This is a genomic window from Streptomyces lanatus, assembly GCF_014655715.1.
In the GTDB taxonomy this organism is placed as follows: domain Bacteria; phylum Actinomycetota; class Actinomycetes; order Streptomycetales; family Streptomycetaceae; genus Streptomyces; species Streptomyces lanatus.
The window spans coordinates 305,484-659,677 of the sequence record NZ_BNBM01000004.1 but is presented as its reverse complement, the minus strand read 5'-3'; the positions used below and the strand labels follow the sequence as shown (position 1 = coordinate 659,677).

General features: G+C 70.4%; 291 protein-coding genes and 8 pseudogenes (1 of these 299 only partly in view). 150 read left to right on the top strand and 149 right to left on the bottom strand.

All coding sequences use genetic code 11. The features are described 5' to 3' along the window. Positions 1-387 precede the first annotated feature (387 nt). The 4 genes from IE325_RS14860 to IE325_RS14845 form a co-directional block, all read right to left on the bottom strand. On the bottom strand, positions 388-1,803 hold the full coding sequence (locus tag IE325_RS14860) for a non-reducing end alpha-L-arabinofuranosidase family hydrolase (RefSeq protein WP_190070313.1): 1,416 nt from the start codon (positions 1,801-1,803) through the stop codon (positions 388-390). Positions 1,804-1,965: 162 nt separating this feature from the next. After that, the gene (locus IE325_RS14855; protein WP_190070312.1) at positions 1,966-4,269 is read right to left on the bottom strand and encodes a beta-L-arabinofuranosidase domain-containing protein; all 2,304 of its coding nucleotides are present in this window, start codon (positions 4,267-4,269) and stop codon (positions 1,966-1,968) included. Between the two features lie 453 nt (positions 4,270-4,722). Further along, on the bottom strand, positions 4,723-6,081 hold the full coding sequence (locus tag IE325_RS14850) for a glycoside hydrolase family 43 protein (protein ID WP_373315161.1): 1,359 nt from the start codon (positions 6,079-6,081) through the stop codon (positions 4,723-4,725). Positions 6,082-6,550: 469 nt separating this feature from the next. Continuing rightward, complete coding sequence (locus tag IE325_RS14845; protein ID WP_190070310.1) at positions 6,551-8,818, bottom strand: glycoside hydrolase family 97 protein; 2,268 nt, start codon at positions 8,816-8,818, stop codon at positions 6,551-6,553. 631 nt (positions 8,819-9,449) lie between these two features. Between IE325_RS14845 and IE325_RS14840 the strand changes: the two genes are divergently transcribed. After that, a complete protein-coding gene (locus IE325_RS14840; protein WP_190070309.1) occupies positions 9,450-10,877 on the top strand; it encodes a glycoside hydrolase family 43 protein in 1,428 nt (475 codons plus the stop codon). Positions 10,878-11,334: 457 nt separating this feature from the next. Next, positions 11,335-12,711 (top strand): glycoside hydrolase family 43 protein, encoded by a 1,377-nt coding sequence (locus tag IE325_RS14835; RefSeq protein WP_190070308.1) that lies wholly within the window; start codon positions 11,335-11,337, stop codon positions 12,709-12,711. Positions 12,712-13,179: 468 nt separating this feature from the next. On the opposite strand, the gene IE325_RS14830 is transcribed toward IE325_RS14835, so the two are convergent. Then, positions 13,180-14,610, bottom strand: coding sequence for a glycoside hydrolase family 43 protein (locus IE325_RS14830; RefSeq protein ID WP_190070307.1), 1,431 nt, complete (start codon positions 14,608-14,610; stop codon positions 13,180-13,182). An 864-nt stretch (positions 14,611-15,474) separates the two neighbouring features. Between IE325_RS14830 and IE325_RS14825 the strand changes: the two genes are divergently transcribed. Further along, entirely contained in the window at positions 15,475-17,427 is a 1,953-nt protein-coding gene (locus IE325_RS14825) for an alpha-L-fucosidase (protein WP_190070306.1), read from the top strand. Between the two features lie 135 nt (positions 17,428-17,562). Here the strand turns inward: IE325_RS14825 and IE325_RS47220 are convergent. Next, a pseudogene (locus tag IE325_RS47220) lies at positions 17,563-18,123 on the bottom strand (transposase); the annotation flags it as partial. A gap of 219 nt (positions 18,124-18,342) precedes the next feature. Then, entirely contained in the window at positions 18,343-21,150 is a 2,808-nt protein-coding gene (locus tag IE325_RS14815) for a DNRLRE domain-containing protein (protein ID WP_190070305.1), read from the bottom strand. A gap of 470 nt (positions 21,151-21,620) precedes the next feature. On the opposite strand from IE325_RS14815, the gene IE325_RS14810 reads away from it, so the two are divergent. The 6 genes from IE325_RS14810 (at position 21,621) to arfA (ending at position 30,572) form a co-directional block, all read left to right on the top strand. Beyond that, complete coding sequence (locus tag IE325_RS14810) at positions 21,621-22,616, top strand: LacI family DNA-binding transcriptional regulator (protein WP_229911823.1); 996 nt, start codon at positions 21,621-21,623, stop codon at positions 22,614-22,616. A gap of 109 nt (positions 22,617-22,725) precedes the next feature. Further along, positions 22,726-25,692 carry a glycoside hydrolase family 2 TIM barrel-domain containing protein gene (locus IE325_RS14805; protein ID WP_190070303.1) on the top strand — a complete coding sequence of 989 codons (2,967 nt, stop codon included), beginning with the start codon at positions 22,726-22,728 and terminating at the stop codon, positions 25,690-25,692. 66 nt (positions 25,693-25,758) lie between these two features. Further along, entirely contained in the window at positions 25,759-27,069 is a 1,311-nt protein-coding gene (locus IE325_RS14800) for an ABC transporter substrate-binding protein (protein ID WP_190070302.1), read from the top strand. A gap of 100 nt (positions 27,070-27,169) precedes the next feature. Next, positions 27,170-28,150, top strand: a complete 981-nt coding sequence (locus tag IE325_RS14795) for a carbohydrate ABC transporter permease (RefSeq protein ID WP_190070301.1) — start codon at positions 27,170-27,172, stop codon at positions 28,148-28,150. After that, entirely contained in the window at positions 28,147-29,025 is an 879-nt protein-coding gene (locus tag IE325_RS14790) for a carbohydrate ABC transporter permease (RefSeq protein WP_190070300.1), read from the top strand. The genes IE325_RS14795 and IE325_RS14790 overlap by 4 nt, the downstream gene beginning before the upstream one ends. A gap of 47 nt (positions 29,026-29,072) precedes the next feature. Further along, positions 29,073-30,572: an arabinosylfuranosidase ArfA gene (arfA, locus tag IE325_RS14785; RefSeq protein WP_190070299.1), complete on the top strand. Its 1,500-nt coding sequence runs from the start codon at positions 29,073-29,075 to the stop codon at positions 30,570-30,572. Positions 30,573-31,126: 554 nt separating this feature from the next. Here the strand turns inward: arfA and IE325_RS14775 are convergent. Next, a complete protein-coding gene (locus tag IE325_RS14775) occupies positions 31,127-32,374 on the bottom strand; it encodes a DUF418 domain-containing protein (RefSeq protein WP_190070298.1) in 1,248 nt (415 codons plus the stop codon). Between the two features lie 214 nt (positions 32,375-32,588). Here IE325_RS14775 and IE325_RS14770 point away from each other — a divergent pair, with 214 nt between their 5' ends. Together IE325_RS14770 and IE325_RS46070 are read left to right on the top strand one after the other, a co-directional pair. Continuing rightward, positions 32,589-32,801, top strand: coding sequence for a hypothetical protein (locus tag IE325_RS14770; RefSeq protein WP_190070297.1), 213 nt, complete (start codon positions 32,589-32,591; stop codon positions 32,799-32,801). Between the two features lie 76 nt (positions 32,802-32,877). Then, positions 32,878-33,045, top strand: a pseudogene (locus IE325_RS46070) (ABC transporter ATP-binding protein); the annotation flags it as partial. A gap of 45 nt (positions 33,046-33,090) precedes the next feature. On the opposite strand, the gene IE325_RS14765 reads toward IE325_RS46070, so the two are convergent. The 5 genes and pseudogenes from IE325_RS14765 to IE325_RS14745 all read right to left on the bottom strand — a co-directional run bounded on the left by IE325_RS14765 (position 33,091) and on the right by IE325_RS14745 (position 38,036). Continuing rightward, positions 33,091-34,209 (bottom strand): sensor histidine kinase, encoded by a 1,119-nt coding sequence (locus IE325_RS14765; protein ID WP_190070296.1) that lies wholly within the window; start codon positions 34,207-34,209, stop codon positions 33,091-33,093. Further along, complete coding sequence (locus tag IE325_RS14760; protein ID WP_190070366.1) at positions 34,206-34,865, bottom strand: response regulator; 660 nt, start codon at positions 34,863-34,865, stop codon at positions 34,206-34,208. Before IE325_RS14760 ends, IE325_RS14765 begins: the two co-directional genes overlap by 4 nt. A 356-nt stretch (positions 34,866-35,221) precedes the next feature. Beyond that, positions 35,222-35,935, bottom strand: a complete 714-nt coding sequence (locus IE325_RS14755; RefSeq protein WP_190070295.1) for an NADPH-dependent F420 reductase — start codon at positions 35,933-35,935, stop codon at positions 35,222-35,224. 22 nt (positions 35,936-35,957) lie between these two features. Beyond that, the gene (locus tag IE325_RS14750; protein WP_190070294.1) at positions 35,958-36,989 is read right to left on the bottom strand and encodes an LLM class flavin-dependent oxidoreductase; all 1,032 of its coding nucleotides are present in this window, start codon (positions 36,987-36,989) and stop codon (positions 35,958-35,960) included. Further along, a pseudogene (locus IE325_RS14745) lies at positions 36,982-38,036 on the bottom strand (LLM class flavin-dependent oxidoreductase). The gene IE325_RS14750 and the pseudogene IE325_RS14745 overlap by 8 nt, the downstream one beginning before the upstream one ends. A gap of 112 nt (positions 38,037-38,148) precedes the next feature. Between IE325_RS14745 and IE325_RS14740 the strand changes: the two are divergent. From IE325_RS14740 to IE325_RS14730, 3 genes are all read left to right on the top strand, one after another. Continuing rightward, positions 38,149-38,622: a MarR family winged helix-turn-helix transcriptional regulator gene (locus tag IE325_RS14740; protein WP_190070293.1), complete on the top strand. Its 474-nt coding sequence runs from the start codon at positions 38,149-38,151 to the stop codon at positions 38,620-38,622. 148 nt (positions 38,623-38,770) lie between these two features. Beyond that, a complete protein-coding gene (locus tag IE325_RS14735) occupies positions 38,771-39,721 on the top strand; it encodes an NmrA/HSCARG family protein (RefSeq protein ID WP_190070292.1) in 951 nt (316 codons plus the stop codon). 132 nt (positions 39,722-39,853) lie between these two features. Further along, complete coding sequence (locus IE325_RS14730; protein ID WP_190070291.1) at positions 39,854-40,327, top strand: MarR family winged helix-turn-helix transcriptional regulator; 474 nt, start codon at positions 39,854-39,856, stop codon at positions 40,325-40,327. Positions 40,328-40,392: 65 nt separating this feature from the next. Here the strand turns inward: IE325_RS14730 and IE325_RS14725 are convergent, their stop codons facing one another. Together IE325_RS14725 and IE325_RS14720 are read right to left on the bottom strand one after the other, a co-directional pair. Continuing rightward, entirely contained in the window at positions 40,393-40,764 is a 372-nt protein-coding gene (locus IE325_RS14725; RefSeq protein WP_190070290.1) for a DoxX family protein, read from the bottom strand. A 97-nt stretch (positions 40,765-40,861) separates the two neighbouring features. Then, a complete protein-coding gene (locus IE325_RS14720; RefSeq protein WP_229911814.1) occupies positions 40,862-41,377 on the bottom strand; it encodes a carboxymuconolactone decarboxylase family protein in 516 nt (171 codons plus the stop codon). A gap of 117 nt (positions 41,378-41,494) precedes the next feature. Here IE325_RS14720 and IE325_RS14715 point away from each other — a divergent pair, with 117 nt between their 5' ends. Further along, positions 41,495-42,484: a pirin family protein gene (locus IE325_RS14715; RefSeq protein WP_190070288.1), complete on the top strand. Its 990-nt coding sequence runs from the start codon at positions 41,495-41,497 to the stop codon at positions 42,482-42,484. Between the two features lie 35 nt (positions 42,485-42,519). Further along, complete coding sequence (locus IE325_RS14710) at positions 42,520-42,858, top strand: GNAT family N-acetyltransferase (protein ID WP_190070287.1); 339 nt, start codon at positions 42,520-42,522, stop codon at positions 42,856-42,858. A gap of 86 nt (positions 42,859-42,944) precedes the next feature. Here the strand turns inward: IE325_RS14710 and IE325_RS14705 are convergent, their stop codons facing one another. From IE325_RS14705 to IE325_RS14690, 4 genes are all read right to left on the bottom strand, one after another. Further along, complete coding sequence (locus tag IE325_RS14705) at positions 42,945-43,589, bottom strand: GAP family protein (RefSeq protein WP_190070286.1); 645 nt, start codon at positions 43,587-43,589, stop codon at positions 42,945-42,947. A gap of 450 nt (positions 43,590-44,039) precedes the next feature. Then, entirely contained in the window at positions 44,040-45,161 is a 1,122-nt protein-coding gene (locus tag IE325_RS14700; RefSeq protein ID WP_190070285.1) for a PP2C family protein-serine/threonine phosphatase, read from the bottom strand. A gap of 150 nt (positions 45,162-45,311) precedes the next feature. After that, positions 45,312-46,736: a C4-dicarboxylate transporter DctA gene (dctA, locus tag IE325_RS14695; RefSeq protein WP_190070284.1), complete on the bottom strand. Its 1,425-nt coding sequence runs from the start codon at positions 46,734-46,736 to the stop codon at positions 45,312-45,314. Continuing rightward, the gene (locus IE325_RS14690) at positions 46,733-47,851 is read right to left on the bottom strand and encodes a PrpF domain-containing protein (RefSeq protein ID WP_190070283.1); all 1,119 of its coding nucleotides are present in this window, start codon (positions 47,849-47,851) and stop codon (positions 46,733-46,735) included. The genes dctA and IE325_RS14690 overlap by 4 nt, the downstream gene beginning before the upstream one ends. 144 nt (positions 47,852-47,995) lie before the next feature. Between IE325_RS14690 and IE325_RS14685 the strand changes: the two genes are divergently transcribed. From IE325_RS14685 to IE325_RS14675, 3 genes are all read left to right on the top strand, one after another. Further along, complete coding sequence (locus tag IE325_RS14685; protein WP_190070365.1) at positions 47,996-48,904, top strand: LysR family transcriptional regulator; 909 nt, start codon at positions 47,996-47,998, stop codon at positions 48,902-48,904. 74 nt (positions 48,905-48,978) lie between these two features. Next, a complete protein-coding gene (locus IE325_RS14680; RefSeq protein WP_190070282.1) occupies positions 48,979-49,665 on the top strand; it encodes a TetR/AcrR family transcriptional regulator C-terminal domain-containing protein in 687 nt (228 codons plus the stop codon). A 29-nt stretch (positions 49,666-49,694) separates the two neighbouring features. After that, the gene (locus tag IE325_RS14675; protein WP_190070281.1) at positions 49,695-50,762 is read left to right on the top strand and encodes a threonine aldolase family protein; all 1,068 of its coding nucleotides are present in this window, start codon (positions 49,695-49,697) and stop codon (positions 50,760-50,762) included. 40 nt (positions 50,763-50,802) lie between these two features. Here the strand turns inward: IE325_RS14675 and IE325_RS14670 are convergent, their stop codons facing one another. After that, complete coding sequence (locus IE325_RS14670) at positions 50,803-53,427, bottom strand: cellulosome protein (RefSeq protein WP_373315165.1); 2,625 nt, start codon at positions 53,425-53,427, stop codon at positions 50,803-50,805. Positions 53,428-53,803: 376 nt separating this feature from the next. Between IE325_RS14670 and IE325_RS14665 the strand changes: the two genes are divergently transcribed. From IE325_RS14665 to IE325_RS14645, 5 genes are all read left to right on the top strand, one after another. After that, positions 53,804-54,826, top strand: coding sequence for a LacI family DNA-binding transcriptional regulator (locus IE325_RS14665; RefSeq protein WP_190070279.1), 1,023 nt, complete (start codon positions 53,804-53,806; stop codon positions 54,824-54,826). A gap of 104 nt (positions 54,827-54,930) precedes the next feature. Then, a complete protein-coding gene (locus tag IE325_RS14660) occupies positions 54,931-56,172 on the top strand; it encodes a sugar ABC transporter substrate-binding protein (RefSeq protein WP_190070278.1) in 1,242 nt (413 codons plus the stop codon). 1 nt (position 56,173) lies between these two features. Further along, positions 56,174-57,148 (top strand): carbohydrate ABC transporter permease, encoded by a 975-nt coding sequence (locus tag IE325_RS14655; RefSeq protein ID WP_373315159.1) that lies wholly within the window; start codon positions 56,174-56,176, stop codon positions 57,146-57,148. Positions 57,149-57,219: 71 nt separating this feature from the next. Continuing rightward, a complete protein-coding gene (locus IE325_RS14650) occupies positions 57,220-57,981 on the top strand; it encodes a carbohydrate ABC transporter permease (protein ID WP_373315164.1) in 762 nt (253 codons plus the stop codon). Positions 57,982-58,023: 42 nt separating this feature from the next. Beyond that, positions 58,024-59,772: an MGH1-like glycoside hydrolase domain-containing protein gene (locus IE325_RS14645; protein WP_190070277.1), complete on the top strand. Its 1,749-nt coding sequence runs from the start codon at positions 58,024-58,026 to the stop codon at positions 59,770-59,772. A gap of 4 nt (positions 59,773-59,776) precedes the next feature. Here the strand turns inward: IE325_RS14645 and IE325_RS14640 are convergent, their stop codons facing one another. After that, positions 59,777-60,301 carry a MepB family protein gene (locus tag IE325_RS14640; protein ID WP_190070276.1) on the bottom strand — a complete coding sequence of 175 codons (525 nt, stop codon included), beginning with the start codon at positions 60,299-60,301 and terminating at the stop codon, positions 59,777-59,779. Between the two features lie 171 nt (positions 60,302-60,472). Here IE325_RS14640 and IE325_RS14635 point away from each other — a divergent pair, with 171 nt between their 5' ends. Continuing rightward, positions 60,473-61,798, top strand: coding sequence for a PP2C family protein-serine/threonine phosphatase (locus tag IE325_RS14635; RefSeq protein WP_190070275.1), 1,326 nt, complete (start codon positions 60,473-60,475; stop codon positions 61,796-61,798). A 96-nt stretch (positions 61,799-61,894) separates the two neighbouring features. Beyond that, positions 61,895-62,059, top strand: coding sequence for a hypothetical protein (locus tag IE325_RS14630; RefSeq protein ID WP_190070274.1), 165 nt, complete (start codon positions 61,895-61,897; stop codon positions 62,057-62,059). A gap of 8 nt (positions 62,060-62,067) precedes the next feature. On the opposite strand, the gene IE325_RS14625 is transcribed toward IE325_RS14630, so the two are convergent. Continuing rightward, a complete protein-coding gene (locus IE325_RS14625; protein WP_190070273.1) occupies positions 62,068-62,700 on the bottom strand; it encodes a TetR/AcrR family transcriptional regulator in 633 nt (210 codons plus the stop codon). Positions 62,701-62,857: 157 nt separating this feature from the next. Here IE325_RS14625 and IE325_RS14620 point away from each other — a divergent pair, with 157 nt between their 5' ends. Together IE325_RS14620 and IE325_RS14615 are read left to right on the top strand one after the other, a co-directional pair. Next, on the top strand, positions 62,858-63,616 hold the full coding sequence (locus IE325_RS14620; RefSeq protein WP_190070272.1) for an SDR family NAD(P)-dependent oxidoreductase: 759 nt from the start codon (positions 62,858-62,860) through the stop codon (positions 63,614-63,616). A gap of 349 nt (positions 63,617-63,965) precedes the next feature. Beyond that, positions 63,966-64,712 carry an SOS response-associated peptidase gene (locus tag IE325_RS14615; protein WP_190070271.1) on the top strand — a complete coding sequence of 249 codons (747 nt, stop codon included), beginning with the start codon at positions 63,966-63,968 and terminating at the stop codon, positions 64,710-64,712. A gap of 8 nt (positions 64,713-64,720) precedes the next feature. On the opposite strand, the gene IE325_RS14610 is transcribed toward IE325_RS14615, so the two are convergent. Next, a complete protein-coding gene (locus IE325_RS14610) occupies positions 64,721-65,158 on the bottom strand; it encodes a glutaredoxin domain-containing protein (protein ID WP_190070270.1) in 438 nt (145 codons plus the stop codon). A 195-nt stretch (positions 65,159-65,353) separates the two neighbouring features. On the opposite strand from IE325_RS14610, the gene IE325_RS14605 reads away from it, so the two are divergent. The 4 genes from IE325_RS14605 to IE325_RS14590 are packed head-to-tail and all read left to right on the top strand — an operon-like array spanning position 65,354 to position 69,956. Beyond that, on the top strand, positions 65,354-66,277 hold the full coding sequence (locus tag IE325_RS14605) for a metal ABC transporter solute-binding protein, Zn/Mn family (RefSeq protein WP_190070269.1): 924 nt from the start codon (positions 65,354-65,356) through the stop codon (positions 66,275-66,277). Beyond that, the gene (locus tag IE325_RS14600; protein WP_229911813.1) at positions 66,274-67,074 is read left to right on the top strand and encodes a metal ABC transporter ATP-binding protein; all 801 of its coding nucleotides are present in this window, start codon (positions 66,274-66,276) and stop codon (positions 67,072-67,074) included. The genes IE325_RS14605 and IE325_RS14600 overlap by 4 nt, the downstream gene beginning before the upstream one ends. Continuing rightward, positions 67,071-67,943: a metal ABC transporter permease gene (locus IE325_RS14595; protein ID WP_190070268.1), complete on the top strand. Its 873-nt coding sequence runs from the start codon at positions 67,071-67,073 to the stop codon at positions 67,941-67,943. Before IE325_RS14600 ends, IE325_RS14595 begins: the two co-directional genes overlap by 4 nt. Positions 67,944-67,976: 33 nt before the next feature. Next, positions 67,977-69,956, top strand: a complete 1,980-nt coding sequence (locus IE325_RS14590; RefSeq protein ID WP_190070267.1) for a heavy metal translocating P-type ATPase — start codon at positions 67,977-67,979, stop codon at positions 69,954-69,956. Positions 69,957-70,006: 50 nt separating this feature from the next. Here the strand turns inward: IE325_RS14590 and IE325_RS14585 are convergent, their stop codons facing one another. From IE325_RS14585 to IE325_RS14565, 5 genes are all read right to left on the bottom strand, one after another. Then, complete coding sequence (locus IE325_RS14585) at positions 70,007-72,703, bottom strand: M4 family metallopeptidase (RefSeq protein ID WP_190070266.1); 2,697 nt, start codon at positions 72,701-72,703, stop codon at positions 70,007-70,009. 141 nt (positions 72,704-72,844) lie between these two features. After that, positions 72,845-73,912 carry a LacI family DNA-binding transcriptional regulator gene (locus IE325_RS14580; protein ID WP_190070265.1) on the bottom strand — a complete coding sequence of 356 codons (1,068 nt, stop codon included), beginning with the start codon at positions 73,910-73,912 and terminating at the stop codon, positions 72,845-72,847. Between the two features lie 60 nt (positions 73,913-73,972). Beyond that, positions 73,973-76,309, bottom strand: a complete 2,337-nt coding sequence (locus tag IE325_RS14575; RefSeq protein WP_190070264.1) for a beta-galactosidase — start codon at positions 76,307-76,309, stop codon at positions 73,973-73,975. Then, the gene (locus tag IE325_RS14570) at positions 76,309-78,072 is read right to left on the bottom strand and encodes a glycoside hydrolase family 35 protein (RefSeq protein ID WP_190070263.1); all 1,764 of its coding nucleotides are present in this window, start codon (positions 78,070-78,072) and stop codon (positions 76,309-76,311) included. Before IE325_RS14570 ends, IE325_RS14575 begins: the two co-directional genes overlap by 1 nt. 147 nt (positions 78,073-78,219) lie before the next feature. Beyond that, on the bottom strand, positions 78,220-79,395 hold the full coding sequence (locus IE325_RS14565) for an MFS transporter (RefSeq protein WP_190070262.1): 1,176 nt from the start codon (positions 79,393-79,395) through the stop codon (positions 78,220-78,222). A gap of 142 nt (positions 79,396-79,537) precedes the next feature. Between IE325_RS14565 and IE325_RS14560 the strand changes: the two are divergent. The 3 genes and pseudogenes from IE325_RS14560 to IE325_RS14550 all read left to right on the top strand — a co-directional run. Beyond that, positions 79,538-80,215 (top strand): annotated as a pseudogene (locus IE325_RS14560) (helix-turn-helix transcriptional regulator); the annotation flags it as partial. A 313-nt stretch (positions 80,216-80,528) separates the two neighbouring features. Next, complete coding sequence (locus IE325_RS14555; protein ID WP_190070261.1) at positions 80,529-81,506, top strand: threo-3-hydroxy-L-aspartate ammonia-lyase; 978 nt, start codon at positions 80,529-80,531, stop codon at positions 81,504-81,506. 139 nt (positions 81,507-81,645) lie between these two features. Next, positions 81,646-82,002, top strand: coding sequence for a cupin domain-containing protein (locus IE325_RS14550; protein WP_190070260.1), 357 nt, complete (start codon positions 81,646-81,648; stop codon positions 82,000-82,002). Positions 82,003-82,023: 21 nt separating this feature from the next. Here IE325_RS14550 and IE325_RS14545 read toward each other — a convergent pair whose 3' ends face one another. The 3 genes from IE325_RS14545 to IE325_RS14530 all read right to left on the bottom strand — a co-directional run bounded on the left by IE325_RS14545 (position 82,024) and on the right by IE325_RS14530 (position 85,510). Then, positions 82,024-83,001 (bottom strand): NAD(P)-dependent alcohol dehydrogenase, encoded by a 978-nt coding sequence (locus tag IE325_RS14545; RefSeq protein WP_190070259.1) that lies wholly within the window; start codon positions 82,999-83,001, stop codon positions 82,024-82,026. Positions 83,002-83,297: 296 nt separating this feature from the next. Next, positions 83,298-84,656: a vWA domain-containing protein gene (locus IE325_RS14535; RefSeq protein WP_190070258.1), complete on the bottom strand. Its 1,359-nt coding sequence runs from the start codon at positions 84,654-84,656 to the stop codon at positions 83,298-83,300. After that, complete coding sequence (locus tag IE325_RS14530; RefSeq protein ID WP_190070257.1) at positions 84,653-85,510, bottom strand: AAA family ATPase; 858 nt, start codon at positions 85,508-85,510, stop codon at positions 84,653-84,655. Before IE325_RS14530 ends, IE325_RS14535 begins: the two co-directional genes overlap by 4 nt. A gap of 138 nt (positions 85,511-85,648) precedes the next feature. Between IE325_RS14530 and IE325_RS14525 the strand changes: the two are divergent. Beyond that, a pseudogene (locus tag IE325_RS14525) lies at positions 85,649-86,219 on the top strand (TetR/AcrR family transcriptional regulator). A gap of 118 nt (positions 86,220-86,337) precedes the next feature. Here the strand turns inward: IE325_RS14525 and IE325_RS14520 are convergent. Together IE325_RS14520 and IE325_RS14515 are read right to left on the bottom strand one after the other, a co-directional pair. Beyond that, entirely contained in the window at positions 86,338-87,648 is a 1,311-nt protein-coding gene (locus tag IE325_RS14520; RefSeq protein ID WP_190070256.1) for an FtsX-like permease family protein, read from the bottom strand. Between the two features lie 3 nt (positions 87,649-87,651). Continuing rightward, a complete protein-coding gene (locus IE325_RS14515; protein ID WP_190070255.1) occupies positions 87,652-88,437 on the bottom strand; it encodes an ABC transporter ATP-binding protein in 786 nt (261 codons plus the stop codon). Positions 88,438-88,792: 355 nt separating this feature from the next. Here IE325_RS14515 and tnpB point away from each other — a divergent pair, with 355 nt between their 5' ends. Together tnpB and IE325_RS14505 are read left to right on the top strand one after the other, a co-directional pair. After that, positions 88,793-90,208, top strand: a complete 1,416-nt coding sequence (tnpB, locus tag IE325_RS14510) for an IS607 family element RNA-guided endonuclease TnpB (RefSeq protein WP_190070254.1) — start codon at positions 88,793-88,795, stop codon at positions 90,206-90,208. Positions 90,209-90,508: 300 nt separating this feature from the next. Next, positions 90,509-93,616: an alpha-L-rhamnosidase gene (locus IE325_RS14505; RefSeq protein WP_190070253.1), complete on the top strand. Its 3,108-nt coding sequence runs from the start codon at positions 90,509-90,511 to the stop codon at positions 93,614-93,616. Here the strand turns inward: IE325_RS14505 and IE325_RS14500 are convergent. The 6 genes from IE325_RS14500 to rhaI form a co-directional block, all read right to left on the bottom strand. Then, positions 93,589-94,260, bottom strand: a complete 672-nt coding sequence (locus IE325_RS14500; protein ID WP_190070252.1) for a LutC/YkgG family protein — start codon at positions 94,258-94,260, stop codon at positions 93,589-93,591. The genes IE325_RS14505 and IE325_RS14500 overlap by 28 nt on opposite strands. Further along, entirely contained in the window at positions 94,257-95,735 is a 1,479-nt protein-coding gene (locus tag IE325_RS14495) for a LutB/LldF family L-lactate oxidation iron-sulfur protein (RefSeq protein ID WP_190070251.1), read from the bottom strand. Before IE325_RS14495 ends, IE325_RS14500 begins: the two co-directional genes overlap by 4 nt. Further along, on the bottom strand, positions 95,732-96,487 hold the full coding sequence (locus tag IE325_RS14490; protein ID WP_190070250.1) for a (Fe-S)-binding protein: 756 nt from the start codon (positions 96,485-96,487) through the stop codon (positions 95,732-95,734). The genes IE325_RS14495 and IE325_RS14490 overlap by 4 nt, the downstream gene beginning before the upstream one ends. A gap of 71 nt (positions 96,488-96,558) precedes the next feature. Continuing rightward, positions 96,559-97,995: a rhamnulokinase gene (locus IE325_RS14485; protein WP_190070249.1), complete on the bottom strand. Its 1,437-nt coding sequence runs from the start codon at positions 97,993-97,995 to the stop codon at positions 96,559-96,561. Continuing rightward, positions 97,992-100,031 carry a bifunctional aldolase/short-chain dehydrogenase gene (locus tag IE325_RS14480; protein WP_190070248.1) on the bottom strand — a complete coding sequence of 680 codons (2,040 nt, stop codon included), beginning with the start codon at positions 100,029-100,031 and terminating at the stop codon, positions 97,992-97,994. Before IE325_RS14480 ends, IE325_RS14485 begins: the two co-directional genes overlap by 4 nt. Before the next feature lie 137 nt (positions 100,032-100,168). Further along, positions 100,169-101,329, bottom strand: coding sequence for an L-rhamnose isomerase (gene rhaI / locus IE325_RS14475; RefSeq protein WP_190070247.1), 1,161 nt, complete (start codon positions 101,327-101,329; stop codon positions 100,169-100,171). A gap of 272 nt (positions 101,330-101,601) precedes the next feature. Here rhaI and IE325_RS14470 point away from each other — a divergent pair, with 272 nt between their 5' ends. The 10 genes from IE325_RS14470 (at position 101,602) to IE325_RS14425 (ending at position 112,339) form a co-directional block, all read left to right on the top strand. After that, complete coding sequence (locus IE325_RS14470) at positions 101,602-103,119, top strand: sugar ABC transporter ATP-binding protein (protein ID WP_190070246.1); 1,518 nt, start codon at positions 101,602-101,604, stop codon at positions 103,117-103,119. After that, complete coding sequence (locus IE325_RS14465; protein WP_190070245.1) at positions 103,116-104,156, top strand: ABC transporter permease; 1,041 nt, start codon at positions 103,116-103,118, stop codon at positions 104,154-104,156. The genes IE325_RS14470 and IE325_RS14465 overlap by 4 nt, the downstream gene beginning before the upstream one ends. After that, positions 104,149-105,138, top strand: a complete 990-nt coding sequence (locus IE325_RS14460; protein WP_190070244.1) for an ABC transporter permease — start codon at positions 104,149-104,151, stop codon at positions 105,136-105,138. The genes IE325_RS14465 and IE325_RS14460 overlap by 8 nt, the downstream gene beginning before the upstream one ends. Positions 105,139-105,259: 121 nt before the next feature. Then, on the top strand, positions 105,260-106,339 hold the full coding sequence (gene rhaS / locus IE325_RS14455; RefSeq protein WP_190070243.1) for a rhamnose ABC transporter substrate-binding protein: 1,080 nt from the start codon (positions 105,260-105,262) through the stop codon (positions 106,337-106,339). A 17-nt stretch (positions 106,340-106,356) separates the two neighbouring features. Beyond that, positions 106,357-106,677, top strand: coding sequence for an L-rhamnose mutarotase (locus IE325_RS14450; RefSeq protein ID WP_190070242.1), 321 nt, complete (start codon positions 106,357-106,359; stop codon positions 106,675-106,677). Positions 106,678-106,729: 52 nt separating this feature from the next. Further along, positions 106,730-108,160 carry a BNR repeat-containing protein gene (locus IE325_RS14445; RefSeq protein ID WP_190070241.1) on the top strand — a complete coding sequence of 477 codons (1,431 nt, stop codon included), beginning with the start codon at positions 106,730-106,732 and terminating at the stop codon, positions 108,158-108,160. A gap of 88 nt (positions 108,161-108,248) precedes the next feature. Further along, on the top strand, positions 108,249-109,274 hold the full coding sequence (locus IE325_RS14440) for a LacI family DNA-binding transcriptional regulator (protein WP_190070240.1): 1,026 nt from the start codon (positions 108,249-108,251) through the stop codon (positions 109,272-109,274). A gap of 101 nt (positions 109,275-109,375) precedes the next feature. Beyond that, positions 109,376-110,677 (top strand): alpha/beta fold hydrolase, encoded by a 1,302-nt coding sequence (locus IE325_RS14435; RefSeq protein ID WP_190070361.1) that lies wholly within the window; start codon positions 109,376-109,378, stop codon positions 110,675-110,677. Positions 110,678-110,705: 28 nt separating this feature from the next. Continuing rightward, positions 110,706-111,449: a PIG-L deacetylase family protein gene (locus tag IE325_RS14430; RefSeq protein WP_190070239.1), complete on the top strand. Its 744-nt coding sequence runs from the start codon at positions 110,706-110,708 to the stop codon at positions 111,447-111,449. After that, positions 111,446-112,339 (top strand): sigma-70 family RNA polymerase sigma factor, encoded by an 894-nt coding sequence (locus IE325_RS14425; protein ID WP_190070238.1) that lies wholly within the window; start codon positions 111,446-111,448, stop codon positions 112,337-112,339. Before IE325_RS14430 ends, IE325_RS14425 begins: the two co-directional genes overlap by 4 nt. Position 112,340: 1 nt before the next feature. On the opposite strand, the gene IE325_RS14420 is transcribed toward IE325_RS14425, so the two are convergent. Then, positions 112,341-112,541, bottom strand: a complete 201-nt coding sequence (locus tag IE325_RS14420; RefSeq protein ID WP_190070237.1) for a DUF5999 family protein — start codon at positions 112,539-112,541, stop codon at positions 112,341-112,343. Positions 112,542-112,701: 160 nt separating this feature from the next. Here IE325_RS14420 and IE325_RS14415 point away from each other — a divergent pair, with 160 nt between their 5' ends. Then, the gene (locus IE325_RS14415) at positions 112,702-113,532 is read left to right on the top strand and encodes a pentapeptide repeat-containing protein (RefSeq protein WP_190070236.1); all 831 of its coding nucleotides are present in this window, start codon (positions 112,702-112,704) and stop codon (positions 113,530-113,532) included. On the opposite strand, the gene IE325_RS14410 is transcribed toward IE325_RS14415, so the two are convergent. Next, on the bottom strand, positions 113,494-114,999 hold the full coding sequence (locus tag IE325_RS14410; RefSeq protein ID WP_190070235.1) for a cytochrome P450: 1,506 nt from the start codon (positions 114,997-114,999) through the stop codon (positions 113,494-113,496). The genes IE325_RS14415 and IE325_RS14410 overlap by 39 nt on opposite strands. A gap of 107 nt (positions 115,000-115,106) precedes the next feature. Here IE325_RS14410 and IE325_RS14405 point away from each other — a divergent pair, with 107 nt between their 5' ends. Further along, positions 115,107-115,715, top strand: a complete 609-nt coding sequence (locus IE325_RS14405; protein WP_190070234.1) for a TetR/AcrR family transcriptional regulator — start codon at positions 115,107-115,109, stop codon at positions 115,713-115,715. A 107-nt stretch (positions 115,716-115,822) separates the two neighbouring features. Next, a complete protein-coding gene (locus tag IE325_RS14400; RefSeq protein ID WP_190070360.1) occupies positions 115,823-116,548 on the top strand; it encodes a DUF2470 domain-containing protein in 726 nt (241 codons plus the stop codon). Here IE325_RS14400 and IE325_RS14395 read toward each other — a convergent pair. From IE325_RS14395 to IE325_RS14385, 3 genes are all read right to left on the bottom strand, one after another. Beyond that, the gene (locus tag IE325_RS14395; protein WP_190070233.1) at positions 116,516-117,730 is read right to left on the bottom strand and encodes a lactonase family protein; all 1,215 of its coding nucleotides are present in this window, start codon (positions 117,728-117,730) and stop codon (positions 116,516-116,518) included. The genes IE325_RS14400 and IE325_RS14395 overlap by 33 nt on opposite strands. A gap of 150 nt (positions 117,731-117,880) precedes the next feature. Then, positions 117,881-118,939: a hypothetical protein gene (locus IE325_RS14390; RefSeq protein ID WP_190070232.1), complete on the bottom strand. Its 1,059-nt coding sequence runs from the start codon at positions 118,937-118,939 to the stop codon at positions 117,881-117,883. Positions 118,940-118,967: 28 nt separating this feature from the next. Next, positions 118,968-120,221, bottom strand: coding sequence for an FUSC family protein (locus IE325_RS14385; RefSeq protein WP_190070231.1), 1,254 nt, complete (start codon positions 120,219-120,221; stop codon positions 118,968-118,970). Between the two features lie 279 nt (positions 120,222-120,500). Between IE325_RS14385 and IE325_RS14380 the strand changes: the two genes are divergently transcribed. Further along, positions 120,501-121,832, top strand: coding sequence for an erythromycin esterase family protein (locus IE325_RS14380; protein ID WP_190070230.1), 1,332 nt, complete (start codon positions 120,501-120,503; stop codon positions 121,830-121,832). Here the strand turns inward: IE325_RS14380 and IE325_RS14375 are convergent. After that, the gene (locus tag IE325_RS14375; protein ID WP_190070229.1) at positions 121,829-122,323 is read right to left on the bottom strand and encodes an FBP domain-containing protein; all 495 of its coding nucleotides are present in this window, start codon (positions 122,321-122,323) and stop codon (positions 121,829-121,831) included. The genes IE325_RS14380 and IE325_RS14375 overlap by 4 nt on opposite strands. A 100-nt stretch (positions 122,324-122,423) precedes the next feature. On the opposite strand from IE325_RS14375, the gene IE325_RS14370 reads away from it, so the two are divergent. Further along, positions 122,424-123,329, top strand: a complete 906-nt coding sequence (locus IE325_RS14370) for a DUF3626 domain-containing protein (protein ID WP_190070228.1) — start codon at positions 122,424-122,426, stop codon at positions 123,327-123,329. On the opposite strand, the gene IE325_RS14365 is transcribed toward IE325_RS14370, so the two are convergent. Then, on the bottom strand, positions 123,269-123,859 hold the full coding sequence (locus tag IE325_RS14365) for a PAS domain-containing protein (protein ID WP_190070359.1): 591 nt from the start codon (positions 123,857-123,859) through the stop codon (positions 123,269-123,271). The genes IE325_RS14370 and IE325_RS14365 overlap by 61 nt on opposite strands. A gap of 188 nt (positions 123,860-124,047) precedes the next feature. Here IE325_RS14365 and IE325_RS14360 point away from each other — a divergent pair, with 188 nt between their 5' ends. From IE325_RS14360 to IE325_RS14350, 3 genes are all read left to right on the top strand, one after another. Continuing rightward, positions 124,048-127,182, top strand: a complete 3,135-nt coding sequence (locus IE325_RS14360) for a bifunctional cytochrome P450/NADPH--P450 reductase (protein WP_190070227.1) — start codon at positions 124,048-124,050, stop codon at positions 127,180-127,182. Positions 127,183-127,242: 60 nt separating this feature from the next. Next, positions 127,243-128,532, top strand: coding sequence for an ROK family protein (locus IE325_RS14355; protein WP_190070226.1), 1,290 nt, complete (start codon positions 127,243-127,245; stop codon positions 128,530-128,532). A gap of 61 nt (positions 128,533-128,593) precedes the next feature. Further along, complete coding sequence (locus tag IE325_RS14350; RefSeq protein ID WP_190070225.1) at positions 128,594-128,833, top strand: hypothetical protein; 240 nt, start codon at positions 128,594-128,596, stop codon at positions 128,831-128,833. Between the two features lie 114 nt (positions 128,834-128,947). Here IE325_RS14350 and IE325_RS14345 read toward each other — a convergent pair whose 3' ends face one another. Further along, on the bottom strand, positions 128,948-129,910 hold the full coding sequence (locus IE325_RS14345) for an SDR family NAD(P)-dependent oxidoreductase (protein WP_190070224.1): 963 nt from the start codon (positions 129,908-129,910) through the stop codon (positions 128,948-128,950). Between the two features lie 326 nt (positions 129,911-130,236). Then, positions 130,237-131,244 (bottom strand): PHP domain-containing protein, encoded by a 1,008-nt coding sequence (locus IE325_RS14340; protein WP_190070223.1) that lies wholly within the window; start codon positions 131,242-131,244, stop codon positions 130,237-130,239. A gap of 98 nt (positions 131,245-131,342) precedes the next feature. Here IE325_RS14340 and IE325_RS14335 point away from each other — a divergent pair, with 98 nt between their 5' ends. After that, entirely contained in the window at positions 131,343-131,579 is a 237-nt protein-coding gene (locus IE325_RS14335) for a hypothetical protein (protein WP_190070222.1), read from the top strand. A 42-nt stretch (positions 131,580-131,621) separates the two neighbouring features. Here the strand turns inward: IE325_RS14335 and IE325_RS14330 are convergent. Further along, positions 131,622-132,479: pseudogene (locus IE325_RS14330) on the bottom strand (glycoside hydrolase family 16 protein); the annotation flags it as partial. Positions 132,480-132,678: 199 nt separating this feature from the next. Here IE325_RS14330 and IE325_RS14325 point away from each other — a divergent pair. Further along, positions 132,679-133,455, top strand: a complete 777-nt coding sequence (locus IE325_RS14325) for a sulfite exporter TauE/SafE family protein (RefSeq protein ID WP_190070220.1) — start codon at positions 132,679-132,681, stop codon at positions 133,453-133,455. Here IE325_RS14325 and IE325_RS47025 read toward each other — a convergent pair. Continuing rightward, complete coding sequence (locus IE325_RS47025) at positions 133,452-133,880, bottom strand: VanZ family protein (protein ID WP_373315163.1); 429 nt, start codon at positions 133,878-133,880, stop codon at positions 133,452-133,454. The genes IE325_RS14325 and IE325_RS47025 overlap by 4 nt on opposite strands. A 330-nt stretch (positions 133,881-134,210) precedes the next feature. Beyond that, a complete protein-coding gene (locus tag IE325_RS14315; RefSeq protein WP_190070219.1) occupies positions 134,211-134,873 on the bottom strand; it encodes a DUF4230 domain-containing protein in 663 nt (220 codons plus the stop codon). A 143-nt stretch (positions 134,874-135,016) separates the two neighbouring features. Between IE325_RS14315 and IE325_RS14310 the strand changes: the two genes are divergently transcribed. From IE325_RS14310 to tuf, 3 genes are all read left to right on the top strand, one after another. Further along, entirely contained in the window at positions 135,017-136,207 is a 1,191-nt protein-coding gene (locus IE325_RS14310) for a cytochrome P450 (protein ID WP_190070218.1), read from the top strand. A 102-nt stretch (positions 136,208-136,309) separates the two neighbouring features. Then, a complete protein-coding gene (locus IE325_RS14305; protein ID WP_190070217.1) occupies positions 136,310-137,263 on the top strand; it encodes a ribose-phosphate diphosphokinase in 954 nt (317 codons plus the stop codon). Between the two features lie 34 nt (positions 137,264-137,297). Continuing rightward, complete coding sequence (gene tuf, locus IE325_RS14300) at positions 137,298-138,491, top strand: elongation factor Tu (protein WP_190070216.1); 1,194 nt, start codon at positions 137,298-137,300, stop codon at positions 138,489-138,491. A 15-nt stretch (positions 138,492-138,506) separates the two neighbouring features. Here the strand turns inward: tuf and IE325_RS14295 are convergent, their stop codons facing one another. Then, a complete protein-coding gene (locus IE325_RS14295) occupies positions 138,507-138,887 on the bottom strand; it encodes an anti-sigma factor antagonist (RefSeq protein WP_229911811.1) in 381 nt (126 codons plus the stop codon). A gap of 162 nt (positions 138,888-139,049) precedes the next feature. Further along, positions 139,050-139,487, bottom strand: a complete 438-nt coding sequence (locus IE325_RS14290; RefSeq protein WP_190070214.1) for a MarR family winged helix-turn-helix transcriptional regulator — start codon at positions 139,485-139,487, stop codon at positions 139,050-139,052. 103 nt (positions 139,488-139,590) lie between these two features. Between IE325_RS14290 and IE325_RS14285 the strand changes: the two genes are divergently transcribed. Then, positions 139,591-141,042: an aldehyde dehydrogenase family protein gene (locus IE325_RS14285; RefSeq protein ID WP_190070213.1), complete on the top strand. Its 1,452-nt coding sequence runs from the start codon at positions 139,591-139,593 to the stop codon at positions 141,040-141,042. 17 nt (positions 141,043-141,059) lie between these two features. After that, positions 141,060-142,166 carry an NAD(P)-dependent alcohol dehydrogenase gene (locus IE325_RS14280; RefSeq protein WP_190070212.1) on the top strand — a complete coding sequence of 369 codons (1,107 nt, stop codon included), beginning with the start codon at positions 141,060-141,062 and terminating at the stop codon, positions 142,164-142,166. 6 nt (positions 142,167-142,172) lie between these two features. Here IE325_RS14280 and IE325_RS14275 read toward each other — a convergent pair whose 3' ends face one another. Continuing rightward, positions 142,173-143,123: an NADP-dependent oxidoreductase gene (locus IE325_RS14275; protein ID WP_190070211.1), complete on the bottom strand. Its 951-nt coding sequence runs from the start codon at positions 143,121-143,123 to the stop codon at positions 142,173-142,175. Positions 143,124-143,194: 71 nt separating this feature from the next. On the opposite strand from IE325_RS14275, the gene IE325_RS14270 reads away from it, so the two are divergent. From IE325_RS14270 to IE325_RS14245, 6 genes are all read left to right on the top strand, one after another. Continuing rightward, positions 143,195-144,205, top strand: a complete 1,011-nt coding sequence (locus tag IE325_RS14270) for a GlxA family transcriptional regulator (protein ID WP_190070210.1) — start codon at positions 143,195-143,197, stop codon at positions 144,203-144,205. Between the two features lie 141 nt (positions 144,206-144,346). Further along, positions 144,347-146,077, top strand: a complete 1,731-nt coding sequence (locus IE325_RS14265; protein WP_190070209.1) for an ATP-binding protein — start codon at positions 144,347-144,349, stop codon at positions 146,075-146,077. 3 nt (positions 146,078-146,080) lie between these two features. Further along, positions 146,081-146,491 carry a roadblock/LC7 domain-containing protein gene (locus IE325_RS14260; protein WP_190070208.1) on the top strand — a complete coding sequence of 137 codons (411 nt, stop codon included), beginning with the start codon at positions 146,081-146,083 and terminating at the stop codon, positions 146,489-146,491. Next, a complete protein-coding gene (locus IE325_RS14255; protein ID WP_190070207.1) occupies positions 146,488-146,859 on the top strand; it encodes a DUF742 domain-containing protein in 372 nt (123 codons plus the stop codon). The genes IE325_RS14260 and IE325_RS14255 overlap by 4 nt, the downstream gene beginning before the upstream one ends. Next, positions 146,840-147,445 carry a GTP-binding protein gene (locus IE325_RS14250; RefSeq protein ID WP_190070206.1) on the top strand — a complete coding sequence of 202 codons (606 nt, stop codon included), beginning with the start codon at positions 146,840-146,842 and terminating at the stop codon, positions 147,443-147,445. The genes IE325_RS14255 and IE325_RS14250 overlap by 20 nt, the downstream gene beginning before the upstream one ends. Beyond that, positions 147,442-148,689, top strand: coding sequence for a cytochrome P450 (locus IE325_RS14245; RefSeq protein ID WP_190070205.1), 1,248 nt, complete (start codon positions 147,442-147,444; stop codon positions 148,687-148,689). Before IE325_RS14250 ends, IE325_RS14245 begins: the two co-directional genes overlap by 4 nt. Before the next feature lie 67 nt (positions 148,690-148,756). On the opposite strand, the gene IE325_RS14240 is transcribed toward IE325_RS14245, so the two are convergent. The 3 genes from IE325_RS14240 to IE325_RS14230 form a co-directional block, all read right to left on the bottom strand. After that, a complete protein-coding gene (locus tag IE325_RS14240; protein WP_229911810.1) occupies positions 148,757-150,385 on the bottom strand; it encodes a hypothetical protein in 1,629 nt (542 codons plus the stop codon). A gap of 532 nt (positions 150,386-150,917) precedes the next feature. Beyond that, on the bottom strand, positions 150,918-152,552 hold the full coding sequence (locus IE325_RS14235; RefSeq protein ID WP_190070204.1) for an amidohydrolase: 1,635 nt from the start codon (positions 152,550-152,552) through the stop codon (positions 150,918-150,920). Between the two features lie 21 nt (positions 152,553-152,573). Continuing rightward, entirely contained in the window at positions 152,574-154,082 is a 1,509-nt protein-coding gene (locus IE325_RS14230) for an APC family permease (protein WP_190070203.1), read from the bottom strand. Positions 154,083-154,207: 125 nt separating this feature from the next. Here IE325_RS14230 and IE325_RS14225 point away from each other — a divergent pair, with 125 nt between their 5' ends. From IE325_RS14225 to IE325_RS14215, 3 genes are all read left to right on the top strand, one after another. Then, a complete protein-coding gene (locus tag IE325_RS14225; protein ID WP_190070202.1) occupies positions 154,208-154,972 on the top strand; it encodes a TetR/AcrR family transcriptional regulator in 765 nt (254 codons plus the stop codon). Then, positions 154,969-155,433 carry a pyridoxamine 5'-phosphate oxidase family protein gene (locus IE325_RS14220; RefSeq protein ID WP_190070201.1) on the top strand — a complete coding sequence of 155 codons (465 nt, stop codon included), beginning with the start codon at positions 154,969-154,971 and terminating at the stop codon, positions 155,431-155,433. Before IE325_RS14225 ends, IE325_RS14220 begins: the two co-directional genes overlap by 4 nt. Before the next feature lie 79 nt (positions 155,434-155,512). Then, positions 155,513-155,905 (top strand): VOC family protein, encoded by a 393-nt coding sequence (locus IE325_RS14215; RefSeq protein ID WP_190070200.1) that lies wholly within the window; start codon positions 155,513-155,515, stop codon positions 155,903-155,905. Between the two features lie 28 nt (positions 155,906-155,933). On the opposite strand, the gene IE325_RS14210 is transcribed toward IE325_RS14215, so the two are convergent. Continuing rightward, the gene (locus IE325_RS14210) at positions 155,934-156,248 is read right to left on the bottom strand and encodes a DUF4235 domain-containing protein (protein WP_190070199.1); all 315 of its coding nucleotides are present in this window, start codon (positions 156,246-156,248) and stop codon (positions 155,934-155,936) included. Positions 156,249-156,272: 24 nt separating this feature from the next. Further along, positions 156,273-157,285, bottom strand: a pseudogene (locus IE325_RS14205) (glutathione S-transferase family protein). Between the two features lie 101 nt (positions 157,286-157,386). Here IE325_RS14205 and IE325_RS14200 point away from each other — a divergent pair. Next, entirely contained in the window at positions 157,387-158,358 is a 972-nt protein-coding gene (locus IE325_RS14200) for a cation diffusion facilitator family transporter (protein WP_229911809.1), read from the top strand. Between the two features lie 63 nt (positions 158,359-158,421). Here the strand turns inward: IE325_RS14200 and IE325_RS14195 are convergent, their stop codons facing one another. Beyond that, on the bottom strand, positions 158,422-158,871 hold the full coding sequence (locus IE325_RS14195; protein WP_190070198.1) for a nitroreductase family deazaflavin-dependent oxidoreductase: 450 nt from the start codon (positions 158,869-158,871) through the stop codon (positions 158,422-158,424). Positions 158,872-158,959: 88 nt separating this feature from the next. Further along, positions 158,960-159,607, bottom strand: a complete 648-nt coding sequence (locus IE325_RS14190; RefSeq protein ID WP_506005348.1) for a LysE family transporter — start codon at positions 159,605-159,607, stop codon at positions 158,960-158,962. 302 nt (positions 159,608-159,909) lie between these two features. On the opposite strand from IE325_RS14190, the gene IE325_RS14185 reads away from it, so the two are divergent. After that, positions 159,910-161,118 carry a cytochrome P450 gene (locus tag IE325_RS14185; RefSeq protein ID WP_190070196.1) on the top strand — a complete coding sequence of 403 codons (1,209 nt, stop codon included), beginning with the start codon at positions 159,910-159,912 and terminating at the stop codon, positions 161,116-161,118. Between the two features lie 12 nt (positions 161,119-161,130). Continuing rightward, positions 161,131-161,361, top strand: a complete 231-nt coding sequence (locus IE325_RS14180) for a ferredoxin (RefSeq protein ID WP_373315156.1) — start codon at positions 161,131-161,133, stop codon at positions 161,359-161,361. A gap of 173 nt (positions 161,362-161,534) precedes the next feature. Here the strand turns inward: IE325_RS14180 and IE325_RS14175 are convergent, their stop codons facing one another. Both IE325_RS14175 and IE325_RS14170 read right to left on the bottom strand, forming a co-directional pair. Beyond that, positions 161,535-162,905, bottom strand: a complete 1,371-nt coding sequence (locus tag IE325_RS14175; RefSeq protein WP_268256351.1) for a cytochrome P450 — start codon at positions 162,903-162,905, stop codon at positions 161,535-161,537. Between the two features lie 122 nt (positions 162,906-163,027). After that, positions 163,028-163,579 carry a TetR/AcrR family transcriptional regulator gene (locus tag IE325_RS14170; protein WP_190070194.1) on the bottom strand — a complete coding sequence of 184 codons (552 nt, stop codon included), beginning with the start codon at positions 163,577-163,579 and terminating at the stop codon, positions 163,028-163,030. Between the two features lie 114 nt (positions 163,580-163,693). Between IE325_RS14170 and IE325_RS14165 the strand changes: the two genes are divergently transcribed. From IE325_RS14165 to IE325_RS14155, 3 genes are all read left to right on the top strand, one after another. After that, on the top strand, positions 163,694-164,152 hold the full coding sequence (locus tag IE325_RS14165) for a nuclear transport factor 2 family protein (protein WP_190070193.1): 459 nt from the start codon (positions 163,694-163,696) through the stop codon (positions 164,150-164,152). A 22-nt stretch (positions 164,153-164,174) separates the two neighbouring features. After that, positions 164,175-164,708, top strand: a complete 534-nt coding sequence (locus IE325_RS14160) for a flavoprotein (protein ID WP_190070192.1) — start codon at positions 164,175-164,177, stop codon at positions 164,706-164,708. Between the two features lie 97 nt (positions 164,709-164,805). Further along, on the top strand, positions 164,806-165,774 hold the full coding sequence (locus IE325_RS14155; RefSeq protein ID WP_190070191.1) for an aldo/keto reductase: 969 nt from the start codon (positions 164,806-164,808) through the stop codon (positions 165,772-165,774). Between the two features lie 4 nt (positions 165,775-165,778). Here IE325_RS14155 and IE325_RS14150 read toward each other — a convergent pair whose 3' ends face one another. Next, on the bottom strand, positions 165,779-166,600 hold the full coding sequence (locus IE325_RS14150) for a phytanoyl-CoA dioxygenase family protein (RefSeq protein WP_190070190.1): 822 nt from the start codon (positions 166,598-166,600) through the stop codon (positions 165,779-165,781). 63 nt (positions 166,601-166,663) lie between these two features. Between IE325_RS14150 and IE325_RS14145 the strand changes: the two genes are divergently transcribed. Then, complete coding sequence (locus IE325_RS14145) at positions 166,664-167,587, top strand: helix-turn-helix domain-containing protein (protein WP_190070189.1); 924 nt, start codon at positions 166,664-166,666, stop codon at positions 167,585-167,587. Positions 167,588-167,932: 345 nt separating this feature from the next. After that, positions 167,933-169,936 carry an RICIN domain-containing protein gene (locus IE325_RS14140; RefSeq protein ID WP_229911808.1) on the top strand — a complete coding sequence of 668 codons (2,004 nt, stop codon included), beginning with the start codon at positions 167,933-167,935 and terminating at the stop codon, positions 169,934-169,936. 9 nt (positions 169,937-169,945) lie between these two features. On the opposite strand, the gene IE325_RS14135 is transcribed toward IE325_RS14140, so the two are convergent. Together IE325_RS14135 and IE325_RS14130 are read right to left on the bottom strand one after the other, a co-directional pair. After that, the gene (locus IE325_RS14135) at positions 169,946-170,617 is read right to left on the bottom strand and encodes a DUF4232 domain-containing protein (protein ID WP_190070187.1); all 672 of its coding nucleotides are present in this window, start codon (positions 170,615-170,617) and stop codon (positions 169,946-169,948) included. A gap of 28 nt (positions 170,618-170,645) precedes the next feature. Beyond that, positions 170,646-173,033 carry a SpoIIE family protein phosphatase gene (locus IE325_RS14130; RefSeq protein ID WP_190070186.1) on the bottom strand — a complete coding sequence of 796 codons (2,388 nt, stop codon included), beginning with the start codon at positions 173,031-173,033 and terminating at the stop codon, positions 170,646-170,648. 142 nt (positions 173,034-173,175) lie between these two features. Between IE325_RS14130 and IE325_RS14125 the strand changes: the two genes are divergently transcribed. Beyond that, positions 173,176-176,262, top strand: coding sequence for a glycoside hydrolase family 2 TIM barrel-domain containing protein (locus IE325_RS14125; RefSeq protein ID WP_190070185.1), 3,087 nt, complete (start codon positions 173,176-173,178; stop codon positions 176,260-176,262). Between the two features lie 152 nt (positions 176,263-176,414). After that, positions 176,415-178,649: a glycoside hydrolase family 9 protein gene (locus IE325_RS14120; protein ID WP_190070184.1), complete on the top strand. Its 2,235-nt coding sequence runs from the start codon at positions 176,415-176,417 to the stop codon at positions 178,647-178,649. A 12-nt stretch (positions 178,650-178,661) separates the two neighbouring features. On the opposite strand, the gene IE325_RS14115 is transcribed toward IE325_RS14120, so the two are convergent. The 3 genes from IE325_RS14115 to sigJ all read right to left on the bottom strand — a co-directional run bounded on the left by IE325_RS14115 (position 178,662) and on the right by sigJ (position 181,978). Further along, on the bottom strand, positions 178,662-179,450 hold the full coding sequence (locus IE325_RS14115) for a peptidase associated/transthyretin-like domain-containing protein (RefSeq protein WP_190070183.1): 789 nt from the start codon (positions 179,448-179,450) through the stop codon (positions 178,662-178,664). A 108-nt stretch (positions 179,451-179,558) separates the two neighbouring features. Next, positions 179,559-181,052: a cytochrome bc1 complex cytochrome b subunit gene (gene qcrB / locus IE325_RS14110; RefSeq protein ID WP_190070182.1), complete on the bottom strand. Its 1,494-nt coding sequence runs from the start codon at positions 181,050-181,052 to the stop codon at positions 179,559-179,561. Further along, a complete protein-coding gene (sigJ, locus tag IE325_RS14105; protein ID WP_190070181.1) occupies positions 181,049-181,978 on the bottom strand; it encodes an RNA polymerase sigma factor SigJ in 930 nt (309 codons plus the stop codon). The genes qcrB and sigJ overlap by 4 nt, the downstream gene beginning before the upstream one ends. 187 nt (positions 181,979-182,165) lie before the next feature. Between sigJ and IE325_RS14100 the strand changes: the two genes are divergently transcribed. The 3 genes from IE325_RS14100 (at position 182,166) to IE325_RS14090 (ending at position 184,815) form a co-directional block, all read left to right on the top strand. Next, complete coding sequence (locus tag IE325_RS14100; RefSeq protein WP_004979459.1) at positions 182,166-182,411, top strand: hypothetical protein; 246 nt, start codon at positions 182,166-182,168, stop codon at positions 182,409-182,411. A 3-nt stretch (positions 182,412-182,414) separates the two neighbouring features. After that, entirely contained in the window at positions 182,415-182,792 is a 378-nt protein-coding gene (locus tag IE325_RS14095; RefSeq protein ID WP_190070180.1) for a toxin Doc, read from the top strand. A gap of 496 nt (positions 182,793-183,288) precedes the next feature. Beyond that, positions 183,289-184,815: an RICIN domain-containing protein gene (locus IE325_RS14090; protein ID WP_190070179.1), complete on the top strand. Its 1,527-nt coding sequence runs from the start codon at positions 183,289-183,291 to the stop codon at positions 184,813-184,815. An 11-nt stretch (positions 184,816-184,826) separates the two neighbouring features. Here IE325_RS14090 and IE325_RS14085 read toward each other — a convergent pair whose 3' ends face one another. From IE325_RS14085 to abmR, 5 genes are all read right to left on the bottom strand, one after another. After that, the gene (locus tag IE325_RS14085) at positions 184,827-185,804 is read right to left on the bottom strand and encodes a 2-hydroxyacid dehydrogenase (RefSeq protein WP_190070178.1); all 978 of its coding nucleotides are present in this window, start codon (positions 185,802-185,804) and stop codon (positions 184,827-184,829) included. After that, positions 185,801-186,970 carry a lactate 2-monooxygenase gene (locus IE325_RS14080; RefSeq protein ID WP_190070177.1) on the bottom strand — a complete coding sequence of 390 codons (1,170 nt, stop codon included), beginning with the start codon at positions 186,968-186,970 and terminating at the stop codon, positions 185,801-185,803. The genes IE325_RS14085 and IE325_RS14080 overlap by 4 nt, the downstream gene beginning before the upstream one ends. 73 nt (positions 186,971-187,043) lie before the next feature. Then, entirely contained in the window at positions 187,044-187,736 is a 693-nt protein-coding gene (locus IE325_RS14075; protein WP_190070176.1) for an alpha/beta fold hydrolase, read from the bottom strand. Beyond that, the gene (locus tag IE325_RS14070) at positions 187,733-189,319 is read right to left on the bottom strand and encodes a purine-cytosine permease family protein (protein WP_190070175.1); all 1,587 of its coding nucleotides are present in this window, start codon (positions 189,317-189,319) and stop codon (positions 187,733-187,735) included. The genes IE325_RS14075 and IE325_RS14070 overlap by 4 nt, the downstream gene beginning before the upstream one ends. A 195-nt stretch (positions 189,320-189,514) precedes the next feature. Then, positions 189,515-190,066: an ATP-binding transcription factor AbmR gene (gene abmR / locus IE325_RS14065; protein WP_190070174.1), complete on the bottom strand. Its 552-nt coding sequence runs from the start codon at positions 190,064-190,066 to the stop codon at positions 189,515-189,517. Between the two features lie 325 nt (positions 190,067-190,391). On the opposite strand from abmR, the gene IE325_RS14060 reads away from it, so the two are divergent. Beyond that, positions 190,392-190,826, top strand: a complete 435-nt coding sequence (locus IE325_RS14060; RefSeq protein WP_190070173.1) for a protease inhibitor — start codon at positions 190,392-190,394, stop codon at positions 190,824-190,826. Between the two features lie 141 nt (positions 190,827-190,967). On the opposite strand, the gene IE325_RS14055 is transcribed toward IE325_RS14060, so the two are convergent. Then, a complete protein-coding gene (locus IE325_RS14055; RefSeq protein WP_190070172.1) occupies positions 190,968-191,390 on the bottom strand; it encodes an STAS domain-containing protein in 423 nt (140 codons plus the stop codon). A gap of 203 nt (positions 191,391-191,593) precedes the next feature. On the opposite strand from IE325_RS14055, the gene IE325_RS14050 reads away from it, so the two are divergent. Together IE325_RS14050 and IE325_RS14045 are read left to right on the top strand one after the other, a co-directional pair. Further along, positions 191,594-191,941 carry an ArsR/SmtB family transcription factor gene (locus IE325_RS14050; protein ID WP_190070171.1) on the top strand — a complete coding sequence of 116 codons (348 nt, stop codon included), beginning with the start codon at positions 191,594-191,596 and terminating at the stop codon, positions 191,939-191,941. A gap of 5 nt (positions 191,942-191,946) precedes the next feature. Then, positions 191,947-192,474: an SRPBCC family protein gene (locus IE325_RS14045; RefSeq protein WP_190070170.1), complete on the top strand. Its 528-nt coding sequence runs from the start codon at positions 191,947-191,949 to the stop codon at positions 192,472-192,474. A 1-nt stretch (position 192,475) separates the two neighbouring features. On the opposite strand, the gene IE325_RS14040 is transcribed toward IE325_RS14045, so the two are convergent. The 5 genes from IE325_RS14040 to IE325_RS14020 all read right to left on the bottom strand — a co-directional run bounded on the left by IE325_RS14040 (position 192,476) and on the right by IE325_RS14020 (position 199,576). Continuing rightward, positions 192,476-195,304 (bottom strand): NHLP bacteriocin export ABC transporter permease/ATPase subunit, encoded by a 2,829-nt coding sequence (locus IE325_RS14040; protein ID WP_190070169.1) that lies wholly within the window; start codon positions 195,302-195,304, stop codon positions 192,476-192,478. A gap of 1 nt (position 195,305) precedes the next feature. Further along, positions 195,306-197,528 carry an NHLP family bacteriocin export ABC transporter peptidase/permease/ATPase subunit gene (locus IE325_RS14035; protein WP_190070168.1) on the bottom strand — a complete coding sequence of 741 codons (2,223 nt, stop codon included), beginning with the start codon at positions 197,526-197,528 and terminating at the stop codon, positions 195,306-195,308. Further along, positions 197,525-198,331 (bottom strand): HlyD family efflux transporter periplasmic adaptor subunit, encoded by an 807-nt coding sequence (locus tag IE325_RS14030; protein ID WP_190070167.1) that lies wholly within the window; start codon positions 198,329-198,331, stop codon positions 197,525-197,527. The genes IE325_RS14035 and IE325_RS14030 overlap by 4 nt, the downstream gene beginning before the upstream one ends. 140 nt (positions 198,332-198,471) lie before the next feature. After that, a complete protein-coding gene (locus IE325_RS14025) occupies positions 198,472-198,687 on the bottom strand; it encodes a hypothetical protein (protein ID WP_030052098.1) in 216 nt (71 codons plus the stop codon). A gap of 475 nt (positions 198,688-199,162) precedes the next feature. Further along, positions 199,163-199,576 carry a PaaI family thioesterase gene (locus IE325_RS14020; RefSeq protein WP_190070166.1) on the bottom strand — a complete coding sequence of 138 codons (414 nt, stop codon included), beginning with the start codon at positions 199,574-199,576 and terminating at the stop codon, positions 199,163-199,165. 189 nt (positions 199,577-199,765) lie between these two features. On the opposite strand from IE325_RS14020, the gene IE325_RS14015 reads away from it, so the two are divergent. Beyond that, positions 199,766-201,106, top strand: coding sequence for a S1 family peptidase (locus IE325_RS14015; RefSeq protein ID WP_190070165.1), 1,341 nt, complete (start codon positions 199,766-199,768; stop codon positions 201,104-201,106). Between the two features lie 117 nt (positions 201,107-201,223). On the opposite strand, the gene IE325_RS14010 is transcribed toward IE325_RS14015, so the two are convergent. Beyond that, positions 201,224-203,374 carry a SpoIIE family protein phosphatase gene (locus IE325_RS14010; RefSeq protein ID WP_373315162.1) on the bottom strand — a complete coding sequence of 717 codons (2,151 nt, stop codon included), beginning with the start codon at positions 203,372-203,374 and terminating at the stop codon, positions 201,224-201,226. A 248-nt stretch (positions 203,375-203,622) separates the two neighbouring features. Here IE325_RS14010 and IE325_RS14005 point away from each other — a divergent pair, with 248 nt between their 5' ends. The 5 genes from IE325_RS14005 to IE325_RS13985 all read left to right on the top strand — a co-directional run bounded on the left by IE325_RS14005 (position 203,623) and on the right by IE325_RS13985 (position 209,858). Further along, positions 203,623-206,067, top strand: coding sequence for a SpoIIE family protein phosphatase (locus IE325_RS14005; RefSeq protein ID WP_190070164.1), 2,445 nt, complete (start codon positions 203,623-203,625; stop codon positions 206,065-206,067). Positions 206,068-206,163: 96 nt separating this feature from the next. Next, complete coding sequence (locus IE325_RS14000) at positions 206,164-207,231, top strand: glucose-1-phosphate thymidylyltransferase (protein ID WP_190070163.1); 1,068 nt, start codon at positions 206,164-206,166, stop codon at positions 207,229-207,231. Continuing rightward, positions 207,228-208,202, top strand: a complete 975-nt coding sequence (gene rfbB, locus IE325_RS13995) for a dTDP-glucose 4,6-dehydratase (RefSeq protein WP_190070162.1) — start codon at positions 207,228-207,230, stop codon at positions 208,200-208,202. Before IE325_RS14000 ends, rfbB begins: the two co-directional genes overlap by 4 nt. Further along, positions 208,199-209,068 carry a dTDP-4-dehydrorhamnose reductase gene (rfbD, locus tag IE325_RS13990; RefSeq protein ID WP_190070161.1) on the top strand — a complete coding sequence of 290 codons (870 nt, stop codon included), beginning with the start codon at positions 208,199-208,201 and terminating at the stop codon, positions 209,066-209,068. Before rfbB ends, rfbD begins: the two co-directional genes overlap by 4 nt. Continuing rightward, positions 209,055-209,858 carry a class I SAM-dependent methyltransferase gene (locus IE325_RS13985; protein WP_190070160.1) on the top strand — a complete coding sequence of 268 codons (804 nt, stop codon included), beginning with the start codon at positions 209,055-209,057 and terminating at the stop codon, positions 209,856-209,858. Before rfbD ends, IE325_RS13985 begins: the two co-directional genes overlap by 14 nt. Positions 209,859-209,868: 10 nt before the next feature. Here the strand turns inward: IE325_RS13985 and rfbC are convergent, their stop codons facing one another. Further along, entirely contained in the window at positions 209,869-210,471 is a 603-nt protein-coding gene (gene rfbC, locus IE325_RS13980) for a dTDP-4-dehydrorhamnose 3,5-epimerase (protein WP_190070159.1), read from the bottom strand. Between the two features lie 4 nt (positions 210,472-210,475). Then, entirely contained in the window at positions 210,476-212,413 is a 1,938-nt protein-coding gene (locus IE325_RS13975) for a glycosyltransferase family 2 protein (protein ID WP_190070158.1), read from the bottom strand. A gap of 137 nt (positions 212,414-212,550) precedes the next feature. On the opposite strand from IE325_RS13975, the gene IE325_RS13970 reads away from it, so the two are divergent. Beyond that, a complete protein-coding gene (locus IE325_RS13970) occupies positions 212,551-213,051 on the top strand; it encodes a metallophosphoesterase family protein (RefSeq protein WP_190070157.1) in 501 nt (166 codons plus the stop codon). 167 nt (positions 213,052-213,218) lie between these two features. Here the strand turns inward: IE325_RS13970 and IE325_RS13965 are convergent, their stop codons facing one another. From IE325_RS13965 to IE325_RS13935, 7 genes are read right to left on the bottom strand one after another with little or no spacing between them, the layout of a single operon-like run. Then, the gene (locus tag IE325_RS13965; RefSeq protein WP_190070156.1) at positions 213,219-213,824 is read right to left on the bottom strand and encodes an SRPBCC family protein; all 606 of its coding nucleotides are present in this window, start codon (positions 213,822-213,824) and stop codon (positions 213,219-213,221) included. A gap of 20 nt (positions 213,825-213,844) precedes the next feature. Further along, a complete protein-coding gene (locus tag IE325_RS13960; RefSeq protein WP_190070155.1) occupies positions 213,845-214,945 on the bottom strand; it encodes an XdhC family protein in 1,101 nt (366 codons plus the stop codon). Then, complete coding sequence (locus tag IE325_RS13955) at positions 214,938-216,050, bottom strand: vWA domain-containing protein (RefSeq protein ID WP_190070154.1); 1,113 nt, start codon at positions 216,048-216,050, stop codon at positions 214,938-214,940. Before IE325_RS13955 ends, IE325_RS13960 begins: the two co-directional genes overlap by 8 nt. Positions 216,051-216,055: 5 nt before the next feature. After that, the gene (locus IE325_RS13950; protein WP_229911807.1) at positions 216,056-216,931 is read right to left on the bottom strand and encodes an AAA family ATPase; all 876 of its coding nucleotides are present in this window, start codon (positions 216,929-216,931) and stop codon (positions 216,056-216,058) included. A 15-nt stretch (positions 216,932-216,946) separates the two neighbouring features. After that, positions 216,947-217,801, bottom strand: coding sequence for an FAD binding domain-containing protein (locus IE325_RS13945; RefSeq protein WP_190070153.1), 855 nt, complete (start codon positions 217,799-217,801; stop codon positions 216,947-216,949). Further along, a complete protein-coding gene (locus IE325_RS13940) occupies positions 217,798-220,164 on the bottom strand; it encodes a xanthine dehydrogenase family protein molybdopterin-binding subunit (protein ID WP_190070152.1) in 2,367 nt (788 codons plus the stop codon). The genes IE325_RS13945 and IE325_RS13940 overlap by 4 nt, the downstream gene beginning before the upstream one ends. After that, positions 220,161-220,631 carry a (2Fe-2S)-binding protein gene (locus tag IE325_RS13935; RefSeq protein ID WP_190070151.1) on the bottom strand — a complete coding sequence of 157 codons (471 nt, stop codon included), beginning with the start codon at positions 220,629-220,631 and terminating at the stop codon, positions 220,161-220,163. Before IE325_RS13935 ends, IE325_RS13940 begins: the two co-directional genes overlap by 4 nt. Before the next feature lie 254 nt (positions 220,632-220,885). Between IE325_RS13935 and IE325_RS13930 the strand changes: the two genes are divergently transcribed. The 5 genes from IE325_RS13930 to IE325_RS13910 all read left to right on the top strand — a co-directional run bounded on the left by IE325_RS13930 (position 220,886) and on the right by IE325_RS13910 (position 227,545). After that, on the top strand, positions 220,886-222,853 hold the full coding sequence (locus tag IE325_RS13930; RefSeq protein ID WP_190070150.1) for an elongation factor G: 1,968 nt from the start codon (positions 220,886-220,888) through the stop codon (positions 222,851-222,853). A 43-nt stretch (positions 222,854-222,896) separates the two neighbouring features. Then, positions 222,897-223,550 carry a tetratricopeptide repeat protein gene (locus IE325_RS13925; protein WP_190070149.1) on the top strand — a complete coding sequence of 218 codons (654 nt, stop codon included), beginning with the start codon at positions 222,897-222,899 and terminating at the stop codon, positions 223,548-223,550. Positions 223,551-223,632: 82 nt separating this feature from the next. Then, positions 223,633-225,492 (top strand): cellulase family glycosylhydrolase, encoded by a 1,860-nt coding sequence (locus IE325_RS13920; RefSeq protein ID WP_190070148.1) that lies wholly within the window; start codon positions 223,633-223,635, stop codon positions 225,490-225,492. Positions 225,493-225,557: 65 nt separating this feature from the next. After that, positions 225,558-226,349 (top strand): MerR family transcriptional regulator, encoded by a 792-nt coding sequence (locus IE325_RS13915; protein ID WP_190070147.1) that lies wholly within the window; start codon positions 225,558-225,560, stop codon positions 226,347-226,349. Then, the gene (locus tag IE325_RS13910; protein WP_190070146.1) at positions 226,346-227,545 is read left to right on the top strand and encodes a glycosyltransferase; all 1,200 of its coding nucleotides are present in this window, start codon (positions 226,346-226,348) and stop codon (positions 227,543-227,545) included. Before IE325_RS13915 ends, IE325_RS13910 begins: the two co-directional genes overlap by 4 nt. On the opposite strand, the gene IE325_RS13905 is transcribed toward IE325_RS13910, so the two are convergent. Next, positions 227,546-228,796, bottom strand: a complete 1,251-nt coding sequence (locus tag IE325_RS13905; protein WP_190070145.1) for a YncE family protein — start codon at positions 228,794-228,796, stop codon at positions 227,546-227,548. Between the two features lie 191 nt (positions 228,797-228,987). On the opposite strand from IE325_RS13905, the gene IE325_RS13900 reads away from it, so the two are divergent. Further along, positions 228,988-229,650 (top strand): TetR/AcrR family transcriptional regulator, encoded by a 663-nt coding sequence (locus IE325_RS13900; protein WP_190070352.1) that lies wholly within the window; start codon positions 228,988-228,990, stop codon positions 229,648-229,650. A gap of 21 nt (positions 229,651-229,671) precedes the next feature. On the opposite strand, the gene IE325_RS13895 is transcribed toward IE325_RS13900, so the two are convergent. Continuing rightward, positions 229,672-230,883: a glycosyltransferase gene (locus IE325_RS13895; protein ID WP_190070351.1), complete on the bottom strand. Its 1,212-nt coding sequence runs from the start codon at positions 230,881-230,883 to the stop codon at positions 229,672-229,674. Positions 230,884-231,092: 209 nt separating this feature from the next. Here IE325_RS13895 and IE325_RS13890 point away from each other — a divergent pair, with 209 nt between their 5' ends. Then, positions 231,093-233,054 (top strand): ricin-type beta-trefoil lectin domain protein, encoded by a 1,962-nt coding sequence (locus IE325_RS13890; RefSeq protein WP_190070144.1) that lies wholly within the window; start codon positions 231,093-231,095, stop codon positions 233,052-233,054. Positions 233,055-233,064: 10 nt separating this feature from the next. Here IE325_RS13890 and IE325_RS13885 read toward each other — a convergent pair whose 3' ends face one another. Both IE325_RS13885 and ctaD read right to left on the bottom strand, forming a co-directional pair. Beyond that, positions 233,065-233,388 carry a hypothetical protein gene (locus tag IE325_RS13885; protein ID WP_190070143.1) on the bottom strand — a complete coding sequence of 108 codons (324 nt, stop codon included), beginning with the start codon at positions 233,386-233,388 and terminating at the stop codon, positions 233,065-233,067. Beyond that, positions 233,385-235,004 carry an aa3-type cytochrome oxidase subunit I gene (gene ctaD, locus IE325_RS13880; protein ID WP_190070142.1) on the bottom strand — a complete coding sequence of 540 codons (1,620 nt, stop codon included), beginning with the start codon at positions 235,002-235,004 and terminating at the stop codon, positions 233,385-233,387. Before ctaD ends, IE325_RS13885 begins: the two co-directional genes overlap by 4 nt. A 105-nt stretch (positions 235,005-235,109) precedes the next feature. Between ctaD and IE325_RS13875 the strand changes: the two genes are divergently transcribed. Next, complete coding sequence (locus tag IE325_RS13875; RefSeq protein ID WP_190070141.1) at positions 235,110-235,643, top strand: RNA polymerase sigma factor; 534 nt, start codon at positions 235,110-235,112, stop codon at positions 235,641-235,643. Beyond that, a complete protein-coding gene (locus IE325_RS13870; protein WP_190070140.1) occupies positions 235,636-236,628 on the top strand; it encodes a CU044_5270 family protein in 993 nt (330 codons plus the stop codon). Before IE325_RS13875 ends, IE325_RS13870 begins: the two co-directional genes overlap by 8 nt. 168 nt (positions 236,629-236,796) lie before the next feature. Here IE325_RS13870 and IE325_RS13865 read toward each other — a convergent pair whose 3' ends face one another. Beyond that, positions 236,797-237,162, bottom strand: a complete 366-nt coding sequence (locus IE325_RS13865; protein WP_190070139.1) for a nuclear transport factor 2 family protein — start codon at positions 237,160-237,162, stop codon at positions 236,797-236,799. Positions 237,163-237,331: 169 nt separating this feature from the next. Here IE325_RS13865 and IE325_RS13860 point away from each other — a divergent pair, with 169 nt between their 5' ends. Continuing rightward, complete coding sequence (locus IE325_RS13860) at positions 237,332-237,643, top strand: hypothetical protein (RefSeq protein WP_190070138.1); 312 nt, start codon at positions 237,332-237,334, stop codon at positions 237,641-237,643. A gap of 111 nt (positions 237,644-237,754) precedes the next feature. Here IE325_RS13860 and IE325_RS13855 read toward each other — a convergent pair whose 3' ends face one another. From IE325_RS13855 to IE325_RS13815, 9 genes are all read right to left on the bottom strand, one after another. After that, positions 237,755-238,945, bottom strand: a complete 1,191-nt coding sequence (locus tag IE325_RS13855; RefSeq protein ID WP_190070137.1) for a type III PLP-dependent enzyme — start codon at positions 238,943-238,945, stop codon at positions 237,755-237,757. Next, complete coding sequence (locus IE325_RS13850) at positions 238,942-240,678, bottom strand: IucA/IucC family protein (RefSeq protein WP_190070136.1); 1,737 nt, start codon at positions 240,676-240,678, stop codon at positions 238,942-238,944. The genes IE325_RS13855 and IE325_RS13850 overlap by 4 nt, the downstream gene beginning before the upstream one ends. Then, positions 240,678-241,862, bottom strand: a complete 1,185-nt coding sequence (locus tag IE325_RS13845; protein ID WP_190070135.1) for an MFS transporter — start codon at positions 241,860-241,862, stop codon at positions 240,678-240,680. Before IE325_RS13845 ends, IE325_RS13850 begins: the two co-directional genes overlap by 1 nt. Further along, complete coding sequence (locus tag IE325_RS13840; protein WP_190070134.1) at positions 241,859-243,508, bottom strand: IucA/IucC family protein; 1,650 nt, start codon at positions 243,506-243,508, stop codon at positions 241,859-241,861. The genes IE325_RS13845 and IE325_RS13840 overlap by 4 nt, the downstream gene beginning before the upstream one ends. After that, positions 243,505-244,680 carry an ATP-grasp domain-containing protein gene (locus tag IE325_RS13835; protein ID WP_190070133.1) on the bottom strand — a complete coding sequence of 392 codons (1,176 nt, stop codon included), beginning with the start codon at positions 244,678-244,680 and terminating at the stop codon, positions 243,505-243,507. The genes IE325_RS13840 and IE325_RS13835 overlap by 4 nt, the downstream gene beginning before the upstream one ends. An 83-nt stretch (positions 244,681-244,763) precedes the next feature. After that, complete coding sequence (locus IE325_RS13830; protein WP_190070132.1) at positions 244,764-245,783, bottom strand: ABC transporter substrate-binding protein; 1,020 nt, start codon at positions 245,781-245,783, stop codon at positions 244,764-244,766. 37 nt (positions 245,784-245,820) lie between these two features. Beyond that, positions 245,821-246,639 (bottom strand): ABC transporter ATP-binding protein, encoded by an 819-nt coding sequence (locus tag IE325_RS13825; RefSeq protein ID WP_190070131.1) that lies wholly within the window; start codon positions 246,637-246,639, stop codon positions 245,821-245,823. Between the two features lie 170 nt (positions 246,640-246,809). Continuing rightward, entirely contained in the window at positions 246,810-247,859 is a 1,050-nt protein-coding gene (locus IE325_RS13820; RefSeq protein ID WP_190070130.1) for a FecCD family ABC transporter permease, read from the bottom strand. Then, on the bottom strand, positions 247,856-248,848 hold the full coding sequence (locus tag IE325_RS13815; protein ID WP_190070350.1) for a FecCD family ABC transporter permease: 993 nt from the start codon (positions 248,846-248,848) through the stop codon (positions 247,856-247,858). Before IE325_RS13815 ends, IE325_RS13820 begins: the two co-directional genes overlap by 4 nt. 206 nt (positions 248,849-249,054) lie before the next feature. Between IE325_RS13815 and IE325_RS13810 the strand changes: the two genes are divergently transcribed. Beyond that, positions 249,055-249,888: a (2Fe-2S)-binding protein gene (locus IE325_RS13810; RefSeq protein WP_190070129.1), complete on the top strand. Its 834-nt coding sequence runs from the start codon at positions 249,055-249,057 to the stop codon at positions 249,886-249,888. Positions 249,889-249,902: 14 nt separating this feature from the next. Here IE325_RS13810 and IE325_RS13805 read toward each other — a convergent pair whose 3' ends face one another. Beyond that, a complete protein-coding gene (locus IE325_RS13805; protein WP_190070128.1) occupies positions 249,903-251,657 on the bottom strand; it encodes an ABC transporter ATP-binding protein in 1,755 nt (584 codons plus the stop codon). Positions 251,658-252,118: 461 nt separating this feature from the next. After that, positions 252,119-252,718 (bottom strand): rhodanese-like domain-containing protein, encoded by a 600-nt coding sequence (locus IE325_RS13800; RefSeq protein WP_190070127.1) that lies wholly within the window; start codon positions 252,716-252,718, stop codon positions 252,119-252,121. A 64-nt stretch (positions 252,719-252,782) separates the two neighbouring features. Between IE325_RS13800 and IE325_RS13795 the strand changes: the two genes are divergently transcribed. Further along, positions 252,783-253,070, top strand: coding sequence for a metal-sensitive transcriptional regulator (locus IE325_RS13795; protein ID WP_190070126.1), 288 nt, complete (start codon positions 252,783-252,785; stop codon positions 253,068-253,070). 40 nt (positions 253,071-253,110) lie between these two features. Here the strand turns inward: IE325_RS13795 and IE325_RS13790 are convergent, their stop codons facing one another. After that, positions 253,111-253,860 (bottom strand): sulfite exporter TauE/SafE family protein, encoded by a 750-nt coding sequence (locus tag IE325_RS13790; RefSeq protein ID WP_190070125.1) that lies wholly within the window; start codon positions 253,858-253,860, stop codon positions 253,111-253,113. Positions 253,861-254,010: 150 nt separating this feature from the next. Then, the gene (locus IE325_RS13785) at positions 254,011-255,708 is read right to left on the bottom strand and encodes an MBL fold metallo-hydrolase (protein WP_190070124.1); all 1,698 of its coding nucleotides are present in this window, start codon (positions 255,706-255,708) and stop codon (positions 254,011-254,013) included. Positions 255,709-255,956: 248 nt separating this feature from the next. Between IE325_RS13785 and IE325_RS13780 the strand changes: the two genes are divergently transcribed. From IE325_RS13780 to IE325_RS13765, 4 genes are all read left to right on the top strand, one after another. Beyond that, on the top strand, positions 255,957-257,042 hold the full coding sequence (locus IE325_RS13780) for an S-(hydroxymethyl)mycothiol dehydrogenase (RefSeq protein WP_190070123.1): 1,086 nt from the start codon (positions 255,957-255,959) through the stop codon (positions 257,040-257,042). Further along, positions 257,042-257,680 carry an MBL fold metallo-hydrolase gene (locus IE325_RS13775; protein ID WP_190070122.1) on the top strand — a complete coding sequence of 213 codons (639 nt, stop codon included), beginning with the start codon at positions 257,042-257,044 and terminating at the stop codon, positions 257,678-257,680. Before IE325_RS13780 ends, IE325_RS13775 begins: the two co-directional genes overlap by 1 nt. A gap of 67 nt (positions 257,681-257,747) precedes the next feature. Then, positions 257,748-258,122 carry a DUF4180 domain-containing protein gene (locus tag IE325_RS13770; RefSeq protein WP_190070121.1) on the top strand — a complete coding sequence of 125 codons (375 nt, stop codon included), beginning with the start codon at positions 257,748-257,750 and terminating at the stop codon, positions 258,120-258,122. A gap of 95 nt (positions 258,123-258,217) precedes the next feature. Beyond that, positions 258,218-259,132, top strand: a complete 915-nt coding sequence (locus tag IE325_RS13765) for an SDR family oxidoreductase (RefSeq protein WP_190070120.1) — start codon at positions 258,218-258,220, stop codon at positions 259,130-259,132. Here IE325_RS13765 and IE325_RS13760 read toward each other — a convergent pair. Beyond that, entirely contained in the window at positions 259,123-259,671 is a 549-nt protein-coding gene (locus IE325_RS13760; protein WP_190070119.1) for a hypothetical protein, read from the bottom strand. The two genes, IE325_RS13765 and IE325_RS13760, sit on opposite strands and share 10 nt — an antisense overlap. Positions 259,672-259,721: 50 nt before the next feature. On the opposite strand from IE325_RS13760, the gene IE325_RS13755 reads away from it, so the two are divergent. Then, complete coding sequence (locus IE325_RS13755) at positions 259,722-260,519, top strand: SDR family NAD(P)-dependent oxidoreductase (RefSeq protein ID WP_190070118.1); 798 nt, start codon at positions 259,722-259,724, stop codon at positions 260,517-260,519. Positions 260,520-260,667: 148 nt separating this feature from the next. Further along, the gene (locus IE325_RS13750; protein WP_190070117.1) at positions 260,668-261,369 is read left to right on the top strand and encodes a L,D-transpeptidase family protein; all 702 of its coding nucleotides are present in this window, start codon (positions 260,668-260,670) and stop codon (positions 261,367-261,369) included. Positions 261,370-261,411: 42 nt separating this feature from the next. Here the strand turns inward: IE325_RS13750 and IE325_RS13745 are convergent, their stop codons facing one another. Genes IE325_RS13745 through IE325_RS13730 form a run of 4 tightly spaced genes read right to left on the bottom strand, consistent with a single transcriptional unit; the run spans position 261,412 to position 265,887 of the window. Further along, positions 261,412-262,614, bottom strand: coding sequence for a Gfo/Idh/MocA family protein (locus IE325_RS13745; protein WP_190070349.1), 1,203 nt, complete (start codon positions 262,612-262,614; stop codon positions 261,412-261,414). A gap of 14 nt (positions 262,615-262,628) precedes the next feature. Beyond that, complete coding sequence (locus IE325_RS13740; protein WP_190070116.1) at positions 262,629-263,972, bottom strand: ABC transporter substrate-binding protein; 1,344 nt, start codon at positions 263,970-263,972, stop codon at positions 262,629-262,631. 11 nt (positions 263,973-263,983) lie between these two features. After that, positions 263,984-264,904, bottom strand: a complete 921-nt coding sequence (locus IE325_RS13735; RefSeq protein ID WP_190070115.1) for a carbohydrate ABC transporter permease — start codon at positions 264,902-264,904, stop codon at positions 263,984-263,986. Positions 264,905-264,921: 17 nt separating this feature from the next. Further along, entirely contained in the window at positions 264,922-265,887 is a 966-nt protein-coding gene (locus IE325_RS13730) for a carbohydrate ABC transporter permease (RefSeq protein WP_190070114.1), read from the bottom strand. Positions 265,888-266,052: 165 nt separating this feature from the next. Between IE325_RS13730 and IE325_RS13725 the strand changes: the two genes are divergently transcribed. Both IE325_RS13725 and IE325_RS13720 read left to right on the top strand, forming a co-directional pair. Further along, positions 266,053-267,213, top strand: a complete 1,161-nt coding sequence (locus tag IE325_RS13725; protein ID WP_190070113.1) for an ROK family transcriptional regulator — start codon at positions 266,053-266,055, stop codon at positions 267,211-267,213. Positions 267,214-267,312: 99 nt separating this feature from the next. Continuing rightward, positions 267,313-267,498 (top strand): hypothetical protein, encoded by a 186-nt coding sequence (locus IE325_RS13720; protein WP_190070112.1) that lies wholly within the window; start codon positions 267,313-267,315, stop codon positions 267,496-267,498. Between the two features lie 55 nt (positions 267,499-267,553). On the opposite strand, the gene IE325_RS13715 is transcribed toward IE325_RS13720, so the two are convergent. Continuing rightward, positions 267,554-268,918: a S1 family peptidase gene (locus IE325_RS13715; protein ID WP_190070111.1), complete on the bottom strand. Its 1,365-nt coding sequence runs from the start codon at positions 268,916-268,918 to the stop codon at positions 267,554-267,556. 142 nt (positions 268,919-269,060) lie between these two features. Here IE325_RS13715 and IE325_RS13710 point away from each other — a divergent pair, with 142 nt between their 5' ends. Further along, positions 269,061-270,239, top strand: coding sequence for a MalY/PatB family protein (locus tag IE325_RS13710; protein WP_190070110.1), 1,179 nt, complete (start codon positions 269,061-269,063; stop codon positions 270,237-270,239). A gap of 34 nt (positions 270,240-270,273) precedes the next feature. After that, on the top strand, positions 270,274-270,660 hold the full coding sequence (locus tag IE325_RS13705; protein ID WP_190070109.1) for a PPOX class F420-dependent oxidoreductase: 387 nt from the start codon (positions 270,274-270,276) through the stop codon (positions 270,658-270,660). Between the two features lie 6 nt (positions 270,661-270,666). Here the strand turns inward: IE325_RS13705 and IE325_RS13700 are convergent, their stop codons facing one another. Continuing rightward, complete coding sequence (locus IE325_RS13700) at positions 270,667-273,423, bottom strand: S9 family peptidase (RefSeq protein WP_190070108.1); 2,757 nt, start codon at positions 273,421-273,423, stop codon at positions 270,667-270,669. A 157-nt stretch (positions 273,424-273,580) separates the two neighbouring features. On the opposite strand from IE325_RS13700, the gene IE325_RS13695 reads away from it, so the two are divergent. Beyond that, the gene (locus tag IE325_RS13695; protein ID WP_190070107.1) at positions 273,581-274,936 is read left to right on the top strand and encodes a Gfo/Idh/MocA family protein; all 1,356 of its coding nucleotides are present in this window, start codon (positions 273,581-273,583) and stop codon (positions 274,934-274,936) included. Here IE325_RS13695 and IE325_RS13690 read toward each other — a convergent pair. Together IE325_RS13690 and IE325_RS13685 are read right to left on the bottom strand one after the other, a co-directional pair. Further along, entirely contained in the window at positions 274,918-275,331 is a 414-nt protein-coding gene (locus IE325_RS13690; protein ID WP_190070106.1) for a Zn-ribbon domain-containing OB-fold protein, read from the bottom strand. The genes IE325_RS13695 and IE325_RS13690 overlap by 19 nt on opposite strands. 143 nt (positions 275,332-275,474) lie before the next feature. Next, entirely contained in the window at positions 275,475-276,164 is a 690-nt protein-coding gene (locus IE325_RS13685; RefSeq protein ID WP_190070348.1) for a TetR family transcriptional regulator, read from the bottom strand. Between the two features lie 195 nt (positions 276,165-276,359). Here IE325_RS13685 and IE325_RS13680 point away from each other — a divergent pair, with 195 nt between their 5' ends. Continuing rightward, the gene (locus tag IE325_RS13680; protein WP_190070105.1) at positions 276,360-277,208 is read left to right on the top strand and encodes an ATP-grasp domain-containing protein; all 849 of its coding nucleotides are present in this window, start codon (positions 276,360-276,362) and stop codon (positions 277,206-277,208) included. Positions 277,209-277,285: 77 nt separating this feature from the next. Beyond that, the gene (locus IE325_RS13675; protein ID WP_190070104.1) at positions 277,286-278,017 is read left to right on the top strand and encodes a cellulose binding domain-containing protein; all 732 of its coding nucleotides are present in this window, start codon (positions 277,286-277,288) and stop codon (positions 278,015-278,017) included. Between the two features lie 13 nt (positions 278,018-278,030). On the opposite strand, the gene IE325_RS13670 is transcribed toward IE325_RS13675, so the two are convergent. The 5 genes from IE325_RS13670 to IE325_RS13650 form a co-directional block, all read right to left on the bottom strand. Further along, positions 278,031-278,405: a hypothetical protein gene (locus tag IE325_RS13670; RefSeq protein ID WP_190070103.1), complete on the bottom strand. Its 375-nt coding sequence runs from the start codon at positions 278,403-278,405 to the stop codon at positions 278,031-278,033. 355 nt (positions 278,406-278,760) lie between these two features. Then, positions 278,761-279,684 (bottom strand): MurR/RpiR family transcriptional regulator, encoded by a 924-nt coding sequence (locus IE325_RS13665; protein ID WP_190070102.1) that lies wholly within the window; start codon positions 279,682-279,684, stop codon positions 278,761-278,763. A gap of 68 nt (positions 279,685-279,752) precedes the next feature. Next, the gene (locus tag IE325_RS13660) at positions 279,753-281,459 is read right to left on the bottom strand and encodes a phospholipid carrier-dependent glycosyltransferase (RefSeq protein WP_373315155.1); all 1,707 of its coding nucleotides are present in this window, start codon (positions 281,457-281,459) and stop codon (positions 279,753-279,755) included. 36 nt (positions 281,460-281,495) lie between these two features. Next, complete coding sequence (locus IE325_RS13655) at positions 281,496-283,409, bottom strand: phosphatase PAP2 family protein (RefSeq protein ID WP_190070101.1); 1,914 nt, start codon at positions 283,407-283,409, stop codon at positions 281,496-281,498. A 169-nt stretch (positions 283,410-283,578) separates the two neighbouring features. Beyond that, positions 283,579-284,487 (bottom strand): N-acetylglucosamine kinase, encoded by a 909-nt coding sequence (locus IE325_RS13650; protein WP_190070100.1) that lies wholly within the window; start codon positions 284,485-284,487, stop codon positions 283,579-283,581. A 310-nt stretch (positions 284,488-284,797) separates the two neighbouring features. Here IE325_RS13650 and IE325_RS13645 point away from each other — a divergent pair, with 310 nt between their 5' ends. The 6 genes from IE325_RS13645 (at position 284,798) to IE325_RS13620 (ending at position 293,045) form a co-directional block, all read left to right on the top strand. Beyond that, complete coding sequence (locus tag IE325_RS13645) at positions 284,798-285,919, top strand: ROK family protein (protein ID WP_229911806.1); 1,122 nt, start codon at positions 284,798-284,800, stop codon at positions 285,917-285,919. A 277-nt stretch (positions 285,920-286,196) separates the two neighbouring features. Next, positions 286,197-287,525 carry an extracellular solute-binding protein gene (locus IE325_RS13640; RefSeq protein WP_190070098.1) on the top strand — a complete coding sequence of 443 codons (1,329 nt, stop codon included), beginning with the start codon at positions 286,197-286,199 and terminating at the stop codon, positions 287,523-287,525. A gap of 116 nt (positions 287,526-287,641) precedes the next feature. Further along, entirely contained in the window at positions 287,642-288,553 is a 912-nt protein-coding gene (locus tag IE325_RS13635) for a carbohydrate ABC transporter permease (RefSeq protein WP_190070097.1), read from the top strand. After that, positions 288,550-289,452, top strand: a complete 903-nt coding sequence (locus IE325_RS13630; RefSeq protein WP_190070096.1) for a carbohydrate ABC transporter permease — start codon at positions 288,550-288,552, stop codon at positions 289,450-289,452. Before IE325_RS13635 ends, IE325_RS13630 begins: the two co-directional genes overlap by 4 nt. Before the next feature lie 2 nt (positions 289,453-289,454). Then, complete coding sequence (locus IE325_RS13625; protein ID WP_190070095.1) at positions 289,455-291,173, top strand: hypothetical protein; 1,719 nt, start codon at positions 289,455-289,457, stop codon at positions 291,171-291,173. A gap of 48 nt (positions 291,174-291,221) precedes the next feature. Next, a complete protein-coding gene (locus tag IE325_RS13620; RefSeq protein WP_190070094.1) occupies positions 291,222-293,045 on the top strand; it encodes a hypothetical protein in 1,824 nt (607 codons plus the stop codon). Here IE325_RS13620 and IE325_RS13615 read toward each other — a convergent pair. Then, complete coding sequence (locus tag IE325_RS13615) at positions 293,023-293,667, bottom strand: nucleoside/nucleotide kinase family protein (RefSeq protein WP_190070093.1); 645 nt, start codon at positions 293,665-293,667, stop codon at positions 293,023-293,025. The two genes, IE325_RS13620 and IE325_RS13615, sit on opposite strands and share 23 nt — an antisense overlap. 113 nt (positions 293,668-293,780) lie before the next feature. Between IE325_RS13615 and IE325_RS13610 the strand changes: the two genes are divergently transcribed. The 3 genes from IE325_RS13610 (at position 293,781) to prcB (ending at position 297,148) form a co-directional block, all read left to right on the top strand. Further along, positions 293,781-295,277 carry a hypothetical protein gene (locus tag IE325_RS13610; RefSeq protein WP_190070092.1) on the top strand — a complete coding sequence of 499 codons (1,497 nt, stop codon included), beginning with the start codon at positions 293,781-293,783 and terminating at the stop codon, positions 295,275-295,277. Next, on the top strand, positions 295,274-296,218 hold the full coding sequence (locus IE325_RS13605; RefSeq protein ID WP_190070091.1) for a lysylphosphatidylglycerol synthase domain-containing protein: 945 nt from the start codon (positions 295,274-295,276) through the stop codon (positions 296,216-296,218). The genes IE325_RS13610 and IE325_RS13605 overlap by 4 nt, the downstream gene beginning before the upstream one ends. Before the next feature lie 75 nt (positions 296,219-296,293). After that, positions 296,294-297,148 carry a proteasome subunit beta gene (gene prcB, locus IE325_RS13600; RefSeq protein WP_190070090.1) on the top strand — a complete coding sequence of 285 codons (855 nt, stop codon included), beginning with the start codon at positions 296,294-296,296 and terminating at the stop codon, positions 297,146-297,148. 193 nt (positions 297,149-297,341) lie between these two features. Here the strand turns inward: prcB and IE325_RS13595 are convergent, their stop codons facing one another. The 3 genes from IE325_RS13595 to sthA all read right to left on the bottom strand — a co-directional run bounded on the left by IE325_RS13595 (position 297,342) and on the right by sthA (position 301,459). Further along, positions 297,342-298,313, bottom strand: a complete 972-nt coding sequence (locus tag IE325_RS13595; protein WP_190070089.1) for a hypothetical protein — start codon at positions 298,311-298,313, stop codon at positions 297,342-297,344. An 11-nt stretch (positions 298,314-298,324) separates the two neighbouring features. Beyond that, complete coding sequence (locus tag IE325_RS13590) at positions 298,325-299,797, bottom strand: APC family permease (RefSeq protein WP_190070088.1); 1,473 nt, start codon at positions 299,795-299,797, stop codon at positions 298,325-298,327. Between the two features lie 258 nt (positions 299,798-300,055). After that, positions 300,056-301,459 (bottom strand): Si-specific NAD(P)(+) transhydrogenase, encoded by a 1,404-nt coding sequence (sthA, locus tag IE325_RS13585; protein ID WP_190070087.1) that lies wholly within the window; start codon positions 301,457-301,459, stop codon positions 300,056-300,058. Between the two features lie 158 nt (positions 301,460-301,617). On the opposite strand from sthA, the gene IE325_RS13580 reads away from it, so the two are divergent. Then, positions 301,618-302,766: a sulfite oxidase gene (locus IE325_RS13580; protein ID WP_190070086.1), complete on the top strand. Its 1,149-nt coding sequence runs from the start codon at positions 301,618-301,620 to the stop codon at positions 302,764-302,766. A 48-nt stretch (positions 302,767-302,814) separates the two neighbouring features. Here the strand turns inward: IE325_RS13580 and IE325_RS13575 are convergent, their stop codons facing one another. Together IE325_RS13575 and IE325_RS13570 are read right to left on the bottom strand one after the other, a co-directional pair. Beyond that, positions 302,815-303,021 carry a hypothetical protein gene (locus IE325_RS13575; protein ID WP_190070346.1) on the bottom strand — a complete coding sequence of 69 codons (207 nt, stop codon included), beginning with the start codon at positions 303,019-303,021 and terminating at the stop codon, positions 302,815-302,817. A gap of 132 nt (positions 303,022-303,153) precedes the next feature. Then, a complete protein-coding gene (locus IE325_RS13570; RefSeq protein ID WP_190070085.1) occupies positions 303,154-304,362 on the bottom strand; it encodes a beta-1,3-glucanase family protein in 1,209 nt (402 codons plus the stop codon). A 514-nt stretch (positions 304,363-304,876) separates the two neighbouring features. On the opposite strand from IE325_RS13570, the gene IE325_RS13565 reads away from it, so the two are divergent. Together IE325_RS13565 and IE325_RS13560 are read left to right on the top strand one after the other, a co-directional pair. Then, entirely contained in the window at positions 304,877-305,764 is an 888-nt protein-coding gene (locus IE325_RS13565; RefSeq protein WP_190070084.1) for a GNAT family N-acetyltransferase, read from the top strand. A gap of 152 nt (positions 305,765-305,916) precedes the next feature. Beyond that, positions 305,917-306,243: a hypothetical protein gene (locus tag IE325_RS13560; protein WP_190070083.1), complete on the top strand. Its 327-nt coding sequence runs from the start codon at positions 305,917-305,919 to the stop codon at positions 306,241-306,243. Positions 306,244-306,415: 172 nt separating this feature from the next. Here IE325_RS13560 and IE325_RS13555 read toward each other — a convergent pair whose 3' ends face one another. Next, on the bottom strand, positions 306,416-306,781 hold the full coding sequence (locus IE325_RS13555) for a VOC family protein (RefSeq protein WP_190070082.1): 366 nt from the start codon (positions 306,779-306,781) through the stop codon (positions 306,416-306,418). Between the two features lie 92 nt (positions 306,782-306,873). On the opposite strand from IE325_RS13555, the gene IE325_RS13550 reads away from it, so the two are divergent. Together IE325_RS13550 and IE325_RS13545 are read left to right on the top strand one after the other, a co-directional pair. Beyond that, complete coding sequence (locus IE325_RS13550) at positions 306,874-307,872, top strand: helix-turn-helix transcriptional regulator (protein ID WP_190070081.1); 999 nt, start codon at positions 306,874-306,876, stop codon at positions 307,870-307,872. Between the two features lie 27 nt (positions 307,873-307,899). Continuing rightward, on the top strand, positions 307,900-308,319 hold the full coding sequence (locus IE325_RS13545; protein WP_190070080.1) for a cupin domain-containing protein: 420 nt from the start codon (positions 307,900-307,902) through the stop codon (positions 308,317-308,319). 9 nt (positions 308,320-308,328) lie between these two features. Here IE325_RS13545 and IE325_RS13540 read toward each other — a convergent pair whose 3' ends face one another. Further along, positions 308,329-309,234 carry an AraC family transcriptional regulator gene (locus IE325_RS13540; RefSeq protein WP_190070079.1) on the bottom strand — a complete coding sequence of 302 codons (906 nt, stop codon included), beginning with the start codon at positions 309,232-309,234 and terminating at the stop codon, positions 308,329-308,331. Between the two features lie 146 nt (positions 309,235-309,380). Between IE325_RS13540 and IE325_RS13535 the strand changes: the two genes are divergently transcribed. Next, on the top strand, positions 309,381-310,142 hold the full coding sequence (locus IE325_RS13535) for an SDR family NAD(P)-dependent oxidoreductase (protein ID WP_190070078.1): 762 nt from the start codon (positions 309,381-309,383) through the stop codon (positions 310,140-310,142). Between the two features lie 55 nt (positions 310,143-310,197). Here the strand turns inward: IE325_RS13535 and IE325_RS13530 are convergent, their stop codons facing one another. Further along, a complete protein-coding gene (locus tag IE325_RS13530) occupies positions 310,198-311,082 on the bottom strand; it encodes a Gfo/Idh/MocA family protein (protein WP_190070077.1) in 885 nt (294 codons plus the stop codon). Positions 311,083-311,335: 253 nt separating this feature from the next. Between IE325_RS13530 and IE325_RS13525 the strand changes: the two genes are divergently transcribed. Further along, positions 311,336-312,193, top strand: coding sequence for an aldo/keto reductase (locus tag IE325_RS13525; RefSeq protein ID WP_190070076.1), 858 nt, complete (start codon positions 311,336-311,338; stop codon positions 312,191-312,193). A gap of 133 nt (positions 312,194-312,326) precedes the next feature. Further along, complete coding sequence (locus IE325_RS13520; protein ID WP_190070075.1) at positions 312,327-314,096, top strand: ABC transporter ATP-binding protein; 1,770 nt, start codon at positions 312,327-312,329, stop codon at positions 314,094-314,096. A 54-nt stretch (positions 314,097-314,150) separates the two neighbouring features. On the opposite strand, the gene IE325_RS13515 is transcribed toward IE325_RS13520, so the two are convergent. From IE325_RS13515 to IE325_RS13495, 5 genes are all read right to left on the bottom strand, one after another. Then, entirely contained in the window at positions 314,151-316,619 is a 2,469-nt protein-coding gene (locus tag IE325_RS13515) for a carbohydrate-binding protein (RefSeq protein WP_190070074.1), read from the bottom strand. A 97-nt stretch (positions 316,620-316,716) separates the two neighbouring features. Next, entirely contained in the window at positions 316,717-317,532 is an 816-nt protein-coding gene (locus IE325_RS13510; RefSeq protein ID WP_190070345.1) for a carbohydrate ABC transporter permease, read from the bottom strand. A 5-nt stretch (positions 317,533-317,537) separates the two neighbouring features. Next, positions 317,538-318,461: a carbohydrate ABC transporter permease gene (locus IE325_RS13505; RefSeq protein WP_190070073.1), complete on the bottom strand. Its 924-nt coding sequence runs from the start codon at positions 318,459-318,461 to the stop codon at positions 317,538-317,540. Positions 318,462-318,463: 2 nt separating this feature from the next. After that, entirely contained in the window at positions 318,464-319,786 is a 1,323-nt protein-coding gene (locus IE325_RS13500) for an ABC transporter substrate-binding protein (protein ID WP_190070072.1), read from the bottom strand. A gap of 90 nt (positions 319,787-319,876) precedes the next feature. Next, positions 319,877-320,932: a LacI family DNA-binding transcriptional regulator gene (locus IE325_RS13495; protein WP_229911805.1), complete on the bottom strand. Its 1,056-nt coding sequence runs from the start codon at positions 320,930-320,932 to the stop codon at positions 319,877-319,879. Positions 320,933-321,036: 104 nt separating this feature from the next. On the opposite strand from IE325_RS13495, the gene IE325_RS13490 reads away from it, so the two are divergent. The 4 genes from IE325_RS13490 (at position 321,037) to IE325_RS13475 (ending at position 326,173) form a co-directional block, all read left to right on the top strand. Further along, positions 321,037-323,148 carry an alpha-galactosidase gene (locus tag IE325_RS13490; protein ID WP_190070070.1) on the top strand — a complete coding sequence of 704 codons (2,112 nt, stop codon included), beginning with the start codon at positions 321,037-321,039 and terminating at the stop codon, positions 323,146-323,148. Positions 323,149-323,212: 64 nt separating this feature from the next. Beyond that, positions 323,213-324,466: a glycosyltransferase family 4 protein gene (locus IE325_RS13485; protein ID WP_190070069.1), complete on the top strand. Its 1,254-nt coding sequence runs from the start codon at positions 323,213-323,215 to the stop codon at positions 324,464-324,466. Further along, the gene (locus IE325_RS13480) at positions 324,463-325,299 is read left to right on the top strand and encodes a transferase (RefSeq protein WP_190070068.1); all 837 of its coding nucleotides are present in this window, start codon (positions 324,463-324,465) and stop codon (positions 325,297-325,299) included. Before IE325_RS13485 ends, IE325_RS13480 begins: the two co-directional genes overlap by 4 nt. Positions 325,300-325,324: 25 nt before the next feature. Then, positions 325,325-326,173, top strand: a complete 849-nt coding sequence (locus IE325_RS13475; protein ID WP_190070067.1) for an SDR family oxidoreductase — start codon at positions 325,325-325,327, stop codon at positions 326,171-326,173. 96 nt (positions 326,174-326,269) lie between these two features. On the opposite strand, the gene IE325_RS13470 is transcribed toward IE325_RS13475, so the two are convergent. Together IE325_RS13470 and IE325_RS13465 are read right to left on the bottom strand one after the other, a co-directional pair. After that, positions 326,270-326,896: a TetR family transcriptional regulator gene (locus tag IE325_RS13470; RefSeq protein ID WP_190070066.1), complete on the bottom strand. Its 627-nt coding sequence runs from the start codon at positions 326,894-326,896 to the stop codon at positions 326,270-326,272. Between the two features lie 111 nt (positions 326,897-327,007). Continuing rightward, complete coding sequence (locus IE325_RS13465; RefSeq protein WP_229911804.1) at positions 327,008-327,700, bottom strand: TetR/AcrR family transcriptional regulator; 693 nt, start codon at positions 327,698-327,700, stop codon at positions 327,008-327,010. Between the two features lie 93 nt (positions 327,701-327,793). Between IE325_RS13465 and IE325_RS13460 the strand changes: the two genes are divergently transcribed. The 6 genes from IE325_RS13460 (at position 327,794) to IE325_RS13435 (ending at position 343,683) form a co-directional block, all read left to right on the top strand. Then, complete coding sequence (locus IE325_RS13460; RefSeq protein WP_190070065.1) at positions 327,794-328,921, top strand: VOC family protein; 1,128 nt, start codon at positions 327,794-327,796, stop codon at positions 328,919-328,921. Continuing rightward, complete coding sequence (locus IE325_RS13455) at positions 328,918-329,871, top strand: fumarylacetoacetate hydrolase family protein (RefSeq protein ID WP_190070064.1); 954 nt, start codon at positions 328,918-328,920, stop codon at positions 329,869-329,871. Before IE325_RS13460 ends, IE325_RS13455 begins: the two co-directional genes overlap by 4 nt. Beyond that, on the top strand, positions 329,868-331,733 hold the full coding sequence (locus tag IE325_RS13450; protein ID WP_190070063.1) for an acyl-CoA synthetase: 1,866 nt from the start codon (positions 329,868-329,870) through the stop codon (positions 331,731-331,733). The genes IE325_RS13455 and IE325_RS13450 overlap by 4 nt, the downstream gene beginning before the upstream one ends. A gap of 360 nt (positions 331,734-332,093) precedes the next feature. Then, positions 332,094-333,347 carry an MFS transporter gene (locus IE325_RS13445; RefSeq protein ID WP_190070062.1) on the top strand — a complete coding sequence of 418 codons (1,254 nt, stop codon included), beginning with the start codon at positions 332,094-332,096 and terminating at the stop codon, positions 333,345-333,347. After that, positions 333,347-336,538 carry a type I polyketide synthase gene (locus IE325_RS13440; RefSeq protein ID WP_190070061.1) on the top strand — a complete coding sequence of 1,064 codons (3,192 nt, stop codon included), beginning with the start codon at positions 333,347-333,349 and terminating at the stop codon, positions 336,536-336,538. Before IE325_RS13445 ends, IE325_RS13440 begins: the two co-directional genes overlap by 1 nt. Positions 336,539-336,585: 47 nt before the next feature. Beyond that, positions 336,586-343,683: a non-ribosomal peptide synthetase gene (locus IE325_RS13435; protein ID WP_190070343.1), complete on the top strand. Its 7,098-nt coding sequence runs from the start codon at positions 336,586-336,588 to the stop codon at positions 343,681-343,683. 9 nt (positions 343,684-343,692) lie between these two features. Here the strand turns inward: IE325_RS13435 and IE325_RS13430 are convergent, their stop codons facing one another. Both IE325_RS13430 and IE325_RS13425 read right to left on the bottom strand, forming a co-directional pair. After that, a complete protein-coding gene (locus IE325_RS13430; protein WP_190070060.1) occupies positions 343,693-344,043 on the bottom strand; it encodes a hypothetical protein in 351 nt (116 codons plus the stop codon). Positions 344,044-344,181: 138 nt separating this feature from the next. Then, positions 344,182-345,093, bottom strand: a pseudogene (locus IE325_RS13425) (IS5 family transposase). A gap of 37 nt (positions 345,094-345,130) precedes the next feature. Between IE325_RS13425 and IE325_RS13420 the strand changes: the two are divergent. Then, positions 345,131-345,760: a class I SAM-dependent methyltransferase gene (locus IE325_RS13420; RefSeq protein ID WP_190070058.1), complete on the top strand. Its 630-nt coding sequence runs from the start codon at positions 345,131-345,133 to the stop codon at positions 345,758-345,760. 95 nt (positions 345,761-345,855) lie between these two features. Here IE325_RS13420 and IE325_RS13415 read toward each other — a convergent pair whose 3' ends face one another. Further along, positions 345,856-346,812, bottom strand: coding sequence for a GlxA family transcriptional regulator (locus IE325_RS13415; RefSeq protein WP_190070057.1), 957 nt, complete (start codon positions 346,810-346,812; stop codon positions 345,856-345,858). A 155-nt stretch (positions 346,813-346,967) separates the two neighbouring features. Between IE325_RS13415 and IE325_RS13410 the strand changes: the two genes are divergently transcribed. Then, positions 346,968-347,429, top strand: coding sequence for a hypothetical protein (locus IE325_RS13410; protein ID WP_190070056.1), 462 nt, complete (start codon positions 346,968-346,970; stop codon positions 347,427-347,429). A gap of 148 nt (positions 347,430-347,577) precedes the next feature. Beyond that, positions 347,578-347,790, top strand: coding sequence for a hypothetical protein (locus IE325_RS13405; protein WP_190070055.1), 213 nt, complete (start codon positions 347,578-347,580; stop codon positions 347,788-347,790). A gap of 6 nt (positions 347,791-347,796) precedes the next feature. Here the strand turns inward: IE325_RS13405 and tgmB are convergent, their stop codons facing one another. From tgmB to IE325_RS13365, 8 genes are all read right to left on the bottom strand, one after another. Continuing rightward, positions 347,797-348,771, bottom strand: coding sequence for an ATP-grasp ribosomal peptide maturase (gene tgmB, locus IE325_RS13400; RefSeq protein WP_190070054.1), 975 nt, complete (start codon positions 348,769-348,771; stop codon positions 347,797-347,799). Between the two features lie 16 nt (positions 348,772-348,787). Continuing rightward, positions 348,788-348,979, bottom strand: a complete 192-nt coding sequence (gene tgmA / locus IE325_RS13395) for a putative ATP-grasp-modified RiPP (protein ID WP_190070053.1) — start codon at positions 348,977-348,979, stop codon at positions 348,788-348,790. 117 nt (positions 348,980-349,096) lie between these two features. After that, a complete protein-coding gene (locus IE325_RS13390; RefSeq protein WP_190070052.1) occupies positions 349,097-349,393 on the bottom strand; it encodes a DUF1232 domain-containing protein in 297 nt (98 codons plus the stop codon). Positions 349,394-349,687: 294 nt separating this feature from the next. Next, the gene (locus tag IE325_RS13385) at positions 349,688-350,812 is read right to left on the bottom strand and encodes a hypothetical protein (RefSeq protein ID WP_190070051.1); all 1,125 of its coding nucleotides are present in this window, start codon (positions 350,810-350,812) and stop codon (positions 349,688-349,690) included. Positions 350,813-351,029: 217 nt separating this feature from the next. Then, the gene (locus tag IE325_RS13380) at positions 351,030-351,521 is read right to left on the bottom strand and encodes a lamin tail domain-containing protein (protein WP_190070050.1); all 492 of its coding nucleotides are present in this window, start codon (positions 351,519-351,521) and stop codon (positions 351,030-351,032) included. Positions 351,522-351,674: 153 nt separating this feature from the next. Continuing rightward, positions 351,675-353,039 (bottom strand): FAD-dependent oxidoreductase, encoded by a 1,365-nt coding sequence (locus tag IE325_RS13375; protein WP_190070049.1) that lies wholly within the window; start codon positions 353,037-353,039, stop codon positions 351,675-351,677. Between the two features lie 172 nt (positions 353,040-353,211). Beyond that, entirely contained in the window at positions 353,212-354,033 is an 822-nt protein-coding gene (locus IE325_RS13370; RefSeq protein ID WP_190070048.1) for a chitosanase, read from the bottom strand. Between the two features lie 133 nt (positions 354,034-354,166). After that, positions 354,167-354,194 carry the end of a SpoIIE family protein phosphatase gene (locus IE325_RS13365; protein ID WP_190070047.1) on the bottom strand. Its footprint extends 2,741 nt past the window's final position, so only the last 28 of its 2,769 coding nucleotides appear in the window; its start codon lies beyond the right edge, outside the window — the gene reads right to left on this strand; its stop codon occupies positions 354,167-354,169.

Genomic DNA, 354,194 nt, shown 5'->3' with positions numbered 1-354,194 from the left:
AGGTTATGGAGTCGCCCAACGGCATGACCCGCAAGGGCGTGGTGGGGGCGGCGGAGGCAGGGGCCACACCTGCCGCCGTCACCCCGAGCGTGGCGGCGACAAGCGTGATCAGGGGTAGAACCCAAGACTTTCTCATGCAGGCGTCCTCTTCTGCGAGTGGTAGCTGAATCAGCGGCTTCGCCGTTCGTGTCAGCAGCTCGGCCGCAGCGCCTTCCTTCGGCTTGGCGGCCGCTTTGCTTACTGGCAGAACGGGTCGGAGTGGTGGGGGGAGCACACGCACCGAGCGGGTCGGCTTGAAGGGGGCTTTCCTGGGAGGCGAGGTGGAAGCCGCTTGTGACCGTGCCTGCCGGGCGCACGGTCACAAGCTTCCGGTCGTCTGCCCACGGGTCAGCGCTGGAGGGTGAGCAGGCCCGGCCGGTAGGGCAGTTGGATGTAGGAGGTGCCCGGCGGCGTGTCGGGGGACAGGCCCTGGTAGAGGAACTGCAGGTTGCAGGGGTCGATGGTCATGGTCTGGTCGGGGTTGTTGCGGACCAGGTCGCCGTGGCTGATGTCGTTGGTCCAGGTGGCGCCGCTGTTGGCCTTGCCGGCGAAGGGGTTGGACTCGGTGGCGGCCTGCGGGGTCCACGGACCGTTCAGGCTGGTGGCCGTGAACGAACGGAAGAAGCGTTGCTCGGTCGCACCGCGAGCCTCGACGATCATGAGGTACTGGTCCTGGCCCTGGACCTTGTAGACCTCTGGCGCCTCGAAGAGGTTCTTCACGGTGTCGGTCATGATCGTCGTGTACGACGAGCCGAAGCTGGCGGGGAAGTTGCCGATCGGCATGGTCGACTTGTAGATCTTGCCGTTGTCACCGGCGAAGAACATGTGCATGTTCTGGCCGTCGGCGATCATGGTCGGGTCGATCGCGCTGCCGTCGGGGAGGCTGCCGGTGAACAGCGGCTGCGCCGCGGACCAGCCGTTGGGATTGGTGGGGTCGCTCGACGTGCGGTAGACGAAGGGCCATTGAGTGCCCCACCCGTTGGAGGTGAGCACCCAGATGTTCTTGGGGGCGAAATAGAACAGTTTGGGAGCCACCGCGCCCTGGGTCATCTGGGTCTGGCCGGCCGACGCCATGTCGGACCAGTTGGTGAAGGGACTGAACCCCATCGATTTCCACGACGATCCGTCGGAGGCGGTGGCGTAGACGAGGTGCCTGCCGTTGTACGTGACGGTGGTGAAGTCCTTGAGCGAGGCCCACCCGTTCGCCGGCTGCGCCAGTGGGCCGGTCGAGCTCCATCGGTACGTCGAGGGAAGAGCGCATGTGCCGTTCGGCGGTGCGGACAGGCCGCTCCATTTCTGGTTGCTGCTGCCGGTGCAGTTCCAGAGCTGCACCGCCGTGCCGTTGGCCGTGGCGCCGCCCGACACGTCCAGGCACAGCCCGGACTCCACGGCGACGACCGTGCCGTCGGAGTTGACTCGCCACTGCTGGTTGGTGCCTCCGTTGCAGGACCAGATCACCGGTCGGGTACCGGCCGTGGTGGCGTGGCCCGGAACATCCAGGCACTTGTTGCCGTACACGGTCAGCTGGTTGTTGTCCGTCAGCGTCCACTGCTGGTTGGTGCCGCCCGTGCAGTCCCAGATCTGTACATTCGCGCCGTCCGTCTGGCTGGCGCCGGGCACATCGAGACATCTGCCGGAACCAGCGCCGCGCAATTCGCCGCTGGTGGCCGCCTGAGCCGGGTTGGCGACGAGCGTCGCCGCCGAAGCGACCATGGCCGCGAGCACCACGGTCAGATGCCTGCGCCTGAAACTACGTTTCTGCATGGGGGTCTCATTCCTTGGGGTAGCGGTTCCCGTTGCCCCGTCAGGGGCTGGCTGGGCTGGTGATGGGCCGTAACCCGCCGCGTTCTTAATCTCGAACGAATGTCGAAGTGTCGAGCAAGCGGGAGGGTGGGGAGCGACCACAATCTGCTTCCGGGACGGGCCTCAGTTCCGCACGATGCGCCACCGGTTGTCGGCGGTGCCGTCGTCCGAGTCCTGGACTGCGAATGCGCCGACAGCGGTGGAGTTGTTCGCGATGGCGAGCAGCTTGCCGCTGTTCTCGTTGCGGATTTTGTAGGTTCCGTCTCCCTGGTCGAGCAGCGTCCATCGGTGGTCGGCGGTGCCGTTGTCCGACCACTGCAGGACGGTCGCGTCGTCTGCCGTGGACATGTTCAGGACGCCGAGCACCTTGCCGCTGTGGGCGTTGCGGAAGCGGACCGCGGTTCCGTCGGTGATCATGTGCCAGTCGTGGTCGGCGGTGCCGTTGTCCGACCACTGCAGCGCACGGCCACCGTCTGCCGTGGACATGTTCTGGATGCCCAGCAGGAGACCGCTGCCCACGTTGACGAGACGGAAGGTGCCGGCAGCGTTCCAGTAGACGGTGTAGTTGTGGCCGTGCGCGTCGTGGAACGGGCCCAGGTTGACGGTGGAGCCGTTGGCGGTGGCGGTGAAGGCGAGTGACGTGCTGCTGGTCCGTGTGATCGAGGACGTGTTCAGTGTCGGGAGGGAACTGAGCGCGGAGTCGCCGTAGTTGCCGGACAGGACCACCGGGCCGTAGGTGATCGCGGAGACGTTCGGGTTGTCGTTAGCCGCTCGCATGACGATCCGCATGGGCAGGCGGACGGTGACCGTGTCGCCGGAGGTCCAGGTGCGGTTCAGGGTGGCGTAACTGCCGGGGTTGGTGGTGATGTTCTGCTGCGTGCCGTTGACGCTGATGGTGGCCCCGGTGGTCCAGTTCGGGATGCGGATGCGCATGGCCCAGGTTCCGCTGACGTTGCCGGTGACTTGCAGGGTCGTGGTGTCGCTGACGGGGTATGTCGTGGTCTGGGTGACGGTGATTCCGCGCTCCGACCAGTTGAGCACCGAGGGCACGAACAGGTTCACGATCAGGGTGTTGTCACTGCGGAAGTAGATGGAGTCCATCAGCCTGGTGTTCATCTCCAGGCCCGTGCCCTGGCAGCACCAGAAGGTGCCGTAGTCGGTGCTCCACGTGCCGCCGCCCACCGCTGGGCCCACACCGCGTCGGGCTCCCGGGTTGAGCGGGGTGAAGTAGGTGACGTGGCCGTGGTTGTCGGCCGGGTTCTGCTGGCCGATCATCTGGTTCAGCCACGCCCGCTCGTAGTAGTCGAACAGCGCGGCCCGGTTCGGGTCGAGCGCGAACAGTTCCCGGGTGAGGGTGAGCATGTTGAAGGTGTTGCAGCTCTCGCAGGTGTCCTTGTTCAGGTAGCCGGCGATGGCGTTGGGGGCGCGGAAGTGCTCCGCCTGGCTGTTGCCGCCGATGGCGTAGGTGTGTGCGTTGACGGTGATGTTCCAGGCGTTGGTGGCGATGTCCCGGTAGCGGGTGGTGCCGGTGGCCTTGTACTCCCGGGCGGCCCCGATCCACTTGGGTACCTGGGTGTTGGCGTGCAGTCCGTTGAGCTTGTCCTGGTTGGCCGCCAGGGGGTCGAACACCGCGGCGTGGTCGAACCTCTGGGCAACGGTGAGCCACCGTGCGTCGCCTGTCTGCTGGTAGAGATCGGTCAGTACGGCGTTCATGCCGCCGAACTCGGTTCGCAGCGTGGCCTGCATCTGCTGGGTGCTGAGCCGGCCGGTGCGCAAGTCGACCCATCCCGCCAGGGCGAGCAGCACGTCCCGGGCCTGTGTGCTGCCGATGTGGCGCCATACGTCCAGCAGGCCCATGAGGGTCTTGTGGATGGTGTAGTACGGCACGCCCCGCGGGGTCCCCTGCTCGAGAGCGGTGAAGTCGGACTCGGGGAGGCCAGAAAGGTACCCGGCGTTGAAACCGGCGGCGCTGTTGTTGGCCTGGCACTTGGCCAACTCCGCAACCATGTGGGTTGCCTTGTCCCGGCAGGTGGTGTCCCCGGTCACCGCGTACAGCTGTGCCCATGCCGTGAGGAAGTGTCCTTGGACGTGGCTGCGGAAGGCGAAGTTCGGTGCCTCCCAGCCGCCGGTGGCGGCCGCGCCGTTGGTGGACAGCCGGTGGTTGGCGCGGAAGTTGTACAGCAGCCGGTCGACATCGACGAACCGCAGGTAGTTCTGCGTGCGGCTCTGGTTGTCCAGCCACCGGCTCGCGGTGAGCCGGACCTGGCCGAGTTCAAAGGGATGCGCCAAGACCCCGGCATCGGGCCTTGCGGGAGGAACGGCCGCCGCGTGGGCGGGAGATGCCCCGATGAAGGATCCGGTGGCAGAGGCAGCTACGGTGGCCCCGGCTATTTGCAGGAGGCGCCGTCTGCTGACGGAGGAAGACATCTTGAACCTTTCGGTATGAGGAGAGCGACTGTTCGGTCGTCGGTGCGTTCGCTCGCATGTCCCGGAGTCGGGTGCGGCACATCACGGGTTTGTCTGCTGCCGATGTGGCGCCATACGTCCAGCAGGGCGTTGTCATCGCAGCCGGCCGTGCAAGGAGGCCTGGGGGCGCCAGGAGTCTCGGGCCCATCGAGTCTCGGCCCCATCGACCCTCTCCACTCATACATGGGATGGATTAACGGATACGAACGTTGCCTCTGTCTAGTCTTGCGACATGAAATGCTTGGATGCTGTCGATTGTGTCCGGCCATCGCCCTGACTTCGAGCCAGACATTGGATGTACGAGAGGTGCCGTTGGCCGTCCTGTGGCCGCGTGCGGAGTGAGTGAAGGCCGAGCCGCCGCGGGTCGGAGCCGCGACGGCTCTGCAGGGGGTGGGGCGGACAGGTCAGGTCAGGTCAGGTCCAGGGGCTGACCACCGTGAAGGAGCTGTCGGCTCGGAACGTGTCCGTGTTCTGGTGGGGGTCCACGCGCAGTGCGTAGTTGTAGTGGCGGATGTAGCGGCCGGGGTAGTTGTACGACTCCAGGCGGACGGAACCGGATGTGCTGCCGGGGCGGGCGCAGTAGGTGGCGTCTTTGTTGAAGGTGTCGGTGCCGTTGCTGCTGTCGAAGCGGATCCGGTAGTCCCAGTGGCGCAGATAGCGGCCGGAGGAGTGGCGGAAGGAGTAGCAGTTGGCGTCGGCGAGGCCGGGTACGACGGTGAAGGTGGCGCTCTGCTTGACGGCGGTGCTGCTGGAGGTGCTCACCGGGTCGATGTGGCCGAGGCTGTCGGAGCGCACCACGGCGTACCGGTCGGGGTAGTTGGCCGACTGCAGTGACCTGGTGGTGTTGGTGGGCAGGGTGACGCCGCCGGGGACCGTCTCCTTCAGCACGGTGAGGTGACGCGCGAAGCCTGTGAGCCCGGTTAGCTCGGCGGGCGTGGTCCAGGTGGCGAAGTTGTCGTAGCTGTCGCTGTACCAGTACTTCCCGGCGCGGTAGCCGTCGTAGTAGATGCGCCAGCCGCCGTTGTCGAGCTGGACCAGGGCCGGGCCTTCGACCCAGTCGCCGAATCCGGCCCAGTTGCCCGTCTTCCGGATGGTGTAGGGGCCGGTGAGGCTGGAGGCGGTGGCGTATTCGATGTACTTCGTCGTCTCGTTCTTGGTGAACGCGTGGTAGGTGGAGCCGACCTTGACGATGAAGGTGTCGATGTAGTTCGGGCCGATGCCGGACAGCTGGGTGGGCGTCGACCAGGCGGTCAGTGCGGAGTTGGTCGCCGTGATCTTGTAGGGGGTGAAGTGGGTGGCGGTGCTCGCGGCCGTCAGCGACATGATGATGTTGACGCTGCCGTCGGTGTCGATGAACCACTCGGGTGCCCAGGTGCGGGTCAGCCCGCTGATCGGGATCGTGTAGTTGTACAGGAACGTCCAGTTCACCCGGTCGGTGCTCCGGGCGAAACCGATCGTGTTCCCGGTCCAGTTGGTGGTGTAAGTGAGGTAGTAGTAGCCGTCCGTGTGCTTGAAGATGCTGGGGTCCCGGATCAGCCCGGACGGCGGGGTGTAGGCGGGGCCTTTGCGGAGGGTGTAGCCGGTGGCGTCCGGCGAGTCGTACACGTACAGGTTCGACTCACTGCTGTTGGTGAACGCGGTCATCGTGTACCGCGTCGCCTGCCCGGCCGGTGGGGTGGCGGCGGAGGCGGTGCCCTGAAAGACGGCGCCACCCAGCAGGACCGGCAACAGCGGGCCCAGCAGGGCGAGCAGCGTTCTCACGGTTCTGTTCAACTCTTCCTCCAGGAACCGGCCCGTCCGCATAGCCGATCGCCTTGGCGAGGCGGCGTAACTGTCCGATATTACGAACGGTGTGCGGCACTTCGAGCAGAAGATAGATTTGAGCCGTGGTTCCGTCAATGTTTCCGGCGGGTTCCGTTTCCGGTACGGCTCGCACCGCCCGATAACGCAAAAGGCCGCGCTGTCACATGCGTTGGCTTCCGCGTGGGGCGACCTTTGTGTTCAGGCAGCCATTCCGCATATCGACGTGCGTTCGGTAATGACGTGCGTTCGGAATGCCGGACATCCGCGTGCGAGAGCGGTCCTGCCACCGGAAGGAATCCCCTGTCACCGCACTGGTGGGCGCTGAGCGTCCTGGCGCACAGCCGCCATCACCGGGGCCGCGGCCCTCGACCACGGCCCCGGTGATGGCGCAGAGTTCTGGCCCGGCGCTACGGCTGAATGACCGTCTCGTTCAGCGGCGTCAGGAGACGGTGAACATCTGGTGGGCGGCGCCGTCGAACGGGCGTTGCTCCAACTGGTCGCCCTGGGCGCCGCTCGCGGTGAGGTAGAGACCGCTGTGGCGGTTGAGGAGCCGGATACGGCCGTTGCCCGCGTCCTCCGCCAGCCATTCGTCGTTGGTGTTCGCGTTGGCTTCGTACGTGTACTGGATGGCCTTCGCGCCCGCGTCGCGGGAGGCCGACCTGATGACGACGTCCTTGCCACTCTCCTGGTTGACGATCCGCGTGTATCCGTCGCCGAGAGGTACGAACGCGAAGCGTTGGTTGGTGCCGCCGGTGCTGGGCCAGCGGATGATCGGGGCGTCGTTCGCGACGCTTCTGCTCTGCACGTCGAGTACGTGGCTGCTGCCGGCGATGGTCACTGTGCGGTTCCCGGTCGGGATGACCGGGACCTTGGTCAGTCTGACCGCATGGCCGCCGCCCGCGACCGCCGGGACGCTGAGTGTGTCACCAGCCTGGATGACCTTGCTGGTGCGGGTCAGACCGCCTGAGCCGTCGGTGGTGATCTCCGCGTGCCAGGTACCGGAACCGAGGAAGGTGGTCGGGTAGCTGATGGTGGTGGCGCCGCCGCGCCTGAGAGCCCCGACGAACCAGCGGTCGCCGCTGCGGCGGGCGATGACCCCTCCGGTGAGCGGGTCGCCCGAGACGTACTTCGTCTCGTCCCACACCGTCGGCAGCATGCGCAGCCACCGCTGTGCCTCGGGCCGGGCCTGGTAGTCCGAGATGCGGCTGCCGGGCAGCATGATGCCGCTGTCCAGGAGTACGCCGAGGGCGAGTTCGGCTGCGTCGCTGTTCGGGTTGTCCTGCTGGAAGCTCATCGGTGAGTAGTCGGCCGGGCCCAGCAGGCCGCGGGTGAACGGGAGCGCGGCCACGTGCCCGATGTCCCGGCCACCGGGGTACTCCTCGCCGCGAACAGCCTCATTGGTCAGCACGTGCGGCCAGGTGCGGTGGACACCGACGGACAGGCGCGAGCCGTGCAGGTCGACCATCAGCTTGTACCGGGCGGTGTCGGCCAGGGCCGCGTCGTACCACTGCTGACGGGCCTGGGTCTCGGAGCCCATGAAGTCCATCTTGACGCCGGCGACACCCCACCCGGTGATCTTGGTGAACTGGGCTTCCCGCTCGGCGGCGGTGTCCAGGTCCTGCCAGTGGTACCAGAGCATGATCCGTACGCCGCGGTCCCGGGCGTAGGCCACGAGCTCGGGGATGATCGCCTGGTTGTCCTTCCACCCGTCGTCCACGAGGAGATAGGGCCAGCCCTGCGAGGAGGCGTAGTCGGCCCACTGCTTGAGCTTGGTCAGGTCGCGCTGGGTGTTCCACATGCCGTCCAGCCACGGCCACGCGGCGACACCCGGCTTGATCCAGGAGGTGTCGGAGATCTTCGACGCGGGCGCGACATCGTCGACCAGCGTGGACTCCACGACCGTCGCCGTGCTGCCGATGGTGGCGGTGCGCCACGCCGTGTTGAACGCGCCGGGTCGCACGATCTGCGCGTCGGCCAGCGCGACGGTGAACCGGCCGGTGCCCTGGGTGTGGGTGAACCAGCCACCTGAGTAGGTACCGTCCACACCGGACTCGGCGAGCAGCACCCGGGCGCCGTTGGTCTGTTGGGCGAACATGCCCATGTCGTAGGAGGCCGACGGGGTGTCGGCGACCGTGGAGGTCACATATCCCCTCTCGTGATCGGGGCTGAACACCTGCCGGGACAGCTGAGCATCGGTCGGCAGCTCGAACGATGTCGCCTCGCGCAGCACGGTCGCGCCCGACGGCAGCTCGTAGCGCAGCGCCATACCGTCCGCGGACGTGCGGACGTGGACGGTGATCTGCGCGGAGCCCTTCGCGAACACGAGTCTCGTCTCGGTCGCGGACCGGGTCCGGACGAGGGACTTCCCCGCTTCGACCTCGTAGTTGTACGAGACGGGTGTATCGGTGCGTCTGACGAACTCCAGTCCCGTTGTGAAGTCGGCCTGGCTGGTCACCAACCCGATCGGGGCGGGTATCAGAGCCTGGCGGCAGTTCCAGGTCGCGCCGAGCGAGAGGGCGCCGTTCGCGTCGAGCGCCACGGTGGCGCGCACGCCGTCACAGCCGGTCTGGGCGACGCCGGGCTGGACCGAGGTCCAGTTTCCCGGGGTGGCGGCGGAGGCGGGCACCGCGGTGAGCGAGCCTGCGCCGGCGAGGATGGCGGCGGCCGTACCCGCGATTCGGATCCCGCTTCGTTGTAGGAGTTTCATGCGGCCTTCCGGGGGAGGTGGTTGCAGGTGTTCCGCGGCGTATCGCTCGCGCCGGGAGTCGGACGGAGACTGCCTATACATCCCATCACTGTCAAGTGATAGGTCCCCAGATTCCGGAGTTGCTCTACGGTTATGGCTTACGTCCGGGTTTTTTGTGGGATGTTTGGCGTCGGCTGGGTGTACTCGACTGCCGGTATCAGTGCCGCACGACCCGACTGGCGGGTCAACTCTGCAACGTGGTCGCAGAGTTGGCGGGCCGGGCGGGCGCCCGCGTCTCCTGACGCGAGAACTCGCCGCCACCTGCGCGGGATGGCCGAACTTGCTTTCCCCGTCCGGCGGTTCACCATCCTGCTGACCCCACCGACGGCAACGGCATGTGGGGATGCTGATGTCGGATGTATTGACGCTCTTTGTTTCCTCCACTTAACGTCTGTCGACGCTGCGAACGCTGTTCGATATACCGACAACTCGGCTGGCCGGAAACCGAGTTGGCTACGGCGCCGCTTCCCCCGGCCATGAGCACGGTGCGGTGACCGGCCCTGTCCCGCCCACACCGAGACCGAGCTTTCCCCTGCCACCCGCTCTCCCCCTCCTATCGACGGTGGCACCTGCAGAACGACAGGAGATGTGCATGTCCGTGGTTCTCTCCCGGCTGGCGGCGATACTTGTCGCCGTCGGCCTGCTCCTCACCTCCCAAACCCTCGCCGCACCCGAGCGGGCGGCCGCCGCCGACCCCGGTTACCTGATGGTGCACTTCACCGGCGACTCCGCGACCGGTCAGATGCTGTACCTCGCACACAGCACCGACGGCATGCACTGGAACGACCTCAACGGCGGAGCGCCGGTCCTGAACTCCACCATCGGCACGAAAGGGGTGCGCGACCCCGCGCTGGTGCGCTCTCCCGACGGGAGCAAGTACTGGATCGTCGCGACCGATCTGTGTATCCGCTGCGGCTCGACGTACACCAACGGCAGCCCCAACTTCGTGGTGTGGGAGTCGACCGACCTGGTGAACTGGTCGAAGCCATGGCTGCTCAGCGCCGCCGGGCTGATCCCCGGCGGAAAGAACGCGTGGGCGCCGGAGGCGATCTGGAACCCCGAGACCAACGACTACGTCCTGTACTGGGCGACGAACGCCACGGTGAACGGCGTGTTCAAGTACCGCATCTACGCCGCCCGCACCAAGGACTTCCGCACCATCACCACCCCGCAGATCTGGATCGACCCCCCGGGCAGCACGCCGGTCGTCGACACCCAGATGACCGAAGTGCCTTCCGGTGCCGGCGCTTACCGCTACGTGCGGGTCTCCGGCGACGGCCAGAACACGGTCGAGGGCACCAACTCGATCCTGGGGACGTGGACCAACCTCGGCAACCTCGCCAGCATCGGCCTCACCGGCAATGTGGTCGAAGGCCCGGCCTGGATGAAGTTCCGAGACCGCAATGAATGGGCCCTCTACATCGACTACAACAACCCGCAAGGCGTACGCGAGTACAGGCCGATCCTGACGACCGACCCGTTCAGCGTCAGCTCCTACCGGCTGCAGGATGCGGTCAGCTACGACATGGGCGGCACCCCGAAGCGCCACGGCGCGATCACGCCCCTCATGGCCGCCGAGGAGAGCCGCGTGCTCGCCCGCTGGCCCAACACCCCGGCCCAGCGGCTCCAGTCGTTCAACTTCCAGGACCGGTACGTGCGCCACACCAACCTCGACGTACGCATCGACCCCGATGTCAGCCCCGCCGCCGACGCCCAGTTCCGGCTGCGGCCCGGTCTGACAGGCACCGGCACCGTCTCCTTCGAGTCGGTGAACATGCCCGGGTACTTCCTGCGCCACTTCAACTACGACTTCCAGCTGGTCCGCAACGACGGAAGCAGCCAGTTCGCCCAGGACGCAACCTTCCGCAAGACCGCGGGCCTCGCCGACTCGAGCTGGTCGTCGTTCCAGTCGTACAACCATCCCGACCGTTACATCCGCCACTACGCCTACCAGCTGCGCCTCGACCCGATCACCAACGCGACCGGCCGCAGTGACGCCACCTTCCGTGTGACGAGCTGACCCGCCGCCGACCTGTACCGCCGACCACGAACTCCAGCCCCGTCCTCGCCACGAGGCCGCTGCTCACTGGGCGGTTACCACACCGCTCAGGAGCACGAACGACTCGACGCCGGCCCCGACCAAACCGAATTCGGACTGACCGTTCGATCCGAGTTCTTCGCTTCAGAAGAGGGCCGCACCCTGTGGCGGTAGTACGCCGGCAGTGGGCCCTGTGGTCCCGCGGACGGCTGGCGACCGTTCCTGCGAAGCCCTTTCCGCGCGGCATCCGCCCCTGTCCGGCGTCGATTCTTGTTCTGCCTGCCGACAGCGGCCCCTGACACATGCTGACAGGACGAGATGCCCCGCGTTCACCGTTCTGGCCTCCGATCACTTAACCGAACGACGCGTTCGACACATCAACCAAGGTCGCCTTGCGATGCGACCACCTCCCGGCCTTCCGCACACCTTGGAGTCACGGATGAGCGCAACCCCCCTCCCGTCACGCCGACTGGTCCTCGGCATGGCCGCGGCCGTGCCGCTGTCCATGACCGGCGCGCTGACCATCGGTAGCCAGTCCGCGAGCGCCGCGACGGCCTCCCCGTTCGTCATGGCCTACTTCACCCAGTCACCGAGAGGCCTCGGCACGGACTACGGCCTGCACCTCGCGGTCAGCACCGACGGGCTGCAGTGGATGCCGCTGAACCAGAACAACCCCGTCGTGACCCCGACCGGGGGCGACGGCGGCCTGCGCGACCCCTTCATCCTGCCCAAGCAGGATGGCACCTTCGTCGTCATGGCGACCAACCTGAAGGGGACCGACTGGACCAGGCAGAGCCAGGTCATCCACGTCTGGGACTCCGCAGACCTGCGCTCCTTCGACAACTACCGCCTGCTGAAACTCCACTCGATGGCCACCCACAGCTGGGCGCCCGAAGCCTTCTGGGACGCCTCCCGGGGCCAGTACGCCATCATCTACTCGGCCGTCAACAGCAGCGGACACAACGTGATCATGGTGAACTACACCACGGATTTCCACACGGTGACGTCGCCACAGGTCTTCTTCGACCCTGGCTACGACGTGATCGACGGTTCCCTGGCCATGGACGTGAACGGCGTGAACTACCTGTACTTCAAGGCCCGCAACAACCTGGTGGGTGCGAGGTCCGCCTCCCTCGATCGCGGCAGCTTCACCGTCTTCACCTCGGGCCTGGCGCCGCAAGGAGGCATCGAGGGCCCGATCCTCGCCCAGGCTTCCGGCACCTGGTACCTGTGGGGCGACGCCAACGCGCTGTTCTACACCTGGCAGACCAGCGACCTCTCCACCGGCAACTGGACCGCCACCGACCGGCGCGTCTACACCCAGCCGCTGAACTCCAAGCACGCCGACATCAAGCCGATCCCTCAGACGGTCTACGACAACGTGGTCGCCAAGTGGGGCAAGCCCGCCTGGAACCGGCTGAAGTCCTATAACTTCCCGGACAGATACTGGCGGCACGCCGACCACCTCGGCCGCATCGACCCGTACCCCTTCGACCCCTACACCGACTCGCAATGGAAGTTGGTACCGGGGCTGGCCGACTCCTCCGGCGTCTCCTTCCAGTCCGTCAACCAGCCGACCCGCTACCTTCGGCACGCCTACTACCAGCTGCGACTGGACATCAACGACGGCACCACGAGGTTCGCCCAGGACGCCACCTTCCACAGGATCGCCGGGCTCGCCGACCCGTCCTGGTCGTCGTTCCGCTCTCACAACCACCCGGACCGCTACATCCGGCACTACAACCACCAGCTGCGCATCGACCCGATCTCCACCGCCGTCGGCAAGGCCGACGCCACGTTCTCCATCTGGTACTGACGCAACACGCCGCGGAAGCCCGCGAAGCCTGCTCGCCAAGGGGTGAGCGGGCTGGCCGCGGTGTCGTCGGGCGGTCACGGCTGAGGATGGGTGAACCAGTCCTGTCCGTCTCGACCAGATTCCGCGCTCGGTCGGCCGCTGCGAACGCCGCCGTGATCTGCGGCTGGGCCGGATGGCCCGGCAGCTTCTGGGTCGGCGGCGCGGGCGACGGCTACTGCAGCCTGGGCAGCCGCAACACCGGAAAATGCCTCGGCGTCTCGCGCGCCGGCACCGTGCACGTCATCCGGTGGCCGTGCAAGGGCCATGCCGGGCATGGCGCTCGTCGCACGGCTGCCATCGGCGGCTTAGGCCGACTCCTCCGCTTCCTCCGCCCGGTCCGCCGGCTCGTCGCTGCCGGCACCCGGACGCCCGACCGGAAGATCATGCCGGCGCTCTCCCCGGAGGCGCCGGCATCTCTGTCGGTGTCGCTCAGTTCGTCACGCGGAAGGTGGCGTCGCCGCGTCCTGTCGCGGTGGTGATGGGGTCGAGGCGCAGCTGGTAGGCGTAGTGGCGGAGGTAGCGATTGGGGTGGCTGTACGACTGGAACGAGGACCAGGCGGAGTCGGCGAGCCCGGCGACTTGGCGGAAGGTCGCGTCGGCGGCGAACTGGGCGGTGCCGTCGTTGCGGACCAGCTGGAAGTCGTAGTTGGAGTGCCGCAGGAAGTACCCGGGGAAGTTCACCGACTCGAACGAGACCGTGCCGGAGCCCGCCAGGCCGGGCCGCAGTCGGAACTGGGCATCCGGGCCGGTGATGTTCTGGTCGATGCGCACGTCGAAGTCGGCGTGCCGCACGTACCGGTCCTGGAAGTTGAATGACTGGAGCCGCTTGGCCAGGGTGCTGGGCCAGCGGGCGAGCACGCGGCTCTCCTCGGCGGCCGTCAGGTTCAGGATCGAGCCGTGGCGCTTCTTGGTGACGCCCATGTTGTAGCTTCCCGACGTCGGGATCTGGTAGGAGGCGGGGTCGGACGGGTTGGTCGTCACCACCGGCATGTAACCGCCGCGGGAGGCGTACTGGTCGAGGTAGAGGGCCCACTTGTCGGTGCCGTTGAACTTCATCCACATCGGGCCCTCGACCATTGCTCCGGTCAGGCCGATGCCGGAGAGGTTGCCGAGGTTGGTCCACGTCCCGAGGATCGAGTTGCTGCCTTCGAGGGTGATCTGGCCGTCGCCGGAGGCCCGCACGTAGCGGTAGTTGCCGACGCCGGCCGGCATCTCGATGATCTGGGTGTCGATGAGTTCCTGGGTGCCGGGGCGGTCGATGTAGGCCTGCGGGGTGGTGATGGTGCGGAAGTCGCTGGTGCGGGCGTAGAAGATGCGGTGCTTGGTCTTGCCGTCCTGGGGCACGTTCGTCGCCCAGTACAGGACGTAGTCGTTGGTCTCGGGGTTCCAGATCGCCTCCGGCGCCCAGGCGTTGCGTCCGTCGGGGATCGCGCCGGCGACGTTGAGCAGCCACGGCTGTGACCAGTCGACCAGGTCCGTCGACTCCCACACCACGATGCTGCGGCTGCCGTTGTTGATGGAGCCGTCCACGGTCGAACCGCAACCCCAGCACAGATCGGTCGCGATGATCCAGTACTTGTCGCCGCCCGGGGAGCGGACCAGCGCGGGGTCACGCACGCCGCGCGTGCCGATGGTGGAGCGCAGGATCGACCCTCCGTCGTTGAGGTCGTTCCAGTGCAGACCGTCCGTGCTGTGCGAGAGGTACATCTGCTGGTTGGTCGCCCCCTCCCCGGTGAAGTGCACCATCAGGTAGCCGGGGTCGGCGGCGGCCGCCCGGTCCGGTGTCATCAGGGCTTGGGACGTGAAGAGCAGGCACGCGGCGAGCAATATCGCCGACAGCCGGGCGCGCAGCGCGGACATGTACGTCTCCTGTTGTTCTGCAAAGGCCACTACGGGGCGAAGAGCACTCGAATAGGGATGGCGGGGGGTTCGGTCTTTTGCACGCCATGCCGGTGCGATGCGTGGTGACGGCGTGTGCGCCTCCAAGCGCTCGGCCGCGTGAAGCCTCCGTGGCCGACTGCCTGCCCAGCGGATGTTGACCGATATATCGAACGATGTTCGCAGGTTCGGGCAGACGTTAGGACTGGGAAGCAGAATGCGTCAAGGCTTCCGGCAGCTGTAGGTCCAGCGACCTGAGAAGGGCGGTCGCACGGCGAGTGCGTTACGCCTTCCCGCCGGAGCAGGGCTGAGGCCGAAGCGCCCGCCGCACACGTGGATCGCGACAGTGTCCTCAGTCGCTCCGGAGGCCGCGACGCAGCCGAACATCGACAGGTGCTGGGATCAGCTCGCACAGGGGCTTGTCGGCCCGCTTCGCGGCGAGGTCTCGGGCGGCGCTCGGCGACCGCGCCAGTCGCCATGTGGATGGCGCCCACCTTCGGCGCCGGCCAGTGCAGTTGGGATCGTTTGCGAGGGGCCGAGAGGTCTGCCCGCTGGAGCGGCCAATGTGTTGCTGTGGGAAGTCGCCATCCACTTCCCCAGACATGGCATGTCTGGGGTGGAGCGAACAGGCACTTAAGATCACAAAAATGCCGATTCTGCTCTCCGTGAGAGTACTTTCGTCCTCTCACCTGTTGACACGGAGCAGGTACGTCATCGAACTTCATGCGTAACATCCGGCCCGCTGGAGCCAGATCGAGGGCTACGGCTGAATGCCTGGAGACCGCGCGCCCTGGGACTGCCGCCCCACTCCGGAAATCCGAGCCATCCCAAACCTGGAGTACACCCATGTCATTAGGAAGACTGTCCCGCCGCACGCTGCTGGGTGCCGCGGGCGCCGCTGTGGCCGCGACCGCGCTGCCCGTGGTCCCCGCGTTGTCGCCCCTGCTGGCACAGGCGGCCGCCGCGGATCCCCAGACCAACCTGGAAAACCTGGTGAACATGCGGTTCGGCATGTTCAACCACTTCAGCCTGGGCACGTTCACCAATGAGGAGTGGGCTGCCCCGAACCAGAACCCCGCCCTGTTCGCGCCCACGGCCGTGGACTGTGCCCAGTGGGCCGCCGCCGCGGCGGCGGCGAAGATGAGCTACGGCCTTCTGACGACCAAGCACCATGACGGTTTCGCCCTGTGGCCGAGCGCCTACGGCACCCAGAACGTCGCGAACAGCTCCTACAAGCACGATGTGGTGAAAGCGTATTGCGACGCCTTCCGGGCGAAAGGGCTGAGAGTCGGGTTCTACTACTCGATCTGGGACCGCACTTTCGGCGTCGAGGCGTGGGAGAGCCGGCACAAGGTGTCCGGGCTCGAGATCACCGATGCCATCCAGCCCAGCGACATGACCTTCATCCTCGGTCAGATCACCGAGTTGCTCACCAATTACGGCACCATCGACATGTTCGTCACCGACGGTTACGCGTGGCAGATGGGCCAGCAGGCCGTCTCCTACCAGCGGATCCGTGAACACGTGAAGTCGCTCCAGCCGAACATCGTCATGATCGACCACGGTGCCCTGTCGGTGCCGTGGCTCGGCGACGCGATCTACTTCGAGGAGCCGCTGGGCGTCTCGGCACCGACCGGGAACACCTACGCCGCCACGCAGGGACAGACGATCAGCAACGGCTGGTTCTGGCATCCGCACACGCCGACCCAGGACCCGATGAGCAAGGACGCGATCCTCTCCCACCTGGCCGATCTGGAACCGAAGTACACCTCCTTCATCCTCAACTGCCCGCCGAACCGCGACGGCAAGCTGGACACCAACATCGTCAACCGACTCGCCGAAGTCGGAGCGGCATGGAGCCCCGACACATCCAGGCCACCACTGCCGCCGCAGACACGGCGCGCCGAGCACCCCGTGACACCCGTCAGCGCCTACGCCACCGGATTCCGCGACGGGGAGGGACCGCTCAACGCGATCGACGGGCTGAGCGACAGGGGCTACGAGACCTGCTGGTCCACGTGGGGACTGCCCTCGCCCCTGCCCCACGCGATCACGATCGATCTGGGCGGCGTGTGGAGCAATGTCTCCACCCTGGAGTACCTGCCCAAGCAGTGGAACCGCAGCAACTCCACCGACGGTGACATCACCTCGTACACCATCTCCACCAGCACCGACGGCACGAACTTCACCCAGGTCGCCACCGGCACCTGGGCCGGTGACCGCGCCCCGAAGGTGGCCGAATGGCCCGCCCGGAACGTGGGCTTCGTACGGCTCCGGGCCAACGCGGCCACCGGTGGCTACGCCAACATGGGCGGCGTCCACATCGGCGGCCGGACGGCCGGACCGGCCCTGGTGTCCACCACACTGCCCGGCGACGGCACCGTCTACCAGCTGGTCGCCCGGCACAGCGGCAAGGTCGCCGACGTGAAGGGCGGGGCCACCGCCAACAACACCAACGTCCTTCAGTGGCCATGGCTTGACAAGGCGAACCAGAAGTGGACCTTCACCGACACCGGCGACGGCTACTACAAGATCAAGGGTGTGGGCAGCGGCAAGCTCCTGGAGGTCGGGGGCCTCTCCCGCGCCGACGGTGGCAACGTCGGCATCTGGTCGGACGCCGACGCTCCCCAGCAGCACTGGGCCGTCACGCCGACCGGTGACGGCTACTTCTTCCTCATCAACCGTTACAGCGGGCTCTGTCTCGCCGTCGACGAGGGCAGCACCGCCGACGGAGCCAACATCGAGCAACAGCCGTACGCGTCGCTGACGCGGCAGCAATGGCGGATCATCGCCCTGTGACGACCCCGACGACGGGCAGCGCCATCGTCTGGCCCTCGGGAAGCGACAAGTACGGCTGATGCGCGCCGGTTTCGTGCCGCGGTGACAGCCCGTCGAGGGTCTGTCCAGCCGATGATGCAACTCGGGTGATGTGAGTTATCGGCGGCCGGCGGAGAGTCGGCCGCCGAAGGCGATGCCGAAAGCCTGCAGGGCGGGCTTCCAGCGCATGGTCCAGCGTTTGCGTCCCTGGCCCGCGGGGTCCAGGCTCATGATGGCCAGGTAGACGCATCTGAGGGCTGCGGCCTCGTTCGGGAAGTGCCCACGGGCGCGGACGGCTTTCCGTATGCGAGCGTTGACCGACTCGATCGCGTTGGTAGGAAGGGCGTGAGCTGCGCCCAGGCGTTCTCCCAAAGCCGCACAATCGCCGGGTACTTGGCGCGCCATTCCTCCTGGAACTCCAGGAACCGGTCCTCCGCCGCACTCGCTGTCGGAGCCGTGAAGAAGCGCTTGAGCGCGCGGGAGATCTTGCCCCAGTCCTGGCGGCCCGCACAGCGGAACCGAGATGGAGTCGGGCAGGCTTGAGCCCGTCACAGACGACCATGCACACTCGGCGCCTTCGCCGCCGTCGCCGGCCCACAGGCCGAGGACGTCGCGCGTGCCGTCCACCGTGACCGCCAGGGCGACGTAGAGGGGCCGGTTGGCCACCTGCCCGTCACGGTCCCGCGGCACCGTGAGCTCCACCGGGCCGACGGTCTTGGACCGGGTACCGTTGCGGCTGTTTGCCGCTGCCAGGACGCGGCCAATGTCAGAAACGGACTTGACGCCCTCTTGCGTCGGCGACCGGACGAGGGCTTGGGCGGAAAGACTCAGTGGTGGACGGCGGAGACGGACGGTTGTGGCCGGCCCGCCCCCGAGGGGCGGGCCGGCCACGCGTGTCTACGGGGTCACGGTGATCGCGGGCGCCATCTCGGCGGTCGCGTTGGTGAGCTTCCCGGAGCCGGTGGCGCCTTCCGAGCTGACGAAGCGCAGCTCGTGGTTGGTGCCCCCCGCGTTGCCCACGGCGAACAGAAGCGTGGACTGCTTGGCCGCATAGGCGTTCTGGACGAAGGACGTGATGTCGACGGTTATGTCGCGGCCGTCGATGGCGTTGCCCTGATGGGTCCCGCCGCCCTCGGGGACGATGGTCGAACCGAGGGTGAAGGTGGCCGACTTCGCGACGGAGGAGTTCGTGGCGGTGAAACTCGGCCGGTTCTGCCAGGTCATGGTGTCGACCGGGCAGGAGGTGCCGCCGCCGGTGCATGTGGTGGCGCTGACGGGTTGTACGAGCAGTTGGTCGGTGTCGGTCGACGGGACCGACGAATAGCGGTGGCCGACGTAGGTGAGACGGAGTGTCGCCTGGCTCGGTGACCTGGTGAGGCTGCCGAGCGGGAACTGTATGTAGGAGAGCTTTCCGTCTCCGGATCCCGTGGTGTACTGCTCGCCCATCAGACCGACCCCGGTGTTGCGGGTGATGAGGGTCAGGTCCGAGGAACTGTTCTTGGCCTGGTCACCCGACCACGCGCCCACCCAGGTGTCACCGTCGGCGAGGGCTCCGGCCTTGACGTTCTGGGTCTGGCCGTTCGCGTCCGTGTAGGTGCTGGTCAGCGTGCCTATCCCGCTCGGCGCCAGCGGGAACTGGCTGGTGTATCTGACGAGCTCGCCGGCGACGCGCAGGTTGTTCAGCGTCACGTTCGTGGCGCCGTTCAACGGGCTGCTGTTCGTCTTCTGCTGGGAGAACCAGACGTTGTCGAGTTTGAAGGTGCTGATCGGGGTCTTGGTGTACGTGTACGTGGCGCCCGACCCGTCAGGGTTGGGGGCGAACCCGTAGGTCGCCTGGTCCTCGGCGGTGATGGTCTGGACGGATCCGTTGCCGCCGTTGAGCCTGATCGGTCCCGACCCGTACCGGGAGGTGTCGAACGAGCTGTTCTTGATCACGATGCTCGAGATACGCGGGTACGGCTTGGGGCTGTTCTGCGTGAAGATGCCGCCGGCCCCCTGCGAGATGGAGTTGAAGTTGTCGAACGTGTAGTTGTTGAGCTTGTATCCCCACGAACTCCATCCGATGCGGATCGAGTTGCCGGCACCGGCGGACCAGCTCAGCGTGTTGCTGACCGAGATGTTCTTCGATTCCGCGTTGTCCCAGTGGTAGCTGTCGAACCCGAGCTCGTCGGCGACGGCGTCGTGGGCGCCCACCGCGTTGGCATAGCCCTGGACGTCGGGGGTGGAGGTGCCGAGCTGGAAGTTGCCCCACACGCCGGCGGCCATCGGGGTGAATCCGTCGCTGGGGTTGTAGTGGCCGGAGGCGAACGCGTCGTCGTTGCCGAGGGTGAAGACGCCGTTGGCGGTGATGTCCTGGCCGCTCGCGAAGTCGATCCCGTCGATCCACGGCTGGGGGTACGGGGTGAGGGCCTTGATGTTGTTGAACGTCACCCTCTTGGCGCTGTGGGTCTCGTAGTTCCACTGCTTCGAGTCGCGCACGTAGGTGTCGTCGAACGTGATGTCCGACGAGTGCATGACCATGACGCCGCCCTGGTGCTGGCTGCGGTAGGCGTCGTGCGAGTCACCGACGCTGCGGGCGTTGTAGTTCGCCACGCCGTTGCCGTCGAACATGCCGCGGCCGTCGATCTCGATGTTGCTCGAGTTGATGATCCCGACCGCCGGCTCGAACGCCTCCATGTACCCCTGGATGCGGTTCTTCACCAGGGCGCCTTCGTCGGTGTAGATCCTCAGCTTGCCGCCCTTGAGCTTGCTGCCGTCCACACCGTTGACCAGGAGACCGGACGATATGTACGTACCGTTCGGGAAGTAGAGCGTGTTGAGCGCCGTGGGGTTGGCCTTGATGGTGTCGATGGCGGCCTTCAGGGCGTACGTGACGTCATTGGCGGCCATCGTCCGCACATTCGGGTACCGCACATTGACCGTGCTCGCGCTCACCAGGGTCCCGGCCGAGCTCTTCTGACCTGCGGGGATGGCGGTGCCGTTGACGGTCTTGCCGGCCATGGAGCTCGTCGTCGCGGCGGGAGCCTTCTGAGCCGTGCTGTTCGGGTGCGCCGCGAGGTACTTCGCGGCGAACTCCTGGAAGTTGAGGACACCGGTCTGCAGGTTGACGCCGGAACCGTCCGGTGCGCTCGTGGTGTTCGGACGCTGCGCCGGGTCCTCCAGAGGGTCGTTGATGACCGCCAGGTAGGGCTGTCCCGTCACGCTGGTCGAGTCGCCGTTGACCATCACGATCGCTTGGTTCAACCCGGCGTCGGCTGACATCTTGAACGTCAGGGTGTGCTTGTCCGCGCTCACCGAGACGCTGCCGGGCGGGTAGTAGCGCGCCGGGTAGACGTTCACCGTGTCAATCGTGGTGCTGGGCAGCGTGACCGTGATCGTCGGTGTCCGGGAGTCCGACGCGAAGCGCGCGACGTCGAAGTTGTTGCGGTTCGCGGTGTACCGCACAGCCTGGACGGGCGTGCCGGCGACTTGCACCTGGTACTTGGTGGACGCCTGGTCCGGGGACGTCGTCGTACCGCCTCCCACACCCGTCGGCGCGTACGGGTGGACGGTGGTGGCGGCCTGTGCGGGGACGGCGCCGGTGAGCATGAGGCTCGCCACCGCGATGGCGGCGCCGGCAGTGCCCGCGATGATGCGTCTCACGCGCGAGCTGCGTCGCGCCGGGGCGGGGTTCGGGTCGGCGTCGCCGCCGGCCGGTCTGATCATGTCTGTCTCTCCTCAGGACGAGACCTCTCCAGGTCTGTTCAGGCGCTCGCCGCCTGCTGGAGACGGCGCGGAGCATTCGCGATGCCTGCGGCCGGACCGCAGCCGTTGGGGGCCGTCGCGGCCGAGAGGACCAGCCCGACGCACCGAGCGCGGGAGCGCGAGGTGACATCGAGTGTTGTTGCGCGCGATCGAGTGTTGTTGCGCGCGGCGGGCCAGGGGGACACCCACCACATTGACCGATCCATGAGATCGACGTGGCGGGGACGTTACTGCCGCATTTCCGGAACCGTCAATGCTCCGCGCACTTCAAGTCGCGGAAACAGTCGTGACCCGCTCATGACGCCCTCACCGTGCTCCGTAACGGCTGCATCACGGCCACGGGGCGATGTCTTGCCCTCCTGCGACAGCCGCCCTACGCTGACGCCACTTTCGTGGATCGATAAAAGTTTCGGGGAGCCTACGTGGTGACAATGGCGGATGTGGCCGCGAGAGCGGGAGTCACCAAGCAGACCGTCTCCAACGTGGTTTCGGGCAAGAAGGTACGGCCGGAGACCCTGGCGAAGGTGAACAAGGCGATCGCCGACCTCGGCTACAAGCCGAACCTGGTGGCGCGCTCGCTGCGCACCGGCAGCACGTCGACGGTGGGGCTGTTCGTGCCGTCGGTGGCCAACCCGTTCTATTCGGAGGTGGTCGAGGAGGTGGAGAACCTCCTGGTCGGCCGCGGATACAACCTGCTGCTCGCCACGACGCGCGACGATCCCGACTACACCCGGGCCCACCTGGAGAACCTCGCCGCGCGCTCGGTGGACGCACTGCTGGTCGCCTGCGACAACGGCGTCGCACAGCAGATCCCGATGCTCGTCGAGGCCGCCTTCCCGGTCGCGCTGTTCGCCTGGGAGGGAGACCCGCCGACCACGCTGCCGGTGGTGTCCATCGACTACGAGCACGCCGGGTTCCTGGCCGGGCGCTACCTGAGGGATCTCGGCCACCGGAACGTCGCGGTGATCGCCGATCTCCCCGCGCACACGCCGCGCGTGGCCGGGTTGCGCCGGGCGTTCGCCGACGACGGGCTGGCCATCGACGACCACAAGGTGTTCGCCTGCATCAGGGACGACGCCGTGGGCGGGTTCGACGCGGGCCGTGCGGCGCTGGAGGCCGATCCGGATGTGACGGCGATCTTCGCCACCCACGACATCCTGGCCGTCGGTGCCGTCGAGGCGGTGGTCCGGTCCGGGCGGCAGGTCCCCGGCGACGTCAGCATCGTCGGCTTCGACGACATCGCCCAGGTCGGACAGATCCAGCCCGCGCTGACCACGATCACCGTCCCGAAGCGGGAGATGGCCCAGCAGGCCGTCGAGCTGCTGCTGCGCGCCGTCGACTCCGGCCGGCCGCCGACCAACGTCTTCACGCTGCTGCGCCCGACCCTGACCATCCGGGACAGCAGCGCACCGCCCCGGGCGACCTGACAGCACCTGGCACCGCTCGACCCGCGCGCCAGCCCATCAGTCGACGGCACGGTCCTGCCGGGCCGGCTTCCCGCCACCGCCACGAGTCCGACAGAAAGCACTTCTACTGATGAACGACCTCGACCCCAACGCCTACGTCGAAGACCGGTCGCCAGGCACCGGACGGCTGCGGCCGCGCGCCGCGTTCGCTTCCGACCTGCCCACGATCGCGCTCGACGGCGACTGGAGATTCCGACTGGCGTCAGGGCTGGACGACCTCACCGGGGACTTCGCCGCGCCGGACTTCGACGACACCGCCTGGGACCTGCTCGCCGTACCGTCCTGCTGGCAGATGACCGGCCTGCCCGGCGAGCCACGCTACGGTGCCCCCGCCTACACCAACATCCTGTACCCGTTCCCGGTCGACCCGCCGCGGGTGCCCCGGGAGAACCCGACCGGCGAGTACCGCCGCGAGTTCGACGTACCGGACGGGTTCCCGGCATCGGCTGCGGTGCTCCGGTTCGAGGGCGTCGACTCCGCGTTCGCGGTGTGGCTCAACGGGATCCGGCTCGGCGACGGCAAGGGCAGTCGGCTGACCAGCGAGTTCGACGTCTCCGCTGTTCTGCGGCCCGGCCGGAACGTACTCGCGGTGCGCGTGCACCAGTGGTCGTCCGGCAGCTACCTGGAAGACCAGGACATGTGGTGGCTGTCCGGGATCTTCCGGTCGGTGTCCGTGGCCGCCCGCGGCGTCGAGGACCTCTTCGTCCACGCCGCCTACGACCACACGACGGGGCAGGGCACCCTGGCCGTCGACGTCACCGCCCCTGCCCGGGTGTCCCTGTCGGTGCCCGAGCTCGGCATATCCGCCGCCGATCCGGCCGGCCCGCACGTGATCGACCGTATCGAGCCCTGGTCGGACGAGCAGCCGCGCCTCTATGCGGGGGAACTGGTCTCCGAAGCCGGGGAGCGGATACCGCTGCGCATCGGCTTCCGCACCGTGGCCGTCGTGGACGGCGTCCTGACCGCGAACGGCAGGCCGATCTCCCTGCGGGGCGTCAACCGCCACGAATGGCATCCGCTGACGGGGCGGACCCTGACCGAGGACACCATGCTGACCGACGTGCTGCTCATGAAGCAGCACAACATCAACGCGGTGCGCACCGCCCACTACCCACCCGACCACCGTTTCCTGGACCTGTGCGACGAGCACGGCCTGTGGGTGTTCTGCGAGGGCGACCTCGAGACGCACGGCTTCGAACCAGGCGGCTGGCAGCGCAACCCCAGCGACGACCCCGCGTGGCGCGAGGCCTACCTGGACCGGGCCGCGCGGCTGGTGGAACGCGACAAGAACCACCCCTCGGTCATCGTCTGGTCGCTCGGGAACGAGTCCGGCACCGGAGCCAACCTGGCCGCCGCGGCCGCGTGGATCCGACAGCGCGACGACAGCCGCCTGATCCACTACGAGGGCGACTGGGCGAGCTGCGCGTACGTCGACCTGTACTCGCGCATGTACATCGGCGTGGACGAGCTGTCCGCCGTGGGACGCGGCCAGGAGGCACCGACGGCTGATCCGGCCGACGACGCACACCGCCGCGCCCTGCCGGCCGTGCTGTGCGAGTACGGACACGCCATGGGCACCGGCCCCGGTGGGCTGTCCGAGTACCAGCAGGTCATCGAGGCACATCCGCGCCTGGCCGGTGGATTCATCTGGGAGTGGATCGACCACGGGATCACCCGGCTCACCGGGCGGGAGGACCCCCACTCGTTCTACGCCTACGGCGGCGACTTCGGCGAGGAGGTCCACGACGGCAATTTCGTCGCCGACGGGCTGCTCTTCCCCGACCGCACGCCGTCCCCGGGACTGGTCGAGTACAAGAAGGTCGTCGAACCGGTCCGGATCCGCATCCACCCGGCGACTCGGCAGGTCGACGTGCACAACCTGCACCACGTCCGCGACAGCGGCTACCTGGACTTCCGGTGGACCGTCGAGGACGGCGGCGAGCCTGTGGGCTCCGGCGGCCTCACCGTGCCCGCGACCGCTCCGGGCGCGACGACAACCCTCGCATGGCCCGCCGACGTCACCGCCGCGCTCGATGCGGCGCGCAAGAACGACTCCGGCCACGAGGTGTGGCTGACCGTGACCGCGGTGCTCGCCGCCGACGAGACCTGGGCCGGGGCCGGCCACGAGATCGCCTGGGCCCAGGGGCTGGTCGTGGCTCCGGCCGCCTCGCCCGTCCCGTTCACGCCGGCGCCGGCGATCGCCCACGACGGGTACATCGCACTGGGTCCCGCGCGGTTCGACGCCCGCAGCGGGGCGCTGATACGGCTCGGCGAGCTGGAGCTCGACGGTCCGCGACTGGACATCTGGCGGGCCCCGATCGACAACGACCTGCTCAACGCCTTCGGCGAGCCGCAGGCCGACGCCTGGTTCGCCGCCGGACTGCACCGGATGCGCCACGACGTCCTGAGTGTCGAGCCCGACGTGTCGGGACTCACGGTCATCGCCCGCCTCGCCGCCGCGGGGTCCTCGTCCGGCCTCGGCGTGGTCTACCACTGGACGGCCTGCGACACACCGCATGCGGACCAGGCCCGGCTCCGGCTGGAAACCGTCGTCACCCCCGACGGCCCGTGGCCGATGCCGCTGCCCCGACTGGGCGTCGCGATGTCGCTGCCCGGCACCGACGCCGACGTCGAGTGGTTCGGTCCCGGTCCCGGTGAGGCGTACCGCGACTCCCGCGCCGCGGCTCGCGTCGGCCGCCACCGGTCGACCGTCTCGGCGATGCAGATCCCTCAGGTCCGCCCGCAGGAGAACGGCAACCGCCACCAAGTCCGCCACGCCAGGATCACCACCCCTGGCGGCACCCTGCTCATCACCGGCGACCCGGTCATCGACCTGACCGTTCGTCCCTGGAGCACCGAAGCCCTGGCCGCCGCGGCCCACCAGCACGACCTGGTCCGCGACGGCAGTCTCCATCTGCACCTTGACCACGCCCACCACGGCCTCGGCAGCACAGCCTGCGGCCCGGGCCCCTCGGCACCGGACGTCCTGGCCGCGGTCACCACCGCGTTCGGCGTGGAGTTCGGCACCAGCCGGTAGGCGGGCCTTGCCCGCCCGCCCACCGGCAGTCCAGCAGTCAGCCCCTGTCACAGAAGGTTCCCTCACATGGACAGCACCACCATACGCACCCGCAGACTCCTCACGATCACCACCGCGGCGCTCCTCGTGGCCGGCCTCGGCGCGTGCAGCAGCACCGAGAGCACCTCCGACAACACGGAGAAGAGCCAGGCCGGGCCGGTGAAGATGGAGTTCTGGGGCTGGGCCGGCTACGAGAAGGTCGTCGACCAGTGGAACGCCTCCCACCCGGACGCCAAGGTCACCTTCAAGAAGATTCCGTCGGGCGGCACGGGCGGCTACACCCAGATCAGCAACGCGATCACCGCCGGCGAGGGCCCGTGCCTGGCCCAGATCGAGTACCAGGCCATCCCGTCCATGCTCGTGAAGAACACGGTCATGGACATCACGGAGTACGCGAGCGCCGACATGGCCAAGTACGCCCCGTCGGCGGTCTCCGCCTCCAGCATCGGCGACAAGATCTACGGAGTCCCGGTGGACGTCGGCCCGATGGTCCTCTTCTACCGCAAGGATCTGTTCGCCAAGTACGGCATCACCAAGCCGCCGGCCACCTGGGCCGAGTACAAGGCCGACGCCGAGAAGGTCGCCGCCGCCGATCCGAGCGTGAAGTTCGGCAACGCGCCCAGCGAGGGCAACGATCTGGCGGCCTACACCCTGCAGACCGGCCAGTCCTGGTACTCGGTCCAGGGAGACAGCTGGACCGTCAGCATCGACAACCCCGGCACCCGCAAGGTCGCCGAATTCTGGCAGGACTTGAAGGACAAGGGTCTGGTGTCGAAGTCCGGCAACGCCTGGGACCCGAAGTTCAACAAGGCCGCCACAGCCGGCAAGGTGCTGACGTTCGTCAACGCGTCCTGGGCCGCCGGCGGCATCAAGTCGGACCTGAAGGGCCTGTCCGGCAAGTGGAGGGTCGCCCCGATGCCGACCTGGGAGGCCGGCGACGGCAAGAGCTCCAGCAACGGCGGCTCGGCCACCTCGGTGATGACCGGGTGCAAGACGCCCCGCGAAGCCGTGAAGTTCGCCGATTTCCTGTCCAGTGACCCGCAGGCCGTGAAGACGGGCATCGAAAGCGGGCTGTACCCGGCGTCGAAGGCCGGACAGGAAGACCCGTCGCTCACGGGGGGTGACCCGTACTTCGGCGGCCAGAAGGTCGGTGACGTGTACAAGGCCTCCGCCGCGCAGGTGCCCAGCACCTGGACCAACGGCCCGACCTATCAGCAGGTCCAGACGGACCTCACCGGCGCCATGGGCAAGGGCACCCTGCCGGACGCGGTCACCGAGGTCCAGGCCTCGACGGTCGCCGCGATCAAGAAGCTCGGACTGTCGGTGACCAACGGCTGAGGCAGCGGGACTCCAGCCGCTCCGAAGGGTTCCCGCGGCCGCCCGTACCCGGCGCCGCGGGGACCCGCTACCTGACGACGAACCGCCCAGCGAGGTTTCCATGAGCAGTCCCAGCAGCACCCGGGCCGCGTCACCGCCGCGGCCGGCGCCCGCGGCCACCCGCCGCGCCTCCCCCGCCGGTCGGCCGCGGCGCACTGGCCGCCGCAGCGCGTTGACCGCGTCCGGTTTCCTGGCACCGTTCGCGGTGCTCTTCCTGACCATGATGGTCGCGCCGATCTGCTACGCGATCTACCAGAGCTTCTTCACCGTCCGCCGCGCCGGGCTGTTCGGCGGTACGCAGTCCACGGAGTTCGCGGGACTGTCGAACTACGTCGCCGCCTTCAGCGACCACGACTTCACCGCGTCGATCGTCCGGGTCGTGCTGCTGGGCTGCGTCCAGGTCCCGGTCATGCTCGGCCTGGCCCTCCTGCTCGCGCTCCTGCTTGACTCCCGCTCGGCCCGGCTGCGGAAGACCTACCGGCTCACGTTTTTCCTGCCCTACGCGCTGCCGGGTGCGATCGCTGCCTTGATGTGGTCGTTCCTCCTGGCGAAAGACCTCTCGCCGTTCACGGGACCGCTGTCCCACCTCGGGATCGACGTCGACTTCCTGTCGCCGTCGTGGGTCCCGTTCTCGATCGGGAACATGATCACGTGGGGCTGGACCGGCTACAACATGCTGATCATCTACTCCGCGCTGCAGACGATCCCGGCGGAGGTGATGGAGGCCGCCGCGCTCGACGGCTGCACCGGATGGCGCCTGGCGTGGGCGGTGAAGATCCCGCTGGTACGTCCCGCGCTGGTGCTGACCACGATCTTCTCCATCATCGGGACGGCGCAGCTGTACACCGAGCCGGCGGTGCTGGTCAGCGCGCGCATCCCGGGCGTCGACCCGAAGTTCTCCCCGATCATGAACGCGACCCTGGGCATGGACGTGGGCGGCCAGAACCTGGCCGCCGCCCAGTCCGTCGTGCTCGCGCTGATCACCCTCGTGCTCTCGTTCGGCTTTCTCAAGTACAACCAGCGCAAGGGAGCGATGGCATGAGCGTGATTTCGGCCGACCGACCGACCCGACCGGCCCGCCGCGGCACCGACATCGCGAGCAAGGTCGTCGTCAACGGCATGCTGGGCCTGATGGCCCTGTACACGCTGATCCCGCTGTGGTGGCTGTTCGTCTCCGCGACCAAAGCCTCGGGCTACCTCTATACCGGTACGCCGCTGTGGTTCTCCCACTTCGACCTGGTCACCAACATCAGAGACGTGTTCAGCTTCGAGGGCGGCATCTTCTCCACCTGGCTCGCCAACAGCGCGCTCTACAGTTTCGTCGGCGCCACCGTCGGCACCCTGCTGTCCGCGATGGCCGGCTACGCGCTGTCCAAGTTCAGCTTCCGCGGCCGGGAAAGCGTGTTCAACGTCGTCCTGGCCTCGGTTCTCATCCCGGCGCCGATGTTCGCCCTGCCGTTGTTCCTGCTCATGGCCAAGCTCGACATCACCAACTCCTACTGGTCGGTGCTGCTGCCCAGCTGTGTCAGCCCGTTCGGCGTCTACCTGTGCCGGATCTTCGCCGCGGCGTCCGTCCCGGACGAACTCCTTGAGGCCGCACGGCTCGACGGAGCAGGCGAACAGCGCACCTTCTTCCGGATCGCCCTGCCGCTGATGTCCCCGGCACTGGTGACCGTCTTCCTGTTCCAGTTCGTCGGCATCTGGAACAACTACCTGCTGCCCTCGCTCATGCTCAACACCCCCTCACTGCAGCCCGTCACGGTGGGCCTGGTGCAGTGGCGCGCGGAGTTCGCCAGCGGAGTGCCGCCGTTGCTGCCGATCACCGGTGCGTTCCTGTCGCTGATCCCTCTGCTCGTCGCCTTCGTCAGTCTCCAGCGGTTCTGGCGCAAGGGCCTGACCGCAGGCTCCGTCAAGTAGTGCGTTCGCTGCCCCACTCCCATCCTGAACTGCAAAGGACCACTGAATTGCCCCGGGCCAATATCAAGATCGACAAGCAGGCCGTCATCGCTCCTGTCCGACGCCGCACCTTCGGCTCGTTCGTCGAACACCTCGGCCGCTGTGTGTACACCGGGCTCTACGAGCCGGAACACCCGAGCGCGAACGACGAAGGGTTCCGTATGGACGTCGTCGCGCTCGTCAGGGAGCTCGGCAGCACGACCATCCGCTACCCGGGCGGCAACTTCGTCTCCGGGTTCCGCTGGGAGGACTCGGTCGGCCCGCGCGACAAGCGCCCGGTGCGCCGCGACCTCGCCTGGCACTCGCTGGAGTCGAACCAGGTCGGCCTGGACGAGTTCGCCCGCTGGCTGGGGCTCACCGACTCCGAACTGATGCTCGCGGTGAACCTCGGCACGCGGGGCATCCAGCCCGCCCTGGACCTGCTCGAGTACGCCAACCATCCCTCGGGTACGGCGCTGTCGGACCTGCGTATCGCCAACGGCACGCCGGAGCCGCACAACGTGCGCATGTGGTGCCTCGGCAACGAGATGGACGGGCCGTGGCAGACCGGCTTCCTGTCGGCCGACGACTACGGCAAGATCGCCGCCCGTATCGCCGCCGCGATGAAGATGGCCGACAAGGACCTCGAACTCGTCGCCTGCGGCTCGTCCGGGTCCGGCATGCCGACCTTCGGCGACTGGGAACGCACGGTGCTGGAGCACACCTACGACTACGTCGACTACGTCTCCTGCCACGCCTACTACCAGGAGCATGACGGCGACCTCGGCTCCTTCCTCGCCTCGGCGACCGACATGGACTACTTCATCGACACCGTCGTCGCGAGCGCCGACCACGTGGGGTACAAGAAACGCTCCAAGAAGAAGATCAACATCTCGTTCGACGAGTGGAACGTCTGGTACCAAAAGGAGCACCACGAGTCCGACGAGGTCAACGACGAGTGGCGGCATGCCCCCCGACAGTTGGAGGACGTCTACTCGGTGGCGGACGCCGTCGTCGTCGGCAACCTGCTGATGACCCTCCTCAAGCACAGCGACCGCGTCACCTCCGCATCGCTCGCGCAACTCGTCAACGTGATCGCGCCGATCATGACCGAGCCCGGCGGCCCCGCCTGGCGGCAGACCACCTTCCACCCGTTCTCGATCACGAGCCGGCTCGCCTCCGGCGAGGTGATCCGGCCCCTGATCCAGGCACCGGTGTACGACACCGCACGCCACGGTGAGGCATCCGTCATCGACGCCGTCGCCACCGCCGACGAGGACCGGGCCGCGGTCTTCCTCGTCAACCGTGACCTGCACGAGCCCGCGCAGGTCACGATCGACGTCCGGAGCCTCGGCTCGACGCACGTTACCGAGGCGGTCACGCTCGCCGACGCCGACGTGTACGCCAAGAACACGCTCACGGAGCAGAACCGCGTGACCCCGGCCCCGAACACGACCGCGAAGCTCGCCGACGGCGTGCTCACCGTCGAACTGCCACCGGTGTCGTGGACCGCCATCGCGCTTGGCTGAGTACCGCGACCGTATGACGGCGTCCGGTGTCGTCGTAACACCCCAGCTCAGGGGATGCAGGCGGTCAGGAAAGCAGAAAGTGCCCCTGACCAGCAAGAATGAGGATTGTCGAGTCACCCAGCACTGGCCCTGGACCTGCGAGATCACGGCCGCCCTCGAACGGCTCGCACTCCTGCCCAACCCCGGCTGACCAGCAACCTCCACCGTCCCAACGACAACATCGCCCGCCCCCGGCAGTGGAACCCGGCGCCCACCCGACGCGACAGTTGGGCCGCTGACCTGCCCACCATCAGCCCCGGAAAGCGAAAGGGCCCACCGACTCCGTCGGCGGACCCTCGCGAAAGTGGTCCGAGGCCAGGGTGTGGGCCAAACTCCACCGCCTGGTCCTGGACGAGCTCGGCTCGCATGGCGAGCTGGACTGGTCGCGATGCGCGATCGACTCGGTCAGCGTCCGTGCCCTCCTCATCGTCGACCGCAACGGCCTGGAGCGGTGGGCTGAGTCAGCCTGCACACGGCCTGGGTGGGACGTGGAGGTGTCCCACCCAGGCCTGGTGTCATCGGATGTGCTTCGTCGGCTTGGTGGCGGCGTTCAGCAGATACTCCAGGGGGCCTCGCCGGAAGAAGCGGGACCAGATCGTGGCGAACACGATCGCGCCGAGGACGTACATGATCAGCGGCGTCCAGGACTGCTGGGTGCCGGTCCCTCCGGGTGTGGACAGCACCGACTGTGCGATGAAGTGGCCGACATAGGCCGTCAGGGACATGGTGCCGACGGCGATGACCGGTTTGGCCAGGCGGCGCAGTCGCGTCAAGCGGTCCATCGCCACCGTGGCGCCCACGATCACGAGTATCGCCACTCCGACGCTGCCGATGATGTCGAACGTGGTGCCGCTGTGCGGTCCGGCCGTCAGGAGCAACGACGCCGGCATATCGGGGAACGATCCGCCGTCGGGGGGCATCGAACCGGAGCCGCCCGACGAAGACCCGCCTTCCGCGAGGCTGTTCAACGCGCTCTTGCCGGCCAGCAGCAGGGACATGCCGTAGGCGGTCACGGTGAGGGTGGCACCGAACGCGGCCAGGCGCCGCTGGACGGGTCCGGAGGCCAGGTCGAAGCGGGCCAGCGCCATGCCGGCGATCACGAACGACATCCACGTGAGCGCCGGGTAGAAGCCGGTGAGCAGCAGATCGAGCACTCCGACGCCGCTGAGGCGGTGGAGCGGGTCGTAGGCGTTGATGCTCTGCTGGACCGACTCGCTCAACAGCGAGTTCAGGGCGAACGCCAGCTGCGGTGTGACGAGCGCGAGCGCGGCCGCGGTGATCGCGAGTGTCCTGGCCGACAGGCGTACCAGGGGCAGGGCCAGGAGGAAGTAGACGCCGTAGAAGCCGAGGATGATCACGCCCCCGTACTCCATCGCCATCGCGGTGCCCAGCGCCAGCAGGATCACGGCGCGGATCGCGATACGGGCCTTCGCCTGCCGGCCCGCGAGGTCGGTCTTCGGCTCGAAACGGCCGGCGAGCAGCATCAGTGAGAACCCGGCGAGGGTGGCGAACAGGACCGATGAGTGACCGTCCGCCATGTAGCGGATCCAGCTGGCTACGCCGGTCGTGGCGGACAGCGGGGGGCCGATGTGCACGACATACATGCCGAACACCGCCAACGCGCGGGCCAGGTCCACCCCGACCAGGCGTCCCATCGATGGACCGGGCGAGGCCGACACGGCGGACTCGGGGGAGGTGCGGGGCTGCGGAGAGGAGTTCTCCTGAGGAGCTGAAGTCTCCTGCAGCGGCTGCGACTTAGTCATACGGAGAACCTCGCGTGGACGTCGAGGGCGGACCATCCGGCAGGCATCGGTAACACCCCCGCCGACCGGCGGGTACCGCCCTGCCGACCGGCGGAGCCTCGGCCTGGCCGGCCTCCGGCGCGACCGGGACGGCGGGCTCGTCCAGCCACTTGGCGGGGGTGGACCCGACAGTTGCCGGATGGGCGCGGGGGAGTTGGGCTTCCAGGCTGGGGGCATGACCCACCGTGCACGACACAAGGAAACCGAGGACTTCCTCGGAGCATCGGCCGACGTACCGGGCCGGGACGCCGCTGGCAGGGGCGAGTTCCTGGAGTTCCTCGGCCTGACGCTGGCGGCAGGCGCCTTCGTCCTGTTCGTCGTGCACCCTGAGGTCTCCGAAGCGTTGGTGCATGCCCTCGCCGCGAGGACAGCCGCGTTCGTCCACTGAACAGACACCTGCTCACACCCTGGTGCGCCGGCTCGCTGAGGCAGTGCCCGGCAGACCGCAGAAGACAAGGAATCTCGTGAACACCGCATCCGCCCCGACGACGGATGAAACCTCCCTGTCCGCCTGAGAGACGGTCAAGGCACTGTGAGCCTATGTCCGGCCGCACCGATGGGCCGTCGCCCTCGGCCTGCTGTGCGCCCTGGTCGGGGCGGCCGGGGGACTGCTGCAGCCGCTGGCCACCAAGACATGGGACGAGCTGAAGTGACGCGGCAACAACATGAGGGGTCGGTCAGTCCGAGCTGAGGGGAATCCGCAGCCGCACCTGGTAGCCGCCCTCCGCCGTAGGGCCCGCCTCCAGGGTGCCGTGCAGGATCTCGGCCCGTTCCCGCAGACCGACCAAGCCCTGCTGCGAACCGGGGAGGGAGAGGGAGGGACGTGTGGGAGGGGTGTTGGTGACGGTCACTCCGATGCCGTCGCCGTCCTGCCACAGCTCGACGCAAGCGGGGGCGCCGGGGGCGTGCTTGCGGACGTTGGTCAGCGCCTCCTGGACCGTACGGTAGAGGGCCCGTTGGGCCGGTGTGCCCACGCCGGGCGGCAGTTCACCCGACAACTCCACGTGAGTGCCGCTTGATTCCACCAGTTTGCGCAGGTCGGCCAGGGTGGGCTGAGGAGTCAGCTCGGTGGCGTGGCCGCCGGAGGCGCGCAGCAGTGTGACCATGGTGCGTAGTTCGTCGAGCGTGGTCACGCTCAGCGAACGGATCGTGCGGGCAGCCTCCTTGGCGTCCGCGTCCTTGGTGGCGACCTGGAGTGCCCCGGCCCGTACGGCGATCAGGCTGACCTGGTGGGAGACCACGTCGTGCATCTCGCGGGCCAGTTGGGCGCGCTCGCGGGCGAGTACGGCCTGGGCGTGCAGTGCGCGTTCGTGTTCCCTGGCCTCCTCGATCTCGACCAGCTGTCGCGCCAAGTCCCGACGCGTCTGGAGGAGTTGTGCGATGAGGACCGGTGCGGCGGCGGTCGCCAGGCCGTACACGAAGGTGACCAGCGTCATGGTCCGGCCGACCTCGTTGAGGCCGGCCAGGGGCCACGGAGTGCTGTTGGCGACGGCGGTCAGTGCCACACACACCGCGAGGAGCCGGCGATTGCGGGAGCGTTCGGCCAGCGTGAACAGCGCCGCGAGCGGAGCGACGGCGACGGGCTGCGTCAGCGCGATGGGCAGGGTGAGCAGGAACACGCCGAGCGGGAAGCGGCGCCGGAAGGCCAACGCCGTGCAGCCGAGCGTGGCCAGCGCGACACCGAGGCGCGTGTCGTCCCACAGGTTCAGCCACACGTCCACGGCTGCCGCCATCACCAGGACGAGGTCGACGACCGGAGCGGGCACACGCTCCCACAGGGCGCGGAGGCGATTCATCGACCGGCCTTCGACCGCGGGTGCTCGTCGAGCAGACCCGCCCGCTGCGCCAAGAGCGCGGCCTGCACCCGGCTGGTGACCCGAAGTTTCGTGAGGATCGCGCTGACGTGGTCCTTGACCGTGCCGACACCCAGGTGGATGCGCGCACCGATGTCGGCGTTCGACAGGCCCTCCGCCACCAGAACGAGCACGTCACGCTCGCGGGCGGTCAGCAGCAGGACGCGGGCCGCCTCCTCGTCGACGGCCGCCTCGACGCCGGGGTGGCTGTGCAGCAGGGTCCGGGACGCCTTGGGGGACAGCACCACGCCGCCCGCGGCCAGGGTGCGTACCAGGTGGGCGAGTTGCTCGGGTTCGGTGTCCTTGAGCAGGAAACCGGCCGCGCCGGAGTGCAGCGTGGTCAGGATGTACTCGTCGGCGTCGAATGTCGTCAGCATCGCCACCACCGGAGGGTTGGGCATCGTTCGCAGCTCGCGCAGAACGGTGAGTCCGTCGACGTCCGGCATCCGGATGTCCAGCAGCACCACGTCGGGCCGCTCCCGGCGGACGGTGTCGACGGCGTCACCGCCGCTCGCTGTCGCGACGACCACGATGTCCTGCGAGGCGCCCAGAATGAGTTCGAAGCCCGAGCGGACCAGTGCCTCGTCGTCCACCACCACTACCCGGATCACGCGCTCCGCCCACCTTCGTTCATGCCGCCCGGCCCATGCCGCCTCGACCCTAAAGCCCTGCGGAGCACCGGCGGCCCGACGAGCGGAAGCTCCAGCCACACGGCGGGGTAGCACCCACCAGTCGGCAGGGTCAGCACAGCCGCCTGCCGTTCCTCAGCACGTGGGCCAAGCGACCCGTCGACGGGTGAGCCAGGAGTGGGCCGGCTGATCGGGCTGGACCTGGCCCGCGGCGTGGCCGTCTTCGGCATGTACGCGGTCGCCAAGGCCCCTAAGTAACGGGCGGGGGACGACGTACTCCGAAGCGGCCCCAGGCCACGAACATGACGCGTCAACCGGCGCTGGGGTCAGGCCGCGTTTTCCGTCGCCCGGACGGCGTCCCGAGCGCCGTTCACGGCCCGCCCGCGCTCCGACTCCGGGAAGCGCAGGAGCATGGCGCGCAGCTCTCCGGCGCCGACGTTGGCACCGAAGGGCTCGGTGCCGGGTTCGAGCCGTATGCCTTCGGCGAGGGGGCCCGCCATGACGGGATCGAATCCGACCGCGTTGACCAGACGTGCCACCGTGGCGAGGTCGTCCGGGGCGTCACCGGCGATCGCGATCGCCTTGCGGCCCGGCGTCCCCACGGGCTGAGCCCCGTCCTCGAGATCGTGGTAGCCCATGTGATTGAAGGCCTTGACCACTCGCGAACCGGACAGATAAGCCTGCACGATCTCGCTCGACGAGGTCAGCGGGTCCGTGAGGTCCTCGCGGATGCCGTCGACCTCCCACCAGTAGTTCATGGCGTCGATGACGAGCTTGCCGCGCAGCGCTTCGGCGGGGACGCTGCGGTACTTGCCGAGCGGGAGCGCCAGGACGACGACGTCCGCCTGCGACACGGCTTCGGCCGCGGTGACCGGTTGCGCGCCGGGCGTGAGGACTTCGACGGTGAGGGCGATCCTGCCGGGGTCTCCTGACCCGGCGATCAGCACCCGGTAGCCGGCGGCCACCGCCAGGCGTGCCAGCACGGTGCCGACCTTTCCCGCGCCCAGGATGCCGACGGTGCGTACGGCGTTGGTGTCCATGTCGTCTTCTCCGTTCACGGTGTCAGCTCGCGAGGAGGTCGCGGACCATCGGGATGACCTTGGTGCCGTACAGCTCGACCGTGCGCAGGCGGGCACTGGCCGGCTGGGAGCCCGTGGTGTAGACGAGGTCGAACCGGCCCACGTCGAGCGTCTTGAGGGTGGCCGCCATCTTGCGGGCGACCGTCTCGGGCGAGCCGATGTAGAGGGAGCCGTGCGCGATCTCGGCCTCGTACTCCTCCTTGCGGACCGGCGGCCAGCCGCGCAGGGCGCCGATCCGGTCCCGGATGACCTTGTAGTGCGGCCAGTGCAGCTCCCTGGCCTCCTCGTCGGTGTCGGCGATGAAGCCGGGGGAGTGCATGCCGACCGGGTGGGCGGTCGTGCCGAACTTGTCGGTGGCCCGCTGGTAGAGGTCGATGTACGGCGCGAAGCGCTCCGGACTGCCGCCGATGATGGCGATCATCAGCGGGAAGCCGTAGCGCGCGGTACGGACGACCGACTGCGGCGAACCGCCCACTCCGACCCAGGTGTTCAGGTGCCCGGACTCCGTCTTGGGGAAGACGTCGGCGTCCTCCAGCGGGGCCCGCTTGGTGCCGCTCCAGGTGACGGGCTTCTCCTTGAGGAGTTCGGCGAACAGCTCGATCTTCTCCTCGAACAGCACGTCGTAATCGGCGAGGTCGTACCCGAAGAGCGGGAACGACTCGGTGAAGGAGCCGCGTCCGAGGATGACCTCGGCCCGGCCGTTCGAGAGCGCGTCGACCGTCGAGAACCGCTGGAAGACGCGGACCGGGTCGTCGGAGCTCAGCACGGTCACGCCGGAGCCCAGACGGATGCGGTCGGTGCGCGTGGCGATGCCCGCCAGGACGGTCTCGGGGGAGGAGATCGCGAACTCCGGGCGGTGGTGTTCACCGAGGGCGATGATGTCGACGCCGACCTGCTCCGCGAGGACGGCCTCCTCGACCACCTGACGGATGGCCTGTGCGTCGGACACCGGGTTCCCCGAGTCGTCCTGAGGGACATCGCCGAACGTGTCCAGACCGAAGACGAGATCAGACATGGGTGGGCTCCTTCGTGAGCAGTTCCTTGACCCGCGGGGCGACTTCGCGGCCCAGCAGCTCGATCGAGCGGGCGCGGGCCTCGCGGGGGAGATCGATGAGGTCGTACTTGAGATCGAAGCGGCTGAGCCGCAGGTCCCGGGCCATCGTGGCGATCTTGCGCGCGACGGTCTCGGGGGAGCCGACGAACAGCGCGCCCGTGTCGACCTCCGCGAGGTAGCGCTCCCGCGTCGGCCTGTAGAAGCCGCGCTCCTCGGCCAGGGCGGCCACGAGCGGCTTCCAGTACGTCCACCAGGTCTCGACCGCCTCCTCGTCGGTGTCCGCGATCAGCCCCAGCGAGTGCTGTGCGACCGGCTGCCCGGGGTGCCCGAACTGTTCCAGGGACCGCAGGTACAGCTCGACGTGGCCGGCGAAGCGCTGGGGGCGCCCGCCGATGATGGCCAGCATGAGCGGCAGGCCGTAACGGGCCGCGCGGACCACGGAGTTCGGGGTGCCGCCCACGCCGATCCAGGTGGGGATGCCACCGGACGGCATCCGCGGATGCAGCCGCTGCTCGACGAGCGGCGGCCGGAACTTCCCGGACCAGGTCACCCGCTCCTCGCGCTGGAGGCGCATGAACAGGTCGAGCTTCTCCTCGAACAGGTCCTCGTACTGGGCGAGGTCGTAGCCGAACAGCGGGAACGAATCGGTGGCCGACGCCCGCCCCAGGACGAGCTGGGCCCGGCCGTTCGAGACGGCGTCCAGGGTCGAGAACTCGTGGTTCAGCCGTACGGGTCATTCGTGCTCAGCACGGTCACCGCGGTGCCGAGTCGGATGCGCTCCGTCGCCGTGGCGATCGCCGCGAGCAGGACGGGAGTGGCGCTGTCGTTGTGGCCCGCGCGGTAGTGCTCGCCGACGCTGAACACGTCGATCCCGACGGACTCGGCGAGCCGCGCCTCCTCGATCAGGAGGCGCACCGTCTCGGCGTCACTCAGGGTGCGGCCGCCGTCGGTCGCGACCTCGCCGAACGAGTTGAGCCCGAACTCCAACCCGAACTCTGTGGCCGTCATGGGGCTCCTCCTGGCTGCGTTCACCAAACGCCGGACGCTCACGTCGGCGACTTGTTGACGCGTCAATCATTACCGAACATACTTGATGTGTCAACCATGGAGGAGTGGGGCCATGACCGAGCGGCGAAAGGCATTTCCGACCAGCGAGGAACTGCGTATCTGGCGGGATTTCATCGAGACCACGGAGGCGCTACGGGCCGAGCTCGCCTCGCGCCTGCAGGCCGAGTCGTCCCTGTCGCCCGGGGACTATGTAGTGCTCCTCGCGCTGAGCGAGGCGGAGGGGCGCCGGCTGCGTCCCTCGGAGCTGGCGGCCCGCATCGGCTGGGAGCGCAGCCGGCTCTCGCACCAGGTTCGGCGCATGGAGCGGCGCGGACTCGTCCGGCGCGAGGAGTGCGCCGTCGACAGCCGGGGCGCCGAGGTGGTGCTCACCGACGAGGGCGCGGCGGCGTTCGCCAACGCGTCCCGGCCGCATCTGCGGGCGATCCGTGAGCTGTTCGTCCATCCGCTCAGCGAGGACGACCTCGCGGCGACCGAGCGGATCACGTCCGCGCTGCGCAACGGGCTGATGGCGGGGCGTGGCGCCTGAGGGCCCGGAGTCGGAGCGCGGGCGACCCGACGACACCCACGCCCCCCGAGCGCGTCGACCGCATCCGCCCCAAAAAGTTGACGCATCAACCTGGACCTGCTTTGGTTGACGTATCAATCGCTTTCTCTCCGGAACAGGGGTAGCTGGCATGAGTGAGAAGAAGGTCATCGCGGTAGCCGGAGCCACGGGTGCGCAGGGTGGCGGCGCCGCACGGGCGATCCTGGCCGATCCGGCTTCGGGCTTCACGGTGCGTGCGCTGACCCGGAATCCCGACTCTCCGGCCGCCAAGGAGCTGGCCGGGCTCGGTGCCGAAGTCGTACGGGCGGACTTCTACGACGAGCCCTCCGTGCACAAGGCGTTCGAGGGCGCGTACGGCGCGTTCCTGGTCACCAACTTCTGGGCGCACGGCTCGGCGGCCAAGGAGACGGAGGAGGTCGAGGTCCTGGTCCGGGCGGCCAAGGCCGCCGGGCTGCGGCATGTGGTGTGGTCGACGCTGGAGGACACCCGGGAGTTGCTGCCGCTGGAGGACGAGCGGATGCCCGTCCTCCAGGAGAAGTACAACGTGCCGCACTTCGACGCCAAGGGCGAGGCCAACGAGCTGTTCCGGCAGGCCGGGGTGCCGACGACCTTCCTGAACACGACCTTCTTCTACCAGGGCTTCCTTTCGCAGTTGGGGCCCAAGCGTGCGGAGGACGGTGTCCTGACGATCACCCTGCCGTTCGAGGACGGCAAGCTGCTGTCCGGCGTGGACGTGGACGACATCGGCCGCACCGCCCTGGCCATCCTCAAGAACGGCGAGCGGTTCATCGGTCACACCGTGGGCCTGGCGGGCGACCATCTGACCGGCGCCCAGTACGCGGAGAAGATCGGTGCGGCCCTCGGCGAGCCGGTGCGCTTCCAGTCGGTGCCCTACGACGCCTTCCGCTCCTTCGGCGTGCCGGCGGGTGACGAGATCGCCAACATGTTCCAGTACTACGGCGACTTCGACCAGGAGTTCACCGGTGCCCGCGACCTGGACGGGATCCGGGAGATCCACCCGGAGCTGAAGAGCTTCGACACCTGGCTGGCCGAGAACGCCGCCAACATCCAGGTCGGCTGACCCGACGCCGCCGACGCGCACGACCCTTCATCCCGGCAGGCCGCTCCGGCCCGCCGGGATGACGGCGTTTCCGGAGCTGTCGGGGGCGTTGAGGATGTTTGGTGAACTGTCAACTACGTTTACACTTCCCCCATGGGAGAGCAAGAGAAAGTGCGGTGGCTGACAGCGGAGGAGCAGCGCGCGTGGCGCGGCTTCGTCCGGCTGCACGAGCGCCTCGGCGGGCGGCTGGGGCGCATGCTGCAGTCGGAGTCGAACGTGTCCGCCGCGGACTTCGCCGTGCTGGTCCATCTCACGGACACGCCCGACGGGCGGCAGCGGTACCAGGACCTGGCCCGGGCGCTGGAGTGGGAGAAGAGCCGGATGTCCCATCACATCGCCCGGATGGCCGGCCGGGGCATGGTGGTGCGCGAGGAGTGCCCCGAGGACGGACGAGGCGCGTTCGTGGTGATCACGGACACGGGGCGGGCCGCCATCGAAGCAGCCGCCCCGCGCCATGTCGAGGCCGTGCGCGAACTGTTCATGGACCATGTCACGCCGTCGGAACTGCGGGTGCTGGCCGAGCTCTCCGAGCGTGTCATCAGCAAGTTGGACGAGGACCAGGCCTGATCCCGGGGAACCCGTGACACCCTGTCGGGGTGTACCGCCCCGGCCTGGGCGGGACTCGCGCGGACTCACATGGCCAGTCCCAGAGTCACCGCGGTGGCCACGGACAGGGCCATGAGGATGACCGGGCTCAGGGCGTTCTTCCGGGCGGCGGGGTCCGCGTAGTCGCCGGCCTTGAGGTGGAAGACCACCGCCCCGATCATGGTGACGGTGAAGCCTATGGCGGCCGCGATGCCCAGCGGCTGCCAGAAGAGCCCGATGATCAGGCCGCCGGCGGCGGCGGCTTCGGCCAGCCCGATGAAGCGGACGAAGCCCGCGCTCAGCCCCATGTGCGCCTGCAGCGCGGCGGGGACGTCGCCCTTCAGCAGCGCCTTGGGGGCACCCGCGCCCGCGGAGACGAAGGCGAGGAGCACGCTGAGAACGGCGGCGGTGATGTACATGGATCGGTTCCTTCCGAACGGCCCGCGTCGGCACTGAGGGCCGAGAGTCTTGGTTGATGTGTCAACATCGGACCTTAGAGAAGATTTAGATGACCCGTCAATCAAGTGCTGCGACGGGCGCGGGCGGTGCCTGGCGAGGCGTCTGTACGGGGTGCTTGCTCATGATCGATACGCGGTTGAACGCGCCGATGGTGATCGCCACCCAGATCGCGGCGGAGATCTGGTCCTCGGTGAGAATCTTCTGGGCGGTCTGGTAGGCGGAGGTCTGTGCGGCGGCGTCAGTCGGATCGTTCGTCGCCTCGGCCAGATTCAGCGCCGCGCGCTCCGCCGGAGTGAACACGTCGGTATCCCGCCAGGCCGCCAGAACGCCCAGTCGCTGTGGCGTCTCGCCCGCGCGCAGGGCCTTCCTGGTGTGCAGGTCGAGGCAGTAGGCGCAGCCGTTCAGCTGGGAGACGCGGAGGTTGATCAGCTCCACCGTGGTGTGGTCGAGCCCCGCCTCGGCGGCCGTAGTACGCACCGCTTCCGCTGTCTGCGCCAGGGCGCGGAAGGCCTCGGGGCTCTGCTTGTCGATGAAGATCCTCCGGGCGGCGGATCCGCTGGTCTGCTCGCTCACTTCGCGCCTCTTTCTGTGCCATCGGCGAACGCCCCTCGGGTGGGTGCTGTAGCCGTCGCCCTGCTCTCGTGGCATTATAGTTGATGTGACAACTAGAGCGGATGAGGGGTGGTCCCGGTGAGCAACGTGGAAGCCGAGCCGGCGGCGTTGAGATGCGGGGCGGCCGTGGACGACAGCCGACCGGCCGAGGAACCCCGGGTCGATGTGCTCTCCGCACGGGACGTCCCCCTGGGCGGGCCGCGGGCCATGCGGGTGCGCCGGACGCTGCCGCAGCGGAGCCGGACGCTGATCGGAGCCTGGTGCTTCGCCGATCACTACGGCCCCGTCGACGCCGCGACGGTGGGCGGCATGGACCTGCCCCCGCATCCGCACACCGGACTTCAGACGGTGAGCTGGCTGTTCAGCGGGGAGATCGAGCACCGCGACACCCTCGGCTCCCACGCCCTGATCCGGCCCGGCGAGATGAACCTCATGACCGGCGGACACGGCATCGCCCACTCGGAGGTCTCCACCCCGAACACCAGCGTCATCCATGGCGTCCAGCTGTGGGTGGCGCTGCCCGAGGAGCACCGGAACACCGCGCGGGACTTCCAGCATCACGTGCCCGAAGCCGTCCGGGTCGACGGGACCGAGATCAAGGTCTTCCTCGGCTCGCTGGCCGGAAGCACCTCGCCGGTGCGGACCTTCACCCCCCTGCTCGGCGCCGAGATCGTCCTCGAACCGCGGGCGACGGTCACGCTCGCCGTGGACCCCGCCTTCGAGCACGGCCTCCTGGTGGACAGCGGCGACGTCCGCCTGATCGACACCGCGCTACGACCCGCCGAACTCGGCTACGTGCCCTGCGGCACCGACGCCGTGACGGTCGTGAACGAGTCGGACGCTCCGGCGCGCACGATCCTGCTCGGTGGCCCTCCCTTCGAGGAGGAGATCGTCATGTGGTGGAACTTCATCGGCCGCAGCCACGAGGACATCGTGCGGGCCCGAGAGGAATGGCAGGCGGGCTCCGACCGCTTCGGCGAGGTCGAGGGCTACGCCGGACGCCGCCTCCCCGCACCCGCCCTGCCCAACGCCGTCATCACACCGCGCGGAAACCCGCCCCGCCGCTGACCCGCAACCACGGACCTCCGCACGAAAGGCATCCCATGAGCCAGTCCCCTCCCCTCCGTGACGTCCAGCGAGCGGACGCCGACCAGCGGTACGAGATCCATGTCGACGGCCGACGGGCCGGTCTGACGGCCTACCGCGACCGCGGCCCACAGCGCGTCTTCTTCCACACGGAGATCGACGACGCCTACGCCGGCCAGGGCTTGGCCGTAGAGCTGGTGCAGAAAGCGCTCGACGACGTCCGGGCGTCCGGTAAGCGGATCGTGCCCGTCTGCCCGTACGTGGCCAAGTTCCTGAAGCGGCATGAGGAGTTCGCCGACATCACCGACCCGGTGACGCCGGATGTCCTGCGGTGGTTGGAGGGGGAGCTGCGCTGAGGGGGGAGGGATTTGGATGTCCCTGACGGAGGGCGCGCGGTGACGTGCGGCCGCCAGGGCGTCCGGGTGGGTGTGGGCCGTCCGTGTCAGGTGACCAGTTCGGCGATGCTCCTGGCCGTCAGCCATAGGCCGAGGATCAGGGAGAGCGTGACGATCAGTTGTTCCTGGTGCTGCTCCAACCAGCTCCGCAGGGCGTTCAGCCGGGCGTTCGCGACCGCGGGCGCCCGGACCACGTACATCTCCATGGCGATGAGGCTGAGGGTGGCCAGCAGGCAGTAGCCGGTCAGGGCGAGCCAGTTGGCGAGGGTGGAGAGGTCGGCGTCGACGGCGGTCGCGGCGCCGGCGCCCACCAGCGCCCAGGGCTGCAGCACCCAGGCGAGGCCGGCCGCTGTGACCGGGGAGGCGTCGTCGATCCTGGCGGTCCAGCGCGGTGGGCCGTGCGGGCGGGGTGGTCGGCGGTGACGGTAGGCGCTGTACAGCACCAATGCCAGGCCGATGGCGAGTTTCGCAGCGATCACCGCGGTCGAGGGCGTGCTGTGACGGGCGGGCGGCTTGCCACCGGTCAGCAGCATCACGCAGGCGATCACCGCGATCAGGTTGGCCAGCCACGACAACAGGAAGGCCAGGCCCAGGCGAACGCCGCGCCGCGCGGAGAGCAGCAGAATGAAGGCGCTGTTGTGCAAGGGCCCCAGGCTGATGGCCGTACCGATCACGATCAGGTCGAGGACCATCGGATCAGACGCCCCTGGGTGCCTGGGCCGGCCGCCGCCCGGGGACGGGCGGACCGGTCGGCGAAGTGAGCCTGTGCTCGACCACCACCGGCCTCACCTCGCGGGCCGGCGCTGCGGAGGGGCCCTGCGCGGTCGTCGTCATGACAACGACGGTGCACCAACGCGACCGGGCTGCTCCGGCGACACGCCCAGGTGAGCTGCCGTCCGGCCGGGCTGGGTGGTGGTCCCGGCTCCGAGGTCGAACGTGACTCCGGTGAGATGTTCACTCGCGGCCCACAGCCGGCTGCCTTCGTCGGGGTCGTCGGCGCCCTCGGAGGGCTTGGCGGGCAGGGCACAGGTCGTCGTCCGCTCGAGCCGGTACCACGTGGCCGGCCGGACCACCTTGGACTGGACCTGATGGAAGCCTCGCCTCCCGCGCGTTTCGTGCCACACCCGCATCCTGATGACGTGTCAGCGAGCCGCTGAACGGCGGACCGTCAGGACCGCGATGTCGTCGTGCCGGTCGCTGCCGCGGGCGAAAGCGCGGGCGTCGTCGTGGAGGACCCCCGGCAGCTCGGTGGGGGACAGGCCGGCGTTCTTCGCCACGCGTTCTTCGAGCGGGTAGAAGGTGCCGTCGCTCGCCCGGGTCTCCGTCAGGCCGTCGGTGGTGAGCAGTACCGTCGCGCCGGGCGGGAAATCGAACCAGTTCACCGTGACGGGCTCGTTGGCCAGTTCGGCGAGGCCGAGCGGTACGCCGGAGTCCGGTTCGAGTCGGGTGACGCCGTCGTCATGCACCAACAAGGGAGCGACATGGCCGCAGTTGACCATCTGCGCCTCCTCGTGCAGGTCGACGCAGAGGATCAGCGCGGTGACGAAACGCTCGTCCTCGCCGGTCTGTTCGGCGTAGGAGTTGTGTCTGACCACCGCGTCGTCCAAGGTGTCGACCAGCGCGGTCAGCGTGGGCTCCCGGTACGCGGCCTCACGGAAGGCACCGATGACGGCGAACGCCGCGCCCACCGCGGCCAGACCCTTGCCCTGCACATCACCGATCAGCACACGCGTACCCCAGGGTGAAGCGACGACGTCGTAGATGTCTCCGCCGACCAACCGGTCCTCGTGCAGCGGCTCGTAGAGCCCATTGACCAAGGCGTCGTCCGTCACCAGGGGAAGCGGGCGCAGAATGTGCCGCTGCATCGCCGCGGCCGTGGAACGCAGCCGGAGCATCTCGGCCTCGCGTGAGATACGCCGACGACAGGCGTACACGGAGATCAGGCCCAGGGCCAGAGTCAGCAGGATCAGCAGGAGGCGGTCGAGCCAATGGCCACCGTCACGGTCGCGCAGCACCACCGTGGCGGTGACGACACAAGCGGTCCACACCGCGACGAACGCGGTCTGCCGGACGGTGCAGAGGGCCGATGCCGTGCCCGGCAGAAAGACGAGCAGCCCGAGAAGCCACACCTCGGATCCCGAGACCGCGGCGAGAGCCTCCACCAGCGCGGTCGTGACCACCACACCGATGAGAACCTCTCTGTCGAGCGGGGGCTCGATCGCCTCGAGCGTCTCGACGGATTCCCTCGGGCTGATACCGATCACATGAACTCCCGGGCGTGCGGTGATCTCCGCGAACGTTATCCGGGGCCATGCTCGGGAGGAGGGACGCCCCGCCGTCGGGTACTGGTGGCGGGGCTGGGACGACGGCCGCGCCGGTCCGGAGCGTGCGCTCCGGACCGGTCGTGCGGGGTGTCAGCCGATGGCGGGTACCGGGCCGCGGTCCCTGTCGCTCGATTCCTTCGGAGCGGATTCCTCGGCGGCCTCGGGGGTCTCGGTGGTCTCGGGGGAGCGGTCGTGGTCGGGAGCGGGGTTGTACGGGATCTCGCCGCTGAGGACGGCCTTGGCGCGTCGCTCGTCGAGCTGTCCCTCCCACTTGGCCACCGCCAGTGTGGCGACGCCGTTGCCGACCACGCTGGTCAGGGCGCGGGCCTCGGACATGAAGCGGTCGATGCCGAAGATGAGGGCGAGGGCGGCGACGGGCACGTGCGGGACGGCGCTGAGGGTGGCGGCCAGGGCGATGAAGCCGGAGCCGGTGACGCCGGCGGCGCCCTTCGACGTGAGCAGCATGACGGTGAGCATCGACAACTGCTCGGCGAGACCGAGGTCGATGCCGAGGGCCTGGGCGAGGAAGACCGCGCCCATGGTCAGGTAGATGGCGGTGCCGTCGAGATTGAAGGAGTACCCGGCGGGCAGCGTGATGCCCACCACCGGCTTGGAGGCGCCCGCGTGCTCCAGCTTGGCCATCATGCGCGGCAGCACCGGCTCGCTGGACGACGTACCCAGGACGATCAGGAGCTCTTCCTTGATGTAGCGGAGGAAGGGCAGCAGGCGCAGGCCGTTGATGCGCATGACCGTGCCGAGGACGACAAGGACGAAGAAGAGCGCGGTGAGCCAGAAAGAGCCGACCAGCAGGAAGAGGTGGTGCAGGGTGTCGAGGCCGTAGTTGCCGATGGTGAAGGCCATGGAGCCGAAGGCGCCCATGGGGGCGAGCCGCATGATCCAGCGGATGAGCGTGAACAGGACCTTGGACAGCTTCTCGATGCCCTGAGTGATCCCCCGCCCCGCCTGACCGGCGGCGTTCAGACCGAAGCCGAACAGCACCGAGATCAGCAGCACCGGCAGGATCTCATGGCCCGTCAGCGCGCTCAGCACCGTGTCCGGGACGATGGAGAGGATGAACGCGGCGACGCTCTCGTGGCTCTCGGTCGCCTCCGGCGGCAGGCCCTCGGTGGAGAGGGTGGAGGGGTCGACGTGCAGCCCGCTGCCGGGCTGGACGACGTTGACGACGACCAGGCCGATCACCATGGCGACCGTGGTCAGCACCTCGAAGTAGATCAGTGCCTTGAGGCTGACCCGGCCGACGGCGCGCGCATTGCCCATGGAGGCGATGCCATGGACGACCGTACAGAAGATGACGGGCGCGATCATCATGCGGACCAGGGCGATGAAGCCGTCGCCCAGGGGCTTGAGTTCGGCCCCGAAGGTCGGCCACAGCCAGCCCACAGCGGCACCTGCGACGACGCCGATCAGGCACTGGACGTAGAGCAGGGACAGCAGTCGGCGGATACGGCGCGATGGCGAGGGGACCGTGCCCGGGGCGGCGTCGTTGCGGCTCATGCGGGGCGTCCTTCCAGGACGGGAACGAGAAGTTCGGCTCGGGCGATGCGGCGGGCGGCGCGGTGCAGCAGCACCGTGGGAGAGGCGCCGTCCGGTGCGGGGACGGCCTGCGCGGTGATGACGCCGGCCGGGGTGCCCAGGCGCAGCGGTCCGCCGGCGGTCTGCCGGGCGACGCGGTGGGCGAGCGTGCCGGGGGTGGCGGCGGCGGTGGCCAGCGCGACGGCGGAGGTGAGGCCGATCGCGGGGTGGGGGGCGTGCATCGACACCATGCGGACGGCGAGGTCGTAATCGTCCTGTCCGACGCGGGTGCCGTCGGTGGTGCGATAGGCGGCGGGGCGGGCGACGACCCCGACCTTCGGCACGGCATGGCTGACGGGGTCGCTCTCCGCGGCCAGGCCCATGGCCAGGGCGGCCTGACGGCGCAGCACGGTGAGCGCGGGCACCGCCGCCGCGAACTCGGCCGGGGACTCGGTGCCTTGCAGTCCGAACGCCTTGGCCTCGAACAGCGCGGCCGGTGCACCGGCGTCGACCAGGGACACCTCCACCTGGCCGGCGGGCCCCGTCAGGGTGTCCAGGGCGCGGCCGGTCGGCAGGGCGCGGCCCGTGGTCGAACCCGCCGGATTCATGAAGCCGAGCAGGACGGGCACCCCGAGCGCGGCGGTGCCCGGCACCGCGGCCGAACCCTCGTCGGGCACCCTGCGCCCGGCGGTGGGGATGGTGCCGGTGAGGCGGGCCCCGGTGTTCACGTTGAGCATGCGCACCGTGGTGGAGTCCGATGTGATCGGCAGCAGGCCGTTGTGAACGGCGTACAGGGCGACGGCGGTGGCGCAGTTGCCGCAGTTGCTGGCCCACTCCACACGCTCGTCACCGATGCCGACCTGCGCGAAGGCGTACTCGACATCGATGCCCGGCTCCGTGGAGGTCCTGACGATCGCCGCCTTGGAGGTGGTGGAGGAGGCGCCGCCGACGCCGTCGATCTGGCGGGGGTCGGCGGCGTTGTAGGCGGCGAGCAGCAGGGTGTCGGCGTCCACACCGGTCGCCACCACATCGCGGTGGTCGAAGATCCAGCACTTGCTGGTCCCTCCACGGATCAACTCACCCTGCAGACGCAACACGACGGACTCCTCGGGGAAACCCCGACGGCACTTCCGTGCGGGGTGCGATCCACAGTGGGCGCGGAGAGCGTGAAGTACAATCTCGGAAATCTGCATGGGTATTAAGCTGGAGTTAACCCTGGAATGAACGCTGGAGGTGGCGCGGTGCTCGATGTCCGGCGCATCCTGCTCTTCACCGAGGTCGCCCGCCGGGGCTCGGTCACCGCGACCGCACGCGCCCTCAACTACACGCCCTCGGCGGTGTCCCAGCAGGTCGGCCGACTGGAAGCGGAGGCCGGGCAGCCGCTCCTCGAACGCCATGCGCGGGGCGTCACGCTCACCGAGGCGGGCCGTGCCCTGGCCGAGCGCGGGGCGCGGATCGAGAGCGAACTGAAGGCCGCGGAGAATGAGTTGGCCGACTTCGCGGGCCTGCGCGCGGGCACCCTGCGCGTCGGAACCTTCCCCACCGTCGGCGCCTCCCTCCTTCCCCGGGCCGTGATCGCCTTCCGGGAAGCCCACCCCGACGTACGGCTGGCGGTGCGCAGCGCCCGTATCGCTGGACTGTGGGCGATGCTGGAGAACCGGGAGATCGAGATGTCCCTGATGTGGGACTACGACTGGAACCGCATCGACCGTGAGGACATCGTCGTCACCGCGCTCGCCGACGACCCCCCGGCTCTCCTGGTCGGCGCGGACCACCCGCTCGCCGGCCGTCGCTCGGTCACCCTCGCCGACTTCGCGAGGGACTCCTGGATCACCCGTGCCGAGAACCACCCGGTCGCCGAGGCCCTGGTCCGCAGCTGCCGTACAGCCGGTTTCGAGCCGCAGATCGCCTACGAGGCCCACGACTACCAGGAGGCCCAGGCCATGGTCGCCACCGGTATCGGCGTCGCCCTCGCTCCCACCCTGGCCCTGGAGGGCATCCGGGCCGGCGTCAGCGTCCTCCCGCTGAAGCCACCGGCGGCGGTGCGCCGCATCCTCCTCGTCCGCATGAGCGACCACGTCCTCACCCCCGCCGCCCAGGCCTTCGCGGGCTTCCTGCGCGACAGCGTCGCGGTCGGCCGCACTTCCTGACCGCGACCCGCCGGACCCACCGGCTCAGAGCCTCTCGGGCGACGAGCGATACGCCGTATCGTACGATGACTCGTATGCCCCGTCACTCTGCTTCACTGGACCGCGCGACCCCGGACCGGATCGCCGGCACGGCACTCCTCCTCGTCGACGAGGGCGGCCCTGACGCGCTGACGTTCCGCGCGCTGGCATCGCGGCTGGACATCTCCCTCGCCTCGCTCCAGCGCCGCTGCGTCGACCTGGCCGGGTTGCTGGACCTGTGCCTCGACCACCTGGCGGCGCAGCTGCCGGAGACCGAGTCGGCGGACGCCGACTGGGCCACGGCCACCGAGACCCGTTTCACCGCGCTGTACCGGCTGCTCGCGGCCCATCCGGGGCTGCTCGCCCTGCGCGGCACTCGGCCCTGGCTCGGCCCCCATCTGCTGGCCCGCCTGGTCGAGCCGCAGGTCGCCGACAGCATCGCCGTCGGGATGACCCCCGAGGAGGCGATCACCGCGTACCGGCGGATGTACCTGCTCACCCTCGGCAGCGCGGGCTTCGTCGACCACCGCGATCCCAAGGCCGCACAGGCGGCCACCCGTACCGCGCTGGCCGCACTCGACCCGGAGAGCTTCCCGGCGCTGACCGGGAACCTGGGCGAGATCGTGCCCGCCGTGACCGACGACGAGGTCTACTACGGCGCCCTGCGCCAGCTCATCCGGGCAGCGGACCCGAGGGCGGCGGCCACCGGCTCCGCGGAACCGGATCCCCGCCGCGCGACCTGATCCGCCCATCCCACAGCAAGGACCCGACCATGAGCACCACAACCCCAACGGCACGCGTCTTCAGCAGCGACAACACCGCCGGCGCCTCCCCGGAGATCGTCGACGCCGTGACCCGCGCGGCCGCCGGCCAGGCCCAGCCGTACGGCGCCGACAGCGTCACCGCCGACGTCAGGCGCCGTATGAGCGAGATCTTCGAGCGCGACGTCGACGTGCTGCTCGTCTCCACCGGCTCGGCGGCCAACGCCCTGAGCCTGGCGGCCCTCACCCCGCCCTGGGGCAGCGTGCTGTGCCACCGCGACAGCCACATCAACAACGACGAGTGCGGAGCGCCCGAGTTCTACACCGCCGGCGCCAAGCTCGTCCCGCTCGGGGGCGACGACGCCAAGATCGACCCCGGTGAACTGCGGGCGGCCGTACGGCACAAGGCCGGGGACGTGCACAGCGTGGAGCCCTCGGTGGTGAGCCTGACCCAGGCCACCGAGACCGGTGCCGTCTACACCCTCGATGAGCTGCACACCCTCGGCCCCATCGCCAAGGAGGCGGGGCTGCGTCTGCACATGGACGGCGCCCGCTTCGCCGGAGCCGTCGCCGCGCTCGGCCGCACACCCGCCGAGCTGACCTGGCGGGCCGGCGTCGACCTGCTCTCCTTCGGCGCCACCAAGAACGGCACGATGACCGCCGACGCCATCGTCGTCTTCGACCGGTCCCTCACCGCCGAACTGTCCTTCCGCGCCAAGCGCGCCGGCCAGCTCGCCTCCAAGATGCGCTTTCACGCCGCCCAGCTCGACGCGTACCTCACCGACGACCTGTGGCTGCGCAACGCCGCCCACGCCAATGCCATGGCCGCCCGCCTCCAGGAGGGCCTGAAGGCGATACCCGAGGTCGGCCTGCTCGGCGCCGCCGACGCCAACCTCCTCTTCTGCCGTATGCCCCAGCAGGTCATCGATGGACTCCTGGCCGACGGCTACGTCTTCTACCACGACCGCTGGGAGCCGGGCGTCGTCCGCTTCGTCACCTCCTTCGCCACCACGGAGCGGGACGTCGACGGCCTGATCCACGCGGTCGGCCACCACGCCGCCTGGACCGGGAGTCCGTGATGCGCCGGTTAAGGGCCGGCGCATCACGGACGCCGGTGGGCTACCGCTGCGCGAGCGGAGTGACCGCGATGCGGTCGATGACCGGTGCGTAGGGCGAGCGCTGGTCGTACTGGTTGTAGGTGTCGCCGTTGAAGTCGGGCAGTTCCTCGGCGGTGAAGGTGAGCCGGTTCGTGCCCTTCTTGAGGGTGACGGGCACGGTCAGTTCCCAGAAGTTGTTGAAGTGGAAGGTGGTCGGGAAGAGCACCCGCCGGGCCGGTCCGCCGTTGACCGAGAGGTCGGCGTGGCGGGCGATCGGGTCCGGGTTGTAGTGCGTGGCCGGGGCCTGCTCGGCGTTCGAGTACCGGATGGTGACCGCGTGCCGCCCCGAACGCGCGGCGACGACATCGACGGTGAGCGCGTTGGCCTTGCCGTCGCCGATCGCCGTGACCGCCTTGCCGCCGGACGCGGAGGGGTAGCCGTCGGTCACCTTGGCGGCCCCCGTCAGTACCCCGGCCTCCGCCTGGTACACCTTGGTCGTCAGGGTGCCGCTCGACGGCGCGACCCGGAGCCGGTCCAGTACGAGCTCACCCGAAGTGCCGGTCACGGTGATCTTGTTGATGCCGCCCGAGAGGAAGACCCGGACCTGATCCGTACCCTTCTTGCCGCCGCCGGCCTTGGGCACGTCGAGTTTCTCGCCGTTGAGCGAAACGGTGGCCTGCCCACCGCCCAAGTGGTCGACGGACACGGTCGATTCACCGTCGGTGCGGGAGTGGACCCAGAAGGTCGCGGAGTCGCCCTTGGCCAGCGGGACCGCTCCCGGACCAGACGCACCCGCGTAGGTGTAGCCGGGCCGGGTTCCGGAGAGGGTGGCGTACTCGGCCTCGTAGATCGCCGGCGCGGTCGCGCGCTCGTCGCGGAGGGACAGGTCGATCTTGTCGATGATGGCGTCGCCCTTGGTGACGCCCAGGTCGGGGTCCTTCGCGGCGAGCGTGATCCGGTGCTTGCCGGCGGTCAGCTTCACCGTGGTGTCCGTGTGTCCCCAGACCACCCACTTGTAGCCGAGCGGCAGCCGCAGCTCCTGCGGGTCCTTGCCGTCGACGCGCAGGAAGACATTGGTGGGGCCCTGTTCCTTCACCAGGTCGTACAGGTTGTAGGAGTTGGCGAAGACACTCAGGTCGTACGTGCCGTCCTGCGGGACCTCGACATCGAAGGAGAGGACGCCGTCGGAGCCGGTGCGCAGGCCGCCCACGTTGTAGGCGCCGGACGTCGCGAACTTCCCGACCTGGGAGGGAGAGCCCTCCGGGCCGTTCCTGGAATAGCCGCTGCCGGTGTAGGCGGCGTTCTCCGCCTCGTACGTCCCGCGCCAGCTCACGGACGGCTCGGCGGGCACCGTGCCCTGGCCGCCGGGCGAGAGGATGACCTGGTAGGCCGACATCTCGTTCATCCCGGTCATCGGCAGCCGCACGGTGCCGTCCGCGCCGACCGCGAGCTCCCGGTCGGCCAGCCGCAGCGGCTGGGCCGAGTCGCCGACCTGCCCGGACCAGGGGATCTCCTGCACGGTGGCGTGCACGGTCGTGCCGAACAGCTCGGGGTCGACGTTCTCGAAGACGACGTTCGCGTCACCGGCCTTGCCGCCGAAGATGGCCCGGGACTGCTTCTTGGCCTCGTCCAGGGTCGCCACACCCTGGAGGGTGTACTGCTGGTTCGGATGCGGCGCGGTCACCCGCACGGTGTGCCCCGACATCTGGCCGTAGGCGTTGAACAGCCACCACTGGCCGTTGCCCTTGTTGGCCTCCACGGCCGAGTCGTTGAGGTTGCCGTCGATGTTCCAGTACGCCAGATCGGCGTCGATCTTGGACTCCTCGATGGCGGAGACCCACTGGACGACCTGACCGGGCACCGAGAGGTGGTAGTTGTGGCCGTACTCGTTGACGTTGACCGGCAGCGGGCCGACTCCGACGTCCTTCTCCATCTGGCGGTACTTCGCCACGTTCGTGCGGACCGCGGCGGGGCTGGACAGCTCGTGCCAGGTCATCACGTCCGGGACGACGTCATTGGCCTTGGCGTACTGCAGGAATCCCTTCACCTGGTCGTAGAGGACGCTGGTGTTGGGGCCGGCGATGCGGGCGTCCGGGTCGAGGCCCTTGATGAGGTGGTAGACCTCCTTCCAGGCCGCGAAGTAGTGCTGCGGGTCGTTCAGCCAGGAGACCTTGTCGTAGCTCCACTCTCCTGTGCCGAACATGTTCCCCTCGGGTTCGTTGAAGGGGACGTAGACGACATGGTCCTTGTAGTCCGGCATGGTCAGGACCTGCTGGACCTGCTTCTTGATCTTCTCCTTGAAGTCCGCGAGCCGCGCCGGGCCGTCGGCGCCCGGCCACTGGTAGGGGAAGCCGCGGTAGATGTCGGTCATGTAGATGTAGACGTCCTTGCCGCCCGAGTCCACGAACGGCGGCAGCATCTCCAGCGCGTCCGCGCCCGGGTGCTGCGGACCGTCCTGTGCCTTCGTCGACACCGTGCGGACATGCATGCCTTCGAGGATGTTGCGGCTCGGCACGCCGTCGCCGTAGACGCCGTACAGGGAGCCGGACGCGCCGCCGTGGAAGGCGCCGGTGTCGCTGGCCAGGTCGACGGTGAGTTGCTCCGGTTCCGCCGCGCCGGCCGTGCCGGCCGCGGGTACGGCTAGCAGGGCGGCGAGGGCTGTGACGGCGGTGGCACCGGCGCCGGCTTTCGTTCTGCTGGGTTTGCGTCGCACTGAGGTCTCCGTGAGGTCATCCGTCTCGGGAGGTCGAACCGGTTCGACAAATGTCAAGCTGGACAGGGCCTGAATCTCGCGGGCCGATCCTGGGGGTGTCCGAAGTACCTGCGAGGGGTCATCGAACCGGTTCGCCGGAAGCTAGCACCGCCGGAAATGGACCAGCAATACCTCCGACACGGATTGGACGGCCGTAACCTGGAGTTGTGCGCAAGGTGTTGACAGCCGCTTCCGGGCGCTCCTAACTTCCCTCCAGGCGAACCGGTTCGACAGTCGGCTCGCCCTCGAACCGGTTCGACGAAGGAGTGCCGTGAACATCGGGGAGATCGCCAAGCGGGCCGGTGTCTCGCGGAGCACGGTGTCCTACGCGCTGAGCGGCAAACGCTCGGTGTCCGAGGAGACCCGCCGCAAGATCCAGCGGGTCATCGACGAACTCGGCTACCGGCCCAATGCGAGCGCGCGGGCCCTGGCCAACGGCCGGACCAGCACCCTCGGTCTGGTCTTCCCGCCCGCCGGCAACCACTACACCGGCATGCAACTGGACTTCATCGGCAGCGTGGTGGAGGCCGCGGCGGCCTACGACTACGACGTGCTGCTCTCCCCGAGCGGCATGGACAGCGACCGCTCCTTCCAGCGGCTGCTGGCCGAGCGGCGCGTCGACGGCGCGATCCTCATGGAGATCAGGCTCCAGGACGACCGCGTCGACCATCTCGTCGCCGAGAACTTCCCCGCCGTCTGCATCGGCCGTACCGCACGGTCGGACGACGACTGGTGGGTCGGCCTGGACCACACCGCGCTGGCCGCGGCCTGTGTGCACCACCTCGCCGACCTGGGCCACCGCAGGATCGCCTTCGTGAACCGGCCCGAGCACCTGCTGCGCGCCGGATACGAATCCGCCCACCGCGGCCTCGACGGCTTCACCAAGGCCGCGGCCGAGCGCGGGCTCACCGTGCGGACCTACTGCTGCGGCGACGACGCCCCCTCGGGCCAGGCCTGCATGGAGCGGATCCTGCACGACGACCCGGCCACCACGGCGCTGGTCACCCTCAACGAGGCCGCCCTGGGCGGCATTTACCGGGGTCTGGCCGCAGCCGGCCGTCATGTGCCGCGCGACTTCTCCGTCACCGGAGTCGTGGCGGCCCGGTGGGCGGAGACGGTGACCCCGCAGCTCACCGCGGCGGACGTACCGGCGGAACAGATGGGACGGCTCGCCGTGGAACTCCTCGTCGAGCGCCTCGACCACCCCGACGCGGCACCACGCCATCACCTGCTCGCACCGCCGATCTCACTGCGCGCCAGCACCGGGCCCGCGCACCCCGGCACCGCCGCCTGAACCAGCCCCCACGCCGGCCTGCCGCCCACCACCCACTTCATCGGCATGCCCTCCTTCGGCATGCCCCGGCCGAAGTACATGCCGTGACCACAAAGGAACGTGCCATGAACCGACCCACCGGACGGCGGCTCACCGCCGCGGCCCTGACCGTCGCCGCCCTCGCCACCGCAGCCACCGCCTGCTCCTCCGGCGGCAGTTCGTCCGCGAAGGGGGACGACAGCGGCACCTACACCGTCTGGGACCCCTATCCGCAGTTCGACAGGACATCGGCGTGGGCGAAGCTGCTCGACGGCTGCGGCACCAAGGCCGGCGTGAAGATCAAGCGGACGGCGTTCGACACCAGCGACCTGACGAACAAGGCGCTCCTCGCGGCCCAGCAGGACAACTCCCCGGACGTACTCGTCGTCGACAACCCCGTGGTCTCCACCCTGGCCGAGGCCGGAGTGCTCACCACCACCGACGACAACAAACTGGACACCTCGAAGGTCGACCCCAACCTGCTCGCGGCCGGCCAGGTGGGAGGGAAGACGTACGGCACCCCGATCGGCGCGAACACCCTCGCCCTCTACTACAACAAGGAGGTCCTGAAGGAGGCCGGGGTCGACGTGGCCTCGGTCAAGGACTGGCCGTCGCTGACCGCGGCCCTGGAGAAGGTGAAGAAGGCCGGCAAGAAGGGCATCACCTTCTCCGCGATCGGGACGGAGGAGGGCAGCTTCCAGTTCCTGCCCTGGTTCTGGGGTTCCGGAGCGAAGCTCACCGAACTCGACTCCGCGCAGGGCGTATCGGCACTGTCCCTGTGGTCCGACTGGACGGAGAAGGGCTACGCCCCGAACTCGGTGCTGAACAACACCCAGACCACCAGCTGGCAGGAGTTCGCCAGCGGTGACTACGCGTTCGCCGAGAACGGCACCTGGCAGCTGGCGAACGCCCAGAAGGCCGGCTTCGACTACGGCGTCCTGCCCATACCCGGCGCCGAGGGCGGCACAGCCGCCGCCCCGACCGGCGGCGAGTTCGTCACCGTCCCGGTCCAGGGCGACACCGGCCGCTACACCACCGCACAGCGGCTGGTCTCCTGCCTGACCAGCACCCAGAACCTGTACGACACCGACACCACCCTGTCCTACGTGGCCCCCACCGGCGAGGTCCAGGACAAGCAGGTCGCCGCGAACGCCGAGCTCAAGCCATGGGTCGACGCGGTCAAGGCCGCCAAGGGGCGCACCAGTGACGACCTCGGCACCAAGTACCCCAAGATCTCCGAGCAGCTGTGGAAGGCGGTCCAAACCGCCCTCAGCGGGTCCAAGTCCCCGAAGGACGCCCTCAGTTCGGCGCAGGACGCGGTTCGGTGACATGAGTCCGACGAAACAGTCGACACACCCACCGGACCGCCGGCCCACGCTCGACGAGAGCACGATGGCCACCGTCGCCCCGCCCCCGCGCCGCCGCACCTCCCAGCAGTGGGCCGCCTGGGCGTTCCTCACCCCGGTCACCCTCTACCTCGTCCTCTTCTACGCCTATCCGCTCTACCGCAACCTCGACCTGAGCCTGCGTGACTACACCGTCCGCTCCTTCGTCCAGGGCGACGCGCCCTTCACCGGCCTCGCGAACTACGCCACCGTCCTCGACGACCCGACCTTCGGCCCGGCACTCACCCACACCGTGGTCTTCACCGCCGTCTGCCTGGCCCTCCAGTACGCCATCGGTCTGGCACTCGCGGTCTTCTTCCACCAGAACTTCCGGCTCTCCGCGACCCTGCGCGCCCTGTTCCTGGTGCCGTGGCTGCTGCCGCTGATCGTGTCCGCGTCCACCTGGTCCTGGCTGCTCAACAGCGACTCCGGGCTCGTCAACGCCGTGCTCGGCGCCGTCGGCATCGACCCCGTGAACTGGCTGACCTCGCCGTCCTGGTCGCTGACCTCGGTGATCATCGCGAACATCTGGATCGGCGTACCGTTCAACCTGGTCGTCCTCCACAGCGGACTGCAGTCCATCCCGGCGAGCCTGTACGAGGCGGCGGCTCTCGACGGGGCGAACGCCTGGCAGCGCTTCTGGCGCATCACCTTCCCCCTGCTGCGCCCGGTGTCCGCGGTCACTCTCCTGCTGGGCCTCGTCTACACGCTCAAGGTCTTCGACGTCATCTGGATCATGACCAAGGGCGGGCCCGCCGACTCGTCCACCACCTTCGCCACCTGGTCCTATCAACTCGGCTTCGGCAACCTGGTGCCCGCATTCGGCCCGGGTGCGGCCGTAGGGAACCTGCTCGTCGCCGCCGCTGTCGTCTTCGGTCTGGTGTATCTGCGGGTCCAGCGAAAGCAGGCACGGACGTGACCATCATCGCCCTGAACCGCCCCCGCCGTACGTGGTGGAAGACGGCCGCCGGCCTCCTCCTCACCGGGATCATGCTCTTCCCGGTCTACTGGATGCTCAACGTCTCCCTCACCCGCGAACAGGACATGCGTGCGAGCCCGCCGGAACTGTTCCCCGCACACCCCACCTTCGAGGGCTACCGGGCCGTCCTGGACGAGCAGTTGCCCTACCTCGCCACCAGCCTCCTCATCGGCCTGGGCACGGTCGCCCTGACCGTGGCCCTGGCCGCCCCGGCCGGCTACGCACTCGCCAAACTGCGCCCACGGGGCGGCGGCGTGCTCGGCTTCCTCTTCCTGGTCGCCCAGATGATCCCCGGCATCATCATGGCGATGGGCTTCTACGCCATCTACCTCCAACTCGGCCTGCTCCAGTCCGTCCCCGGCCTGATCGTCGCCGACTCCACCCTGGCCGTCCCGTTCGCGGTGCTGATCTTCACCGCGTTCATGTCCGGCATCCCGGAGGAACTCCTCCAGGCCGCGAGGACCGACGGAGCCGGGCTCGTACGCACCTTCTGGTCGATCGTGCTGCCGATGAGCCGCAATGCCGTCGTCACGGTGTCGCTGTTCGCGTTCCTGTGGTCCTGGTCCGACTTCGTGTTCGCCGGCACCCTCGTCAACGGCGGCCCCCACGAGCCGATCACCCTCGGGATCTACCACTACATCGGCAACAACAACCAGGAGTGGAACGCCATCATGGCCACCGCCGTCGTGGCCTCACTCCCCGCGGCCGTGATCCTCGTCCTCGCCCAGCGCTATGTCGCCGCCGGCGTCAGCGCCGGAGCCGTCAAGGACTGAGCCCCCACGGGCGACCCCAGCTGAAGAATCGAGTAATCCTGCATGACCGCAGCCCGATCCGGCCCGGCCTTCTCCGTCCACGACATCCCGTTCAGCACCCGCGGCTCCTGGTTCGGCATCTCCCCGGTACTGGCCGAGAAGTCGTACGCCGACGACCTCCACCTCGTCTCCCACCAGAACGGCATGCACGCCGTGCTGAGCCTCGTCCCCCTCGACGCCACGACCGGCGAGCGGGCCGACACCCACATCACCGCGACACCGAGCCTCCTGAGCTGGACCACTCCCGAGGGCGGACGGATCGGCCTCGCCTACGAGTCGCCGGACACCGTGCGTCTGCGCGGCGACGGGGCCGACCTGCGCATCGCGGCGGCGGCGCGGCGGCTGACGCCCTTCACGGGCACCTACTTCTTCCGGGATCCGGTCGACGGGGCCCATGTGTTCACCTCGTACGAGACCGGGCGCCGCTATCGCGTCACCGTGCTGTCGGGCGTCGTGCGCGACACCGACGGGGGCCAGGCACTGGGCGATGCCGAGCGCGGTCTCACGGTCGGCGTGGAGGGCGGCGGGACCTGGGAGGTCGCCATCGAGGAAATCGACAGCGCGCGCGGCCCGTATACCGCCGTGGCGGGTTTCGGCGCGGTGGTGGCCGCGGCTGAGCGGGACTTCGGGGCGTTCGCCGACTCGGTGGCCCCTTGGCGCTCCTCGCGCACCCCGGCGGCCGAACTCGCCGTGTATGTCCTGTGGTCGGCGACCGTCGATCCGGCGGGATTCGTCACCCGGCCCGCGGTGCTGATGTCGAAGCACTGGATGGACAAGGTCTGGAGCTGGGACCACTGCTTCAACGCCCTCGCCCTGGCACCCGGTGCGCCCGCACTGGCCCGGGACCAGTTCTCGCTGCCCTTCGACCACCAGGACGAGAGCGGAGCCCTGCCCGACTCGGTGACGCACTCGGAGGTCCTGCGTAATTTCGTCAAGCCGCCCATCCACGGCTGGGCCCTGAGCCAACTGCGCGGGCGCCTACCCGAACCCCTCGACCGTGCCGAACTCACCGAGATCTACGACCGGTTGCGGGACTGGACGGACTTCTGGCTCACCGCGCGCCGGGCCCCGGACGCCACGCTGCCCCACTATCAGCACGGCAATGACAGCGGCTGGGACAACGCCACCGACTTCGACGCCGAACGCGTCGTCGTCACCGCCGACCTCGCCGCGTTCCTCGCCCTGCAACTGCGCGAACTCGCGGCACTGGCCGACGAACTCGGCCTCGCCGACGCCGCGCACGAGTGGACGCGGCACGCGCAGGACATACAGGCGGCGATGCTCGACGAGCTCTGGACCGGGGAGCGGTTCGTCGCACGGGGCGTCGACAGCGGCGAGGTCCGGAGCAGCTCCAGCCTGCTCGACCTGATGCCGATCGCCCTGGGGGAGCACCTGCCCGAGGACGTCGCCAAGGCGCTGGCCGCCGGGATCGAGCCGCATCTGACGCCGTACGGCCTGGCCACCGAGCTGCCGACATCCCCCCACTATCGCCCCGACGGCTACTGGCGCGGCCCCATCTGGGCGCCTGCCACGGTCCTGATCGAGAACGGCCTGCGCCGCAGCGGCCACCACCGGCTCGCCGACGAGATCAGCGCACGCTTCCGGGCCCTGTGCGAGAACCACGGCTTCGCCGAGAACTTCGACGCCCTCACGGGCCGGGGCCTGCGCGACCGCGCCTACACCTGGACGGCCAGCAGCTACCTCCTCCTCGCCGAGGCCCACGAGCTCCGGTATGCCTCCCCATCCCGCTGACCGACTAGGGGTGGTACAGGAAGTGGGCGCGGGCCGTGTCGACCGGCTCGAACTCCCCGACGGAGAGGAAGAACCTCACCTGCCACGCCTGGGAGCTGCCTGCCTGGCGGCTGGTCGTCGTCACCCACGGCGGGTAGACGCGGAAGCCTCGCTTGCCGCCGGAGCCGTTCCGGGACACGATGCCGCGCCGGCACAACTCCTCTCGCGGGAACACGAACTGTCCGAAGTAGCCGCCGTCGCGGCTGCTGATGACGAGGAGGTCGACTCCGTCCTCGATGTCGAAGGGCCGGATGGGGCCGTCCGCGGACCGCTGCCACACGGTGACGAACTGGCCCACCTTGGTAGGGGTGGTCCTGGCCACGCGGAACCGCACCGACAGCCCGTCGAGGGTGAACCCGTGCGCCGCGTACTCGGCGCTCTCCGGTTCGGGCACCGGCGGGGAGCAGGTGAAGCCGCTCGGGTCGTACACCGATGTCTTCGCCGCGAGCAGGTCGCCGTGGAGCCCTGACCAGGGCTGATCAGCCGTCATCCGCCCATCCTGCCAGCACGCGCCCGCCGCGCCGCTTTCGGAGTAATGGGATGATGGGGCCGGGTGAATGCGTCAGCCTGTGCGGATCGATCACGGTCGGCCAGGAGACCGCGGGTGCACGGGAAGGCGACGCGAGCACATGACCCCCACCGAGGCCGCCGGACGCCCGTGATGGCGGCCGACGGGGACGCACACGGACAGTCGATCCCTGACCCGACGCTGCGCCTGGACGACCAGTTGGAAGAGATCGCCGCCCAGCTGCGGGAGCTGGCCACCGCCAAGGACCGGCTGCAGGGCCTGCTGGAAGCGGTGCTGGCGATCAGCAGGGAGATGGATCTGCCCGCGGTGCTGCACCGTATCGTCACCACCGCCATGGACCTGGTCGGCGCCCGCTACGGCGCGCTCGGAGTGCTGAACGAGTCCGGTGAGGAACTGGCGCAGTTCATCACGGCCGGCCTGACGGAGCCCGAGCGCGCCGACCTGGCGGGGATCGACTTCCCCCACGGGCGAGGTGTCCTGGGGCATCTCATCCACCACCCCGAACCCTTGCGCGTCGACGAGATCCCCTCCCACCCCGCCTCGGTGGGGTTCCCGCCCGGCCACCCGCACATCCGCACCCTGCTCGGCGTCGCCATCAGTGTCCGCGGCACCATCTACGGCGACCTCTACCTCTCCGAACGCCATGACGGCAGGCCCTTCGACCACGACGACGAGGACATCGTCATCGCCCTGGCCGGCGCCGCCGGCATCGCGATCGAGAACGTCCGCCTGTTCGAGCAGGTCCGCGACAGCGCCGAACACTTCCAGCGACTCCTGCTGCCCACACTGCCCGACCTGCGCCCCTTCACCGCCGCGGCCGTCTACCGCCCCGCGCTGACCCCCGCCCACCTCGGCGGGGACTGGTACGACGCCCTCTGGCTGCCCGACAACGCCTGCGCCGTCGTGATCGGAGACGTCGTCGGCCACGACATCCGCGCGGCCGCCGCCATGGCCCAGACCCGCAACATGCTGCGGGCCCTGCTGTTCGACCGCTTCACCCCGCCCAGCAGCGTGCTCACCCAACTCGACCGCACCCTGAACGCCATCACCGATCTGCCCGTCACCACCGCCTGCCTCGCACGCATCGAACCGGCGGAAGACGGCTGGACACTGCACTGGAGCTCGGCCGGCCACCCGCCCCCGCTCCTGGTCACCCCCGACCGCCACACGGAATACCTCCACGGCGAGCCCGGTCTGCCACTGGCGGTCGACATCACCCAGTACCGTCCCGACCACACCCGTCCCGTGCCCGCCGGGGCCACCGTGCTCTTCTTCACCGACGGCCTCGTCGAACACCGCGACCACTCCATCGACCAGGGTCTGGCCGAGCTGGCCGAACTCGCGGCGGAGCAGGCGCGGTTGCCCCTGGACGACTTCGTGCGGTACCTCGCCGACCACCGCCCCAGCGACGGCCACGACGACCTGGCCCTGCTGGCCCTTCGCACCCCGCGCGACTGAGACCGAGCCCCTGCCGACAGGTTCTGGGACCCCTCCCGGGAAACCCTCCGTACCGTGACCGCGGCACGCGGCTACTGCGGGAGGTGTCCGAGAGGCATGAGGGACATTGTGGTGGGGATCCTCTTCGGCCTGGTCATGGTGGCGGCCTTCTTCGCGGTCCTGTGGGTGTTGGGCCGCAGCAGTGAGATCAATCGGCAGCAGTGCGAGTCGCAGGCCGACGAGTACGGGCCCCGGGCCACCTGCATCGTCGTGGTCAGGTGACGGTAGGGCTACCGCGCGGCGGCCACGTTGGCCATGACCTCGTACAGCTGCTGCCCTGTCAGGGGAGCCGTGGGCAGCGGGTGGGCGGCCTCGGTGCGCAGGCCGTCGAGGACGAAGGCGATGCCTCTGCGCCAGGCGTCGGGGGCGGCGGTGTCCTTGACGGCCCGGGACAGCACGGCGTTGGTGGCGAAGACGAAGACCAGGTCCTCGCCGGTGAAGTCGGGTCGCAGCGCGCCGGACTCGTGGGCCCGTTCGATGATGCGGGTGGCGGCGTCGCGGGCCCGTCCGCACAGGGCCATCAGCCGCTCGGCGTTCGGGTAGCGCCCGGCGACCACGTCGCTGATGGCGGCGTCGGTGACCTGTAGCTCGCAGAGCGTCTCGATGTAGTACACGAATCCGTCCCAGGCGTCGTCCTGCGCCAGGGCGTGCCGGGCCACCTCCTCGAGCCGGTCCGCGGCCAGGTCGGTGACGACCTCGTCGATGAGGGCCTCGCGGGTGCCGAAGAGGTTGTAGAGCGTGCCGTGGCTGACTCCGGCGCGGCGGGCGATCTCCTTCAGCGGGGCCTGGAGTCCGCGTTCACGGAAGAGCTCGGCTGCGGCCGTCCGCAGCTTCTCCGCGTTGCGTTGCGCGTCGGCCCGCATCAGTTGGTCCTCCTCGTCGTGTGTTCGCCGTCCATGGTCGCATCCATCGCGCCGGGCTTCGACGGCCTTAACTTGACCCTATGGTCAAGTTATGTGTTACGGTCGCGGAGGAAGTTGACCCTCATGTCAAGATAACTCTGTTGGCAAGGAGAACCCCATGTCCAAGGTGATCGCCGTCTTCGGCGCCGGTACCGGTCTCGGTGTGTCCGTCGCCCGCCGCTTCGGCCGCGAAGGCTTCCGGGTCGCCCTGGTCGCCCGCCGCAAGGACCGGCTGGATGCCCTCGTCGCCCGGCTCGCCGACGAGGGCATCGAGGCCGCCGCGTTCCCGGCCGACCTGTCCGACCCGACCGGGGTCCCGGCCCTGGTGGCCGCCATCCGCGAGCACTTCGGCCGGATCGACGTCATCGAGTACGGCCCGATCGGCGGCGACGTCTCCTTCGCCCCGGCCGCGCAGCTGGACGCGGCGACCCTGGAGGCGTACTCCCGGCTGCTCCTGCTGACCCCGGTCGAGGTGGTCCGCGCGGTGCTGCCGGAGATGACCGGACGCGGCGACGGCGCCGTCCTGGTGACCACCGGTCTGACGGCCCTGCACCCGACGCCCAACCTCAGTGGCCCCGGCCCGCTGATGTCCGCCGTCCGCAACTACGTCTACTGCCTCAACGGCGAACTCGCCGGCACCGGCGTCTACGCCGGCACCCTCACCATCGGCGCCATGATCACCGGGAGCGAGGCGGCCGAGAACGCCCAGGTGTCGCCTCAGGGCGAGACCGACGTCAGTTTCGACGGCATGGAGTTCCCCGTCGTCCACCCGGACGAACTCGCCGAGCACTACTGGGACATGTACACCCGCCGCGACCGGGTGGAGCAGGCCCACCCCACGGCTCTGCTGGCGCACTCCGGCACGGGCGCCGCGTAGTCGACGCGCTTGACCTCCCTTCGTGGGGCCGCCCTGGTTCGGCTGCCGGGCCGGGGGCCAGGGCTTCTTCGGCGGTACGGGCGCCGTGGGCGGAGGAGCGTGCGGGGTGGTGGGGGAGCGGTCTGCCGGTGAGGGCGTGGTGCCGCGGATGGCCCGCCTTGTCCACGATCGCGGACGGCGTCCACGCTTCCGCGAGCCTTGCGTGGCAGTCGGCGCTCAGCCTCTCCTCCGGCCCTGCACTCGTGCCGTCACGCACGCGGCAACCGTGCGTACGCGACCTGGCCCCAGCGGCGGGCCGCGCCGACCTGCTCCGCAGGACCGACGCACCGCGCCGTGGCACAGTGGCCGTATGTGCGGCCGCTACGCCTCCACCCGCAGCCCCGAGGACCTCGCCCAGCTGTTCCAGGTCTCGGAGTGGCATCCGGAGGAAACGCTGGCGCCGAGCTGGAACGTCGCTCCGACCGACGAGGTGTGGGCGGTCCTGGAGCGCGCCCCGCGCGGCGAAGGCGAGGACGCCCCGGCCCGGCGCCGGCTGCGACCGCTGCGCTGGGGGCTCGTGCCCTCATGGGCGAAGGACGTGAAGATCGGCGCGCGGCTGATCAACGCGCGCGTGGAGACAGTGCACGAGAAGCCCGCCTTCCGCGGCGCGTTCGTCAAACGCCGCTGTCTGCTGCCGGCCGACGGCTTCTACGAGTGGGACGCGGTCAAGGACGCCAAGTCGGGCAAGACCCGTAAGCAGCCCTACTTCATCCACCCGGAGGACGGCCAGGTCCTGGCCCTCGCCGGGCTGTACGAATTCTGGCGCGACCCGGCGATCAAGGACGGCGACGACCCCGCCGCCTGGCTGCTGACCTGCACCATCATCACCACCGAGGCCACCGACGCCGCAGGCCGGATCCACCCACGCATGCCCCTCGCCCTCACCCCCGACCACTACGACGCCTGGCTCGACCCGCACCATCGGTCCACGGACGACCTGCGCGCCCTGCTCGTCCAGCCGGCGAACGGCCATCTCGACGCCCGCCCGGTCTCACCGGCCGTCAACAGCGTCTCCAACAACGGCCCTCAGCTCCTGGACGAGGTGCCCGCGCCCTGAGCCCTCGATCACGCGGAACGGGAGAGCTGCTCGCGCACCCAAGCGGGATCGGGGTTGGTGTGCGGTCGGCCTTCCACGATGACGGTCGGCACGGTCTCGTTGCCGTCGTTGGCCGCCCGCACCGCCGCCGCTCCGTCCGGGTCGCGCCAGATGTCGACCCAGTGCATCCGGCGGGCGTTTCGGCCCAGCCGGATGCGCAGTCGCACGCAGTACATGCAGCCCGGTCGCCAGAACACGACCGGCCGACCGTCGTCCGCGCTGCGACGCTGAGCCTCCAGAGCGCCCATCGGCCTCGGGAAGATCAGCGGCGAGGTCACCCCTGTGAGCAGCACGAACACCAGCAGGAGAGCCACGGCCGCGCCCGGAGTCCCGCTGGTGATCAGCCCGGCCGCGAGGACTGAGCCACAGAGCACCAGCAGCATCGGCAAGAACCAGGCTCGCTTCATGAGGATGAAGGCTATCGGTGGGTCGTGAGGCGAGACACCGGTCCAGAGCGGGCGACCGCGGCAAGGTGAGTTCTCGGTAAGGGTTGGCCCTGGGGACCGACACGCGGCGGTTTTGACATCCGTTTTCATTTAACGTGGGCCCGAAGCCGGGACGGATCGAGCTCGGCGGACCATTCGCCCTGCTCGGAGGCACACATGCCCATATCATCGTCGTCCCGGTCGCTCGCCCCACTGATAGCCGGCGGCTGCCTGATCCTCCTAACGGGCTGCGGCAGTTCCTCAGCCGACGACGGCGACACCGAAGCGGCCTCCGCCATCCCCGTCGTGGCCTCGACCAACGTCTACGGCGACCTGGCCGAGCGCATAGGCGGCGCGAAAGTCGCGGTCACCTCCGTCATCAGCGACCCCGACCAGGACCCGCACTCCTACGAGGCCAGCACCCAGAACCGACTGGCCCTGTCCAAGGCGAAGGTCGTCATCGAGAACGGCGGCGGATACGACGACTTCATCGACCGCATGCTGAAGAGCGACGGCTCGACCCCCGAGGTCATCAACGCCGTCAAGGTCTCCGGGAAGACCGCGCCCTCGGGCGGGGAACTCAACGAGCACGTCTGGTACGACTTCCCCACCGTCGCGCGCCTCGCCGACCGCATCGCCGCCGCCCTCACCAAGGCCGACCCGGCCGACGCCGCCACCTTCACCAAGAACGCGAAGGAATTCGAGCGGCAACTCGGCCCGCTGGAGCAGAAGGAAGCCCGGATCAAGGCCGAGCACGGCGGTGAGGCGGTCGCCATCACCGAACCCGTGCCGCTGTACATGATCGAGGCCAGTGGGCTGCGGAACGCGACACCCGCCGCGTTCAGCGAAGCCATCGAGGAAGGCGACGACGTCTCCCCGAGGACACTCCAGGACACGCTGGCACTGTTCACCGGCAAGAAGGTCAAGGCGCTCGTGTACAACGAGCAGACCTCCGGACCGCAGACCGAGAAGGCCGAACAGGCGGCCAAGGCCGCCGGAATCCCCGTCGTCCCCGTCACCGAGACGCTCCCCAAGGGCAAGGACTACCTCGGCTGGATGACCGAAAACATCGACGCGCTCGCGAGCGCGCTGGCCAAGTGAGCACGTCCGCCGACGCCGTGATCAGCCTGCGCGGCGCGGCCCTCTCCTACGGCGAGCGCACGCTGTGGCAGAACCTCGAACTCGACGTGCACGCGGGCGAGTTCGTGGCCGTGCTCGGCCCCAACGGATCCGGGAAGACCAGCTTCGTACGCGCCCTGCTCGGACAGCGCCGGCTCGCCGCCGGCACCCTCACGGTCCTGGGCAGCCCGCCCCGGCGCGGCAGCGGACACATCGGCTACGTCCCCCAGCAGGCGTCGCTCTCCGCGCAGGCGATGCTGCGCGCCCGCGACCTGGTCCGCTTCGGCATCGACGGGCACCGTTTCGGACCCCGGCCGCGCACCGCCGCCGTACGCCGTCGCGTGGACGAGATCCTGGCCTCGGTCGGAGCCGCCCCCTATGCGGACGTACCCGTCGGACTGCTCTCCGGCGGCGAACGGCAACGCGTACGCATCGGGCAGGCGCTGGCGACCGACCCGCGGATCCTCCTCTGCGACGAACCGCTGCTCTCCCTCGACCTGCACCACCAGCGTGCCGTCGCGGAACTGGTCGACGCCCGGCGTCGCTCCCACGGCACGGCGGTGATCTTCGTGACCCACGAGATCAACCCCGTCCTCGGACTCGTGGACCGCGTGCTCTACCTCGCGCGCGGCGGCCACCGTGTCGGCACACCCGAGGAGGTGCTCACCTCCGAGGCGCTGACCCGGCTCTACGGCACACAGGTCGACGTCGTGCGGGTACGGGACCGGGTCGTGGTCGTCGGCGCACCCGACGAGTCGCCGCACGGGGTGCGGTCATGACCCTCGCCCAGGGGATCTGGCAGCAGATCTTCAGCTTCGACCACTACGGCGAACTGCTCGCCCTGGTCCGCAACTCCCTCGTCGCCGGGGCCGCGCTCGGTCTCGTCGGCGGCCTGGTCGGCGTGTTCGTGATCATGCGGGATCTGCCGTTCGCGGTGCACGGGATCAGCGAGCTGTCCTTCGCCGGTGCCTCGGCCGCCTTGTTGCTCGGCGTGAACATCGTGGCCGGCTCGATCGTCGGGTCGTTGATCGCGGCCGGGGCGATCGGGGTGCTCGGTTCGCGGGCCCGGGACCGGAACTCGGTGATCGGCGTCATCATGCCGTTCGGACTCGGGCTCGGCGTGCTCTTCCTCGCGCTCTACAAGGGGCGGGCGGCCAACAAGTTCGGCCTGCTCACAGGCCAGATCGTCGCCGTCGACACCCCGCAGATGTCCTGGCTGCTCGGTACCTCGGCCGTGGTGCTGGTCGCGCTCGCGGTGCTGTGGCGACCGCTCACCTTCGCCAGTGCCGACCCGGAGGTGGCCGAGGCGCGGGGTGTGCCGGTGCGAGGGCTGTCGTTCGCCTTCATGATCGTGCTGGGGCTCGCGGTCGCGCTGTCCGTGCAGATCGTCGGCGCGCTGCTGGTCCTCACCCTCGTCGTCACGCCCGCGGCGGCCGCGGCCCGGGTCACGGCCTCGCCGGTGCTGCTGCCCGTCCTGAGCGTGGTGTTCGCGGTGGCCTCCATCGAGGGCGGCATCCTGCTGGCACTGGGCGGCAGCATCCCCATCAGCCCGTATGTCACGACGATCTCGTTCGGGATCTACCTGGTGTGCAGAGGGGCGGGTGGCCGCCGAACCCGGCAGATCGGCATGGTCAGCATGAAGGCATGAACGAGTCTTCATCTATTCCTCTATGGTGGACGCATGACGTCCACGCTCACCTCACCGTCGGCCGACACAGCGGCTTCCGCACCTGCCGTGCCCCGGCGGCGCACCCGGCTCCTCGCGCTGCCGGAGGTCCGCTGGGCCGGCGCGGCCACCGCGCTGTTCCTGCTCGCGCTGCCCCTCCAACTCGCCGGGGCGCCCGCTTGGACCTGGGGCACGCTCTACGCGCTGTCCTACGTCACCGGCGGCTGGGAGCCGGGCTGGGAGGGGCTCAAGGCGCTGAAGGACAGGACCCTCGACGTCGATCTGCTGATGGTCGTCGCCGCCCTCGGGGCCGCCTCGATCGGGCAGGTGATGGACGGCGCCCTGCTCATCGTCATCTTCGCGACCTCGGGTGCCCTGGAGGCCCTCGCCACCGCACGCACCGCGGACTCGGTGCGCGGCCTGCTCGACCTGGCCCCCGCGACGGCCACCCGGATCGCCCCCGACGGAACTGAACAGACCGTCGCCGTCGAGGAGTTGACGGTCGGCGATCTCGTCCTTGTACGGCCCGGCGAGCGGGTCGGGGCCGACGGGCGGGTGCTGGACGGTGCCAGTGAGGTGGACCAGGCGAGCATCACCGGAGAGCCCCTCCCGGTGGCGAAGGGGCCGGGCGACGAGGTGTTCGCGGGCACCCTCAACGGCACCGGCGCACTGCGGGTCCGGGTCGAGCGGGACGCCTCCGACTCCGTGATCGCCCGCATCGTACGGATGGTGGAGGAGGCCTCCGAGACCAAGGCACCCACACAGCTGTTCATCGAGAAGGTCGAACAGCGCTACTCGCTGGCCATGGTGGCCGCGACGCTCGCCGTGTTCGCGGTGCCGCTCGCTTTCGGTGAGGCGTTCTCCGAGGCCCTGTTGCGCGCGATGACCTTCATGATCGTGGCCTCGCCGTGCGCGGTGGTCCTGGCCACCATGCCGCCCCTGCTGTCGGCCATCGCCAACGCCGGCCGGCACGGCGTGCTCGTGAAGTCGGCCGTGGTCATGGAGCGCCTCGGCCGGATCGACGCCGTCGCACTGGACAAGACCGGCACCCTCACCGAGGGCACACCGCGGGTCGTGGACGTACGGCTGCTGCCCGAACTCGGCCTGAAGGAAGGTGAGTTGCTGACGCTCGCCGCTGCCGCCGAGTATCCCAGCGAGCACCCGCTGGGCCGCGCCGTCGTGGACGCCGCGCGGGAACGGCACCTCGACCTGCCGGCCGCCCGGGAGTTCTCGTCCGCGCCCGGGGTCGGCGTGCGAGCCGTCGTCCAGGGCCGTACGGTCGAAGTGGGCGCCCCCACCCGAGTGTTCGCCGAACCGGACGCCGAGGTCGCCGCACTGGCCGGAGAGGTCGAGGCATCCGGCCGTACCGCCATCCTCGTGGTCGTGGACGGCAGGCCCGCCGCGGTGCTCGGCATCGCCGACCGGCTGCGCCCCGACGCGACCGCCACCGTCACCGCCCTCACCAGGCTCACCGGCACCGCCCCGACCCTCCTCACCGGCGACAACCCCCGGGCCGCCGCGCATCTCGCCGCCGAGGCCGGCATCGAGGACGTGCGGGCCGGGCTGCTGCCCCAGGACAAGCTGGACGCGGTCAAGGAGATGCAGGGCGACGGCCGCACGGTGATGGTCGTCGGGGACGGCGTCAACGACGCGCCCGCGCTGGCCGCCGCCCATATCGGCGTCGCCATGGGCGGGGCGGGGTCCGACCTGGCCCTGGAGACCGCCGACGCGGTGATCGTCCGCGACGAACTCGCCGCCGTCCCCACCACCGTCGCCCTCTCCCGCCGCGCCCGGACACTCGTCGTGCAGAACCTCGTGATCGCCGGAGTGTGCATCGCGGGGCTCGTCGTCTGGGACCTGGCCGGCAGTCTGCCGCTGCCGCTCGGCGTCGCGGGCCACGAGGGATCGACGGTCCTCGTGGGCCTGAACGGTCTGCGGCTGCTGCGGGACGCGGCCTGGCGGCGGGCGGCGGACGACGGCGGTCGGGGCCGCTGACCGGGTGGTCAACGGCCCCTGACGCGGGGCTCCTCGGGGTCCTGGTGGTGTCAGCCGCAGCGGCCCGCCGGCCGGGCCCGGGTCACCACATCGGTGATGCCGGTCGTCGAGTCCAGCCACACCACCTGACCGCCCGCCACCGCCGCCGCCGACGACTGCTCGCCCCGGTTGCAGGAGACCCGGCCCTTGCGGGTAGCCGGAGCCTCGGGCGCGCCTGACGCGGCGAACTGATGCAGCTTGGGCGCCGATTCATTGCTGAGCGGAGCGTCGGCCAGGTAGGCGCCGACCGTCACCGTGTCCTCGGAGGCCGTCAGGGCGTAGGCATTGAGGGCGTCCGGGCCGGTCTCCGGGCTGAGGTCCACGACGGCGGAACCGTCCAGCGTGGCTCGGCGCAGGGCGGTCTGCCCGTCGGTCGCATCGTCGTCCAGCAGCCAGAAGACATGCGTGCCGTTGATGGCCGTCGGGCCGAGGCTCGTGCCGTCCGAGGCGAGCTGGATCTGCTTGTTCTCGCCCGTCGCGACATCGATGACCCGCGTGCCGACCGCGTACTCGGCGCGCACCCGCCGCCGCTCCTGGTAGGCGACCTTGCCGTGGCTCACCGACGGTGACCAGGCCCGGTGGTAGGTGCCCCCGCCGATCGACTCGACGTTCGCAGGGTCCTTGATGCTCAGATAGGCCACCGCCCGGCGCCCGCCATAGGTGACGTAGTCGAAGGCCACGAGGTCGCCGTCGACGTCCACCGAACTGCCGGGCGTCCTGCCGTGCCAGAGCTTCTTCACGGGGCCGCCCGCGACGGGCCTGGCCAGCACGTCGACTCCGTCGGCGCCGTACGCCTGCCACACCACCGTCTTTCCGTCGGTCGCCGGATTGACGTGATAGCGGCCGTCGTTGGGGCTCATCAGCCTGGGCGAACCCTCGCCGTCGGCACGGCCCGCCCACACCGAGTACGGCTCCGAGCCCTCCTCGTTGGACTTGGACGCCGCCCACCAGCCGCCGCCCGCGCCCAGGTCCGTCCGTGTCGTGTTGACCCGGTCGAGGAGCACGTCGGAGTCCACCCCCAGCGCCGACTCCCAGCCCGGCACTATGCCGTGGGCGGTGAAGGCACGCTGCAGCGCCTTTTGGCCGGACGCCGGGATCCCGAGGTCCCGCGCCGCCGCGAGTACGGCGGCCCGCGCCTCGGTGAAACCGTCGAGCGGGGTGAGGTACTCGGTCAGCGCCCGGTAGACGACCTGGTCCATCACCTCGGCGCCCAGCTCCTCACGGGCGTCCCACAGCGCGCCGCCGACTATGGTCGAGTTGAGGTGGACGCCGCCGCTGTCGGTGGAGAAGCCGACGCCGAGGAAGGACTTCGCGGTGGTCCGCCCGTCGCCCAGATCGCGCAGGGCGCATTCGCGCGGGGACTTCGTCCGGCACAGCCGCTCGCCCAGCAGACCGGAGTCCGGGTCCGAGGCCGGGACGCCGTACACATCGGCCTCGATGGCATTGCCGAAGTAGTCGGCGATCGCCTCGTTCAGCGCACCGGACTGGCCGGCGTAGACGAGGTTCGCGGAGTGCTCGATCACGCCGTGCGTCATCTCGTGGCCCACGACGTCCAGGGCCGCGGACAGCGGGCGGTACTCGGCGTCGCCGTTGCCGTACACCATCTTCTGGCCGTCCCAGAAGGCGTTGACGTACGGCTGCCCGTAATCGGTCACGCCCACCAGGGAGTTGACGGTCATCCCGCGACCGTCGAGGCTGTCGCGGCCGTGCCTGGCCTTGAAGTAGTCGTATACCTTACCCGCCGCCCAGTGCGCGTCGACGGCACCCGAGTCGGTGGCCTCGCCGCCGAACGCCGGGGTCGGTGACGCGAACTCCTGGATGCCCTCGGGCCACTGCCCGCCCACATCGGCGGCCCACTTGCCGCGCGCGTCCCAGGTCGACAGGACGTGGTCGGAGGGGAGGCGGGTGCGGTCGCGCAATACGTACAGGCCGCGGTCGGCGTCGTGGTCGACGGCGAGGTCGACCGTCGTGCCGTCCAGCTTGACGCCCGTGCCCTGCTCGGCGGCTAGCGAGCGTTGTGGGGCGCGCGGTGTGTGTGGCGCGCCGAACGTCTTGATCCCGCTGTACTCCAGCAACGGATATCCGGCGCGGGCGTCGACGTAGACCTCGCGGCGCACGGGTTCCCCGCCGCCGTGCACGGTGATGTGCCAGGTGAGGACGCCGGACCCGTTGGGCAGGACGACCAGCCCGCGCGGGGTGCCCTCGATCTCCTCGGGCTCGGCGAAGCGCCGGTCACTGAGTTCCGTGCGCACGGCGTTCACCGCACGCTCGACGGCGAGCGCCTCGCCCACCTCGGGCGTCGTGCCGACGCTCAGCCCGGTGAAGTACCTGCCGGAGGTGCCGGTGACGACGCGCTCGCCGTCCTCCCGTTCCATACGGACGATGTACTGGCCGCCGAGGACGGGCACGCCCCGGTGCCGCTGCTGGAGCCGGACGGCCTCCCGGTCGCCGGTGGTGGTCGTCGCGGCGGGCACCAGATCGCGCTCCGGGTCGGCGATCCGGTACCGGCTCTCCTTGCCGTCGAGATAGGCGCGGGCCGCGTCCGCCGCGCTGCCCTCGGCGGGGGCCTGCTCGCGGATGCCCTGTACCAGCGTCGGCCCGGTCTGTGCCGCATGGGCGGGTGCCGCCGGAACGACGAGTGCGGCGACGCTCAACAGCGCCGCCGCACCCGGTAAACCGATCGCTTGTCTTCCTCTTCGGTGACGCATGGTCTCCCAGACCCCCCTCGGTCGCGGTGCCGGGAGCGGAGTGCCGCCCGGCCAGAGGTCATCGAAGCGGCGATGCGCGGTCGTATCAACGGGGCGATCCGGCCCACCGGTGACTTCCGGCCGTAGGGGGGAAGAAGGTGGTCAGCGGCCTGGCGCCGGGCCGCTGCTGCGGCGCACCACCAGGTCGACCGGGACCAGCGACTCGGCCCGGGACGGTTCGGCGGCGCCGTCGAGCCGGTCGAGGAGCAGCCGCAGCGAACGCGTGCCGATCTCGGCGAAGTCCGTACGCACCGTGGTCAACGGGGGCAGGAAATGCGCGGCCTCGGGGATGTCGTCGTAGCCCACGACACTGATGTCGCCGGGGACGGAGCGGCCCGCTTCGTGCAGGGCGTGCAGCAGACCGAGAGCCATCTGGTCGTTGGAAACGAACACGGCCGTGACGTCCGGGCGGCGGGCCAGACTCCGGCCCAGCTCGTAGCCCGACTCGGCGCTCCAGTCGCCGATCAGCGGATCCGGCACCTCGACGCCCGCCGCCTCCAGAGAGGCCTGCCAACTGCCCAGCCGGTGATCGGCCGAGGTCCAGCCGGTCGGGCCCGCGATGTGCCACACCGTACGGTGCCCAAGGCCCAGCAGATGCTCGACGGCCTTGCGGGCCCCCGTCCGGGAGTCGCCGGTGACCTGCTGGGTGTCGGCGTCGAAGCCGTTCTCCAGCACGACCAGGGGGGTGTCGAGGCGGGTGTCCGCCAGGGCCTTGCCCACCCACAGCTGTGGGGCGATGGCGATCACCCCGTCCGCGCCCTCGGCGGACAGCCGGTTCACCGCCTCGACCACGGTGTCGGGCTCGGCCGTGTCCAGGGCGATGGAGCTGAGCAGGTAACCGGCCTCCTGCGCCGCGGTGTTGATCGCGGTGAGGATGCTCGCCGGGCCGTAACGGGCGGCGTCGAAGGAGATCACCCCGACCATCCGGGTCCGCCCGCTGGCCAGTGACCTGGCACTGCGGCTCGGCCGGTAGCCCAGCGTCCGCATGGCGCTCAGCACCGTCTCCCGGGTCTCGGCCCGCACCGACGGATGGTCGTTCAGGACACGGGAGACGGTCTGCTTGGAGACCCCGGCCAGCCGCGCCACATCGTCCATCACGGGGCGCGCGCCCGCGAAGTTCCGTCTGCTGCGCCCTCTCGGAGCGGAGCCGTCGGCGGAGCTTCGGGTCATGATCGCTGTTCCCTCGGGATCGTCAGGGCGGTGGGGTTTCCCAGCATAGGGCGGGCATCCTCAGCTCGCCCCGACCGCCCGAACCCGCCGCACGACCCACTCGGCACGCGTCACCCCGGCCACCAGCGCCGCCTCCCTCGCGTCTCCCGGCACATGGACCGCGGCCTCTGCGTGCAGTGGCAGCACCCGCACCCGCAGCGCCACCCCCGCCGGGAGCCGGCCGATGTCCCAGACCCGCCCCGAGAAGAACTGGTCGGCGACCAGCGCGTCTCCCACATGCGCCCGCCCCACGTCCCCGCTCCAGTGCAGCCGCAGCACGGCTCCCTCCGGGAGATCCTCCGGTACGTCGATGCGGTACTCGGCGGCCACAGTGTCGAAGTACTTGTCGGCGGGGACACTCGCCCGCCCCAGGACACCCGTCGAGGGCTCGGGCGCGGGACCGGCGGGCCGTACGAGGACGACCGGTGCGTCGAAGGGCTCGGTGCCGTCCGCCGGGAGGCTGTACCGGGTGAACACCCCGTCCGCCTCGCCGTTCTCGACCGGCGCCGGCAGCATCGCGAACGACGACTCCGGCGCCGTGCTGTGCACCCGTACCTCACCACCGTCGAAGACGACCCCGTCCGCGCACAGCATCAGCCGCTCGGCACTCCACGCCGTACCCCGATAGACGGTACGAGCCGTCGCGGCATCCAGCACCAGCAGCCCGACCCGCCGCCCGTCCGCCGCCGTCACCTCGACCAGCGCGTCCGTACCGGGCCACAGCCCGGTGATCAGGATCCGGCCGTCCTCGTCGGCGACATCCCCGGACGGCGCGGCGACCGACGCCACCGTGCCCGCGTCCAGGGCGAGTTCGGGTGCGATGCCGTCGGTGGCGGCGAGCACCAGGACCGTACGGCCGTCCAGGTCGACCGTGCACACGGGCTGCGCGGTCGCCCAGTCCAGCCGCACACCGGCGACGTCGAGTCGTAGCGGCCAGCAGAAGTACGCCCCGGTGGGCACGGTCACCGGAGAGCTGGGCAGCGTCAACGCCCGTGCCCCGCCCGGGAATTCGACCGTGAAGGAGGTGCCGGGGTGGTCGGGCAGCGGCTCGTGCGGCTGGTGGTTGTTGACGAACAGGAACCCCGAGTCACCGTCGCTGCGGACGGCCCACCGGAGTGTGCCCCGGTCGTGCTGCCCTTCGGGTCGTTGTGTTGGCAGTACGGACTCCATGGGCGCGATGAGATGCCCGAAGTCGGCCAGCATCAGGTGCGGGAGGCGCAGTTCGTCGTAGGAGGGCCGGTACTGGCCGTATTCGCCGAGCGGCGCCTGGAAGTCGTACGTCAGGACCGGCAGGTCGTTCGGGTAGGCGGTGGCGTGGGACTCCTGGAGGGTGGAACGCTCGCCCAGCGGGTTCGTGCCGCCGTGGAACATGTAGTAGCCCTGCCACACCGAACCGCAGCCGATCTTGGTGAGCCCCAGCGCGCCGATGTCGGCGGCGTCCAGGCGCGGACGCCGGTGGTAGGCCACCGCCATGCCGCCGCCCAACTCGCAGGTGGCCCAGGGGAATCGGTCCGCGTGGACGTCGGGGTCGCCGCCCCGGACGGTGGTCGGGCGCAGATCGGCACCGATGCCCTCGTCGTCCCGCTGGTGGGTGAAGAAGAAGTGCTTGCGGCAGGTGTCGGGCCAGCCGCCGTCCGCCTCGGTCCAGAACGCCTCGGGATAGCCGCCGTAGAGCGGGAACAGCTCGTCACCGGGGAGCTGGACGCCGCCCCACGCGGTCGACGTCCACAGTGGAGCGCTCAGCCCGGCCTCCTGTGCCATTCGTTTCAGGGTGAGGAGATGGCCGGGCTGGTCGTACAGCTCGTTCTCGATCTGGATGGCGATGATCGGGCCGCCGTGGGCGCGGTCGAGGCCGCGCAGTTGCTCGGCGACGGCCGTGAACCAGGTGCGCACCGGCTCCAGATACGCCGGGTCGTCGGTGCGGGGTGTGCAGTCGCGGGCGAGCAGCCAGTCGGGCAGGCCGCCGCCGCGTACCTCCGCGTGGGACCAGGGGCCGAAACGCGGGATGAAATCCAGGCCATGGCGGGCGCACAGCTCGGCGAAGCGGCGCAGGTCGAGGTCGCCGTCGAAGCGGATACGGCCCTCGATCTCCTCGTGATGGATCCAGATGACATAGCTCGCGACGGCCGTCACCCCACCGGCCTTCATCTTCAGCAGCTCCTCCTCCCATTCCCCGGCGGGGTAGCGGGAGTAGTGGAACTCGCCGGAGACCGGGAACCACGGCCGTCCCCCACGCGTGAGCCAACGGCCGGTGACCTCGATCGGGTCGGGGACGCCGGGCGCGTCGGAGAAGGGGAGGTGCGCGGTGAGTGGGGGAGCGGAGGGGGCTGGGATGCGCAGGACGCGCGGGCGGGGCATCAGTCGATCTCCGCGCCGAGGTCGGGGGTATCGGTGAGCTGGGCCCGGGTGCCGGTGGTGGCGTGCAGTTCGAGGACGATCAGGTCGTTGGTGCCGGGGCGCAGGATCGGGGCGGGGACGTAGAGGGTGCGCTGGGGGCCGCGGTTCCAGTAGCGGCCCAGGTGGAAGCCGTTGATCCAGGCCTGGCCCTTGGTCCAGCCGGGGAGGGCGAGGAAGGTGTCGGCCGGGGTGCCGATGTCGAACGTGCCGTGGTGGAAGGCGGGTTCGGAGGAGGCGCCGGTGGTGGCGGGGGTGAAGTGGAGAGCGCTCAGGTCGTCCAGGGGGAGCGGGTGGCAGTCCCAGCCGTGGAGGGGGTTGCCGTTGAAGGTGACGGGGCCGAGGAGGCCCTTGGGTGCGCCGATGCGGGGGCCGTAGTTGACGCCGCCCATGTTCTCGACCAGCACCTCCAGCGTGGCGCCGGGGTGCGGGACACGGATGGGCAGGGTCTCGTCGTGGCGTTCGCGTTCCAGTACGCCGCTGGGGGCGCCGTCGATGAAGACCTGGGCGCGGTCACCGACACCGCCCGCGAAGTGCAGCAGGCCGTCGCCGGCCGTGTCGAAGGTGGTGCGGTAGAGGGCGTAACCGGTGTGCAGGCCGAGGTCGTTCATCGTCGCAGGGTGCTCGGTGCGGACGGGCTCGGCGAGGGCCTTCGCATGGGGCAGGAGGGGTGCCCGGCGGTCCAACTCGACGGTGATGGGCGGGAGTTTGGGGCCGACTGCCGGGACGGGCTCCTCGGGGACGGGCAGGTGGCGGGCGATGATCTCGCGGAAGGCGTGGTACTTGGGGCCGGGGTCGCCGCATTCGGTGAGGGCCGCGTCGTAGTCGTAGGACGTGACGGTGGGTTCGTAGGCGTGCTTGTGGTTCGCGCCGTTCGTGAAGCCGAAGTTGGTGCCGCCGTGGAACATGTAGATGTTGACCGAGGCGCCGGCCGACAGCAGCCGGTCCAGGTCCGCGGCGGCGTCGGCCGCGTCCCGTACGTGGTGCGGACCGCCCCAGTGGTCGAACCAGCCGATCCAGAACTCCGCGCACATCAGGGGGCCTTCGGGCTGATGCCTGCGCAGCTCCGCGAGGTTCTGGTCGACCCGGCTGCCGAAGGTGGCGGTCGCCAGGACGCCGGGGAGGCCGCCGGTGGCCAGGTGGGCGGGGTTGGCCTGGTCGCAGGTGAAGAGCAGCTCCTCCACGCCGCGGGTGCGGAAGGCCGATTCGACGTGCTTGAGGTATGCGGTGTCGTCGCCGTAGGCGCCGTACTCGTTCTCGACCTGTACGGCGATGATCGGGCCGCCGGCCGCGGCCATGTGCGGCTGCAGCGCGGGGAGCAGTGCGTCGAGGTAGCGGTCGAAGGCGGTGGTGAAGCGGGGGTCGCTGGAGCGGAGGCGGATGTCGGGGTCCGCGATGAGCCACGCGGGGAGGCCGCCGTCGTCCCACTCGGCGCAGATGAACGGGCCCGGGCGCAGCAGGACGTGCAGGCCTTCGGCCTGGGCGAGCCGGAGGTAGCGGGGGAGATCGAGGAGGCCTTCGAGGACGAGGGGTGCCTCTGGGTCGGGCTGGTGCAGATTCCACGGCACGTACGTCTCGACCGCGTTGAGGCCCATGAGGCGTGCCTTGCGCAGTCGGTCGGCCCATTGGTCGGGGTGGATCCGGAAGTAGTGCATGGCTCCGGAGACGATCCGGAAGGGCTCGCCGTGGAGGAGGAAGCCGTCGGATGAGGTGGTCAGAGCGGGCATGCGGGGGAGTTCCCTTCTATTGGAGGGGGCGGGGGAGGGGAGGGGAGGGGTGGTCGCCGAGGGGGTGTCGGTCTTGGGGGTGATCGGGTCCGCCCCGAGCCGAGCGGCGGTGTGTCGTGCGGGTCGGTGCGAGCGCCTGCTGCGCCGTCAGCGAGCGCGTGTCGTACGGGTCAGCCAGACGGTCGCCGCCAGGCACAGGGCCGAGACGGCGCCCAGGATGAGGGGGACGCTGCGGATGCCGGACCACTCGATGGCCTTGCCGAGTGCCGGGCCCGCGACCACCCCGCCGACCATCGACGCGGCGATGACCAGGGCGCCCGCCCGGCGGGCCCGTGGGGCGGCCCGATGGAGCCAGGGCAGGCCGGTGGGGAAGATCGGCGCGATGAAGAGGCCGACACCGGCGTACGCGTACGGCGCCAGTCCCGGCACCGTGGCGAGCAGCAGACAGACCGTCATGCCCGTGCACGAGACCGTGATGATGGCCTGCGCCGAGAACCGCAGCGCGATCGGGGCGACCAGAAAGCGGCCGACGGTCATCATCAGCCAGTACACGGACGTGGCGGTCGCGGCGACCCCGGCCGAGTAGCCGACGGTCTCCAGATGCGTCGGTTCCCAGCCGCCGACACCGGCCTCGATGCCGACGTGCAGGACGTACAGGGCGACGAACACGGCGAGCACGGAACCGAGGCTGCGCGTGAGAGCCGAACCGCCGGGTGCCTCCGTGGCCGCCGTCCCGGACGGCTCCGGCGCCCGGTCCCGTACCCCGCGCAGGCACAGCAGCAGCGGCAGGTTGGCCAGCGCGAAGCCGAGGAACACCGCGGGGTAGTGCGTGGAGCCGACCGCGCCGATCAGGGCCGGGCCGAGGATCGCGCCGATGCCGAAGTGGGCGTTGAGGATGTTGAGCATGGCCGTCGAACGGTGGCCGAAGCCGACCGCGAACAGCTGGTTGAGGCCGTAGTCGATGCCGCCGAAGCCGAGCCCGGCCAGCAGGGCCGTCGCCAGGGCGGTCGGCCAGTTCGGGGCGAGCGCGAAACCGGCTGCGCCGACGGCCATCAGCAGATACGACGCGCCGAGGATTTGCTGGTTGCCGATACGGCCGTACAGCCGGTCGAAGAGCAGCACACCGGCCACCCCGCCGACGAAATGAGCGCTCAGCCCGAGGCCGGCGGCCGACGGCGACAGGCCGAACTCCTCGCGGAAGGCGGGAATCGCGGGTCCGTAGAGGGCTTGGAGAGCGCCGATGAGTACGAAGCCCACGCACGAGGCGACCACGGCTGCGGGGCTGAAGACCCGTGGGTGCGAAGGTGCCGACGTCAGCGTCATGGTGGGTGATGTTACCGGTAACATCTCGCCGCTCGTCAAGATCTGTGGCGCATTTGGACTGCCAGTACAGGGATTGGACGAGTAGTCTAGAGCTCGGCTCGGTGCATGTGATGCCGGGAGTGAGCGGACCGAGGAGTGTGCGATGGCGGCCGATGAGGGGGCCCTGGAGTCCGAGCGGGACGCGATCGTCGCCGCGCTGCGGCCGGTCGTCGACGGGCTCGTGGCGACGTTCGGGCCGATGTGCGAGGTGGTCCTGCATGACTACCGGCGGCCGGAGGAGTCCGTGGTCGCCGTGGCCGGTTCGGTGACCGGGCGGGCCGTTGGCGGGGCGATGAGCGAGATCGGCATGCGGATCGTCGCGCGCGGCGACGGGGCGGGCGACGAGCTGAACTACGTCACCCGGACTCGCGGCGGCAAGCTGGTCAAGGCCTCCACGATCGTGCTGCGCGACTCGACCGGCACCGTGTTCGGCGCCCTCTGCGTCAACCTCGACGTCACCGCCGTGGCCGACGCCCACGCCCTGCTCGGCTCCCTCGCCGGCCTCGGCACGGCCCCTGCCGACGTCCCGGTCACCGCCTTCGGCAACGACATCGACTCCGTCGTCGACGCCATCCTCGACGCCCACCAGCTCCGGCAGAACGGCAGTTGGGCCGCACTCGACCGCGCCCGGCGGCTGGAGCTGTTCCGCGGACTGGACGAGCGGGGCGTCTTCGCCGTGCGGCGCGCGATCGAGCAGGTCGCGGCGCGGCTCGGGATTTCCCGGGCGTCCGCTTACAGCTATCTGTCGCAGGCTCGGGCCGAGACGGAGGCTGGGGCTGGGGCCGAGGGCGGGGCTGGGGGCAGGGCCCGCGCCGGGGGTAAGGGCGGGGCTGGGGTCGGGACCGGGGCCGAGGTCGGGACGGTGGCTACAACTGGCCGATCCGTGACCGGGGTCGAGGCTGAGCCGACGGCGACAACCAGCCGATCCGCGACCGGGGCCGAGGCCGAGAGGGCGGCGACAACCGGTCGATCCGCGAGCGACGAATCGGCGACCGACTGATCCGGGACCGGCCGATCTGCGACCGACTGATTTACGACCGACTGATCCGCGACCGGCCGACCCACGACCGACAAGACACCCCAGGAGGACACGCGTGACGACCACCACCCCACCGGTCACCCTCGACGACGTCCGCCACGCCGCCGCGCGGCTCAAGGGCGTCGCGCACCGCACCCCCGTGCTGCGCTCGCGCACGCTCGACGAACGTGTCGGCGCCGAGGTCTTCCTCAAGTGCGAGAACTTCCAGCGCGTCGGCGCCTTCAAGTTCCGCGGCGCCTACAACGCGGCCTCCCGGCTGACCCCGGAGCAGCTCCGCCGGGGTATCGCCGCCTACTCGTCCGGGAACCACGCCCAGGCGGTCGCCCTGGCCGCCCGGGAACTCGGCACCACCGCGGTCATCGTCATGCCCGAGGACGCCCCGCCTTCCAAGCGGGCGGCGACCGAGGGCTACGGCGCCGAGATCGTCACCTACGACCGCTACACCGGGGACCGCGCCGCCATCGCCGAAGCCCTCGCCGCCGAGCGCGGACTGACCGTCATCCCGCCGTACGAGCACCCGCACATCATGGCCGGGCAGGGCACCGCCGCTCTCGAACTCCTCGAAGAGGTGGGGGAGTTGGGCGCGCTGCTGACACCGGTCGGCGGGGGCGGGCTGATGGCCGGCAGTGCCACCGTGGCCAAGGGGCTGCACCCGGGTATCCGGATGATCGGCGTCGAACCGGAGGCCGGGGACGACACCAAGCGCTCCCTGGAGGCGGGGCGGCGCATCAGCGTCCCGGTGCCGCACACCATCGCCGACGGACAGGCGCTGCCCACCCCGGGAGAACTGACGTTCTCGGTGAACCGGCGGCTCGTCGACGAGATCGTGCTCGTCAGTGATGATGAGATCCGGGACGCCATGCGGTTCGCCTTCGAGCGTCTGAAGATCGTCGTCGAGCCCAGCGGTGCCACCCCGCTGGCCGCCCTGCTCACCGGCCGGGCGGGTGCGCCACCCCGCCGGGTCGGAGTGATCATCTCCGGCGGCAACATCGACACCGGGCGCTTCGCCGAACTCTGTGGAAACCGGTCCTGAGCGGCGTCCCCCGGTTGGCAACCCCGGATGGCCGGGCGGACGATTGAGTGGTAGGAGGCCGGCCGCCGACGACGGTGTCCAGGGCCGCCGGGGAGACCGGCTCCGGCCGCGGTGAGGCGCGGCCGGAAAGGAGCGCGTCATGTTGGAAGTGAAGACGCTCGACAAGCCCGATGAGCGACGTGATTTCCCCCGCGGCCACCTCGAAGCCCTCCACATGACGGACCTCGACTTCGCCGTGGCGACCTTCGAGCCCGGCTGGCGCTGGACGGAGTCGTTGGCCCAGATCGCGGGCACCGAGACCTGTCAGATGCACCACAACTGCTACATGATGCAGGGCCGGATGCACATCCGTATGGACGATGGCGGTGAGACCGAGGTCGGCCCCGGCGACGTCTTCGTCTGCTCCCCCGGGCATGACGCCTGGGTCGTGGGCGACGAGCAGGTCATCGTCTACGACTTCCAGGGGCAGACGGCGAGGGAGTACGGGAAGAAGTAGCACCCGGCCGGACCCGGCACATCACACGGTGACGACGACCTTCGCGCGCGCGTGCTCCACTTCCAGGTACCGGATGGCCTCGGCCGCCTCGCTCAGCGGATACGTCCGCTCGACGACCGGGGTGATCTTCCCGGACTCGGCCAGCTCCCGCAGCGCCGCGAGGTTCGCCCTGGTCTGCCGCGCGGATATTTCCAGCAGCCGCTGGTGGCGAGCGAAAGGCGCCACCAGCCGGCGTTTCATGAACAGCCCCATCGGGCCGACGACGCTGCCGCCCTCGTACACCCCACCGCCGGACAGGACGAGTGTGCCGGTGGGCGTCAGCACGCTCCGGAACTCCGCGAGCGAGCGGTTGCCCACCAGGTCGAGGACCACGTCATAGCGCTTGCCGTCCCGGGTGAAGTCCTCCTGCTTGTAGTCGACGACCCGGTCAGCGCCCAGTGACCGCACCAGCTCCACGTTGCGTGTGCTGCACACCGCCGTGACCTCGGCCCCGTACGCCTTGCCGAGCTGCACGGCGAACGTCCCCACACCGCCCGACGCCCCGTTCACCAGCAGCGTCTGCCCCGCCCGCACCCGGGCGACGTCGCGCAGGCCGATCAGGGCGGTGTTCCCCGCCAGCGGTATCGCCGCCGCCTGCTCGAAGGTGAGGTTGGCCGGCTTCGGGCCCACCTCGCCGTCCCGCGCGCACACGTACTCCGCGAACGCCCCGTCGGCCTCGCCGTACACCTCGTCGCCGGGCTTGAGTCCCGTGACCTCCGGCCCCACCGTCTCCACCACGCCCGCGAAGTCCCGGCCTCGCACCGGCGCCTTCGGCCGGCGCAGCCCCATCATGGTGCGGCCGATGACCGGGTCGCCGTGCATGAGGTGCCAGTCGTAGGCGTTGACCGAGGCCGCGTGCACCCGCACCAGCACCTCGTCGGCCGCCGGCACGGGCCTGTCGACGTCCCTGAACTCCAGGGCGTCCGCCGAGCCGTACCGATCCTGAATCACTGCCTTCATGGGATCCCCCCTCCACTCACGCCGAGCGTAGGAAATCCCCGCGGTGCGGACCATCGGGGACGAACCCTGATTTTCACCAGGGTCCAGGTCCCCCTTGCCCTCAGAAACCGATCGGTTTCCGGTGTTGTGCATGCTCAGCGCATGACTCAACGCATGACTCAGCGAATTGCGAGGGAGATCCCATGACCACCATCGAAGGCTCCGTGGCCCTGGCCGCCGCCGACGACCTCTCGCGGCAGGTCAAGGCGGGCCTCGCGGCCGATCCGCTCGCCCTCTACCCGCAGCTGGCCGCCTGACTAGACCGGCAGCAGGCGGGCCACCAGCGCGCTGAGCTGCCGGGCGGTGCGGCACTCGTGCATCTCGATCAGCTCCGCGTAATCGGGCGCCGCCGAGTCGCCCGTGCCCCAGCTGGAGCGCGGCTCCGGGTTCAACCAGTAGACGCGGCGGGCCTGTCCGGCGATCTGCCGTACGGCCGGGAGGTTCGGGTCGCTCATGTTCGTGCGGGCGTCACCGAGGACGAACACCGTCGTACGCGGGCCCACCGCGTCGCCGTACCGCTCGGCGAACTCGCCCAGCGCCATGCCGTAGTCGCTGCTGCCGTGATAGCCCGTGAGCCTGGCCTCCGCGTCAATGCGGGAGCTGAACCCCTCCGGGTCGGCGGTGCCGCGTCGCAGCAGCCCTGTCACCTCGTCGACCCGATTGACGAAGGCGAACACACGCACCTTGCTGAACTGGTCGTGCAGCGCCTGCACCAGCAGCATCGTGAAGTCCGAGAAACCTGACACCGACCCCGACACATCGCACAGCAGCACCAGTTCGGGCCGGACGGGCCGCCGTCTGCGCAGCACCGGCTTCATCGGCACCCCACCGGTCGACAGCGAACCGCGCAGGGTCCGCCGCAGATCGATCGTGCCCCGCGCGGCACGGCGCCGACGTGCCGCGAGCCGGGTCGCGAGCTTACGGGCGAGCGGGTGCACCGCCCTGCGCAGCTCAGCGAGTTGGGCCTTCCCGGCGTACAGGAAGTCGACCCGGTCGGCGGTCGGGGTCACCGCCCGCCGGGCGATCTCGTCCCGCCCGCGCCGCTCGGCGACCCGGCGTCGCGCCTCGGTGGCCACCAGTCGGCGGAAGGTCTCGATCCGCCGCCGGATCTCGTCCTCGAGGAGCCGGTCCGTGAACCCCTCGCTCCCGCCCCGGCCGCGGACGTCGTCACGGACGCGGGCCAGCAGGGTCTGCGGGCGCAGCCGCTCCAGCGTCTGGTACGACGACCAGCCGTCCGACTCCGGAGAGGAGCCGTAGCCACCGAAACCGTCGACCGCCTCGGCCGCCAGGAGGCCCATCATCGCCTGGTCGTCGGCCGCCAGCGCCGCCGCCAGCCGGTCCCGCAGATCGTCCCGTCCCGCGGCCTTCCGCTCCGGGCCGCCGACACCGCGCGGGAAGTAGAGGTCGAAGACCGGGTCGAACACCGGCCGTTGCCCCGCGCCGTGCAGCAGCGTCGCCGCCAGGCCCTCGCGCAGCAGTTCCCGGTCCGCGAGACCCAGCACCTCGGCCGCCCGCGCCGCGTCCACCGTCTCGCCGGTGCCGATCCGCACGCCGTGCGCGCGCAGCGCCCCGACCAGGGACGTCAGCCGCTCCGCGACACCCGCGGGCGTGGTCACAGGGCGTCCAGGTCGAGCTTCGCACCGGCCTTGAGGACGTCGTCCTGGTGCTTGAGGAGCACACCGAGGGTGGCCTGTACGACCGTGGCGTCCAGGGTGTCGGCACCGAGCGCGAGCAGGGTGCGCGCCCAGTCGATCGTCTCGGCGACCGACGGCACCTTGCGCAGGTCCATCGCCCGCAGGGCGCCCACGACCCGCACGACCGAGTGGGCCAGCGTCTCGTCGAGCCCCGGCACCTTCAGCCGTACGATCCGGCGCTCCAGCTCCTCGTCCGGGAAGCCGATGTGCAGGAAGAGACAGCGGCGGCGCAGCGCCTCGGACAGCTCCCGGCTCGCGTTCGAAGTGAGGACGACGAAGGGGCGGCGCGTCGCGGTGATCGTGCCCAGCTCGGGGACCGTGACCTGGAAGTCGCTGAGCACCTCCAGGAGCAGGCCCTCCACCTCGACGTCGGCCTTGTCGGTCTCGTCGATCAGCAGCACCTTGGGGTCGTCGCCCCGGATGGCCGTCAGCAGCGGCCGGGTGAGCAGGAACTCCTCGCTGAAGATGTCCGTGCGGGTCTCGTCCCAGGTCTCGTCGCGGCCCGCGCTGATCCGCAGCAACTGCTTGGCGTGGTTCCACTCGTACAGCGCCCGGGACTCGTCGACCCCCTCATAGCACTGGAGCCGTACCAGCCGCGCCTCCGCCACCTGCGCGACGGCCTTGGCGAGTTCCGTCTTGCCGACTCCCGCCGGACCCTCCACGAGGAGCGGCTTGCCGAGGCGGTCGGCGAGGAAGACGGTCGTGGCCACGGCGGGCGAGGCGAGATAGCCGGTCTCGGCCAGACGCGCGGAGACGTCGTCGACGGATGTGAACAACGGGGCCCTCCAGCTCGGTGTCCATGTCTAAGCGCTTGTTCAGTGGATGACAGTGATGATGCCATGCGGGCTCCGGGTGCCGGAAGGCGGTAGACCGATCGGTTTCCTCCGTGGTGTCCGCGAGGTGACCTCGCCCTTATGGCCACAACAGACAAGGCGTCCACCAAGGACCGTCTCCTCGACGCGGCGGCCGAGCTCTTCTACCGCGAGGGCGTCTCCATCGGTGTCGAGGCCCTGTGCCGGACCACCGGGGTCTCGAAGCGGTCCATGTACCAGCTCTTCACCAGCAAGGACGAGGCCCTCGCGGCGAGCCTGGCCCGACGACTGCCCACGTATGAGGCCCAGCTGGCGCCGGCCGGCCAGGACGGCGCCACGCCGCGCGAGAGCATCCTGCGCGTCTTCGAACGGCTGGAGAAGTCGTCCACCGAGCCCGCCTACCAGGGCTGCCCCTACATCGCCGCACTCGTCGGGCTCAAGGACCCCGAGCACCCGGCGAGCCTGGTCGCGAGCGGGGCGAAACAGCGGATCAAGGACTACTTCCGCGCCCACGCCGAGGAGGGCGGGGCGACGGATCCGGAGCTGCTCGCCCGCCAGTTGATGCTGGTCTTCGACGGGGCGAGTGCGCGGGCGGGCGCCAGGGTCGAGATCCTGGACGGCCTGACCGTGACGACGGGCGACGGCGCCGCTGGAGGCGGCGGGCATGAAATGACGGGACGGCCGCCGAAGCGACCGCCCCGTCCGACCGTCCCCCTTTGGGCGCCACCGCGACCGCCCCGTCCGACGGCCCCCCTCAGGACGCCACCCAGACCGCCCGTCCGACCACCCCCTCAGGACGCCACCGCGACCGCCCCCACCGCCGGCACCCGCAGCACCCGCCGCGCCGTGAGCAGGCTCGTCCCCAGCGTCACCGCCGCCGCGACCGCGACGACCGCCGCACCGATGCCGTAGACCTCGCCCGGCAGCACCCCATCCGAGCGGACCACGGTGAACGGGATGATCCCGGCCAGCGCGGCCAGCGCGCCGAAGAGGACACCGGTGACCGTCAGGACCAGCCCCTCGACACCCACCGTCCCGAGCACCTGCCCCGGCGTCGCCCCCGCGAGCCGCTGCTGCCCGAACTCCCGGACGCGGTAACTGGTCGCCGCGTACAGGGAGTTGACCAGCATCACACAGACGAAGACGACGATGATGCCGACGACCGTGAAGTTGAGTGTCTCCAGGTTCTTGTCGTCGACCGACTTGGTGATGCCCAGCGCCTCGACGGTGTCGCTCTCCACGGCCTGCATGGTGAGCGTGGCCGTGGCGACGGCCGTGAACAGGATCAGCGACATCAGGATCCCGGCCAGCTGACCGGCCCGCTCCCGCAGATTCCGCACGGCCAGCCAGCCGCTCGCCCCGTTCAGCGGCAGCCGGTTCAGCACGCCCTCCAGCAGCCGCGGCGCGAGCATCGCGAAGCCCACCGACAGCAGGATCGCCCCGTAGGCGGCCGGTGCCATCAGGGCGGCGTCCGACGCCGAGAACGCGAAGGTCGAGGCCACCGAGACCGTGCCGACGAGCAGCGCGCCGTACGCGAGGAACCTCCGTGCCCCACCGCGCCGTTCCTGCCCCCGCGTCGCCCGCCGTACGGCGAGGAAGGCGGCGCCGGCCGAGGCGAGCAGGGTGATGTCGATGCCCGTCACGTACGCGATCGTGCCGAAGGAGTACGGCACGGACTCGGCGACCTGGCCACTGTCCTGGAACATCTCCAGCAGTGCCCGGCCGCCCAGCATCGCCGGGCCGATCGCCATCGCCGCACCCACCAGGGCAACGACCACCGCCTCGCCCACCACCATCCGCTTCAGCTGCGCCGGAGTCGCCCCCGAGCAGCGCAGCAGCTCCAACTCGGCCGCGCGCTGACGGACGTTGACGGTCAGGGTCGAGGCGACGGCGAAGAAGACCAGCAGGGTGCCGTAGCCGCCGACGACGCCCGCCGCGGTGGACAGGGTCTCCGAACTGGTCGAGTCGACGCCTTGTTGCCCGGCCGTGTCGTGCATCGAGTTGAACGTCATGATGATCGCCGCGCCCAGGAACGCGGACAGCAGCGTCGCGAGGAACCGCCCGGGGCGGTGCCGGATCGAGCGCATGGCCAGCATGAACATCGCTCACACCCCCATGGCCACGTCGTCGCCGAGATGCGCAAGGCGTTCGGCCACCGCGTCCGGGGTCGGCGCGTCCATACGGCCGGCCAGCCTGCCGTCCGCCAGGAACAGCACCGAGTCCGCGTAGGAGGCGGCGACCGGGTCGTGGGTCACCATGACGACGGTCCGGCCGTGCACCCGCACCGCCTGCTGGAGCAGCCGCAGCACATCACGTGCGCTGCGCGTGTCCAGGGCGCCCGTCGGCTCGTCCGCGAAGATCACCCGGGGCTCCGTCACCAGCGCGCGGGCGATGGCCACGCGCTGCCGCTGACCGCCGGACAGCTGGTCGGGGCGGTGCCCTAGCCGGTCGCCGAGACCGACGGAGGTCAGGACCTCCTTCGCCCGACGGCGGTCGACGCGCTGCCCGGCGAGCTTGAGCGGCAGCACCGTGTTCTGCGCGACGGTCAGCGTCTCCAGCAGGTTGTACTGCTGGAACACGAACCCGATCCGCCCGCGCCGGAACTTCGTCAACTCCGCCTCGCCGCCCCCGGTCAGCTCGGTGCCGTCGATCCGCACGATCCCGCTGTCGGGCCGGTCGAGCCCGGCCGCGCAGTGCAGCAGCGTGCTCTTGCCGGAACCCGACGGCCCCATCACCGCCGTGAAGGTGCCCCGCCCCAGCCCCAGCGTGACCCCGTCCAGCGCGGTCACGGCACTGTCGTCCGAGCCGTAGGTCCTGGTGACCTTGACCAGCCGGAGCGCCTCCGGGGCGGGTCCCTGGTCGTGCCCGCGTCGCGAGCCTGTGCGAAACATCGTCATCACTCTCCGTCCGGCACTCCCTGTGCCCTGCCGAAGAAGCTACGGAGACGGAGGCCGGACCACATGGGGCGCAGAACCCGTCTTGCCGGGTGTACTCAGCGACACCCTCGACGGGGGCCGGCCCCGGTGACCGACGCCGTTGTCAGTGGTGAGCTGTACCTTGCGACGCATGGGGCAGACGAACGCTGAGCAACCCGTCAGCTGCTTTGTCTCCTCGAATGGAAATAGGTGTTCCCTTATCGAACCGGTGACCTTTCAGTGCCGTGCTCGTTGGGTGCGGTAAGGGGATCTTGGAAACGGGGGAGGCTGCCGAGTGAGCGGAAGGTTCCGACCGCGACCCGGCCGCGTGATGCAGGGCTACAAGTTCGCCCTCGACCCGAACGCCGGGCAGGAGCAGGCGCTGCACTCGCATTGCGGTGCGGCCCGCGCCGCTTACAACTGGGCCGTATCGTGGGTGACCGCCTCTTGGCGGCAGCGCAAGGCCGAAGCAACCTACGGCATCGGTGAAGACGAGCTCACTTCGTGGCGACCGTGGTCGCTGCCGGCACTGCGCAAGGAATTCAACCGGATCAAGACGACCGACCCCAGATTTGCCGAGTGGTGGCGGGAGAACTCCAAGGAGGCCTACAACACTGGTCTGGCGAACGTGGCTGCCGCGTTCGACAACTACGCCAAGTCCAAGCAGGGCAAACGCAAAGGTGCCAGGGTGGGTGTCCCGCGCCGCAAGCTCAAGCGGAAGGCTCGCCTGGCCTGCCGGTTCACCACCGGCACGATCCGCATCGAATTGGATGGCCGGCACGTTACTCTGCCTCGGCTGGGTACGATCCGCACCCACGAACCCACGGCCAAGCTTTTGGCCCGCGTCCAGGGCGGCACGGCGCGCATTCTGTCCGCGACCGTGCGGCACGAGCGTGGGCGCTGGTTCGTGTCCTTCCAGGTGGAGATGGTCCGGGAGATCACTCGCGTCCACCAGCCGGATGCGGCGGTCGGGATCGATCTCGGTGTGACTCACCTGGCGGTCCTGGCCGACAGTTCCGGCGAGACACGGTACGAGCCGAACCCGAGGCACCTGGATGGCGCCCTCAAACTGCTGCGGTTCCATTCCCGTCGAGTCTCGCGGCGGCAGGGACCGGACCGCAGGACCGGCCGGAAGCCGTCGAAGCGGTGGGAGAAGGCCAACGACGAGCGCAACAAGATCCATCACCGCGTGGCGAATCTGCGGACCGATGCCCTGCACAAGCTCACCACCCGCGTGCGCGCCGAGTACGGCTCTGTGGTGGTGGAAGACCTCAACGTCGCTGGAATGCTTCGCAACAAACGACTCGCCCGCCACGTGGCCGATGCCGGATTCGGGGAGATCCGGCGCCAGCTCGTCTACAAGGGCCAACGGAACGCCTGCCCCACCATTGTGGCGAACCGCTGGTACCCCAGCTCGAAGACCTGCTCGGCGTGCGGCACGGTGAAAGCCAAGCTGCCGCTGCACGTCCGAGTCTTCACCTGCGACGCCTGCGGCCTGGTCCTGGACCGGGACGAAAACGCGGCGCGCAACCTGGTCGCTCTGGCGGCGGCCTGCACCACTGGTACCGGAGTGGCCGGAGACCAGGACACGTCCGGCGTGTCGAAACCCCGTGGAGCCGACCGTAAGACCCGCCGCCAACGCCCCGGCCGGGGCGGGCGGGCAGGTGGCGCAAGTCTGTCGCACCAGCGGTGGGAGGAAGCGGGAGACCGTTGTCGGGACGCCGAAGCGCAACTCGCGCTCTGGTGACACCGTCACGGACCTTCCAGGCAGAAACGCCTGGAATGCTGAAGGTCACTGAGACATTGAGCAACGGATCTATCTGGTGAGCGTCGGCGCCCAGGCCGTGACTCGACGAGACGACCGGGCAAGAATTCCTGATTCCGCTTTTGAACGGTTTCAACTCTCCTCCCGTAGCTGGGGAGTTCTGTTGGATTCTGCCGGGTATTTGTCCTGATCGAACCATGGACACCTCTCACTCCTGCCACTAGCTTCACCGTCGTTCGAGCTGAATCGTTACAACTCCGAGCAGCCGAAAGGGACTACGGCATGAATGACGGAGTCGACAGCACGAAGGGCGGTGGTGTGCGCCGCAGGACCGTGCTCACCACGGCACTGGGCGCCGCACCGCTGGCCATGGCCGGCGGGATCATCGGAGGCGGGCCCGCCGCGGCCGCACCGACCTCGCACCGCACCGCCGTCGAGGGACTGACGGTCGAGCACAGAACCAACCCGCTCGGCGTGGACGCCGCACACCCCAGGTTCGGCTGGCGCATGGCCTCCCCCGTGCGCGGCCGCCGCCAGTCGGCGTACCGCGTCCTGGTGGCCACCACCCCCGACCGCCTCACCCCCTCCCGCGCGGACGTCTGGAACAGCGGCCGTGTCACCTCACCGAACTCGGTCGCCGTGCGCTACGACGGCCCCGCCCTGCACCCCTCCACCCGCTACCACTGGACGGTGACCGCCTGGGACGAGACCGGCCGCGCCGTCCCCGCCGCCCCCACCGCCCACTTCGAGACCGGCCTGCTCGGTACCGACGGAGTCGCCGGCTGGGACGGCGCCCGCTGGATCGCCCTGACGGGGAAACAGCCCGGCACCCCCGGAGCCCCGCTACTGCGCCGGCAGACCGCACTGACGGGACGTCAATTACGCGACGCCCGGCTCTACATCAGCGCCCTCGGCGTGTACGACGCCTACGTCAACGGCCACCGCGTCGCCGTACCGCACGGCGCTGGCACCACACACGAACTGCTCACCCCGGGCTGGACCAACTACGACACCACCGTCAACTACTTCACCTACGACGTCACGGACCTGGTCGGCAAGGACCGACAGATCACCCTCGCCGCCGTACTCGGCAACGGCTGGTACAACGGCCGCGTCTCCGAGAACAGCGCCTACCGCCCCGCCGCGGGCAACCGCCTCGCCCTCAAGGCCAAACTCCTGATCCGCTACGCCGACGGAACCGAGCAGACGATCGTCACCGCCCCCGGCGACGGCTGGAAGGCCACCGACACCGGCCCCTACCGCGCCGACGACATCTACGACGGCCAGACCTACGACGCCCGTGAGGAACTCCCGGGCTGGACGGCGAACGACTTCGACGCCACCGGCTGGGCGGGCGTCTCCGAGCACGACCACGTCACCAAGTTCCCCCAGGTCAAGCTGGTCGCCTACCCCGGCGAGAGCGCCCGACTGGTGCCCGCATGGGACCGCCGGCCCCAGTCCGTCACCGTCTACACGGGCGTGACCGGCCAGAGCGGCAGCCCCAACGGCAAGGGCCGTATCGTCATCGACCCCGCCCGCACCGTCACCGCCCCGGACGCCGCCACCGCCTCCGTGACCCTGCGCCAAGGCGACACCGCCGTGATCGACCTGGGCCAGAACATGGTCGGCGTACCCCGCTACACCCTGCGCGGCCCGGCGGGCGCCCAAGTCGTCCTCAAGCCCGGCGAGATGCTCAACGACGACAGCGAGGGCGCCGACGGCCCCGTCGGCTCGGTGTACCGCGCCAACCTCCGCGCCGCCAAGGCCACCAGCACCTACATCCTCAAGGGTGACCCCGACGGCGAGACCCACCAGGACTCGCTGACCTTCTACGGCTTCCGCTATGTCTCCGTCACCGCGACGGACACCGTCACCCTCACCCGGTTCACCGGCCGGGTCGCGAGCTCCGCCCTCCGCGACGTCGGCACGATCACCACCGACGACACCGACGTCAACCAGCTGATCAGCAACGTCCGTTGGGGCCAGCGCGGCAACTACCTCTGGGTGCCCACCGACTGCCCTCAGCGCGACGAACGCCTCGGCTGGACCGGCGACACCCAGCTCTTCTCCCAGACCGGCCTCTACAACGCCGACGCCGTCAATTTCCTCAGCCACTTCGAGGACATCCTGATCGACTCACAGAAGACCTACGGCCAGGACGGCGCGCAGTTCACCTGGGTCGCACCCGGCAACCGCTACAACCAGCCCGTCCCCGCGAGCGGTTGGGCGGACTGCGGAGTCGTCGTGCCATGGACGGTGTGGCAGATGTCCGGCGACACCACCGTCATCGACCGCAGCTGGGCCGCGATGCAGAAGTACCTGGACTGGATCCGCGCACGCACCGGCGACACCTACGCAGGACAGGGCGCGATCTTCGGCGACTGGCTGGCCTTCCAGGACACCAGCACCCAGCTGATCAGCGACGTCTACTACGGCTACAGCGCCAAGCTGATGGCCGACATGGCCCGCGCCACCGGCCGCACCGCCGAGACCCGCACCTACGACGACCTCTTCGCCCACATCAAGCGGGCCTTCATCACCAAGTACCTGGCCACCGACGCGAACGGACAGGTCACCATCCGCTCCGGCCTCGGCGACGCACCGCCCACGGGTGGCAAGACGGAGGACAACAGCCAGACCGCCCTGCTCTGGGCCCTCAAACTCGGCCTCTACGACACCGAGGCCCAGCGCCGACAACTCGTCACGCTCCTCACCGACAACATCGGCAACGACGAGGCCTACAAGGAGGCCCACCCCGACAGCACCCGAGTGAAGTACGCCGAGAACACCCTCTCCGTCGGCTTCCTCGGCGTGAACGTCCTCGCCCCCGTGCTCACCGACGAGGGCCGCGTCGACCTGGCGTACCAGCTCCTCCACCAGGACGCCATGCCGTCCTGGCTGTTCTCGGTGCGCAACGGCGCCACCACCGTCTGGGAGCGCTGGAACTCGTACTCCAAGGACGACGGCTTCGGCCCGGTCGAGATGAACTCGTTCAACCACTACTCCTACGGCGCGATCATGGAGTGGATGTACGAGAGCATGGCCGGCATCGCCAAGGACCCGGCCCACCCGGGCTTCCGGCACTTCTTCCTCAGGCCGCACCTCGACCCGTCCGGCAAGGTCACCCGCGTGGCCGGGTCGCATCTCTCGCCGTACGGCGAGATCGTCAGCGAGTGGCGGAAGGAGGACCGGAAGCTGACGTACCGGGCCGTGGTGCCCGCGAACAGCACCGCGACCCTGCGCATCCCCGCCACCGATCCGTCGACCGTCCGCGAGGGCAGGACGCCCCTGGCCGAGGTCGAGGGCGTGGAGTTCCTGGGCTTCGCGGACGGCACGGCCTCCTATCGGCTGCCGTCCGGCCGCTACACGCTCACGTCCGCGCTCGCCTGATCCTCGCCCACCAGCACCACCTCCAGGGTGCGCGGGCCGTGCACCCCCTCGACCCGGTCCAGCTCGATGTCACTGGTCGCCGAAGGACCGGTGATCCACGTCAACGGGCGGGCCGGGTCGAGGCGTTCGAGAGCCTGCGGGACGGAGGAGACGACCTGCTCGGGGACCCGTACGACACAGATGTGGTGGTCGGGGACGAGCGTGATGCGGCGGCGGCCCTGGTCGGGGGAGCCGTCCAGGACGATGGTGCCGGTCTCGGCGGCGGCCACGGCACACGCCGTGACCACGCTGTCGACCCGATCCAGTTCGTGCGGGGTGCTCTCCGCCCGGTCCGCGATCCGCTCGGCGTCGACCTCCGCGAGCCACCCGGCGTCCAGCCCTGGCGGCACGAGCACCGTCTTCGCACCGCGCGCCGCGAGCATGCCGGCGATCGTCGCCGCGAGGTCGGCGGGTGTGCAGCGGTGCACGATCGCCCGGTAGTCCGCCAGGTTCTCGGCGAGCAGATCGACCGTGTCCGCGACGCTCCGCTCCCCGTGCTCGCGCAGATAGTCACGCGGAACCGCCTGCTCGTACGGCATGTCGTCGCGCGGCACGTCCGCGAGCGCGCGCCGCACCCGGCCCAGGATCCGTTCCCTGCTGCTCACTTGGCGCCGTCCTTTCCACCCTGCGTCCGCTGCCACCAGTCCCGGAAGGGCTCGGCGGGCACCGCCGGCAGATCGCGGGTCCCGCTCCACGCCTTGCCCGGTCCGGGCAGTGAGCGCGGATGCAGCCGACGGGTGCGCGAGGCGAGCCGCTGCCCGGCGCGCAGGGCGCCGGGACGGCCGAACGCCCAGCGCGCCGCCCGCATCGCGGCCCGTTCGGCGGCGTGCCCCTTCGCGGGCTTCAGCACCACCTTGTTGCCCTTCGACATCACCTCGCCGCCCTGGACGACCCGCTCCCGCAGATGCACCAGCACCTCGGGGATGTCGATGGCGACCGGGCACACGTCGTAGCAGGCACCGCACAGCGACGAGGCGTACGGCAGTGAGGCGTCGATCTCGCTTGTCACGCCCCGGAGTTGAGGACTGAGGATGGCGCCGATCGGGCCCGGATAGACCGAGCCGTAGGCGTGCCCGCCGGCCCGCTCGTAAACCGGGCACACGTTGAGGCACGCCGAGCAGCGGATGCAGCGCAGGGCCTGGCGGCCGACCTCGTCGGCGAGCGTGTCGGTGCGGCCGTTGTCGAGGAGGACCAGGTGGAAGTCGCGCGGCCCGTCGCCGTCCGTCGTACCGGTCCACATGGTGGTGTACGGGTTCATGCGCTCGGCGGTGGAGGAGCGGGGGAGTGTCTGCATGAACACCTCCAGGTCCTGCCAGGTGGGCACGATCTTCTCGATGCCGACGACCGAGATCAGCGTCTCCGGGAGGGTCAGACACATCCGCCCGTTGCCCTCGGACTCCACGACGACCAGCGTGCCGGTCTCGGCGACCATGAAGTTGGCGCCGGAGATACCGACCTTGGCGCGCAGGAACTTCTCGCGCAGGTGCAGACGCGCGGCTTCGGCGAGTTCGGCGGGCGTGTCGGTGAGGCCCTCCGGTGCGGGGCGGCCCCACTCGCTCATCTCGCGCTCGAAGATGTCGCGGATCTCGCCCCGGTTGCGGTGGATGGCCGGGACCAGGATGTGCGAGGGGCGGTCCTTGCCCAACTGCACGATCAGCTCGGCGAGATCGGTCTCGTAGGCGTGAATGCCCTCTTCGAGCAGCGCCTCGTTGAGCCCGATCTCCTGCGTGGCCATGGACTTGACCTTGACGACCTCCGACTCACCGGTCGCCTTGACGAGATCGGCCACGATCCGGTTCGCCTCGTCGGCGTCGGCGGCCCAGTGGACGGTGCCGCCCGCGGCCGTGACCGACGTCTCCAACTGCTCCAGATAGCGGTCGAGATGGCGCAGGGTGTGGTCCTTGATCCGCTTGCCGGCCTCCCGCAACTCCGCCCAGTCCGAGACCTCGGTGACGGCCTTCGCGCGTTTGGCGCGGATCGTGTGGGTGGCGTGGCGCAGATTGCCGCGCAACGTCTGGTTGTTGACCGCCTCGTGCGCGGCCTCGGGGAAGGCCGGCATCCCTACGAACGTCCCGCTCATACGGCCGGTTCCTCCTCCGTGCTCGCCAGGATCTCCGCGATGTGCACCGGCCGCATGTCCGACTCCAGTCGGCCCATCGTGCCGCCGATGTGCATCAGACAGGAGTTGTCGGCCGCGCACAGCACCTCGGCGCCCGTCGACTCGGCGTTGCGCACCTTGTCCGCGCCCATCGCCGCCGAGACATCGGAGTTCTTCAGCGCGAAGGTGCCGCCGAAACCACAGCACTCCTCGGCTCCCGGAAGCTCTTTGAGCTCAAGCCCCTTGACCGCCTGGAGCAGCCGCCGCGGCCGGTCCCCGAGCCCGAGGCCGCGCAGCCCGTGACAGGTCGGGTGGTAGGTCACCGTGTGCGGGTAGTACGCCCCGACGTCCGTCACCCCCAGCACGTCCACCAGGAACTCCGTCAACTCGTACGTCTTCGGCACCACGGGCGCCAGGGTCGCGGAGAGGGTGTCCCCGCGCCCCTCGGCCCGGGCCCGCTCACCCATCCGCGGATACAGCTCCCGCACCATCGCTCCGCACGACCCGGACGGAGTGACGATCGCCTCGTACTCCCCGAAGACATCGGAGAAATGCCGGGCCAGCGGCTCGGCCTCATGGCGATACCCGGTGTTGTAGTGGGCCTGCCCGCAGCAGGTCTGCGCCATCGGGAAGTCGACGTCGACGCCCAGCCTGGTCAGCAGTTTCACCACGGCGCGCCCGGTGTCCGGATAGAGCGTGTCGTTGACACAGGTCAGGAACAGAGCGACACGCATCGCGGCTCCTTGTGGTCGATCATCGGATGAGTGAAGCCTAGTCCGGGGAAGGAGCCCCGGGGAGACCCTGGTCAGGCCCCGGCGAGCCGGGCCTGCGCCGCGCGCCAGCGCACGGTGTCGCCCTGCGGCTCGTACCGGGTGAGCGGCTGGGTGCGGGTGAGCAGATCACGCCCGCCCGCGAGGTCGGCCACGAGCTCATGGGCCCGCGCCTGGACCAGGACGTTCCCGAGCGCCGCCGCCTCGGTCGGCCCCGCCACCACCGGCAGCCCACAGGCGTCGGCGGTCAGCTGGCACAGCAGGGCGTTGCGCGTCCCGCCCCCGACGACGTACACGACGTCCACGGGATGGTCGGCGAGCCGCTGAGCCTCCTCGACGGCCTTGCGATGGGCGAGGGCCAGCGAGTCGAGGATGCAGCGTGTGACCTCGGCGGGGGAGACGGGCACGGGCTGCCCCGAGGCACGGCACGCCTCGGCGATCCGCTCCGGCATCCGCCCGGGTGCGAGAAAGGCGGCGTCCCCCGCGTCCACCACCGACCGCAGCGCCGGCACCTTGGCCGCCTCCAGCAGCAGTTCGCCCAGATCCGGGTCACCCCAGGCCCGTACGCACTCCTGGAGCAGCCACAGCCCCATGATGTTCCGCAGATAACGGACCGTGCCGTCGAGCCCCAGCTCGTTGGTGAAGTTGGCGGCGCGGCTCTCCTCGGTGAGCACCGGCGCGTCCAGTTCGAGTCCCGCCAGGGACCAGGTGCCGGTGCAGATGTAGGCGAACCGCTCACCGGACGCGGGCACGGCGGCCACCGCCGACGCGGTGTCGTGCGACCCGACGGCCGTCACCGGCACCGGCCCGGTGAGCCCGGTCTCCTCCAGCACCTCGGGACGGAGCAGACCGGCGGGGTCCCCCGGCCGCCGCAGCGGCGCGAACAGCTCCAGGTCGATGCCGAGGCGCGAGGCGATCTCGTACGACCATCCGCGCGTCCGGGGATCGATCAGCTGGGTCGTCGAGGCGTTGGTCAGCTCGGTGCCCTGCTCGCCGGTCAGCCAGTAGGTGAGCAGATCGGGGATGAGCAACAGGCGCCCGGCACCCGTGAGTCGGTCGGCGACCAGCTGGTACAGCGTGTTGAAGGGCGCGTACTGGAGCCCGGTCGCCGCGTACAGCTCGGGCGCGGGCACGGTCGCCCACACCTTCTCGGCGACGCCCTCGGTGCGGGAGTCGCGGTAGTGGACGGGGTTGCCGAGCAGTCTGCCGTCCGCGTCCAGCAGCCCGTAGTCCACGGCCCAGCTGTCGATGCCGACGGAGTCGACCTGCCCGGCGGCCTTGAGTCCGTCCAGGACACCGCCGTAGAGCGAGAGGATGTCCCAGCGCAGACCCTCCGGGACCCGCACCGGCCGGTTCACGAACCGGTGCGCCTCGGTCAGCTCCAGGCTGTCGGGGCCGACCCGGCCGACCATGACACGCCCACTGGACGCGCCGAGGTCGACCGCGGCGTACGACTTCACGGCCGCGCTCATCGCAGGAAGGCGGCCGCGACGCCGGCGTCGACCGGGATGTGCAGACCGGTGGTGTGGGTCAACTCCCCACCGGTCAGGGCGAAGACGGCGCCTGCGACATGCTCCGGGAGCACCTCGCGCTTGAGGATGGTCCGCTGGGCGTAGAACTCGCCCAGCTTCTCCTCCTCCACCCCGTACACGGCGGCCCGCTTGGCGCCCCAGCCGCCCGCGAAGATCCCGGAGCCCCGCACGACACCGTCGGGGTTGATCCCGTTGACGCGGATGCCGTGCTCACCCAGCTCGGCGGCGAGCAGGCGCACCTGGTGGGCCTGGTCGGCCTTGGTGGCCGAGTAGGCGATGTTGTTGGGTCCGGCGAAGACGGCGTTCTTGGAGGCGATGTAGACGATGTCGCCGCCCAGCTCCTGGGCGATCATCACGCGCGCCGCCTCCCTCGACACGAGGAAGGAACCGCGCGCCATGATGTCGTGCTGGAGGTCCCAGTCCTTGGCCGAGGTCTCCAGGAGCGGCTTGGAGATGGAGATCCCGGCATTGTTGACGACGAGGTCGACGCCGCCGAACGCGAGCACGGCCGCCTTGAAGGCGTCGGCGATCTGCTCCTCCGAAGTGACGTCGACCGTCACGGCGACGGCCTTGTCGGGACCACCGAGTTCCTCGGCGACCTTCTCCGCGTTCGCGGCATCGAGGTCCGCGACCACCACACAGGCACCCTCGGCCACCAGCCGGTGCGCGATGGCCTTCCCGATGCCGCTGCCCGCGCCGGTCACCAGCGCGACCCGCGTGGCCAGCGCCTTGGGCTTCGGCATCCGCTGAAGCTTGGCCTCTTCGAGCGCCCAGTACTCGATCCGGAACTTCTCGGACTCCTCGATGGGAGCGTAGGTGGAGACCGCCTCGGCTCCACGCATCACATTGATGGCGTTGACATAGAACTCGCCGGCCACCCGCGCGGTCTGCTTGTCCTTGCCGAAGCTGAACATGCCGATGCCCGGGACCAGCACGATCGCCGGGTCGGCGCCGCGCATGGCGGGGGAGTCGGGCAGGGCGTGCCGCCGGTAGTAGGCGGCGTACTCCTCGCGGTACGCGGCGTGCAGCTCCTTGAGCCGCGCGACGGCCTCCTCCAGCGGGGTGGTCGGCGGCAGATCCAGCACCAGCGGCCGCACCTTGGTCCGAAGGAAGTGATCGGGGCACGAGGTGCCCAGAGCAGCGAGCCGCGGATGCTCGGAGCTCGCGAGGAAGTCGAGTACGACCTCGGAGTCGGTGAAGTGGCCGACCTGCGGCCGGTCCTGGGAGGCGAGGGCACGGACGACCGGCGCCAGCGCCGCGGCCCGCTCCCGCCGCTCGACGGCGCCGAGCGCGGCGTACCCCTCGATGACGGGCCCGAAGGGCTCGGCCTTCCCGCGCTCTTCCAGGAACTGTTCGGCGGTCCGAATGATGTGCAGCGAGTTCCGCTCGCACTCCTCGGAGGTGTCACCCCAGGCGGTGATCCCATGCCCGCCGAGCACACACCCGATGGCCTGCGGATTCGCCTCCTTGACGGCCGCGATGTCCAGCCCGAGCTGGAACCCGGGCCGCCGCCACGGCACCCACACCACGCTGTCCCCGAAACACTCGGCGGTCAGCTTCTCCCCGTCGGCGGCACAGGCGAGCGCGATCCCGGAGTCGGGGTGCAGATGATCGACATGCGCCGCCTCGACGAGCCCGTGCATGGCGGTGTCGATGGACGGAGCCGCCCCGCCCTTCCCATGCAGGCAGTAGTCGAAGGCGGCGACCATCTCGTCCTCGCGCTCGACACCGGGGTAGACGTCCACGAGTGCCCGCATACGGTCCAGCCGCAGCACGGCCAGCCCGCCCTCGGTGAGCGTGCCGAGATCGCCTCCGGACCCCTTGACCCACATCAGCTCGACGTCACCACCGGTGACAGGGTCGGTGTCGGTGCCCTTGGCGGAGGCGTTGCCGCCGGCGTAGTTGGTGTTACGGGGATCGGAACCGAGCCGATGGGAGCGGGCGAGGAGGGCGGCGGCTTCGGGATGGGTAGCCATGAACGTTCAGTCCTTACGAGAGAAGGGGGATGTGCACTCACCTAGGGGCGCGGGGCTGTGTGGCATGTGCGGCTCCGCCGCGTGGGCGCGACCAGCCACATGCGACCACCTCGCAGACAACAGAACCCGGCAGACGCCTACGCCCCCCACCCGGCCTGCTCCCCACCAACCCGCTCGGCCACGATCTTCTCGGCCCACCCGGACCGGCGATACGCAGCGATCGGGTCGGCGTCCAACCCCATCTCCTCACGCACCTCACGAAGCAGCGGCCGCACGTCCGTGTTGTAGGCATCCATCAGCACGGCATTCGCCTCAAGAACGTCCCCGGAAGCCTGCGCCTCGGCCAGCGCCGACCGATCGACGAGCAACGCCTTCGCCGTCGCCTCCTGCACATTCATCACCGACCGGATGATCGCCGGGATCTTCGCCTCGATGTTGTGACACTGATCGAGCATGAACGCGACCTCGGGAGTGAACCCACCCCCACGCACCACCTCGTACATGATCCGGAACAACTGGAACGGATCAGCGGCCCCCACCATCAGGTCGTCGTCCGCGTAGAACCGCGAGTTGAAGTCGAACCCGCCGAGCTTCCCCTCCCGCAGCAGCGTCGCGACGATGAACTCGATGTTGGTGCCGGGAGCGTGATGCCCGGTGTCGACCACGACCTGCGCCTTCGGCCCGAGCTTGAGGCAGTGCGCGTACGCCGTCCCCCAGTCGGGAACGTCCGTCGCGTAGAACGCCGGCTCGAAGAACTTGTACTCCAGCAGCATCCGCTGCCCGTCCCCGAGCCGCTCGTACACCTCGGCGAGCCCTTCCGCCAGCCGGTCCTGCCGCGCGCGGATGTCGTCCTGCCCGGGATAGTTCGTGCCGTCCGCGAACCACAGCTTCAGATCGGCGGAGCCCGTCGCGTCCATGATGTCGACGCACTCCAGCAGATGATCGAGCGCCTTGCGCCGCACCACCGCGTCCGGGTGGCAGATGCTGCCCAGTTTGTAGTCGTCGTCCTGGAAGGTGTTGGAGTTGATCGCGCCCAGCTTCACGCCACGCTCCTCGGCGTGCTTGGCCAGGGCGGCGTAGTCGTCGACCTTGTCCCAGGGGATGTGCAGGGCGACGGTGGGCGCGACGCCGGTGAACTCATGCACTTTCGCCGCATCGTCCAGCTTCTCCCGCGGCGTCCGCGGAACGCCCTGCTGGGCGAACACCTTGAAGCGGGTCCCCGAATTCCCGTACGCCCACGACGGCGTTTCGACCGCCTGGGTCTTCAGTGCGGCCTTCACCGCGGCGAGCTCGGTCACTTGAGGGCTCCTGTGACGTCGGTTCGGAAGTCGATAGAAAGGCTTCGCTATGAAACGATTCAAGACGGGAACGTATGAGCCGCCCGAAGGGGTGTCAAGCCCTCCGGCCAAGGATCTTTCTCGTGACTCGGGCGTGACCTTCGTTCATCGAAACTTTTTCGACACGAACCCATTGACGTGACATCGGGTCCGTGCCTAACGTCCCGGCAACCAAGTTGAAACCTTTCACGACGCCGAGAGGCCCGTCCCGCCGGCGTCGTCGAGGAGCCCCCATGACCTACCCGTCCACCACGGGTCCGGCCCCGGTTCTGGCGCTCAGGGACGTTTCGAAGTCCTTCGGCGCGGTCCGCGCCCTGCGGGACGTCTCCCTGGAGCTGTTTCCCGGGGAGGTGCACGCCCTCGCCGGGGAGAACGGCGCGGGCAAGTCGACCCTGATCAAGACGCTTGCCGGCGTGCACCGGCCCGACGCCGGCCAGGTGCTGCTCGACGGCGCGCCCGTCGCCTTCCACGGCCCCGGCGACGCCCGCGACGCCGGCATCGCCGTGATCTACCAGGAGCCGACCCTCTTCCCCGACCTGTCGATCGCCGAGAACATCTTCATGGGCCGCCAGCCACGGCGCGCCCTCGGCCGCATCGACCACAGGGCCACCCATGAGGCGACCCTGGCCCTGATGCAGCGCCTCGGCGTCGAACTCGACCCCGACCGCCCCGCGCGCGGGCTGTCCATCGCCGACCAGCAGATCGTGGAGATCGCCAAGGCGCTGTCCTTCGACGCCCGCGTCCTGATCATGGACGAGCCGACCGCCGCCCTCACCGGCAGTGAGGTCGCCCGTCTCTTCGGCGTGGTCCGCACCCTGCGCGAACAGGGCGCCGCCGTCCTGTTCATCTCCCACCGGCTGGAGGAGATCTTCCAGATCTGCCAGCAGGTCACGACCCTGCGCGACGGCGCCTGGATCGCCAGCGAACCGCTCGACGGCATGACCGAGGACGACCTCGTGCGCCGTATGGTCGGCCGCGACCTCGACGAGCTCTATCCCAAGCAGGACGTGCAGCCCGGCGAGATCGCCCTCAGCGTGCGCCGGCTGACCCGCGAGGGCGTCTTCACCGATGTCTCCTTCGACGTACGGCGCGGCGAGATCGTCGGCCTCGCCGGTCTGGTGGGCGCGGGCCGTACCGAGGTCGCCCGAGCCGTGTTCGGCATCGACCGCTGGGACGCCGGCGAGGTCACCGTCGGCGGCAAGGCGCTGACCAACGGCGCCCCGTCCACCGCCATGGCCTCCGGCCTCGCCCTCGTCCCCGAGGACCGGCGCGCCCAGGGCCTGGTGATGGATATGTCCATCGAGCGCAACATCGGCCTCACCGGACTGCGTACGACCGTCAAGGCGGGCTTCATGGACCGCGGCGCCGAACGCAGCCGCTCCCTCGACTGGGCCGTCAAGCTCCAGGTCAAGTACGCCCGGATCGCCGACACGGTCAACACCCTGTCCGGCGGCAACCAGCAGAAGGTCGTCCTCGCCAAGTGGCTGGCCACCGGCCCCAAGGTGCTGATCGTCGACGAGCCGACGCGCGGTATCGACGTCGGTACGAAGGCCGAGGTGCACCGGCTGCTCAGTGAGCTGGCCGCCGACGGCGTGGCCGTCCTGATGATCTCCTCCGACCTGCCCGAGATCCTCGGCATGGCCGACCGCGTGCTCGTGATGCACGAGGGCCGCCTCACCGCCGAGATCCCGCGCTCCGAAGCCACCGAGGAAACCGTGATGGCCGCAGCCACCGGGAGGGCCGCCGCATGACGGTCGTCACTCCCAAAGAGGCTCCCGTGACCGACGTACCCAAGTCCAGCGGCACCCGCCTGGTCGACCGCGTCTTCAAGATGCGTGAACTCGCCATCCTGGCCGTCTTCGTGGTGATGATCGTCGTCACCCAGCTCGGCAACAGCGAGTTCCTCACCGAGCAGGGCATCAAGGACCTGCTGCTGAACGCCACGATCCTCGTCCTCGTCGCCACCGGGCAGTCCCTCGTGGTGATCACCAGGAACGTGGACCTGTCGGTCGGCTCGACGCTCGGCATCAGCGCCTTCGCCGCCGGCACGTACCTCCAGGGCGGCGGCAACCCGGTCGTCGCCGTACTCCTCGCGGTCCTGATGGGCATCGGCTTCGGCCTGCTGAACGGCCTGCTCGTCAGCATCGGCCAGGTGCCCGCCCTCGTCGTCACCCTCGGCACCCTCTACATCATCCGCGGCATCGACTCCATCTGGGTCGGCTCACGCCAGATCACCGCGGCCGACCTCCCCGACGGCTTCGTCGACTTCGGCTCCGGCGGCCTCTCCGCCGTGCCGTGGCTGGCGCTGATCGCCCTCGCGGTGCTGGTGGCCACGGCGTACTACCTCAAGCACTTCGGCAGCGGCCGCGAGCTGTACGCCCTCGGCTCCAACCCGGAGGCCGCGCGCCTCGCCGGCATCCCGGTGCGCAAGCGGATCCTCGCCGCGTACACCTTCTGCGGCGCGCTCGCCGGACTCGCCGGCGCCATGTATCTCGCCCGGTTCGGCAACGTCGACTCCGGCACCGGGAACGGCTATGAACTCACCGTCGTCAGCGCGGTCGTGGTCGGCGGCGTCGTCTTCACCGGCGGCTCCGGCAGCGTCTACGGCGCGGCGCTCGGCGCGCTGCTGCTGACCTCCATCAACAGCGTGCTGCCCGCCCTCGGCGTCAGCTCCGTCTGGGTGCTCGCCATCAACGGCATCCTGCTCATCCTCGCCATCGCGGTCGACCGGATCGTCGCCCTGCGCGTGGCCACCGCCCTGAAGAAGAGGAACGCCCGCCATGGCTGACTTCTCGCTCTCGCGCGCCGTTCGCTGGGACACGGTCGTCGGCGCCCTCCTCATCGTCGTCCTGCTGCTGTCCTTCGGCACGGTCGACGGCTTCGGGAACGCCCTCAACCTGTCGTTCCTGATCGGCAACACGCTGCCCATCGCGCTGATCGCCCTGCCGATGACCCTGCTCGTGGTCTCCGGCGAGATCGATCTGTCGGTGGCCTCCACGGCGGGGCTCTCGGGCGCGGTGATGGGCGCCCTGTGGAACCAGGGCATGACCATCGAGACGATCATCCCGATCTGTCTGCTGCTGGGTGTGGTGTGCGGGCTCATCAACGGCCTGCTGGTCACCCGGCTCGGACTGCCGTCGCTCGCCGTCACCATCGGCACGCTCGCCGCGTACCGGGGGATCGCGCAGATCGTGCTCGGGTCGGACGCGGTGACCGACTTCCCGACGCAGTACCTGGACTTCGCGGCCGGACGCATCGGCGACACCTTCATCCCGTACGCCTTCCTGCCCTTCCTGGTGCTGCTCGCTATCGCCGTGGTCACCCTGCACGCCACCCCGTTCGGCCGGTCGATCTTCGCCACCGGCGCGAGCGAGGAGGCGGCGCGGTTCGCCGGGATCCGGGTCAAGCGGCAGAAGCTGATCCTGTTCACGATGACCGGCCTGATGGCGTCGCTCACCGGGATCTTCTGGGCGCTGCATTACGCGAGCGCCCGCTATGACAACGCCACCGGTCTCGAACTCTCCGTCGTGGCGGCCGTGTTGCTCGGCGGCATCGACTTCGACGGCGGCAAGGGCACGCTCGGCGGTGCGATCGCGGGAGTCTTCCTGCTCGGCGCGCTGCAGAACGTGATGAGCCTCCAGGACGTCTCCGCCCAGTCGCAGATCGTCGTCACCGGCGTCCTGCTCGTTCTCTCCGTGCTCGGCCCCCGGGTCGCACGGCAGATCTCCGTAGCGAGGGCGGGCCGTAGAGCCGCGCAAACGCTCCGCTGAAAGGCCGTTCAAAACCTGCGGGCCGTCTGTGGCTGGTCGCGCCCACGCGGCGGTAGCCGCACATCAAGACAGCCCCGCGCCCCTTGGGGCATCCACTCACCTCCGTCAAAAGGGACCCACCATGCGCAAGGCATCCATCCGCCGTACCTGCGCGGCCCTCGCCGCCGTCACTTCTCTCGCTCTCGCCGCCACCGCCTGCGGCGGCACCACCAAGGAGGACGTCAAGAGTGAAGGTGGCTCCGCCGCCTCCGCCGGCAAGGCCGACCCGAACGCCGAGCTGAAGAAGGGACTGACCGTCGGTTTCCTGCCCAAGCAGGTCAACAACCCCTACTTCACCTCCGCCGACAAGGGCGGCGAGGCGGCCCTGAAGGAGCTCGGCTCCAGCTACAAGGAGGTCGGTCCGAGCAGTGCCACCGACACCGCGGGGCAGGTCAGTTACGTCAACACGCTGACCCAGCAGCAGGTCGACGCGATGGCCGTGTCCGCGCAGGACCCGGGCGCCCTGTGCACCGCGCTGAAGCAGGCCATGAAGAACGGCATCAAGGTCGTCACCTACGACTCCGACACCACCGCCGACTGCCGCAACGCCTTCGTCTCGCAGGCCTCCGCCGAGGACCTCGGCCGCACCGAGGTGCAGCTGCTCGCCGAGCAGATCGGCTACAAGGGCGAGATCGCGATCCTGTCCGCCGCGCAGACGGCGACGAACCAGAACGTCTGGATCGACTTCATGAAGCAGGAGCTGAAGGACCCGAAGTACAAGGACGTCAAGCTGGTCAAGGTCGCCTACGGTGACGACGACGCGCAGAAGTCCTTCCAGCAGACCCAGGGCCTGCTCCAGGAGTACCCGAACCTGAAGGGGATCATCTCCCCGACCACCGTCGGCATCAAGGCCGCCGCCCAGTACCTGTCGGGCTCCAAGTACAAGGGCAAGGTCAAGCTGACCGGCCTCGGCACCCCCAACGACATGCGCAAGTACGTCAAGAACGGCACCGTCGACGCGTTCGAGCTGTGGGACCCGGCGAAGCTCGGCGACCTCGCCGCCCGCGCCTCCGTCGCGCTGGTCTCCGGGCAGATCACCGGCAAGGAGGGCGAGACCTTCAAGGCCGGCGACACCACGTACACCATCGGCAAGGACGGCGTGATCAGCCTCGGCAAGCCGACCGTGTTCGACGCCAAGAACATCGACCAGTACAACTTCTGAGGCTGGAGCGGTACTTCATGCAGCGCGTCTGTTTTCTGCTCAAGGTCCGTGAGGACCGGATCCCCGAGTACCGCGAACGCCATGCCGCCGTGTGGCCGGAGATGCTCCAGGCACTCTCGGCCACCGGCTGGCACAACTACTCGCTCTTCCTGCGCGACGACGGCCTCCTCGTCGGCTATCTGGAGACCGAGGACTTCGAGGCCGCCAAGGCCGGTATGGAGGCCACCGAGGTCAACGCCCGTTGGCAGGCCGAGATGGGCGAGTTCTTCGAGTCGTTGGACGGCGCCCGGCCCGACGAGGCCATGAAGCCGCTCACCGAGGTGTTCCACCTCGCCTGACCCCCCGCTGTAGCTCCCTCCCCGCTCCTCGCCGACAATGGAGTCCCCCGAGATGAAGAGACGCACGCTGCTGGGTGCCGCACTCGCCGGAGCCGTCATGACCCCCGCCCTCACCTCCGGCATCGCCCGCGCCGCCGACCCGGGCCCGTCCGTCACCCTGACCGGCACCACCACGCTCGACACCCAGGCCATCTTCTTCGTGTCGTACGACGGCCTGGTCAACAACAACGCCTTCCAGAAGAACGGCCTGCTGACCTACAAGGGCTACCAGTACGCCGTCTGGTACACCGCCGACCGCAACGCCGTCATCGCCCGCCGCGCCCTTGGCTCCACCACCTGGTCCACCGTCAAGGTCGGCCACATGCTCAAGGCGAACGACTCCCACAACGTGATCTCCATGGGGATCTCGAAGGTGGATGGCCGCATTCACCTCAACATGGACTCCCACAGCGACGGCTTCACCTACGTCAAGTCGGTCGCCGGACTAGTCGACAACCCGGCCGGTCTGAGCTGGACCGCGAGCCGCTTCGGCGCACCCCAGTCGACCATGGACGGCCTCGCCCTCACCTCGCAGTTCACCTACCCGCAGTTCATCTCCACCCCGGACGGCAAGCTCCAGCTCAGCTACCGGGTCGCCATCTCCGGCAACGGCCGCAACGCCCTTGCCGAGTACGACGGTTCGACCTGGACCAACCTGGGGGAGTGGTCCAGCTCCACGGGGACGTACACCAGCGAGCACGGCTCCTCCACCGCCCGCAACATGTACCTGCACGGCATCGACTACGACCGTAATGGCCGACTGCATTCCTTCTTCACCTGGCGTGAGCAGAACGGTGCCGTGATGTGCAACGGCGGCGGCATCACCAACCACGACACCGGCTACGTCTACTCCGACGACCGCGGCCGCACCTGGCGCAACAACGCCGGCACCGTCGTCGGCACCACCGGCGGCTCCGACAAGGTCGCCGTCACCGACAGCGGGCTGGTGATCGACGCCATCAACCCGGACCACTCCCTGATGAACCAGGAGAGCCAGTTCACCGACTCCGCCGGTCTGCCGCACGCGATCATCAGCTACGTTCCCGGCCGGTTCGGGCAGTGCACCACGAACTACGTCGCCGACCGCACGGCGAACGGCCGCGCCTTCCATGTGCGCAAGAACGCCTCCGGCACCTGGCAGAAGACCGAGATCCCGGTGCCGCTGAACTCCAGCCAGCGCACCAAGCTGATCCTGGACAAGTACGACAACGCGTACGCGATCTTCCCGTTCTGCCGGATCGCCGGCGCCTCCAAGGCCTCCGGCTACACGGACTGGACGGTCCTCTACGACGGTGTCACCGCCGGGCTGAACGCGTTCGGTGAGGTCGTCATCGACGAGACCCGCGTCGGGCAGGACAACTTCCTGTCGATCATGTACCAGGAGAAGTCCAGCGGTACGACGCCCTCGGCGCTGCGCAACCTCAACTTCCGCCTGCCTGCCTGATCGCAGCCGTTGTGGGCGGCTTGACGGTAATGTGAAGCCCCTTCCCGCCGCCCGCGTCTTTTTCTGTCTTCCTGGAGGTCCCTGCCCGATGACCCAGTCGGTGGGTATCAAGGACGTCGCCCGCGCCGCCGGAGTCTCCGTAGGCACGGTTTCGAACGTCATCAACCGTCCGGACTCGGTCGCCACCGAGACCCGGGCGCGGGTGCAGTCCGCGATAGACCGGCTGGGCTATGTCCGCAGCGAGTCCGCCCGCCAGCTGCGGGCGGGCCGCAGCCGGATCATGGGCCTGCTCGTCCTCGACATGGGCAACCCCTTCTTCGTCGACGTGGCACGCGGCGCCGAGCGCACCGCCCGCGACGCCGGGCTCGGCGTGATGGTCTGCAACAGCGCACAGAGCGCCAGCGAGGAGGCCGACTACCTGTCGCTCTTCGCCGAGCAGCGGGTACGGGGCGTCCTGCTCACCCCGGCCGACGCCACCGGCCGCAACATCGAGACGTTCCGCCGGCACAACATCCCCTTCGTCCTCGTCGACCGGGTCGCCGAGGGCACCACCGAATGCTCGGTCTCCGTCGACGACGTCGCGGGCGGCGCCCTCGCCGTGCGCCACCTCGTCGACGCCGGGCACCGCTCCATCGCCTACGTCAGCGGCCCGCCCGGCCTCAACCAGGTCCGCGACCGCCGCACCGGCGCCCTGAACGCGCTGAAGGAGGCCGGCCTCGGCCCCGACTCCCTGCGCGAACTGCCCACCGAGCGGCTCGACGTCGCCGCGGGCCGCGACGCCGGCGCCCGGCTGCTCGGCCTCGCCGAGCGCCCCACCGCCGTCTTCTGCGCCAACGACCTGCTCGCCCTCGGCGTCCTCCAGGCCATGTACGCGGCGGGCGTCGGCGTCCCCGACGACCTCGCGATCGTCGGCTACGACGACATCGAGTTCGCCGCCGCCGCGGCCGTCCCCCTCACCTCCGTACGGCAGCCCGCCGTCACCATGGGCACGCTCGCCGCGGAGATGCTCCTCGAGGAGACGGAGGCCGAGACCGGCGGGAAACGGCACGAGCACCGGCGGGTCGTCCTCCAGCCCGAACTGGTGGTCCGACGCTCCAGCCTGTCGTCGCGCTGATCCGCCATTCAGTACGATTTCATGATCCCGGGGCTCGGTCGGTGGACGAACATGTGCTGAACTGGGACGCGGCCCGAAAACCCTCCGTCCCGGGAGCCCTGTTGACCGTCAGCTACCGCCAGCCCGGCGTCGTCCTCACCGACCGCCACTTCACCGTGCCCCTCGACCACGCCGACCCGACCGGGGAGACGATCGAGCTCTACGCCCGTGAGGTCGTCGCCACCGACAAGGCGCACCAGGAACTGCCGTGGCTGGTCTACCTCCAGGGCGGCCCCGGCTTCGGGGCCAACCGCTTCGTCGGCAAGGGCGCCTGGCTCGGCCGCGCCCTGAAGGAGTTCCGCGTCCTGCTCCTCGACCAGCGCGGCACCGGCCACTCCACACCCGCCAACCGTCAGACCCTTCCGCTGCGCGGCGGCCCGTCGGCGCAGGCCGACTACCTCACGCACTTCCGCGCCGACTCCATCGTCCGCGACTGCGAGGCGATCCGCCGTGAGGTGACCGGCGGCGCCCCGTGGACCGTGCTCGGACAGAGCTTCGGCGGCTTCTGCACGGTCAGTTATCTCTCCCTCGCACCCGAGGGCCTGACCGCCGCGATCATCACCGGCGGCCTGCCCTCGCTCGACGCACACGCCGACGACGTCTACCGCGCGGCCTACCCGCGCATCGAGCGCAAGGTCGCCGCGCACTACGCCCGCTACCCGCAGGACGTCGAGCGGGCCCGCCGTATCGCCGACCACCTCATCGCGAACGAGGTCGTCCTGCCCAACGGCTACCGCCTCACCGCGGAGGCCTTCCAGTCCCTCGGCATCGTCCTCGGCGGCAGCGAGGGCAGCCACCGGCTGCACTACCTCCTGGAGAACGCCTTCGTCCGCACCCCGCAGGGCCCCGCCCTCTCGGACGCCTTCCAGGAGGACGTCCAGGGCCTGCTGTCGTACGCGGGACACCCGCTCTACGCCCTCGTCCACGAGGCGATCTACGGCCAGGACGCCCGCGCCACCGCCTGGGCCGCCGAGCGGGTGCGCGCCGAGTTCCCGCAGTTCGACGCCGCCAAGACCCTCGCGGGGGACGGGCCGCTGCAGTTCACCGGCGAATCGATCCACCCCTGGATGTTCGACTGCGACCCCGCCCTGCGCCCGCTGCGCGAGACCGCCGACCTCCTCGCCGCCCGCGCCGACTGGACACCCCTGTACGACCCGGCGCGCCTCGCCGCCAACGAAGTGCCGGTCGCGGCGGCCGTCTACCACGACGACATGTACGTCGACACCGCGCACTCCCTCGCCACCGCCCGCGCCATCCGCGGCCTGCGGACCTGGGTCACCGACGAGTTCGAGCACGACGGTGTGCGGGCCGGCGGAACCCGCGTCCTGGACCGGCTGCTCGCGCTCACCCGTGACGAAGCGTGATGTCAGTGTGACGCGTTAGGGTGCGGGCATGGCCGAGCCGACGATCACTCAGCTGAAGCCCATGCCCGACGACTGGCAGCGCGCGCTCGCTGTCGTCGCGCACCCGGACGACCTCGAGTACGGCTGCTCGGCGGCGATCGCCGCCTGGACGGACGGCGGTCGCGAGGTCGCCTATGTCCTGGCGACCCGCGGCGAAGCCGGCATAGACACCCTGGACCCGGCCGAGTGCGGCCCGCTGCGGGAGCGCGAGCAGCGGGCCAGCGCCGCGGTGGTGGGGGTGTCGGAGGTGGACTTCCTCGACCACAAGGACGGCGTGATCGAGTACGGCACCGCCCTGCGCCGTGACATCGCCGCCGCGATCCGCAGGCACCGGCCCGAACTGGTGATCACGCTCAACCACCGCGACACCTGGGGCGGCGTCGCCTGGAACACCCCGGACCATGTCGCGGTCGGCCGCGCCACGCTGGACGCGGCCGGTGACGCGGGCAACCGCTGGATCTTCCCCGAGCTCATCGAGCAGGGACTCGAACCCTGGAACGGCGTCCGCTGGGTCGCGGTGGCCGGTTCCGGCTCGCCCACGCACGCGGTGGACGCGACGGCGGGTCTTGAGCGGGCGGTGCACTCGCTGCTCGAACACCGCACCTACATCGAGGTGTTGACGGACGAGGACCCGGAGACGTACGTCCGCGGCTTCCTCACCGCGAACGCCGAGAGGACGGGGGAGCGGTTCGGCGGGAAGCCGGCCGTGGCGTTCGAAGTGTTCGGCCGGTGAGTGACACCGATCTGCTGGCGGACCGCTTCGAGGAGTACCGCGGGCGTCTCAAGGCGGTCGCCTACCGCATGCTCGGCTCGCTGGCCGAGGCGGACGACGCCGTCCAGGAGGCGTGGCTGAAGCTGAGCCGCAGTGACGCGGACGGCATCGACAACCTCGGCGGGTGGCTGACCACGGTCGTCGGCCGGGTCTGTCTGGACCTGCTCCGCTCACGCACCCGGCGCCATGAGGAGCCGCTGGACGACACCTTCGTCCCGGACCCCGTGATCCGGCCCCTGTCGCAGATCGACCCGGAGCAGGAGGTCCTCCAGGCCGACTCCGTGGGCCTGGCCCTGCTGGTCGTGCTGGAGACGCTGGAACCGGCCGAGCGGATCGCGTTCGTGCTGCACGACATGTTCGCGGTGCCCTTCGACGACATCGCGCCGATCGTGGAGCGCTCCTCGGCCGCCACCCGGCAGCTCGCCAGCCGTGCCCGGCGGCGGGTGAAGGGTGCCACGCCGTCCTCCGAGCCGGACCTCGGCAGACAGCGGCAGGTCCTTGACGCCTTCATGGCCGCCTCCCGCGCGGGCGACTTCGAGGCGCTGCTGGCGGTCCTCGACCCCGACATCGTGCTGCGGGTCGACTCCGGACCGCTGATCAGCGGCGCGGCGGCGTCCAAGCTGGTGCGCGGAGCGCGGCCGGTGGCCGAACAGGCCATGCTGTTCCGGCGGTTCGCGCAGTACATCCGGCTCGTGTCGGTCAACGGCTCGATCGGGTTCCTCAGCGCCCCCGAAGGACGGCCGCAGTCGGTACTGGGCGTCACCATCGCGGACGGCCGGATCACCGGGATGTACATCCTGGCCGACCCCGAGCGGCTGGCCGCCCTGGATCTGCCGGACCTCGAAGGCTGAGTCAGGCGGCCACGGCCAATGGTCCGACGGCGCGGTGCGGGCGGACCACCCGCCCGTCCGGGAGAAGCTCACCGGTGTCGTCGAAGACGACGATGCCGTTGCACAGCAGGCTCCAGCCCTGTTCGGGGTGGGCCGACACGATCATGGCGTCGTGGCGCTCGGGGCTGTCGGCGGTGGGGCACGTGGGCTGGTGGGTGCACATGGCCTGTCTCCTGGGATTCCTCGATGCGGTGGTGCTCCTGCTTTCGTCGGCTGCTGTCTCAGTGATAGCCGAGCTTGTTTTCCGTTGTATGAGAGGACCCCCACACCGCCGGAAATTCATCGGTGAGGTTCGGTCGCGGGCCGGACATTAGGCTGATGTCATGCAAGATCACCCCGGCGACCTCACCGACCTGCGCGGAGACTGCGCGAACTGCTTCGGGCTGTGCTGTGTCGCGCTGCCCTTCACCGCCTCTGCGGACTTCGCGCAGGACAAGGCCGCGGGGACGCCCTGCCGGAACCTCCAGGACGACCACCGCTGCGGCATCCACGCCCGGCTCCGGCAGAGCGGCTACAGCGGCTGCACCGTCTACGACTGCTTCGGCGCCGGACAGAAGGTCTCGCAGGTCACCTTCGCCGGGGAGGACTGGCGCACCGGCGACCGCGAGCGCGCGCGGCGGATGTTCGACGTCTTCCCGGTCGTCCGCCAGCTCCACGAACTGCTCTGGTACCTGACCGAGGCGCTCACCCTGCCCGCTGCGAGCCCCCTGCACCCCGAGCTGCGCGAACTCCTGGACGCGACCGACGCACTCACCCGCCGCACCCCCGAGGAACTCGCCACCCTGGATGTCGCCGCGCATCGCCAGCAGGTCAACGTCCTGCTGCTGAAGACCAGCGAGCTGGCACGGGCGGGTGTACGCGGCCGGAAGAAGAACCGGCGTGGCGCGGACCTGATGGGCGCCCGTCTCAAGGGCGCCGATCTGAGCGGCGCCAACTTGCGCGGCGCCTACCTCATAGCGGCCGACCTGACCGGCGCCGACCTGCGCGGAGCGGACCTCATCGGCGCCGACCTGCGCGACACCGACCTCACGGACGCCGATCTGACCGGCGCCTTCTTCCTGACCCAGCCCCAGCTGAACGCGGCACGCGGCAGCGCGGGCACCCGGCTGCCCGGGTCAGTCAGCCGACCCGTGCACTGGACAGCGGAGGTCTGAGGGCGGCTCCTCCACGACGGGTCCCTGCACAGTGCCGACACGCCGCTCCAGCCCCAGCCGCAACCCCTCCGGCATCATCGTCAGCCGCTCCGTCACCCGCAGCCGATACGCCGGGTCGCTGCGGAACTCGTACCGGCGCAGCAGCAGCCCCAGCACCAACGTGGCCTCGTGCAGCGCGAACTGGCGCCCGATGCACGCCCGCGCCCCCGTCCCGAACGGCTTGAAGGTGTGCGCCGGACGCGACCGTACGGCCTTCGGTTCGAACCGGTCCGGATCGAACCGCTCGGCGTCCGGGCCCCAGACTTCGGGGTCGCGGTGCAGCATCGCCGTGAGTACGAGGGCCCAGGCACCCCGCCGCATCGGATGTTCCCCGGCGAGCAGCGTGTCCTCGCGGGCCTCCCGGGTGAAGGCCGGCACCGTCGGCCACAGCCGCTGCGACTCGTCCAGGACCCGGCGGAGGTAGCGCAGCTTGGCCACCTGGTCGTAGCCCGGCATCGCCGTGTCGCCCCAGACCTGGTCGACCTCGGCGCGGGCGCGGGCGGCGATCTCGGGGTGCCGGGAGAGGTAGTGCAGGGCGAAGGAGAGCGCGCCGGATGTCGTCTCGTGCCCGGCGACCAGGAAGGTGATCACCTGGCGGCGGACGTTCTCCGGCGACAGCAGCTCGCCCGTCTCCGGATGGGCCGTCTGAAGCATCCGGTCCAGCAGGTCGCCGTCGCCCGGCCCGCCGGCCGTGCGGGCGCGGACCAGGTCGTCGACCGTGTGGTTGAGATACGCGATGTCGGTCGCGTTGCGGCGCGCGGCCTGCCGTAGCAGGAGCGGCGACGGCACCGCGTTGAGCCGCTGCGCGTAGGTGAGGGTGCCCACCATCGCCGTCACGAAGGGGTGCGGCCGGGACCGCTCGAAGGAGCCGAAGTCGTGGCCGAATCCGGTGCGTGCGATCGTCTCCAGGGTCAGTTTGGTCATGTCACCGGGCACGTCCACCGTGCGGCCCGCCGCCATCTCGCGGTCCCAGTGGTCCATCAGCCGGTCCGCCACGTTGAGCATCATCGGGTGGTAGCCCGCCATGGCCTCCCGGCTGAATCCCGGGGCCAGGACGTCGTGCGCGAGCTGCCAGTTGGGCTCGTGGTTGTACGCGGTGAACAGTCCGTCCCCGACGACAGGACGCAGGTTGGCGACGCCGAGCCCCACGTGCTTGGCGAACCGTGACTCGTCGGCCATGTCGGCCGCCAGGGCGGCGCCCCACAGGAACACGATCTCCCGGTTGAAGACCCGGCGTCGGAAGATCGGCCCGAGCCGGCGGGCATGGCGCAGGGAGTCCTGCAGCGGCTTGGTGCGGCTCGCGCCCAGTACGTCGCCGAGCAGCGGGAGCCGGTACGGGGGTCGGGGTATGCGCCGCAACTGCGGCCAGCCCTGCTCGGCGCTGCGGAATCCCTTCGGCAGCCCGGCTGCCGTCGACGTGTCCGTCATGACGCGATCTCCCTTGCCACAGGGGCAGATTGAGCGTGTTGTACATGGGTTCAATAACGCGCTCAGTCTGATCCCGCTGTTGAATCCACGTCAAGTAAAGTGCGGGCATGGCCGCGAACCAGGGTGAGCGCACACGGCGCCGGCTCAGTACCGAGGAGCGCCGTGAGCAGCTCCTCGCGGTCGGGGCGCGGCTGTTCTCGGAGAGTCCGTACGACGAGGTGTGGATCGAGCAGGTCGCCGAGATCGCCGGTGTCTCACGCGGGCTGCTCTACCACTACTTCCCGACCAAGCGGGACTTCTTCGCGGCCGTCGTGGCGCGGGAGAGCGAGCGCATGCTGCGGATGACGGCCGCCGTGCCCGGCGTCCCGGTGCGTGAACAGCTCGGCGCCGGCCTCGATGTGTTCCTGGAGTACGTCCAGGAACACGCCCACGGCTACCGCGCCTTCCATCGCGCCGACGCCGCCGGCGACCAGGCCGTGCGCAAGGTGTATCAACGCGCCCTGGCCGCACAGGAGAAGCAGATCCTCGCGGCGATGGCGGCGGACCCCGAATTCGGCCCGGTCTTCGAGGAGCGCGCCGACGTCCGGCTCGCCGTACGGGGCTGGCTGGCGTTCACGACCGCCGTGTGCCTGGAGTGGCTGAGGGGCGCGGAACTCACCCGCGAGCAGGTACGTGACCTGTGTGCCCACGCCCTGCTGGGCGTCATCGCGCGCTGAACTTTCGCAAAGAGATCGCACGGCGTCGGACGTGCTGGTTGGCGTGCACCCCGATCTTCGGTAGGTTAGGCAAGGCTTACCTAAGGAGATCTGGGATGGGTGACAGCATGGGCGACAGCCAAACCTGGGCGGCCGCGCCGTCCGCCGCTGAACGTGCCCGGTCGGTGCTCGCCGGCGCGTGGTCCTGCGGAGTGACCGCGGAGAACTGCCGCGAGGAGCTCGTCGGCGCGCACACCGTGACCGACGACGGGCGCGTCCTGCTGGAGGTGCCGGAGGACAGCGTGCTCGTCACGGCGGCGATCTGCGCGCCCCGCGGCGAGCCCTCCGCCGTCCTTGAGTTCGCCGACGTCGCCCCCGTGCCCGTACGCAGGCGGATCCGCACCCGGCTGTGGATGTCCGGCTGGTTCACCCCCGAGGACGGCAAACTCGCCTTCCGGCCGACCCGCGTGGTGCTGCGGCAGCCGTCCGGCGCCCTGGCCGTCGACCTGGAGGAGTTCGCCACCGCCGAGCCCGACCCGCTGGCCACCGCCGAGGCCCGGCTGCTCACCCATCTCGCCGACTGCCACCCGGACGCCGTCGAGCGCCTCACCCGGCTCGTCGACTCCGACAGCCTGCACGGCGCCGTCCGCGTCCAGCCGCTCGCCGTCGACCGGCACGGACTCACCCTGCGCATCGAGCGCGCCCGCTCCCACGGCGACGTACGCCTGCCCTTCCACCGGCCCGCCGACGACGTCGCCCAGCTCACCGAGCGCATGCACATCCTGCTGTCCCAGGCCAGCGCCGCCTCCTGCCCGCGCGCCCTACAGCGGCAGCGCACAGACGGCGACAGGTGAGGCGAACGGCTCGCCCGCGAGCCGCAGTTCACCACTGTCCTCGTCGACATGGAAGACGCTCACCGTGCTGGAGCGCTGGTTCGCCGCGAACAGCAGCGTGCCGTCCGGAGAGAGGGCGATCTGCCGCGGGAAGTCCCCGGACACCGGAACCGTGTCCAGCAGCCTGAGCCGGGAGCCGTCCGATTCGATGGCATAGCGCGCGAGGCTGTTGTGGCCCCGGTTGGCGAGATAGGCGTAGCGGCCGTTCGGCGTCACCACGATCTGCGCGGGATAGCTGGTGCCCGAACCTGTGCCCGTGTCCTGCTCCTCGCCGATGGTCAGCCGGCCCGTACCGGGGTCGTACGCGCACACCGCGACGCTGTTGTCGACCTCGTTGGCCAGATAGGCGTACCGGCCGCCCGGGTGGAAGGTGAGATGGCGCGGGCCCGCACCCGGCTTCGTCTGCGCCCGCGCGACCTCGCTGAGCGTGCCCGCCTTCTGGTCGAGGCGATAGGTGTACACGGTGTCCGTGCCCAGGTCGACGGCGAGCACATGGCCGCCGTCGGGGCTGGTGAGGAACTGGTGGGCGTGCGGGCCCTCCTGGCCCGGACCGGGCGTCGGACTGGAGTGCGTGACCAGATCGGTGCGCTCGCCGATCGCGCCCGCGCCGTCGATGGGGTGCACGGCCACGCTGCCCGTGCCGTAGTTGGCGCTCAGCAGCCAGCGCCCGCTCGGATGCACCGACAGATGGCAGGGCGCGGCGCCTCCGGTGCTGCGGCTCCCCAGGACCTTGCGGTCGGCCAGGCGTACGGCGGTCACGGCACCGTCCTCGCGCTCGTTGACCGCGTACAGGGTCCGGCGGTTCGGGTGCAGCGCCAGATACGACGGGTCGGGGACGTCCGTGATGGTGCCTGTGCCGGTGATACGGCCGGTGGTGGGGTCGTAGGTGGCGATGCCGATGCCCTTGCCGCCGCCCTCGACGGAGGTGTAGGTGCCGAGGTAGAGGGGGCGCGGGCCGGACGGCTCACGGCTCTCGGTCTGTGCGCTGGGACGGGCCTCGGGGCTGCTCGCCTCGGAGACGTCCGCCGTGTCCGTGGGTGCGGGCGCGTCGTCGCACCCCGTGGCCGCCGGGAGTGTCGCTCCGGCGGCCGTTCCCGCGAGGGTTCCGACGAATCGGCGCCTGCTCAGCCCACCACTGCCCATGTCCACACCTCAGGTCGTCGGGGTCATCGGTCGCTGTGGTCGCGTCCGTGGTCGCGACAGCAACCTTGGCGTGGATCACCCACCGAGCGCAAGACAAGCAACGCCCGTTGCGCGGGGTGCAATGGATGGGGGCTGCTTACCTCGGGCTGCCTACCAGTCCCCGTCCTCCACCGCCTTGCCCGGCGCGTCCTTGAGCGGCTTCACCTGGCCCGGCGTCGGTGCCTGCCACGGCTCATGGTCGTCGCCGAGCCACTCGCCGACCGGCTGCACCGCCCCCAGCGTGTCGGTGGGCGCGAGATCCTCGGCGTCCTGGTCGTAGTAGTCGAACCAGGGCAGCCCCGCGCGCGTGTACGCGGCCCGGTCCACCGGTGACGGCGGGGGAGCCTCGCCGGTGATACGGCGCCACTCCGGGGGCGTCACCAGATGGACGAAGACCCGGCCGCCGGGACGCTCGGCCCAGTCGGAGAGCGGCCGGTCGTCCTCGTAGACCTCCTGGCGCATCGAGCCTCCGACGCCCAGGCCCATCGCCGCGGCGGCCCGGGGAGCCCGGCCCGCGGGAGCGGCGGCGGGTGCCGGGACCCCGCCCGGGGCGGGCGGCGCGGCCATGGGCATCGCGGCGCCGTAGCCGCCGAACTGCGGCATCGCCCGCGCCCGCTCCGCCCGGAGCCGCTCCTGCTCGCGCCACGCGGCCAGCAGGGGCTCCTTCAGCGCGAAGGACTGCAGCTGGACACCGCCCCAGACCTCCTCGCCGGTGACCTGGCCCTCGACGGTCGCGCCCAGGCCCAGCGGCACAGCCACGAACTGGCGGACCGTGCCCTTCCCGGAGTTGATGCCGTCCAGCCAGGGCTGGCGGGGCAGCACGACATAGTTCTGCGGCTTGCGCGACAGCTTCTCGCTCCACGGCTTGCCCGAGACCGCGCACACCTTGCCCACGCCGACCTGGAGCGCGGCCGGCTCGGTCGAACCGGCGAAGCTCAGCCACATGGCCTCGCGCAGATACACCGGCAGCATCACCCCGCCGCGCTTCCGCCACGCCTCCGGCACGGTGTCCGGATAGTCCGCCACCCGACGGACCGGGAACTCACCGAGCCCCGGCGGCAGCGGATGCGTGCCCTGCTCGGGCAGCCGCAGCGTACGGATGAACCGCACCGCCACCCCGCCCGGCAGCCGCAGCGTGCCCCCGTCGATCCGTACCGTCGCCTCGGCCATCGGCCCGCTCCCTCGCTCCGTGTGCTCCCTACCGAGAACGCCCGCCCATCCCCGTACGGTTCCGCCACAGCTGCTCCTGTACGCCCATGCGCTCGCGGATCCGGTTCAGGCGCGGGATCCGTACCCGCTGCTCCTGCGACACCCGGTCGAGTTCCTCCAGCAGTCGCTGTGAGCGGTGCTCGGTGTCGAGCTCGTCGATGATGCGGTTCACCTCGGTCAGCACCGCACCCAGCAACTGCCAGTCCCGGTCCTCGCGCTCGGCCTCCTCGCGCAGCAGCACGGCGAGTTTGTCGCGGGTGCCGGCCGCCGTGCGCAGCTCCGCCGACAGCCGGGACTCCGCGGACTCTGCGTTGCTGCTGACATGCGTGGTGACCAGCACCGAGAAGCTGACCACCGCGTCGGCGATCTCCGACAGCAACTGCTCCACGACAGCGCCGGTCTCCTTCTCGAACAGCGGCTCCGGCTCACGCTGCTTGGCGAGATCGGTGAGGGTGCGCGCCAGCACCCGCAGTACGACCGTGCAGATCTCCAGCGTGTCCAGTCCGGTGCGCAGCACCACGCGGTGCAGCAGGCTGTCGCGTACGCGCGGATTGAGCCGCAGGCTGTCCTCGGCCTGCCGGAGGTCGGCGTCCACCTCCACGATGTCGTGGTCGAGCCGGCGCGCCTCGTGCAGCCGTGCCGCCGCCTGCTCGACGGGCTGCCGCCCCGCCGCCTCCTCACCGATGCGCAGCATCAACTGCCGTAGCCGACGGGCCAGTGCCTCCATCGACTCACCGGCCTCCTCCACCCACACCGGCGGCGCCAGCAGCAGATTGAAGCCCAGCCCCACCACGGCGCCGATCAGCGTCTCCAGCACCCGCGCCCACGCCGTGTCCCCGACGGTGGTGACCCCGAGGACCAGCATCGCGCTGATCGCCACCTCGGGGACGTACTCGTTCACCCGCACCAGATGACCGACCGCCAGCGACGCCACGATCAGCAGGGCGAGGCTCCACCAGGTCAGTCCGACCAGGAGGCTGAAGGCGATGGCCACCAGGACGCCCGCCACCACCGAGTTCACCCGGCGGATGCCGTTGGTGAGGGTGGCGTAGAAGGTGACCTGGACGACCAGCAGCGCCGTCAGCGGAGCGGTCAGCGGCGCCGCCTCCGGGCTCAGGCGCAGCGCGATGACGTACGCGATCGTCGCCGCGGCCGCCGACCGCAGCGTCTGGACCACCACGGGGTCCCGGCGCAGCTTCCCGAGCCGCTCCAGGGACACCCTCCCCTCACGTGCCTCTCGCATCCTCGGGCTGTTCCCTTTCCACCGATGCTTCCCACCCAGTGCTTGCGGAACGTAACAGTCCGCAAGGAACCCCAGATTGATCGCCACGGCCGTGGTACGGCAAGGGGCTGGGCTGGTGATCGTCGACACCCGCGCCGGACAGGCGGCCGACCGGGTCCGGTACCGGCAGCGGCCAGCGGGACTCGGGAAAACCCCCGCCGTCACCCCGGAGCTGTCCGCAGCCAGGGACGGAGGACCGCCGGATGGCCCCCGTTCCGCCCGGAGCGCAAGCCTTGGATGATGACACGGCATCGGACCGGATTACTGCTGACCCTGTTCATCATCCTCGCCGCCCTGACGACCGGCATCCCGGCCACGGCGGCCCAGCCCCCCACCACGGTCGGCGAGGCGCTCGACCGCGCCGCCCACCCGCTGCGCACCGTCGAACCCGGCGGCGACACCCGTGATCTGCGCCCCCTGGACCGCATGATCGGCGACGCCGACGTGGTCGGCCTGGGCGAGGCCACCCACAGCTCGCACGAGTTCTTCGCCCTCAAGGCCCGCGTCTTCCGCCACCTCGTCGAGGAGAAGGGCTTCCGCACCTTCGCGCTGGAGGCTCCCTGGAGCACCGGCCAACGCCTCGACGACTATGTCCGGTACGGCAAGGGCGACCTCCGGCGCATCATGCGCGAGGAGTTCCAGCGGGACTACCTGTGGTGGAACAACACCGACTATCAGCGGCTCGTCGAGTGGATGCGGGCGTACAACATCCGCCACCCCGGCGACCCCGTCCGCTTCATCGGCGACGACATCGCCTGGACCGGGCCCGAGGTGTACGACACTGTCGAGGACTACGCCGCCACGGCCCACCCCGAGCTGAGCACCCGGCTCGCCGAGTTGTACCGAGGGCTGCGGCCCACGGTCCAGACCGGGGCGTACATCGAGCAGTACCTGGCGCTGCCGTACGCCGAACGCAAGGAGCGGGCGGCACGGACGGGCGAGGCGCTGCGACTGCTCCGGCACACGGCGCCCGGCGGCGACCGCGCGGCACGGGACCGGGCGCTCCAGCAGGCGACGGTCATCGACCAGACCGCACGGCAGTACGCGTTCGACGTCGAGGACCCCGCCCAGGTCGCCGAAGCGATGCGCTACCGGGACGGGGCGATGGCGGCCAACGTGGTGTGGTGGCAGCGGCACACCGGTACCAAGTTGCTGCTGTCGGGGCACAACAACCATGTCGGTTATGTGCCGGAGGACCCCGCCGAGAACCCGAAGGTGCAGGGCGCGTTCCTGCGCGAGCGGCTCGGCGCGGGCTATGTGAGCGTCGGGCTGAGCTTCGACCGGGGTTCGTTCAACGCCACCGGCTGGGAGGACGACACCATCCGCCGCTGGACGCTGGGACCGGCGGGCCCGGGCACCAACGAGCAGGTCCTCGACCGGGTGCGGCACCGTGACTTCATGCTCGACCTGCGGACCGTCGGGGCGCCGGCCGACGCGTGGCTGCGGAAGGCCCGGCCGACGCGCGGAATCGGCACGGCCTACCCGGACGGCCCGCACGACATCGCCCTCGCCCGCAGCTACGACGTCCTGATCCATCTCCACCAGGTGGAGGCGGCGAGGCTGCGCGACTAGACGTACAACTTGTCGAGGAAGGCGGACAGATTGCCCGTGGCCCGGGCGATCTGCTCCTCCATCGTCAGACTCTCCTCGAACCGGCCCCCCGACTCCGGGACCTTCTTCCCACGGACATACAGCGAACACGCCAGATCGGTGCACATGTACAGCCCGACGGAGTTGCCTTCCCTCCCCGCCACGCCCGCCTTCCGCGCCGTCATCAACGAGACACCGCCGCCCGGATGGGTCGTCAGACACAGGGAGCACATGCTGCGGTGCAGGAACCCGCGCTGCGAGGACGGGAAACGGAGGGTGACGCCGACAGGGCGCCCGTCCCGCTCGACCACCAGATAGCTGCGATCGGGCGCGCCTGGATCCCGCCAGCCGAGGAAGTCGAGGTCGTCCCAGGGGCGTTCGCCGAGATCGCGGGGGAGGGACAGCCGCTTGGCCTCCCCTTTCGAGCAGTTGATAAATGAGTTGCGGATGTCCTGCTCGGTGAGTGACCTCATGGAGGGCTCCTGGGATGTTCGATCGGCAAAACCTAGGGGCTCTAGGTTCAAGGCTAGGGTAGGCCGGGCGGATGAAGGGGAGCCAGTGAATTTCGGCGATATGGGATCAGCTCGGGGGCGGGCGGCATTGCGGCATGTCGCGGCCTCGTCCAGCGGACCGGCCGCCGACCCGGATGCGCGCATCACCCTCAACTTCCATCCGGACCGGCTGGTACGCGGAGTGCCGATCCTGCGAGCCCTGGCCGAGGACGGCACCTATCACTCGCAGTTCGTCACCGGCACCAGCAACGGCGGGCTCACCGCACACCCCGGTGGTGACCGCTGGCGGTGGGAGAGCCGGATCTTCGGCGGCGTCTACGACGATGCGCCCGGACACGAACGGCCCGTATACGGTGCGCTGAACTTCCGGCGCCAAGTGGCCGGCGCCGCCCCGAGGTTCGGCTCCTCCCACCTGCGGCTGACCGCCACCGCGCTCGCCCGTGCCACCTTCTGCTACCCCGACAGCGCGGCCGAACCGACCGACTTCGGAGTCGCCGCCGGCATGCACCTCGTCGAGCTCGCCGAAGCCGACGCAGACGAACAGGACGCCCTCAACGACTACATCGAGGCCCAGGTCCACGGGGGAGTCCTGCTCAGCCGCGATGTGGAGGCCGTCGTCCTGGACGCCTGCTATCGAGGCACCCCCGTCGAGGCCGCGGCATGCCTGCTGCCCTGCCCGGTGGAGTGGCACCCCGGCTACCGGCTCACCGTGCCCGACCTGCGCCGCCACGCGGACTACCGGGGGCAGGAGTACGTCGAACTGGGCGCCCGGATCGCCGACGGCGGACGCCTCGACCCACGTGTGATCGGGGACGCCGCCCGCACCGGACACCACGACCTCCAGGACCTGAAGATGGTGTGGCACACCCTGGCCCGCTTCGGCGCACCCGAAGGAGCCGGGACCGCCTACGCCGGGGCCGCCGGCACCGGTGGCCACACCCCCGCCATGAGCACCCCCAGCGCATAGGCGCGGGCCACCAGCTCCGTACGGTTCGCCGCGCCCCACCGTGCCGACAGGCGCCGCAGGTGATAGTTCACGCCGTCCACCGTGAGGTCGGTCTCGCGCGCGGCCTGCGCCGTCGTGGCGCCCCCGGCGAGCAGCGCCAGGATGCGGGCCTCGATCGGTGTGACCTGCTCGGGCGGCGTCTCGGTGGCCGACTCGCGTTCGCCCAGGACGCGGAGCATCACCAGCAGCGCCGGCGTCTCCTCCACGGTGTCGCTGACCGGGTCCGCCGTCAGCTCCCCGTACCGCCCCACACCGCCGGGAGCCTGCCAGCGCACCGACACCTGGTAGCGCGAGCGATGTCTCAGCCGCAGTGCCTCGGCGATCCGCTCGACCTGGGTCGCCTCCTGCGGCCGGAACAGCTCCAGTACGTCCCGGCCGCGCAGCCGCCCCGGCGTCGTACCGCACTCCGTGGCCATCGCCGGATTGGCCAGCTGGACCGCGCCGTACACATCGCAGACCGCGACCGGCACCGCGACGCGGTCGAAGAGCATCAGGGCGCGGTTGCGCCAGACCACCGCCTCCTGGTGGGTCCAGTCCACGGGCACCTCCGGTGACTCGGCGCAAGAGCGGCGCACTCCGACGCACTACATAATCATGTAGTCGCGGTGCGTCGGCGACCGGGGACCGTCGACCAACCTGGTCGCAGTACTCCCGTACCGCGAAAGGCAGTTGTCGCGCCATGCCCCCCACCGCGCTCGACCCGCAGATCCTGGACGCCCTCCCCGTCGCCGACATCTCCGCCACCGGACCCGGCGGCACCCCCGTGCAGCAGGCCATGGGGCTCATGCGTGAGCACGGGCCCGTGTTCGTGCGGCGGCTGTACGGGCGGGACTCGCTGTTCGTCGGCGATCTGGACCTGGTGACCGAACTCGCCGACGAGCAGCGCTTCGCCAAGCACATCGGGCCAGGTCTGCAGAACGTCCGTGAGTTCGCCGCCGACGGACTGTTCACCGCGCACAACGACGAGCCCAACTGGGCCAAGGCGCACGACATCCTGATGCCCGCCTTCGCGCTCGGCTCGATGCGCACCTACCACCCCGTGATGCTCAAGGTGGCCCGCCGGCTCATCGACTCCTGGGACCGTGACGCCCGCGCCGGACGGCCGGTGAACGTCCCCGACGACATGACCCGGATGACCCTGGACACCATCGGGCTCTCCGGGTTCGGCTACGACTTCGGTTCCTTCGAGCGGCCCGAGCCGCACCCCTTCGTCGATTCGATGGTGCGGTGCCTGGAGTGGAGCATGAAGCGGCTCGCCCGGGTTCCGGGGCGGGACTACTCCCTGGCGGACGCGGCCTTCCGCACCGACGCCGCCTACCTCGCCCAGGTCGTCGACGACGTCATCGCCGCCCGCTCCGGCGCCGACCAGAGCGCCGCCGACGACCTCCTCGGCCTGATGCTCACCGCCGCGCACCCCGCCGACGGCACCACCCTCGACGCTGCCAACATCCGCAACCAGGTCATCACCTTCCTCATCGCCGGCCACGAGACCACCTCCGGCGCCATGTCCTTCGCCCTCTATTACCTCGCCAAGCATCCGACCGCGCTGGAGCGGGTACGGCGTGAGGTGGACGAACTCTGGGGCGATCAGGCCGACCCTGACCCGGCCTACGACGAGATCGGTCGGCTGACCTACACCCGGCAGGTCCTCAACGAGGCGTTGCGGCTGTGGCCCACCGCCGCCGTGTTCTCCCGGCAGGCCCGCGAGGACACTCTGCTCGGCGGACGCATCCCGCTGCGCGCCGGACAGTCCGCCCTCGTCCTCACGCCGATGCTCCACCGGCAGCCCGTCTGGGGCGACAACCCCGAGCTGTTCGACCCCGCACGCTTCACGCCGGAGGCCGAGGAGGCCCGGCCGGTGCATGCCTTCAAGCCCTTCGGCACCGGTGAACGCGCCTGTATCGGGCGGCAGTTCGCGCTGCACGAGGCGACCATGCTGCTGGCGATGCTCGTGCATCGGTATCGCCTGCACGACCATGCCGACTACCGCCTCACCGTCAAGGAGACCCTCACCCTCAAGCCCGAGGGCTTCACCCTGACGCTGACCCCGCGCACCGCCGCCGAGCGGAAGTGCATGCCGCGGCCCGAGGTGTCCCGGCCCACCGACACGACTTCCCTCCCCGCCCGCGTCCGCCCCGGCACCCGCGCCCTCTTCCTGCACGGCAGCAACTACGGCACCTGCCGTGAGTTCGCCGCGTCCCTCGCCGACGAGGCCGCCGCCGTCGGCTGCGAGACCGACATCGCGCCCCTGGACGCCTACGCGGGCGGCCTGCCCGCCGACCGTCCCGTCGTGATCACCGCCGCCTCCTACAACGGCCGCCCCACCGACGACGCCACCGCCTTCGCCGCCTGGCTGGAGGACACCCACGACCTCACGGACGTCACCTACGCCGTCCTCGGCGTCGGCGACCGCAACTGGGCCGCCACCTACCAACAGGTCCCCACCCGTATCGACAGCCGTGTCGCCGAGCTGGGCGGTACCCGCCTCCTCGACCGCGCCGCCGCCGACGCCTCGGGCGACCTCACGGGCGCCGTCCGCGACTTCAGCACCCGGCTGCACACGGCCCTCCTTGAGCGGTACGGCGACCCCGACGTGACCGCCCCGACAGGCGAGCCCGCCACGACCTACGAGGTCCGCACCCTCACCGGCGGCCCGCTCGACGCCGCCGCCGAACGGCACGGACTCGTCCCCATGACGGTCACCGAGGCATACGACCTCACCGCCCCCGACCACCCCCGCCGCAAGCGCTTCGTCCGCCTCGCCCTCCCCGAAGGCGTGACCTACCGCACCGCCGACCACCTCACCGTCCTGCCCGCCAACCCCCCGGCCCTGGTCGACCGGGCCGCCGCCGCGCTCGGCGTCGACCTCGACACCGTCCTGGACATCCGGCCCACCCGCCCCCGCCGCGACGGCCTGGCCATTGACCGGCCCCTGTCCGTGCGCCAACTCCTCACCCACCACGTCGAGTTGCGGGACCGCCCGAACGCCACCCAGCTCTCCACGCTCGCCGCCGCCAACCCCTGCCCGCCTGAGCGCATGGCGCTGACCGCACTGCAAGACGACCCACGCACCCTCATCGAGCTGATCGAGGATTTCCCGGCGCTGCGCGGCACCCTGGACTGGCCGACCCTCCTGGACCTGCTCACCCCACTACGCCCCCGCCACTACTCGATCTCCTCCTCACCCGCCCTCGACCCCGGCCACGCGGACCTGATGATCTCCCTCCTTGAGGCACCGGCCCGCTCAGGCAAGGGTGTCCACCGGGGGACCGGTTCCGGCTATCTCACCGATGTCCGGCCCGGCGACACGGTCCACGCCCGGGTCCAGCCCTGCCGGGAAGCCTTCCGGATCGACACCACCGCCCCCGTCGTCATGGTCGCCGCGGGCACCGGCCTCGCCCCCTTCCGCGGCGCGATCGCCGACCGTACGGCGGCCCTCGCGGCCGGCGTCGAACTCGCCCCGGCCCTGTGCTACTTCGGCTGCGACGCCCCCGACGCCGACTTCCTGCACGCCGAGGAGTTGCAGTCCGCCGAGTTGGCCGGAGCCGTCTCGCTCCGCCCCGCCTTCAGTACCGCCGGCACGTTCGTCCAGCACCGCATCGCCGCCGAGGCCGACGACGTATGGAAGCTGCTCGGTGAGGGCGCGCGGGTGTACGTGTGCGGCGACGGTGCCCGGATGGCGCCCGGCGTGCGGGAGGCGTTCCGCACGCTGTACCGGGACCGCACGCCCGGCGCCGACGACGCGGCGGCCGAGCGGTGGCTGGACGGGCTGGTCGCCGAGGGCCGCTATGTGGAGGACGTGTACGCGGCGTAGGTCACAATGGGAGGTGGTTCGAACACGGCGGGGGACCAGGGCTGATCCGAAGGGAGCCGCATGGCGGGGCGTAATGGGCGCACGGTACGGGACCTCAGGCGGGGCAACCGTACCGCCGTACTGAAGCGCCTTTATTTCGACGGCCCCCTCAGCCGCTTCGAGCTCGGCCCGGCGACCGGCCTCAGCTCCGGTTCCGTCAGCAACGTCGTCGCGGAGCTCATGGCCGACGGGCTGGTCGAGGAGGCCGGCAGCGTCGACTCGGACGGCGGCCGGCCCCGCATCCTGCTGCGGGTGGCCCCCGGCAGCGGCCACATGATCGGCGTCGACGTCGGCGAGACCCGCGTCCGGATCGGCCTGTTCGACCTGACCCTCGCCGAACTCGCCCGCGCGGAACGGCCGTTGGAGCAGCAGCGGTACGAGGTCGAGGGCATCGTCGGGCACATCCGTGACGGCATCGCCGAAGTGCTCGCCGAGGCCGGCATCGGGCCCGAGCGGCTCCTCGGCGTCGGCATCGGCGTCCCCGGCATCGTCGAGGACACCGGCGAACTCGGCGCCGTGGTGCACGGGCAGACCATCGGCTGGGACGCCGTACCGCTGGAGAAGCTGCTGCGCGACGGCTCCCAGCTCCCGGACGGCGTGCCGTACTTCATCGACAACGGCGCGCGGACCCTGGGCCAGGCCGAGATGTGGTTCGGCGGCGGCCGCGGCGCCCGTAACGCGGTCGTCGTGCTCTTCGGCTCCGGCGTCGGTGCCTGCCTGGTCACGCCCGAGGTGGAGCACGGCCGGGCCGTGGAGTGGGGGCATCTGACCGTACGGGTCAGGGGGCGCCGCTGCCGTTGCGGGGCGCTCGGCTGTCTGGAGGCGTACGCGGGCGCCGAGTCGCTGCTCGACCGCTGGCGCGAGGAGGGCGGCGGTGTGCCGGAGGGCGTCGACGAGGAGACGGCGCTGACGGCGATGCTGGCCGGCGCCTATCCGGCCGAGGGCAGGGACACCGACCCGGTGGCGGTCGCCGTGCTGGAGGAGACCGCCGAGTACGTGGGCGCGGGCCTGTCCGACCTGATCAATCTCTTCCAGCCCGAGCGCATCCTGATCGGCGGCTGGGCCGGGCTCCAGCTCGGCGCCCGCTTCCTGCCCGCCGTACGCCGGCACGCCGCCTCGTACGCCCTGCGGCATCCGGCCCACAAGGTCACCATCGACCTGGGCCGGCTCGGCCCGGACGCGGTCACCGTCGGGGCCGCGATCCTGCCGCTGGCCGACTTCTTCGCCCACGGCGGCCGCCGCGCGGAACCCGCGCCCGAGGCACCGGCGCCCGGCTTGCCCACGCCGGTGGCGGAGCGGGTGCCGAACTGAGGTTTCGCCGGTCGTGGGATCGGTACTCGCGGGCTCTGGACGAGGCGCGGGAGGTGCCGCCATGACCAGCGGACGTCGCGGGGCGCCGGACCGGACCGGCGAGCCGGTGCCGAGGGACCCGCCGGACCAGCAGGCCGACGCGGGGGAGGACCCGTGGGAGGTGCCGGTGGAGCCCACGGAGGGCAGCACCGAAGGGGACGACGTCCCCGACACCGACGAGGCGGGCACGGGCCGCCAGGGAGTCCCGCGGTCCGACACCGTCCACCCCGAATACCCGGCACCCCAGGAACCGTCCGGCTGAGCACGGCCGCCGCCCCCACGCGGCGAGCAGCCGTACCGGGCGGGCCCCGAGCATCCCGCCCGGCGGTGTGTGCCGAGTACCCCGCTCAGGGGTTGCGCACGCGGCGGCCCGGTCTCACGCGGCGAACGCGTTCACCCCGGTGAGCTCCGCCGACAGGGTCCACAGACGTGCCGCCTGCTCCGGGTCCACCGCCCAGTCCTTCACGCCGGAGCGCTCCCCGTCGGCCGGGGCGGGCTCGGCGATGTCGCAGTCCTCCAGGTAGACGCCGCCCATGCCGTTCAGCTGCGGCGAGGTCGCGGCCCACACCTGGGTCGCCGCGCCCTGCTCGGGCGACTTGAAGCCGTCCTGGGGGATGGGGTTGCCGTCCTCGTCGATCCAGCCCCTGGCCACCATCTCCTCCTTGGGCAGATGGCGCTGGAGGGGCGTGAAGATACCGCCGGGGTGCAGCGCGAAGGCCCGTACGCCACGGTCCGCCGCGAGCCGGTCGAGCTGGACGGCGAACAGGACGTTCGCGGTCTTGGCCTGGCCGTAGGCCAGCCACTTGTCGTAGCCCTGTGCCCAGTGCACGTCGTCCCAGCGGATCCCGGAGAAGTGGTGGCCGCGCGAGGACACGGACACCACACGGGCGCCGCCGGGCTCGATCGCCGGCCACAGCCGGTTGACCAGGGCGAAGTGACCGAGGTGGTTGGTGGCGAACTGCGCCTCCCAGCCGGGCCCCACCCGGGTCTCCGGGCAGGCCATGATCCCGGCGTTGTCGATCATGAAGTCGACCGTGCGTCCGGAGGCGAGGAAGCGCTCGGCGAAGCCGCGCACGCTCTGCAGGTCACCGAGGTCCAGCTCGTCCACCTCGACACCGGCGAGCCCCGACAGCGTCTCCTCGGCGGTGGCCCGGCGCCGGGCGGGGACCACGACCCGGGCGCCCGCCTTGGTGAGGGCCCGGGTGGTCTCCAGGCCGAGTCCCGAGTAGCCGCCCGTGACGATCGCGAGCTTCCCGGTCAGGTCCATGCCCGCGAGAACGTCGTCGGCCGTGCTGGTCGCCCCGTATCCGGAGCCGATCTTGTGCTGTGCAGTGGTCATGCCCGAAACGCTACGAATTGGAGTGCTCTCGAAGTCAAGCCGAACTGGTGTGGGCGCGCCTGCGCATGTGCCTGGACAGAAGAGAGCCCCGACCGGTCGGGGGAGATCCGGTCGGGGCGGTCCGAGGTGGGTGCGGATGGCGGTCGCCTCTCGGCGAAAGGCTCCACAGGGCTTCAGCCGAACGATCGTCCCTGTGGGCGAAAGGTGAGGCCCGGGGACACTGTTCCATCCACACCCACGGCTGGTTCAACGGCAAACTACTGGCGAGTGTTCCTGCATTCGTGGCGATACGTGGTGACTTGCGTCACGGTCCGGAACGGCGGCCTTCACTTCCCGCGCGTCCACGCCAGCAGCTCCTCCGCCGTCCAGGTGGTCAGCACCCGCTCGGCGGGCACCCCGCACTCCTCCGCCCGCGCACAGCCGTACCGCTGCCAGTCCAGCTGCCCCGGCGCATGCGCGTCGGTGTCGACCGAGAACAGCACGCCCGCCGCCACGGCCCGGCGCAGCAGCCGCCTGGGCGGGTCCAGTCGCTCCGGCCGGCTGTTGATCTCCACGGCCGTGCCGGACTCGGCGCACGCGGCGAACACCTCGTCCGCGTCGAACTCCGACTCCGGCCTGCCTCGCCCCGTGATCAACCGCCCGGTGCAGTGGCCGAGGATGTCCGCGTGCGGATCGCGTACGGCGGTGACCATGCGGCGGGTCATCGCGCGGGCCTCCATGCGCAGCTTGGAGTGCACGGACACCACGACCACGTCGAGCCGCTCCAGCAGCTCGGGTTCCTGGTCGAGGGAGCCGTCCTCCAGGATGTCGCACTCGATGCCGGTGAGCAGCCGGAACGGGGCCCAGGTCTTGTTGAGCCCCGCCACCACGTCCAGCTGCTCCCGCAGCCGGTCGGCCGACAGCCCGCGGGCGACCGTCAGCCGGGGCGAGTGGTCGGTGAGCACCGCCCACTCGTGTCCGAGCCCGGCGGCCGTGCGGCCCATCTCCTCGATCGGGCTGCCGCCGTCCGACCAGTCGGAGTGCAGATGGCAGTCGCCGCGCAGCAGCTCCCACAGCGGCCCGCCCTCGGGCGGCTCGGCCTCCGGCCGCTCCTCCAGGTCGGACAGGTACCCGGGCACCTGCCCGGCCAGCGCCTCCCGCACCACCTGCGCCGTCTTCGGTCCGACGCCCCGCAGCGACTCCAGGGTCCCGGCCTCGGCCCGAGCTCTTACCTCGTCCTCGGGCAGCGCCGCCAGGGCCCGGGCGGCCGTACGGAAGGCGCGTACGCGATACGTCGGCGCCAGGGACCGCTCCAGCAGAAAGGCGATCCGGTCCAGGGCCTGCACAGGATCCATCGGCACCTCCACCTCCAGGGTTCCCCGGTGGCGGTGTGCCCGCACGGCGGGCGTCCCTCAAGGACTCGTTGACGCGCGTTGCGCTCTACGCTCTATTCATGACCGAAAGCGCGAGTCCGCACATATCGCAGCCGCGGATCATGGTGCTCGGGGTTCAGCCGGGCACTCCTCCGTTCCGCATCATGGAGATCGACGGTGAGGTCGTCGGTTTCGCGAGAACCGTCACCGACGTCCTCGAGACCGCCGCCATCTACGGCATCAGCGTCCATGACCTGGACGACCCGGACGTGGTCCGCTGGGTCGGCGGCGACAAGTTCACCTGGGTTCACCACTAGCCGGGTGGGCCGGGCCGGTGCCATCGGGTCGGCTCAGCCCTGCCCTCTGGCTGCCGCACTCCCGGTCGTCACCGAGACGTGGTCCACCACCAGTTGCTGCGGGAAGACGGTGGAGCCGTCCGGGTCGCCGGGCCAGTAGCCGCCCACCGCGAGGTTCAGGATCAGGAAGAACGGCTTGTTGAACACCCACTGCCTGCCGCCCAGATCGGCCGGTGTGCGCCGCTGGTAGACGTTGCCGTCCACGGACCAGGTGATGGAGTCGGGCGCCCAGTCGACGGCGAAGGTGTGGAAGGCGTCGGCGAAGGCCTGGCCGTTCGGTAGGGAGTAGCCGGCTCCTATGCCGCCCGAGCCGGAGTAGCCGGGGCCGTGGATGGTGCCGTGCACCGTCGAGGGCTCGAAGCCGACGTTCTCCATGATGTCGATCTCGCCCGAGTCCGGCCAGTTCACCGGCGTGCCGAGCATCCAGAACGCGGGCCACATGCCCTGTCCCCGCGGCACCTTGACGCGTGCCTCGACGTGCCCGTACTGGGCGGTGAACTTCCCTGAGGTGTTCAGCCGGGCCGAGGTGTACTGGCAAGTGCCGTACCAACACTGGTAGTTGGCGGGGTTCTCGCGCCGGGCCGTGATCACCAGGTGGCCCTGGCCGTCCAGTGCCGCGTTCTTGTTGCCCGACGTGTAGTACTGCCGCTCGTGGTTGTTGACGTTGTCGCCGGTCTCGATCTGCCACTTCGACGAGTCGACCGCGGCGCCCGCGGGCCCGTCGAAGTTGTCGGAGAACGTCGCCGCGACGGCCGGGGCGACCGGTGGTTCGGCCTGTGCGGGGCCGATCGTCGCGGACGCGACCATGGCGGCCGACAGCGCGGTGAGCAGACATATGCGGCGCAGGCGTGGGGAAGCCATCGTGCTCCCTTCCATACGGCGCCCCGATGGACGGGCGCGCCGAGCGAGGTGGGGGGTGAAGGGTGTCGCCACTTGATTTAAGTGATGAGATAAGAGGGCGTCAATACCTTGGTACAGACCATTCATGGTGGGCCGTCACCCTCACCCTTCGCCCATCCTTCGTCGGCCGCCGAAGTGTCGACTTCCTAGGCTGCTCGCCATGAACGCCGCACATATCGGGGAACTGCTCGCCGTCCTGGGCGCGGGGACGGCGGCCGGTGCCGTCAACGCCGTCGTCGGCTCGGGGACACTGATCACGTTCCCGGTCCTCCTCGCGACCGGGCTGCCGCCCGTCACCGCCACGGTCTCCAACGCGCTCGGCCTGATCCCCGGCTCCATCAGCGGCGCCATCGGGTACCGGCGCGAACTGCGCGGCCAGCGCCAGCGCATCCTGAAGTGGGGCGCCGGCGCCGTCCTCGGCGGGGTCACCGGGGCCACCCTGCTGCTGGCCCTGCCCGCCTCGGCGTTCGAGCGCATCGTGCCGGTCCTGGTGGGCCTCGCCCTCGTCCTGGTCGTTCTCCAGCCGCTGATCAGCAGGAGACTGCGCGACCGCCGCGCCCGCGCCGGAAAGGCGGCACGCCCCGACGGCGGCCCCCTCCTCCTGATCGGACTGACCCTGGCCAGCGTCTACGGCGGCTACTTCTCGGCCGCCCAAGGCATCATCTACGTCGCCCTGATGGGCATGCTCCTCGACGACGACCTGCAACGCCTCACCGCCGTCAAGAACGTGCTCGTCGCCGTGGTCAACTCCGTCGCCGCGCTGTTCTTCCTCGTCGCCGCGGAGTTCGACTGGACGGCCGTGGCCCTCCTGGCGATCGGGTCGGCAGCCGGCGGCCATCTGGGAGCCACCCTGGGCCGTCGGCTGCGTCCCGCCGTGCTGCGCGCGTTCATCGTCGTGGTCGGCACGGTGGCCATCGTCCAGCTGGTGCTGCGCTAGGAGGAACGGGGCTCGCGCGCGTGCACCGCACGGCTCAGCCGCCGTCCCAGCAGGAGATAGCCGATCAGTGCCCCGGTGGTGTTGAGGATGACGTCGTCGATGTCGAAGGCCCGTCCCGTGACCAGTGCCCCCTGCGCGAACTCGACCAGCAGCATCACGGTCGCCGTCAGGAGCAGCACCCGCACCACGCCGCGGGTCTGCGGGGCGACGACCGGGACCAGGATGCCGAACGGCACTCCCAGCAGCAGATTGCCGCCGATCTGCCGGACGGCGTCCCGCAGTTCGGGCTGGTCCAGATAGGCCCGCAGGGTGCTGCCGGGGCGCAGGTTGGTGTGGGTCAGGGCCTCCGACGCGGGCGACGGCTCCAGGGTGAGCTTCGCCAGTACGACGGCGAAGGCGACCATGAACGCGAAGGCGCACAGCATCGCCAGCAGACGAGCCAGAACCCGCAGCGGACTCCGCCCGGATCGTGCGGTCGACCCGGGCTTGGCGGCGCGCCCGGGCTTTGCGGAGCCCTTCGCCTTGGCGGCGGAGTGCTTCGCTTTGGCGGCGTCCTTCGCCCTGGTGGTGCCCTTCGACTTGCCGGCGCCCTTCGACTTGGTGGTGCCTGCGGACTTGGGAGTTCCGGGGTGCGGCGCGGCGCGCGAACGTGAGGTTCCACGGGCCATGCGATCCTCCAGTCTTCAACTTCCCTTGGCAGTAAGGGGATTACCCCCGGTACCGCGAGGCGATGCCGCCGCTGCGGGCAGGAGTCGTCAGGTCCCGTAGGTCACCTTCACCTCCTTGAAGCCGAGTGAGCGGAGGAGCCCTTCGAGCATGCCGGTGGTGTTGGTCTCCGCGCGTGCGGTCAGCCCGCTCTCCTTGGCCGCGTCGCCGATGTGCCGCACCGCGAGCTTCTGCACGGCCTGTTCGCCGTTCGGGTTGTCCGAGAAGAGATCGCCGATACGGTCGAGCAGACCGCGCTGCTTGGACACCGCGTAGGAGCGGTCGGGGTCGAGGGACGGTTTGCCCAGCGCGGCGTGCGGCAGCCGGAGCGTGGCGGACGTACGGTCGCCGTTGACCGTCACGTCGTCGTCGCCGACCTTTCCGAGGTCGACATACGCGTCCACGGTGCCCGCGCCGACGTACAGCGTGCGGGAGCCGCGGATGGCGTCGGGCAGGAACTTGGCGTCCTTCTCCAGATCCACGACGATCTGGAAATTGCCGGAGGCCGCGTCGTAGCGGCTGAGGTCCTGGATGGACTGGAGCAGGGCGGGGCCCGAACGGTCGTCGGTCTCGGTGCCGAACAGGTCCTTGAGGCCGGGGAGCACACTCAGTCGGATCCCGGCGAAGAAGACGACGAGCACCAGCACCAGGGCAGTCACCACCTTCGCCCAGCCGGGCATGCGCTTGTCGATGCGCTTGATGGAAGTCGTCATGTCGACGTTCCTCCTTCCCTGTTCAACCAAGTACCCCCAAATCCCTTGTCAGACCTGTCCGTTGACCGATTGCGGACGCTGGCCGGGGCACGGAGGGCGCACTAGCGTGGTGACCGCCCCGTACCGGCGTGTCTGGAGACCCGATGAGCGCAGACAGCACGTCCCGGCCCCTGCTTCCCATGCACCGCATCAGCCTTCCTGAGCCCGGCCCGCCCAGGCTCGGCACCCTCGCCACCGGCACCCCCGTGTGGCTCGTGACCCGGTACGCCGAGGTGCGGCAGGTGCTGATGAGCCCCCGGTTCGACCGGAGTTCCCTGCACGCGCCGGACGCCCCGCCCCTCCTCGTCGTACCGAATCTGCTGGACGCCCCCGACGGACTCCTCAACCAGGACGGCGCAGCCCACCAGCTGCTGCGCGGCACGGTGCAGCGGGCGTTCACGCCCAGGGCGATCGCCCGCTGGCGGCCCTGGGTGGCCTCCGTCGTCGAAGCGCTCCTCGACGACCTGGCCGCGCGGGAGCGCCCCGCCGACATCGTCGAGGGGTTCACGCGACCGCTGCCCGTGTCGGTGATCTGCCGGCTGATGGGACTGGAGAACGTGGATCGCGAACGCATCCGGCACTGGGCCGACCACGCCCTGTCCGGCGGCGCCCACACCGCCGAGGAGGTCGGGCTGGCCATGCGGGAGTTCGGTGAGTTCGCCGGTGACCTGGTGGCCGAGCGCCGCAAATCACCCGGTGACGACCTGGTCAGCGGGCTGGTCGCGGCCGGGGACGGGCTCGGGATCGACGAGCGCCGGCTGATCATGCTGGTCTGCGGGCTGGTGGTCGCCGGGCACGAGACCACCCTGACGGCCCTCGGCAACGCCGTCGTCTATCTCCTCACCGACGGACGGGCCGCCTGGCCGGGACTCGCCGAGGACGGGGACGCGGCGGCCACCGCTGCCGAGCAGCTGCTGCGCACCATCCCGCTCAGCGAGGGGCGGCTGCTGCCCGGGCTGATCCGCCGGGCCGTCGAGGACACCGAGGTCGGCGGGGTGCTGATCCCGGCGGGCAGCGTGGTCGCGCTGCAGACCAACAGCGCCGGCCGCGACCCGGAGGCCTTCCCGCCCGGCGAGCCCGATCTCTTCGCGCCCCTGACCTCACCCGGAATCGCCTTCGGCGCGGGCCCCCACCACTGCCTGGGCGCCTGGCTCGCCCGCCTGGAACTCGAACTCGCCCTGCACCGGCTGGCCGCCCGCTTCCCGGACCTGCGCGCCGAGTTCACCCCCGAGTCCATCGAGTGGCAGGAGGGCCAGCTGACACGGAGCCCGCGCCGGCTGCCCGTGTCCTGGTGAGGCGGTCGCCACACGCCCTCGCCCACACCCTCAGCCGCAACGTTTCTGCTGTGGTCAGTAGCATGAGTCCGCCACCCGGAGTGATCATGCGAGGAGCGGATCGTGCGAGAGATCGCCGTGTTCAGCGGTAGTGCCCACCCCGAACTGGCGGCGGAGGTCTGCGCTCACCTGGGGGTGCCGCTCAGCCCCACCCGGGTCAGCCGCTTCGCCAACGACTGCCTGGAGGTACAGCTTCAGGCCAACTGCCGGGAACGGGACGTCTATCTGATCCAGCCCCTGGTCCGGCCGGTGCAGGAACACCTCGTCGAGCTGCTGCTGATGTGCGACGCCGCACGTGGCGCCTCCGCACGCCGGATCACCGTGGTCATGCCGCACTATTCCTACGCACGCTCCGACAAGAAGGACGCGCCCCGCATCTCCCTCGGCGGCCGGCTCGTCGCCGACCTGATGGTGGCGGCGGGCGCGAGCCGCGTCCTGGCCATGACCCTGCACGCGCCCCAGGTGCACGGCTTCTTCACGGTGCCGGTCGACCACCTGCACGCGCTGCGCGAACTCGCCGCGCACTTCCGGCAGTACGACCTCACCCGTACGACCGTCGTCTCGCCCGACCTCGGCAATGCCAAGGAGGCCGCCGCCTTCGCCCGGCTGATCGGCGCCCAGGTCGCCGCCGGTGCCAAGCAGCGGTTCGCCGACGACCGGGTCAGCATCAGTTCCGTCATCGGTGAGGTGGCCGGGCGGGACGTGATCATCCTGGACGACGAGATCGCCAAGGGCAGCACGGTCCTCGAACTCCTCGACCGGCTGCGGGAGTTGGGCCCCCGCTCGATCCGCGTCGCCTGTACGCACGGTCTGTTCGCGGACGGCGCCCTGAAGCGGATCGGCGAGCAGCCGGACGTACTGGAGATCGTGTGCACCAACACCGTGCCGATCCCGGCGGAGGAGCGCACGGAGAAGCTGCGGGTGCTGTCCATCGCCCCCGCGCTCGCCGAGGCCGTGCGCCGCATTCACAACGGTGAGTCCGTCAGCGCCCTGTTCGACGCGCCGGGAACCGAATAGACAGGAAGTACCCGGATGCTCAGGAGGGCTCGCCATGGCGAAGGCGAAGTTCCAACGGACCAAGCCGCATGTGAACATCGGGACCATCGGGCACATCGACCATGGGAAGACCACACTCACCGCGGCCATCACCAAGGTGCTGCACGACAGGTTCCCCGACCTGAACCCGTTCACGCCGTTCGACATGATCGACAAGGCGCCCGAGGAGCGGCAGCGCGGGATCACCATCTCCATCGCACATGTCGAGTACCAGACCGAGCACCGGCACTACGCGCACGTGGACTGTCCCGGGCACGCGGACTACATCAAGAACATGATCACCGGCGCGGCCCAGATGGACGGCGCGATCCTGGTCGTCGCGGCCACGGACGGTCCGATGCCGCAGACCAAGGAACATGTCCTGCTGGCCCGCCAGGTGGGCGTGCCGTACATCGTCGTGGCGCTCAACAAGACCGACATGGTCGACGACGAGGAGATCCTCGAACTCGTCGAGCTGGAGGTGCGCGAGCTGCTGACGGAGTACGAGTTCCCGGGCGACGACGTCCCGGTGGTCAAGGTCTCCGCGCTCAAGGCCCTGGAGGGGGACCCGGGGTGGACGCAGTCGGTGCTCGATCTGATGGACGCCGTCGACACGGCCGTACCGGAGCCGCAGCGTGACGTGGACAAGCCGTTCCTGATGCCGATCGAGGACGTGTTCACGATCACCGGCCGGGGCACGGTCGTCACCGGTCGCATCGAGCGCGGTCGGCTGCTGGTGCACAGCGAGGTCGAGATCATCGGCATCCATGACCAGAAGACGAAGACGACCGTCACCGGTGTCGAGATGTTCCGCAAGCTCCTCGACGAGGGCCGGGCGGGGGAGAACGTGGGGCTGCTGCTGCGGGGTGTGAAGCGGGAGGACGTCGAGCGCGGTCAGGTCGTCATCAAGCCGGGCTCGGTGACCCCGCACACCCAGTTCGAGGCGCAGGCCTACATCCTGTCCAAGGACGAGGGCGGCCGGCACACGCCGTTCTTCGACAACTACCGTCCCCAGTTCTACTTCCGGACGACGGACGTGACGGGCGTGGTCACCCTGCCGAAGGGCACCGAGATGGTCATGCCGGGCGACAACACCAGCATGCTCGTCCAGCTGATCCAGCCCATCGCCATGGAGGAAGGGCTGAAGTTCGCCATCCGTGAGGGCGGTCGGACGGTGGGGGCCGGGCAGGTCGTGAGGATCATCAAGTAGGGCTCGACCGGGCCCTCATAATGTGCCGGACGTGGCCTCGGGCTGGCCGAGTGCCGCGTCCGGTGTCGGATGCGGGGTTAGCAGCCGGTCCAGGCCGGTGATCCGCAGTACGCGCAGGGTCAGCGGATGGGTGCAGACCAGGTGCAGCTGCCCGCCGTGGTCGTGCGTACGGACCAGGGCCCGGTACAGCAGGCGCAGTCCCGAGCAGTCGAAGAACTCGATGTTCCTCAGGTCGATCACGATCCGCGCCTCGGGGTGGGCCGTCACCCGGTCCAGGTAAGGGGCGATCTCCACGGCGGCCGCGATGTCGATCTCACCGCGGAACTCCAGCACCGTGTGGTCCCGGTGCCGGTGGACGCGCAGATGCCGGCTGAACGGCGCAGGATCCTGCTGCACGACGACATCGCCTCCAACCTGTTCACTTGAGTCGGGCTGCTCAAATCCAGTCCCCGCACTGCAAGTTACCCTCGATCGAGCGAATCTGAGCATGTTCGATTGACATATGTCTTTGAATTGCGACAGATGCTTCGCGGGATGTACGGGGTGTGACGGGCTTGGTCACGACAATGCGTGCCACGCCCTCGACAGTGCCTGGCGGAGCTGCTCGGTCTGATGGGCCGTGAGGTCCCGCACCATCCGCTCCTCCAGCTCCCGCACGGGACCCGCGTGACGGGCGAGCACCTCGCGGGCCGTGTCGGTCAGCAGGATCAGCAGCTCCCGGCGATTGCGCGGATTGCGCTCCCGGCGCACCAGCCCACGGCTCTCCAGGCTCCGGAGCAGGTCGGCGATCGACTGTGCCGTGACGAAGGAGTCGCGGGCCAGCTGGGCCGCCGACAGTCCGTCGTGTCTCTCCAGGACGGTGAGCGCGGTGTACTGCAGCGCCGTGATCCCGGACGGCTTGACCAGTTCGTCCAGGTGGGAGCGGACGACTAGCTCCACCTGCTTCACCATGTAGAGCAGTGACGGCGGTGCCTTGGTCGGCTGGGCGTCGAGCATGCGTTCAGCCTAGAGCATTGACAGGAATCCTGTCTGTAATGAGACTGCGGACCAACAGGAAACCTGTTGGTTGAAATCTTGGCGATGAGGCTGAGGAGTGGCGATGACCACCTTCGAGATCGAACCCGGTCGCTTGTTCATCGGGGGTCGGTGGCGCGAGGCCGCCGACGGAGCCCGCACCGAGGTGGTCGACCCGTCCCGCGGCACGGTCCTCACCACCGTCGCGGACGCCGGTGCCGCCGATGTGGACGCGGCCGTGCGCGCCGCGCGGGACGCCTTCGACGATGGCGCCTGGTCCGGACTCAGCGGGCGTGAGCGCGGCAGGGTGCTGCACCGGGTGGCCGAGCTGATCCGGGAGAACGCCGACCGGATCGCCGAGCTGGAGAGCCGTGACGTCGGCAAGCCGATCACGCTCGCCCACGCCGTCGACGTCAACAACGTCGCCAACGACTACGAGCACTTCGCCGCCCTCGCCCACTCGCTCGACGGCTCCGTCCGCGACACCCCCATGAACGCCCTCGCCTACGTCCGGCGCCGGCCCCTCGGCGTGGTCGCGGCGATCACCCCGTACAACTTCCCGCTGATCCTGGCCGGTTCGAAGATCGGCCCGGCGCTCGCGGCCGGCAACACCGTGGTGCACAAGCCGGCCGAGGAGACCCCGCTCAGCGCCCTCTACATGGCCGATCTCTTCAAGCGTGCCGGTGTCCCGGACGGTGTGGTCAACGTCGTCACCGGTGGACCCGCGGCCGGTGAGGCGCTGCTGCGGCACTCCGGCGTCGACAAGGTCGCCTTCACCGGCTCGACCTCGGTCGGCCGGAAGGTCGCGGCCATCGCGGGCGAGACGCTCAAGCCCGTCACCATGGAACTCGGCGGCAACGCGGCCCATGTCGTCTTCGAGGACGCCGACCTGGAGAAAGCCGTCGGCGCGATCATCAAGGGGTTCGTCTTCAACACCGGGCAGTTCTGCATGGGCGCACCCCGGCTGCTGGTGGCGCGCCAGGTGCACAACACGGTGCTCGGCATCCTCGCCGACGCCGTGCCCGGCGTCCCGGTCGGCGACCCGCGGGCGGCCGAGACCGTCGTCGGCCCGATGGCGGGGGAGCGGCACCTGCGCAAGGTCGAGGAGTACGTCGAACTGGCCCGCAAGGAGGGCGGCCGCATCGTCTGCGGCGGTGAGCGCCTCGATCTGGACGGTGGCTACTACTACAAGCCCACGGTGATCGCCGACCTGCCGAACGACTCCCGGGTCGTCCAGGAGGAGATCTTCGGCCCCGTCCTCACCGTGCAGCCCTTCGACTCCGAGGACGAGGCCGTCGAGCTCGCCAACTCCACCCCGTACGGGCTGGCCTCCGGGGTCCAGACCGGCAATCTGGCCCGCGCCCACCGCGTCGCCGACCGGCTGGACGCGGGCATCGTCTGGGTCAACGACTGGGCGATGCTCGACCCCGCCGTGCCCTTCGGCGGCGTCAAGGACTCCGGCTTCGGCCGCGAGTACGGGCCCGAGGCGCTGGACGCCTACACCACCACCAAGTCCGTCGTCGTCTCGCTCGACTGAGCCTAGGAGTTCCTGCGATGCCTACCCCCACCCGCGCCGCCGTCGTCGAGTCGGGCGGAGCCCCCTTCACCCTGTCCGACGTCGAACTCGCCGACCCCGGGCCGCACGAGGCCGTCGTCCGTATGGTGGCGACCGGCCTGTGTCACACCGACCTCGGCGTGGCGAGCGGCGGACTGCCCTTCCCGCTCCCCGGCGTCCTCGGCCACGAGGGCGCGGGCGTCGTCGAGGCCGTCGGCCCGGCCGTGACCGGCGTCGCACCCGGCGACCACGTCGTGCTGTCCTTCACCTCCTGCGGCGACTGCCGCGACTGCCGCGGCGGACACCCCGCGTACTGCGCTACCTGGCTGCCGCTGAACCTCATCGGCGGCCGGCGTGCCGACGGCACCGGCACCATCAGCCGGGGCGGTGAGGAGCTCGGCGGTCACTTCTTCGGCCAGTCCTCCTTCGCCGAGCGGGCACTGGTCGACGAACGCAGCCTGGTGAAGGTCGACCCGGAGGTGCCCCTCGCCTCGATCGCCCCGCTGGGGTGCGGCGTACAGACCGGTGTTGGCGCCGTCTGGAACGTACTGAAGCCGGTCACCGGCAGCACGGTCGTCGTCCTCGGCGCCGGAGCGGTCGGCCTGTCCGCCGTCATGGCGGCCGCCCTCACCCCCGCCACCACCATCGTCGCCGTCGACCGCGTCGCCGAACGTCTGTCGCTGGCAAGGGAGTTGGGCGCCACGCACACCGTGAACGCCGCCGAGGCCGACCTCGGCGAGGCGCTCGCCGGGATCACCGGCGGCAGGGGCGCCGACGGCGTCGTGGAGACCACGGGCAACGTCGGCGTCCTGCGCCAGGGCGTCGACGCACTCGCCGCCCGCGGCACCCTGGTCGTCGTGGGCGCCCCGCCCTTCGGCACCGAGGTCGCCCTGGACGTCAACGGCCTGCTCGGCGGCAAGCGGATCGTCGGCCTCACCCTCGGCGACGCCGAGACACAGACCTTCATTCCGGCCCTGGTCGAGCTGGTGAAGGAAGGACGGCTCCCGCTGCACCGCCTGATCAGCAGCTATCCGTTCACGGAGATCGACCAGGCGGTACGGGACATGGGCGCGGGCAAGGCGATCAAGCCCGTGCTGACGTTCTGACCCCGGTCAGTCCATCACCAGGACGAGCTTCCCCGTGGTCCGGCCGGTGTCGCCCAGCGCGTGCGCCTTCGCGGCATCGGCCAGCGGGAAGGTACCGGCGATCGCGGGGCGCAGCTTCCCCGCCTCCACCAGCTCCGCGATCGCCCTCATCCCGCTGTGCGAGGCGTCGACCAGCATCCGCAGCGCCCGCACACCGAGCCGCTCGGCCTCCTCGTAGAGGTCGTTCGAACCCCCCGGCAGGATCGACACGACGATCCCGCCCGGGCGCAGCACCCGCAGCGAGCGCGTGGAGATGTCGCCGCCGAGCGTGTCCAGCACGACATCGACGTCCTTCACGGCCTCGGTGAAGTCCGTGTCCCGGTAGTCGATGGCCTCGTCGGCCCCGATCTCCCGCAGGAACTCGTGCTTGCCCGCGCTCGCGGTGCCGATGACATACGCGCCGCGCGCCTTGGCGATCTGCACGGCCACATGCCCGACGCCGCCGGCCGCGGCGTGGATCAGCACCCGCTGTCCCGGCCGGACATCGGCGTACTCGACCAACGCCTGCCACGCGGTCAGCGAGACCAGCGGCAGCGCGCCCGCCTGGACGTGGTCGATCGCGGCCGGCTTGTGGGCGAAGGCGCGGGCCGGGGCCGTGACGTACTCGGCGTGCGAGCCGTGCCCGAAGGGGTACGACAGCATCCCGAAGACCTCGTCGCCGGGCTGGAAGCGGGCGACGCCGATACCGACCGCCTCGACCACGCCGGAGACGTCCCAGCCCAGGACGAAGGGCGGCTCGCCCAGGAAGCCGCCGGTCGCGCGGTGCTTCCAGTCGGTCGGGTTGACGCCGGCGGCGCGCACGCGCACCAGCACCTCGTTCGGGCGCGGCGTCGGGCGCTCCAGTTCCACTTCCTTCAGTGCCTCGGGACCGCCGAGGGTGTCCTGGCTGATGGCTCGCATCGTGTTCACAGTGCTCATGGTCAACCAGCCTGCCCGGCGCCGCCCCGCCAGAAAATGGCACGATTGCCAACCTTCGATAACATCGTGCCATGAGCGATGAGCAGGTGGAACGGGTCGTGGTGCTGGCCCTGGACGGTGTGTATCCCTTCGAGCTGGGCATCCCCAGCCGGATCTTCGGCGCGGCGGACGGCCGCTACGAGGTGCTGACCTGCAGCGTCGACGGCCGCCCGGTGCGCAGCAACGCCGACTTCACCATCGGCGTCGAGCACGGCCCGGAGATCCTCGCCACCGCCGACACCGTGGTCGTCGCCTCCATGGCTCCCGCGTACATCCCCGCGGAGCTGCCCGCGGAGCTCGCCGACGCCCTCGCGCTGATCCGCCCGGACGCGCGCATCGTGTCGATCTGCACCGCGGCCTTCGTGCTCGCGGCCGCGGGCCTGCTGGACGGCCGCAGGGCCACCACGCACTGGCAGGTGACCGAATCCCTGCGGCGCCGCCACCCCCGGATCGACCTCGACCCGGACGTCCTGTTCGTCCACGACGGCCGGATCCTCACCTCGGCCGGGGCTGCCGCCGGTGTCGACGTATGCCTGCACATCGTCCGCACCGACCACGGCGGCGAACTCGCCAACGCCGTCGCCCGGCGCTGTGTCGTGCCCCCCTTCCGGGACGGCGGCCAGGCCCAGTACATCGAGCAGCCGGTGCCCGAGAGCGGAGCCGCGAGCACCGCCGCCACCCGAGCCTGGGCCCTGGAGCACCTCGACGAGCCCCTCACCCTCACCGACCTCGCCGGTCACGCCCGGATGAGCCGGCGCACCTTCGCCCGCCGGTTCAACGACGAGGTCGGCCTCAGCCCCGGCCGCTGGCTGATCCAGCAGCGTGTCGTCCGCGCCCGGCACCTGCTGGAATCCAGCGACCTGTCGGTGGACCAGATCGCCGGTCGCGTCGGCTTCGCCACGGGCACGTCTTTGCGCCAGCATCTGCACGCCGCGATCGGGGTGTCACCGCAGGCGTACCGCCGCACCTTCCGGACCAGCGCGACTCGTCCTCCCCTGGCGGAGAGTGACGGAATCCTCACTTCCGTCAAGACACATGGTTGATCCTTTTGCGTTCAAACCCGATAAGCTCCCGTTCGGCGCTGCGAGTTGACTCGATCGTGATCGGTCATTCCCGCAGTGCGTACTCATGAGTGCGATCGCCAGCACACCCCCCTTGTTCGATCGTCGCCTCGAAGGATGCAGATGGAACTCGCCACACCGCCGCCGGCGGCGCGGCCCCCTGTCGCCTGGTACAGCTGGTGGCTCATGCCACTGGCTTTAGGAGGTGGGACCGTTGCCGCCACGTTCATGAGCTCGGAGCGAATAACCACCGCCGTCGCCGGTGTCGCGGCCACCACCGCGAGCTCCGTGTGTGTTCGCCTCCTGCTCCGCACCCGGGCGCAACTGCGCCGGACCGAGGGCGACTTCCGCACCTCGCAGGCCGAGCACTCCCAGCAGTGGCAGCAGCACGTGGCGGGCCTGGAGCGGAAGTTCAGCTCCGACCGCGCCGCACTGGAGGGCCGCCTCGCCGAACAGTCCGGGGCCTATGAGGCCCAACTGGCCGAGCAGTCCCGCGCGTACGAGGAGCGCCTCGCCGAGGAGAGCGGCTCCTACGAGGAGCGCATCGCCGCCCAGGCCCAGTCCTATGAGGCGCAGCTCGCCGACCAGGCCGAGGTCTGGCAGGAGCAGCTCACCCACCAGCTGGCCGCCGTCGCCCGGCTCGCCGACGAGCAACTGCCCGAAGCGCTAAGGCAGTTGCGCGAGGGTGATGCCATCGACGACGTCCTGCCCAGCGTCAACCAGTGCGCCAAGGTCAGCACCGAACTCCAGGCCAGTCTGCGCAAGGTCCTGCGGACCTCGCTGATCGGGGTCGAGGAGGAGTTCAACCGCTCGACCTCCGCCGAGCAGGCCGTGATCAGCGTCGGCAACCGTATCCACGTGCTGACCAGCAAGCTCCGCGGGCGGCTCCATGAGATGCAGGGCGAGCACGGCCGACTCCCGGCCGTCGCCCGGGGTCTGATGGAACTCGACCAGGCGATCGGCCCCGCCGACTGTCTGGCCGCGAGCATCAGCGTCCTCGGCGGCTCGGACCGCCCCGGCCGCCAGTGGCAGGAGCCGCAGCGCCTGCTCAGCGTGGTGCGCGGCGGCATCGGCCGGATCAAGGACTTCCACCGGATCGACGTACGCCATCTGCCCGAACTCGGCGTCGACGGCGGTCTGGTGGACCACCTCACGCTGATCTTCGCCCATCTCCTCGACAACGCCGCGCGCTACTCGCCGCCCACCGAGCCGGTGCTGGTCTCCGGCAAGGAGGTCCCGAACGGCGTCGGCATCGAGATCCAGGACTCCGGCAAGGGTCTGAGCGAGGAGAAGAAGCGCGACGCCGAGCACGCCCTCACGGGCACCGCGCCCGGCGCGGGCCTCGGTGGCATCTCGGAGGACGCGAACATCGGTCTGCGCGTCGTCGGTATCCTCGCCCGCCGGTACGGCATCCGCGTCACCTTCGCGGACTCGCCGTGGCTCGGCACCTCGGTGGTGATCGTGGTCCCGCACAAGTACTTCAGCCCGCTGCCCGCGGCCGCCTCCGCCACCCCGGCGTCGGTCGCCCCGACGGTGGAGGCCGAAGCGCCGGCGGCCCCGGTCCGTGAGGCGGTCGTCGTCGAGACGGCCCCGGCGGACACCGCCGACGCCGTGGACACCACGCCAGGCGGTCTGCCCCGGCGCCGCAGCAAACGGCACGAGGAGGCACGCCACGAGCCGGCCGGACGCACGGAGCGGAGCGAGGAGACGACATCCGTCGTCGCCGTGCCGCCCGACGCGTCCTTCGCCGGGCTGGCCGCCTTCGCCACCGCGGGCCGTGAGGCGGGCGAGGACGGCGGGCCTGCCGACGGCAGCGAGTCCACCGAGCAGTACCGCACCGAAGAGAGCGACTAGTCCATGACGCAACAGGGAACCGACGTGAGCTGGGCGCTCCGCGACCTGGTGGAGAGCATCCAGGAGATCAACTTCGCCCTAGTGGCCTCCAGCGACGGCAAGGCCATCACCGCCTACGGCGCCGAGGACCCCGACGACGTGGACCGCTTCGCCGCCGTGGTGGCGGGACTGCAGGCGCTGGCCCAGCCGGTCGCCGAGCAGTTCCCCAAGTACGCGGGGCAGCTCAGGCTGGCGATGATCGAGGTCGACGGCGGTCACCTCTTCGTCGTACGCGCCGGAGTGGAGACCTATCTCGGTGTCCTCGCCCGCGAGGGACTCGACCAGGGCCTGCTCGGCCATCAGATGAGGGACCTGGCGCGCAGGATGGGCGAGTTGCTCGGCACCACGCCGCGCCTGGAGGAGCACTCTGGATGAGTGCTCCCCGCCGGTCCACGAATCCGTCCGGTCTCGAGCGTTACTACGTCCTCACCAAGGGACGTAGCGGACCGGGCGGTTCGGCGTCGAGTCTCGACGTGGCGACCCTCATCGTCTCCCGCACGACCCCCGTCCCGGGGATGCAGCACGAGCACGAGGAGATCCTCCGGCGCTGCCGCGATCCGCTGTCGGTGGCCGAACTCGGCGCCCATCTCGGATTGCCCTTCAACATTCTCGCGGTGCTGCTGACGGATCTGCTGGAGGCAGGCCGTGTCGAAGCCCGTGACCCCATCCCGGCGCACTCCGCCGGCCGCGGGCCGGACCTCGCGCTCCTTGAGGAGGTACTCAGTGGACTTCAAAGGCTTTGACCAGCCCGGCGGGCCCGGTTCCGGGGGCACACGCTCGGTGAAGGTGATGATCGCCGGCGGATTCGGCACCGGGAAGACCACCATGGTCCGCTCGGTCAGCGACATCAAGCCGCTCACCACCGAGGAGACCCTCACCCAGGCCAGCGCCGCCGACGATCACCTCATCGGCGTCGCCGACAAGACGGAGACCACCGTCAGCCTGGACTTCGGCAAGATCAGCCTCAATGAAAGCCTGATGCTGTATCTGTTCGGCACGCCCGGGCAGGAGCGCTTCTGGTTCCTGTGGAACGGCCTGTTCAAGGGCGCGCTCGGCGCGATCGTCCTGGTCGACACCCGGCGCCTGGCCTCCAGCTTCCGGGCCATCGAGGAGATGGAGCGGCAGAACGTGCCGTTCGTCGTCGCGCTGAACGTCTTCCCCGACTCCAAGGACTATCCGGTCGAGGAGATAAGAGACGCGCTGGACATCCCCGCGAACATCCCGGTCGTGGCCTGCGACGCCCGGGACAGGGCCTCCAGCCGCGATGTCCTCGTCGCCCTGATACGTCACTTGAAGGATCGCTCCGCCGTCGCACTGGAGTCCCGTTGAACGCCCAGCCCTTGAACGATCCCGACGCCCCGCGCGGCTGCCCGGTCGCCCACGGGGCCGACCTCACCCGGCTGTTCGGGCCGGAGGCGTCGACCGATCCGTACGGCATCTACGAGCGGCTGCGCAAGGAGCACGGGTCCGTGGCGCCGGTGCTGCTGGAGGGCGACGTCCCCGCCTGGCTGGTGCTCGGCTACCGCGACAACCGCCGGGTGCTGGACAATCCGCGCCAGTTCAGCCGGGACGCGCGGATCTGGCGGGACTGGCGGGAAGGGCGGGTGTCCGAGACGCATCCGTTGATCCCGATGGTCGGCTGGCGGCCCGACTGCGTCTCCCAGGACGGCGAACCGCACCGCCGGCTGCGCGGCGCGGTCACCGACGGACTGCTCGCTGCCTCCAGCCGCGGCGTGCGGCGACACGCCACGTACTTCGCGAACAAGCAGATCGACGCGTTCGCCGACACCGGGCGCGCCGACCTGGTGGCCGACTACGCCGAGCACCTGCCGATGCTCGTGCTCACCCGGATCCTGGGCCTTCCCTCGGCGGACGGGCTGCGCCTCGTCGAGTCGTGCGCCCAGGTCTTCAAGGGCGGCGAGGATGCCCTGGAGCACAACGGCCGGATCATGCAGATCCTCTCGGAACTCGCCGAGCGCAAGCGGGCCGAGCCGGGCTCCGACTTCACCACGGCTCTGCTGGAGCACCCGGCAGGCCTCGACCACGACGAGGTCGTCAGCCATCTGCGCCTGGTGCTGATCGCCGCGCACACCACCACCAGCAACCTGCTGGCCCGGGTCCTGCAACTGGTCCTCACCGACGTGGCCCGGTTGTCGGGTCTGGTCAGCGGGCAGCTGAACATCTCCTCGGTGGTGGAGGAGGTCATGTGGGACACCCCGCCGCTGGCCGTGCTGCCGGGCCGGTTCGCCGCCTCCGACCTGGAACTCGGAGGCCATCAGATCCAGGAGGGAGAACTGCTCATCCTGGGCCTGGCCGCCGGCAACCTCGACCCGGAGGTACGACCCGACTCGGCCGTCGCAGTGCAGGACAACCAGGCGCACCTGGCGTTCAGCGCCGGACCGCACGAATGCCCGGGACAGAACATCGGCCAGTCCATCATCGAGATCGGTGTGGACGTCCTGCTGCACCGGCTGCCGGGCCTGCGCCTGGCGGCGCCGTCGGAGGAGCTCTCCTCGACCGCCTCCACGTGGGAGTTCCGGCTCGACAGCCTGCCGGTCGAGTTCTCCGTCTGACACCACCGCTGCCCGGCCGGACTCCCGGCCGGGCAGCGCCGTTTCCTCACACCGTTCCGAGGCGGCGTCAGCCGTCGAGCCAGTCTCCCTCGACTCCCGTGGGACGGTATCCCGTGGCGTTCCAGAGGAAGTGCGGGTGGGCGCCGGCGAACATGTAGGCGAGCAGCGCGGTGTCCTCCCTGCCGGTCTGCGGGTCGTGCAGGGTGTGGAACTGCTCGGATCCGACCACGCCGGCGTCCTGCTGGACCTCACGAGCGCGGGCCGTGGACGGTGCGGCGCTGGATGCCTCCACGGCGGCGATGTAGGTGCGGCGCAAGATCTCCCATGTGCTCTCGACATTGCCGTACCAGGGGCCGTGCAGCGCTTCGAAGGCATGGAGCTCGGCGTCGAAGAGGGGCCAGGTCCGGGGGTATTGGGCTCGGCAGCGTGCGGACAGCTCGGTGCTCCGGGCGCTCAGTGCCGGTGCGGTGGGCCGCGGGGCCATGGTGAGGGTCGTGCCGTGGGTGAGGATGCCGGTGCACGGGTTGGGCTGCAGGTCGCACAGCGGGCAGTCCTCGGTCGAGGGGAGGCCCGGGGTGATGCCGTCGAACCACAGGGCGTGGCGGCCCGTGAGCCCCATCCAGACGATGGTGGTGGTCATCAGCCAGGTGTTCCACATCGCGTCATGCGCCTCGGGCATGCAGCCGTACTTGACGAGGGCTATGGCGCAGGCGGCGTAGAGGGCCTTGGAGTGGGTGGGCATCTCGGCGAGCCAGAAGTTGCTGATCTCGCCTGTGAGGGCATCGGCCCGTACGTCGGTCATGTCGTCGATGACGCGGCACAGCAGCAGGGAGGCGAGGTTTTCCTCCTGCCAGAGCTCGGTGTCGGGTGCGACGTGCCAGAACAGGCAGTCCAGCATCTGCAGGAGTGAGTAGGTGCTCTGGCCGAGCGGGTTGGTCTGGGGGAGCGTGACGCTGCCCGCGTGGTGCTGCTGGACCCAGTACTCGTCGACGGATCGCTTGTGGGCCGAGAAGAGTCCGCTGACCAGGGCCCGTGCGCTGTTGATGCTGAAGTTCTCGGCCAAGCGGCCTTCGACGTGTTGGGTGAGACGCGTCGTATCGATGGTGTCGATCACGCGTTTGTATTCGTGGAAGACGAGAATGTCGTCCTCGAAGCGGTGGCGGTGGCCTATGTCCCGCTCGCGGTCGTTCATCTGCCGGGTCCAGGACCACCCACCGGTCAGGACACTGTCGAGCTCCCGGCGGTACGGCCAGGTCTTGACGGTGAGGGGACGACCGGCGCTCTGCCGCCAACCGTAGTCACCCAGCGTGCGTGCGGGGGGTGTGGGCAGCCGGCGGCACAGCGCGCAGTCGCAGACGTCCGGCTGGTCCACCTCGCGCGGCGGCGTCAGTGCCCGGCTCCGCCAGGCCCCCTCCAGCATCATGCAGGTCAGTCGGCATATCTCGATATCGGTGCTGACCTGGGGGAAGGCCGCCTCGATCACGCGCAGGGCGGCGTCGAGGTGCCCCAACCTGGCGTAGCCCTCTTCGTCGGGCGGGAGGAACACGGGCTGTGCCAGATGGAGGGCTCCCTCCAAACGCAGCGTGGTGCCGGTGTGCGGGAGTATGAGTGCGTCCAGCCGTTGTTGAGCGGCGTTCTGGAACTTTCGGTATTCCTCGGTCCTGCCCTTGGTGCGTTCCATGAAGAGGCGGGCCAAGGCGTGCCCCGCCTCCGTTGGCTGGAGTTGGGCGCTCGGTTGCGCGGGGATCAAGCTGTCGGCGGACGCCTTCGGCACAGCATCTACGACTCGAGATTTCACACCGGTCTCCCAACAAGCTGTGGTCATGACAACGGAATCGATCGACCGTGGTTGTTGGCCGGTCGTGTCTGGGGGTCTTCTGCGGATTCCGCGAGGCTGCCCTGGGCCCGCTCGGTTCTCGAACGAGGCGAGCGGCTCGTCCGCGGCGGAGTCATCCTCGGGGCCGCCGGACTTTCATGAACGGCCCGCGCCTATTCCAGATGTCTGCTGTCGGAGGTGTCGAAGGGGAGACCGGTGACGTCCTGGGGCATGCGCTTCCTTCCGGGAGACGGCGAAAAAAAGACCCCCCGTCCTGCGAACGGGTGGCCGATCCGGCCACCCGTGCACTCGAACTCAGCTTCCATGGCCGAAAGTTGAACCGAGAAGCGGTGTGAGGCTGCCCAGAGCGTAAATGATCTACGCGTGACCCCACCGTGATGTCCGTTACTGCCTACGCCTCTTGAGCTGCGTATACTCGCGCGCCCCCCACATACGTCCGCGCGACCCGCGTGTCGCCGATCGCCTCAGCCGCCCCGTCGAACGGATCGCGGTCGAGCACCACGAGATCGGCCAGCGCCCCGGCCCGCACCTCACCTGTGTCGTCCAGGTGGTTCACCCGCGCCGAGCCCGCTGTGTAGGCGGCGAACGCCTCGGCGAGTCCGATGCGTTCGCCGGGTAGGAACACCGGCGTGTCGCCGCCGCCCGGGGGCACCCGGTTGACCGCCACATGGATGCCGTGCAGCGGATCGGGGCTGCTCACGGGCCAGTCGCTGCCCGCCGCGAGCCGGGCGCCGGAGCGCAGCAGCGCGCCGAACGGGTACTGCCACGCGGCTCGTTCGGGCCCCAGGAAGGGGATGGTCAGCTCGTCCATCTGCGGTTCGTGCGCGGCCCACAGCGGCTGGATGTTCGCGATGGCGCCGAGCCGCGCGAAACGCGGTATGTCGGCGGGCTGGACGACCTGGAGATGGGCCAGGTGGGGCCGCGTGTCGCTCGGTCCGTTCGCGGCGCGCGCGGCCTCGATCGCGTCCAGCGCGTCCCGTACGGCCCGGTCGCCGAGCGCGTGGAAGTGGCACTGGAAGCCCAGCGCGTCCAACTCGGTGACGTACTTGGGGAGTTGCTCCGGGTCGATGAAGCTGGTGCCCCGGTTGACGGTGGCGCAGCCGCACTTGTCGAGATAGGGCTCCACGAGCGCGGCCGTGCCGGTCTCGGCGACGCCGTCCAGCATCAGCTTGACGCTGGTCGCGCGGAACCGGCCGTGACTCAACGCCGCCCGCCGCTCGGCCAGTTCGGGAATCTGCTCGGCGCCGCGCTCACGGTCCCACCACAGCGCGCCCACGACACGCGCGGTGAGCGAGCCGTCCCGGGCGGCCGCCAGATACGCCTGCGACGGGTCGTCCATGCCGAGGAACTCGCCCACCAGCGCGTCCTGCCAGGCCGTGATGCCGAGCGCGTGCAGATGCCGCTGGGCGTGCAGCAGGGCCGCCACCCGGTCGGCCAGCGTGGCGGGCGGGGTGAGCCGTCCCACCAGCTGCATCGCCCCCTCCTGAAGAGTTCCGCTCGGCTTGCCGGAGGCGTCCCGGTCGATCCGCCCGTCGGCCGGGTCGGGCGTGTCGCGTGTGATGCCGGCCAGCGCGAGGGCACGGCTGTTGACCCAGGCGCCGTGATGGTCCCGGTTGGGCAGGTACACCGGCCGGTCCGGCACCACCGCGTCCAGCAGTTCCCTCGTCGGCGTACCGCCCTCGAACGCCTCCATCGACCAGCCGCCGCCGGTGATCCACTCCCGCTCCGGATGCGCGTCGGCGTACGCCCGCACCACGGCGAGAGTCTCGTCCGCCGTCTTCGTCCCCGTCAGATCGCACTGGCTCAGCTCGAGCCCCGCCGGCACCGGATGCACATGCGCGTCCTGGAACCCGGGCACCAGCAGCCGCCCGGCGAGGTCCACCACCTCGGTCCGCGGTCCGGCGAGATCATGCACCTCCTCGCGCCCTACGGCCGTGATGCGCTCGCCGGTGACGGCCACGGCGGTCGCGGTGCGGCCCTCGGGGGTGAGGACGGGACCACCGGTGAAGAGGAGATCTGCGTACATGTTCCTTTTCCTGGTCGGGAGTTATCGGGAGGTGACGAGCAGCTGGGGCGCGTCGGCGTCGGTGCCCTTGCCGGTCCGGAAGTAGGGCGATTTGCGCACCCACCTGGCCCAGGCCGCGGCGACGAAGCCGGACGCGATCATCGCCAGGGGAGTGGAGAGCAGGAACCAGCCGTTGTCCGCGCTGACCTCGAAGTGGTCGGCGGAGGTGTAGAACGACCAGCCGAGATAGCCGCCGAGGCCCAGTAGGGCGAGCGCGCTCAGCGTGGGCAGGACCACCGCGCGCACCCCCTGCCACAAGTCCTCGCGCAGCAGGGCACGGAAGCGCACGGCGGCCGCGAGGGCGGTGAGTGCGTACGACAGGGCGACCACGATGCCCACGGCGTTCACCGTCGCCATGATCATGTCGGCGAGCCGCGGGATGACGAGTGCGAGTACCGCGACCGCCACGGCCAGCGCGCCGATCAGCATCGTGCCGGCGGCCGGAGTGCCGTACCGGGGGCTGACCTTGGACCACACCGGCCCGAGCGTACGGTCGCGGCTCATCGCGAACATCCCGCGGGCGGTGGGGATCACCCCGGCCTGCAGCGAGGCCACCGCCGAGAACATCAGCGCGATCAGGGGGAGCGCCGCCCATGGCTGGGAGGCCAGCCGCTCACCGAAGAAGGCGAGGCCCTGGGCGCCATGACCGGCCAATTCCTCCTCGGACAGGACGCGTTGGAAGGCGATCGAGCCGAGCAGGAACAGCCCGAGCATGGTGCACAGGGTGATGATGCCGGCCCTGGACGCGTCGCGCGGGTCGCGCACCTCCTCGTTCACCGTGAACGCGGACTCGAAGCCCCAGTAGCAGAACACCGACAGCAGCAGCCCCTGCGCCAGCGCCGACGCCGAGGGGATCGCGAACGGGTCGAACCAGCTCAGGCTGAAGTCGTGCGGGCCGGTGACGATGCCGTAGCCGCAGAAGCCCAGCAGGACGACGTACTCGAAGACGAGCAGGCCGGCCTGGAGGCGGGCGGCGGTGCGGATGCCGGTCACGGCGGTGAGCGTGACCGCCACCAGGACCACGATGCCGACCGCCGTGGTCTGCGCGGTCGAACCCGGATCCAGCGCGAGCCCGCCCACCCGGTGCACTCCGGCGTCGCCCGCCAGCTGGAGCAGGGCGGAGCCGGTGACCGCCGTGGTGTACGCGAGGAACGCCACCACGGCCACGATGTTCACCCAGCCCACCATGAAGCCCAGCCACGGGGTGAGCGAACGGCCCACCCATACATAGCCGTTGCCCGCGTTCGGCTCGACCTTGTTGAGCCGGGAGTAGGCCCCCGCGATGCCGAGGATGGGCAGGAACGCCAGCAGCATGATCGCCGGCAGATGCAGTCCGACGATGCCCGCGGTGACCCCGAGGCCGATGCCGATGCTGGTGGTCGCGGCCGTGCTGGAGGCGGCGATGGCGATGCCGTCCAGGACACCGAGGGACCTGCGCAGCTCGGGCCGCGCGGGAGGATCGACGACGCTGGGGGGCTGCTGATCGGACATGGCCGGGTCTCCGCTCGCATCGGGGGCCCGGTCGGCCCCGATGAGCGGACATGAAACCGACCGAGGGCTTAACAGGTCAACGGTGTTGTCGTAAGGTTCGGGCACCGGCCCGAGGGAGGCAGTCCATGAGTGAGCGCGTCGTCCCGCCCGCCGCCCGGCAGCGCAGGCGCCCCACCAAGCAGGGCGTCGTCCTGTCCGAGGAACTGATCGTCGAGACGGCCCTCAGACTCATCGAGGAGCACGGCGCCGACGCCCTCTCCGTGCGCCGCCTCGGCCGTTCCCTGGGCGCCGATCCCAGCTCGCTCTACCGCTACTTCCGGCACACCGACGACCTGATGCTCGCCATCGCCGACGAGCTCATCGGCCACACCCTGCGCACCTGGCGTCCCACCGGCGACTGGCGCGCCGACCTGCGCGATCTCGGCCTGCGCATGCACGCCGGTGCCCTCGCCCATCCCCGGGCCGCGGTGCTGAGCTCATACCGGGTGACCGGGCGGGCGTACGAGATCCAGGCCGTGGAGACCATCCTCGGCGTGCTGCGCGACGCGGGATTCCCGGACGCGGAGGCGGTGCGGATCTACCACGCCTTCGTCGACCAGGCCCTCGCCCATGGCGCCCTCGACTCGGCGACCAGGGCGATGCCGAAGGCGGCACAGGAGGCCGAGGCGGCGGTCTGGCGGTCGACATATGCGCGGCTGCCCGCCGACACCCATCCGCACATCGCCGCCACCGCCCGCCATCTCGTGGCCGACATGCCCCGCAGCTCCTACCCCACGGCCCTGGACCTGTTGCTCAGCGCCGCCGCGGCGCGACTGGAAGAGATCCGGTCCCCGGCCGGGGTGCCGTACCGTCCGTCGAAACCGTCCCCTGAGGAGGCAGTACGCCGATGACCAAGCCCGCCCCGCGCTCCGCCGAACAGCGCATGAAGGACACCCTGCACCGTCTGGAGAACGACGAGGACGTCTGGGTCGCCACCGCCGACGCGGGCGGGGGAGTGCCGTTCCTGGTGCCGCTGTCCTTCCTCTGGGACGGCTCGACCCTGCTGCTGGCCACTCCGGCGGGCAGCCCGACCGGACGGAACCTGAGGGCGACCGGCAGAACTCGCCTGGGCATCGGCCCGACCCGCGATGTCGTCATGGTCGAGGGCACCGTCGACACGATCACCCCGGCCGAGCTGTCCGAGGAGGAGGGCGACCGCTTCGCGGCGAAGACCGGCTTCGACCCGCGTCGGCTCAGCACGCCCTACCTGTACTTCCGCGTCCTGCCGACCCGGGTGCAGGCCTGGCGCGAGGCCGATGAGCTGACCGGGCGCCAGCTGATGCGGGACGGGAAGTGGCTGGTGGCGGACTGAAACGGGCCGACCTGGACACCCGTGGGGGACAGGGCGGCGGGGCAGCGCGTCCCGCGCCCAGGACTCCTGCGGAGGAACCATGCCAGTGGTGAAAGCGGGCTTCGTGGTGCTCGACTGCGCCGAGCCCGAGAGGCTCGCCTTCTTTTACACGGAGCTTCTGGAAGGCGAGCAGACGGACGTGACCGCCAACCGAGTGGAGATCAGGGGTGCCGACGGGACCCGGCTGGCGTTTCGCCGCGACATGAACGCGACCCCGCCGAGCTGGCCGCGCCCAGAGAACTCCCTCCAGGCCCATCTGGACTTCGTGGTGGAGGACCTGGACGAGGCCGAGCGCCGCATCGTCGGGCTCGGCGGCCGTCCCGTCGAGACGAAGGAGCCCGCCGGTCCGCATGAGGAGCGCGGCTACTCCGACCCGGCCGGCCACTCCTTCACCCTGCGCCGCGTGACGGCGACGGCACCGAAACAGGGCTGAGCCCACGCCCCCAGGGCCGGGGCCGCCCTCAGTCCCGGCCGCCCTGGTCCGTCACCGGCCACACGCCCGTCTTCCGTTCGATCGCCTTCGCTCCCGTGCGGTCCGCCAGGCTGCGGGCCACCGCGAAGAGGGCGCCCTGGACCGCGGCCGCGAGCAGGATCTCGCCCCAGCCGCGCTCCCGGTCCAGCGCGTCGGGTGCGTCCTCCTCGTTCCGGATCGCCATCCAGGTCTTGCGGAAGGCGAGCCCCGCCAGCGCCCCGCTCGCCCAGCCCAGGGCGAAACCCAGCGGCTTGTAGGCCAGGGGGAGTTTCAGCTTCTTCTGCTTCTTGTTCTTCTTGGCCATGCGCGCCCGCGCCTCCTCCGTCGATCAGGGTCGTCCGCCCGCCGGGACCCGCTCGGCCTCGGGCACCGGCCCGGGCGGCGTCCCGTCGCCGAACGGCCTGCCGCCCAGCTCCTGGCGGTGGTGCGGCGTCAACCAGCCCACCGGGTCAGGGCCGAGGGGCACGATTCCGGTCGGGTTGATGCCGCTGTGCACCAGGTAGTAGTGCCGTTGATGTGGTCGAAGTCCACGGTGTCACCGAACCCCGGCGTCTGGTAGAGATCGCGGACATACGCCCACAGCACCTGATTCTCCGTCAACTTCCAGCGGTTGCACTTGAAATGGCCGTGATAGACGGCGTCGAAGCGGACCAGCGTGGTGAACAGCCGGATGTCCGCCTCCGTGATGGCGTCGCCGACCAGATAACGCCGCCCGGACAGCCGCTCCGCCAACAGCTCCAGCCGCCGGAACAGCCGGTCGTACGCCTCGTCGTAGCGCGCTTGGCCGGTGGCGAAGCCCGCCCGGTACACACCGTTGTTGACGTCCTCGTAGACGTCCGCCATCACGGCGTCGATCTCGTCCCGCAGCGCCTTCGGATACAGGTCGGGCGCACCTTCGCGGTGCAGTGCCGTCCACTCGGTGGCGAGGTCCAGGGTGATCTGCTGGTAGTCGTTGGTGACGAGCCGGCCGGTGGGCACGTCCACGATCGCGGGCACGCTGACGCCGCCCGGGTAGCCGGTCTCCCGCCGGTCGTACGCCTCGCTCAGATAGCGGATGCCGAGCACCGGGTCCCGGCCGCCCGGGTCCAGCGTGAAGCGCCAGCTCCGGTCGTCCTGGATCGGGTCGGCGACCGCCAGCGACAGCGCGCCCTCCAGTCCGAGCAGCCGCCGGGACACCAGTGCCCGGCTCGCCCACGGACAGGCGCGGCTGACCACCAGCCGATAGCGGCCCGCCTCCACCGGCCAGCCGTCCCGCCCGTCCGCCGTGATCCGGTCCGTGAAGTGCGCCCTGGACCGCTGGAAGGGCTTCCTCCCGTACGCCGCGTTGCCCCCGCCGCTCATGTCCGGCACTCCTCTCCGCCGTATGTCCCGCCTCCCACGAGTCCCCCGATTTCCGTCGACGGCACGGTGTGATCCCCATCGATCTGGGGATTCGGCGTTACGTGAGCAGGACGAACGAGGCACCGAAGACGGATCGCAGGACCCGGATCACCGTGCTGGTGGCGCTCACCGCCAACCTCGTCATCGCCGTCGCCAAGGCTGTCGGCGGACTCTTCGCCCACTCTCCGGCGCTGCTGTCGGAGGCGGCGCACTCCGTGGCGGACAGCCTGAACGAGGTCTTCCTGCTGGCCGCGCTGCGCCGCAGCCGCCGCCCCGCCGACGCCCGTCATCCCTTCGGCTACGGCAAGGAGCGCTACTTCTGGTCACTGCTCGCCGCCGTCGGCATCTTCGTGATGGGCGGGTGCTTCTCGTTCTTCCAGGGCTTCGAGGCGCTGCGCGGCGGAGGCGAGGGGCACTTCAGCGGCTATGTGGCGGGCATGATCGTGCTGGGCGTCGCCTTCGTCGCCGAGGGCGTGTCGCTGGTGCGGGCGCTGCACCAGGTGCGCCGGCAGGGCGGCCTGGCGGACGGTCTGCGCGACCCGGCGCTGCGCACCGTCGTCGCCGAGGACGCCACCGCGGTGCTCGGCGTGACGCTCGCCTTCGCCGGCATGGCCCTGCACATGATCACCGGACAGGTCGTCTGGGAGGCGTCCGCCTCACTCGCGATCGGCGCGCTGCTGGTCTACGTCGCCTACCGGCTGGGCCGTGACGCCCGCGACCAACTGATCGGGGAGGCCGCCGACCCGGAGGCTGACGCCAGGATCCGTGCGCTCTTGGCGGCACAGCCGGAGATCGACAGCGTCGAGGCGCTGTACAGCATGAAGACGGGCCTGGACACCGCACTGGTGGCGGCCCGCGTCGATCTGGTGCCCGGGCTCGACAGCGAACAGGTCGAGGAGGTCGCCGTCCGCATCAAGCGGTCCATCGCCGACGCGGTGGCCGAGGCGGACCAGATCTTCCTCGATGTGACCGAGCGCTCCGCCCGGGAGGCATACGGAAGCCCCGCCGCGACGGGGGAACGCGGCGGGGCCTGACGCACGTGTGCCCGGCGTCGGACGGTTCATGCACCCCGGGTGGGAAAAAGTTTCCGGAGCCGATCAGTCCTGTTCGAAGGGCTCCAGAACGAACAGCGGGATCACCCGGTCGGTCTTCTCCTGGTACTCCGCATAGGGCGGGTACGCCGCGACGGCCCGCTCCCACCACTCGTCCTTCTCCGCGCCGGTGACCTCGCGGGCCCTCATCTCGCGCACGACCGGACCGTCCCGCAGTTCCACCCGGGGATCGGCCTTGACGTTGTGGTACCAGACGGGGTGCTTGGGCGCCCCGCCCAGCGAGGCCACAGCGGCGTAGCTGCCGTCGTGCTCGACGCGCATCAGCGGCGTCTTGCGGATCTTGCCGCTCCTGGCTCCCCTGGTGGTCAGCAGGATCACGGGCATCCCCGTGTCCATGAGGGTCGTGCCCCGGGTGCCGCCGGAGCTCTCGTACAGCTCCACCTGCTCGCGTACCCACTGGGTCGGGCTGGGCTCGTACTCGCCCTCAAGAGGCATGACATCGGTCCCATCGTCGTGTCCTGGTGCTCACTGGCACCGTCCCTGAACACCGGGAGGCACGGGATTCATCCCGCCCGCACCGCATCTACACCGTCATCCGCACGGCCAGCGCCAGAATCACGCCGCTCGACACCAGCGCCGTCACCAACCGCCCACGCCGCCCCGTCAGCACCCGCCCGAGCAGCGCCCCGCCCCCGGCGAGCAGTACCTGCCAGCTCGCCGACGCGACGAAGGCGGCCAGGACGAACACGCCCTGCTCCGGGAGGGAGACGGCGTCCGCCGAACGGGTGCCGAGGACCAGGGCCGCGAAGTAGATCACGGTGGTCGGGTTGAGCAGGGTGATGCCGAGCAGCGCCAGATAGGCGCGCGCCGGGCTCGGGGGCGGGGGAGCGGAGCGGGTGGCGAGCCGGTGGTCGCGGTGGTGGCGTACGGCAGTGACCGCGCCCCATATCGCGAGGACCGCGAGGACCAGGGCGGATGCCCAGCGCAGCGGCTCCAGGACTGGACGCAGCGCCGCGGCCAGCGCGGATCCGCCGACGGTGGCCACGAGGGCGTAGAGCCCGTCGGCGGTCGCGACGCCGAGCGCGGCGCAGACCCCGGTCCGCAGGGACGTACGGGCGGTGAGGGAGACGAGATAGGTCGCGACCGCGCCGACCGGGACGGCGATGCCGTAGCCCGCGAGCAGCCCCGCGACGAGCGCGGCGGTCACGACGTGGGAAGCGAGGGCCTCCACGGTCGGCCGGGCTGCTGCTGGACGCGCACCGGACGAGCGGCGGCGGTCAGCGGCAGGAAGGCGAGGATCGTAGGCATGGCCGGATTCTGGGGGTGGCGGCGGCCCGCCGACAAGCGAATTACGGAGGCGAGCCGTGCGGCACGGGGTCGGCGCCCACCGGACCGAAGCTCTGTGCGACGATCCCCGGCCAGATTGTCCGCGCGCCCGATCTGGCCGAACTTGGCGTCGTCAGCTAGATGCCCCAGGCATCTAATGAAGATCGGCACGACGCACCCCTCGTCTGCGAGGTCTCGATGACGGACATGACCGATATGACGCGACCCCCCACCGTCGCCTTCCCCCAGAACCGCACCTGCCCCTACCACCCACCCACCGCCTACGACCCGCTCCGCGACACCCGCCCCCTGGCGCGCATCACCCTCTACGACGGCCGCCCGGTCTGGCTGGTCACCGGGCACGCCCTCGCCCGCACCCTGCTCGCCGACCCTCGGCTGTCCTCCGACCGCGGCCGGCCCGGCTTCCCCGCGCCCAACGAGCGGTTCGCGGCGGTACGCGACCGCAAGTCCGCGCTGCTCGGCGTCGACGACCCCGAACACCGGGTCCAGCGACGGATGATGGTCCCCAGCTTCACTCTCCGCCGAGCCGCCGAACTGCGCCCGCAGATCCAGCGGATCGTGGACGAACGGCTCGACGCGATGATCGACCAGGGGGCGCCCGCCGAGCTGGTGAACGCCTTCGCGCTGCCCGTGCCCTCGATGGTCATCTGCGCCCTGCTGGGCGTGCCCTATGCCGACCACGACTTCTTCGAGGGGGAGTCCCGGCGCCTGCTGCGCGGTGCCACGGCGGCCGAGGCCATGGACGCCCGGGACCGGCTGGAGAACTACTTCATCGAGCTGATCGACCGCAAGCAGAAGGACCCGGAGCCCGGCGACGGCGTCCTCGACGAACTCGTCCACCGGCAGCTGCGCGACGGCGACCTCGACCGCGAGGAAGTCGTCGCCCTCTCGACCATCCTGCTGGTCGCCGGCCACGAGACGACCGCCAACATGATCTCGCTGGGTACCTTCACACTGCTCCAACACCCGGAGCAGCTGGCCGAGTTGCGCGCCGACGCCGGGTTGCTGCCCGCCGCGGTCGAGGAGCTCATGCGGATGCTGTCGATCGCGGACGGGCTGCTGCGCGTCGCCTCCGAGGACATCGAGGCGGGCGGCGAGACGATCCGGGCGGGCGACGGCGTGGTCTTCTCGACCTCGGTCATCAACCGCGACGAGTCCGTCTACCCCGACCCCGATGCCATCGACTGGCACCGCCCCACCCGCCACCACATCGCCTTCGGGTTCGGCATCCACCAGTGCCTCGGCCAGAACCTGGCCCGCGCCGAGATGGAGATCGCCCTGCGCACCCTCTTCGAGCGCCTGCCCACCCTGCGCCTTGCCGTCCCGGCGGGGGAAATCCCCTTCAAACCCGGCGACACGATCCAGGGGATGCTGGAACTCCCCGTGACCTGGTAAGAGGCTCCGGTCATGCACAACGAAACGCACGAATCAGGCCATATCCACATCGACATCGACCATGACGTCTGCGTCGGCGCCGGGCAGTGCGCCCTCGCCGCCCCCTCCGTGTTCACCCAGGACGACGACGGCTTCAGCACCCTGCTTCCCGGCCGCGAGGACGGCGGCGGCGACCCCATGGTGCGGGAGGCGGCCCGGGCGTGCCCGGTCAGCGCCATCACCGTGTCCGAAGGGGGGAGTTGACGGGCGGGCATCGAGCCAGGGCCGGTTTCCTCGTTCGGTGTCGGGTCCGGATGAGGGTGCCGGTGGGGTGGAGTGCGGCCCGGCAGACGATCGGGAGCTTGTCGTTCGTCTGGCCGGGCCGCGCCACCGCTGCTCGAAGTGGCTGATGCGCCGCTCGACGGTGTTCCGCTGCGCTACTGGGCCGACCCCGGCTCAGGACGGTTCCGGGGGCGGACGGTCATCCGCAGGGCGCGCGGCCGTACGGTGAGCCGGGCGACCTGGCGGATGACCTGGCCCTCGGCGAGTTCCAGCCGGACCGAACGCAGCATCGTCGCGAGCGCCGTGACCATCTCGGTGAGGGCGAGACGGTCCCCCATGCACTTGTGCTTGCCGTCCCCGAAGGGCAGGAACGCGCCCGGCGGAGGCTCCTGTGCGGGGTCGGTCCACCGGTCCGGGTCGAAGGTGTGCGGGTCGGGGAAGCGCTCGGGGTCGCGGTGCAGGGCGTGCTGGCAGTAGGCCAGTTCGGTGCCGGCGGGCAGCGTCCACTCGCCGAGCCGGGTCTCCTCGGTGGTGCGACGGGTGACCAGCCAGCCAGGGTGGTGCAACCGCAGGGTCTCGGTGATCACCCGGTTCAGGTACGGCAGCCGGGCCACGTCGTCGAGGGCGACCGGACGTTCGCCGAGGACCTCGTCCAGCTCGGCCAGGATCCGGTCCTCGACGTCGGGGTTGCGGGCGAGTTCGTACAGGGTCCAGGACAGCACCGACGCGGTGGTCTCGGTGCCCGCCACGGCCAGGGTGAGGATCTCGGAGCAGATCTGATGCCCGGTCAGCGGCTCGCCGGTCTCCTCGTCGATGGCGCGCAGCAGCATGGAGAGCATGTCCCCGGTGTCGTGCCCGGAGGCCTGCAGTTCGTCGACGGCGGTGTTGATGGTGGCCCGTACGCCGGCCCGGGCACGGTCGAAGCGGCGGTTGAAGGGCAGCGGCAGGCGCTCGGTCCAGTCGGGCAGCATGATGCGCACACCGACGTCGTTCAGCACCACCGACAGGTCACTGCGCAGCCGACGGAAGACGGCGTCGTCGAGGCTGCCGGCGAACACCGTCTTGGCCAGCATGTCGAGGCTGAGCCCGACCATCGCCTCGCGTACGTCGAGGGTCCGCCCGGGCTCCCAGCGGGCGACCGTGGCGGCCACCTCGGCGCGCATGATGTCGACGTACCGGTTGATCTCGTTGTGGGCGAACGCCGGCTGCACCTGGCGGCGTTTGCGTACATGGGTCCGGCCGGTCGCGGTGACGACACTGTCGCCCAGCAGCTGGCCCAGCTTGTCGTAGAGCCGGCCCTTGTCGAGGGTGGGCGCCAGGGCCTTGAGCATCTGGTGGATCAGGGCCGGGTCCTGGACCACGATGGTGCGTGTCCCGGGCTGCAGGACGATTTCGACAAGGGGTTCCCGTGTGTCGCGCAGCGAGTCGATGAAGCCGAGGTTGTCGCGCATCTTCAGAGCGTGGCCGATGAACGGAAGCGATCCTGCGGCTCGGGGTATGAGAGGAGGAGGCGCAGTGGTCGGCACGGGTTATCCCTTCAGGGCAGTCATGGGCGCCTCTATGCCTTCCCTGACCTTTCCTCAATTCAATCCTGTCATGAACGTGTCCTGCGCCACGTGGGCCCCGTGCCGGGCCCGCCCGCCCAGGCTCAGCGTGCCGCCAACAGCGACCGAGCGGCCTCCCGCGCCTCGGCTCCCGCCCGCGCGTCGCCCGTTATCCCCGCCGTCACCATCGCACCCTCGGCCAGCAGATACAGCTGCCCGGTCAGCGCGTCGGGCAGCCCGGCGTCCGCCACCAGCCCGGCGAGGTACTCCCGGAACGCCGCCTTGTGCGCCCGTACCTGCCCCGTCACCCGCTCGGACCGGGCGCCCAGTTCGCCGTAGGAGTTGATCCAGGCGCACCCGCGGAAGCCCTCCTCGCCGAACCACTCCTGAAGCCAGTCGAAGACGGCGAGGATCCGCCGCTCGGCGTCCGGCTCCCGCTCCACGTATGCGGCGAGTTCGCCGCGCCAGCGCACGTCGCGTCGCTCCAGATACGCCTCGACCAACTGCTCCTTCGCTGGGAAGAGCTGGTAGAGCCGCTTGAGCGAGACTCCGGACGCGCCCCGGATGTCGTCCATGCCGACGGACTGGATGCCGCGCCCGTAGAACAGCGTCTCCGCTGCGTCCAGTGCCTGATCCCGGGCGGTTGCGCTGTCCATGTGCGACCTCTGACCTCTCCTTGACGCGAGAACGAGCGTTCTCCTACCGTAGCAGCCACACGGAGAACGCCCGTTCTCCGCTGCCCCTACCGCCTTTTCGGCCCGGAGGACGACATGACCGACCGCCCGCCCCTGCCCCCGTTCACCCGAGAGACCGCAGTACAGAAGGTGCAGGCCGCCGAGGACGCCTGGAACACCCGCGACCCGCACAAGGTGTCGCTCGCCTACTCGGAGGACTCGGTGTGGCGCAACCGCGACACCTTCGTCACCGGCCGCGCCGAGATCGTCGAGCTGCTCACCGCGAAGTGGGCGCGCGAGCTGGAGTACGCGCTGCGCAAGGACCTGTGGGCCTTCGACGGCAATCGCATCGCGGTCCGCTTCCAGTACGAGTGCCGGGACGCCGACGGCCAGTGGTGGCGGTCGTACGGCAACGAGCTGTGGGAGTTCGACGAGCACGGGCTGATGACCCGTCGCGAGGCGAGCATCAACGACGTGGCGATCGAGGAGAAGGAGCGCCGCATCTTCGGCCCCCGGCCGGAGAACGAGCGCGGGCTGACCTTCCCGGTGCGCTAGGCCCGTTGAGTAGGGTTCCCGGGTGACCGAACAGGCCCGGAAACCCTTCCTCTACGTCGTCGTCTGCGCCGCCGGGATCGCCGCGGACGTCAGCAAGCTGATCACCGCCGCGCAGGAGCGGGACTGGGAGGTCGGCGTCATCGCGACCCCGGTCGCCATGAACGGCTTCTTCGACACCGCCGCCGTCGAGGCCCTCACCGGCCGCCCCATCCGCTCGGCATGGCGTACGCCGGCCGATCCCCGCCCGTTCCCGCCGCCGGACGCCGTAGTCGTCGCCCCGGCCACCTTCAATACGGTCAACAAGTGGGCCGCCGGCATAGCCGACACCCTCGCCCTCGGCACCCTGTGCGAGGCGTACGGCCTCGGTGTCCCGATCTCGGTCCTGCCCTGCGTCGCCGACGCGCTCGCCGCCCATCCCGCCTACCGGGACAGCCTGACCCGGCTGCGGGGGATGGGCGTGCGCTTCGGCGAGCCGTACACCGGCGAGGCGGAACAGGGCGGCGGGCGCCCGGAGTTCGAGTGGGAACGGGCGCTGGACCTGCTGGCCGGAGGCTGACGGGAACCCGTGGGGCACCGGTGGCGCGAGCGGCCCCGAGCGCGCCATGCGACGTACCCTCACCTGGTACCCCACCCCGAGGGCAGGAGCAGCAACGATGCAGTACGTGAAGCTCGGTGCGACGGGCCTGGACGTGTCGCGGATCTGTCTGGGTTGCATGACCTACGGCCTCCCCGACCGCGGCACGCACGAGTGGACCCTCGACGAGGAGGCGTCGCGGCCGCTGATCCGGCAGGCGCTGGACGCCGGGATCAACTTCTTCGACACCGCCAACGTCTACTCCGACGGCACCAGCGAGGAGATCGTCGGCAAGGCGCTGCGCGACTTCGCCCGCCGCGACGAGATCGTGCTCGCGACGAAGGTCAACGGCCGGATGCGGCCCGGGGCGAACGGCGCCGGGCTCTCCCGCAAGGCCATCATGACCGAGATCGACCACAGCCTCGCCCGCCTCGGCACCGACCACGTCGACCTGTACCAGATCCACCGCTTCGACCCGCACACCCCGGTCGAGGAGACGATGGAGGCGCTGCACGACCTGGTGAAGGCGGGCAAGGTCCGCTACATCGGGGCGAGTTCGATGTACGCCTGGCAGTTCTCCAAGATGCAGTACACCGCCGAGCGGCACGGCTGGACCAAGTTCGTCTCCATGCAGAACCACTACAACCTCCTCTACCGCGAGGAGGAGCGCGAGATGCTGCCGCTCTGCGCCGACCAGGGCGTCGGCGTCCTGCCGTGGAGCCCGCTGGCCCGCGGCAGGCTCACCCGGGACTGGGGCACGGTCACCGACCGCAGCGCGGGCGACAACTTCGGCAGCCGGCTGTACGTCGACAGCGACCGGGTCGTCGTCGAGGCCGTCACCCGCGTGGCGGACGAACGCGGCGTCCCGCGCGCCCGGATCGCCCTGGCCTGGCTGCTGCACCAGAACACGGTGACGGCCCCGATCATCGGCGCGGCCAAGCCGCGGCACATCGAGGACGCGGTGGCGGCGGTGGAACTGGAGCTGAACGAGAAGGAGTTGGAGGAGCTGGAGCAGGCCTATGTGACCCACCCGATCATCGGTCACTGAGGCACTAGTGGGGCCCGGACGGCGTGAACTCGCTGCCGCACGGGCCCGCCCCCTCGCTCTCGGGCAACGGCACACGGTCGCCCCTCATCGACAGCGTCCGGTAGTACGCCCCGATCCGTTCGGCCGAACGCCCCACGTAGTGACCGATGAACGAGCGCCGGAAGCGGTCCTGCGTGCCGTTGGGCTGCGACCCGTGCACCAGACTGCCGTTGAAGAACAGAACATCCCCCGGCTCCATGTCGACGGGAACGGTCGCCAACCCCGCCGGAGGCGCGACGTACTCCCGCGCGAAGGACACCTCCTCGTCCGCGACCTCGGGACAGAACAACTCCATCGCATGCGTGCCGGGAACGACTTCCAGCCCCCCGTTGTCCCGGTCGATCACATCGCAGGCGATCCACGCCGCCACGCATGTGCCGGGCTCGACCCGCAGATAGAAATTGTCCTGGTGCAGCGCCTGGCCCCGGGCCCCCGGCGGCTTGAAGTAGAACATGCTCTGCGCCGCCAGCACCTCCTCCCCCAGCAGCACCTCCAGCACGCCGCGCAGCCGGGGATCCAGCAGCACCCGCAGCGACAGCTCGTCGATCTCGTGCGGCTGCATCACCCGCGGATACACCCGCAGCGGATCGCTCTCCCGCGGCCGTGGCTCGAAGTGCCCGGCCACCGGCCCGGCCGCGTGCAGCGCCGTGAACCGCTCGCGGAGCCGGTCGATCTCGTCGTACCCGAACAGCCCGCGTACGACGGTGAAGCCCTCCTCCCCGAACTGGCGGAGCCCGGCCTCGGGCAGGATGGGAGCGCCGGCGGCGCCGATGTCCGTGGCTGTCATACGTCCACTCCTCGATGCGGTGTCCTCTGCCTGTCACGCTAGGCCGGAACGCGTTTCAGGAGGATGACCGTGAGTGCTGACCGCTTGCCCGTGGCTGCTGCCGAGTCCGGTGTTCCCGCCCCGCCGCCCGGCCTGGTCGTCGTCGGGTACTTCGACCAGCCGCCCGGGTACCGGATCGAACGGCCGCGCGGCGCGGACAGCTGGCTGTTCACCTGGACGACCGGCGGTCGCGGCCGGCTGCGGCACGGGAGCGGCGAGACCGGGGCCGGGGCGGGGGACCTGGTGGTGCTCGCGCCGGGTGTCGCGCACGGCTACGGGGTCGAACCGGGCGCGCGGCACTGGCAGTTCTGGTGGGCGCACTGCCAGGCCCGCCCGACCTGGCGGTCCTGGCTGCGGCCGTACGACGCCGGCGAGGGGATGTACGTCGTCACGCCGACGCCGGACGCGGTGCACGGCCGGGTCGAGGCGGCGTTCCGGCGGATGCTCGCCGACGCCCGCTGGACGGGCACGGAGGCGCCGCCCGTGTTGGCGCCGGGGGAGGAGCCGGTCGCCGTGGCGCACGGTGCCGCGGCCCGTGAACTCGCCCTGTGCTCCCTGGAGGAGGTGGTCCTGCTCACCGCAGGCACCGCGCGAACCCAGCCGCCCCGCCCCGGAGTCGACGCCCGGGTGCGCCGGGCGCAGGCGCTGATCGACGCCGACCCGGCCGCCCCGCACACCGTCCGCTCGCTCGCCGCCCACGTAGCGCTCTCGCCCTCCCGGTTCGCCCACCTCTTCACCGGGCAGCTCGGCCGGTCCCCGATGCGCGCGCTGCGCGAGGCCCGCTTGCGACACGCCGCCCGGCTGCTGGAGACCACCGGCCTCTCCGTGGAACGCGTGGCGGCCGCTTCGGGGTTCGCCAGTGCCCCGCACTTCAACCGGGCGTTCCGGGAGCGGTACGGGACGCCGCCCGGTGCGTACCGGACGGACGGTCCAATGGTTGGCACCTGAGTTGTGTAGGCCAGGTGAAGCCCGGTGTGCCCGCATGACCAGGCAAGAAAGTTGAAGAGCGTCCGTTCAATGGTTTGCGCGGGAGAACGAACGGCGACTACTGAATATCATTTCCCGTTGCTTTGTCGATATCCCGTAAAGGTCCGCGACCCGCTATTGACCATTCGTCAAATACTGATCGCCCCGAACGCAATGCACAAAAACCGGAATCGCTTGTTCTCTGCCCCTGACCTGTGCAAAGGTGTGCCTCGCTCCCTTACACCCTAAGCTTCACAAGAGCTGCGCCCGGAGCATACCCCTTGGTATGGACCTTTAATGCCGCATGCCCTCCGGAGGAATGCCGCCGTGCATGACGCAGGCCTGTCGAATTCCCCTACCGACGCCCGCATCCTTGAAGTCACGGACGCTCAACTGAGCGCCGAACTCAAGAAGTGGACGGGGGTGTCACCGGCGCTGCACCCCGTCGGTGAACTTCTCGACCGGCACTGGGAAGCGGGCTTCGCCTACGCGCGGCTGTGCACGGCCGACGCCCGGTCGGCCGGCATGCTCACCACCGCGGCGTTCACCCGGCTCTTCGGCGAGACCCTGCGGCAGACCGGCCCGACGGCCGCATGGCGCCCCCAACTGCTGGTCACCGTGCGCCGTATCGCGGCCGAGTGGGACAACGACCGCAGCCGGGAACTGCTCCACCCCGAGCTGCGCTCCGAGGCGGACGGCGCCGAGCGCCTCGCCGCCCGGCTGCTGCCGCCCGCGAACCGCCGACTGCTGTCCGGGGCCTTCCAGCGGCTGCCCCAGTCGGCCCGCTGCCTGCTGTGGCACACCGAGGTCGAGGCCGAACCGCTGTCCCTGCCGGCCGCGCTCCTGGGCCTCGACGAGGAGTCCGCACGGCTCGAACTGGACCGGGCCTGCGAGCGGTTGCGCGAGGAGTGCCTCCAGGTCCACCGCGAGCTCGCCCCCGAGCACGAGTGCCGCCAGTATCTGCGGATGCTGGACGTGACCTACCGGCGCGGCGGCATCGACGTCGACCCCGATCTGCGCGGGCACCTGAACCGCTGCGAGCACTGCAGCGACACCGCCTGCCAGCTCACGTTCTTCAACGAGGGGCTCGGAGTCGCCCTGGCCGAGGCGGTGCTCGGCTGGGGCGCCAGGGAGTATCTGGTGGCCCGGGCGACCCCGGCCGAGCGGCCGGCCGAGGCGAGACCGGCACCGACCCCGACGATCGCGGGGGAGTCCTTCTTCGCCGACGGCACCGATTCCGCTCCGGCGACGGAGGCACCGACACCGGCACCGGCTGGCGAACAACTCGCCCCCGCCCCCGAGGCTTTCGCCCCCTTGGCCGAGCCGCCCGCGGGCCGGCCCTCCGCCCCCGCCGAGCCCGGCCCCCGAAGAGCGCGCCGGGCCGCCCGCCGCGCCGCCCCGTCCGCCGAGCCCGCCGCCGACTCCGGCGCCTCCCGCGCCTGCACCGGCCGCGCGGCGCTCAAGGCCGCCCGCCGTGCCGCCCGGCGCCGCAATCTCACCGCCGCCGTCGCGACGGTCAGCGCGCTGGTCGTCCTGCCGCTGGTCGTCTGGTCCATCGGCGACTCGGGCGACGGCACCGCCTCGACGGCGGGCGAGCGCCCCGTCGAGGAGCCCGGCGCCGACGCGGGCTCCGCCACCACCAATCCGTCCTGGGCGGGCGCCGCCGAGGCCGCGAAGGGCGATCTGCGGGGCCGGCTGCACAACATCGGGTCCGGGATGTGCGTCGGCATCGTCGGCGGAAAGGCGGTGGTGAACGCCGAGACCGAGCTCACGGAGTGCTCCTCGGCGGCAGGCCAGCAGTGGGCGTACGAGACCGACGGGCTGATCCGCAGCGGCGCCGACCCCGACCTCTGCCTCGACTCCCACCTCGGTTACTCGGTCCGGCTCGCCCGGTGCACCGGCGTCGAGGACTCCGCGACCAAGAACATCCGCTACGACTTCACCCTCCAGGGCACCCTGGTGCCGCGCTTCGACCAGGACCTCGCCCTGAGCCCCGCCGCCACCGACGGCTCGGGCGCCCTGGTCCTCAAGACCCGCGACGACGAGGGCGACGCCCAGCACTGGGTCATCGACACCTCGACGCCGGAGCTCCAACTCGAAGTGGTCAACTGGGACTCGACGGCCGAGGCGCCACGAACCCCGACGCCCAGCCCGACCCCGACCCCCGAGCCGTCCAGGACACCCTCGCCCACGCCGACCCCGACCCCGTCGACCGCACCGACGACCACGAGCCCGACCCCGACCGAGGACGGCTGCTACGGCAACCCGTACGGCTGCTCGTGGGACGACAACGGCGGCGGCTACGGCGGCGGGTACGGCGGCCGCCGCTGAGCGGACGGATCAGCCCCCGGTGCCGGGCTGGACGATGGTCACGAACACCGACGACTCGTTCCCGGCCACCGGCACCTCACCGTTCGTCCATGCCACCTTGAGGGGATCCCGCTCGTCGGGCGGCGTGACGAGCAGCGCCGCAGGCACGGCGGTCCGGGCCCCGCTGATCTCGGGGCTGGCGAAGGTCAGTCCGGCCCACGCGCTCCCGCCAGGGGTCAGCGTGACGGTCGAGGGCGTGTCGGGGGACCGCTTCGGGTCCGGCCCGAGCTGTTCGCCGGAGGCGTCCACGAAGGCGGCACCGGGATAGCCGTGGACGGTGCAGGTGTGCCCACCGGTGTTGGTCAGCACGATCGGGAAGTTCCGCTGCCCGGCCCCCGGACTGGGCCGGCCGATCGACGCACGCAACTCCGAGGTGTGGCAGCGCGTGCCGGGGCCGCCCGACTGGGTCGCGGGGCTTGCGGTGTCCGGGGCGCCAGGAGAGGCCGTACCCGGCCCGGTCGAGGGGCTCCCGGTGTCGCCCGTGGCCGGTCCTGTCGTACGGCTGCTCGTGCCGGCCGGTGTGGAGACCGCGCCGGTGGCGTCGCCGCCGCTGCCGCATCCGGACAGCAGGCCCAGCAGTGCCACGGCGCCCACGAGCGGGGTCGCCCGGCGGAAGAAGGGGAGTACCTGTGCAGGTCCCATATGTCACGGATCCCCGTTCTGGCGTGGGCTACGCACTCTCGTCGAGGAGTCCGATCTCCGCCCAGATCGTCTTGCCGTCCGCCGTGTGCCGGCTGCCCCAGCGCTGGGTCAGCTGGGCGACGAGCAGCAGACCTCGGCCGCCCTCGTCGAAGATCTTGGCGCGGCGCAGATGCGGTGCCGTGTGGCTGGTGTCGGACACCTCGCAGATCAGCGTCGCCGCGTCATGGATCAGCCGGAGCCGGATGGGGTGGGTGCCGTAGCGGATCGCGTTCGTCACCAGCTCGCTCACCACCAGCTCCGCGGTGAACGACGCCATGCTCAGGCTCCACACCGCCAGCTGCTCCACGACCTGCTTGCGGATTGGTGCGACGAGCGCCGGGTCCGCCGGGATGTCCCAGGTCGCGACCCGCGAGGCGGGCAGCCCCTGGGTGCGGGCCAACAGCAGGGCCACGTCGTCCGCGGCACCGCCCTGGGGGAGCAGGGCGTGCAGCACGCGGTCGCAGGTCTCGTCGAGCGAGTCGGACAGGGCCGCCAGCGCGTCGCACAGCAGCGCGTGGCCGGCATCGACATCGCGCTCGCGGCTCTCGATCAGGCCGTCGGTGTAGAGGGCGAGCACCGTGCCCTCGCGCAGTTCGATCTCGGCGGACTCGAACGGCAGCCCGCCCAGGCCCAGCGGCGGCCCCGCGGGCAGCTCGATCTCCCTCGGCGTGCCGCCGGGCGGGATCACGACGGGCGAGGGGTGTCCGGCGCGGGCGAGGGTGCAGTACCGGGAGACGGGGTCGTACACCGCGTACAGACAGGTCGCGCCGACCTCGCCGGCGTTGCCCTCGTGGCCCGCTTCGTCGGACAGCCGCACGACCAGGTCGTCGAGGTGGGTGAGCAACTCGTCCGGCGCGAGGTCGATGTCGGCCAGAGTGCGTACGGCGGTGCGCAGTCGGCCCATGGTGGCCGAGGCCTGGATGCCGTGCCCGACGACGTCCCCGACGACCATGGCCACTCGCATCCCCGACAGCGGGATCACATCGAACCAGTCCCCGCCCACCCCGGAGCGTGCCGCCGGGAGATAGCGCGACGCCGCCTCCAGCGCGGCGGTGCGCGGCAGGGTCCTCGGCAGCAGACTGCGCTGCAGGGCCAGGGCGGTCTCGCGTTCCCGTGAGTAGCGGCGGGCGTTGTCGATGCAGACGGCCGCGCGGGCGGTGACCTCCTCGGCCAGCAGCGCGTCGTCCGGTGTGAACGCCTGGCGGTTCCTGAACCGGGTGAGCACGGCGACGCCGAGGGTGGTGCCGCGGGCCTGGATCGGCACGGACATCGTGGTGTGGATGCCGTACTCGCCGATCCGCTCGGCGCGCGTCGGGTCCCAGGCGAGCCACTCCTCCAGGTCGCCGGTCGACATCGAGGCCACGATGGTGTGGCCCGCGAGCAGCGCGTCGGCCTGCGGTGACGGGGAGGGATACACATCCAGGTGTCCGGGCTTGACCACCGCCTCGGGGCTGCCCGGGTTGATGGAGCTGTGGGCGGCCCGGCGCAGTCCGATCGGCGCGACCGGCCGGCCGGTGAGCGCCTCGCCGCCGTGTTCCGGCGGGTCCAGCAGATCGACGCTGATGAAGTCGGCCAGGGCGGGGACGCAGATGTCCGCCAGCTCCTGTGCCGTGCGGGTGACGTCGAGGGTGGTGCCGATGCGGACGCTGGCCTCGTTCACCAACTGCAGCCGTTCCTGGGCCATGAACTGCTCGGTGAAGTCGTGCGCGGCGACGGTCACGCCCCGCACCCGGCCCTTGGCGTCGGTGATCGGCGCCATGCGGGCCAGCCAGGCGTTCGTGCGGTCGCCGCCGACCGGGACATAGGTCCGTACGTCGGTGCCCCGGCCGGTGGTGAGGACGCGCAGCAGCTGCCGCTCGATGTCCTGGCTCTGCCGTCTGCCGGTCAGTTCGGGCGCCCGGAGCCCGCGCACATGTTCCTCGGAGAGCTGGAGCACCTCCGCCATGACGTCGTTGATCCTGCGCACCCGCAGCCGCTCGTCGTAGATCGCGATGGCGCAGGGGGAGGCCAGCAGCCCGACGTCGTCCAGCGGATCCCCGGGCAGCCGCGGGCCGTCCCCCTCGATCGGGGTCACCACCAGCCACTGGTCGGGGCCGTCGTCCGGTGGCCGGATCCGGTGGGCGAGCAGCCACACGGCGACCGGGTCGCCGTCGCGATGGCGCAGGGTGAGGATGCCGTCCCAACGGTCGCCGTCCGGGTGGAGCGATCCGCCCACCCCGTCACCGGCCAGCAGTTCCGCTGCGGGGTGCCCCACGACATCGGCGGCCCGATGACCCAGCAACCGCTCGGCACCGCCGTTCCACTCGACGAGCACACCGCTGTCGTCGATGACCGCCCGAGCTGTCGCGGCGTCGTCGAACGGATACTCCGGGCTCATCGTCCCAGGCTAGTGCGTCAAGGGCACTTCCAGCCCGGAACCCTCTGGCGCACCCTTGACTGACTTCCATGCCGCCCCGTCAGAATCTGTTTGTTCACGATCAGTTGTGAGTACTTCTGGTCCCTGATGAGGGAGAGTCGCCATGACAGTCACTCGAAGATCGTTACTGCTCGCCTCCACGGCCGCTCCGGCCGCCGCGACGCTGCTCGGGCCGACCCCGGCCGAAGCCGCCCAGGCCTCCGGCCGCCGCACGGTCCCGCTGCGCGACGGCTGGCGCTTCGCCCTGGTCGACCCGGGCGGCCTCACCGACCCGACCGGCGCCTACGCGGACGCCGCCGAGCCCGGCTACGACGACTCGGACTGGCGCGAGGTCGCGGTGCCGCACGACTGGAGCGTCGAGTTCGCCCCCACCACCGAGCACGGCACCACCAGCGGCACCGGGTTCTTCCCGGGCGGCCTCGGCTGGTACCGCCTGGCCTTCACGCTGCCGCCGGCCCTCGCGGGCAAGCGGATATCGGTGGAGTTCGACGGCGTCTACATGGACTCGTACATCCACTGCAACGGCACCGAGGTCGGCCGCCACCCCTACGGCTACACCGGCTTCTCCTTCGACCTCACCGACCTGCTGCACACCGACGGCAGGACCGAGAACGTCCTCGCGGTCAAGGTGCAGAACCGCCTGCCCAGCAGCCGCTGGTACTCGGGCAGCGGCATCTACCGCGAGGCCCGCCTCGTCATCACCGAACCCGTGCACGTCGAGCGCTGGGGCACCCACGTCACCACACCGGAGATCACCGGGGAGCGGGGCGTGGTCCGGGCGCGGACCTCGGTGGTGAACGCCTCCGGAGTCGGCACGGACGTCGAGGTCGTGTCACGGATCGTGGACCCCAGGGGCCGTACGGTCGCCCGTACGTCCTCCACGGCCGCCGTCACCGACAGGGCGACCGTGACCCATGAACTCACCGTCCCCACCCCGAAGCTGTGGGACTTCACGACCCCGCACCACCGCTACACCCTGAGGACCGAACTGCGCGTCGGCGGCACCACCACCGACACCTACGACACCCCCTTCGGCTTCCGCACCTACCGCTTCGACCCCGACGAGGGCTTCCACCTCAACGGCGTCCACAGCAAGATCAAGGGCGTCGATCTGCACCACGACCTCGGCGCACTGGGCGCAGCCGTCAGCATCGACGCGATCCGACGGCAGATGACCATCATGAAGTCGATGGGCGTCAACGCCTTCCGCACCTCCCACAACCCGCCCTCGCCGGAGATGATCCGGGTCTGCGAGGAACTGGGCATCGTGATGCTGGTGGAGGCGTTCGACTGCTGGCGCTCACCCAAGACGCGCTACGACTACGGGCGGTTCTTCGACGAGTGGGCCGACCGGGACGTCACCGAGATGGTGCTTGCGGCCCGCAACTCGCCCGCCGTCCTGATGTGGTCGATCGGCAACGAGGTCTCCGAGTTCACCTCCACCTCCGGCCTCGCCATGGCCGACCGGCTCATCGCCGCCGTCAAGGCCTCCGACGACACCCGCCCCATCGTCATCGGCTCCCACCGGCACCGCAGCGTCCCCGCCCCCGGCACGCCCGGCGATCTGATCCTGGCCAAGCTCGACGGCCTCGGCCTCAACTACAACACCGCCAAATCGGTGGACGCCCTGCACGCCCGCTACCCCCACCTGTTCCTCTTCGAGTCCGAGTCGTCCTCCGAGACGTCCACCCGCGGCGCCTACCAGGAGCCCGAGCACCTCAACACCGGCGAGAACCACACCCCGGGCAGACGGGACACCTCCTCGTACGACAACAACCTCGCCTCCTGGACCATGAGCGGCGAGTACGGGCACAAGAAGGACCGGGACCGGAAGTGGTTCGCCGGCCAGTTCCTCTGGTCCGGCATCGACTACATCGGCGAGCCCACGCCGTACGACGTCTTCCCGGTCAAGGCGTCCTTCTTCGGCGCCGTCGACACGGCCGGCTTCCCCAAGGACATGTACCACCTGTTCCGCAGCCAGTGGGTCGACGAGCCGATGGTCCATCTGCTGCCGATGACCTGGAACCACCGGGAGGGCGACACGGTCGAGGTGTGGGCGTACGCCAACGTCGACACCGTGGAACTCTTCCTCAACGGCAGCTCCCTCGGCACCCGCACCTTCGACACCAAGAAGACCGTCGACGGCCGCCCCTACCTGGAGACCACCGAGGCGACCGGCGACGACAAGACCTTCACCGACGGCCCCTACCCCGGCAGCTACACCAGCCCCAACGGCAGCGCGGGCAAACTCCACCTCACCTGGAAAGTGCCGTACCGGCCGGGGGAGTTGAAGGCCGTGGCCCGCCGGGAGGGCAAGGTCGTCGCCACCGACGTACTGCGCACGGCCGGTGCGCCGAACGCCGTACGACTGGTCGCCGACCGCAAGTCCCTCGCCGCCGACGGCCGTTCCCTGGTCTTCGTCACCGCCGAGATCGTCGACGCACGGGGCGTGGTCGTACCCGGCGCCGAAAACCTCATCACCTTCGAGGTGAGGGGCGGCTCGCTCGCCGGGCTCGACAACGGACGCGAGGAGAGCGCCGAGCGCTACCAGGCGAGCACGCGTACGGCCTTCCACGGCAAGGCCCTGGCGATCGTACGGTCCGGCACGAAGGCGGGCCCCTTGAAGGTGACGGCACGGGCCGAAGGCCTGCGGACGGGCGGCGTGACCGTGCGGACGACCCACGCCGGATCCACCGCGCTCACACCGGCCCCGGACTTCGAGCCCGACCACCCGGCACCCTCCAACTACCCCCTCGCGGACGCCAGTTACTCCGGCCGACCCGACACCCTCCCATCGGCCATGCTCGACGGCGACCCGACCACCGGCTGGTCCAACGGCTTCCTCAAGGCGCCCACGGCCCTGCTGCCCGCCTTCGACGGGGCCCGGGCGGAGGACTGGGTGTCCGTGGACTTCGGACGGCCGCGAACCTTCGACCGGGTGGAGGTCTCGTTCACGACGGATGCCACGCACACCCTGCCCGCCTCGGTCACGGCGGAGGTATGGGACGGTCGGCGGTACGTACCGGTCAAGGGAGCGGTCGTGAACTGGGCGACCGCCTCGGACGTGCCGACGGTCATCACCTTCGAAGCCCTGCGTGGCTCCCGTCTGCGACTCACCCTGACCAGCGCTCATCCGGGGGAGGCGCGAGGGGCAGTACGGATCAGCAAGCTGGAGGTACCGGCCATCTGACCCACGTCATGGTCCGGACGGCGCCGCAGTCCAAAGCGTGCCGTCCGGACCGTTGACGAACTGTCATGCCACCAACAACCATAGGCCGTCTCGATTTGGGAGCGCTCCCACTCCAGGAGTGCCATACGCACCTCACCCCGAGGAGCCCAGACGTGAACCGACGCAGAACCACCCTGCTCACCCTCACCGCCCTGCTGGCCGCAGGCCTCACCGTCGGGCCGGCCGCCGCCGAAGAGGTCGAGCAGCTCAAGAACGGCACCTTCGACACCACCACCGAACCCTGGTGGACGACCAGCAACGTCACCGCGGGCCTGGCCGACGGTCAGCTCTGCGCCGATGTACCGGGCGGCACCACCAACCGCTGGGACGCCGCGGTCGGCCAGAACGACATCACCCTGGTGAAGGGCGAGTCGTACCGCTTCTCCTTCACCGCGAACGGCTCGCCCGAGGGGCATGTCGTACGGGCGGTCGTCGGGCTGTCGGCGGCACCGTACGACACCTACTTCGAGGTGACGCCCGAGCTCAGCGTCTCCGGGAACTCGTACTCGTACACCTTCACCTCACCCGTCGACACCCCGCAGGGCCAGGTCGCCTTCCAGGTCGGCGGCAGTGCGGACGCCTGGCGGTTCTGCATGGACGACGCCTCGCTGCTGGGCGGTGTCCCGCCCGAGGTGTACGAGCCAGACACCGGGCCGCGGGTGCGGGTCAACCAGGTCGCCTATCTGCCGGCCGGGCCGAAGAACGCCACGCTGGTCACCGACGCCACCGGCAAACTGCCCTGGCAGCTGAAGAACGCCGCCGGGACCGTCGTCGCCCACGGCTGGACCGTGCCGCGCGGCACCGACGTCGCCTCCGCGCAGAACGTGCACTCCATCGACTTCGGCGCCTACCGCAAGAAGGGCGACGGCTTCACGCTGGTCGCCGACGGCGAGGCGAGCCGCCCCTTCGACATCGGGACCGCGGCGTACGAGCGGCTGCGGCTGGACGCCGTGAAGTACTACTACACCCAGCGCAGCGGCATCGCGATCCGCGACGATCTGCGCCCGGGCTACGCCCGCCCCGCCGGACACGTCGATGTCGCACCCAACCGGGGCGACGGCGCGGTGCCCTGTCAGCCCGGTGTGTGCGACTACACGCTCGATGTCACCGGCGGCTGGTACGACGCGGGTGACCACGGCAAGTACGTCGTCAACGGCGGCATCTCCGTGTGGGAGCTGCTGAGCACGTACGAGCGTGAACTGCTCGCCCGCACCGGGGAGCCGGAGAAGCTGCGCGACGGCACCCTCGCCATCCCGGAGAGCGGGAACAGGGTGCCGGACATCCTGGACGAGGTCCGCTGGGAGCTGGAGTTCCTGCTGAAGATGCAGGTGCCCGCCGGGCAGCCGCTGGCCGGCATGGCGCACCACAAGATCCACGACGAGCAGTGGACGGGCCTCCCGCTGCTGCCGAGCGACGACCCGCAGAAGCGTGAACTGCACCCGCCGTCCACCGCCGCCACCCTGAACCTCGCGGCGACGGCCGCGCAGGCGGCGCGCCTGTACAAGCCCTACGACCGGCAGTTCGCCGCGAAGGCACTGGCCGCCGCCCGCACGGCATGGTCGGCGGCGCTCGCGCATCCCGACCTGTACGCCTCCGAGAGCGACGGCATAGGCGGCGGCACCTACGCCGACAGCAATGTCGCCGACGAGTTCTACTGGGCCGCGGCCGAGCTGTATCTGAGCACGGGGGAGCGGCAGTTCGCGGATCATGTGCTGAACTCTCCCGTCCACACGGCCGACATCTTCGGCGCCCTGGGCTACGACTGGGCCAGGACGGCCGCCGCGGCTCGGCTGGATCTGGCGACCGTGCCGAGCGGGCTGCCCGGCCGGGACAAGGTGCGCCAGTCGGTGATCAAGGGCGCGGACGGCTATCTGGCCACACTGAAGTCACAGGCGTACGGCATGCCCTACGCCCCTGACGGCAACCTCTACGACTGGGGCTCCAATCACCAGATCCTGCACAACGCCGTCGTCATCGCCACCGCGTACGACATCACCGGGGGCTCGAAGTACCGGGACGGCGCGGTACAGAGCATGGACTACCTCTTCGGGCGCAACGCGCTGAACATGTCGTACGTGACCGGCTACGGCGAGGTCAACTCCCATAACCAGCACGCCCGTTGGTACGCCCATCAGCTCGATCCGAGCCAGCCGAACCCGCCGGCCGGTACCCTCGCCGGCGGGCCGAACTCGGGCATCCAGGACCCCTACGCGCAGAGCAAACTCCAGGGCTGCGTCGGCCAGTTCTGCTACATCGACGACATCCAGTCCTGGTCGACGAACGAGCACACCATCAACTGGAACTCCGCCCTGACCCGGATGGCGTCCTTCGTGGCCGACCAGGGATGAGGAAGGCCCCGGTCAGGGAGTGACGTTCTTGACCGGGAGTTCCTTGCTCGCGCCCGCGATGTAGTAGTCCTTGGGCGCGGAGAAGATCACGAACTCGTTGTCGTAGTCCCGGATCTTGGCGCGCACGGTGAAGTTGCCGCGCGCGTCGGTGGTGGTCTGCGCGTTGAAGGAGCTCTCGTAGTACGTCCGCAGGAACACCCGGGTACCGGCGATCGGGCCGTGCCCGGCGGGCCAGGTGATCCGGCCCATGACGACGAGCGTGTCGCCCTCGCGTACCTGGGTCTTGTTGACGTGGTAGGCGAGGGCGCTGGTGACGGGCTTCACCTTGACCGTGGTGTCCGCGAACGCCATGTGGTTGTCGGTGGGGTCGGTGTCGTAGACCGCCCGGAACATCACTTGGTGCCGCGGGAACAGATACGGGCTGGGCGTGCTCTCCACCCGGTCCGCGGGGACGTCCTCAAGGGTGAAGTGCCCCTCGGCGTCCGTGCGGACGGTGCCCAGGCCGCGGGTCTCCCACTCGGTCGGGTCGATGGGGTCGCCCCACGGGTTCCAGGTGTCGAACAGCACCGACTCCTCCAACTGGACCGGTGCGTCGGCGACGGGAGTGCCGTCGGTGCGGGTCAGGGTGCCGGTCAGGTCGACCGTGCGGTGCGTGTAGTCCGTCGTGGCGGTGCCGCTGTCGAGCGTCACCACGTAGTCGTCGCCGTCCGCCGCGTGGGCGGGCGGCACGACGACGGCCGTGGCGGCCAGGAGGAGGACGGTGACGGCGGTCGATCGGACGGCCGTTGAGCGCTTGGGCACGTGAACTCCGTTGGTGAGACGAGCCGTTGTGTCGGTACCTGGTGTGACAGCGGCGCATCACCGGGGGTTGTAGGGGCCGCCGGACGTTACGGCCCCAGTACACGGCGTTCAGCTGGATGTCGTCCGCTCGTTCCCCCGCGGTTCGTGTTCCACGAGCTCGCCCGGCCGCTCATGAGCTGTGAGCGTGTGCAGCCGGGCCTGGCTCAGCCGCTCGTGCACCTCGACGTACTCGCCGTGCGGCAGCCGCTTGATCACACCGGTCTCCCTGCCGTGCAGCACCAGCTCCCTGTCGCGGAGTTGGAGACCCAGGCAGATGCGGCGGGTGACGATGAAGACGATCACCGGGACGACCGGCACCGCGATCCGGATCGCCCAGGTCACCGTGTTGATCGACAGATGGAGCCGGGTCGCCACGATGTCGTTGCCACCGCCCGCCAGCAGGACCAGATAGAGGCTGATCCAGGCCGCGCCGAGCCCGGTGCGCACCGGGCGGTTGCGGGGGCGGTCCAGGAGGTGGTGCTCACGCCTGTCGCCCGTGATCCGGGCCTCCAGGAAGGGATACACGCCGATCGCGACCAGCAGCAGCGGGAAGACCACGACCGGGATCAGCACCCCGAGGACCAGTGTGTGGCCCCACAGGGTGATCTCCCAGCCCGGCATCACCCGCACCAGGCCCTCGGCGAAGCCCAGATACCAGTCAGGCTGGGCACCGGTGGAGACCTGGTCGGCGCGGTAGGGGCCGTAGGACCAGACCGGGTTGATGCTCGCCACGGCCGCCATCACCGCGAGCGCCCCGAAGACCAGGAAGAAGAATCCGCCCGCCTTCGCCATGTACACCGGCATGAACGGCGCGCCGACCACATTGCGCTCGGTGCGTCCGGGCCCCGCGAACTGGGTGTGCTTGTGGTAGACGACCAGCAGGATGTGCGCCACGACCAGCGCCGCCATGATGCCGGGGACCACCAGGATGTGCAGCGAGTAGAAGCGGGCCACGATGTCGTGCCCCGGGAACTCACCGCCGAACAGGAACATCGACAGATACGTGCCGACGATCGGCACGGACAGCAGCGCCCCGTTCACGAACCTCAGTCCCGTCCCCGACAGCAGGTCGTCCGGCAGCGAGTAGCCGAACAGGCCCTCGAACATGCCGAGGAACAGCAACGTCCAGCCGAACAGCCAGTTGACCTCCCTCGGCTTGCGGAACGAGCCGGTGAAGAAGTGCCGCATCATGTGCGCCAGCATCCCGGCGACGAAGACCAGCGCCGCCCAGTGGTGCACCTGCCGCATCAGCAGACCGCCGCGCACATCGAAGCTGATGTCCAGCGTGGAGGCGTACGCCTCGGACATGCGGACGCCGTTGAGGGGGACGTAACTGCCGTGGTACGTCACCTCGTTCATCGACGGATGGAAGAACAGGGTGAGGTACACACCGGTCAGGATCAGCACGACGAAGCTGTACAGGCAGATCTCGCCGAGCAGGAACGACCAGTGGTCCGGGAACACCTTGCGCAGATACTTCCGGCCCAGTGTGTGGGTGCCGAGCCGGCCGTCGAGCCAGTCCGCCACCCGCTCGCCCCGGCCCGTCTGTTCCAGGGCTCTCATGCCTCACCCCTCGGCACATGCGTGAGCTTGTCGGGATTGGCCACCACGTACACGCCCAACACCCGCTCGCCGTCCGGCGTCAGGTCCAGGACCAGGACGCCGTACGGCTCCTCGCCCTGGAACAGCACCGCCGCGTCGTCGCCGTTGACCCGCCGGTAGCGCAGGTCAAGACCGGCGCCGCCCGCGCCGCCCCGGCGGGCGAACGAGCCGAGCAGCCGGACCGCCTTGTCCCGGCCGTGCACGGGCCGCAGCCCCGCACGCTTCCGCTTGCCGCCGCTGTCCGTCCACACCGTCACATCCGGCGCGAGTATCTCCATCAGCTCGGCGATGTCCCCGCCCACCGCGGCCCGTACGAACCGCTCCGTCGCCTCCCGCCGCACCCGAGGATGTGCCTCGTACAACGGCCGCCGCGCGTGCACATGCTCACGCGCACGGTGCGCCAACTGCCGTACCGCCGCCGGACTGCGCTCGATGATCTCCGCGATCTCCGTGTGCGGATAGCCGAACACCTCGTGCAGCACGAACACCGCGCGCTCCAGCGGCGACAGCGACTCCAGGACGACCAGCATCGCCAGCGACACCGACTCGGACCGCAGCGCCGGGACCTCTGCGCCCTCGTCCTCCGTGACCAGCGGCTCGGGCAGCCACGGGCCGACGTAGGTCTCCCGACGACGGACGATCGCCGCCCGCCGCGTCAGGGCGTGATTCACGGCGATCCGCACCAGATACGCCCGCGGATTCTCGACCCCGTCCAACGGCGAGCCCGTGCCCCGCGCCGTCCACGACAGCCAGGTCTCCTGCAGTACGTCCTCGGTGTCGGCGACCGTACCGAGCATGTTGTAGACGACGCCGAACATCAGCTCGCGATGCTCGACGAATACGGCGGTGGCGTCGTCGTCGGTGACGGATACGGGGATCTCGGACATGCATGGGCCTCCCGGGTGCGCGCTCACTACTGCGAGGGACGGCGGGGGCCGGAATGTGACATCCCACGGTCGAATGTGACCTACGTCTCGGCGGGATCGTGCTCCCGGATGCCGTTCGGTACCGGCCTGTATTGGGCCTGACCTGCATGTATTTACGGGTAAGTACCCGAGCGGTACCGTGAGGGACATGCCAGCTCTGAATGTGGAGTTCAGCGACCGCGAGCTAGAGGACCTGCGGCAGATCGCCAAGGAACGCGGTACGTCGATGAAGGCGCTCGTCCGTGAGGCCGCCGCGGCCGACATAGCCCGGCACCGGGCGCTGCAGGAGGGCGCCGAGGCGTTCCGCCGGTTCTTCGCGTCGCACGCCGATGAATTCGCGGCCGCCTTCCCCGACGACGAGCCGCCCGCCAAGGGCGAGGGACGAGCCGCCTGACCGATGGCACCCGTTCTGCACATCGACGTGCCCTGGCTGCTCCAGCGGCATGAAGAGGTCCTGCCCGACCAGCCCACGATCAACGACTTCTCCGCGCTGGTCGCCGCCGTCGCCCGCCATCGCGTCGATCCGCCCCGCCTGGGCGTCGACTCCGACCCGGCCTGGCGGGCCGCCGCCCTGCTGCACACCCTCGCCCTGCTCAAGCCGCTGCCCTCGGCCAACGCGCGCTTCGCCTGCTCCGCCGCGGTGGCCTACATGTTCGTCAGCGGCGTCGGCATCGACCCGCCCTACGGCGCCCTCGTCGACCTCGCCCGTGATCTGATCTCCGGCAAGGTCGATGTGTACGGCGCGGCCGACCGGCTGCGGTCCTGGCAGATCTGAGGCCGGCCTTTCCCGTTCCTCCTGCCTCCCGGGGCCGCCGACCGAGGGCGGGAGGAACGGGGTCGGCGGCCCATGGCGCGCGGGATTGCCGCCGTCCCGCACGGGGCCTTCCGAGGAGGCCGCTCCCAGTGGACTACGCGGGCGCGTGCGCCGGGGAGCGCGCGTGGTGCTCCGGCGAGTGCGTGGGTTTCACACGGGGCGCTCGAAATCTCGAATGGTGGCGTGCGTGCGGCGAGTTGCCGGCGTATCTGACTTTGTTTCAATGGGGCCGATGTTGCCCAAGTGCCTTGTTGGTCATCAGTGCGCTGTGCAAGGGTGAACTACCCGTGGGGGGTGGAAAAGGCCGGAGCTCATTCGTTCCATGGGGGAACCGGTGCGGATGGGATCGGTGAATTCGTGCTCCTTGCGCTCGCGTCGAAGAGGTACACACCAAGTCACGCGGTCCTTTTCGGCGATCGGAACTTCTGTGTCTTGCGCGTGGGAAGGAATCCGTTCAGTGCCCACCCCCCACCCCCCTCGCCCGCCTTACCCGCCGCCCGGCGGGGTTCCCGAAGAATCCGACGAAGGCCTCGCCGCCAGACTTCGGGGCCGTCCGGACGGCGAGGCCGCTCCGTCCGTCGCGCTGCTCATGGCGCGGCACTGGCAACCGGCCCATGAATACGCGGTGATCTGTCTCGCCTCCCCGGCCGACGCCGCGGACTTGGTCACCGCGGCCGCGTTCCATCACGTCCTCGACCGTCTGGCGCTCGGCGAACCGGCCGTCGCGCTGCGCCCCCGGCTCCTCGTGGCCGTCCGGGACACCGTCCGCCAGTGGTCGTCCGACGATCGAATAGCGGGGGTTCTGCCGGAGCTGGGGAAACCGTCCGGCGGTCGCGGTATGCGGGCCGCGAAGTCCATGACGCCCGAAAATCGGAAGCTTGCCGATCGGTCATTCCAGGCGCTTCCGGGACTTGCCCGATGTCTGCTCTGGCACACCGAGGTCGAAGCCGAGCCGCTAAGCGTCCCCGCGGGTCTGCTGGGCATGGATACCGTTACCGCCTCGGCCGCGCTCGAACAAGCGCGTGATAAATTCCGAGAAGGTTGTGTACATGCCCATAGGGAACTCGCGCCTACGAAGGATTGCCGGTTCTACAACCGCCTCCTCGATGTCCCGATTCGCCGGGGCGGAGCTCTGCTGCCGGATGTGCAGCAACATCTGACGGAGTGCCGTTACTGCCGGAACGCCGCCGAACAACTCAGTCATTTCGAGGGCGCGTTGGGCGTGCTCATCGCCGAGGCCGCGCTCGGCTGGGGCGCACGCCGCTATCTCGACACCCGCCCCGGCCGCAACCAGGACACCGGACCACGCGGACGCGGCTCCGCCCGGCACGGCGCCGGACGCCGCCGCCTGCTGTCCCGCATCCCCACCCAGGGCCGCAGATCCCCCGGCGGCCCCCGCTCCTCGCGGACGCTGCTCACGGGAGTGGGGGTGGCCTCGGCCGGACTGATCGCGGTCATGCTCGCCACCGGTCTGCTGTCGGACGACGATGGGGTCGACCCCGCCGCGTCCGCCTCCGTCGGTGGAACCGGGTCTCAGGCGCCGCCCGAGGTGTCCACCTCGCCACAGGGCACGGCCGGACTTCCCCGCGCGCCATGGCAGTCCAGGCTGCGCAACGCCGACGCCGACCTGTGCCTCGACATCCGGGGCGAGCCGGAGGCCGGGGCCGGGGCCGAGCTGGCCGAGTGCTCCGACGCCGACACTCAGCAGTGGTCGTACGAGAAGGACGGGCTGCTGCGCAGCGGCGCGGACCGGGGCCTGTGTCTGGACTCGCATCGGAACGCCGGTGTGGCGGTCCTCGGCAAATGTGTCGACGACGACTCCGAGCGGGGCGACGACGTGCGCTACGACGTCACCGTGCAGGGCGAGTTGATACCCCGGTGGGATGACCGGCTCGCTCTGACGTTCACCACGGGGGCGGCGGGCGCCGACATCGTGATCAAGGTGCGGGACGGGTCCGACGCGCAGCGGTGGCGCTCCGGGTAGTGCCGGGGCCCTCAGTTCACGGCGTCCCGCGGAGCCGTGCCCGACAGGAACCCCGTGACGTTCTGCACCGCTGCCAGTGCGATGCGGACGAGGGTCTCTCGCGTGACGCCGCCCGCATGCGGGGAGAGCACCACGTTCGGGGCGCGGAGCAGGCGTAGGGACGCGGTGGGCGGCTCGGGGTCGAAGACGTCGATGCCCGCGCCCGCCAGGGTGCCCTTCTCCAAGGCGTCCGCGAGGGCGTCCTGGTCGATCAGGGCGCCCCGCGCGGTGTTGATCAGGAACGCGCTCGGCTTGAGGAGCGCCAGGCGCTCGGCGTTCAGCAGGTGCCGGGTCTCGTCGGTGAGCGGTGTGTGCAGGGAGATGTAGTCGGCGGTGCCCAGCAGTTCGTCGAGCGGGACATGGCGGGCGCCGCCGAACTCGGCCTCCGTCTCGGGCGCCACCCGGTGTCGCCCGGCGTAGAGCACACTCATGTCGAACGCGACGGCGCGGCGGGCGACCTGGCGTCCGATCTGGCCCAGGCCCACGATGCCCAGCGTCTTGCCGCACAGCTCGGTCAGCGACTGCTGGAGCCGGGGGAGTGCCCAGTCGGCGTCGACGAGCGCGGTGTGGGCCGGGATCAGCTGCTTGGCCAGGGCGAGCATCAGGGCGAAGGTCTGTTCGGCCACGTTCTGCGCCTCGGCACCGCTGGAGCCGATGTTGCACACGCGCACCCCGCGCTCGCGCGCCGCGTCCACGTCGACGTAGTCGAAGCCGTGGCTCGCGCACTGCACCAGCTCCAACTCCGGTGCCCCGGTGAGGTGTTCGGCGGTCACCGGGGCGAGTGCGGTGATGACGACGTGCGCGGCGCGCAGGGCGGCCGGGTCCTCGTCGGTTGTCTCGACGACCGTGACATGCGCGCTCTCCGGGAAGAGCGTGGCGAGACCGGCGCCGATGCCACGGCCGCCGACGTGCGGGGAGACGACGGCGAGGACGTTCTTCGTGGTGGTCATGCGGATTCCTCGATGAGGTCGGTGGGGCCGACGGTGGTGGGGCCGGCGTGCCCGGACAGGGCGAGGGTGAGGTCGAGTTCGGCGAGCAGACAGCGGATGACGTGCTCGACGCCCGCCTGTCCGTCGAGGCCGAGCCCATAGGCGTACGGACGTCCGACCAGGGCCGCCTTCGCGCCCAGGGCGAGGGCCTTGAAGATGTCGTCGCCGGTGCGGATGCCGCTGTCGAACAGCACGGTCAGCCGGTCGCCGACCGCCTCCACGACCCGGGGCAGGGCGTCGGCCGCCCCGATGGAGCCGGCGACCTGGCGGCCGCCGTGGTTGGAGACGACGACGCCGTCCATCCCGGCGTCGGCGGCGGCGCGGGCGTCGTCCGGGTGCAGGATGCCTTTGAGGACGATCGGACCGTCCCAGTGCTCCCGCAGGAACGCCAGGTCCGGCCAGGTCTTGGCGGGGTCCGAGAACATGCCGACGAAATGCATGACCGCGGCGTTCGGATCCTCGTGCACCGGCTTGGCCAGGCCGGCCCGGAAGGCCGGGTCGGTGAAGTAGTTGGCGGTGCCCACTCCGTGCAGGAACGGCAGATACGCCTGGTCGAGGTCGCGCGGGCGCCAGGCCAGCATCGGTGTGTCCAGCGTGACGACCAGCACGCTGAACCCGGACGCCTTCGCCCGGCCCAGGAAACTCCGGGCCACCTCGGGGTCCTTCGCCCAGTACAGCTGGAACCAGCGCTCGGCGTCGCCCATGGCCTCCGCGACCTGCTCCATGGGGGTGCTGGACGCCGAGGACAGGGTGAACGGCACGCCCTGTGCGGCGGCGGCACGGGCGGCGGCGATCTCGGCGTCGGGGTGCATGATCGACAGCACGCCGACGGGCGCGAGGGCCATTGGGGCGGGCAGGGAGCGGCCCAGCACCTCGACGGACAGGTCCCGTTCATGGACGTCCCGCAGCATGCGCGGCACGATCCGGCGCCGCTGGAGTGCCGCACGGTTGGCGCGGGCGGTGCTGCCGTCGCCCGCGCTGCCCGCGACATAGCCGACGGGGCCGGGGCCGAGGCGCTGCTCGGTGAGCTGCTCCAGCCGGGTCAGATCGGTGGGGAGCCGGGGCACGGCACCCGTCATCCCGTTCAGATAGATCTCGTACTGGAAGTCCGCCCAGTGCTTGCCCATGCGTAGGCCCCGCCTCTCGTCAGTGAGAACGCGCTGTACGCCGACCATACCGACCAGTACGGGAGGTGGTGGATCAGGGGGCGGTCACCGACTCGTGCAGGACGCGCGCCAGTTCCCGCGGCTGGGAGAACATCGGCCAGTGGCCGGTGTCCATGTTCACCAGCTTCCAGCGGTCGCTCTTGAGGAGTTCGGCCGCCGCACCCCATGGCTCCTCGCCGTCGAGCAGGCACTTGACGTAGGTGCCCGGGAGCTCGCCCAGCTCGCCGGTGAGCACGGCCGGTTCCGTCGCCGTGGCACCCGGGTGCGGGGTCGAGCCGGTCACGAAGCGGGCGATCTGCTCGTCCGTCAGGCCCTGCCCCGCGCAGTCCTCGGCGGTCAGCGGCGGCCAGAAGCCGGTCTCGGCGATCGCCTGCCGCACCTCGTCGCTCGGCCAGCCCGACAGGGCCGACTCGCCGTCCTCCGGGACGATGGCGTCCACGAACACGAGGCGCGTCAGCCGGTCCCCAATCTGTTCGGCCGCCTGGCCGACCGGTACACCGGCGTAGCTGTGCCCGACGAGGACGACGTCCCGCAGATCGAGACGCTCGACCTCGTCGACGATGTCCCGGACATGGGTCTGCTGCCCGGCGGACTCACCCTGTCTCTCGGCGAGGCCGGTCAGGGTCAGCGGATGGACGTCGTGTCCGGCGGCACGCAGCTCCGCCGCCACGTCGTCCCATGCCCACGCCCCGAGCCATGCCCCTGCCACCAGTACGAAATTGGTCATGCCCGCAACGTAGCCGACGGGTCTGACAACGGCCCCTCGTCGCCCACCGCGCCGGGCCCGGTGATCGGCGGCACCGCCACGTCGAGGGTCCGGGCCAGCCGCGCGCCCCACGGGCCGTAGACGGCCCGGGGTTCGGGGAACACCCGCAGCAGGACCAGGAACAGCACGGCCGCGACGACCAGTGACAAGGGCAGGCTGATGTCGACGCCGCCCGCGAGGTCGCCCAGCGGGCCGACGAACTGGCCGGGGATGTTGGTGAACAGCACACCGATCACCGCCGCCACCCACCAGGCGGTCATGCCCCGCCAGTTCCAGCCGTGCGCGAACCAGTAACGGCCGCCGCGCTGACGGCGGTTGAAGACCTGGAGGGCGTCGGGGTCGTACCAGCCGCGCCGGGTCCAGTAGCCCAGCATCATCACGACCATCCACGGCGTCGTACAGGTGATGATCATGGTGGCGAAGGTCGAGATCGACTGGACCAGGTTCAGCCCGAACCGCCCGACGAAGATGAACCCGATGGACAGCACGCCGACCAGCACGGTGGCCTGGACCCGTGTGAGCCTCGGGAACACCGAGGAGAAGTCCAGCCCGGTCCCGTAGAGCGCGGTCGTCCCGGTCGCCATGCCGCCGATCAGGGCCAGCAGGCAGACCGGCAGGAAGTACCAGCCCGGTGAGATCGCCAGCAGCCCGCCCACGAAGTCGGGCGCCGCCGGATCGACGTATTCCGGAACCTTCGTGGCGATGATGCTCGCGGTCGCCAGGCCGAAGACGAACGGCAGCAGCGTCGCGATCTGCGACAGGAACGCGGCGCCGATCACCTTGCGGCGCGGCGTGGACGCCGGGATGTAGCGCGACCAGTCGCCGAGGAACGCCCCGAACGAGACGGGGTTGGACAGCACGATCAGGGCCGCGCCGATGAACGACGGCCAGAACAGGGACTGGGTGGCCGCGTCCGCGGAGTCCGTGAAGACGCCCGCGTAGGAGGCGTCGAAGTCACCGGCGAAGGCGAGCGCGCCGATCAGGAACAGCACGCTCGCCGAGGGCACCGCGACCTTGTTGACGAACAGCATGAAGCGGAAGCCGTATACGCACACCGCGAGAACCAGCCCCGCGAACAGGGCGTACGCCACGACGTACGACAGATTGCCGCGGTCCAGGCCGAAGAGCCGGTGCGCGCCGCCGACCAGGGCGTCGCCGGAGCTCCACACCGAGATGGAGAAGAAGGCGATGGCCGTCAGCAACGACAGGAACGAGCCGACGACTCGGCCGTGCACACCCAGGTGCGCGGAGGACGAGACGGCGTTGTTCGTGCCGTTCACCGGTCCGAAGACCGCCATGGGGCACAGGATCAGCGCACCCGCGACGACCCCGAGCAGCGTGGCCGCCAGGCCCTGCCAGAAGGAGAGCCCGAACAGGATCGGGAAGGCGCCCAGGACACAGGTCGAGAAGGTGTTGGCGCCGCCGAAGGCGAGGCGGAAGAGGTCGAGCGGGCTCGCGGTGCGCTCGGCGTCGGGGATGCGGTCGACGCCGTGGGACTCGACCTCGGTCAGGGAGGGGGAGGGGAGTTCGGGCTGAGGGGACACGGGGGCTCCAGCGGGGACCGGGACGGTGGAGCGCGTTGTGGCGCGGCGGTGGCGACGGCCGGTACCTGCCGCTGGGGTGTGCGGGCAGCCTGGATGCCGTCCCCTCGGGGATCAGCAGACCGTACGGCCGCGTACGAGATCCGCACCAGGGGACGGTTCATCCAACTTCGGTGCCTCGGGTGTACGAATCCTCCATCAGTCGGTGTCCGTCGGCGCGTCCTCCGGCTCGCTGTCCGGTCCCTGGGCCCGCACCCGCTGGACGTTCTCCAGTGACTCGCGCAGCTCGGCCAGCCAGTCGTCGGTGTGCTTCTGGGCCAGCCGGACGCACCAGGCCAGGGCCTCGCTGCGGCTGCGGGCGACCCCGCCGGCGATCAGGGTGTCCAGGACCTGGCGCTCGGGCTGACGCAGCCGGGTCATCACGGGCGCGGCGACATGGGTGAACAGGGCGCGCTCACCGTCGCACTCCACGCCCCAGGAGACCTTCCGGCGGAACCGGTGCTCCGCCTCGCGGGCCACCTCGATCCGGGACTCCCGGGTGCGCTCCCGGAATTCCTGGATCCGGCCCTCCACGGCCGCCTCCCGCTCGCCGGCCGAGACGCCTTCGGCCAGGTGGGGTGCGGGGATGCGGCCGATCACCGTGATCTCCTCGCGGTCGACCGTGACCTCGGCCAGTTCCTCGAAGAGGTCGTCGGGCAGGCGGCCGGCGAACCAGCCGCGCAGCTTCTCACGTTGTTCGCTGGTAATCATGTAATCACCATTACTCCGCCCGGCCGGGAAGGCAAGGGTGTCGCGGGTGTGTCCGCGGAGGGCTCAACCGGAATGTTTCAGGCCTATTAATCAGCGTGGGAGATCCGGCCACTTGGCGCATTGGAACGATCAAGAGGCGCCAAGTTCCGGCGTTGGAACGTTCGAACTCCGTTACTTCACGCCACTGATTCAATACGCAAGGTTACTGAAACCGATGGTGTCGATGTGAGTTTCGGAGCCGGACTCGGCAGACTCCCGCTCGTCGCTCCGGCACCGATCGCGCCGGAGACGGCAGACCCTCGATTCGAGCGGAAGGATGCACACAATGCGGAACACCGCGCGCTGGGCAGCGACCCTCGGCCTCACGGCCACCGCCGTCTGCGGACCCCTCACCGGAGCCGCCCTGGCAGGCCCGGACGCCGCCCCCGCCTCTCTCTACGCCCCGTCGGCCCTGGTGCTCACCGTGGCCCACGGCGACGCCGCCGGCCTGACCACCCCGGTGCGCGCAGTCACCCTCAGCTGCGCCCCGGCGCCCTCGGGCACCCATCCCGCCCCCGGTTCGGCCTGTGCCGAACTACGCGGCGTGAACGGGGACTTCGACGCCCTCAGAGGCAGAGACGGCGTGCTGTGCACCAAGCAGTACGACCCGGTGGTGGTCACGGTCGACGGGGTGTGGCAGGGGCAGCGCGTCTCCTATGAGCGCACCTTCTCCAACGAGTGCGTGAAGGGGTCCTACGGCACGAGCCTCTTCGCGTTCTAAAGGGACCGGGATCGCACGGTCTCCGTGCAGTTCGGCAGCGGCTCGCGGATGGGGAGTGTGAGCCTGCCGAGGGGATCCCTGCGGTCTCGCATCGGGGGTCGGCCGGGCGGAGTGGGGCCGCCCGGTCGACACCTCGGAGCACTACGACGGCACCCCCTCCTCTCCGGGAATCCCGGGGAGGAGGGGGAACCGTCCGAGCAGTCCCGCGCCGTGCAGCAGCCGCCGGATCCGCGGCGCGTCCGATACGACCCGCAGGCGACCGCCGTGGTCCCTGGCCCGGGTCTCGGCCCGGCACAGGACGCGCAGCCCCGAGCAGTCGAAGAAGGCCACCCGCCGCAGATCGACCAGGACATCCGACTCCGGCCCGGTGGTCGCGGCGGTGAGATGCTCGGCGAGGAGCGCCTCCGTCGCCAGATCGATCTCGCCCATGACTTCGACCACCGTGAACGCGCCGTATCTACGGGTGCGGGCATGGGTGTTCGCCGAGGGCGGCGCGGACCGCGAGAGGTCCGTGGCCAGGTCCTCGATCGGATGGGGGGCGCGGTCGTCGGCGTCCGGCGTCATGTCCGCTCCACCTCGGCAGGGGCCCGTTTGATCCGGGTTGTTACCCGGGGGCGGGGCCGAGCATCCCTGCGGCGCGGTGCGCAAGATCTAGTTCACTCGACCGAATGAATTTCACCCATAAGGGCTTGACTCGTCGTCGATCGACGTTGCTCTACGACTCGTATTCCTTGACGTGCATATAACCGCCGAGGCATATTGGAGTCATGTCCGACGACACCTCTCTCTGGAGCGCCCTCGCCGATCCCCATCGACGGTCCATCGTCGCCCTGCTCCTGGAGCGGCCCAGGTCCGTCGGGGAGATCGTGGAGGAGTGCGGGCTGAGCCAGCCGAGCACCTCGAAGCATCTGAAGGTGCTGAGGGAGGCCGGCCTGGTGCGGGTACGGCAGGACGCGCAACGCCGTGTCTACGCCCTCGACCCCGCCCCGATCGCCGCGCTCGACGCCTGGCTCGCCCCGTACCGGAAGCTGTGGAACCGCAGCCTGGACGCCCTGGGCAGGCGCCTCGACGAGACGTCGGACACCAGCACCGAGGACCCCTCCCCAAAGGACTGATCCATATGTCCGTCGAACTGACCGGCACCTACTCGACGCTGGACGACGGCCGCCCCGCCGTCCGCTTCAGCCGTATCTACGACCACCCGATCGACCGCGTCTGGCGCTTCGTCACCGACCCCGACGAACTCGCCGAGTGGTTCCCCTCCCGCGCCGAGATGGATCTGCGGCCGGGCGGAGCGGTGACCTTCAGCGGGGACCCGAACATGGCGGACTTCCCGGGGGTGATCATCGCCGTGGACGCACCCCGCCACCTGTCCTTCGAATGGGGCGGCGACGAGCTGCACTTCGACCTGGAGGCGCTCGACGACAAGCGCACCCGCTTCACGCTCACCAACGTCCTGGCCGCCGAGGACACCGCCGCCCGCAACGGCGCCGGCTGGGAGGTCTGCCTGGCAGCCCTGGACGCGAAGGCCCGCGGCGAGCGGTTCGAGGGCCCGCACGCCGGGACCGAGGCACCCTGGAAGGGGTTCTACGACGGGTACATCGCGGTCGGCGTGCCCTCCGGCGCCGCCATCCCGGGCCAGGGCTGACTCAGGCCATCTGACGCCGCACCAGCTCGTGCAGCCGCCCGCCCGTGTCCGCGAGGAGCTGCGCGGGCGGGCCCTGCTGGGCGACCTTGCCGTCCTCCATCACGATGACGCGGTCGGCGTCCAGCACCGTGGACAGCCGGTGCGCGATGACGATACGGGTGGCGTTGAGGGCCCTCGTGGACTCGATGACCGTGCGCTGCGTCTCGTTGTCGAGGGCGCTGGTCGCCTCGTCGAAGAACAGGATGCGCGGCCTGCGGATCAGCGCCTGGGCGATCATCAGGCGCTGGCGCTGCCCGCCGGAGATCGCCCCGCTGCCCGAGACGATGGTGTGCAGCCCCATCGGCATCCGCTTGATGTCCTCGGCCAGACCGGCCATCTCGGCCGCCGCCATCGCCTCTTCCGGCGTGTACGGCTCGGTGCCGCAGATGACGTCCAGGATCGACCCGGTGAACGGCTGGGCGTGCTGGAGCACCACCCCGCACTGCCGTCGCACGGCCGACTGGTCCAGTGCCGCCAGGTCCTGCCCGTCGTACAGCACACTGCCCGAGACCGGCTTGTCGAAGCCGATCAGCAGCCTCAGCAGCGTCGACTTGCCGCAGCCGCTGGGGCCGACGATCGCCACGAACTCGCCCGGCCGGATGTCGAAGGACACGTCGTCCAGGACCAGAGGACCGTCGTCGGAGTACCGGAAGGACAGGCGGCGCGCCTCCATCGAACCGGTCAGCGGGCCCGGCCGGGTGCTCGCCGTGCGCACCTCCGGCGTGGCCTCCAGGACCGGCTTGATCTCCTCGAACAGGGGCAGCGCGGCCACCGCCGACACGAACGCGCCCGTCAGCTGGGTGACCGAGGTCAGCAGCATCGTCACCGAGGTGTTGAAGGTGAGGAACGCCGCCGCCGACATCGACCCGCGGGCCGGACCCGCAAGCAGCATGAACATCAGCAGGGTGCACAGCGGCAGATACACCGCGCCCATGACCGTGGTGAGGTTCTTGATCCGCCCCACCCTCTGCTGGAGCTCACGGCTGTGCGCGAACTGCGAGGCCCAGGCCGCGTACGCGTAGTTCTCGGCCGCCGCGACCCGCAGTTTCGGCAGTCCGCGCAGCGTCTGGAACGCCTGGTTGTTCAGCTTGTTGTTGAGCACCACCAGCCGCCGCTGCCAGCGCACCTGCCACAGCCCCAGCCCCAGGAACACCGCGGCGATGACGATCAGCATGCCGATCGCCGCCATTGCCATAGGCACGCTGTACCAGAACAGCAGCGTCAGGTTCATCGCGCCCACCGTCACCGACGACGCGACGACGGGGCCGACACCGGCCATCAGCCGCCGTATCGCGCTGATGCCCATGGCCTGGCTGGCCAGCTCACCGGTCGAGCGCTGGGTGAAGAACTTCGTGGGCAGCCGCAGCAGCCGGTCCCACAGGGCCGGTTGCAGCGTCGCCTCGATACGGCCCTCAAGCCGCAGGATCGTCAGGTTCTGCAGCAGCATGAACGCCGCCGCCACGACACCGCTGATCATCACGGCCAGACAGAACTGCACGATCAGCCCGGTCTGCGCCTTCGGCACGAACTCGCCGAGCACCTTGCCGGTCGCGATCGGCACCAGCGCACCGATGCCGACGGTAACCAGGCCGCTGACCATCAGGTTGCCGACGTCGCCGCCCGTGCCCCGCATGCTGAACCGCAGCAGCCTCAAGGGGCTCAACGCACGGTCGGGCAGCGGGCGGTAGAACATCACCGCGCGAGGCTCGAACTCCTCCGCGTTCGCCTTCTCGATCGGCGTCTCCCGGCCGGTCGCCGGATGCACGGCGACATAGCCGCTCCGCCGCCACAGCAGCGCGACCGGAGCGCCCGAGAGCGCCCGGTGACCGACCAACGGCCCCACGTTGTCCCGCCACCAGCGCCCGTCAAGGCGTACGGACCGGGTCCGCACCCGGGACGCGATGGCCACCCGCTCCACCGGGTCCAGCCGATCGCTCTCGGTGCCGCTCTGCGCGGGCTCGGACAGGGTGATCCCGGCCGCCTCGGCGACCAGCTTGCAGGCGGCGTAGCTCGCGTCCGCGTCGGCGGCCGTCGTCGGCTTGCCGCCGCGCTTGCCGATGGACGCCAGCAGCGTCTGATCGGCCTGCGCGCGCACCGCCTCGCCGGCCTTGATGCCCTCGGCGGTGCGGTTCTCATGGGTGCGTTCGAGCTGCTCGATCCAGCGGTCCAGCGTGGTCAGCAGGCGGTACTGCTGGTCGACCATGGACTGCCAGACCGCCGGGTCCATCAGCAGATCGGCGGCCGCCTCCGCGCCGTACAGCGAGCCGTACTGCACGCTGCCGGGCGGCACCTGCATCCAGAAGACGTCGTCGTCGGTGACCTCGGCCGCCCGCTCGGTGGCCATCGGCGCCTGGAAGAGGATGGTGAGGCTGCGGCCGACGCCCAGGGCGAGGGCGTACTCCAGGGGGCTGGTCTGCGGGGGCACGTACTGCGGGTTGCCGTACTCGTCGTAGGACCAGGTCTGGGTGTTCGCGGGCTGGTACAGCTCGCGCAGTCCGATGCGGTGGACGACGCAGTCACGCAGCGGGCGGGCGACCAGCGTGTGCTGCGGTCCCGGCACCGGGCCGAGCAGCAGCGAGCCTGCCTCCAGGCGGCCGAGGTGATGCCAGTGGCCCTGCTGACCGGCGTCGACCGCGAACAGGTCCACCGCGCCGGACGCGACCAGCCACAACACCTGCGGGCCTTCGAGGTCGATCCGGTTGAAACCGGCGCAGTCGATGCGTGTGCCCATCTGGCCGAGCGCGCCGAGGACGAGGTCTCCCTCGTGTTCTCCCGCGTGTACGGAGGTCATCTCATCGCTCCCTGACCAGAGCCGCGTACGCGCCGCCGCGCGCCACCAGCTCCTCGTGCCGCCCGCGTTCGACGATCGTGCCGTGCTCCAGTACGACGATCTCGTCGCTGTCGCGCACGGTGCTCAGCCGGTGCGCGATCACCACACAGGCGCAGCCTCGCTTGCGCAGGTTGTCCATCACGACCAGTTCGGTCTCCGCGTCCAGCGCGCTCGTCACCTCGTCGAGGACGAGGATGCTGGGGCGGCGCACCAGTGCCCGTGCGATCTCCAGGCGCTGGCGCTGCCCGCCGGAGAAGTTGCGGCCGTCCTGCTCGACCTTGCTCTGGATGCCGCCGGGGCGGCGCATCACCACGTCGTACAGCGCGGCGTCGCGCAGCGCGTCCACCACCGCGTCGTCGGGGATCGACGGGTCCCACAGCGCCACGTTGTCGCGGACGGTGCCCTCGAAGAGGAAGACCTCCTGGTCGACGAAGGAGACGGAGGCGGCGAGGGCGCCGCGCGGGATGTCGTCGATGCGCTGGTCGTCGATGCGGATGACGCCCTCCCAGGGGGCGTACAGGCCCGAGATCAGCCGGGAGACGGTGGACTTGCCGCTGCCGGAGCCGCCGACCAGGGCGACCTGCTGGCCGGGGCCCACGGTGAGGTCGAAGCCCGTCAGCAGGGGCTTGTCGAGGGGGCTGTAGCCGAAGGTGATGTTCTGCAGCTCGACGTGGCCGTGGAGGCGGCGGGTGGACTCGCCGGTGCCGGGGCGGCCGTAGAGCGGGTCCGCCTCGAAGTTCTCGACGTCCTTCAGACGGGCCACGTCGGCGGCGAAGTCCTGGATGCGGCCCGCGACGCCGTTGAGGCGGGTGATCGGGGCGGTGAAGCGGGTGACCAGGGCCTGGAAGGCGACCAGCAGACCGACGGATATACCGCCCTCGACCGCGCGCATGCCGCCTATCCAGAGGATGAGGGCGCTGTTCAGCGTGGCGAGGGTGGGGGCGACCACGCCGAGCCAGGCGCTCGGGACGCCGAGGCGCTGCTGTTCCTCCAGCGTGGTGGCGTGCTGGCCTGCCCACTTGCGGAAGTAGCCGTCCTCGCCGCCGGTCGCCTTCATCGTCTCGATCAGCTGGAGACCGGTGTAGGCGGTGTTGGTGAGGCGGGCGCTGTCCGCGCGGAGCTTGGCGGTGCGGGTGGCGCGCAGGCGGATGACGACGCGCATGGCGACCACGTTGAGGAGCGCGACGCCTATGCCGACGAACGTGAGCTGCGGGTCGTAGGTGTAGAGGAGGAGCGCGTAGAGGATGACGACCACCGCGTCCACGCCCGCCGCCGCGAGGTCGCGGGCCAGGGTCTCGGCGACGGCGTCGTTCGACTGGAGGCGCTGCACCAGGTCGGCCGGGCTGCGCTGGGAGAAGAACGTCACCGGCAGCCGCAGCAGATGGCGCAGGAACTTCGCGCTCGACAGGGTCGAGGAGATGATGCGGCCGCGCAGCAGGTTCGCCTGCTGCAGCCAGGTCAGCACCAGCGACAGCGCGACGCAGGTCCCCATCGACGCGAACAGCACGCCCAGCAGCGAGGTCTGGCCGCCGATGAGGAACATGTCGATGTACGTGCGGCTGAGCGCGGGCACCGCCGCGCCGACCACCACCAGGAGCAGGCTTGCCAGGACGGCGGCGGGCATCGTGCCGGCGGTGCCGCGCAGCCGGGCCGGCATCGCGCCGAGCACGCCCGGCTTGCGGCCGCCCTTGGTGAAGTCCTCGCCGGGCTCCATCACCAGGACGACGCCGGTGAAGCTGCCGTCGAAGTCCTCCATAGGCACGAAGCGGCGGCCCTTGGCGGGGTCGTTGATGTAGACGCCGCGGCGGCCGAAGCGGCGGCCCATGCCGTCGTAGACGACGTAGTGGTTGAACTCCCAGAACAGGACGGCCGGCGTCTTGACCTCGGCGAGGGCGGCCGTGTCCATCTGCATGCCCTTGGCCGTCAGACCGTAGCTGCGGGCGGCCTTGAGCAGATTGCTGGCGCGCGAGCCGTCACGGGAGACACCGCACGCGATGCGCAGTTCCTCCAGCGGGACATGGCGGCCGTAGTGGCCGAGCACCATCGCGAGGGAGGCGGCGCCGCACTCCACGGCCTCCATCTGCAGGACGGTGGGGGTGCGGACCGTCTTCGACTTCCCCTTGGGGACCGGGCGCTTCGGCGGGGCGGCGCGGCGCCTGCTCCGCGTCTCCTGTGCGGGGCTCACGGCAGCAGCCAATCGACGGGACGCTCGTCGGCCAGGCGGATCGAGCCAGAGGCCAGGGTCATGGAGGTGAGGTCGAAGGGCGGTCCGTCCGCGGACGACCACTTGTAGCCGCTCTTCGTGCTCGACTTCTTGTCCAGCTTCACCAGTACGGCGACCGGCCGGCCGTCCTTGGTGAACTGCTCGCCCAGCTGAGTGTCCCCGAGGAACGCGGCGATCTGCTGCGCCGACTGCGCGGAGCGGTCCACCGACTTCACATGGCCGCGCAGCACGCCGTACTCCTGTGTGGGCACGGAGGAGACGGTGAGGTCCACGGCCGCCTTGTCGGGGATGGACGCGGCGTTCTCGGCGGGGACGTACACCGTCGCGTACAGCGGGTCCTCGGAGTGGGCGACCTTCTCGATGGCGGCGACGTTCGCGCCGGTGGAGATGATCTGCCCGATGGTGGCGGCGAGCCCGGTGACCCGGCCCGCGGCGACCGTGCGTACGACCTTCTCGCCCTCGGCGGTACGGACCTTCAGCACCGGGGAATTGGCCGGGAGCCGTGCGCCCTGCTCGGCGAGGACCGCGGTGACCTGGCCGGCGACCGGGCTCTGGAGGATGTAGCTGCCCTGGCCGTGGGTGAGGATGGCGGGCGAGCTGACCGTGGAGGCGACCGATCCGGTCACCGCCCATACGGACGCGGCGGCCATGACGACCACGGTCACGGAGAGGACCAGCCAGCCCTGCGGGCGGGCGAAGCGCACCGGAAGGTCGAGCTCCTCCGGTGACTGGAGCTTGGCGAGGGCCTGTTGGCGGAACTGCACGGAACCTCACCTGAGGATGACGGAGGACCGGCGCGCGGGGGCCGGTCGTGCTGCGGAGCGGTGCCGGTCTGTGTCACGGCACCCGAAGAGCCCCGGAGCCGGGGAATGGCTCCGGGACTCAGCGGTTGCAAAAGGTGCGATCAGAGACCGGCGACCAGGCCGGAGACCGGGGCGGTGTTCAGGCCGGTGACACCCTCCACGGTGCCGACGACCGTGTCGACCAGGCCGGAGACCGGGGCGATGCCGTTGACAGCGTCGAGGGCACCGTTCACGGCGTTGACCTGCAGGCCGCCGGAGACGTTGTCGAGCTCGGCGTCGGAGATCTCGACGGTCGCAACCTGGGGGGTGGAGTTCATGATGGAACTTCCCTTCCTAATGGGTATTTCACAAGGGGGAGCGGCCCCCTCTGGGGACAGATGACGGCCGCGACCGCGGGCGTCCGGCGCCCGTTTCCGGGAACCGTTCGTGGTCCCCGCGGTGCGATGGATCAAAGCACGCTGCGGGTGCGGGCTTCCAATCAAACATCCGTCTCACCAGGGCACTTTGGCCTCAGCGGTCTCCATCCGTGCAGACATGCGCACGTCTCGTCGGCGACTTCTTCACATGCGTCACAGCATCGGCTCGGACGGGCTGTTGCATCCGTCCGGGAGTGCTCGGGGCGTAGTGGTGGCGAATCCGACACTCCCGGCCCAATGGCGTAACCGGCGGTAGGGGCTTGTGCAGAACCCGGGGTCCCGGTGACTTCGTTGAGTATTGAATGTGCGGATTCGTTGAAGCTTGGATTCCGGTACATGTTCTCGACCGACCGTTACTGATCGGTGGCGGACCGTGTCAGCCCAGCAGTGCGTACACCGTGCTCGCGCGGGCGGCGATCTCCGACGAACTCTCGTCCGTCATCGCGATATCGGCGAACGCCATACGGCGGCCCAGCTTGGTCACGACCGCCTCGATCAGGACATCCGAGCCGATCACCGCGCGCTGGAACGAGGTCGACTGCTGGACCGTCGTCATCGGCCCGTACGCCCCGCGCGCCGCCGACACGGCGATCACGGTGGCGGTGTCGGCGGCGGCCATCAGTGCCTGCCCCGACAGTGCGCCGCCCTCCCGTGCCAGCGCTTCCGACCAGGGCATTCGCAGAACGGCGCGATGCTCGTCCACCGCCTCGACGGACAGGCCCAGGGCGAGGACCCAGGGCGCGAAGTTGGCGGAGAGGATCTTGTCGGCTTCGGCGGTCGTCATCGTCATATGGGGGATTGTTCCCGGCGCGGGCCCGCCGGACGAGGTCCCTGGCCGATTCGGTGTGCCGAGTCGGTTGCGCGTAAACGGAATTGAACGCCCCACCCGGCCCGTGCGTACCAACTGCCAACCAGGCGCCCCGAACAGCTGCCGCTGAGACGGCGGCACAGACCCCGTCCCCCCAGGAGGTCGAGAAGTTTGAGTCACAAGCGAATTCCGAAGCGCAAGGCCGCGATAGCCGCGGGCAGCGTGGTGGCGCTCGGAGCGGCCGCGATCCTGCTGCCCAACGCCAACGCCTCACAGGACGGCGCGGCGGACGACGCCACGACCGCCAAGACCCTGAAGGCGGCGGACGCGTCGGATCTCGCCTCGCAGCTCTCGGGACTGCTCGGCGACGCCTTCGCCGGTTCGTACTACGACGCCGACAGCAAGCAGCTCGTCGTCAATGTCATCCCCGGCGACAACAACAACGTGGTCGTCCAGGCGAAGAAGGCCGGCGCGAAGGTCCGCGAGGTCGAGAACAGCCTGTCCGAGCTGGCGTCCGGCGCGCAGACCCTGAAGTCCGAGGCGACCATCCCCGGCACGTCCTGGGCGGTCGACCCCAGAACGAACAAGATCCTCGTCACCGCCGACTCCACCGTCACCGGCGACAACTGGGACCAGCTGGAGTCGACCGTCGACAGCCTCGGTACGGGCATGGCGACCATCAAGAAGTCGGCCGGCACCTTCAAGACGTTCCTCTCCGGCGGCGACGCCATCTTCGCCGGCGGCGCACGCTGCTCCGCGGGCTTCAACGTCACCGCGGGCGACGGCAGCCCCGCCTTCCTGACCGCCGGGCACTGCGGAGTCGCGGCCGAGCAGTGGTCGGACGCCGAGGGCGGGCAGCCGATCGCCACCGTCGACCAGGCCACGTTCCCCGGTGACGGTGACTTCGCCCTCGTCAAGTACGACGACGCGGCGACCGAGGCCCCGAGCGAGGTCAACCTCGGCGACCAGACCGTCGCCATCAACCAGGCCGCGGACGCCGAGGTCGGCCTCCAGGTCTTCCGGATGGGTAGCACCACCGGGCTCGCCGACGGCCAGGTGCTCGGGCTCGACGCCACCGTGAACTACCCGGAGGGCACGGTCACCGGGCTCATCCAGACCGACGTCTGCGCCGAGCCCGGCGACAGCGGCGGCTCCCTGTTCACCCAGGACGGGCAGGCCATCGGCCTGACCTCCGGCGGCAGCGGTGACTGCACGGTCGGCGGCGAGACCTTCTTCCAGCCGGTGACCACCGCCCTGGCGGCGGTCGGCGCGACCCTCGGCGACGCCGCGGGCGGCGGCGCGGGCGCCGGTGACGACGCCGGTGCGGGCGACGACGCCGGTGCGGGTGCCGGTGACGACGCGGGTGCCGGCGACGCCGGTGAGGAAGCGGGCGCCGGTGAAGAGGCCGGAGCCGGTCAGGAGGCCGGTGCCGGTGAAGAGGCCGGCAACGGCAACGCCGACGGCACCGGCAACGGCCTCGGCGAGATCGTCGGCAACGGCGTCGGCAACTGACGCCCTGACACCGGCACACGGATCCCAGTGATCCGGGCACATCCCGAGTGACGCGGACACACGTGGTCCGGCCCTCCGGCGGGAGGGCCGGACCGCTCCGTCTTGCGGGCGTGCCCCTCAGCCCCGTGCACGCAACAGCAGCAGCGCGACATCGTCGATCCGCTCCCGCACCGACGCGCCGTGCCGCACCAGCAGATCGGCGAGCTCCTCCAGCGGACGGTCCCCGGCCTCCGCCAGCACCCGGCCGAGGTCCGCGAGCGCGTCCTCGATGTCCACCCCCGGGGACTCGATCAGCCCGTCCGTGTACAGCACCAGCACACACCCCGGCGTGAGGTCCACCTCCGCCGTCGGATAGGTGGGCGAACCGTCGATGCCCAGCAGCGGGCCACCGGCGAGATCGAGCACCCGCACCCGCCCGTCCGGCCGCCTCAGCAGCGGCGGCGGATGCCCGGCACGGGCCATCACCGCCCGCCCCCGCTCCGGATCGAGGCACAGATACAGACAGCTGGCGAACAGATCGGAACCGAGGTCGATCAGCAGCCGGTTGGTGCTGCGCATGACCTCCTCGGGAGAGTGCCCCTCGGTCGTGTACGCCCGTACCGCCGTGCGGAGCTGGCCCATCAGCCCGGCCGCCGTCACGTTGTGGCCCTGTACGTCCCCGATCACCGCCGCCGTCGGACCCGGCTCCGTCGGCACCAGGTCGTAGAAGTCACCGCCGATCTCCATGCCCTGCGTGGCCGGCAGATAGCGTGCCGCCGCCTCGATACCGGGCAGTGTCGGCAGCGTGTGGGGGAGCAGCGCGGCCTGCAGTCCGTGCGCCAACTGGTGCTTGGCGTCGTAGAGCTGGGCGCGCTCCAGGGCCTGCGCGATGAGCCCGCCCAGACTGGTCAGGACCGCGCGTTCGTCCGCCGGGAAGGAACGCGGCTCGGAGTAGGCGAGCACACAGGTGCCGACCGGGCGGCCGGAGGCGATGAGCGGCAGGAACGCCCACGCCGCGAACCCGTCGGGGGCCGCGTACCGCGACGGATACAACCGCTCCAGCTCCTGCCGGGAGTCGAAGAACGCGGGCACGCCGGTGCTCAGCGCGTGCGTGCCCGGCGTCCGCTCCGCCAGCGGCAGTCCGTCGAACCGCTCCACGACATGCGGGTCGGCATGGCCGCGGTGGCCCAGCACATGCAGCCGGCCCGCCCGCGACCCCAGGACGAGCAGTGCCTGACTGCCGACCGCGGGGACGATCTCGTCGGCGACCAGCTGCACCACGTCCTGCACACTCGCCGCCTCGGTCAGCGCACCGGCCAGGCTCAGCACCTGCGAGATGGTCACCAGCCGCGACGGCGCGTCACCGGGCTGCGGCCCACGGCGGGCCATCTCCGCCACCGCCCGTGCCCGGCTGATCCGCACGCTCAGCCCGGTCGTGCTCGGATACATACGGAACGACAGCCACTCCCCGGGCGGGCGCAGCGCCACGAACGACGTGGTCTGCTGACTGAACAGCGCGGCCCGGTAGCGGTCCTCGTAGACGGGATCGTTCAGCCAGGGCACCGCCGCCCACAGCTGGTTGCCGAGCAGTGCGCTGACGGGGAGCCCGAGCAGCTCGGCCGCCGCCGGGTTGGCGAAACCGACCCGCCCGTGCAGATCGAGCGAGCACAGCCCGTACGGCAGCCGCTGCACCATGCGCGCCGCCTCCACCGTGCCGAACAGACCGGCCGTGCCGCCGAACGCCGGGGCCGCCACCAGATCGGGCTCCGGCAGCGGCGGGCGGCTCGCCTCGATGGCCCGCTCCAGCCGCACCGCGAGCCGCCGGCAGGCGGCGCTCAGATGGTCCCGGTCCCGGGCCGACAGCTCGGGCGGATGCGAACCGGGCCAGGTCACGAAGATCGCGCCGTACGCCCGGGTCTCGGTGGCCACGGGCAGCGCGGCCAGCGCGAAGGGATACGGCAGCACGACCGCGATCCGCGGATACCGGGCCGCCATGTCCTCCTCGCCGCCCACCCACACCAACCGCCGGTCGCGCACCGCGTCCGCGACCGGGATCGGCGCGCTCAGCCCGACCCGCTCCCACGGCGCCGCGAACGCCCTGGGCAGCCCTGCCATGACCGCCATCTCCAGCACGGGTTCGTCCGCCGCCAGCAGATACACGCCACCGGAGTGCGCGTGCACCTGCTCCATCATCGAGGCCAGCGCCAGTGACAGCAGCGGTCGGCCGACCCGCGTCCTCGCGGCCACCGGCGCCTGGGCGGACATCTGTCCGTCGGACACGCCGACCACCTCCTTCGCGGAGCCGCGCGACGGGTCCCAGGGCACAAATCTCCCTCCTCCGAGCGCACCGCGCACGGCGAGCGGACCGGCGAGGACGTACGGCCCCTCGAAGTCCCGCGACAGCCGTCCCGACTCCCGTGGCCGCGGCGTGCGCAGCCCATGCGTCACGCCATGTTCGGCGCCTTTCGAGCATCGCCCGCATCTCCGGCCGCGCGGAACGTTCACAGGGGCTGCGCAGGTGGCTCATAAGCGCTGTAATGGCGGACGTGGTCAGAGAGGGCACCGCAGGACGCAGGGCGGGAGGACTGCGTGCCGAGGAGGCCCTGAAGGCGCTTTCCGTCGACACGGACCCGCCCGAGCGGCTGCGGCGCGTCCTGGAGCAGGCGCTCGTCTTCGCCGGGGCGTCCCTCGCGGCCGTGTACACACCGAGCGAGGACGGCGAGCTGCTCTGCCTCGTCGAGTCCGCCGGTGTACCCCGCACCCTGTACGGCCTGCGCGACGGCTACCCCCTGAACGGCCGGTCCCCGATCGCCGACGCCCACCGCACCGGACACCCCGTGTGGCTCGGCCCGGAGGAACTCGCCGACTCCGCCGAGGTACGGCGGGCACCGGCCCGTGACTTCACCCTCGCCGTCCTCCCCGCCCACGGCTGCCTGATAGCCGTGAGCGAGCGCCCCGGCGGATTCGACGCCGAGGACCGCGCCTGCCTGGAGCTGATCGCCGGGGCCGTTCCCAGGCCCGCCCCGCCCGCGGCCCCCGAGCCGGGCGAGCTGCCGGTCAACGCCTTCAGCCTCGCCATGGACACCGGCCGCGTCGACGTCGGCGACACCATCCTGGACCTCTTCGGTCTCGGCCCCGACGACTTCGACGGCAGGGTCGAGACCCTGCTGGGCCTGACCGTCCCCGAGGACCTGCCGTCACTGATGTCCGTCGTCGAGGCCGACCACATGTCCATCGGCGACCGCGAGCTGGAGTTCCGGGTCCTGCAGCCGGCCGGCTCACCGAGGTGGCTCAGGCTGCGCGGCCGCCTCCTGCCCGGCGGCGAGGGCCGTCCGGCCCGTCTCGTCGGCACCGTCGCCGACGCCTCCACCCTGCGCGCCGAGGTCACCGACGTGGCCCGCGTCCAGCGCCTCGCCGCCGCCCTCGCCACCGCCGGCACCGTCCGCGACGTCAGCCACGCCGTCGTCACCGCCCTGCGCAAGCCGCTGCGCGCCGACCGCATAGCGCTGGCCGAGCTGGAGCACGACCGGCTCGTCGTCACCGTCCTCGACCCGCCCGAACCCGAGTCCTGGCCGGAGCTGTGGCGCCTGGAGTGGCGTACCGAATGGCCCGACGCGCCGGTGCGCGCCATGCCCACCCTCGCCGCGGCGCTGCGCGAGGGCCGCGCCCGGATCTGGCCCGCCGGCACCCCGCTGGAACCCGCCCTCGCCGACGTCGGCCCCGGCGGCCTCGCCGTCCTGCCGCTGCCCGCCGGAGGCCGCATGGCCGGGGCCTGCCTCATCGGCTGGGACACCCCGCACGAGTTCGGCGCCGACGAGCGCGCCCTGCTCACCGCCTCCGCGGGCCTCGCCGGACAGGCCCTGCTGCGCGCCCACGCCTTCGACGCCGAGCACGAACTCGTCGGCATGCTCCAGCGCCAGCTGCTGCCGCGCCGACTGCCCCGGCTGCCCGGCGCGAAGGCCGTCGCCCGCTATCTGCCGACCACGGCAGGGCTCGAGGTCGGCGGCGACTGGTACGACGTCATCCCGCTGCCCGACAACCACGTCGCCCTCGTCATCGGCGACGTCCAGGGCCACAGCGCGGCCGCCGCCACCCTCATGGGCCAGATGCGCACCGCCCTGCGCGCCTACGCCGCCGAGGGACACCCCCCGGACGTGGTGGTCCACCACGCCAACCGCCTCCTCATGGAGATGGAGACCGACCTCTTCGCCACCTGCTGCTACGTCGACGTCGACCTGGAGGAAGGCTCCGCCTGGTACGTGCGCGCCGGGCACATCCCGCCGGTGCTGCGCCACCCGGACGGCCGGACGGAGATCACCGAGACCGAGGGCGGTGGCCCGCCGCTCGGCGTGCTGCGGCAGGCCGACTTCCCGATGAGCCCGCTCAGGCTCGCGCCCGGCACCGTCCTCGCCCTGACCACCGACGGCCTTGTCGAGTCCGCCGAGGACGACATCGACACCGGCATGGACCGGTTCGCCCACCAACTCGCCCAATCCGACCCCGCCCACCTCGGCCTCGTCGCCGACGCCCTGCTCGTGGGCGCGCGCCGCAGCGACGACATAGCCCTGCTCCTGCTGCGCTACGACGGCATGGCCGTACGGCCCCTGCGTGAGAGCTGGACGGTCTGGCGCGTCCCGGAAGCCGTGGGCCACGCCCGCCGCTTCACCCGCCGCACCCTGCGCGCCTGGGCCCTCGCGCCGCAGGACACCGACACCGTCCTGCTCGTCGTCTCCGAACTGGTCACCAATGCCCTCGTGCACACGGATGGCCGTGTCCGCCTCGATCTGACCCTGGTGAATCACCGGCTGCGTGTCGCGGTCGCCGATGCCTCGCCCCGCAGCCCGGTCAAACCCACCAGCATCAGCTGGGAGGCCACGGGCGGGCGCGGAATCCTGCTGGTCGAGGCCATGTCGGTGGCGTGGGGGACGGTGCCCGTCAGTGGCGGAAAACAGGTGTGGAGCGAGATCGCCCTGGGGGCGTGAGGGCCAGCTCCGGTGAACGGCCGACGGCATGGTGATGGCGAACAGGCCAATGCCTCGTACCGTCAAAATGGCCGAATCGCGGCTAAGGTGAAGCAGATGAAGGCTCTCGTGCTGTCCGGTGGCGCCGGTACGCGCCTGAGGCCGATCACGCACACTTCGGCCAAACAACTCGTGCCGGTGGCCAACAAGGCCGTGCTCTTCTATGGGCTCGAATCCATCGCCGCCGCTGGCATCACCGACGTCGGAGTGATCGTCGGCGACACCGCCACGGAGATCCAGGACGCCGTCGGCGACGGCTCCAAGTTCGGCCTGGAGATCACCTACATCCCGCAGGAGCGGCCCCTGGGGCTGGCGCACGCCGTGCTCATCGCCCGGGACTATCTGGGCGACGACGACTTCGTGATGTACCTCGGCGACAACTTCATCGTCGGCGGCATCGCCGACCTCGTCGACGAGTTCCGCCGCGACCGCCCCGACGCGCAGATCCTGCTGACCCAGGTTCAGGACGCGCGTGCCTTCGGGGTCGCCGAACTCGACGACACCGGCCAGGTCATCGGTCTGGAGGAGAAGCCGGAGCACCCCAAGAGCGATCTCGCGCTGGTCGGCGTCTATCTCTTCACGCCGTTGATCCATGACGCGGTCCGCGCCATCACCCCGTCCTGGCGGGGCGAGCTGGAGATCACCCACGCCATCCAGCACCTCATCGACTGCCGCGCCGATGTGCGCTGCACCGTCATCAAGGGCTACTGGAAGGACACCGGGAACGTCGCCGACATGCTGGAGGTGAACCGCACCGTCCTGGAGGGCCTCACCCGCCGCATCGACGGCGACGTCGACGAGGCGTCGGAGACCGTCGGGCGCGTCGTTGTCGAGGAGGGGGCGCGCGTCGTCAACTCGCGCATCGTCGGCCCGGCCGTCGTCGGCGCGGGCACCCATGTCGAGGACTCCTACGTCGGTCCCTTCACCTCCATCGCGGAGAACTGCCGGGTCATCGACAGCGAGCTGGAGTTCTCCATCGTCCTGCGGGACTCCACGATCCACGGCGTCGGTCGCATCGAGTCCTCGCTCATCGGCCGGCACGTCGAGGTCACCCCCGCGGCCAGCCTCCCCAGCGCCCACCACCTCGTCCTCGGAGACCACAGCAAGGTGCAGATCCACCCATGAACCTTCTCGTCACCGGCGCCGCCGGCTTCATCGGCTCGACGTACGTCCGCACACTGCTGGCCCACGACGACGGGCCCCGCATCACCGTGCTGGACAAGCTCACCTACGCCGGCACCCTGACCAACCTCCAACTCGACCACCCCCGGCTGGAGTTCGTCCACGGCGACATCCGGGACGCCGAGCTGGTCGACAAGCTGATGGCCGAGGCCGACCAGGTGGTGCACTTCGCCGCCGAGTCCCATGTCGACCGTTCGATCGAGGGCGCGGGTGACTTCGTCCTCACCAACGTCGTCGGTACCCAGACCCTGCTGGACGCCGCCCTGCGCTACCGCGTCGAACCCTTCGTGCACATATCGACCGACGAGGTCTACGGCTCCGTCGAGACCGGCTCGTCCGCGGAAGGCGACCTCCTGCGGCCCAGCTCGCCGTACTCCGCCTCCAAGGCGTCCTCCGACCTGCTCGCCCTCGCCTACCACCGCACCCACGGCCTCGACGTCCGCGTCACCCGCTGCTCCAACAACTACGGCCCGCACCAGTTCCCCGAGAAGGTCGTGCCGCTCTTCATCACCAACCTCCTCGACGGGCACCGGGTCCCCCTCTACGGGGAAGGCCTCAACGTCCGCGACTGGCTGCACGTCGACGACCACTGCCAGGGCATCGAACTCGTCCGCACCCAGGGTCGCCCCGGCGAGATCTACAACATCGGCGGCGGCACCGAGCTGAGCAACAAGGACCTCACCGCGCTGCTGCTGGACGCCTGCGGCGCCGACTGGGACCGGGTCGAGCATGTGCCGGACCGCAAGGGCCACGATCTGCGCTACTCCGTCGACTGGACCAAGGCCCGCACCGAACTCGGCTACCGGCCCCGCCATGACTTCGCCTCCGGCCTCGCCGCCACCGTCGCCTGGTACCGCGACCACCGCGACTGGTGGGAACCCCTCAAACGGCGCGTCGGCGAGGAGCACGGATGAAGTGGCTGATCACCGGGGCGGGCGGCATGCTCGGCCGCGACATGGTCGAGGAACTCCGCGCCCGAGGCGAGCCGGTCAGCGGCCTCGACCACGCCAGGCTCGACATCACCGACCCGGAGTCGATCGAGCGCGCCTTCGCCGCCCACCACCCCGACGTACTCGTCAACTGCGCCGCCTACACGGCCGTCGACGACGCCGAGAAGGACGAGGAACAGGCCCTGCGCGTCAACGGCGACGGGCCTCGCCTCCTCGCCAGGGCCTGCGCCGCCCACGGGGCCCGCCTGATCCAGATCTCCACGGACTACGTCTTCGCCGGAGACGCCCGAACCCCCTACGCGGAGGACGGTCCCCTCGCCCCGCGCACCGCCTACGGCCGCACCAAACTGGCAGGCGAGCAGAGCGTGTCGGACGAACTCCCGGACGCGAGCGCGATCATCCGCACCGCCTGGCTGTACGGCGTCCACGGCCGCAGCTTCGTCCGCACGATGATCGACCTCGAGGCCCGCCTCGACACCGTCGACGTGGTCAACGACCAGCGGGGTCAGCCCACTTGGAGTGCCGACCTCGCTGCGCTCATCGCCGACGTCGGCCATGACGTCACCGGCGTCCTGCACGCCACCAACTCCGGCGAGGCCACCTGGTACGACCTGGCCCGCGAGGTGTTCCAGCTCCTCGGCGCCGACCCCGACCGGGTACGCCCCGTCACCAGCGAGGCCTTTCCCCGGCCCGCGCCCCGTCCCGCGTACAGCGTCCTCGCGCACAGCCGTCGGCAGCGGCTCGGCCTCGCCCCGGCGCGGGACTGGCGCACCGCCCTGCACGAAGCACTGCCCCGCATCCGCAAGGAGACCCTTCGTGAAACGCCATGAGTTCCTCAAGGAACTGCACAAGGTCAGCGGCAACCGCAACTACCTGGAGATCGGCGTCAACGACGGCCGCAGCCTCCGGATCTCGCGCGTGCCCACCGTCGCCGTCGACCCGGCGTTCAAGGTGGTCACGGAGATCCGCTGCGACGTCCATCTGGTGAAGGCCACCAGCGACGACTTCTTCGCCCGCGACAATCCGTTCGTCCATCTCAAGGGCGGTCGTCATCCGCTGCGGAATCTACGGCGCGGGCGTGCTCCGCTCGGGTACTGGCGGCGGCCGGTCGTGGACCTGTCCTTCATCGACGGTATGCACTTGTTCGAGTACGCGCTGCGGGACTTCATGAACATCGAGCGGTACTCCGACTGGACGAGCGTCATCGTCTTCGACGACATGCTGCCGCGCAATGTCGACGAGGCGGCGCGGGACCGGCACACGGGGGCGTGGACCGGGGACGTGTACAAGGTCGCCGAGATTCTCGCGCGCTACCGCCCCGACCTGGTGACGGTTCTCGTCGACACACAGCCGACCGGGCAGCTCGTCGTCTTCGGCGCCGACCGGCGCAACAGCGTGCTGCGGGACCGGTACGACGAGATCATCGCCGAGTACGACGTGCCGGATCCGCAGAAGGTGCCGGAGACGATTCTGGACCGGGCGGGAGCGGTGGCACCGGAGGCATTGGTGGGCGCGGGCTTCTGGCGGTCGCTCTCGCGGGCCCGGACCCTGGGGATCAGGCGGTCGCGGGGATGGGAGCCGTTGCGGATGTCGGTCGAGAAGGTCGTCGGGGGGCGCTGACGGCCCGGCGTCAGGCCCGCCCGTCTCTCAACTGCCCGTAGTGCGCCTGGCAGGCCTCGTACCTCGGGAGCAGTCCCGCCAGTCCCGCCTCCGCCAAGGACGGTGCCTGCGCGTCCTTCGGGGACAGGATCGGCGGGATGTGCTCGGGCCAGGCGATGCCCAGCTCCGGGTCCAGGGGGTTCACGCCGTGCTCGCGTTCCGGGGCATAGCCCGTCGAGCACAGGTACGCCACCGTCGCGTCGTCCGTCAGCGCCATGAAGGCATGCCCCAGGCCCTCCGCCAGGAACACGGCGTGATGGCTGTCGTCGTCCAGGCGCAGGGCCTCCCAGCGGGCGAAGGTGGGGGAGCCGACGCGGAGGTCGACCACCACGTCCAGGACGGCGCCGCGCAGACAGGTCACGTATTTGGCCTGGCCGGGCGGTACGTCGGAGAAGTGGACGCCGCGCACTACGCCCCAGCGGGAGACCGAGCAGTTGGCCTGCGCGAGGGACAGGTCGTAGCCGGTGGCCTCGCGGAACTCCGCACTCCGGAACCACTCGTGGAAGCTGCCCCGGTCGTCCGGGAAGACCTTGGGCTCCAGCGCCCAGGCGCCTTCGATGCCGAGCGAGCGCATCCCGTCACCTCCGCCCGGTCCGGGCCCGCAGCCGGGTCGCCGTGCGGCCCAGTGCCGTACCGAGCCTGCGTCGGGCCCTGCGGACCAGTCGTCCCAGCGCGCTGGGGCCGGGGGTGCGGACGGCCCGCACCCCGCCCACACCGGCGCGCAGGACGAACGGCAGGGGGAGGAGGCGTGGCCCGGGTGCGGCGAGTGCCACCCGCCAGGTCGCGCCTCGCAGGTCGCCGAGCGGCAGCACGGCCTCCAGCAGCGCGCCGGAGGCCCGGGGGGAGAGCGTGGCGGGTACGTCGTGGGTGGCGCGGGAGGAGGTCAGGCGGAGGGCGGCCTTGGCGCCGTCGCGGGGGACGTGCAGCGGGAGCGGCAGCAGCAGTCGGTCGCCCGGGGCCGTGACGTCGTCCGGGGAGAGCGTGCCCAGGCCCAGGCGGCCGGTCGCCCGGTCGACGTCCAGGGCGAGATGCGCGTGCGGCGAGGTCCAGTACGGCAGCACCATGTGGTCGCCCACCAGGGCGGCGGGCGGGGTGGGGCGGGCCGCTCGGGGGGCCGGGCCCAGGCGGCACTCCTTGGTCCAGCCGCCCAGCTTGACGCGGACGAAGGCGTCCCAGACGCCGGCGCGGGTGAGGGTGGTGGCGGGGTCGACGGTGGCGGTCGCGTGGAGCCTGAGGCGGAGCCGGGTGTCGTCCTCGGCCGGCAGTTCCTCCCGGGTGAACCGCACCGGCTGGAAGTACTGGGCCGCGCTGGCGCGCTCGCGTACGAGCAGGTCCGCCGTGGCCTGCTTGAAGCGGGCCATCGTGTCGGCGCTCACCCAGGCGATGGCCGCGGCCAGGTTCTCGGGCGGACCGTCGAGCGGTGTGCGTGCAGCCCCCGCGGTGAAGGTCATCGGCTCACCGGCGGAGGTGTACTCGGCGGTGAAGGAGACCCGCAGTGTGCCGTCCTCCCAGGCCACCTGCTCCGGCACGGCCGTGAGGGCGATGCCCGCCTCCCACTCGGCGAACGCCTCGACGTCGTCGTACCGGTCGGCGGTGATCAGCGCGGCGACGACCTGCTGCGTCGGCTGGAGCCCCGCCGCGACGCCGGGCCCGAAGCGCTCCACGACGACCTGGTGCATCTCCGCGAACAGCTCCCGGCGATAGTCGGCCGGCAGGGCGAGCAGCCGCCGCGCGCGCATCCGCTCGACCATCTCCACCCGCAGCCAGCGCCGGAAGAGCCGGTCGCGCACCGGTCCCGGCTCGGTGTACCGCTCGACGACGTCCAGGGCCTCCCGGAGGTTCTTGAAGTAGCCGCCCGGGTCGAAGCGCTGGAAGCCCGCGTTCGAGGCGTCGTCGCGGCGGACGTGGTAGTAGCAGACGTAGTCGCCGAGGACGGAGACGTTGGCCGCGCGCAGGTACGCCTCCGTGACGAAGACGTGGTCCTCCAGGCGCCGCCTGCCCTCGGGGAAGCGCAGGCCGATGGCGTCCAGGAAAGCGCGGCGGAACATCTTGTGCGGGGTGAGACTGTCGATCAGTGGCGCGTTCTCGACAGTGGCACGCGGGTGATTGCGGCGGAACAGTTCCACCGGCACCCCGCGGCCCTTGCCGGCCATCTTGCCGACCACGACGTCGGCGCCGTTGGCCACGCCGTAGTCGTACATCCGCTCCAGGGCCTCGTCGCCGAGGTAGTCGTCGTTGTCGACGAACATCACGTACTCGCCGCGGGCGGCTTCGATGCCCACGTTGCGGGGCTTCCCCGACCAGCCGGAGTTCTCCTGGTGGACGACGGTCACCCGGGGTTCCGCGGCGGCGAGCTCGTCCAGCCGGGCGGGCGTGTCGTCGGTGGAGCCGTCGTCGACGAAGATCACTTCGTACTGGTCCGGGGGCAGTGACTGCCGCAGCAGCGACTCGATGCAGTCCTCGACATAGACCCCGGGGTTGTACACGGGGACGACCACGCTGACCTTGACCGGCATTCGGGTCCAGCCCCCTAGGGGTCGCTGTGCGTTAACGTCGGATTACGGCACTCGTGGCCAAATCCTAACCCTGTCACCGGGTTTGTCCACCGCTCAACCAGAGCGACAGCGATCTTCCCCGCCGTTAGCCTGACGGCGTGCGTCTGCTGCTGATGTCCGACACCCACCTGCCCAAGCGGGCCAGGGCACTGCCCGACCGGCTGCTGGCCGAACTCCCCGGCGCCGATGTCGTCCTCCATGCGGGGGACTGGGTCGACACGGCCACGCTCGATCTGCTGGAGGGCCGCTGCCGTCGGCTGATCGGCGTCCACGGCAACAACGACGGACCCGAGCTGCGGGCGAGGCTCCCCGAAGTGGCGTACGCCGAGCTGGGAGGCCTGCGTTTCGGCGTCGTCCATGAGACCGGCCCCGCCCAGGGGCGCGAGGCGCGCTGCGCGGCACGCTTCCCCGAACTCGACGTCCTGGTGTTCGGGCACAGCCACATCCCGTGGGACTCCACCGCCCCGACGGGGCTACGGCTGCTGAATCCCGGCTCCCCGACAGACCGCCGACGCCAGCCCCACTGCACCTACATGACCGCGTCCGTGGCCCAGGGCCGGCTCACGGACGTGGAACTGCACCGGCTGCCGCAGCGGTGAAGGCCGGGGAATCGAACCGGGCCGCCCCATGTCTTGGGAAGCGGCCCGGACGCTGCTTATGCGTTGTCATGGACCTCCTTCCCGCTCAGAGGCTCTTCCTGGAGGCGTGGAAGCCTCCTTGTGCCGCACGTACCCCTGCGCGCCCGCCCTACACACCCCGAGGGCGGTCACTTCCGTCCATGTCGCCGCCTCCGCCGCACCCGTGCCACGGCCACCAGCACTCCCACCACCACCGCCCCCATCGCCGCGGCACGCTTGGCCACCGGCGCCCCGGACGTGCGGAACAGGTCCAGCGGCTCGTCCGGCTGCTCCCCTGCCACCGGCGGCGTACTCGCGGTCAGCTTCTCCGAAAGACACGTCGCGAACTGCCCGACCAGCCGGTCACCCACCTCCGCCAGCACCCCGCGCCCGAACTGCGCCGGACGCCCGGTCACCGTCAGATCGGTGCGCACCGACACGGCCGTACCGCCGGCGCGCTCACTGAGCGTGCCCGTCACCGTGGCCCGTGCGGTGCCCTGCCCGCGCGTCTCCCGGCCGCTGGCGAGCAGCACCATGCGATGTGCCGTCTCGTCCTGCTCCTCGAAGACCGCGGTGCCCTTGTACGTCACGGTGACCGGACCCACCTTGACCTTCACCGCGCCGGTCACGGTCTTCCCGTCGTACTCCTCGACACTCGCCCCGGGCATGCACGGCGCGACACGCTCGATGTCCAGGAGCGTGCGCCAGGCGTCGTCGACCGGGACGGGGACGGTGAACTCGTGGTGCAGCTCCATGACTTCCTCCAACAGGGCCGTCACGACGATGGATGGATCGCACCCGCCGTCGCCGTCAGCGGGGCGCCGGTGCCGCCCCAGCGCAGCGCGACGATCTCGGCGGCGACGGACACGGCGACCTCCTCGGGCGTACGGGCCCCGAGGTCGAGCCCGACCGGTGAGCGCAGCCGCGCCAACTCGGCCTCGCCGAGCCCCGCTTCGGTCAGCCGCTTCCTCCGGTCGTCATGGGTACGGCGGCTGCCCATCGCCCCGATGTACGCCGCCGGGCACCGCAGCGCCTCCTCCAGCAGCGGCACGTCGAACTTCGGGTCGTGGGTGAGCACGCAGATCACGGTGCGGTCGTCGGTGTCGGTGCCGCCGAGGTAGCGGTGCGGCCAGTCCACGACGACCTCGACGCCGGCCGGGAAGCGTTTCGGCGTGGCGAAGACCGGGCGGGCGTCGCACACCGTGACCCGGTAGCCGAGGAAGTCGCCGATGCGGGCGACCGCGGCGGCGTAGTCGATCGCGCCGAACACCAGCATGCGGGGCGGGGGCGCGAAGGAGTGCAGGAAGACGCTGACCGCGTCCTCGCGGCGCTCGCCGTGCGGGCCGTAGTGCCGGAGGCCGGTGGCACCGAGGGCGAGCTCGCCGCGCGCGTCGGCGGTCACGGCGACGTCGAGGCCGGGGGTGCCGAGGGTGCCGGTGACCCGGTCGGGCCAGACGGCGAGCGCCGCGCCGAGCGGGGCGGGCCCGTCGGTCACCGTCGCCACCGTCACGGGACGGCCCGCCGTGACCGACTCGGCGACCTCACCGAACGTCGGATCACCCTCGGCCGTCACGGGCCGCACCAGCAGGGTGATCTCGCCACCGCAGGTCAGCCCGACCGCGAACGCGTCCTCGTCGCTGTACCCGAACGTCTCCAGCCGCGCCTCGCCACTGGCGACGACCTCCTGCGCGAGTTCGAATACGGCACCCTCCACACAGCCCCCGGACACACTGCCCACGACCTCGTCGCCCGGCCCGACCGCCATCGCCGCACCGGGTTCGCGCGGGGCGCTGCGGCTGGTGGCGACCACGGTGGCCAGTCCGAAGGGCGTTCGGGCCGCGTACCAGCCGCCCAGCACCGGGAGAATCTCACGCATCGCCCGCTCCTCTCACCACCGCCGCCAGCCGCTCCAGCGCGGCCAGGCTGTGCCCCTCGACGAAGGCGTCCACGCTGGGCAGCGCCGCCGCCATCCCGGCCGCGAGGGGCGCGTAGCCGGGGCGTGCCTTGCGCGGGTTCGCCCAGATCACCCGGTGCGCCAGCCGGTGCAGTCGGCGCATCTGGGTGCCCAGCAGCTCCGGATCGCCGCGCTCCCAGCCGTCGGACAACACCACCACGATCGCACCGCGCGCCATCCCGCGCTGCCCCCACCGGTCCAGGAACGCCCGCAGCAGTTCGCCCAGCCGGGTGCCCCCACGCCAGTCGGGCACCGCCGCCGCGACCGCGGTCATGGCCAGGTCCGGGTCGCGGTGCGCCATCTCCCGGGTGACCCGGGTCAGCCGGGTGCCGATCGTGAACACCTCGGTACGGCTGCCCCGGGCGGCGGCGTGCGCGAAGCGCAGCAGGGCGTCCGCGTACGGTGCCATGGATCCGCTGACGTCGATGAGCATCACCACCCGTCGTGGCCGCTCCGTGCGGGCGTGCCGCCGCAGCAGTGCCGGCTCCCCGCCGTGCCGCAGCAGCTCTCGCACGGTGCGATGCGGATCCACGGCTCCGTGCCGGTCGGGGCGGCGCCGCGCCGAGCGCCGCGTCTCGCCGCGCAACGCGAAGGCGGCCAGCAGCCGCCGTACCTGCTCGCGTTCGGCCGGACGCAGGTCGGAGACATCGCGGTGGCGGAGCACCTCGGCGGAGCTGGCGAAGGCGGCCACCGGCGGGGCCGGTGCGTCGTCCGGCCCCTCGCTCCGGCCGCCGGTCCCCGCCTCTGGCGCGACGAGCCGCAGCCGGGGCGCCGGGGTGGCGGTCACCGCCCGCCGAGCGCGTCGCGCACCGCCGAAGCAGGCCGCGAACACCCGCTCGTAACGCTCCAGGTCGTCCCGGTCCCCGCACAGCGTCAGCCGCCCCGCCCAGTACACGTCCGTCCGCATCCCCGGCCCCAGGGCATCCACCGCGTTCAGGAACGCGTGCACCCGTTCCGCACTCGCGTCCACCCCCGCTGCCCGCAGCGCACGCGCGAAACCCAGCAGGGCGGCGTCCGCGGCGAGCATGATCCTCACGCCCCTCGTACGGCGAGCACCGCGGCGAAGTCCAGTTCCCGGCCCCGCTGCGCGTCCTCCCGGTACTTGAGGACCGACCCCAGCGTGGCCGTCGCCAGCTCCGCGTCCACCTCGTCGGCGCCGAGTGCGTCGAGGGCCTCAGCCCAGTCGATCGTCTCGGCGACGCCCGGCGGCTTGAGCAGGTCGTGCCCTCGCAACTCCTGCACCAGCGCCGTCACTTGCTCCGCCAGCCGCGCCGACACACCCGGCAACCGCCGTCGCACGATGGCCAGTTCACGGGCGAAGCCGGGATGGTCGAACCAGTGGTACAGGCAGCGCCGCTTCAGCGCGTCGTGCACCTCGCGGGTGCGGTTGGAGGTCAGCACGACCACCGGCGGTGTCTCGGCGCGCAGGGTGCCCAGCTCCGGAATGGTGACCGAGAACTCCGACAGCAGCTCCAGCAGGAACGCCTCGAACTCGTCGTCGGCCCGGTCGATCTCGTCGATCAGCAGCACCGACGGCTGAGTCTCCAGGGCCCGCAGCAGCGGCCTGGCCAGCAGGAACCGCCGGTCGTACAGCTCGCCCTCCAGCCGGTCGGCGTCGGTCACTCCGACGGCCTCCGCGGCCCGCAGCCGTAGCAGCTGGCGTGGGAAGTCCCAGTCGTACAGGGCCTGCGAGGCGTCGATGCCCTCGTGGCACTGGAGCCGGATCAGCGGGGCGTCGAGGGCCTCGGCGAGGGCGGACGCGAGCGCGGTCTTGCCGACGCCCGCGTCGCCCTCGCAGAACAGCGGCCGGCCCAGCCGCAGGGCCAGGAAGCAGGCGATGGCCAGCCCGTCGTCCACGAGGTACCCCGTGTCCTCCAGGCGGGCCCGCACCTGTTCCGGGCCGTCCATCCCGGTGATCGTCGCTCACCCCATTCCGGCGGCCGCCAGCACCGCCCGCTTGGTGAGGACCCGCGCCAGATGCGCCCGGTACTCGGGCGAGCCCGAGGTGTCCTGCGCGGGCCGGGTGCCGTCGGCCGCCTCCTCGGCGGCCCGGGCCACCGCGTCCGGGTCGGACGCGCCGGACAGCGCCTCCTCGGCGGTGGCGGCGCGAAGGGGCGTGGAACCCATGTTGGACAGACCCACCCGCGCCTCCGCGATGTGCCCGTCGTCGCGCCGCACCAGGGCGGCCACGCCGACGATCGGCCACGCCTGGGCGACCCGGTGGAACTTCTCGTACTTGAAGCCCCAGCCGTCCGTCTTGGGCACCCGCACCTCCACCAGGAGTTCGTCGGGTGCCAGCGCGGTCTGCAGATAGTCGACGAAGAACTCCCGTGCCGGGATCACGCGCCGGCCCCGGGGACCGACCGCCACCAGCTCGCCGTCCATGGCCAGCACCACCGCGGGCAGATCCCCGGCCGGGTCGGCGTGCGCGAGCGAGCCGCCGAGGGTGCCGCGATGCCGTACGGCGGGGTCCGCGACCGTGGCCGTGGCGGCGGCCAGCAGACCGGCGTGCCGACGCACGAGCGGGTCGTGCAGCACATGGTGGTGCGTCGTCATGGCGCCGATCACCAGCGTGCCGTCGTCCTCTCGCACCCCGCGCAGCTCCGGGACCCGACCCAGGTCCACGAGCAGCTCGGGGAAGGCCAGCCGCATCCTCAGCAGCGGCAGCAGACTCTGTCCGCCGGCGAGGAACTTGGCGTCCTCACCGCCGTCGGCGAGGGTGCGTACCGCCTCGTCGACGCTGCTGGGGCGGGCGTACTCGAATGCGGGGGGAATCATGCCGACGCCTCCTTGCCGGGCTGAAGGGCCTGCCAGATCCGTTCGGGTGTGCACGGCATCCGGATGTCCCGCACGCCGAACGGGCGCAGCGCGTCCACGACCGCGTTCACCACGGCCGGAGTGGAGGCGATGGTGCCCGCCTCGCCGACGCCCTTGACGCCGAGCGGGTTGGAGGTGGCCGGTGTCTCGGTGCGGTCGGTGAGGAACTCGGGCAGGTCGGGGGCGGCCGGCACCAGATAGTCGGCCAGGGTGCCGGTGAGCAGGTTGCCCTCCTCGTCGTACACGGCCTCCTCGTACAGCGCCTGCGCGATGCCCTGCGCGATGCCGCCGTGCAGCTGGCCCTCCACGATGAGGGGATTCACCACCTTGCCCACGTCGTCCACGCACACGTACGACCGCACATGCACCGCACCCGTCTCGGTGTCGACCTCGACCGCGCACAGGTGGGTGCCGTGCGGGAAGGAGAAGGTCTCGGGGTCGAGGACGTGGTCGGCGTTGATCGACGGTTCCATGCCGTCGGGCAGATCGTGCGAGGCGAAGGTCGCGAAGGCCACCTCCTGGATGGTCTTGCGCGCCTCGGGCGAGCCCTTCACGGAGAAGGCGCCGTCCGCGAAGTCCAGGTCCGCCTCATTGGCCTCCAGCAGATGCGCGGCGACCTTGCGGGCCTTGTCGACCACCTTGCGCGCCGCCTCATGGACGGCGACGCCACCGACGACGAGCGAGCGGGAGCCGTACGTGTCCATGCCGTGGGGAGCCAGCAGCGTGTCGCCGTGCATCACCTCGACGTCCTCGAACGGCACCCCCAGCACATCGGCCGCGATCTGGCTCCAGCTCGTGACATGACCCTGGCCGTGCGGGCTGGTCCCGGTGATGACCTCGACCTTTCCGGTCGGCAGTACCCGGATGCTCGCCGCCTCCCAGCCACCGGCCGCGTAGCGCATCTCGCCCAGCCAGCGGCTCGGTGCCAGGCCGCACATCTCGGTGTACGTGGAGACGCCGATGCCGAGGCGGACGGTGTCCGCGTGGTCGATGCGGTCCGCCTGCTCGGCGCGCAGCTTGTCGTAGTCGAACAGGGCGAGGGCCTTGTCGGTGGCGGCCTCGTAGTTGCCGCTGTCGTACGTCATTCCCGCGATCGTGGTGTACGGGAACTCCTCGTGCCGGATCCAGTTGTGGCGCCGCAGGTCGATGGCGTCCATGCCCAGCTCGGCCGCCAGATCGTCCATGATCCGCTCGATCGCGAAGGTCGCCTCCGGTCGGCCTGCGCCTCGGTAGGCGTCGATCGGGGTGCGGTTGGTGAAGACGCCGGTGCAGGAGAACTCGTAGGCCCCCATCTTGTAGATCGCCGGATACATGGAGGCGCCGAGGATCGGGATGCCCGGGCTGAGCAGCATCAGATACGCGCCCATGTCGGCCAGCAGCGAGACCTTCAGGCCGAGCACGGTGCCGTCGCGGCGGGCGGCGATCTCGATGTCCTGGACCTGGCTGCGGCCGTGGTGGGTGGCGAGGTTGGCCTCGGAGCGGGACTCGGTCCACTTCAGGGGCCTGCCGAGGCGCTTGGCCAGGACGAGGGCGATGACCTCCTCGCCGTACACCTGGAGCTTGGAGCCGAAGCCGCCGCCCACGTCGGGGGCGACGACGCGGATCTTGTTCTCCGGGATGCCGGTGGTGACGGCGAGCAGGACCCGCAGGACGTGCGGGATCTGGGTGGAGGAGTACAGGGTGAACTCGCCGGACGCGGCGAGCGGGGTGACCACGACGGCGCGCGGCTCCATCGCGCTCGGGATGAGGCGCTGCTGGTGGTAGCGCCGGGTCAGGACGACATCGGCCCGTGCCTTGGCGGCCGCGTAGTCGCCGTCCGTCGTGCGGTAGTCGTAGCAGCGGTTGGTGCCCTTGTCGGAGTGGACCAGTGGGGCGTTCTCGTCGAGCGCCGACTCGATCTCCAGGACGGTGGGCAGCGGTGTGTAGTCGACCTCCACGGCCTCCAGCGCGTCGGCGGCGGCGTAGCGGTCGCGGGCCACGACGACCGCCACCGGGTCGCCGGCGTAGCGCACCTCGTCGACGGCGATCGGCGGGTGGTCGGGCATCACGGTGCCCTCGGCGACGGGCCAGGCGCACGGCAGCGAGCCCATGGCCTCCGCGACGTCCCGTCCGCTGAACGCGGCGATGACGCCGGGGCGTTCGAGGGCGGCGGATACGTCGACGCGGTCGATGCGGGCGTGGGCCATCGGGCTGCGCAGGATCGCCAGGTGCAGCAGTCCGTTGACGGCGATGTTGTCGGTCCAGTTGGTCTGGCCCGTGATCAGGTGGGCGTCCTCCTTGCGGGCCCGGGCACGGCCGACCTCGCGCTCGACGGTCTCGCTCATGCCTTCACCTCTTCCTCGGAGACGTCCAGCACGGCCCGGACGATGTTCTGGTAGCCCGTGCAGCGGCAGAGGTTGCCCTCCAGGCCGTGCCGTACCTCGTCGGGGGTGGGGTGCGGGTGTTCGCGCAGCAGATCGCGGGCCGCCATGATCATGCCGGGGGTGCAGTAGCCGCACTGGAGCGCGTGCCGCGCGTGGAACGCCTTCTGCAGCTCGGACAACTCCCCGTCCTGGGCGAGTCCCTGCACCGTCGTGATCTCGCCGCCGTCCGCTTGAACGGCCAGCAGCGAGCAGCTCTTGACGCTCTCGCCGTCGAGGTCGACCGTGCAGGATCCGCAGTTCGAGGTGTCACAGCCGATCGGGGTGCCGGTCAGACCGAGGCGGTCGCGCAGGTAGTGGATCAGGAGGAGACGGGGCTCCACGTCGTCCTCGTAGGTCGTGCCGTCCACCTTCAGCGAGATGTGGGTCATATGCCCTCCAGAGGCCGAGTCGAGAAGGGAGTGGGGAAACATCGGCCGGGCGTGATGTACGTCACTCTATGGCCGTCGCGGTGTCACGGCGAGTGCTGCGGCAGCGTTCGTTGAGCGTTAATCCATTGCCGGCCCGGGGCCCGCCCTGATGCACTTCACGGGTCCCGTCGTCACGCAACGAGGAGCCCTCATGCGCACAGCGTTCATGTCCCCCCAGGAAGGAACGACCCCCTCATCGAAGGACATGACGCTTCGTGCATCTGCTCAACCTCGGGATCCTCGCCCATGTAGACGCCGGTAAGACCAGCCTGACCGAGCGCCTCCTGCACTCGGCCGGCGTGATCGACGAGATCGGCAGCGTCGACGCCGGGAACACCCGGACGGACACCCTCGCGCTGGAGCGGCAGCGCGGCATCACTATCAAGTCCGCCGTCGTCTCTTTCGCGCTGGGCGACGTGACGGTCAACCTCATCGACACGCCTGGTCACCCGGACTTCATCGCGGAGGTGGAGCGGGTGCTCGGCGTCCTCGACGGCGCCGTCCTCGTCGTCTCGGCCGTCGAGGGCGTCCAGCCGCAGACCCGCGTGCTGATGCGCACGCTGCAGCGTCTGCGGATCCCCACGCTGATCTTCGTGAACAAGATCGACCGACGGGGGGCGGGGTACGACGCCGTACTGCGGGCGGTGTCGGAGCGGCTGACGGCGGCGGTCGTGCCGATGGGGGTGGCGCAGGGCCTCGGCGGTCGCGCCGCGCGCTTCGTTCCTGGCTTGCCGCCGTCGGCGCTCGACGTACTGGCCGACCATGACGACGAACTGCTGGCGGAGTACGTCGAGGGCGCTGTCTCCGCTGGTCGTCTTCGTAGGGCCCTCGCCGATCAGACCCGACAGGCCCTCGTCCACCCGGTGTACTTCGGCTCCGCCATCACCGGTGCGGGGGTGGATGCGCTGATCGACGGCATCAGGGAGTTGCTCCCGGCCGCGGACGGTGACCCCGACGGGCCCGTATCGGGCACCGTCTTCAAGGTGGAGCGGGGCCCGGCGGGGGAGAAGGTCGCGTATGCGCGGGTGTTCTCCGGGACGCTGCGCACGCGAGAACGGATCGACGGCGCCCTCGGAGACACCCGCATCACCGCGATCAGCGTCTTCGACAAAGGCACGGACGCCAGAGCCGGGTCGGTGGCCGCGGGCCGCATCGCCAAGCTCTGGGGCCTGACCGACATCAGGATCGGCGACGCCATCGGCACGCCCCGCAAGACATACGGGCATCATTTCGCCCCGCCCACCCTCGAAACGATCGTCGCCCCGGCCGGCGACACGGACCGGAGGGCCCTGCACCAAGCCCTCACCCGCCTCGCCGAACAGGACCCCCTGATCGACCTGCGCCACGACGAGGTACGGCAGGAGACCTTCGTCTCCCTCTACGGCGAGGTGCAGAAGGAGGTCATCCAGGCCACGCTCGCCGACGACTTCGGGCTCGACGTCACCTTCCGCGAGACGACACCGCTGTGCGTGGAACGGCCCGTGGGCTCGGGCGCGGCGGTGGAGTTCAACAAGAAGGACGGCAACCCCTTCCTCGCCACGGTCGGCCTGCGCATCGACCCCGCGCAGGTCGGCTCCGGCGTGGAGTTCCGCCTGGAGGTTGAGCTGGGCTCCATGCCGTACGCCTTCTTCAAGGCCGTGGAGGACACCGTCCGCGAGACCCTCGACCAGGGCGGCCCGCACGGCTGGCAGATCCCCGACTGCGTGGTCACCATGACCCACTCCGGCTATTCGCCCCGGCAGAGCCATGCGCACCAGGGCTTCGACAAGAGCATGTCCAGTACCGGCTACGACTTCCGCGGCCTGACGCCACTGGTCCTGCTGGCGGCACTGCGCCGGGCGGGCACGCAGGTGCACGAGCCGATGCACCGCTTCCGCATCGAGGCCCCGACCGACACGTTGGCCGCCCTGCTGCCGGTGCTGGCCCGGCTGCGCGCGGTGCCTCAGACCACGGAGACCCGCGGCGCGTCCTGCGTCCTGGAGGGTCCGGTGCCCGCCGCCCATGTCCACGAACTGGAACAGCAACTGCCAGGCCTGACCCGTGGCGAGGGCGAACTGGAGAGCGCCTTCGACCACTACGCGCCCACCCCACGCGGCACCCTCCCGGAACGCCGCCGCACCGACCTCAACCCGCTGAACCGCAAGGAGTATCTGCTGAACCTGACCCGGAGGGTGGGCGGCTGAAAGTCGTTGTGAAGGCGCGGGGTCACGTTCGTACGATCGCCGCATGACTGCGGACACACGAATAGAGAAGGCCCAACTCCTTTACGAGCACGCCGTGTTCGGCGGCGACAGCGGCGCACTGGCGTCCGCCGACCGGGAACTCGACGCGGTCGAGGCGGATCTCGCCCTCGCCCGCGGCCGGGTCGTCCACGCCCGTTTCCTGGACGATCGGGTCGAGGACGCACGCGAACTGGTGCTCTTCGAGCGCGCGGCGCGGCTGTACGGCGAGCTCGGCGATGTGCGCGGCGAGGGCGAGGCGCTGTTCTGGCTGGGCGCCTTCCACCAGGTGGTCCGCGATGACACCGACGCGGCCCTGCCCGCGTTCACCCGTGCCCTCGACCTCGCCACCCGGGCCGACGACCGGCTGACCGTGTCCTACGTCCTGAGGCACCTCGGCATCGCGGACCACATGGCCGGACGGCTCGACGCGGCCCGCGAGCGCTTGGAGGAGTCCACCCGGCTGCGCCGCGAGCTCGGTTTCCTGCCGGGTGTGGCGGCCAATTTGATCGGGCTCGCCCACCTCGCCGCACAGCAGGACCGACGCGAAGAGGCTGCGCAACTACTCACGGAGGCCGAGGAGTTGGCTGAGAGCGCCGGAGCGGACGGCGTCCTGCGATGGGTGGCGGGGGCTCGCGACAGCCTCACGGGGCAGGGATGAGCCCATGTGAGCACCGAGTTCGAAACTTACTCATGAGTCAGCAGTATTGACGGTGTCCTGACATTGTCGGACTGTAGTGGACATGCCGAACATACGAGCGCGTCTGCTGGTTGTTCTGGTCGTCCTCCTCGGATCCCTCTCGGTGGCGGGCCCCTCACCCGCCACCGCCGCCACCCTTCCCGACTCCCTCTGGTTCGACGAAACGCCGCTGACCGTGCAGAACGGCCGCTTCGTCGACGCGGCCGGCCGCGAGATCGTCCTGCGCGGCTACAACGTCTCCGGCGAGACCAAGCTGGAGGAGAACGGCGGTCTGCCCTTCGCCTCGGTCGCCGACGCCAAGAAGTCCGCCACCGCGCTGCGCGCCCTCGGCGGCGGCAACTCCGTCCGCTTCCTGCTGTCCTGGGCCCACGCGGAGCCGGTGCGCGGCCAGGTCGACACCGCGTTTCTGGCCGCCGCCACCGCCCAGATGCGCGCCTTCCTCGACGCCGGCATCCGCGTCTACCCCGACTTCCACCAGGACCTCTACTCCCGGCACCTGTTCGACCCCGACAGCTGGTACTCGGGCGACGGCGCCCCCAAGTGGGCCGTGGACGCCGGGGACTACCCGGACGAGTCCTGCGGGATCTGCCTCTTCTGGGGCCAGAACATCACCCAGAACGAGGCCGTGAAGCAGGCGTCGTACGACTTCTGGCACAACGAGTACGGCCTCCAGGACGCCTTCCTCGCCACCGCGCAGAAGACGATGGCGTACCTCAGGCAGAACGTCTCCGCCGCCGAGTTCGCGGGCGTCCTCGGCTTCGACCCGTACAACGAACCGCATGCCGGGAGCTACGACTCCGGGCAGACCAGCCGCACCTGGGAGCGGGACGTGCTCTGGCCGTTCTACGAGAAGTTCCGGGCCCGGATGGACGCGGCCGGCTGGCAGGACAAGCCGCTCTTCGCCGAACCGAACCTCTTCTGGAACGCCAACCTCGACTTCCAGAAGCAGGAGGGCGGACTCCTCGACGCAGGCACCCTCGGCCCGCGCTACGTCTTCAACACCCACTTCTACGACCAGAAGGCCATCTCCGGCGTCTTCATGTGGGGCAAGGCGGAGGACGGCCAGTACGCCGGTGACTTCGGAACGGTCCGCGACCGCGCTACGGCCACGAACACACCCGCCATCATCAGCGAGTTCGGCCACCCGCTGGCCGGCTCGGTCTCCGACAAGGCGCCGACCGTGCTCAAGGCCATGTACCAGGCCCTCGACTCCCGTGTCCCGGGCGCGAGTTGGTGGTCGAACCCGGACGGCGGCGGACCGGTCCTCTCCGGCACGCAGTGGCAGTGGGACATCTACAACGGACGTCACCACGAGCTGATGAACGGCAACCCGGACAAGGTCCTCACCACCGGCGACGCCTGGAACGACGAGGACCTCTCCGCCGTACGCCTCGACGACTCGGGCAAGCCGGTGCTGCGCCAGGACGCCCGGCTGCTCGACCGGATCTACCCCAGCGCCACCTCCGGCACGAACGTCGCCTTCACCTACGAGGACCGCTCCCGCGACGGCAACACCACCCTGACCTGGAACCCGGTGCCGAGCTCGCTGCCGAACGTGGCGCAGCTGGTGGGATCCGGGCAGTACGGGCTGCTGCTGTGGCGCTCCAACAGCGGCACGGCACCGACCGAACTCCACCTCCCGGCGTCCTTCCCGACCGGGTCCACCACGGTGGTCTCCGACCTGGGCACCGCTTACGCGCCCCCGGCGTACACCCCGGCCACCCCGGTTGGCGTCGCCGCGGAACCGGGCGGCACCGGCAGCCGCCGTCTGCTGCTCACCGACACGGACTCCGGGGTGCTGCACTACGCGCTGGTCACCAACGGGGCGACCGCTCCCTCGGCCACGCTGCTGAACGCCGCACGGTCCGAACTCTCCGCCTGGGCGGCGCGGAACGCCGGGTGACGAACACCGTTTGACCCTCCCCTTACGTCAGGCTGCACGCTGTGTCCCGACGAAAGGGCAGGTGAATGAGCTACTCCGTGGGGCAGGTCTCGGCCTTCGCCGGGGTGACCGTGCGCACGCTGCACCACTACGACCGGGCGGGACTGCTCTCGCCCAGCGGTCGCAGCGGCGCCGGTTACCGGCTGTACGACGACTCCGACCTGGCCAGGCTCCAGCAGATCCTCTTCTACCGCGAACTCGGCTTCTCCCTCGACGAGATCGCCGAGATCCTCAAGGACCCACAGGCCAACGCCCTGGAGCATCTCCGATCCCGCGTAAGGCAGTTGAGCGAGGAGATCGGGCGGCTCCAGCGGCTGGCGGAGGTCGCCGAGCAGGCGATCGAGGTCCAGCAGACGGGCGTGGAACTCACCCCGCAGGAGCGCTTCGACGTCTTCGGTGAGATCGTCTTCGACCTCTCCTACGCCACCGACGCCCAGCTGAAGTGGCAGGACTCGGCGGGCCAGAAGGAGTCGATGGCCCGCGCCGCCGGCCACACCAAGGAGGACTGGCGGCAGCTCATGGGCGAGGCCGCCGTCTGGCGTGGCGAACTGCTCGCGGCCTTTGACGAGGGTGAACCCGCCGATGGCGAGCGGGTCATGGATCTCGCCGAGGAACACCGGCTGCACATCGCCCGCTGGTTCACCACCTGCCCGCCCGAGATGCACCGGCGGATCGCGGACGACTTCGCCGCCGATCCACGCGCCTTCGCGCTCGTCGTCCCGCCCTCGCAGCAGCGGCCCGGCCTCGCCGCCTATCTGTGCCGGGCCGTCCACGCGAACGCGGCCCGCCGGGTGGACCGTGAGGAGGAGAACGGATGAGGATCCTGATCGCCGCCGCCGGATCACGTGGCGACATCGCCCCCTACACGGGTCTCGGGGCGGGCCTGCGAGAGGCCGGGCACGACATCACCGTGGCCACGACGGATGCCTTCGCGTCGCTGGTGCGGGAGGCGGGCCTGGAGTTCCGGAGCCTGCCCACCCGCCCGGGAGCGCAGCGCGGCGTCGAGAGCAGGCGCGAACTCATGCGCACCGCCGCCGCGTTCGTCACCGAGCTCGGCCAGGGCTTCGCCGACGCGGTGGACGACGGCACGGAACTCCTGCTGCTGTCGGCGACCACCGCCCAGCTCGGCTGGCATCTCGCCGAGTCCAGAGGCATCCGGACGCTCGGCGTCCACCTCCAGCCCAACGCCCCCACCGGCGACTTCCCGCCCACTGTGATGGGCCCTCGTTCCCTGGGCCGCCTCGGTAACCGCGCCGCCGGACGCCTTGCCCTGCGCATGGCCGACCGGGTCTACGCCGAGGCGGTCACATCGCTACGCCACCGTCTCGGCCTTCCCCCGCTCACTCCCTCCGCGATGCGCCGCCGCCAGAAGCGGGCGAACCGGCCCGTCCTGCACGGCTTCAGCACGGCGCTGGTGCCCCGGCCGTCCGACTGGCGCGAAGGGCTCGACGTCGTCGGCACCTGGTGGCCGTACGTCGCACCGGAGCGTCGGCTGCCCGCCGAGGTGGAGGACTTCCTCGCGGCCGGAGCGCGCCCGGTGTTCATCGGCTTCGGCAGCATGGCGGCCGGCCATGGCGAGCGGCTCAGCGGGATCGCCGTCGAGGCGCTGCGGAGCGCCGGGCTGCGGGGCATCGTCCAGTCGGGCGGCGCCGGACTCGCGGTCGACGGTGACGACGTCCTGACCATCGGCGACGTACCGCACGCCTTGCTGTTCCCGAGGACGGCCGCCGTGGTGCATCACGCCGGGGCGGGCACCGCGGCGGCAGCCCTGCGTGCCGGAGTGCCAGCCGTCCCGGTGCCGGTGACGGCCGACCAGCCGTTCTGGGCACGGCGGCTCGCCGCGATCGGGGCGGCCACCGACCCGATCCCGTTCGCCTCCCTCACCGCCGAACGGCTCGCCGACGCGCTCGGCCGGGCCGTGCGGCAGGAGGCGTACGCGCGTGCCGCCTCGGTCGCCGCACGGCACATGGCGACCGAGGACGGGGTGGACGCGGTCCTGAAGGCCCTGGGCTGATCAGCTCGCCGAGGGACTCGTCCAGCCGCTCTGCACATGGCCGAGGCGGACCCGCTGCGGATGGTCACCGACCGGCACCGACACCTGCTTCTGCCCGGTGGCGAAGTCGATGGCGGTCACCTGGTCGGTGCCGCTCTCGGAGATCACACAGGACTTGCCGTCACCGCTGACCGTGGCCCAGTAGGGCTTGGAGGCGGTGATGAGCGGGCCCTCCTGGAGCGTGGTGCGATTGACGACTGTGGCGTAGTCGTCCATCGTCCCCGCGACGCACAGCTTGCTGCCGTCAGGGCTCATCGAAATGCCGTGGTGGCGCGAGTCGTTGACGAACGTGGTGCGGTCGTCGCTGGTCGCCGGGTTCTTCGGCAGGGTCTTGGTGCGGGTGATCTTGTCGGTGGCCAGGTCGTACTCGAAGAAGCCGTTGAAGAACGACACCTGGAAGTACAGCTTCGACTCGTCCGGCGAGAACACGGCCGGCCGGACCGCGTCCGAGTAGTCCGTGAGGCCGAGCGCGTCCAGCTTGGGCCGCATGTCGATGACCTTGACCTGCTGGTACGTGGTCGCGTCGACGACCGTGATGCGCCGGTCGCCCTTCGTCCAGTCCAGCCAGGGGGCGTCGGTCTGAGTGTTCACATCGCCGATCGCCATGTTGTAGATGTACTTGCCGTCCTGGGTGAAGATGTTCTCGTGCGGCTTGTCGCCGGTGCCGAACTTGCCCAGCTCCTTGCCGCTCTCGATGTCCAGGACGTGCACGGTGTTGGAGGTCGAGGCCGACACGGCGACCCGCTTGCCGTCGGGGGAGACCGCCATGTGGTCGGCGCGATAACCGGACACGGGGAAGCGCCAGTTGACCGCGCCCGTGGCCAGGTCGAGGGAGACCACGTCGGCGAAGCTCGGGCGCGAGACGACGACCGACTTCCCGTCCGGGGTCGAGTACATGTCGTCGACGAACTGGTCGTGGCCCTCGCCGACGCTGTTGCGGATCGCCATGAAGTAGATCCACTTGATCGGGTTCGCGTTGATCTCCGCCATCCGCTCGTCCTTGTCGGGGATGACATTGACCCGGCCGATCTTCGCGAAGTCGCCGGACGACTTGATGACGTCGGCGGTGCCGTCCCAGTTGTTGCCGACGAACATCACCTCGCGCAGGGCGGCGGAGGAGTCGGCGGCGGAGGCGGCGGTCGCGGAGGCGGAGACGGTCAGGGCGAGGGCGGCGGCTACGGAGCACAGGTGCCTGGGTCTGATGGCAGGCATGACTGCTCTCTCTTCCTCTGAAAGGGGTGGGCGGGCGTCATGAGTGGGGCATGCCAAAGCGGGGCGGTGAATCTGAACACAAGTGCTTTCAGAGTCAACTTACTGAAAAGTAAGGAGGGGGTGCCCTTCTCCACAAGACCGCGTACACGACAAAATTGGCCGTCGGATCGGTGAAGCGGCGGGAGGACAGTGTGGCGGGCAGGCTCAGGGCGCCCAGCGGCCGCTACGGCGGCAAGTCGGCCGAGGAGCGACAGGCCGAGCGGCGGCGGCGCTTCCTCGACGCCGCGCTCCGGCTGTTCGGCGGCGACCCGGGCTACCGGGGCACGACCGTGGCGGCGCTGAGCGAGGCCGCCGGGCTGTCGACGCGTCAGTTCTACGAGGAGTTCCGCACCCTCGAAGACGTACTGGCCGCCCTCCATCTGGAGGTCAACGCATGGGCGGAGGAGGCCGTGCTGTCCGCCGTCGCGGAGGCGGAGAACCTGCCGCTCGCCGAGCGCGCCACGGTGATCTTCCGCGCGTACGCCGCCAACGTCACCGCCGATCCACGCCGTATCCGGATCACCTTCGTCGAGATCATCGGCGTCAGCGCTCGCCTGGAGGAGCAGCGCCTGGCCCGCCGTGCCCGCTGGATCGACCTGGTCTGCGCCGAGGTGGCGGCCGCGGTCGTCCGCGGGGAGGCGGCGCCGCGCGACTACCGTCTCGCCGTGACGGCGTTCATCGGCAGCGTCAACGGGCTGCTGCACGACTGGAGCGCCGGGTGGGTGGACGCGACCCTCGACGAGGTCGTCGACGAACTCGTCAAGATCCTCCTCGGCATCCTCAAGCCGTCCGGGCCACCGCTCGCCCAGGTCTGAGACGCGGGCGGCCCGGGCGATTCACTCGCCGAGCCGGTGCACCGCGTCGAGCACCGGAGCCGTGCCGTCCTCGGCCCGCAGTCCCTCGGCGAGGACCCGGGCGCGACGGCCGTAGTCCGGATCCCCGGTCACGCGCCGCACGGCCGCCGTCAGTGCTTCGGCCGTGAAGCGCCGCAGGGGCAGGGCGTACGGTGCCACGCCGAGGCCGACCAGGCGGGCGGCCCAGAAGCCCTCGTCGAACTGGATCGGCACCGGCACCGCCGGCACCCCCGCGCGCAGCCCGGCGGCGGTCGTGCCCGCCCCGCAGTGGTGGACCACGGCGGCCATGCGCGGGAACAGCCCGGAGTGCGGCACCTCGCCGATGGTCAGCACATCGTCCCCGGCGGCCTCCAGGCCACCCCAGCCCCGCTGGATCACGCCCCGCAGCCCGGCCGTTCGCAGGGCTCGCACCACTGTGGCGCTCAGCCCCGCCGGATCCGGGACGGTCGCGCTGCCCAGGCCCACGAACACCGGCGGCGGTCCGGCGTCGAGGAAGTCCCGCAGCTCGGAGGGGAGTCGGGTGTCGCCGTCGTACGGCCACCAGTAGCCCGTCACCCGCAGATGCGGGTCCCAGTCGCGCGGGCGGGGCACCACCAGGGGGCTGAAGCCGTGCAGTACAGGGCCCCTTCGCGGCGGGCGTGCCCGGCCGCGGGCCGGTCCGACCCTGGCGCGTGCGTCCGGTACCGCCGCCGAGAAGACCCGCTCGATGGCCAGGTTCACTCCATGCCCGGCCAGCCGGTTGCCGAGGCCGCCCCAGGAGCCGCCCCCGAGCATCGCCGGTGCGAACTCCCTTGTGGGAGCCAGTGGCTGGAGTGGCAGTTCGATGCTGGGCAGGGACAGGCCCTCGGCGATGACGCGTCCCAGGGGTGCGGTGGACGGGGCCAGGAGCAGGGCGTCGCTCGACCGCGCGGCGGTCAGCATGTCGTCCGTCAGCGACCCGGCGAGATTGCGTGCCAGCTCCACGACACGCACGAGCTTGCCCAGCCCGGTCCCGCTGCGGTGCAGACTCCGCCCGCGCTCGGACTCCAGCTCCGCCCGCGGATCCACCGGCAGCGGGTGGAACCGTACGCCCGACTCCGCGACCAGCCCCTCGAAGCAGCCGTGCGTCACCAGGGTCACCTCGTGCCCGGCCCGGGACAGGGCGTGGCCCAGTCCGGTGTAGGGGGCCACATCGCCCCGGGAGCCCGCCGTCATGATCGCTACGCGCACAGGGCCAGTATGGCGGCGCCGGACGTCGTACGTGCCAAGTAGCGGCGCGAACGGGCGACTTCAGGTCTGTCCCAGCCGTTGACTGCGCCCTCCTAGGGGCTCTACTTTCGGCGCCACGCGTTCGATGTCCCGAATTGCGTTCGAAATTCCGAACATTTTGATCTCCTGTGTCTTCCCCCGCATCAAGGAGCCGCATGTACCCCCCTCCCCGCACGCACCTCGTGCGCCGCTGCAGATCCGCCGTCACCCGTGCCCTCGTCCTGACCCTCACCGCGGCCGCCGCTCTGCTGTTCGCCGGACCCGCCCCGGCCCAGGCGGCGACGACGGCCCGTCAGATACCGGTGCCGAGCGCCCCTATGGGCTGGGCGTCCTGGAACGCCTTCGCCGCGAAGGTCGACTACAACGTCATCAAGAAGCAGGTCGACGCGTTCGTGGCGGCGGGGCTGCCCGAGGCCGGCTACGAGTACATCAACATCGACGAGGGCTGGTGGCAGGGCACCCGGGACAGCGCCGGCAACATCACCGTCGACGAGGCGGAGTGGCCGGGCGGCATGAAGGCCATCGCGGACTACATCCACAGCAAGGGTCTGAAGGCCGGCATCTACACCGACGCCGGCAAGGACGGCTGCGGCTACTACTTCCCGACCGGTCGCCCCGCCGCGCCCGGCTCGGGCAGCGAGGGCCACTACGAGCAGGACATGACGCAGTTCTCCAAGTGGGGCTTCGACTTCGTGAAGGTCGACTGGTGCGGCGGTGACGCCGAGAAACTCGACCCGAAGGCGACCTACCAGGCGATCAGCGACGCGGTGGCCGCCGCGACCGCCACCACCGGCCGCCCGCTCGCCCTCTCCCTGTGCAACTGGGGCTACTCCAACACCTGGAACTGGGCCCCGGGCATGGGCCCGATGTGGCGCACCAACACGGACATCTTCTTCCACGGCGGCACCCCGTCGTACAGCAATGTGCTGACCGCCTTCGACCGCAACATCCACCCGACGGCCCAGCACACCGGCTACTACAACGACGCCGACATGATGGTCGCGGGAATGACCGGCCTGACCGCCGCCCAGAACCGCAGCCACATGAACCGGTGGGCGATCTCCGGCGCCCCGCTCCTCACCGGCCTCGACCTCACCACCCTCACCGCCGAGACGGCGAGCACCCTCACCAACCCCGAGGTCATCGCCGTCGACCAGGACCCGCGCGGCCTCCAGGGCGTCGAGGTCGCCGAGGACACCACCGGTCTCCAGGTGTACGGCAAGGTCCTCGCCGGCAGCGGCAACCGTGCCGTCGTCCTGCTCAACCGCACCTCGACCACGCAGAACATGACCGTCCGCTGGTCCGACCTCGGCCTGACCAACGCCTCCGCGACCGTCCGTGACCTGTGGGCCCGGCAGAACGTCGCCACGACCGGCACCAGCTACACCACCAGCGTGCCCGCGGGCGGCTCCGTGATGCTCACCGTCACCGGCGGCACCGAGCAGTCCGCGAGCACCTACAACGGCACGGACAGCTTCTCCGGCGTGGTCGCCGGAAACGCCGGCCTGAAGACCGTCGAGGTCTCCTACACCAACAACACGGCCACCGCCCGCACGGCCACGCTCGTCGTCAACGGCCAGACCTCCACCAAGGTCTCCTTCCCGCCGACCGGCTCCAACCCCGGCAACATCTCCGTCAACGTCTCCCTCGCCAAGGGCAACACCAACACGATCTCCTTCTCGGGCGCCCCGACCCTCGAAGGCATCGTCGTGCGGCCACTGCCCGGGAAGAACGGCACGCTGATCACCGGCACCGGGTCCGGCCGCTGCCTCGACATCAACGACAACACCATCGCCAACGGCACCGACGCCCAGCTGTGGGACTGCAGCGCCGGGCAGAACCAGGTCTGGCAGTACAACTCCCGCAAGGAACTCGTCGTCTACGGCAACAAGTGCCTCGACGCCTACAACCTCGGCACCACCAACGGCACCCGCGTCGTCATCTGGGACTGCAACGGCCAGAACAACCAGAAGTGGAACCTGAACAGCGACGGCACCCTCACCAACGTCAACTCCGGGCTCTGCCTGGACGCGAACGGCGCCGCCACCGCCAACGGCACCAAGCTGGTGCTCTGGACCTGCAACGGGCAGAACAACCAGAAGTGGACGGTGAGCTAGCGCCGGATGCCTAAGCGAGGCACACGGCCAGGACACCGACGGCCAGGGCGCAGATCAGCAGCCAACCGGCCAGCAGTCTGCGCCGCAGGTCGCGGTAGATCGCCTCGTACTCGTCCCGCAAGGTCCCGGCACGCTCCTCAGTGCGCTGCCAGGAGACGCGGGCGAGTGCGAGGTACTCCGCCTCGAACCGCCTCTCCACCTCGTCCCGCTGGGCATCCGTCAGCCAGTGCAGCGGCGCGCTGAAACGCACGGCGGCCGTACGCCCGTCCTCACGGGTCGCGGCGAGCAGCAGATGCCCCTCGATGTCGCTGAGGAACTCGTCGGTGAGGCTCACAGAGCGGTCAACTCCTTCTGCCGCTCCGGGGCGTGATGCAGATCGAACGCCGGGGATTCGGACCGGATCTGCGGCAGTCTGAGGAAGTTGTGACGGGGTGGCGGGCAGGAAGTCGCCCACTCCAGCGAGCGGCCGTAGCCCCACGGGTCGTCGACCTCGACCTTCTCGCCGTATTTCGCGGTCTTCCAGATGTTGTAGAAGAACGGCAGGAACGACGCGCCCAGCACGAACGAGAAGACCGTCGACAGCGTGTTGAGCGTCGTCAGCCCCTCCACCGCCAGATAGTCCGGAATCCGGCGCTGCATTCCGTTCACCCCCAGCCAGTGCTGGACGAGGAACGTGCCGTGGAAGCCGATGAACAGCGTCCAGAAGGTCATCTTGCCGAGCCGCTCGTCCAGCATCCTGCCGGTGAACTTGGGCCACCAGAAGTGGAAGCCGGAGAACATCGCGAAGACGACCGTGCCGAAGATGACGTAATGGAAGTGAGCGACCACGAAATAGCTGTCCGAGGTCGGGAAGTCCAGTGGCGGTGAGGCCAGCATGACCCCGGTGAGGCCGCCGAAGACGAAGGTGATCAGGAATCCGAAGGACCAGAGCATGGGGGTCTCGAAGGAGAGCGAGCCCTTCCACATCGTTCCGATCCAGTTGAAGAACTTCACGCCGGTCGGTACGGCGATGAGGAACGTCATGAAGGAGAAGAACGGGAGCAATACGCCTCCGGTGACGTACATGTGGTGGGCCCACACCGTCACGGACAGGCCGGCGATGGCGATGGTCGCCGCGATCAGACCCATGTAGCCGAACATCGGCTTGCGGGAGAAGACCGGGATGACCTCACTGATGATGCCGAAGAACGGCAGCGCGATGATGTACACCTCCGGGTGGCCGAAGAACCAGAAGAGGTGCTGCCACAGCAAGGCTCCGCCATTCGCCGCGTCGAAGACGTGCGCACCGAATTTCCGGTCCGCTTCGAGGGCGAACAGCGCCGCCGCCAACACAGGAAACGCCAACAGGACCAATACAGCGGTCAGCAGCACGTTCCACACGAAGATCGGCATGCGGAACATGGTCATGCCCGGCGCGCGCATGCAGATGATGGTGGTGATGAAATTGACCGCGCCGAGGATCGTGCCGAAGCCGGAAAAGGCCAGACCCATGATCCACATGTCCGCGCCGATCCCGGGCGAGCGGACCGCGTCCGACAGTGGGGAATAGGCGAACCAGCCGAAGTCGGCCGCGCCGTCCGGCGTGAGGAAGCCGCCGACCGCGATCAGCGAGCCGAACAGGTACAGCCAGTAGGCGAACATGTTCAGCCGGGGGAAGGCCACGTCCGGCGCGCCGATCTGCAGCGGCATGATCCAGTTCGCGAAGCCGGCGAACAGCGGCGTCGCGAACATCAGCAGCATGATCGTGCCGTGCATCGTGAACGCCTGGTTGAACTGCTCGTTCGACATGATCTGCAGACCCGGCCGGGCGAGTTCGGCGCGCATCAGCAGCGCCATCACACCGCCGATCACGAAGAACGCGAACGACGTGACCAGATAGAGCGTGCCGATGGTCTTGTGGTCCGTGGTGGTCAGCCACTGGACGGCCTTGAAGTCTTTGATCCTCTTCACGCCCCGCCTGTGTCCGCGCCCCGCCCACACGTCACACTCGACCGACGCGACGAGAATCACGGAAAGGGGTGTGACTATCCGGCCGGTGCCGGACACGAACGGAACATGAGCAACGACGAGACCTTCGCCGCTGCCTATCGCGAGCACTACTGGGCGGTCAGCCGCTATGTCGCGCGGCGACTGGACGGGCGTACGAGTGAGGTCGAGGAAGTGGTGGCGGAGGTGTTCACCGTCGCCTGGCGCCGCCGGGCCGACCTCCCGGACGCCCCGCTGCCCTGGCTGTACGGCGTGGCACGCAACTGCCTCGCGAACGCGGTACGCGGCTTCGGACGCCGGCGGCGGCTGGTGGACCGGCTGGGCAACGACGACGCCGCGCACGGCCGGCACCTGGTGGACAGCCCGGACGCGGAGGCCCCCGGCGCCTGGGTGCACGAGGCGCTGGCCCGGCTGTCGGCGGCCGACCAGGAGGTGCTGCGGCTGACGGCTTGGGAGGAACTCGGCGTCGAGGAACTCGCCGTCGCCCTCGGCTGCGGCACACGCGCCGCGTCGATGCGGCTGCACCGCGCCCGCCGCAGGCTGAGAGCCGAGATCGACCGTGTGAGCCCGACGACCGCGCCCAAGGAACGAAGCCATGGCTGACGAACTCGAACTGTTGCGCCGAGCCAACCCCGTACCGGTCGACGGCCCGCACTACGGCGACGGCCCACTGGACCACACCGCCGAACGGCATCTCGACCTGCTGCTGCACGAGCACCGCCCGCCCGCTCCCCGCCGCCGCACCCGGCTGGCCTGGGGTCTCGCGGCCTCCGCCGTCGTCGCCGCGCTCGTCTCGGCACTGCTGTTCACCGGCCAGACCACCGCCCCCGCGGTCGCCGCGCCCCGCCCGCTGGTCGTGCGGGCCGAGTCCACGCCCGTATCCATGGCACGGCTGGCCGAGCGCGCCGAGCAGGCGGCTTCGCAGGGCTCGCCCGAGCTGCGCAAGGGCACGCACGTGCAGTCCTGGAGCCTCGCGATGAGCGACCAGGACCCGCCGATCACGCTCCCGCAGGAGAGGATCGTGCGCTGGAACTCCGACGACAGCCACACCGAGCTCGTCGTGGCGACCGACCCGCGTCACCCCGGCCGGCCGGTCCTCACCGACGAGGGCGGCGCACCGCGCCTGGTCGACGACGGCCATGTCCTCAACAGGCGGACGTACCCGCCGAGTTGGAGCGACGCCCCGCCCGAGTCCCCGCCACCGCACGACCCCGAGGCTCTGCACGACTACCTGGAGGAGGCCGAGCGCGCCTTCCTCGCGGACCATTCCCAGCCCCTGTCCACCGCCGAACTCCTCGACGCCACCGAGATCCTGCTCGACCACTGGACGCTCGGCCCCCGCGAGTCCGCCGCGCTGGCCCGGCTGCTGGCGGACGCCGAAGGGCTGCGGCCCGTCGGTCGGGTCACGGACCGGCTGGGCCGGCATGGACAGGCGTATGTGTACGACGGTGAGGACAGCCGACGCATGCTGATCATGAACCCCGCCGACGGTTCCGTCCTGGGACTGGAACAGACCTTCACCCGGGACGATCCCCGGTACGGCGTGACAGCAGGCGACGTGATGACATACAGCGCCTGGATGCGCTGACCGGCGGAGGCGGCCGTTTCCGTGACATGGCGCCGGAGACCAATCGACCCGCCACGGCGATCGGCCAGGCCCGCCGAGGCCGGACCGGACGGGTCCGGCCCGCCGCCGCGCGTGCCCTGAAGGTCCAGGTCAGCCGGGCCGAGACCTGGACCTTCGGCCATGTCCTCCCTACTCGTCCCATGCCTCGATGATGATCTGCCGGGAGATCTTGCCGTCGCGCAGCGTGATCATCGACTCCGACATCACACGCACGCCGTCCGCGTACTCACAGGACTCGCTGTAGGCCGCCTGGTCGCCCTGGACCACGCATCCCTCCAGCTTGTGCGTCATGTCGCGGTTGTACACGTCGGTGAGCATGTCGGAGATCTGGTTGCGGCCGGTCAGCACCTTGGGGTGGCTCGGCTGCGCGTTGCGGTTCACGAGGCGGATCTCCGCGTCGTCCGTGTACAGCGAGAGAAGCGTGTCCGGGCTCTGCCCTTCTACCGCCCGGCGCAGTGTGTCGGTATTGAACGACGGGGTTGCGGTGGTGCCCATGGTGACCTCCTACGAGGCCCGCGGCAGGACGAGGGGCGGCCGCGAGGGCCTCACCTCCGAGAGTCCTCCGCACCGGGGGGCTCGGCAAGCGCTGCGATGCGCTGGGCCTGACGGGTGAGGGGCACCGGTCGGCCGTGTCCGGGGGCGGGCCGACCGCGTTGCCGTAAACATGATCTCAACACGACGTATCGCCGCCGCCGTTGGTCTCGCGGCCGGTATCACCGGCCTCGCCGCTCCCCTGGCGAGCGCGGCTCCGGTGGTCGCCCCGAAGAACGCCGGAACGCTCAACCCCGTGGCCACCCTGGACTCGCTCGCGACGACCGGAGTGCCCGCGGACCGCAGGGCTGAGATGCCGCGTCCCTCCGAGCAGCTGGCACGGATCGAGCAGCTCAAGGAGCTGGCCCGGACGCAGCGGCCGCAGGAGGCGAAGGCCCTCGACACCCCGGTCACCCGGATGCTGCCCGGCGCCCTCAAGTTCTGAGACGCCGCACATCCGCACCCCAAGGGCCGTCCGCTCACGCGGGCGGCCCTTCGCATGTGCCTAGAGTGACGTGCTGTCTACCCAGCGGTGCGGCCTACCAAGCGGTGCTGTCTACTCAGCGGTTCCCAGGAAGTGGAAGCCGGGCCTCGGGTGCATCAGGAAGTCGTGGTGGGAGATGTTCCACGCATACGCCCCGGCCAGCGCGAACGCCACCCGGTCCCCGGCCCGCAGCCCGGCCGCCGGCACCTCCCGGGCCAGGACGTCCTTCGGGGTGCACAGCTGTCCCGCCAGCGTGACCCGCCCGCCCTCGGCACCCGGCCGTGGCCAGGGGTGGGGCCAGTCGTCCACCGGAAGGACCGAACACGGCTGGTCGTGGCCCTTGGTCGCCGGGGTCCGCAGATGATGCGTGCCGCCCCGCACGACGGCGAACTCCTCGCCGTGGCTGTGCTTCACATCGAGCACCTCGGTGGCGTACCAGCCGCAGTACGCCGTGAGCGCCCGGCCCGGCTCGATGCGCAGGGTCAGGGTCGGGTGCCGTTCGAGGAGCCGTGCGAGCCCGGTGCCGTAGGACTTCCAGTCGAAGCGGCGCTCCGGGGCGCCGTAGTCGACATGCATACCGCCGCCGACGTTCACCTCGGCGAGCCCGACGCCCAGGCCCGTCGCCCACGAGACGACGGTCTCGGCCACCGCGACCTGTTCGGCCGCTTCCAGTCCGCTCGCCAAGTGGGCGTGGATTCCGCGTAGTTCGAGCTGGGGGTAGGTGCCGTCGGCCAGTTGCCGGATCACCGGCTCGGCCCGCACCGGATCCATGCCGAACGGGGTCGGACGCCCGCCCATCGCGAGCGCACTGCCCGCCAACGAGCCGTCGGCCACCGGCAGATTGACCCGTGGCAGCACCGCGACCCGCCGCCCCGGCGCCACCAGCCGCGCCAGCTCGGCCAGCATGCGCAGCTCGTACTCGCTCTCCACATGGAAGCGCTCGACCCCCAGCTCCAGCGCGGCCGTCACCTCGTCCGGCGTCTTGCCGGGACCGCCGAAGGCGAGCGGCCGTCCCGGTGCGGCCCCCGCGACATGGGCGAGTTCGCCGCCCGAGGAGACCTCGTACCCGTCGACGTACGGGCCGAGCGCGCCGAGGATCTCCGGCTCCGGGTTGGCCTTGGCGGCGTAGTACAGCTCGACCCGCTCCGGGAGAGCGTCCCGCACGGTGGCGGCGTGGGCGCGCAGGGCTGCCAAGTCATAGATGTACGCGGGGAGTTCGGTCGGGGCGAGGGACAGAATACGGTCGTGGACCAACGGCGTCATCGGGTGGCACCCCCGGTCCTGTCGCGCAGGATGTCCTCGGCGAGCGGTGACGGCAGCCGGACGTAGCCCGCCTCCCGGTCGGCCTTGCGCTCCCAGCGGGTGAGGAGGTTGGCCTTGGCGGGCAGTGGCACCCCGGCGAGGAGGGCGGCGAGGCGGGGCGGGCAGCCCTGGTCCTCGGCGTAGGCCCGGAGCGTGTCGCGGACCCGGGTCCAGAGTGCGGCCTCCGCCTGCGGGTGCAGGTCGGCGAGGGCGGCGAGCAGCTCGGCGACATGGTTGACCAGCAGGCAGTACACGACCCGGTCCCAGCCGCGCTGCGCGTCGTACGTCATCGGACCCGCCACGTCCGGCGGCAGCGCGCCGAGGGTGTCCTCGTGGTGGTCGGGGACCAGCTTGGTGCCCTCCAGGTCGCGGAAGAGGACCTGGGCGGGCCGGCCGTCGCCGTCGACGCAGATCAGCACGTTCTGGAGGTGCGGCTCCAGGACCAGGCCGTGGTCGAAGTAGGCGGACAGGACGGGTGGGAGGAGGAGGTCGAGGTAGGTCGACCACCAGTCGAGGGCCGCCTGTTCGTCCGCTCCGGCGAGGAGGCGGGACAGGTGGGCGGCGCCGGTCGGGTACTCGTCGGCGACGGCGGCGGCGAGCAGGGGAGTGGTGCCCGGGGCGAGCCGGCTCGGCAGACCCTCGCGGACGATCACGCCGAAGCCCTCGAACAGCGCGCGGTCCGGGGTGCCGTCCGGGCCGGGCAGGGCGAGCGTGCGGTAGGCGGGCTCGCGGAGCATGTCGCTGCCCGGGAAGCGCTCCGCCAGGTCGGCGAAGGCGGGGGCCAGCGCGCGGGTGAGGGCGACCGCGCCGGACAGCTCGTAACTGCTGTTCTTGCGCAGGCAGTTGGTGATCCGCACATTGAGGCTGAACTTCAGGAAGGTCTCCCCGTCGTACAGCGTGCGCACCGACGCGGTGGCGGCGAACGGCTGACCGCCGGGGCCCAGGTCGAGGACGTCGCCCCGATCGAGGGCGGCGCGCAGCAGCGGGTGCTCGCGGAGCGTCTCGTACTGCCAGGGGTGGGCGGGGAGGAGTCGGTAGCCGTCCGGGACGTCCGTGCGCTGCCGGTCGAGCGGGGCGAGCGACGCCGGGTCGGCGTGCTCCTCGGCGATCAGGTGGTCGCGTACGGCGAGGTGCCGCAGCGGGAAGGACGCGCCGACCTCGGGGGCGTAGGCGGACCAGGCGCGCGGATCGCCCGTGCGGGCCTTCGGGGTGGGGTGGAAGCGGTGGCCGAACAGCAGGGACTGCTCTGAGGAGAGATAGGCGTCCGCGACTTTCGTCGCGCGCGGGGCGGCCAGGGCCGTCGCGACGGCGTCGTGGCTGGAGACGATCTGCTCCAGGAACTCCTCGTTGCGCACGCCCGTCCGCAGCCACAGCTCGTCGTGCGTGTACTCGGCGAGGCGCCGCCAGTCCACCTCCGCCCAGTCGCCGTCGCGTTGCTCGCTCACCGGCCCGGTGAACCGGTGCGCCCCGATGAGCGACGTACGGCGCAGGGCGACGCGCAGCAGGACGCCGCGGCGGGGCAGGCGCAGCAGCAGCCGGCCGTCGGTGACGACGCTCTGGTGCTCGGGCCCGGAGACCTCGCGCAGCAGGCAGTTGAGCAGGGTGTGGGCCACGACCTCGTCGGCGGTGGGCAGTTCGGCGGAGACGACCGGGGCAGTGCCCTGCTCGGGGAGCGAGTCGGTCAGGGAGGGCATCAACGGCTCCAGCGGGTGCGCAGGTGCGGTGTGGGGAGAACGATGGCCGTGACAGCGGCGGCGGCACCGCCGATCAGTACGGGTGCGGCCGGTCCGAAGCGGGCACTGCCCGCCGCCGCGGCCACGCCGGCGGCGACCGCGCCGGCCTTGGAGAAGAACTCGAGCGAACCGAACAGCCCGCCGGGCGCCCGGCCCTTGGCGCAGTCGGCGGCCAGCACCGACAGACACACGAGCCCGAGCGTGAGCCCCGCGCCCAGCAGCAGCCGTACGGCGATCAGGGCGGTCAGGGACCCGGCGATCCCGTGTCCGGCGAGCCCGAGCGCGATGCAGGTGAAGCCGAGCGCGAGCCCGCCGCGCGGACGGTCCCGGAAGGCGGCGTGCACGGGCAGCGCCGCCAGCAGGTAGCACACGTGGGGCAGCGCGAACAGGACTCCGGACAGCGCCGGGGAGGTGCCCGGGAGGCGGTCGTCGACGAGCGCGATGAGGTAGGGGAAGGAGATGACGGTGGAGAACACGAAGGCGAACTCCAGGACGTAGAGGGTCTTCAGGGAGACGATCGGCGGGGCGGCGTCGACCGCCTCGGGTATGCGCTCCGCCTCCCGCGCGCGCTCGGGTTCAGGCAGCGCAGCGAGCAACAGGGCCGCCGTCAGCGGCAGTACGGCGAGCAGGGCGTACTGGCGGTGCGGCGACAGCCAGCCCGACAGCGAGCCGACCACGATCGGCGCGGCGACCAGCGCGGCCCGCGCACTGCCCTGCATCAGCGTGAGCGCCTTTGACAGCGCCGGTCCCTGGAGGGTCGCGCCCAGATAGCCGTTGGACGCGGCGAACGTGCCGCCCAGGATGCCCTGCAGCACCAGCGCCACGGTGAAGGTGGTCAGGGAGTCGGCCCAGCCCGCGAGCAGGAAGGACACGGCGAGCCCCAACTGGGCGCGCAGCAGCAGCCGTTTTCTCCCGTACCGGTCGGCGAGCCGCCCCCACAGCGGGGCGCCGAGCGCGCCGAACACCGTCGGCACCACATACAGCACCCCCGCCCAGCGGGCACCCCGGTCACCCAGCTCCGGCAGGATCTCGGTGAGATACGGCGGCAGCCCCAGCGCGGCGAACGACGCCACGAAGTAGCAGCCGGCCACAGCGTGCACCTGACCCCGCGCGGACGCCGGCATCCGCAGCGCCTCGGCGCTCATACCGAACCTCCCGAAGGGAGAAGGTAGTTGGGGCCGGTCGTGTAGTGCTTGTTGATGTCCGCCGCGCCCGAACGCTCCTTGGACAGCAGCGTCCCGGCCGACACCATCGCCTTCACCGGCAGCCCAGCCGCCTCCAGCACCCGGGCCCGCAGCACGTGCGCCGCGTCGCCGCCCAGCCGGTCGATGGCCTCCGTCAGCCGCCGCCGTACGAGATCCAGCAGGTCACGGCGATACCGGGGGAGCCCGAACGCGTAGGCGCCCGCGCACAGATGGACCGTGATCGTGGTGAACACGTCGGCGACCGGACCGTCGTCCGTGCCGAAGATCCGGGCGTCGTCGAAGCCCCACGGCCCCGGGAGCACGGCGTCGAGCCGCTCGCTGTTGATGCGCGGCCCGTCGTTGTCCTTGAACAGCAGTCGCAGACCGTCCGGGCGCAGCACCAGCGAGATGTTCTGCTGGTGGGACTCCAACGCGATGCCGTGACCGAACAGGGTCGTCTGCCAGTCGAAGAGCAGGGTGAGGGCCGCGTCCAGCAGAGCGAGCGGGTCGCCGCCGTAGAAGCGGTCGGCGAGGTCGTCCAGGACCAGCCGCCCGTCGGGGGCCTGCGCGAGCAGCGCGGCCATCGGCACGACCACGGCGTCGTCGAGGCCGGCGGGGTAGCGGCGGCAGAGGACGGCGAGCAGCTCGTGCCCGGCGTGCGCGTAGGTCGTCTCGTCGGCGTGCAGGATCAGGTCCTTGAACCGGGGCTCCCGGTCGATCACCGCCTCCACCAGCCGCTGCCCGGCCGCACCGTCGGCGAGGGTGCCCGGCTTGATGGTCCGCTTGTTGCGCAGGCCCAACGTGGCGGTGGCTAGGGGAAGTTTGAGGTGCAGGGAGGGGTCGGCGACCGTCGCCACGGTGCGCATGGAGAGGGTGGGTACGACGTCGAGGTGGGGTTGGTCGGTGAGTGCTGTGCCCGGGGGGAGGGCGTCGACGGTCAGCGGATGGACCGGCAGCATGACGTGGGTGCCGTGCCCGTCCGTGGGCCAGAGGTCCGGCAGTGTGCCTTCCACGGTGACCGCTTCCCGGGGCACGGCGACCCAGCGGAGGGCGAACCGCGGATGGAACTCCGGTGCGTACGCCCGCAGTTGCTTCTCGTCCAGGCCCGAGCGGCCGCGCGCCGTCGGATAGACGGGGTGGTCGAGCCGGGCGGCGAGAGTGTCGTACGCCAGGCTCGCGGCCAGGCCCGTCCCCGGCGTGCTCAGCCCTTCCACGACCTCGGCCCGCGTCGCCGCGTGCAGCCGCATCGTCTCCAGCGTCTGACGGCACTCCTCGGCGAAGGCGTCGAAACCGTCCCGGTCCTCGGGTTCGGCGAGCGCGCGCAGGGCGGCGAGGACGGTGTCGTACGACGAGAGTTCGGCACCGTCGGACTCGCGGAGGAGGAGCGGGAGCCGGGCGGCGTACGCGGACTGGTAGCCGTCCTCGGCGACGGGCAGCAGCAGGGCGTCGCCGTCCGCCACCGGGAGCCGTAGCCAGTCCCCGTCAGGCCGCCTCTCATGTGTGGAACGGCTGCGCAGCCCGACCACGTCCTCGCGCAGCAACGCGCTCAGCACGCGCGTCAGCAGTTCCGTCTCGCAGGAGTCGGTCACGGTCGTCGGCGCGGTCACGGCTGGATCTCCCAGCGCCGCTCCGCCAGGAAGTCAGCCACCGCCCGGTCCACCGCCGGCTGGTCGTTGCCGGTGGCGCGCAGGACGCCGAGGTAGTCCCGGTTGGTGCGGTACAGCTCGTGCCGCTCGCCGACCGCGCGCAGCGGACGGTACGTCAGATGGACGCCGTCGATGTCGAGGTCGGCGGCGGTGGGGGCGCCGACGAGGGTGCCGGCGCGGTCGGCGCACGGGTACTCCAGCCGCGCCGCGCCGTCGCGACGGGCCGCGAGATCGTCCGGGAGGGGCTCGCCCAGGTGGGTGCGCAGGATGTGCTCGAAGAGCGGGATCTCCAGCAGCCGGGCCAGCAGCAGGTCGCACTGGTCGCCGATGGCGCGGTAGTTGACCTCGATGATCCGCGCCCGCCCGTCGTGCACCACGAACTCCGTGTGACAGGCACCGAACCCGACACCCAGCGCGTCGAGCTGCGTCAGCACCTGATCGACGACCGGCTCGGGGTGGGCGGGGACGAAGGTGAGGCGCTCCTCGATGAAGTACGGCGGCGGTGACAGCTCGGTGTGGAAGCCGCCCAGCACATGGCGGAGGTCGCCGTCGCCGAGGGTCTCCAGGGTGAACAGGTCGCCCGGCAGATACTCCTCGACCACCAGGGTGGCACCCGGGCGGCGCTCCAGGATCTCCTTGGTGTGCGCCACGAGTTCCTCCGGGCCGTCGACGAGGACGACGTCCTCGCTGGCCACGCCCTCGCGCGGTTTGACGACACACGGGTACGGCGCGTCGGCGGGCGCGACCGGTTCGGTCAGCTCGGCCGACCACACGGTGTCCACACCGGCCGCGGCGAGCCGGCGGCGCATCTCGGCCTTGTCCTTGCAGCGCAGGGTGGCACGCCAGTCCTTGCCGGAGAGGTCGAAGTAGGCGGCGGCGAGGGCGGCCTGGGTCTGGAGGTGGTCGCTGTTGGTGAAGACGGCGTCGGGGGAGTGGTGGGTGGAGATGCGGGTGATCACGGCCCGGAAATCGCGCACGTCGCACTCCAGGACCTCGATGTCCGGGTGGGTGCCGCGATGGGCGTCGGGCTGGTCGGTGAGGACGGTGACGTCCAGACCGAGCCGGGACGCGGCGGGCAGGAAGCCCTCGGTCACCGAATCGGTCGGATTGAGGGCGAGCAGGTACAGGCGCATGGCTGAGAGACAACTCCCGCTGGCAGGTGGGGGGTTGGGCGCGGGCCGTTGGTACGGCCCGCGCCCGGAGGAGTGAGCGGGAGCTACTTCGCCGGGAGTGCCACGCCCGTGGCCTTCGCGACGTCCTTGAGCATCTCCTCGGCGGCCTGGACACCGATGCCGGACATCCACGTCTCGTCCGGCACCTCGAAGACCTTGCCGTCCTTCACGGCCGGGAGGTCCTTCCACACCGGGTTGGAGACGACCTGCTGCTTCTGCGTCTTGTCCTCGGCGTCGGCGGCGGTGACGAAGATCAGGTCGGCGTCGGCCTGGTCGATCTGCTCCGGGCTGACGTCCTTCATCGTGACCTCGGGGTCACTGGAGACCTGGGACTTCGGGCGCTGGAAGCCGATGTCGTCGAGTACGACGCCGCTGTAGGAGTTGGACTGGTAGAGGCGGGTCGGACCGGCGATGAAGCGGACCACGGACACGGTCGGCATCTTGCCGCCGTCCTTCTTCTTCACGGCCTCACCGAGCGCCTTGGCCTGCGTCTCGTACTCCTTGAGCTTGGCCGCGGCCTCCTTCTCCAGACCCAGCGCCTCGGCGTGGACCTTGAGGTTCTCCTTCCAGACACCGCCGGTGGTCTCGGTGAACACGGTCGGGGCGATCGCACTGAGCTTGTCGTAGACCTTCTCGTGACGGACCTTGGAGGAAAGGATCAGATCGGGCTTCAGGGAGGCGATCTTCTCCAGATTCGGCTCGAGCAGCGGCCCGACATCGACGGTGTCCTTGAGCTCACCGTCCAGATACGTCGGAAAACCGCCCTCGGTCTTGAAGTGCGGGGCGACCGCGCCGACCGGGTCGATGCCGAGCAGGGTGACGTCGTCCAGCTCACCGGTGTCGAGCACGACGACCCGCTTCGGCTGCGAGGGGACCTTGACGTCGCCCATCACGGTCTTGAGGGTGCGCGGGAAGGCGGAGCTGCCCTTGGCCGCGTTCGCCGTGTCGCTCTCCTTCGCGGAGTCCTCGCCACCGCAGGCGGCCAGCACGGCCGTACCGAGCACGACGGCGAGGAACACGGCGATCAGCCGGCCGATTCCGCGCAGGGGGGATCGCTTGAACATGAGGGTTCTTTCTGTGAGTGGGGAGTGCTGAAAGCGCTCAGGCGGTCGCGGCTGATCGCCGCACCGCGCCGGCTTTCGGGACGACCAGCGGGGTGCCGGTCTCCGGGTCGGGGATCACCCGGCAGTCCACATCGAACACGGACTTCACCAGCTCCGCGTCGAGTACGTCCGCCGGGGCGCCGGCGGCGGCGAGGCGGCCGTCCTTGAGGACGACCATGTGGTCCGCGTAGCGGGCGGCCTGACCGAGGTCGTGCAGCACCATCACCACGGTGCGGCCCGCCTCGGCGTGCAGAGCGGCCACCAGGTCGAGAACGTCGAGCTGGTGCCGCAGGTCCAGGAAGGTGGTGGGCTCGTCGAGCAGCAGCAGCTCGGTGTCCTGCGCCAACGCCAGCGCGATCCAGGCGCGTTGCCGTTGCCCGCCGGACAGCTGGTCGACGGGCTGGTCGCGGAGGGAAGCGGTGCCGGTGCGCTCCAGTGCCTCGTCGACCGCCTTCTGGTCGGCCGCCGACCAAGGGCTCAGCAGCCGCTGATGCGGATACCGGCCGAGCCGCACCAACGCCTCGACGGTGACCGCCTCCGGCGTGACCGGCTGCTGCGGCAGCAGACCCATACGGAGGGCCAGTGCCCTCGCGGACATACGGTGGATGTCGGCACCGTCGAGCATGACGGTCCCGGAGGCCGGGGCGAGGAGTCGGCTCAGTCCCCTCAACAGGGTCGACTTCCCGCAGGCGTTGGGCCCGACGATGGCGGTGACGGCACCACCGGGGAGTGTCAGATCGAGCCCGCCGACGATGGTCCGGTCGCCGTAGCGGAGGTCGAGGCCTTCGGTGGAGAGCTGGTTGGGGGTGGCGGGCATGTGCGGCTCCTGAAGGCCGGGGGAGTGTTCATCAGATCGGGTGAGCGGATCGCCCTTCAGGGGCGCGGGGCTGTATTGGACATGCGGCTTCCGCCGTGCGGGCGCGACCAGCCACGACGGCGCCGCGGACGAACGACTGCCCATCCCGGCACCCCCAGTGGAACGCTTCGTCATCCGCGCCCCCTCTGAACAGGCGAGCTCTGCCGCAACATCAACACCAGAAGCCAAGGCGCCCCGAGCGTCGCGGTGACCGCCCCCACCGGCAGCCCCTCGATCGGCAACAGGTGCTGCACCACCAAGTCGGAGGCCAGCAACAGCACGGCCCCCGTGACCCCGGCCAACACCAGCGAAGCAACCGTCGGCGGCCCGGTCAGGAACCGCACGACATGCGGCACGGCAAGCGCAACGAACGTCACGGGCCCGGCAAGCGCCGCAGCCAGCGAGGCCAACACCACGGCGAGAACAAGCAGTTGAAGCCGAGCAGCGGACGTACGCAACCCCAGCGCCCCCGCCGAATCGTCCCCGAGGTCGAGCACGGCCAGCCGCCGATGCATGAGAAGCGCGGCGCCCAGCGCCAGCACCATCGCGCCGCCCGCTCCCCACACCTCGGTCCAGGTCCGCCCGTACACAGACCCCGCGGTCCACTGCAACGCCGACCCGGCGAGCTCCGCAGGAAACCGCACGATCATCAGGTTCACGGCAGCGGCGAGCCCCGCCTGCACGGCAAGCCCGGTGAGCACAAGCCGCGTGACCGCAAGCCCCGAGCCCCAGGCGAACACACCCAGCAGCAGGGCCGCGAGCAGCCCACCCCCGAGCGCCCCGAGGGGGATCAGCGCCTGCGAGGCCCCCGCGGCGATCAACGCGACGGCGCCCAGGGACGCCCCGCCGGTGATGCCCATGACGTCGGGCGACGCCAGCGGATTGCGGAACAGGCGTTGCAGTACACACCCCGCCGCCCCCAGCCCCGCCCCGGCGACGATCGCCGCCACCGCCCGAGGCGCCCGGAACTGCTGCACCACGAGCACGTCCCCCGAATCCCCGAGCCCGACCAGCGCACGCAGCGCCGTACCGGCCGGCAGCGGGATCTCACCCGTCGTCAAGGACAGGGTGAGCAGCACGAACAGCAGGACCAGACCGATGGCCCCGAAGAGCAGCACCCGGCGCCGGACTCGCACGCGGGAGGCGGACTTGGTCCGCACGGACACGACGGCGGCGCTCATCGGCCCACCCTCCGAGCCAGCAGGGCCAGCAGGGGCGCGCCGAGGAACGCGGTCACGATGCCGACCTCCAACTCCGAGGGACGGATGACCAGTCGGCCGAGCACATCGGCAGAGAGCAGCAGCAGCGGACCGGCGATCAGACAGCCCGGCACCAGCAGCCGGTGGTCGCCGCCGAGCAGCGGCCGTACGAGATGGGGCGCGGCCAGTCCGACGAAGGCGACCGGACCGGCCACCGCGACCGCCGAACCGGCGAGCAGGACGACCGCGACACCCCCGGCCAGCCGGATCCGGGCCACCGGCACACCGAGCGCCTGCGCCGCATCGTCGCCCAGGGCCAGGGCGTTGAGGGCGGGGGCGACGGCCAGCGCGACGACCAGGCCGAGCAGCAGGGTCGGCAGGACCGGCCACAGTACGTCGAGGGTGCGCCCGGAGAGGGATCCCGCGAGCCAGAAGCGGGCCTCGTCCAGGGTGCGCTGGTTCAGCAGCATCACCGCCGACGTCCAGGACAGCAGGACGAGTTGGAGCACCGTGCCGCCCAGCGCGAGCCGTACGGCGTCGATGTCCCCGGCGCGACGGGCCAGCGCCTGGGCGAACAGGGCGGCACCGGCCGCGCCGGCGAACGCGAACCACACGTACTGGGCAGGGCTGTTGAGCTTCAGCGCGAAGATGGCGACGACGACCGCGAAACCGGCGCCCGCGTTGATGCCGAGCGTCGTCGGCGAGGCGAGCGGATTGCGGGTGATGCCCTGGGCGACCGCTCCGGCGACCCCGAGCGCGGCGCCGACCGCGAGCCCGATGACGGTTCTCGGCAGGCGCAGCCCGGTCACCACGAGGGCTTCGCGGCCGTGAGCGTTGCCGAACAGCGCGTCGGCCACCGTGCCCAGCGGCACGGAGCGGGCGCCCAGCGCGAGGCTCAGCGCGGCGCAGAGCACGAGGGCGGCGAGGCCGGTGAGGAAGAGCGGTACATGCCTGAGGGCACGGAAGGGCACGCCGGTGGGCGCGCCCCGTTGGGTCGCAGTCACAAGCGGTGAGCTTAGGTTAGGCTTGCTTTATATTTCAATTGCTGTGTGATCACTGTGATGTGCGCGATAGTCGATCACTCGCAACTGCCCTACCTGGCGTTCTCCGCTTGATCGCTATTGTAAGGTAAGCCTTACCTGTTCGGCTTTCGTTGGAACCCCGCACTGGAGTACCGATGCCCGTGCCCTCGACCTCCCCGCCTGTCGGCGCCGTCGCGCACACGCTCGGTGACGTCTATGGCCGGCTCACCGACCTGTGCGGAGTGCTGTCGGTGCGGGTCGCCGAGGACGCGCAGACGGGCGTGTCGGCGGCGGAGCTGGTGAAGGACGAGTCCGTGCTCGACGCCTTCGTGTCGGCGGAGGCGGCCCGCATTCACGATCGCTACGGCGTGTTTCCGCGCCGAGACGTGGCTGCCTCGCGCGCCCTGCACGACTACGCCTGGTCGGTCTCGCTCCTGATGAGCGGCGCCTGGTACCTCGAACAGCGCGTCCCCCGGATCCTCCCCGAGGATCTGCGCCTCGACCTCACCACGGCCGAGTTCACCATCACACCCGGCAGCGACCTGGCCTGCCTGCCCGACGACCCGGCGGCCCGCCTCCCCGGCGTACTGACGGTCCCTCACGAGCAGGCCCTGGAAGCCGAGTTGCGAGCGGCCGTCGCCGACCACATGGCCCCTCTCCTGGACGCGATCGGCCCGACCGCCCGCCGCCGCTCACGCGCACTGTGGGGCATGGTCAGCGACGACCTGGTCTCCGGCATCTGGTACCTCGGCCGGATGCTGGACCGCGAGGACGACGCGGTGAGGGCGGCGAGCCGGTTGTTGCCGACGGCTGTTTCCCCGTATCCAAGTGGCGCCGACTTCCGCCATCTGACAACGGACGACGGCCGCCAACACCCGACCCGCACCCGGGCCGGCTGCTGCATGTACTACACGATCCGCCCCGACGAGGCGTGCGCGACGTGTCCCCGCACCTGCGACACGGAACGCCTGCGCAGGCTCCAAGCCTGAAACGGGCCGGGCACTTACCCGGCGGTCGCCAAGAACTGCGTCGCCGCCAACTCCGCATACAACGGATCCCCGGCCACCAGCTCCCGATGCGTACCCACCGCCCGCACCCGCCCCGCATCCATCACCACGATCCGATCAGCCATCGTGACCGTGGACAGCCGATGCGCGACGACGAGAACCGTGGTCGTACGAGCGACATCGGCGACCGTGTCCCGCAGCGCCGCCTCATTCACCGCGTCCAACTGCGAGGTCGCCTCGTCGAGCAGCAGCAGCCGTGGCCGCCGCAACAACGCCCGCGCGATGGCGACCCGCTGCCGCTCACCTCCCGACAACTTCGTGCCCCGATGCCCGACAAGCGTCTCCAGCCCCTCCGGCAGCCGCGCGACCAGCCCGTCCAGCCGGGTCGTCTTCAACACCCGCGTCACGGCCTCCTCATCGGCGTCAGGATTGCCGAGCAGCAGATTGGCCCGCAGGGACCCGGACAGCACCGGAGCATCCTGCTCGACATACCCGATCGCGGAACGGAGCTGAGGCAGCTCCCAGTCGGCGAGGTCACGCCCGTCGAGCGTGATGACGCCGCTCTCGGGGTCGTAGAACCGCTCGATCAGCGAGAACACGGTCGTCTTGCCGGCGCCCGACGGCCCCACGAACGCCGTCATGCCCTGCGCGGGCACGGCGAACGTCACCCCGTGATGGACGTACGGCAGCTCCTCGGTGTACCGGAACCGCACATCCTCGAAGGCCAGCGCGGCGGGCTCCGCCCCGGTCGTGGGCAACGGCGCGGGTTGTGCGGCCGGTTCGGAGGGGAGCCGTAGTGCCTCCTGGATGCGGGCGAGCGCCGCGGAGCCCGTCTGGTACTGGGTGATCGCGCCGACGACCTGTTGGATCGGCGACATCAGATAGAAGACGTACAGCAGGAACGCCACCAGCGTGCCGATGTCGATCGCGCCGGTCGCCACCCGTGCACCGCCCACCGCGAGCACCGTGATGAAGGCGATCTGCATGGCGAGCCCGGCCGTGTTGCCCGCCGCGGCCGACCACTTGGCGGCCCGCACGCTCTGCCGCCAGGACTCCTCGGCGGCCTCGTGCAGAGTCCGCTCCTCCCGGTGCTCAGCCCCGGACGCCTTCACGGTGCGCAGCGCGCCCAGGATCCGTTCCAGCGAGGCCCCCATCACTCCGACCGCGTCCTGGGCCTGCCTGCTGGCCTTGTTGATGTGCGGCACGATCACCCCGAGGACCGTACCGGCGCACAGGATCACGGCGAGCGTGACCGCGAGCAGCACGGGATCCACCAGGCCCATCATCACCACCGTCGCCACCAGCGTGAGCCCGCCCGTGCCGAGGCCCACCAGCGAGTCGGTCGTGACCTCCCGCAGCAGCGTCGTGTCGGAGGTGATGCGCGCCATCAGATCGCCCGGCTCGCTGCGGTCCACGGCGGTGATGCGCAGCCGCAGCAGATACGACGACAGTGCGCGCCGCGCGCCGAGCACCACGGACTCGGCGGTGCGCCGCAGGACGTACGAACCCAGCGCGCCGAGCGCCGCGTTCGCGACCACCAGCGCCGACATGATCAACAGCGCCCCGGTGATGGCGCGGTCGTGCGACAGGTCGTCGATCAACTCCCTTGCCACCAGCGGCAGAAGCAGCCCCGTGGCGCCCGTGACCAGCGACAGCACGGCACCCGCCAGCAGGGTCCACCGGTGCGGGCGCACGTAGCCCAGGAGCAGCCGCCAGGTGGAGGGGGTGGCTGGGGTCTCTGCGATGCTCACGGGGCTCCTCGGAGTCGTACGGAGCATTCAGGCTACGTCGGCTTCGTTCCGCCAGGCCTGCGGGTTTCCAGCGACCGACAGCGCCACGGGCGGCTCGCCGGTCCCGGGCGAGCAGCGTCCAGTCATGGTGAGCATCGCGCGGGCCCGGACGGTGAGGGCGGCGAGGTACGCGTCGTGCGGCGGAAGCGCCAGCAGGCGCACCGTCAGTTTCCAGGTCGCCGCCCGGACCGACGCGGCATGCGGAGGGATTCGAACTGGACCGGGAAGGACTTGACGGCGTCGTCCTCGTCGAACCCGGCCCCCCGGACTGTCCGCCTGGCAGGTCGCCGAGACCCTTGTCCATGTGCCGCACCGGTTGCTGCCGCTGGGCGGCGGGGACGGCCTGGACGAGGAGGGGCTGGCTGGGGCGGAGTGTGCGGGACTTCTTGAGGTGAGGGGGCGCCGGGATGCCGCTAGGCCCTCTATGCCCCCTGCGCCCCCTGCGCCCGTTCGGCCAGGGCCGCCAGTGTCGCGTCGAGGTCGGCGGGGCGTGGGCGGTTGTGCGGCAGCTTCGACAGTATCGCCGCCATTCCGCAGGTGTTGGTGAGCGCCGAGAAGACGAGGCCGCCCGCGATACCGGCGGAGAGCAACTGCCAGGCCGGATGCAGGAGTCCGAGCCCCAGGCCGACCAGAACGATCGAGCCCGCCGTGAACCGCACCTGGCGCTCCATGGACCAGGTGCTGCGCGGGGCGGACGCCGGGCGGTGCAGTTCGTGGCCGCGTTCCGCCCAGCCCTGGGTGCCGCCGGTCAGGGTCATGGCCGGTATGCCGTGCTCGGTGAGCAGCTTGCAGGCGTTCTCGGAACGGGCCCCGGAGGCGCAGACGATCAGCAGCTCGCCGCCCGGTCGCTCGGCGAGCGTGGGCAGGGCGCGGCCGAGCCGGTCCAGGGGGATGTTGAGGGCGCCGGGAAGATGACCGGCGGCGTACTCACCGGGGGTGCGGACGTCGATGACGGTCAGGGCGGGCAGTCGGGTGCGGGCGCCGTCGATGTCGAGGGCGCGCGGGGCCAGGGGAGAAGACATGGGGAATGAGATCCTTTCCGGGGAGGGGTAAAATACCCCCAAGGGTATGTAGAGGAGAGTGATCGTGGAGCTTCAGTTCGAGGGCGATGACCTCAAGTCGGTGCTCAACCGGCTGCGCCGGGCGCAGGGGCAGATCTCCGGTGTGATCAAGATGATCGAGGAGGGCCGCGACTGCGAGGACGTGGTCACCCAGCTCGCCGCCGCCTCGCGTGCCCTCGACCGGGCCGGCTTCGCGATCATCGCGACGGGGTTGCAGCAGTGCATCGCCGACCCCGAGCGGGGCCGGGACAACGGGGAGACGTCGGAGCAGATGAAGGCCCGGCTGGAGAAGCTGTTCCTGTCGCTGGCGTAGGTGCGGGACGGGCGCGTGGCGTGCGTCCCGCGTGCGGGCGTCATGTCATGGCGTCCGCCAGCATGAACAGGGCCACCGCGAGCAGGGCCCAGGCGAAGATCTGCCGCAGTCTGTCGCCGGAGACCTTCGTGGCGAGCCGCTTGCCGTCCCAGGCGCCGAGCACGGCGGCCGCCGCGAACGGGGCCACGGCGAGCCAGTCGATCCGCGCATCGGAGCCGGCTCTCGCGGCCAGCGCGGCCAGTGAGTTGACCGTGATGACCAGCAGACTGGTCCCCACGGCGGCCCGCATCCGCAGACCCACCACGCTCACCAGTGCCGGTACGGCGAGGAAGCCGCCGCCCACTCCGAGCACTCCGGTAACCGCGCCGAGTCCCGCCCCGGCCCGGGCGACCTGCCAGGGCCGCACCGGCACCTCCTCGTGCCGTACGGACGCCGACGGCCGCAGCATCCGCAGTGCGGCGACAGCGGCGATCACCGCGAACGCGCCGGTGAGCAGCCTGTCCGACAGCCACCCGGACACCACGCCACCGACCGCCGCGGGCACGAGCCCCGCCGCCGCGAACACGGCCCCGCCCCGCCAGCGCACCGTGCCCGCACGGGCGTGCGCGGCGAGCGCGGTGGCGGAGGTCAAAGCGACCACGACCAGGCTCGCCGTCGCCGCGGCGGCCGGAGTGAAACCGAGCAGATAGATCAACGCCGGCACGGCCAGCACACTCCCACCCCCACCCAACGCCCCCAGCGCGAGCCCGGTGACACCACCGGCCATGAGGCCGAGGAGAAGGGCGGTCATGAGAGGGCTCCGGGTTCCCGGCCCGGGACGCCTCGCGCGGCAGATGCGGTGATGAGCGAGGGTGAGTCTGCGGGGTGGTGGTAGGGGCCGCGCCCCTTCAGGGGCCCGGCGTGGTGGTGGTCGGAGTCACCTGCGGCGAGGTGGACGGTGTCACTCGGCACCGGGCGCCCCGGACTCCGCCGCCACGCGGGACTCCGGCTCGGCCACCACGGGAAGCCCGGCCTCCGTCCAGGCACCCATCCCGCCGATCACGTCCACGACCTCGACACCGCGTGCCGAGAGCAGGGCCGCGGCCTCGCGGGAGCGCTTGCCTGAGCGGCAGATGGCGACGACCGGGCGGGCCTGTGCGGAGTCGGGGAGGGACGCGCCGGCGGTCAGGGCGGAGAGGGGAGCAAGGACGGCGCCGGGGGCGTGGCCCTCGGCCCACTCCAGCGCCTCACGGACGTCCACGAGGACCGCGCCCGACCCGGCCCGCTCCTGCGCCTCGGCCGGTGTGACACGGGCCATCGGGAGCCCGGCCGTGCGGGCCGCGTCGAAGGAGTCGTCGACGGCGACGACATCGCGTCCCGCCGCGTCGAGCAGCGAGGCGGCGATCGCGGCCCGCATGCCGCCGGCACAGTGCACCCAGACGGTGCCGTCCGGAATCTCGGAGAGACGGTCGCGCAGCTGGTGGAGCGGGATGTGGACCGACCCCTTGATGTGGTCGGCCTGGCGCTCCGAGTCGCGCCGTACGTCGAGCGTCACGACATCCTTCCGCGCCGCCAGGTCGGCGAACGTGCCGCGCGGGAACGAACGCGGGCGCTCGCCCGGCCGTACCCAGTCCGCCACGGAGCCCGTGGCCACCGCGGCCGGCCGGTCGATGCCGACGCGGACCAGTTCGCGCTGGGCGTCGGCGAGCTGCGCGGGCGTCTCGGCGAGCAGGGTCACCGGCTTGCCCCAGGGCAGCAGCCAGGCGAGGTAGGTGGCCAGCTGGCCCTCGGCCTCGAAGTTCACCGCGCCGGAGACGTGTCCCTCGGCGAACGCGACCCGATGCCGCAGATCCACCACCCACTCCCCGGCGGCCAGTCGCGCCGCGATCTCCTCGGCGTCGGCCGGACGGGGCGGCGTCAGATCCACCGAAGCCGGGCCCTGTGTGTTGGCCGGCCCCATGTGGGCGTAGTACGCGGGTACGTCGTCGAGACCGGCGAGCAGCTCGGCGACGAACGTCTCGACATCCTTGACGAGCGCCGCGTTGACCTGCCGCTCACGGCCGATCGTGGTCTCCGCGCCACCGTCCGCCCGCGTCGCCGAACAGAAACTGCCGAAGCCGTGCGTGGGCAGCACCGCCGTCTCGTCCGGCAGCTCCGCCGCCAGCCGCCGCGCCGACTCGTACTGCGCCCGCGCCAGCCGCCCGGTCAGCCCCGGTTCCACCAGGTCAGGCCGCCCGACCGTGCCGATCAGCAGGGAGCCGCCGGTGAACACGGCCACGGCGTGTCCGGCCTCCTCCAGCACATACGACGTGTGATGTGGGGTGTGTCCGGGAGTGGCCAGGGCGCGCAGAACCAGGTTGTCCTCGATGCGCGTACGGTCCCCGTCGGCGACCGGCACCCGCTCGTAGGCGACCCGTGCCGCGGCCGGGACGAGATAGGCGGCGCCGGTGAGCCGTGCCAGTTCGAGGCCGCCGGTCACATAGTCGTTGTGGATGTGTGTCTCCACCACATGTGTGATGCGCACACCCCGCCGTGCGGCGGCCGTGATCACCCGGTCGATGTCGCGCGGCGGATCGACCACCACGGCGCTGTGCGCCCCGCCCGCCAGATAGCCGCGGTTGCCCAGCCCTGACACGTCGATGGTGTCGACGAAGTACACGGCAGCACTCCTCTCCTGTTCTGGTGAAGCCCGAAGCCCGAAGCCCGAAGCCCGAAGCCCGAAGCTCGTGCCGTCCCGGAGGAAATTACCCCCGGGGGTATATGGCCCACCTTAGCAGGGTACCCCCGGGGGTATTCAGGGTGCGTGGCCGGATGCGGATGTGAAGACCCCCACGCCGTGCCTCTACTGATCAGTTACGTCTAGGGTCGGAAGCGGACCGAGATCCACGGAAGGAAGGGCTGAGCACCATGGCGCAGGAAGTGCGGGGCGTGATCGCACCGGGCAAGGACGAGGCCGTGCGCGTGGAGACGATCGTCGTGCCGGATCCGGGGCCGGGCGAGGCCGTCGTACAGGTGCAGGCCTGCGGGGTCTGCCACACCGACCTGCACTACAAGCAGGGCGGCATCAGCGACGACTTCCCCTTCCTCCTGGGCCATGAGGCCGCGGGCGTGGTGGAGTCGGTGGGGGAGGGGGTCACCGATGTCGAACCCGGTGACTTCGTGATCCTCAACTGGCGTGCGGTGTGCGGGAGTTGTCGGGCCTGTCTGCGCGGACGCCCGTGGTACTGCTTCAACACCCACAACGCCAAGCAGAAGATGACCCTCACCGACGGCACCGAGCTCTCCCCCGCCCTCGGTATCGGAGCCTTCGCCGAGAAGACCCTCGTCGCGGCCGGGCAGTGCACCAAGGTCGACCCGTCGGTGTCCGCGGCGGTTGCCGGGCTGCTCGGCTGTGGCGTGATGGCCGGTATCGGCGCCGCCATCAACACCGGCAATGTCGGCCGCGGCGACTCGGTCGCCGTCATCGGCTGCGGCGGCGTCGGCGACGCGGCCATCGCGGGCGCGAACCTGGCCGGGGCCGCGAAGATCATCGCCGTCGACATCGACGACCGGAAGCTGGAGAAGGCCCGCTCGATGGGCGCCACGCACACGGTCAACTCCAAGGAGACCGATCCGGTCGAGGCGATCCGCGAGCTGACCGGCGGCCATGGCGCCGACGTCGTCATCGAGGCCGTCGGCCGCCCGGAGACGTACAAGCAGGCCTTCTACGCCCGCGACCTCGCCGGAACCGTCGTACTCGTCGGCGTACCCACCCCAGAGATGAAGCTCGAACTGCCGCTCCTGGACGTCTTCGGCCGCGGCGGCGCGCTCAAGTCCTCCTGGTACGGCGACTGTCTGCCCTCTCGCGACTTCCCGATGCTGATCGACCTGCATCAGCAGGGGCGGCTGGACCTCGGCGCGTTCGTCACCGAGACCATCGAACTCACCGACGTGGAGAAGGCCTTCGAGCGGATGCACCACGGCGACGTCCTGCGCTCGGTGGTGATGCTCTGATGGCCGCCCGCGCCGCCCGCGTCGAACGCCTCGTCACCTCCGGCCAGTTCACCCTCGACGGCGGCACCTGGGACGTCGACAACAACGTGTGGCTGGTCGGCGACGACCACGAGGTGATCGTCATCGACGCCGCCCACGACGCCGACGCCATCGCCGAGGCCGTCGGCGACCGCCGCCTGACGGCGATCGTGTGCACCCACGCCCACAACGACCACATCGACGCCGCCCCCGCCCTGGCCGACCGCACCGGCGCCACGATCTGGCTGCACCCCGACGACCTGCCGCTGTGGAAGATGACCCACCCGGACCGCGACCCCGACGCCCATCTCCTGGACGGCCAGGTCATCGAGGCCGCGGGCGCCGACCTCACGGTGCTGCACACGCCGGGGCACGCGCCCGGCGCGGTCTGTCTGCACGATCCCGGCCTCGGTGTCGTCTTCACCGGCGACACCCTGTTCCAGGGCGGCCCCGGCGCCACCGGCCGCTCGTACTCCCACTTCCCGACGATCATCGACTCGATCCGCGACCGGCTGCTCACCCTCCCGCCCGAGACCAAGGTCCTCACCGGCCACGGCGACCCGACCACCATCGGCGCGGAGGCCCCGCACCTCCAGGAGTGGCTCGACCGGGGCCACTGAGCCCGGGAATCGGACAGACCGGAAAACCCATGGTGAGGGGCGGGACCCGACCGTACGATCACGCCCCATGACCACCAACACACTCGTGACCCTGCATGACGTACGCGTCCTGCGCTGCGCTCCCGACGGCCCGCTCCTGGACGGCGAGAGCGCGGCGCTCGATCTGCTCGGCGACGCCTTCGGGCAGGAGGCCGAGCTGGTCGCGGTGCCCGTCGAGCGGGTCGCGGACGAGTTCTTCCGGCTGCGGTCGGGCGTCGCGGGCGCGGTCATGCGGAAGTTCGCGAACTACCGGCTGCGCCTCGTCCTGGTCGGCGACATCTCCCAGCACATCGCCGAGAGCACGGCCCTGCGCGACTTCGTCCACGAGACCAACAACGGCGGCCACATCTGGTTCCTGCCGACCTACGACGACCTCGACGCGCGACTGCGTCCGGCCGGGTGACCCCGGAAGACGACCGGTAAAAGACGACACAAGATGTCCGGCTTACCCGGCACCCTCGAAGACGACATCGCTCGCAGAGGGTCGGGAGGCCGGACATGTCACAGCCGTTGAAGGACAAGGTCGCACTGGTCGCGGGGGCCACACGGGGAGCCGGACGCGGCATCGCCGTGGAGCTCGGGGCGGCCGGCGCCACCGTCTATGTGACGGGACGCAGCACCCGCGCCCGGCGCTCCGAGTACGACCGCCCCGAGACCCTGGAGGACACCGCCGACCTCGTCACCGAGGCGGGCGGCCACGGCATCGCCGTACCCACCGATCACCTCGACCCGGCGCAGGTCCGCACCCTCGTGGACCGCATCGCCGACGAACAGGGCCGCCTTGACGTCCTCGTCAACGACATCTGGGGCGGCGAGAAGCTCTTCGACTGGGACGCCACGGTCTGGGACCACGACCTCGACAACGGGCTCAGGCTGCTCCGGCTCGCCGTCGAGACCCACGCGATCACCAGCCACCACGCCCTTCCGCTGCTCCTGCGGCACCCCGGCGGCCTGGTCGTCGAGATGACCGACGGCACCGCCGAGTACAACCGCGACAACTACCGGGTCAACTTCTTCTACGACCTCGCCAAGTCGTCCGTCCTGCGCATGGCCTTTTCCCTCGGCCATGAACTCGGCCCGCGCGGCGCCACCGCCGTCGCACTGACCCCGGGCTGGCTGCGCTCGGAGATGATGCTGGACGGGTTCGAGGTGCGCGAGGACAACTGGCGCGACGCCCTCGAACGCGTCCCGCACTTCGCGATCTCCGAGACCCCGCGCTACGTCGGCCGCGCCGTCGCCGCCCTCGCCGCCGACCCCGACGTGGCCCGCTGGAACGGCGAGTCCCTGTCCAGCGGACAACTCGCCCCGGTCTACGGCTTCACCGACCTCGACGGCAGCCGCCCCGACGCCTGGCGCTACCTGGTGGAGGTGCAGGACGCGGGGAAGCCGGCGGACACCACCGGCTACCGCTGAGAAGGCAGGGGGCCGGTCTCCAGGGCCGGCCACCGCGCCGAGTGGCCCGGCGGGAGGCCCAGGTCCTCCCGCACGGCCGCGTAGTAGCCCTCACGTCCGGCGCGCTGGCGCTCCAGCAGTGCCTGCCAGGCCTCGGGGTCCTCCCTGCCCGCGCGCACGAAGCGCTCCATTTCGAGCGCCGTCACGACCCAGGCGCGTGCCTTGTCCACCACCGCGGGGCTGCCCAGCATGATCAGCGCCTCGCCCGACGGATCCCGGCGGGCGGTCGCGTCGGCCAGCAGCGGTTTGGCCTCCTCCAGCGACAGCCGATCCGGGTGCGGGTCGTTGCCGAGCGCGGCGGCGACCCGGTAGGTCACGGTGACCGTCCGTTTCACCGACTGCGCGTAGTCGGCGTACACCGCGAGCTTCCTGTCCTCCCAACGCGCCGCCTGCTCCCGCACGAACCTCATCCGGTCGCCCCGTACGACCACCACGTACGAACCGAGCGCGCCGATCACGACGCCGATGAGCGCGGGGAGTTGCTGAATGAACACGGACATGTACGTACGCTATCTGCCCGGGTGATCTTTACGGGACTACGGTTCGGCCCATGACGGACACCACGCGATTCGCAGCCCACGCAGTCCTGATCACCGGCGCGGCCCGCGGCATCGGAGCCGCCACCGCACGCCGGTTCGCCGAGGAAGGGGCGCGCGTCCTGCTCACCGACCGGGACGGACCCGAGGTCGAGAAGACGGCGGCGGACCTGAGCGGACGTGGGCTCACGGTGGCGGCGCTGGCGTGCGACGTCGGCGACCGCGCGTCGGTCGAGGCGGCCGTCGCCCACGCCGTCGAGTCGTTCGGCTCGCTCGACGTACTGATCAACAGCGCGGCCTCCTGCACACCCGACACCGCGCTCTTCGAGGACGGCCCCGACGACGCCTGGGACCTCGACCTCGACATCACCCTCACCGGCACCTACCGCTGCTGCCGCGCCGCCCTCCCGCACCTGGCCGCCTCGGGCCGCGGCGCCATCGTGAACATCGGCTCCGTCAACGCCCTCCAGGACTTCGGCAACCACGCCTACAGCGCCGCCAAGGCCGGCCTGGCCTCCCTGACCCGTACCATCGCCGGACATGCCGCGGCCCGCGGTGTCCGGGTCAACCTGGTGACGCCGGGCACGGTGCGCACATCGGCGTGGGAGGGGCGGGACGCCGAGCTCGACGCGATCCGCGGGCTGTACCCCCTGGGCCGGGTCGGCGAACCCGAGGACATCGCCGCGGCCGTCGCCTTCCTGGCGTCCCGCGACGCCGCCTGGATCACCGGCACCACCCTCACCGTCGACGGCGGCCTGACCGCGGTGAACACCGGATTCCTGGCAGCGATCAAGCGGGAGTACGACGCCTGAGACGTCCGGCGCACCGGCCGGATCACACCCTCCCGCCCGGCGAATTTTCACCGTTCGGTCACAGCCCGATCCGCAGCACAACCGATCCCTCCGCACACGGGTCTACCTGGCAGAAAGTCCACAGAACACGCTAGGGAAGGGCCCGGCCATGGGGGACATACGCAGACGGCGCGCCGTCGCACTCGGCATCACCGGCGGACTGGTCGCACCGCTCACGCTCACGCTCGCCGCCGCACCGGCGCAGGCGGCGCCTAGCTGTACGACCCAGGCCGGGCCGTATCAGAAGAAGGTGGAGAAGTTCCTCGGCCGCCCGGTCGACGGCAGGCAGTCCAGCGCCGACTGCAGGGCCATCCAGGCCTTCCAGACCAAGCACGGCATCACCCCGAACGCCGGCTACGCGGGTCCCGTCACCTGGGGCGTGATGGACCTGATGACCAAGCAGAAGGCCGTCGGCAGGAACCCCAACAGGGACGGCAAGTGCCCCGTCAACAAGGGCCGCATCGCCTGTGTGAACCTCACGCTCCAGCTCAGCTGGATCCAGGACGGCAGCCGCCTGGTGTACGGCCCGGTCCCGGTCCGCACCGGCCGCAACGGCTACGAGACCCGCACCGGCCTGAAGAAGATCTACTGGCGCAACATCGACCACGTGTCGACCATCTACAACGTGCCGATGCCGTACTCCCAGTTCTTCGACGGCGGCCAGGCCTTCCACTCCGTCGGCGTCAGCATGTGGAACCCGCCGGGCTCGCACGGCTGCGTCAACATGACGAAGACCGACGCCAAGAAGTACTGGTCGCTGCTGAAGAACGGCGACGACGTGTACGTGTACGGCCGCAAGCCGGGCACCTGAGTCAGGACAGGTACCCGGCTCGCGGGTCTGAGTCGGGATGCGTCACGCCCCCGGCGCGTCCCCGAAGTCCGGGATCTCCAGCCTGGCCCCGCCCTGCCGCGCGGACTCGTGCGCGATGATCCCCGGCAGGGTGTAGCGGGCCGCCACCCAGGCGTTCACGGACGGAAGGCTGCGGCTGTTGACCGCGGTCACGAAGTCGTCGACGAGGAAGTGATGGCTGCCCTCGTGCCCGTTGTGCAGGTTGTCGAACGACCTAGGCAGCCGCGCGCGGTCGTGCACGGGCGCCGAACCCGAGGTGAAGGCGGCCCGCAGATCCGGCGCGATGTGCTGGAGCGAGGGGTCGTCCGGCGAAAGGGTGGGCTTGGGCTCCAGCAGCTCGCTGATGTCCTTGACGCCCTTCTTGTCCTGCCAGAAGGCCACCGTGGCGAGCTGCTCCATGCTGGCCTCGGTACCGAAGAAACGGAACCGCGACTCCCGTATGTGGGACGGATATCCGACCCGCCGGAACTCGTTCGTCCGGAACGACCCGCCGCCCGCGACCTCGAACAGCGCGGTCGCGTTCGACACGTCATTGCCGAACTGGCTGACGTCCTTGTCGAACACCCCGTCGCCCCGGTCGTCCACGACCCCGATCGCCGACACGCTCACGGCGTGCGTCTGCCAGGCGCCCAGCACACCGCCCACCGCGTGCGTCGGGTACAGCAGCGGGGGATAGGACGCGGTCGCCTTCCAGTTCTCGCCCCCGCTGTACTGGTACGCCTCATAGAACCCCAGATCCATGTCGTGGACGTAGTCGCCCTCGGCGTAGAAGAGCCGCCCGAAGGCGCCCTCGGCGATCTGGTTGCGGGCATGCACGGTCGCCGGGTTGTACTGGCTGGTCTCGCCCATCATGTACGTCAGTCCGGTCGCCCGGACCTTGTCGATGATCGCGGCGATCTCCTCCGTGGTGATCGCCATGGGGACCGCGGAGTAGACGTGCTTGCCGGCGTCGAGGCCCTGGAGCACCAGCGGGCCGTGGGTCCAGCGCTGCGTGAAGATGGCGACCGCGTCGACGGCCTTCGACTCCAGCATCGCCTCGTACGAGGGGAAGGTACCGGCCAGTCCCTGTGCGTCCGCGAGCTGCTCGGCCCGCTCGGGCAGCAGATCGGTGACGTACACGTCGCTGACACCGGGGTGGGCCTGGAACAGCGTGGCGAACTGGCCGGAGAACTGGCCGGCGCCGACGATGCCGAGGGAGAACGTCATGTAAGGCATGCCCTTCACTGGGAGAGGATCAGGTTGATCTGGTCGTTGGTCTGGTCGAGGCTGCTCACGGACTTGCCGTTGCCGTAGATGTCCTCCATCGCCGGCATCATCAGCGCCGTCACGTCGGCCGCGTAGTTGGTGATCGGGTAGGAGAAGGTCCGGGAGTCCTTCTTGTCGGCCACGGGTTCGGTGAACGCAGTGACGTCGATGTTCTTCTTCTTGTAGGCGGCGATGGCCGCCTCGGTGCCCGCGGGAGTGGCGGGGAAGACGACGCCCGCCTTGCCCACGACGGTCTGGCACTCGTCCGAGGCCAGGTAGGCGACCCACTTGCGGGCGCCCGCCTTGTTCTTGGAGGCCTTGGAGATGGAGTCGGCGAGGCCGTTCATCATGGTGGCGCGCTTGCCGGTCGGCCCGACGGGGGTCAGCGCGCTCTTGATGTCGAGGCCCTTGAAGCCGGCGTAGCTGGAGATCATCCAGGCCCCGTCGAGGGCGGCCGCGGCCTTGCCGGCGGCGACCTGGGTGTTGGCCTGGTTCGACTGGATGTTGTAGTCGGAGAAGGGGGCCATGTACCCCTTCTTCGCCAGGCCGAAGTACCAGTCGATCACCGACTGGAAGGTCTTGCTGTCGTACTGGTACTCGGTCCCCCAGCGTGCCTTCTCCGTGTAGTTCCATCCGGCGGACGCGGCGAAGGAGCTCCACTGCGTCTGACCGTCGCCGAAGCCGCCGCCGTTGGTGGCCAGCCCGTACACCTTGACGTTGTTCTTGTCGAAGCCCGGCTCGTCACCCCGTCGGCCCTTGGCGTCGACGGTGAGATGGGCGATCGCCTTCTCGAAGGTGCCGCCGTCCTTCGGGTTCCAGGCCAGGGAGTTGAGTTGCTCTGCGCTGAGACCGGCGTCGTTGGCCATCTTGTCGTTGTAGAAGAGCGCGACGGTGTCCCAGTCCTTGGGAGTGCCGTAGCGGCGGCCGTCCTGGCCGATCCAGTTGGCGGCCAGGCCCGGCTGGTAGTCGGAGTCCTTGATGTCCAGGTCGTCCAGCGGCTCCAGCACCTTCAGATCGGCGAACTGGCCGAACTTCTGGATGTGGTCGGTGAACACGTCCGGCTGGGTGCCCGCGATGAACCCTGCGGTGAGCTTGGTCCAGTAGTCGCTCCACCCCAACTGGGTGATCTTCACCTTCAGTCCGGGGTTCGCCTTCTCGAACCCCTTCGCACAGGCTTGGTAGGCGGGCAGTTGGTTGGTGTCCCACAGCCAGTAGGTCACCGTGTTCGACGACGCCCCGGTCGAATCGCCCTGCGCACAGCCGGAAGCCAGGGACAGCGTGAGCGCTCCGGCCAGCGCGGTCAGCGTACGAAGTCGCATCTTGAAGTCCCTCACTTGATCCCGGTGAAGCCGATGGTGCTGACGATGCGGCGGGCGAAGCAGGCGAACAGCACCAGCATCGGGAGCGCGGCAATGAGGGTCGCGGCGGTGAGCCCCGACCAGTCGACGCCCGTGGCCGGAGTCTGCGCCCGGAAGATCGCCAGTGCCACGGTGAGCACGCGCGAGCTGTCGCTGTAGGAGACCATCAGCGGCCAGAAGTAGTCGTTCCAGGACGTGATGTACGTCAGCACCGACAGCGTGATGACCGGCGTGGACGCCATCGGCAGGATCACCCGGAAGAAGATCCGCACCTTCCCGGCGCCGTCGAGTAGCGCCGCCTCCTCGACTTCCAGGGGGATGTTCATGAAGAACTGCCGCAGGAAGAACACCGCGAATGGCGTCATGAACAGGCTCGGCAGCGCGATGCCCAACAGGCTGTCCACCAGGTGCAGTTCCTTGATGAGCACGAAGTTCGGCAGCAGCGTGAAGATGGTCGGCACCATCAGCCCGGCCAGGAACAGCGCGAACACCTTGTCCCGGCCGCGCCAGCGCAGCCTCGCGAAGGCGTACGCGGCCATCGCCGAGAAGAAGATCTGACACCCGGTGATCAGGGTCGAGACGAGCACCGAGTTGAGCAGATAGCGCCAGAAGTCGAGCCCGCCGCCCGCGCCTCCCTGGGCGACGGCCTCCTCGGCGGACTGCAGGCCCAGGGCCCGCTCGAAGCCGCTGGTGCTCAGGTCGACCGGGAGGGGATCGGCGGGACTGGTGTTGAGGCCCGCGTTGGTGGACAGCGCGGTGCGCAGGATCCAGTAGAACGGCAGCAAGGTGATCAGGATGATCAGGCCCATCACCGTCCAGGCGAGGGCCCGGCCGGGGGAGAACCTGCGGCGCTGCGGTCGTACGGTCGTGGTGGGTGCGGTTACGGCAGCCATGTCGAAGTCCCCTTCCCTCAGCCGAGATCCGTCTGGCCGGCCCGGGTGAGCCGGTACTGCAGGACGGTGATCGCGCTCAGCACGACCAGCAGCGCGACGGACATCGCGGAGGCGTAGCCGAACTGGAAGCGGCCGAAGGCGGAGCCGTAGATGTAGTACTGCAGGACGTTGGTCGCGTTCGCCGGACCGCCCGCGGTCGTCACCGCGACCGTGTCGAACACTTGGAACGAACCGATCACCGTCATGATCAGCACGACCGCCAGGACCGGGCGGAGCAGCGGCATCGTGATCCGCCAGAACATCCGCCACTCACTGGCGCCGTCCACCTTGGCCGCCTCGTACATGTCGCCCGGTATCGCCTGGAGACCGGCGAACAGCAGCAGCGCGGTGTAGCCGACGTGCCGCCACACATTGATCAGGGCGATGGTGGGGATGGCCCAGGTCTCGTCGTTGAGGAACGCGATGCGATCGACGCCGAGCGCGCTGATGATCTCGTTGCCGATGCCCAATTGCGTGTCCAGGATCCACAGCCAGACCAGGCCCGCGACCACGTTCGACATCAGATACGGCGTGAGCACGATCCCCCGCAGCCACGCCGACTGCGTCAACCGCTGCAACAGCACCGCGATGGCCAGCGCCGACACCGTCTGCACGCCGATGTTGATGACCACGTACTCGACCGTGACCCACAGCGAGTCCCAGAAGATCGGGTCGTTGACCATCCGGACGTAGTTGTCCAGGCCCACCCACTCCGGCGGCGTGAGCAGGTTGAAGCGGGTGAAGCTGAGGTAGATGCCCCGCAGTGTGGGCCAGAGCAGGAAGACGGCGAAGCCCAGTAGCGCCGGGGCGATGAACAGCGCGGCGAGTCGCCCGTCCCCCTGGTTCTCACGGGTCGCCGCCCGCCGTATTCGCTGCTTCGTGCCCGCCCCCGACGCGTCGCCCAGTGGCAGACGCGACGGAGGACTGTTGGAGGCGATGGTCATCGGGAGACTCCCTCGGCTGCGGCTCATCCTCGGCCACTTACTTTTGTGGCGGAAGAATCCAGCCGTCAAGAGGGCGGCGAACATCTTCTTCAAGACGCACCTACTGCCCTAGACTGGCCTGGTTGTTTTTGTGAAGGAAGAAAATCATGTGGGAGCCTGACGACCATGACCTCAGTAGCCGCCAGCTGGCTTCCCCTCAGCCCCGGTGAACGCTCGGTGGCGATCGAGGTGCTGCTCGCCGGCCCTCTGTCGCGCACCGAACTCGCCCGCCGGCTCGACCTGTCCGCGGGCAGCCTCACCCGGCTGACCAAACCGCTGATCGAGTCCGGCCTCCTGGTCGAGGTCCCCGAGGCCGGTGGCGTGATGGAGGTGCGTCAGGGGCGCCCCTCCCAGCCGCTGGACGTCGTGGCCGAATCGCGGTCCTTCATCGGCTACAAGATCACCGAGGACATGGTCTACGGCGTCGTGACCACCCTCCGCAGTGAGATCGTCGCCCGCTACGACCGGCCCCTCACCGCCCACGGTCCGGCTGAAGTGGTTGCCCTGTTGGGTGAGATGACCGACGAACTCACCGCCGCGCACCCCCGTATCGCCGGGATCGGCATCGGTGTCGGCGGACTCGTCGAGGACCGTGCCGTGGTCGGGGAGTCGCCGTTCCTGCAGTGGCGGGACGTGCCGCTCGCCGAGCTGGTGGAGGTGCGCACGGGGCTGCCGGTGGTCGTGGAGAACGACGTCGCCGCGCTGGTCGAGGCCGAGACCTGGTTCGGCGCGGGCCGCGGGCTCGACCGGTTCGTCGTGCTGACCATCGGCGCCGGTATCGGCTACGGGCTGGTCCTGGGCGGCAAGCGGGTGCCGTACGCCGAGGAGGACCGTGGCTTCGGGCGGCACTGGATCGTCGATCCCAACGGTCCGCTCACCCCGGACGGGGCGCGCGGCAGCGCTGTGTCCCTGCTCACCATTCCCAATATTCGTTACCAGGTGCAGGCCGCCACCGGCCTCGACCGGACCTACGAGGAGATCCTGGCGCTCGCCGCCGCGGGGGAGGCCATGCCCGCCCGCGTCATCGAGGAGGCGGCCCGTGCGCTGGGGATCCTGGTCGCCCAGATCGGCAACTTCGTGCTGCCGCAGAAGATCCTTCTGGCCGGTGAAGGGGTGGGGCTGATGGATGTCGCCGGTGCGAGTGTGGCGGACGCCATTCGCGCCCACCGGCATCCGCTCGCCGCTCCGATCGACCTGGAGACGAAGGTGTCCGACTTTCACGACTGGGCCCGTGGCGCCGCCGTTCTGGCCATCCAGGTGCTGGTGTTGGGCGCGGCGGACGCCTGAACTCGACGGCCCTCGTTGACAGATGGACGTGATCAGCAACACGTCCGATATGCCCGCCTTAGGTGTGCTTACTCACAGCGCCTTCACTTCCGGAGCCGTATGCTTCACAGCATGTCCACCACTGTTGAAATCGCCTCCGATCGATCGGCTGACGAGGTCAACGAGGAGATTCGGGCGCTGTGGCGCCGGTCGGGCGGGACACTGAGCGTCGAGCAGCGCGAGGAATACCAGCGCCTCGTCATGGAGTGGGCCAAGGCGGCCCCGCAGACGGTGAAGGCGGCCTGAGCGCCCTCGACTCGACGGAAGCCCGAGCCCCTATCTCCTCGGCCCGTCGGCCCCGTCACCCCCAGGTCGCCGAGTAGTACTGCCGATACGCCTTGCGGTCCTGCTCGGCGCGGATGAACCGGGTCGCCACCAGCGCGACCAGGCTGCCCGCGACGACCAGCAGACCGGGGCCCACGTTCTTCGGGTCCGCCAGCCGCGACAGCAGCGTCGCCGCGTCCTCACCCGTCACCGGGGCCGACGAACCGGGCGAGGCGTCACCGGGAGAGATGGCGCTCTGCGTCGCCGACGGTGCCGGTGCGGCGCCCTGACCGTTGCCGTTCGGCGCCGCCACGATCAGCTTCATGTTCAGCGCGGCCAGCGCCTTGGTCACCGGCTGGAAGAACGTCGTGCCGCCCGCGTTGCAGTCACCGCTGCCGCCCGACGTCACCCCCAGCGCGACCCCCTCGGAGAACATCGGGCCACCGCTGTCCCCGGGTTCGGCGCACACGTTCGTCTCGATGAGCCCGGTGACCGTGCCCTCCGGGTAGTTGACCGTCGCGTTGAGCGCCGTCACCTCGCCGTCGCGCAGCCCGCTGGTGCTGCCGCTGCGGAACACCCGCTGCCCGACCGCCGGATCGGCGGCACCCGTGATCCGCACACCCTTGCCGTCACCGATGGACACCACCTCGGACCCGGCGCCCGCTTCCCCGCTCGCGTACTGCACCAGCGAGAAGTCACCGCCGGGGAAGTTCTGCTGGACGGTCTGCCCGATCTGCTGGTTGCCTCGGTTGTCGGCGAACCACACCGAACCGTCCGGCCCGCAGTGCCCGGCCGTCAGGATGAAGTCACGCTGCCCGTCGGTGACATTGAAACCGGCCGAACATCGACCGGCCGTCGACAGCAGCGGCAACGCGCCGTTGAGCCGGGTCGTGAACGTGCCCTCGGTGCGCTCCATCCGGACGAAGCCGCCCATGCCGTCCGCGAGCCCCGTCATCCGGGACCAGTCGTCGGCCGACACGGTGCTGTCGCCCTTCACGACCACCTCGTTGGACCGGTAGTCCATCACCCACGCCGTACCGGCCACCCGCGGCGCGGAACGCAGCGTCGACGTCGCCGACTTCAGCTCGTCCATGCTGTGGTCGACCATCTTCGCCTCGGCACCCGCCTTGCGGACCTCGGCGGCCGCCTCCTCGTCGGTGACCGCGACGACCGGCTTCCCGGCGGCACTGATCCAGGTCCCCGCCGTACGGGACGTACCCAGACGGGACACCAGGTCGTTGCCGGTGCCGGCGACCGAGGCGGCGTAGGTGCGTGGGATCGCGGAGGTGCCGTCGGTCTCGCTCGCCACGGCGCGTGTGACCATCGTTCCGCCGAGGAGGAGTCCGCCGACGGCCGCCAGCCGTGTCACTCGCCGGACGAGACGTCGTCGTGCGTGCCTCATGCAGGGCTCCCGAACCAAGTACAGCGCGGCGTCAACGCCACGGGGCCCTCCCGGAGTTGAGCACCCTCTCTCCATACGCAGCCCGGCCCGCCCGCGTTCACCGCACGGGTGATCTTTCCGGCCGACGACCTATCGTGAGCCCATGACGAGGATCCCGCACGAGAAGTCCGGTGAACCGAACCCCCTGCGTGCCCTCACCCTTGACCGGCTGCGCCGCCGTACCAGCATGAAATGGCGCACCTACCCCGACGACGTCCTGCCGCTGTGGGTCGCCGAGATGGACGTGCCGCAGGCCGAACCCGTGGTGCGCGCCCTCACCGACGCCCTCGCGCTCGGCGACACCGGCTATCCCGCGGGCACCGGCTACGCCGAGGCGCTCGCCGCCTTCGCCGAGAAGCGGTGGGGCTGGGACGGGCTGGCCGTGGAGCGGACGGCGATCGTGCCCGATGTGATGCTCGGGGTGGTCGAGATGCTCAAGCTGGTCACCGGGCCCGGCGATCCGGTCGTGGTGAACTCACCCGTCTATCCGCCGTTCTACCAGTTCGTCGAGCACATGGACCGGCAGGTCGTCGAGGCCCCGCTGGGCGACGGCCTGCGCATCGACCTCGACACGCTGGAGGAGTCCTTCCGGCGGGCGACCCGGGGCGGTCGCCGCGCCGCCTTCCTGCTGTGCAGCCCCCACAACCCGACCGGCACCGTGCACACCGCCGCCGAACTGACCGCCGTCGCCGCCCTCGCCGACCGGCACGGAGTACGGGTCGTCGTGGACGAGATCCACGCGCCGATCACCGCGGTCGGGATCGACTTCGTGCCCTATCTGAGCGTCACCGGCGGCGAGAACGGGCTGTCGCTGATGTCGGCGTCGAAGGCCTGGAACCTGGCCGGCCTCAAGGCGGCCCTGGCCATCGCCGGTCCCGACTCCGCCGCCGACCTGGCCCGGATGCCCGAAGAGGTCAGCCATGGGCCGAGCCACCTCGGCATCATCGCCCACAGCGCCGCCCTGCGCGACGGCACCGACTGGCTCGACGCGCTGCTGGCGGGCCTCGACGACAACCGGCGGCTGCTCGCCGACCTCCTGGCCGAGCACCTCCCGGCGATCACCCACCGCCCTGCCGAGGCCACCTACCTCGCCTGGCTCGACTGCCGCGCCCTCGGCCTCGGTGACGACCCGGCGGAGGTCTTCCTGCGCCGCGGCCGGGTCGCCCTCAACTCCGGGATCCCCTTCGGCACCGGCGGCGCCGGGCACGTGAGGATCAACCTGGCGACCTCGCCCGAACTGCTCACGGAAGGGGTACGGCGGATGGCGGCGGCCCTCGACTGAGAGGGCCTCGCCCGTGCCGCCTACACTTCGGGCCATGGACGACACGACGCTGGAGCGGCTCGGCGCGGGCCAGTACCTGCTCGTCACCAGCTACCGCAAGAACGGCACCGGCGTCCCCACCCCGGTATGGGTGGTCCGGGACGGGGACGCGCTCGGCGTGTGGACGGTCGCCGACTCCTGGAAGGTCAAGCGCATCCGGGCCCGCGGCGACGTCCTCGTCGGCCCCTGCGACCTGCGCGGCAGGCCCACGGGTGAGCAGGTCCCGGCGACCGCCGAGATCTGCGACGAGGCGACCAGCGCCCGCTACCGCCGGCTCGTCGCCGGCAAGTACGGGATCACCGGCCGCCTCACGCTGCTCGGCAGCCGACTGCGCCGCGGGGTGAACGGCACAGTCGGCCTGCGGATCACACTGACGTCCTGACCTTGGTCAGGACGCGTTCAGGACCATGCCCGTGAACACCGGCGCCCCGGGCACCGGCTCACCGTCGTAGTCGACCGGCTGGAGGCGGACCGACTCGGTCTGCTCGGCGACCTGGTCCTTCACCGTCGGGATCGTCAGCTCCGTCGATGTCCTGCCCGCCTCGATGTTGAGCCAGAGGGGAAGCCCCTCCACCTCGGACAACGGCCGCTCGGGGTCGGGGGACTGGCCGGTGGTCTCCTTGAGCCAGCGCGGGTCCACGTCCTTCGTCGACAGCTCCCGTCCTTCGGTGACCGGCAGTACGGCGTACGCCGCGTCGATGGTGATGTCGGCGACCGAGGACAGGGAGACCCGCCACTTCAGCGGTTGCCCCTCGGTGACACGGTCGGCGACCGGGGTCACGGACAGCGACGGCATCGGGTCGTCGTTCTTCACGGTCACCCCGCCCAGGTGGGCGCCGACCACCGCGGTGCGGACCGCCTTGACGAACACGTCCTGGCCGGAGTCCTCGCCGTAGCGGGTGTTGCCCTCGACCTTCACCGGTACGTCGATGGTCTGCGCGCCCGCCCGGACCGTCACCAGCCGGTCCGTGACCCGGCCCGTGACCGGGTCGGTGACGAACAGCCGTACCTGGCCGCTGCCCCGCCCCGACACCTCCACCGGCACCCGGTAGGTCCGTACGCCCGAGTCGCCCTCCTCGACGGTCAGCCGGCCGATGTCGACCCGGGCGAGCGGAGCCTCCCGCACCGCGGGCGTGCCCGGCCGCCAGGCCCAGGCGTCCATCAGCCAGGCCTTCCCGGAGCGCGTGCGCGGCGTCAGCCCAAGCGACTTGATGTGCCGCAGGTCCAGCGCGGCCGCGTCGTCGGCGCCGATCGGCACCCGCACCTCGCGGGCCCAGTACGAGGAAGTCCGGCCGGTCCCCGGCAGCCCGTCGACCTTGACGCGGCCGAGGGTCCGGTGTCGCCCGGCGGCGTCGGTGACGGAGACGTCCAACTGGGTCCCCGTGGTGTTCGGCGGCACGAAGACGCGCAGCGCCAGCGCCTTCGAACCGGCCAGGGACAGCGGCCGGTCCGGGGTGATCCGGGCGGCGGAACCGGCCGCGGACCAGCGCAGCGCGACCGCGCGACGCCCGGGCTCACGGTCGGTCTCCCACTGCGCGAAATGCGGTGAACCACCCGTCGTCTCCGACGACAGACACGCCCTGGCCGTGGACGGATCGACCGCCGAGCACAGCCGGGCACCGCTCACGGTGACCTTGCCGTCCGGCAGGAAACCGGCACCGCGGCGGGCGCCCACCGCATGGGTGAGGACGCGCGCGGGGTCGGCCGACGGCGCGCGCCGGCCCGAGCCGTCGAGCAGCGGACGCACCCGGTCGTCGCCCGCGACGAACAGCCGTGTCGCCGCCGCGATGTAGGTCGCGCCGGCCTTGTGCTGCTGGTCGGCGGTGAGCCGGGTCCTGGTGCCGGGAGAGCAGACCGCGTCGCGCTCCCCCTCGTCGGTCCAGAAGTCGTCGTCGGCGGGCGCCACGGCCTGGCCCGGCGTCCACTCACTGTTGAAGAAGTTGTGGTTGGCGCCCACCACATAGACCGCGCTGTGCAGCGCGGCACCCCGGCTGATCTGACGGGTGCCGTCGACGTACACCTCGCCCTGGAGGTCGGAGACATCGCCGTCACAGCCCGGCAGGATCGTCATCGACGGCACGTCCGGGACCGGGTTCTGGCCGAAGATCGTCGGGCCGATGAGCACGGTGCCGCGGATGTGCCAGCGCACCGGGCCGCTGGAGCCGTCCTGCGCGGCGGGCGGCGGGTAGAGGCTGTCCATCGCGGCCCGGTTGACGCCCTCGCCGCCGCGCGAGTGACCCACGAGCAGCACCCGGTTCAGGTCGGCGCGGGGCGCCTGCCGTACGGCCGCCGGGGCCGTGTCCGGGTGGGCGGACCAGTCGGCCCAGCGGGCGAGATGCCGCCGCACCAGCGAGGAGCGGGCCTGTGCGCCGCCGTCCTCGGCCCGCCAGTCCTGGCCGTTGATGCCGTTGGCGGAGATCGACACCGTCACATAGCCCTGGGAGGCCAGCAGACGCTGGTCGCGGAGATAGCCGCGGTGGCTCGGTATCGGCTTGGAACCGGTCGCGCAGGGCCAGTCGCCGGTGGTGTCGCCCTGCGGTGTGTAGCAGGTGGAGTGGCGTCCGTGCAGGAACAGGGCGAGCGGACGGCGGCCCTCGGCACCCTTCGGCGCCACCACCACGGCCCGCATCTCGACCGGCTCCGGGAATCCGGGCAGCCGTACGGGGGTCACGGCGTACTCGCCAGTGACGGTGCGGTAGCTGCCCGGCTTGCCGGGGTCGACCTGGTTCGCTGGCTGTTGCTGCGGGACGGTCACCGGTGAGCGTGCGCCGGAGGTGGTGTCGGGCGCGTCCAACCGGCGCCCCGCGGCCCGTACTTGAAGGTCCCGCACCGAGTCCAGCCGGACCCCGTCGAGGCCGAGTCGGAACGTCCGGCCGTCCTTCGCCGGTGCCGGTACGCCGAGCGGACGGTCACCGTCGTAGAACTCGACCCGGGCGTCCCCCATGGGCACCCGCTCGTCGGCCCGCCACACCAGCTTCCGCGCCGATCCCTCCCCGGTGATGCTCCAGTCCGGCGGCAGCCCTTCCGGGTTGTTCGCCGACGCCCTTGCCCCGGGCGCCTGTTGAGCCTGAGCCCACCCTGGCGACGATCCCGCGATCGCGAGCACCGCCAGCGCGGTGACCCCTATTCGCCGGGCACGATTCACGTGCCCCTCCTTCCGTTCGCTCCGGGACCGACGGTCCCGGGCCCTCAACCGATGAGGACGGAAGGTGTGAGTTGTGCGTTGCCTGTGACCACCGGGAAAGGCGAGAACCGGCCCATAGGCAGGACTGTCCGGGCGCCCGATGGGAAAGGCCACCCCAATGAGCCGAACTCCGCTGCGCCGCGCCGCCATTGTCGGCACCGGTCACCGCGCCCAGACCTTCACCCGGTCGCTCGCCGCCCGCCCCGACCACCTCGTCGCCGCCCTCTGCGACCCCAGCCCCACCCGCATGGCCTTCCACAACCGCCTGCTCACCGAGGCCGGCGAACCCACCGCCACCCAGTGGGAGCCCGACCGGTTCGCCGAGCTGCTCGCCAAGGAGGACATCGACGAGGTCGTCGTCACCACCGTCGACGCCGAGCACGACCGCTACATCGTCCCCGCCCTCCAGGCGGGTTGCCGCGTCGTCACCGAGAAGCCGATGACCGTCGACGCCGCCCGCTGCGCGCGCATCCTCGACACCGTCCGGGACACCGGGAACTCCCTCACCGTGGCCTTCAACTACCGCTTCAACCCGGTGCACGAGAAGGCGCGCGAGCTGCTCGCCGACGGCGCGATCGGCGAGATCCTCTCGGTCCACTTCGAGTGGCTGCTCGACGTACGCCACGGCGCCGACTACTTCCGGCGCTGGCACCGGGAGAAGGACCGCAGCGGCGGTCTGATGGTGCACAAGTCGAGCCATCACTTCGACCTGGTCAACTGGTGGCTCGCGGATGAACCGAGCGAGGTCTTCGGCTACGGGCGGCTGGCCTTCTACGGCCCTGAGGCGGGCGAACGCCACGGCCTGTGCCGGGACTACGACCGCGCCCACGGCGCCGACAGAGCCGCCGACGACCCCTTCGCCCTGGACCTTGCGGCCAACGACACGCTGCGCGCGCTCTATCTCGACGCCGAGGGCGACGACGGATACGTCCGTGACCGCAATGTCTTCGGCGGTCCCGTCACCATCGAGGACGACATGTCGGTCCTCGTGCGCTACACCAAGGGCGCCACGATGACGTACCACCTCACGGCGTACTCCCCGTGGGAGGGCTACCGGGTCATGTTCAACGGCAGCGCGGGGCGGCTGGAACTGGAGGTGGAGGAGAGCCGCTGGCAGCGGCCCACGACCCGGATCGGCTCGGACAGCGGCGCGCTGCACGGGGACACCGCCGCCGAGCACGCGGGCGGGGCGCGACTCACGCTGCGTCCGCTGTGGCGGCCTCCGGTGGATGTCCCCCTCGTGACCGCCCACGAGGCGCACGGCGGGGGAGACCCACGGATGCTGGACGCGCTGTTCGGCCCGGACGGTGCCGAGCCGGTGGCGCATCCCACGGCCACCGAACGTGACGGAGCGCTCGCCCTGGCCGTCGGGCTCGCCGCGAACCGCTGCTTCGAGACGGGACGGCCGGTCGCCGTAAGGGAGTTGATCCCAGGGCTCTCAGAAGGGCCGGACGGTCAGGTCCAGGCCCGGTAGGGCTCGTCGACCAGCTGGAACACCGGCTCGCTGCGGACCGGGTCCTTCGCCGTCGACAGCCGGACCCGGTCCCCGCTGTGGATGCCGATGGGCGGGCCCATCACCCGGCCCCGCACGACGAACCCCTCGGCCATCTCGACGAGCGACACATTGCGCGCGGCGGGGGTGTTGCGGTGCACCACCGTGGAGTGGCGGACGGTCCCCACGCCCTCGCTGCGCTCCGTACGCAGGTCGCTGCCCTGGCACACCGGACACAGCAGCCGCTGGTACATCGCGGTACCGCACCAGCCGCAGCGCTGGAAGACGATGGCCTCCGCCTCGGGGGCCGTGCGTTCGAGCACGCCCGCCGCGAGGCCGACGGTCTGACGAGCAACGCCTGCTGATTGCTGGTACACGCTGGTCAACTCCCTGCACTCGGCCGGAATCCCACGTGCGCGGGTCACCCGGGCACGCGCATGCCCGGTTCACCGTGCCACCGTGCACACCGCAAGCGTATGGCACTCAGTGCCACACGTAAAGGCACTCCGTACCCTGAATCTCAGTCGCTCCCGAGCGTGGCCTCGATCTCCTGGACCACGCGCCACAGGGGGGCGCCGCGCCGCGACACCACGACCACGACGTCGTCGGGCTGCTCGGCACGGGCAGATGCCCGGGGAGGAGCGGCCCCGGCGGCGGACTGAGCGTAGGTGGACTGCACATACCCCAGCGCGTGATCCACCCCGGCACTCGCATCGCTCTGCCCGTCCGAACGCAGCCAGGACCGCAGCGCGTTGTTGTGCGCCGCGACCACGGCGGCCGCGATCACATCGGCCTGCAGTGTGCCGTCCCGCCGCCCCGCGAAGCGCTCGCGCAGATACTCGGCCAGGGCGCGCTCATAGCGCCAGACGACCGACAGCTCGTACGCGCGCAGCCCGGGCACCTCCTTGGTCAGCCGGTAGCGCTGCACCGAGAACGTCGGGTTCTCGGCGTACATCCGCAGCACCAGCCGGGCCGCGTCGCACACCCGCCGCACCGGCTCGTGCTCGTCGCCGCTCGCGGCGAGGAAGGCCTCCATGTCGGCCAGACAGCGCTCGTGGTCGGGGAAGACCACGTCCTCCTTGGACGGGAAGTAGCGGAAGAACGACCGCCGTCCGACGCCGGCCAGCGTCACGATGTCGTCCACCGTCGTCTGCTCGTAGCCCCGCTCCAGGAACAGCTGGAACGCCGCCGCGACCAGGGCGTCCCGCATCGGGGGCTTCGCGCTGATGGAGCTCATGGACGGAACGTAGCACCCAGAGATGCCTGAATGGCACTCGGTGCAGCCCGGACAGGGAACTGAGTGCTCCCCCTGCCCCGGCCGATCGGATATTTGTCCGGCCGACACCCGCCCGCATACGATCACCTGCCGCCGCAGCCGAGGAGTCACAGCCGAGGAGCCACAGTCATGCCGCCCGCCCGACCCCGCGTCCTGTACGTCACCGACCTGGCCTACCCGGCCCGCGGGCGCCGCTACTGCGACGAGGACATCCTCCTCACCTCACGGCTGCGCGACGACTTCGACCTCGCCCTGTGCCACCCCCGGGACGCGGCCGCGCTCATGGACGCCTTCGACGCGGTGGTCGTCCGCAACAGCGGGCCGGTCCTGACGTACCAGGACGCCTACGACGTCTTCCGCCGGCGCGCCGCCGAAGCCGGGACGCGCGTGTACAACCCGCTCTCCGGCAAGGCGGACATGGCCGGCAAGCAGTACCTGCTCGACCTCACCGCGGCCGGCTACCCGGTCATCCCCACCGTGGACTGCCCCGAGGACCTGCACCGCCTGCCGGAGACCGACCGCTATGTCGTCAAGCCGAAGCTCGGCGCCGACTCGATGGGGCTGCGGATCGTGCCGTCGGACGGCGTGCGCGAGGCGATCGACGGGGACGTCCTCGTCCAGCCCTGTGTCGACTTCGCCTACGAGGTGTCGTTCTATTTCGTCGACCACGACTTCCAGTACGCCCTCTACGCGCCGCACACAGACCGGCGCTGGCAGCTGGAGCCGTACGAACCCACCGCCGGCGACCTGGAGTTCGCCCGGCGCTTCATCGAGTGGAACGGCCTCGACCACGGCATCCAGCGCGTGGACGCCTGCCGCGCGCCGGGCGGCGAGCTGCTGCTGGTCGAACTGGAGGACCTCAACCCCTATCTCTCCCTCGACGCCCTGGACGACGCGCGACGCGACGCCTTCGTCACCGCTATGAAGGCCTCCCTGCACCGTTTCCTCGCCGCGCCCGCGGACCCCGCGGCGCGCTGAACCGGCGGGGCGCGGGCCCCGTATCTCTCCTCGGGGATTGGCGAGCCCCGTGCAGACGGGGACGGAAGGAGAGCGGTGTGTCCACACGGCCCGACCCCGGGGAGCCGGAGCCGGACGACGGCACGGTCCTGGAACCGATCCGCGTCCTGCGTCCACGCCGCACCGACGCCCTCGCGGAGCTGTTCAGGGAGTGGGAGGAGGACCAGGGTGGCTACGAGAGCGTGGCCGTGCCCGACATCGAGGACGCGACCGAGGAACTGCCGGCGGTCGCCGAGGTGGGACGGGGGCGGGGGCCTGCAAGCTCCGGACCCGGCTTTCGCCGCACGGCCATCGCGGTTGCCGTGACGGCGGCGGCGGTCATCGGCTTCGGCGGCGCACTCGTGTTGACCAGCCGCGATGACGACACCGCGGCCCGGGAACCGGGGCCCTCCAAGAGCGCCCCCGCCGAGCCCGAGCCGACTGCCTCCGAAGATCCCCCCGGTGATCCGGCCTGCACCGCGTCCTTCCGGACCGTCAACAGCTGGCAGGGCGGTTTCCAGGGCGAGGTGACGGTGACCAACGCGCCCGCCGCCTCGGCCTCCGGCTGGACCGCGACGGTCGTACCGCCCGACGGTGTCCGCCTCACCCAGGTCTGGGACGGCACCCTCTCCAACACCCCGGACGGCAGGGCGACGGTCTCCAACGCGTCGTGGAACGGCACCCTCGCGCCCGGAGCCAGCGTCAAGTTCGGGTTCCTCGCCGACACTTCGGACTCGTCCGGGGAGCCCTCGGCGACGGTCACCTGTGCGGCGACGGCCGGCGCGTCCTGACCCGCGGCGTGGCTCAGCGCCCGCGGTCGACCAGCGCCTGGGACACCGCGCGCACGCTGCGGGCGATGTGCTGCAACTGCATGACCTCGGCCGCGTACAGCTTGATGGTGTGCTCGATGACCGACTCGGGCATGCCGAGCGCGGGCAGGTCGGCCCGCGCCGTCTGCAGGGCGGTGCGCGCGACCCGGATCTCGTTCTGGACCTGGATCTGCGCATGCCGCGCCAGCAGCACGGGGTGGCGGATCAGCGCCGGATAGCTGGCGTAGCGGGCCGGCACCAGCTCGCGCAGCCACTTGGCGGCGGAGCGTTCCCAGTCGTAGGAACCGGGGGTCTTGACCTGGCACGGCCAGTCCGGGCTGATGCGCGTCGTCGTCAGGGTCATGGTCATCGCTTCCGGGTGTGCGGCGTCGTCTGGGGTGTCCGACGGGGTCGGGGCGGCCCCGGTCTAGGGGATGACCGGGGCCGCCGCCACGGGCGCTCGCGCAGGCGATGCCCGACCGAACAGCCCGAACGCCGACGCGGGTAGGAGACGGCGGCCACGGCTGCTCGCGGAGGAGCCCGGAAAGACAGGCGGCTGTCGCACGACGGATGGGGTGACGTGCGCATGAGCGGACCGGCTGCTTTCGGCGGGCGGATGTTGCGTGTGCAGTATTTATATATGCCGTCTGCTTTGCAAGGAGCATGAAAACATTCATGCGCGCTTTGTTGTGAAAGTTGCCCCTGTGAACCACTTTGGCCTGGGTTCAGTCCCGGAGGAAGAAGTGGTGCTGGTCGGAGATGTGCTCGTACTCCTCCAGGCGGCCCTGGGTACGCTCCGGATCGGCGTCGGTCATGGCCTGCAGCAGCGCGGCGGCCATCACGCCGGGCGCGGCGTAGGAGTCGAAGACCAGCCGGGAGCCGGTGCCGGTGGCGAAGACGACGTCGGCCGTGTCGGCCACGGGCCCGAGCGCCAGGTCGGTGATCAGGGCGACCTTCAGCCCGGCGCTGCGCGCGACCTGCACGGCCGTCAGTGTCTCCTGCGCGTGCCGGGGCATGGAGAACGCCAGCACCCAGGTGCCGCCGGCCTCGCGCGACTGGAGCAGCGCGTCGTAGGCGGTACTGCCGCCCCGGTTCACCAGCCGTACATCGGGGTGGATACGGCGGGCGGCGTAGGCGAAGTACTCCGCCAGGGACGCCGAGATGCGCAGCCCGAGGATCGTCAGCGGGGTCGACGCCGAGAGCTTGCGGCCGATGTCGATGACCTGGTCGGGGTCGGCGAAGTCGCGCCGCAGGTTCTCCAGGTTCTCGATCTCCGCGTCCACGGCGGACTGGAGTTCATTGGCGCCGTTCTCGTCCGCGGCGACGGGACCTCCGGCGAGGGTTCCCAGGGCGATCGACTGGAGCTTCTCCCGTAGCGCGGGGTAACCACTGAAGCCGACCGCCGCGGCGAAACGGGTCACGGACGGCTGGCTGACACCGACCCGGTCCGCCAGATCGGTGATCGACAGGAACGCGGCCTCTGTGATGTGCTCGATCAGATACTGGGCGATGCGCCGCTGCCCGGGGGAGAGCCGGGGCTGGTCGAAGAGCGTCCTGAGCTGGGAAGTCGGCGATGCCTCGGTCTCCGGGACCGTTTTTCCCGAGGTGATGGCGGATGCCTGTGCGCGCGCCTGCTGCGGCGATGGCACCGGTGCGCCTCTTTTGTCTCCCACAGTGCCTCAACATAGCTCACACACCGTGTCGACCAGCCCCGCAGTCAGCGACGGTAGATCGTGATCGAATGACCGACCGTGTCGATCGGCCGGCTGCTGTCGATCAGCGCGGCCAGCCGCCCGGTCGCCTTGGCCACCGAGGAGTCCGACACCACAAGCAGCCCCCGTACCTCGTCGACGGGCACCTTGCGCGGATCGGCGGCCCGGATGCCGTAGTACGACGGCACCCCACTGCCCTTGTAGACCAGCCAGATCCGCTCGCCCCGGTACTTCTCCCGCAGCCGGTCGGCGAGCCTGCCCAGGTCCTGACCCCAGTCCACATTCGAGTCGTGCAGCCGCAGATGGGTCCTGGCCGGACCGCCGAACGCCTCGTTGGAGTACGGCAGATAGTAGGGAAACGTCCGCACCGAACTGGCGGCGACGAACAGCACCATCGCCCCCGCCGCGACCGGCGCCCACCGCCACCGCACCGCGAGCACACACCCCGCCGCCACCGCCAGGAACATCGGCGTCTGGACGGCGTAGCGCGTGCCGAAGTCCCGCGACCCGAGCATGGCCGCGCCGAGCAGCACGGCGGCGGGCAGCAGCACATACGGCGCCGCGGGCCGCAGACGTCGTACGGCCACCAGCGCGACCGCGCCCGCCACCCACAGGGCGAGCATGCCGAGCGGGGTCTTCACCAGCAGCGCGGCCGGCAGGTAGTACGAGAGCGAGCCGGTGTAGAGCCGCCCGAACAGATAGCCCTGCCACGGGTAGTCCTCGAAGTCGAACTGGACCCGCATCCCGTCCCGATAGGCCTCCGGGAACGGCAGCAGGTCCACGGCGAGCCCCCGCAGCCCGTGCACCGCGGGAACGGGCTGTTCCGGCACCCAGCGCAGCCGCGGATCGACCATCAGATACGACACCCATACGACGGCGATCGCGGTCAGCGTCACGACAGCGGCAGCGAGGACCGCGCGCTTGAGGGCCCGTCGGCGGGACGCGCACCAGACCGACAGTCCGGCGAGCACGATCAGCGCCGGGATCGCCGCCAGCGTGCTCATCTTCGTCGCCAGAGCCGCGCCGAGCGCCGCACCTGCCAGGGGGACATAGAGGCGCGGCCGGAGACGGGCCCGCCACAGCAGCCAGACCGACGTCAGCACGAACCCGGCCGCCGGGACGTCCAGTGTGGCGAGGGAGCCGTGCGCGATGACGTCGGGGGAGAAGGCGTACAGCCCGAGCGCCACCAACCCGGCTGCCACACCGGCGAGTTCACGGGCGAAGGCGAACACGACAAGACCGAACGCGAGGGTCAGGGCGATGATGGGCAACCGGGCGAACAGCATCAGTCGCCAGGGGTCGTTCCCCGACTCGTACAGCAGATGCCGGCCCAGCTGACCCTGATCGCCGGTGAAGGACGAGTCGACGGTCGGAGCGGCGAGTGCCACTCCGACGCCGATGACCAGCTTCCCCAGCGGCGGATGCTCGGGGTTGTGGACAACGCGGTGCTCGTGGAGGTACTCGGCCGCCGTGCCGACGTACACGGGCTCGTCGATGGTCGGCGTCTGCTGGAGGGCGGTCGTCACCATCGCGACCGCCATCTGGGCCAGCAGCACGACCACGAGAAGTGGCACGACGAGGCGCCGCGGGCGGCGGCGGTCGGGTAGGGCGTCCAGGGTTGGGGCCGGGACTGCTTGCTGTTCGAGCGTCATCGTCCGCTCCGCGGCGCAGCCGACCGCGAGCTGGCGGAAGCTGATCCGGAGCCGACCCATGGGCCCACTCTGCATCAGCTCCCGCCCGAGTCGCCGCTACCGCTTCAGGAGTCGTACCGACAGACCATCCGTCGTGTAGACGGGTACGGCCCGCAGCGTGTCGGAGTTCAGCTCGATGCGGTCGAACTGGCCGCGAAGCCGCCGCGCCTCGATCACCGGGACCGTGGTCCCCGCGACCGGCGGGCGCTCCGCGTCGAGCCGCAGCGACAGTACGCCGCCCAGCACGACCCGCCCCGACACCTCCAGGGCCGGACCGTGGTTCTTGCGGAGCAGCAGCTCCAGCCGCGTGTCGCCCTGCTGGACGTAGGAGCCGCGCACCCGCAGCACCTTGTCCGCGCGGAGGGCGCCGCCCGTCACGCGTACGTCGCCCTGGCCGAGCGCGTTGGCGGAGGCCGCGACCAGCGTGCCGCCTTCGACGACGGTGCCGCCGTGGTAGCGGTTGTGCCCGGTCAGGGTGAGCGTGCCGGTGCCGCGCTTGGTCAGGCCGCCCTCGCCTCGGATGTCGTTGCGCCAGCTGTCCGCCGCGCCGAAGCCGCCGGCCGCCGCGTCGAGGGTGACCGTCACGTCCGCGTCGAAGGCGCCGTAGCCGTCCGCCGCCGTGAACAGGTCGAGCCGCCCCCACTGCTCGAAGCCGTCCAGCAGGACGTACCCGGCGGGCAGCGCGGTCGTGCGCAGCACCTCACGGCGCTGGGCCGCCGTCAGATACGGCTGGCGCGTCTCCAGCAGCACCTCGGCGCCCTTGGGCACGGTCAGGTCCGTGTCCCGGCCGCGTCGGGTGAGCACGTACGTCAGCTTGGGCTTCACCGTGCGGGCGTTGGCGTCCCGGTCGGAGTACGGGTCGGAGTCGGGACCGGCCGAGTGGGCGTGGGCGTACAGCGTGTCGGCCGTCGTGCCGGTCTTCTCCTGGAAGTAGGCGAGGGCCTGGGCCCGTGCCGCGGCCTTGAGCTCGGCGTTCGCCGGGTCGGCCAGCGTGGCGGCGGCCAGGGCGGTGGCCATGACGCGGCCGCCGATGACGTCGACCGCGGAATGCATGCCGGACACGATGCGGTCGTGGCTGAGGTCGAACGCCGTGGTCACCATCTCCTGGAAGCGCTCGGGCACGGCGTACGCGTAGGCCAGGGAAGCGAGGTGGATGGCGTTGGTGTGACCGCTGGGGAAGCCGCCGTCCTCGGCAGGGGTCTCGCCGCGCTGCCGCAGCAGCTGCGGGGCGACGATCACCTCCGACTCGTAGACGGGGAAGCCGAACGCGTCCTTCTTACCGGTGTCGACGACCTCGCTGTCCTCGTTCATCCGCCACGGACGCGGGTACTGGAAGGCGAACTTGGCCGGGTTGCTGGAGGCGAAGGGGCCGCGCACGGTGTCGACCAGCTCGGCCACCTTGCCGAGCTCCGAGTCGTGCGAGCCCGCGCCGACCGCGGATCCGGCCGGGGCGTCGGCGGGCAGCGAGTCGCTGATCTTGCCCGCGGGAGTGCCGTCCGGTGCGCTGGTGATGGACGTGACCGCCTTGGCACCCGCCTTGTACAGCTCGGCCAGCGGGCCGAGCCCGGCGATCACGGAGTAACTCTGGTGCTGGCGGTCGGTGATGAACGCCTGCTTCGCCTCCGCCTCGGTGCGCCGTGCCGTGATGTGCGCGCAGTAGCGCATGTTGGCGCGCAGCACCTCGGGCATCAGCGGCGTGCCGGTGTTCCAGGCGCCGCCGGTCTTCCAGACCTTCGCGAAGCCGCCGAGGATCCGGACGACCGCGTTGGTCTCGGGCGTCTGGTTCGCGGTGACGTTGGTCTTGTAGTCGTCCACGAACGCGGCGGGGTTCGTCGCGGCCTTGGCGTCGGCGGCGGGCAGCCAGCCGGCGAAGGCGGGCACGGCCACCAGGGCCGCCCCGCCTGCGACGGAGGTCGCGAGAAAGCGCCTTCTATTGAGGGTGAGGGCGTGGCCTGTGGCGGATGACGGCATGCGTGCCTCTCTCGGAGTTCTACGGCCCTACGGCCGGAAAGAGATCGAATGAATCGACTCGACCGACTGGAGCGCGGGAGACGCATGAGGCGCACGGGATCGAGTCTTACGAGCGAAGATCTACGGGCGAGTTGTGTCGGACTCGGGATGGCCCGGCGTCCGGCAGGTGTCACACAAGTGAACGGGCGAGCGCCACGGCCCCCTCGACCGGCGGCACTTCCAGGGGGCGGGGCTTGGCTCCCGGCACGCTGTCGGCGAGCGAGGCGGCGAAGGCGTCGTACAGGACGGACTGCGCGAGGATCGTGCTGCCTGCCACCACCACGTCGTCCACCGGGACCCCACGGGCGGCGAGTTGCCCGACCAGCGCGGCCAGTGAGCGCCCGCCCTCGTCGATCACCGCACGGGCGAGCGGTGAACCGGCCGCGGCGGCGGCGAACACCACCGGTGCGTGCCGGCCCCATTCCGCCGAGGGGCTCTTGGCGCTCTCCATCGCCGCGCCTAGCGCGGGTACTTCGGAGACCCCGAACGCGTCGACGAGCCCGAGTGCGAGTGCGTCGGGCTCCTCGCCGAGGTCGTGGGAGGCCCATACGGCCCGTGCGGCCTCCCGGACCAGACCGGCCGAGCCGCCCTCGTCGCCGAGGACCGCGCCCCAGCCGCCGACCTGGACCGGGGTGCCGTCGGCCAGCCGGCCGACCGCCACGGATCCGGTGCCGGCGACCAGGCCGACGCCCTTGTCCAACCCGGCTGCGGGCACGAGGAGTTCGGCGTCACCCACCACCAACGCGGGTGCGTCGAAGTGGAGTTGGAGCGCGGTGCGGATCTGCGCGCACTGGCGAGGTGTCTCGCAGGCGTGCCCGCCCACGGCGAGGGCGGCCGGGCGCATCCCCTTCGGCAGGGCGTCGGCGACCAGCGCGGCAAGCCAGCCGGCGGCGGCCACCGGGTCGTGCGGCCGCCAGCCGCTGCTCGTGCGGACATGGTCGGCGACCAGGGCGCCCCCGGCATGCGCGCGGAGATGCGTCTTGGTGCCGCCCACGTCGATGCCGACCAGGACAGGGTCGGACAAGGGGGTGACCTGCACGGATCCTCTTTCGTCGGTGCGCTGTGTGCTGCGACGGCGGGCGAACCGTGCCGGAGGGCAAGACAGTTGAAGAACTAGGGAAGCCCCGGGACGGGCCTCTGGACGGACCACGGCAGGCGAGTACCGTGACGTTCGTTAGGAAGTTAACTAACGAAGTACAGTGCGTGTCAATAGGCGTCCCGCAGTCGGCTTCCCGGGCCTTTCGCCCGGGTCGGCGACGCGTGCCGCCAGGGCAACCCATCGCCGCCTTCCGCCGAGCCGATCGGCCCGGGAGAGCAGCCTGTCACCTGGGGGAACTGTGGAAAACGACGTGGTGAGAGTCCCCCGTCTGACCGAGAGCGCCAGCCATGTATTCGCCGTGCTGGCCCAGGCTGGCACGGCGACCCGGCCGCAGCTCGCCAGCCTCGCGCGGCTGTCCAAACCGACGGTCTCGGCAGCCGTCGCAGAACTGGAGGGCGTCCGGCTGGCCGCACACTCCGGCACCGCCTCCAGCGGCACGGGCCGCAACGCGGCCGTCTACCGCCTCGGCCCGGCCGCCGGTGCCGTGCTCGCCGTCGACCTCGGCCCCGCGCTCACCCGGGTCCGCGGCTGCGGCCTGGACGGCACCCTGCTCGCCGAGGCCACCGGGCCCCGGGACGAGGCCGCCGACGTCGTGCGGGACGCGCTCTCGGCGCTCCCCGTGGACGCCCCGCTGCGCACGATCGTCGTGGCCGTCGGTGATGTCACCGCCCCGCAGCGGATGCGCCCGGCCACCGCCAAGGCGGGGCCCGTCTTCGACGCGGTGGCCGTCGCGCTGCCGCCCGGAGTGCCCGTCCACCTGGAGAACAACGTCAACTGCGCCGCGCTCGCGGAACTGCACGAGGGCGCGGCACGCGGCCGGCACACCTTCGGCTATCTGCGGATCGGCGTCGGTATCGGTCTCGGCATCGTCGTGGGAGGCCAGGTGCTGGCCGGGGCGAACGGGGCCGCCGGAGAGCTCGCCCGGCTGCCCTACCCCTGGGACGACGATCTGGAGCCCCGCCACGAGGCCCTGGAGGAGTACATCGGGGCCCGTTCCCTGCTGCGCCGGGCCGCCGAGGCATGGCCGGATACCGACGGCGCGGGGCCCCGCACGGCCGAGCAGCTCTTCGCGCTCGCCGGACAGGGCAGTGCCCCGGCCTGCGCCGTCGTCGCCCGGCACGCCGTGGACGTGGGCCGGCTGGCCGCCGCCGTGACCGCCGTACTGGATCCGGGGCTGCTTGTGCTGGGCGGCAGCACCGGTGCGTTTCCGCAGCTCCTGCCCGGTGTGCGGGCCGAGCTTGAGCGGCTGAGCTGGCCCACCGAGGTGGTCAGCAGCCAGGTCGGTGATCTCGGCACCGTGGTGGGCGCGGCCCGCCTGGCGGTCGCGAGAGGAGTCCAAAACGTGACCGAGGCGGCGCGAATGAAGGATTGACGGTTTCGGACTCGGTCTGCCAATGTCCGGACAAGCGCTTTCTAAGTCGGCCGGGACGCCGGCTTGGGGCGAACATCCCGCCCGTACTTCGATGTACGGCAACCGCACGAGGGCGTGCCCGTGCGGTGACGGCCAGGACGGCCGGGGAGCTCGCCCCGCGTGGATGACGCGGCCGGGCGAGGCCGTGCCCCCGGGAAGTGATTTTTCCTGCAAAATGCACCCGTGCCGCCTCGGTCGGCGCCGTGCTCCGTCCCCTACCACGAAAAAGGGATCGAAGATGACCACTGTGGGTGTGCGGCGCTCCCGCCGACTCGGCCGCGGCGCCATAGGCCGCCTGGTTCCCCTCGCTGCCGTGGCCACGGCAGGTGCCCTGCTCCTCTCCGCCTGCGGTTCGGGTTCCGACTCGGGCGGTACCTCCAAGTCGCTGACGTTCTGGATCTCCACGGTGCCGGGCCAGGACGCGGGCTGGAAGAAGATGGTGGCGCAGTACAAGAAGGAAACCGGCGTCGACGTCAAGCTCGTCAACATCCCCTACGACGGCTACACCACCAAGCTGCACAACGCCGCGCAGGCGAACTCTCTGCCCGACGTGGCGGCCGTGCCGGCGCTGGACCCGATCTGGTCGAACAAGCTGATCGACCTCAGCTCCATCGCCAACAACAAGACCAACAAGATCAACGCCAACTTCCTCGCCAAGGACTCGTCCGGGAAGGTGCTGTCCATCCCCTCGGACGTCACCGCGTCCGGCATGTTCATCAACAAGTCGCTCTTTGAGAAGGCCGGCGTCTCCTTCCCGACCTCGCCCTCGAAGACCTGGACCTGGAAGGACTTCATCGCGGCGGCGAACAAGGTCCGCGAGAAGACCGACGCCAAGTACTCCCTGACCTTCGACCAGTCGCCGTCCCGGCTGCGCGCCATGGTGTACGAGATGGGCGGCAAGTACGTCCACGCGGACGACTCCGGCAAGTTCTCGGTGGACGCGGCGACGAAGAAGGCCGTGAACTACTTCGTCGGCCTCAACGACGACAAGACCATGCCGAAGTCGGTGTGGACCAGCGGCGCCGACCCGTCCGCCATGTTCCAGAGCGGTGACGTCGTCGCCTACTGGTCCGGCGTGTGGCAGGTGCCCGCCTTCGCGGAGAGCATCAAGAAGTTCGAGTGGGCGAGCGTCCCGACTCCCGCCGAGCCCGTGCAGGCCAGTGACGTCAACAGCGGCGGCATGACCGTCGGCTTCAACAACAACGGCGACGCGGCCGCCGCAGCGACCAAGTTCCTGTCCTGGCTGTACGAGCCGGCCCACTACCAGGCGCTGTGCGAGGCCTCCGGGTTCCTGCCGGTCGAGAGCGGTCTGAGCCCGAAGTACCCCTTCAAGTCCGAGGCGGCGCAGGCGGCGTTCAAGCTCTACAACGAGTCGATCCCGCTCTACGACCCGATCTCCGGCTACTTCAACAGCGCGCAGACGAACTGGGTGCTGAAGGGCAAGAGCCTCACCGAGGACCCGACCAAGACGGAACTCGGCAAGGCGATCAACGGCCAGCAGTCGGCCGACAAGGCCCTGGAGAACATCGTGGCCGGCTACAACCAGCAGGTCGGCGGCGCCTCATAGGCCCCAGGGCCGGGCGGTGGAGTGCGACGCCGCCGCCCGGCCCTGGACTCCCACGTGATGCCGGGCTCATGGAGTGAGCCCACCGGAACCCAATCCACCAGCACGGAGTCAGGAAGATGACAAAACGCGCCTCGGACGTGTCCGCGAGCCCGCCCAGGAGACGCAGTAAGTACACCCTTGCGCCGCTCGTCCTCATCGCGGCCAACGTCGTGCTCTTCGCGCTGTTCTTCGTCTGGCCGGCGGTGATCGGGCTCGTCTACTCCTTCACGAACTACACGGGTGTGGGGGCGTTCCAGTTCGTCGGACTGGACAACTACAGCAACCTCTTCGGGGACTCCACCTTCTACGACGCGCTGAGCCGGACGCTGCTGTACGCCGTGCTCGTCGTTCCGCTGAACTTCGTGCTCTCCCTCCTCGTCGCCAACCTGGTGGTGAGCAAGCAGGCCAAGGGCTCGTCGGTCGCCCGTGTCATCTTCTTCATCCCGTGGCTGATCTCGCCCATCGTCGTGGGCGTCCTGTGGCGGTGGCTGTTCGGCGAGAACTTCGGACTGATCAACTACGTCATCGAGAAGCTCGGCGGGGACGCGATCGCGTGGCAGTCGAACGCGGACCTCTCGCTTGGCGTGGTCGTGATGGCGGGCGCCTGGTGGGGAACGGCCTTCTCGATGCTGCTGTTCATCGCGGCGATCAAGAACGTGCCCACCTCGTACTACGAGGCGGCCTCCCTCGACGGTGCGGGCCCCTGGCGCCAGTTCATCAGCATCACACTGCCGAGCATCGCGCCCACGTCCTTCATCGTGATCCTGCTCAACACGATCAACGCGATGAAGGAGTACCCGCTCTTCCTCGCCCTCAACAACGGCGGACCGGGAACGTCGAACAACCTGCTCGTCCAGTACATCTACCAAACCGGCTTCAAAACGGGCCAGATCGGCTACGCGAGCGCCGCGTCGTTCGTGCTCATGCTCATCCTGATGGCCGTCGCGATCATCCAGCTGATCGTCAACCGGCGGATGGAGAACCGATGACAACCACAGACCTTCCCCGCCCGGTCGACGCCGATCGCGGACGGCCCGTGTCCAAGAAGCGGCCCCGCGGCGCGGGCCGCGGCGGGCTCCGGGGGGCGGTGTCCGCGACGACACTGCTGTGGATCCTGGCGTGCCTGTACGGGTTGCCTGTGCTGTGGTTCGTCCTCAGCTCCTTCAAGCCGGCGGGAGATCTGTTCTCCCTTCCGCTGACGCTGGTTCCGCACAACCCCACCCTGTCGGGTTACGAGGCGGCGTGGGACAGCGCCAATTTCTCCCAGTACTTCATCAACACGGCCATCGTGTGCGTGATCACGACGATCCTCACGGTGGGGGCCAGCTGCTGCACCGGCTACGCGCTGGCCAAGTACGACAACAAATGGCTCAAGTTCTTCTTCCTCTGCATCCTGGCCACCACGATGCTGCCGTCCGAGGTCATGCTCGCCCCCGAGTTCCTGGTCGTCCGCGACCTCGGTCTCTACAACTCGTTCGGCGGCATCATCCTCCCGGCCGTGCTCACCGCGACCGGATGCTTCATGTTCCGCCAGTTCTTCCTGACGGTCCCCGACGAACTCATCGAGGCCGCCCGTATCGACGGGGCGCGTGAGCTGTCGATCTTCCTGCGGATCATGGTGCCGATCTCCCGGCCCATCATGCTGACCCTCGCCATCCTGTCGTTCCAGTGGCGCTGGAACGACTACATCTGGCCGCTGCTGATGCTCAACGACCCCGACAAGTTCACCGTGCAGATCGGCATCCAGAGCCTCGTCGGCGCGCAGAACATCAACTGGTCGGTGCTGCTCGGCGGCTCGGTCATCTCCATGATCCCGCTGATCGCAGTCTTCCTGGTGTTCCAGCGCTACGTCATGAACGCTGACATCAACGCCGGACTGAAGGACTGACCTTGCCCACCCCGCTCGACCACGAGTTCGTCCGCGCGGCGGCCCGCACCGCCGACCGGTGGGCCGCCCCACTGGCGGCGGGCCCGGACGAGGAACCGACCGGCGTGACCCACCGCGTACTCGCGCGGCGGGTGAAGACCCTGGTCGCCGCGTACCGTTCCCCGGACTCGGCACTGCACGGCAGCGGGCAGGCCGTCGCCGCCGCGATGACCCACCTCCGCGCCCTGATGGGCGCGCAGACCACCACCGGGCTCTTCGCCGGCGGCGACAACGTGCAGTCACCGCCGGACTCCGCGTTCACCGTCAACGACGTGTGCGACGCGCATGTTCTCGCCGTCGGCGCGGGGCCGGAACTGCGTGACATCACGGCCGGGCTCGCCGAGATCGCCGGCGCCGCCACCGGCAGTCTCCTGACTGGTGGGGTGCACACCCCGAACCACCGCTGGGAGCTGTGCGCGGCGCTGGCCCGGCTGCACCGGTCGTTCCCGGACGACCGGCTGCTCGACCGCGTCGAGGAGTGGCTCGCCGAGGGCGTCGACATCGACACGGAGGGCCTGTACTCGGAGCGGAGCGCCAACTACGCCGCCCACGTCTCCAACCCTTCGCTGCTGCTCCTGGCCGACGTCCTCGACCACGCCGACCTGCTCGACGCCGTCGAACGCAACCTAGCCACGACCCTGGACCTCATCAGGCCGGACGGCACGGTGGAGACCGTCCTCTCGCGCCGCCAGGACCAGCACCGCCCGTACCCGCTGGCGCCCTATCTGCCGCACTACCGGCTGCTCGCCATCCGCACCGGCCGCGGCGACTTCGCCCGGGCGGCGCGGCTGGCGGCCGCTGGCGGCATCGAAGACCCCGACCTGCTCGCCCAGACCCTCCTCACCCCCGACCTGTGCCACCCCTTGCCGACACCGGCGCCGGAACCCCTTCCCCGCGACCGGTACCTCACCACGGCCCGCCTGGCCTCACGTGCCTCCGCCACCGCGCACAGCGTCCTGTACGGCGGCTCGGACGTGCCCGAGCACGGGCGGATCCGCTCCGGCCTCGCCTGCAACCCCACGTTCCTGCGCCTGTTCGCCGGTGACGCCGTCCTCGACGCGGTCCGCCTCTCGCGAGGGTTCTTCGACCTGGGCCCGTTCCGCGCCGCCGCCATGCAACAGCTCGCCGACCACCGCTACCGGCTCACCCAGACCCTCACCGCCGCCTACTACCAGCCGCTCCCGACGGACCAGAGGCGCGACGACGCCGCCTACCGGCTGGTGGACGAGGGGCGCTTCTCGGCCGCGATGGCCTTCCCGGACCGGCCTCGGGACGAGGTCTCCCACACCACCCGCGTCGAGGTGGACCTGCGGGACGACGGCGCCGACCTCTGCATCGACATCAGCGGACCACGCGTGCCCTGGGCCCTCGAACTGACCTTCCGGCCGGGCGGCGTGCCGGAGGGCGCCCTACCGATCGGCGACGGACGCTGGTGCCTGACGACCGGGTCGATGACCTATCGGGCCGGTGCCGACGAGATCCGGATCGAGACCGAAGTCGAGGCGGGCGAACCGCTCGCCGGGCCGGACCGGAGCGACGTACTGCGGTACGACCCGGGGCAGGACTACACCGTGGTGGGCGGCACCGATGCGACGACCGGAAACCGCGTCTACCTCGGCGGCCTCGGCCCGCACACACTGAACGTGGCACTGCGCGCCCGCCGACCCGCACCTGTCGAGTGACCTCGCCGAACCACACCATGGCCGCCTCCGGCACGAAGGACTGAACCCGTGCATCTCCCTCGCCAGCTCGGCGCCCTGCACGACCTCCCCGACACCCCGGAGGCGTACGACGCCGTCCTCGCCGATGTCGTCGAGCAGGCGCTGGCCCGGCTCACGCCGGAGGGCAACCTGGAGCACCCGGACTGCGTCGACGACATCGGCGACACATCCCTCGGCGTCACCTCACTGCTCGCCCTCGCCTGGCAGCGCGGCAAGGACCCGCGCCTGCCGGAGGCGGTGCGCCGCAGCCTCGCCTTCCATCTGCGCGAGCGCGTCTACAGGGAGGACAACCCCGGCTATCCGAACCTGACGGCACCGGGCAGCGGTCTGCCGTACGCCCGCTACACCCTGGCGGCGGGCGCCCACCCCGTCGGGGACTGGCCCAGCACGGTGTGGGCGCTGCTCCAGGCGGTGAACCTGCTGGACCTCGCGGAGGGGCTCGTCGAGGGCGAGCAGCGCGCCGAACTCCTCGGGGTGGCGCACGGCTACTGGCGCTGGCTCACCGAGGCGACCTTCTTCAACCCGCAGGAGGCCGGCAACCAGGCCATCGGCTGTGTGGTCGGCGGACTGATGCTGGCCCGCCACCTGCCCGCCCCGCACGCCGGCGCGGTGCGGCGACGCGCCCTGCGGCTGTACGAGGAGAAGATCCGCGCCCACCGGGTCCGCGACCGGGGTGCCCTGCTGCCGCCCGAGCACGGCGGTGCCTACGACAACAACTACGGCCCGATCTCCCTGTCCTTCCTCGCGCAGGCCCATCGCGTCAGCGGCGAGCATGTCTTCGCCGAGGACGGCGACGCACTCGCCCGCTACATCGACGCCCGCCTCCCCACCGGCGGCTTCGACAACGGCGGTCCCCGCTACAGCGAGCAGCACAGCGGCTTCGAGTCCGTCCTCGGCCTGCGCCACTTCAGCCGGCGGATCGGCTCCGACCTCGGCCGCTACCGGGGCGACACCGGCTGGGGCCGGCACGCGGTGAAGGCGGACGGCGGAGTCGACGGCCACTTCGCGTGGATGCTGGTCTGGCAGATCCAGGACACCACGCGCTGGCACCGCACCCCGTCCCGGACCCCGGCCCGGCACCAACTCCGCGCGGGCACGGTCTCGGTGGCCTTCGACGACCGTATGACCCCGTCCCTGGTCGAGGCCGCCGGCACCTACTACCTCCCCGCCGCCGTGAACCGGCAGCACGGCTTCGGCCCCGTCACGGACGGGTTCCTGCACTGCCGCCCGATGGGCGAGGTCCGGGTCCGGGACGTGCGCACGGCCGGTCTCACCGGCAAGCTGGTCACCAAGCCCGTCGTGGGCCGCGATCATGTCCTGCGCCATGTGCGGTCCCTGTATGTCACCGACGGCACGAGCCTGTGGACGACCGTCGCCGTGCAGCGGCTCCCCGGCACCCCGTATCTGCTCGCGGGCCTGCCCTACGCCGCCGACGACGGCGACCGGGTGCGCCGGACCGCTGAGGGCGAGGTCGCCTCGGCCGGTGAACTGCGCCTGACCCACCCGGACGCGGACGGCGTAGACCACTTCGACGCCCGAGCGGAGCGCACCCAGGAGGAGGCGGCCTTCGCCCTGGCGGCCGACCCGCGGGGCTACGGCAACCCCGACCTGGGCTGGAGCCACCTGGTCAGCTCGACGGCACTGGAGGCGCAACCGGCCCCCGGCGCCCCCGAGGACCTGCATGTCTTCGCCGTACGCTACGGACCGCAGGGCCCGTTCGAGCCCACCTTCGCCCACGACGGTTCGGGTCTGACGGTCCGTACCGAGGCCTTCACGGCGGTGATCGGCGAGCCGGTGGGCGACACGGAACTCACCCTTCGCACAGCGCGCTGACCGGCACCACCAGATCGGCCCGGCCTCTCGTCGTCGCGACCAGTGCCGCGTTGGGTTGGTCCGAGCGCATCACCCAGGCCACCGCCTGCTCGTGCGGCTTGCCGAACTCCTCGTGCCGGGCGATCAGCCGCCGCAGCCGCTCGTCCTCGTCGAGCTCGCAGAACCACACCTCGTCCAGCTGTGACCGCACCCGGGCCCAGGCTTCCGTGTCCAGCAGAAGGTAGTTGCCCTCGGTCACCACGAGCCGGGCCGTCGGTTCCACGGCGATGGCCCCGGCGATGGGCTGCTCCAGCACCCGCTCGAAGCCGGGCGCGTACACCGTGCCGGTCTCCTCGCGCACCCGCCCCAGCAGCGCCGCGTACCCCGCCGCGTCGAACGTGTCCGGCGCGCCCTTGCGGTCCCGCAGCCCGAGCCGCTCCAACTCGACGTCGGCGAGATGGAACCCGTCCATGGGCACATGCGCCACCCATCGGTCCCCGCCACCGTTCAGCTCCCGCACCAGCCGTTCGGCGAGCGTCGTCTTGCCCGCACCGGGACTGCCCGCGACACCGAGGACGGCGCGACGGCCGGCACGGGGGAGGGACCGGGCGCGGGCGAGGAGGTCGGTGAAGGTCAGGGTCACACAGCAGAGTGTGGCAGCCGCCCGTCATACGCCTGGCCGAACAGCGCTCTGCGCAGGCACCCCCTACGGGTTATTTTGTGCATGTTTGTGATCATTTACCGGAGGGGTGGACCATGGCCCAGGGCACGCGGCCCCTGCTCGTCGGTGCGGGGCGGCGCGACGAGGCGCTCGTGTCCGGCAGTTGGTGGCGGGCGCGCGGCGACGGCCCGCTCGCCGCCGTGGCCGCCGCCTTCACCCTCCTCCAACTCCTCCTCGTACGGCCCTCGATGGGCCTCGGCTGGGACGAGGTGGTGTACGTCAGCCAGGTCGCCCGCGACGCCCCGGCGGCGTTCTTCAGCGCACCACGCGCGCGTGGCGTCCCGCTGCTGGTGTGGCCCATCGCCTCCTGGTCGTCGTCCACGACCCTGCTGCGGATCTATCTCGCCGTCCTGTCCGGACTCGCCCTGTACCTGGCCCTGCGTGCCTGGCGCGGACTGTTCCCGGTCCGTGTCCTGGCCGGCGCGGGCGCCTTCTTCGCCACTCTGTGGGTGACCCTCTTCTACGGTCCGCAGGCCATGCCCAACCTCTGGGTCGCGCTCGGCGCCCTGATCTGCGTCGGCTGCTTCCTGCGGGCCCGCGCGGACCGCCGCGACCGGTGGGCCCTTTGGGGCGTCCTGGCCGGCGCCATGCTGATGGCGTGGATGCGGCCCACCGACTCCGTCTGGGTCACCCTGCCGCTGCTGGCGCTCGCGGCGGTGGCACGGCACTGGCGGCTCGGCGCCGCCGTCGCCACCGGCCTGGTGGCGGGCGGCACGCAGTGGGTGATCGAGGCGTACGTCGGCTACGGCGGCCTGCGGGAGCGGCTGAACGAGGCCTCCCGCATCCAGGGCGACCTCGGCTGGAACCTCGCCGTCGACGACCAACTGCGCAGCCTGGTCGGCAGTACCCTGTGCCGGCCGTGCGACGTGCCGACGCCCCACCCGGTCGTGTTCGCCTGGTGGCTCCTGCTCCCGCTGCTCGCCGCCTACGGCCTCGCCGTCGCCGTCCGCGCCGGCCGCACCACGCGCACCCTGGTCCCGCTGGCCTGCGCCACGACGGCCGCCTTCCCCTACCTGTTCCTCATCGGCTACGCGGCACCCCGCTTCCTGCTGCCCGCCTACGCCCTCCTCGCCATCCCCGTCGCGGACGCCCTGTGGCACCTGGTCACCGCACCCAACGGCCGCCCGCGCCCGGTGGCCACCGCCGTCGTCGCGCTCGTACTGGCCGGGCATCTGGCCGTGCAGTACACCGTCCTGGACCGCACCGTGGACCGCACCACCGCCGCCCGCGTCGCCTGGACCCGCTCCGCCACCGAACTGCACCGCCTCGGTGTCCGCCCGCCCTGTCTGCTCACCGGGCACGAGGCCATCCCCGTCGGCTACTACACCGGCTGTGGCTCCGGTGCGATGCACGGCAACAACGCCAACACCACCAGGGCCGAGATCCTGCGGACCGCCCGCCGCATCCCGGTCGGCGCCCTCTCCGTACCCGGCGGCCCACCGCCCCGCCACGCCCGCGACTGGCAACTGCACCGCCTCGACGGCCTGGATGCCCGCATCGCGCCTACGCCCGTCGCGGGCGGACCGGCATGACGACGGAGGACGTCCTCGCCACTGCCCAATGCCGAAGGACCTACTGGCACACCGCGTTCACGCTCGCCGTCCTGGTGGCTGTTGCCCTGCTGGCCCGGCGCCACTGGCCGGTGCTGGAGACCGGCGCCGTCCGACTCGCCGTCGCCGACCAGGGCTGGCTGCTGGCGGCCGCCGCGGCCACCCTGGTGACCTGGCCCTGCTCGGCGCTCGCCCTGCAAGGTGCGGTGCCCCACGGACTGCCGCCGGGACGGCTGGTGGCGGGGCAGTTCGCCGCCGCCGCGGCCAACCATGTGCTGCCCGCCGGCCTCGGCGCGGGCGCGGTGAACCTGCGCCTCCTCATACGCTGCGGCTCATCGCTCGGCGGCGCGGCCACCGCGCTCGCGGTCAAGGGCACGGCGAGCGCTCTGGTGCGCGGCGCCCTGATCGCCGTACTCTTCGCGGCCTCCCCGGGTGTGCTGCAACTTCCGCACATCGGCGGCGGGTTCCTCATCGCGGTGTGCGCCGCGGCCGCCGTCGCGATCCTGCTCCTGGCCGGGCCGCTGTGGTCCCGGTGCCGGCGACCTCTGGCAGCGGTGTGGGCGTATATCGCCGCCGTCCACGCGCGACCGGCGAGAGCCGTGGCCCTGTGGGGCGGCTCGCTGGTCTTCGCGGTCCTGCATTGCGCGGTGCTGATCGCCGTCACCCGTGCCGTCGCCCTGCCCCTCGCGCCGGTGCGCGTGGCGCTGCTCTACCTCGCCGCGAGCAGCGCGGCCGCCCTGCTGCCCACGCCCGGCGGCATCGGCTCCCTCGACGCCGTGCTCGCCCTCGCGCTCACCGCGGCGGGAGCCCCGGCCACGGCGGCGGCATCCGCCGTGCTCGGATACCGGCTGCTGACGGTGTGGCTGCCGCTGATCCCGGGCCTGCTGGTGCTGGCGGCGCTCGTCCGGCGCCGGGTCCTGTGAGCGCCGAAAGCGTTTCCCGGGCGCCCGGTTCAGGTAGGAGTCCGGTTGTCGGACGGACTCAGGAGGGGGAGTGCCATGACGAGCGGTGAGCACGACGGGCGGCTGGGGGAGGAGTTCTTCACTCCGGGGACGTCCTCCTTCACCGAGTTCCTGGCCGCGCACCGTCCGGCCCTGCTGCCCATGCGCCGCCCCTTCCCCGACGGGGTCGTCGCCGCACCCGACCGCTTTCCGCACGGCACCACGGTGCTGGCCCTCACCTACCGCGACGGCGTCCTGATCGCGGGCGACCGCAGGGCCACCATGGGCAACCTCATCGCCCAGCGCGACCTGGAGAAGGTCCACCCCGCGGACGACCACACCGCCGTCGCCTTCGCGGGCACCGTCGGTCTCGCCCTGGACATGGTGAAGCTCTACCAGGTCGAACTGAAGCACTTCGAGAAGATCGAGGGCGTCCCCATGACGCTGAAGGCGAAGGCGTCCCGTCTCGCCGGCATGATCCGCCAGAACCTCGGCCAGGCCATGCAGGGCCTCGCCGTGGTGCCGCTCCTCGCCGGCTACGACACCAAGGCACCCGAGGGCGGCCGGGGCCGCATCTTCGACTTCGAGGTCACCGGAGGGCCGTACGAGAAGTACGACTTCCACGCCGAGGGCTCCGGCTCCCCGTACGCCCGGGGCGCGCTGAAGAAGCTGTTCCACCCGGGGATGTCCCGGCACGAGGCGGCGCTCGCCGCCCTGCACGCGCTGTACGACGCGGCGGACGACGACTCGGCGACCGGCGGGCCGGACATCAACCGGCGGATCTTCCCCAGCGTCTCGGTGATCACCGGGGACGGCTTCGAGCGGCTGACCGACCCGGAGACGGAGGAACTGAGCCGCGAGATGGTGGAGCAGCGCCGCAGCCGACCGGACGGGCCCAACGCCACACCCTGACCTCGTTTTCCGTCCCCATGGCCAAGAACTGCCACGGCCTTTACTGCGCATGGTTTGCAAGTGCCGCGGCACGGCCGCAGGCTGTAGAGCGCAGCCGGCCACCACAGGAAAGTACACGCCCTCCCCGATGACGGCTGCCCCTGACTCCACTCCGACCCTCCCCGCCACCACGGCAGGAGTGGAGCAGGGCGGGTCAGCCCCGCACCCCCACGTCCTTGCGCCACTTGACGAACTGCTTCTCCGGATCGCCGGTGTACGCCCACGGCGCCCGCGTCGCGCGCTGGCCCAGCATCCGGAAGAGGGCCGAGGCGATGTCGTGGGCCCCCGCGTGGCACGCCGCGTGCGCCAGGTAGTTGACGTCGCGCAGCTCGCCGGGGGCCACGCCCGATTCGGTGCGGCCCATGATCCAGCGCTCCCAGGTACGCCGTACGTCACTGACGGCGCCGTCGCTGTTCCAGTGCTGCCCGAGCCCCATGGAGGCATGCTGACCCTTGGCCGCGTCCAGGGCGTAGCGGAACTCCTCGACCCGGGCGTACTGCACGAGCACCGGCAGCGGACAGCCCGACGGCGCCACCCCGGCCGCGTCGCGGGCGAAGTCGTACATCAGGCCGTGGGTGCCGTGCCAGCGCGAGGAGTAGTAGTGCAGCACCTGGAGGTGCCCCTCCACGCTGTACGGGTCACGACCGTGCAACTCGTCCCACCAGCGCCCCAGTTCCTGCCTCCGCACGCCCTGCGGATACAGCCGGGCCACGGAGATGAGGGAGATCCACGGCGTCGGATCCTCTGGACAGGAGTCGGCGGCCCGCAGGCAGGACAGCACCGCCGTGTCGATGCGCTGCTGGTCGATCGGCACGCCCCGGCCCGCGGTGATGGCCACATTGAACGCCCGGGCCGTCTCCGTGGCCGCCCGCAGCACCTGCGCGTCCCCGCTGTGCGGTTCGGCGGCCAGCCAGGACTCCACCGTCGAACTCCCGGCGCAGGCCTGCGCGAGCAGCCGGACGCGGTGGCCGCGCGCGAGCCAGTCGGGCCCCGTGGTCCGTAACAGGTCCCTGAGCCCCTGCCAGCGGCCGATGACGATGTCCTGACGGGCACAGGTCAGCGGCGCGTCCCCGCAGTCGGGGTCGAAGTCGGGAGTGAAGTCGCGTCTGAAATTGCCTCGCGGCATACGGGTCTCCCTCAGAAATCGGTCGGAAGACCCTCATGGGCGAGGGAGTTGGCGCCCGCACCGCCGGCGGGGACATAGTCCACCTCGACGGTCCGGGTGGCGTCCAGCTTGGCCGGACGGTAGTAGTCGCTGCCCTGCCGCCAGTACCAGAGCATCGGGATCAGCCCGACCACCAGGCCGCCGACGCCGATCACGATCGCCGAACCGCTCAGCTCACCCAGCGACTCGAAGAAGATCCAGAACATGAACAGCGCCCCGAACAGCGGCCACACACCACCGAACACGAAGTCACCCACCGACGTCAGCAGCGTCTTACGGTAGGCGACGACCGCCGCGAGCCCCGTCAACCCGTAGTAGACGGCGATCTGCAGCCCGATCGCCGCGACGGCGTCGGCGAGGATGTCACCCACGGTGCCCAGGGAGTTGGCGGCGATGAACATCGCCAGCGCCACCACACCGACCACGACGACCGCCACCCACGGTGTGTTCCACCGGCGGTGCACCCGGCCCAGCGCGGCCGGCATCGTACGGTCCCGGCCCATCGCGAACAGCGAGCGCGTCACCTGGATGAGCGTCGTCTCCAGGGTGGCGATGGTGGACAGCATCACCGCGACGATCAGCAACTTGCCGCCCCAGCCCGGCCACACCTCCTCACCGAGCACCGCCAGCACATTGGCGTCGTTGTCCTGGATCTGCCGCGAGGAGAGGATGACGTTCACCGCGATCGTGAACACCTCGAACAGCAGGAACACGATGCCGATCCCGATGAGCCCGGCGAGCCCCGTCGTACGGCGGCTGTCTCGGGTCTCCTCGCTGAGGTTGCTGGTGACGTCCCAGCCCCAGTAGTAGAACGCGGCGATCAGCGCGCCCGAGGCGAATCCCGACACGCCGTCGAAGTGCCCGAAGCCGAACCAGGACCAGTCGAAGGCGCGGGCACTTTCCGAGTGGAGCACGGCGAGTACGGCGAACAGGGCGAGGATGGCCAGCTCGACGCCGGACATCACGATCTGCGCGCGGACCGTGAGCCGGGCCCCGCCCAGCACCACCAGCAGCATGACCAGGAACCAGCCGGCACCGACCACCGTGGCCAGCGCGGTGTCGTCCGCGAGGCCCTCGTCGAACAGGGCGAGCGTCATCGCCCCGGCGGGCAGCGAACCCGCCACCATGAAGATGGTCGTCGAGATCACCAGCGCCCAGCCGCTGACGAAGCCGAGGAAGGGATGCAGCGTGCGCCCCACCCAGGAGTAGCTCGCGCCCGCGTTCACATCGATCCGGCCGAGACGGCTGTAGGCGAGCGCGATGCCCAGCATGGGTATCGCGCAGTACAGCAGCGCGGCCGGGCTGGCCAGTCCCACCGCCCCCACGAGAACCGCCGTGACCGCGGTGATCGAGTACGCCGGGGCGCTGCCCGCGACCGCCATCACCACCGTGTCGAACGTGCCGAGGACATTGGCCTGCAGCCCTCTGCCCGGGTTGTAGCTCATGCGCGCCGCTTTCCGTCTTGCACGACGCCAGGGCGAAGCGGCCCTGACGACGTAGAGGGGGGTGGGGTGGAACAACGCCACGAACCGGGGAGGGGTGACCTCGGGCCAGAGGCGGCTGAAGCGGGGTGGCGGACACTGTACGCCGTTGCGTTGTCACTCGATCACGCCGTGTGTGCGAGTGATGATAGCCACACTCTTTGAGGCTTCAAGAGCCACGGATCTTCCCGGGAACCGACACCGCGAAAGCGGCGGGCGGCGTCAGTCCCCGATACGGTCGATCTGGCGCAGCCTGTTCGTGGCGTCGAGGGCGGCGACCTTGTAGGACTCCGCGAGCGTCGGGTAGTTGAACACCGCGTCGACGAGATAGTCGACGGTGCCGCCGCACCCCATCACCGACTGCCCGATGTGGATCAGCTCCGTCGCCCCCGTGCCGAAGCAGTGCACCCCGAGCAGCGTGCGGTCCTCGGGGGAGACCAGCAGCTTCAGCATGCCGTGCGAGTCGCCGATGATCTGGCCCCGGGCCAGTTCGCGGTAGCGGGAGATGCCGACCTCGAACGGCACCCGGTCCTCGGTGAGTTGGTCCTCGGTCCGGCCCACGAAGCTGATCTCCGGGATGGTGTAGATCCCGATGGGCTGGAGGTTGTGCATCTGGCCGACGGGCTCCCCGCAGGCGTGGTACGCCGCCGCCCGGCCCTGCTCCATCGACGTCGCGGCCAGCGCCGGGAAGCCGATGACATCGCCGACGGCGTAGATGTGCGGCACCTCGGTGCGGTAGTGCTCGTCGACGGTGATCCGGCCGCGCCGGTCCGCGGCCAACCCGGCCTTGTCCAGGTCGAGTTCATCGGTGAGCCCCTGCCGGCCCGCCGAGTACATCACCGCGTCCGCGGGGATCTTCTTGCCGCTCTCCAGGATGGTCAGCGTCCCGCGGGGATGGCGCTCGACGGCGGCGACGGTCTCCCCGAAGCGGAACGTCACGGCGAGCTCCCGCAGGTGGTACTTGAGCGACTCGATCACCTCGACGTCGCACATGTCGAGCATCCCGGCACGCTTCTCCACCACGGTGATCTTGCTGCCGAGCGCGGCGAACATCGACGCGTACTCCATGCCGATCACGCCCGCGCCCACGATGACCATGGAACGCGGCACCCGCTCCAGCGCCAGCACATTGTCCGAGTCCATGATCGTCCGCCCGTCGAACTCCACACTGGCGGGCCGCGCGGGCCGGGTGCCGGTGGCGATGACGATGTGCTCGGCGGTCAGCAGCCGCTCATGGCCGGTGACCTCGCGCAGGGCGACGGTGTGCGGATCGATGAAATGGCCGGTGCCGGCGTAGAGGGAGACATGGTTGCGGGAGAGCTGGCTGCGGATGACATCCACCTCACGGCCGACCACGTGCTGGGTGCGCGCGGTCAGGTCGGCGACGGTGATGTCCTCCTTCAGCCGATAGCTCTGGCCGTACAGATCGCGCTGGGTGAGACCCGTCAGGTACAGCACCGCCTCGCGCAGGGTCTTGGAGGGGATGGTCCCGGTGTGGATGGACACGCCGCCCACCATGTCGGGACGGTCGACGACGGCGACGCGACGGCCCAGCTTGGCCGCGGCGATCGCGGCCTTCTGGCCGCCGGGACCGGATCCGATGACGAGCATGTCGAAGTCGGGCACCTGGGGAGTCTGACAGCCGCAGGACTCCTTCCGAAAGGGTGAGCCGTGAACCACGGCCCGGATGAAATGCGGTGAGGGGAGCGGAAGTTGCGGGACCGCCAGGTCCGGGCCCCGCTTTCGGCTGCGCGCGGGCGGGCACACGGGTCGATAATGCCGATATGGGTCACCGACTCGCCGACGTCAGCACGCCGGCCCGGCTGGCCGCCCCCGAGGAGGGCATCGGCCGGGACGAACTCGCGCTCGCGACCCGCAACCACGGCCTCCCCCTGGAAGCCCTGCGCCACGACATCACCCCGCCCGGCCTGCACTACGTGCTGACCCACTACGACATCCCGTACGTCCCCGACGACACCCCCTGGCCCCTGACCCTGACCGGCCGAGTCCGCCGCCCCCTGCACCTGGACCTGGCAGACCTGCGGACATTCCCGCAGGTCACCACCCGCGTCACGTTGGAATGCGCGGGGAACGGCCGCGCCCTGCTGACCCCCCGCCCGGTGAGCCAGCCCTGGCTCGTCGAGGCGGTCGGCACCGCCGACTGGACCGGCGTACCGCTGCGCCTGCTGCTCACCGAGGCCGGAGTAGCCCCCGGCGCGGTCGACGTGGTTTTCACCGGCGCCGACCACGGGATCGAGCGCGGCGTCGAGCAGGACTACCGGCGCGCCCTGCCGATCGAGGTGGCCCTGGGCGACGACCCCGAGGTGCTGGTGGCGTACGCGATGAACGGCGCCCCGCTGCCCCCGCAGCACGGCCGTCCGCTCCGGCTGATCGTGCCCGGCTGGTACGGCATGGCGCAGGTGAAGTGGCTGCGCGAGATCACCGTGGCCGACGAGCCTTTCACGGGATTCCAGCAGGCCGTGGCCTACCGGCTGCGCCGGCAGCCCGAGGACGTGGGTGAACCGGTCACCAGGATCGCCCCGCGCGCCCTGCTGATCCCGCCCGGCTTCCCCGACTTCATGTCCCGGGCCCGGGTGATCCGGCCCGGCCCGCTGACTCTGGAGGGACGTGCCTGGTCAGGGCGTGCGCCGGTGACCCGCGTCGAGATCAGCACGGACGCCGGGCAGACCTGGCAGGACGCCGAACCGGCGCCCGACGACGGACGGCGCTGGGCCTGGCACGGCTGGCGACACACGTGGACGGCGACCCCGGGCGTGCATGTGCTGTGCGCCCGGGCCACGGACGCCGGCGGTGACACCCAGCCACTGGAGCAGCCCTGGAACCGCGGGGGCTTCGCCAACAACGTCATACAGCGGGTGCCGGTGCTGTGCCTGGAGGAGGACGTGACTCAGGCGGGTCGACCCGGGCGGTGAGGCAGGGGCTCGGCCGGGTCGACCCGTGCGGATCGTGGCGGGTGCGGGCTAGGGCAGGAGCTTGTCGAGGGCGGACGGGCCCTCGGCCGCCAGCTTGCGCTTGGCCCATTCCAGATTGCGTGGGGTGATGTCCTTGCCTGAGGCAAGGACGATGTCCTCGGGGGACACATCGGTGCCGGTACGGGCGTGGAGCAGGTCGTCCGGGGTGGCGCGGTCCTCGGACGGCCCGGACGCTTCGGGCTGGGACGTCGGCATCATCTCTGCTCCTCGGATCCGGATCACTGGTTCGGGCCCGGTGAGGTCATCGGGTCTGTTAACACCATTCAACGCCTGAGCGCACCCTGCATCCGGAAGCGCCCCGACCCCGTCCCTCACCGGGTCCGGATCTCAGCCCTCGAAGGGCGTGAGCGTCAGCGTGATCCCCGTCGGCGCCGTGTCCTGGATGTACGAGGCGAACTCCGCCACGTCGTCGAAGGCGAAGCCGTACGCCTTGCCGTCCTCGCTGGCCGCGTGCATCGCCTTGGCGTAGTGGTTGGTCAGGTCGGTCCCGTAGAAGGTCGCGGCGTCCGTCGTCGGCTGCTCGGGATGGCTGAGCAGGGTCGAGCGGTTGAATCCGGCACCCAGAATGGCGGCGACGGGGCCGGTGGTGCCGTCGTTCGGGGCGGCGAGATTTCCGTCGCAGAACAGCACGTCCCGGGTCGACGGCTTACCGAAGGACACCTGGCCCGGCCCGTCGAAGGTGAACCGATCACCGCGCACCCGCCCCGTGAACTTCCCCGCGTTGGTGGTGACGGTCAGATCCCGCCCGGTGTACGTGCTCCACACCTCGTCGATGTACGGCGCGAAGTAGTCCTTGGCGAACAGACCGGCGTCCAGGCCATGGCCCGGCGCGATCACGCGCGTGTCCTCCACGACGAGCTTGGCGAACTCCTCGACCTCACGAACCGCGGCGAACGCGGCCGCACGGCCCCCCGCGCGCAGCCGGCCCGCGGTCTGGTCCTTGGCACCGGTCAGCCGGATGCTCAACGGCACGCTGAACATGTCGACCATGGTGGTGTTGCAGAACATCCCGGAGGAGTTGTACGTGAACTCGGCGCAATCGTGCAGCACCGAGTAGTTGGGGTCCGAGGTCACCCAGCCGGCCGGGTACTGGAGCGCGGCATTGCCGTTGCCGTCCGCGACCGCCTTGAACTTGAGCTTCTCGCCGAGCGACACATAGATACGGCCGGACATGTAGGGCAGGTTCAGCCGGGTCTCGCCACTGCCGGACAGGGAGATGGCGTAGTCGGTGAAGCCGTCGGAGCCGTTGTCCGACAGCGCGATCGGCGCGAGGGTGCCCTCGGGCGTGACACGGACCTGCCTGCCGCCCTCGTTGCCGACGATGTAGAGGTGGACGTTCGCGTTCCCGAAGGAGCCGCTGTCATTGACGATCGTCAGCGGCAGCGGACCCGCCGCGGCGGGCGCGTCCCTCCCTGCGGGGGTGCCCGCGAGGGCGTACGGACCCATGGTGGCGGCGGCGGGGACGGCCACCGCCGCACCGCCGAGGGCGAAGAGAAGCCTGCGTCGACCGAGGGGGCGCTGGTGACGGGAAGTCATGTGGGGGGATCTCCCGATGCTTGTGGGGGTGTGGGGTGTGTGCCTGTGTGGGGGTGAGTGGCGCTTGTCGGTGGGACGAGCTGTCCGGATGCCGTATTTCGGCTTGAGAGCGCTCTCGAAACGCGTCGAACCGGCCTCGCTCGCCACCGACAGGCCCCGATGCTACGCATGACATCCGCGTCGGCCAATGGGTCTGCACCAATCCCAAGCTCCCGTGAACTGCCTGAACTTGGAAGATCGCGACAGGGCTGTCACCGCTTAATCCTGGCCTAAGGCCTGTTTAAGGCGGACGCGGCTGCTGAGAGCGCTCCCAGCGCTTGGGCTGGAGACGTAAAAACAGCTGGACGACCCAGTCGGAGATCACATACGGTGTGGTTCCACGCCCAGAGACGGACGGAAGGAGGCGAGTGCCGTGCAGTTCACATCTTTCCAGCGCTCCCTCTTCCGTTGCCCCGGCGTGCGTATCGCGATCTGACCGGGAGCGCTTCAAACAGCCTGTATCCCGGAGGAATCCGTGACCGATCTGGTCATCCGTACGCTCGACGAGAGCGACGCCCATCTCTTTGACGCACACCCCGACCCGCTCGGCGCCCGTGAGGGCCACCGGCGGACCCGGTTCCGCTCCGACTGGAAGCGGGTGGCCCTGCGCGACGGCAACGTCGTCGCGCGCGGCGCCTGGTGGGGCGGCCCCGACGACTCGGAGCCCATCAACATCAACTGGTTCGACGTGGCCGAGGGCGAGGAGGAGGCCGGCGCCGAACTCCTGCGCACCGCCCCCTGGCAGGTCGAACTCGAATTGAACCTGCCCGGCGGCTGGCGTGACGAGCCCGCCCTCAAAGCAGCCGCCGAGGCCCGCTTCAACGCCGCACGCGCGGCAGGGTACGAACTCCTCGTCGAACGCTTCCTGTACCGCTGGACCCCGGACCTCGGCCTGCCCGAGCGCCCCGGACGCCTGCGCTTCGGCGCCGAGCCCGACGACGCGGTCTTCTTCGATGCCCTGCGCCGCATCCACTCCGTCACCCTGGACGCGCACTCGCTCCGCGCCATCGAGGAGGGCGGGCTGGACCGGGCTGCCCAGGAGGAGCTGGACTTCTTCCACTGGTGCCCGTCACCGAGGGAGTGGTGGCAGGTCGCACGCACCCCGGAGGGCGACCTGGCCGGCATCCACATCCCGGCGCACAACCCCTCCGGCCCGACCGTCGGGTTCATCGGCGTCGTCCCGGAGCACCGTGGCAACGGCTATGCCTACGACCTCCTCGCGGAGTGCACCCACTTCCTCGTCGAACAGGGCGCGGAGTTCGTCACCGGCGGGACGGACCAGGGCAACTTCCCCATGGCCGCGAACTTCGCCAAGGCGGGCTATCCGGTCGTCAAGGAACGCATCAACTTCGAGGCGCGGTAGCGAGGCCGGGCGCCGCGAGTAGCAGAACCAAGGCGTCGTAGCGGACGGGCGGCCCGGTCCTCGATCCGAGGGCCGGGCCGTTTGTCAGTGGCGGGTGCCATGCTGGTCGGCAGGTGAATGACAGCTGGTGCGCGACGGTCGGAAGGGGCGGCGTGGGTTTCGAGGGTGACGTCTGGATGGTGCGCGGCGGGGACGGGCCGGTGGGGGAGATCCTGGTCGACGACTCCGACTTCCCGTGGCTGTCGGGCCGTTTCACGCCCGGTCCGGGGTACGAGGCGGTGCGTGACCTGTTCGTCCGTGAACTGGCCCTGCTGGAGCGGGATCAGGACGAGGAGCGGGACCAGTGGGAGGCGGCCTACGACGAGATCCGAAGACGCGTCACACTCGCCTCGCCGGACGGTCCTGTCGCGGAGTTCCTGCTGCATATCGAGGGGGACAGGGCGTGGTTCAGGTGGAGCGAGGAGCCGTTCGGCGACTAGTCCCAGGGATCCGGCCGACCTTGTTCACGTCCAGGTACGTTGCACCGCTTCACGAGCCGCCGACCACCCCCGACACTCAGGGACGCATTCGCGTGGGGCACTCGTCGCCCTCTCGAAGTCGGACAACGGCAGGCGCGACACCTATCGTGTGCGCCTGCCGCATCGTGGCCTTTCAGTCCCGCGGTGCGACGCGGATACGGTTCCCGTCAGGATCGGCTGCGAGGAAGGTCAGCCCGAACCCCGCATCATTTGGCTCGTGCAGGATCGTGACGCCCTTGGACTGCCACTGCTTGAAGATCGCGTTGACCTCGTCCGGCCCACCGTCGATGGCCAGACACACCTCACTGGTGCGCGGGACGTCCGCCGACAGATCCTCGAACTGGTCGGACCACAGAGCGAGGTCAGCGCCCGGCCCGAGGTCGAAGGTGATGTATCCCGGAGTCTCGAACGATGGCCTCATGCCGAGGAGGTCGCCGTAGAAACGTGCTGCGGCGGGGGCGTCGTTCACATAGACGATGGACACGACGGATGTGGTCATGGTTGTTCCTTCTCGCAGGTCGGAGGTACGCGTCCACCAGCCTGACCGGGATATGCGCCGCATCATGTCGCAATTCCTGAAAAACTCGGGGTGTGACCCCAGACCGCTTCTTCTCCCTGATGCTGCTCCTCGCGTCAAGGAATGCCGTGACCACACAGGAACTTGCCTCGGCGCTCGGGGTTTCCCTTCGAACCATCACCCGGGACCTGAACTGGCTCCGCGACGCCGGTCTGCCGGTGACCGCGCAACGGGGCCGCCTCGGAGGCGTGACCATGCTGCCCGGGTCCGGGCTCGACCTCACGCGACTCACGCCGGGCGAGCGTGATCATCTGTCGCTCACCGGGCTGGACGAGAAGCAACGTGCGGAGCTCAACGCATCGGTCGAAAGCCGGCGCGCGCTCTCCAAGATCGCCGCTACACAGTCACGTGGAGTTCATGAGCTCCTGCCGCTCACCGACGTGGTGCATGTGGACAGCCGTCCCTGGCTCCAGGCACATACTTCTGGCACGACTCCGGCATCGCTGATCGGCCCAGTGCGGCGAGGTCGCCAGCTACGGATCGAGTACGACAGCCCACGCGAGTCATGCCCACGCGACCTGGTCGTGGATCCCTACGGGCTGTTCGCCAAGGCCGGCACCTGGTACCTCGTCGCCGACTGTGCCCGAGTGCCACGGATGTACCGACTCGAACGGATCACGGCGTGGAAAGAAGTCGACCAGCCACGACGGATCCGCGAGAACCAGACCCTGGCCACCGTCGCTGCAGCGCTCGTTGATCAGTGGGAACACAATCACGCGATAGAGGTCAGCGCCACCATCGACCAGACCCAGATCGAGCGAGCACGACGGATCCTTGGCCAGCGACTCGTCCAGGACGACCAAGACGCATCCGCCACCCGCCACAAGGTAAGGATCCGCTTCCTGCACCTGGAGGACGTGCGAACACTGCTGCCGTTCGGGAGCACCATCACTGTGCACGGCCCCACCGAAGCCAGGGCTCACCTCCGTGACCTCGCCACCAACCTTGCCCATCACTATGCGCCGTCACCAACGTCCTCACTCGCAACAACTAGTTGCTCCTGTGAGCACTGATGCCGCCCACTGCTACCTTCCGTAGCCATGACCGACAGCTTTTACGTGGGCAATGCGGGCAGGGACGCGGCACTGGACCGGGGGTGGCTGCTGGGGCATTTCAAGGGTGCCTCCGATCCTCGGCACAGTGAGGACGTGGAGATCAAGTGGGGCGTCCATCCGCGGGGCGATGAGCGGGCTCGGTGGGTGACGGGTGAGGAGCGGACCGCTCTGCTGGTTCTCATCAGCGGGCGCTTTCGGGTGGAGTTGCCGGGGCGCAGTGTGGTCCTGGCCGAGCAGGGTGACTACGTCGTGTGGGGGCGAGGGGTCGACCACTCCTGGTTCGCGGAGGAGGAGTCCGTGGTGTTGACGGTCCGGTGGCCGTCCGTCCCCGGTTACCGGGTCGACGAGGGCGAATCCGCTGCCGGGCAGGGCCAGGCGGTGAGGTCGAGGGCCTCCGTGCGGTGAGGATTCGACTCAGGGCAGGACACCGGCGGGGCTGCGCACGGCGTCACGCAGGCGTGCGGCGTCGTGGCTGGGGGCGGAGCCGAACTGGCGGCGGTACTCCCGGCTGAACTGCGAAGGGTTGTCGTAGCCGACGCGGCGGCCGACGCCGGTGACGTCCCCGGGGTGGGTGGCGAGCAGTAGCCGGGCCTCCTGGAGCCGGATCTGCTTCTGGAACTGGATGGGGCTCATCGCCGTAACGGCCTGGAAGTTGCGGTAGAAGGCGGAGACGCTCATGCCGGACATCCGGGCCACGTCCTCGACCCGGAAGGGCTCCGCGTAGTGCTCGCGGATCCAGCGCACGGCCCGGGAGACATGGCTGAGGCTGCTGTCGGCGAGGCCGAGCTGACGAACCGTCGCCCCCTGCTCACCGGTGATCAGGCGCCACAGGATCTCGCGTTTGACCAGCGGGGCGAGCACCGCCCGGTCGCGGGGTTCGTCGAGCAGCCGCAGCAGCCGGACCACCGCGTCGAGCAGCGCGGCCGGGGCGTCGCTGACGGCGATCCCCGACGGCGCGCCTCCGCCGGGCCGGGGGGTGTCTCCCGGGCCCGCCTGGAGCAGGAGTTCGGCTACGGCTGACGGGTCCAGCGTGAGACCGAAGCCCAGCGCGGGGTGCTCGGCGTCGGCCCGGATGAACTGGCCGGTGACCGGCAGGTCGACCGAGGCCACCAGATACTGCCCGGGACCGTACTCGAAGACCCGGTCGCCCAGGGCGAGGCGTTTGGCGCCCTGGGCGATGACCGCGAGGACCGTGCCGGACATCGAGGGCGCGGGCGGGTCCGAGCGGTCGACCTTCGAGATCAGGACGCCGTCGATGGCGGTGGTCCAGTCGGGACGGACGTGCCGGGCCAGCAGCACACGGAGCTCTTCCAGCGGCATACGGCCATTGCAGCACGGTTGCGCCCGCAAGGCGCCGAGAGCGAGAGGATCGTGCAAGTGCGAGCGAGCATCGTTCTAACGTTTCCGCAGGTCACATGGGTTGAATGGAAGCAGTTCACCGCTTCCTTCCACTCACGGGAGAGACCATGAAGATCGCCATCGTCACCGGCGCCAGCTCCGGCATCGGGCAGAGTGCCGCCATCGAGATCGCCGAGCGCGGGATCGGTGTGATCCTGACCTACGGCAGCAACAAGCGCGGCGGGCTGGAGACGGTCGCCGCCATCGAGGAGGCGGGCGGCACGGCCGTGGCGCTGCCGCTGGACGTCGGTGCGAGCGACACGTTCGACGCCTTCCGCGACACGGTGGCCGGCGTGCTCAAGGAGACCTGGGGGCGCGACACGTTCGACCACCTGGTCAACAACGCGGGAATCGCGCAGACCGCGCTGATCGAGGACATGACGGAGGACATGTTCGACCGGCTGACCCGGGTCCTGCTCAAGGGACCGTACTTCCTGACCCAGAAGCTGCTGCCGCTGATGGCGGACGGTGGCGCCGTCGTCAACACCAGCAGCAACTCGGCCGGCACCACCACCGGCCTGGAGCCCGGCTACTCGGCCTACGCCACCATGAAGGGCGGCCTCGACGTGCTGACCCGGTACATGGCCAAGGAGTTCAGCGGCCGAGGCATCCGCGTCAACGCCGTCTCGCCCGGGGCGACCCGCACCCGCCTCGCCGACGACGCCTTCACCCGGTTCCCCGAGGTGATCCCGGGCCTCGCCGCGAAGACCGCGTTCGGCCGGGTCGGCGAACCCGACGACATCGGCGCGATGATCGCCACGCTGGTCTCCGAGGAGAGCCGCTGGGTCACCGCGCAGAACATCGAGGTGTCGGGCGGATACAACCTGTAGGGACGGCCGTGACCGCTGGAGCGGGTCGCCCATGCCGCCGTCACCCGTCCCGCCGTCAGCCGCCGTTCAGCAACGCCTCCGCCTCGGCCAGGATCTCGGTCACCCGCAGCCCGAACGCCGCGTCGCACGCATGCGGCCGCCCGTCGCGGGACGCGGCCAGCAGCGCGTCCGAGGCCCGGAGCAGCGCGGACACTGCGCTCTCGGTGCTCTCCGGGAGGACCGTCACCCCGGTCGTGCCCCGCAGTTCCACCGTGGCTCCCGCGGCGGCGGGCGGCGCCGTGAGGCTCAGGGCGAGGGTGCTCGACGCGCCGTCGAGGTGATCGAGGACCAGGTGGACGGTGTCGCCGGGGCCGGGCGCGGCGGCCGTCACCCGCCGCACCTCCCCCAGGACCGGCAGCAGCACGGACAGGGCGTGCGGGCCCACGTCCCACAGCGCGCCCTTCTCCTGTCGCCACGGCGAGTCGGCGAACGGGTTGTCGTCACCGCTGAACACCGCGCCGAGCCACTCGGCACGCCCCGTGAACCAGCCCTCCGCAGCCGCCTGTTCGGAGATCCACGCCTCGGTCTCCGGCTGGAACCGGGCGGTGAAGAACACGACCGACGCCACCCCGGCCGCCTCGACGGCCTCCACGATCGCCCGTGCCTGCTCCACCGTCGGCGCGAGCGGCTTGTCCAGCAGCAGATGGCGGCCCGCCCGCGCGGCCCGCACCGCGAGGTCCGCCTGGATCGAGGGCGGCAGGGCCACGGCCACAGCGTCCACATCGGCGAGCAGCGCGTCGACGTCGTCGTAGGCACGAACGCCGTAGCTGTCGGCCAACTCCTTCGTGGGGGCCGTACGGCGGCCCCACACCCCGACGAAGTCCAGTTCCGCGTGCCGGTCCAGGGCGGGGGCGTGGGCCATCTGGGCCCAGGGGCCGGTGCCGAGCAGTCCGATGCGCATGCCGCCGCCTCTCACAAAGCCGTCGATCGATCGGGGTGAGCGTGTCACACCGACCCTGAGCCCGCGCAAGCGCGTACATGGCCGATCTCGGCGGCGGAGACGCGGCAAGGGATTCAGCGGCGGCGTCACTGAATGCATTCGCTTTCTTCTATTGGACCTCCCGTGTCCGGACGGCGACGCTGGACGACAACGTTTCCCGCGCGACAGCCGAGACAGCCGAGAAGAACCGAAAGCCGAAAGAGGTCACCAACCCATGCACACCCGCCGCATCGGGGATGTAGAGGTCAGCGCGATCGGTCTGGGCGGGATGCCCATGTCCATCGAGGGCCGCCCGGACGAGGCACGTTCCCTCGCCACGATCCACGCCGCGCTCGACGCCGGTGTGACTCTGATCGACACCGCCGACTCCTATCACCGCGACGCCCACGAGGTCGGTCACAACGAGACCCTCATCGCCAAGGCCCTCGCCTCCCACGACCTCGGCAAGGACGTCCTCGTCGCGACCAAGGGCGGCCATCTGCGCCCCGGTGACGGCAGTTGGACGCTCGACGGCAGCCCCGGCCACATCAAGGAGGCCTGCGAGGCGTCGCTGCGCCGGCTCGGCGTGGAGGCCATCGGGCTCTACCAGTTCCACCGGCCCGACCCGAGGGTGCCGTACGCCGAGTCGGTCGGTGCCGTACGCGAACTGCTCGACGAGGGCAAGATCCGCATGGCCGGGATCTCCAACGCCAACCCGGACCAGATCAGGCAGGCGAACGACATCCTCGGCGGCCGGCTGGTCTCCGTGCAGAACCAGTTCTCCCCGGCCTTCCGCTCCAGCGAGCCCGAGCTGCGCCTGTGCGACGAACTCGGCATCGCCTTCCTGCCCTGGAGCCCGCTCGGCGGTATCTCCCGGGCCGGTGAACTGGGCTCCGCCTACGCCCCGTTCGCGCGCGTCGCCGAGGCGCACGGGGTGAGCCCGCAGCGGGTGTGCCTGGCCTGGATGCTCGCCAAGTCGCCGTTCGTCGTCCCGATCCCCGGTTCGAGCCGCCCGGAGACCATCCTCGACTCGCTCGCCGCGACGGAACTCACCCTCACCGCAGACGAGATCGCCGAGCTGGACGCCGTCTGAATCTCTTTCGGGAAGTCGGTGGCCGACCGCGCGTGTAGACCCTCCGGGGGCGGGGGCGGGAAAGCGCTTGCCCCATATGGTGCTCGCCCGAAAGGCTTGCCCTCCGCCTCCGCCCCCGGGAAGGACAACGCCGATGGCGTCGTCGCACGAGAGACCGCTCGACCACCGCTACCGGGACGAACACCCCGTACGCACCCTCGCCTACCTCTTCCGCGCCGACCGTCGCCGTCTCGCGGCGGCGGTCGGCGTCTTCACCGTCAAGCACAGCCCGGTCTGGCTGCTGCCGCTGATCACCGCGTCCATCATCGACACCGTCGTCCAGCACGGGCCGATCAGCGATCTCTGGCTGAGCACCGGCGTGATCATGTTCATCCTGCTGGTCAACTACCCCCTGCACGTCCTCTACGTCCGCCTCCTGTACGGCAGTGTCCGCCGCATGGGCACCGGCCTGCGCTCCGCCCTGTGCACCCGGATGCAGCAACTGTCCATCGGCTACCACTCCCGCGTCAGCGCCGGTGTGCTCCAGGCCAAGGTCGTGCGGGACGTCGAGACCGTCGAGCAGATGGTGCAGCAGACCGCCGAGACCGGGCTCGGCGCGGGCACCGTGCTCATCGGCGGCCTCGTCATCATCGCCATCCGCACACCGGAGTTCGTGCCCGTCTTCCTCGTCGTCGTGCCCGCCGCCGCACTGGTCGTCGCCCGCCTCAGGGCCCGACTGCGCACCCACAACGAGCACTTCCGCCACGAGGTCGAGACCCTCTCCTCCCGCGTGACGGAGATGACCCGCCTCATCCCGGTCACCCGCGCCCACGGCCTGGAGGGCAAGGCGCTGCGCCGCATGGACGGCACCCTGCACCGGCTGCTCACCTCCGGCATGCGCCTCGACCTCGTCAACGGCCGCTTCGGCTCGCTCGCCTGGGTCGTGCTGAACGTGGTCGGCGTGCTCGTCCTCGCCGGCGCGGCGCTGATCTCGTACTACGGCGTCTGGGGCGTCACCGCCGGCGACGTCGTCATGCTGAGCGCGTTCCTGACCACGCTGACCAACTCCACCACCACGCTGGCCGGTCTGGCCCCGGTCATCACCAAGGGCCTGGAGTCCGTCCGCTCCGTCGGCGAGGTCCTCCAGGCCCCCGAGCTGGAGGACAACGAGGGCAAGGCCGAACTCACCGCGCTGCGCGGCGCCGTGACCTTCGAGGGCGTCGGGTTCACCTACGAGGAGAGTGAGCGCCCGGCCGTACGGGACTTCAACCTCTCCGTCTCACCGGGGGAGACCATCGCCCTGGTCGGTGCGTCCGGCGCGGGCAAGTCCACCGTGCTGAACCTCGTCATCGGCTTCATCCGCCCGACCTCGGGCCGACTGAGTCTGGACGGCACGGACATGAACACCCTCGACCTGCGCACCTACCGCCGCTTCGTGTCGGTGGTGCCGCAGGAGTCGATCCTCTTCGACGGCACGGTCCGCGAGAACGTGGCCTACGGCATGGACGACGCCGACGAGGAGATGGTGCGCGCGGCGTTGCGCGACGCCAACGCCCTTGAGTTCGTGGACCGGCTGCCACAGGGCCTCGACACCCTTGTCGGCGAGCGCGGCGCACGCCTGTCCGGCGGGCAGAAGCAGCGCCTGGCCATCGCCCGGGCCCTGATCCGGGACCCCAGGGTGCTGGTCCTCGACGAGGCCACCTCCGCCCTGGACACCCGGTCGGAGGCGCTCGTACAAGAGGCCCTGGCCCGGCTCCTGCACGGCCGTACCACCTTCGTGGTGGCCCATCGCCTGTCCACCGTGCGGGGCGCGGACCGGATCGTGGTGTTGGGGGACGGCCGTATCGAGGAGATCGGCACCCATGAGGAACTCCTGCGCCGGGGCGGGGCGTACACCGCGCTGCACAGCGGCCAGGTCGCCTGACGCGACCGGTCCCGCCCGCTCCGGGGAGCGGCCGGGACCGGTTGTCGGGCGGGGTTACGGTCGGTCGACGACGCGGCCCAGTTCGATCCGGTCGATGTTCGGCGCCCATGCCGTCGCGTTGCCGAGCGTCACCTTGTTGGAGCCCTTCTTCAGGTCGACCGGGACGCCCACCGTCCAGTAGTCGTCCGCGCTCCAGGTGTTCTTGAAGGTGACCCTCACCGGCGCGGCATCGCCCACCGTGATGTCGGCCGTACGGGACATGATGTCCGTGTTGTAGGCGTGGCCGTTGTCCCGCCGGTCGTTGTGCGCGTACTGGACGACCAGCACATAGCGCCCGGAGCTGGGCGCCCGCACCGTGAACTTGGCCGTGCTGTCAGGGCTGTTGCCGAGCCGGCCGATGTAGGACCCGCCGGAGGCGTACGCGGAGTCGACCAGCTCGGCTCCGCCCGCGAGCGTGGCCGAGGACGCCTCGTAGGCGAGAGTTCCCGTGGCCGAACCGGCGCCCGACACATCGAGGGAGCGCACGGAGGCGTGCCCCGCGCTCATCGCGACGCGGTTGTTGCCCGCGACCAGGTAGAGACGCAGGGGCCGTCCGGGCGCCGCCGTCACCGTCTCCCCGTGCAGGGCGAGCTTCACCGGTGCTGATGCCCGAGGCGTCACCGTGTAGTAGCCGTCGCGCGGGGCGTAGACGTCGAACACCGCCTTGTCACCGGAGCGCAGCACGAGGGCACCCGTGCCCACCCCGGCCGACGAGGAGTAGTCGTACGACGGGCTGCCGCTGATGTCCGCCAACGTGGCCTCGTACGAGGCGGAGTGCTCGCCGGTCCGGGCCGTCAGATCGATGCGGTCCAGCGTGACCTCGGCGGAGCCCTTGGCCAGTGTCAGTACATGGGTGCCCGCCGACAGGCGCAGCGGTAGTTCCTGCTTGGCGCGGTAGGTCCAGTTCTCGGTGGAGGGGTAGGTGACCGTGGCCGGGTCGCCGCCGTCGACCGAGAGGCGCTGGGTGGCGGGGGTGCCGGACTGGTTGCCGTAGAGGATCGCCAGGTTGTATGTGCCGTCGCGCGGGACCGTGACCGTGAAGTCGACCTTGCTGGTGGGCTGGTTGAGGGAGCCGACGTCCTTCGTGCCGGAGGCGGCGTAGCCGTTGGCGTTCTCGACCGTGCCCTGGGTGTAGACCTTGCCGTCGGTGATGGCGGCGGTCTCCGCCTCGTACGACGCGGACCAGGGCACGGAGGGCGTGGCCGGGGTGCCGTGGCCGCCGGGGGTGAGGACGATCCGGTAGGCCGACATCTTGCGCATGTCGCGCAGGGGCACGGTCACCGAACCGTCCTCCGCCACCCGCACCTTGGCACGGGCGAGGACGCGGGGCGTCGCATGCTGCCCCTCGTAGCCGGACCAGGCGGCCTCGGCGACGGTCGCGGTGACCGTATGTCCGAAGACCGACCGGGAGACGCCCCGGACCACGACGTCCGAGTCGCCCGCGGAGCCGCCGAGCAGGACCTGGGCCTGGCGGCGCCCGGTGTCGAGGGAGGCGAGGCCCTGGAGGGTGTCGATGGTGTTGGCCTGCGGCGGGGTCACCTTGACGGTGTCGCCGGTCAGCCCGGCGTACCAGCGGAAGAACCACCAGCCGCCGTTGGGGATGTTGGAGCGGACCACATGGCCGCTGAGGTTGCCCGCCGCGTCCCAGTAGGCCGCGTTGGCGTACACCTTGTTCCTCTCGAACATCGAGACCCACTGCACGAGTTGACCCGGCACGGACAGGTCACGACGGTTGGCGTACTCATCGATGTTGATCTTCAGCGGCGCTACGCCCGCCGCCCGCTCCAGGGAACGGTAGTCATCGTAGTGCGCCTGGAAGTCCCGCAGCGAGCCGGAGCCCAGCTCGTGCCAGGTCATGACCTGGGGAAGGACGTTCTCGCGCTTGGCGAAGGCGAGGAAGTCCTTGAGCAGACGGGTGTGGTAACCGGCCTCGTTGGGGCCGGCGATGCGTGCGTCGGGGTCGATCGCGCGGATCCGGTGGTACACCGTCTTCCAGTCCTGAAAGAAACGGTCGCGGTTGGCCTCGTACTGGGCCTGGTCGGCGACACCGAGCTTGTACCAGATCTGGTCGGGCTCGTTGAACGGGATGTAGACGAAACGCTCGCTGTTCGGGTCGGCCGCGACCTCCTTGGCGATCCTGTCGACCTTGGGGAGATAGTCGTCGATGCCGAGGTCCTCGTACGGCCACTTGGCGTAGATGTCCTGCATCATCACGTTGATCTCGCCGCCGCCGCTGCGGAAGAACGACTTGGAGACGGTCAGCGCGTCGCCGTTGGGGTGCTGGGCGCCGCCCTCCGGCTTCTGCGAGACGCTGGTGATCTTCAGCGGCTCCAGCGCGGCGTCGCTGGGCACCCCGTCGTCGCTGAGCCCGTACAGCGCCCCGTTGGCGCCGAGCATCACCGGGCCCTCGGAGGCGTCGAGGTCTACGGTGAGGCGCTGCGGATCTGCGGCCGCGGCTGCCGGGGAGGCGGTGGTGCCTGTCATCGCGGTGACTCCAAGTACGGCTGCTAGCAGGGCGGTTCTGATACGGCTTCGTGTGCGGGTGGGGACGATCACGCTGCTGGACCTCCAGTCACTGCGGTCATTTGACGGCTCCACTGGTGATTCCGGACACGATCTTTCGCTGGCCGACCACGAACACGGCGACCATCGGCAGGCTCATCACCACGACGTACGCGAAGACGAGATGCCAGTTGTTGAGATAGAGCTGGGCGCTGGCGACCTGGTAGAGGTTCAGCGGGAGGGTGGCCCGGTCGCCGCCGCCGAGCACGAAGAAGGCGTAGAAGATGTCGCTCCAGGCGTAGAGCATCACCATGATCGTCGCGGTGGCGATCACCGGGCGGAGCAGCGGCAGCACGATCCGCAGGAAGATCCGCCACGGCGTCGCGCCGTCGATACGGGCCGCCTCCTCCAGCTCCATGGGGATGGCGCGGATGAAGCCGGTCATGAAGAAGATCGATGTGGACAGATACATCCCGGTGTAGACGGCGATCATGCCTGGACGGGTGCTGGCGAGGCCGAGCTGGCGCAGTTCCATCACGATGGTGATGACGGCGGGCGGCAGCAGCAGTCCGCTGATGCACAGCGCGTACGCCGCCGACACCAGCTTCGACTTGCGGCGCGCGAAGACCCACGCGGCGCCCGCCCCGAGGAACAGCACGAGGACCACCGAAGGGACCACGACCAGCAGGGAGTTGACGAAGCCGCGCAGCATCTCGCCCTGGCCGACGGCGTCCGCGTAGTTGTCCGTCGGCTGCCAGTGATGCGGCAGGTCCAGATTGGGTTTGATCGCCTCCGCCTGCGGCTTGGCCGAGGTGACGGCGACCAGCCAGAGCGGTACGCCGACCGCCAGAGCGGCGAGGAGGATCACGAGGGCCGGACGGCCGTACCGCCACATCGGCGTCACAGCAGTTGCTCCCTTCGCCTGAGGCCGACGACCAGCGGAATCGCCACGGCGACCACGACCAGGAAGAGCACCAGGCTCATCGCGGAGGCCTGGGCGTACAGGCCCTGTCCGAAGACGCGGAACATATAGATGTTGAAGACCTCCGTGGACGCCGCGGGGCCGCCGCCCGTGGTGGCCTGGACGATGTCGAAGGTGTTCATCGAGCCGATCAGCGCGGTCGTGACATTGAAGGTGACGGCCGGCGCGAGCATCGGCCAGCGCACCGACCGGAACGTCCGCCAGGGCCCGGCGCCGTCCATCCGCGCGGCCTCCAGCATGTCGCCGGGGATGCCCTTGAGCCCGGCCAGATAGATCAGCATGGACAGGCCCATCCACTTCCAGCCGTGGATCAGCGTCACCACGACCAGCGTCCATGTGGTCGAGCCCAGCCACGGAATGTCCGCGCCGAGCACCGAGTTGAGGGCACCGTCCTGGTCGAGGAGCGCCTGGAAGACATAGCCGGTGGCGAGCGCCGAGATCAGCACCGGCAGGAAGAACACGGCGCGGAAGAACCGGTTGAAGCGCGTGTCGGACTCCAGCAGCAGCGCAAGGACCAGCCCGAAGCCGTTCTGGAACAGCGCCGCCAGCAGCGCGTACAGCAACGTCGTACGGATGGCGCGCAGCAGCGAACCGTCGTCGACCACCGTCCGGAAGTTGTCGAGGCCGGTGAACGCGATGTCCGGGTGGTACGAGGACCAGTTGGTGAACGGGTAGTAGAAGTTCAGCAGGTTCGGCACCAGGAAGAAGCCCGCGAAGACGACGACCGCGGGGAGCGCGAACCACCACGGGTGGTGCACGGCGGCGCGCGGCAGCCGTCCCACGCCCTTGGGTGCGCCTTGCTCAGAAGACTTCTTACGCGTACGTACGACCGTGTCCGTCATCGTCAGAACCCGGGCGCGTCCTGGGCCTTGGCCACCTGCGCGAACTGGTCCTGGATGGCCTGGGCGACCTGCTGGGCGTCCTTCTTGCCGTAGATCATGTCGGCGAGGTACAGGTGGGTGTCCGGGGCGACGATCGCCTTGGCCTGGAAGACCCCGATGGCCGTCGGCAGGGCCGCGACCTGGGCCTTGGACGTCTGCGGCAGCCCGCCGGGAGTGGGCACGGACGGCTGCACGGAGGGGATCTTCATCGTCTTGATGTAGTCGGCGTAGTCGGGGCCGAGCCAAAAGGCCATGAATTGCCGGGCCGCGTTCTGCCGCTTCTCGTCACCGGTCTTGAAGGCGACCACACCGTTGGTCTGGTCGGGGGAGTACAGGCCGGTGGCGGAGGAGTTGGCGACCGGGAACCAGCCGATCTTTTCGTCGATCTCGGCGGTGGAGTACTTGGCCTGCAACTGGCTCTGGAAGGACGTGACATTGAGGACCATGCCGACGTCGCCCTTCCACAGTGCGTCGGCCTGCCCGGTGAAGGTGCCGGTGCGGTAGTTCTTCTGCGCGAGCCCGGCGTCGAGCAGCTTCTCCTTGTACTTCTTGATCGCGCCGACGACGACCGGGTTGGTCCACTTCTCCTTGTTCTCGTTCAGCCCCTCCCACCACTGCTTGTCCAGGTCGGTGAGCTGGAGCTGCATCTGCCACTGCAAGGGCCACTTGTCACCGCCGGCCTCGTAGAAGGCGGCGGCGTCCGTCTTGTCGACGACCTCGTGGCCGAGGGCGAGCAAGTCGTCGTAGGACTGGGGGAAGTCCTTCTCGGCGATGCCCGCTTGCCGGAACACGTCCTTGTTGTAGTAGACGCCGAGCATCGCGGGGCTGGTGACGATCGCCGCGTACCGCTTGCCGTCGATGACACCGAGGGACTTCTCGGTGTCGCCGAGTCGGGAGACCCAGTCCTCGCCGTCGAGGGTGAGGAGGTTCTGCTGCGGCTGGACGAAGGGGAGCGTGGAGATCGACGGCTGCCAGAACATCAGGTCGGGGCGGTCGCCGGAGGCGAGTTTCGTCGGCACGTTCTGCTCGTAGAGGTCCGGGATCGCCTGGGTCTCCACGGTCGCGCCGGTCGCCTTCTCGAACGCGTCGATGACCTGCTTGGGGGCGGTGACCGTGTTCTGCGCGGTCCACATCGTCAGCTTCACCCCGTCGAGGCGTGCGGTCGGATTCACCGCCGACTGCCCGGAGTCGGACGTGGAGTCCGCAGCCGTGGGGTCGCTGCACGCCGTCGCGGCCAGACCGAGCGTGCATATCAGCGCCAGTGCGGGGAGTGCTCTTCTCTTCATCACGTGCCTTTCGGAGCAGGTGGTTCAGGAAGCGGTACTCACAACAGCCATGTGTTCAGGGCGGGTTCTGCAGCCTTGTTCAGGGAGGGGTCAGGCCGGGGGGCGGCGCTGTACACCGCCCGGTGGCGGCCCCGAGCTCTCCCGCACCACCAGCTCCGGTTCGGACACCGGATGCGGGGCGACCTGCACGGCCTCCTCCAGCACCCCGTGCAGCAGGGCGAACGCGGCCCTTCCCAGACCGGTGAAATCAAGGCGTACGGTCGTCAGCGACGGCGTCAGATAGGCGGAGTGCGGGGCGTCGTCGAACCCGGCCACGCTGACCTCGCCGGGCACCGAACGGCCGGACTCGTGCAGGGCGCGCAGCACACCGAGCGCGAGGTCGTCGTTGCCGCACAGGATCGCGGTGACGGCAGGGTCCTTCGCCAGCCGGAGGCCCGCCGCATGGCCGCCCGCCGGTCCCCAACTGCTCTGCACGGGACGGGGTTCGGGTGCCCCCGCCTCGCGCAGTGCCTGCCGCCAGCCGGCGGTGCGGGCGCTGGTGCGGCGGGTGCTGGAGGGGATGGCGACGTAGTGCACGGTCTCGTGGCCGAGCGCGAGCAGATGGCGGGTCGCCTGGTAGGCGGCCTCGCGGTCGTCGGCCCACACCCAGGGGCGGTCGCCGCCGGGCGGGCTCGCCGGGGTCTCGACCACGCCGACGACCGGGAGTTCGGCGGGGACCGCGCCGAGCGCGGCCACCCCGGCCGGGTCGTACGCGATCACGATCAGTCCGCCGCCCGCGTCCGCCGCCCGTTGCACCTCCGCGGCGACCGCGGTCTCGTCGGCCGACTCCAGTACGCCGATGCCGACCGCGTAGGACGCCGCGCGTGCCGCCTCCTCGACGCCCCGGAGGATGGAGGCGTAGCCGTAGTGGGTGGTGTTCGCGGTGAGCACGGTCACGGCCCTCGTGCGGCCGCTGGCGAGCGCGAGCGCGGTGGCGTTGCGCCGGAAGCCCAGTTCGTCGATGGCGGCGAGCACACGGTCGCGCGTCGTGGGCTTGACGCTGGGGTGCCCGTTGATCACCCGGGAGACGGTCTGGTACGAGACGCCGGCTGCGGTCGCGACGTCCCTGATGCTCGCGGGGCGCCTTGTGTGACCGGTCACATTCATGCCAGGATTGTGACCGGTCACATGGGGGGCGTCAAGAGACCGTAACGAGGGATTCACGCGACGGATGGGCGGCCTCCTGCGGGAGGCCCAGGAGGGGGACCACCTTGACCAGTACGTCGGCTTTCAACGGCAAGCTCAGTTGGGGGCATGCGGGCCTGGAGACCGAATTCGCCCTCGCCCCCGACGGAACGCCGCGCCTGGTCCACCTCGCCCGCCCTGGTGACCCCGACCGGGCCCCCGTCGACGCTGCCCTGCCGCTGGTCGAACTGACCGCGCTCGGGCACGGCAGCGGCTGGTCCGGCCCGCGCTTCACCGGCACCGCCCTCGGCACCCGGCTGAAGTACCGCGACCACCGCAGCGGCAGGCGCGGCGACTGGAGATGGCTGCATCTCGAACTCCATGACCCCGCCACCGGGTTGACCGCGTTCGTCGAGCTGACGTCCCCGGCCGGACTGCCGGTGCTCCGCTCCCGTGTCCGGCTGCGGAACGACGGAGCCGAGCCTCTCGTAGTCCAGTCCGTCAGCAGTCTGCTGGTCGCCGGGCTGCCGTCGCCCGACGCCCTCGATGTGCGGCGGGCCCGCAACGACTGGCTCGCGGAGTGCCGTTGGTACACCGAGCCGCTGCACTACACCGTCGCCGACATCGATGACGACGCCCATCAGCACGACAGCCGGGCCGCACTGACCCTCGCCGGGCGCGGCAGCTGGCCCACCGACGGACATCTGCCGATGGGGGCGCTGACCGAGCGGGACAGTGGCCGGACCTGGCTGTGGCAGATCGAGTCCCCGGCCGGCTGGCGCTGGGACCTCGGCCGGCGCACGCGCGGCACGTATCTCGCGCTGAACGGCCCCACCGACGCGGAGCACCAGTGGCGGGTCCGGCTCGACGCCGGTGAGGAATTCACCACCGTGACGGGTGTGTTGGCCCTCGGTTCCGGGTTCGACGCGGCCATGGGCGCCCTGACCTCGTACCGTCGCGCCGTGCGCCGCCCGCACCCCGACCACAGCACACTGCCGGTCGTCTTCAACGACTACATGAACACGCTCATGGGCGACCCGACGACGGAGAAGCTGCTGCCCCTGATCGACGCCGCCGCGGATGCGGGCGCCGAGTACTTCTGCATCGACGCCGGCTGGTACGACGACTCCGCCGACGGCGGCTGGTGGGACGGCGTCGGCGAGTGGCTGCCCTCGACACGCCGGTTCCCCGACGGAGGGCTGAGCGCCGTACTGGACCGCATCCGGGAGCACGGCATGGTGCCCGGGCTGTGGCTGGAGCCGGAGGTCATCGGCGCCCGCAGCCCCATCGCCGCCGCGCTCCCGCCGGACGCCTTCTTCCAGCGCGACGGCATACGCCTCTCCGAGCAGGGCCGCCACCAGCTCGACCTGCGCCACCCGGCCGCCCGCGCGCACCTCGACAAGACGGTGGACCGGATCGTCGGCGAATGGGGGGTGGGCTATCTCAAGCTCGACTACAACATCGTGATCGACCCGGGCACCGTCGCCTCCGGTGACCTCGCCCCGGGCGCCGGGCTGCTCGGCCACGCCCAGGCCTACCTCGACTGGCTCTCCGAGGTACTGGACCGGCATCCGCACCTGGTGATCGAGAACTGCGCCTCGGGCGGCATGCGCATGGACGGCGCCACCCTCGCCGTCACCCAGCTCCAGTCCACCAGCGACCAACAGGCCCCGCTGAGCTACCCACCGATCGCCGCCGCCGCACCGACCGCCGTACCGCCCGAACAGGGCGCCGTCTGGGCCTACCCGCAGCCCGGCCACGACGACGACCTGATCGCCTTCACCCTCGGCGGCGCACTGCTCGGCCGGATCCATCTGTCCGGCCACCTGGACCGGATGACGCGGCCTCAACTCGCCCTCGTACGCGCAGCGCTCACCACGTACAAGTCCATCCGCCGGGACCTGGCGCGGGCGCTGCCGTTCTGGCCGCTGGGCCTGCCCGGCTGGACGGACGAATGGCTCGCCCTGGGGATGCGGTCACCCGACGACCGTACGACGTACGTCTCGCTCTGGCGCCGGGGCGGAGCCCCCGAGCTGGAGCTGACACTGGACCACTTGGCCGGCCGGGACGCGCGCGTGGAGATCCTCCATCCGTCCTCGGCGCCGGCCGGTTCGGCGGTGCGGGACGACGGCGGACGACTGCGGGTGACGCTGCCGCGCACGCCGGGAGTCCTGCTGCTCCGGCTGTCGAGCACATGACCCGCAAGGCAACAGAGCGATAACACAAGGCAACGGAAAGGCTCTCTGCGCGGTCTAGTCCGCCATGAAGATCTCTTTCCTGCTGCACAACGCCTATGGGATCGGAGGCACGATCACCACCACGTTCAACCTGGCCCAGGCACTCGCCGAGCGACACGAGGTGGAGATCGTCTCCGCCCTGCGGCACCGGGAACACCCGAACTTCACCCTGGACCCGAGAGTGGCCCTGACGCCGCTGGTGGATCTGCGGCACGAGAAGGAACATCCGCTGCATCTCAGACCGGCGCGGGTGTTCCCCGCCGCCGAATACCGACACCGCCAGTACAGCGAGTTGACCGACCAGCGGATCGGCGAGGCCCTGGCGACGACCGACGCCGACGTGGTGATCGGCACGCGCCCGGGACTCAACGTGCACCTCGCCCTCCAGGCGCCGGACCACGTGGTCCGCATCGGGCAGGAGCACCTCACCCTCGACAACCACTCGCCCCGGCTGCGCACCGCACTGCGCCGCGCCTACCGCCGGCTCGACGCGCTCACCACCGTCACCGAGGCCGACGCCGCCTCCTACCGGCGCAAGATGCGGCTGCCCGGCGTCCGGGTGGAGGCACTCCCGAACAGCGTCCCCGATCCGGCGCTGCCCCCGGCGGACGGCACCGCGAAGATCGTGGTCGCCGCCGGCCGGCTGGTCCCCGTCAAGCGCTACGACCTCCTCATCGAGGCCTTCGCCCCCGTCGCCGCCGCCCACCCGGACTGGCAGCTGCGCATCTACGGCAAGGGCGAGGAACAGGACCGGCTGCGCCAGCTCATCCAGCGCCTCGGCCTGTGCGACAACGCCTTCCTGATGGGCGCCGCGTCCCCCATGGAGGCGGAATGGGTCAAGGGCTCGATCGGCGCGACCGCGGCCAACTTCGAGCCGTTCGGCATGACCATCGTCGAGGCGATGCGCTGCGGACTGCCCGTCGTGAGCACCGACTGCCCGTACGGCCCCGGCGAGATCATCAAGGACGGCATCGACGGCCGGCTGGTCCCGGTCGGGGACCGCGAGGCGATGAGCGCCGCCCTGCTGGAACTCGTCCGCGACGACGAGCGACGCCGGCGGATGGGCCGTACGGCACTGGAGAACGCACGACGGTTCGGGCCGGTCCCGGTCGTCGAACAGGCCGAGCGGCTGATCGAGGAAGTGACGGCGGGGCGATCGGCCGCACGGGAACGCGGAAGCATACAACACGCCCTGGTCAGCCAGGGCTTCGCCGCGCGTGACGCCGCGTACGTCGCGGCATCGGGGGCGCTGCGGGTGGTACGGAGGGGACGCCGATGAACACGAATTCCGGTACGGCACACGCGGGTGGCCCTCGCGTCGACTGCACGGCCGACACGGACGGCCGGATCGCCTTCGCTCTTGAGGCGCCGTCCATCGACGCTCGCCTGCTGCTGAGGCTTCGCCCCAAGAAGGGGCAGCCGGAGAAGGTCCTCCACACACTCGATCTGGAACTTGCCGAGGACGGCCGCCATCGTGCCGTCCTGGAACCGCTGCCGCTGCCGCTGCTCGCCGAGGGCCGCTGGGACATGTACCTCGTCCCCGAACCCGGCGCGCCGCGACAGCGCCTGCGCCCCGGGCTCCGCGACCTGCGGACTCTCGTCTCCGGGCACCGCCATGACCGGCCTTCACCGGTCGCCGTGCGGATCCCGTACGTCACCAAGGACGGCCATCTCGCGGTGCGGGCCTGGCTGCGCACCGCCCACGCGGAGGTCGAGGGCATCGACGTCACCGACCGCACGATGACGGTCAGGGCACGGCTGCACGGCGCCACGCTCGCCGAAGGGGCCGCCGTACGACTGCGGTTGCGCGGCGGAGGTGGCGTGGTGCGCAGGCTTGAGCCGCTCGTGACGGGCGATGACGGGCGGGGGTTCTCGTTCACCGTGGAGTACGGGGAGCTGGCCGCCGAGGACGCCGGGAATCGGGTCTGGGACCTGTCCGTTCAGGCCGGATCGGGGGAGGGAGCGGCGCCGATCCGGATCGGCCGCCTCCTGGACGACATCGCGGACCGGAAGGAGATCTTCGTCTTCCCGGAGGCCGTGGTCGGGAATGCGGTGGTGCGCCCGTACTACACCGTCGACAACGACCTCTCCGTGCTTGCGGACAGAACCTGACCGCAAGTCCTCCTACGGTCGTTCCATGACTCAGACACAGCATGCGCAGAAGATCCTTGTCACCGGAGCGACCGGAACCGTCGGCCGCCAGGTCGTCGCCGAACTCCTCGCCCGCGGCCACGCGGTGCGCGCGCTCACCCGTGATCCGGCGAAGGCCGACCTCCCGGCCGGCGTCGAGGTGGTCCAGGGCGACCTGACCGAACCCGACAGCCTCGTCCCGGCCCTGGAGGGCGTCACCGGCGTCCACCTGATCACCTTCGGCGGGGCCTACTTCGCCCCGCTGGAGACCGGCCCGCGCATCCTGGAACTGGCCCGCGCGGCCGGCGTGCGGCGGGTCACCGTGCTGCACGGCGGTGAGGCGACCCCGCTGGAGGAGGCGGTGCGGGCGGACGACGGGGTGGAGTGGACCGTGCTGATGCCGGTCGAGTTCATGGGCAACGCCCTGGAGTGGGCGGACGGCATCGTGGCCTCGGGCGAGGTGCGCGAGCCGTTCGTCTCCCGGCTGAGCGCCATGGTCCATGAGGGCGACATCGGCGCGGTCGCCGCGGTCGCGCTCACGGAGGAGGGGCACGGGGGACAGGAGTATGTGATCACCGGGCCCGAACTGCTCACCGTCGGCGACAAGGTGTCCGCCATCGCCGCTGCCCGTGGTCAGGCGATCGCCCTGGTCGAGCTGACCGAGGAGCAGGCCGTCGCGCAGTGGCGGGCGGCGGGGCACCCCGAGCCCGTGATCGGGTTCCTGCTGGAGGCGTACGGCAACACCCCGGAGGTCGGACGTACGGTCGTCGACACCGTGGAGAAGGTCACCGGCCGGCCCGCGCGCACCTTCGGGCAGTGGACCGGGGAGAACGCGGAGGCGTTCAAGGCGGGGTGATCGCTTCGCGGAGGCGTGGTCGCTCCGCGGGCGCGGGTGGTCGCCTCGCGGATGCGGGTGATCGTCCCGCGCGGGTGATGGCCTCGCGGGCGTGCCCTACTTCCCCGCTGCCATGCGGGCCGCCATGTCGTGGACGACCTGTGCGTGCAGCTCGAACATCGCCACCAGGTCGACGCTGTCGCCCTTGATCTCGCGGTGCACGAACAGGCCGTCCGCGCCGGCGACGGCGTAGGTGGTGAGGGTGTCCACAGCGGCTTCGTCCAGGCCGGGGAAGAGGGCGGCGGCGACCTCGGCGATCTTCCGGTGCGTGATGTCGCGGACCTGGAGGAAGACCGTGCGGCCCCGGGGTTCGGCGGGTCGTCGCTCCAGGGCGAGCATGAGGCCCAGGCGCAGGAAGTCGGGGGCGTCGACGAGCGACTTCGCCACGTTCGCGGCCATGGCGGTGACCCGCTCCAGTGACGTACCGCCCTCGTCGCCGGGCAGCTCGACGGCCGACAGCCAGGCCTCGAAGCTGCGCTCGATGACCGCGGCGATCAGGTCGTCCTTGTCCTTGAAGTGCCAGTAGATGGAGCTGGCGGGCAGCCCGCACTTGGCGCTGACGGCCGCGATGGAGGTGCCGTCGTAGCCGCGCTCACCGGCGATCTCCACGGTGGCGTCGAGGATCCGCTGACGGGACTCCACCCCGTTGGCGCGCTTCCTGCGCGTCGGCTGCGGGCTGCTCATGGGGTGCCTCGCCTCTCCGGTCGTGCACGATCACGTTCAGAAGCACCCACTCTAATTGGAGCATCCCCTACAGCAGGCAGGGGTGCGCATCCTTGCCTGTGCTGGCGCTGTTCAGCCGACCAACTCGTCGACGACGTCCAGGTCCGGCAGGTCGAGGGAGCAGATCCGCTCGGCCTCGTCGGCGGGGATGCCGAACTGCCGCAGCAGACTGCGGGTCACCAGGTCCGCCGATCTGGCGTCGTCCCGGTCGGGCTGGGCGTGCAGCAGCGAGCCCAGCGCCAGCACGGCCGCCGCCGTCATCGCGAGGGCGAGATCGAGGTCCTCCACCTCGAACCGCCCCGCGTCCATCGCGGCCCGGATGTCGTGGAACGCCCGGGGCGCCAGGCCACGCTCGGAACGGGCCAGCTCAAGGCCCTGGTTCAGCAGGACGCGGCTCAACTCCGGGTGGCGGCGGTGCAGTCGGCCGGTCATCCGGAAACTCTGCGCGTAGGCGACCGCCGGGTCCTCGATGTCGGCGGTGAGACGGTCCATCAGCGCGCCCCACCACTCCAGCGCCTCCTCGGTCGCGACGTGGAAGAGCTCCTCCTTGCTGTCGAAGTGGTTGTAGAAGGACCCGACGCCGATGTCGGCGAGCTCGGTGATCTCCAGGATGGGGACGTCGCTGCGCCCTTCCGCCAGCAGACGCTGGGCCGCCTCCACCAGCGCACTGCGCGTCCGCGCCCTGCGCCGGTCCACTCGCCCGGGTGCCGCCCGCTCCGCCATCGCGCCGTCCTCCGTCTCGCCCGCACCTGCTTCACCCCGCACTTTATCCGCCCTCCCCTCAGTCCTGAAGATTTCTTCAATTCTCTTGACTGACGTTCGGTTCGAGACTGAAGATATATTCAGGAGGTGGTGGCCGTGGGTGGCACGCACAATGACCTGCACTCCGAGCAGGGCGCACTCCCCGGAGAGCATCCGGGCCGGGCGGCGAACCCGGTGATCAAGGTCCGCGACATCGCATGGCTGGAGTTCGCCAAGCCCGACCTGGACCGGGCCGAGGCTTTCGCCCGGGCATTCGGCTTCGTCACGTCGTACCGGGACGGCAGTGAGCTGCACCTGCGGGGGACTCAGGCGGGCGGGCCGTGCGTGATCATCCGCAAGGGCCGGAAATCCCGCTTCCTGGGCCCTGCCTTCCGTGCGGCAGACACCCGTGACCTGCTGAGACTGGCCGACGCCGGCGGCACCCGGGTGCGTCCGCTGCCGCAGCACCTGGGCGGGTCCGCCGTGGAGCTGCTCGACCCGGGCGGACTGCGGATCCGCGTCGTGGCCGGCACCGACGATCTGCCCGCGCTGGCCGGGCAGCGGTCACAGGCGTTCAACTTCGGCGACGGACTGGACCGGGCCAACGCCACCCAGCGACCCCCACGGGAACCGGCGGGCGTGCGGCGCCTGGGCCACGTCGTCCTCCAGACGACGACCTATCTGCGCACGCTGAACTGGTACCTGGAACACCTGGGCCTGATCGTCAGCGACTTCCTGTACTACGAGGGTCAGCGCGAGCGCGGCCCCACCATGAGCTTCATCCGCTGCGACCGCGGCCCCGACCTGACCGACCACCACACCCTGGCCCTCACCCTCGGCCCCTCCAACCGGTATGTGCACTCGGCCTACGAGGTCACCGACCTCGACGCACTGGCCGCGGGCGGCCAGCACCTGCTGGCGGAGGGCTACCGCCGCTCCTGGGGTATCGGCCGGCACATCCAGGGCAGCCAGATCTTCGACTACTGGCGCGACCCCGACGGCTTCCTCGTCGAGCACTTCACCGACAGCGACATGTTCGACTCCGCCCTGGAACCCGGCTGGGCGCCCATGACGGCCTCCGGTCTGGCCCAGTGGGGCCCGCCTGCCACCAAGGACTTCCTGGGCATCGCCCCTGGGCGCGAGTCGCTGGCCGAACTGCGCTCGATCATCACCGCCCTGGGATCCGACGACAACGAGTTCGACCTCGAACGCCTGCGCGGCCTGCTGAAAGTGGCAACCTCATGACCCTCTCCGTCCTCCGTACCCCCGACGCCTGGTGGGTCGCGCTCGACCAGCAACACGCGGTACCGATCGAGACCTCCGCGACGACCACCGCCGAACTCCTCGACGACGTCGTCACGGCCCATATGGCGCTGGCCGAGGCCCGCGCCGGCACTCTCACGGCCGAGCCCCGCCGGATCGCCGACCTCCCCCTCGTCTCCCCGGTCACCGCACCGTGCCGGGTGGTCGCCCAGATGACCAACTACGTCTCCCATGTACGGGACTCGGGCATGAACCCCGACACCGTCCCGCTGACCTTCTTCCGCAAGACGTCCGGCTCGATCAGCGGCCCGTACGACGAGATCGTGAAACCCGCCCATGTCCGCTTCCTGGACCACGAGATCGAACTGGGCCTGGTGATCGGACGCCCCCTTGAAGTCGGCACGCCGGTGACCGACTGGAAGGACCACATCGCCGGTCTCGTCATCACCAACGACGTCTCCGCACGCGACGTACAGCTCCCCAAGACCCAGTTCTACGAGGCCAAGTCCTACCCGACCTTCACCCCGGTCGGCCCCGCCCTGGTCCTGCTCGACGCCGACGAACTCGACCATCTGCGCCAACTCGGGCTCGTCCTCAAGGTCAACGGCGAGATCCGGCAGAAGAGCGACCTCACCGACATGATCTACGACCCGCTCCAGGCCCTGAAGGAACTCTCCCGCTTCCAGGCCCTCGCACCGGGCGACCTCCTCCTCACCGGCACACCCGGCGGCACGGCCCTCAAGGCACCGCCCAAGCCGGTGGAGCTCATCGGGGCGCTCCTGCCGCCCGCGATGAAGTGGAAGGCGTTCTTCAACTCCCAGGCGAAGAACGACAAGTACCTGCGCGACGGCGACGTCCTCGAACTGTCCATCCGCACCCCCGACGGCTCCATCGACCTCGGAACGCAGCGGACCACGGTGAGGTTCGCATGACCGGCATCAATTGGCCCCGCTATGACCACCCCGACGACCTGGCCGCCATCGAGGCCACCCCTCTCGACGCACGCGGCCTGCCCGGCACTTCGTACGACGTGCTGCGCCGGGCGGCCGAGCAGTGGCCCGAGCGGACCGCGCTCACGGTTCTCCCGGATGCCGCGTCCTGGCGCACCCCCGGCAACCGCACCTACGCGACCCTCCTCACAGATGTGCACCGGGCCGCCAACGCCCTGCACCGCCTCGGCGTCCGCCGCCATGACGCCGTCGCGCTGCTCTCCCCGAACTGCGACGAACTCGTCACCGCGCTCCTCGCCTCCCAACTCGCCGGCATCGTCACACCCATCAACCCCGCGCTCGGCCTGGACCACATCGCCGAGCTGATCCGCCGGTCCGGCGCCCGCGTGCTGATCGCCGCCTCCCCGGAGCTGGACCCCGAGGCGTTCGCCAAGGGAGCCGAACTGGCCCGGCAGGGCCTGGTGGACCATGTGCTGCACCTACGGCCCACCGCGCCGACGCCCGCCTCGGACGACCCGACCGTGGCCCCTCTCGCCGACGCGGCGGCCGACTGCCCGCACGAGAGGTTCCTCGGCGAACCGCCCAAGAGCGGCGACCTCGCGGCGTTCTTCCACACGGGCGGCACCACCGGTGCCCCGAAACTCGCCGCCCACACGCACTCCAACGAGGTCACCGACGCCTGGATGATCGCGGCCAACTCCATGCTGGACGAGGACTCCGTCGTTTTCGCCGGCCTGCCTCTGTTCCATGTCAACGCGCTCGTCGTCACCCTGCTCGCACCGCTGCTGCGCGGACAGCGCGTCGTCTGGGCGGGGCCTCTGGGATACCGCGACATAGCCTTGTACGCGGAGTTCTGGCGCATCGTCGAGCACTATCGCATCGCCACGATGAGCGCGGTGCCGACGGTGTACGGCGTCCTGGCCGGCTGCCCGGTCGACGGGGCGGACATCGGCTCCATGCGCTGCGCGATGGTCGGCGCCTCCGCGCTGCCCGACGGTGTGCGCACCGGCTTCGAGACGGCGACGGGGATACCGCTCCTGGAGGGATACGGCCTGACCGAGGCGACCTGCGCCAGCGTGCGCGGCTTCCTGGAAGTGCGCAGGCCCGGCTCGGTAGGACGGAGGCTGCCCTACCAGAGCATCCGGATCGGGCACGGCCTGCCCCCTGGTGAGATCGGGACCGTCTTCATCAACGGTCCTACGATCTTCCCCGGCTATGTCGAGGGCCGTGACGCGGACGGCTTCCGGATCAGCAGCCAGGGCAAGGTGACCGACGGCTGGCTGGACACCGGCGACCTCGGATACCTCGACGAGGACGGCTTCCTCCACCTCACCGGACGCGCGAAGGATCTGATCATCCGCGGCGGTCACAACATAGACCCCCGGGTGATCGAGGACGCCCTGCTCGCGCACCCCGCCGTCACCGGGGCCCAGGCGGTCGGCCAGCCGGACCGGCGGGCGGGCGAGGTGCCGGTGGCGTATGTGACGCTCTCCGACGCCACCGTCGACGAGGGCGACCTGAGCGCCTGGGCCGCCGAGCACATCGGTGAGGCCGCCGCCGCGCCCAAGGCGGTCCGCGTCCTCGACGCACTGCCCGTCACCGCGGTCGGCAAGCCCTACAAGCTCGCCCTGCGCGCCGACGCCGCCCGCCGTGTGCTCGGCGAGGCGCTCGGCGACATAGCCGAGGTGGCCGGGGTCGTGGCCGAGGCCGACTCCGGGTCGGTGACGGTGACCGTGACCATGCGCGCCTCCGCATCACCCGACACCACGGCCGAAGTACGGCGCCGGGTCGGCGACTTCGCCCTGACCTGCCGGATCGTCGAAGCGTGGAGCGGGGGTGAGTGAAGCGTGCGCCGCCTTTTCCGGGCGGCGACCCGCTGACGGCACGGTCGGTACATGGCGCGAATCGATGCCGTGAAATGGCCAAATCGCGGCCGGAAGTCGTCTAGACCTCCCTGGAGTCTTGAATCGGCCGGTCCGGGTCTGCTTGTGTGACGGACCGATGCCGCCGTCCGGCGGCCAATGGGGGGAATGGTTTCTGTGCGGGGCCGGCAACGGGGGCAGGAACGCGCCGTGCGACAGCGGGGGGCGCCGAGGCGACGGGCGCTGCCGTCCGCTGGGACTCCGGCCCGCGACTGAGCGGGCGAGGGAGCGCATTCCGGCCGCACATCACTCACACCCTTCATGCAGACCAGGGGAAGGTGCATGAGGTACTTCCGTCTGCTCGTCCTGGGCAACGGCATCTCGGCGTACGGCAGTTACCTGAACATGGTGGCGCTGAACGTCTTCGTCTACGACGCCACGGGAAGCGCGCTGGCCGCCGGGCTCTTCATGGCCGTACGGCTCGCGACGAACGTCGTCTCGGGCTGGGTCAGCGGACGTCTCGTCTCGGCCTACGACCGCAAGCGCCTGATGGTGGGCGCCGATCTGTGCCAGGCCGTGGCGCTGCTGGCACTGCTGCTCGCCCCCGACGGCATGCGTGTGGGGCTGCTCTACGCCCTCGCCGTGGTCACCGGCGGCTGCTCGACCCTGTCCCAGGTGGCGCTGCGCAGCAGCATCCCGGAGATCGTCGGGGCGGAGCACCGGGTGCGGGCCAACGGGCTGCTGGTGACGGGGCGTTCGCTGGCGATGATCGCCGGGTTCGCGTCGTCGGGCGTGGTGGTGGCGGAGTTCGGGTACTCGGCCGCGTTCGCGTTGGACGCAGGGACCTTCGTGGTCTCCGCGACGATGCTGTTCCTGCTGCCGGTGCGCACCAAGGCCGCCACAGCCGGGGGTGGTTCGGCCGAGGCGTCCGGGGCCGCCCGCTGGACGGCGCGGATGCTCCTCGGCACGGCGCCGGTACTGATGGCGATGGTCGCGATCCGCGCCGTGGACGGGCTGGGCTCCTCGTCCCACAACGTCGCCCTGCCCCTCTACTCCAGCAGCCTCGACCCCGACCATCCGGCCACTTTCATCAGTCAGTTCTGGGCCACATGGGCCATCGGGAACATCGTCGCCCAGCAGGTCATCGGCAGGGTCACCAAGAAGAGCGGGCGGACACCGGGGGAGCGGGCCTTCGCGCTCGGGGCCTGTGTGATGTCCGCCGGGTTCATCGTGGTGTTCTGCGGGCTGCCCACCGTGCCCGCCGTCATCGCCGCGCTCATCGCGGGAGCCGCCGACGGATTCACCGAGATCGTCTATGTGTCGCGGCTCCAGACCGCCCCGGACGACCAGCGCGGCCGCCTCTTCGGGCTCTCCGCCTCGGCCGAGAACAGCGGCTTCGGCCTCGGCATGCTCGTGAGCGGCGCCCTCCTGGAGAAGTTCAGCCCGTTGCAGGTGGTGGCCGCCTTCCACGGCCTCGCCATCGGTCTGTGCGCGGCCCTTCTGCTGGTGCTCCTCAGACGGGGCCGCACGCGCGGACCCGAGGCCTCGGACACGGTCGGCCGTGACACATCGACGGTCACGGAGGGACGCGGCTGATGGCCACGAGCGACCCCGATCCACGGATGGCCGTCATCGGCATGGCCTTCCGGCTGCCCGGCGCCGACACACCCGAGGACCTCTGGCGCATCGTCCACGACGGCACGGACACCATCACCCGCTTCACACCGGACGAGTTGGCCGCGGCCGGGGTCCCCGAAGCCGACTACACGGCCCCGGACTTCGTCGGTGCCTCCGGAGTGCTGGACGACATCGCCGGCTTCGACGCCCAGCACTTCGGTATGAGCGCCCGCGAGGCCCGGATCACCGACCCCCAGCACCGTATGTTCCTGGAGTGCGCCCAGCATGCCCTGGAGAACGCCGGCTACCCGGACGAACGCGACGGCACCCGCGTCGGCGTCTACGCCAGCACCGGCTACCACCTGTACACACTGCAGAACTACCTCCTCAACAACGTCCTGCCGACCGAGCCCGCCACCGACTGGACGGCGGGCATCCAGCTCACGGTCGGCAACTACGCCGACTTCACCGCCACCCGCGTCGCCTACCGCCTCGGCCTGACCGGCCCCGCCGTCAACATCCAGACAGGCTGCTCCAGTTCGCTGGTCGCCGTGCAGACCGCCGCGCAGTCCCTGCTCCTCGGCGACTGCGACATCGCCCTCGTCGGCGCCACCGCGGTCCATGTCCCGCAGATCCTGGGCCACCGGTACGTCAAGGGCTCCATCCTCTCCAGGTCGGGCCGCCTGCGGGCCTTCGACGCGGGCGCCGACGGCACCGTCGGAGGGACGGGCGTGCTGGCCGTCGTACTGAAGCGGCTGGAGCGGGCCGTCGCCGACGGCGACACCATCCACGGCGTCATACGCGGTTGGGGCATCGGCAACGACGGAGCCGACAAGAAGGCCTTCGCCGCCCCCAGCGCACACGGCCAGCACACCGCCATCCGGCAGGCCCTCCGGCGGGCCGGCGTCGGCGCCGACACCATCGGCTACCTGGAGACCCACGGCACCGGCACCCTCAAGGGCGACCCCATCGAGTTCGACGGCGCCACCCGCGCCTACCGCGAGGACACCGCCCGCACCGGCTACTGCGCCCTCGGCTCCACCAAAGCCAACATCGGCCATCTCGACGCGGCCTCGGGACTGGCCGGACTCGTCAAGACCCTGCTCGTGCTGCGACACGGCGTCATCCCGCCGATGGCGAACTTCCGCGAGCCCAACCCCGCCCTCGACCTCGACCACAGCCCCTTCTACATCCCCCGCACCGCCCGGCCCTGGCCCGACAGCGACCGGCCCCGCCGCGCGGGCCTCACCTCACTCGGCGTCGGCGGCACCAACGTCCACCTCATCCTGGAACAGGCCCCCGAACCCACGCCCCGCACCGACGCCGCCACCCCCGCGGACGTGCTGCTGGTCTCCGCGACCAGCGAAGACGCCCTCACCGCCAACGCCCGCGCCCTGCGCGACCGGTTACGCCGGCCGCCCGCACCGCACCCGGCCGACCTCGTCACCACGGCCGCCCTCGGCCGCACCCACGGCCGCCACCGGCTCGCGGTCCGCGGCACCACCCCGGCCGCCCTCGCCGACGCCCTCGACGCCTGGCTCGCCGGAACCGCCGGAGCGGGCGCGACCACGGGAACGGCACCGACGGAGGGGCACGCGCGTGTGGCGTTCCAGTTCACCGGGCAGGGCAGCCAGTACCCGGACATGGCCGCCGCCCTGCACGAACGCTTTCCCCTCGCCCGCGAGATCCTCGACACCTGCGAGCACCACCACCGCGACCTCACCGGGAACCCGCTGTTCACCGGCGAGGACACCGACACCGCGCAACCCGCGCTCTTCGCCCTCCAGTGCGCCCTCGTCCGGCTGTGGCGCGAGACCGGCATCGAACCGCACGCCGTCACCGGACACAGCGTCGGCGAGTACGCCGCCCTGTACGCGGCCGGGGCCCTCTCCCTGGACGACGGTCTGCGCCTCACCACCGAACGCGGCCGACTGATGCAGCAGCGCTGCGCGCCCGGCGCCATGCTGGCCGCGCCGCTCGACCGCGAGTCCGCCCTCGCCCTCGCCGCTGAAGTGCCCGGCCTGGAACCCGCCGTCACCAACGGCGACCGGGCCCAGGTGCTCGCCGGGCCGGTCGAGGCCGTGGATCGAGCCTGCTCGCTCCTGGAGGACCGAGGCACACCGGGGCAGCGGCTGCCGGTGACCCGCGCCTTCCACACCGCCCTGATGGAACCCATGCTGGAGGAGTTCCGGAAGGTCCTCATGGACGTGGGCTTCGGGCCGGTGCGCGTGCCGTTCGTCAGCGCCCTGGACGGCCTGCCCCGCCCGCCCGGCTGGACCCCCGACACCGACTATTTCCTACGGCACACCCGCGAGCCCGTCCGATTCGACCGGGCGATCGGCGCCATCGGGGCACAACAGCCCGACGTACTGCTGGAGATCGGGCCACACACCACCCTCAGCGGACTGGCCCGCAGGGCCCTGCCCGCCGTCACGGCACTGCCCTCCCTGCGCCGCGGCACCGGACTCGGCGCGCTCTGGGACGCCGCCGCGGGGCTGCACTGCGCCGGGGCGGACGTCGACTGGCGGGTGCTCCTGGACGGCAGCGGGGGCAGACGCGTCCCCCTGCCCGGATACCGGTTCCAGCACAAGGACCACTGGACGGGGCCGCGGTTGACGGTTCCGCGCACGAGAACAGCAGCGAGAGAGGGAGCCGAAGTGGTTCAGCAAGACGCAGCGGTCGCGCGCGTACTCCACAGCATCGTCGAGGCGACCGGCCGGCACCTCGGCGAGGACCCGTCGGCGATCACCCCGGACGCGTCCTTCTTCGACCTCGGCGCCGACTCGCTGCAGATGATCAGCGTGCTGCGGGAACTGGAGCAGGAGCATCGGGTCAAGGTGACGATGCGGCAGCTGTTCGAGGAGACGGGCACGCCGCGGCGGCTGGCGGAGTTCATCGCGGCGCGCTTGCCGGAGGCGCCCCAGCAGGTCGCGGTACCCGAGCCGGAGCTGGAGCCTGATCCCGAGTCCGTCCCCACTCCCATGCCCGTCCAGGCCGCCCAGCCCACCGGCACCCCCGAATACGCCACTCGCGAGGAACTGGAGGACCTCGCCCACAAGATCCACCAGATGTCCCAGATACAGCTCCAGATGATGTCCCAGCTCTCCCAGCTCCTCGCCCTCCAGACCGCCTCCGTCGCCGACCGGGTCAACGGCAAGGTGGCCAAGTGACCGGCCTGAACGGCATATCCGCCGCACTCGACCGGGACCTCGCGGCGATGACCGAGCTCTCGCAGCGCATCGCCGAGCAGATGGGCACCCCCGGCCTTCCGGAGCCGCCGCGTGCGCACGGTCCCCGGGTGACGGTGGGGCGCGCCTCCGGGATGGTGCAGGGCGCCTCCCCGCAGGGGCAGCAGGCGCATCTGGCCGACCTGGTGCGCCGCTACACCGCCAAGACCCCCACCTCGAAGCGCATCGCCCAGCGCTACCGCCGGGTCCTGGCCGACAGTCGTGCCGTCGTCGGCTTCCGCAGCGGCACGAAGGAGATGCTGTACCCCCTCGCCGGCCGCCGGGCGGGCGGGGCACGGCTTCAGGACGTGGACGGCAACGAGTACGTCGACATCACGATGGGCTTCGGCGTCCTCCTCTTCGGACATGAACCGGACTTCGTGACCGAGGCCGTCCGCGAGCACCTGTCCCGCGGCATCCAGCTCGGCCCGCGCGCCATCGAGACCGGCGAGGCAGCGGAACTCCTCACCGAACTGACCGGCCTGGAGCGGGTCGCCTTCGCCAACTCCGGCACGGAGGCCAACTCGGCGGCCATCCGCCTCGCCCGCGCCGCCACCGGCCGCGACAAGATCGTCACCTTCCTGGGCGCCTACCACGGCCACGCCGACAACGTCCTCGGCCGCCCCTCCGGCACCGGCTCCGACCAGACCACCGTGCCCGTCTCCCGGGGCATCCCCCAGGCCGCCGTCTCCGATCTGCTGGTCCTCGACTACGGCAGCGACACCGCCCTGGAGGCCATCGAACGGCACGCCGCCGACATCGCCGCGGTCGTCGTGGAGCCGGTGCAGAGCAGACATCCCGCGCTGCAGCCCGTCGAGTTCGTACGCAGATTGCGGGAGTTGACCCGCCGCCACGGCATCGTCCTGCTCTTCGACGAGATGCTCACCGGCTTCCGCCCGGCCTTGCGCGGAGCCCAGGAGCTGTACGGCGTCACCCCGGACCTCGCCACCTACGGCAAGCTGCTCGGCGGCGGCTTCCCCATCGGGGCCATAGCGGGCCGCGCCGACATCCTGGACGGCGTCGACGGCGGCCACTGGTCATACGGCGACGACAGCTACCCGCCCGCCGACACCACCTTCTTCGGCGGTACGTACATCCAGCACCCGGTGTCGATGGTCGCCGCGCGCGCCGTACTGACCCACCTCAAGGAGCACAGCCCGCACCTCCAGGAGCGGCTCAACGCGCGCACCGACGAACTGGCCGCCACCCTCAACGGCTTCTTCGAGACCGAGGAATACCCGCTGCGGATCAGCCACTTCGGCTCCCAGTTCCGCTTCGAGCACCGCGCCGACATGGAACTCCTCTACCACCACCTGATGCTGCGCGGCGTACACGTCTGGGAGTGGCGCAACTTCTTCCTGTCCACCGCCCACTCGGACGGCGACATCGAGTTCGTGGCGGACGCCGTACGGGATTCGCTGCGCGAGTTGCGGGCGGCCGGCTTCTTCCCCGGCGGGCGGGTCACGGCACCGAAGGCAGAGGCCCCGAAGGCCGAGGCGCCGAAGACTCCTCCGCCGCTCCCCGCCCCCACCCCGGTCGCCTCCATGGCCTGGAACGCGACAGCCGTCACCGCATCCCGCCCGGCCGAACCCGCCCGCCGCACCGCCGACTTCAGCGTCTACTTCTTCGGCGACTATCCGCAGGACGCAGCCACGCCGCCCGGGAACGGCCAGTACGAACTCCTCATGGAGGTCGCCCGGTTCGCCGACCGGCATGGATTCCATGCGCTGTGGATGCCCGAGCGGCACTTCCACTCCTTCGGCGGTCTCTTCCCCAACCCGGCCGTCCTCGCCGCCGCCCTGTCCCGTGAGACCGAGCGGATCGGCCTCAACGCGGGCTCCGTGGTGCTGCCCCTCCACGACCCGCTCCGGGTCGCCGAGGAGTGGTCGATGGTCGACAACCTCTCCGGCGGACGCGTCGGCATCGGTGTCGCGAGCGGCTGGAGCGCCAAGGACTTCGTGTTCTTCCCGGAGCGTTTCGGGCGGCACAAGGAGCTGATGTACGAACAGCTCGAAGACGTACGGAAGTTCTGGCGCGGCGACGCCCTGCGCCGGACCGGCGGGGGCGGCGACACCGAGGTACGGCTCTTCCCGAGGCCCGTGCAGGACGCCCCGCCCCTGTACACCGCGGTGGTCGGGAACCCCGCCTCCTACGAACTCGCCGCCCGCCACGACCTGGGCATCGTCACCAACCTGATGACCCAGAGCGTCGAACAGCTCCGCGAGAACATCGCCCTGTACCGGCGCACCCGGGCCCTGCACGGCCTGGATCCGGACGCCGGGCGCGTGGCCGTCCTGCTGCACACCTACCTCGCGGACGACCACGACACCGCGAGGACGGAGGCGTACGAGCCGCTGTCCCGGTACATGCGCGCCTCGCTGTCCGTCTTCAGCGGTGTCACCAACAGCCTCGGCCACAGCATCGACCTGGCCGAACTGAGCGAGGACGACCTGGACGCGGTGTTCCGCCGCGCCTACGGCCGGTACTGCGACCAGCGCGCCCTGATCGGCACCGTGGACAGCGTCCGTCCGGTGGTGGACGCGGTGACCTCGGCGGGCGCCGACGAGATCGTCGCCCTCGTCGACTTCGGCGTATCGGAGGAGGCACTGCGTGCAGGGCTGCCGCATCTGGACGCGCTGCGCCGCCGGCCCTCGCGCACTCAAATCGCCCCTTCCGACGCGCCGTTGTCGCCCGGCCAGGAACGGATCTGGTTCCTGGAACGCCTGCTGCCGGGCCGCACCGCCTACAACGAGGTCAAGGCGATCCGCCTCGACGGACCCCTCGATGTCCCGGCCCTGCACACGGCAGTGCGCGGTCTCGTCGCCCGGCACCCGGGTCTGCGCACCGTGTTCCGGGAGGTCGGGGGCGAGGCGCGTCAGGTGGTGCGGCCCTCCGCCGAGCCGGACTTCGAGGTCGTGGACGGCACCCCGCTCCAGGACGTCCTGTCGGCCGAGAGCGCACGCCGCTTCGACCTGGCCGACGGCCCGCTGTTCGTCACCCGGCTGGTCAGGCTCGGCCCGGCGGAGCACGTACTCGTACTGTCCCTGCACCACATCGTGGTCGACGCGGCCTCCGCCACCGTCCTCGCCCGCGACCTCTCGGCCCTCTACCGAGCCGCACGCGACGGCACGTCCCCCGACCTCCCCGCGCTCACCTGGACCTACGCCGACCACGCCAGGGAACAGCGGCAGTCCGCGCACAGCCCCGAGGCCGACGAGGACCTGGCCCACTGGCGCCGTACCCTCGGCGGCGAGCTGCCCGTCCTCGCCCTGCCCACCGACCGGCCGCGCCCCGCCACGATGACCTCCAACGGCCGGGCCGTCTTCCACACCCTGGACCCGGAACTCTCACGGCGGCTGCGCGAGTTCAGCCGTGCCCACCGCGGCACCCTGTTCATGACGCTGCTCGCCGGGTACGCGGCGATGCTGCACCGGGTGACCGGACAGCAGGACATCGTCGTCGGCACCCCCATCTCGGACCGGCCGGAGCGGGCCGAGGACGTGCTCGGGTTCTTCGTGAACACCCTCGCGCTGCGCCTCGACCTGTCCGGCGACCCCGAGTTCACGACCCTGCTGGACCGGGTGCGCACGGTCGCCCTCGACGCGTACGACCACGCGCGCGTGCCCTTCGAGCGGGTGGTGCGCGAACTCGCCCCGCCCAGGGCCGTCGACCGCACACCGGTGTTCCAGGCGTTCGCGGAGTTCCAGCGGGCCGAGCCGTTCCGCTTCGAGCTGCCCGGTGTCGAGGCCACACCGCTGGACGCCGGGCCGGACAAGGCCCTCACGGACCTGACCGTCTACTTCACCGATCAGCCCCAGGGCATCCGCTGCCATCTGGAGTACAACACCGACCTGTTCGACCCGCACACCGTCGACCGCTTCTTCGCCACCTTCCGTGACCTGCTCACCGCTGCGGTCGACACCCCCGGGACGCCACTGTCCCGGCTCGCCCCGGCCGCCGCAGACGACGGCGATCCCGTGCCGCTCACCTGGCGGCACGGCCCGTCCCGCCCCCTCACCGACACCGGCGTCCATGAACTCGTCGCCCGGCAGGCGGCAGCGCGCCCGGACAGTACGGCGGTGATCTGCGGGGACGCACGACTGACGTACCGTCAACTCGATGACAAAGCAGAACGGTTGGCCGCCGTCTTGCGCGAACGGCAACCCGCGACAGGCCGCGAGATCGCCCTGTGGCTGCCGCGCTCCGCCGACCTCGTCGTCGCCATGCTCGCCGTGCTCAAGGCCGGCTGCGCCTACGTACCGCTCGACCCGTCCCTCGGCCGGGCACGCGCCGAGCAGATCATCGCCGAGTGCGGGGCCCGGATCGTGGTGGCGGCACCGGACGCGGCGGGCGCCCTGGAGCTGCCCGCCGGCGTGACCGTCGTAGCGCCCGACGCGACCGCGCAGCATGCGCCCCGCGACGCCGAGTCACCCACCGACGAGCCGGCACCATGCTGCGTCCTCTACACCTCCGGCAGCACCGGCACACCCAAGGGCGTCGTCCTCACCCATGGCGGCGTCGCCGACCTGTGCGCCTGGCACCACCGGCGCTTCGCCTTCACCCCGGCCGACCGTGCCGCCGCCGTCTGCAGTCAGAGTTTCGACGCGTCGATCCTGGAGATCTGGCCGGCGCTGACCGCGGGAGCGTCGGTCACCATCGCCGACGAGGAGGTGCGCAGGGACCCGCTCGCGCTGGCCCGGTGGTACGCCGACCAGGGCGTCACCTTCTCCTTCCTGCCCACCGCACTGGGCGAGCAGCTGCTGCGGCTGCCCGCCCGGGACCAACCGCCGCTGCGGCACCTGCTGCTCGGCGGCGACGCGCTCCGCACCCGCCCGCGCCCCGAGGCGCCGTACGAGACGGTGAACGTGTACGGGCCGACCGAGATCACCGTGCTGTGCACCACGGAGACCGTCGCCCCGCCGGGTCAGGACCCCGCCGGGCCGATCGCGATCGGACGCCCGGTCGACAACGTACGGCTGAGTGTGCTCGACGCGTCGGGCAGACCCGTCGCCATCGGTGAGGTGGGGGAGTTGTACGTCGGCGGCCCCGGCGTGGCTCTCGGCTATCTGCATCGCCCCGAACTGACGGCGGAGCGGTTCCTGGGGGAGCCGGACGGCCGGCGGTACCGCACCGGCGATCTCGTGCGCTGGAGCGGTGACGGGAAGCTGGAGTTCTGCGGCCGGGTCGACGATCAGGTGAAGATCCGGGGTTTCCGGGTCGAGCCGGAGGAGGTCTCGCGCTCGCTCAACGACCTCGACAGTGTGCGCGAGGCCGCCGTACTGGCGCGCCGCAACAACCGCGACGAGGCCTATCTCGCGGCGTACGTCGTCCCCGTCTCCGTGGCCGCTGACGACCGGCAGGCCCTCGCCGACCTGCTGGCCGATGAGTTGGCGGCCCGGCTGCCCGACTACCTCGTGCCGCGCGCCTGGCGCATCCTGCCCGCGCTGCCCCTGACGGGCAACGGCAAGCTGGACCGCGCCGCGCTGCCGGCACCCGACCTCGTCACCTCGGCACCGAGCCGCAGACCGGGCGGAGGCGAGGAGCAGTCGGTCGGCGGGCGGGTGAGGGAGCTTTGGGCGGAGGAGTTCGGGATCGACGCGGACACCCTCGCGGACGACGTCTCCTTCTTCGACCTGGGCGGCCACTCGATCACCGCGATGCGGCTGGTCAACCGTGTTCGCGAGGAGTTCGGCACCGAGTACCCGATGCTGGACTTCTACCAGGACCCGACCCCGCGTGCCATGGCGGCCCAACTGGCGGGAACCGCGCCGGAGATGACGGCGACCGAGGTCGAGCGCCGGGCGCCCGCCACCGCCCAGCAGTCCCGCTTCGCCACCGTCCACGCCGACCACCACCTCCCGCAGGTCTTCAACGTCGCCCTGCGCCTCACCCTCTCCGGCGACCTGGACGTGACGGCACTGCGCGGCGCCCTGAACCGGCTCGTCGAGCGGCACGAGGGTCTGCGGACCCGACTCGCCCGCGCCGGGGACGGCTGGGAGCAGCAGGTGCTGCGGGCCCGCCCGGTGGACATGCCCGTCGATGACCTCACCGACCGGTCCGTGGCGGAGCGGCGGGCCGCCGTGGAACGCGCCAGCGCCGAGGCCGCCGAGACACCGCTGGACCCCACCGGCGGCACCCCGCTGGCCCTGCGCCTGCTGCGCACCGGCGACAGCGCCTGGGTCCTGCTGCTCGTCCTGCACCACTCGGCCTGCGACGGCTGGTCGGTCAGCCTGCTGCTGAAGGAACTGGCCGCGCTCTACGACTCCGCCGTGCGGGGCACGCCCGACATGCTGCCGCCCGTGCCCTGCCAGCCCGTTGCCTACGCCCAGTGGCAGCGCGAGCAGGCCGACGAGGCCGCCGACGGGCGCAAACTGGAGTTCTGGCTGCGCGAACTCGACGGAGTGCCGTTCACCGTCGACCTGCCGCTGGACCGGCCCCGGCCCAAGAGCGCGAGCGGACGCGGCGGCGCCGTGATGTTCACCGTGCCCGCCGAAGTGCGGTCCGGCGTCGAGCGCCTCGCACGACAGCGCGGGACGACCCCCTTCGTCGTCACGGCCGCCGCACTGGGCCGGCTGCTCGCGCGGAAGTCGGCCCAGCCCGACGTCGTGTTCAACGTCTCCTACGCCAACCGCGAGCGCCGCGCGTTCGAGTCCTTGCTGGCCTGCACGATCACCGGCTTCGCGCTGCCGGTGCGGGACGGCGCGGCGGACTCCTTCGCCGCCCTGACGGACCAGGTCGCCCGCACATCGGTGGAGTGCATGGACCGGGCCCTGCCGGTGCGCCGGATCGCCCCGGCCATGCGGGAGCGCAAGGGCGTCGACGTACCGGACCGGCTGGACGTCGGCTTCGCCTACCAGAGTTCGCTGGAGGCGGAGATCGAACTGCCCGGCCTGACCACGGCGGTCGAGGACCTCGCCCCCGCCGCATCTCGTACCGAGCTGACCATCGGGCTCGTCCCGGCAGGGGACGAGCTCAAGGGCTTCGTCGAGTACTCGTCCGACCTGTGGGACCGGGCCACCATCGAGGGCTGGGCTCGCGACTACGTGGCCCTGCTCAGGGAGGAGGTGGACCGGACCCTGGCGCACTGAGCGTCGGCCTCACGCGGCGCTGCTGCTCCTCGGCATCCAGTGCCGGCACGTCACGTCGTGCTCGCTGCCGAGGCTGGTCCACCAGCGCTCGCAGCACGCCGAGTCGATCTCCGCCCGCACGATCGCGTCGGCGGCGTCACCGCCACCCCGCGAGGCCCGTGCGATCAGATCCAGCAGGATCCGCCGCTGCTCACCGATCACCGTCTCCCGCACGACGGCGATGACCGGCACCAGACTGGCGGCCGCGAACAGGAAGGCGGCCCACAGCGGGCCGAACCGGACCTCGAGGATCGCGGTCCAGGCGAGCCCCGCGCTCGTGGCGATGTAGAGGACACACAGCAGGCGGCTGGAGCAGTTCATGGGGTACACCGTCCTTGAGGCGGGTCGATTCCCTGTGTCCAACTGCTCACGGGCCTCGCGGATTCGGGTGAATTATCCCACCGTGACTGACCAGCCCCGGACCGCCGGGAATGACGAGCGCCGATCCGCCGTACGGGACTAAGGCGTGTCTGACAAACGATCACCTGGTTGCTTCGCGAAGCCAGAGAATCAGCGAGGCCAGAACGACTCCGGCCCGGTAACGGGCGGCAAGTTTGTCGAACCTGGTCGCGATCGCACGGAACTGCTTGAGGCGGGCGAAGCATCGTTCGACTACGCTGCGGGCGCGGTAGATCTCCTTGTCGAAGGCGGGTGGGCGGCCGCCGAGACTGCCGCGTCGCCGCCGATTGGCCACTTGGTCGCGGCGTTCGGGGATCGTGGCAGCGATGCCCCGGCGTCGCAGCAGGTGGCGGATCGCTCGGCTGGAATACGCTTTGTCACCCAGCACCCGCGCCGGTGTCGTGCGAGGCCGGCCCGCAACGATGCGCGGGATGCGGATGCTGTCGAGGACCTGGGCGAAGACGGTGGCGTCGTGGGCGTTGCCGGGCGTGAGCACGATGGACAGCGGGAGGCCGCGGCCATCGACGGCGAGGTGGACCTTGGTGGTCAGCCCGCCCCGGGACCGGCCGAGGGCCTGGCGCGCCTGTGAGCGGCCCGGGTCTTCCAGTTCGTCCCCGTCTGCGGCCCCTTTTTTCGGGCGCCAGCTGCGTGCTGATGGGCCCGGTTGATCGTGGAGTCGACGGCGACACTCCACTCCACTCCGCCCACCGCGTCGTCACGGACCTGGACGTGCTCCAACAGCCTTGCCCAGGTGCCGTCCGCCTCCCAGCGGGCGAACCGCTCATAGACGGTCTGCCACGGACCATACCTCTCGGGCAGGTCGCGCCAAGGGGCCCCGGTCCGCAGCCGCCACAGCACACCATTGACCACCTGCCGGTGATCACGCCACGGACGGCCACGCCCACCCGCCCGCGGCAACAAGGGCTCAATCCGCTCCCACACCATGTCCGCCATCTCACCTCGACCTGCCACAAGATCAATTATTCAGACCGGTTATAGAGTCCCGCCTGTGGCGAATCATCAGGACAGAACCATGGCGGCCTACGACGGAGTCGTCGAGCTGTACGCATCACTGTTCGCGAACAGACTGGAGACACAGCCGTTCGCCCGGGCCATGATCGGCACCTTCGCCGAACTGGTCCGCGCGACCGGCAACCTACGAACAGCGGACGTTGGGTGCGGGCCCGGACACCTGACGGCCATGCTGCACGAACTGGGCCTGGACGCCTTCGGACTTGACCTCTCCCCTGGCATGGTCGATCACGCCCGACGGGCCCATCCGATACTGCGCTTCCAGGAGGCGCGGATGGAGTCCCTGCCGATCGAGGACGGCGCACTCGGCGGCATACTGGCCCACTACTCGATGATCCACACCCCTCCGGCAGAACTGCCGGAACTGATCGCTGAGCAGGGACGCGTACTGGCGCCGGGTGGCCTGCTCCTGGTCTCCTTCTTCGGGACCGACGGACCGGAGCCAGTCCAGTTCGACCACAAAGTGGCGCCGGCCTACAGCTGGCCGGCGGACCGTCTCACCGAACTACTGGACGATGCCGGGCTTGTTCCCTTCGCCCGGCTGCTCCACGATCCGGCCTCTGAACGGGGCTTCCTCGACGCCCACCTGCTGGCCCGCCGCTCGTAGGTCCTGGCCGGCGATGTCCACCGGGTGGTTGACACACCCCCGGGCTGCCTGCCAGACGGGCGCTCGCTGACCCAACGAGAATTGTCAGACAGGCACTAGGCGCCGACCGCGGCTCTGCCCTGGAACGCGGAGCGGTAGGCATGCGGAGTGGTGCCGACCACGCGGCGGAAGCGTTCACGGAACGCCGTCGGGGAGCCGAACCCCGCCTGCCGGGCGATCCGTTCGACCGGATGGTCGCTGTTCTCCAGCAGATACTGGGCCCGCCGCACCCGGGCCCGCAGCAGCCACTGCAGGGGAGTGGTGCCGGTCTGCTCACGGAACCGGCGGCTGAAGGTGCGCTCGCTCATCCCCGAGCGCTCCGCCATCGCCCCGAGCGTGATCTCCCCGGCGAGATTGTCCTCGATCCACTCCAGCAGGGGTTCGAGGGCCGAGCCGCGCGGTACGGGCGGATGCTCATGGACGATGAACTGGGCCTGCCCGCCCTCCCGTTCCAGCGGTACGACGGACATGCGGGCGGTGTGCGCGGCCACGGCCGACCCGAGGTCCCGCCGGATCATGTGCAGGCACATGTCGAGTCCCGCGGCGGCACCGGCCGAGGTGAGGATCTGCCCGTTGTCGACGTACAGCACATCAGGCTCGACCTGGACGTCCGGGAAGCGCTGGGCCAGCTCGCCGGTCGCCATCCAGTGCGTGGTGGCGCGCAGGCCGTCCAGCAGGCCGGCCTCGGCCAGGACGAAGGCGCCCACGCACACGGACGCGATACGCGTACCGGACCGCGCGGCCCGGCGCAGGGCCGCCACGACCTCCTCCGAGGGCGGCCCGGTGTCGTCGCAGCCCGGGACGATGATCGTGTCCGCGTCAGCCAGTCCGTCGAGGCCCCGGTCGATCCGCAGGGCGAAGCCCTCCGTGGGCACCTCCGGCGATTCGGCGCACAGCCGCACCCGGTAGGGACGGCGGCCGTCCGGCAGCCGCGTCCAGCCGAACATCTGGAAGGGCGTCGCCATGTCGAACGGCACCACGTTGTCGAGAACCAGGATCGCCACGGTGTGCATGAACGCCACTCTAGGCAGGTTCCCGCCAGGCATAGAAGCCCAGGTCGTGGAGCAGGTCGTCGCTGAAAGGCAGGAAACAGACGGTGGCGGGAATCCGTTGGAAACTGTCGTTTCCGCCTCTGTGCGATCAGCCCGGCGATCCTTAACGTGGCCCGGTGACCAAGATCCTGCTCATCCTCCACGTCCTCGCCGCGATCATCGCCGTCGGCCCCGTCACCGTCGCGGCCAGCATGTTCCCGCCGGCCGCCCGCCGAGTCCCGGACACGGACGGCGCCGTGGCGGTGGGCACCGTCCAGCTCCTGCACCGCATCTGCCGTGTCTACGCCGCCATCGGGCTGTCGGTCCCCGTCCTCGGCCTCGCCACCGCCCTGGCCATGGACGTCCTGGGCAGCGGCTGGCTCATCACCTCGATCGCCCTGACCGCCGCGGCCGCCGGCCTGCTGATCGCGTTCGTCCTGCCCCGCCAGGAGGAACTCCTCGACCAACTGACCGCGAAGAAGCCCGTCGAGCGCTCGGCCACGGCCCAACTCGCCATGGTCACCGGCATCTTCAACCTGCTGTGGGCCACCGTGACCATCCTGATGATCGTCCGGCCGGGCTCGACGACGGGCGCGTGAACCCTCGGGGGGCGTGGCCGCCATACTCCCTGTGCGTCGCCCGTCAAGCGCTCTGGCAGAATTCGTACTTCAGTGTGCGTCGGCGCCTAGACTCGACAGCCGTGCCCATATGCACACAGGGGCCACGACACGAAAGGCGCGTTGACGGGTGTTCCAGGATTCCCCCATCTACGACCGGCTCATCGCGGAGCGCGGCGACATCCCCACCCAGGTACGCAGGGAGGCCGAACGCGTCAGCCGGGACCTCGAGTTCGTGATGCAGCCGGGGCCACCCCTCGGCCACGCACCCGCCCCAGGAGGCCCGGCAGCTCCGGCCCCGGCGTGGCAGCGCGGCGCCCTGCCGCCGGGACTGCCCGGCTGAGCCCCTTCAGACGACCTGCGCGCTCGCCCCGTTGACCTGGCCCTCCCGCCCTTCGACGGGGCGGGCGAGCCACTCGGCGATGGTGCGGGAGATCGGCTGGCCCGTGTCCACCTCGACGAAGCCGAACTGACCGGACTGGTTGCACTCCAGGAACCACCAGGTGCCGTCGGCGTCCTCGACGAAGTCGAAGGCGCCGTAGGCGAGTTCCGCGCCCCGCAGATACGCTCTGACCGCCTCGGCGACCCGCGGCGCGACCTCGACGGGACACCACGGCACATCGGTGGCGGCGAAACGCACATCGACCTCGGACTCCGCGCCGGTCGCCCTGCGGGCCGCCAGCAACTCCTCGCCGACGGCCGTGAGTCGTATGTCGGCCCGCTTGGCGACGCGCCGCTGCAGAAGTGTGGGGCCGAACGCGACGGCCGAGAAGTCCGTGTCCGGGGCGACCCTGCTGGTCGGCACCGCGCGCGGCGGGTCCTGTGGATGGGCGCCGGACACCGGCTTGACCACCAGATCCGGATAGCGCTCGGCGAAATCCCGGGCCGCCTGCGGAAACGTCGTGATCAATGTGGCCGGCACGGGCAGTCCGCACTGCTGGGCCAGCCGCAGCTGCCAGGGCTTGTGACGGGCCCGGCGGGCCGCGTCGGGATGGTTCATCCAGCGCGCTTCACTGCCGCGCAGCATGCCGTACAGCGCCTGCCCGGCCTCCTCCGTCAGCCAGGCCGAGGGGCTGGCCGCTCGCTGCGCCGCCGCACCCGGCCTGCGCAGCCAGACCGATCGCAGGCCGCCGATGCTCACCAGCCGCCCCGCGGACGACAGATGGCCGCGGAACGCGCCGTGCACGAACTCACCGGACAGGGCGACCCCGCCGGTCAGGTCGGCGGGATCGAGACGGAACACCGGAACGCCCGACGCGTTCAGGTGGACGACCACCATGTCGGCCGTCACGTCCTCTTCGCTCGTCAGAATCAAGACGGTCATCTTCGCCGGCCTGTGTTCAGTCGTCGAAGTGAGTCTTGGAGCCCGCCGTGGACGTCGTGGTTCCCAACTCCCGCATCAACGCGTGATCACAGGCGGCTATGCGGCCGTCACGGAGCACGTTCAACTGCATACCGGAGTCGTAGACGTACGGAGTGGTGGCCTCCAACTCCGCTGCCGGCCGTGCATAGTTGAGCGCGAACGGTTGCATCGTCTCTCCCTTACAGGTGCTGCTCCGATCGAGCCTGGTCACCCGGCGGCGGTCCTCGTGCGCCGACGCCCTTGGGTTTCCACTTACTTAAACGAATCGAACGAGTGATTGGTTTCCTTACTTTCTGTAATCAACGGCGTCCGGCGGTCCCGCCTCGGGAGAGCGGCGCAGGGTACGCAGTGCCAGCAAGAGCACGCCGATGTCGTCCAGATACACCGGATCAGGCATCAGATCGGCAGGCAGAACGAAGTACAGGACGGCACCCCAGAACACCCATCGCGGCCCGGTCGGCAGCCCGGAGCGCCGCAGCCGCTGCCGCGTCCGTACGAGCCGCACCAGTACTCCGACGGCCACGGCGAGGACGACGGCCGCAAGGGCCACGGCGACGACGATCACCGTAGTGGTCGAATCCACGGACCCACCTCCCGCCGGCGGCGCACCTCGCACCCATTGCTAATCGGATGCCCGCTCACGTCGTGCGCATTGCATGACGGCGGTCACCCGGCCGCATCCCGTCACTCGTCAGGACGGAAGACGCACAAACGGCCCGGTCACCTGCTTGACGGCCCTCCCGGGCAGCCGAAGCGCACGGGAAAGAGCCACCGCCCGACGCAGTAGCCGTCCCCCACCCGTCCTCCGCAGCCGTCATACGCCCCGGGGGTGCATGGGTCGGTCGTTTCCCGTACTTTTCGCTCACCCCGGACCGGGCTAGCGGTCGGAGGTCTGCGGCTCCTGCTCCACGGCGCCCTTGCGGGTGCGGGCCGTGCCCTTGAGGCGTTCGAAGGTCCGGGTCAACTGATGGAGGGGGGACGCCGGCGCGGCGGCGACTGCCTCGGGGCGGCGTTCGGGGGCGGCCTCGGCGGACTCCCGGTAGGCCGCCAGTGCCGCGTGTGCCTGCTCGGCGGCCTCGCGGTACAGGTCGCGGGACTTCGTCATCGCCTCCAGGGCCTCCGCGTACATCGCCACGAGCTTGCGCTCGCGCGCGAGTTCCTCCTCCAGGGTGAGCAGCCGCCAGTCCTCGCGCAGCGCGGTGAGGGCCTCCTCGCCGCCGTCCGGCAGGGGGTGCGGCAGCGCGGCGAAGCGCGTCACGGCGTGGATGAGCTCGGCGGGCTCGGAGCCGTCGAGGAAGACGCTGCGTACGGCGAAGTCGTCGGCGCCGTAGCCGGACGGCGCCGGGGCTCCGGGCAGCACGACGGCACCACCGCGCGGCACCTGTACGTCGAAGTCGCGCAGGGCCCAGTTCACGACCCGCAGCTGGCTGGGTGCGGCGCGATGCTCGACCACCCGGTGCCGCAGGCCCGGCGGCAGCATCCCGGCCAGGGGCACACGGCCGCGCTGGTCCGTGGTCATGGCCTCGTGGACGACGACATGGATGCTCCAGCCGTCACGCGCGCAGTCCCGCAGTATGCGCCGTACGTCCTTGTCGTCCTCGGGGAGGGGATTGATGTCGCGCAGACGCAGGCCGGTGACCGCCTCGTGGTCCCAGGTCGCGTCCGGCTCCTGCGGCCAGAACATCGCGGTGGGCGACGGCCAGCGCGGATCCCAGGGGGCTTCCGCCTCCGCGATCAGCAGCCACTGCCGGCCGCTGCCGCGTTCGGCGGTGAGCCGGGCGCGTACGGTCACCGAGTCGACGACCCGCCACCTGGCCTCGAAGACGCATTCCTCGGCGCCCTCGGTCTCGGGCAGTTCCTGGAAGTCGTCGATGGCCCGGCTGTCCTTGAGCCGGCGCAGGCTGAGCCGAAGTACGTCCTGCGGGTCGGTCCCGAGGTGGCGGCCGCGGGCCGCCCACACCGTCGGAGGGGTCGTGGGGCGGGTGCTGGGGGAGCTGGGCATGGGTCCATCTGTGGGGCGGGGGCACGTGCTCGTACCAGTATCGCCGCCGCCCTGGGCTGCCCGTCGCCCGGGGGCCGCACACGGGGTGTGCGCGCTCCGCACCGGTCGACCGGCGCTCACTCATGGTCCGCGCCGTCTTCCGTCATGAGAATGCTCGGTGAGCGGGACCCGCCCACCATCCGCATTGGGGCGGGTCCTGCTCGTGCCCGGGGTCCGGTCAGTTGTGGTACGTGATGTACCCGTTGCCGTCCCGGTCGTCGCGGGCCTTGGTGTAGGCGTGCGAGTCCGCCCCTGCGCCCGACGGCTTGTAGAGGTAGATCGTGTCGCCGTCGTTGTTCCACATGAAGTTGCAGTTGTCGCGGTAGACGACGTTGTTGGCGTCGGAGTCGGTGCCGTTGCCGCCGCGGAGCTTCACGTAGTCGCCGTACTGGAGGTAGTGGTTGGCGGTGAACTGGAAGCGGTTACCGGCCTTGTCCTTCACGAGGTAGCCCTTGAGGTTGACCGTCGTGCGGGAGTAGTTCTTGATCGTCAAGTACTCCTCCTTGGTGTTGCCGGTCCGGCAGCTGTTGGAGTCGCGGCCGGGCGCGTCGTACTGGATGCCCTTGATCTTCAGCGCGGACGAGTACTCGGTGGCCTGGGCCGGTGCGGCGGAGAGCGCGGCGAGGGCGCCGGCCGCGACGGCGGTTGTGGCGAGAATGCGTATACGCATGGAGAAACATCCCCCCTGTGTGGAGCTTGTGTGAAGATCAGGAGTGTATCCAGGGAAGGTGGTCTCTGTGCCGACTTCTCCGGAATACGAGACACCACGAGACACAAGAGGGCCGGGGCGTGAACCCCGGCCCTCTCCATGTGCGTGGCGGACTTACGCGCCGCTCTCCCGGAGCATGTCCTCGCGCTCCACGAGCTTCACGCGCTCACGGCCCTGCGGCTCGCCCAGCGCCTTCTCGGCGGCGTCCAGCTTGTACCAGCCCTCCCAGGTGGTGAAGCGGATCTCGCGCTCGGCGAGGAACGCCTCCACGGCCTCCGGCTCCGGCGAACCCGGCGTCTGTAGACGGCCGTTCGCGAAGTCGTCCAGGAGGTTCGACACCGTCTCGTTGGCGTCGCCCTTGGTGTGGCCGATCAGGCCGACCGGGCCGCGGCGGATCCAGCCGGTGACGTACGTCGACTGCAGGTGCTCGCCGGACTCCTGGATGACCCGGCCGCCCTCGTCCGGGACGGTGCCCGACTCGATGTCCCAGGGCAGCTTGGGGAGTTTGTCGGAGAGGTAGCCGACCGCGCGGTAGATCCCGGTGACGTCCCAGTCCTTGAACTCGCCGGTGCCCTTGACGTTGCCGGTGCCGTCCAGGGCGGTGCGCTCGGTGCGCAGGCCGACGACCTTGCCGTCCTCGCCGAGGATCTCCGAGGGCGACTCGAAGAAGTGCAGGAACAGTTTGTGCGGGCGGTCGCCGACGTCGCGGATCGCCCAGTTCTCCAGCGTCTTGGCGACCATGTCGGCCTGCTTGTTGCCGCGCCGGGTCTCGATCGAGCCCTCGTCGTAGTCGATGTCCTCGGGGTCGACGATGACCTCGATGTTGGGGGAGTGGTCCAGCTCCCGCAGCTCCATCGGGGAGAACTTCGCCTGCGCCGGGCCACGGCGGCCGAACACATGGACTTCCAGGGCCTTGTTGGCCTTCAGGCCGTCGTGGACGTTCGGCGGGATCTCCGTCGGCAGCAACTCGTCCGCCGTCTTGGCGAGGATGCGGGCCACGTCCAGGGCGACATTGCCGACGCCGAGCACGGCGACCTTCTCCGCCTCCAGCGGCCAGGTGCGCGGCACGTCCGGGTGGCCGTCGTACCAGGAGACGAAGTCCGCCGCCCCGTACGAACCGTCCAGGTCGATGCCCGGTATGCGCAGCTCGCGGTCGGCCGTCGCACCCGTCGAGAAGATCACGGCGTCGTAGAACGCCCGCAGGTCGTCCAGGCTGATGTCGTTCGGGTAGTCGACATTGCCGAAGAGACGGATCTGCGGCTTGTCGAGCACCTGATGCAGGGCCGTGATGATGCCCTTGATGCGGGGGTGGTCGGGGGCGACGCCGTACCGGATCAGTCCGAAGGGCGCGGGCATGCGCTCGAAAAGGTCGATGGACACACCGGGTTCGGCGGCCACGTCGGACTTGAGCAACGCGTCGGCGGCGTAGATCCCGGCGGGGCCGGCTCCGACGATGGCTACCCGCAGGGGGCGGGGCATGATCAGGTTCCCTTCGAGAGGCGATAGATCGACTCGAACGGGAAGCCTAAACTAAGGCAAGCCTAAGTCGGTACACGGGTCCGACCTATGAGCTCATAAATCAATTCTATGGGATGTCCGTGCGCCCTCGGTTGCCGCACCGGTGGGCGGTACGGCAACCCGGGCCCGCCTGTCAGTCGATGTGGAAGCTGTCGCCGTACACCTTCCAGTCGAGCGGTGTGTTCAGGTCGAGGTTGCCGTTGCGCAGGAACACCCGCTGGGCCGTGTCGACCCGGCTGGTGTCGCTGTGCGCCTCCTCCTGCTTCATGGCCCACACCCGCGCGTCCAGGAAGGCGTTGAGGTACGTGACCTCGTCGCCGCCCTGCGCCGGCGGCCGGGCCTTGTCCAGGGCGCGCCCCCGGATGCTGCGGAAGCTGGTCGGGTCCGTGCCGTCGCCGTGCATGACGATGGCGTCGTAGTAGGCGAACTGGCCGAGCACGCGCAGGCCGTCGGCCTTGCCCTGCTGCACGGCCGGGTTGAAGTACACCCGGTCGCGCTCGTCGTTCTGCGCCTGTTTGAAGGCCTGGTCCTGCGCGGCCCGGCCCCAGTCGCGGGGGTAGTTCGGGTCGAGGCCGTCGTGCGAGTCGGTGCCGTCGACCCGGCGCAGGGCCGGCAGATACGGGGCGAGGACGTTGCCGGGGCGGCGGTCGGCGTACAGCTCGACCAGGTCGAGCATGTCGCCCGTGCCGGAGCAGAAGCCGATGATGCCGGCGGTGTAGCCGCGGCCGTCGCCGATGTCCTCGATGTACTTGTACTGCGCCTTCCAGTCGAGCGAGGAGTTCTCCGCGCTCGACACCAGCTTCATGGCGATCTCCTTCTTCGCCGGGTCGTCGAGCCCCACCGCGGCGTGCTGCGCGGCGGCGTGCGGGGAGTTCAGGAGCGGGACGGATGCCACTGACGCGCCTATGAGGGCGAGGAGGGTGCGGCGCGACGTGTGCGTGGAGTGGTGCTTCACGGCGGCTCCAAAAGGAGGTGGGGGGTGGGAGTTGGCCGTACGTGACACTGATAGGAAGGTTTCCTATCAGACACCGGGCGCGGAGGGCACCGGTCGCGTCAAAGGTTCGTACCTATCTACAAGCCGGCGCCGACTACGGCAGCGGCTGCTCGGCCCAGATC

What these genes read in the sequence shown, in the direction of transcription:
- IE325_RS14860 (WP_190070313.1), bottom strand. Translation starts at nt 1,803, where the DNA reads ATGCAGAAACGTAGTTTCAGGCGCAGGCATCTGACCGTGGTGCTCGCG.
- IE325_RS14855 (WP_190070312.1), bottom strand. Translation starts at nt 4,269, where the DNA reads ATGTCTTCCTCCGTCAGCAGACGGCGCCTCCTGCAAATAGCCGGGGCC.
- IE325_RS14845 (WP_190070310.1), bottom strand. Translation starts at nt 8,818, where the DNA reads ATGAAACTCCTACAACGAAGCGGGATCCGAATCGCGGGTACGGCCGCC.
- IE325_RS14840 (WP_190070309.1), top strand. Translation starts at nt 9,450, where the DNA reads ATGTCCGTGGTTCTCTCCCGGCTGGCGGCGATACTTGTCGCCGTCGGC.
- IE325_RS14835 (WP_190070308.1), top strand. Translation starts at nt 11,335, where the DNA reads ATGAGCGCAACCCCCCTCCCGTCACGCCGACTGGTCCTCGGCATGGCC.
- IE325_RS14830 (WP_190070307.1), bottom strand. Translation starts at nt 14,610, where the DNA reads ATGTCCGCGCTGCGCGCCCGGCTGTCGGCGATATTGCTCGCCGCGTGC.
- IE325_RS14825 (WP_190070306.1), top strand. Translation starts at nt 15,475, where the DNA reads ATGTCATTAGGAAGACTGTCCCGCCGCACGCTGCTGGGTGCCGCGGGC.
- IE325_RS14815 (WP_190070305.1), bottom strand. Translation starts at nt 21,150, where the DNA reads ATGATCAGACCGGCCGGCGGCGACGCCGACCCGAACCCCGCCCCGGCG.
- IE325_RS14810 (WP_229911823.1), top strand. Translation starts at nt 21,621, where the DNA reads ATGGCGGATGTGGCCGCGAGAGCGGGAGTCACCAAGCAGACCGTCTCC.
- IE325_RS14805 (WP_190070303.1), top strand. Translation starts at nt 22,726, where the DNA reads ATGAACGACCTCGACCCCAACGCCTACGTCGAAGACCGGTCGCCAGGC.
- IE325_RS14800 (WP_190070302.1), top strand. Translation starts at nt 25,759, where the DNA reads ATGGACAGCACCACCATACGCACCCGCAGACTCCTCACGATCACCACC.
- IE325_RS14795 (WP_190070301.1), top strand. Translation starts at nt 27,170, where the DNA reads ATGAGCAGTCCCAGCAGCACCCGGGCCGCGTCACCGCCGCGGCCGGCG.
- IE325_RS14790 (WP_190070300.1), top strand. Translation starts at nt 28,147, where the DNA reads ATGAGCGTGATTTCGGCCGACCGACCGACCCGACCGGCCCGCCGCGGC.
- IE325_RS14775 (WP_190070298.1), bottom strand. Translation starts at nt 32,374, where the DNA reads ATGACTAAGTCGCAGCCGCTGCAGGAGACTTCAGCTCCTCAGGAGAAC.
- IE325_RS14770 (WP_190070297.1), top strand. Translation starts at nt 32,589, where the DNA reads ATGACCCACCGTGCACGACACAAGGAAACCGAGGACTTCCTCGGAGCA.
- IE325_RS14765 (WP_190070296.1), bottom strand. Translation starts at nt 34,209, where the DNA reads ATGAATCGCCTCCGCGCCCTGTGGGAGCGTGTGCCCGCTCCGGTCGTC.
- IE325_RS14755 (WP_190070295.1), bottom strand. Translation starts at nt 35,935, where the DNA reads ATGGACACCAACGCCGTACGCACCGTCGGCATCCTGGGCGCGGGAAAG.
- IE325_RS14750 (WP_190070294.1), bottom strand. Translation starts at nt 36,989, where the DNA reads ATGTCTGATCTCGTCTTCGGTCTGGACACGTTCGGCGATGTCCCTCAG.
- IE325_RS14740 (WP_190070293.1), top strand. Translation starts at nt 38,149, where the DNA reads ATGACCGAGCGGCGAAAGGCATTTCCGACCAGCGAGGAACTGCGTATC.
- IE325_RS14735 (WP_190070292.1), top strand. Translation starts at nt 38,771, where the DNA reads ATGAGTGAGAAGAAGGTCATCGCGGTAGCCGGAGCCACGGGTGCGCAG.
- IE325_RS14730 (WP_190070291.1), top strand. Translation starts at nt 39,854, where the DNA reads ATGGGAGAGCAAGAGAAAGTGCGGTGGCTGACAGCGGAGGAGCAGCGC.
- IE325_RS14725 (WP_190070290.1), bottom strand. Translation starts at nt 40,764, where the DNA reads ATGTACATCACCGCCGCCGTTCTCAGCGTGCTCCTCGCCTTCGTCTCC.
- IE325_RS14710 (WP_190070287.1), top strand. Translation starts at nt 42,520, where the DNA reads ATGAGCCAGTCCCCTCCCCTCCGTGACGTCCAGCGAGCGGACGCCGAC.
- IE325_RS14705 (WP_190070286.1), bottom strand. Translation starts at nt 43,589, where the DNA reads ATGGTCCTCGACCTGATCGTGATCGGTACGGCCATCAGCCTGGGGCCC.
- dctA (WP_190070284.1), bottom strand. Translation starts at nt 46,736, where the DNA reads ATGAGCCGCAACGACGCCGCCCCGGGCACGGTCCCCTCGCCATCGCGC.
- IE325_RS14680 (WP_190070282.1), top strand. Translation starts at nt 48,979, where the DNA reads ATGCCCCGTCACTCTGCTTCACTGGACCGCGCGACCCCGGACCGGATC.
- IE325_RS14675 (WP_190070281.1), top strand. Translation starts at nt 49,695, where the DNA reads ATGAGCACCACAACCCCAACGGCACGCGTCTTCAGCAGCGACAACACC.
- IE325_RS14660 (WP_190070278.1), top strand. Translation starts at nt 54,931, where the DNA reads ATGAACCGACCCACCGGACGGCGGCTCACCGCCGCGGCCCTGACCGTC.
- IE325_RS14655 (WP_373315159.1), top strand. Translation starts at nt 56,174, where the DNA reads ATGAGTCCGACGAAACAGTCGACACACCCACCGGACCGCCGGCCCACG.
- IE325_RS14650 (WP_373315164.1), top strand. Translation starts at nt 57,220, where the DNA reads ATGCTCTTCCCGGTCTACTGGATGCTCAACGTCTCCCTCACCCGCGAA.
- IE325_RS14645 (WP_190070277.1), top strand. Translation starts at nt 58,024, where the DNA reads ATGACCGCAGCCCGATCCGGCCCGGCCTTCTCCGTCCACGACATCCCG.
- IE325_RS14640 (WP_190070276.1), bottom strand. Translation starts at nt 60,301, where the DNA reads ATGACGGCTGATCAGCCCTGGTCAGGGCTCCACGGCGACCTGCTCGCG.
- IE325_RS14635 (WP_190070275.1), top strand. Translation starts at nt 60,473, where the DNA reads ATGGCGGCCGACGGGGACGCACACGGACAGTCGATCCCTGACCCGACG.
- IE325_RS14630 (WP_190070274.1), top strand. Translation starts at nt 61,895, where the DNA reads ATGAGGGACATTGTGGTGGGGATCCTCTTCGGCCTGGTCATGGTGGCG.
- IE325_RS14625 (WP_190070273.1), bottom strand. Translation starts at nt 62,700, where the DNA reads ATGCGGGCCGACGCGCAACGCAACGCGGAGAAGCTGCGGACGGCCGCA.
- IE325_RS14620 (WP_190070272.1), top strand. Translation starts at nt 62,858, where the DNA reads ATGTCCAAGGTGATCGCCGTCTTCGGCGCCGGTACCGGTCTCGGTGTG.
- IE325_RS14615 (WP_190070271.1), top strand. Translation starts at nt 63,966, where the DNA reads ATGTGCGGCCGCTACGCCTCCACCCGCAGCCCCGAGGACCTCGCCCAG.
- IE325_RS14610 (WP_190070270.1), bottom strand. Translation starts at nt 65,158, where the DNA reads ATGAAGCGAGCCTGGTTCTTGCCGATGCTGCTGGTGCTCTGTGGCTCA.
- IE325_RS14605 (WP_190070269.1), top strand. Translation starts at nt 65,354, where the DNA reads ATGCCCATATCATCGTCGTCCCGGTCGCTCGCCCCACTGATAGCCGGC.
- IE325_RS14595 (WP_190070268.1), top strand. Translation starts at nt 67,071, where the DNA reads ATGACCCTCGCCCAGGGGATCTGGCAGCAGATCTTCAGCTTCGACCAC.
- IE325_RS14590 (WP_190070267.1), top strand. Translation starts at nt 67,977, where the DNA reads ATGACGTCCACGCTCACCTCACCGTCGGCCGACACAGCGGCTTCCGCA.
- IE325_RS14585 (WP_190070266.1), bottom strand. Translation starts at nt 72,703, where the DNA reads ATGCGTCACCGAAGAGGAAGACAAGCGATCGGTTTACCGGGTGCGGCG.
- IE325_RS14580 (WP_190070265.1), bottom strand. Translation starts at nt 73,912, where the DNA reads ATGACCCGAAGCTCCGCCGACGGCTCCGCTCCGAGAGGGCGCAGCAGA.
- IE325_RS14575 (WP_190070264.1), bottom strand. Translation starts at nt 76,309, where the DNA reads ATGCCCCGCCCGCGCGTCCTGCGCATCCCAGCCCCCTCCGCTCCCCCA.
- IE325_RS14570 (WP_190070263.1), bottom strand. Translation starts at nt 78,072, where the DNA reads ATGCCCGCTCTGACCACCTCATCCGACGGCTTCCTCCTCCACGGCGAG.
- IE325_RS14565 (WP_190070262.1), bottom strand. Translation starts at nt 79,395, where the DNA reads ATGACGCTGACGTCGGCACCTTCGCACCCACGGGTCTTCAGCCCCGCA.
- IE325_RS14550 (WP_190070260.1), top strand. Translation starts at nt 81,646, where the DNA reads ATGTTGGAAGTGAAGACGCTCGACAAGCCCGATGAGCGACGTGATTTC.
- IE325_RS14545 (WP_190070259.1), bottom strand. Translation starts at nt 83,001, where the DNA reads ATGAAGGCAGTGATTCAGGATCGGTACGGCTCGGCGGACGCCCTGGAG.
- IE325_RS14520 (WP_190070256.1), bottom strand. Translation starts at nt 87,648, where the DNA reads ATGTTCATGCTGGCCATGCGCTCGATCCGGCACCGCCCCGGGCGGTTC.
- IE325_RS14515 (WP_190070255.1), bottom strand. Translation starts at nt 88,437, where the DNA reads ATGTTTCGCACAGGCTCGCGACGCGGGCACGACCAGGGACCCGCCCCG.
- tnpB (WP_190070254.1), top strand. Translation starts at nt 88,793, where the DNA reads ATGCAGGGCTACAAGTTCGCCCTCGACCCGAACGCCGGGCAGGAGCAG.
- IE325_RS14505 (WP_190070253.1), top strand. Translation starts at nt 90,509, where the DNA reads ATGAATGACGGAGTCGACAGCACGAAGGGCGGTGGTGTGCGCCGCAGG.
- IE325_RS14495 (WP_190070251.1), bottom strand. Translation starts at nt 95,735, where the DNA reads ATGAGCGGGACGTTCGTAGGGATGCCGGCCTTCCCCGAGGCCGCGCAC.
- IE325_RS14490 (WP_190070250.1), bottom strand. Translation starts at nt 96,487, where the DNA reads ATGCGTGTCGCTCTGTTCCTGACCTGTGTCAACGACACGCTCTATCCG.
- IE325_RS14485 (WP_190070249.1), bottom strand. Translation starts at nt 97,995, where the DNA reads ATGAGCGCGGCCGTGAAGTCGTACGCCGCGGTCGACCTCGGCGCGTCC.
- IE325_RS14480 (WP_190070248.1), bottom strand. Translation starts at nt 100,031, where the DNA reads ATGGCTACCCATCCCGAAGCCGCCGCCCTCCTCGCCCGCTCCCATCGG.
- IE325_RS14470 (WP_190070246.1), top strand. Translation starts at nt 101,602, where the DNA reads ATGACCTACCCGTCCACCACGGGTCCGGCCCCGGTTCTGGCGCTCAGG.
- IE325_RS14465 (WP_190070245.1), top strand. Translation starts at nt 103,116, where the DNA reads ATGACGGTCGTCACTCCCAAAGAGGCTCCCGTGACCGACGTACCCAAG.
- IE325_RS14460 (WP_190070244.1), top strand. Translation starts at nt 104,149, where the DNA reads ATGGCTGACTTCTCGCTCTCGCGCGCCGTTCGCTGGGACACGGTCGTC.
- rhaS (WP_190070243.1), top strand. Translation starts at nt 105,260, where the DNA reads ATGCGCAAGGCATCCATCCGCCGTACCTGCGCGGCCCTCGCCGCCGTC.
- IE325_RS14450 (WP_190070242.1), top strand. Translation starts at nt 106,357, where the DNA reads ATGCAGCGCGTCTGTTTTCTGCTCAAGGTCCGTGAGGACCGGATCCCC.
- IE325_RS14445 (WP_190070241.1), top strand. Translation starts at nt 106,730, where the DNA reads ATGAAGAGACGCACGCTGCTGGGTGCCGCACTCGCCGGAGCCGTCATG.
- IE325_RS14440 (WP_190070240.1), top strand. Translation starts at nt 108,249, where the DNA reads ATGACCCAGTCGGTGGGTATCAAGGACGTCGCCCGCGCCGCCGGAGTC.
- IE325_RS14430 (WP_190070239.1), top strand. Translation starts at nt 110,706, where the DNA reads ATGGCCGAGCCGACGATCACTCAGCTGAAGCCCATGCCCGACGACTGG.
- IE325_RS14420 (WP_190070237.1), bottom strand. Translation starts at nt 112,541, where the DNA reads ATGTGCACCCACCAGCCCACGTGCCCCACCGCCGACAGCCCCGAGCGC.
- IE325_RS14415 (WP_190070236.1), top strand. Translation starts at nt 112,702, where the DNA reads ATGCAAGATCACCCCGGCGACCTCACCGACCTGCGCGGAGACTGCGCG.
- IE325_RS14410 (WP_190070235.1), bottom strand. Translation starts at nt 114,999, where the DNA reads ATGACGGACACGTCGACGGCAGCCGGGCTGCCGAAGGGATTCCGCAGC.
- IE325_RS14405 (WP_190070234.1), top strand. Translation starts at nt 115,107, where the DNA reads ATGGCCGCGAACCAGGGTGAGCGCACACGGCGCCGGCTCAGTACCGAG.
- IE325_RS14400 (WP_190070360.1), top strand. Translation starts at nt 115,823, where the DNA reads ATGGGCGACAGCCAAACCTGGGCGGCCGCGCCGTCCGCCGCTGAACGT.
- IE325_RS14395 (WP_190070233.1), bottom strand. Translation starts at nt 117,730, where the DNA reads ATGGGCAGTGGTGGGCTGAGCAGGCGCCGATTCGTCGGAACCCTCGCG.
- IE325_RS14390 (WP_190070232.1), bottom strand. Translation starts at nt 118,939, where the DNA reads ATGGCCGAGGCGACGGTACGGATCGACGGGGGCACGCTGCGGCTGCCG.
- IE325_RS14385 (WP_190070231.1), bottom strand. Translation starts at nt 120,221, where the DNA reads ATGCGAGAGGCACGTGAGGGGAGGGTGTCCCTGGAGCGGCTCGGGAAG.
- IE325_RS14380 (WP_190070230.1), top strand. Translation starts at nt 120,501, where the DNA reads ATGACACGGCATCGGACCGGATTACTGCTGACCCTGTTCATCATCCTC.
- IE325_RS14375 (WP_190070229.1), bottom strand. Translation starts at nt 122,323, where the DNA reads ATGAGGTCACTCACCGAGCAGGACATCCGCAACTCATTTATCAACTGC.
- IE325_RS14370 (WP_190070228.1), top strand. Translation starts at nt 122,424, where the DNA reads ATGGGATCAGCTCGGGGGCGGGCGGCATTGCGGCATGTCGCGGCCTCG.
- IE325_RS14365 (WP_190070359.1), bottom strand. Translation starts at nt 123,859, where the DNA reads ATGCTCTTCGACCGCGTCGCGGTGCCGGTCGCGGTCTGCGATGTGTAC.
- IE325_RS14360 (WP_190070227.1), top strand. Translation starts at nt 124,048, where the DNA reads ATGCCCCCCACCGCGCTCGACCCGCAGATCCTGGACGCCCTCCCCGTC.
- IE325_RS14355 (WP_190070226.1), top strand. Translation starts at nt 127,243, where the DNA reads ATGGCGGGGCGTAATGGGCGCACGGTACGGGACCTCAGGCGGGGCAAC.
- IE325_RS14350 (WP_190070225.1), top strand. Translation starts at nt 128,594, where the DNA reads ATGACCAGCGGACGTCGCGGGGCGCCGGACCGGACCGGCGAGCCGGTG.
- IE325_RS14345 (WP_190070224.1), bottom strand. Translation starts at nt 129,910, where the DNA reads ATGACCACTGCACAGCACAAGATCGGCTCCGGATACGGGGCGACCAGC.
- IE325_RS14340 (WP_190070223.1), bottom strand. Translation starts at nt 131,244, where the DNA reads ATGGATCCTGTGCAGGCCCTGGACCGGATCGCCTTTCTGCTGGAGCGG.
- IE325_RS14335 (WP_190070222.1), top strand. Translation starts at nt 131,343, where the DNA reads ATGACCGAAAGCGCGAGTCCGCACATATCGCAGCCGCGGATCATGGTG.
- IE325_RS14325 (WP_190070220.1), top strand. Translation starts at nt 132,679, where the DNA reads ATGAACGCCGCACATATCGGGGAACTGCTCGCCGTCCTGGGCGCGGGG.
- IE325_RS47025 (WP_373315163.1), bottom strand. Translation starts at nt 133,880, where the DNA reads ATGCTGTGCGCCTTCGCGTTCATGGTCGCCTTCGCCGTCGTACTGGCG.
- IE325_RS14315 (WP_190070219.1), bottom strand. Translation starts at nt 134,873, where the DNA reads ATGACGACTTCCATCAAGCGCATCGACAAGCGCATGCCCGGCTGGGCG.
- IE325_RS14310 (WP_190070218.1), top strand. Translation starts at nt 135,017, where the DNA reads ATGAGCGCAGACAGCACGTCCCGGCCCCTGCTTCCCATGCACCGCATC.
- tuf (WP_190070216.1), top strand. Translation starts at nt 137,298, where the DNA reads ATGGCGAAGGCGAAGTTCCAACGGACCAAGCCGCATGTGAACATCGGG.
- IE325_RS14290 (WP_190070214.1), bottom strand. Translation starts at nt 139,487, where the DNA reads ATGCTCGACGCCCAGCCGACCAAGGCACCGCCGTCACTGCTCTACATG.
- IE325_RS14285 (WP_190070213.1), top strand. Translation starts at nt 139,591, where the DNA reads ATGACCACCTTCGAGATCGAACCCGGTCGCTTGTTCATCGGGGGTCGG.
- IE325_RS14280 (WP_190070212.1), top strand. Translation starts at nt 141,060, where the DNA reads ATGCCTACCCCCACCCGCGCCGCCGTCGTCGAGTCGGGCGGAGCCCCC.
- IE325_RS14275 (WP_190070211.1), bottom strand. Translation starts at nt 143,123, where the DNA reads ATGAGCACTGTGAACACGATGCGAGCCATCAGCCAGGACACCCTCGGC.
- IE325_RS14270 (WP_190070210.1), top strand. Translation starts at nt 143,195, where the DNA reads ATGAGCGATGAGCAGGTGGAACGGGTCGTGGTGCTGGCCCTGGACGGT.
- IE325_RS14265 (WP_190070209.1), top strand. Translation starts at nt 144,347, where the DNA reads ATGGAACTCGCCACACCGCCGCCGGCGGCGCGGCCCCCTGTCGCCTGG.
- IE325_RS14260 (WP_190070208.1), top strand. Translation starts at nt 146,081, where the DNA reads ATGACGCAACAGGGAACCGACGTGAGCTGGGCGCTCCGCGACCTGGTG.
- IE325_RS14255 (WP_190070207.1), top strand. Translation starts at nt 146,488, where the DNA reads ATGAGTGCTCCCCGCCGGTCCACGAATCCGTCCGGTCTCGAGCGTTAC.
- IE325_RS14235 (WP_190070204.1), bottom strand. Translation starts at nt 152,552, where the DNA reads ATGTACGCAGATCTCCTCTTCACCGGTGGTCCCGTCCTCACCCCCGAG.
- IE325_RS14230 (WP_190070203.1), bottom strand. Translation starts at nt 154,082, where the DNA reads ATGTCCGATCAGCAGCCCCCCAGCGTCGTCGATCCTCCCGCGCGGCCC.
- IE325_RS14225 (WP_190070202.1), top strand. Translation starts at nt 154,208, where the DNA reads ATGAGTGAGCGCGTCGTCCCGCCCGCCGCCCGGCAGCGCAGGCGCCCC.
- IE325_RS14220 (WP_190070201.1), top strand. Translation starts at nt 154,969, where the DNA reads ATGACCAAGCCCGCCCCGCGCTCCGCCGAACAGCGCATGAAGGACACC.
- IE325_RS14215 (WP_190070200.1), top strand. Translation starts at nt 155,513, where the DNA reads ATGCCAGTGGTGAAAGCGGGCTTCGTGGTGCTCGACTGCGCCGAGCCC.
- IE325_RS14210 (WP_190070199.1), bottom strand. Translation starts at nt 156,248, where the DNA reads ATGGCCAAGAAGAACAAGAAGCAGAAGAAGCTGAAACTCCCCCTGGCC.
- IE325_RS14195 (WP_190070198.1), bottom strand. Translation starts at nt 158,871, where the DNA reads ATGCCTCTTGAGGGCGAGTACGAGCCCAGCCCGACCCAGTGGGTACGC.
- IE325_RS14185 (WP_190070196.1), top strand. Translation starts at nt 159,910, where the DNA reads ATGACCGATATGACGCGACCCCCCACCGTCGCCTTCCCCCAGAACCGC.
- IE325_RS14180 (WP_373315156.1), top strand. Translation starts at nt 161,131, where the DNA reads ATGCACAACGAAACGCACGAATCAGGCCATATCCACATCGACATCGAC.
- IE325_RS14170 (WP_190070194.1), bottom strand. Translation starts at nt 163,579, where the DNA reads ATGGACAGCGCAACCGCCCGGGATCAGGCACTGGACGCAGCGGAGACG.
- IE325_RS14165 (WP_190070193.1), top strand. Translation starts at nt 163,694, where the DNA reads ATGACCGACCGCCCGCCCCTGCCCCCGTTCACCCGAGAGACCGCAGTA.
- IE325_RS14155 (WP_190070191.1), top strand. Translation starts at nt 164,806, where the DNA reads ATGCAGTACGTGAAGCTCGGTGCGACGGGCCTGGACGTGTCGCGGATC.
- IE325_RS14150 (WP_190070190.1), bottom strand. Translation starts at nt 166,600, where the DNA reads ATGACAGCCACGGACATCGGCGCCGCCGGCGCTCCCATCCTGCCCGAG.
- IE325_RS14145 (WP_190070189.1), top strand. Translation starts at nt 166,664, where the DNA reads ATGACCGTGAGTGCTGACCGCTTGCCCGTGGCTGCTGCCGAGTCCGGT.
- IE325_RS14135 (WP_190070187.1), bottom strand. Translation starts at nt 170,617, where the DNA reads ATGGGACCTGCACAGGTACTCCCCTTCTTCCGCCGGGCGACCCCGCTC.
- IE325_RS14130 (WP_190070186.1), bottom strand. Translation starts at nt 173,033, where the DNA reads ATGAGCCCGGAGTATCCGTTCGACGACGCCGCGACAGCTCGGGCGGTC.
- IE325_RS14125 (WP_190070185.1), top strand. Translation starts at nt 173,176, where the DNA reads ATGACAGTCACTCGAAGATCGTTACTGCTCGCCTCCACGGCCGCTCCG.
- qcrB (WP_190070182.1), bottom strand. Translation starts at nt 181,052, where the DNA reads ATGAGAGCCCTGGAACAGACGGGCCGGGGCGAGCGGGTGGCGGACTGG.
- sigJ (WP_190070181.1), bottom strand. Translation starts at nt 181,978, where the DNA reads ATGTCCGAGATCCCCGTATCCGTCACCGACGACGACGCCACCGCCGTA.
- IE325_RS14100 (WP_004979459.1), top strand. Translation starts at nt 182,166, where the DNA reads ATGCCAGCTCTGAATGTGGAGTTCAGCGACCGCGAGCTAGAGGACCTG.
- IE325_RS14095 (WP_190070180.1), top strand. Translation starts at nt 182,415, where the DNA reads ATGGCACCCGTTCTGCACATCGACGTGCCCTGGCTGCTCCAGCGGCAT.
- IE325_RS14085 (WP_190070178.1), bottom strand. Translation starts at nt 185,804, where the DNA reads ATGACCACCACGAAGAACGTCCTCGCCGTCGTCTCCCCGCACGTCGGC.
- IE325_RS14080 (WP_190070177.1), bottom strand. Translation starts at nt 186,970, where the DNA reads ATGGGCAAGCACTGGGCGGACTTCCAGTACGAGATCTATCTGAACGGG.
- IE325_RS14075 (WP_190070176.1), bottom strand. Translation starts at nt 187,736, where the DNA reads ATGACCAATTTCGTACTGGTGGCAGGGGCATGGCTCGGGGCGTGGGCA.
- abmR (WP_190070174.1), bottom strand. Translation starts at nt 190,066, where the DNA reads ATGATTACCAGCGAACAACGTGAGAAGCTGCGCGGCTGGTTCGCCGGC.
- IE325_RS14060 (WP_190070173.1), top strand. Translation starts at nt 190,392, where the DNA reads ATGCGGAACACCGCGCGCTGGGCAGCGACCCTCGGCCTCACGGCCACC.
- IE325_RS14055 (WP_190070172.1), bottom strand. Translation starts at nt 191,390, where the DNA reads ATGACGCCGGACGCCGACGACCGCGCCCCCCATCCGATCGAGGACCTG.
- IE325_RS14050 (WP_190070171.1), top strand. Translation starts at nt 191,594, where the DNA reads ATGTCCGACGACACCTCTCTCTGGAGCGCCCTCGCCGATCCCCATCGA.
- IE325_RS14045 (WP_190070170.1), top strand. Translation starts at nt 191,947, where the DNA reads ATGTCCGTCGAACTGACCGGCACCTACTCGACGCTGGACGACGGCCGC.
- IE325_RS14040 (WP_190070169.1), bottom strand. Translation starts at nt 195,304, where the DNA reads ATGACCTCCGTACACGCGGGAGAACACGAGGGAGACCTCGTCCTCGGC.
- IE325_RS14025 (WP_030052098.1), bottom strand. Translation starts at nt 198,687, where the DNA reads ATGAACTCCACCCCCCAGGTTGCGACCGTCGAGATCTCCGACGCCGAG.
- IE325_RS14020 (WP_190070166.1), bottom strand. Translation starts at nt 199,576, where the DNA reads ATGACGATGACGACCGCCGAAGCCGACAAGATCCTCTCCGCCAACTTC.
- IE325_RS14005 (WP_190070164.1), top strand. Translation starts at nt 203,623, where the DNA reads ATGGCGGACGTGGTCAGAGAGGGCACCGCAGGACGCAGGGCGGGAGGA.
- IE325_RS14000 (WP_190070163.1), top strand. Translation starts at nt 206,164, where the DNA reads ATGAAGGCTCTCGTGCTGTCCGGTGGCGCCGGTACGCGCCTGAGGCCG.
- rfbB (WP_190070162.1), top strand. Translation starts at nt 207,228, where the DNA reads ATGAACCTTCTCGTCACCGGCGCCGCCGGCTTCATCGGCTCGACGTAC.
- rfbD (WP_190070161.1), top strand. Translation starts at nt 208,199, where the DNA reads ATGAAGTGGCTGATCACCGGGGCGGGCGGCATGCTCGGCCGCGACATG.
- rfbC (WP_190070159.1), bottom strand. Translation starts at nt 210,471, where the DNA reads ATGCGCTCGCTCGGCATCGAAGGCGCCTGGGCGCTGGAGCCCAAGGTC.
- IE325_RS13975 (WP_190070158.1), bottom strand. Translation starts at nt 212,413, where the DNA reads ATGCCGGTCAAGGTCAGCGTGGTCGTCCCCGTGTACAACCCCGGGGTC.
- IE325_RS13965 (WP_190070156.1), bottom strand. Translation starts at nt 213,824, where the DNA reads ATGGAGCTGCACCACGAGTTCACCGTCCCCGTCCCGGTCGACGACGCC.
- IE325_RS13960 (WP_190070155.1), bottom strand. Translation starts at nt 214,945, where the DNA reads ATGCGTGAGATTCTCCCGGTGCTGGGCGGCTGGTACGCGGCCCGAACG.
- IE325_RS13955 (WP_190070154.1), bottom strand. Translation starts at nt 216,050, where the DNA reads ATGCTCGCCGCGGACGCCGCCCTGCTGGGTTTCGCGCGTGCGCTGCGG.
- IE325_RS13950 (WP_229911807.1), bottom strand. Translation starts at nt 216,931, where the DNA reads ATGGACGGCCCGGAACAGGTGCGGGCCCGCCTGGAGGACACGGGGTAC.
- IE325_RS13945 (WP_190070153.1), bottom strand. Translation starts at nt 217,801, where the DNA reads ATGATTCCCCCCGCATTCGAGTACGCCCGCCCCAGCAGCGTCGACGAG.
- IE325_RS13940 (WP_190070152.1), bottom strand. Translation starts at nt 220,164, where the DNA reads ATGAGCGAGACCGTCGAGCGCGAGGTCGGCCGTGCCCGGGCCCGCAAG.
- IE325_RS13935 (WP_190070151.1), bottom strand. Translation starts at nt 220,631, where the DNA reads ATGACCCACATCTCGCTGAAGGTGGACGGCACGACCTACGAGGACGAC.
- IE325_RS13925 (WP_190070149.1), top strand. Translation starts at nt 222,897, where the DNA reads ATGACTGCGGACACACGAATAGAGAAGGCCCAACTCCTTTACGAGCAC.
- IE325_RS13920 (WP_190070148.1), top strand. Translation starts at nt 223,633, where the DNA reads ATGCCGAACATACGAGCGCGTCTGCTGGTTGTTCTGGTCGTCCTCCTC.
- IE325_RS13915 (WP_190070147.1), top strand. Translation starts at nt 225,558, where the DNA reads ATGAGCTACTCCGTGGGGCAGGTCTCGGCCTTCGCCGGGGTGACCGTG.
- IE325_RS13910 (WP_190070146.1), top strand. Translation starts at nt 226,346, where the DNA reads ATGAGGATCCTGATCGCCGCCGCCGGATCACGTGGCGACATCGCCCCC.
- IE325_RS13905 (WP_190070145.1), bottom strand. Translation starts at nt 228,796, where the DNA reads ATGCCTGCCATCAGACCCAGGCACCTGTGCTCCGTAGCCGCCGCCCTC.
- IE325_RS13895 (WP_190070351.1), bottom strand. Translation starts at nt 230,883, where the DNA reads ATGACGGCGGGCTCCCGGGGCGATGTGGCCCCCTACACCGGACTGGGC.
- IE325_RS13890 (WP_190070144.1), top strand. Translation starts at nt 231,093, where the DNA reads ATGTACCCCCCTCCCCGCACGCACCTCGTGCGCCGCTGCAGATCCGCC.
- IE325_RS13875 (WP_190070141.1), top strand. Translation starts at nt 235,110, where the DNA reads ATGAGCAACGACGAGACCTTCGCCGCTGCCTATCGCGAGCACTACTGG.
- IE325_RS13870 (WP_190070140.1), top strand. Translation starts at nt 235,636, where the DNA reads ATGGCTGACGAACTCGAACTGTTGCGCCGAGCCAACCCCGTACCGGTC.
- IE325_RS13865 (WP_190070139.1), bottom strand. Translation starts at nt 237,162, where the DNA reads ATGGGCACCACCGCAACCCCGTCGTTCAATACCGACACACTGCGCCGG.
- IE325_RS13860 (WP_190070138.1), top strand. Translation starts at nt 237,332, where the DNA reads ATGATCTCAACACGACGTATCGCCGCCGCCGTTGGTCTCGCGGCCGGT.
- IE325_RS13855 (WP_190070137.1), bottom strand. Translation starts at nt 238,945, where the DNA reads ATGACGCCGTTGGTCCACGACCGTATTCTGTCCCTCGCCCCGACCGAA.
- IE325_RS13850 (WP_190070136.1), bottom strand. Translation starts at nt 240,678, where the DNA reads ATGCCCTCCCTGACCGACTCGCTCCCCGAGCAGGGCACTGCCCCGGTC.
- IE325_RS13845 (WP_190070135.1), bottom strand. Translation starts at nt 241,862, where the DNA reads ATGAGCGCCGAGGCGCTGCGGATGCCGGCGTCCGCGCGGGGTCAGGTG.
- IE325_RS13835 (WP_190070133.1), bottom strand. Translation starts at nt 244,680, where the DNA reads ATGCGCCTGTACCTGCTCGCCCTCAATCCGACCGATTCGGTGACCGAG.
- IE325_RS13830 (WP_190070132.1), bottom strand. Translation starts at nt 245,783, where the DNA reads ATGTTCAAGCGATCCCCCCTGCGCGGAATCGGCCGGCTGATCGCCGTG.
- IE325_RS13825 (WP_190070131.1), bottom strand. Translation starts at nt 246,639, where the DNA reads ATGCCCGCCACCCCCAACCAGCTCTCCACCGAAGGCCTCGACCTCCGC.
- IE325_RS13820 (WP_190070130.1), bottom strand. Translation starts at nt 247,859, where the DNA reads ATGAGCGCCGCCGTCGTGTCCGTGCGGACCAAGTCCGCCTCCCGCGTG.
- IE325_RS13810 (WP_190070129.1), top strand. Translation starts at nt 249,055, where the DNA reads ATGCCCGTGCCCTCGACCTCCCCGCCTGTCGGCGCCGTCGCGCACACG.
- IE325_RS13800 (WP_190070127.1), bottom strand. Translation starts at nt 252,718, where the DNA reads ATGTCTTCTCCCCTGGCCCCGCGCGCCCTCGACATCGACGGCGCCCGC.
- IE325_RS13790 (WP_190070125.1), bottom strand. Translation starts at nt 253,860, where the DNA reads ATGACCGCCCTTCTCCTCGGCCTCATGGCCGGTGGTGTCACCGGGCTC.
- IE325_RS13780 (WP_190070123.1), top strand. Translation starts at nt 255,957, where the DNA reads ATGGCGCAGGAAGTGCGGGGCGTGATCGCACCGGGCAAGGACGAGGCC.
- IE325_RS13775 (WP_190070122.1), top strand. Translation starts at nt 257,042, where the DNA reads ATGGCCGCCCGCGCCGCCCGCGTCGAACGCCTCGTCACCTCCGGCCAG.
- IE325_RS13770 (WP_190070121.1), top strand. Translation starts at nt 257,748, where the DNA reads ATGACCACCAACACACTCGTGACCCTGCATGACGTACGCGTCCTGCGC.
- IE325_RS13765 (WP_190070120.1), top strand. Translation starts at nt 258,218, where the DNA reads ATGTCACAGCCGTTGAAGGACAAGGTCGCACTGGTCGCGGGGGCCACA.
- IE325_RS13760 (WP_190070119.1), bottom strand. Translation starts at nt 259,671, where the DNA reads ATGTCCGTGTTCATTCAGCAACTCCCCGCGCTCATCGGCGTCGTGATC.
- IE325_RS13755 (WP_190070118.1), top strand. Translation starts at nt 259,722, where the DNA reads ATGACGGACACCACGCGATTCGCAGCCCACGCAGTCCTGATCACCGGC.
- IE325_RS13750 (WP_190070117.1), top strand. Translation starts at nt 260,668, where the DNA reads ATGGGGGACATACGCAGACGGCGCGCCGTCGCACTCGGCATCACCGGC.
- IE325_RS13745 (WP_190070349.1), bottom strand. Translation starts at nt 262,614, where the DNA reads ATGACGTTCTCCCTCGGCATCGTCGGCGCCGGCCAGTTCTCCGGCCAG.
- IE325_RS13740 (WP_190070116.1), bottom strand. Translation starts at nt 263,972, where the DNA reads ATGCGACTTCGTACGCTGACCGCGCTGGCCGGAGCGCTCACGCTGTCC.
- IE325_RS13735 (WP_190070115.1), bottom strand. Translation starts at nt 264,904, where the DNA reads ATGGCTGCCGTAACCGCACCCACCACGACCGTACGACCGCAGCGCCGC.
- IE325_RS13730 (WP_190070114.1), bottom strand. Translation starts at nt 265,887, where the DNA reads ATGACCATCGCCTCCAACAGTCCTCCGTCGCGTCTGCCACTGGGCGAC.
- IE325_RS13725 (WP_190070113.1), top strand. Translation starts at nt 266,053, where the DNA reads ATGACCTCAGTAGCCGCCAGCTGGCTTCCCCTCAGCCCCGGTGAACGC.
- IE325_RS13720 (WP_190070112.1), top strand. Translation starts at nt 267,313, where the DNA reads ATGCTTCACAGCATGTCCACCACTGTTGAAATCGCCTCCGATCGATCG.
- IE325_RS13715 (WP_190070111.1), bottom strand. Translation starts at nt 268,918, where the DNA reads ATGAGGCACGCACGACGACGTCTCGTCCGGCGAGTGACACGGCTGGCG.
- IE325_RS13710 (WP_190070110.1), top strand. Translation starts at nt 269,061, where the DNA reads ATGACGAGGATCCCGCACGAGAAGTCCGGTGAACCGAACCCCCTGCGT.
- IE325_RS13705 (WP_190070109.1), top strand. Translation starts at nt 270,274, where the DNA reads ATGGACGACACGACGCTGGAGCGGCTCGGCGCGGGCCAGTACCTGCTC.
- IE325_RS13695 (WP_190070107.1), top strand. Translation starts at nt 273,581, where the DNA reads ATGAGCCGAACTCCGCTGCGCCGCGCCGCCATTGTCGGCACCGGTCAC.
- IE325_RS13685 (WP_190070348.1), bottom strand. Translation starts at nt 276,164, where the DNA reads ATGCGGGACGCCCTGGTCGCGGCGGCGTTCCAGCTGTTCCTGGAGCGG.
- IE325_RS13680 (WP_190070105.1), top strand. Translation starts at nt 276,360, where the DNA reads ATGCCGCCCGCCCGACCCCGCGTCCTGTACGTCACCGACCTGGCCTAC.
- IE325_RS13670 (WP_190070103.1), bottom strand. Translation starts at nt 278,405, where the DNA reads ATGACCATGACCCTGACGACGACGCGCATCAGCCCGGACTGGCCGTGC.
- IE325_RS13660 (WP_373315155.1), bottom strand. Translation starts at nt 281,459, where the DNA reads ATGGGTCGGCTCCGGATCAGCTTCCGCCAGCTCGCGGTCGGCTGCGCC.
- IE325_RS13655 (WP_190070101.1), bottom strand. Translation starts at nt 283,409, where the DNA reads ATGCCGTCATCCGCCACAGGCCACGCCCTCACCCTCAATAGAAGGCGC.
- IE325_RS13640 (WP_190070098.1), top strand. Translation starts at nt 286,197, where the DNA reads ATGACCACTGTGGGTGTGCGGCGCTCCCGCCGACTCGGCCGCGGCGCC.
- IE325_RS13635 (WP_190070097.1), top strand. Translation starts at nt 287,642, where the DNA reads ATGACAAAACGCGCCTCGGACGTGTCCGCGAGCCCGCCCAGGAGACGC.
- IE325_RS13630 (WP_190070096.1), top strand. Translation starts at nt 288,550, where the DNA reads ATGACAACCACAGACCTTCCCCGCCCGGTCGACGCCGATCGCGGACGG.
- IE325_RS13610 (WP_190070092.1), top strand. Translation starts at nt 293,781, where the DNA reads ATGGCCCAGGGCACGCGGCCCCTGCTCGTCGGTGCGGGGCGGCGCGAC.
- IE325_RS13605 (WP_190070091.1), top strand. Translation starts at nt 295,274, where the DNA reads ATGACGACGGAGGACGTCCTCGCCACTGCCCAATGCCGAAGGACCTAC.
- prcB (WP_190070090.1), top strand. Translation starts at nt 296,294, where the DNA reads ATGACGAGCGGTGAGCACGACGGGCGGCTGGGGGAGGAGTTCTTCACT.
- IE325_RS13595 (WP_190070089.1), bottom strand. Translation starts at nt 298,313, where the DNA reads ATGCCGCGAGGCAATTTCAGACGCGACTTCACTCCCGACTTCGACCCC.
- IE325_RS13590 (WP_190070088.1), bottom strand. Translation starts at nt 299,797, where the DNA reads ATGAGCTACAACCCGGGCAGAGGGCTGCAGGCCAATGTCCTCGGCACG.
- IE325_RS13580 (WP_190070086.1), top strand. Translation starts at nt 301,618, where the DNA reads ATGGGTCACCGACTCGCCGACGTCAGCACGCCGGCCCGGCTGGCCGCC.
- IE325_RS13575 (WP_190070346.1), bottom strand. Translation starts at nt 303,021, where the DNA reads ATGCCGACGTCCCAGCCCGAAGCGTCCGGGCCGTCCGAGGACCGCGCC.
- IE325_RS13570 (WP_190070085.1), bottom strand. Translation starts at nt 304,362, where the DNA reads ATGACTTCCCGTCACCAGCGCCCCCTCGGTCGACGCAGGCTTCTCTTC.
- IE325_RS13555 (WP_190070082.1), bottom strand. Translation starts at nt 306,781, where the DNA reads ATGACCACATCCGTCGTGTCCATCGTCTATGTGAACGACGCCCCCGCC.
- IE325_RS13545 (WP_190070080.1), top strand. Translation starts at nt 307,900, where the DNA reads ATGACCGACAGCTTTTACGTGGGCAATGCGGGCAGGGACGCGGCACTG.
- IE325_RS13540 (WP_190070079.1), bottom strand. Translation starts at nt 309,234, where the DNA reads ATGCCGCTGGAAGAGCTCCGTGTGCTGCTGGCCCGGCACGTCCGTCCC.
- IE325_RS13535 (WP_190070078.1), top strand. Translation starts at nt 309,381, where the DNA reads ATGAAGATCGCCATCGTCACCGGCGCCAGCTCCGGCATCGGGCAGAGT.
- IE325_RS13530 (WP_190070077.1), bottom strand. Translation starts at nt 311,082, where the DNA reads ATGCGCATCGGACTGCTCGGCACCGGCCCCTGGGCCCAGATGGCCCAC.
- IE325_RS13525 (WP_190070076.1), top strand. Translation starts at nt 311,336, where the DNA reads ATGCACACCCGCCGCATCGGGGATGTAGAGGTCAGCGCGATCGGTCTG.
- IE325_RS13520 (WP_190070075.1), top strand. Translation starts at nt 312,327, where the DNA reads ATGGCGTCGTCGCACGAGAGACCGCTCGACCACCGCTACCGGGACGAA.
- IE325_RS13515 (WP_190070074.1), bottom strand. Translation starts at nt 316,619, where the DNA reads ATGACAGGCACCACCGCCTCCCCGGCAGCCGCGGCCGCAGATCCGCAG.
- IE325_RS13510 (WP_190070345.1), bottom strand. Translation starts at nt 317,532, where the DNA reads ATGTGGCGGTACGGCCGTCCGGCCCTCGTGATCCTCCTCGCCGCTCTG.
- IE325_RS13505 (WP_190070073.1), bottom strand. Translation starts at nt 318,461, where the DNA reads ATGACGGACACGGTCGTACGTACGCGTAAGAAGTCTTCTGAGCAAGGC.
- IE325_RS13500 (WP_190070072.1), bottom strand. Translation starts at nt 319,786, where the DNA reads ATGAAGAGAAGAGCACTCCCCGCACTGGCGCTGATATGCACGCTCGGT.
- IE325_RS13495 (WP_229911805.1), bottom strand. Translation starts at nt 320,932, where the DNA reads ATGAATGTGACCGGTCACACAAGGCGCCCCGCGAGCATCAGGGACGTC.
- IE325_RS13485 (WP_190070069.1), top strand. Translation starts at nt 323,213, where the DNA reads ATGAAGATCTCTTTCCTGCTGCACAACGCCTATGGGATCGGAGGCACG.
- IE325_RS13480 (WP_190070068.1), top strand. Translation starts at nt 324,463, where the DNA reads ATGAACACGAATTCCGGTACGGCACACGCGGGTGGCCCTCGCGTCGAC.
- IE325_RS13475 (WP_190070067.1), top strand. Translation starts at nt 325,325, where the DNA reads ATGACTCAGACACAGCATGCGCAGAAGATCCTTGTCACCGGAGCGACC.
- IE325_RS13470 (WP_190070066.1), bottom strand. Translation starts at nt 326,896, where the DNA reads ATGAGCAGCCCGCAGCCGACGCGCAGGAAGCGCGCCAACGGGGTGGAG.
- IE325_RS13455 (WP_190070064.1), top strand. Translation starts at nt 328,918, where the DNA reads ATGACCCTCTCCGTCCTCCGTACCCCCGACGCCTGGTGGGTCGCGCTC.
- IE325_RS13450 (WP_190070063.1), top strand. Translation starts at nt 329,868, where the DNA reads ATGACCGGCATCAATTGGCCCCGCTATGACCACCCCGACGACCTGGCC.
- IE325_RS13445 (WP_190070062.1), top strand. Translation starts at nt 332,094, where the DNA reads ATGAGGTACTTCCGTCTGCTCGTCCTGGGCAACGGCATCTCGGCGTAC.
- IE325_RS13440 (WP_190070061.1), top strand. Translation starts at nt 333,347, where the DNA reads ATGGCCACGAGCGACCCCGATCCACGGATGGCCGTCATCGGCATGGCC.
- IE325_RS13435 (WP_190070343.1), top strand. Translation starts at nt 336,586, where the DNA reads ATGACCGAGCTCTCGCAGCGCATCGCCGAGCAGATGGGCACCCCCGGC.
- IE325_RS13430 (WP_190070060.1), bottom strand. Translation starts at nt 344,043, where the DNA reads ATGAACTGCTCCAGCCGCCTGCTGTGTGTCCTCTACATCGCCACGAGC.
- IE325_RS13415 (WP_190070057.1), bottom strand. Translation starts at nt 346,812, where the DNA reads ATGCACACCGTGGCGATCCTGGTTCTCGACAACGTGGTGCCGTTCGAC.
- tgmB (WP_190070054.1), bottom strand. Translation starts at nt 348,771, where the DNA reads ATGACCGTCTTGATTCTGACGAGCGAAGAGGACGTGACGGCCGACATG.
- tgmA (WP_190070053.1), bottom strand. Translation starts at nt 348,979, where the DNA reads ATGCAACCGTTCGCGCTCAACTATGCACGGCCGGCAGCGGAGTTGGAG.
- IE325_RS13385 (WP_190070051.1), bottom strand. Translation starts at nt 350,812, where the DNA reads ATGCCCAGCTCCCCCAGCACCCGCCCCACGACCCCTCCGACGGTGTGG.
- IE325_RS13380 (WP_190070050.1), bottom strand. Translation starts at nt 351,521, where the DNA reads ATGCGTATACGCATTCTCGCCACAACCGCCGTCGCGGCCGGCGCCCTC.
- IE325_RS13375 (WP_190070049.1), bottom strand. Translation starts at nt 353,039, where the DNA reads ATGCCCCGCCCCCTGCGGGTAGCCATCGTCGGAGCCGGCCCCGCCGGG.